The sequence below is a fragment of the Bacillus sp. PK6-026 genome, assembly GCF_054161455.1.
The window spans coordinates 100,001-561,373 of sequence record NZ_CP096418.1 but is presented as its reverse complement, the minus strand read 5'-3'; the positions used below and the strand labels follow the sequence as shown (position 1 = coordinate 561,373).

At 46.3% G+C, this 461,373-nt stretch carries 437 protein-coding genes, 7 tRNA genes, 4 rRNA genes, 9 pseudogenes, 2 riboswitches and 3 other annotated features (2 of these 462 only partly in view); of the genes and pseudogenes, 137 read left to right on the top strand and 320 right to left on the bottom strand.

The window, feature by feature from the left end:
• Positions 1 to 534, bottom strand: the 5' portion of a protein-coding gene (locus tag M1D59_RS02800) for a LolA family protein (RefSeq protein WP_164468292.1). 426 nt of this gene lie to the left of the window's left edge; only the first 534 of its 960 coding nucleotides appear in the window; its start codon is at positions 532 to 534; the stop codon falls past the left edge of the window.
• A 343-nt stretch (positions 535 to 877) separates the two neighbouring features.
• On the opposite strand from M1D59_RS02800, the gene M1D59_RS02795 reads away from it, so the two are divergent.
• On the top strand, positions 878 to 1,477 hold the full coding sequence (locus M1D59_RS02795; RefSeq protein ID WP_023857867.1) for a rhomboid family intramembrane serine protease: 600 nt from the start codon (positions 878 to 880) through the stop codon (positions 1,475 to 1,477).
• On the opposite strand, the gene M1D59_RS02790 is transcribed toward M1D59_RS02795, so the two are convergent.
• From M1D59_RS02790 to M1D59_RS02765, 6 genes are all read right to left on the bottom strand, one after another.
• Entirely contained in the window at positions 1,474 to 2,958 is a 1,485-nt protein-coding gene (locus M1D59_RS02790) for a PH domain-containing protein (protein ID WP_368679512.1), read from the bottom strand. The two genes, M1D59_RS02795 and M1D59_RS02790, sit on opposite strands and share 4 nt — an antisense overlap.
• A complete protein-coding gene (locus M1D59_RS02785; RefSeq protein WP_026580585.1) occupies positions 2,948 to 3,427 on the bottom strand; it encodes a PH domain-containing protein in 480 nt (159 codons plus the stop codon). The genes M1D59_RS02790 and M1D59_RS02785 overlap by 11 nt, the downstream gene beginning before the upstream one ends.
• Before the next feature lie 112 nt (positions 3,428 to 3,539).
• Entirely contained in the window at positions 3,540 to 5,003 is a 1,464-nt protein-coding gene (gene cshA, locus M1D59_RS02780) for a degradosome RNA helicase CshA (RefSeq protein WP_023857870.1), read from the bottom strand.
• Between the two features lie 346 nt (positions 5,004 to 5,349).
• On the bottom strand, positions 5,350 to 6,060 hold the full coding sequence (locus M1D59_RS02775; protein WP_023857871.1) for an alpha/beta hydrolase: 711 nt from the start codon (positions 6,058 to 6,060) through the stop codon (positions 5,350 to 5,352).
• A gap of 65 nt (positions 6,061 to 6,125) precedes the next feature.
• Complete coding sequence (locus M1D59_RS02770; RefSeq protein WP_035337161.1) at positions 6,126 to 7,496, bottom strand: UDP-N-acetylmuramoyl-tripeptide--D-alanyl-D-alanine ligase; 1,371 nt, start codon at positions 7,494 to 7,496, stop codon at positions 6,126 to 6,128.
• A 116-nt stretch (positions 7,497 to 7,612) separates the two neighbouring features.
• Positions 7,613 to 8,698, bottom strand: a complete 1,086-nt coding sequence (locus M1D59_RS02765) for a D-alanine--D-alanine ligase (RefSeq protein ID WP_043054078.1) — start codon at positions 8,696 to 8,698, stop codon at positions 7,613 to 7,615.
• A 160-nt stretch (positions 8,699 to 8,858) separates the two neighbouring features.
• Between M1D59_RS02765 and M1D59_RS02760 the strand changes: the two genes are divergently transcribed.
• The 3 genes from M1D59_RS02760 (at position 8,859) to fbpB (ending at position 9,910) form a co-directional block, all read left to right on the top strand.
• Positions 8,859 to 9,179, top strand: a complete 321-nt coding sequence (locus tag M1D59_RS02760) for a thioredoxin family protein (RefSeq protein WP_003179104.1) — start codon at positions 8,859 to 8,861, stop codon at positions 9,177 to 9,179.
• A 414-nt stretch (positions 9,180 to 9,593) separates the two neighbouring features.
• On the top strand, positions 9,594 to 9,752 hold the full coding sequence (gene fbpA, locus M1D59_RS02755; RefSeq protein WP_023857875.1) for a Fur-regulated basic protein FbpA: 159 nt from the start codon (positions 9,594 to 9,596) through the stop codon (positions 9,750 to 9,752).
• Between the two features lie 2 nt (positions 9,753 to 9,754).
• Complete coding sequence (gene fbpB / locus M1D59_RS02750; RefSeq protein ID WP_023857876.1) at positions 9,755 to 9,910, top strand: Fur-regulated basic protein FbpB; 156 nt, start codon at positions 9,755 to 9,757, stop codon at positions 9,908 to 9,910.
• Between the two features lie 36 nt (positions 9,911 to 9,946).
• On the opposite strand, the gene M1D59_RS02745 is transcribed toward fbpB, so the two are convergent.
• The 9 genes and pseudogenes from M1D59_RS02745 to M1D59_RS02705 form a co-directional block, all read right to left on the bottom strand.
• Positions 9,947 to 11,095 carry an acyl-CoA dehydrogenase family protein gene (locus tag M1D59_RS02745; RefSeq protein ID WP_458117762.1) on the bottom strand — a complete coding sequence of 383 codons (1,149 nt, stop codon included), beginning with the start codon at positions 11,093 to 11,095 and terminating at the stop codon, positions 9,947 to 9,949.
• A gap of 124 nt (positions 11,096 to 11,219) precedes the next feature.
• Positions 11,220 to 11,558 (bottom strand): hypothetical protein, encoded by a 339-nt coding sequence (locus M1D59_RS02740; protein ID WP_023857878.1) that lies wholly within the window; start codon positions 11,556 to 11,558, stop codon positions 11,220 to 11,222.
• Positions 11,559 to 11,679: 121 nt separating this feature from the next.
• Entirely contained in the window at positions 11,680 to 12,447 is a 768-nt protein-coding gene (locus M1D59_RS02735) for an ABC transporter permease (protein WP_023857879.1), read from the bottom strand.
• Complete coding sequence (locus M1D59_RS02730; protein ID WP_026580582.1) at positions 12,440 to 13,366, bottom strand: ABC transporter ATP-binding protein; 927 nt, start codon at positions 13,364 to 13,366, stop codon at positions 12,440 to 12,442. Before M1D59_RS02730 ends, M1D59_RS02735 begins: the two co-directional genes overlap by 8 nt.
• Before the next feature lie 69 nt (positions 13,367 to 13,435).
• Positions 13,436 to 14,680, bottom strand: a complete 1,245-nt coding sequence (locus tag M1D59_RS02725; protein WP_326455526.1) for a dicarboxylate/amino acid:cation symporter — start codon at positions 14,678 to 14,680, stop codon at positions 13,436 to 13,438.
• Between the two features lie 74 nt (positions 14,681 to 14,754).
• Positions 14,755 to 14,896: riboswitch (cyclic di-AMP (ydaO/yuaA leader) on the bottom strand.
• A 71-nt stretch (positions 14,897 to 14,967) separates the two neighbouring features.
• On the bottom strand, positions 14,968 to 16,008 hold the full coding sequence (locus M1D59_RS02720; RefSeq protein ID WP_023857882.1) for an AI-2E family transporter: 1,041 nt from the start codon (positions 16,006 to 16,008) through the stop codon (positions 14,968 to 14,970).
• 389 nt (positions 16,009 to 16,397) lie between these two features.
• On the bottom strand, positions 16,398 to 16,838 hold the full coding sequence (gsiB, locus tag M1D59_RS02715; protein WP_458117761.1) for a glucose starvation-inducible protein GsiB: 441 nt from the start codon (positions 16,836 to 16,838) through the stop codon (positions 16,398 to 16,400).
• A gap of 101 nt (positions 16,839 to 16,939) precedes the next feature.
• Positions 16,940 to 17,278, bottom strand: a pseudogene (locus tag M1D59_RS02710) (YdbC family protein); the annotation flags it as partial.
• Between the two features lie 21 nt (positions 17,279 to 17,299).
• Positions 17,300 to 17,629 (bottom strand): annotated as a pseudogene (locus M1D59_RS02705) (cupin domain-containing protein); the annotation flags it as partial.
• A gap of 128 nt (positions 17,630 to 17,757) precedes the next feature.
• Here M1D59_RS02705 and M1D59_RS02700 point away from each other — a divergent pair.
• Positions 17,758 to 19,047: a Na+/H+ antiporter NhaC family protein gene (locus M1D59_RS02700; RefSeq protein WP_023857885.1), complete on the top strand. Its 1,290-nt coding sequence runs from the start codon at positions 17,758 to 17,760 to the stop codon at positions 19,045 to 19,047.
• Positions 19,048 to 19,090: 43 nt separating this feature from the next.
• Here M1D59_RS02700 and M1D59_RS02695 read toward each other — a convergent pair whose 3' ends face one another.
• Positions 19,091 to 19,912 carry an EcsC family protein gene (locus M1D59_RS02695; RefSeq protein WP_023857886.1) on the bottom strand — a complete coding sequence of 274 codons (822 nt, stop codon included), beginning with the start codon at positions 19,910 to 19,912 and terminating at the stop codon, positions 19,091 to 19,093.
• Between the two features lie 118 nt (positions 19,913 to 20,030).
• Between M1D59_RS02695 and M1D59_RS02690 the strand changes: the two genes are divergently transcribed.
• Positions 20,031 to 20,477 (top strand): DUF2188 domain-containing protein, encoded by a 447-nt coding sequence (locus M1D59_RS02690; RefSeq protein ID WP_020450238.1) that lies wholly within the window; start codon positions 20,031 to 20,033, stop codon positions 20,475 to 20,477.
• Here the strand turns inward: M1D59_RS02690 and M1D59_RS02685 are convergent.
• Positions 20,474 to 21,688: a macrolide family glycosyltransferase gene (locus M1D59_RS02685; RefSeq protein ID WP_035337170.1), complete on the bottom strand. Its 1,215-nt coding sequence runs from the start codon at positions 21,686 to 21,688 to the stop codon at positions 20,474 to 20,476. The two genes, M1D59_RS02690 and M1D59_RS02685, sit on opposite strands and share 4 nt — an antisense overlap.
• 306 nt (positions 21,689 to 21,994) lie before the next feature.
• Here M1D59_RS02685 and aspA point away from each other — a divergent pair, with 306 nt between their 5' ends.
• The 5 genes from aspA to M1D59_RS02660 all read left to right on the top strand — a co-directional run bounded on the left by aspA (position 21,995) and on the right by M1D59_RS02660 (position 26,162).
• On the top strand, positions 21,995 to 23,416 hold the full coding sequence (gene aspA, locus M1D59_RS02680; RefSeq protein ID WP_216921840.1) for an aspartate ammonia-lyase: 1,422 nt from the start codon (positions 21,995 to 21,997) through the stop codon (positions 23,414 to 23,416).
• A 94-nt stretch (positions 23,417 to 23,510) separates the two neighbouring features.
• Positions 23,511 to 23,771 (top strand): GlsB/YeaQ/YmgE family stress response membrane protein, encoded by a 261-nt coding sequence (locus M1D59_RS02675; RefSeq protein WP_020450235.1) that lies wholly within the window; start codon positions 23,511 to 23,513, stop codon positions 23,769 to 23,771.
• A gap of 182 nt (positions 23,772 to 23,953) precedes the next feature.
• A complete protein-coding gene (locus tag M1D59_RS02670) occupies positions 23,954 to 25,234 on the top strand; it encodes an Nramp family divalent metal transporter (protein WP_020450234.1) in 1,281 nt (426 codons plus the stop codon).
• A gap of 53 nt (positions 25,235 to 25,287) precedes the next feature.
• Positions 25,288 to 25,839, top strand: coding sequence for a GNAT family N-acetyltransferase (locus M1D59_RS02665; RefSeq protein WP_020450233.1), 552 nt, complete (start codon positions 25,288 to 25,290; stop codon positions 25,837 to 25,839).
• Between the two features lie 71 nt (positions 25,840 to 25,910).
• On the top strand, positions 25,911 to 26,162 hold the full coding sequence (locus M1D59_RS02660) for a hypothetical protein (protein ID WP_020450232.1): 252 nt from the start codon (positions 25,911 to 25,913) through the stop codon (positions 26,160 to 26,162).
• A 119-nt stretch (positions 26,163 to 26,281) separates the two neighbouring features.
• On the opposite strand, the pseudogene M1D59_RS02655 reads toward M1D59_RS02660, so the two are convergent.
• Positions 26,282 to 26,887, bottom strand: a pseudogene (locus tag M1D59_RS02655) (lytic polysaccharide monooxygenase auxiliary activity family 9 protein); the annotation flags it as partial.
• A 138-nt stretch (positions 26,888 to 27,025) separates the two neighbouring features.
• Positions 27,026 to 28,747, bottom strand: a complete 1,722-nt coding sequence (locus tag M1D59_RS02650) for a pyruvate oxidase (protein WP_458117760.1) — start codon at positions 28,745 to 28,747, stop codon at positions 27,026 to 27,028.
• Between the two features lie 996 nt (positions 28,748 to 29,743).
• On the opposite strand from M1D59_RS02650, the gene M1D59_RS02645 reads away from it, so the two are divergent.
• The 3 genes from M1D59_RS02645 to M1D59_RS02635 are packed head-to-tail and all read left to right on the top strand — an operon-like array spanning position 29,744 to position 33,112.
• The gene (locus M1D59_RS02645; RefSeq protein WP_025810086.1) at positions 29,744 to 30,133 is read left to right on the top strand and encodes a chorismate mutase family protein; all 390 of its coding nucleotides are present in this window, start codon (positions 29,744 to 29,746) and stop codon (positions 30,131 to 30,133) included.
• A complete protein-coding gene (gene pabB, locus M1D59_RS02640; protein ID WP_458117759.1) occupies positions 30,102 to 32,198 on the top strand; it encodes an aminodeoxychorismate synthase component I in 2,097 nt (698 codons plus the stop codon). Before M1D59_RS02645 ends, pabB begins: the two co-directional genes overlap by 32 nt.
• On the top strand, positions 32,195 to 33,112 hold the full coding sequence (locus M1D59_RS02635; RefSeq protein WP_025810087.1) for a prephenate dehydrogenase dimerization domain-containing protein: 918 nt from the start codon (positions 32,195 to 32,197) through the stop codon (positions 33,110 to 33,112). Before pabB ends, M1D59_RS02635 begins: the two co-directional genes overlap by 4 nt.
• A gap of 158 nt (positions 33,113 to 33,270) precedes the next feature.
• Here M1D59_RS02635 and M1D59_RS02630 read toward each other — a convergent pair whose 3' ends face one another.
• Both M1D59_RS02630 and M1D59_RS02625 read right to left on the bottom strand, forming a co-directional pair.
• Positions 33,271 to 35,454 (bottom strand): DNA topoisomerase III, encoded by a 2,184-nt coding sequence (locus tag M1D59_RS02630; protein WP_458118036.1) that lies wholly within the window; start codon positions 35,452 to 35,454, stop codon positions 33,271 to 33,273.
• Positions 35,455 to 35,524: 70 nt separating this feature from the next.
• On the bottom strand, positions 35,525 to 35,953 hold the full coding sequence (locus M1D59_RS02625) for an Lrp/AsnC family transcriptional regulator (RefSeq protein WP_023857895.1): 429 nt from the start codon (positions 35,951 to 35,953) through the stop codon (positions 35,525 to 35,527).
• Between the two features lie 117 nt (positions 35,954 to 36,070).
• On the opposite strand from M1D59_RS02625, the gene M1D59_RS02620 reads away from it, so the two are divergent.
• Both M1D59_RS02620 and M1D59_RS02615 read left to right on the top strand, forming a co-directional pair.
• Positions 36,071 to 36,481, top strand: coding sequence for a carboxymuconolactone decarboxylase family protein (locus M1D59_RS02620; protein WP_020450223.1), 411 nt, complete (start codon positions 36,071 to 36,073; stop codon positions 36,479 to 36,481).
• An 84-nt stretch (positions 36,482 to 36,565) separates the two neighbouring features.
• Positions 36,566 to 36,859: a DUF3817 domain-containing protein gene (locus tag M1D59_RS02615; protein WP_020450222.1), complete on the top strand. Its 294-nt coding sequence runs from the start codon at positions 36,566 to 36,568 to the stop codon at positions 36,857 to 36,859.
• A 33-nt stretch (positions 36,860 to 36,892) separates the two neighbouring features.
• Here M1D59_RS02615 and M1D59_RS02610 read toward each other — a convergent pair whose 3' ends face one another.
• From M1D59_RS02610 to M1D59_RS02600, 3 genes are all read right to left on the bottom strand, one after another.
• Positions 36,893 to 37,834 (bottom strand): LCP family protein, encoded by a 942-nt coding sequence (locus M1D59_RS02610; RefSeq protein ID WP_023857897.1) that lies wholly within the window; start codon positions 37,832 to 37,834, stop codon positions 36,893 to 36,895.
• Between the two features lie 164 nt (positions 37,835 to 37,998).
• Positions 37,999 to 38,808, bottom strand: coding sequence for a lipid II flippase Amj family protein (locus M1D59_RS02605; RefSeq protein WP_023857898.1), 810 nt, complete (start codon positions 38,806 to 38,808; stop codon positions 37,999 to 38,001).
• A gap of 451 nt (positions 38,809 to 39,259) precedes the next feature.
• Positions 39,260 to 39,682 (bottom strand): pyridoxamine 5'-phosphate oxidase family protein, encoded by a 423-nt coding sequence (locus M1D59_RS02600; RefSeq protein ID WP_023857899.1) that lies wholly within the window; start codon positions 39,680 to 39,682, stop codon positions 39,260 to 39,262.
• Positions 39,683 to 39,766: 84 nt separating this feature from the next.
• Here M1D59_RS02600 and M1D59_RS02595 point away from each other — a divergent pair, with 84 nt between their 5' ends.
• On the top strand, positions 39,767 to 40,150 hold the full coding sequence (locus M1D59_RS02595; protein ID WP_023857900.1) for a DUF2283 domain-containing protein: 384 nt from the start codon (positions 39,767 to 39,769) through the stop codon (positions 40,148 to 40,150).
• Between the two features lie 16 nt (positions 40,151 to 40,166).
• Here M1D59_RS02595 and M1D59_RS02590 read toward each other — a convergent pair whose 3' ends face one another.
• The 22 genes from M1D59_RS02590 to M1D59_RS02485 form a co-directional block, all read right to left on the bottom strand.
• Positions 40,167 to 40,670 carry a D-lyxose/D-mannose family sugar isomerase gene (locus M1D59_RS02590; RefSeq protein ID WP_020450216.1) on the bottom strand — a complete coding sequence of 168 codons (504 nt, stop codon included), beginning with the start codon at positions 40,668 to 40,670 and terminating at the stop codon, positions 40,167 to 40,169.
• 15 nt (positions 40,671 to 40,685) lie between these two features.
• The gene (locus tag M1D59_RS02585; protein ID WP_023857901.1) at positions 40,686 to 41,555 is read right to left on the bottom strand and encodes an SDR family oxidoreductase; all 870 of its coding nucleotides are present in this window, start codon (positions 41,553 to 41,555) and stop codon (positions 40,686 to 40,688) included.
• Positions 41,556 to 41,665: 110 nt separating this feature from the next.
• Positions 41,666 to 43,744: a BglG family transcription antiterminator gene (locus M1D59_RS02580; RefSeq protein WP_023857902.1), complete on the bottom strand. Its 2,079-nt coding sequence runs from the start codon at positions 43,742 to 43,744 to the stop codon at positions 41,666 to 41,668.
• Between the two features lie 259 nt (positions 43,745 to 44,003).
• The gene (locus tag M1D59_RS02575; RefSeq protein ID WP_309539726.1) at positions 44,004 to 45,143 is read right to left on the bottom strand and encodes a mannitol-1-phosphate 5-dehydrogenase; all 1,140 of its coding nucleotides are present in this window, start codon (positions 45,141 to 45,143) and stop codon (positions 44,004 to 44,006) included.
• A complete protein-coding gene (locus tag M1D59_RS02570) occupies positions 45,140 to 45,580 on the bottom strand; it encodes a PTS sugar transporter subunit IIA (protein WP_020450212.1) in 441 nt (146 codons plus the stop codon). The genes M1D59_RS02575 and M1D59_RS02570 overlap by 4 nt, the downstream gene beginning before the upstream one ends.
• 66 nt (positions 45,581 to 45,646) lie before the next feature.
• Complete coding sequence (locus M1D59_RS02565; protein WP_145930079.1) at positions 45,647 to 47,071, bottom strand: PTS mannitol transporter subunit IICB; 1,425 nt, start codon at positions 47,069 to 47,071, stop codon at positions 45,647 to 45,649.
• A 479-nt stretch (positions 47,072 to 47,550) separates the two neighbouring features.
• On the bottom strand, positions 47,551 to 48,189 hold the full coding sequence (locus M1D59_RS02560) for a GDSL-type esterase/lipase family protein (RefSeq protein ID WP_020450209.1): 639 nt from the start codon (positions 48,187 to 48,189) through the stop codon (positions 47,551 to 47,553).
• 88 nt (positions 48,190 to 48,277) lie between these two features.
• On the bottom strand, positions 48,278 to 49,027 hold the full coding sequence (locus M1D59_RS02555; RefSeq protein ID WP_023857908.1) for an IclR family transcriptional regulator: 750 nt from the start codon (positions 49,025 to 49,027) through the stop codon (positions 48,278 to 48,280).
• Positions 49,028 to 49,058: 31 nt separating this feature from the next.
• Positions 49,059 to 50,072 (bottom strand): 5-oxoprolinase subunit C family protein, encoded by a 1,014-nt coding sequence (locus M1D59_RS02550; protein ID WP_025810102.1) that lies wholly within the window; start codon positions 50,070 to 50,072, stop codon positions 49,059 to 49,061.
• On the bottom strand, positions 50,069 to 50,803 hold the full coding sequence (gene pxpB / locus M1D59_RS02545) for a 5-oxoprolinase subunit PxpB (RefSeq protein ID WP_020450206.1): 735 nt from the start codon (positions 50,801 to 50,803) through the stop codon (positions 50,069 to 50,071). The genes M1D59_RS02550 and pxpB overlap by 4 nt, the downstream gene beginning before the upstream one ends.
• A 76-nt stretch (positions 50,804 to 50,879) precedes the next feature.
• Entirely contained in the window at positions 50,880 to 51,680 is an 801-nt protein-coding gene (locus M1D59_RS02540; RefSeq protein WP_257419528.1) for a putative hydro-lyase, read from the bottom strand.
• Positions 51,677 to 52,888 (bottom strand): NRAMP family divalent metal transporter, encoded by a 1,212-nt coding sequence (locus tag M1D59_RS02535; RefSeq protein WP_095292525.1) that lies wholly within the window; start codon positions 52,886 to 52,888, stop codon positions 51,677 to 51,679. Before M1D59_RS02535 ends, M1D59_RS02540 begins: the two co-directional genes overlap by 4 nt.
• Before the next feature lie 24 nt (positions 52,889 to 52,912).
• Complete coding sequence (gene pxpA / locus M1D59_RS02530) at positions 52,913 to 53,674, bottom strand: 5-oxoprolinase subunit PxpA (protein ID WP_023857912.1); 762 nt, start codon at positions 53,672 to 53,674, stop codon at positions 52,913 to 52,915.
• 289 nt (positions 53,675 to 53,963) lie between these two features.
• Complete coding sequence (locus M1D59_RS02525) at positions 53,964 to 54,719, bottom strand: Cof-type HAD-IIB family hydrolase (RefSeq protein WP_020450202.1); 756 nt, start codon at positions 54,717 to 54,719, stop codon at positions 53,964 to 53,966.
• 73 nt (positions 54,720 to 54,792) lie between these two features.
• Positions 54,793 to 55,746, bottom strand: a complete 954-nt coding sequence (locus M1D59_RS02520) for a transketolase family protein (RefSeq protein WP_458117758.1) — start codon at positions 55,744 to 55,746, stop codon at positions 54,793 to 54,795.
• Complete coding sequence (locus tag M1D59_RS02515) at positions 55,743 to 56,585, bottom strand: transketolase (protein ID WP_105980720.1); 843 nt, start codon at positions 56,583 to 56,585, stop codon at positions 55,743 to 55,745. The genes M1D59_RS02520 and M1D59_RS02515 overlap by 4 nt, the downstream gene beginning before the upstream one ends.
• A 14-nt stretch (positions 56,586 to 56,599) precedes the next feature.
• A complete protein-coding gene (locus tag M1D59_RS02510) occupies positions 56,600 to 57,973 on the bottom strand; it encodes a PTS ascorbate transporter subunit IIC (RefSeq protein ID WP_039073217.1) in 1,374 nt (457 codons plus the stop codon).
• Positions 57,974 to 57,996: 23 nt separating this feature from the next.
• On the bottom strand, positions 57,997 to 58,278 hold the full coding sequence (locus M1D59_RS02505) for a PTS sugar transporter subunit IIB (protein ID WP_003179002.1): 282 nt from the start codon (positions 58,276 to 58,278) through the stop codon (positions 57,997 to 57,999).
• 16 nt (positions 58,279 to 58,294) lie between these two features.
• A complete protein-coding gene (locus tag M1D59_RS02500; protein ID WP_035339231.1) occupies positions 58,295 to 60,346 on the bottom strand; it encodes a BglG family transcription antiterminator in 2,052 nt (683 codons plus the stop codon).
• A 170-nt stretch (positions 60,347 to 60,516) separates the two neighbouring features.
• Complete coding sequence (gene tsaA, locus M1D59_RS02495; protein ID WP_023857917.1) at positions 60,517 to 60,981, bottom strand: tRNA (N6-threonylcarbamoyladenosine(37)-N6)-methyltransferase TrmO; 465 nt, start codon at positions 60,979 to 60,981, stop codon at positions 60,517 to 60,519.
• Between the two features lie 15 nt (positions 60,982 to 60,996).
• Positions 60,997 to 61,392: a 3-hydroxyacyl-ACP dehydratase FabZ family protein gene (locus tag M1D59_RS02490; RefSeq protein ID WP_458117757.1), complete on the bottom strand. Its 396-nt coding sequence runs from the start codon at positions 61,390 to 61,392 to the stop codon at positions 60,997 to 60,999.
• Between the two features lie 144 nt (positions 61,393 to 61,536).
• Positions 61,537 to 63,177, bottom strand: a complete 1,641-nt coding sequence (locus M1D59_RS02485) for an SLC13 family permease (RefSeq protein WP_023857919.1) — start codon at positions 63,175 to 63,177, stop codon at positions 61,537 to 61,539.
• 227 nt (positions 63,178 to 63,404) lie between these two features.
• Here M1D59_RS02485 and M1D59_RS02480 point away from each other — a divergent pair, with 227 nt between their 5' ends.
• Positions 63,405 to 64,085, top strand: a complete 681-nt coding sequence (locus M1D59_RS02480) for a GntR family transcriptional regulator (RefSeq protein ID WP_023857920.1) — start codon at positions 63,405 to 63,407, stop codon at positions 64,083 to 64,085.
• A 25-nt stretch (positions 64,086 to 64,110) separates the two neighbouring features.
• Here M1D59_RS02480 and cobA read toward each other — a convergent pair whose 3' ends face one another.
• The 5 genes and pseudogenes from cobA to nirB (M1D59_RS02455) all read right to left on the bottom strand — a co-directional run bounded on the left by cobA (position 64,111) and on the right by nirB (M1D59_RS02455) (position 73,033).
• Complete coding sequence (gene cobA / locus M1D59_RS02475; RefSeq protein ID WP_075213084.1) at positions 64,111 to 65,571, bottom strand: uroporphyrinogen-III C-methyltransferase; 1,461 nt, start codon at positions 65,569 to 65,571, stop codon at positions 64,111 to 64,113.
• A 111-nt stretch (positions 65,572 to 65,682) separates the two neighbouring features.
• The gene (gene nirD / locus M1D59_RS02470; RefSeq protein ID WP_020450192.1) at positions 65,683 to 66,003 is read right to left on the bottom strand and encodes a nitrite reductase small subunit NirD; all 321 of its coding nucleotides are present in this window, start codon (positions 66,001 to 66,003) and stop codon (positions 65,683 to 65,685) included.
• 30 nt (positions 66,004 to 66,033) lie between these two features.
• On the bottom strand, positions 66,034 to 68,454 hold the full coding sequence (gene nirB / locus M1D59_RS02465; RefSeq protein ID WP_458117756.1) for a nitrite reductase large subunit NirB: 2,421 nt from the start codon (positions 68,452 to 68,454) through the stop codon (positions 66,034 to 66,036).
• Between the two features lie 113 nt (positions 68,455 to 68,567).
• Positions 68,568 to 70,728 (bottom strand): annotated as a pseudogene (nasC, locus tag M1D59_RS02460) (assimilatory nitrate reductase catalytic subunit NasC).
• 1 nt (position 70,729) lies between these two features.
• Positions 70,730 to 73,033 (bottom strand): nitrite reductase large subunit NirB, encoded by a 2,304-nt coding sequence (nirB, locus tag M1D59_RS02455; RefSeq protein WP_458117755.1) that lies wholly within the window; start codon positions 73,031 to 73,033, stop codon positions 70,730 to 70,732.
• Between the two features lie 260 nt (positions 73,034 to 73,293).
• On the opposite strand from nirB (M1D59_RS02455), the gene M1D59_RS02450 reads away from it, so the two are divergent.
• The 3 genes from M1D59_RS02450 to M1D59_RS02440 are packed head-to-tail and all read left to right on the top strand — an operon-like array spanning position 73,294 to position 76,179.
• Positions 73,294 to 73,866: a DeoR family transcriptional regulator gene (locus M1D59_RS02450; protein ID WP_023857925.1), complete on the top strand. Its 573-nt coding sequence runs from the start codon at positions 73,294 to 73,296 to the stop codon at positions 73,864 to 73,866.
• A gap of 19 nt (positions 73,867 to 73,885) precedes the next feature.
• The gene (locus M1D59_RS02445; RefSeq protein ID WP_035400577.1) at positions 73,886 to 75,532 is read left to right on the top strand and encodes a copper resistance protein CopC; all 1,647 of its coding nucleotides are present in this window, start codon (positions 73,886 to 73,888) and stop codon (positions 75,530 to 75,532) included.
• Positions 75,533 to 75,534: 2 nt separating this feature from the next.
• Positions 75,535 to 76,179: a YcnI family copper-binding membrane protein gene (locus M1D59_RS02440; protein WP_396278985.1), complete on the top strand. Its 645-nt coding sequence runs from the start codon at positions 75,535 to 75,537 to the stop codon at positions 76,177 to 76,179.
• Between the two features lie 47 nt (positions 76,180 to 76,226).
• Here the strand turns inward: M1D59_RS02440 and M1D59_RS02435 are convergent, their stop codons facing one another.
• Positions 76,227 to 76,718 carry a hypothetical protein gene (locus M1D59_RS02435; protein WP_026580557.1) on the bottom strand — a complete coding sequence of 164 codons (492 nt, stop codon included), beginning with the start codon at positions 76,716 to 76,718 and terminating at the stop codon, positions 76,227 to 76,229.
• Positions 76,719 to 76,880: 162 nt separating this feature from the next.
• Here M1D59_RS02435 and M1D59_RS02430 point away from each other — a divergent pair, with 162 nt between their 5' ends.
• Entirely contained in the window at positions 76,881 to 77,765 is an 885-nt protein-coding gene (locus M1D59_RS02430) for a DMT family transporter (protein WP_026580556.1), read from the top strand.
• A 43-nt stretch (positions 77,766 to 77,808) separates the two neighbouring features.
• Here the strand turns inward: M1D59_RS02430 and gabD are convergent, their stop codons facing one another.
• From gabD to gabT, 3 genes are read right to left on the bottom strand one after another with little or no spacing between them, the layout of a single operon-like run.
• A complete protein-coding gene (gene gabD / locus M1D59_RS02425; protein WP_130569388.1) occupies positions 77,809 to 79,203 on the bottom strand; it encodes a succinate-semialdehyde dehydrogenase in 1,395 nt (464 codons plus the stop codon).
• The gene (locus M1D59_RS02420; RefSeq protein ID WP_130569389.1) at positions 79,178 to 80,569 is read right to left on the bottom strand and encodes an APC family permease; all 1,392 of its coding nucleotides are present in this window, start codon (positions 80,567 to 80,569) and stop codon (positions 79,178 to 79,180) included. Before M1D59_RS02420 ends, gabD begins: the two co-directional genes overlap by 26 nt.
• Positions 80,570 to 80,602: 33 nt before the next feature.
• On the bottom strand, positions 80,603 to 81,916 hold the full coding sequence (gabT, locus tag M1D59_RS02415; protein ID WP_039073209.1) for a 4-aminobutyrate--2-oxoglutarate transaminase: 1,314 nt from the start codon (positions 81,914 to 81,916) through the stop codon (positions 80,603 to 80,605).
• Between the two features lie 103 nt (positions 81,917 to 82,019).
• On the opposite strand from gabT, the gene gabR reads away from it, so the two are divergent.
• Positions 82,020 to 83,450 carry a MocR-like transcriptional regulator GabR gene (gene gabR, locus M1D59_RS02410; protein WP_026580552.1) on the top strand — a complete coding sequence of 477 codons (1,431 nt, stop codon included), beginning with the start codon at positions 82,020 to 82,022 and terminating at the stop codon, positions 83,448 to 83,450.
• Positions 83,451 to 83,514: 64 nt separating this feature from the next.
• Here gabR and M1D59_RS02405 read toward each other — a convergent pair whose 3' ends face one another.
• The gene (locus tag M1D59_RS02405) at positions 83,515 to 83,811 is read right to left on the bottom strand and encodes an ArsR/SmtB family transcription factor (protein ID WP_020450179.1); all 297 of its coding nucleotides are present in this window, start codon (positions 83,809 to 83,811) and stop codon (positions 83,515 to 83,517) included.
• 177 nt (positions 83,812 to 83,988) lie between these two features.
• Here M1D59_RS02405 and M1D59_RS02400 point away from each other — a divergent pair, with 177 nt between their 5' ends.
• The 5 genes from M1D59_RS02400 (at position 83,989) to M1D59_RS02380 (ending at position 88,400) form a co-directional block, all read left to right on the top strand.
• Entirely contained in the window at positions 83,989 to 84,276 is a 288-nt protein-coding gene (locus M1D59_RS02400; RefSeq protein WP_020450178.1) for a putative quinol monooxygenase, read from the top strand.
• Between the two features lie 18 nt (positions 84,277 to 84,294).
• Entirely contained in the window at positions 84,295 to 85,032 is a 738-nt protein-coding gene (locus tag M1D59_RS02395) for an NADPH-dependent oxidoreductase (protein WP_059231859.1), read from the top strand.
• A gap of 110 nt (positions 85,033 to 85,142) precedes the next feature.
• On the top strand, positions 85,143 to 85,985 hold the full coding sequence (locus M1D59_RS02390) for an isocitrate lyase/PEP mutase family protein (RefSeq protein ID WP_026580549.1): 843 nt from the start codon (positions 85,143 to 85,145) through the stop codon (positions 85,983 to 85,985).
• Positions 85,986 to 86,079: 94 nt separating this feature from the next.
• The gene (locus M1D59_RS02385) at positions 86,080 to 86,967 is read left to right on the top strand and encodes a TetR/AcrR family transcriptional regulator (protein ID WP_020450175.1); all 888 of its coding nucleotides are present in this window, start codon (positions 86,080 to 86,082) and stop codon (positions 86,965 to 86,967) included.
• Positions 86,968 to 86,978: 11 nt separating this feature from the next.
• Entirely contained in the window at positions 86,979 to 88,400 is a 1,422-nt protein-coding gene (locus tag M1D59_RS02380; protein WP_101561618.1) for an MDR family MFS transporter, read from the top strand.
• Positions 88,401 to 88,581: 181 nt separating this feature from the next.
• Here M1D59_RS02380 and M1D59_RS02375 read toward each other — a convergent pair whose 3' ends face one another.
• Genes M1D59_RS02375 through M1D59_RS02360 form a run of 4 tightly spaced genes read right to left on the bottom strand, consistent with a single transcriptional unit; the run spans position 88,582 to position 92,189 of the window.
• On the bottom strand, positions 88,582 to 89,529 hold the full coding sequence (locus M1D59_RS02375) for a siderophore ABC transporter substrate-binding protein (RefSeq protein ID WP_035337207.1): 948 nt from the start codon (positions 89,527 to 89,529) through the stop codon (positions 88,582 to 88,584).
• 14 nt (positions 89,530 to 89,543) lie between these two features.
• On the bottom strand, positions 89,544 to 90,302 hold the full coding sequence (locus tag M1D59_RS02370) for an iron ABC transporter ATP-binding protein (protein WP_020450172.1): 759 nt from the start codon (positions 90,300 to 90,302) through the stop codon (positions 89,544 to 89,546).
• On the bottom strand, positions 90,302 to 91,246 hold the full coding sequence (locus M1D59_RS02365; protein ID WP_059231855.1) for an iron chelate uptake ABC transporter family permease subunit: 945 nt from the start codon (positions 91,244 to 91,246) through the stop codon (positions 90,302 to 90,304). Before M1D59_RS02365 ends, M1D59_RS02370 begins: the two co-directional genes overlap by 1 nt.
• Positions 91,236 to 92,189 (bottom strand): ABC transporter permease, encoded by a 954-nt coding sequence (locus tag M1D59_RS02360; RefSeq protein WP_026580546.1) that lies wholly within the window; start codon positions 92,187 to 92,189, stop codon positions 91,236 to 91,238. Before M1D59_RS02360 ends, M1D59_RS02365 begins: the two co-directional genes overlap by 11 nt.
• A 277-nt stretch (positions 92,190 to 92,466) precedes the next feature.
• Here M1D59_RS02360 and M1D59_RS02355 point away from each other — a divergent pair, with 277 nt between their 5' ends.
• From M1D59_RS02355 to M1D59_RS02345, 3 genes and pseudogenes are all read left to right on the top strand, one after another.
• Positions 92,467 to 93,828 carry an aspartate kinase gene (locus M1D59_RS02355; protein ID WP_026580545.1) on the top strand — a complete coding sequence of 454 codons (1,362 nt, stop codon included), beginning with the start codon at positions 92,467 to 92,469 and terminating at the stop codon, positions 93,826 to 93,828.
• 135 nt (positions 93,829 to 93,963) lie between these two features.
• Positions 93,964 to 94,728 (top strand): annotated as a pseudogene (locus M1D59_RS02350) (MCP four helix bundle domain-containing protein); the annotation flags it as partial.
• Positions 94,729 to 95,682, top strand: coding sequence for a methyl-accepting chemotaxis protein (locus M1D59_RS02345; protein WP_373367326.1), 954 nt, complete (start codon positions 94,729 to 94,731; stop codon positions 95,680 to 95,682). It abuts the pseudogene before it with no gap.
• Between the two features lie 31 nt (positions 95,683 to 95,713).
• Here the strand turns inward: M1D59_RS02345 and M1D59_RS02340 are convergent, their stop codons facing one another.
• Together M1D59_RS02340 and M1D59_RS02335 are read right to left on the bottom strand one after the other, a co-directional pair.
• A complete protein-coding gene (locus tag M1D59_RS02340) occupies positions 95,714 to 97,141 on the bottom strand; it encodes a sensor histidine kinase (RefSeq protein ID WP_039073204.1) in 1,428 nt (475 codons plus the stop codon).
• Positions 97,131 to 97,817 carry a response regulator transcription factor gene (locus tag M1D59_RS02335; RefSeq protein ID WP_026580542.1) on the bottom strand — a complete coding sequence of 229 codons (687 nt, stop codon included), beginning with the start codon at positions 97,815 to 97,817 and terminating at the stop codon, positions 97,131 to 97,133. The genes M1D59_RS02340 and M1D59_RS02335 overlap by 11 nt, the downstream gene beginning before the upstream one ends.
• Before the next feature lie 217 nt (positions 97,818 to 98,034).
• On the opposite strand from M1D59_RS02335, the gene M1D59_RS02330 reads away from it, so the two are divergent.
• Together M1D59_RS02330 and M1D59_RS02325 are read left to right on the top strand one after the other, a co-directional pair.
• Positions 98,035 to 99,474, top strand: coding sequence for an ABC transporter permease (locus tag M1D59_RS02330; protein ID WP_283931562.1), 1,440 nt, complete (start codon positions 98,035 to 98,037; stop codon positions 99,472 to 99,474).
• 15 nt (positions 99,475 to 99,489) lie between these two features.
• Positions 99,490 to 100,173 (top strand): ABC transporter ATP-binding protein, encoded by a 684-nt coding sequence (locus M1D59_RS02325; protein WP_026580540.1) that lies wholly within the window; start codon positions 99,490 to 99,492, stop codon positions 100,171 to 100,173.
• Positions 100,174 to 100,202: 29 nt separating this feature from the next.
• Here the strand turns inward: M1D59_RS02325 and M1D59_RS02320 are convergent, their stop codons facing one another.
• The 4 genes from M1D59_RS02320 to M1D59_RS02305 are packed head-to-tail and all read right to left on the bottom strand — an operon-like array spanning position 100,203 to position 104,971.
• Positions 100,203 to 100,934, bottom strand: coding sequence for a MerR family transcriptional regulator (locus M1D59_RS02320; protein WP_026580539.1), 732 nt, complete (start codon positions 100,932 to 100,934; stop codon positions 100,203 to 100,205).
• A gap of 55 nt (positions 100,935 to 100,989) precedes the next feature.
• Positions 100,990 to 102,096, bottom strand: coding sequence for a GerAB/ArcD/ProY family transporter (locus M1D59_RS02315; RefSeq protein WP_268460754.1), 1,107 nt, complete (start codon positions 102,094 to 102,096; stop codon positions 100,990 to 100,992).
• A 24-nt stretch (positions 102,097 to 102,120) separates the two neighbouring features.
• Positions 102,121 to 103,344, bottom strand: a complete 1,224-nt coding sequence (locus M1D59_RS02310) for a Ger(x)C family spore germination protein (protein WP_026580537.1) — start codon at positions 103,342 to 103,344, stop codon at positions 102,121 to 102,123.
• Complete coding sequence (locus tag M1D59_RS02305) at positions 103,328 to 104,971, bottom strand: spore germination protein (RefSeq protein ID WP_026580536.1); 1,644 nt, start codon at positions 104,969 to 104,971, stop codon at positions 103,328 to 103,330. The genes M1D59_RS02310 and M1D59_RS02305 overlap by 17 nt, the downstream gene beginning before the upstream one ends.
• Before the next feature lie 124 nt (positions 104,972 to 105,095).
• On the opposite strand from M1D59_RS02305, the gene M1D59_RS02300 reads away from it, so the two are divergent.
• A complete protein-coding gene (locus M1D59_RS02300; RefSeq protein WP_026580535.1) occupies positions 105,096 to 105,314 on the top strand; it encodes a hypothetical protein in 219 nt (72 codons plus the stop codon).
• A 23-nt stretch (positions 105,315 to 105,337) separates the two neighbouring features.
• On the opposite strand, the gene M1D59_RS02295 is transcribed toward M1D59_RS02300, so the two are convergent.
• A complete protein-coding gene (locus tag M1D59_RS02295) occupies positions 105,338 to 107,074 on the bottom strand; it encodes a right-handed parallel beta-helix repeat-containing protein (protein WP_458118035.1) in 1,737 nt (578 codons plus the stop codon).
• Positions 107,075 to 107,364: 290 nt separating this feature from the next.
• Here M1D59_RS02295 and M1D59_RS02290 point away from each other — a divergent pair, with 290 nt between their 5' ends.
• From M1D59_RS02290 to M1D59_RS02275, 4 genes are all read left to right on the top strand, one after another.
• Positions 107,365 to 108,855: a peptide MFS transporter gene (locus M1D59_RS02290; protein WP_020450157.1), complete on the top strand. Its 1,491-nt coding sequence runs from the start codon at positions 107,365 to 107,367 to the stop codon at positions 108,853 to 108,855.
• Positions 108,856 to 108,947: 92 nt separating this feature from the next.
• Positions 108,948 to 109,406: a GyrI-like domain-containing protein gene (locus M1D59_RS02285; RefSeq protein ID WP_026580533.1), complete on the top strand. Its 459-nt coding sequence runs from the start codon at positions 108,948 to 108,950 to the stop codon at positions 109,404 to 109,406.
• A 177-nt stretch (positions 109,407 to 109,583) separates the two neighbouring features.
• A complete protein-coding gene (locus M1D59_RS02280; protein WP_020450155.1) occupies positions 109,584 to 110,729 on the top strand; it encodes a phytase in 1,146 nt (381 codons plus the stop codon).
• A gap of 76 nt (positions 110,730 to 110,805) precedes the next feature.
• A complete protein-coding gene (locus tag M1D59_RS02275; protein ID WP_165389270.1) occupies positions 110,806 to 110,964 on the top strand; it encodes a hypothetical protein in 159 nt (52 codons plus the stop codon).
• 6 nt (positions 110,965 to 110,970) lie between these two features.
• Here M1D59_RS02275 and M1D59_RS02270 read toward each other — a convergent pair whose 3' ends face one another.
• Positions 110,971 to 113,043, bottom strand: a complete 2,073-nt coding sequence (locus M1D59_RS02270) for a beta-galactosidase (RefSeq protein WP_020450153.1) — start codon at positions 113,041 to 113,043, stop codon at positions 110,971 to 110,973.
• A gap of 272 nt (positions 113,044 to 113,315) precedes the next feature.
• On the opposite strand from M1D59_RS02270, the gene M1D59_RS02265 reads away from it, so the two are divergent.
• Together M1D59_RS02265 and M1D59_RS02260 are read left to right on the top strand one after the other, a co-directional pair.
• Positions 113,316 to 114,233 (top strand): bifunctional helix-turn-helix transcriptional regulator/GNAT family N-acetyltransferase, encoded by a 918-nt coding sequence (locus M1D59_RS02265; protein WP_020450152.1) that lies wholly within the window; start codon positions 113,316 to 113,318, stop codon positions 114,231 to 114,233.
• 15 nt (positions 114,234 to 114,248) lie between these two features.
• Positions 114,249 to 115,517, top strand: coding sequence for an MFS transporter (locus M1D59_RS02260; RefSeq protein WP_026580532.1), 1,269 nt, complete (start codon positions 114,249 to 114,251; stop codon positions 115,515 to 115,517).
• Positions 115,518 to 115,564: 47 nt separating this feature from the next.
• Here the strand turns inward: M1D59_RS02260 and mmsB are convergent, their stop codons facing one another.
• From mmsB to M1D59_RS02230, 6 genes are all read right to left on the bottom strand, one after another.
• Positions 115,565 to 116,776 (bottom strand): multiple monosaccharide ABC transporter permease, encoded by a 1,212-nt coding sequence (mmsB, locus tag M1D59_RS02255; protein ID WP_020450150.1) that lies wholly within the window; start codon positions 116,774 to 116,776, stop codon positions 115,565 to 115,567.
• Positions 116,751 to 118,319, bottom strand: a complete 1,569-nt coding sequence (mmsA, locus tag M1D59_RS02250) for a multiple monosaccharide ABC transporter ATP-binding protein (protein WP_026580531.1) — start codon at positions 118,317 to 118,319, stop codon at positions 116,751 to 116,753. The genes mmsB and mmsA overlap by 26 nt, the downstream gene beginning before the upstream one ends.
• A 4-nt stretch (positions 118,320 to 118,323) precedes the next feature.
• The gene (gene chvE / locus M1D59_RS02245) at positions 118,324 to 119,403 is read right to left on the bottom strand and encodes a multiple monosaccharide ABC transporter substrate-binding protein (protein WP_458117754.1); all 1,080 of its coding nucleotides are present in this window, start codon (positions 119,401 to 119,403) and stop codon (positions 118,324 to 118,326) included.
• Positions 119,404 to 119,529: 126 nt separating this feature from the next.
• Positions 119,530 to 120,732, bottom strand: coding sequence for a response regulator transcription factor (locus tag M1D59_RS02240; protein ID WP_448156667.1), 1,203 nt, complete (start codon positions 120,730 to 120,732; stop codon positions 119,530 to 119,532).
• Complete coding sequence (locus M1D59_RS02235; protein WP_458118034.1) at positions 120,725 to 122,488, bottom strand: cache domain-containing sensor histidine kinase; 1,764 nt, start codon at positions 122,486 to 122,488, stop codon at positions 120,725 to 120,727. Before M1D59_RS02235 ends, M1D59_RS02240 begins: the two co-directional genes overlap by 8 nt.
• Entirely contained in the window at positions 122,481 to 123,470 is a 990-nt protein-coding gene (locus M1D59_RS02230; RefSeq protein ID WP_039073192.1) for a substrate-binding domain-containing protein, read from the bottom strand. The genes M1D59_RS02235 and M1D59_RS02230 overlap by 8 nt, the downstream gene beginning before the upstream one ends.
• A gap of 508 nt (positions 123,471 to 123,978) precedes the next feature.
• On the opposite strand from M1D59_RS02230, the gene M1D59_RS02225 reads away from it, so the two are divergent.
• The 9 genes from M1D59_RS02225 to M1D59_RS02185 all read left to right on the top strand — a co-directional run bounded on the left by M1D59_RS02225 (position 123,979) and on the right by M1D59_RS02185 (position 129,006).
• A complete protein-coding gene (locus tag M1D59_RS02225) occupies positions 123,979 to 124,362 on the top strand; it encodes a YwqH-like family protein (protein WP_003178893.1) in 384 nt (127 codons plus the stop codon).
• Between the two features lie 13 nt (positions 124,363 to 124,375).
• Positions 124,376 to 124,654 carry a YwqI/YxiC family protein gene (locus tag M1D59_RS02220; RefSeq protein WP_458117753.1) on the top strand — a complete coding sequence of 93 codons (279 nt, stop codon included), beginning with the start codon at positions 124,376 to 124,378 and terminating at the stop codon, positions 124,652 to 124,654.
• A 17-nt stretch (positions 124,655 to 124,671) separates the two neighbouring features.
• Positions 124,672 to 126,060, top strand: coding sequence for a ribonuclease YeeF family protein (locus tag M1D59_RS02215; RefSeq protein ID WP_229105607.1), 1,389 nt, complete (start codon positions 124,672 to 124,674; stop codon positions 126,058 to 126,060).
• A 10-nt stretch (positions 126,061 to 126,070) separates the two neighbouring features.
• Positions 126,071 to 126,337, top strand: coding sequence for a hypothetical protein (locus M1D59_RS02210; protein WP_026580529.1), 267 nt, complete (start codon positions 126,071 to 126,073; stop codon positions 126,335 to 126,337).
• A gap of 5 nt (positions 126,338 to 126,342) precedes the next feature.
• On the top strand, positions 126,343 to 126,648 hold the full coding sequence (locus tag M1D59_RS02205) for a DUF4176 domain-containing protein (protein WP_035400541.1): 306 nt from the start codon (positions 126,343 to 126,345) through the stop codon (positions 126,646 to 126,648).
• Positions 126,649 to 126,986: 338 nt separating this feature from the next.
• The gene (locus M1D59_RS02200; protein WP_195537008.1) at positions 126,987 to 127,667 is read left to right on the top strand and encodes a hypothetical protein; all 681 of its coding nucleotides are present in this window, start codon (positions 126,987 to 126,989) and stop codon (positions 127,665 to 127,667) included.
• Between the two features lie 20 nt (positions 127,668 to 127,687).
• Positions 127,688 to 128,134: a hypothetical protein gene (locus tag M1D59_RS02195; RefSeq protein WP_035337243.1), complete on the top strand. Its 447-nt coding sequence runs from the start codon at positions 127,688 to 127,690 to the stop codon at positions 128,132 to 128,134.
• Between the two features lie 58 nt (positions 128,135 to 128,192).
• Complete coding sequence (locus M1D59_RS02190) at positions 128,193 to 128,534, top strand: hypothetical protein (RefSeq protein ID WP_023855653.1); 342 nt, start codon at positions 128,193 to 128,195, stop codon at positions 128,532 to 128,534.
• A 25-nt stretch (positions 128,535 to 128,559) separates the two neighbouring features.
• Positions 128,560 to 129,006, top strand: a complete 447-nt coding sequence (locus tag M1D59_RS02185) for a hypothetical protein (protein ID WP_231005748.1) — start codon at positions 128,560 to 128,562, stop codon at positions 129,004 to 129,006.
• Between the two features lie 34 nt (positions 129,007 to 129,040).
• Here the strand turns inward: M1D59_RS02185 and M1D59_RS02180 are convergent, their stop codons facing one another.
• From M1D59_RS02180 to M1D59_RS02165, 4 genes are read right to left on the bottom strand one after another with little or no spacing between them, the layout of a single operon-like run.
• On the bottom strand, positions 129,041 to 129,496 hold the full coding sequence (locus tag M1D59_RS02180; protein ID WP_268489793.1) for a PNPOx family protein: 456 nt from the start codon (positions 129,494 to 129,496) through the stop codon (positions 129,041 to 129,043).
• A 15-nt stretch (positions 129,497 to 129,511) separates the two neighbouring features.
• Entirely contained in the window at positions 129,512 to 129,739 is a 228-nt protein-coding gene (locus tag M1D59_RS02175) for a non-oxidative hydroxyarylic acid decarboxylases subunit D (RefSeq protein WP_020450130.1), read from the bottom strand.
• 19 nt (positions 129,740 to 129,758) lie between these two features.
• The gene (locus M1D59_RS02170) at positions 129,759 to 131,180 is read right to left on the bottom strand and encodes a non-oxidative hydroxyarylic acid decarboxylases subunit C (protein ID WP_458117752.1); all 1,422 of its coding nucleotides are present in this window, start codon (positions 131,178 to 131,180) and stop codon (positions 129,759 to 129,761) included.
• Positions 131,181 to 131,193: 13 nt separating this feature from the next.
• The gene (locus M1D59_RS02165; RefSeq protein WP_020450128.1) at positions 131,194 to 131,763 is read right to left on the bottom strand and encodes a non-oxidative hydroxyarylic acid decarboxylases subunit B; all 570 of its coding nucleotides are present in this window, start codon (positions 131,761 to 131,763) and stop codon (positions 131,194 to 131,196) included.
• Positions 131,764 to 131,884: 121 nt separating this feature from the next.
• Here M1D59_RS02165 and M1D59_RS02160 point away from each other — a divergent pair, with 121 nt between their 5' ends.
• On the top strand, positions 131,885 to 132,757 hold the full coding sequence (locus M1D59_RS02160; RefSeq protein WP_026580522.1) for a LysR family transcriptional regulator: 873 nt from the start codon (positions 131,885 to 131,887) through the stop codon (positions 132,755 to 132,757).
• 48 nt (positions 132,758 to 132,805) lie between these two features.
• Here the strand turns inward: M1D59_RS02160 and rocF (M1D59_RS02155) are convergent, their stop codons facing one another.
• From rocF (M1D59_RS02155) to M1D59_RS02145, 3 genes are all read right to left on the bottom strand, one after another.
• Positions 132,806 to 133,699: an arginase gene (gene rocF / locus M1D59_RS02155; RefSeq protein WP_020450126.1), complete on the bottom strand. Its 894-nt coding sequence runs from the start codon at positions 133,697 to 133,699 to the stop codon at positions 132,806 to 132,808.
• Positions 133,692 to 135,095, bottom strand: a complete 1,404-nt coding sequence (locus tag M1D59_RS02150) for an amino acid permease (RefSeq protein ID WP_223254835.1) — start codon at positions 135,093 to 135,095, stop codon at positions 133,692 to 133,694. The genes rocF (M1D59_RS02155) and M1D59_RS02150 overlap by 8 nt, the downstream gene beginning before the upstream one ends.
• Before the next feature lie 213 nt (positions 135,096 to 135,308).
• A complete protein-coding gene (locus M1D59_RS02145) occupies positions 135,309 to 136,511 on the bottom strand; it encodes an ornithine--oxo-acid transaminase (protein ID WP_445604606.1) in 1,203 nt (400 codons plus the stop codon).
• 242 nt (positions 136,512 to 136,753) lie between these two features.
• On the opposite strand from M1D59_RS02145, the gene M1D59_RS02140 reads away from it, so the two are divergent.
• The 4 genes from M1D59_RS02140 (at position 136,754) to M1D59_RS02125 (ending at position 140,538) form a co-directional block, all read left to right on the top strand.
• Positions 136,754 to 138,166 carry a sigma-54 interaction domain-containing protein gene (locus tag M1D59_RS02140; protein ID WP_023855659.1) on the top strand — a complete coding sequence of 471 codons (1,413 nt, stop codon included), beginning with the start codon at positions 136,754 to 136,756 and terminating at the stop codon, positions 138,164 to 138,166.
• Between the two features lie 115 nt (positions 138,167 to 138,281).
• Positions 138,282 to 139,088, top strand: a complete 807-nt coding sequence (gene tcyA, locus M1D59_RS02135; RefSeq protein ID WP_020450122.1) for a cystine ABC transporter substrate-binding lipoprotein TcyA — start codon at positions 138,282 to 138,284, stop codon at positions 139,086 to 139,088.
• Positions 139,075 to 139,779 carry an amino acid ABC transporter permease gene (locus tag M1D59_RS02130; protein ID WP_458117751.1) on the top strand — a complete coding sequence of 235 codons (705 nt, stop codon included), beginning with the start codon at positions 139,075 to 139,077 and terminating at the stop codon, positions 139,777 to 139,779. The genes tcyA and M1D59_RS02130 overlap by 14 nt, the downstream gene beginning before the upstream one ends.
• 15 nt (positions 139,780 to 139,794) lie before the next feature.
• A complete protein-coding gene (locus tag M1D59_RS02125) occupies positions 139,795 to 140,538 on the top strand; it encodes an amino acid ABC transporter ATP-binding protein (protein ID WP_003178866.1) in 744 nt (247 codons plus the stop codon).
• A 64-nt stretch (positions 140,539 to 140,602) separates the two neighbouring features.
• Here the strand turns inward: M1D59_RS02125 and M1D59_RS02120 are convergent, their stop codons facing one another.
• The 4 genes from M1D59_RS02120 to M1D59_RS02105 all read right to left on the bottom strand — a co-directional run bounded on the left by M1D59_RS02120 (position 140,603) and on the right by M1D59_RS02105 (position 145,551).
• Complete coding sequence (locus M1D59_RS02120) at positions 140,603 to 141,067, bottom strand: hypothetical protein (RefSeq protein ID WP_035337254.1); 465 nt, start codon at positions 141,065 to 141,067, stop codon at positions 140,603 to 140,605.
• Between the two features lie 45 nt (positions 141,068 to 141,112).
• The gene (locus M1D59_RS02115; protein WP_035337257.1) at positions 141,113 to 141,766 is read right to left on the bottom strand and encodes a TetR/AcrR family transcriptional regulator; all 654 of its coding nucleotides are present in this window, start codon (positions 141,764 to 141,766) and stop codon (positions 141,113 to 141,115) included.
• Positions 141,767 to 142,150: 384 nt separating this feature from the next.
• The gene (locus tag M1D59_RS02110) at positions 142,151 to 143,875 is read right to left on the bottom strand and encodes a methyl-accepting chemotaxis protein (protein WP_020450119.1); all 1,725 of its coding nucleotides are present in this window, start codon (positions 143,873 to 143,875) and stop codon (positions 142,151 to 142,153) included.
• Between the two features lie 14 nt (positions 143,876 to 143,889).
• On the bottom strand, positions 143,890 to 145,551 hold the full coding sequence (locus tag M1D59_RS02105) for a pyridoxal phosphate-dependent decarboxylase family protein (RefSeq protein WP_458117750.1): 1,662 nt from the start codon (positions 145,549 to 145,551) through the stop codon (positions 143,890 to 143,892).
• Positions 145,552 to 145,788: 237 nt separating this feature from the next.
• On the opposite strand from M1D59_RS02105, the gene M1D59_RS02100 reads away from it, so the two are divergent.
• A complete protein-coding gene (locus tag M1D59_RS02100) occupies positions 145,789 to 146,037 on the top strand; it encodes a hypothetical protein (protein ID WP_020450117.1) in 249 nt (82 codons plus the stop codon).
• A gap of 8 nt (positions 146,038 to 146,045) precedes the next feature.
• Here M1D59_RS02100 and M1D59_RS02095 read toward each other — a convergent pair whose 3' ends face one another.
• Positions 146,046 to 146,234, bottom strand: a complete 189-nt coding sequence (locus tag M1D59_RS02095; RefSeq protein ID WP_020450116.1) for a hypothetical protein — start codon at positions 146,232 to 146,234, stop codon at positions 146,046 to 146,048.
• 365 nt (positions 146,235 to 146,599) lie between these two features.
• Here M1D59_RS02095 and M1D59_RS02090 point away from each other — a divergent pair, with 365 nt between their 5' ends.
• Positions 146,600 to 147,262: a YczE/YyaS/YitT family protein gene (locus M1D59_RS02090; RefSeq protein WP_020450114.1), complete on the top strand. Its 663-nt coding sequence runs from the start codon at positions 146,600 to 146,602 to the stop codon at positions 147,260 to 147,262.
• A gap of 27 nt (positions 147,263 to 147,289) precedes the next feature.
• Here M1D59_RS02090 and M1D59_RS02085 read toward each other — a convergent pair whose 3' ends face one another.
• Both M1D59_RS02085 and M1D59_RS02080 read right to left on the bottom strand, forming a co-directional pair.
• A complete protein-coding gene (locus M1D59_RS02085; RefSeq protein WP_059231297.1) occupies positions 147,290 to 148,156 on the bottom strand; it encodes an AraC family transcriptional regulator in 867 nt (288 codons plus the stop codon).
• 40 nt (positions 148,157 to 148,196) lie between these two features.
• Positions 148,197 to 149,012 carry an alpha/beta hydrolase gene (locus tag M1D59_RS02080; protein ID WP_020450112.1) on the bottom strand — a complete coding sequence of 272 codons (816 nt, stop codon included), beginning with the start codon at positions 149,010 to 149,012 and terminating at the stop codon, positions 148,197 to 148,199.
• A gap of 70 nt (positions 149,013 to 149,082) precedes the next feature.
• Between M1D59_RS02080 and M1D59_RS02075 the strand changes: the two genes are divergently transcribed.
• Positions 149,083 to 149,763 carry a 4'-phosphopantetheinyl transferase family protein gene (locus M1D59_RS02075; RefSeq protein ID WP_020450111.1) on the top strand — a complete coding sequence of 227 codons (681 nt, stop codon included), beginning with the start codon at positions 149,083 to 149,085 and terminating at the stop codon, positions 149,761 to 149,763.
• A gap of 11 nt (positions 149,764 to 149,774) precedes the next feature.
• On the opposite strand, the gene M1D59_RS02070 is transcribed toward M1D59_RS02075, so the two are convergent.
• Positions 149,775 to 151,124: an aminotransferase-like domain-containing protein gene (locus tag M1D59_RS02070; protein ID WP_020450110.1), complete on the bottom strand. Its 1,350-nt coding sequence runs from the start codon at positions 151,122 to 151,124 to the stop codon at positions 149,775 to 149,777.
• 135 nt (positions 151,125 to 151,259) lie between these two features.
• Here M1D59_RS02070 and M1D59_RS02065 point away from each other — a divergent pair, with 135 nt between their 5' ends.
• The gene (locus tag M1D59_RS02065; RefSeq protein ID WP_020450109.1) at positions 151,260 to 152,171 is read left to right on the top strand and encodes a DMT family transporter; all 912 of its coding nucleotides are present in this window, start codon (positions 151,260 to 151,262) and stop codon (positions 152,169 to 152,171) included.
• 46 nt (positions 152,172 to 152,217) lie between these two features.
• On the opposite strand, the gene licTE is transcribed toward M1D59_RS02065, so the two are convergent.
• From licTE to M1D59_RS02015, 10 genes are all read right to left on the bottom strand, one after another.
• Positions 152,218 to 152,958, bottom strand: a complete 741-nt coding sequence (gene licTE, locus M1D59_RS02060; protein WP_145624619.1) for a lichenysin biosynthesis thioesterase LicTE — start codon at positions 152,956 to 152,958, stop codon at positions 152,218 to 152,220.
• A gap of 3 nt (positions 152,959 to 152,961) precedes the next feature.
• Positions 152,962 to 156,810, bottom strand: a complete 3,849-nt coding sequence (licC, locus tag M1D59_RS02055; protein WP_458117749.1) for a lichenysin non-ribosomal peptide synthetase LicC — start codon at positions 156,808 to 156,810, stop codon at positions 152,962 to 152,964.
• Between the two features lie 57 nt (positions 156,811 to 156,867).
• Positions 156,868 to 167,637: a lichenysin non-ribosomal peptide synthetase LicB gene (gene licB, locus M1D59_RS02050; RefSeq protein ID WP_458117748.1), complete on the bottom strand. Its 10,770-nt coding sequence runs from the start codon at positions 167,635 to 167,637 to the stop codon at positions 156,868 to 156,870.
• Between the two features lie 19 nt (positions 167,638 to 167,656).
• Positions 167,657 to 178,408 carry a lichenysin non-ribosomal peptide synthetase LicA gene (licA, locus tag M1D59_RS02045; RefSeq protein ID WP_458117747.1) on the bottom strand — a complete coding sequence of 3,584 codons (10,752 nt, stop codon included), beginning with the start codon at positions 178,406 to 178,408 and terminating at the stop codon, positions 167,657 to 167,659.
• Between the two features lie 184 nt (positions 178,409 to 178,592).
• Positions 178,593 to 178,679, bottom strand: a riboswitch (cyclic di-GMP riboswitch).
• Positions 178,680 to 179,146: 467 nt separating this feature from the next.
• On the bottom strand, positions 179,147 to 179,959 hold the full coding sequence (locus tag M1D59_RS02040) for an ABC transporter permease (RefSeq protein ID WP_101561643.1): 813 nt from the start codon (positions 179,957 to 179,959) through the stop codon (positions 179,147 to 179,149).
• Positions 179,952 to 180,818 carry an ABC transporter permease gene (locus M1D59_RS02035; protein ID WP_020450103.1) on the bottom strand — a complete coding sequence of 289 codons (867 nt, stop codon included), beginning with the start codon at positions 180,816 to 180,818 and terminating at the stop codon, positions 179,952 to 179,954. The genes M1D59_RS02040 and M1D59_RS02035 overlap by 8 nt, the downstream gene beginning before the upstream one ends.
• On the bottom strand, positions 180,805 to 181,923 hold the full coding sequence (locus tag M1D59_RS02030; protein ID WP_458117746.1) for an ABC transporter ATP-binding protein: 1,119 nt from the start codon (positions 181,921 to 181,923) through the stop codon (positions 180,805 to 180,807). The genes M1D59_RS02035 and M1D59_RS02030 overlap by 14 nt, the downstream gene beginning before the upstream one ends.
• A 9-nt stretch (positions 181,924 to 181,932) precedes the next feature.
• Positions 181,933 to 183,015 carry an ABC transporter substrate-binding protein gene (locus tag M1D59_RS02025; protein ID WP_271725745.1) on the bottom strand — a complete coding sequence of 361 codons (1,083 nt, stop codon included), beginning with the start codon at positions 183,013 to 183,015 and terminating at the stop codon, positions 181,933 to 181,935.
• A gap of 2 nt (positions 183,016 to 183,017) precedes the next feature.
• Positions 183,018 to 185,012, bottom strand: a complete 1,995-nt coding sequence (locus M1D59_RS02020; protein WP_458117745.1) for a hydantoinase B/oxoprolinase family protein — start codon at positions 185,010 to 185,012, stop codon at positions 183,018 to 183,020.
• A gap of 2 nt (positions 185,013 to 185,014) precedes the next feature.
• Positions 185,015 to 187,069, bottom strand: a complete 2,055-nt coding sequence (locus tag M1D59_RS02015) for a hydantoinase/oxoprolinase family protein (protein ID WP_224146479.1) — start codon at positions 187,067 to 187,069, stop codon at positions 185,015 to 185,017.
• 403 nt (positions 187,070 to 187,472) lie between these two features.
• Between M1D59_RS02015 and M1D59_RS02010 the strand changes: the two genes are divergently transcribed.
• Positions 187,473 to 188,213 (top strand): ribonuclease YeeF family protein, encoded by a 741-nt coding sequence (locus M1D59_RS02010; RefSeq protein ID WP_075212964.1) that lies wholly within the window; start codon positions 187,473 to 187,475, stop codon positions 188,211 to 188,213.
• A gap of 405 nt (positions 188,214 to 188,618) precedes the next feature.
• Here M1D59_RS02010 and M1D59_RS02005 read toward each other — a convergent pair whose 3' ends face one another.
• Both M1D59_RS02005 and M1D59_RS02000 read right to left on the bottom strand, forming a co-directional pair.
• Positions 188,619 to 189,422, bottom strand: a complete 804-nt coding sequence (locus tag M1D59_RS02005) for a serine/threonine protein kinase (RefSeq protein WP_458117744.1) — start codon at positions 189,420 to 189,422, stop codon at positions 188,619 to 188,621.
• Between the two features lie 5 nt (positions 189,423 to 189,427).
• Positions 189,428 to 189,598 (bottom strand): hypothetical protein, encoded by a 171-nt coding sequence (locus M1D59_RS02000; RefSeq protein ID WP_023855671.1) that lies wholly within the window; start codon positions 189,596 to 189,598, stop codon positions 189,428 to 189,430.
• A 302-nt stretch (positions 189,599 to 189,900) separates the two neighbouring features.
• Between M1D59_RS02000 and M1D59_RS01995 the strand changes: the two genes are divergently transcribed.
• Both M1D59_RS01995 and M1D59_RS01990 read left to right on the top strand, forming a co-directional pair.
• A complete protein-coding gene (locus tag M1D59_RS01995) occupies positions 189,901 to 190,347 on the top strand; it encodes a NucA/NucB deoxyribonuclease domain-containing protein (RefSeq protein WP_020450096.1) in 447 nt (148 codons plus the stop codon).
• Between the two features lie 17 nt (positions 190,348 to 190,364).
• Positions 190,365 to 190,763, top strand: coding sequence for a competence protein ComJ (locus M1D59_RS01990; RefSeq protein WP_023855672.1), 399 nt, complete (start codon positions 190,365 to 190,367; stop codon positions 190,761 to 190,763).
• A 39-nt stretch (positions 190,764 to 190,802) separates the two neighbouring features.
• On the opposite strand, the gene M1D59_RS01985 is transcribed toward M1D59_RS01990, so the two are convergent.
• The 3 genes from M1D59_RS01985 to M1D59_RS01975 all read right to left on the bottom strand — a co-directional run bounded on the left by M1D59_RS01985 (position 190,803) and on the right by M1D59_RS01975 (position 193,681).
• The gene (locus tag M1D59_RS01985) at positions 190,803 to 192,239 is read right to left on the bottom strand and encodes a glycoside hydrolase family 1 protein (protein ID WP_268460963.1); all 1,437 of its coding nucleotides are present in this window, start codon (positions 192,237 to 192,239) and stop codon (positions 190,803 to 190,805) included.
• Positions 192,240 to 192,308: 69 nt separating this feature from the next.
• Complete coding sequence (locus M1D59_RS01980; protein ID WP_458117743.1) at positions 192,309 to 193,034, bottom strand: AAA family ATPase; 726 nt, start codon at positions 193,032 to 193,034, stop codon at positions 192,309 to 192,311.
• A 95-nt stretch (positions 193,035 to 193,129) separates the two neighbouring features.
• Entirely contained in the window at positions 193,130 to 193,681 is a 552-nt protein-coding gene (locus M1D59_RS01975; RefSeq protein WP_039073173.1) for an NAD(P)H-dependent oxidoreductase, read from the bottom strand.
• Between the two features lie 183 nt (positions 193,682 to 193,864).
• Between M1D59_RS01975 and M1D59_RS01970 the strand changes: the two genes are divergently transcribed.
• Positions 193,865 to 194,740 carry a transporter substrate-binding domain-containing protein gene (locus M1D59_RS01970; RefSeq protein WP_458117742.1) on the top strand — a complete coding sequence of 292 codons (876 nt, stop codon included), beginning with the start codon at positions 193,865 to 193,867 and terminating at the stop codon, positions 194,738 to 194,740.
• Positions 194,741 to 194,751: 11 nt separating this feature from the next.
• Positions 194,752 to 195,435, top strand: a complete 684-nt coding sequence (locus M1D59_RS01965) for an amino acid ABC transporter permease (protein WP_105979339.1) — start codon at positions 194,752 to 194,754, stop codon at positions 195,433 to 195,435.
• 158 nt (positions 195,436 to 195,593) lie between these two features.
• Here the strand turns inward: M1D59_RS01965 and M1D59_RS01960 are convergent, their stop codons facing one another.
• Positions 195,594 to 195,755 (bottom strand): hypothetical protein, encoded by a 162-nt coding sequence (locus tag M1D59_RS01960; RefSeq protein ID WP_456283013.1) that lies wholly within the window; start codon positions 195,753 to 195,755, stop codon positions 195,594 to 195,596.
• Positions 195,756 to 195,968: 213 nt separating this feature from the next.
• On the opposite strand from M1D59_RS01960, the gene M1D59_RS01955 reads away from it, so the two are divergent.
• Entirely contained in the window at positions 195,969 to 196,295 is a 327-nt protein-coding gene (locus M1D59_RS01955) for a hypothetical protein (protein WP_254122265.1), read from the top strand.
• Between the two features lie 84 nt (positions 196,296 to 196,379).
• Here M1D59_RS01955 and M1D59_RS01950 read toward each other — a convergent pair whose 3' ends face one another.
• From M1D59_RS01950 to M1D59_RS01940, 3 genes are all read right to left on the bottom strand, one after another.
• Positions 196,380 to 196,721, bottom strand: coding sequence for a DUF3147 family protein (locus tag M1D59_RS01950; protein ID WP_020450088.1), 342 nt, complete (start codon positions 196,719 to 196,721; stop codon positions 196,380 to 196,382).
• Complete coding sequence (locus tag M1D59_RS01945; protein ID WP_268509514.1) at positions 196,712 to 197,140, bottom strand: MarR family winged helix-turn-helix transcriptional regulator; 429 nt, start codon at positions 197,138 to 197,140, stop codon at positions 196,712 to 196,714. Before M1D59_RS01945 ends, M1D59_RS01950 begins: the two co-directional genes overlap by 10 nt.
• 86 nt (positions 197,141 to 197,226) lie before the next feature.
• On the bottom strand, positions 197,227 to 198,183 hold the full coding sequence (locus M1D59_RS01940; RefSeq protein ID WP_458117741.1) for an acetylxylan esterase: 957 nt from the start codon (positions 198,181 to 198,183) through the stop codon (positions 197,227 to 197,229).
• A 179-nt stretch (positions 198,184 to 198,362) separates the two neighbouring features.
• Here M1D59_RS01940 and M1D59_RS01935 point away from each other — a divergent pair, with 179 nt between their 5' ends.
• Both M1D59_RS01935 and M1D59_RS01930 read left to right on the top strand, forming a co-directional pair.
• Complete coding sequence (locus tag M1D59_RS01935; protein ID WP_050820827.1) at positions 198,363 to 199,274, top strand: permease; 912 nt, start codon at positions 198,363 to 198,365, stop codon at positions 199,272 to 199,274.
• A gap of 4 nt (positions 199,275 to 199,278) precedes the next feature.
• Positions 199,279 to 200,124, top strand: a complete 846-nt coding sequence (locus M1D59_RS01930) for a TIGR03943 family putative permease subunit (RefSeq protein ID WP_026580503.1) — start codon at positions 199,279 to 199,281, stop codon at positions 200,122 to 200,124.
• Positions 200,125 to 200,161: 37 nt separating this feature from the next.
• On the opposite strand, the gene M1D59_RS01925 is transcribed toward M1D59_RS01930, so the two are convergent.
• The 7 genes from M1D59_RS01925 to nadE all read right to left on the bottom strand — a co-directional run bounded on the left by M1D59_RS01925 (position 200,162) and on the right by nadE (position 208,500).
• Positions 200,162 to 201,406, bottom strand: a complete 1,245-nt coding sequence (locus M1D59_RS01925; protein WP_023855679.1) for a PucR family transcriptional regulator — start codon at positions 201,404 to 201,406, stop codon at positions 200,162 to 200,164.
• 161 nt (positions 201,407 to 201,567) lie between these two features.
• Positions 201,568 to 203,016, bottom strand: a complete 1,449-nt coding sequence (gene putP / locus M1D59_RS01920) for a sodium/proline symporter PutP (RefSeq protein WP_145608025.1) — start codon at positions 203,014 to 203,016, stop codon at positions 201,568 to 201,570.
• A 129-nt stretch (positions 203,017 to 203,145) separates the two neighbouring features.
• Positions 203,146 to 204,696, bottom strand: a complete 1,551-nt coding sequence (gene pruA / locus M1D59_RS01915; protein ID WP_023855681.1) for an L-glutamate gamma-semialdehyde dehydrogenase — start codon at positions 204,694 to 204,696, stop codon at positions 203,146 to 203,148.
• Positions 204,697 to 204,719: 23 nt separating this feature from the next.
• Positions 204,720 to 205,631 carry a proline dehydrogenase family protein gene (locus M1D59_RS01910; RefSeq protein ID WP_173401204.1) on the bottom strand — a complete coding sequence of 304 codons (912 nt, stop codon included), beginning with the start codon at positions 205,629 to 205,631 and terminating at the stop codon, positions 204,720 to 204,722.
• 369 nt (positions 205,632 to 206,000) lie between these two features.
• Positions 206,001 to 206,771, bottom strand: coding sequence for a nucleotidyltransferase domain-containing protein (locus tag M1D59_RS01905; protein ID WP_458117740.1), 771 nt, complete (start codon positions 206,769 to 206,771; stop codon positions 206,001 to 206,003).
• Positions 206,772 to 207,032: 261 nt separating this feature from the next.
• Complete coding sequence (locus M1D59_RS01900) at positions 207,033 to 207,560, bottom strand: shikimate kinase (protein WP_026580499.1); 528 nt, start codon at positions 207,558 to 207,560, stop codon at positions 207,033 to 207,035.
• Between the two features lie 121 nt (positions 207,561 to 207,681).
• The gene (gene nadE / locus M1D59_RS01895) at positions 207,682 to 208,500 is read right to left on the bottom strand and encodes an ammonia-dependent NAD(+) synthetase (protein WP_020450077.1); all 819 of its coding nucleotides are present in this window, start codon (positions 208,498 to 208,500) and stop codon (positions 207,682 to 207,684) included.
• Between the two features lie 176 nt (positions 208,501 to 208,676).
• On the opposite strand from nadE, the gene M1D59_RS01890 reads away from it, so the two are divergent.
• On the top strand, positions 208,677 to 210,011 hold the full coding sequence (locus tag M1D59_RS01890) for an amino acid permease (protein ID WP_020450076.1): 1,335 nt from the start codon (positions 208,677 to 208,679) through the stop codon (positions 210,009 to 210,011).
• Here the strand turns inward: M1D59_RS01890 and M1D59_RS01885 are convergent, their stop codons facing one another.
• From M1D59_RS01885 to M1D59_RS01875, 3 genes are all read right to left on the bottom strand, one after another.
• Positions 210,012 to 210,650: a LysE family translocator gene (locus M1D59_RS01885; protein WP_025810792.1), complete on the bottom strand. Its 639-nt coding sequence runs from the start codon at positions 210,648 to 210,650 to the stop codon at positions 210,012 to 210,014.
• A gap of 109 nt (positions 210,651 to 210,759) precedes the next feature.
• Positions 210,760 to 212,382, bottom strand: coding sequence for an L-lactate permease (locus tag M1D59_RS01880; protein WP_025810793.1), 1,623 nt, complete (start codon positions 212,380 to 212,382; stop codon positions 210,760 to 210,762).
• 49 nt (positions 212,383 to 212,431) lie between these two features.
• Positions 212,432 to 213,391 (bottom strand): L-lactate dehydrogenase, encoded by a 960-nt coding sequence (locus M1D59_RS01875; RefSeq protein WP_095292831.1) that lies wholly within the window; start codon positions 213,389 to 213,391, stop codon positions 212,432 to 212,434.
• A gap of 450 nt (positions 213,392 to 213,841) precedes the next feature.
• Here M1D59_RS01875 and M1D59_RS01870 point away from each other — a divergent pair, with 450 nt between their 5' ends.
• On the top strand, positions 213,842 to 215,047 hold the full coding sequence (locus M1D59_RS01870; RefSeq protein WP_079289461.1) for a nitrate/nitrite transporter: 1,206 nt from the start codon (positions 213,842 to 213,844) through the stop codon (positions 215,045 to 215,047).
• Positions 215,048 to 215,135: 88 nt separating this feature from the next.
• Here M1D59_RS01870 and M1D59_RS01865 read toward each other — a convergent pair whose 3' ends face one another.
• From M1D59_RS01865 to M1D59_RS01820, 10 genes are all read right to left on the bottom strand, one after another.
• Positions 215,136 to 215,306 (bottom strand): hypothetical protein, encoded by a 171-nt coding sequence (locus tag M1D59_RS01865; protein ID WP_020450071.1) that lies wholly within the window; start codon positions 215,304 to 215,306, stop codon positions 215,136 to 215,138.
• A 64-nt stretch (positions 215,307 to 215,370) separates the two neighbouring features.
• Positions 215,371 to 216,072: a cytochrome c biogenesis CcdA family protein gene (locus M1D59_RS01860; protein WP_026580495.1), complete on the bottom strand. Its 702-nt coding sequence runs from the start codon at positions 216,070 to 216,072 to the stop codon at positions 215,371 to 215,373.
• Between the two features lie 151 nt (positions 216,073 to 216,223).
• Positions 216,224 to 217,318 carry a toxic anion resistance protein gene (locus M1D59_RS01855; protein ID WP_020450069.1) on the bottom strand — a complete coding sequence of 365 codons (1,095 nt, stop codon included), beginning with the start codon at positions 217,316 to 217,318 and terminating at the stop codon, positions 216,224 to 216,226.
• Between the two features lie 16 nt (positions 217,319 to 217,334).
• Entirely contained in the window at positions 217,335 to 218,939 is a 1,605-nt protein-coding gene (locus M1D59_RS01850; protein WP_212110308.1) for a YceG family protein, read from the bottom strand.
• Between the two features lie 5 nt (positions 218,940 to 218,944).
• A complete protein-coding gene (locus M1D59_RS01845) occupies positions 218,945 to 219,166 on the bottom strand; it encodes a helix-turn-helix domain-containing protein (protein ID WP_003178729.1) in 222 nt (73 codons plus the stop codon).
• A 150-nt stretch (positions 219,167 to 219,316) separates the two neighbouring features.
• Entirely contained in the window at positions 219,317 to 220,498 is a 1,182-nt protein-coding gene (locus M1D59_RS01840) for an HpcH/HpaI aldolase/citrate lyase family protein (RefSeq protein WP_195536994.1), read from the bottom strand.
• Positions 220,499 to 220,590: 92 nt separating this feature from the next.
• Positions 220,591 to 221,364, bottom strand: coding sequence for a TerC family protein (locus tag M1D59_RS01835; RefSeq protein WP_020450066.1), 774 nt, complete (start codon positions 221,362 to 221,364; stop codon positions 220,591 to 220,593).
• A gap of 65 nt (positions 221,365 to 221,429) precedes the next feature.
• Positions 221,430 to 222,008 carry a TerD family protein gene (locus tag M1D59_RS01830; RefSeq protein ID WP_020450065.1) on the bottom strand — a complete coding sequence of 193 codons (579 nt, stop codon included), beginning with the start codon at positions 222,006 to 222,008 and terminating at the stop codon, positions 221,430 to 221,432.
• Between the two features lie 79 nt (positions 222,009 to 222,087).
• Positions 222,088 to 222,669: a TerD family protein gene (locus tag M1D59_RS01825; protein WP_020450064.1), complete on the bottom strand. Its 582-nt coding sequence runs from the start codon at positions 222,667 to 222,669 to the stop codon at positions 222,088 to 222,090.
• A gap of 27 nt (positions 222,670 to 222,696) precedes the next feature.
• Positions 222,697 to 223,299, bottom strand: coding sequence for a TerD family protein (locus M1D59_RS01820; protein WP_245117802.1), 603 nt, complete (start codon positions 223,297 to 223,299; stop codon positions 222,697 to 222,699).
• Between the two features lie 315 nt (positions 223,300 to 223,614).
• On the opposite strand from M1D59_RS01820, the gene M1D59_RS01815 reads away from it, so the two are divergent.
• Entirely contained in the window at positions 223,615 to 224,178 is a 564-nt protein-coding gene (locus M1D59_RS01815) for a PadR family transcriptional regulator (protein WP_025810795.1), read from the top strand.
• Positions 224,171 to 224,659, top strand: a complete 489-nt coding sequence (locus tag M1D59_RS01810; RefSeq protein ID WP_023857802.1) for a DUF4188 domain-containing protein — start codon at positions 224,171 to 224,173, stop codon at positions 224,657 to 224,659. The genes M1D59_RS01815 and M1D59_RS01810 overlap by 8 nt, the downstream gene beginning before the upstream one ends.
• A gap of 44 nt (positions 224,660 to 224,703) precedes the next feature.
• Here M1D59_RS01810 and M1D59_RS01805 read toward each other — a convergent pair whose 3' ends face one another.
• Positions 224,704 to 226,599, bottom strand: coding sequence for a DUF2207 domain-containing protein (locus M1D59_RS01805; RefSeq protein ID WP_458117739.1), 1,896 nt, complete (start codon positions 226,597 to 226,599; stop codon positions 224,704 to 224,706).
• Positions 226,600 to 226,712: 113 nt separating this feature from the next.
• On the bottom strand, positions 226,713 to 227,300 hold the full coding sequence (locus M1D59_RS01800; RefSeq protein WP_023857800.1) for a TetR/AcrR family transcriptional regulator: 588 nt from the start codon (positions 227,298 to 227,300) through the stop codon (positions 226,713 to 226,715).
• A 148-nt stretch (positions 227,301 to 227,448) separates the two neighbouring features.
• On the opposite strand from M1D59_RS01800, the gene M1D59_RS01795 reads away from it, so the two are divergent.
• The gene (locus tag M1D59_RS01795) at positions 227,449 to 228,336 is read left to right on the top strand and encodes an ABC transporter ATP-binding protein (protein WP_212110303.1); all 888 of its coding nucleotides are present in this window, start codon (positions 227,449 to 227,451) and stop codon (positions 228,334 to 228,336) included.
• Positions 228,333 to 229,145 carry an ABC transporter permease subunit gene (locus M1D59_RS01790; RefSeq protein WP_195258625.1) on the top strand — a complete coding sequence of 271 codons (813 nt, stop codon included), beginning with the start codon at positions 228,333 to 228,335 and terminating at the stop codon, positions 229,143 to 229,145. Before M1D59_RS01795 ends, M1D59_RS01790 begins: the two co-directional genes overlap by 4 nt.
• A 51-nt stretch (positions 229,146 to 229,196) precedes the next feature.
• Here the strand turns inward: M1D59_RS01790 and M1D59_RS01785 are convergent, their stop codons facing one another.
• A complete protein-coding gene (locus M1D59_RS01785; RefSeq protein WP_128823225.1) occupies positions 229,197 to 230,543 on the bottom strand; it encodes a C40 family peptidase in 1,347 nt (448 codons plus the stop codon).
• Positions 230,544 to 230,840: 297 nt separating this feature from the next.
• Here M1D59_RS01785 and M1D59_RS01780 point away from each other — a divergent pair, with 297 nt between their 5' ends.
• On the top strand, positions 230,841 to 231,833 hold the full coding sequence (locus tag M1D59_RS01780; RefSeq protein WP_231562562.1) for an LLM class flavin-dependent oxidoreductase: 993 nt from the start codon (positions 230,841 to 230,843) through the stop codon (positions 231,831 to 231,833).
• Between the two features lie 46 nt (positions 231,834 to 231,879).
• Here M1D59_RS01780 and M1D59_RS01775 read toward each other — a convergent pair whose 3' ends face one another.
• Positions 231,880 to 232,308 carry a cell wall hydrolase gene (locus M1D59_RS01775; RefSeq protein WP_023857795.1) on the bottom strand — a complete coding sequence of 143 codons (429 nt, stop codon included), beginning with the start codon at positions 232,306 to 232,308 and terminating at the stop codon, positions 231,880 to 231,882.
• A 154-nt stretch (positions 232,309 to 232,462) separates the two neighbouring features.
• Here M1D59_RS01775 and M1D59_RS01770 point away from each other — a divergent pair, with 154 nt between their 5' ends.
• Positions 232,463 to 233,314 (top strand): sulfurtransferase, encoded by an 852-nt coding sequence (locus tag M1D59_RS01770; protein WP_035339249.1) that lies wholly within the window; start codon positions 232,463 to 232,465, stop codon positions 233,312 to 233,314.
• Between the two features lie 53 nt (positions 233,315 to 233,367).
• Here M1D59_RS01770 and M1D59_RS01765 read toward each other — a convergent pair whose 3' ends face one another.
• The 3 genes from M1D59_RS01765 to M1D59_RS01755 form a co-directional block, all read right to left on the bottom strand.
• Positions 233,368 to 234,765, bottom strand: coding sequence for a YcdB/YcdC domain-containing protein (locus M1D59_RS01765; RefSeq protein ID WP_035337312.1), 1,398 nt, complete (start codon positions 234,763 to 234,765; stop codon positions 233,368 to 233,370).
• An 86-nt stretch (positions 234,766 to 234,851) separates the two neighbouring features.
• The gene (locus tag M1D59_RS01760) at positions 234,852 to 235,682 is read right to left on the bottom strand and encodes a DUF1835 domain-containing protein (protein ID WP_025810799.1); all 831 of its coding nucleotides are present in this window, start codon (positions 235,680 to 235,682) and stop codon (positions 234,852 to 234,854) included.
• Positions 235,683 to 235,839: 157 nt separating this feature from the next.
• On the bottom strand, positions 235,840 to 236,613 hold the full coding sequence (locus M1D59_RS01755) for a glucose 1-dehydrogenase (protein WP_020450052.1): 774 nt from the start codon (positions 236,611 to 236,613) through the stop codon (positions 235,840 to 235,842).
• 171 nt (positions 236,614 to 236,784) lie between these two features.
• Here M1D59_RS01755 and M1D59_RS01750 point away from each other — a divergent pair, with 171 nt between their 5' ends.
• The gene (locus tag M1D59_RS01750; RefSeq protein ID WP_195258638.1) at positions 236,785 to 237,735 is read left to right on the top strand and encodes a trypsin-like serine peptidase; all 951 of its coding nucleotides are present in this window, start codon (positions 236,785 to 236,787) and stop codon (positions 237,733 to 237,735) included.
• Between the two features lie 58 nt (positions 237,736 to 237,793).
• Here the strand turns inward: M1D59_RS01750 and M1D59_RS01745 are convergent, their stop codons facing one another.
• From M1D59_RS01745 to M1D59_RS01730, 4 genes are all read right to left on the bottom strand, one after another.
• On the bottom strand, positions 237,794 to 239,875 hold the full coding sequence (locus tag M1D59_RS01745; protein WP_035337317.1) for a glycosyl hydrolase family 18 protein: 2,082 nt from the start codon (positions 239,873 to 239,875) through the stop codon (positions 237,794 to 237,796).
• Between the two features lie 90 nt (positions 239,876 to 239,965).
• On the bottom strand, positions 239,966 to 241,762 hold the full coding sequence (locus tag M1D59_RS01740) for a glycosyl hydrolase family 18 protein (RefSeq protein WP_458117738.1): 1,797 nt from the start codon (positions 241,760 to 241,762) through the stop codon (positions 239,966 to 239,968).
• 399 nt (positions 241,763 to 242,161) lie between these two features.
• Complete coding sequence (chbG, locus tag M1D59_RS01735; protein WP_026580485.1) at positions 242,162 to 242,896, bottom strand: chitin disaccharide deacetylase; 735 nt, start codon at positions 242,894 to 242,896, stop codon at positions 242,162 to 242,164.
• Entirely contained in the window at positions 242,893 to 243,627 is a 735-nt protein-coding gene (locus M1D59_RS01730) for a GntR family transcriptional regulator (RefSeq protein ID WP_020450047.1), read from the bottom strand. Before M1D59_RS01730 ends, chbG (M1D59_RS01735) begins: the two co-directional genes overlap by 4 nt.
• A 162-nt stretch (positions 243,628 to 243,789) precedes the next feature.
• Between M1D59_RS01730 and M1D59_RS01725 the strand changes: the two genes are divergently transcribed.
• From M1D59_RS01725 to M1D59_RS01700, 6 genes are all read left to right on the top strand, one after another.
• On the top strand, positions 243,790 to 245,124 hold the full coding sequence (locus tag M1D59_RS01725) for a 6-phospho-beta-glucosidase (protein WP_026580483.1): 1,335 nt from the start codon (positions 243,790 to 243,792) through the stop codon (positions 245,122 to 245,124).
• A complete protein-coding gene (gene celB, locus M1D59_RS01720; protein ID WP_020450045.1) occupies positions 245,111 to 246,397 on the top strand; it encodes a PTS cellobiose transporter subunit IIC in 1,287 nt (428 codons plus the stop codon). Before M1D59_RS01725 ends, celB begins: the two co-directional genes overlap by 14 nt.
• Before the next feature lie 16 nt (positions 246,398 to 246,413).
• Positions 246,414 to 246,746: a PTS lactose/cellobiose transporter subunit IIA gene (locus tag M1D59_RS01715; protein ID WP_020450044.1), complete on the top strand. Its 333-nt coding sequence runs from the start codon at positions 246,414 to 246,416 to the stop codon at positions 246,744 to 246,746.
• The gene (locus tag M1D59_RS01710) at positions 246,743 to 247,045 is read left to right on the top strand and encodes a PTS sugar transporter subunit IIB (RefSeq protein WP_309539690.1); all 303 of its coding nucleotides are present in this window, start codon (positions 246,743 to 246,745) and stop codon (positions 247,043 to 247,045) included. The genes M1D59_RS01715 and M1D59_RS01710 overlap by 4 nt, the downstream gene beginning before the upstream one ends.
• Before the next feature lie 120 nt (positions 247,046 to 247,165).
• Positions 247,166 to 248,578 carry a glycolate oxidase subunit GlcD gene (gene glcD, locus M1D59_RS01705; RefSeq protein ID WP_023857785.1) on the top strand — a complete coding sequence of 471 codons (1,413 nt, stop codon included), beginning with the start codon at positions 247,166 to 247,168 and terminating at the stop codon, positions 248,576 to 248,578.
• Positions 248,575 to 249,897, top strand: a complete 1,323-nt coding sequence (locus M1D59_RS01700; RefSeq protein ID WP_023857784.1) for a (Fe-S)-binding protein — start codon at positions 248,575 to 248,577, stop codon at positions 249,895 to 249,897. The genes glcD and M1D59_RS01700 overlap by 4 nt, the downstream gene beginning before the upstream one ends.
• Before the next feature lie 59 nt (positions 249,898 to 249,956).
• Here the strand turns inward: M1D59_RS01700 and M1D59_RS01695 are convergent, their stop codons facing one another.
• On the bottom strand, positions 249,957 to 251,672 hold the full coding sequence (locus tag M1D59_RS01695; RefSeq protein WP_216921568.1) for a serine hydrolase: 1,716 nt from the start codon (positions 251,670 to 251,672) through the stop codon (positions 249,957 to 249,959).
• 170 nt (positions 251,673 to 251,842) lie between these two features.
• On the opposite strand from M1D59_RS01695, the gene M1D59_RS01690 reads away from it, so the two are divergent.
• Positions 251,843 to 252,112: a GlsB/YeaQ/YmgE family stress response membrane protein gene (locus tag M1D59_RS01690; protein ID WP_017474015.1), complete on the top strand. Its 270-nt coding sequence runs from the start codon at positions 251,843 to 251,845 to the stop codon at positions 252,110 to 252,112.
• Between the two features lie 111 nt (positions 252,113 to 252,223).
• On the top strand, positions 252,224 to 254,059 hold the full coding sequence (pepF, locus tag M1D59_RS01685; RefSeq protein ID WP_145654080.1) for an oligoendopeptidase F: 1,836 nt from the start codon (positions 252,224 to 252,226) through the stop codon (positions 254,057 to 254,059).
• 22 nt (positions 254,060 to 254,081) lie between these two features.
• Here the strand turns inward: pepF and M1D59_RS01680 are convergent, their stop codons facing one another.
• On the bottom strand, positions 254,082 to 255,581 hold the full coding sequence (locus tag M1D59_RS01680; RefSeq protein WP_458117737.1) for an amidase: 1,500 nt from the start codon (positions 255,579 to 255,581) through the stop codon (positions 254,082 to 254,084).
• Between the two features lie 100 nt (positions 255,582 to 255,681).
• Between M1D59_RS01680 and M1D59_RS01675 the strand changes: the two genes are divergently transcribed.
• Complete coding sequence (locus M1D59_RS01675; protein ID WP_020450037.1) at positions 255,682 to 256,134, top strand: GNAT family N-acetyltransferase; 453 nt, start codon at positions 255,682 to 255,684, stop codon at positions 256,132 to 256,134.
• Positions 256,135 to 256,165: 31 nt separating this feature from the next.
• On the opposite strand, the gene M1D59_RS01670 is transcribed toward M1D59_RS01675, so the two are convergent.
• Entirely contained in the window at positions 256,166 to 257,296 is a 1,131-nt protein-coding gene (locus M1D59_RS01670; protein WP_458117736.1) for a type II asparaginase, read from the bottom strand.
• A gap of 173 nt (positions 257,297 to 257,469) precedes the next feature.
• Complete coding sequence (locus tag M1D59_RS01665; protein WP_039073158.1) at positions 257,470 to 258,639, bottom strand: M20 family metallopeptidase; 1,170 nt, start codon at positions 258,637 to 258,639, stop codon at positions 257,470 to 257,472.
• A 125-nt stretch (positions 258,640 to 258,764) separates the two neighbouring features.
• Here M1D59_RS01665 and M1D59_RS01660 point away from each other — a divergent pair, with 125 nt between their 5' ends.
• Both M1D59_RS01660 and M1D59_RS01655 read left to right on the top strand, forming a co-directional pair.
• Positions 258,765 to 260,165, top strand: a complete 1,401-nt coding sequence (locus tag M1D59_RS01660; protein ID WP_035337325.1) for a YfcC family protein — start codon at positions 258,765 to 258,767, stop codon at positions 260,163 to 260,165.
• Between the two features lie 618 nt (positions 260,166 to 260,783).
• Positions 260,784 to 261,860, top strand: a complete 1,077-nt coding sequence (locus M1D59_RS01655; RefSeq protein WP_020450033.1) for a DUF4352 domain-containing protein — start codon at positions 260,784 to 260,786, stop codon at positions 261,858 to 261,860.
• 10 nt (positions 261,861 to 261,870) lie between these two features.
• Here the strand turns inward: M1D59_RS01655 and M1D59_RS01650 are convergent, their stop codons facing one another.
• The 3 genes from M1D59_RS01650 to M1D59_RS01640 all read right to left on the bottom strand — a co-directional run bounded on the left by M1D59_RS01650 (position 261,871) and on the right by M1D59_RS01640 (position 265,183).
• Complete coding sequence (locus M1D59_RS01650; protein WP_458117735.1) at positions 261,871 to 263,955, bottom strand: class I SAM-dependent methyltransferase; 2,085 nt, start codon at positions 263,953 to 263,955, stop codon at positions 261,871 to 261,873.
• Between the two features lie 87 nt (positions 263,956 to 264,042).
• A complete protein-coding gene (locus tag M1D59_RS01645) occupies positions 264,043 to 264,783 on the bottom strand; it encodes an SDR family NAD(P)-dependent oxidoreductase (protein WP_224146492.1) in 741 nt (246 codons plus the stop codon).
• Positions 264,767 to 265,183 carry a tautomerase family protein gene (locus M1D59_RS01640; protein ID WP_224146493.1) on the bottom strand — a complete coding sequence of 139 codons (417 nt, stop codon included), beginning with the start codon at positions 265,181 to 265,183 and terminating at the stop codon, positions 264,767 to 264,769. The genes M1D59_RS01645 and M1D59_RS01640 overlap by 17 nt, the downstream gene beginning before the upstream one ends.
• A 109-nt stretch (positions 265,184 to 265,292) precedes the next feature.
• Here M1D59_RS01640 and M1D59_RS01635 point away from each other — a divergent pair, with 109 nt between their 5' ends.
• Positions 265,293 to 266,192 carry a LysR family transcriptional regulator gene (locus tag M1D59_RS01635; RefSeq protein ID WP_020450029.1) on the top strand — a complete coding sequence of 300 codons (900 nt, stop codon included), beginning with the start codon at positions 265,293 to 265,295 and terminating at the stop codon, positions 266,190 to 266,192.
• A gap of 56 nt (positions 266,193 to 266,248) precedes the next feature.
• Here the strand turns inward: M1D59_RS01635 and M1D59_RS01630 are convergent, their stop codons facing one another.
• The 6 genes from M1D59_RS01630 to M1D59_RS01605 all read right to left on the bottom strand — a co-directional run bounded on the left by M1D59_RS01630 (position 266,249) and on the right by M1D59_RS01605 (position 271,724).
• Complete coding sequence (locus tag M1D59_RS01630) at positions 266,249 to 267,619, bottom strand: sensor histidine kinase (RefSeq protein WP_095292808.1); 1,371 nt, start codon at positions 267,617 to 267,619, stop codon at positions 266,249 to 266,251.
• Positions 267,610 to 268,272, bottom strand: coding sequence for a response regulator transcription factor (locus tag M1D59_RS01625; protein ID WP_025810814.1), 663 nt, complete (start codon positions 268,270 to 268,272; stop codon positions 267,610 to 267,612). Before M1D59_RS01625 ends, M1D59_RS01630 begins: the two co-directional genes overlap by 10 nt.
• Positions 268,273 to 268,292: 20 nt before the next feature.
• Entirely contained in the window at positions 268,293 to 269,063 is a 771-nt protein-coding gene (locus M1D59_RS01620) for a lantibiotic immunity ABC transporter MutG family permease subunit (protein ID WP_020450026.1), read from the bottom strand.
• A gap of 1 nt (position 269,064) precedes the next feature.
• Positions 269,065 to 269,823, bottom strand: coding sequence for a lantibiotic immunity ABC transporter MutE/EpiE family permease subunit (locus M1D59_RS01615; RefSeq protein ID WP_039073152.1), 759 nt, complete (start codon positions 269,821 to 269,823; stop codon positions 269,065 to 269,067).
• Positions 269,820 to 270,536: a lantibiotic protection ABC transporter ATP-binding protein gene (locus tag M1D59_RS01610; protein ID WP_020450024.1), complete on the bottom strand. Its 717-nt coding sequence runs from the start codon at positions 270,534 to 270,536 to the stop codon at positions 269,820 to 269,822. Before M1D59_RS01610 ends, M1D59_RS01615 begins: the two co-directional genes overlap by 4 nt.
• Before the next feature lie 120 nt (positions 270,537 to 270,656).
• Positions 270,657 to 271,724, bottom strand: coding sequence for a YecA family protein (locus tag M1D59_RS01605; RefSeq protein ID WP_023857777.1), 1,068 nt, complete (start codon positions 271,722 to 271,724; stop codon positions 270,657 to 270,659).
• A gap of 431 nt (positions 271,725 to 272,155) precedes the next feature.
• Here M1D59_RS01605 and M1D59_RS01600 point away from each other — a divergent pair, with 431 nt between their 5' ends.
• Positions 272,156 to 272,311 (top strand): RDD family protein, encoded by a 156-nt coding sequence (locus M1D59_RS01600; protein WP_224146494.1) that lies wholly within the window; start codon positions 272,156 to 272,158, stop codon positions 272,309 to 272,311.
• A 13-nt stretch (positions 272,312 to 272,324) separates the two neighbouring features.
• Positions 272,325 to 272,729: a DUF3888 domain-containing protein gene (locus tag M1D59_RS01595; RefSeq protein ID WP_224146495.1), complete on the top strand. Its 405-nt coding sequence runs from the start codon at positions 272,325 to 272,327 to the stop codon at positions 272,727 to 272,729.
• A 23-nt stretch (positions 272,730 to 272,752) separates the two neighbouring features.
• Here M1D59_RS01595 and M1D59_RS01590 read toward each other — a convergent pair whose 3' ends face one another.
• From M1D59_RS01590 to M1D59_RS01545, 10 genes are all read right to left on the bottom strand, one after another.
• On the bottom strand, positions 272,753 to 273,697 hold the full coding sequence (locus M1D59_RS01590; protein WP_145929796.1) for a DMT family transporter: 945 nt from the start codon (positions 273,695 to 273,697) through the stop codon (positions 272,753 to 272,755).
• Between the two features lie 19 nt (positions 273,698 to 273,716).
• Positions 273,717 to 273,878: an anti-TRAP regulator RtpA gene (locus tag M1D59_RS01585; RefSeq protein WP_020450020.1), complete on the bottom strand. Its 162-nt coding sequence runs from the start codon at positions 273,876 to 273,878 to the stop codon at positions 273,717 to 273,719.
• A 100-nt stretch (positions 273,879 to 273,978) separates the two neighbouring features.
• Positions 273,979 to 274,237 (bottom strand) — a binding site (T-box leader).
• A 58-nt stretch (positions 274,238 to 274,295) separates the two neighbouring features.
• Entirely contained in the window at positions 274,296 to 274,811 is a 516-nt protein-coding gene (locus tag M1D59_RS01580) for a DUF2812 domain-containing protein (protein ID WP_020450019.1), read from the bottom strand.
• Positions 274,804 to 275,151 carry a PadR family transcriptional regulator gene (locus M1D59_RS01575; protein WP_020450018.1) on the bottom strand — a complete coding sequence of 116 codons (348 nt, stop codon included), beginning with the start codon at positions 275,149 to 275,151 and terminating at the stop codon, positions 274,804 to 274,806. Before M1D59_RS01575 ends, M1D59_RS01580 begins: the two co-directional genes overlap by 8 nt.
• 15 nt (positions 275,152 to 275,166) lie before the next feature.
• The gene (locus M1D59_RS01570; protein WP_023857771.1) at positions 275,167 to 275,346 is read right to left on the bottom strand and encodes a hypothetical protein; all 180 of its coding nucleotides are present in this window, start codon (positions 275,344 to 275,346) and stop codon (positions 275,167 to 275,169) included.
• A gap of 211 nt (positions 275,347 to 275,557) precedes the next feature.
• Positions 275,558 to 276,310 carry a MerR family transcriptional regulator gene (locus tag M1D59_RS01565; protein WP_020450017.1) on the bottom strand — a complete coding sequence of 251 codons (753 nt, stop codon included), beginning with the start codon at positions 276,308 to 276,310 and terminating at the stop codon, positions 275,558 to 275,560.
• Positions 276,311 to 276,428: 118 nt separating this feature from the next.
• The gene (locus M1D59_RS01560) at positions 276,429 to 277,256 is read right to left on the bottom strand and encodes a DUF4885 family protein (protein ID WP_145929795.1); all 828 of its coding nucleotides are present in this window, start codon (positions 277,254 to 277,256) and stop codon (positions 276,429 to 276,431) included.
• A 63-nt stretch (positions 277,257 to 277,319) separates the two neighbouring features.
• The gene (locus M1D59_RS01555; protein ID WP_458117734.1) at positions 277,320 to 278,177 is read right to left on the bottom strand and encodes a PPC domain-containing protein; all 858 of its coding nucleotides are present in this window, start codon (positions 278,175 to 278,177) and stop codon (positions 277,320 to 277,322) included.
• Between the two features lie 81 nt (positions 278,178 to 278,258).
• Positions 278,259 to 279,473 carry a serpin family protein gene (locus tag M1D59_RS01550; protein ID WP_101561658.1) on the bottom strand — a complete coding sequence of 405 codons (1,215 nt, stop codon included), beginning with the start codon at positions 279,471 to 279,473 and terminating at the stop codon, positions 278,259 to 278,261.
• 107 nt (positions 279,474 to 279,580) lie between these two features.
• Positions 279,581 to 281,092: a class I adenylate-forming enzyme family protein gene (locus M1D59_RS01545; RefSeq protein ID WP_023857767.1), complete on the bottom strand. Its 1,512-nt coding sequence runs from the start codon at positions 281,090 to 281,092 to the stop codon at positions 279,581 to 279,583.
• A 277-nt stretch (positions 281,093 to 281,369) separates the two neighbouring features.
• On the opposite strand from M1D59_RS01545, the gene M1D59_RS01540 reads away from it, so the two are divergent.
• Entirely contained in the window at positions 281,370 to 281,789 is a 420-nt protein-coding gene (locus M1D59_RS01540; RefSeq protein ID WP_023857766.1) for a MarR family winged helix-turn-helix transcriptional regulator, read from the top strand.
• Positions 281,790 to 281,823: 34 nt separating this feature from the next.
• Here the strand turns inward: M1D59_RS01540 and M1D59_RS01535 are convergent, their stop codons facing one another.
• The 21 genes from M1D59_RS01535 to blaP all read right to left on the bottom strand — a co-directional run bounded on the left by M1D59_RS01535 (position 281,824) and on the right by blaP (position 305,177).
• Positions 281,824 to 282,735, bottom strand: coding sequence for a macrolide 2'-phosphotransferase (locus M1D59_RS01535; RefSeq protein WP_128823249.1), 912 nt, complete (start codon positions 282,733 to 282,735; stop codon positions 281,824 to 281,826).
• Positions 282,736 to 283,152: 417 nt separating this feature from the next.
• Entirely contained in the window at positions 283,153 to 284,325 is a 1,173-nt protein-coding gene (locus tag M1D59_RS01530; RefSeq protein WP_020450010.1) for a DUF4885 domain-containing protein, read from the bottom strand.
• 150 nt (positions 284,326 to 284,475) lie between these two features.
• Positions 284,476 to 285,549, bottom strand: coding sequence for a DUF3900 domain-containing protein (locus M1D59_RS01525; RefSeq protein WP_318602611.1), 1,074 nt, complete (start codon positions 285,547 to 285,549; stop codon positions 284,476 to 284,478).
• 96 nt (positions 285,550 to 285,645) lie between these two features.
• On the bottom strand, positions 285,646 to 286,344 hold the full coding sequence (locus tag M1D59_RS01520; protein WP_268488821.1) for an ABC transporter permease: 699 nt from the start codon (positions 286,342 to 286,344) through the stop codon (positions 285,646 to 285,648).
• Positions 286,345 to 286,359: 15 nt separating this feature from the next.
• A complete protein-coding gene (locus M1D59_RS01515) occupies positions 286,360 to 287,043 on the bottom strand; it encodes an ABC transporter permease (RefSeq protein ID WP_458117733.1) in 684 nt (227 codons plus the stop codon).
• A gap of 14 nt (positions 287,044 to 287,057) precedes the next feature.
• Positions 287,058 to 287,981, bottom strand: a complete 924-nt coding sequence (locus tag M1D59_RS01510) for an ABC transporter ATP-binding protein (RefSeq protein WP_095292799.1) — start codon at positions 287,979 to 287,981, stop codon at positions 287,058 to 287,060.
• Positions 287,982 to 288,075: 94 nt separating this feature from the next.
• Entirely contained in the window at positions 288,076 to 289,011 is a 936-nt protein-coding gene (locus M1D59_RS01505; protein ID WP_458117732.1) for an ATP-binding protein, read from the bottom strand.
• A 1-nt stretch (position 289,012) separates the two neighbouring features.
• Positions 289,013 to 289,690, bottom strand: coding sequence for a response regulator transcription factor (locus tag M1D59_RS01500; protein ID WP_126430477.1), 678 nt, complete (start codon positions 289,688 to 289,690; stop codon positions 289,013 to 289,015).
• Positions 289,691 to 289,942: 252 nt separating this feature from the next.
• Entirely contained in the window at positions 289,943 to 290,296 is a 354-nt protein-coding gene (locus M1D59_RS01495; protein ID WP_020450003.1) for a hypothetical protein, read from the bottom strand.
• A gap of 15 nt (positions 290,297 to 290,311) precedes the next feature.
• The gene (locus M1D59_RS01490) at positions 290,312 to 292,231 is read right to left on the bottom strand and encodes a DUF6792 domain-containing protein (protein ID WP_458117731.1); all 1,920 of its coding nucleotides are present in this window, start codon (positions 292,229 to 292,231) and stop codon (positions 290,312 to 290,314) included.
• Entirely contained in the window at positions 292,228 to 292,950 is a 723-nt protein-coding gene (locus M1D59_RS01485; protein ID WP_458117730.1) for a lipoprotein YvcA, read from the bottom strand. Before M1D59_RS01485 ends, M1D59_RS01490 begins: the two co-directional genes overlap by 4 nt.
• A gap of 311 nt (positions 292,951 to 293,261) precedes the next feature.
• Positions 293,262 to 294,788, bottom strand: coding sequence for a galactarate dehydratase (garD, locus tag M1D59_RS01480; RefSeq protein WP_033155080.1), 1,527 nt, complete (start codon positions 294,786 to 294,788; stop codon positions 293,262 to 293,264).
• Between the two features lie 88 nt (positions 294,789 to 294,876).
• Positions 294,877 to 295,578: a FadR/GntR family transcriptional regulator gene (locus M1D59_RS01475; RefSeq protein ID WP_154495802.1), complete on the bottom strand. Its 702-nt coding sequence runs from the start codon at positions 295,576 to 295,578 to the stop codon at positions 294,877 to 294,879.
• A 106-nt stretch (positions 295,579 to 295,684) separates the two neighbouring features.
• The gene (gudD, locus tag M1D59_RS01470) at positions 295,685 to 297,052 is read right to left on the bottom strand and encodes a glucarate dehydratase (protein WP_130569404.1); all 1,368 of its coding nucleotides are present in this window, start codon (positions 297,050 to 297,052) and stop codon (positions 295,685 to 295,687) included.
• A 37-nt stretch (positions 297,053 to 297,089) separates the two neighbouring features.
• On the bottom strand, positions 297,090 to 298,466 hold the full coding sequence (locus M1D59_RS01465; RefSeq protein WP_035337354.1) for an MFS transporter: 1,377 nt from the start codon (positions 298,464 to 298,466) through the stop codon (positions 297,090 to 297,092).
• A gap of 40 nt (positions 298,467 to 298,506) precedes the next feature.
• Positions 298,507 to 299,973, bottom strand: a complete 1,467-nt coding sequence (gene gucD, locus M1D59_RS01460; protein WP_023857758.1) for an alpha-ketoglutaric semialdehyde dehydrogenase GucD — start codon at positions 299,971 to 299,973, stop codon at positions 298,507 to 298,509.
• A gap of 20 nt (positions 299,974 to 299,993) precedes the next feature.
• Positions 299,994 to 300,920 (bottom strand): 5-dehydro-4-deoxyglucarate dehydratase, encoded by a 927-nt coding sequence (gene kdgD, locus M1D59_RS01455; RefSeq protein ID WP_020449996.1) that lies wholly within the window; start codon positions 300,918 to 300,920, stop codon positions 299,994 to 299,996.
• A gap of 195 nt (positions 300,921 to 301,115) precedes the next feature.
• Positions 301,116 to 301,850: a twin-arginine translocase subunit TatC gene (tatC, locus tag M1D59_RS01450; RefSeq protein WP_025810834.1), complete on the bottom strand. Its 735-nt coding sequence runs from the start codon at positions 301,848 to 301,850 to the stop codon at positions 301,116 to 301,118.
• Between the two features lie 75 nt (positions 301,851 to 301,925).
• Complete coding sequence (locus M1D59_RS01445; protein ID WP_020449994.1) at positions 301,926 to 302,138, bottom strand: twin-arginine translocase TatA/TatE family subunit; 213 nt, start codon at positions 302,136 to 302,138, stop codon at positions 301,926 to 301,928.
• 22 nt (positions 302,139 to 302,160) lie between these two features.
• Positions 302,161 to 303,912 carry an alkaline phosphatase D family protein gene (locus M1D59_RS01440; protein WP_023857756.1) on the bottom strand — a complete coding sequence of 584 codons (1,752 nt, stop codon included), beginning with the start codon at positions 303,910 to 303,912 and terminating at the stop codon, positions 302,161 to 302,163.
• A gap of 341 nt (positions 303,913 to 304,253) precedes the next feature.
• Positions 304,254 to 305,177, bottom strand: coding sequence for a class A beta-lactamase BlaP (gene blaP, locus M1D59_RS01435; protein ID WP_023857755.1), 924 nt, complete (start codon positions 305,175 to 305,177; stop codon positions 304,254 to 304,256).
• A 364-nt stretch (positions 305,178 to 305,541) separates the two neighbouring features.
• Between blaP and M1D59_RS01430 the strand changes: the two genes are divergently transcribed.
• From M1D59_RS01430 to M1D59_RS01420, 3 genes are all read left to right on the top strand, one after another.
• The gene (locus M1D59_RS01430) at positions 305,542 to 305,928 is read left to right on the top strand and encodes a BlaI/MecI/CopY family transcriptional regulator (protein WP_020449991.1); all 387 of its coding nucleotides are present in this window, start codon (positions 305,542 to 305,544) and stop codon (positions 305,926 to 305,928) included.
• A gap of 1 nt (position 305,929) precedes the next feature.
• Positions 305,930 to 307,735 (top strand): BlaR1 family beta-lactam sensor/signal transducer, encoded by a 1,806-nt coding sequence (locus M1D59_RS01425; RefSeq protein WP_075212974.1) that lies wholly within the window; start codon positions 305,930 to 305,932, stop codon positions 307,733 to 307,735.
• A gap of 93 nt (positions 307,736 to 307,828) precedes the next feature.
• On the top strand, positions 307,829 to 308,365 hold the full coding sequence (locus tag M1D59_RS01420) for a GNAT family N-acetyltransferase (RefSeq protein ID WP_020449989.1): 537 nt from the start codon (positions 307,829 to 307,831) through the stop codon (positions 308,363 to 308,365).
• 42 nt (positions 308,366 to 308,407) lie between these two features.
• On the opposite strand, the pseudogene M1D59_RS01415 reads toward M1D59_RS01420, so the two are convergent.
• Together M1D59_RS01415 and M1D59_RS01410 are read right to left on the bottom strand one after the other, a co-directional pair.
• A pseudogene (locus tag M1D59_RS01415) lies at positions 308,408 to 309,344 on the bottom strand (response regulator).
• Between the two features lie 6 nt (positions 309,345 to 309,350).
• Positions 309,351 to 310,679 (bottom strand): sensor histidine kinase, encoded by a 1,329-nt coding sequence (locus tag M1D59_RS01410; RefSeq protein ID WP_031305214.1) that lies wholly within the window; start codon positions 310,677 to 310,679, stop codon positions 309,351 to 309,353.
• A 388-nt stretch (positions 310,680 to 311,067) separates the two neighbouring features.
• Between M1D59_RS01410 and M1D59_RS01405 the strand changes: the two genes are divergently transcribed.
• The 3 genes from M1D59_RS01405 to M1D59_RS01395 all read left to right on the top strand — a co-directional run bounded on the left by M1D59_RS01405 (position 311,068) and on the right by M1D59_RS01395 (position 314,036).
• Complete coding sequence (locus tag M1D59_RS01405; RefSeq protein WP_025810838.1) at positions 311,068 to 312,051, top strand: glutaminase; 984 nt, start codon at positions 311,068 to 311,070, stop codon at positions 312,049 to 312,051.
• A gap of 23 nt (positions 312,052 to 312,074) precedes the next feature.
• On the top strand, positions 312,075 to 313,505 hold the full coding sequence (locus tag M1D59_RS01400; RefSeq protein ID WP_020449985.1) for an alanine/glycine:cation symporter family protein: 1,431 nt from the start codon (positions 312,075 to 312,077) through the stop codon (positions 313,503 to 313,505).
• Between the two features lie 132 nt (positions 313,506 to 313,637).
• Entirely contained in the window at positions 313,638 to 314,036 is a 399-nt protein-coding gene (locus M1D59_RS01395) for a ribosomal maturation YjgA family protein (RefSeq protein WP_035337363.1), read from the top strand.
• A 220-nt stretch (positions 314,037 to 314,256) separates the two neighbouring features.
• Here the strand turns inward: M1D59_RS01395 and M1D59_RS01390 are convergent, their stop codons facing one another.
• Positions 314,257 to 314,391 carry a hypothetical protein gene (locus tag M1D59_RS01390; RefSeq protein ID WP_263432308.1) on the bottom strand — a complete coding sequence of 45 codons (135 nt, stop codon included), beginning with the start codon at positions 314,389 to 314,391 and terminating at the stop codon, positions 314,257 to 314,259.
• Between the two features lie 86 nt (positions 314,392 to 314,477).
• Positions 314,478 to 314,696 (bottom strand): hypothetical protein, encoded by a 219-nt coding sequence (locus M1D59_RS01385; protein ID WP_458117729.1) that lies wholly within the window; start codon positions 314,694 to 314,696, stop codon positions 314,478 to 314,480.
• A gap of 259 nt (positions 314,697 to 314,955) precedes the next feature.
• On the opposite strand from M1D59_RS01385, the gene M1D59_RS01380 reads away from it, so the two are divergent.
• Together M1D59_RS01380 and M1D59_RS01375 are read left to right on the top strand one after the other, a co-directional pair.
• Positions 314,956 to 315,666: a gamma carbonic anhydrase family protein gene (locus M1D59_RS01380; RefSeq protein ID WP_095292777.1), complete on the top strand. Its 711-nt coding sequence runs from the start codon at positions 314,956 to 314,958 to the stop codon at positions 315,664 to 315,666.
• The gene (locus M1D59_RS01375; protein WP_026580456.1) at positions 315,654 to 316,376 is read left to right on the top strand and encodes a DUF421 domain-containing protein; all 723 of its coding nucleotides are present in this window, start codon (positions 315,654 to 315,656) and stop codon (positions 316,374 to 316,376) included. The genes M1D59_RS01380 and M1D59_RS01375 overlap by 13 nt, the downstream gene beginning before the upstream one ends.
• 18 nt (positions 316,377 to 316,394) lie before the next feature.
• Here the strand turns inward: M1D59_RS01375 and M1D59_RS01370 are convergent, their stop codons facing one another.
• The 3 genes from M1D59_RS01370 to chbG (M1D59_RS01360) all read right to left on the bottom strand — a co-directional run bounded on the left by M1D59_RS01370 (position 316,395) and on the right by chbG (M1D59_RS01360) (position 319,420).
• Positions 316,395 to 317,171 carry a MerR family transcriptional regulator gene (locus M1D59_RS01370; protein ID WP_458117728.1) on the bottom strand — a complete coding sequence of 259 codons (777 nt, stop codon included), beginning with the start codon at positions 317,169 to 317,171 and terminating at the stop codon, positions 316,395 to 316,397.
• Between the two features lie 121 nt (positions 317,172 to 317,292).
• A complete protein-coding gene (locus M1D59_RS01365; protein WP_458117727.1) occupies positions 317,293 to 318,666 on the bottom strand; it encodes a PTS transporter subunit EIIC in 1,374 nt (457 codons plus the stop codon).
• Between the two features lie 13 nt (positions 318,667 to 318,679).
• Positions 318,680 to 319,420 (bottom strand): chitin disaccharide deacetylase, encoded by a 741-nt coding sequence (gene chbG, locus M1D59_RS01360; RefSeq protein ID WP_458117726.1) that lies wholly within the window; start codon positions 319,418 to 319,420, stop codon positions 318,680 to 318,682.
• Positions 319,421 to 319,631: 211 nt separating this feature from the next.
• On the opposite strand from chbG (M1D59_RS01360), the gene mmuM reads away from it, so the two are divergent.
• From mmuM to M1D59_RS01345, 3 genes are read left to right on the top strand one after another with little or no spacing between them, the layout of a single operon-like run.
• Complete coding sequence (gene mmuM / locus M1D59_RS01355; RefSeq protein ID WP_023857745.1) at positions 319,632 to 320,579, top strand: homocysteine S-methyltransferase; 948 nt, start codon at positions 319,632 to 319,634, stop codon at positions 320,577 to 320,579.
• Complete coding sequence (gene mmuP / locus M1D59_RS01350; RefSeq protein WP_020449975.1) at positions 320,579 to 322,033, top strand: S-methylmethionine permease; 1,455 nt, start codon at positions 320,579 to 320,581, stop codon at positions 322,031 to 322,033. Before mmuM ends, mmuP begins: the two co-directional genes overlap by 1 nt.
• Before the next feature lie 26 nt (positions 322,034 to 322,059).
• Complete coding sequence (locus tag M1D59_RS01345; RefSeq protein WP_003178548.1) at positions 322,060 to 322,440, top strand: DUF2512 family protein; 381 nt, start codon at positions 322,060 to 322,062, stop codon at positions 322,438 to 322,440.
• Positions 322,441 to 322,474: 34 nt separating this feature from the next.
• On the opposite strand, the gene M1D59_RS01340 is transcribed toward M1D59_RS01345, so the two are convergent.
• Positions 322,475 to 323,362 (bottom strand): Vgb family protein, encoded by an 888-nt coding sequence (locus tag M1D59_RS01340; protein ID WP_458117725.1) that lies wholly within the window; start codon positions 323,360 to 323,362, stop codon positions 322,475 to 322,477.
• Between the two features lie 342 nt (positions 323,363 to 323,704).
• Here M1D59_RS01340 and M1D59_RS01335 point away from each other — a divergent pair, with 342 nt between their 5' ends.
• Entirely contained in the window at positions 323,705 to 324,469 is a 765-nt protein-coding gene (locus M1D59_RS01335) for a sulfotransferase family 2 domain-containing protein (RefSeq protein WP_458117724.1), read from the top strand.
• 154 nt (positions 324,470 to 324,623) lie between these two features.
• Positions 324,624 to 325,391, top strand: coding sequence for a SurA N-terminal domain-containing protein (locus M1D59_RS01330; protein WP_020449972.1), 768 nt, complete (start codon positions 324,624 to 324,626; stop codon positions 325,389 to 325,391).
• Between the two features lie 50 nt (positions 325,392 to 325,441).
• Here the strand turns inward: M1D59_RS01330 and M1D59_RS01325 are convergent, their stop codons facing one another.
• From M1D59_RS01325 to M1D59_RS01315, 3 genes are read right to left on the bottom strand one after another with little or no spacing between them, the layout of a single operon-like run.
• Positions 325,442 to 326,497: an iron-containing alcohol dehydrogenase family protein gene (locus M1D59_RS01325; RefSeq protein ID WP_020449971.1), complete on the bottom strand. Its 1,056-nt coding sequence runs from the start codon at positions 326,495 to 326,497 to the stop codon at positions 325,442 to 325,444.
• A 17-nt stretch (positions 326,498 to 326,514) separates the two neighbouring features.
• A complete protein-coding gene (locus M1D59_RS01320) occupies positions 326,515 to 327,630 on the bottom strand; it encodes a saccharopine dehydrogenase family protein (RefSeq protein ID WP_458117723.1) in 1,116 nt (371 codons plus the stop codon).
• Positions 327,627 to 328,319, bottom strand: a complete 693-nt coding sequence (locus tag M1D59_RS01315; RefSeq protein ID WP_051303797.1) for a class I SAM-dependent methyltransferase — start codon at positions 328,317 to 328,319, stop codon at positions 327,627 to 327,629. The genes M1D59_RS01320 and M1D59_RS01315 overlap by 4 nt, the downstream gene beginning before the upstream one ends.
• Before the next feature lie 111 nt (positions 328,320 to 328,430).
• On the opposite strand from M1D59_RS01315, the gene M1D59_RS01310 reads away from it, so the two are divergent.
• The gene (locus M1D59_RS01310) at positions 328,431 to 329,477 is read left to right on the top strand and encodes a helix-turn-helix transcriptional regulator (protein WP_224066835.1); all 1,047 of its coding nucleotides are present in this window, start codon (positions 328,431 to 328,433) and stop codon (positions 329,475 to 329,477) included.
• Positions 329,478 to 329,599: 122 nt separating this feature from the next.
• On the opposite strand, the gene M1D59_RS01305 is transcribed toward M1D59_RS01310, so the two are convergent.
• On the bottom strand, positions 329,600 to 330,067 hold the full coding sequence (locus tag M1D59_RS01305) for a helix-turn-helix domain-containing protein (protein ID WP_025810853.1): 468 nt from the start codon (positions 330,065 to 330,067) through the stop codon (positions 329,600 to 329,602).
• Positions 330,068 to 330,319: 252 nt separating this feature from the next.
• Here M1D59_RS01305 and M1D59_RS01300 point away from each other — a divergent pair, with 252 nt between their 5' ends.
• From M1D59_RS01300 to M1D59_RS01275, 6 genes are all read left to right on the top strand, one after another.
• Entirely contained in the window at positions 330,320 to 331,156 is an 837-nt protein-coding gene (locus tag M1D59_RS01300) for an AraC family ligand binding domain-containing protein (RefSeq protein ID WP_212110273.1), read from the top strand.
• The gene (locus tag M1D59_RS01295) at positions 331,153 to 332,061 is read left to right on the top strand and encodes a DMT family transporter (RefSeq protein ID WP_328031606.1); all 909 of its coding nucleotides are present in this window, start codon (positions 331,153 to 331,155) and stop codon (positions 332,059 to 332,061) included. The genes M1D59_RS01300 and M1D59_RS01295 overlap by 4 nt, the downstream gene beginning before the upstream one ends.
• Positions 332,058 to 332,477, top strand: a complete 420-nt coding sequence (locus M1D59_RS01290) for a DUF2000 domain-containing protein (RefSeq protein ID WP_025810856.1) — start codon at positions 332,058 to 332,060, stop codon at positions 332,475 to 332,477. The genes M1D59_RS01295 and M1D59_RS01290 overlap by 4 nt, the downstream gene beginning before the upstream one ends.
• A gap of 296 nt (positions 332,478 to 332,773) precedes the next feature.
• Positions 332,774 to 333,238, top strand: coding sequence for a hypothetical protein (locus tag M1D59_RS01285; RefSeq protein WP_145929780.1), 465 nt, complete (start codon positions 332,774 to 332,776; stop codon positions 333,236 to 333,238).
• A gap of 37 nt (positions 333,239 to 333,275) precedes the next feature.
• Entirely contained in the window at positions 333,276 to 333,722 is a 447-nt protein-coding gene (locus M1D59_RS01280) for a hypothetical protein (protein ID WP_448156589.1), read from the top strand.
• Positions 333,723 to 333,790: 68 nt separating this feature from the next.
• Entirely contained in the window at positions 333,791 to 334,246 is a 456-nt protein-coding gene (locus tag M1D59_RS01275; protein ID WP_458117722.1) for a hypothetical protein, read from the top strand.
• 32 nt (positions 334,247 to 334,278) lie between these two features.
• On the opposite strand, the gene M1D59_RS01270 is transcribed toward M1D59_RS01275, so the two are convergent.
• Together M1D59_RS01270 and M1D59_RS01265 are read right to left on the bottom strand one after the other, a co-directional pair.
• Positions 334,279 to 334,539 carry a YiaA/YiaB family inner membrane protein gene (locus M1D59_RS01270; protein ID WP_020449960.1) on the bottom strand — a complete coding sequence of 87 codons (261 nt, stop codon included), beginning with the start codon at positions 334,537 to 334,539 and terminating at the stop codon, positions 334,279 to 334,281.
• A 149-nt stretch (positions 334,540 to 334,688) separates the two neighbouring features.
• The gene (locus M1D59_RS01265; protein ID WP_023857728.1) at positions 334,689 to 336,323 is read right to left on the bottom strand and encodes a Na/Pi cotransporter family protein; all 1,635 of its coding nucleotides are present in this window, start codon (positions 336,321 to 336,323) and stop codon (positions 334,689 to 334,691) included.
• Positions 336,324 to 336,563: 240 nt separating this feature from the next.
• On the opposite strand from M1D59_RS01265, the gene M1D59_RS01260 reads away from it, so the two are divergent.
• Both M1D59_RS01260 and M1D59_RS01255 read left to right on the top strand, forming a co-directional pair.
• Complete coding sequence (locus M1D59_RS01260; protein WP_224146509.1) at positions 336,564 to 337,070, top strand: DUF1648 domain-containing protein; 507 nt, start codon at positions 336,564 to 336,566, stop codon at positions 337,068 to 337,070.
• A 79-nt stretch (positions 337,071 to 337,149) separates the two neighbouring features.
• Positions 337,150 to 337,497 (top strand): hypothetical protein, encoded by a 348-nt coding sequence (locus M1D59_RS01255; RefSeq protein WP_224146510.1) that lies wholly within the window; start codon positions 337,150 to 337,152, stop codon positions 337,495 to 337,497.
• Positions 337,498 to 337,551: 54 nt separating this feature from the next.
• Here M1D59_RS01255 and M1D59_RS01250 read toward each other — a convergent pair whose 3' ends face one another.
• The gene (locus tag M1D59_RS01250) at positions 337,552 to 338,424 is read right to left on the bottom strand and encodes an SDR family oxidoreductase (protein WP_039073131.1); all 873 of its coding nucleotides are present in this window, start codon (positions 338,422 to 338,424) and stop codon (positions 337,552 to 337,554) included.
• A gap of 266 nt (positions 338,425 to 338,690) precedes the next feature.
• On the opposite strand from M1D59_RS01250, the gene M1D59_RS01245 reads away from it, so the two are divergent.
• Together M1D59_RS01245 and M1D59_RS01240 are read left to right on the top strand one after the other, a co-directional pair.
• The gene (locus tag M1D59_RS01245; protein ID WP_035337405.1) at positions 338,691 to 339,428 is read left to right on the top strand and encodes a sulfite exporter TauE/SafE family protein; all 738 of its coding nucleotides are present in this window, start codon (positions 338,691 to 338,693) and stop codon (positions 339,426 to 339,428) included.
• Between the two features lie 74 nt (positions 339,429 to 339,502).
• Positions 339,503 to 340,168 carry a GntR family transcriptional regulator gene (locus M1D59_RS01240; RefSeq protein ID WP_039073258.1) on the top strand — a complete coding sequence of 222 codons (666 nt, stop codon included), beginning with the start codon at positions 339,503 to 339,505 and terminating at the stop codon, positions 340,166 to 340,168.
• Positions 340,169 to 340,207: 39 nt separating this feature from the next.
• Here the strand turns inward: M1D59_RS01240 and M1D59_RS01235 are convergent, their stop codons facing one another.
• Positions 340,208 to 340,825, bottom strand: coding sequence for a nitroreductase family protein (locus M1D59_RS01235; RefSeq protein ID WP_020449953.1), 618 nt, complete (start codon positions 340,823 to 340,825; stop codon positions 340,208 to 340,210).
• Between the two features lie 289 nt (positions 340,826 to 341,114).
• Here M1D59_RS01235 and M1D59_RS01230 point away from each other — a divergent pair, with 289 nt between their 5' ends.
• Both M1D59_RS01230 and M1D59_RS01225 read left to right on the top strand, forming a co-directional pair.
• Positions 341,115 to 342,554 (top strand): pyridoxal phosphate-dependent decarboxylase family protein, encoded by a 1,440-nt coding sequence (locus tag M1D59_RS01230; protein WP_458117721.1) that lies wholly within the window; start codon positions 341,115 to 341,117, stop codon positions 342,552 to 342,554.
• Between the two features lie 33 nt (positions 342,555 to 342,587).
• The gene (locus M1D59_RS01225) at positions 342,588 to 343,346 is read left to right on the top strand and encodes a class I SAM-dependent methyltransferase (RefSeq protein WP_458117720.1); all 759 of its coding nucleotides are present in this window, start codon (positions 342,588 to 342,590) and stop codon (positions 343,344 to 343,346) included.
• Between the two features lie 46 nt (positions 343,347 to 343,392).
• Here the strand turns inward: M1D59_RS01225 and M1D59_RS01220 are convergent, their stop codons facing one another.
• The 8 genes and pseudogenes from M1D59_RS01220 to M1D59_RS01185 form a co-directional block, all read right to left on the bottom strand.
• The gene (locus M1D59_RS01220) at positions 343,393 to 343,548 is read right to left on the bottom strand and encodes a hypothetical protein (protein ID WP_026580436.1); all 156 of its coding nucleotides are present in this window, start codon (positions 343,546 to 343,548) and stop codon (positions 343,393 to 343,395) included.
• Between the two features lie 72 nt (positions 343,549 to 343,620).
• Positions 343,621 to 344,151, bottom strand: coding sequence for a hypothetical protein (locus tag M1D59_RS01215; RefSeq protein WP_043054026.1), 531 nt, complete (start codon positions 344,149 to 344,151; stop codon positions 343,621 to 343,623).
• Between the two features lie 681 nt (positions 344,152 to 344,832).
• Positions 344,833 to 345,186, bottom strand: a complete 354-nt coding sequence (locus tag M1D59_RS01210; protein WP_458117719.1) for a hypothetical protein — start codon at positions 345,184 to 345,186, stop codon at positions 344,833 to 344,835.
• Between the two features lie 52 nt (positions 345,187 to 345,238).
• Entirely contained in the window at positions 345,239 to 345,523 is a 285-nt protein-coding gene (locus tag M1D59_RS01205) for an AbrB/MazE/SpoVT family DNA-binding domain-containing protein (RefSeq protein ID WP_280640106.1), read from the bottom strand.
• Between the two features lie 59 nt (positions 345,524 to 345,582).
• Positions 345,583 to 345,828: a hypothetical protein gene (locus M1D59_RS01200; RefSeq protein ID WP_035337421.1), complete on the bottom strand. Its 246-nt coding sequence runs from the start codon at positions 345,826 to 345,828 to the stop codon at positions 345,583 to 345,585.
• A gap of 198 nt (positions 345,829 to 346,026) precedes the next feature.
• A complete protein-coding gene (locus M1D59_RS01195) occupies positions 346,027 to 346,587 on the bottom strand; it encodes a class D sortase (protein ID WP_128823272.1) in 561 nt (186 codons plus the stop codon).
• Between the two features lie 29 nt (positions 346,588 to 346,616).
• A pseudogene (locus M1D59_RS01190) lies at positions 346,617 to 350,141 on the bottom strand (isopeptide-forming domain-containing fimbrial protein); the annotation flags it as partial.
• Between the two features lie 1,807 nt (positions 350,142 to 351,948).
• Positions 351,949 to 352,164 (bottom strand): annotated as a pseudogene (locus tag M1D59_RS01185) (ATP-binding protein); the annotation flags it as partial.
• Positions 352,165 to 352,166: 2 nt separating this feature from the next.
• Here M1D59_RS01185 and M1D59_RS01180 point away from each other — a divergent pair.
• The 3 genes and pseudogenes from M1D59_RS01180 to M1D59_RS01170 form a co-directional block, all read left to right on the top strand.
• A pseudogene (locus M1D59_RS01180) lies at positions 352,167 to 352,396 on the top strand (hypothetical protein); the annotation flags it as partial.
• A 37-nt stretch (positions 352,397 to 352,433) separates the two neighbouring features.
• Positions 352,434 to 354,491 carry a thioredoxin domain-containing protein gene (locus M1D59_RS01175; protein ID WP_458117718.1) on the top strand — a complete coding sequence of 686 codons (2,058 nt, stop codon included), beginning with the start codon at positions 352,434 to 352,436 and terminating at the stop codon, positions 354,489 to 354,491.
• Positions 354,492 to 354,549: 58 nt separating this feature from the next.
• Entirely contained in the window at positions 354,550 to 354,816 is a 267-nt protein-coding gene (locus M1D59_RS01170; protein ID WP_020449946.1) for a hypothetical protein, read from the top strand.
• Between the two features lie 118 nt (positions 354,817 to 354,934).
• Here the strand turns inward: M1D59_RS01170 and M1D59_RS01165 are convergent, their stop codons facing one another.
• The 4 genes from M1D59_RS01165 to M1D59_RS01150 all read right to left on the bottom strand — a co-directional run bounded on the left by M1D59_RS01165 (position 354,935) and on the right by M1D59_RS01150 (position 357,890).
• Positions 354,935 to 355,126 carry a YbxH family protein gene (locus M1D59_RS01165; protein ID WP_003178500.1) on the bottom strand — a complete coding sequence of 64 codons (192 nt, stop codon included), beginning with the start codon at positions 355,124 to 355,126 and terminating at the stop codon, positions 354,935 to 354,937.
• A gap of 16 nt (positions 355,127 to 355,142) precedes the next feature.
• Entirely contained in the window at positions 355,143 to 355,391 is a 249-nt protein-coding gene (locus tag M1D59_RS01160) for a sigma-G-dependent sporulation-specific acid-soluble spore protein CsgA (RefSeq protein ID WP_003178498.1), read from the bottom strand.
• Positions 355,392 to 355,462: 71 nt separating this feature from the next.
• Positions 355,463 to 356,689, bottom strand: a complete 1,227-nt coding sequence (locus M1D59_RS01155) for an MDR family MFS transporter (protein ID WP_105980643.1) — start codon at positions 356,687 to 356,689, stop codon at positions 355,463 to 355,465.
• Complete coding sequence (locus M1D59_RS01150) at positions 356,673 to 357,890, bottom strand: ATP-grasp domain-containing protein (RefSeq protein ID WP_197407023.1); 1,218 nt, start codon at positions 357,888 to 357,890, stop codon at positions 356,673 to 356,675. Before M1D59_RS01150 ends, M1D59_RS01155 begins: the two co-directional genes overlap by 17 nt.
• Positions 357,891 to 358,012: 122 nt before the next feature.
• Between M1D59_RS01150 and M1D59_RS01145 the strand changes: the two genes are divergently transcribed.
• Complete coding sequence (locus M1D59_RS01145; protein ID WP_145929771.1) at positions 358,013 to 358,906, top strand: LysR family transcriptional regulator; 894 nt, start codon at positions 358,013 to 358,015, stop codon at positions 358,904 to 358,906.
• Between the two features lie 84 nt (positions 358,907 to 358,990).
• Here M1D59_RS01145 and M1D59_RS01140 read toward each other — a convergent pair whose 3' ends face one another.
• From M1D59_RS01140 to M1D59_RS01105, 8 genes are all read right to left on the bottom strand, one after another.
• Complete coding sequence (locus M1D59_RS01140; RefSeq protein ID WP_458117717.1) at positions 358,991 to 359,719, bottom strand: alpha/beta fold hydrolase; 729 nt, start codon at positions 359,717 to 359,719, stop codon at positions 358,991 to 358,993.
• 148 nt (positions 359,720 to 359,867) lie between these two features.
• On the bottom strand, positions 359,868 to 360,575 hold the full coding sequence (locus M1D59_RS01135; protein ID WP_020449940.1) for a YjjG family noncanonical pyrimidine nucleotidase: 708 nt from the start codon (positions 360,573 to 360,575) through the stop codon (positions 359,868 to 359,870).
• 22 nt (positions 360,576 to 360,597) lie between these two features.
• Positions 360,598 to 361,545 carry an aminoglycoside phosphotransferase family protein gene (locus M1D59_RS01130; protein ID WP_245117840.1) on the bottom strand — a complete coding sequence of 316 codons (948 nt, stop codon included), beginning with the start codon at positions 361,543 to 361,545 and terminating at the stop codon, positions 360,598 to 360,600.
• A 63-nt stretch (positions 361,546 to 361,608) separates the two neighbouring features.
• On the bottom strand, positions 361,609 to 362,478 hold the full coding sequence (locus M1D59_RS01125) for an aminoglycoside 6-adenylyltransferase (RefSeq protein ID WP_039073120.1): 870 nt from the start codon (positions 362,476 to 362,478) through the stop codon (positions 361,609 to 361,611).
• Positions 362,479 to 362,712: 234 nt separating this feature from the next.
• Positions 362,713 to 362,850 (bottom strand): hypothetical protein, encoded by a 138-nt coding sequence (locus M1D59_RS01120; protein ID WP_179289535.1) that lies wholly within the window; start codon positions 362,848 to 362,850, stop codon positions 362,713 to 362,715.
• 196 nt (positions 362,851 to 363,046) lie between these two features.
• A complete protein-coding gene (locus tag M1D59_RS01115; RefSeq protein ID WP_458117716.1) occupies positions 363,047 to 364,186 on the bottom strand; it encodes an erythromycin esterase family protein in 1,140 nt (379 codons plus the stop codon).
• A 246-nt stretch (positions 364,187 to 364,432) separates the two neighbouring features.
• Positions 364,433 to 364,852 (bottom strand): hypothetical protein, encoded by a 420-nt coding sequence (locus tag M1D59_RS01110; protein WP_411202817.1) that lies wholly within the window; start codon positions 364,850 to 364,852, stop codon positions 364,433 to 364,435.
• 73 nt (positions 364,853 to 364,925) lie between these two features.
• Positions 364,926 to 365,570: a DsbA family oxidoreductase gene (locus M1D59_RS01105; protein WP_039073117.1), complete on the bottom strand. Its 645-nt coding sequence runs from the start codon at positions 365,568 to 365,570 to the stop codon at positions 364,926 to 364,928.
• 195 nt (positions 365,571 to 365,765) lie between these two features.
• Between M1D59_RS01105 and M1D59_RS01100 the strand changes: the two genes are divergently transcribed.
• Both M1D59_RS01100 and M1D59_RS01095 read left to right on the top strand, forming a co-directional pair.
• Positions 365,766 to 367,502 carry an ABC transporter ATP-binding protein gene (locus M1D59_RS01100; RefSeq protein WP_144497537.1) on the top strand — a complete coding sequence of 579 codons (1,737 nt, stop codon included), beginning with the start codon at positions 365,766 to 365,768 and terminating at the stop codon, positions 367,500 to 367,502.
• A gap of 25 nt (positions 367,503 to 367,527) precedes the next feature.
• Positions 367,528 to 368,052, top strand: coding sequence for a DinB family protein (locus tag M1D59_RS01095; protein WP_025810870.1), 525 nt, complete (start codon positions 367,528 to 367,530; stop codon positions 368,050 to 368,052).
• Between the two features lie 138 nt (positions 368,053 to 368,190).
• Here M1D59_RS01095 and M1D59_RS01090 read toward each other — a convergent pair whose 3' ends face one another.
• From M1D59_RS01090 to M1D59_RS01070, 5 genes are all read right to left on the bottom strand, one after another.
• A complete protein-coding gene (locus tag M1D59_RS01090; RefSeq protein WP_095292711.1) occupies positions 368,191 to 369,372 on the bottom strand; it encodes an MFS transporter in 1,182 nt (393 codons plus the stop codon).
• Positions 369,373 to 369,514: 142 nt separating this feature from the next.
• Positions 369,515 to 369,817 (bottom strand): ArsR/SmtB family transcription factor, encoded by a 303-nt coding sequence (locus M1D59_RS01085; RefSeq protein ID WP_101561695.1) that lies wholly within the window; start codon positions 369,815 to 369,817, stop codon positions 369,515 to 369,517.
• A gap of 411 nt (positions 369,818 to 370,228) precedes the next feature.
• Entirely contained in the window at positions 370,229 to 370,723 is a 495-nt protein-coding gene (locus tag M1D59_RS01080; RefSeq protein ID WP_224146520.1) for a small multi-drug export protein, read from the bottom strand.
• Positions 370,724 to 370,813: 90 nt separating this feature from the next.
• On the bottom strand, positions 370,814 to 371,548 hold the full coding sequence (locus tag M1D59_RS01075) for a MerR family transcriptional regulator (protein WP_023857692.1): 735 nt from the start codon (positions 371,546 to 371,548) through the stop codon (positions 370,814 to 370,816).
• Entirely contained in the window at positions 371,538 to 371,894 is a 357-nt protein-coding gene (locus M1D59_RS01070) for a DUF4870 domain-containing protein (RefSeq protein ID WP_025810874.1), read from the bottom strand. Before M1D59_RS01070 ends, M1D59_RS01075 begins: the two co-directional genes overlap by 11 nt.
• Positions 371,895 to 372,053: 159 nt before the next feature.
• Between M1D59_RS01070 and M1D59_RS01065 the strand changes: the two genes are divergently transcribed.
• From M1D59_RS01065 to M1D59_RS01055, 3 genes are read left to right on the top strand one after another with little or no spacing between them, the layout of a single operon-like run.
• The gene (locus M1D59_RS01065; protein WP_023857690.1) at positions 372,054 to 372,431 is read left to right on the top strand and encodes a GntR family transcriptional regulator; all 378 of its coding nucleotides are present in this window, start codon (positions 372,054 to 372,056) and stop codon (positions 372,429 to 372,431) included.
• Positions 372,431 to 373,312, top strand: coding sequence for an ABC transporter ATP-binding protein (locus tag M1D59_RS01060; protein WP_023857689.1), 882 nt, complete (start codon positions 372,431 to 372,433; stop codon positions 373,310 to 373,312). Before M1D59_RS01065 ends, M1D59_RS01060 begins: the two co-directional genes overlap by 1 nt.
• On the top strand, positions 373,293 to 373,901 hold the full coding sequence (locus tag M1D59_RS01055) for an ABC-2 transporter permease (protein WP_458117715.1): 609 nt from the start codon (positions 373,293 to 373,295) through the stop codon (positions 373,899 to 373,901). Before M1D59_RS01060 ends, M1D59_RS01055 begins: the two co-directional genes overlap by 20 nt.
• Before the next feature lie 129 nt (positions 373,902 to 374,030).
• On the opposite strand, the gene M1D59_RS01050 is transcribed toward M1D59_RS01055, so the two are convergent.
• The 13 genes from M1D59_RS01050 to M1D59_RS00990 all read right to left on the bottom strand — a co-directional run bounded on the left by M1D59_RS01050 (position 374,031) and on the right by M1D59_RS00990 (position 383,485).
• Positions 374,031 to 374,351: a hypothetical protein gene (locus M1D59_RS01050; protein ID WP_216921758.1), complete on the bottom strand. Its 321-nt coding sequence runs from the start codon at positions 374,349 to 374,351 to the stop codon at positions 374,031 to 374,033.
• Between the two features lie 149 nt (positions 374,352 to 374,500).
• A complete protein-coding gene (gene glmS, locus M1D59_RS01045; protein ID WP_023857686.1) occupies positions 374,501 to 376,303 on the bottom strand; it encodes a glutamine--fructose-6-phosphate transaminase (isomerizing) in 1,803 nt (600 codons plus the stop codon).
• Between the two features lie 441 nt (positions 376,304 to 376,744).
• Positions 376,745 to 378,091, bottom strand: a complete 1,347-nt coding sequence (gene glmM / locus M1D59_RS01040; protein ID WP_023857685.1) for a phosphoglucosamine mutase — start codon at positions 378,089 to 378,091, stop codon at positions 376,745 to 376,747.
• 20 nt (positions 378,092 to 378,111) lie between these two features.
• Positions 378,112 to 379,428 (bottom strand): CdaR family protein, encoded by a 1,317-nt coding sequence (locus tag M1D59_RS01035; protein WP_023857684.1) that lies wholly within the window; start codon positions 379,426 to 379,428, stop codon positions 378,112 to 378,114.
• The gene (gene cdaA, locus M1D59_RS01030) at positions 379,421 to 380,242 is read right to left on the bottom strand and encodes a diadenylate cyclase CdaA (RefSeq protein WP_003178443.1); all 822 of its coding nucleotides are present in this window, start codon (positions 380,240 to 380,242) and stop codon (positions 379,421 to 379,423) included. Before cdaA ends, M1D59_RS01035 begins: the two co-directional genes overlap by 8 nt.
• A 165-nt stretch (positions 380,243 to 380,407) precedes the next feature.
• Positions 380,408 to 381,028: an anti-sigma-W factor RsiW gene (rsiW, locus tag M1D59_RS01025; RefSeq protein ID WP_035337451.1), complete on the bottom strand. Its 621-nt coding sequence runs from the start codon at positions 381,026 to 381,028 to the stop codon at positions 380,408 to 380,410.
• 13 nt (positions 381,029 to 381,041) lie between these two features.
• On the bottom strand, positions 381,042 to 381,605 hold the full coding sequence (gene sigW, locus M1D59_RS01020; RefSeq protein ID WP_003178438.1) for an RNA polymerase sigma factor SigW: 564 nt from the start codon (positions 381,603 to 381,605) through the stop codon (positions 381,042 to 381,044).
• 224 nt (positions 381,606 to 381,829) lie between these two features.
• A complete protein-coding gene (rocF, locus tag M1D59_RS01015) occupies positions 381,830 to 382,744 on the bottom strand; it encodes an arginase (protein ID WP_458117714.1) in 915 nt (304 codons plus the stop codon).
• A 125-nt stretch (positions 382,745 to 382,869) separates the two neighbouring features.
• Positions 382,870 to 382,941, bottom strand: a tRNA-Gln gene (locus M1D59_RS01010).
• A gap of 4 nt (positions 382,942 to 382,945) precedes the next feature.
• Positions 382,946 to 383,030, bottom strand: a tRNA-Tyr gene (locus tag M1D59_RS01005).
• Between the two features lie 8 nt (positions 383,031 to 383,038).
• A tRNA-Thr gene (locus M1D59_RS01000) sits at positions 383,039 to 383,111 on the bottom strand.
• Between the two features lie 59 nt (positions 383,112 to 383,170).
• A tRNA-Val gene (locus M1D59_RS00995) sits at positions 383,171 to 383,246 on the bottom strand.
• Between the two features lie 164 nt (positions 383,247 to 383,410).
• Positions 383,411 to 383,485: transfer RNA gene (locus M1D59_RS00990), tRNA-Glu, on the bottom strand.
• 184 nt (positions 383,486 to 383,669) lie between these two features.
• Here M1D59_RS00990 and M1D59_RS00985 point away from each other — a divergent pair.
• The 8 genes from M1D59_RS00985 (at position 383,670) to M1D59_RS00950 (ending at position 393,053) form a co-directional block, all read left to right on the top strand.
• Positions 383,670 to 384,122, top strand: a complete 453-nt coding sequence (locus tag M1D59_RS00985; protein ID WP_025810879.1) for a 2-thiouracil desulfurase family protein — start codon at positions 383,670 to 383,672, stop codon at positions 384,120 to 384,122.
• Positions 384,123 to 384,296: 174 nt separating this feature from the next.
• Complete coding sequence (gene murQ / locus M1D59_RS00980) at positions 384,297 to 385,214, top strand: N-acetylmuramic acid 6-phosphate etherase (protein WP_245117834.1); 918 nt, start codon at positions 384,297 to 384,299, stop codon at positions 385,212 to 385,214.
• Between the two features lie 18 nt (positions 385,215 to 385,232).
• Positions 385,233 to 386,090 carry a MurR/RpiR family transcriptional regulator gene (locus M1D59_RS00975; protein ID WP_020449916.1) on the top strand — a complete coding sequence of 286 codons (858 nt, stop codon included), beginning with the start codon at positions 385,233 to 385,235 and terminating at the stop codon, positions 386,088 to 386,090.
• A gap of 16 nt (positions 386,091 to 386,106) precedes the next feature.
• Positions 386,107 to 387,474, top strand: coding sequence for a PTS transporter subunit EIIC (locus M1D59_RS00970; protein ID WP_020449915.1), 1,368 nt, complete (start codon positions 386,107 to 386,109; stop codon positions 387,472 to 387,474).
• Positions 387,475 to 387,540: 66 nt separating this feature from the next.
• Positions 387,541 to 388,890, top strand: a complete 1,350-nt coding sequence (gene pbp4b, locus M1D59_RS00965) for a penicillin binding protein PBP4B (protein ID WP_039073107.1) — start codon at positions 387,541 to 387,543, stop codon at positions 388,888 to 388,890.
• 14 nt (positions 388,891 to 388,904) lie between these two features.
• Positions 388,905 to 390,836: a glycoside hydrolase family 3 N-terminal domain-containing protein gene (locus M1D59_RS00960; protein ID WP_458117713.1), complete on the top strand. Its 1,932-nt coding sequence runs from the start codon at positions 388,905 to 388,907 to the stop codon at positions 390,834 to 390,836.
• Positions 390,836 to 392,065: an exo-beta-N-acetylmuramidase NamZ family protein gene (locus tag M1D59_RS00955; protein WP_020449912.1), complete on the top strand. Its 1,230-nt coding sequence runs from the start codon at positions 390,836 to 390,838 to the stop codon at positions 392,063 to 392,065. The genes M1D59_RS00960 and M1D59_RS00955 overlap by 1 nt, the downstream gene beginning before the upstream one ends.
• A 118-nt stretch (positions 392,066 to 392,183) precedes the next feature.
• Positions 392,184 to 393,053 carry a PhzF family phenazine biosynthesis protein gene (locus tag M1D59_RS00950; RefSeq protein WP_458117712.1) on the top strand — a complete coding sequence of 290 codons (870 nt, stop codon included), beginning with the start codon at positions 392,184 to 392,186 and terminating at the stop codon, positions 393,051 to 393,053.
• 29 nt (positions 393,054 to 393,082) lie between these two features.
• Here M1D59_RS00950 and M1D59_RS00945 read toward each other — a convergent pair whose 3' ends face one another.
• The 3 genes from M1D59_RS00945 to M1D59_RS00935 all read right to left on the bottom strand — a co-directional run bounded on the left by M1D59_RS00945 (position 393,083) and on the right by M1D59_RS00935 (position 394,845).
• On the bottom strand, positions 393,083 to 393,496 hold the full coding sequence (locus tag M1D59_RS00945; RefSeq protein WP_026580420.1) for a DUF5391 family protein: 414 nt from the start codon (positions 393,494 to 393,496) through the stop codon (positions 393,083 to 393,085).
• Positions 393,497 to 393,530: 34 nt separating this feature from the next.
• Positions 393,531 to 394,472, bottom strand: a complete 942-nt coding sequence (locus M1D59_RS00940) for a bile acid:sodium symporter family protein (RefSeq protein WP_095292699.1) — start codon at positions 394,470 to 394,472, stop codon at positions 393,531 to 393,533.
• A 151-nt stretch (positions 394,473 to 394,623) separates the two neighbouring features.
• Positions 394,624 to 394,845, bottom strand: a complete 222-nt coding sequence (locus M1D59_RS00935) for a hypothetical protein (RefSeq protein WP_020449908.1) — start codon at positions 394,843 to 394,845, stop codon at positions 394,624 to 394,626.
• Positions 394,846 to 395,020: 175 nt separating this feature from the next.
• Here M1D59_RS00935 and M1D59_RS00930 point away from each other — a divergent pair, with 175 nt between their 5' ends.
• Positions 395,021 to 396,190, top strand: coding sequence for a serine hydrolase domain-containing protein (locus M1D59_RS00930; RefSeq protein ID WP_023857673.1), 1,170 nt, complete (start codon positions 395,021 to 395,023; stop codon positions 396,188 to 396,190).
• A 432-nt stretch (positions 396,191 to 396,622) separates the two neighbouring features.
• On the opposite strand, the gene M1D59_RS00925 is transcribed toward M1D59_RS00930, so the two are convergent.
• The 5 genes from M1D59_RS00925 to M1D59_RS00905 all read right to left on the bottom strand — a co-directional run bounded on the left by M1D59_RS00925 (position 396,623) and on the right by M1D59_RS00905 (position 401,640).
• Positions 396,623 to 396,695, bottom strand: a tRNA-Thr gene (locus M1D59_RS00925).
• 2 nt (positions 396,696 to 396,697) lie between these two features.
• Positions 396,698 to 396,772: transfer RNA gene (locus M1D59_RS00920), tRNA-Asn, on the bottom strand.
• A 43-nt stretch (positions 396,773 to 396,815) separates the two neighbouring features.
• Positions 396,816 to 396,931: ribosomal RNA gene (rrf, locus tag M1D59_RS00915) — 5S ribosomal RNA — on the bottom strand.
• A gap of 58 nt (positions 396,932 to 396,989) precedes the next feature.
• Positions 396,990 to 399,919, bottom strand: a 23S ribosomal RNA gene (locus M1D59_RS00910).
• 171 nt (positions 399,920 to 400,090) lie between these two features.
• Positions 400,091 to 401,640: ribosomal RNA gene (locus M1D59_RS00905) — 16S ribosomal RNA — on the bottom strand.
• Together the 16S, 23S and 5S rRNA genes with 2 tRNA genes alongside form the textbook arrangement of a ribosomal RNA operon.
• A gap of 337 nt (positions 401,641 to 401,977) precedes the next feature.
• Here M1D59_RS00905 and pdaB point away from each other — a divergent pair.
• Positions 401,978 to 402,742, top strand: a complete 765-nt coding sequence (gene pdaB / locus M1D59_RS00900) for a polysaccharide deacetylase family sporulation protein PdaB (protein WP_025810445.1) — start codon at positions 401,978 to 401,980, stop codon at positions 402,740 to 402,742.
• Between the two features lie 8 nt (positions 402,743 to 402,750).
• Here pdaB and M1D59_RS00895 read toward each other — a convergent pair whose 3' ends face one another.
• Positions 402,751 to 403,350: a KinB-signaling pathway activation protein gene (locus M1D59_RS00895; RefSeq protein ID WP_020449905.1), complete on the bottom strand. Its 600-nt coding sequence runs from the start codon at positions 403,348 to 403,350 to the stop codon at positions 402,751 to 402,753.
• A gap of 113 nt (positions 403,351 to 403,463) precedes the next feature.
• Between M1D59_RS00895 and gerD the strand changes: the two genes are divergently transcribed.
• On the top strand, positions 403,464 to 404,045 hold the full coding sequence (gene gerD / locus M1D59_RS00890; RefSeq protein ID WP_023855899.1) for a spore germination lipoprotein GerD: 582 nt from the start codon (positions 403,464 to 403,466) through the stop codon (positions 404,043 to 404,045).
• Between the two features lie 53 nt (positions 404,046 to 404,098).
• Here gerD and M1D59_RS00885 read toward each other — a convergent pair whose 3' ends face one another.
• The 4 genes from M1D59_RS00885 to M1D59_RS00870 form a co-directional block, all read right to left on the bottom strand.
• Positions 404,099 to 405,160 (bottom strand): Mrp/NBP35 family ATP-binding protein, encoded by a 1,062-nt coding sequence (locus tag M1D59_RS00885; RefSeq protein WP_020449903.1) that lies wholly within the window; start codon positions 405,158 to 405,160, stop codon positions 404,099 to 404,101.
• An 85-nt stretch (positions 405,161 to 405,245) separates the two neighbouring features.
• Positions 405,246 to 405,959 (bottom strand): N-acetylmuramoyl-L-alanine amidase CwlD, encoded by a 714-nt coding sequence (gene cwlD / locus M1D59_RS00880; protein ID WP_023855900.1) that lies wholly within the window; start codon positions 405,957 to 405,959, stop codon positions 405,246 to 405,248.
• 84 nt (positions 405,960 to 406,043) lie between these two features.
• A complete protein-coding gene (locus tag M1D59_RS00875) occupies positions 406,044 to 406,487 on the bottom strand; it encodes a YbaK family protein (protein ID WP_023855901.1) in 444 nt (147 codons plus the stop codon).
• Positions 406,488 to 406,599: 112 nt separating this feature from the next.
• Positions 406,600 to 408,123, bottom strand: a complete 1,524-nt coding sequence (locus tag M1D59_RS00870; RefSeq protein ID WP_458118033.1) for an SMI1/KNR4 family protein — start codon at positions 408,121 to 408,123, stop codon at positions 406,600 to 406,602.
• A 129-nt stretch (positions 408,124 to 408,252) separates the two neighbouring features.
• On the opposite strand from M1D59_RS00870, the gene M1D59_RS00865 reads away from it, so the two are divergent.
• Positions 408,253 to 408,711, top strand: coding sequence for a DinB family protein (locus M1D59_RS00865; protein WP_023855903.1), 459 nt, complete (start codon positions 408,253 to 408,255; stop codon positions 408,709 to 408,711).
• Between the two features lie 48 nt (positions 408,712 to 408,759).
• Here M1D59_RS00865 and rpsI read toward each other — a convergent pair whose 3' ends face one another.
• The 69 genes from rpsI to rrf (M1D59_RS00520) form a co-directional block, all read right to left on the bottom strand.
• Positions 408,760 to 409,152 carry a 30S ribosomal protein S9 gene (rpsI, locus tag M1D59_RS00860; RefSeq protein ID WP_023855904.1) on the bottom strand — a complete coding sequence of 131 codons (393 nt, stop codon included), beginning with the start codon at positions 409,150 to 409,152 and terminating at the stop codon, positions 408,760 to 408,762.
• 20 nt (positions 409,153 to 409,172) lie between these two features.
• A complete protein-coding gene (gene rplM, locus M1D59_RS00855) occupies positions 409,173 to 409,610 on the bottom strand; it encodes a 50S ribosomal protein L13 (RefSeq protein ID WP_003178393.1) in 438 nt (145 codons plus the stop codon).
• A gap of 161 nt (positions 409,611 to 409,771) precedes the next feature.
• Positions 409,772 to 410,515, bottom strand: coding sequence for a tRNA pseudouridine(38-40) synthase TruA (truA, locus tag M1D59_RS00850; RefSeq protein WP_025810423.1), 744 nt, complete (start codon positions 410,513 to 410,515; stop codon positions 409,772 to 409,774).
• Positions 410,516 to 410,525: 10 nt separating this feature from the next.
• A complete protein-coding gene (locus tag M1D59_RS00845; protein WP_023855906.1) occupies positions 410,526 to 411,323 on the bottom strand; it encodes an energy-coupling factor transporter transmembrane component T family protein in 798 nt (265 codons plus the stop codon).
• Entirely contained in the window at positions 411,320 to 412,189 is an 870-nt protein-coding gene (locus tag M1D59_RS00840; RefSeq protein WP_020449878.1) for an energy-coupling factor ABC transporter ATP-binding protein, read from the bottom strand. Before M1D59_RS00840 ends, M1D59_RS00845 begins: the two co-directional genes overlap by 4 nt.
• The gene (locus M1D59_RS00835; protein ID WP_026578982.1) at positions 412,165 to 413,010 is read right to left on the bottom strand and encodes an energy-coupling factor ABC transporter ATP-binding protein; all 846 of its coding nucleotides are present in this window, start codon (positions 413,008 to 413,010) and stop codon (positions 412,165 to 412,167) included. The genes M1D59_RS00840 and M1D59_RS00835 overlap by 25 nt, the downstream gene beginning before the upstream one ends.
• Positions 413,011 to 413,151: 141 nt before the next feature.
• Positions 413,152 to 413,514 carry a 50S ribosomal protein L17 gene (gene rplQ, locus M1D59_RS00830; RefSeq protein ID WP_020449876.1) on the bottom strand — a complete coding sequence of 121 codons (363 nt, stop codon included), beginning with the start codon at positions 413,512 to 413,514 and terminating at the stop codon, positions 413,152 to 413,154.
• A gap of 77 nt (positions 413,515 to 413,591) precedes the next feature.
• Positions 413,592 to 414,536 (bottom strand): DNA-directed RNA polymerase subunit alpha, encoded by a 945-nt coding sequence (locus tag M1D59_RS00825; protein WP_020449875.1) that lies wholly within the window; start codon positions 414,534 to 414,536, stop codon positions 413,592 to 413,594.
• A gap of 174 nt (positions 414,537 to 414,710) precedes the next feature.
• Positions 414,711 to 415,106: a 30S ribosomal protein S11 gene (rpsK, locus tag M1D59_RS00820; RefSeq protein WP_020449874.1), complete on the bottom strand. Its 396-nt coding sequence runs from the start codon at positions 415,104 to 415,106 to the stop codon at positions 414,711 to 414,713.
• A 20-nt stretch (positions 415,107 to 415,126) separates the two neighbouring features.
• A complete protein-coding gene (rpsM, locus tag M1D59_RS00815; RefSeq protein ID WP_003178378.1) occupies positions 415,127 to 415,492 on the bottom strand; it encodes a 30S ribosomal protein S13 in 366 nt (121 codons plus the stop codon).
• Between the two features lie 22 nt (positions 415,493 to 415,514).
• Positions 415,515 to 415,628 (bottom strand): 50S ribosomal protein L36, encoded by a 114-nt coding sequence (gene rpmJ, locus M1D59_RS00810; RefSeq protein WP_003156543.1) that lies wholly within the window; start codon positions 415,626 to 415,628, stop codon positions 415,515 to 415,517.
• 33 nt (positions 415,629 to 415,661) lie between these two features.
• The gene (gene infA, locus M1D59_RS00805) at positions 415,662 to 415,880 is read right to left on the bottom strand and encodes a translation initiation factor IF-1 (RefSeq protein WP_003178377.1); all 219 of its coding nucleotides are present in this window, start codon (positions 415,878 to 415,880) and stop codon (positions 415,662 to 415,664) included.
• Complete coding sequence (locus M1D59_RS00800) at positions 415,858 to 416,187, bottom strand: KOW domain-containing RNA-binding protein (protein WP_020449873.1); 330 nt, start codon at positions 416,185 to 416,187, stop codon at positions 415,858 to 415,860. The genes infA and M1D59_RS00800 overlap by 23 nt, the downstream gene beginning before the upstream one ends.
• 10 nt (positions 416,188 to 416,197) lie before the next feature.
• A complete protein-coding gene (gene map / locus M1D59_RS00795) occupies positions 416,198 to 416,944 on the bottom strand; it encodes a type I methionyl aminopeptidase (RefSeq protein ID WP_023855909.1) in 747 nt (248 codons plus the stop codon).
• Positions 416,941 to 417,594, bottom strand: a complete 654-nt coding sequence (locus tag M1D59_RS00790) for an adenylate kinase (RefSeq protein ID WP_020449871.1) — start codon at positions 417,592 to 417,594, stop codon at positions 416,941 to 416,943. Before M1D59_RS00790 ends, map begins: the two co-directional genes overlap by 4 nt.
• Before the next feature lie 53 nt (positions 417,595 to 417,647).
• Complete coding sequence (gene secY, locus M1D59_RS00785; RefSeq protein ID WP_020449870.1) at positions 417,648 to 418,943, bottom strand: preprotein translocase subunit SecY; 1,296 nt, start codon at positions 418,941 to 418,943, stop codon at positions 417,648 to 417,650.
• Position 418,944: 1 nt separating this feature from the next.
• Positions 418,945 to 419,385: a 50S ribosomal protein L15 gene (gene rplO / locus M1D59_RS00780; protein WP_020449869.1), complete on the bottom strand. Its 441-nt coding sequence runs from the start codon at positions 419,383 to 419,385 to the stop codon at positions 418,945 to 418,947.
• 30 nt (positions 419,386 to 419,415) lie between these two features.
• Positions 419,416 to 419,595, bottom strand: a complete 180-nt coding sequence (rpmD, locus tag M1D59_RS00775; RefSeq protein ID WP_020449868.1) for a 50S ribosomal protein L30 — start codon at positions 419,593 to 419,595, stop codon at positions 419,416 to 419,418.
• Between the two features lie 13 nt (positions 419,596 to 419,608).
• On the bottom strand, positions 419,609 to 420,109 hold the full coding sequence (gene rpsE, locus M1D59_RS00770) for a 30S ribosomal protein S5 (RefSeq protein ID WP_023855910.1): 501 nt from the start codon (positions 420,107 to 420,109) through the stop codon (positions 419,609 to 419,611).
• A 24-nt stretch (positions 420,110 to 420,133) separates the two neighbouring features.
• A complete protein-coding gene (rplR, locus tag M1D59_RS00765) occupies positions 420,134 to 420,496 on the bottom strand; it encodes a 50S ribosomal protein L18 (RefSeq protein WP_020449866.1) in 363 nt (120 codons plus the stop codon).
• A 31-nt stretch (positions 420,497 to 420,527) separates the two neighbouring features.
• On the bottom strand, positions 420,528 to 421,064 hold the full coding sequence (gene rplF / locus M1D59_RS00760) for a 50S ribosomal protein L6 (protein WP_003178356.1): 537 nt from the start codon (positions 421,062 to 421,064) through the stop codon (positions 420,528 to 420,530).
• A 29-nt stretch (positions 421,065 to 421,093) separates the two neighbouring features.
• On the bottom strand, positions 421,094 to 421,492 hold the full coding sequence (gene rpsH, locus M1D59_RS00755) for a 30S ribosomal protein S8 (RefSeq protein WP_003178355.1): 399 nt from the start codon (positions 421,490 to 421,492) through the stop codon (positions 421,094 to 421,096).
• A gap of 31 nt (positions 421,493 to 421,523) precedes the next feature.
• Positions 421,524 to 421,709, bottom strand: a complete 186-nt coding sequence (gene rpsN, locus M1D59_RS00750) for a 30S ribosomal protein S14 (RefSeq protein WP_003178353.1) — start codon at positions 421,707 to 421,709, stop codon at positions 421,524 to 421,526.
• Positions 421,710 to 421,731: 22 nt separating this feature from the next.
• Positions 421,732 to 422,271 (bottom strand): 50S ribosomal protein L5, encoded by a 540-nt coding sequence (gene rplE / locus M1D59_RS00745; RefSeq protein ID WP_020449865.1) that lies wholly within the window; start codon positions 422,269 to 422,271, stop codon positions 421,732 to 421,734.
• A 25-nt stretch (positions 422,272 to 422,296) separates the two neighbouring features.
• A complete protein-coding gene (gene rplX / locus M1D59_RS00740) occupies positions 422,297 to 422,608 on the bottom strand; it encodes a 50S ribosomal protein L24 (protein WP_003178350.1) in 312 nt (103 codons plus the stop codon).
• 35 nt (positions 422,609 to 422,643) lie between these two features.
• On the bottom strand, positions 422,644 to 423,012 hold the full coding sequence (gene rplN / locus M1D59_RS00735) for a 50S ribosomal protein L14 (RefSeq protein ID WP_020449864.1): 369 nt from the start codon (positions 423,010 to 423,012) through the stop codon (positions 422,644 to 422,646).
• A gap of 40 nt (positions 423,013 to 423,052) precedes the next feature.
• On the bottom strand, positions 423,053 to 423,316 hold the full coding sequence (rpsQ, locus tag M1D59_RS00730) for a 30S ribosomal protein S17 (protein WP_003178345.1): 264 nt from the start codon (positions 423,314 to 423,316) through the stop codon (positions 423,053 to 423,055).
• Positions 423,317 to 423,340: 24 nt separating this feature from the next.
• Positions 423,341 to 423,541, bottom strand: coding sequence for a 50S ribosomal protein L29 (rpmC, locus tag M1D59_RS00725; protein WP_003178343.1), 201 nt, complete (start codon positions 423,539 to 423,541; stop codon positions 423,341 to 423,343).
• Positions 423,531 to 423,965 (bottom strand): 50S ribosomal protein L16, encoded by a 435-nt coding sequence (rplP, locus tag M1D59_RS00720; protein ID WP_020449863.1) that lies wholly within the window; start codon positions 423,963 to 423,965, stop codon positions 423,531 to 423,533. The genes rpmC and rplP overlap by 11 nt, the downstream gene beginning before the upstream one ends.
• Position 423,966: 1 nt before the next feature.
• On the bottom strand, positions 423,967 to 424,623 hold the full coding sequence (gene rpsC / locus M1D59_RS00715) for a 30S ribosomal protein S3 (RefSeq protein WP_023855912.1): 657 nt from the start codon (positions 424,621 to 424,623) through the stop codon (positions 423,967 to 423,969).
• A 3-nt stretch (positions 424,624 to 424,626) separates the two neighbouring features.
• Positions 424,627 to 424,971, bottom strand: a complete 345-nt coding sequence (rplV, locus tag M1D59_RS00710; RefSeq protein ID WP_020449862.1) for a 50S ribosomal protein L22 — start codon at positions 424,969 to 424,971, stop codon at positions 424,627 to 424,629.
• Between the two features lie 17 nt (positions 424,972 to 424,988).
• On the bottom strand, positions 424,989 to 425,267 hold the full coding sequence (gene rpsS, locus M1D59_RS00705) for a 30S ribosomal protein S19 (RefSeq protein WP_003178334.1): 279 nt from the start codon (positions 425,265 to 425,267) through the stop codon (positions 424,989 to 424,991).
• Positions 425,268 to 425,324: 57 nt separating this feature from the next.
• Positions 425,325 to 426,158, bottom strand: a complete 834-nt coding sequence (gene rplB, locus M1D59_RS00700) for a 50S ribosomal protein L2 (RefSeq protein ID WP_020449861.1) — start codon at positions 426,156 to 426,158, stop codon at positions 425,325 to 425,327.
• 31 nt (positions 426,159 to 426,189) lie between these two features.
• The gene (gene rplW, locus M1D59_RS00695; RefSeq protein ID WP_020449860.1) at positions 426,190 to 426,477 is read right to left on the bottom strand and encodes a 50S ribosomal protein L23; all 288 of its coding nucleotides are present in this window, start codon (positions 426,475 to 426,477) and stop codon (positions 426,190 to 426,192) included.
• Positions 426,477 to 427,100 (bottom strand): 50S ribosomal protein L4, encoded by a 624-nt coding sequence (gene rplD / locus M1D59_RS00690; RefSeq protein WP_020449859.1) that lies wholly within the window; start codon positions 427,098 to 427,100, stop codon positions 426,477 to 426,479. Before rplD ends, rplW begins: the two co-directional genes overlap by 1 nt.
• 27 nt (positions 427,101 to 427,127) lie before the next feature.
• Positions 427,128 to 427,757, bottom strand: coding sequence for a 50S ribosomal protein L3 (gene rplC, locus M1D59_RS00685; RefSeq protein ID WP_020449858.1), 630 nt, complete (start codon positions 427,755 to 427,757; stop codon positions 427,128 to 427,130).
• 38 nt (positions 427,758 to 427,795) lie between these two features.
• The gene (gene rpsJ, locus M1D59_RS00680) at positions 427,796 to 428,104 is read right to left on the bottom strand and encodes a 30S ribosomal protein S10 (protein ID WP_003156464.1); all 309 of its coding nucleotides are present in this window, start codon (positions 428,102 to 428,104) and stop codon (positions 427,796 to 427,798) included.
• Positions 428,105 to 428,394: 290 nt separating this feature from the next.
• Positions 428,395 to 429,585, bottom strand: coding sequence for an elongation factor Tu (gene tuf, locus M1D59_RS00675; RefSeq protein ID WP_023855913.1), 1,191 nt, complete (start codon positions 429,583 to 429,585; stop codon positions 428,395 to 428,397).
• Between the two features lie 119 nt (positions 429,586 to 429,704).
• Positions 429,705 to 431,783: an elongation factor G gene (fusA, locus tag M1D59_RS00670; RefSeq protein ID WP_023855914.1), complete on the bottom strand. Its 2,079-nt coding sequence runs from the start codon at positions 431,781 to 431,783 to the stop codon at positions 429,705 to 429,707.
• Positions 431,784 to 431,832: 49 nt separating this feature from the next.
• Complete coding sequence (rpsG, locus tag M1D59_RS00665; RefSeq protein WP_003178317.1) at positions 431,833 to 432,303, bottom strand: 30S ribosomal protein S7; 471 nt, start codon at positions 432,301 to 432,303, stop codon at positions 431,833 to 431,835.
• Between the two features lie 165 nt (positions 432,304 to 432,468).
• Positions 432,469 to 432,885 (bottom strand): 30S ribosomal protein S12, encoded by a 417-nt coding sequence (rpsL, locus tag M1D59_RS00660; RefSeq protein ID WP_020449855.1) that lies wholly within the window; start codon positions 432,883 to 432,885, stop codon positions 432,469 to 432,471.
• Positions 432,886 to 432,989: 104 nt separating this feature from the next.
• Entirely contained in the window at positions 432,990 to 433,238 is a 249-nt protein-coding gene (locus M1D59_RS00655; RefSeq protein ID WP_023855916.1) for a 50S ribosomal protein L7ae-like protein, read from the bottom strand.
• A 120-nt stretch (positions 433,239 to 433,358) separates the two neighbouring features.
• Positions 433,359 to 436,958 (bottom strand): DNA-directed RNA polymerase subunit beta', encoded by a 3,600-nt coding sequence (rpoC, locus tag M1D59_RS00650; protein ID WP_020449853.1) that lies wholly within the window; start codon positions 436,956 to 436,958, stop codon positions 433,359 to 433,361.
• A gap of 59 nt (positions 436,959 to 437,017) precedes the next feature.
• Positions 437,018 to 440,599 carry a DNA-directed RNA polymerase subunit beta gene (gene rpoB / locus M1D59_RS00645; protein ID WP_020449852.1) on the bottom strand — a complete coding sequence of 1,194 codons (3,582 nt, stop codon included), beginning with the start codon at positions 440,597 to 440,599 and terminating at the stop codon, positions 437,018 to 437,020.
• Positions 440,600 to 440,849: 250 nt separating this feature from the next.
• Positions 440,850 to 441,455: a class I SAM-dependent methyltransferase gene (locus M1D59_RS00640; protein ID WP_145624005.1), complete on the bottom strand. Its 606-nt coding sequence runs from the start codon at positions 441,453 to 441,455 to the stop codon at positions 440,850 to 440,852.
• Between the two features lie 139 nt (positions 441,456 to 441,594).
• Positions 441,595 to 441,966: a 50S ribosomal protein L7/L12 gene (rplL, locus tag M1D59_RS00635; RefSeq protein WP_003178305.1), complete on the bottom strand. Its 372-nt coding sequence runs from the start codon at positions 441,964 to 441,966 to the stop codon at positions 441,595 to 441,597.
• A 44-nt stretch (positions 441,967 to 442,010) separates the two neighbouring features.
• Positions 442,011 to 442,511: a 50S ribosomal protein L10 gene (rplJ, locus tag M1D59_RS00630; protein WP_003178304.1), complete on the bottom strand. Its 501-nt coding sequence runs from the start codon at positions 442,509 to 442,511 to the stop codon at positions 442,011 to 442,013.
• 69 nt (positions 442,512 to 442,580) lie between these two features.
• Positions 442,581 to 442,722: a sequence feature (ribosomal protein L10 leader region), on the bottom strand.
• 50 nt (positions 442,723 to 442,772) lie between these two features.
• The gene (gene rplA, locus M1D59_RS00625; protein ID WP_020449850.1) at positions 442,773 to 443,471 is read right to left on the bottom strand and encodes a 50S ribosomal protein L1; all 699 of its coding nucleotides are present in this window, start codon (positions 443,469 to 443,471) and stop codon (positions 442,773 to 442,775) included.
• A gap of 101 nt (positions 443,472 to 443,572) precedes the next feature.
• On the bottom strand, positions 443,573 to 443,998 hold the full coding sequence (rplK, locus tag M1D59_RS00620) for a 50S ribosomal protein L11 (protein ID WP_003178300.1): 426 nt from the start codon (positions 443,996 to 443,998) through the stop codon (positions 443,573 to 443,575).
• A gap of 169 nt (positions 443,999 to 444,167) precedes the next feature.
• Positions 444,168 to 444,701, bottom strand: coding sequence for a transcription termination/antitermination protein NusG (gene nusG, locus M1D59_RS00615; RefSeq protein WP_003178298.1), 534 nt, complete (start codon positions 444,699 to 444,701; stop codon positions 444,168 to 444,170).
• A 176-nt stretch (positions 444,702 to 444,877) separates the two neighbouring features.
• Positions 444,878 to 445,057 (bottom strand): preprotein translocase subunit SecE, encoded by a 180-nt coding sequence (gene secE, locus M1D59_RS00610; RefSeq protein WP_003178291.1) that lies wholly within the window; start codon positions 445,055 to 445,057, stop codon positions 444,878 to 444,880.
• A gap of 35 nt (positions 445,058 to 445,092) precedes the next feature.
• On the bottom strand, positions 445,093 to 445,242 hold the full coding sequence (rpmG, locus tag M1D59_RS00605) for a 50S ribosomal protein L33 (RefSeq protein WP_020449849.1): 150 nt from the start codon (positions 445,240 to 445,242) through the stop codon (positions 445,093 to 445,095).
• A gap of 83 nt (positions 445,243 to 445,325) precedes the next feature.
• Positions 445,326 to 445,997 (bottom strand): RNA polymerase sporulation sigma factor SigH, encoded by a 672-nt coding sequence (gene sigH / locus M1D59_RS00600; RefSeq protein ID WP_003178288.1) that lies wholly within the window; start codon positions 445,995 to 445,997, stop codon positions 445,326 to 445,328.
• Between the two features lie 63 nt (positions 445,998 to 446,060).
• Complete coding sequence (rae1, locus tag M1D59_RS00595; RefSeq protein WP_020449848.1) at positions 446,061 to 446,573, bottom strand: ribosome-dependent mRNA decay endonuclease Rae1/YacP; 513 nt, start codon at positions 446,571 to 446,573, stop codon at positions 446,061 to 446,063.
• Positions 446,574 to 446,578: 5 nt separating this feature from the next.
• The gene (rlmB, locus tag M1D59_RS00590) at positions 446,579 to 447,328 is read right to left on the bottom strand and encodes a 23S rRNA (guanosine(2251)-2'-O)-methyltransferase RlmB (protein ID WP_023855918.1); all 750 of its coding nucleotides are present in this window, start codon (positions 447,326 to 447,328) and stop codon (positions 446,579 to 446,581) included.
• On the bottom strand, positions 447,325 to 447,741 hold the full coding sequence (locus tag M1D59_RS00585) for a Mini-ribonuclease 3 (protein ID WP_026578984.1): 417 nt from the start codon (positions 447,739 to 447,741) through the stop codon (positions 447,325 to 447,327). Before M1D59_RS00585 ends, rlmB begins: the two co-directional genes overlap by 4 nt.
• Before the next feature lie 2 nt (positions 447,742 to 447,743).
• The gene (cysS, locus tag M1D59_RS00580; protein ID WP_035337469.1) at positions 447,744 to 449,147 is read right to left on the bottom strand and encodes a cysteine--tRNA ligase; all 1,404 of its coding nucleotides are present in this window, start codon (positions 449,145 to 449,147) and stop codon (positions 447,744 to 447,746) included.
• Positions 449,144 to 449,794, bottom strand: coding sequence for a serine O-acetyltransferase (cysE, locus tag M1D59_RS00575; protein ID WP_020449844.1), 651 nt, complete (start codon positions 449,792 to 449,794; stop codon positions 449,144 to 449,146). Before cysE ends, cysS begins: the two co-directional genes overlap by 4 nt.
• Positions 449,795 to 449,868: 74 nt before the next feature.
• Positions 449,869 to 450,099: a binding site (T-box leader), on the bottom strand.
• Complete coding sequence (gene gltX, locus M1D59_RS00570) at positions 450,100 to 451,557, bottom strand: glutamate--tRNA ligase (RefSeq protein WP_023855922.1); 1,458 nt, start codon at positions 451,555 to 451,557, stop codon at positions 450,100 to 450,102. It lies immediately after the preceding feature.
• 81 nt (positions 451,558 to 451,638) lie between these two features.
• Positions 451,639 to 452,115, bottom strand: coding sequence for a 2-C-methyl-D-erythritol 2,4-cyclodiphosphate synthase (gene ispF, locus M1D59_RS00565; protein ID WP_020449842.1), 477 nt, complete (start codon positions 452,113 to 452,115; stop codon positions 451,639 to 451,641).
• Positions 452,108 to 452,803: a 2-C-methyl-D-erythritol 4-phosphate cytidylyltransferase gene (ispD, locus tag M1D59_RS00560; protein WP_020449841.1), complete on the bottom strand. Its 696-nt coding sequence runs from the start codon at positions 452,801 to 452,803 to the stop codon at positions 452,108 to 452,110. The genes ispF and ispD overlap by 8 nt, the downstream gene beginning before the upstream one ends.
• Positions 452,804 to 452,819: 16 nt before the next feature.
• Positions 452,820 to 453,908 (bottom strand): PIN/TRAM domain-containing protein, encoded by a 1,089-nt coding sequence (locus M1D59_RS00555; RefSeq protein WP_009330350.1) that lies wholly within the window; start codon positions 453,906 to 453,908, stop codon positions 452,820 to 452,822.
• Positions 453,909 to 454,039: 131 nt separating this feature from the next.
• Positions 454,040 to 455,116, bottom strand: a complete 1,077-nt coding sequence (gene disA / locus M1D59_RS00550; protein WP_458117711.1) for a DNA integrity scanning diadenylate cyclase DisA — start codon at positions 455,114 to 455,116, stop codon at positions 454,040 to 454,042.
• Positions 455,117 to 455,119: 3 nt separating this feature from the next.
• On the bottom strand, positions 455,120 to 456,499 hold the full coding sequence (radA, locus tag M1D59_RS00545; RefSeq protein ID WP_020449839.1) for a DNA repair protein RadA: 1,380 nt from the start codon (positions 456,497 to 456,499) through the stop codon (positions 455,120 to 455,122).
• Between the two features lie 79 nt (positions 456,500 to 456,578).
• Entirely contained in the window at positions 456,579 to 459,011 is a 2,433-nt protein-coding gene (clpC, locus tag M1D59_RS00540; RefSeq protein ID WP_020449838.1) for an ATP-dependent protease ATP-binding subunit ClpC, read from the bottom strand.
• Positions 459,008 to 460,099 carry a protein arginine kinase gene (locus M1D59_RS00535; RefSeq protein ID WP_023855926.1) on the bottom strand — a complete coding sequence of 364 codons (1,092 nt, stop codon included), beginning with the start codon at positions 460,097 to 460,099 and terminating at the stop codon, positions 459,008 to 459,010. Before M1D59_RS00535 ends, clpC begins: the two co-directional genes overlap by 4 nt.
• On the bottom strand, positions 460,099 to 460,653 hold the full coding sequence (locus tag M1D59_RS00530) for a UvrB/UvrC motif-containing protein (protein ID WP_003178271.1): 555 nt from the start codon (positions 460,651 to 460,653) through the stop codon (positions 460,099 to 460,101). Before M1D59_RS00530 ends, M1D59_RS00535 begins: the two co-directional genes overlap by 1 nt.
• Before the next feature lie 14 nt (positions 460,654 to 460,667).
• Positions 460,668 to 461,132, bottom strand: coding sequence for a CtsR family transcriptional regulator (locus tag M1D59_RS00525; RefSeq protein ID WP_020449835.1), 465 nt, complete (start codon positions 461,130 to 461,132; stop codon positions 460,668 to 460,670).
• 175 nt (positions 461,133 to 461,307) lie between these two features.
• Positions 461,308 to 461,373 (bottom strand): 5S ribosomal RNA (gene rrf, locus M1D59_RS00520) (it continues 50 nt past the right edge of the window).

Below are 461,373 nucleotides of genomic sequence, written 5' to 3'. Positions count from 1 at the left end.
GAATTCAAAGCTTGTAAACTCAACCTTTACCATCGGTTTGCGGTCCGTGTCCATCACCTTAACCGATGAAGGAGCCATGTTTTTTTTATGGAAAACGATTTCCTGGGTCGGCAGCATCTGATTATGCTGATAATTCGTTTTCGTTTCAAAAATGTATTTTGAATCCTTTGCGGAAAAAGAAGCTTCCCCATCATTTTTGACATCTTTTACGAGCGATTCGAATAAGTATACTTGGCTGCTGTTATTAGGCCAGTCGCTGTGGAAGCGGAAGCTTTTATTCAGCGACGGAGTCAAAACAAACACGCCGTTTTCATTGCGCAAGATCACCTGGCTCTGGTCTTTTTTCGGGTTTTCCAAATAGACCCGGTAAAGAGAAGGTTTTTTATGCCAGATTTCCACATTGTACTCCTGCGGTTCATTTCCCGTTTCAATCGTCATTTTCGCTTTTGCCTTATAGGACGTGTATTCTTTTGCCTTCTTGTCGAGCCCCGTCACAACATCTTCTTGCGATTTTTGGCCGCAGGCAGAAAGCATAAGGATTACAAGCAGCCCCGTTAAAAGCAAAACAAAGCTTTTTCTCACCTTTTTTCAACCCCTTTTTAATCATTGATGTAAAAAGGAAGAAACCGCTTGTTCGACTTTAACGGTACGCCATAAGAACAGGGCCGGCTGTATCGGCGTGCGTACCATAAAAGCCTGCAACGACTCGTCTCCCTTATTGCACTACCCAATATATGAGCGTGTCTCAGACAATATGCAGACTAGCATGACAACCTTTCAAAATCATTTTTCTCCTCCGTACTAATCGCCGCTGCCTGTTCATAAACGTGTTACTATATATGTACGAGATCATTGTAAAGGGGCTTAAATCATAAGCATGTTTATCAGAACAGAAAATTTTCAGACGTTTATCAGGCTCTATCCGGTCACATCAGCCATACTGGCCCTGCAGCTTGCCATCTGGATTCTTTTTTTACTTCCGTTGACGGCCGTACAGATGTGGTCTGATTTATTGATTGGATTTAACTGGGGGATAGCGAATGGAGAATGGTGGAGGTTTGTGACACCGATCTTTATTCACGCCGGGTTCGGCCACCTGCTCTTTAATTCGATGTCGATCTTTTTATTTGCCCCCGGGCTGGAACGAATGCTCGGGAAACTCAAGTTTCTCATCGTTTATATTGGGACAGGAGTGATCGGCAATATCGGCACGTATTTCATCGAACCGCTGGAGTATATGCATGTCGGTGCTTCAGGAGCGATATTCGGATTGTTCGGTGTGTACCTGTACATCGTGCTGTTTAGAAAAGAGCTGATGGGAAGCGCCAATTCCCAAATCATCGTCACCATCCTCGCCATTTCGGTTTTGATGACGTTTGTCAACCAAAATATCAATATCATGGCGCACATCTTCGGACTGCTGGGCGGACTCGCTCTGGCTCCTCCGTTGTTAAATAAAAGAGTGAACGGCTTTTAACCGTTCACTCTTTTTTCATAAGAATACCATGCAAAAATATCGTCCGAATCTTTCTCCTCGACATCAGCCACCGAAAACTTCTCCATTAAAGCAGATGATTTTGTTGATGTATGGATCGAAACAAGCTGTCTTCTGCGCTGGAAATACGAGCGGCTGACTTCGAACACTTGCATGCGCCTGCGCTGAATGACAGCGGTTGTTCTGCCGATGAAGCGCGATGACATGATGATTTTGCTGCCGCTGATCTTCCAGCCGGCATCGCGGTATGATAAGTAGCCGATGATCCAGTAAAAAGGAATCAATACAGCGGACAAATAGCCCCACGGCGGAAACAGAATAGAAAGCGGAACGACGGCGAGAACCGGCCAGGATGCGCGCAGGATATAACGGCGCAGTGCGCGTTTCGGCAAGCGGTTCAAATCGTCTTCCGGCGCATAATCCGGAATGAGTTCTCCGAGGCGCTGTTTGATCATTTTTTTGCTGATAATCGGAAATAGGACGGCAGATTTATCTTCTTCCAAAACGTTTCCGCCTGCGCTGACGATCGTGACGGCTGCAAGTCCAAAAGGCTGCCTGATCAGACTCTCCTTAATTTTAATCGCTTGAATCCGCTGCAGCGGAATCGTGATTTGATGCTTTTCAATCAGCCCTCTGGAAATGACGATTTCTTTCTCTTTACGCACGACTGTAAAATTCGCGTATTTCAAAAGCATCCCGACAATGCTGAGAAGCCATGCGATGAAAAGGGCAACAAAAGCGGCTAAGGCGATGACAGTCGCTCCAGCGCTATTCAAAAAAGCAAAACGGTCATACAGCCAGTCCAAATCAAAGAAGTCGTCGACTTGAGTGAAAAAAGCGAATACCCCTGAAATAATGACGCCGATCCCGCTTGATGTTGACGCTGCAGTTAAAAGCTCCTGCCCGGTCATTTTGTACATCATTTGCGGTTCTTCCGCTGTTTCCTCCGCCTCTGCAGCAGTCTCTTCCTGGGGATCCGTGACAGCGGCTTCAGTGCTTTCCGCCGCTTTTTTCCTTTCGAAAAGCGCTTGCTGAATACGTTCGGCTTCTGCCTGGGTAATGGCGACCAAGGAAACTTCCGCTTCCGTTCCTCCGCTTGCCGTTTCGACTTGAAGCTTCACCAGCTTGAATATTTGCTGAATGAGGCCAGCGCTCGTGTTGATCGTTTGAATCCGTTCGATCGGAATATACCTTTTTTTCTTATTAATCAGGCCTTCCTCTATTCGCAATTCATCCTCTTCGATACGGTATGTAAATTTGCTCCACTTGATGATGCTCGTCACGACCAAAGCAATGAAAAACAGCACGGCCGCGGCGATCGCCAGCATTTTGACTGTGTGCGACTGATTTAAAAAAAGCACTACGCCAAATGGAATGATAAAGTTTTTAACGGTCTCAACAAGGCCTTTAATAAAGTTGAGAATGACGGCGGCGGGGTGCATGCGTCTCGGTTCAGACATCATCTTCAGTCACCCTTGCCAGCCTGGAAATGGAGTCCCTGAGCTGATCCGCCTCTTCAACATCCAGAGCGGGAATGGAATGGGTCGTCGCGGCTGTTGAAATTTGCACGGAGGCGAGATTATATTTTCTGAGGATGGGGCCCTGCGATGTATCAACATGCTGGACTCTGACCATCGGAACGATCACGCGGGTCACCACAAAGATGCCGTGCTGAATATCGATTTCGTTCTCATGGACTTGGTAGCGCCATATTCTGTGGCGGATATTCGGAATAATAATAATGATGACAAATGAAATCACCAGCCAAACGGCCGCTGACAAAATGCCGGTCCATACCGGCCATTTAAATATCAACCCTGCGGCAACAAGGCCTGCTGCAGCCAGCATTAAAACGAATGATGTGATACAAGCTGTGATTCTCCAGACTTTTACGCCATCGCGGCTAATTTGATTTTTCGGCTCGCTTCTCAAAACTCGATTCCCCCAATCTAGTTCTATTTACGGTCTTAGGCTGAAAATGTTTCGGATAAAGGCTTTCGTTTTTAAAAAAAGGCGAATCCGTAAAAAAGGATCCGCCTTTTGATTATGAATTATATGATTTTTTTTGGCGTCTGTCATTTGAGGAACGCTTTTTATCATAAGATGAACGATTGTTCTTTCCTCTGTAGCCGCCGCCGTCTCTGCGTTTTGATGAACGGGGGTGGTGACTTTTATTTCGCTTCGTTCTGAGCGGAGCCTCTTCCGTCAAACGGACAGGCGTGTTGTCCGGCTCTTTGGTCATCATTTTAATGGCAGCCGCAACAACTGTCACAGAATCATGGTCTTCCAATAATTCCGCTGCAGCCGTCATATAGAAGTTCAGGTTATTTTCCTCGATGATCGTCCGGAGGCGGTCAACCGTCACCTGCTGCTGTCCTTCAATCGCCTCGTCTAGAGTCGGTGCTTTCATGCGGTCCATTTTGCGTTTTGTCGTCTGCTCGATGGCGCGGAGCATGTCTTTTTCGCGCGGTGTAATGAAGGTCATCGCCATTCCTGTTTTGCCTGCGCGTCCCGTTCTTCCGATGCGGTGAACATAGCTTTCAGGATCTTGCGGCACATCGAAGTTGTAGACATGCGTTACCCCTGAAATATCAAGGCCACGCGCCGCAACGTCTGTCGCAACGAGCACTTCAATTGCGCCTTGCTTAAATTTCCGGAGTGCCACCATCCGCTTCGCCTGAGTCAAATCGCCGTGGATTCCTTCAGCTGTATAACCGCGCAGATTAAGCGCTTCTGTCAGTTCATCGACGCGGCGCTTTGTCCGGCCGAATACAATCGCCAGTTCAGGAGACTGGATGTCAAGAAGACGTGTCAGCGTATCAAACTTTTTGCGTTCATGTACTTCAAGGTAGAACTGCTGAATGTTTGATACTGTCATTTCCTTCGCTTTCACTTTCACGTGCTCCGGGTTGGTCATGAAACGTTCTGCAATCCGTTTAATTGGAGCAGGCATTGTTGCAGAAAACAGCAATGTTTGATGCTCAGCGGGCACATTGGAAAGGATGGATTCGATATCTTCGATGAATCCCATGTTCAGCATTTCATCCGCTTCATCAAGCACAACGGTGTTCACTGTTTGAAGACGCATTGTGCGGCGGTTGATATGGTCAAGCAAACGGCCAGGTGTTCCGACGATAATATGAGGATTTTTCTTAAGCGCGCGAATCTGGCGTCCGATATCCTGTCCACCGTAAATCGGCAGCACGCGAGCGCGTTTATCCTGTCCAATTTTATATAGCTCTTCAGAAACTTGAATGGCTAATTCACGAGTAGGTGCGATAACAATGGCTTGAATGTTAGGAGACTCGGGGTTGATTTTCTCAACAAGGGGGATGCCAAATGCAGCCGTTTTTCCTGTTCCCGTTTGCGCTTGTCCGATCACATCTTTATTTGCAAGGCCGAGCGGAATCGTTTGTGCCTGAATCGGTGTTGCCTCTTCAAATCCCATACGCTTGATCGCTTTTGTGAGATCAGAACTTAATTGAAAATCTTGAAACGTTATTGTCAATGTATTCAAACTCCTTCTGCTTACTGTTTCAGTAATCGTGTTTTATCAATAAAAACTGCCCTTTGTGCAAAGGACAGGTCCATACTTATGCAAAGCCCGAATTACTTTACATGTTATATTACCATTCCGTTATACGTTTTTCAACAAGATGAAAATGAGCAGTGTGCTCTCTCGCCGGTTCGGCAGCCATCTATAGACCTCTGGGACAACCGTCCCGGAAACGTCAAGCCCGCCTGTTGACGTCTTTTACACATTGTAACACAGGCTTGTGCGGCTTTCGACAGCATACACTCATTTTTCCCTGCCCGCATCCCCGATTATTTTTTGCAGATTGCCGTTCAATTATTTATTTTTTTATGGATTCAATCGGCGTTTTTTTGAGAAACGCCTCAACGGTTTGAAAGAGGACAGCGGAGTTTTCTTCAAGGCAGACATGGTGCTTGGATTCCGGCAAGAGGCACAGCTCTTTCTCTTCGGAAGGTATGGTTTCATAAAGATAATACGCGCTTGACAGCGGCACGATTGAATCGCATTCCCCCTGAACAATGAGCACAGGGATGCGGAGGTTTTTCAAAGCAGGCTTTGTCATCTTAACGAGCTTGCGAAACTGAAATGCTGAAGACACCGGGGTGCTTGTCAGCTTTTGTTTGTACCTTTTGTAAAGCAGATTATCCTCAAGCTTGCCTTGCAAAGAATCTTTGATCACATTCTTCAAATCCTGGATCAGCTGTCCCGGGCTGATGTACTGGGCAGCCGCGCTCAACAGGACAAGGCGGCTGACCGGATATTTTCCGGCTAAATAGGCGGCAATCATCCCGCCCATTGAAAATCCGATTAAAAATACCGTATCACACGTTTTCAACAAACGGACAAGCTCCACTTCCGCGCAAGCGATCCATTCCTGAAAACAGACGCCTTTTAAAACCGGCATCTCCCCGTGCCCGGGCAGCGTGATCATTTCGACTCGCCAATCGGCCGTTTGTTTTAAATGAGAAGCCAGCGGTTCCAATTCATACGGTGCTCCGGTAAATCCGTGAATGCATAAACATCCTATCATGACCATTCACCCGTTTTCTTTTACTGATGATCACATAAAAAACGACTTTATGATTCAATGTTCCCTTACAAATCTTTTATAACATCCTCAAGACGCATGCCTCTGGACGCTTTGACAAGGATCAGATCCCCTGTATTCGCTTTTTCTTTCAATGTCTTTTTCAAACCGTCTTTGTTTTCCGGGTTGAAATGAAGGACGCGGTGTTCGGGAAAATGTTTAAGCGCCCCTTTTGCAATATATGCACCGAGATCCCCGTACGTAAATAAAAAGTCGATTGAGTCCGGATTGACTGCCTGCCCGATGTCTTCATGAAACGCTTTCTCTCCTTCGCCGAGCTCCAGCATATCGCCGAGAACGAGCATTTTCTTGCCGTATCCCTTCATCTGGTCGACAAGCTCGATCGCCGCTTTCATGGATGTCGGACTTGCATTATAGGCGTCATTAATGATCGCAACGCCGGCCCGTGTCTTTACAAGCTCAAGCCGCATACCGGTCACTTTCAGTTTCGTCAGCCCTTCTGCAATATGAGTCCTGCTGACATTCAGAAGGTCTCCGGCCGCAATCGCAGCTAAAGCGTTTTTCACATTATGCTTTCCGAGCACCGGGATGAAGAACCGGTTTTCGATCCCTCTGACGCGGAATGCCGTGCCCTCTTCCGTCTGCGTCATATCCTCAAGCTGATAGTCGAAAGCCGGATCCTCTCCAAACGTCTTTGTCTCGTAAAGCGGCTGGTTCAGCCTTTCGGCGAGCAGCGGTTCATCTCCGATATAAATGAGTGTGCCCTCTTTTGAAAGCCCATTGACAATTTCGAGCTTTGCCTCTGCAATTCCTTCTCTTGATCCGAGTTCAAGGAGGTGCGATTCGCCGATGTTTGTGATGACGGCGATATCAGGACGCGCCAGACGTGTCAGAAAATCAATTTCCCCTTTGGCGCTCATCCCCATCTCCAAAATGGCGATTTCCGTATCTTCCGGCATCGCCAGAATCGTCAGGGGCAGGCCGATGTGGTTATTATAGTTTCCTTCTGTCTTATGCACTTTATACTCGGTGCCCAACACAGCATGAATCATGTCTTTTGTCGTCGTTTTCCCATTTGAACCGGTCACGCCGACGATTTTCACGTCCAGCTGATGCCTGTATGCCTTCGCAAGCTTCTGCAGCGCTTCCAGCGTATCGTCAACTAAAATGACCGGCTTCCCTTCCGGAGGATTCGGTTCGCTCCGGTTCCACAGCACGGCTGCGACGCCTTCCTGAAAAGCCTGCTCTGCAAAAACGTGACCATTGAACCGCTCGCCTGCAAGCGGAATAAACAGTTGGTCTTTCGCCAGTTTTCTCGAATCGGTTGAGACGCCTTTGACGAGACGCCCTTCAAAAGCTTCATTCGTCAAAACGCCTTCCGACATTTCAGCAATTTCTTTTACCGTTCTCGTTATCATGTATGTCCCTCTCTTTCTCCAGCAAGGAAAAGAGACACTACCACAAATAAGGATAGTGTCTGCAGCTGTATATAAGGGCGAACCGCTTTCCCCCGGATTCGGTCCGCTCCGTCCCGTTAAAATGTATGTTTGATCTGCTGTTTTTCTTCGTGCCGATCGATTGCCAAAGCGACAAGTTTTTCAATCAGTTCAGCATACTCAACCCCTGATTGCTTCCAGAGAAGCGGGAACATGCTGAACGGTGTGAATCCCGGCATCGTATTGACTTCATTGATCAGGACCCTGCCTTCGTTTGTAAGGAAAAAGTCCGCTCTCACAAGGCCTGAGCCGTCAATCGCCTGAAACGCTTTGACCGCCATGCTGCGCATTGTTTCGTATTCGTCCTCTGTCAGGGAAGCCGGAATAATCAAATCAGTGTCGCCGTCTTCATATTTTGCTTTATAGTCATAAAAATCTTTCTTCGGAGCGATTTCCCCCGCGACTGAGCAGACAGGTTCATCATTCCCCAGAACGCCGAGTTCTATTTCGCGTCCGATGACGCCCTCTTCAACGACAATTTTCCGGTCATATTGAAATGCAAGCCCAAAGGCTTGGTCAAGCTCTTCACGGTTTCTGCATTTGCTGATCCCGACGCTTGATCCAAGGTTAGCCGGTTTTACGAAGCACGGATAACCAAGCTCAGCTTCCACTTGATCATAGCTTTCTTCTTTGGAGTGACTCCATGTTTTTTTCACAAATGAAACGTATTTCGCCTGGTCAAGCCCTGCCTGTGCAAACAGATGCTTCATGACCACTTTATCCATGCCCGCAGAGGAAGCTAAGACTCCGTTGCCCACATATGGCACATTCAATAGTTCAAGCATGCCTTGAATGGTGCCGTCTTCCCCATTCGGTCCGTGCAAAAGCGGGAAAACAACATCAATCGAGTCTTCTTTTACATCAGCTTCGCCCGGAAACATATCGCGGTTCAGCAATGCCGGAGAAAATGTCTGGCCCGTCTGTTCAAACTGAAGCATTTTCACATTTGAAACCGGTTCTGTCAGTTGCGGCCCTCTCACCCACTCGCCTTTTTCTGTTATATAAATCGGGTGTATATCAAATTTTTCAGTATCTAATGCTTTCGTGACGGCCAGCGCGGTTTGCAGAGAAACGTTATGCTCCGCTGATTTTCCGCCGTATACCAATCCTAATCTTGTCTTCAATTCGTACTCCCCCCACTGGATTCATCTTTACTATCTTATCACTTTCCCGGGAAAATGATCTAATTATTTTAATACGGTCTAAAAACAGCATATAAAAAGCATTTGTATGTAAATCCTTTTCATTTTATATTAAAATGGCATTGAAAAGGAGAGGTTGCAATTGAAAAAAATCACAACAGAAGCACAATTTAATGAACTGATCCAATCCGATAAAGAAATCATCGTCAAATTTTATGCTGACTGGTGCCCGGACTGCACACGCATGAACATGTTCATCGGAGACATTCTTGAGGCTTATCAGGAAAATGACTGGTATGAGCTGAATAAAGACGATCTTCCTGAACTTGCCGATAAGTATCAGGTCATGGGCATTCCAAGCCTGTTGATTTTCAAAAACGGCGAAAAAACGGGTCACCTTCACAGCGCAAATGCCAAAACACCTGAAGAAGTGAACGAGTTCCTGGCTGAACATATTAGCTAATTCGTTTAAAGTTCTGATTTTTTGTCTGAACCGCAGGACATGGGAGCGCCCATGTCCTTTTTATACAAGACGGGACAGCAGCAATATTTGTTTCATAAAAGTGAGCTTTCATTAATAATTCGACACGAGTATTTCCCGGGAAACGAAAATGTCGAAGTTTCGCAAAAAGTTCTTGATTCGTTTTTTATATTCAGGTAGAATGTTTTTTGTTCCTATTTTGCAATTATTTTTTCTAGTTGTGAAGCCCTTGTCGGCTTCTTTTTTTATATACGTTTTTTGGATAATAATTCATATTTTTCAATTTTTTTCAATATTATTTTAAGGATGTCTCTTTACATTTGGTGATACTATTTAGTATAATACCCTTAATTGATAATGATTATCAATATCACTAAAGGTTGACGAGGTGATCACATGGCCCCTCAATTAAAGAAAGCGGTGGAAATGAGAAAGAAACAACTCATTCAGCGGCTTATCCAGCTTGGCATATATAAAAAAGAAGAGCGCCACCTTTACGAATTGTCTTTAAGCGAACTTGAAAGCGAATACCAATCCAACAAGAAAGGCGGATAATCATGTCAAAACGGAAGATTAAAACCTTTCATCAGCTTGTCGAAGAATATAAGAAAGAAATCGCCAAGAACCCGAAAGAAATGGAAGTCATTTATGACAAGATCGACCGCAGACACGAGAACCGCCTTTTGGCAATGTCTAAAGCAAAACAAACTTAAAAAAGAAGCCGCTCATTTTGAACGGCTTCTTTTTTACTATTCACTGAATGCAATGCCAGCAAGCTTGCCGATTGTCGCATCATCCATCGGCGGATTGTGGAGGCCCGCCCGGACATCGCGATAGAATCTTTGGAGCGGGTTCGTTCTCGCCAGGCTCTTCGCTCCGACGACTCTCATCGCCCTGTCTACGACAGCAATAGCCGTATTCGTTACTGTATGTTTAACCGCTCCAAGCTCACCTGTTAAAAAGGCGCGGCGCTCCGGGTCATCATAAAGCTCTGCGACATGATACATAAAGTGACGGGCTTTCATGAGTTCCAAATCGATTTCGCCGATATGACGCTGAACAGCAGGCACTTCTTTAATCGGACCTTTCAAGCTGTTCGGCTGATAGTCTTTTGCAAATTGGACGGCATAATCTCTCGCTGCTTGCGCGATACCTAGATAAACAGCCGGTATATGAAGCAGCCAGCCGTTGACTTTATCCGTTCTTTTACCTGCCAACAGCTCGACAAGCATGGATTCGTCGAGACGGACATCGGTCAGCACCAGATCGTGGCTTCCCGTACCCCTCATCGCCGCCATATCCCACGTTTCTTCTATTGCCAAGCCTTCCGCATCTTTATGGATCAAGAAAACGCCGATCGTTTGCTTCTCTTCAATCCAAGCGGTGACAAGAAAGTAGTCGAGAACCGGAGACATCGTTGTAAATGTTTTACGTCCGTTTACAATCCATCCGCCGTTCTTTTTGACCGCATGGGTTCCGGGGCGTCCTCCTCTTGTCGGGCTTCCCGTCTGCGCTTCACTTGCAGCTCTGTTGATCAGCGCACCCTTTAATGCTTCATGTGAAATCGATGAAAACACATGCCGGTCCCAGCTGTTTCCTTCCGCCAGTTCTCCCATCACGCTCAAGTGCCAGCCGATGCTGAGAGCTGTCGGTCCGTCTCCTTTGGCAAGCCGTTCCTGAAACAAAAGCATATCGTAGAGTGGAATGCCTTCTCCCCCGTATTCTTTTCCGACCGTCAGCGCTGTGTAGCCTGAATCCCGCAGCTTTTGAATATGTTCTGCGGGAAATTGGGCATGTTCGTCATAATACGCTGCTGTTTTCTCAAATTCATCCGCCAGTTTCCCGATTTTACCGAGCCATTCCTGCTGCCTTTCCGTTTTCACAAATATTGAACACACACCGGCATCCTCCTGACCAAATTCCGATAGATTTAATAAGTATTATAGTTCGTTCACGGCTTGTTGTGCAAATGATACCCTTGGCAAAACAAAAAAGCGCACCTTCAGCGAGGTGCGCTTTTGACTAAACGGCTTGACCGCCGCGACGGTCAACCTTCATACCGAGATAAATCAGCATGTAGGTTAAGTAGCCCATCGTGATCGTGAGACCGCCGAAGAAGAAATCGGAAAAAAGCGGTTCTTCATATGCGGCGATTCCGGCCAGCACGACCCAGCTTCCATAAAGATACGCCATAAAGAAGCGGACGCCGTTTTTCAATTTATATAACAGAAACAAACCTGCGAGCGAAAAGAGCCCGAGCGCAAGTCTAAAATAGACAAGATGATCGAAATTAAAGGCAAAAGAAACAAATGAAAATGACAACAGCAATACAATCGGCAATGCCGTAATAAATTTTTTCATGGATGTCTCATCCCCCATTCCCTTATCCTAAAATTATAATTTAGGATAGGAAATTCACACGGTAATTACGACATATTTCACAAAAATGTCATTCCTTTTGTCACACTTTAGACAAAATATTTTATACTTTCATATCGCGTTTACAAAAGGCCCACCACGCCGTTCCGAGAAAAAACACGAGATGGAGAAAGACGATGACGAGTGAAAACAAAGGCGTCATCCCGCTAAAAAGCGGCTTGGCCTCTCCGGCGTATTGCGTTAAATCAGTATTAGCGAACAACAAAAATTTACCGAGCGGTTTTTCCAAATACGACATAATCGTCACAAGCATTTTGGCGCCGTACAACACGACGATCGACACCATGATGCTGAGCGCGCTGCTTTTAAACAATGCAGAGCATAAAAACGCAAAGGAAACCATCATCCATACTTCAAACCACTGCGTACCGATCATTGTCACCGTATTGATAAAGAGCGGCTCCGCTTTTTCGTCGAGCTTCACGCCGAAAAAGAGCAGACCGAATAATAAAGAAAATCCGTAGTAAATGATAAAGAGCCAAATGCTTGCGAGCACGCTCGTCACGTATTTTGAAACAAGAATTTTTTCTCTTCTGACAGGGCGGATCAGCAAAAATTTGATCGTCTTTTTATCATATTCAAAAGATATAATTGAAGCCGCCACCACAATCGAAAGCCCCTGCAAAAGGATATTCAGGTTTGGGGTGAATGAAAAATAGCCGATAAAATGATCCTCTGTCCCGGCGCTCATCAGGATTCTTTTCGTTATGAGCGCGAGGAGAAATTGAAAGACTGCGATCAGCGCCAGCGATACAAATGTTACTTTTCGCTTCAGCAATTTAACATGCTCGTTTTGAATCAGTTTAAACATCAGTATTCCTCTCTTCCGTTCCATTCGTCCGCGCCATATATTCATCCTCAAGAGACTGCTTAAACGGAGCGATCGAATAGACGTCAATCTCATTGGCGACAAGCTGTTGATTTAAAGCAGGAATTTGCGCTTTCGCCACCTTTACGGCGAGGAGACCTTTTTCGGCGTGGGCTTCGTATCCCTGGTCTTTCAGCCACTGAAGCGCTTTGTCATAGGGCTGTACCTCCAGCATCGCCTTTTCCTGCTTTTCATCCGCATCATTGAGGACGACGGTTGATTTGATTTTCCCTTGTTGAAGGATGACGACCCGATCGCACAAATCTTCCACTTCCTTCAGCAAGTGGGTCGCAAACAGGATCGCCGTTCCTTCTTCTTCGGCAAGCTCACGCAAGTGTTCGCGGAAATCTTTCATTCCCGCCGGGTCCAATCCGTTTGTCGGCTCGTCCAAAATCAGCAGCTTCGGCCGGTGAAGAATCGCCTGGGCAATACCGAGGCGCTGTTTCATTCCAAGCGAGTATGTTTTGACCTTGTCTTCTGCGGCATCTTCTAGCCCGACCCTGCTGATCACTTCCGCCAGTCTATCCCGACCGATTCCAGCGTGCATATTTGCATAGTGTTTCAGATTTTCATAGCCTGTCAGATACGGATAAAATTCAGGATTTTCAACGATGGCTCCGACCGACCGGATCGCTTTTTCAAATTGGCGGTCAATCGGAAAGCCGTTTATGACAATTGATCCGCTCTTCATTTTAATTAACCCGGTAATCAATTTGATGAGGGTCGTTTTTCCTGATCCGTTCGGTCCAAGCAGGCCGATGATCTCCCCTTCATCCGCCGTTAAGCGGATATCCTTCAATATTGTTTTGCCGTCTATGATTTTATCAACATTTTCTATATGTAAAACAGGCTGCTTTGTCATAGCCCCCTCCTCTTTCCCAAAAAAATAAACAGTGCCGAAAAGGCACTGTTTGATTATATCATTTTTGAGTTACACGGACACTTCACTATGAGGGGCTTCGATTTTGCCGTGTTTCTTTTCCGTTTCGGTGACGATGACTGCGCATGCTGCATCACCTGTTGTATTGACAGCCGTACGAATCATGTCCAGAAGTCGGTCAATTCCCAATATTAGCGCAATTCCTTCAACTGGAAGGCCAACTGTTTGAAGAACCATGGCGAGCATAATCAGTCCGACACCCGGAACACCCGCTGTTCCAATGCTGGCAAGCACTGCGGTGAGAACAACCATCAACAGCTGTGTCAGTGACAGGTCATTGCCGTACACCTGAGCGATAAAGACCGTCGCTACCCCTTGCATAATCGCCGTGCCATCCATGTTGATCGTAGCTCCAAGCGGCTGAACAAAGCTTGAGATCGGCTCTGGCACTTTCAGCTTTCTTTGAGCGACATCCATCGAAACCGGAAGCGTCGCGTTGCTGCTTGACGTACTGAAGGCAACAAGCATAACCTCTGAAAAATCTTTAAAGAATGTGAGCGGGTTCCGCTTTGCCAAAAACGCAATCGCTGAGCCGTATGTGACGATGGTGTGGATGAACAGCGCCAGAATGACGACGATCATATAAAGCCCCATTGCTTTAATGGCGTCCCAGCCTTGACTTCCGATTGCCCCGGCAATCAAGCCGAACGTACCGTACGGTGCGAACTTCATGACGAGATTGACGAGATACATCATTAGATCGTTACCTTGTTCAACCACTTTGAGAAGAGCGTCCGCTTTTTTGCCGAGCATCGTAATTCCGAGACCGACCAAAATGGAGAAAGCAATGATTTGCAGCATATTTCCTTCAGCCATTGCCTGAACCGGGTTTGTCGGAATGATATTCAAAAGCGTTTCGGCAATGCTTGGCGCCTTCTCAGCTGAATATTCCGCTGCGCTTGTATCATACGTTCCGATGGTTCCTGGTTTGATGACCAACGCTAAAATAAGTCCGATAATAATGGCAATTGCCGTTGTAACTAAAAAGAAAGAAATCGTTTTGGCACCGATTCTGCCCAGTTTCTTTGGATCTCCAAGTCCTGCTACCCCTAAAGTGAGAGAAAAGAAAACAATCGGTACAACGAGCATTTTAATTAAGTTGAGGAAGATCGTGCCGAGCGGCCCGAATAAAAATGTATTAAGCTTGCTAAATAAATCCGGCGAAGTGACGTTCAGTATAATACCGACGGCTGCACCGAGTAATAGAGCGATAATAATTTTTGTTGCTAACTTCATATAACATATCTCCCCTTTCCAAAAAAAGCCCATGAGAGATCTCCCATGGGCTTTTACCATTAAAATTGGTTCCACATGACTCTCTTCACGTTGATGAGGTTAGCTGACGGGTTCGGACGAAGAGATGTCCGTCTTTCAGTTCGCACGGGAACAGAAAAATTCACCCCAAATGATCGGGTCCCCCACTCCTACTAAAGGATTAAACGTGTGGCGCTATTTCGTTATATAACAGTTATACCTGAAAATTCGAAATATGTAAACCAAATTTTCTGATTTACAAATATATGCTATTTTCGGGTGCCCGCTGTTCGGCTTTTCTCTTGACTTGTGACATCAAGGATATCAAGCAGGAAAACAAATATCGGAATACCGATAATTAAACCCCAAATCCCTATGAAATGTTCAGAAAAAATCAGCACGATAAACGTGAAGAAAATCGGCAGCTCCGTCTTGGCGGACATCAGTTTCGGATTGAGGAAATAGGCCTCTATCGCATGGACGATCATGATGACCAATACCAGTGATACGATATAAGCGATTCCGCCGATACTGTAGGCGATAATGCTTAACGGAATAAGGGAGAGCACAACGCCTGCGACCGGAACCAGCCCGAGGAAAAACACCATGACAGCAAGGCCGAATAGCTGAGGAAAACCCATAATCGCGAGGGCAATGGTCGTCAATGCGCAATTGATGGAGGCGATAATAAACTGAGCCTCAAGCACCTTTCCGAACGTTCTCGTGAATTTTTTACCAAAGTAAGCAATTTCCTCGTAGAAAATGGCTATTTTGCTCGTCTTAAATTTATCCATTAAGCTCAAGACCTTGTCTTTTTCGATCAATAAGAACATGCTGAGAACCAATGACATAACCACCTGCAGGCCAAACGCGCTAATATCTGTGATATATGTATAGATAAAGTTAAGACCTTTTTCCAAATAGGATGTCAAATTGATATCGCCGAACATACCGGTGATCATATCGAGAAAAGGAATGCTGTCAGGGTGAGAAGCAATATACTTTCCTTGTTTGATCAGCTGCTGAATCTGGGTGACGATCACGGGGTAATAGACCACACCGCCGATCGAAAGCGCGATGGCAAGAGCCGCATACAAACAGGAAATAATCAGTCTCTGGCTGACTTTAATAAAGCGGTTTAAAAAACCGCGGATCACATTTTCCAGACGGTTCATCAAAAACGTAAAGATAAATGTGAGCAATATGAGATTCATCATGCTGCGGAACAGATATAAAACTCCCGCCAATACAACAAAAACTGAAAAACGCCTGACCCCAGGATGCTGAAAAAATTTAATCAACGCTGCCATTCGGTACACTCCCACCAGTACTTTAGTCCTTAACTTTTAGCATTCAAACTTTTATAATTACAATTTGATGCATCATCTGTAAATTATATAACAAAACAGACCGGAAATCTCTTCAGAAGATCAATAATTAATAATATTTTAATATGAGCGCTCGTGCAGCAGCGGCAGGCATCTTCCATAAAAAAGGAGGGGCTGATGTTCAGCCCCTCCAGATTATTGACAAAATCCTTTCAGCGTGACCCTCAACCCTTGCAGTCTAGGAAGGCCGAGCATTGGGGCGGAGCGAATGTTGCAATTCGTGAGCACCGATGCGCAGGCCTGACAACGAATGCGAGGGTTTGTCGACACGCTGAGAGGGACTGTTTGTCAGCCCCTCTCTTCACCGTACATTAACCGCTTCTTCTTTGGCGTCCGCCTTTTTCACCGTTTTCTTGATAGAACTCCTTGTCATGGTTTCGGCTTGTGGCTTCTCCGCCTTTTTGACCGATCTCCTGGTAGAATTCTTTGTCATGGTTTTTGCTTGTGGCTTCTCCGCCCTTTTCACCGATTTCCTGGTAGAATTCTTTGTCATGATTACGGCTTGTGGCTTCTCCGCCTTTTTCACCGATTTCCTGGTAGAATTCTTTGTCATGATTACGGCTTGTGGCTTCCCCGCCTTTTTCGCCGATATCCTTGTAGAATTCTTTGTCATGATTTTTGCTTGTTGCTTCTCCGCCTTTTTGACCGATCTCTTGGTAGAATTCTTTATCATGGTTTTGGCTTGTTTTTTCTCCGCCTTTTCTGCCTGCTTCTTCCCTGCTCATTTTGTTGTTGTCATTATTGTTTGCCATTTTCGATTCCTCCTTTTGAAGTGTTATGGTTTTTACATTCCACATTTCAAAAAGCGTAAACACAAATAGCACATTCACGAAAGAGTCCGGGAATCATGCAATCATCCGCTGCCTTTTACCGTCCATTCCGGTACCGGAGCCGGCGTATTGTTCTGCAGCGTCTTAGATATCTCGGCAGGCTCTTCAAACAGGGTAATGTTGATGGATTCGAACGTACCTTTCTGATTCGTTCTTTCATATATTGCATCATGATGATCGGCCATAAAGTTCAAATAATCGCGCTTTGATTTCCAAAGCACGAGGACAAGGGCTTCCGGCCCGTTTTCTGTTTCCATCCATCCACCCCACTGTCTGATGAATCCGCTGACGTTTTGCAGCGGAGCCCATTTGGCCTGCGCCTCGCTGAATGCATGAAGCTGTTGTCCGGCTGGTTTGCACCGTATCAGCTTCAGCACATTCCCTTCCGCGAACGGGACGGTTTCCGCATTAGTTTTTTCTATACAAAGGTTAACCGACCTTACATCAGCGCGCGTCCGGTGAATGACGCCTTTCGGAATCAGCAGGGAATCGTTCGCTTTCAGGACTTCTGTGGGACGGTCCTGAAAGTCGATCAACAGCTCTCCTTCCAAAACAATAAACAGCTCATCTGAGCCGGGATGGAAATGCCATACGTATTCGCCCTCCAAAACAGCAATTCGCATACAATGGTCGTTCACTTCCGAAACGGAAAAATTGGCGTGCTTTTCTGTGACTTTCTTTGTCAATTCAAGAAGACTCGTTTTGCGATCCATCAGCTTCACTCCTCTTTCATTTGATTTTCTCCCGAACTTATTTTACCATTTGACTTTTGAGCGTTCGCCTTTTAAAGTGTTGGATATTGGTGAAAAAACGGTTTGAACCTATAGAAGAGGTGTACATCATGCAAAATCAAAACGGAAAAGCTTCAGGGCTTTTGCCGCTGTTTTTATTTGTTTGTTTATTCGTTGGATCAGGCTTGATCACAGGCGATTTTTACAGCCTGCCAATCGTGGCCGCGGCGCTTGCGGCATCGGTTGTCTCACTGGCGATGAACCGTAAGGAGAAGCTCAGCCAAAAGACGGAGTGGTTTGCGAAAGGCGCCGGACACCCCGATATTATGATCATGGTGATGATCTTTATTTTGGCCGGCGCGTTTTCATCAGCCGCAAAGGCGATGGGGGCCGTTGAATCAACCGTTAATCTTGCGCTTTCGTTTGTACCGGGGCAGTTTATGGTTGCCGGTTTATTTATCATCGCTGCGTTTATCTCTGTGTCGATGGGCACGTCAACCGGAACGATTGCTGCGCTCGCTCCGATCGCAGCAGGGATCAGCGCCGAAATCGGCGTTCCGGCGGCCTATTCGGTTGCTGCGGTTGTGGGGGGCGCGATGTTCGGTGATAACTTATCATTTATTTCCGATACGACCATTGCCGCTGTCCGCACACAAAAGACGAAAATGTCGGACAAGTTTAAAACGAATTTCCTGATCGTCCTGCCTGCCGCGGTTGCCACGGTCATCCTGCTGATGGTGTTTTCAGCCGGAGGGCATCCTGCCGCACAAGCCGGGACTTACAGCTGGGTGAAGGTGCTGCCGTATCTCGGTGTTCTGATATTCGCTCTTCTCGGATTTAATGTTATGGCCGTTATTTTCGGCGGCATCGTGTTAGCCGGAGTAATCGGTATTTCCGACGGCAGCCTGACGCTTCATACGTATTTAACCGCGATCACCGAAGGCATCGGCGGGATGTCCGAACTGATCATTTTATCGCTTCTGATTGGCGGAATGGCGGAAATGATGAAGCGAAACGGCGGGATCGCATTTCTCCTTCAATTTGTATCGCGGAGAATCCGTTCAAAAAAAGGAGCGGAAGCGGGCATTGCCGGCCTTGTCAGCGCGGCAAACCTGGCGACGGCCAACAATACGATTGCCATTATTACAGCGGGACCGCTGGCAAAAGATTTATCCGACCGGTACGGAATCGACAATAGGAAATCGGCGAGCATCCTCGATATCTTTTCCTGTGTGGTACAAGGATTGATTCCTTACGGCGCGCAAATGCTTTCAGCTGCACAAATCGCGAAAATATCGCCTGTCAGCATTCTTCCTTATTCTTTTTATCCGATTTTGATCGGCGTCTGCGGCATATGCGCGATTATCTTCAGACTGCCTCGCTTTACGGAAAAAGCGTAACTCTATGAAAAAGGCTGCCGTTATCGAAACGGCAGCCTTTTTATCACTCTGTTTCTGCGGCGTCCAGCTCCGCAAGCCTTTCCATGATCCTCCGTTTTTTATACATCATCATTCCTGTTTCGGCAACGCCGTTCACCATTGAACGGTTTGAGATTGCGCCAAAGAGGATGCCTGCGACGGGCACCATTTGAAACAGCTTTTTCCATCCGAAAGAATCGCGGTATGTATAAACAACCTCCCGCCAGCCTTGAATTTGCGAAATCATATTTTCCCGTGAGCCTGACTGTAGATGGTATCGGCTGAGTTCCTGAATGATCGCCCTTTTCCCGACAATATCAGCGGCGCTGAGCTGCAGGCATTTAATAATGAACATCCGCTCCGTTTTTTCTTTAGGATCGTAGCCGTAAGACACCGCGATGTCCTGTAATGTCTTCAATGAAAGGCCGAGGATGGCGGGAATATCGACGGCAAGCGTGAATAAGCCGCCGACACCTGTTGTCGCTCCTTGGACAGCCGCGGTATTCGCTCTGTTTTTCCCGAGGTTTTCACACATTTGATCCATCACTTCCAAAGGAGCCCTTTGAATATCTTCGACCGTTTCGATCGTTTCATCCGGCAGCTTTTTTTGAAACTGGCGGATCAGATGTTTTTCGGACGTCAAATATTGGCCGCCGTTTTGAATAAAGCCGCCGATTTCGTCGAGCAAGAGACCGATTTTATCTTGAATGAATGCCGGTGTAAGCTTGTCCAGAACCTTGAACGGCAGCCGCCCGATCCTTTCCCAAAACCACGCTTTCTGCTGCTCTTTTTCCCATTTTTCAATTTTTTTCAGTTCGTTTTCCAAATCTGTTTTATCGTTGCGCACAGAAGGTTCGCCCTCTCAATCGTGTTTTTTTATAGTATACAATGATTCACTTTATGAATCCGTGTTTTTTGATCGGCAGCCGGAGGGTAAACCTTTATGTAAAAGGAGGAATGATCAGATGCCATGGTCAATGGAAGACTATCCCGCTTCATTGAAACATTTGGACAAACCGGTAAAAAAGAAAGCCATTGAAATTGCGAATGCAATGGTAGACGAAGGATACGACGAAAGCCGGGCGATTCCGATCGCGACGAGTCAGGCGAAGGAATGGGCGGATAACAGGAGCAAAAGCGAACTCAAATCCTATGCGGAGGAAGCTGATGAAACGGTACGCGGTGACAGCGGTTCGAGCAGCAGGCCGGAGCTTGCGGAAAAGTGCGAGCATGTCATTAAACACGAAAAAGGCTGGGCAGTCAAAGCCGAAGACGCCAAGCGGGCCAGCGAAGTAAAGGATACAAAAGCAGAAGCCGTCGAACGGGCGAAAGAAATCGCCGAAAACAAAGGCACTGCCGTCATCGTCCATAAAAAAGACGGCAGTGTGGAGCGGAAGATCAGGATGAATTAACGGGGCGCTCCGTTTTTGGAGCGTCTTACTTTTTTCCCCGCCAACTCCAATACAGCATCAGCTGCTTTTTGATAGCCGCCGGCATCGCGGAGCGAGCGGCCGATTTTGGCGGCGCCGTCTTTATAGGAGCGGTTTTCAAGCATATCTTCAATCGTTTTTTGTAAAACAGCCGGAGAAAGTTCATTTTTATCAAGCTTGATCCCGGCCCCTGTCCGTTCCACCTGAGCTGCGACGAAAAACTGGTCAGCACCCATCGGAATGACGATGAGCGGCGTATCAAAATACAGGCCTTCATTTGTACTGTTCATGCCGCCGTGGGTGACAAATACATCGGCTTTTTTCAAAACCTCCAATTGCGGGATATACGGCCTCACGATAAAATGATCCGGTATGGTGCCGAGATCCGCGGGATCCGTTGATTTCCCAACAGCCATAACCACCTTGCCGTCAAAGTCTTTCAACGCTTCGATACACATATGATACAGCTCTTTTTGCTGATTAAAGATCGTGCCCATCGAGATCACGATGACGGTTTCCCCCTCCAGCTCAGCGAACGGGAAGCTGCCTGGATCCTGTCTGCTCGTAATCGACGGCCCGACAAACAAATAGTCATTTCCAAATCGCTCGGCATGAGGCTGAAACTCCCTGGAGGTAAAGACAATCGTAATGTCCCCCGGACAGGAGAATACGTCAAACGGCTTGTCGAGACTGACGGGGTACCGCTCACTTAATTCGCCAAGGGATTGCTTCAATTTTTCAAAATACGGCGAGCTTTCAAGGTCGCCTTGCAGGGTAAACGTTTTTGCGAACGTCTCGTCCATTGCAAATGTCGTACATAACGAAACGCTCGGCAGCCCAAGCATTTCAGCAATGATTTTCCCCGCCAAAAAGTGATGGTCATATATCACATAATCATAAGACTCGTCCCTGACTTCCTGGCAGATGAGCTGAACGATCTCATCGACTTTACCTGACATATTGTATACCAACTCGGCAAAGTCCATCTTTTCTCTTTCTTTCCCGGGTGATAAAGCCTCTCTGAAATCCGGGTATAAACGGACTTCCGCCCCTGTTTTTTTAATTTTTTCAGCGTATTCCTCAACTGCATAATAGACGATGCTTTCTCCTCGTCTTTGCAGCTCCTTTGTGACGCCAAGAGAGGGATTGATGTGCCCCTCCCCCGGGAAATTGATCATCAGTACATGTCCCATCACAGCTCTTCCTTTCTCATACGAAAATTTATATAAGGAAATTTACTACAAAAAGACAAATGAAGTAAAGAAATTTAATTAAGTTAATAATACATAAACATAACTATATAACCATTTGTCTGTTTCTGCATATCTTTCCTTTAAATTTTTTTGCCATTCAAATGAGCGTATATTATTAGAGAAAACAGGCTCTTTATTACTTGACAGCCCCAATCAGAAGACGATTTTCCTTTTTTTAAAAGCAAATTAAAACACGGCCGATCGAGGCACAATACATCATAAGAAACAACCTACGGAGGTTTTGCCATGGATACGAAAGCAACCAGGATCGAAAAGGATTTTCTAGGCGAAAAAGAAGTTCCGGCTGACGCCTATTACGGCGTACAAACCATGAGGGCCGTGGAGAACTTTCCGATTACAGGCTACCGGATTGATGAAGAGCTGATTAAAGCTTTGGCAATGGTCAAAAAAGCGGCGGCTCTCGCCAATATGGATATTAAACGTTTATATAAAGAGCTCGGCGAAGTCATTGTAAAAGCGGCCGGCGAAATAGCGGAAGGGCTCTGGCACGATCATTTTATTGTCGACCCCATTCAAGGCGGCGCCGGCACTTCAATGAATATGAATACAAATGAAGTTATCGCAAACAGAGGTTTGGAGCTTTTAGGAAAAGAAAAAGGTGATTACTTCCATTTAAGCCCGAACACACATGTCAATATGGCCCAATCAACGAATGATGTGTTTCCGACAGCCATTCATCTGGCCACATTGAATCACTTAAGACAGCTTATATCGACGATGGAACATATGCTGGATGCCTTCCGCCAAAAAGCGGAGGAGTTCGATTCCGTTATCAAAATGGGCCGCACTCATCTTCAGGATGCCGTTCCGATCAGGCTCGGTCAGGAATTCGAAGCCTATTCCCGGGTCATCGAACGCGATATTCAGCGGATCAGGCAGTCGCAGCATCATCTCTATGAAGTCAATATGGGGGCCACCGCTGTCGGCACAGGTTTAAACGCTGATCCGAGATATATTCAAAGCGTTGTCGAACACCTTTCAGATATCAGCGGCTATCAGCTGAAAGGCGCAGACCATCTTGTCGATGCCACACAAAATACGGATGCCTACACAGAAGTATCGGCTGCTTTGAAAGTCGGCATGATGAACATGTCCAAAATCGCCAACGATTTGCGTTTAATGGCGTCAGGCCCGAGGGCAGGGCTTGCCGAGATCCGGCTGCCGCCCCGCCAGCCCGGCTCCTCCATCATGCCCGGCAAGGTGAATCCGGTGATGCCTGAACTGATGAACCAGATCGCATTTCAGGTGATCGGCAACGATCATACCATCTGCCTTGCATCAGAGGCGGGGCAGCTTGAGTTAAACGTGATGGAGCCCGTACTCGTCTTTAATTTGCTGCAGTCGATTAAAATCATGAACAACGGATTTCGCGTATTTACCGATTACTGCATCACCGGGATTGAAGCGAATGAGATCAGGCTGAAAGAATTCGTCGAAAAAAGCGTAGGAACGATTACGGCCGTCAATCCGCACCTCGGCTATGAAGCTGCCGCACGAATTGCAAAAGAAGCGATCGCCACAGGACAATCCGTGCGCGAGCTGTGTTTACTTCATGATGTTTTGACAGAGGAAGAATTGGATCTCATTCTGGATCCGTATGAAATGACGCATCCGGGCATCGCAGGCGCTTCGCTTCTCGAGGAATAGCCAGCCGTCTTTCTCAATATGCTTTCAAGCGTTTATAGACGCCCGAGACGGGCTATACATTTAATATAAATCAATTGAAAGAGGTGGAAAGACAATGTTAGGATTTCTCGTTTCTTTAATCGTAGCGATTGTCATCGGTTTAATAGGAGGCGCAATCGGAGGCCACGGTGCACCAGGAGGTATTATCGGCTCCATGGTTGTCGGCTTTATCGGAGCCTGGATCGGCCACGGGCTGCTTGGAACGTGGGGGCCTGATATTGCGGGATTCGCCATCTTTCCGGCGATAATCGGAGCCGCAATTCTCGTCTTCATTTTAAACCTAATCTTCCGCGGGAGAATGGGTTCTCAGGCATAATATCCGGCCAGCATCGCCCAAAAGCGGTGCTGGTTTTTTGTTTGGGCGAAACCGTTCGCGCATATACTATAACATCTTATGGTTGACAATTGATCATCGCGGGCATATGATGATGATATAATTTTTGCACTAAGGAAACTTTTATGTACAAGGAAAAACAACTGAGAATCTAGGTGAATCAAATGGTCAGTCACGATTTGTCCAAACACTCGCAAATATCAAAAGAAGCTCAAGATGCACTAGACGGAAAAAGCAAAGGCTTCAAAAGGCTGCTCCCTTTTTTGGGTCCGGCGTTTATCGCGGCTATAGCTTATATTGATCCCGGCAATTTCGCCACAAATATCGCGGCTGGTTCGAAATACGGCTACTTGCTTTTATGGGTGATTCTTTTTTCAAATATTATGGCTTTGCTGATTCAGTCGCTGTCTGCCAAGCTCGGAATTGCAACGGGTAAAAATCTGCCCGAAGTCGCCAGGGAAGAATTCCCTAAACCGGTCTCCATCGGCTTGTGGATTCAGGGAGAGCTTGTCGTGATCGCGACCGACTTGGCTGAATTTATCGGAGCTGCTCTCGGTCTCTACTTGCTGTTCGGCATACCGATGCTTGAAGCATCGATTATTGCAGCCGCCGGATCTTTCGCGATTTTGGAACTGCAAAGGCGCGGCGTCAGGCCGCTAGAAGCGGCGATAACAGGAATGCTGTTCATCGTCGTGATCGCTTTTGCCTTTCAAACCTTTTTTGCAAAACCTGATATCGGTTCGGTTTTGGAGGGCATGTTTGTTCCCCGCTTCGATGGTGCAGACAGCATCCTGCTGGCGGCGGGAATCTTGGGAGCGACCGTGATGCCGCACGCCATCTATCTCCATTCCGCTCTCACCCAGCGGAGAGTGATCGGAAAAACGGAAGCGGAAAAGAAGAAGATATTCCGGTTTGAGTTCATCGACATTTTAATCGCCATGCTGATTGCCGGAGCAATCAATGCGAGCATGCTGATCGTCGCCGCTGCACTGTTTTATAAGAACGGCATTTTTGTCGAAGACCTTGATGTGGCCTTCAGCCACTTCAGCAGCATGGTCAGTCCGCTTTCCGCCGTACTGTTCGGCGTCGGCCTGTTAATCGCCGGTTTATCAAGTTCGTCTGTCGGAACGCTTTCAGGAGATATTATCATGCAGGGCTTCATTAATTTCAGGATTCCGCTTTATTTAAGACGGTTCATTACGATGTTGCCGCCTATCGCTATTATTGCTTCAGGGGTAAATCCGACAACCGCTCTTGTCTTGAGCCAGGTCGTCCTGTCATTCGGGATCGCCTTTGCCCTTATCCCGCTTATCTTATTTACGAGCAATAAACGCATTATGGGGAGCCTGAAAAATGCGAAGTGGATAACAGCCGTCTCCTGGCTGATCGCCGCCTTAATCGTCGCCCTTAATATTTTCTTGATTTACGATACATTTTCTGGTTAAAGCCGACCTTGGTCGGCTTTTTTATATTATACTGAAGAAAAGGGGGATTCTGGATGTTTAAATTAATGGTGCGTGATGATCTTTATTTAAAAATGCTCGAACCAAAAGATGCCAAAGCAGTTTATATGCAGATCCAGCAGTCTAAAGATGTGTTGCGGAAATGGCTGTTTTGGGTGGACGGCACAAAGCAGCTGGAGGATACCGAAGCTTTTATCGAAGAATGCATGAAACAGGCCGCTGCGAACAACGGGTTTCAAGCGGGAATATGGCATCAAGGCCATTTTGCCGGAATCATCGGACTCCATTATATCAATTGGATCAACCGTACGACTTCGATCGGCTATTGGCTGGGGGAGCCTTTTCAAGGAAAAGGGCTGATGACTGATGCCTGCCGGGCGCTGATCGACACGCTTTTCAGCGAATACGATTTAAACAGAATTGAAATTAGAGCCGCTGTTCAAAACGTAAAAAGCCAGGCTATTCCGGAAAGGCTCGGCTTCACGAAAGAAGGCTGCCTCAGGCAATGCGAGTGGCTCCACGACCACTTCGCCGACCATTTCGTATACGGGCTCCTGAAGGAGGAATACCTCGCCCGCAGCAAATGAGTCCGGGATTTGTCACACGCATTTTACACTGCAATCTGGTATGATAGATAAAAAAATATGGAGTTTTGATTATGAAAGTATTTATACTGTTTTACCTATGGATTGTCCCGCTCGTCATCGGGCTGATATTTTTCCGGGTGACCCAGCGGACAAGCTTTAAAAAAAGGTTTTATCCAGGCTATATCATGATCGGTCTTGCTGCGGCTGTATTTGCCGTCTGTTACCTGATCGGACAGCCTTACCTCGGGAATTTCTTCGGCGGCACAATGCTGTTCGGCACCCTGCTGCCGTTCATGGCTGCCGCCATGAAGAAAAAGAAATAACGAATACCAAAAACCCCGGCTTTCCCAAAACATGCCGGGGTTTTTGATTACTTATTTTCTCTGTTTGCACCAAAACCCGCTGATTCACAAATCGGTTTTCAGACTACTGGGCTTTATTTGTTCACTAGATCAACGTCGATCACCTGATAGAAAGCGTTTTCAGTATCAGCCACATCCCAAACGGCCAATATCACATGATACCCGGAGCGGTCTTCTGGAATGTAAATTTGGTGAGATAAATGGCGGGATGCAGGGGAACCATCATGCGGAACGGTTCCAATCCGTTCGAAATCTGCACGCTTTAGCGGTTTGTCAGGATCCCAGCCTTTTTTGGTGATATAGTAGTGCCATTGGCTGGTGTTGTGGGGGGCGGTATATGTCCAGGTAAAGGTGTGTTCTCCGCCGGTCATGATATGTTTAAACCAGCGATTTTCCGACTGCTGATCAAGAATCCCGCCGAACAGTCCGCCCGCGGATGCTATTTGTCCGTCTGCCGGGCCGTCATGCGGAAACCCTTTTTTCGCTTCCAGGCTTTGCGGCTCATACATCACGCTTCCGCAGTTCAGATTGAGAAGTCCGTAAGCCTCACTGCACAGAGCCGCTCTGCTCCCTGGTTTTTCGACAAAACCATGAGCGAAGGCGTGCTGAGGAATGATTGACATCAACAGCAATCCGGCTGATAGTATGAAAGCTGTACTGAAGGTACTTTTCTTAAAATAATCCACGTTTCAATCCCCTCTCTTTTTATTGTGTTGAGACGGGTTTTGATGCAAAAAGAAAAAACGCGGATATCCCAATACTATCCATCAAATTTTAACATCTGAACATGATAAAGCCAAGGGACGATCTCCCTTGGCATCATACTAAAAAATCCTTTTTAAACTTTTTTTCAGCGGCGGCAAGTCGAGCTCTTTTTTCTCAACCAGTTTTTTGATCATATATTTGCTGTAGTTGACAGCTTGTGTATAAGATATTTTTCCCGGAAGCGGTGGTTCATCTGCTATGGCCACATCGATAATCGACGGCTTTTGTGATTGAAAGGCATTTTTCAAAGCCGGAATGAGCTCTTCGTGCTTTGTCACGCTGAAGCCCTTCCCGCCGCAGGCCTCGGCAAACTTGGCATAATCGACATTTTCGAGCGCTGTTGCATAATTAACATGCCCTTTTTCCTGCTGTTCATATTGAATCATTCCCAAGTTCTGATTATTTAAAATCACGACAACAATGGGCAGGTCATATTTGACAGCAGTCGGAAAATCGTGCATGGACATGCTGAAGCCGCCGTCTCCGCACACGGCTACAGCTTGGCGCTCCGGATTGGAAAGCTTTGCGGAAATCGCGCCTGGAAGACCGCATCCCATCGTGCCAAGCCAGCTTGAAATCAGAAAATCCTGATTGGTCATATTAAAATGGCGCGCCGTCCAAACCGTCACATTTCCGACGTCAACGGACAGGACCGCATCATCGGCGACTGCGTCCTCAAGCCTTGCAATCACCTGCTGAGGCTTGAGCGGTTCTGTCGCCACCTGTTCGTCTTTTTCAATTTCATAGCGCCACTTCCTCATATGTTGTATACAGCTTTCCAAAAATGCGCGGTTCGATTTCCGTTCAATGGTTTTCGTCAGTTCCATAAGCCCTTTTTTCGCATCGCAGACAAGGCCGGCGGTGACAGGATACCGTTTGCCGATTTTCGCCGGGTTGTTATCAAGCTGAATAGCCGGCGCATCTTCCGGAAGATAATCGCGGTACGGAAAAGAAGTCCCCAGCATGATCAACAGATCGCTTTCCTCCATCGCTTCATATGCGGGTTTTGTACCGATGTGTCCGAGATTCCCGAGCATGTGCGGGTGCCGATCGGGTACGACTCCTTTCCCGGGGAGCGTAACGATGATCGGTGCGGCCGCTTTATCGGCAAACTCGAGCAGCTCATCTCTTGCCGATTTCATTCCCTTTCCGGCTAAAATCACCGGCTTTTTCGCATGATTAATCAATTGTGCACACTGCATCATCTGGCTTTGCTTCGGTTGAAGATCGCCTTCAATATAAAGCGCAGACGTATAAACCGGCTTCCGCTTAATCTTTTCCGCAAACAGATCATCGGATACGCTCAGTACGGCGACCCCTTTTTGGCTGTAGGCGGTACGGATCGCCTGATTTAAAAGGTCAGGCAGGGCTTCGGCCGAATGAACCTGCTGATTAAAGACAGCCACATCCTCAAACATTCGTTCAAGACCGATCTCCTGAAAGTAATCTCTTCCGATTTCATTTGAAGACACCTGCCCTGTAATCGCCAGCACAGGCGCCCCGTCAGCTTTCGCGTCATACAATCCGTTCAGCAGATGAACGGCACCCGGGCCCGCTATCGAAAGGCAGACGCCGATTTTGCCTGTCAGCTTCGCATCAGCTGCAGCAGCGAGAGCAGCGGTTTCTTCATGGCGCACTTGAATGAAGCGGAGGCTGTTTTCTTCATGCCGCAATTCATCGATAAATTCGTTGACGCTGTCCCCCGGCATGCCGTAAACATGATCAATATTCCATTCCTTCAGCAGTTCTGCAGCTACTTTTCCTGCGGTTTTGTTTGCCATATCACGTCCTCCTTTGTTTCTTCCATACCACTTTTTCGCTGCCGGGAAACGTGATCCGGCATGCTGACGAAAGTGAAGGAAACCACGACAGCGGCTGTTTCATGCTTTGTGTTCCCAGCCGTACTCATCTCGCATAAAGATCTCTCCGCCACACTGCTGAACTTGAAGCCATGCCCGGTAAATCCGGCGGCACCTATCCTAAGCACCACTCCATGTATACATGATCAAATCTACTAAAAGGCTGCCACTCATTTTGATATGCCCCAGCGAAGTTAGACAATAAAATGTCATGAAGCGGTTAGACTGGCATGAGTCCGGAATTGTATGGCACTCATGCCTTTTCATTTGGTCTTCATCCTTTAGAGCAATTGCGGCGCAGTTCATTCACACAAGTGTTGAAACTTTTTTTAATATTTAAATTGTTATAATTTAGGTTCGGAGTTATAATTTAACAGAAATAAACCGAATTTGCATAGCATCGATGAAAGTTAAGATTGTTAAATCCTTCGTCAAACACAGGGGTGGTCGTGGCGGCAACTATTATAATCTGCTTTTATAAAATTTTTAGCATTTGATACTGGATTGTTTATCCAATCATCCTGATCTGTTGGGTCAGCAGTGCTCGTACGTATGTGAATCCACCTGTCATGCGGCATTGTATCAAGGTTACTCCATTTTAGAAGGACAAGCTGGTCTATTCTATTAATGCAGATACCACGACAATTTCAATCCGCTTGTTAAGTCTCCTCGGCACGTTAGGTATTCATAATGCTGCAGATTATCAGTTTCAAGTGCTGTGGAAGCCATCTGTCTTCGAGATTCGGTTGTTGCGATCTGAAGGTAATTTCACAGAAACTATAGTCGAAACACTCAAATCTTCTTATCTTATTAACCGTATACTTCATAGTCTAAGTTTCGGGTGAAAAGGAGAGACGCGGATCGTCAAGGTAAAGTCCCTCTCTTTTATCAAAAGAATTTAGAATTGGAGGCATTTACATGTTATCAGAAATAGAAAAGGGGCTTGAGGGCCTGCGTGTAAAACTTGATCGTATTGATGAACAACTGTTGGATACATTGAAAGAACGTTTAGAATGCTGCATTAAGATTGGATTATACAAACGCGAGTATAATATTCCGATGATGCAGCCGCACCGAATTAACTTTGTCCAGGAACGGGCAGCTCGATACGCTGACGAGAATGGTTTAAGTCAAGAGTTTTTGCGTAACCTTTATGAGCTCATTATTTCTGAAACGTGCAGGGTTGAGGATATCGTAATTGACCATTCAGAAAATCGGAGACAGGACATTTCTTCAAGCCTGGCCGGCCAAAAAAGAAAAAGGGAGGAATTGTTTAATGGGGGCAGGGATACAAACACTTCTAATTGACAACTATGATTCATTTACTTACAACCTGTATCAATTGATCGGCGAAGTAAATGGCCGACCGCCAATAGTTGTCTGTAATGATGTGGACTGGTCACAAGTGCCGATTGATGAGATTGACAACATCGTGATCTCCCCAGGCCCCGGTCGACCGGAACGGGTTGAGGACTTTGGTATTAATGCAACTATTATTCAAGAAGCTAAGCTGCCAGTCCTCGGAGTCTGTCTTGGACATCAAGGCATAGCTCATTTGTTTGGCGGGAAGGTGAACCACGCTTCTGAGCCTATGCATGGACGAACATCAGTCATTCACCATTCAGGGGTTGATATCTTTGACGGGCTTCCTCCTGAGTTCTCTGTCGTACGCTATCACTCCCTTGTCGTTACTGATCTGGGTGATGATGTGGAAGCGATTGCGTGGACAAAAGATGAGTTGATTATGGGGCTTCGACACCGCAATCTGCCGATTTGGGGTGTGCAATTCCACCCCGAGTCAATCTGCAGTCATTATGGGCACGAGTTGCTTGCCAACTTTAGAGACCTGACTCCGAAGCGCACTGAACGATCCAGACCGTCTCCCAAATTAAAGGAGCCTTCCCATTCTAAAAGCGATTTCTACCGGATCCATTTTCGAAAATTATCGGGATTTCCTGACGCTCAGTTAAGTTACCAGACACTATTTGCTGATGCACCTCATGGATTCTGGCTTGACAGCAGCAGTGTCATCGAAGGCTTGTCACGATTTTCCTATCTTGGCGATGGTGCGGGAGAGAATGCTGAATATTTGACCTATAGAGTAGCAGAGGGTGTTGTAAAAGTACAACGTTCGGGTCAAGAGACGGAGTTCATTCAACAGTCATTTTATGATTATCTTGATGAGCAAATCTGCCGTCGGGCAACATCTACTCCGGAAGGCCTTCCCTTTGACTTCAATCTCGGCTATGTGGGCTACATTGGCTATGAGCTAAAAGCTGAAACTTGCGGGAGCAGCCGGTATCAATCTGAGATTCCTGATGCAGCCCTGCTTTTCGTTGACCGCATGCTTGTTTTTGATCATCTTGAACAGGAAGCCTATCTGTTGTGTCTTTCGACTGGGGATGAGGATAAGCAAGCACTCAACTGGCTAAATACGGCAGAGCGAATCTTGAATGACATTCCTGCTGCAGCAAACGATTCGGACAAGGATTCAGTCCTTACATCCGTGCCAGACCACAATATCCCAATCGAGTTTCGGCATAACCGGCCTTCTTATCTTCAACTGATCAACAATTGCTTAGAAGAAATCCGTAATGGTGAATCCTATGAGATATGTTTGACTAATTCCGCAACTGTTTATACCCCTATAGATCCTTGGATTACGTATACGCATCTGAGAAGAATCAGTCCGGTTCCCTATGGGGCATTTTTAAACTTTGCGGATGCAGCAGTACTAAGTGCCTCTCCGGAACGGTTCCTCTCAATCGGTGCTGATCGTATCGTTGAGTCCAAACCGATCAAGGGTACCCGGATGAGAGGCAGGACTTCTGCTGAAGATCACCAATTACGAAATGAGTTGCTAAGTGATGAAAAAGATCTCGCAGAGAACTTAATGATCGTTGACTTAGTCAGAAATGACCTTAACACTGTTTGTGAAATAGGATCTGTTCATGTACCTAAGCTTTTCGATGTAGAAACATATGCACCAGTTCACCAGTTGATCTCGACGATTCGCGGCACTATACGTCCGGACAAATCAACGGTTGATTGCGTCCGCGCTGCTTTTCCAGGCGGTTCGATGACCGGTGCTCCGAAAATTCGGACGATGGAAATCATAGACCGACTCGAGAAGGGCCCCCGCGGTGTCTACTCGGGCAGCCTCGGCTGGTTTGGACTGAGTGGAGCTGCGGATCTTAGTATTGTTATCCGCACAGTTGTTGTGACCGATGACAAGGCGACTTTTGGTGTCGGAGGAGCGATCGTAGCATTGTCAGATCCAGAAGAGGAATTCAAAGAAACTCAGGTTAAAGCGCGAGCTATGGTCTCAGCTATCGCAGCAGCGGAAGTCTCTGCAGTGGGAGGTTCAAGATGAGTCAGGAAATAAGGCAGTGTGTGATTGCGGGAGGAGCCGGCGGCGTTGGCGGGATGTTTGCAGACCTTCTTGAAGAATCGGGTGTTGAAGTATGTATTATCGATATGAATCCTCCTTCTGTTCGTCGACAATTCATGAAATGTGACATTACGGTTCCGACTCCACAGGCCAAAGATAAGATCCAAAAGGCCGACATGGTGATGCTCGCTTTACCAGAGACCGCGGCTCTTCAAGCAGTAAAAGTTGTCGGGACGTTAATGAAGCCTGATTCTCTCTTGGCGCACACTCTTTCTGTACAATCACCCATATTTAACAAAATACACGCTTTGGGTTTGCCTTTCGAAAGCATAGGTCTTAACCCTATGTTTGCTCCCAGCCTTAGTATCGTGGGTAGACCGGTAGCTGTCATCGTTCAAAACGATGGGCCTAAAGGAAGTCATTTGATTCAGATGATTTTAGATTGGAAAGGTCGTCCGGTGCTATTAGAAGCTGAGGAGCATGATCAATTGGCCGCGGCTTTGCAGGCACTCACTCATGCAGCGATACTCACCTTTGGATTGGCGCTCGCAGAATTAGATGTTGACATTGCAAAACTTGGTTCTCTTGCACCCCCTCCGCATGCAACTATGCTTGCGCTACTGGCACGGATTAGTTCTGGAACACCGGATGTGTATTGGGACGTCCAATCCGTGAACCACCAAGCAATGACGGCTCGTGCTGCACTGGCTGAAGCAGTTGCATCGTTGAATGAATCGGTGAGGGATCAGTCCGTATTCACCGAACTGATGCGTAAATCCCGAGAGGTATTTGGATCTGAAATAGCCCATTACCAAGATCTCTGTACTAGTATCTTTGAAGGGCCAATCGCACCAAAGGAGGGAAAGCACAGCCAAACCAATCCCCCGGTTAATTGAATTTTATAAACAACTGATTCCTTTGAACAGCTTTCCGGGATAAATAGAAGTATGAAAATATCGTGTAGATTCGCGACTTTTCCACTGACAAGTTCGCTAGTTTTGTGATATTTGGTCACATTAAAACAGCCTGCCGTTTCCGGCAGGCTGTTTGATGATTATTGATCAAGCTTCAGCTTCTTCAGCTGTTCGGCGAGCGCGTTGTTGATTGGCTCATCTTTGTTTTGCTTTTTCATGTAGGAGTGTACATCGCGTTTTGATGCTTTTGAATTTTTGTCTTTTGCCCTGCGCTTTTCGAAAACGGAGAGTTTTTCTCTGTGGCCGCAGACGCAGGCGAATGTCTGGCCTTCTCCGTGTCCTCGCAGTTCCATGCGCTTATGGCAGTTCGGGCAGCGGGCGTTCGTCTGTTTGGCGACTGTTTTGCGGTGGCCGCACTCCCTGTCCTGGCAGACGAGCATTGTGCCGCGTTTGCCGTTTACTTTCAGCATCAGTTTTCCGCAGTCAGGGCAATGGGTCCCTGTGATATTGTCATGCTTAAACGTTTGATTGCTGCTTTTGATTTCTCTGATCGTCTGCTTTGCGTACTCCTTCATTTCTTTGATAAAGGCGGAGGATTTCAGTTTTCCTTTCGCAATGCCTGACAGCTTCTGCTCCCATTCAGCGGTGAGGGCAGGAGATTTTAAATCTGACGGAACAAGCTCAAGGAGCTGTTTTCCTTTTGAGGTGATATAGATATCTTTTCCTTTTTTCTCGATCAGGAATGTGTTGAACAGCTTTTCGATAATGTCGGCGCGTGTTGCCACCGTCCCGAGTCCGCCCGTCTCTCCGAGAGTTTTCACAAGGTTTTTTTCTTCTCCCTGCATAAATGCGGCCGGATTTTCCATCGCAGACAGTAATGTTCCTTCATTAAACCGCGCCGGCGGTTTTGTTTCACCCTTCGTCTCTGTCAAAGACCGGACGGACAGCGTGTCGCCTTTTGCGAGTTTAGGAAGGGGTTGATCCTTTTCTTCCTCGTCATCATCTTCGTCTGCGAAATCGTACACCGCTTTCCAGCCTTGCGACTGAACGGTTTTCCCTTTTGCCGTAAAGGTTTCTCCACCGATTTCGGCAAACACTTTAGTTTCTTCATATTCAAACGGCGGCATTAAAACGGCGAGAAAGCGCTTCGCGATCAAATCGTAAAGCTTTCTTTCCTTTTCGCTTAACGCACCGAGCGCAAGCGGCTCTTCCGTCGGAATAATCGCGTGGTGATCGGATACTTTCGCATCGTTAACAAAGCTTTTATTGGCTTTAACGCCATGCTTTAAGATCCGGGTCACATGCTGAGCATAAGGCTTCACCTGCATGCCTTCCAAACGGTCTTTCAGCGTAGGGACGATGTCATTAGAAAGAAATCTTGAGTCCGTCCGCGGATAGGTGACGAGCTTATGCTGCTCATAGAGCTTCTGCAAAACGGACAGCGTTTCTTTTGCGGAAAATCCGTAGCGTTTATGGGCGTCCCTCTGCAGCTCGGTCAGATCATAAAGTCCGGGGGCAAAGCTTTTTTTCGCCGTTTTTTTCAAGTCGACGATAGCGGCCGGTTTGCCTTGCAGCGCTCCTGCAAGCTGTGACGTCACAGACGCGTTGAAAGTGCGGGTCTGCTTCGTCTTCTTGTCCTGCCACGTCAGCGTCATACCGTCAACCGCTGCACGCAAGCCGAAATAAGGGACGGGTTTAAAGTTCTTGATATCTTCCTCTCTTTTCGCGATCATCGCCAATGTCGGCGTCTGTACGCGTCCGCAGGAAAGCTGGGCGTTGAATTTCGTTGTCAGCGCCCTCGTCGCGTTGATGCCGACGATCCAATCGGATTCAGCTCGAGCCACGGCTGAATGGTAAAGGTTTTCAAAGTCTTTGCCGTTCTTTAAGTTTTTAAATCCGTCTTTAATCGCTTTGTCTGTGACCGATGAAATCCACAGGCGCTTCAATGGCTTCGTAATCTTTGCTTTTTCGATGATCCAGCGGGCGACAAGCTCGCCTTCCCGGCCGGCATCGGTTGCTATGACGATGTCTTTGACGTCTTTTCTGATCAGCTGCGATTTAACCGCCTGAAACTGCTTTCCGGTCTTTTTAATGACGACGAGCTTTAAAGGCTCGGGGATGATTGGCAGATCTTCAAGCCGCCAAGACTGGAATTCCTTTCCGTATCCTTCAGGGTCCGCCAATGTGACCAGATGGCCGAGCGCCCATGTCACGATATAGCGGTCGCCTTCAAGATATCCGTTTCCTTTTTTATGACACTTCAGCACGCGGGCCAAGTCACGGCCGACTGAAGGTTTTTCTGCTAAAACGACTGTTTTAGACAAGTCCATCACATCACTTTCTTGTTCATGCATCCTTTTATTATAACAGATGATACAGATGCAGCTCTAATGTTCATGATTCCTTTATTTCAATTTCAGAAAAAATGACGTGTGTCACGGTTTGGGCATATGGTGATGTTTCATTGATAAACGCTTCGATCTGCGCCAGGCTCTCTGCATTGATTTTCAGCATATAGCAGGCGGCTCCCGCGATCCGGTAGCAGAATTCAATATTCGGGAGGCGTTCGATATATGCTTTAAACCTTTCGTATTCCCCGTTTTTCACCGTTGCTTCAATGATGCAGGATACGGGAAGGCCGACCTTTTGGTAATCGATGTCAAGCGTATATTTTTTAATGACGCCGAACGATTCGAGCCGCCTGACCCTTTCGGTCACAGACGGCGCGGAAAGGCTGATCTTCCTGCCCAGCTCCCGCATCGATAAACGGCTGTCTTTCTTTAATTCGGCTATGATTTTAAAATCGAGGTCATCAATTTTCATATGTAACTTTATTCCCTTCATTCTATTTCATCATTTTAATATTATCATGAAAATTCTTTCGTTCGAAATTCATTTTTCACTTCTGCTTATATATGATTATGAAGAGGTGATCATCATATGACAAGAATCAATTTTTCAGACAGAGGAGAGACGCCGTTTCAGCGGCTGCTCGGACACTCCGAAAGCCTGATGTCAAACTGGACGGCTTTAGCTGAGGAGCTGTCAGGAGACGGCTTTTTATCAAAGGAACTGAAGGAGCAGGTGCGCCGCGTGCTGGCTCAGGGAAACGGATGCGAATATTGCAAGGCAAAGGGGAAACCCGAGATCCCGAATCAGCAGAAAACGAGCTTTGCAATGGGGTTTGCAGAGGTCTTTTTGGCGCAGAGGGAGCGCGTTTCAGACAGGCAGTTTGATGTTTTAAAAGAAGTGTTTTCAGAAGAAGAAATAACGGAATTGACCGCATTTATTTGTTTTACGACTGCTCAGCAATATTTCGGCGCTTTAATGAAGCTTCCGGCAGACGCATAAATCCAACGGAGAAAAAACCTGTCATATTTGTCCCCTTTTGGTTTATAGTATAAAGGTAGACTATCACTCCACAGGAGGTATACTATGCTGCAAACGCCGATTGGCCGCCTTCGGTTGATGGGTTTTATTGAAGGCATGTCGCTTTTAATCCTGCTATTTATCGCCATGCCGCTTAAATATTGGGCGGATTATCCGATGGCCGTTACGATTGTCGGATCGCTTCACGGCGGATTGTTTATTTTGTATTTGTTTGTTCTGTTGTATGCGACTTTTGTGCTGAGGTGGTCTGTGAAATGGCCGGCTGCCGGTCTTGTGGCCGCATTTGTTCCGTTCGGCAATTTCCTTTATGACCGGGGACTAAAAAAATATGATCAGTAAAAACCGCCGGGAAACCCGGCGGTTTTTTTTTGATCACTCATTTAAAAAGCGTTTCAGCTCTTCCTTGTTTTGTTCAAGGTCTAAATCGAGGACCGCCCCGTATGTTGGATCGTCTTTGTTCGTGAATGATCCGTCAACCGGGAGCCTGAAGCTTTTGGTTTCTTTTACGCTTCCGAGCAAAAAGTCTTTGCCGAGGGAGAAGATGACGCCGTTCGGAATGTTTGTTTCAATATACGGATCGACGAGCCCCCACAGCTTCGGAAGCTGGGCGATATTTCCGATGCTCATCGCTTCTTTTTGAAGCTCTGAAAAGATTTCCTGCTGTCTTCTGACCCGTCCAAAATCGCTTTCTCTGTCATGCCTGAACCGGACATAGCCCAGCAGCCTATCACCGTGAAGAATTTGTTTTCCCGGCTGCAGTGTCATGCCGATTCCGTACGACATTTTTTTCGGAACGTCGACTTCGATGCCGTCAGGCGCCACCGCATCAACGATTTTGGCAAAACCTTTAAAATCGATGATGGCATAATAGTTAATGTCCAAATCAAAGGATTCTTTTAATGTTTTTCTGACGAGTTCCGGGCCTCCGTATGCATAAGCCGCATTGACTTTTTGCTTGTCATATCCCGGTATGTCGACATAGCTGTCCCTCATAATCGAAATCAATTTAGGCTGTTTCTGCTTTTTATTATAATGGATCACCATCATCGAGTCAGACCTTGAATGGTCTTCCCCTCTTGAATCGATCCCTAGAACGAGGATGTTCACTTCATCAAGATCAGAGCCTTCCCCGTTAAATTCAAACTGACCGTCTTCTTTAAAATCCCCGTCAGATTCGGATAAGCCTTTTTTGTATTCAAAGTAGGTATAACCCGCTGCTGCTATGATAACCAGCAACATTAAGGTAAACAGGCGCTTTATGATTTTTCGCCTTTTTCTTTTCGGTTTTCTTACTCTTACTCTAACCCTCTCCACTTTTATCACCGCCACACATAAGACTATCACAGGATCAAACAGCGGGCAATTAATAAAAGAAAGATCAAGCCGTCTAATCGTGTCGAAAAAGATAATCTTTTGTTTTCATTTGTTTCATTTTGAAAGAAAAATGATCGAATTTTGATCTTTTCGTCAAAAATCGACTACATCCACTTCGTCATCCATGCGATATAGTAAGAAGCCGGGATAAACAGAACTTGGGCAAAAATCGTCCCGGCCACCCTCGATGTTGCCATCGTGATCGAAGCCCATTTCAAATAGGTGTAGCTCCGCCTCCCTTTTGCTACGTCATCTGCAAGTACCGAAACCTTCGGATCGACAAACAGCGCCAGCAGCATCGTCGCCACCCCGTTGACAAGGCCGGAAGCCATCACCGCGGTCGTATGCCTTTCGGGCACGAGGACGCCCGCATAAAGAGCGGCAAGAACGCCGATTGTATAAATCGCCGTGATGGCCATGTTCAAGACAAACAGCCGCTTCGGTATGTAGCAGAACCGAAAGTCTTTCACATATTCCAGACTCGGTCTTCTCGCATAATGCTTGGCATGCTTGAAGATATTTTTTGAGAACGCCTTGCGAAACACTTGCAAAACGGAGCCGTTTTCCCCTGCCAAATGAACAATCGCTCTCGAAAATACGGCGACAAACGTCGGCAGAAGCAGCATTCCGAAAATTGTGCCAACGGTTGAACCAAAGATTAAAAACCGAAATTGGCTGCCGACGAGGGAAAGTGCGTCCGCACCCGCAACATCGACAAGCTTCCCCGTCACAGGCTGCTGAACCATGTTTGACATTCTTGAGACGATGACCATCACATTAAATAATGACAGCGCCGATGCGATAAATCCGACTCTCGCGCCTGACAGACGAGCGGCGTATGCGAGCGTTTCGATGGAATGGATCAGCAACAGAAAACAAAAAATCAATAGTACCTTAGATGTTAAAAAGTCCATTTCTCTTCCTCCAGTCTATAGGTAAGACTGTTTTCAAAACGCAAACGTTTCGGCAAATCAAAAACCGCCCCGGCAAAAGCCGAAGCGGTCTCAATTATCATATTTATTCGAGCAAATAATTTATCCGCTGCCAAAGGCGGTCATTTGAATTTCGTAAAAGATCAGCATCTATCGTTCCGAGTTGAAAGTAAACACCATGGAATTTCTGATACAAGACAACGAAAGCCCTACCTCTCATTCGTCCTTGCGGCTCCGAAGCCGCGCCAGTGTGAATTGTGAAACAAAAAGTCTTTTTTCCCTCTATCCTGTTAGGGGCGGGTCAGAGGAAGAAATCAGTATCTTCTAAGAAAGAAAAAAGAAGTCTACTTTCCATTTATTTGCTCTTTTGCGTGTTCCTGTTTTTTATTATACTACAGTTCGTCCTTGATGACAAACTGTTAAGCACAGCGCGCTACAGATCCAGCGTGACCGGGGTGCTTTCACCTTCATTCATCAGTCTGATTTCCGAAGGCTCAATCTCAAGCACGGTCAAGTTCGGATCGTCTTTTCCGTCAAACCAGCGCTCAAGCTTTTCATCCCAGATTTTGTCCTTTAAATCTTTTGAATGGTTGAGCTTTGCCGTACCTGTGATTTCAAGGTATGCATCGCCTAATCCTTCGCCGTTATAACCCAACAGCACGTGGACGTTCGGATTGTTATCAATTTCTTCTGCCTTGTGCGTCTCATCGCTTGTCGGTGTATAAAGCGTCAGCCCGTCGTGGAAAAAGGTCATGTAGCGGGAATGAGGTTTGCCGCTTTCGACCGTTGCAAGCGAACCGATTTTATGATGATCGAGAATGTCGAGCACTTTGTTCTTCAATTGCTGCTGATCCATTTTAAGTTCCCTCCTTTGTATCGTCTCCACTGTTACTTTTCCACAATGTCTTGTATATTAAACAATTGAACGGAGGTTTTTGACGTGAATATTTTCATATCGTTTGATTCTGAGGCTGATATGGGCTACATTGCTTTGACGGAAAACCGTGCCGGGTCTGCCGCAGCAACCGATGATATCGGCAATACGGCTTTGGCTGCAGACTTTGACCGCCATCAGCGGATGATCGGTGTCGAATTTCCGGGGAAGGCGGCTCCGGAAATAGCGCGGCTTGGAACGCTGACCGGCAGAAAACACAAACTTGAACCGGCTTTCCTAAACGGCGCCCGCGTTCATCGGTTTCGACCGACGTCACAGGAAGCGGTCAAAACACTTTGTGTGAACGGTGTTCAATTTTATTTTGCCGATCATGACGGACAACGCTTCATCGGCTTTGATGTGTTTGATCGGACGGAAAAAAGCGAATGAGATTGGCTCCCATTCGCTAAATTCTCGGGTCTGTAAACACATCGTGATCATCGGTGCTTGTTGAAGAAAACTCCGTAACCACAGCACCTTCACTCCCCGCTTTGAACCAATGTTTCGTATCCGGCGGAATCGTGTACTGTTCGCCGGGTGTGAGCTGAATTTCGTGCCAAACGGTGAAATGCTCGATATCCTCGTGCGGCGGCAGAACGGCCGGGACTTCCGTTTTTTCTCCTTCTACATACAAATACACTTTTCCGTATCTGCACCTGAATGTCTCTTCTTTCCCTTCCTGCCCGTCTACGGGAGGATGCCGGTGTTCGGGGCATGTTTGTTCAGGGAATAATACAAGCTCTTTGGCACAGTAGCGGTCTGTGTTGACATAGACGAACAGCTGAAGTCCCAGCTTATTCAGCTTATTTAAACCGTAGTCCATGATTTGGATGTTTTCTTTATCATCGTCGCTCAGCGCGATGCCCGCTTTCTCGTAGTATTCGATTACGTCTTCCTTTGTCACCTTCACACGAGCTTCCCCCTTTTATGTCGTGATAAAGTCTCCGCCGTTGACGTGGAGGGTCTGCCCTGTCATATACGAAGAATCGTCAGATGCTAAAAGCACATAGCAGCCCACATGATCCACCGGCTGACCTGGACGGCCCATCGGTGTATTTGTACCGAACTTCGCCACTTCCTCACCTGAAAATGTGGACGGGATCAGCGGCGTCCAAATCGGTCCCGGTGCAACGGCATTGACACGGATGCCGTCTTTGACGAGCGCCTGTGACATCGACCGTGTAAATGCATTGATCGCACCTTTTGTTGCCGTGTAGTCAATCAGCTGCGGATTGCCCCGGTAAGGGTTGATCGATGTTGTATTGATGATCGCGCTGCCCGGCTCCAAATAATCGATCGCTTTTTTTGTAAAGTAGAAATAAGAGAAGAAATTTGTTTTAAATGTTTTCTCAAGCTGTTCACTGGAAATCTCTTTAATGCTGTCTTTTGGATGCTGTTCGGCCGCATTATTGACAAGAATATCAAGACGGCCCAGCTCCTTTACAGTCTGTTCAACCGCGTCATTGCAAAATGCTTCGTCTCTGACGTCTCCGGGAAGCAGCATGCATTTGACGCCTTCTTTTTCAACCCGCGCTTTCGTCTCCTGAGCGTCCTCATGTTCATTTAAGTAGACGATCGAGATGTCCGCGCCTTCTTTAGCATAGGCAACGGCAACTGCCCTGCCGATTCCGCTGTCGCCCCCTGTAATCAGTGCGACCTTTCCTTTCAATTTATCCGTCCCTTTGTAATTTTCATCTTCATAGATCGGACGCGGGTTCATGACGCTTTCGATGCCGGGCTGACGGTCTTGCGTCTGTGCCGGCTGTCCGTTTGTCTGCTGATTGCGCAAATCCATTTGTGATTCCTCCCTTTAGCTGATATTACTAGACTTTTAACCGGAGAAATTTTTGTTTAAACATGACCGTGTGCGCGAAAAATGAAGAAAGCCCCGGGTGACCGGGGCTTTTACCACTCTTTATCCTGTATAAACCGGTGAAACAACACGTTCAGCCTTCCGTACAGCTGCTCGCGGTCTCCGGTCTGGTACGCTTTTATACTTTCGTCACTTTCAATCATCGAAGAGCTGATCAAGCTCAAAATCTCGGAACCTTCCGGAGACAGATCGGCCGGCGCCAGCATGATAAGCATCCGCGTCATCTTCATGACGCTTCCGTCCATCCCTTTGATCTCGAACGGTTTGGATAGATCATAAGCTTTAAAGAGGGGAATCGCGGCCGCTTCGCTTTTTAAATGGAACAGTGCGAAGGTGGTTCCGGGAATGCCGAGGCCCCCCTGTGCTTCTCTTGTCATCAGCCCGCCGGCCATCTGCCCTGCATCCGTAACCAGACCTTGATCTTCAAGGGTGCTGCAAAGGCGTTTGACCGTATGTTCCAGGCTTGATTCAGCTTCCAGCGTTTCAACTGTAAAATGGCTCAGTAAATGTTGAATGCCGGCTGCGTAATGGCCGATTTTCCGCGCAATCTGAAGCATATCAGGAAACGGCTCCGGTTTTTTGGGAGCCATCCGCTTTTTCCGAAGGATGAGCGGGATTTTCCGGGTGAGCTGGTGTTTGATCTGTTTCACATCTTCTGTGTCAAGGAGCGGACTGACGGTGACGCAGTCAATGTTTTCATATGGGATCGGCACGGTTGAAACGATGATGTCATAGGCACCGGTATTTTTCGATTTCAGCTCCATCAGCGAGGATATCTCAAAGGAAGCGATTTCAGGAAGCTCTTTTTTCAGCCGCGAGGCCAGCATCTTTGATGAACCGATTCCGCTCGAACAAATCACGAGCGCGCTGATGTCTACTTTTTGTTTGCTCATCTCAAGCGCCGATCCAAAGTGAAGGACGATAAAAGCAATTTCTTCATCTGGAAACCGGATTTCCGGAAAAAATGTTTCGACGCCTTCCTCTATGGCCATATATAAGAGAAAATAATCTTTTTTGACCTGTTCTGTTAACGGATTATGCACCGACATCTTTTCTTTGATCCGGATGATCGCCGGTTCAAGGTGGGCAATTAATCCTTCATAAAGCGAATGGTTGCCTGTTAAATTCGTGCCCGTTTTTTGCGAGATGAAATCGATCAGCTTTTTCGTCCTGAGGGCGGTATCCAGCTCGATATCTTCCGCTCTGTAGTCGATTTTGAAGCTTTTGTTGGCACTTCTTAAATGCATCGTTATATAACCCGCCTCAGCTTCGGGGATCTTCACGTGAAACGCATTTTCAAGCTCCTTTGCAAGCGCAAGCGCCAGTTCAAACTCTTTCGTACGCTTCAGGTCCGTCAATTCTTCTTCATTCATATTAATCATTTCACCGAGCTGTATCCGCTCGATCGCAAACGTCAAGTGGACGACGAGAGCGATGTATGCACTGTCGGAAAGGGAAAGCCCATACTTTTCTTTCATCTGAAACAGCACTTTTTCCGCTTTCAGCAATTTCCCCCTGCTGACGACACCGAATATTTTCTCCGGCGCTTCGTTCTTGCCTTTAATATTCATTTCGATTGTTTCCAGAAACTGCTGAACATCGAGCTTGTCGGCCATCAAGTTTCCGACGATTTTTCGCTTGGCATCCTCCGGCCCCCTCAGCTCTATGCCGTAGCCTCTTTTTCTGATCAGCGACAGGCCGAACGGAGCGATCCACTTCTCCAGCTCGTCAAGATCGTTGCTGATCGTTGCCGTCGTCACCTGCAAGTCATTGGCGATTGTATAAAGCTTGATCGGTTCTCCCGCTTCAAGCATCGCGCATAAAATCAAAAGCTTTCGTTCATCGGCACTGTATTCGACATGGCTGTCCCGGGACAGATCTTCAAGAAGCCGCTGTTTGTCTCTGTAGACACCGACCAGTTTCAAGCCTTTTCCCGGCTGCTTATCAAGTTGAAGACTGTACTTGTCCAGAACGGATTTAACCGCTTTGAGCTCGCGGTGGACCGTTCTTGTGCTGACTTCAATATAGTCGGCAATTTCATTGACTTTGACATAGCGGTTTTGATGCAAAAGGTATTTCATCAATTTTTGTTCCCTTGCTGTCATATACATAAAACGCCGCCTCCGGTGTTGTCGTTTTTGCGGGAGTGAAAGGGGGTCCGGCGGTTGAAACGGTATCCCTATCATAAAACGCTGTTAAGAAATCTTCAATTCGAACTAATTAATTTTTTATTAAAATCTTCAAGAAGTGAAGAAACATCAGCCCACAGCTGATGTTTCCAGGTTAGGTTGCATCTGCGCCGCCCTGTTCATACATTCTGTTTCGGCAGCCCCCGCCCGGCTGCCGAACTTTTCCCGATTCTATCTGAAACTATGCTTTCAAATGGCTGATCACCAGTTTGAATAAAGAATGATCCTCTTTTAGTCCGCATACATCTCGAAGCACGCCTTCATAGCCTTTTTCAGCGATCATGCTTTGAAGCTCAACGGCTTCCGGATCATCGGCACAATCAAACTGCAGCGCCAAGGCAATACCTTCTGCAAGGCGGACAGGTTCAAAGCCGAGGTCGCAAAGCTTTCTGGCCGGGCCGACAAGACGGTCATCCCTGCCAAGCTTGCGAAGCGGCGACCTGGCCACACGGGTGACATCGTCTGATAGGCATTCATTTTCAAAGCGCCCGATAATTTTTGTCATATATGCCCGGTGCTCTTCCTGTGTAAAATCGTATGTCTGAACAAGGTACCGGCCTGTTTCTTCAAGCGCGCCTGCTACCGTTTGACGGACCTCCGGGTGGTGAATGGCGGCTTTTATCGTCTTCAAACCTTTCTTATAGCCGGCATACGCCGCCATGGCATGTCCGGTATTGACCGTAAACAGCTTTCTTTCGATGAATGGCGCGAGATCCGGTACATATGTCACACCTTCAATATCCGGCACTTTTCCCGCGAATTCCGTTTGATCGACGGCCCATTCGAAAAAAGGCTCCACCGTTACTTTCAACAGATCATCATGATGCTGGATCGGCACAATTCTATCGACTGCCGAGTTCGGAAAACCGACTGAATCGCTGATTGCGGCGCGCTCTGTTTCAGTTAAGCGGGCAAAAATCTCCTCGCGAAGATGAGCGCTGCCTCCGATCATATTCTCGCAAGCTATGATGTTTAAAGGCTGTGTATTTAGTTTTATCCGGCGCTTCAAACCTTCTGCAATCGGCTCTGCGATCAGCTTAAGAACCGCAGGGCCCACCGCAGTGGTGACAAGGTCGGCTTTCGCTATGAAATCATACAATTCGTCAAGCTGAATCGCACTGTTGATCGCCCGAACCGGGCCAATCGTTTCCTGCTTCCTTCCGGCATCGGCCAATTCGACGATATAGCGGCCCTTGTCGTTCAGTTCCTTGATCACGGCATCGTTTACATCGGCGAACACGACATCATACCCCGATTTGCAGAGCAAGGCTCCGATAAATCCCCGGCCGATGTTCCCCGCACCGAAATGCAGTGCAATCATATTTGGTCACCTTCTTCAAAAACCGCCATTAACTCGTCTTCATTTTTCGCATTGATGATCCGTTCGACGTTGTCCGCTTCTGAGCAGACGATCGCAATCTTTGACAAAATCTCCAAATGCTCATCATTTTTCCCGGCAATGCCAAAGATCACTTTAGCAATATTGCCATCGCCGTATTCGACACCTTCCGGAAGCTGGATCACGGATATTCCGGAGTGAAGAACATCCCGCTTGCTGTCTTCCGTACCATGCGGAATAGCGATTGCGTTCCCCATGTAAGTGGAAGTGAGGCCTTCCCTCTCCAACATTTTCTCGATATAATCCGCGGTCACATAGCCGGCGTCAACCAGCGCCTTTCCGGCCAGCCTGATCGCTTCTTCCTGCGTTGCGGCAGATTGATTGAGATGAATGTTTTCTTTTGCAAGTACTGGTTTCATTGGGAAATCACTCTCTTTCATACATGTTGGGTGAGCCTGCTTGACAGGCTCACGGATTCTCAAACTTTACTTTTTAAGCTGATTGATCAGTTCATCGTATTTTGGACTGTTAAGGAAATTTTCCACTGATATGTGTCTAGCGTTTGGAAGCTTCGCTTTTGCGCGTTCCGTTAAGTCTTTATGTGTGATGACGATGTCGGCATCTCCAGGCAGATTATTGATCGATGTATTGGATACGTCGATATCGAGTTCTGCTTTTTTGACTTTGTTTTTCAAAATCGATGCCCCCATCGCACTGGAGCCCATTCCGGCATCACACGCGAAAATGATCTTGCCGACATTTTCGTAAGTTGCCTCTGATTCTTCCGCTTCATCAGCCGAAGTCAATGCAGAAACGGCTTGGCTCTTCTTACCTTTCATTTGCTGCATTTTTTCCGCTGCGGCTGTTAAGTCTTCTTCGCCGGCTTTAGACGTTTTCAAAATCAAAGAAGCTACAATGAATGAAACGGCTGCCGCAACGAGAACACCAAGGATCACACCGATGTGGTTGCCTTTCGGCGTCATCGCCAGCACCGCAATAATGCTTCCCGGTGAAGGAACAGCCGCCAGCCCCGCATTAAAGATGGAGAATGTCAGCACACCGCTCGCTCCGCCCGCTATTGCAGCCAGGATTAACAGCGGTTTCATCAGAATGTAAGGGAAATAAATTTCGTGAATCCCGCCAAGGAAGTGAATCACTGCAGCGCCCGGGGCGGTCTGCTTTGATGTGCCTTTTCCAAAAATCATGTAAGCTAAAAGAATCCCGAGACCCGGACCTGGGTTCGCCTCCAAAAGGAATAAAATCGATTTTCCTGTCTGGGCGGCCTGTTCAATACCAATCGGGCTCAAAATACCGTGATTAATCGCATTGTTAAGGAAAAGAACTTTCGCAGGCTCTACAAAAATACTTGCCAATGGAAGCAGATTCGCATTGACGATCACTTCCACGCCGGCCGCCAATGTTTTGTTCAAGCCGAGCACCACCGGACCGATCGCAAGAAAGCCGAGCACTGCCAAAATGAAACCGAGAATTCCGGCTGTAAAGTTGTTGATCAGCATTTCAAATCCGGAACGGACCTTATCTTTGAAAAGCCTGTCCGTCAGTTTCATCAGGAAGCCGCCCAGCGGCCCCATGATCATCGCGCCGAGGAACATCGGAATGTCCGCACCGACAATGACACCCATCGCTGCAGTCGCACCGACGACGCCTCCGCGGTGGTCGTACACCATCTTACCGCCCGTGTATCCGATCAAGAGCGGCAGCAGAAATTTGATCATCGGATCAACCAATGAAGCAAGCGCCTCATTCGGCATCCATCCCGTCGGAATAAACAGGGCGGTAATGATCCCCCATGCGATAAATGCACCGATATTCGGCATGATCATTCCGCTCAAATAGCTTCCGAAACGTTGAATCTTTACTTTGAAATCTGGATTTTGTCTTTCTTCCATTTCATAACCCTCCTTTGTTGTCCTTTAAAGCCTGTGATAAAAAAATGATGTCGAATAATGTCGGCTCCTTGTCTTTATATTAAAACGCTTACAGATGACTGCTCAATTGAAAGAAAACGGCACTTTGGCAGGAGCCGTGTGACAAAATTTAATAGTTTCATTTTTTAGTCTGGTTTCGGCTGCCGCGGCCGACTCGAGGAAAATAAAGGCTCGCTGAAGAATTGCATAAAAAAAGACCATTCCTGATTGGAATGGTCTTTCCAGATTGTTGACAAAATCCTAAAACGGTTTTCAGTTTTAGGATTTTGTCACCCTTTCAGCGTGATTGAAAACCCTTGCAGTCTAGGAAGGCCGAGCATCGGAGCGCAGCGAATGTTGGAATTCGTGAGCACCGACGCGCAGGCCTGACAACGAATGCGAGGGTTTCTCGACACGCTGAAAAGACCATTCCTGATTGGAATGGTCTTTCTTCATCATATTCAGCTTTTCAGCGGCCCGTAGCCCGCCGCTCGCAAATTTTCCGCCATCGCTTCATACCCTCTGCTGTTTGGATGTACGCGGTCAATTGACAAATATTCTTGTTCGTGTCCTTTAAAGACAGCATAAGTATCGATCACCTTGATTTGCGGAGCGGACTCGAGCTGTTTTAAATGCCTGTTAAAGCCGGAAATCCATTTGTCCGCTAATTCGATCGACGGAAAAGGGTTGTATAAATTGAGAAGACGGACGAGGTAACGCGTATCTTTGTCTCCCTTTATGTCTCCGATTTTCTCAAGCATGCCTGAGTAGTTTTTCTGACAGTGTGAGGAAGCTTCCAAAAAGACGTGTTCATCCTTTTCTTTTTCATATATCTCCAGCGATTGCAGAAGGTCATTGCCGCAGCCCGTTATCGTGATGACGTCCGCTTTTTTGACCTGTTCCATGATGAACGGCTCGTTCAGCATCGCCAGAATGTCCGACGTTTCAAGACCCGATTTCGCAAATACAAGCAAAGAAACGCATTCGTTCAAATCCTCTTCCATTTTCCTTTTATAGCGCTGGACAAACCCCGGCTCAAACAAACCTGCACCGACCCCGACGGTTAGAGAATCGCCGAGAGCCGTATATTGAAGCGTCATATCCTTTCCCCCTCCGGTATGCCGTTTTTTCGCGGCAGCTACCATATATGTACTCGGGAGAGGCTCGAAAGGATACTTTTCTTTTTTCCTAAAAACCTAACTTTCTCGAAATGTCAAGCGCCGCCTTTTTCACTCTTTCGGTCAAATAAGGAAGACGGTCTTTCTGAAAGCGGGCTTCAAACCCGGCGATGCTGATCCCCGCCGCGACTTCGCGCTTATGATTGAAAATCGGCGCGGCGATCGCAGAGGTGTAGTCTTCGAGCTCCGAATGACTGACCGTGCAGCCGCTCCGGTACGACTCATTCAAAATGCGGATCAGCTCGTTCTTATCCCGGATCGTACCGGAAGCGATCGGCACCAGCTCTGTTTTCTTGATATAGGCATCCCGCTCTTCTTCAGGCAAAAATGTCAGAATGCTTCTTGCGCAGGCTCCGGCATATAAAGGGGACCGCCTCCCGATCGCTGTATAGAGGCGAACGGTCTGCGTGCCCTCAATTTTTTCTATATACATCGCTTCATTTCCCTGCCTCACGATCAAATGGACGGCTTCATCCACGTCATCGCGGAGTTCTTCCATGATAGGCAGAGCGATTTTTCGGATATCAAGCCTTTCTGAAACAAGGTGGCCGTATTGCAAAAACAGCAGTCCTAAAGCATACATCCCGTTCTCGTCACGGTCGAGAAAACCCATTTCTTCGAGAGAACAAACCATGCGGTAGACAGATGTTTTCGGCATGCCTGTCAGCTCAATCATGTCGCCCAGTGAGAGCCTTTCTCTCGTCAGGAACAGATTGAGCAGGGTCATAGCTTTGACAACTGTTTTGTTTTTATGTTCCATGCCTTCCCCCTCCTGATACACATCACACCTATCATAACATGTATTCAAGCTTCAATCGGGCGGAAAGTTCGCTGATTTTCGTCTCCCGTTCGATGTAAATGCGCTCTGCTTCCTGAAGGCTGACAAGCTGAAACTGTACCTGCTCGCCCGGCATCATCTGCGTCACCTGTGAAAAATCGGCGGATACGATATGGGCGATTCTCGGATATCCGCCCGCTGTCTGTCTGTCTGCGAGAAGAACGATCGGATTGCCGTCAGGCGGCACCTGAATCGTTCCGAACGATACCGCTTCAGAGATCATTTCCAGCGGCTGAGTGAGTTCGAGCGCTTCTCCTTGAAGACGGTACCCCATCCGGTCGGATTTGGCCGTCACCCGGAATGTATCCGCGAAAAAGCGTTCTTGCGATGATGAGGTGAAGCAAGCGAACTGATCGCCTTTGATGACACGAATGACCGGATTCTTTTTTAACGGGAGAAAATATTTGCGGTCGACAGCCCACTTCGGAGCCCCAAAGCCTAAGCCATCGCCATGGTCTGCAAGCTTTCTGTACATCGCTTCCGACAACGGCGTCGGGCTGCCTAGCGATAACACGTCTCCCTTTTGAAGCGCCCTTCCTTGAAAGCCGCCGAGCCCTGCTCTGACATATGTGCTTTTGCTTTCCATCACAGGCGGCACATCAATCCCTCCGGCCACCGCCATGTATGCACGGCTTCCGCGCTTGCACATGCCGAATGTCAACACACTGCCTTCTTTGATGAAAACCGGACGCCAAAGCGGGACTTCTTCGTCATTTACCATCAGTGAAAAGTCAGCGCCCGTCACCGCTATAAGAGCCGGTTTTTGAAAGCGGAGAGACGGCCCCGGTCCCATCAGCGTCACTTCAAGTGCAGCTTCGTTCTGGCTGTTCCCCGCGAGGAGATTGGCAATCCGCAAAGAATCGGCATCCATGGCCCCGCTGACAAGCACGCCGTATTTTTGAAAACCTGCGCGGCCCAAGTCTTGAACCGTCGTCATCAGACCCGGCTTTAACACTTCTATGCTCAAGATTTTCCCTCCTTCAGCGCGTGATACTCCTCTTCTGTCACGCTGACAAATTTCACGATATCCCCTGCTCTCAGAAGGCTCGGAGGCTGTTCATAAGGCTTGAATAATTCAAGCGGCGTATTGCCGATCAGCTGCCAGCCGCCCGGCGTTGAAAGGGGATAGACGCCTGTTTGCATGCCGGCGATTCCCACGGAGCCGGCGGGAATCGAAGTCCGCGGAGAGGACCGCCGCGGCGCGGCTATCTTTTCAGACATTCCGCCTAAGTAAGGGAAGCCCGGCGCAAAGCCAATCATATAAACGAGGTACTCACCCGAGGTGTGAATATCGATGACTTCCTGTGCAGTCAGTCCGTTGATGTCGGCCACTTCCTCCAAATCAGGGCCGAAACGGCCGCCGTAACAAACCGGAATTTCCACCGTACGCTGATTTGTTTCTTCTTCCATTGTGAGCTCTTGGAGATGATGTTCGATGAGGGCTTTTACCTTTTCATACGGAGAATCAACAGCCTTGCCGCTCTCCATCTTGCGGTATACTTCAAACGGCTGATAGAAAACGGTCACACTCGTGAAAGCCGGCACACACTCAATAAAACCGGGAAACGGATCGTTTTCAATCCGCTTTGTCAGTGCACTGACGACACGATGCGTCTGTTCGCTTATCCCCTCTCCGAGCTGAATGATAACCGCGGAGTCGCCGAGCGGAGACATTGTCACATTCGATAGATTTTTCATTCTGTTTCACCTTGCCTTTCATCCCCTTAAATCAAAAATCAATACAGATAAACCACTCTGTATTGATTTTGAGATCCTATAACACGCCAAATTGTTCGTCCCGAACATCGGTAACCAGCATATGGCCGGGCGAATGCGTGATCATCAGCTCCGGCTTTACGTGCATGGCGACGGCCTGAGGGGTGACGCCGCATGCCCAAAATACCGGAACTTCTCCTTTTTTTATCGTGACCGCATCGCCGAAATCGGGTTTTGCGATGTCTGTTATACCGATGGCTTCAGGACTGCCGATATGGACAGGTCCTCCGTGAACAGCGGGAAACCTTGATGTAACCTGAACGGCACGCACCGCCTGCTCTTCCGGAACCGGCCTCATACTGACAACCATCGGCCCTTGAAAACGGCCTGCCGGGACACAAGGAATATTCGTTTGATACATCGGAACATTTCGCTTTTCTTCAATGTGTCTGACAGGGATTCCGTTATTGATTAACGCTTGTTCAAACGTAAAGCTGCAGCCGATTAAAAAACCGACCATGTCGTTTTCCCATAAAGAATGGATATCGGTCACTTCATCCGCCAATTCGCCGCGCCTGTATACGCGGTATTTCGGAAAATCGGTGCGGATATCGGCATCCGGCGCCGTGATGGACGGAACCGGAGATCCGGGATCTGTGACATCGAGAATCGGACACGGCTTTTGATTGCGCTGGCAAAACAGCAAAAACTCAAAAGCGAGCTCTTTTTTCAAAATCACCAGGTTTGCCTGGGTAAAACCCCCGGCCATCCCGGCTGTCGGACCCGTTATTTCGCCTTTTCGAATCAGGGCCCTGACTTCGTCAGGGCGCATTTCATTTACATGACGCAACGATATCATCCCCATAACTTAGGAATTTCATTGATTAACGTATAGCCTCCCATGATGGCCATGACAATAACGACCAGAATACCCGGAATTGTAAGCCAGATCGGATGCCTGTAGTCGCCGACAATATTCTTCTTATGCGCGCCGATCAGAAGGGATCCGAGTGCGATAGGCAAAATTAAGCCGTTTAATGCGCCGGCAAGAACGAGAAGGTTGACCGGCTTTCCAATTGTTACAAAACAAAGCGTTGATACAATAATAAAGACAATTATAATGCCGCGCGAATTCTTTTCGATTTTCGGAGAAAACGTTTTAAAGAATGATACCGACGTATAAGCAGCGCCGATTACAGATGTAACGGCAGCTCCCCACATGACGAGACCGAAGATTTTGTAGCCGATATTTCCCGCAGCAAGCTGGAAGACAGAAGCCGGCGGGTTATCCGGATTAATGTGCAGGCCTTTTGAGACGACTCCAAGTACGGCAAGGAAAAGCGCAATTCTCATGACAGATGTGATCAAAATGCCGGAAACAGAGCTTTTCGTTACTTCAGGAATCGCAGCCCTCCCTTTAACACCCGCATCAAGCAAACGGTGTCCGCCGGCAAATGTAATGTATCCGCCGACCGTGCCGCCGACAAGCGTCACAATCGCAAGAATGTCGATATTATCAGGCATGATCGTTTTTGTTACTGCTTCTCCAACCGGAGGACCGGTCGTAATCGCAACGTACACCACTAATAAAATCATGACAAAGCCCGCGATCAGCGTAAACCGGTCCATCGCTTTTCCCGCTTCTTTAATGACAAAGATCAAAACCGCGATCGCGGCGCTGATGATCGCACCCGTCTGCGGTGTAATGCCGAATAAAACCTGGAGGCCGAGACCGGCGCCTCCGATATTGCCGATGTTGAAAGCAAGCCCGCCCAGAACGACGAGAAATGCGATGACATAGCCGAGTCCCGGAAAGACGAGGTTGGCGATTTCCTGCCCTCTTTTTTCAGAAACCGCAATGATTCTCCATACATTGGTTTGAACGAAGATATCTAAAATGATGGAAACGAGGATGACAAAGCCGAAGCTTGCAGCCAAGCTCTGTGTAAAGACTGTGGTTTGCGTTAAAAATCCCGGCCCGATTGAGGATGTGGCCATTAAAAAAGCGGCGCCCAAAAGCAACGTCCAGTTGCTTGATGACGCTTTTGTTTTTTTATTTTGTTTCAAATGGTATTCCTCCTTTTGTCAACATCATGTAGAAAAAGCTTGTATTTTAATATCTGCTGCTCTGAGTTCACGGCGGATTTTTTTCGCAAACTGAAGCGCGTGTGCACCATCTCCGTGAATGCACACCGTATCTGCTTTAAGGCTGACATCCGTTCCTTGCAGGCTGCGGACTTTGCCTTCTTTGACCATGCGGATCACCTGACCGACGGCTTCATCATCATCATGAATCAGCGCATCATTCTGGCGGCGGGAAGTCAGCGTTCCGTCTTCCTGATATGTACGGTCGGCGAACACTTCGTGAGCCGTTTTCAAACCGGCTCTTTCACCGGCAAGCACAAGTTCGCTTCCCGCCAAACCGAATAAAATCAGTTCCGGGTCTGTTTGATAAACTGCACGCGCGATCGCATCCGACAGTTCCCGGCTTTGCGCCGCCATATTATACAGTGCGCCATGGGGTTTCACATGCTGCATGGTCACACCTTCGGCCTTTAAAAATCCTGAAAGCGCACCGATTTGATACACGACAAGATCGTATGCTTCTTCAGGCGTAATCGCCATATTGCGGCGCCCGAATCCCGCTAAATCGGGAAGTCCCGGATGCGCGCCGATTTTCACGCCTTTTTCCGCCGCCATTTTGACGGTTTTGCGCATGACGCCAGGGTCTCCGGCATGAAATCCGCAAGCGATGTTGGCTGATGTAACAAATTCGAGAATCTCCTCATCGAGCCCGATTTTATAAGCGCCGAAGCTTTCTCCAAGATCGCAGTTTAAATCAACTTGATTCATCAAATCCCCCCCTATATATTGATGCACATTCGGTCGAATTTTAGTATACCCCTCATTTTGTTCCGATTTTCGGAACCTTAATTCCGAATAATCAAACTTGAATAGATTATATCAAGGATTTGCCCGCTTGGCATCATATTGTTAGAAAACCTCACATAAAATAAATCATTTTTCCTAAAAAGTTTTAGCTGAAAAACCTGATTTCACAAGGTTTTTTCAACTTGCTTCAGTCCATGAATATTTTTTATTTTGCACAAAAAAAAGAGCCGTAAATCGGCTCTTTTTTCGGCTAGGACAATACCCAATGCCTGATCGCTTTTGCGACTCCGTGTTCGATATTGGAATCCGTGATCCAGTCTGCGGTTTCTTTGACGATTTCCTGGGCGTTCCCCATGGCAACGCCTAAACCCGCTTCTTTGATCATGGCGATATCATTTAAACTGTCTCCGACCGCCATCACGTGTTCCATCGTAAAGCCGAGGCGCTCGCATACTTTTGCCAAAGCGGCCGCTTTATTGATCCCGATGGCGTTGACTTCAATATTGGTCGGGCTTGAATTGCTGACTTCCAATTCTTTGTTCTTTTTCAGCTCTTCCAGGACCCGGTTTCTGACGTCGTCATCCGGAATATCAAAGCCGAATTTCAGCCATTCATACGCCTGAATATCCTCAGGAAACTCGCCTCTCCACACTTTATCGACGCTGGCGGCCCAGAAATCGGTGTTGTGCAGATTGCGCAAATCCCACATCATTTGGACATGATCGGGATGAAGCAGCTGACGCTCGACCAGGTTGAAAGACGAATCCCAAATTTCACTGCCGTTTGCCGTGATCAAAAAAGAAGACAGTTCGAGCGACTCCGCCAACTCCCGGCACGTCATCAGCGTGCGGCCGGTACTGAGCACGACATAAATCCCTTTTTCCTCTGCTTCTTTAATCGCATTTCTGTTTTCATCAGAAATGGTCTGTTCATCATTTAATAGTGTTCCATCCATATCCAGAGCTACTAGCTTCACATCGATTCGATCTCTTTGACTGACTGACACGATATTTAAGATACCTCACTTTTTTTAGGCTTTTATCTATTCTAATATAAAAATCGGCCAGGACAAAGAAATCTTAAACGAGCTGTTCCGCCGCCCGTGCGATATGCTCTGCGGTCAAACGGTAATATTTTTTCAAATAATCGATCGTCCCGACCTGTCCGAAGGCTTCATGAACCCCGATTCTCTTGAGCGGAGCGGGATGATGTTCACTCAGCACTTCCGCGACTGCGCTTCCCAATCCGCCTATGACATTATGGTTTTCTGCCGTGACAATCGCATTCGTTTTTTGTGCGTAGCGAATCACGGTTTCTTGATCGATCGGCTTGATGCAATACATATCGATGACCGCTGCATCGATCCCTTTTTCTTTTAGCAGTTCTGCCGCCCGCAAAGCTTCTGCGACCATGATGCCGCTGGCAAACAGCGCCGCATCGCTGCCGTCTTTGAGAACTTTTGCTTTTCCGTCCGCAAATGTTTCATGTTCATCATAAAGTCTGACCGCCTTTTTTCTGATCGTCCTGATATAGTGAATGCCGTACTCCACCGCAGCCTTTTTGATCAAAAATTGGAGCATTGCTGCATCGCTCGCTTCATAAACAAAGGCATTCGGGATTAGCCGGGCGAGTCCCAAATCTTCAAAGGCCATGTGTGTTCCGCCGTTATGTTCAGCCGTAATTCCCGAATCTGAACCGAGAATCTTGATGTTTGTTTTGGCATAGGCACCTGAAACAAACAGCTGATCAAAGCAGCGTCTTGTCGCAAACTGGGCGAACGTGTGAACAAACGGGATTCTTCCGGTTAACGAAAGCCCGGCCGCAATCCCTATCATATTGGCTTCCATAACCCCGCAATTGATCACTCGCTCGGGAATGCGCCGTTTAATTTTGTCCATGGAAATCGAGCTCATCAAATCCGCTTCCAACGCCACGATGTCCGCGTTTTCCTGAGCCAGTTCATAAACGGCCGAGCTGTATACCTGCCTCATTTCGACTGCATCCAGCTTGACATTTGCTGCCGCCTCATTCATGCCCTCACTTCCTTTTCTTCAAGCGTCATCATGATCTTTTCGATTATGCGATTTTGTTCATCATTCGCTCTAATGTGGTGGCTGTTCTCCATATTTTCAAAATAAGGGATGCCCTTTCCCTTCACCGTATCAAGGATGACGGCAACCGGCCTTTCCCGCTGGGCTTCTCCTCTTTTGGTCGCTTGATAAATCGCATCCGGTTCATGTCCGTTTACCCTTTCGGAATAAAAACCGAAGGCTGAAAATTTGCTGACAAAATCCAGCGGATCAATAATATCTTTAGTCGGACCGTCCAGCTGTTGTTTATTATCATCCACAAACACATAAAAATTGTGGAGCTTATGGTGTGCCGCGAATTGGATCGCTTCCCAACATTGACCTTCATTCAGCTCCCCGTCGCCGACAATAACAAAGGTCCGGTTAGAGCGTCCTGAAAGCTTGTGCGACAGTGCGACTCCTGCCGCAGCCGAGATCCCCTGGCCAAGCGACCCGGTCGTCATATCGACTCCCGGTGTTAAATTCCGGTCAGGATGCGACGGAAGAGCCGTGCCGTTTTGGTTTAGCGTATAGAGCACATCTTCTTCAAAATAGCCGGTAAGATGAAGCGCTGCATACAAGGCGGGGCCGCCGTGCCCTTTTGAAAGGATAAAAAAGTCCCGATCTTCCCACGACGGATTGGCGGGATCTATTTTCATCACCTTTCCATATAAAACGGCTAACACATCGGCGATTGACAAGCTGCCTCCATAATGCCCAAAACCGAGGTGATGAAGCTGTTTCAGTGTCAGCAGCCTGATTTGGTCACGAAAACGTTCCATATTGATTTCCTTCACTGACATCATTGCCCACTCCTTTATGCTTCAGCTTTATGATCGGACTTCCCCGCCTTTCCGCGTTTAAAGCCCAGTAAGACCGCACCGGCCACTACCGCTGCAATTCCAATTACAACTCCTCCTGCCCCCAGCAGTTTCAACGCATGCCCAAGCACGATTCCTGTCGCGGCAAAGTCGGTATCGGAAAATGTCGTATTGGCAAAGCCTAAATCACCCATGACCGGCAGCAGAAACACAGGGAAAAACGTAATGATCAGACCGTTGACAAAAGACCCCAAGACCGCTCCCCGTATCCCCCCTGCAGCGTTTCCGAAGACGCCGGCCGAGGCCCCTGTGAAAAAGTGGGGAACCACTCCGGGAAGAACGATGACGGCTCCGGCTGCTCCGAGAATCAACATGCCGGTGATGCCGCCAATGAAGCTGCAAAAAAAGCCGATTAGTACGGCGTTTGGTGCGTACGGAAAAATGATCGGACAATCCAGCGCCGGCTTGGAATCCGGCACAAGTTTGTCAGATATGCCTTTAAAAGCCGGAACGATCTCTGCGAGCACGAGTCTGACTCCCGAAAGAATAATAAACACCCCTGCCGCAAATGTGACCGCTTGAATAACGGAGAAGACAAGGTAATGTGTACCGTCGCTCAACTCGCGCTCCACATAGCCCGCCCCTGCAAATAAGGCAATCAAAACGTACAAGATGGTCATGGTGAGCGCAATGCTGACAGAACTGTCCCTTAAAAATCCGAGGCCCTTCGGAAACCGGATTTTTTCAGTCGAGCGCGAGCCCTTGCCTGCTGCTTTGCCGATTAACCCGGACACAGCGTAACCGATTGAAGAAAAGTGGCCGAACGCGACCTTATCATTGCCGGTTATCTTTTTCATAAAAGGCTGAACCATCGCCGGAAACACACTCATTGTCAAGCCGAGCGAAACCGCTCCGACGCCGATCAAAAATGGACCCTTCAAACCCGCCACCGCCAGTATGACGGCGATTAAACAAGCCATATACAATGTGTGATGGCCCGTCAAAAAAATGTATTTTAATCTGGTAAAACGGGCGATTAAGATGTTGGACAGCATCCCGAAAAACATAATCAGCGCTGTCGCCGTCCCGTATTCGTTGAGCGCCATCGCGACAATCGCTTCATTGTTCGGAACGACGCCGTTCACATGAAAGGCGGCTTGAAACATCTTTCCGAACGGCTCAAGCGAACCAACAAGAATACCCGCCCCGGCTGAAATCACGATAAAACCTAAAAACGATTTCGTCGTCCCTTTCACGATTTCATTGGCCGGCTTTTTTTGAAGCAGAAGACCGATAAAAGAAATGGCTGCAATTAATACAGCCGGCTGGCTTAACACATCCATCATCAGCTTTAGCGCTCTTTCACCCATTTGCAGTTCCTCCTTTTCTGTGATTAAAGCACTCCTTTTTCCTGCAATGTTTTAACCAGTTTTGTTTTCAGTTCATCCATGTCTATAATGCTTTCAAGCACGACGATATCCCGCAGGTGGGCTGCTCCTTCCGCGATATCTTTGGCAACGACAAACAAATCCGCTTGATCAGGAGACGCTGAGCTCAAATCCGAATGATCCACCTCGATCTCCATTAACCCCATTTCCTGCAAAATATCTTTAATATTCATTTCCAGCATAAAACTGCTTCCAAGTCCTGATCCACAAACTGCCAATATCTTCATGTTATCCCTCCTGTTTTTAATTGGATGAATAGGCTTCGATTAAACGTTTGATATGATCCAACGACTCGGTTTCCTTTAAGGAGTCCTGATTTTCTTTATTGCTGAGAAGCCGGGTCAGTTGGGAAAGCGCCTTCAGATGTGTCGTATGGTCAACCGCCGCAATGCAAAACAAAAGCCTTACCGGATACTGTTCATCATCCAAAAAATAGACCGGCTCCTTCAGTTTCAGGAGACTCATTCCCACCTTTCGGACGCCTTTTTCAGGTCTTGCATGAGGAACGGCAATCTCGGGGCCGATGATCATATAAGGTCCCATCTTTTTGACATTGTCGATCATGGCATCTGTGTATTCTTTCAAGATCACCTCCTTATCAAGCAAAGGTTTTGCCGCTGTTTGAATCGCTTCTTCCCAGCTTTTGATTTGGTCAGCCATTTGAATGGTTTCATCTGTCAGCAGATCTTTCAGCACTGGTCGTTTCCCCCTTGTTTCCGTCACTTTTTGAATAAATATAATATTTTTCAATGCTTCTCTTAGGCCTTTTTCGTCTATGATTTTGGCGTGCTTCTTGAGGATGTGAAGAAATTCGTCTGTCAAAAGCTCCTTTTGCTTCACGCCGAACAGTTCCTGATACACTTCATTGACAAGCCTGCTTTTTTCAGCGGGCGTCATCAGCGGCCCGACCATGTAGTATCGCTTTTTGGTTTTAAGCTCAACGGTGGAAAACACGGCATCATAACGGTCAAAGACGTCAGGTGTGAATGCCTGCAAAGACATCGCCTTCTCAACGACAATCTCTGAAAATAGCGATTCAAGCTGGCGCCTGACCATCAAGGATGAGCTGACACCGCTCGGACAAATGACGACAGCTGTCTTTTTCGATGATCCGGACTGTACCGGCTGCTCAAGCAATGCACCAAAGTGAATCGTGATAAAGCCGATTTCTTCTTCTGGAACCGGTTTGTTCAGCAGCGCTTCAAGGTGCCGCATCAGCTTTTGAACGATGGTAAACAGTTCTTTGTGCTCTTTCTTAATCTTGCTGAGCAGGGGATTGTGAATCGGAATGCGGTATTTCATTCTGAAATATGCCGGCTTCAAGTGCCGATAAAGAGATTCCGCCACCTCGCGCCTCCTCGGAAATGTGATGCATGCTCTTGATTCAAATTCAAACACAAGCTTTTCACACAGCTGATAAAGCGGATCATGCGCCGGCTGTTGTCCAAATGAAAGCCCGAGCAGCTGGATCAAAATGTAGCAAAGTTCGGTTTCATAGACGGGAATCCGAAGTTCATTCACAAGCCTTACGGCTGCGTTTTTCAGCGGACTTTGCTTTAAAAGCTCCCCCTCCTCCTGGTGAAAACGAACAATTTTTCCTTCGGCCACTCTGATCGAATACATCATCAGAAAGTAAACAAATTCATTGAGCCTTTCTTCAACGAGTTGAATCCTGTATTCTTTCGAGACAAGTTCAACCGCTCTTTTCGTTTCTTGTTGTGTGTGATCGCACGAGCCGGAAACTTTTAAAATATAATGAAGGATTTCTTTGCCGTAAGGCTTTTGCAGAAAATAAGAAAGGTGGTGCATGACAGGAACTCTTTTATCAAACTCGCTTCCTATTAAATGATAGCCGCGCTGTCTTGTATATCTGATCGCCACCAAAAACGGAGCCAGCGTCTCATTCGCTTTTTTCACATCATTCATGACCGTATTTTTGCTGACCTGCAATAACTGTGTGAGATGAGCGGATGAAATCGGCTCCCTGCGGACAAACAGGAACATGTACAAGGCTTTGATCCGCTCTTCCTGTGTAAAAATAAACGAGCGGCCGATGTCTGAACAGGCTTCGGAGAACCGCAATTCAAGCAATTTTTCCGGAACGGCCAGCCGGTTTTTTCTTTTATATTCGATTTCAGGCAGCTGCTTGCCGGTCAGCCAATGATTGATTTTGTCCAGGTCATAGCAGATTTGCCGTTTTGATAATTGAAAATGATCAATCAGCTGATGCATGGTCGCTTCTCTGACACGCAGCAAATATTGAAGCAATTGAGCCGGACGTTTCTCGTTGATCATTTTTGCGCCCCCCTTATTGCCATCATATAATAAAGCGTTTTCATTTTGTTTGCCGATTGGGTACAATTCATGGGACTTCCGATCTTCAAGATTGGTCTGATATCCTTCTTTTTTATCGTACAAGCATGAAAAAACCTCTCAAAAGGTGTTGAGAGGTTTTTTTCTATCAATCAGCTGTCATGCCAATATACTTTCATCAAATCTTCCGACCACTTCGGCTGTATGATTTGTCCTTTCGGAAGAAACTCTTTCATTACCGGTTTGATATCGATTACAGGTGTCCCGTCAATCGCATCCAACCCTTTCACTACAAGCTTGCTCCCGGATTTTTCAAGGAGTGTCACAACGGTTGCACCGAGCCTGTTGGGCCTGTTTTTTCCCCGTTGGGCGAAAATGCCTGTCTCAGGATAGTTTTGATTGTTTCTCGGGCGCCTCGCCTGATATTGTATTTGATCCTCTTTTACTTGATGAAAGTAAAAGATAATGTCCAAATGAGAAAATGCTTCGATCCCTTTTAAAGCGTCCGGATGAATATCTTCAGCCAAATTAATTTCAGAAATCACATCGCCCCAATGATCATCCTGCGGCACAGTCCGCAAGTTTTTCACAAACGCGACAGGCTTTAATTCTATCAATTTTATCCCCCGCTTTCACTTCGCTTCCATAAAAATCCCGATCTCCGCTTTCGCTGCCGGTTTTCCGTTTACTGAGGCGGTTCCGTTGCCGAATAAAAACCCTCTTTTAAAGCGGGAAACTTCAAAATAAAGATCAAGTTTGTCTCCCACAAAGACCTTGCCGGTGTATTCAGCTTTTTTCACCGAAGACAGAAAGCCGATCTCATCCGGGTCTTTGAGCGTAGTAAATGCAGCGGTTTGAGCCAGCGCTTCAATGATAATGGAAAATGGCATTTCCTTTTGGTTTTCCGTAATAAACCAGTCGTTTTCCGTTATGAATTTATATCCTTTCACCCATTTTCCCGGCTCGCTCTCAACAACACGGTCAATGAATAGAAACGGGTATCGATGCGGCAGTAGAGAATTGTTCACGCTGATCATCCTTTTTTACATGATTATACCGCAGTTTCATTTTTTTCTCTTTTATTTAACGCGATGACACAGAATGAAGCTGCTGAACGCTCAAACATTCCACCATGACAAAAAGCCGGGGTCTAAGCCCCCGGCTTTGCTTCATCAATTCGATTTCAGATTGTCCGGGAAGACGGTTAGATCCACTCCCCATAAATTCGGCAGAATGTAGAACACAGCTCCGACGATTAAAATCAGTGTGAAAATATTAATAACAAAGCCGGTTCGAACCATCTCGCTGATCTTCAATTTTCCCGATGCGAAAATAATTGCATTCGGCGGCGTGCCGACCGGCAACATGAAGGCGCAGTTTGCCGCCATTGCAGCAGGCACCATTAATGCGTACGGGTGAACATTCAGCGCTAAAGCGAGCGAGGCCAGTACAGGCAGAATCATAGTCGCCGTAGCCGTATTCGACGTAATCTCCGTCAAAAAGAGAACCAATGCCGCTGAGATAACAACAATGACCACAAAGTTAAATCCATCCAATACCGTAAGCCTTCCGCCGATCCACTCGGCGAGACCCGTTTCTTTAAAACCGGTCGCGAGCGCCAAGCCTCCTCCGAATAAAAGGAGAATCCCCCACGGCAAGTCCTTCGAAACCGACCAGTCCAATACCCTGCCCCCTTTATTGAGCGAAGGGATCAAGAAGAGCAATGAAGCTGCGAATATCGCAATCATTGTATCGTCAATACCGGGTATTTTATCATCCCATAAAAATGTCCTTGTCACCCACATAAACGCGGCAAACCCGAAGACAAGCAGAACCATTGTTTCTTCAAAGCTCATCTTTCCGAGCTTTCTTTTTTCTTCGAGAATCAATTCTTTTCCGCCCGGAAGCTCCTTCATCTTGATCGGATGCGCCACTTTCGTCAAGTACAGCCATACCGCTACAAGCAAAATGACAACGACCGGAACGGCAAAAGCCATCCAACCACCGAAAGACACTTCAACTCCGTACAGCTTCTTAATATTGGCCGCCAAAATAATGTTCGGCGGTGTGCCGATTAGCGTACCGAGTCCGCCGATCGTCCCCGCATACCCGATGCTGAAGATCAGCGCTTTTGAAAATTTCGCTTCTTCTCCGGCTAAATCTTTTCTTTCAGATTTCATGACGGCTGATACCTGATGAATGATAGCGGTTCCAATCGGAAGCATCATCATCACCGCGGCCGTATTTGAGACCCACATGGACAAAAACCCTGTGGCCGCCATAAACCCGAGGACGATCCTTGACGTGCTCGTTCCCACTACAGAAATGATATTAAGCGCGATCCGTTTATGAAGATTCCAGCGCTCCATCGCAAGTGCAATCAAAAAGCCTCCTAAAAATAAAAAAACGATTGGATCGCCGTAGCTTGACGTGACAGCTGCCCCTTCCAGCGCCCCGGTCAGCGGAAGCAGCACGATCGGCAGCAATGATGCAGCCGGAATCGGAACAGCTTCCGTAATCCACCATACCGCAACCCACAACGTGGTCGCCAATACCATTCTTCCTTCATGGCTCAGACCCTCGGGAAAAAAGAACAAAAGGACGGCGAAAAACAATGCAGGACCTAGCAGCAGTCCGATTTTCTGAGGCGTTTTATAGCTCGGCGGCTTTTCTTCCTTCATGGTTTGCTCCGACTTGATCTTTAAATCAGCATCTTTTCCCGCCCTGACAGGCATGGCGAACAAAAGCAGCCTCTTTGCTTCCCGGTGTGATCTCCAAAGCATATCCCATGCTGACACAACGCTTGATTTCATCAAAAATCCCCCTTCCCCTCTATCGATAAAGCGCTTACAATAGTAAATAAAAAGTAAGCTGCCGACTGTCGACAGTTATAACTTAATTATAACGGACAGCTAATGGCAGTCAACACTTTTTTGTCACAAAATACTCAATATTATGGTAATTTTAGGTTGATGGTATTTCTCTCTTTTTGCTAGACTATTAGTGATTTCCGCAGTGAAAAATAAACGAGGTGAACAGCGTGAAGTTTTCCATACAACGTGCAGTCTCTTATCATGATCAAGTCCATCATTATTTAAAAGATATGATTATTAAAGGAGGATATCGACCCGGCGAACGGATCTACGAATCCAAAATCGCCAAGGAGCTGCAAGTGAGCCGCAGCCCCGTCAGGGAGGCGATTCGGACACTTGAACAAGAAGGATTATTATCGATAGATGATAAATCAAAAATTACAGTTTATGAACCGACAATCAAAGACCTTGAAGAAATATACCAATGCCGCCAGGCGCTCGAATCCCTGGCCGTTTCATTGGCAACCCGCCTTGCTTCAAATGCAACACTGGAGCTCATTTCCGAAACGCTCTCTGAAGCGCGTAAGCACCAGGAAACCCAAAGTCCGGAGTCGGCCAATGCACTTCTTCGCCTAAATACGCAATTTCATGATGTCATCATCGAAACGAGCGAAAACGAACGCCTGCAAAAACAGCTGCTTGATTTGCGGTCGCTGACCTTTTTCTATCGGAGCAAAAACCTTGAAAAACCGGCGCGCACCCTTGACATCATCAATCAGCACGAGGAGATTCTGCGTCACATGCAGGACAGAAATGACGCCAAGGCTGCCGAATCAATGAGGAAGCATATAGAGGCAGACCTTTGCTATTTAAAAGAGGTGTTGTTCGGAAGCAGTTCCGCACGCTAAAAAAGCAGGGTTACCCCTGCTTTTTTCAGTTCTGGCAGACAAATTCGGCTGTGCGGTTGATCCCTTTGATGATATCAGGAAGGCGGTCGCGTTCATTCACAATATGAACGCGCTGAAACCCTGCGGCTGCAGCCTTCTTCCCCGCTTCTTCCGTGAGGCAGACCGCCTGCAGACGGGCAGCCGTTTTTTCCGGATGGAGGCCGATTGTCTCAGCCTCGTTTACGAACAGCTCGACGCATGTTCGATTCGCAAAGATCACGATATCAACAGGAAACTCCTCGATCTCCCGTTTAATGATCGATGTAAAGCGGCTGTCGATCATCCTGTCATGTGTAATCAATACCTCACAACCGGAGTGCGGTTGATTTTGCACGGCTTCCCGGCTGCCGATCAGCAAACAGCTGTCCGAAACCGGCATTTCCGCCTGCAGAAAAGCGGAAAATCCCCGTTCTTCAAGAGCTGCTTTTACATGCAGATCTGAAGCGTAGAGCCGGCCGCGCATTTCCCTGACATCGATCTTCAAAGCGGCAAGCCGGCTGAAAAATCTGCGCAGTGACGCACTTGAGGTGAACAGCAGGCTGTCAAAAGAAGCAATTCGCTCTAAAACTGTATCGTCAGGCACCGTTTCGAGTGATTTCCATTTCGGCCATTCAACAACTTCAGCGCCTTGTTCACGAAGCGTCTCCACCGGGACTCGTTCTTCTTCACAGCTTTTGACCGCCATCATGTTCAGCCCGATCAAAGGCTTTTCTTCAAACCAGCTGTTCTGCCTGAATGATACGATGTCGCCGATGACGATGATCGCGGGATTTTTAATTTGATGCTCGGTTATTTTTTCCCTGATATTCTGCAATGTCCCTTTAACGCTCCGCTGCCGGCCCCATGTGCCCCATTGGATGACCATCGCGGGAACAAGGGGAGACTTGCCGTGTTTCATCAGCTGCTCGCATATATAACCAAGGTTTTTGATCCCCATGTAAAAGACGAGGGTTTGGACGCCTTTGGCCAGCCCTTCCCAATTCATTTCCGGTTTGCCCGATTTATCATGGGCGGTGACAACGGCAAAGGATGAAGCGAAATCGCGGTGGGTCACAGGCAGTCCGGCATAAAGAGGCGCGGCGATTCCCGATGTAATGCCGGGCACCATTTCGTACGGGATGCCGTGTTCGCTGACGGCTGCCGCTTCTTCTCCGACTCTGCCGAACACGCTCGGGTCTCCTCCTTTCAGCCGGACCACTTTGAGGCCTTTCAGCCCCTTTTCAATGAGCAGTGCATTGATTTCACTTTGTTTCATATAATGGCGGTCCGGGAGCTTGCCGCAGTAGACAAATTCACATGATGCTTTTGCATGCTCAAGCAGCCGGGAATTGACGAGCCTGTCATACAATATGACATCCGCCGCCTCGATCAGCTTTCTTCCTTTTAATGTGATCAATCCTGAATCGCCCGGTCCGGCCCCGACAAAATATACTTTCCCATTCCCCATCAACTGTCATCCTTCCATCTGCCGATTCTGTGAACGCGTTTGTTTTTTTAATAAAGAGGGAGCACATTCAGCGACCCTTGAGGCTTTTGACAATACATGTCTTTGAGCCGTTTAATAAACGATATACAAATCTTCGCCTTCAACGACCGTTTCGTATGTCTGAACACACCCTGTATCAGGCTCTTGGACTTTGCCGTCTTCAAGGCTGATCTTCCAGTCGTGCATCGGACAGAAGACGAATTTGCCGCTTACCATTCCTTCGGCAAGAACGCCCCCTTTGTGGGGGCAGCGGTTTTCAATCGCGCGGACATTGCCGTTTGAAAGCTTGAATACCGCGATTTCCTTGTCCTCGATAAGCACTGTCTTCCCAAGCTGATTCGGCAAATCCCCGATCTTCGAAACAAACACCTTTGTTAAGTTCTTGTTCACCATGTGAATTCCTCCTCAAGTTGATTTCTCATTTTAAGAAGTGACAACATTTTCGAATAGCTGTTTTGTTGTCTTTTCGTCTTCCAAAAAGTCTTTCCACGGGTCTTTATGGACAGACAGCGCTTGATTGATGCGGTCATTCAGCTCTTTGCGTTTTTCTTTATCATTCAATACGGATTGGACGTGGGACAAGCCGACACGTTCGATCCAAGCAGATGTCCGTTCTAAATAGTTGGCTGTTTCACGATAGTATTGGAGATACGCGCCTGTGATTTCGATGACTTCTTCAGCCGTTTTGACTTTCATTAACAGATCGCCTGCGCGCAAATGCGTGCCTCCGTTTCCGCCGACGTAAATTTCCCAGCCACCGTCGATGCCGACGACGCCGATATCTTTAATGCCGGATTCAGCGCAGTTTCTCGGACAAGCGGAAACCGCCATTTTAATTTTGTGAGGCGTGTAGAGCCCTTCAAATTTTTTCTCAAGGTCAATTCCGAGGGCCATTGAGTCTTGCGTGCCGAAGCGGCAGAACTGTTCGCCGACACACGTTTTTACGGTTCTGAGCGTTTTTCCGTAAGCAAATCCTGAAGGCATGTCAAGATCAGCCCATACTTTCGGAAGATCTTCTTTTTTGACGCCGATCAGGTCGATCCGCTGGCCGCCGGTCATTTTCACTAGCGGAATTTCATATTTGTCGACGACATCAGCGATGCGCCGCAAATCATTCGAATTGGTAACCCCGCCGTACATCCGCGGTACAACTGAATATGTGCCGTCTTTTTGAATATTGGCGTGCATCCGTTCATTGACGAAGCGGGATTCTCTTTCATCTTCATATTCCTTCGGATTGATCATGCCGAGGTAGTAGTTAAGCGCAGGGCGGCATTTGGAACAGCCTTCCGCCGTTTTCCAGCCGAGCACGTTCATGACTTCTTTCGTATGGGTCAGCCCTTTTTCTCTGATTTTGGCCACGATTTCGTCTCTTGACAGGTCCGTACATCCGCAAATCGCTTCTTTTTGTGCTGAAGCATCAAACTCTGAGCCGAGCGTATGCTGAAGAATCTCAGCGACAAGCGGCTTACATCCTCCGCAAGAACGTGATGCGCCTGTGCAGGCTTTAATTTCATCCGTCGATGTGCAGCCCTGCTCTTTGATCGCCTGAATGATCATTCCTTTCGAAACGCCGTTACAGCCGCATACGATCTCATCGTCGCTCATCGCAGCGGTCAAGCTCATGCCTTCTTCCTGATTCAAAGGCTGCAAGATTGAAATTTTAGAAGTATCTGAAATATCTGCTCCTTTTTGAATCATGGAAAACAGCCTGTTACCTTCGCTGCTGTCTCCGAACAGTACGGCACCGATCACCTGATTGCCGCGCAGAACGATTTTCTTGTAGATTCCGTCCTGTTCGTCAAACACTTTAAGCGCTTTTTTGTCTTCTCCGTCATCCTCATTAAAATCACCGGCAGAAAAGACCTCAACACCGGAAACCTTCAGCTGGGTTGATAAAACAGACCCTTCATACGGAGCTGTTTCAACGCCGCAGATTTTTTTGGCAAGCACTTTCGCCTGTTCATAAAGAGGCGCGACAAGTCCGTAGGCAATGCCTCTATGTTCCGCACATTCTCCGACAGCATAAATGTTGGGAACTTCGGTTTCCATGTAATCATTGACGACGATTCCTCTGTTTACCGGAAGGCCGCAGTCTTTGCCGAGCTGAACGTTCGGCTTGATTCCGACCGCCATGACGACCAAATCGGCTTCAAGCATTGAGCCGTCTTTGAATTTTAAGCCTTCGACACGTGTTTCTCCGTAAATTTCTTCTGTCTGCTTTTCCAGCAAAAATTTCATGCCCTGCTTCTCCAGCTCTTTTTGCAAAAGCCGTCCTGCGGTTGCATCAAGCTGACGCTCCATCAAATATGGCGCGAGGTGGATAACGGTAACGTCCATGCCAAGGTTAAGAAGTCCGCGCGCTGCTTCCAGTCCCAGCAATCCGCCGCCGATAACGGCTGCTTTTTTGTACGTTTTGGAAGCTTCGAGCATGATATCCGTATCCTTGATATCACGGAATGCTGTTACACCTTCTTTATCCGCTCCGGGCAATGGCAGAATAAAAGGGAGAGAACCTGTCGCCAAAATCAGTTCATCATACGGCTGGACTCTTCCCGCATCCGTGATGACGGTTTTGGACTCCGGATCAACTTTAACGACTTCTTCCCCCGTATACAGCTGAATCCCGTTTTCTTCATACCAATCCCAATCATTCAGTGTAATGTCCTTAACATCCGTATCTCCTTGAAGCACTTTGGAAAGAAGAATCCGGTTATAGTTTGGGTGCGGTTCGTTTCCAAAAATCGTGATCTGAAACTCTTCGCTTGAAATTTTAAGAATTTCTTCAACGGCCCTGACCCCGGCCATACCGTTCCCTACCAGGACTAGCTGCTTTTTTTTCACTATGATCCTCCCCTTTTTCAAAACAATTCACTATACGCCCTAAACAAGTATTCTGTTTACATCTTTAAAACTATCACAAATTATAGTTAATTTTGTAAACTTTTTATGACTTTTTATGACAATTTATTCACATAATTGTCAACTGACGGACGAATTTTTACGGAGCAAACCTTAAATCCCGGCATTCTGCAAGACGGATCGAGCGTTTCCGCTATCAAATCGTTCACATTTTGCGAATCTGCCCAATGCATCGGCACAAAAATGGTATCCGGCCTGATGGCTTCCGATAATTTGCTCCTGACAATGATGCTGCCTCTTTTTGACTCCACCCTGACCAGCACCCTGTCGCTAATGTTGTATTTTTCCGCCGTTTTCGGATGAATTTCCATAAATGATTCAAAGTGTCTGGCCTTGAGTGCAGCGCTCCTTCTCGTCTGTACTCCGGTTAAATAATGAGACATCACCCTTCCGGTCGTCAGATAAAGGGGATACTCTTCAGTCGGTTCATCTTTTTTGATCATTGGTTCGTTCGGGACGACGCACATTTTCGCTTTTTTGTCCGGGTGGGCAAAGGATGATTCAAACAGGCGCTGTGTCCCGGGGTGTCCCTGTTCGGGACAAGGCCATAAAATGCCGCCTTCCTTTCTCAGACGTTCATAAGTGATGCCCGAATAGTCGGCAATTCCGCCGCGGCTCGCTTTTCTTAATTCATTAAAAACATCCTCTGCCGATCGATATGAGAAATAACGGCCTTTTCCAAGCGCAGCAGCAATATCGCAAATCATTTGCCAGTCATGCCTCGCTTCACCGGGGCACGGTTTTGAGGCTTCCCTTAATGTCACTCTGCCTTCCAGATTGGTCATCGTTCCTTCGTCCTCGAGATAGGATGATGCGGGGAGAATGACGTCCGCGAGTCTAGCCGTTTCAGAAAGAAACAAATCAACGGCGGCAAAAAACTTTAATTTTCCCAAAGCGGATTTGACAAAGCCTGCGTTCGGACTGGATACAACAGGGTTTGAACACATTAAAAACATCCCGGTAATTTCGCCTTCATGAACTTTCTCCATCATTTCATAGGCGGATACACCTTTTCCTGGAAGGTCTTCAGCTTTTATGCCCCAAACATCCGCAATATAAGCGCGGTCAGCTTCGTTTTCAATCGACCGGTACCCTGGCAGCTGATCTGCTTTCTGGCCGTGCTCCCGCGCCCCCTGCCCATTTCCTTGTCCGGTGACGGCGCCGTAGCCGCAAGCAAATTTGCCGATTTTCCCAGTTGATATTAGAATATTCAGTAAATTTCTGACGGCAGCCGTTCCGTCCGTTTGCTGTTCAATCCCTCTTGCCGTGAACAGCATTCCCGTCTCCTCACGGGCAAATTTTACTGCAGCTTTTTTAATCTGCTCGATTTGTATCCCGGTTTTGGCCGAAATGTCTTCAAGTGATAAAGACGCCACATGGCGCTTGACCTCTTCAAAACCTTCAGCTCTCTCTCTGAGAAAAGCTCCGTCTGTCAGCTGTCCTTCAATGATGACTTTCAGCATACCGTTTGCGAGCGCGGCGTCTGTCCCCGGCTTGATTTTCAAATGCAGATCGGCGATCTTGGCCGTTGCCGTTTCGCGGGGATCGATGACAATGATGTAGGCCCCGTTTTGCTTCGCTTCTTCAAAATACGGCATGATCGTCGGCTGGCACTCTGCGATATTCGTACCTGCGAGGATGATGACCCTTGCATGGGGGATCTCGGAAAGGGCATTTGTCAGCCCCCGGTCCATTCCAAAGGTTTGATTTGCAGCTGTAGCGGCCGCCGACATGCAAAGCCTGCCGTTGTAGTCAATATGCTTCGTCTTCAAGGCGACGCGGGCGAACTTCCCCAGCAAATACGCTTCTTCGTTTGTAATGGACGCGCTGCCGTATACACCCAAAGCATCGCGGCCATCTTCATGCTGGATCGCTGTTACTTGCTGTTTGATGTACTGAAGCGCTTCATCCCATGTCACACGGACGAAGTCGCCGTTTTTTTTTGATCAGCGGATGGGTGATCCTCTCCGAATGAAAGGCATGCTGGTGGGCGTTCATCCCTTTCATGCACAGCCGTCCTTTTGTCGTCGGATTGTCTTTTCCGACCGCCGTGTATTTTTTTCTTGTCACAATTGTCTGTTCAATGAGGTGCATTTTGCACTGCATGCTGCAAAATGGACATTGGGTGTCATACGTTTTTTCGGATTGCACTTCTTTTTGCTTCGTGCGAAAGTACTTTAGCAATCGTTCTGTCAATTCACATCAGCCCTTTTATCGTTTCTTGCTGAGCCAGCCGCTTCTCTTTTTCAAGCCGTTCGATCAGCTGGCCGCGAAGTCCGTTGTCAAATAAAACTTCCCGGATATGAATGATGCCGGCGCGTTCAATCCAATGCCCGACCTTCTCGAGATAATTTGCTGTTTCCCGGTAATATTGAAGAAGGCCTTTCATGAATTCCCCCGCTTCCTCCGCCGAGTCGGCTACTGAAAGCAGCTCTCCCGGAGAAGCATGCTGGCCTCCTTGGCCGCCCGCATAAATCTCCCAGCCCCCGTTTACTTTGAGAAGTCCGATGTCATGAACTGAAGCGTACACGCAATCATCCAAACAGCCCGACACCCCGATCGAGACCTTGGCCGGAATGAGGAGGGATTCTGCTGCTTTTTCCAAGTCTGCCGCCAATGTTTGTATCTGTGGTTCGCCTCGTGAACCGCATGTGCACGTTTTAACCGCGGCAATCCCATGCTGAGGCGGCGGGCAATGCGGCATGCCGAGTTCTTCTTTCACGCGCTCTATATACTCCGGCTTGATACCAGCAAGCTTTAATCTCTGATGGTGTGTCATGTACACCTCTTGTATTTGATACTTTTCAATCACTTCTGCAATGCGCTTCAGCTCTTCGGCATTCGTTCGGCCTCCGTACATTTGCGGAATCATTATATCCGACTCCTTGTCGCGCTCCTCATAGATGATGTCCGGACGGATCATTTTTAAATAGTAGTGAATCGCGGGCAAGCAAATCCGGCAGCCGCTGCTGTTTTTCCAGCCGAGCGCCGAGATGACTTCGTGAACGGAAGAAAGATTTCTTATCTGTATTTCGTTCACGACTTCATCTTCCGTGAATGAAGTGCAGGCGCACATCGGCTGTTCCGCCGCAGATACATAATCATCCTGTTCAGCGGTATGGAGCAGCAGTTCTTCGACTAACGGCCTGCAGCCGCCGCATGATCCGGAAGCATTTGTACAGCCTTTGACCTCCTCGGCCGTCTTTAAACCGTGCGTCTGTATGGCTTCCATGATCGCGCCTTTTGAAACCGCGTTGCATTGACAAATCGTTTCACTAAGCGCCATAGAAACGACTGCACTGTCTTCTTCAGATTGAAACAGCTCTTTTTTGACAACGGTAATATCCCTTTGTTTGATGATGCTTTCCAACAGCCTTCGGCTGCCGCTGGTGTCTCCGTATAAAATGACGCCGGCCATTTTATCCTCTTGAAAAACCGCTTTTTTATAGACTCCTGCCGCTTCGTCAAAAAGTTTAATAGCCGTCGTCGAGTCGTCCTCTGTGATTTTCCCTGCCGAAAAGACATCGATGCCGGACATTTTTAAAGCTGCGGACTGGACGGAGCCCTGATAACCAACACATTCGAGGCCGCAAATATGTTTGGCCAGCACTTTCCCCTGTTCATACAATGGCTTGACTAAGCCATAGACCGTTCCGTTATGCTCCGCGCATTCACCGACGGCGTAGACATTTGGCACATTTGTCTCCATATAGTCGCTGACAATGATCGCCCTGTTGGTTGAAATACCGCTTGCCTTGGCCAGTTCGATATTCGGTCTGACACCGGCAGCCATGACGATGCGATCGGCGCTGATCTTCGTCCCGTCTTTAAACCGCACACCCTTGGCGCGGGATCTTCCTAAAATCGCCTCTGTATCTTTCTCCAAAAGAAAATGGATCCCTTGACGCTCCAGCTCTTTCTGGAGCATGGCAGATGCCGGCGGATCGAGCTGATTCTGCATGATGCAGGAAGAGTGGTGAATCACATCAACCTTCATTCCGAGGTTTGCCAATCCTCGCGCCGCCTCAAGTCCCAAAATCCCCCCGCCGATAACGGCCGCTTTTTCAAACCGCTTTGATGCCTTTATCAATGCCCGGCAATCGTCTATTGTTCTAAAACCATATACCCCTTCTTTGTCTGCACCATGAACCGGGAGGATAAACGGGGAAGAGCCCGTCGCAATGATCAGTTTGTCATAAGCGATTTCACGGTTTTGATCTGTTGCCACCGTCTGTTTAACCGTATGGATTGCGACAGCCGTTTCCCCTGTATAAAGGGTAATCCCGTTTTCTTCATACCAGCTCAGGCTTTTTGTCATCACATCGTTCCAATCCTTTTCCCCCTGCAGGACCGAAGACAGCAGAATCCGATTATAGCTGAGGTGTGGTTCGCTGCCGATGATGACGATCTCAAACCGGTTCCCGCCGTGTTGTAAAATTTCTTCGGCCGTGCGAACTCCGGCCATGCCGTTTCCTATTAAAACCAGCCTTTGTTTCCCCATTTTCTCCCCTCCCTCTGCAGCTTTGCTCTGGATTATTATTTCACATTGCATCGCTAAAGCGTTCAAACCTGTTACATTTCCTGACAAAAAATTTTAGAAACAGGACGGTTTGACCAGTACTCATTGATGACGATTTAACGGCTTTGGCCGCCGATGTTAAAGTTCAACATTTTATCACATTTTTTATCACGTTCTGCTTGTTTCTTTTCCTGCAATCTACTAGGCTTATAAGTAAAGAACATAAGGAATGGAGGAGGAGAATGCTACCGATTAAAAGAAGACAGCAGATATTGGCGTGGGTCAAAGAAGAAGAATCTCTGCGCATTTCAGAAATTTCGAAAAGGCTGAACGTCTCTGAAATGACCGTTTACCGCGACATTAAACCGCTTGTTGAAAACGGACAGGTCATCAAGACGGCAGGCGGAATCACGCTAAACAAGCCGAAGCAGCAGCTTGGGCAGCTTTGCGTCGTGTGCGGAAAAGGGGCAGGCTCGAGGCTTTCCGTGCAAATTGTAAAAAACGACAGTCAAATTGAACAATTTTGCTGTGCCCATTGCGCAATGCTCCGCTATGAGAAAGTGAAAGATGACGTCTCACAGATAATCTGCAGGGATTTTTTGCTAGATACGACGATCAGCGCCAAAGCCGCCGTCTTTTTGCTGGATACGAATCTTCATTTGAACTGCTGCGAGCCGCAGGCGATCCCTTTCGCTTCTGAAGCGGATGCACGGAAATTCAAAAAAGGCTTTGGCGGGCAGCTGTTATCGTTTGACGATGCCGCGATTCTCGTCCAGAAAACGATGAAGAACAGCTGCTGCAGCCTGAAGACGTGAAATTTTGTTAAAAGATTGGATGAATGTGATGAAAAGAGCAACACTCTGGACAGTTCTCGCTGTTCTTTGTATCATTCTGCTGCCAAAAGCCGCTTTTGCTCACGCATATATCGTAAAATCAACTCCCGCTGAAAATCAGGAGCTGAAAAAAGCGCCTGCAGAAATCAAGATCGAATTCAATGAAGCGATTCAGAACGGGTTTCATTCGATAACGGTCAGAAATTCGTCGGGTGAGCGCGTTGATTCCGGCAAAACGGAAATCGATCCGCAAAACGCCAAAATCATGACCGTCATGCTGAAACCGAAATTGAAGGATGATATCTACTCGGCCGAATGGAGAGCTGTATCAGCAGACGGGCATCCCGTATCAGGCACGATCCCTTTCAGCATCGGAAACATTCAAGGCGGGCTGCCGAAAGATCAGCAAAAACAAGCATCAGGCCTGCCGGCAGCCGATACCGTCATGGAACGCGTCCTTTTGTATACCGGTTTCTCCCTGTTCATGGGGGCCGCTCTCTTTCAGCTCGTATGGTACCGCCCTGAAAACGGCTGGCCGGGTGGCAAACGGCGCCGTCTGAAGCGGATCAAGAATGCGGCGCTCTTATTGACAGGGGCCGCCATCATCATTCAGCTGCCCCTGCAAACCAAAGTAAACGCGGGCGTTTCCTGGATCGGGGCTTTCCAGCCTTCGCTTTTGCAAGAAACGCTTCTGAATACGACGGGCGGAATGCTGTGGCTGATCAACATCGCCATCATCGCCTTGCTTGTTTTTTGTTCGAACAGAAAAGGTCTGAAGAGCGCGATCTTGAGCCTGTTCCTTTTTGCCGGGCTTTTGTTCGTCAAATCGCTCGACGGCCATGCCGCTTCGACGAGCGCCGGCTATATGACAATCGTGATGAACTTCATCCATCTGAATACCGCTTCCATTTGGACGGGCGGACTCGCGATGTTTGTGCTGTTTTTCGGAAAAGACTGGCTGAAGCCTGACAAAAGTTTAATATGGGAAACCATTCGGCGCTTCTCGCCATGGGCGCTCGCTTCTGCAGGGCTTCTTATATTCTCGGGCCTTTTCAACAGCTTCTTCATTGTTCACACACTGGATAACCTGCTAGGGACGGCTTACGGAAAAGCGCTCCTTGTAAAAGCGGCCCTCGTTCTTCTCATGATCGGACTCGGGGCATTACACTATTTCCGTTTTAGAAAAGCACCGAAACAGCAGGGCGCCCGTTCGCTGAAGGCTGAATGGGCGGTCGGACTTCTCATTCTGGTGACCACGGCGGTTTTCACCAATATTCCAAGTCCGCCCGCACCGCTGCCGCAGCCTTTCAGTGAGACGAAGCAATTGACGGAAGGAAACACGCTGTCGCTCCGAATCAGCCCGAACATGCCGGGCTCAAATGCGTTTGAAGTCACAGTCAGAAACAGAAAAGGAGACGTCGTCAAAGATATTCAAAAAATCGAATTAACCGTTGAGAAAACCGGGCTTTTCGGGGATGACAAAGAGAGCACGTTCAGCCTCAGCAAAAATAAAGACGGCGTTTTTCAAACGAAAAATTTAAATTTAAGCGAAGACGGCATCTGGAAAATCCGCGTTCACGGGTTAACGGCGTCATTTGAGGAGATCAGAACGGTTTTCAATGCAAAAATTAATAAAAAGGAGTTTTGATTATGTTTAAAAAAACATTATGGCTGGGTGCAATCCTAGCATCATTTTTGCTTTTCTCCGTGCCTGTCAGCGCACATGTCACGGTAAAACCGGGAGAATCAGCAGCAGGCTCATGGGAAACATACACCGTCAAAGTACCGGTTGAAAAAGACAACGCCACAACCAAGGTCGTTCTCAGCATGCCGGACGGTGTTGAATTTCAGCAGTATGAACCGGTGCCAGGCTGGAAAACAAGCACTGAAACCGGTAAAAACGAGAAAGTGACAAGGGTGACGTGGGAAGCCGAAAACGGCGGCATTCAGCCTGGTGAATTCCAACAGTTTACTTTCACCGCCAAAAACCCTGACAAAGAACAAAAGGCCGCCTGGAACGCTTACCAATATTATAAAGACGGCACGATTGTCGAGTGGACCGGCGATGAAAACGCCGATACCCCGCATGCGATCACAAGCATTGTCGATGCTGCAAAGCTCGGGCACGAAACGGTTGACGCACACGGCGCTTCAACGAAACAAAACACAGCCGCAGAAAACGAAGACGGTCAAGCCGGACAAGGGATTCAAACCGCTTCCCTCATCCTGTCGATCCTCGCCGTGCTTCTTGGGGGTGCTGCGCTGCTCTTGACAGTGCGCAAAAAGAAAGCGTAAAAATGAAAAGCTGTCGGGAATATCCCGACAGCCTTTTTGTGCCCATTTCAGTTCGAATCCCGCACGATCTGATAATACATGCCCGTTTTTTGATCGACCACCGCCTCTAAATGAAGCCCGTCATCAGTCTCAAATGTTCCATTCAGGCGAGCGGCATCCCCTGTATATAACGTGTACTTGCTTCCCTTAGGCGTTGTGAACGGTGAAGAAGCTTCCGCACTCTCCGTTTTCGGGTGATCCGATTTTACAATTGCGTAATTTAAGTCGCGGTACCATTGATATTTGCCGTTTTCCCGTTTGATGTGAGCGAGGCAAATTCCCTCTCCCTCCGAATCGCCGAATCGAAAAACGACGACTTGTTCGCCGTTTAAATCGATTTTGTCTATAATATCGTCTTTTGTGATGTTCTCGTAACGAATACCGTCCTCAATCGCTTCCTGTTCGCTGTTCACCCATTTGGTTTGTTCATCATTTTCTTGGGCGCTCGCACAACCCGCAACCAAGATCGCCAAAAATAATAAAACTGTTCGTTTTTTCATCCGCTTCCTCCGACTTTAATTGTTTTAGGGCATTATATGAATTCGGCCAGCGTTGAATATATCCTCTTTGCAGGAAAATTTCCAATACGGTGATTCAAAAATTGACAAACTTATCTTACAATAGAAAAAGTTCTGAATGATTGAGTAGGGAGAGATCGGAGTATGAAAGTATCGATTCTGTTTGTCTTGCTTGCGGCCATTTTATGGGGAACGACGGGAACAACCCAGGCGTTCGCGCCTGAAGAAGCGGCGCCTCTTGTGTTCGGCGCTGTCAGAATGGCGGTCGGCGGCATCACCCTGCTCTTGTTCGCGGCTTTGCGCGGTCAATTAAAACGCAGCGGCTGGCCCGTTAAAACGCTGATTATCGCAGCATTGAGCATGGCATTTTATCAGCCTTTCTTTTTTTCAGCTGTCAGTCTCTCAGGGATCGCCGTCGGAACGGTCGTCGCCATCGGCAGCGCTCCGATTATCGCCGGCTGCCTCGAATGGCTCGTGTTCAAAAAAGTACCCCAAGCGAAATGGTGGATCGCAACGGCTGCAGCGATAGCAGGCGTATCCTTGTTATTCATCCCTTCCGCCTCATCGGGAGGGAGCTTTCTCGGCATATTGCTCGCACTCGGCGCCGGTCTTTCCTTTGCCGTCTATACGCTGACAAGCAAAAAGCTCCTGCAACAGCAGAAGCCGGAGGCTGTCACAGGCACCGTGTTCTTTTTAAGCGCTGTATTGCTTGCCCCGTTGTTGTTTCTGTACGATTTGAGCTGGATCTTATCGGTTCAGGGATCGGCTGTCAGCCTCTATATCGGCGTCATTGCAACCGGTGCCGCGTACCTGTTATTTACGACAGGATTGGCAAAAGTACCCGCCTCAACAGCGGTGACCCTGTCGCTGGCTGAACCGCTCACGGCGTCGCTTTTAGGAACCGTGCTTGTCAAGGAATCGCTGCCTCTTGTTTCCTGGGCCGGAATCGCATTGCTTCTGCTGGGCATTTTTTATATTTCCTATCAGCCCAAAAAGAATAAAATGAACGCTGAACAAGTGAAAGCGTAAAAAACCGCCCGTGGATATGCGGGCGGGTTTTCATGTTGTCTTGTTATTCATCCAAACCGATAGACAAATATTTTGTTTCCAAATACGGCTCGATGCCTTCCTGTCCGCCTTCGCGTCCGATGCCGCTTTCCTTCATGCCGCCGAAAGGCGCCTGAACGGTTGACGGTCCGCCATCATTCCAGCCGAGAATGCCGTAATCAAGATTTTCGGATAAATAGATGCCGCGGCGGTAGTTTTCCGTAAAGAAGTATGCCGCTAAACCGTAAGGCGTATCATTGGCGAGCTTGACTGCTTCGTCCAGCGTTTTAAAAGTCGTAATCGGCGCAACGGGACCGAATGTTTCCTCATGCATGATCGTCATTGAAGGATCAACATCCGTCAGCACTGTCGGGTGGACAAAGTAGCATGATTTCTCATCATCGCTTTCGTATTCGGCGCCGATGAGAACTTTCGCCCCTTTATCCACCGCGTCATTGATTTGATCAACTATTTTTTGGAAGCCGTTTTTATTGATGACCGGGCCGATTGATACACCTTCTTCAAGTCCGTTTCCGACTTTCAGCTTGGCGACTTCCGCGCGGAGTTTTTCTGCAAATTCATCCTTAACCGATTCATGAACGATCAGACGGTTTGCACAGACGCACGTTTGTCCGGCATTCCTGTATTTCGACAGCATCGTCTGTTTAACGGCGAGGTCGATGTTGGCATCTTCATCAACGATCAGCGGAGCATGGCCGCCGAGCTCCATTGACACATGCTTCACCGTCTCGGCGCTGTTTTTCATTAAATGTTTGCCGACAGGCGTTGACCCGGTAAACGTAATCTTGCGGATCAGCGGATGGCTTGTAAAAATAGAACCGATCTCTTTTCCGTCGCCGATCACACACTGAAGGACGTCTTTCGGAATGCCCGCTTCGTGGCCGAGGCGAACGAGCTCAAGCGCCGTTAAAGGCGTGTCAGGCGCAGGCTTGATGATAAAGGTACAGCCTGCCGCCAAAGCCGGTGCCGCTTTTCGCGTGATCATCGCCGCCGGAAAGTTCCACGGGGTAATCGCCGCAACAGGACCGACTCCCTGGCGCGTGACGATGATGCGCTTGTTCGTCACAGATGCGGGAACCGTTCTTCCGTAGATGCGTTTTGCTTCCTCCGCATACCATTCGATATAGCCTGCGCTATATATGACTTCTCCCTGTGCTTCAGCGTACGGCTTGCCGTTTTCAAGCGTAATTAATTTTGCCAGCTCGTCCTTCTGCTCCACAATCAAATCGAACCATTTTTTCAGTAAGCCCGCTCGTTCTGAAGCCGATGTTTTCGACCATTTTTGAAATGCTTCATGCGAGCGTACGACTGCCTCTTCGACTTCCTTTGCAGATTGCTGGGGAACCGATTTGATTTTTTCTCCAGTCGCAGGATTATATACTTCTAGCATGCTGGTCATGTTGAATCTCCTCCCCTTTACGTTTTGAACTGCTGTTGTATAAAAGAAAACCGATCAATGTCCATCCTGCCAAGATCAGCCACTCATACGGCCATGTGAGCGCGGCCGGCATGCCTGGCAAATAAAAGGCAAGAAAGATAACACTTAAGAGGATAGCAGATATACCCGTCGTTTTCCACTTATTGATTTTATACGGCCTGTTTAAATCCGGCTCTGTCTTTCTCAGTTTCATGAATGCAATCGACACGATCAAATATCCGACTATAATACCTGTTCCCCCTGCATTGACGATCCAAACAAGGGCAGGGCGCCCGAGCAGCGGTGCAAAAAATGCCAGCGCTCCCAGAAACAAAATCGCGTTCGTCGGCGTTTTATACTTCGGATGGATGAAACCGAACCATTTCGGCACCATGCCTTTTTCAGACATGGCAAACAGAATGCGGCTCGCGCCGATGATAAATGCGTTCCAGCTTGTAATGATGCCGGCGACTCCGCCGAGGACAAGCACCGTGCCGAACAGCTGGTTCCCGAGCAGATTGACCATTGCATCCGCGGTCGCCAAAGAAGTCGTTGCAAGCTCGCTTTCTGACAGCCCCATCGTCACGCCGAAAACAATCAGCAAATAAAACACGACCGCACTGACAATCGAAATAATCAAAATTTTGCCGATGATTTTTTTCGGGGCATTAATTTCAGCCGCAACCTGTGGGATGACGTCAAATCCGACAAACAGAAACGGTATCATGACGAGGACGGACATCATCCCGGAGAACCCGTCTTTAAAAAGGGGCTGTACATGTTCGACATCACCGTTTACCAAGGCGCCGCCCAAAAGGAGAAAGCCCGTGGCGATAATCGCGATCGTAAAAACCGACTGAAAAATCGCGGCCGGCTTGACGCCGAAGTAATTGAGCGCGGTCAGGACGACCGCACCCCCTGAACCGATCAACACCCAAGTGACATACACGTCCCAGCCGCTAAGCGACCAGAGAAACCCCTGATGTTCGACAGGCAGGACGTAATCGATGACAGTCGGCAATGCGACCGCCTCAAATGTGATCACCGAAACATAGCCGAAAAGCACACCCCAAGCGGCGACAAAAGCCGTTTTCCGACCAAACGCCCTGTAGACGAAAATCAAGCCGCCCCCCGTTTCAGGGATGGCAGAAGACAGCTCCGCGTATGTTAACCCGATTAAGATGACCAGTATGCCGCCGATGATAAATGCGATGGTGCTGCCCAAAAAACCGGCTGTCGAAATCCAGTCGCCGGAAAGGACGACCCAGCCCCAGCCGAGCATAGCCCCGATTGCTAAAAATAGCACATCCGTCTGCGACATCGTTTTTTTCATTTGCTGTTTACCCATCTATATCCGCCCCTTCCTTTAGAAGATGTCAAACTAGAGCTGTTTCAGCGCTTCTTCGATGATGCCGAACCCTTCCTCAAGCAATTCATCAGTAATAACAAGCGGAGACAGAAAACGGATAATGTTGCCATTGATACCTGCCGTCAACAAGAGCAGGCCGTGTTCATTGGCGTACTTGGCAATCTTGGCCGCAGCGGCTTTGTCCGGCTCCCGTGTCTTTTCGTCCCGGACAATTTCAAGCGCCGCCATCGCGCCAAGTCTGCGAACTTCACCAATCTGCGGATATTTCACCTTCCATTCATGCGCTCGCTCTTCAATGGCTTTGCCGATTTCTTCAGAGCGTTTGTTGAGCTGTTCCGATTCGATAATATCGAGCACTGCCAAAGCGGCTACGCATCCAAGCGGACTTCCGGCGTATGTGCCCCCGAGTTCCCCCGGATCCGCCGCATCAAGCATTTCCGCCCGGCCGATGACACCGCTGAGCGGAACACCGGCAGCCAGCGATTTTGACACCGTCACAAGATCAGGAACGACATCAAAATGCTCAATCGCAAAATATTTGCCTGTTCTGGAAAAGCCTGTTTGGATCTCATCGGCGACAAAAACGATGCCGTGTTTTTGACAGAAGGCTGCGACATGCTGCACAAACCGTTTGGAAGGAATAATAAATCCTCCTTCTCCCTGCACCGGCTCCATGACAACGCAAGCGACCGTCTCCGGAGCAACAGACGAGACGAAGAAATCGTCAAATGCCTGAATAACCATGTCATCGTAGCTTTCATCAGTCATCCCTTCAGGTTTTCTATAGTAGTAAGGAAACGGCGCCTGATATACTTCAGGTGCAAAAGGGCCGAATCCGAATTTGTATGGTTTTACCTTGCTCGTCATGCTCATCGTCATGTTTGTGCGCCCGTGGAATCCGCGGGTAAAAGAAACGACTGCTTGACGCTTCGTATATTTTCTGGATATTTTCACGGCGTTTTCTACGGCTTCCGCCCCCGAGTTCAGGAAAATCGCTTTTTTCTCGTGTGAGCCCGGTGCAAGCCGGCAAAGTTTTTCCGCCAATTCGATATAGGCTTGATACATCATGACGTTAAAACCCGGATGAATGAGCTGTTCGGCCTGTTGCTTGACAGCTTCTACAACTTTCGGATGTGAATGCCCGACATTTAATGTACCGATCGCCCCGGCAAAATCGATAAAACGGCGCCCGTCAATATCGTATAAAACGGCCCCTTCCCCTTTAGCGGCCAGATGACGGTTTCCGTTGGAGACACCCCTTGCCACAAATTGATCCCGTTTGGCCTGCCAATCTTCCGTTGTGAATGCTTTTGTGTTCAGACTCATAAAAAATCTCTCCCCCACTCTTATTTCTTATAATTCTGAATATTTTTTGGTATGATGAAAAGTACCAATCATTAATTTTCAATGGTACCAGGGGGGAGGCGCTATGATTACGATACCGATTGACCGCTCCAAGGATGCGGATTATATTTATCACCAAATCTATCAACGGATTAAAGAAGAAATTTTCAGCCGCAATCTTTTGCCGGGAAAAAAACTCCCTTCCAAGCGCGAGCTCGCCGAAGCATTGAACGTCAGCATTAATTCGGTCAACGCTGCCTACCAGCAGCTTCTGGCAGAAGGTTATCTTTATTCACGTGAAAGAAAAGGCTTTTTTGTAGAGCAGATCGAAACGTTCCATGCCAGCCGCCATCCCGGCCCTTTTCAATTGGAAAAAGAACTGGTTGAAAAGCCGGCAAGCAAAGACGGCTGGATATCGTTTTCCCATATGAGCGTCGATACGGCGCATTTTCCATTTAAAACATGGCTTCGCTGTGAACAGAAAGCGGTTTCTTCTCATGTAAACGAACTTGGAGAAATGACGCATCCGCAAGGTGTCTACGAAGTGCGCCAAACGATCGCACGGTTTATCGCTTTAACGAGAGGCGTCAAGTGTCACCCCGAACAAATCGTGATCAGCGCAGGCACGCAGTCCTTAATTCATACGCTTCAGGATCTTCTCCCCGCCTCAGCCGTCTATGCGATGGAGGAGCCGGGATACAGCCGCATTTATCGACTGCTGAAAAATGAAGGGAAAGAAGTGGCCACGATTCAGCTCGATCATAAAGGAATGCGGATCAGCGAGATTCACCGTCTGAATCCGGATGTTTTATTTGTCACGCCTTCACACCAGTTTCCAACAGGAATCATTATGCCGGTATCGAGAAGGATTCAGCTTTTAAATTGGGTTTCCGACGGGGAAAACCGCTATATTGTGGAAGACGATTATGACAGCGAATTCAAATATGGGAGCGATACGATCCCCGCCCTGCAAAGCCTTGACCGCTCTGAGAAAGTCATCTATATCGGCACGTTTTCAAAATCGCTTCTTCCGGGTCTGAGAATCAGCTATATGGTACTGCCGCAAAAGCTGCTGAAGCGATACAGAAAAAGGCACCATTTCTCGATTCAATCGAGCAGCGTTTTAACACAGCTCGCCTTGCAGGAATTGATCGAATCAGGGGAATACCAAAAGCACATCAAGAAAATGAACCAGATTTACGAAGAAAAGCGGACAAGGCTGATCGGAAGCCTTGTCAAAACCTTTAACGGCCGGGTGAAAATTAAAGGCGAAAGCGCAGGCCTTCACTTTGTGGCCGATTTTGAAACAGATAGAAGTGAAGAAGAGGTTTTATCAAGAGCAAAGGATAGACGGGTCGAGGTTTACGGCATGAACCGGTTTACGTTAAAGAAAGAGCAGACAAAACATGAAGGAACAGTATCGCTCGTGCTTGGATTTGCTAAAATCGCTGCCGATCAGATCGACAAAGGGACTGCCAAGCTTTATGAAGCGGTATGCGGTGATGAGAAGTTTTAAAAAATACCGGCAGGTTCGCTCCTGCCGGTATCAACTTGGCTTTAGAAAGCCAACGTCTGCCCGTTTACCACCGTTCCTTCTCTACCTGGAGAACCGCCTCAATCAGTCCCGGAAACTGCTCCTCCAATTCCCGTTTGCAGAGGGAGTAATAATGATGCTTCCCTTCAATGCGGACTTTGAGTAGCCCCGCTTCTCTCAGCACCTTGAAATGGTGGGACAGCGTAGACTTTGCGATATTGAGATTTGTGCATGTACCGCACGTTTTCTCGGCTGTGTCAGCCAGGGCTTTGACAATCTCAAGCCTGTATGGATCACTCAAGGCATGGAGAACAGATATTAACTTCATTTCATTTGTTTTCATGGGTTAAATGTATCATAATCCTAACTTCAAGACAATTCGTCAAGAAGGCAAATAGGTTGCCGCCAAAGCAAAGACATGTTACGATGCAATTGTTCGATGATTTTCGAACAATCAATTCAATGTGTATACAACGTACACGCAAAGGAATTCTAAATGACATGACGGAGGTTTGAACCGATGATCGTATTGCAAGCCTATATGAAAGTAAAACCAGAAAAACGCAACGCCTTTCTCGAAAGCGTACAACCGCTGCTTAAACATTCAAGAGCTGAAGCCGGCAATGCCCAATACCAGCTGTTTGAAGATACCGAACATGCCAATACATTTGTCATGCTTGAGCAATGGAAAGATCAAAACGCAATTGACGCCCATAATCAGACAGAGCATTTTCAAGCTTTCGTTCAAGCCGCGGGCGACCTTTTATCAGAACCGCTGAATGTGGTTAAAACGCACACACCGGATTAAAGAAAGGATGACGTTTAAATGAATGAAGTATTGAAATCATTGACAGACCATAGATCGATTCGCAGCTATACAGATGAGCCCGTGAACCCTGAACAGCTGGACAAGATCATTCAAGCCGTTCAAGCCGCACCGACTTCAATCAACGGCCAGCAGGTCACCGTGATTACGGTTCAAGATGAAGAACGGAAAAAGAAAATCGCCGAATTGGCCGGCGGACAGGTCTGGATCGAGCAGGCCCCCGTTTTCCTTTTGTTCTGCGCGGACTTCAACCGTGCGAAAATCGCCCTTGAGAAAAACGGCGAAACGCTTGCGATCACAGACGGAATGGAATCCGTGCTTGTCGGAGCTGTCGACGCAGGCATCGCTCTCGGTACGGCCACAGCGGCCGCTGAATCGATGGGGCTTGGCACTGTGCCGATCGGCGCTGTCCGCGGCCGTGCAGAAGAACTGATCGAGCTGCTCAATATTCCCGAATACGTCTTCCCTGTCGCAGGGCTTGTCGTCGGCCATCCGGCGGACCGCTCCGCGAAAAAGCCGCGACTTCCTGAACAAGCGGTAAGGCACAGCGAAACCTATCAACCTGACTTAAAACCGCTGATAGACGCGTACGATGAAGAAATATCCGAATACATGACAAAACGGACAAACGGACAGGAAACAAGAAACTGGTCTCAGGGCATATCCGCTTATTACAATAAAGTGTATTACCCTCACATCCGTGAGATGCTTGAGAAACAAGGATTTAAACTCGAATAGATACTTTAGGCTATCGGTGATCGATAGCCTTTTTTCATGCGTTCCATTCCACATTTCGATGAGCATCGAAGGTCTTTACCTTTACACTATGTAAAAAAGGAGTGGAAGACATGAAACCATTTGCAAAATATAAAGCATTTCTAGACCTCCATCATCAGTCAGGCCCGTTCGTTCTGCCGAATGCCTGGGATGCGGCCAGCGCCAAAGCGTTTCAAAACTGCGGTTTTAAAGCAGTCGGCACAACCAGCGCCGGAATTGCCATGTCCCTCGGCTATCCCGACGGCGAACATCTCCCTTTTGAAACATTGCTTTCCGTCCTGAAAACCATCACGGATGCCGTCGATATTCCCGTCAGCGCAGATCTTGAAGCGGGTTACGGCCAATCACCGGAAGCAGTTGCTGAAAACGCAAAAAAAGCCGCAGCGGCCGGCGTTGTCGGTATGAATATTGAAGACGGAACGAAAGACCCCTGCCGGCCGCTTTGTGATGCAACATTAATGGAAGAAAAAATTGCGGCTGTCAAAAAACTGAACCTTCCTGTTTTGATCAATGCCCGCACGGATGTATACTGGCTCAATGCAGACGCTCCCGGTTCCCGGCTTCAAACAGCCGTCCGGCGGGCAAATCGGTACAGACAAGCAGGCGCGGACTGCATCTTTATCCCCGGAGCCAATGATACAGGCACCATTGCCGGGCTGAGAAAAGATATACCCGGACCACTCAACGTACTGGCCGGCTCACACACTCCCTCTTTACAAATTCTTTCCGAACTGGGGATCGAAAGAATCAGCTGCGGATCCGCCCCGTTCAGAGCCGCCCTGTCGCTGGTGAAAAAGATCGGTGAAGACATCATCACCCGCGGCTCCTTCAGTCATATGACGGACGGAGTCCTTTCATACGGCGAAGCTGCCGATTGGATCAGCCTTCATCGTAACCCAAAACAAAATCGTTGACCTAAACAGTTCGGTCTGTTAATATTTCATTTATGAAAACTCATGGGTTTTTTCGTAACCCATGAGTTTTATCATTGCGAAAGAAGGAGCCGGAATGAACGAAAAAAGAGCAGCAGTCTTAAGGGCCGCCAAAAAGCTGTTTGCCCAAAAAGGCTATCATAACGTTGCAATGCAAGCGATCGCTGAAGAATGCAAAATGTCAAAAGCATCTATTTATAAACTGTTTCAATCTAAAGAAGATCTTCTGCTGGCATTGATCAAGTTCAGAAAGCATGAAATGCTGAACAAAAGCGCCATCATCAATACGGAAACCTCGCTGACGCCAAAAGAAAGACTCGCTAAAAAAATCGCTTTGGAGATTACGGAATTCAGGGAAAACCGCCAATTTATCAATTTCCTCTCCAATGAGGGATCGTCTCCGGATACCGCGGTATTTAAAAAGCATCTGAAAGAAACAAAATCGCTGATCATCAGCTGGCATAAAGACTCTATCATTCAAGCGTACGGCGAAGAGGTGGAACCGTTTATATGGGATATCGTCATCATTTTCCACGGTTTGATGAGAGAATTCCTGTTTTTAGTCGGCACTGGAAAAGCGCAGCCCGACGTTAAAACGATTCCGCCATTCATTATGTCGGTTCTGGATCTCTTCATAGAGAAAAAGCTGAACGAAGATCAGAAAAGTTCATTAAATGAAGACATTATTGCCTCCTATACGAATTTCTCATCATGCTGGGCACCGCCCAAAAAAGAGGAATTGCTTGAAGACCTTTTGCAAAAACTGAAAAACAAGATTTCCTCGCTGCCACAAGACGACGTTTCCGTGACAGAATTGCTGTCTGCCGCAGATTTGCTGAGCGAGGAGCTTTTCGCCAATGAGCCCCGCACGTATTTAATTAAGGCTCTCCTTGATTACCTTGGAAAAATCGAGGCGCTACAATGCGATGTTTCACAAATACAAACAATTAGTATCAAAGAATAAGAGGGATTGATATGAACACAGGAACTGAACAACAGACATACAACAGAAATATCATCGTAGGTTTGCTCATTGCAGGGGCGTTTATCGCGATCTTGAACCAAACGCTTCTGGTTACGGCACTGCCGCATATTATGGCAGACTTAAACATAGACGCTACAAAAGCTCAATGGCTGACAACGGCGTTCATGCTGACAAACGGGATTCTCATTCCGATTACCGCCTTTTTAATCGAAAAATTTTCGAGCCGCGCGCTCGTCATCGCCGCGATGAGCATCTTTGTGGCGGGAACGGTCGTCGGCGCAGTTGCGCCTAACTTCCCGGTTCTCCTTGCGGCGCGAATCATCCAGGCCGCGGGTGCGGGAATTATGATGCCGCTCATGCAGACGATCTTTTTAACGATTTTCCCGGTTGAAAAACGCGGGGCTGCAATGGGTATGGTCGGTTTGGTCATCGCATTTGCACCGGCCATCGGACCGACATTGTCAGGCTGGATCGTCGACAGCTTTACATGGAGATACTTATTTTATATTATTCTGCCAATTGCCCTGATTGATCTTGTGCTTGTCATCTTACTGATGAAAAACGTTACGAAATTGAGAGAAACATCAGTGGACATCTTATCTATTATCCTGTCCAGCCTGGGTTTCGGCGGTTTATTGTACGGTTTCAGCAACGCCGGATCAGAAGGCTGGGGAAGCAATACCGTTTTAATTTCCTTTGCAGTCGGTGCGGTCGCTCTGTTCTTCTTTATCTCTAGACAATTAAGAATCAAAAGGCCGATACTCGAGTTTCGCGTTTTCCAATCGTGGACTTTTACGATAACAACGCTCCTCGGTATGATCGTTTTTGCATTAATGATCGGTACTGAAACCATTTTGCCGCTGTATACGCAAAACGTCAGAGACGTGACAGCTTTCGATTCCGGGCTGATGCTTCTGCCGGGCGCGATAGCAATGGGCATCATGTCGCCGATCATCGGCCGGATTTTTGACAAGATCGGCGGAAAAGGTCTTGCGATTATCGGTTTTGCCGTCTTGCTGCTGACGTCGATCCCGTTTGCGGATCTGCAAATGGATACTTCGCTGACATTTATTATCGTCATTTATACGCTGCGGATGATGGGCACTTCCATGATTATGATGCCTCTCACAACCGCTGGCATCAATGCACTTCCGATGCATCTCATCCCGCACGGAACAGCGATGAACAATACGATGCGCCAGATCGGCGGTTCAATCGGCACGGCCGTTTTGATTTCCGTCATGAGCAATTCAGCCAAAAACGCTGCCGCATCTAACCCGTTAAATGCGCTCATTCACGGCATGAATTCCGCCTTTATCGTGGCCGCTGTCTTGGCGCTGATCGGATTTATCCTTTCGTTCACATTGAAAAAGAAGCCGCAGGCCGACAAACAAGGCCAGCCGGCGCGCTGATCCTGACACGCCAGTTCAATCAAACTGGCGTGTTTTTATATGGTTTGATATATTTGATCCCTTGCAGCGTAAGAAGCATGAAGACCTGCTCTGCGTCTCCTTTCATATGAAATGAATATCATTCGAATTCTTCTCCTGAACAGACAAAAAGGCTGCCGGATACACCGGCAGCCTCGCTCTTTTATTTTAATCCATTTTCAACTTCTGTCACCATTTCAGATACGGACTCAAGACCTCCGCCTGACAGGTACCAGTAACCTGGATCAAGATATGTGATATGGCTCTTTTTATAAGCTTTTGTTGATTTTACAATTTCATTTTCAATGACTTCTTTTGCTGTTCCTTTTTCGCCGATGGCAGCGCTTCGGTCGATGACAAACAGGTAATCAGGGTTCTTTTCAGAAATATACTCGGAAGAGACGCTTTGACCGTGAAGGGAAGCCTCGATGTTTTTGTCGACAGGTTCAACGCCGAGCACATCATGGATCAAACCGAATCTTGAGCCGCTTCCATACGCGCTGATTTGTTTATCGCTTGTTAAGACGACCAATCCTTTGCCGCCTTTTTCTTTCGCAAGCTTGTTGGCTTTCTCTACTTTATCATCGATTTTCGCAAGAGCTTCTTTGACAGCATCTTCTTTACCGAAGATTTTTCCAATATTTTCGGTATTTTCTTTAAAACTGTTCATGTAGTTCTTCTGGTCAAGCTCGATGTCGATCGTCGGTGCGATCCTTTTAAACTCGTCATACTGCTCAGACTGTCTGCCTTCGATGATGATCAAATCGGGGTCAAGCTCTGCAATTTTTTCAAAATCAGGCTCTTTTAGTCCGCCGACGCTTTCGTATTTACTGTCTTTGTATTTTTTCAAGTAAGACGGGAGGGTTTGTTTCGGAAGGCCGACAACGCGATCGCTCAAGCCAAGCTCGTCAAGCGTGTCAAGCATTCCGAAGTTGAAGACAACGACTTTTTTCGGGTTTTTCGGTACATCTGTTGTACCGCTGTTATGTTTAATTGTGACGGTTTCTTTTTTAGAGGAAGATTTTGCATCTGTATCAGCAGCTTTGTTTCCGCAGGCGGCTACGACAAGAACGGTTATCAATGCCATAATCAATAAAGATAGTTTTTTCAATTCAAGTCACCTCATCATTTAAAATATACACAGATTTTTTGATCTCCGATTTGTTGAATCGGAATGTCCATATCATAGATGTCTTTCAGCACCGGCGTTTGGATAATGTCTTCCGCCGGCCCCTCTTTTACAATCCGCCCGTTTTTCAGGGCTGCGATTCTGTCTGAATAAACCGAGGCAAAATTAATGTCATGAATGACAATGACGATCGTTTTACCGCGATTTTCGACAAGGTCTTTCAAGAGCTTCATTATCTCTACTGAATGTTTCATATCGAGGTTATTTAATGGTTCATCAAGCAATATATAGTCGGTATCCTGAGCGATGACCATTGCGATAAAAGCACGCTGGCACTGGCCGCCGCTCAACTGATCGAGGTGTTTATGCTCAATCTCTCTCAGCTTCATATAATCAATCGCTTCGTCGACATATGCCCAGTCCTCTTTCGAGAGCCTTCCCTGTGAATAAGGAAATCTGCCGAAACTGACGAGCTCCCTGACAGTCAGCCTGATGTTGATCTGGTTGGACTGCTTTAAAATGCTGATTTTTTTGGCTAAATCATTGCTTTTGTATGCGCTGATTTCCTTGCCGTCAATCAGCACTTTTCCGGCGTCCATGCCGATCAGCCTGCTGATGATGGACAAAAGCGTGCTTTTCCCCGCTCCGTTCGGTCCGATGAAGGACGTGATCATTCCTTTTTTTATCGTTAAAGTCGTGGGATGAACAACGGTCTGCTCTCCGAATTGTTTCATGATATCTCGTACTTCTATCATCATTTACGCTCCTTCAGCAACAGGTAAATAAAATAAATCCCGCCGATAAAATCAATGATCACAACAAGCGTCACCGTTAAACCAAACAGCTTTTCAACAATGAACTGGCCCCCGACAAGCGCAATGATGCTGAACAAAACCGCTCCGGGAATCAGGACGCTGTGCTTATACGTTTTAAATACTTCCCGCGCCACATTGACGACGAGCAGCCCCAAAAATGTGATCGGCCCTACAAGTGCAGTAGACACGGAGACGAGAACGGCGACGACGATCAGCATTTTCTTCACCGTCCGGTCGTAATCGATTCCGAGGTTGACGGCTTGATCCCTGCCGAGCGAAATGACATCAAAGTACGGATTATACCGCCAAGCGTAAACGAGAATCGCCAGAATGATGAGCGAAGCAAGCATTAAAATGTCCGTGTTCAAATTGTTGAAGCTGGCAAACATCTTGTTTTGAACAACTTGAAACTCGTTCGGATCGATCAGCATTTGCATAAAGGATGACAGGCTTCTGAACAATGTGCCGCATACGATTCCAACTAACAGCAGCAAGAAGATGTGCCTTCCCCCGCGGCGAAACATCAGGAAAAACAACACAAATGAAAAACAGACCATCAAACCGGTTGACAATAAAAAATTGCCGTTTTTACCAAGATCGGCAAGTTTGGCTGCACCGAAAAAGTAAATAATCCCGGTTTGCAGCAGAACATAGAGAGAATCGAGTCCGAGGATGCTCGGCGTCAAAATTCTGTTGTTTGTGATCGTTTGGAAAATCATCGACGAATACGCAATGGCTGTACCGACAACGATGATCGCAAAAACTTTGGCAAACCTCCGCGGAAGCGCATATTCCCATACAGACGGCAATCCGTAGAACAGAAACAAGCTGATGCAGGCTGCCGCTATCACGATGAGTATAAGCATTTTCTGTTTATGACGCATAGGCTTTTCTCCTTAAAAGCAAGTAAAGAAAAACGCCGCTCCCGATGATGCCGACCATCAAACCAACCGAAATTTCGTACGGGTAAATGACGAGACGTCCCGCTATATCGCAAAACAAGACGAAAACGGCTCCGAGAACCGCCGTATGAGGCAGGCTGTTTTTCAAATGATCTCCCCTGTAGATGGACACGATGTTCGGGATGATCAATCCCAAAAAGGGAAGCGTGCCGACCGTCAGGATGACGACGGACGAAATAATAGATACGATGATCAATCCGATATTGACCACCCGCTTATAATTCAATCCAAGATTGATGGAAAAAGACTCCCCCATCCCGGCCAACGTAAATTTATTGGCGAACAGATAGGCAATGATAACGAGCGGTATACTCAGAAATAAGAGCTCATACCTCCCCTTCATGACCAGCGAAAAATTCCCTTCAAACCATGCATTGACGTTTTGAATGATATTGTACTGATAAGCCATGAAAGTGGAGATGGCGCTGACAACACTTCCGAGCATCATACCGACGAGAGGGATGAAGATCGCATCTTTGAACTTGATTCTGTCCAAAATTTTGACGAACAAAAAACTGCCAAACAGTGCAAAAACAAAGGCAAACAGTATTTTAACCACAATTCCTGCAGACGAAAAAAGCACGATCGCAATGATCACACCGAGCCTCGCCCAATCCATCGTTCCAGCGGTGGTCGGTGAAACAAATTTATTGCGCGTTAGCTGCTGCATGATCAGCCCGCAAATGCTCAAGCTCATTCCCGCAAGCACGATGCTAATCAAGCGCGGAATTCTACTTATGTAAAGCGTTTGAATTTCGTCCTCGTTAAAGCGGAAAAGATCAAGAGGCGAAAGCTCCTTAACGCCGATGAATATCGAGCTGATTGAAAGAATGATGAGCATTAGCAATAAGTATCGTAATTTCATGCTGCAGTAGCCTCCTTGCACAACAAAGCAAACCCCTCCGCCGACGTTAATGATTATCATTATCAATAAGGGTCTTCATATATCTTACCATTTTTTCTGACATAGTCAATAAGATTAATAGATACAAAGGTTGAAACCATGCGATTTCCCCATCTTTAGTCCTCCTCAAAAATACATTTGTTCATTCCTGAAAGAAAAACCTTGATTCTTCTTGTAAAAAGCGCAATAATTAAGATTAAATTTATTTCGAAAATTTAAACTTTGGGAGATGTAACAAATGAAAGTCGTTAAATTTGGGGGCAGCTCGCTCGCTTCAGGGGCTCAGCTAGAGAAAGTATTTCAAATTGTCACTTCTGATCCGGAAAGGAAGGCCGTCGTTGTATCAGCACCCGGAAAACGGCACCCCGAGGATACGAAAGTAACGGACCTTTTAATCGAATGCGCCGAACAGTACTTATCATCAAAAAAAGCGCCCGATCTGGTTGAGGCGATTGTCGGACGGTATGCCGATATCGCGCTTGAGCTCGGACTTGACGATGTCGTGATCGACCGGATCCGGGCCGACCTGCTTCAGCTGCTCGAAGGTGATAAAACAAATCCGGAACGGTTTATCGATGCGGTCAAAGCAAGCGGCGAAGATAACAATGCCAAATTGGTAGCGGCTTACTTCAGGCACCAGGGAGTTGAAGCGCACTATGTCAGTCCAAAAGACGCCGGGCTGTTTGTGACGAGCGAGCCAGGCAACGCACAAGTCCTGCCCGAGTCGTATGACAATCTGTTTCAGCTGAGACAGCAAAAGGGCATCATCATCTTTCCCGGCTTCTTCGGTTTCAGCCGGGAAGGCGAAGTCATGACGTTTTCGCGGAGCGGCTCTGACATTACGGGTTCCATTTTAGCGAATGGATTGAAAGCCGAGTTGTATGAAAACTTCACTGACGTTGACGCCGTTTATTCTGTCAACCCGGCGATCGTATCCAACCCGAAAGAAATCCGCGAGCTGACATACCGGGAAATGAGGGAGCTGTCGTATGCAGGCTTTTCCGTCTTTCATGATGAAGCATTGATCCCTGCTTTCCGGGCGCGCATACCGGTTCAGATCAAAAATACAAACAATCCGGACGCGGAGGGGACAAGAGTTGTCACCACACGCGACAATACGAACGGACCTGTCGTCGGGATCGCCAGCGACAGCGGATTTTGCAGCATTTACATCAGCAAATATTTAATGAACCGCGAAATCGGCTTCGGACGCCGCGTTCTGCAAATCCTTGAAGATGACGGGCTGACGTATGAACACATTCCATCCGGTATTGATGATATTACGATCATTTTAAGGCAGGATCAAATGGATCAAGCAGCAGAAAAACGGATAATCAAACGGATCAAGGAAGAACTGGATGCCGATGAAGTGACGATTGAACACAATATTGCCCTGATTATGGTCGTCGGCGAAGCCATGCGCCATAACGTCGGAACGACGGCAAGAGCGTCAAAAGCATTGTCCGATGCGCGTGTCAACATCGAAATGATCAACCAGGGCTCCTCGGAAGTCAGCATGATGTTCGGCGTTAAGGAAGCTCAGGAAAAACAAGCGGTTCGCGCGTTATACCAGGAATTTTTCGCAAAAGTTCTCGTTTAAAAAAACCCCTTTTTTTATGGGGTTTTTTTGCTGTCAGAAAATATACCCTTCCCTAAAATTGCCTGCCTTAAATTCATTCACAAAACCGTTTTGAAAGCCGATATGTAAAGTAAATAAACTGATGGGAGAACACTTATGAATCTGTTGAAAAATATAAAAATCAGAAGCAAACTATTTGTCATCATTATCATTTCAGCGCTGGCTTTGTCGATTGTCGGCATCCAGGGGATAGGCGGGCTGAACAAGCTTTCCAAAGGTTCAGAGATCATCTATCAAGATCAATTGGTTCCCAACCAGTTGTTTGCAAATTTAAAAGCGAACAACCTTGATATTGATACGTACAAATTCGAGCTGATGGTGACGAAAGACAACGATCGAAATGAAACATTGCAAAAACACATTAAGGAAAAAAACGAAGAAAACAGCACCTTAATGGAAAAAATCGATCAGCTGAAATTAATGGACAACGTCTCTAAAAAATACGAAAATTTCAAAACCGAATACAAGAAATTGCAAGATATCAGCAGCGAGATGCTCAGCTTGGCGGTGAAGAACGAAAATGATAAAGCATATGACGTCTATCTAAAAAAGATGGAGCCTCAAAGAGAAACGGTCAACCAGCTCATTGAAGACATTCAAACCTTAAATGCTGATAACGCCAAAACAATCTATCAGCAGGATTCTAAAGAAGCCGGTTCAATCATCACGCTTCTCATCATTGTCATTGCTGCAGCGCTTGTTTTATCCATCTCGATCGGCCTCTTAATGACAAGGCTGATCACAAAGCCGATCAAAGACATTCAGGCGCTGTTCGCAGAAACCGAGCAAGGCGATTTTACTGTCAAAGGAACATATCAATCGAAAGATGAATTGGGATTGCTGACATCATCATTTAACAAAATGGTAGGAGGCGTCCGTTCGATCATTGAAACGGTCGGCGAAACGTCGCACCAAGTTGCTTCTTCATCACAAGAGCTGAGCGCCAGTGCGGATGAAAGCACAAAGGCGAGCGAATACATCTCAACAACGATCCAGGAGCTTGCAGTAGGCTCCGATCAGCAGGTGGAAAGCGTTGAAAACAGCAGAACCGTTATTATGGGAATGACCGAGTTTGCCGGAAGAATTTCTTCAAATGCCGAAAAAGCGGCCGCCACCGCTGACCAGACGGCGAAGATGTCGCTTGAAGGCACGAAAGCCATTGATAAAGTGAGCACTCAAATGAAGTCTATTAATGAAACGGTCGTCTCTCTCTCAGAAGCATTTAAACATTTAACAGAGCGTTCCAATGAGATCGGAAATATTACCGAAGTGATTACGAGCATCGCCGAACAAACAAACCTGCTTGCTTTAAACGCGGCCATTGAAGCAGCCCGGGCGGGAGAACAAGGAAAAGGCTTTGCCGTCGTCGCGGATGAAGTCAGGAAATTAGCCGAGCAATCGGCCCGCTCAGCAGAACAGATTACAAGATTGATTACGATCATTCAAAACGATACGAAGCAGACAATGAACTCGGTCATTTCGGCAACCGGCGAAGTCAAAGAAGGACTTGTCGTCGTTCATGAAGCGGGAGGCGCTTTCCAAAAAATCGAAAACTCGATTACGGAGGTCGTCACACAGATCAATGACGTGACAAACTTGGTGAAAAACCTGACAGCCGGCGCAAGCGAAATCGAAACCGCCATTTCCGGCGTCAAAGAAGTAGCCGAAACAGCAGCGGGAGGCACGCAAACGGTTAGTGCGGCAACTCAGGAGCAGCTTGCTTCAATGGAAGAAATCGCCGCCGCATCACAGATCCTCGCGCAAAACGCCGAAGAGCTGCAGCACCTGATCCAGAAATTCAAAATTAAAGATTAACAAAACCCGCCAGACGCTGTCTGGCGGGTTTCTATTCATCATCATCTCTCGCTGTCAGCGGCAGACGGATGATAAATTTTGTTCCTTTGTTTTTCTCACTTTCAATCTCTACCGTACCGTTGTGCAGGGCGACGAGCTGTCTGACGATCGACAGCCCCAGCCCGTATTCTCCGTAAGGGGTGTTCGTCCGTGATAAATCTGCTTTATAAAAACGATCCCAAATGTTTTCAATATCCTTTTCATCAATGCCGATTCCGGTATCCTCTATTTCGATCACCGTCTCCTTATAGTCTTCCCGGCCTCTCAGCCAAACGGTTCCGTTCGTTGTGAATTGAATACTGTTTTTCGTAATATTGACGAGTATCTGGATGAGCCGGTCGTAATCGGCATTGACCATCACATGATCCTCCACATCGAGGATCAGCTGATTCTGTTTCTCCTCAGCCTGAAGCGCCAGCTGCTCTTTAATGATTTCAAACACTTCGATCAGCGGATAATGCAGTTTTTGCAGTGTAATCTGATTGGAACGGATTTTTTCATAATCAAGGTTTTCGTTGACGAGGCGAATCAGCCTTTTTGTCTCCTCCGTAATCAGCTTCATACATTTATCCTGCTGATCTTCGGGTATCGTCTGGCTGTTCATCCCTTCCACTAAACCGCTGATCGTCGTCAGCGGCGTCTTCAGCTCATGTGAGACGTCAGTGATAAACTGCCTTCTTCGCTTTTCAAGCCGGTCGATTTCTTCACTTGAGCTTTTTAACTTGCGAGCCATAATGTTAAAATCGTCGCCCAAATCACCGATCTCATCCTTATTGCGGTTTTCGATATGGATGTCATAATCTCCGGCGGCGACTTTTTTCGTTGCATCGCGGAGCTTCTGAATGCGGGCGACATGGAATTTGGACGTCAGCCAGCTTAGAAGAATAGCGACTAAGATAACACCCGCCGCCGTAAAGAGCATAAAGCGGTTCATGTCGCTGATCATTTCCTCGGTCCCGCTGATCGGAGCGGTCAGCAGAATGCCTCCCTGAAATTCATTGTTGACGATGTTGGGCAGCGCCACAACCGATACTTCCTCATTAAAACGGTTAAAATCGGTTTTGACGACCACGGCCTTTCCATCTTTAAGCTCTTTCCATTCTTCATCACTGAGCAGCAGCTTTCGCGGCCGCAAATCGGCCGGCGTCATCAAGACCTCTTTCTTTTCATTAAAAAGAAAGAAGCTGATCTTCCTGCTTCGCAAAATTTCCTCAAACGGCTTCATAATGGCCGGCGCGCCTTTTGGCCGCATCTCCATTTCGCCCATGATTCGATAGCCGTATGAAGACAGCTCATCGACTTTGCTTTCGTATGCAAAGTCTTTGACAAAGTGGGAAAACAGCGCCCCGGTAATGAGAAAAGCCATGATTAATATAGTGATGTGACTGGCCAGCAGCTGATAGAGATACTTAATCTTCATCGAACTTGTACCCTACTCCCCATACGGTATAAAGAAACGGCCGCGAGTCGCTGCCAAGCTTTTTTCTCAGCCTTTTAATATGAACATCAACCGTCCGCTCGTCTCCGTAGAATTGATATCCCCAAACCTGCTCAAGCAGCTGCTCCCTTGAGAAAACCTGTTTTGGACTTTGCACCAGGTAATACAATAAATCGAACTCCTTAGGCGTCAAATTTTGAATTTGAACGCCGTCCAAAAACACTTCTCTCGTTTTTTTATTGATTTTAAAATGTTCCGTTTCAAGCGAGTCGCTGTCAGCGGAATCCTGCCGGCCGGCGCTTTGATACCTCCGGCTCACCGCTTTGATTCTCGCCACAAGCGCCAAAGGGCTGAACGGCTTTGTCACATAATCATCAGCTCCGAGCTCAAAACCGAGCACCTGGTCTGATTCCGTATCTTTTGCCGTCAGCATAATAATCGGAACCGTGCTCTCTTCCCTGACCTTTTTGCAGATCGTGACCCCGTCCATGGACGGCAGCATGATATCGATGATCAACAAATCCCAATCATCCGATTTAAAACGGTTATATCCTTCAAGTCCGTCATGGACGAACTCTGTTTCAAATCCTTCTTTTGCAAAAAACATTTCTGTCATTGTACATACGCTTAAATTATCCTCAATCATTAATATTTTCATCGTCAATATGCCTCCGCTAGACAAACGTTAGATTCATTTTACACAGGGCTCAGCCATTTCTCAATTCCATTATGAACATTTAAAGGACTGGCAACAGTTTGGTCATAATTTATTCATAAGTAGCGGCTAAGATGAAATCAAGCATAAGGCAAAAGTCCTGCTGCCGTTTGACTTCGCAGCCATAATAAATGAAATAGATACGGAGGAATCACGCGTTATGAATTTTTTCAAACGAGCCTTTTGGAGCATGAAAGCGAAAAAAGGAAAAACACTTTTACAATTGTTTGTTTTCACGATGATTTGCGTGCTCGTGCTGACAGGAATTACGATCCAGTCGGCGGCCGTGAAATCGAGCGAACTGGCAAGGGAGCAGCTTGGAGGCAGCGTCACGCTCAAAGTTGACAGGGAAAAAATGATGAAAGAACAGCAGGAATCAGGAGAACGGAAAAGGTTTGAATCGACCCCCGTTTCTGTTAAATCAGCCGAGAAGCTTGCGGGCCTTGACCATGTCAAAAGCTATAACTACATCTCCTCTACGTCTGCTTTAGCGGACAATTTCGATCCGATCGAAAGCGGTGACGAGGATTCTTCGGCCTCAAACAGCGAGCAGCCGGCCGGACCGGGCGGCAATGAACAGGGCGGCCGGCAAATGATGCAGGCTGACGTATCAATCGAAGGTGTGACAAGCACAGCCCTTGTCGACGAATTTTCCAACGGGACGTCCAAGATCACGGAAGGCCGTGCTTTAACAAAGGATGATGTGAATAAAAAAGTCGCCGTGATTGAAGAAACGCTTGCCGAAGAAAACGCTCTGAAAGTCGGCGATACGATCAAAGTCAAAGCGAGCAGCGATGAAGCTACAACGATCAATTTGAAAATCGTCGGAATCTATCAAACGACTTCATCCGGAGACAATCAAGCGCAAAACTTTGCCTTTTTAAACCCTTATAACAAAATCTACACACCATATACGGCGGCATCGGCCTTAAAAGGCGACGATTATAAAAACGCGATTGATGAAGCGGTCTACAATATGGACGACGCCTCCAACATCGACACTTTCATTGCGGCTGCCAAGAAAACAGGCATTGATTTGGATACATTCACATTGGATGCCAATGATCAGTTGTACCAGCAGATGGTCGGCCCGATTGAAAATGTCGCGTCCTTCTCGAAAAATGTCGTCTATCTCGTCACGATCGCCGGAGCGGTGATCCTCGGACTGATCGTCATGATGTCAATCAGGGAGAGAAAATACGAAATGGGCGTTCTGATGGCGATCGGTGAAAAACGCTGGAAACTCATCGGACAGTTTTTGACCGAAATCTTAATGATCGCAGTGCTTGCCATCGGCATCTCAGCATTAACCGGCAGCTTGATTGCCGGACAAATCGGGAACCAGCTCTTGAGCCAGCAAATCGAACAAACGTCAGCTGGCCAGTCTGCAGGCGGAATGATGGGCCTTGGCGGCGGAGGCTTCTTCGGACAAAGGACCGCCCAAGTCTCAGCCATTGATCAGCTTGACATTCAAGTATCCTTCGGGAACTTGATGGCACTCGGCGGCATCGGCCTTTTAATCGCGCTGTTCGCGACGCTCCTTCCGTCAATATCTGTTTTAAGGCTCCATCCGAAAACGATTTTAACAAAACAAGAATAGAAAGAAGTGAAGATCATGGGCACTATTTTAGAATTTCAGAATGTCGGCTATTGGTATAAAAATCAGGATCAGCCTCTTTTCGAAGAGATCAGCATTCAATTCAGCCAAGGGCTTTTGTATACGATTGTCGGGACTTCCGGCTCCGGCAAAACCACCTTTTTATCGCTGGCAGGCGGACTTGATGTACCAAAAGAGGGAGACATCCTGTATAAAGGAGAAAACATTTCAAAAATCGGGCTGACCAGCTTCCGCAATCAATATGTATCGATCGTCTTTCAGTCCTATAACCTGCTCCCGTATATGACGGCTCTCCAAAATATCACGTCAGCCATGGAAATTACCGGATCTCAGGTCAAAAACAAAGAACAATACGCTTTGGAGATGCTCGAAAAAGTCGGCATCGGCGAAAAGCAGGCCAGACAGAAAGTATTGACATTAAGCGGCGGGCAGCAGCAGCGTGTCTCCATCATCAGAGCGTTCTGCTGTGACACGGACTTAATCGTCGCCGATGAACCGACCGGCAACTTGGATGAAAATACATCAAAGGACATCGTCCGGCTCTTCCAAAACCTTGCCCACCAAGAAAACAAATGCGTCATCATGGTCACCCATGACGAACAGATCGCAAAGGTATCCGACGTCAACATCCGGCTTTCAAGAGGCGGCTTTACCGTCAAAAACCGCAGATCAGCAGGATAAGGGGAACGGCATGAGCCGTTCCCCTTCTTTTATGATGAAGCAAAAGCTTCTGCAGCCGCCGCCAAATAATACGATAGGCCGGTTTGCTGATTTTCAAGCATCCCGCGATGAAAATCATCTTCGATAAAAAAGCGTGTCTGCGTCTGAAAATCGCCGGGCGTGATCCCCAAAAACTTAAGGTGCCGTTTAATGGCAGTCTTTACTTGTTCATGGTCGTGTTTGACTCCATCTCTGAGCGCTTCGGCCATTCCATTCATAAAACGGGCTGCCTCTTCAGCTTTTTCATTCATTTCTTCCGCGATGACCGGTTCTCCTCTCAGCAAATCGACATCATACGCCTCCTTCAAATAGCGGTTCTGTTCAGCGAGTGCGTCCTCCCATTCCCTGCTGCTTGAAAACCCTTTAAACATGCTTGATTGATCCATTGCTTCTCCTTTCCCGGCCTGCTGAATCGAGAGATCGATCGTAGAAATAAGCTGTTTTATCCTGTCCAAACGGGCAGTAAAAAGACGTTTCTGCTCAGATAAAATCGTCAGTCGATCAGCTTCGCCGTCCAGTATTTGCTTAATTTCCTTGAGCGGAAATTCGAGCTCCCGATAAAACAAGATATGCTGCAGCCGTTCCAGCTCTTTTACCCCGTAAAGGCGGTAGCCGGCATCCGTCACCTCCGCGGGGCATAAAAGTCCGATTTTATGGTAGTGGTACAGCGTTTTGACCGTGATATTCGCCAAGCGAGCCACTTCTTTTACCGTATAGAGCATCAAACCTCACCTCGTCTGTCATGTTAAAGGGTGCCCTAAGGGCGGGGTCAATCCATTACACGGTCTTTTTTTTATTTTTTTTCATTTTCGCATAAGCGACCAGGCAAATAAAAGCAGGAAGGATCACCTGCATCGGCAAATGGACATATAAAGGAACAAACTCGATTCCTTCTTTTACATGCTCCGAAATATTGCTGGCAATGGAGACGGATAAAATCAAAATAATAATGCCGATGACATGAACAATTTTGGAGGGGTTTTTAAGCTTGAATAAGACGGTCACGCCTTCGGTTACGGCATACATGAAAATGCTCATCTTAAAAAAACCGCCAATTACCAACACGAGCATGAAAAATACATCAAGCCTGTCCAGAAATTCAGCGACTTGAATCGTCTGGATCGTACTCAGCAATGGGAAGCGCGACCTCATATTGAGGTCGACGCCAAGCACGCTGATGTTCAATGCCACATTAAAAGCCAGGATGATGCCGCTGATGGCGATTCCCAACAGCCCCGCTTTTTTTGCCTGTTTCTTTTCTTTTAAATACGGCAGGATCAATGTAAAGACGATAATTTCTCCAAACGGAAAATACAGCGTTTGCGTGAACACGGCATGGAACATCGGACCGGGTCCGTTTCCAAAAATAGGCAAAAGCTCTTTCGGTTTAATCAAGCCTGACGAAACAATTAAGATGAGGCCTATGACAGCGAGCCAAAACATGATGCCAAACAGCAGCTCGCCTGAACGGGCCAGGACTTCGATTCCTTTCCTCACGGTAAAAATACAAACTGCAATCAACAAACCATTCGCGAAGATAATCGGCGTGTTCGGATAAGCCGACGTCAGCAGCATTTCGCCAAAATCGCGCAAAACCCTTGCCGCAATATAACTATAATAAACAATGTAGATAAAAGACAGGCCCCAGCCAACCGGTTTTCCAAAAATACTCATCAGCGTTTCATAGGGAGAGGCGTCGGGATTCACCTGGTAGAAAAAGTGGTGCATCATAAACAAAGCCAGCCCTCCGACTGTTCCGAACAAGATCGCCATCCAGGCGTCCTGTTCGGCAGATTGTCCTGGAAAAATCAGCAGAGAGCTGCTGAGTTCAAACAGAACAATCAGCACGAACAACTGTGCAGCACTGATTTTTGCTTTCTCCATTTAAAGCCCTCCTCTCTCTTTCATTCAAGAACGCCCTTCGTGATGATTCAAAATGTTCGGGTTGTTCCTTAAACCTGTTCTCCGTACATATGCGTTAACCGTAATGTCGACATCTGTATCAGGAAAATACCGATTGCTCCATTCGCCCTCCATCTTTTCCCACACTTTTGGGTGGTTGCGATACACAACGTCACCGAATTGCAGAACATCCGTCTTGTTTCGCTTAACAACGTCAATGGTATTCTGCAATTCATTTTTCAGCTCCTTTGCCACCTTCCTTTCGATGTCGCTCAGCACTTTTGGATCATCCAGGTGAATCGGCACAGTGGTTTCGCCGATGTCCCCTTCCATGTCTACTTCAACCGAAATCGCCGGTTTGCCGTTTTTAAGATGTGATCTGATTTTTGTTTTTTGGCGGATGACATCAAATGTGACGGCGTCTTTTTCGTGATTCAATGTAGTTGTCAAATACGTTCTGCTGATTTTATTGCGCAGCCATAAAACGCCCCGCGCGGTTTTGCCTTCAAGCCAGTTGACGAGCTTGCCCTCTTTAATGACTGCCAGCCCGTCCGCTTCGACTATTGCCTCAGGAGATGTAGACTGCACGTTTTCCATCTTTTCACCCTTCTCCTTGTTTCCGGATACTTTAAAAGAAGTAATAATCGGGTGCTTTGCCTTCGATGTCAAGCACTTGATGACATCCTGCACGCTCGTCTTCATATGTTCTCCCAAATGCTCTTCAGTAAATTGCAGTGTTTTGTTTACTTTATTTGACGGGATCTTATCGATCGGCGTCAGCGTCCGGATGAATGTTTTCGCTTTTTGGCCGCGGGAAATAATAATCGTCGCCGTTGAACGAAAATCGGTGTCCCGGTCAAGAACATCAAGAATTTTAATCAAGCCTTCTTCCTTGGCGAGTTTTTCATCAACAACCACGAGGTTCGTGTGGGAGTAATAAATTTCCCTCGACATTTTCGCCGACGCGTGCCTGCTCATTTCCGTCAGATTATTGCCCGTCACAGAATAGCTTGAAACCGGCGGCCTGTCTCCTCCCTGTCCGCCTTGAAGGCCTCCTGTCACATTGATCGGATTGACGATCTGATAGCTTAATTCGTAATCTGTATTTTTACCTTTATCAATACCAATGGCAGTGATCAGCAGCAAATCTGTCAGTTCTCTTTTATCCCAGCATCCTTGAAGAAGAACAATGGCGGCCAGCAGGAGCACAATCTTAAGGCTTCGTTTCATTTGGATCACCATCTTCTTGTTTTGTCTTCATATCGCCTGATTCCGGCGGATTAGGTTTCTGGTATTCTCCTTGACGCACCTTATTGTCATTGCCGATCAGTTCAGGCCGCTTCTCATGTGTCCACCAAGGCAAACGAACGATGGAGTCGCCCCAGTTTTTCAGAATAAACGGCGCAAAAGGAGTCATATATGGAACACCGAACGAACGGAGGCTGCATAAATGGACAAACATAATGATCAGTCCAAGAATAATGCCGTAAAAACCCGTCGTCGCCGCGGCTAATATGAAGAAAAACCGAACCAGCCGGGCGGATATCGCCATGGCGAAGGAAGGTGTGGCAAAACTTGAAATCGCTGTGATCGCTACGACGATGACCATCGCCGGCGACACAATCCCCGCCTGAACAGCCGCCTGTCCAATGACGATGGCTCCCACAATCGAAACGGCAGAACCTATCGCTTTCGGAAGCCGGATGCCCGCCTCTCGCAAAATTTCAAACGAAATTTCCATGATCAGCGCTTCCACCACAGCCGGGAACGGCACGATTTCACGCTGCGCGGCAATTACGATCAAAAGCTCTGTCGGGATCATTTCCTGGTGAAACGTCGTCGCACCGACGTAGACGGCAGGTGCAATAAGCGAAATAAAAAAGATCAACACGCGTAAAAAGCGGATGAACGTCGCAATGTCAAAGCGTGAATAGTAATCCTCAACAGATTGAAAAAATTGAATAAAAACGGCAGGGACAAGCAGGACAAACGGTGTACCGTCAACAAAGATGGCGATTCTTCCTTCAAGCAGATTCCCTGCGACCATGTCCGGCCTTTCGGTATGATATATCGTTGGAAAGGTCGTAAACACAGCGTCTTCAATAAACTGTTCAATATACCCCGATTCAAGGATGCTGTCGATCTCAATGCCAGCCATCCTTTTTTTGACTTCTTTCACCGTTTTCGGGTCGCACACCCCGTTGATATACATGATCGCCACATCGGTTTTTGTGACGCTTCCCATCGTCATTTTTTCAACCCAAAGATTCGGGTTTTTAATGATTCGGCGCACCAAAGAAATATTCGTGTCGAGAGATTCGATAAATCCCTCACGTGAACCGCGGAATGCTTGCTGATTTTCAGGCTCCTTGATCGAACGCTTTTCCCCGCCTTTCGTGGTCGTAATAACCGCTGTTTCCGTTCCCTCGGCCAAAATGATCGTATCCCCTGCCATCAACGATTCAAGCATCTTGTCCAATCGCTTTTCTTTTTCGACACCGCCCAGCGCAACGGCATCACCTGCAATCGTCTCAAGAACATCCCGTCCGTACTCCTTTTTCGCTAATTCTTCAGAGCTCATGATCGATTCCAGCAAAAAGTCATGGATGGCTTTCTCATCTGTAATGCCGCCGACATAAACGACGGCCAATTCGATTTTCTCGTCAGCGCCCGTTTTTAATTTGCGGATGACGACATCTGCGCTGTTTCCGGTTATTTCTTTAATCACGCTCAGGTTTTCGGCAAGCAAGGGACGCACAAACCCGGATACTTTTATGGTTTCCGGGTTTTTATCTCCGCTCATAAGAGATTCTTGTTTGTTATCCTTTTGATGACGACCTTTAAAAAAGAATGGCATGGCTGTCAGAATCCCCTTTTCGTTTTTCATATTTTTCCTTGCAAAAGCACATTTATACTATTCCCGGGGGAATAGTGCTTTATGAAAAGAGAAAAAATAACGGGGAACGGAGAGTGGTGAAAAGTTGAAACTGATCGGAATCGGGCTTTTATTATTTGTTTCCTTAGAGACTTTTGCTGTCATGCTTGATGTATTTCAAGGCATGACCTTGCAAAGAGCCGTAATAAACTCCCTGACGTTTGCCATCTTAGAGGTAGGCGAGTGGATCATGATCCTTTTATTTTTGTTTATCATTTTTCTCGAAGCCTCGGCGAACTTCCGCAAGAAGAAAAAAAGGACATAAAAAGCTCCCTATCAAAAGGGAGCTTAAACTTCAATATTTCCATGAACCGTATCTGTCTCGTGGGAATGGATCATACCTTTTACAACCGCATTGCCGATGATCAGCGTTTGCCTGGACGTATTGGTTTGAATTGCCGTCACTCTTGCAGCGGTATTGCTGCGGAGCGTGTTGTCGAGGATCGCCGAGTTCGACGATTGGTCGAGATAAATGAGGATAGCCGGCAAGGACGGCCTGCCGAGCGTGATCGTATTGCCAATAATCTCGTGGGTTCCGCGGGTGAGATACAGCGTGACAATCAGCGGTGAATCTTCGATGTCGTTTCCGATAATTTTTGTATGCTCATTTGTCGAGCAGTATATTGGAAAGTTTCTGAAGCGGGTGAAGGTGTTTTTCCGAATGACTGCAGAAGCCGTATTTGTGACGGATACGGCATATGACTCCGGCACCGTTTGAAAGCCGGCCGGCGAAATAAAGTTTCCTTCTATCACAGCATTACCTTGCGATATCCAGATGCCTCTGGAGAATTGCTTGATGACGTTATCCTTTATTTGGACGTCATTGCCTGTGCTCCTGACCGCAAGTACGACATTTGCGATCTGATTGCCGGAAAACGTTACATTGTCTGATTGCGTGATGCTGAGAGCGGTGCCGGATCTTTGCTCAGGCACGTCGTTTTCGATATTATTCCCTTCAATGAAGATTTGCGACGCTTGATAAGCAAGAATTCCGGCATTTACAAAATCACGGATTTGATTTCCCGTGGCAAAAACGCTTTTTCCGCGGATATCGATGCCTGTCGTAAAACCCGAAATCAAATTCCCCTTTATAACGGCATCGCTTCTTGCTTCCAAAGCCCCTACACCGAGGCCGTTAATTCCGATGCTCTGTCCGGTGGATTCGGGGTTTTTCTTGATGATATTGTTTGCAATCGTCGTACTCGTCCCGTATCCGTATGAAATGGTACCGTCTGCGATATTGCCTTCGATGATGACAGAAGTGCCGTTGAAATTGGAAATGGCATTGTTGACATTGCCCTTTAACACGTTGTTTCGGATGATGACATTAACGGGTTCTTCATAGACGATGTTTCCTTCACTGTAGCCTTCTATATCAATCCCAAAACGGGGAGCCGTGCCGTTGCCTGTCCCCGCATCTGCAATTTCGCATCCTTCAACAAGAACATTGTCGCACCCTGTGATCGACAAATTATTTCTTCTGGAGCGCCTGATTTCACAATTGGTTACCTTAATACGCTTTGACGGCTTATAGCCGTCTCCTCCGTTGCTGATAATGATTCCGTCTCCTGTAAAATCGGCTATTCTCACATGTTCAATAACGACATTTGACGCCCCTTCGATACAAATTCCGAATCCCCATTCATGGGTCGGTCTCGGCGCCGTTGTATATGTGTGTTCATCCCTTTCCCCAATGATGCTGCCTCCGGATATTTTCACATTGGATGTTCCGCCTATATAAAAAGCAGCGTATCCCCATGAGCTGTTCGGTTTTACCTTGATGACGGTCTCCGCGTCCATCAAAATTTCAATATTGCCCGGAACATTGATGCCGGCTCCGCGAAACGGAGCACGCGGGTCGCTGTTTTTCGTCCCGTCAATCAGGTACGTGCCGTTCGGTATCCATACCGTGTTGTATCCCATCGACTTTGTCCACGCCAAACATTCGTTGATCGCATTTGTGGAGTCTGTTTTGCCGTCGCCGACAGCACCGAACTTTGTCGCGTCAACCACTGTCATTCTCATTTCCTCAGGTTGCTGCTGCACGCTGTTTTCAGCCTCCTTTTGTAAAACGGTTTCCGATATATATATGCCAATCTAGTAAAATCCGCTTGTACATAAGATAGGTAAAATTTTATTAAAAAATCTTTTCATCTAATTTTTTTTCCAAAAGTTTTTACTATCCGCTTGTAAAGCGCTTCACAACTTGTTGCATTAGCGATCAAAAATTCAAATCGATTGAAGGTGTATTGACACGAACATTATATAAGAATATGATTTTTATAATAGACATAGAAAGAGAAGGAGTATTGCGAATGTCAAACCATCAAAAAGAAACTTTTCAAAACATTCCGCAAAAGGGGTTTTTTGGACATCCCCGCGGACTCTTCACTTTATTCTTCACTGAATTTTGGGAGCGTTTTTCATACTACGGTATGAGAGCCATCCTTATCTACTATTTGTATACAGAGGTGACAAAAGGCGGCCTTGGGTTTGATCAAACCACAGCGAACTCGATTATGGCCGTATACGGTTCCCTCGTCTATATGTCCGGCATTATCGGAGGCTGGATAGCGGACAGGCTCCTCGGAACTGCAAACACCGTGTTTTACGGCGGCGTGCTCATTATGTTCGGACACATTCTTTTGTCATTCCCGGGAAGCGTCCCCGCGTTTTTCATCAGCATGTTCTTGATCATCATTGGGACAGGCCTTTTAAAACCAAACGTATCAAGCGTTGTCGGCGAGTTATACAGCCCTGAAGACACCCGCCGCGATTCAGGTTTCAGCATCTTTTATATGGGGATCAACCTTGGCGGATTTCTCGCGCCGATTATCGTCGGCACAGTCGGCCAGACATACAACTACCATCTCGGCTTCAGCCTTGCTGCCATCGGCATGCTGTTCGGGCTGCTGACCTATTTGGCGACACGGAAGAAAAACCTCGGACCTGCCGGAAGAACGGTACCGAATCCGCTGACACCCGCTGAAAGAAAAATGGTGTTCGGACGGATTGGAATTGGTGTTTTGGTGATCGCTGCCATCTTTGGCTATTCCGTCTTTATGGGCTGGATGACAATCGAGCTGTTTACGATGATTGTCAGCTGTCTCGGTATTTTGATCCCGCTGATTTATTTCATCGTTATGTTTAAAAGCTCCAAAACGACGAGTGATGAACGTTCCCGTCTCACAGCTTACATTCCGCTGTTTGTCGCATCGATGATGTTTTGGGCGATTCAGGAACAAGGCGCCAATATTTTAGCCACCTATGCAGATAAACGCACTCATTTAGAATTTTTAGGTGTCCAATTGCACTCATCTTGGTTCCAGTCGCTGAATCCGTTGTTCATCGTTGTGCTTGCACCGGTTTTCGCATGGATTTGGATGAGGCTCGGCAACCGTCAGCCGTCAACGCCGACGAAATTTTCACTCGGCTTGATTTTAGCCGGACTTTCATTTGTCGTCATGATTTTCCCTGCTTATATCAACGGCACTGAATCACTTGCCAATCCAATGTGGCTTGTGCTCAGCTTCCTGATCGTCGTTCTAGGGGAATTGTGCTTGTCTCCAGTCGGGCTATCCGCAACGTCAAAGCTGGCTCCTGCGGCATTCTCAGCGCAGACGATGAGCCTGTGGTTCCTGTCAAACGCTTCTGCACAGGCTATCAATGCACAGATCGTCAGATTTTACAGCGCTGATACAGAGATCGCCTACTTCGGAGTCATCGGCGGTGTATCCATCCTGCTCGGAATCATTTTGATGTTGCTGTCACCGAAAATTCAGAAATTTATGAAGGGTGTCAATTAAAAAGCAACAGGCGATACTCCTTTTCTGAAGGATTTGCTTCTTGTCCAGCGAATAACTGAATAACCAATCGGTGCAGGATGGGAGGATAAAATTTGGAGATCAAAAAGACAGCAAAGCCCGGATTTGCCGGTGTTGGCTTTTCACAAACCGTTTCATTCGAAGAAGCCCGGGCGAAAAAGCTCCACGGCGTCATTCAGCAGCTGAAAGACCGGCGCGGAGAAATAGTCGGTGTTCAAGAAGACAGCGGCATGTGGGCCATATCGGATCATCACGGCGAAGGGGAATTCACTTTTTATATATTAATGGAGACGGAGAACCTCCCTGAAACCCTTCCGGAAGGAATGATCAGCTATCAGGCGCCCGCTCTAACATATGCTCAGACAAGGCATCCGCAGCATGAGCGGCCTGAAGTGACTTATCAAAAAGTATATCAATGGATCAAAGATCAAGGTCTTCGTTTAAATTGTGACGCTTTTACACAATTGGAATTTTACCCGATGGATGGGGATTTAAACGAACTTGCGTTTGAGATATACATTCCGATTCATTGAGAGATAGCGATGTTAAAGGCAGCCCCCGGAAAAAATTCCGGGGGTTTTCTTTGGGTTTCGTACTCTAGAGTATCGGCGGTCTTTTTTAGCCATCACTTTTAACAAAAGTTTACATACCCTCAAATGATAATTTTCATTGGTTTGCTAGGATAAATGTTATGAAAAGGAGGTTAATATATGAACTTTTACAAAACGCTCGCTTTATCAACACTCGCAGCATCCTTATGGTCTCCCTCATGGAGCAGTCTCCCCCATAACGAAGCTGCGGCTCACAAAGAATTCACGGTGACTGCCGATGCAGAGACAGAGCCGGTGGATACCCCTGACGACGCGGCAGATGACCCGGCGATTTGGGTTCATCCGAAGCAGCCTGAAAAAAGCAGGCTCATCACCACAAACAAAAAGTCGGGCTTAATCGTCTATGATTTGAAGGGAAAACAGCTTGCGGCCTATCCGTTTGGCAAATTAAACAATGTCGACCTGCGCTACAATTTTCCGCTCGATGGCAAAAAAATTGATATTGCCGGGGCCTCAAACCGGTCAGACGGCAAAAACACGGTTGAAATTTACGCCTTTGACGGCGAAAAAAGCAAGCTGAAGAATATCGTCAATCCTCAAAAACCTATTCAAACCGATATCCAGGAGGTATATGGCTTCAGCCTGTATCACAGCCAGAAAACCGGCAAGTTCTACGCCATGGTGACCGGAAAGAACGGAGAATTCGAGCAATATGAACTGTTTGACAACGGAAAAGGACAAGTCGAGGGCAAAAAGGTCCGCTCATTCAAAATGAGCTCTCAAACAGAAGGGCTTGCGGCAGATGATGAATACGGCAAAATGTACATCGCCGAAGAAGACGTTGCGATTTGGTCTTTCAGCGCCGAGCCGGACGGCGGAGATAAAGGAAAAATCGTCGATCGTGCCGACGGACCGCATCTAACTTCTGATATTGAAGGGCTGACGATTTACTACGGAGAAGACGGAGAAGGGTATTTGATCGCGTCCAGTCAGGGCGATAACCGCTATGCCATCTATGACCGGCGCGGGAAAAACGACTACGTCACTGCTTTTTCAATTGAGGACGGCAAAGAAATCGACGGGACAAGCGATACCGATGGAATCGACGTCATCGGCTTCGGCCTCGGCAAAACATATCCATACGGCATCTTTGTCGCCCAAGACGGCGAAAATACGGAAAATGGACAACCGGCCAATCAGAACTTCAAAATTGTCTCCTGGGAAAAAATCGCCGACGCGCTGGACGACAAACCTGATATCGATGATCAGGTCGATCCCCGAAAACTGAAAAACCGAGCCAAATAAGGACGGATCCGCGGGTATTTCCCGCGGATTTTTCACATCCCTTCATGTTAAGATAACAATTAATGGAGGGATGGTATTGCGTCTAAATCTTTATGCTGTAGTGTTTATCATGTTGGCGGTTTTATCAAATGTGGTGCTTCTCTGCGTTTTCGATCAAGGTGTGTTGGCGTATACTTCAGCTGTCATCTTCCTGCTCGCTGCTGCATTTTGCACGAAGCGTCGGCCTGAAGAATGAGGATTCCTAGGCTTTGCGGCTTCTCCGCAAAATGCTCGTTCCGTATGGAACCAGTTTGAGAGCGCCTTTTTTCCGGGTTCCTTTTAAGACGTCCGTATATGTTTCTTCCGGAAGCGAGACCGTGCGGTTTTCCGCTGTAAAATTCATCACGAAAATATAATCGTGGCGGCCGTCTGTGCGGAGCTGGGCGGTGACACCTTTCGGAAGCTCTGTATCGAGCACTTTGGCAATCCCGCACTCTTCAATGAGCCTCGATATAAACGCCTCTTGGAACGCCGCCTCATTCCTTGAAGCGATATAGTAGGCCTTCCCGTCTCCGAACAAATTGACCGTCAGCGCGGGCCGGCCCGCGTAAAAATCTTCCCCGTACAGAGCGAGCGCTTCGGCTCCTTCTAAATGAATCAGGTCGCAAAGCTCGCTGGTTTCATAGCTCCCGCTTAACCCGAGCCGGTTATCTGCATCCATCACAATCGTATTTTTCTGTCCGTCATGAAGCGCATCGATCTCCTCAGACCAAATGCCGAGCGTTTTTCTTAAGCCTCCAGGAAACCCTCCCAAGAACACAAGATCATTCTCATTGACAATGCCCGACCAATAAGTGGCGACAAATGTACCCCCGTTTTGAACGAACTGTTCAATCCTTTCGGCGGTGCCTTCTTTCAGCATGTAGAGCATCGGGGCGACCAAAAGCTTATAGCGGGAGAAATCGGCCTCCATATGAATCACATCAACCGGTACACCTTCACGCCAAAACGGTTCATAAAACGATTTGGCTGTCCGTTCATAATGCATGCCGATATTGCGCGGACCTTGGGCGTCTTCCAAGGCCCAGCGATTCTCCCAGTCAAATATAATCGCGGCCTCGGGTTCGACTGTCGTTCCTGCGACATCCTCAAGTTTTTCGAGCTTTTCCCCAAGTTTTTTTACTTCCTGGAAAACGCGCGTATGCTCTGATCCCGCATGATCAACGACTGCCCCGTGAAACTTTTCGCTTGAGCCGCGGCTTTTCCGCCATTGAAAATACTGAACAGTGTCCGATCCGTGAGCGACTGCCTGTAATGATGACAATTCGTGCATACCGGGTCGCTTCAGCTTGCTGACGTCCTGCCAGTTCGTCATGCTCGGCGTACTTTCCATCAGCATGAACGGCCGACCTCCTTTAAGAGACCGATTGATATCATGAACAAAAGCAATATCGGCTCCAAGCCGGCTGTCTTCCTGCCGGCTGTTGTGCCATGCCGGATAAGAATCCCACGAGATGACATCAAGCAAGTCGGCGAACTTCCAATAATTCAATCCGGCGTATGTTCCCATAAAATTCGTCGTCACGGGCAGGTCGGGGTTAAAAGAACGGACATGGGCAATTTCATGCCGGCAAAAATCAACCGTCTGATCCGTGACAAAACGCTTCCAGTCCAAATTCAAACCGTGAACAGCATCCTCGCCGTGCGGAGCCGGCGACTCGATCTCGTCCCAATCTGTATAGGTGTGGCTCCAAAACGATGTCCACCATGCATGGTTAAGGCGGTCCAGCGTTTTATATTTCGCGAGCAGCCACTCTCTGAACTTATCTTGGCAAAGTTCACAATGACACTCTCCGCCGTATTCATTGGAGATATGCCAGCCGATGACAGCCGGGTGATGCGCATAGCGCTCCGCAAGCCTTCCGTTTATAATCGCCGTTTTCCTGCGGTAGACAGGCGACGTATAGCAATGATTGTGCCGCTTTCCGTGAAGGTTTCTGATCCGGTTGCGCTCCGTTCTCAGCACCTCGGGATACTTTTTGGACATCCAAGCCGGTCTGGCACCGCTCGGTGTAGCCAAGAACGCATAAATTCCGTTTTCCTTGAAAGTATCAAGAACCTGATCGAGCCAATCAAATGTAAACCTTCCTTCTTCAGGCTCGAGCGAAACCCAGGAGAAAATGCCGACAGACATCACATTGCAGCGGGACAGCTTCATCAGGCGGATATCTTCTTTTAAAACGTCCGGATATTTAAGCCATTGATCAGGGTTGTAATCGGCTCCATGCAATAGTCGGGGAACTTTCCGGCTGATCGGGGGATACGGTTTGACCATCGTAAAGTTTCATCCTCTCTTCCTCGTTTTCATATGACGCGGAGACAGACATTAAACGCTTACAAAAACAGGTTGTTAGATTATATACTCTGTTTTCTTCCCTCTTTCCTGCCTGGTGGATGAATTTTCCTGTGCGATTGAATTTATCTTTCTTTATTTGTAAAATATAATCTATCATTAACATTTTTAACTTTATTTCCATACACTTGACTAAATCAACTATTTTATTATAATTGATTAAAGCAACGATTTATAGAAAGAGAGGTTTTGAGATGACAGAAATCAATCATTCTATCACATTAAAATTCAGAAAGTTCAATCGATTCTACACAAATGTGCTCGGTTTTCTGAATGAACATATTTATGACAGCCCTTTTTCATTGACGGAAACCCGGATATTATTCGAAATTCACAATACGGCCGATTGTACAGCCAAGCTGATTCAAGATACGCTCGGCCTGGACCGGGGCTATGTCAGCCGGATCCTGAAGCGGTTCGAAAAGGAAAATATGGTCTATAAAAAGAGAAGCGAGGAGGACAGCCGCAACCACTATATCTATTTAACAAGCTTCGGCGAATCCATTTATAAGAAGCTGGAGGCAAAAGCCAATCAGCAAATCGAATACATGCTGAAGCATATCGACGGCCCCCATCAGGAAAAGCTGACGGAGGCGATGAATACAATTGAATCCATATTGTCGGAACACCTGCCGCCCGAAAAATCGGACGTTTCCATAAGAGATTACTATATATCGGACGATATCAAACTAATGATCGAAAAACAACGTGCGTTTTATGCGGAGACACACGGCTGGGACGATTCATTTTTGGATTACCTTCACGAAACATTTGATGCCGATATCGAAAACATTTGGATCGCAGAGAGCGCCGGAAGGTTTGCGGGATGCGTCGGGCTCGTCAAACATCCCGGCAAAACCGTACAGCTCAGATGGTTTCTGGTCGATGCCGCTTTTCGGCATCAGGGAGTCGGCACGCGCCTTTTGAAGCATCTCATCGATTATTGTAAAGACAATCAATTTGAGCGGATTTTTCTATGGACGGTAAGTACGATGGCTGAAGCGCGGCCTTTGTATGAAAAATTCGGATTCAGACTGACGGAAGTGAAAGACGAGACTTTATTATGGGGACAGCGGCTCCGGGAAGAACGCTGGGATGCCGAGTTAGGCTGACGAAATGGAGGATCTATGAAACGGAAAATACACTACGCCTGGATTATCGTTTTTGTGACGTTTTTGACGCTTTTGGCCGTTCAAGGAGTGCGCCTTTCTTTCGGGGCCTTTATTCAGCCTTGGGAAGAGGAATTTTCAATGGACAGGGGCACGATTTCGCTTATTTCCATGCTGAGCTTCATTGTCTACGGTGTATCCCAGCCGGTAATCGGCAGGCTTGTCGACCGGTTCGGACCGCGGATCATTTTATCTCTCAGCACGCTTCTGGTCGGCTTGAGCATCTTTTTTACATATCTCGTGACTTCTCCGTGGCAACTGTTTATTTTGTACGGCATCATCGTTTCTCTCGGCGTCGGCGGTGCGTCGAATGTCGCATCGACCGTGATCGTGACCAACTGGTTCAATGAGAAGCGGGGGCTTGCATTCGGCATTATGGAAGCGGGATTCGGCGCGGGGCAGATGCTGCTTGTCCCTGGATCGCTCATGTTGATCCACTGGTTTAACTGGCAAGTGACCGTCATCGTTCTCGGATTGTTTTTAGCTGTTATCGTATTTCCGATCGTCATCTTGTTATTGCGGAATCATCCTTCGGAAAAAAATGTACAGCCGATCGGCGGCACTCAGGGCGGCGAGATAAAAGAAGAGCCGGACGCCCAGCCTAAAAAGATTCCATACAAAGCCGTTTTTCTCAAAAGAACGTTTTGGTTCCTCGTCTTGCCGTTTTTCATTTGCGGATTTACAACGACGGGGTTAATGGATACCCATCTTATCCCTTTTTCGCATGACCACGGGTTTTCGACCGAAGTAACAAGCGCCGCTGTCAGCCTGCTGGCCGGGTTTAACATCATCGGTATTTTGATTTCCGGCGTCGTCGCTGACCGCTGGAGCAGCCGAAAAATTTTGTGCTTTTTATATGCCGTAAGGGCGCTGTCGCTTGTCATTTTGTTGTCGAGCCACAACTCGGTCCTCCTGCTTTGCTTCGCGGTTTTGTTCGGTTTGGTCGACTTTGCGACCGTCGCCCCGACGCAAATGCTCGCAACCCAGTATTTCAGGCAGTACTCCGTCGGGTTCATTCTCGGCTGGCTGTTCCTCAGCCACCAGCTCGGTTCGGCGCTCGGCGCTTATTTGCCCGGCGTCTGGTACAGCCAAACAGGCAACTATAACCTGTCTTTCTACCTTTCAATCGTTATTTTGGCGGCAGCAAGCATTTTGAATATCCTGCTGCCGGAACCTAAAAAAATAAACCCCACACTGAATCAGGAAGGACGTTCAGTCCAGCAATAATGAAAAAACCTGTTTTTGATGTTCAAAAACAGGTTTTTCTTTATCAATTAAGAAGTTTTATTCTTATTGTAAATATCAAATGCAACGGCAATCAGAAGGACGAGGCCTTTAATTGCTTGCTGCCAGTCAATGCCCAGACCGAGCAGCGACATACCGTTGTTCATGACCCCCATGACAAGGCCGCCGATGATGGCCCCGCCGATCGTGCCGATTCCGCCGTAAGCTGAAGCACCGCCGATGAAGCAGGCCGCAATGGCGTCAAGTTCAAACAGGTTTCCTGCTTTCGGAGTGGCCGCGTTTAAACGGGCGGCAAAAATCAATCCGGAAAGAGCAGCTAAGACGCCCATATTGACGAAAACCATAAAGGTAAGCCGTTTTGTTTTGATTCCTGAAAGCTCGGCTGCTTTTTCATTGCCGCCGATTGCGTAGATTCTCCGCCCGATGACGGTTTTTTTCATAACGAATGTATACCCGGCGATTAAGATGAACAATGTGATCAAAATGAGAGGTATGCCTTCGTACGTCGCGAGAATGTAGGTAAAAAGGTTGATAATGGCGATGATAAAAAACACCTTAACTGCAAACAGACCTTTTCCCTGCAAGTCAAATTGGAATTTCTTCTGCATGTTTCTCTGCTGAAGCTGATACACGAGATAAAGAATCGACACTCCCGCTCCAGCGACAATCGTCGTCATATGGAGCGCGCCTCCGTTCAGCCAGTCCGGGATAAAGCCGGACGCCATTTTTTGAAAGGACACGGGAAATGGAGCGATCGATTTCCCCTCAAGCACGATCATCGTGAGTCCTCTGAACAATAGCATTCCCGCCAGCGTCACGATGAAGGCCGGAATCTTGACATAAGCGATCCAAAATCCCTGCCAGGCGCCGATTGCCGCTCCCAGAAGCAACGACAGAACGACCGCCGCAAACAGCGGCATATCGTTTTCGATGATCATCATCGCGGAGACGGCGCCGACAAAAGCGGCGACTGAACCGACTGATAAATCAATGTGTCCCGTAATGATGACGAGCATCATCCCGATGGCTAAAATGAGAATGTAGCTGTTTTGCAAAATCAAGTTCGTAATGTTCAGCGGCCTCAGCAAAATTCCGTCTGTCAGTATTTGAAACAGCAGCATAATAAACACGAGCGCAATGACCATGCTGTATTTCCGGATGTTCTGCTTATACATGTCGCGAAACAGCTGAAAGTAACCGGGCTGAGCGCGGTCTTTATCCGTTTGCACCGGTGTCTGCATACGCCTCTCCCCCTCTCTTCATGCGGATGGTCATATATTTCATCAGCTTCTCCTGATCAGCTTCTTCTTTGGAAAATTCAGCGGTGATTTCCCCTTCACACATCGTATAGATTCTGTCGCACATTCCCAGCAGCTCGGGAAGCTCCGAAGAAATCATAATAACCGCTTTACCTGCTTCGGCAAGCTGATTGATGACGCCATAGATTTCGTATTTGGCGCCGACATCGATGCCGCGCGTCGGTTCATCCAAAATTAAAATGTCAGGCTCCGCAAAAATCCACTTGCTCAGCATGACCTTCTGCTGGTTGCCTCCGCTTAAATTTCCGGTCCGCTGGCCGATGTCGGGCGTCTTGATGTTCAATTTCCTGCGAAAATCCTCCGCTTCATGTTTTTCGCGGCGCTCGTCCATCACCAATCGGCTCGACACCTTCTCCAGTTTGGACAGCGTAATGTTTTCTTTAATGCTGTCATCCAGAATCAGACCGTTTCCTTTCCGGTCCTCCGTCACATAGACGATGCCGTTTTTAATGGCTTCTTCAGGGTGGCGGATGTAAAGCTCCCGCCCGTCTTTTTCGATTGTGCCGGAGATGTTTTTTCCGTATGATCTTCCAAAGATGCTCATCGCCAGCTCCGTCCTTCCGGAGCCCATCAAGCCGGCAATTCCTGCGATCTCGCCTCTTTTGACGGAAAGGGCCGCCGTGTTTACCACTTTGCGGTCCTGTTGAAGAGGATGATGAACTGTCCAATCCTTCACTTCAAAGATGACGTCCCCGATCTTGGCGCTTCTGGCAGGATAGCGGTTTTGCAGCTCCCTGCCGACCATGCCTCTGATGATCCGGTTTTCGGTCAATTGCCCGCTTTGCACATCAAGCGTTTCGATCGTCTGTCCGTCTCGGAGCACGGTAATCGAATCTGCGACGTTCGTAACCTCATTTAATTTATGGGAAATCATAATTGAAGAGATCCCCTGTTTTTTCAGTTCGAGTAAGAGCCGCAGCAGATTCTCGCTGTCCGCTTCATTTAAAGCCGCAGTCGGTTCATCCAAAATCAAGAGCTGCACCTTTTTTGCCAGCGCTTTGGCGATTTCAACAAGCTGCTGCTTTCCGACGCCGATTTGGGAAACAAGCATATCCGGAGATTCATGAAGCCCGACTTTTTTCATTAACTCGAGCGTTTCCAGCTTCGTTTTTCGCCAATTGATGACGCCGCGGCTCGCCTGTTCATTGCCCAAAAAAAGATTTTCCGCAATGGAAAGCTGGGGGACGAGCGCCAGCTCCTGGTGGATGATGACGATCCCCGCTTCCTCGCTTTGCTTAATATTTTTGAATTGGCATACTTTCCCTTTATACAAAATGTCGCCCGTATACGTACCGTACGGATATACACCGCTCAGCACCTTCATCAAAGTCGACTTGCCCGCCCCGTTTTCACCGCAGAGGGCATGGATTTCGCCCGCTTTAACGCGGAGGTGGACATTGTCGAGCGCTTTGACGCCGGGAAACTCCTTCGTGATGCCTCTCATCTCCAAAATGCAATCGGACATCGGATCACTTCCCTAATTCCGATTCTTTATAGTAACCGCCGTCAACGAGCACTTTTTTATAGTTCTCTTTATCGACGACGACCGGCTCAAGCAAATAGGACGGAACGACCTTCTCTCCGTTGTCATACGTCTTTGTGTCATTGACTTCCGCTTTTTCGCCTTTTAAGACGGATGTCGCCATCTCAACGGCTTTTTTCGCCAGCTCTCTCGTATCTTTGAAAATGGTTGAGGTCTGCTCCCCTTTAATGATCGAGTTCACGGAAGCAAGCTCCGCATCCTGTCCCGTCATAACCGGCAGCGGCTTCTTGTCCGATCCGTAGCCCGCACCTTTTAAAGAGGAAATGATTCCGATGCTGATCCCGTCATACGGTGAAAGCACCGCATCAAGCTTCGCTTTTGTATAATGCGCGCTCAGCAAATTGTCCATCCGGGATTGTGCGGTTGCGCCGTCCCACCTGAGCGTCGCACCTTGCTCAAATGAAGTCTGGCCGCTCAATACCTTTAATTTGCCCGAATCGATATAAGGCTTCAAAACAGACATGGCGCCGTCAAAAAAGAAATGCGCGTTGTTGTCGTCGGGCGATCCTGCGAACAATTCGATGTTGAACGGCCCTTTTTTGTCTTTTAAGCCAAGCTTTTCTTCAATATATTTCCCTTGGAGTTCTCCGACTTTATGATTGTCAAATGTCGCATAATAGTCGACATGTTTGCTGTTCATAAGCAGCCGGTCATAGGAAATGACTTTAATATCCTGCTTATTTGCTTTTTCAAGGACGTCGGTCAGCGCTTCCCCGTCAATCGAAGCAATGACGAGGACATTGACGCCTTTTGTAATCATATTCTCGATTTGTGAGACTTGGTTTTCAACGACATCTTCCGCATACTGCAGATCCGTTTTATACCCGAGTTTTTCAAACTCTTTCACCATATATTTCCCGTCATACACCCAGCGTTCCGATGACTTTGTCGGCATTGAGATTCCGACGTAGCCTTTGTCTCCACCTCCGCTCGCCTGATTCCCCGAACAGGCGGAAACAATAAGACAGAAAAGCATTGCAGTGATCAACAGCCAGCATTTTTTCATGCTTGGTATCCCCCTTTTGATTTCTCCCATCATGAATCATGCCAACTGTACCATGTCTTTCGAAGGTCCGTCTTTTGAATTAATTAACTATTTTTATAAAAATCAGACTTTTTTAAAGCGCTTACATTACAATTTTCTCCCTGTTCGTTCAATTCCCGACATGCGTCGGTACTGATTGGGGGATACTCCCATCGTTTTTTTAAATACAGTGCTGAAATAGTGCTGTGTATCATACCCCGTTTGTTCGGCAATATCGTGAATCGAAAGAGGGGTTGTCTCTAACAGGTGAACCGCTTGGTCTATGCGCATCTCGGTCAAAAGCTGAACAAATGTCATGCCGAGCTCCTTCTTCATGATCCTGCTCAAATAGACGGGCGAGACTTGAAGCGCATCCGCCGTCTGTTTTAAAGAAAACTCCCTTTCAGTGAAATGCTTTTGCATATATTCTTTGGCCCTCGTGACAACCGGCGAGATATTAAATGCTTTCGAGACTTGCTGTCTGCAATGCTGATAGCATTGCGCAGCTGAGCGGCCGTTTTCAGCAAGCTTCGCGAAGCAGACGGCGGCGCTTGCCTGCATTTCAGCTTCGATCATCTCTGCAAGCGCCTGCTGTTCAGCTTCTGTAACAGAACGCCACAGGCAGGCGGCGATCAGGCGGTCTCCGTCGAAAAAAACAGCCTTATCCCGTTCAGCGACAAAGAAGCGTTCTACTTTTTCTTTCAGACTGTCGGCTTCAAACGGCTTGTTCCATACATGCCCGGCCGCGATGACACCGAGCGTCTCAGGATAGCGAGCCGGCAGACGGAGGCATTCGAGCTGCCGGTAAACGTCTTCTTCCACTGCCCGGCCTTCGATCCAGCTTCTGAAAACATGCTCTTTCAGAAGGCCGAGGTTTTGTTGAATATGCTGCTCGGCAAGCTTTTGCTCGCTGAGCTTCTTTTTTTCAGCTGCCAGCGACAAGCTGATCTTTTCGAGCACTTGTTCCAGATGAGCGGGATCGACCGGCTTTAACAAATAATCATCGACATTCAGCCGGATTGCTTCTTGCGCGTATGCAAACTGATCGTAGCCCGTCACGATGACAAAGCGGCACTGCGGCAGGGCGCCGCGGAGCTTTTTCATCAGCGTGATTCCGTTGACGATCGGCATATTCAAGTCGACAATCAATAAGTCGATGCCGTGTTTGAGAGCGAGCTCAAATGCCTCCTCGCCATTCTCCGCTTCAGCCGACACCGACATTTGATAGCGCTCCCAAGAGACGGCATCCCGTATTCCTTCCCGAATCCACGGTTCATCATCGGCAATCAGTACGCGCCAACATTCACTCAAGGCTTGTTCCCCCTTTTGTTAAGATTGGGAGCCGTATTGTGACGGCGGTTCCGGCTCCTTTTCGGCTTTGAACCGTTAAACCGTACGGCTCGCCAAATGTAAGGGCGATCCGTTCATGGACGTTGATCATGCCGTAGCCCGCTGTATCGTCCCTGTGTTTGAATTGATCGGTTATTTGCTTTATCGTCTCTTCATCCATTCCGGCTCCGTCATCCTCGATTTTGATAATCAGCGAGCCGTCTTCCTCCATGCCTTTGATCGTAATATGACCCGGCCCCTTTTTTTCTTTAATTCCGTGATAAATCGCATTTTCGACAATCGGCTGAAGCACGAGCTTTAATATCAGGCGGTCGTCACAAAGTCCGGTCATTTCGATTGAGTAGTTTAATTTATCGCGGTATCGCGCTTTTTGGATTTTCAAATAGTTTTCAACATGTGCAAATTCATCAGACAGCGGAATGATATCTTTCCCTTTGCTCAAGGAGATGCGGAACAGCTTGGATAAAGCCTGCACGAGACCGCTGACCTCTACCGCTCCTTTCTTCCTCGCCATCCAATTGATTGTATCCAGCGTGTTGTAGAGAAAATGAGGGTTGATCTGCGCCTGCAGCGCCCTTAATTCGGCTTCTCTTTTTTGGCGCTCTTGTCTTTCTGTGACCGACATCAGCTCCCTGATTCTCATCATCAGGCGATTGAAGCTTTTTCCCAAAAGCCCGATTTCATCTTCCCTTTCCTCCTGATAAAATGTTGAAAAATTCCCGCTTTCCGCCGTTTTCATGACAGCATTCAGCTTCAAAATCGGCCGCGACATGGAATGGGACAAATAATAGGAAGCAGACATTCCGAGAAACGCCGCCGTCAGTAAAAACAAAAGCACATACAAGTGGATTTCCTTCACTTCGAATACGGGTTCACCCGCTTTAAAAACGCCGACCGTTGTCCAGTTCGTAAAGGAAGACGTCTCATAAATGAATTGATATTCCTCTCCCTTGATCCGCTTCGAAAAATATCCGGACCGATCTTGACTGAACCACTTTTTCGGCAGAAACAGCTTTGAGGTCTCCGGTGCATAAATATTGCCGCCATTTTCATCCATGATCATCAAATAACCCGTTTTCCCCAAGCGGATATTTTTTGTCGCTTCTGCGAGGACGCGCAGCTTCAAATCGATGAGCAAAACACCTTTCACACGCTGTGTCTCAGGATTGATAACAGCTCTGACGGCAGAAACGACCTCGTCTTCTCTGTAGTGCACATGGCTTCTGATATTCCGGTTGACAGGCTTTCCGATCATCTTGAAAATCCCTTCATTAGCTACAGCCGCCAGATACCACGGTTCTTTTGTCAAATCTGTCGGCGTCCGTTCATACATCTCATTGCTGATCATCTCACCCTTATCATTGACGACGAGAATGCCCGCGGCTTCGGAATATAAAGAAGTCAGGCCCTGCAAAAACGTCCTTCGCTTATAATCCGCCTCTCCATCCTCCTTTTCATGATTAAAAAATGCTTCCATTTCTTCATTCATTGATATTAAATATGTCAGGTTTTGCATGTGGCTGACATATACTTCAGCCGTCTTGTTCACTTCGCCGATCAGCTGCAGTGTTTGGTCGATCACCTGTTTTTCAATAATATTTTCAACGGCCCATCCCGATAAAATGCCGAGGCCGATCGTCGGCAGCATGCTGATTAGTAAGAGAAGGCTGATCAGCTTATGACGGATCGGCGCATTGTTGATCAAACGTTTAATCATTCGCATAATAGGCTGCCACATTTTCTTTCGTTATGATCGTAATGCCTGTATCGATCGCTGCCGGAAGCGGGCGTTCATGCTTCAAATGGTGATTTGAGAAAAACAGCATGTGCAGCGACCAATAGCCCATTTGCCATGTGTCCTGACCCATTGTCGCGGAAATCGACCCGCTTTTGATGCCGTCCAGCGTTTTCTTGTCTTTATCAAAGCCGATAATACATACTTCCCTTTCAAGTCCCGCCGCCTTCACAGCCCGGGCCACACCGTTCGCTCCATTGGCTTCTGTCGTGAAAATCCCTTTAATGGATGGATTTTTTTCCAGAATCTTCGCTGCTTCTTTTTTCGACGTCAGCTCATCCCCTTTTCCGTCCAAAACCGCGGCGACCTTCATGTTCGGGTATTTTTGCTTGATCGTTTGTTCAAAGCCCTTCGTCCTTTCCTGGTGATTGTACTGCCGCGGCTGGGTAATGATTGCGGTTTCTCCCTTTCCATCTAAAAACTCGGCCATTCGCCTTGCGGCCTCAGCACCCGCTTTCATATTATTTGTGCCGACATATGTAGAGGCTTTGCTGAGCGGGGCGTCTGAATCGAATAAAACGAGCGGAATACCCTGCTCATGCGCCTTGTCAATGACAGGGTTTAAAGCTTTGGGATCTATTGCCGAAAGTGCGATCCCCGCCGGCTTTTTTGCAATGACCTGCTCGAGGACGGTCGTCTGCTCATGGACATCATAATGGGCCGCCCCCCGATACTCGACAGAGACGTTGAAAAGCTGCGCGGCATCCTCAAAGCCTTTCAGGCCGCTCTTCCAATATTCGATTCCCGATTGAAACGTGACCATCACATATTTTTCGGACAGACTTCCGGCCGCCGGCCTTTTGCTTGCTTCTGTAGATCCGGTTTTATCGCCCCGGGAGTAGTCGTAGACATACAGAAAAAACAAACAGAGCATCACGGCATAAACAACTAACAACTTCTTCATCTTCATCCCCCTGTTGGTCAGAGGACAAGACAGCGTTTACAATCTATCATGAAGTATATATTTGGCCGCATATTTTTCTTAGAATCCAGCTGAGGCATCCTGACAGAAATTTCGCCCGTCCCCTTTTTCATCACAAACAGACAATTTCCCCCCTTGTTTATATGAAATATCTAATCTATTTGACATTTTGCCCGAAAAACCTTGTTTAGTGTTCGACAAGATCGCCTCTTTCTTAAAATTACCTTAAAGTTTGTGAAACAAAAAATAAATATCACAAAAAACACAGCCCTAAGAACCATGCCTTTTGTCCTTGAAAGAAAATGGAGAAATGTGCAAAATCGCAGTCATAATAAGGAATCCCCTGCTCCACCGCTTGATTCGATCCTTTAATCACGGTACATTTTTCCTATTCAACTCATTTATACCATGTTGTAACATTAATAAGGTCCTTTAATGAACGGACCCCAACAGGTCATTTGAATCAAATTTTCCGGGAGGTGGCAGTAACATGATCTGGGAAAAAACAGTTTTATACGGGCTGCAAGGTACACTTCTCATCAAAAAACAACAGCTCGAACAACTGAAAAATTGCCAAACTGAATTAGAAGCAGATAAAAAGGAATTTGACGATTCAAAAGACAGCATCAAAAAGCCCGAACTGTCGCCGACAACATGGCAGGGCAGCCTTGCTGATTCTTTTAAAAATGTCAGAAGCGATATGAAAACGGCCTACAATGATATTTGCGGAAAACAGTTAAATGAAGTGTTTAAACAATTAAAAGAGAAAATCTCTTCCTTAAATGATGACATTGATTCACTAGGTAAGGATATCAGCTCATTAAAAACGAAAATTGAAAAGCTGGAAAAAGAAGAAAGAGAAGCCCGCCGATAAAGGAGTGATTACGATGGGTCAAGAAATCAAAGTCAAAACAGGCGAAGTCAAACAGGCGCTCTCGAAGCTGAAGCATTCAGCCCAAGCTGTAAAACCGAACGTGCCGACAGATATCAGCGGCAAAAACAACCTTGACGTCGTCAAAAAAATTGAAAGCATGAACAAAGATTTGAAAAGTCTGACAAAATCATACGCTTCGGCTCTTGCCAAACAAATTGCGCAAACCGAACAGGCTGTCAACGCCATAAAAGACGCCGACAAAAAGCTGTCGTCATCGATCAAAGCCAAGTAGAAGGAAGGGACTACGCATTGAAAACTCTAGATGTTCAGGCTTTTCAAACCGGCCTAGACAAAACGCTGACCGAATTAAAAAACCAGACTGACGAGATTTCAAAAGTCAAACAAAGCGTCAAAGGTCTCACCTCCCTTGACGACGCCTTAAAAGGCGCGGGCGGTGAAGCGATCCGCTCGTTCTATGAAGAGTGCCACACCACTTTTCTTCTTTTTTATGAATCTTTTATTTCCGACTATAAAGGACTTTTAGAAAAGACGAAAAGCGCACTTCATTCCCTTGAACCGAACCAAAACGGCTTTATCTCGCAAAGCTTTCTTGAAAACGAACTCCATGACGGCGTCAGTCAAGCCGAATCGCTGACAGGCAGATTGACGTCAAAAGCCAATATGACTATTCTAACGGTCAAAAACATCGTCGACCTGCCCGACCTCGACGATTCAGCCGTCAACGAAAACGCCAAAAAAGCCCAAAGACAAATCAGCGAGACGCTTGAAAAGCTTCATACTTTTGACCGCGAACAGACAAATGCGCTAAAAGCAGCGAGGGATGACCTCGACACAATGAAGCAATACATCCAGCAGCTGGAGAGGATGTATACGGGGCCGAAGATTGAGATTCAAAATTACTCTTCCAGTGTTTTAAAAAAAGAACCTGCAATTCAAAACCTGTTTAATGAATTGCAGAAAAGGAATACTAGTTCAACTGAAATTGATAATATTAAGAATGGTAAAAAGTCGAACACTGTAAAAGAGTTTTATGGTATAGGTAATACATCAAGTAACGAGAAAGTTGACGGAGAATTTAAAACAGAAGTAACAGGGGGATTTGGGTATTCTGGTGCTGGAAATGCCAGTTTTAAGTATTCAAGAAAAGATTATGAAGTTGATATGAATTTTGATGCAAGTATTTTAGATACAAATAAAGGTTTTAAAGATAAAGGAGAAGATGAAAAAGAAACTTATTTTCAGTTGGGAGACGTCGAAGGCGAAATCAGTGTTCCATATCATCCAGATAAATTTGTAGACAATTATGCTACAAACAATTTCATGGGTGCTAAAGGAGAAGTTAATGGAATAAAGGCAAACTTCGATCACGAAAATTCACCTGTGCGTGTTGGTATTGATATCGGTCATGCCGAGGCAGGTGCAGGTATAGAAGACTATGGAGTCGGCATAGGAGCTTCGGCAAGCATTGCAGACGCAGAAGTCGTTGTCAGCCCATTTAACTGGAACGGCTATAAACCTCTTGAAGAATGGTTTGGCTGGGATTATAATCCGTATATCGGTGTTGAATTTACTTTTGGAGGAGCAGGTGTTGAAGCTAAACTCGGGACAGAAACTGAACTTAAAGTCGCCGCCGGTGTGGGCATCGGTTTAAAATTAGGAGCCGAAAAAGACGAATAGGAGGCTTTTTATGAATCATGGAAAGGATTTTCTAAATAAAAAAATAAATGAAGCTATGATAATCTTCACTATTTTATTCCCTGTAGTAGGTATCTTTTTTGTCATCATGGCGATATGGGGCCTAGCAGAACAAGCGCCTTCAGAGATTCCATTTGCAATATCAGTTATTAGCATATTCTTTTTCATTTTTCCAATCATCTTACATATTTACAGAAAAAAAATTTGGCTTAAAAAACATCCTGAATTACAACGAAAAAATGGAAAATCGGAGGAATAAGCATCATGTTTAACGAAAAAAAAGACGAAGAACATATATCTGAAGATTGGCTTCCTATCGGTACAGTAGTGAAAATCAAGAGCGTCCGCAAACCTGTCATGGTTTATGGAAGAAATCAAATTCAATCATCCAGCCAAAAAAAATTCGATTATGTTTCAGTCCCATATCCTGAAGGCAATATTACCGAAGACTACAACCTATTCTTTAATCACCATATGATAGAAGAAATCCTTTACATGGGCTATGTAACAAATGAAGAACTCAACTACAAAAAAACTTTAGGTCCTAAAATGCACGATAAGGAGATTTAACATTTGGAAATTTGGAAGAATTACAGAAAAAAGATAGTCATATTCATCTACTGCTTTTTTACATTTGGAATAGGGTTTAGCGCTGTAGTCATTCCTGATATACCATGGAGCGAACGACTAGGTTTATTTACCATTCAATTTGTTATGTTGAGTATAGTTATCTTTATAGGTTATAAGATATGCAACAGAATTTTCTTAGGGAGTTTCAAATAGGTAAAAAAATATACAAACATTGTACAATTATTAATCAATCACACTAATAAGTAAATGTTTTCCGAAAGCATCTCTCCTGGGATGCTTTCTCTTATGTTCATTTTCAACACCGGAGGAAAGACAGCTTGCTTAAATTGAAAGATACTATACTATACAAAGATTTACCTACCAATATTCAGTCTCATTTGACAGCTCCCATCAGCCGGGAAACGAAATGGGGAATGGCGTGTTTTATCGTGTTGATGCTGGATATTTTAAGCATATTACCTGTGCTGGTGAACAAAGTAGATTTTTTCACATTCGCCGCTGTTCCTGTTGCTATCCTGATCAATATATGGATGATCATCATGAATACCAAAAGCATGACCGGATATCATCATCACCTTCAATATGTTCGCTTTATGGGCGTATCATTCAGCGGTACGTCATATTGCCAGTTGATCACAGCGCAAAAAATGATGGTTTCTGCTATCGGTTTTCATGTACCGCTGATCAGTCTGTCATTATTCATTTATGCCGCCGTTATTTTCCTCATCATTCGGTATTATTTGGTTGTTTTCCCTGATTCTAAAAAAGGCAAAAGGGAGACAGCAGCTCCGACAAGGATGCTCCTGGCAGCTGTTCCGGCAGGCGGTTTTGTAATAAGTCATGCCGTTTTGCGAGTTTCCGAGTCTGCCGTTTATTTGTTGATGAGTACCGTCTATCTGCTTATGGCTTGTTTATTTTCTATGATGGGGGTCAAATTCATCCACAAATACTTCTTCATCAAAGCGAATCAAGATATCATCAGACAGCATAGGATTTAAGGCACAAGGAGAGGTCATGTTTGAAAGGCAGAAATAAAATCATTCTCTCAGTTTATTCCCTACTTGCAGCAATCATTATTTTGACCGGCCTTGTCAAACCTTCAATGAACTGGAAGGAAAAGCTTGCCGTCATCGGCTTTATGTTCGTTTCAATTTCTTTATTCGCCTTCATCACTTATGTGTTCATAAATAAGCCGAAGAAAGATCAAAGCGCGCCCCGATGCAACATCGTCGCGAAAATCTTTTGGAAGAAATACAGAAAACCGTTCATGCTCTCTTTCTACTTCGTCGGCATCCTGATTGTGGGAACATCCGTGTTTTTCATGCCCGAACTCTCACTCGCTTGGAAATCCGGCGTGTTTGCAATTTTGTTTGCCGTGATATCTGGCGGCTTTTTTACTGTTTATCAAGCGGCGAATCAAATGCTGAACCGGTCTTATTTGGAAAGAATGCCTGACGAAGAATGAGAAGCTTTTTTTAGCAGAAAAAAAAACGCTGGAGTCCGCCATTCATAAAGGAGTAATGATGTCACCAGAAACTTTTGTTGAATATACCGAATATTTCATCGCCGGTATGTTGGCCGCTCATTTCGCTTACAGTTTGGGTTTTTTAATCATTGCGAGTCACATGATCATTGAATATGAAAAAATGGTCTTTTTAAAACCTGAAAAATGGTCCCATAAAATCACAAATACATTCGTTTTTCTTCTTGTCGGAACCGGTTACTTTGTTTACAAACGGCTATTAAAATACAACTGGTTCCTGAGAAAACTGTATTTCGCCCTCTATCTTCTGGGCAGAGGCATTTTAAGCATCATCATCTTTTATATTTTTTCTTTTCTGATCCATCTCATTTTCAGCGTTTAAATCATTTACGATTGGAGAGATCCGAATGTCTAAATTTCTACAAAAACCAAGAAACAAAGCTATCTTATCCGTCTACCTGTTTTTCGTTTGCGGCTCCGTTCTCAGCTCTGTTCTGAATCCGGTGATGAGTCTGGGAGAAAAGCTGTTTATCCTCTGTTTTAATATTTTCTCGGCAACTTTATTCGCATTTCTCATTTATGTGCTGCTAAATAAACTGATGAAAGATGAAGACCGCAAACATCCGGCAGCCCCCGAAAAAAACGGGATTAATCAAGTAATTTGGAAAAAATACAAAAAGCCGCTGATCCTGTTTGTTTATTTTGGCGGCGTGTTTTCCGTCTGCGCTGTTATTCTTCCTATGTCGATATATACCGTTGCTGAAAAGCTCGTGATCCTTTCGATCGCGATTATTTTTATTACAATTGGCTGTATCTTGGCTTATAAAGTGACGAATAAGATGCTGCAGAAATAATTGAAAGGACCATGGTTCGCCATGGTCCTTTTCTTCAGTTCCTCAGCTCCTCCAGCGTCTCTTCCCACCGCCGCAAAACCGCCGCTTCATCCTTCAGCTCAATCTGAACGCCGGAGATGATATCGGCGTATTTTGCGATATCTTCCCGGGCCGCTTCGACGGTGCCGGCGAAGCGCGCTCTCGGGTGTTTGGCGTCTTTTAATTCGGGCAGTTTCTTTAAAGACAGCCGCACATAATGTGCTTTGCCTTTCCAGCAAGTGACGAAGAGCGCCCGGCCTGTTCTCGCGATGTTCGCGGATGTCGTTGTGCCTTGCCAGAGAGCCAGGCGGATGTCGGTTTTGTTCAAGGCGAGGATTTCGCCGGCGCTGATCATCGCTGTGTGCGGCCAGCCTTCTTCTGTGACGGTCTGGAGCATCATCGCTTCGCGCCGCTTTCCGGCGAGTTTCTCTCCGTTTAACAGCTGAAATAATTCGTTTGATAGCTGAGCCATGCCGGATGCCTCCCTTTAGATTTTCCGATCTGGAACCGCTGGCACTTGTACGGCTGTTTCGACTTCAGAAGGGTCGATTTTAAAGGCCGGATTGTATTTTTCAGGATTTGTGATCGTCTCCGGCTCCGATGATCTCCAAGTGAAAAAGCAGTGCTGACATTGATAAACTTCCCAGGCTCCTTCAACGGGTGACTTGCTGACGGTTTCCGCTTTTTTTAATTCGCAGCGCGGACATGTATGCATGATGAAACACTCTCCTCTTTTATTGATTTAGCAGATTCATTAGTTTCGCTTCCCACTCTTTCGTTCCTATAGGGGAATCGAGCGGTTGTGAATAGTGTCCTCTTGTTTCCGGGGCCACAGGTGTTGTCGCGTCCAAGATCATTTTGTGGGTGATTCCCGCCGGTTCAGAACCCGGGTCAAGCGCCAGAACGGATAAATCCGGGATAATGACTGCATCGTGTTTTGGATGCATTTTCGTTGAAATGGCCCACATCACTTGCGGGAGATTAAACGGATCGACGTCTTCGTCAACGAGGATCACCATTTTGCAGTAGCCGAGGCCGTGCGGCGTCGTCAGCGCGCGCATACCGACAGCTTTGGCGAATCCGCCGTAGCGGCTTTTCGTTGAGACAATGGCGATCAAGCCGTGTGTATACATCGCGTTTACCGCGACAATTTCATTCGAATAGGCCTCTTTTAGCTGCTGGTAAAGCGGCACACATGTATTAATGCCGACCATGTAGTCAACCTCAGTCCAAGGCATGCCTAAATAGAGGTGTTCAAAAATCGGGTTGTTGCGGTGGCAGACGCGCTTGATTTTGATGATCGGCATGCTTCTTCCGCCTGAATAGTGGCCGGTAAACTCGCCGAACGGGCCTTCATACTCGCGTTCGCCCGCCAGGATCTCACCTTCGAGAACCACTTCCGCGCCCCATGGGATATCTAAGTTAGACAGTTTTGATTTGACGATTTTATAAGGTTCACCTTGCAAGGCCCCTGCCATTTCGTATTCTGATTGATCGTATAAGAGCGGTGTGGATGCCGCCGTTGCAATGACCGGTTCGCAGCCGAGCGCAATCGTGACAGGCAGGTTTTCGCCGCGCTCTTCAGCCTGACGCAGGTGGATTGCAATATCATGCTGCGGGACGGGCTGAATGCCGAGACGGTCTTTTCCTTTTACCTGCAGTCTGTACATGCCGACGTTTTGTTTGCCGAAGTGTTCCGGATCCTCGACATCTCTGGAAATGACGCATGCCTTGTCTAAATAAAAGCCGCCGTCGCCCTGATTGATGCGGAAGAGCGGCAGAATGTCAAACAGGTTGATGTCTTCTGTGATGTCGTTTTCGTGAAACGGCGCTGTCTCCTCTCTTTGCACTTTTACAGGAAATTGATCATAGCGGCGTGCGAATTCAAAGAACTGTTCTTTGACCGGCGTGTCTTTCGGAAGGCCGAGCATTAACGCGTGGTTCGGCCAGGAGCCGATGACATTCAGGGCGATTTGGGCATTGTTATAGCCGTAAATGTTGTTGAATAAAAGAGCGGGTGATTTGTCTCCGAGGTTATTGGCGGCGCGTGCAGCGGCACCCAAATCGGGTTCCGGCTTCACCTCTTCCTGAACTTCAAGAAGCTGTCCTTCTTTTTTCAGCGTGTTTAAAAAATCTCTAAAATCTTGATAAGCCATTCTGTTATCCTCCTTATTTCTTCTGTTTCATTCCTTCCCAGCGCTTCGCTTCAGACAGATGGATTCCAAATTGGTCCAGCGTCCGGAATACGATATGGTCGACCATTTCGGTCAGATTTTGGGGATGATTATAAAAAGCCGGCATCGGCGGCAGGATCACCGCGCCCATTTTTGTCAGCTCAAGCATGTTTTCAAGATGAATCTGGTTCAGCGGCGTCTCCCTTGTTAACAGCACAAGCTTTTTCCGTTCCTTCAGCATGACGTCCGCCGAACGGGTCAACAGGTTATCCGCCATACCGGTGCGAATGCCCGCCAACGTCTTCATGCTGCACGGTGCGACAATCATTCCGTCCGTTTGAAAGGAACCGCTTGAAATGCGGGCCGCCTGGTCTTTGTGGGAATACGTAAAAGATGCGAGCTTTTCTACGTCTTTCATCGTATATCCCGTTTCGTGCAGAATCGTTGCCGCTGCCCACGGAGAGATGACTAGGTGTGTCTCTGCGTCGGTTTTCTTCAGCCACTCCAGCATCCGCACGCCAAATATCGCGCCGGTCGCGCCCGTAATTCCGACGATGATGTTCATATGCGCCCCCCTTTCCCTCTTGGTGCTTCAGTTAAAATGATACGCCTCTATTTACCATATTGAAAATATCTGTTAAATCTACATATAATACTTTAAAGGTATAAAAAGGAGTGCCGAGAAAATGGATATTCGCCAGTTAAAGTACTTTGTTACGATCGCACAGGAAGGAAAGATTACAACGGCGGCGAAACGGCTTCATATCGCCCAACCGCCCCTCTCCAGACAGTTGAAGCAGATGGAAGAGGAGCTCGGAGTCGTTTTATTTGACCGGAACAAAAAGAAAAACCTGACGCTGACCTATGAAGGAGAAGTGTTTTTGAAAAGAGCAAAAGAAATCCTGCACAAGCTTGAGGATTCCATCTTGGAGGTTCGGGAGCTGCGTGAAGAAGTCAACGGAACCCTTGCCGTCGGTTCAACGATTTACTGTGCGGCTCTATTGCTCTCAAAAGTCTCGAAGATCAGGGAAATGTACCCGAATTTAATGTTTAACATTTGGGAAGGTGAGCCTTCACGGCTGAGCGGGCTCTTGGAAAACCGGCAGATCGATGCGGCGGTCACGACAACGCCTTTCCACAGCAAAAATATCGAAGCAAAGAGCCTGCCGGAGGTCCCATGCAAGCTCGTTCTTCCGGGGAATCAGTCGTATGGCTTAAAAGGGGAAGCCGGAATGAAAGAAATTGCCGGTCTGCCGCTGATTCTGCTCAGACCGTCGCACGGAAAAGGGATTTATGATGAGGTCGTCCATCACTTTCACTCATTGGACCTTGAGCCGAGGGTCGTCTGTGAGTGCCATGATTCTACAACGCTCCTCAGCCTTGTCACCTCGGGATTCGGAGCAACGATTCTGCCGCTGTCCATGCTGCCGGCGCATTTTGCGCGTCATGTTCAGACATTGGAGATTCAAGACAATCCGTTTATTCTGCAGCCATCTGTCGTTTGGCGGGCCGGCAGTTTTCTGCCGAAGCCCGTAAGAGAGTTTTTGGCTTTATTTTGATAATAAAAAAGAAAAGGCATCATGCCGATGCCTTCTCCTTTTCATTGGTTATAGCAGCTTCTTCCCTAACAGCGATTCGATCAGTTCGACGGCCGCCTCACCGGTTTTATTTTTATGATCAAGTATCGGGTTGACTTCAACAAACTCGGCAGAAGTAATGATATCTGCGTCATAAAGCATTTCCATCGCCAAATGGCTTTCCCTGTAGCTGATGCCTCCGACGACAGGGGTGCCGACTCCCGGAGCGTCGCTCGGATCAAGACCGTCCAGATCGAGGCTCAGATGAATCCCGTCGCAATTTGCTGACAGATACTCGATCGTTTCCTCTATCACCTTCGTCATGCCAAGCCTGTCGATTTCGTGCATGGTGTAGACTTTCATGCCGGTTTCACGGATATATTTGCGCTCTCCTTCATCAAGCGAGCGCGCACCAATGATGACGACATGCTCCGGCTTGACTTTCGGCGTATAGCCGTGAAGGTTGACCAGCTTTTCGTGGCCGACACCGAGACTTACCGCCAGCGGCATACCGTGGATGTTGCCTGACGGCGATGTCTCCAGCGTATTTAAGTCGCCGTGTGCGTCATACCAAATCACGCCGAGTTGTTGATAATGCTTGGCTACCCCCGCCAATGTCCCGATGGCTATGCTGTGGTCTCCGCCCAACACGAGCGGGAAGCGGCGCTGCTCGATGACATTGTCGACGATATCAGCCAGCTTGCGGTTTCCTTCGAGTACGGAAACTAAATTTTTCAGCCCTTCGTCTCCTTTTGGCTGATCGCGATTGATCGGCACATCGCCCAGATCATCGATATCATAGCCAAGCTCGGTCAGACGTTCCACGATATGAGCGTAGCGAATCGCGCTCGGTCCCATATCCACACCGCGCCGCGCCTGTCCCAAGTCCATCGGCATTCCAATCAGAGAAACTTGCTTATTCATCAATAACCACCTCATCGTTTGTTTTGTTTTGATAGATCAATGCTTCTTGTCGCTCAAGACCCTGGCGTTTTTTCACAAATACGTGATAAACAAAGTAGCAGGCCGACATGAACAAAATCCCGCAGTACAATGCCATCCTCTGCTCTGAATCAAAGGCAAGGCTCACAAGAACGGCGCTGTTTAAAATAAATCCCGTCAGCGGCAAATAAGGGTAAAGAGGCGTTTTAAATTTCAAGTCTTCAACCTTACCGCCTTCTTTAACATATCTTCTGCGAAATAGCAGCTGTGATACCGTAATCGTGATCCAGCCGACTTGTGCGCTTAAACCGGCTAGAGACAGAAGCCAGATGTAGAGCGTTTCCGCGGCAACTACGCTTGAGACGAGGGACAAACCCGCAAAACCGAGCGTGATCCACAGCGCATTCATCGGGATCCCTCTTTTATTGACCCGGCTTAAAGCCTGAGCGGCCATTCCTTCTTTCGCAAGGGAGTAAAGCATCCTCGTCGATGCGTACAAACCCGAATTCGCCACCGATAATAAAGCAATTAAAATAACAAAGTTCATCAGATCGGCGGCATACGGAATGCCAATTTGTTCAAATACGACAACGAACGGGCTTTCAACAACCCCCGCTTTTTCCCATGGAATCAACCCCGCCAGGACAAATACGGACAGGCCGAAAAACACAAGTGTCCGCCAGACCGTCTGTTTGATGGAGCGGGGCACCGTTTTTTCCGGATTTTCGCTTTCCCCCGCCGCGATCCCGATCAGCTCTGTCCCTTGAAAGGCAAAGTTGACGGTGATCATCGTGATAAAGATCGCGCCGAATCCGTTTGGAAAAATTCCGTCTCCAATCAGATTGGAAAAGAACGGTGCAGCCTGTCCGTCTTTCATATCGATAAATCCGAACATCGCGCCTCCGCCGAGGATAATAAACAGAAGGATGACGATAATTTTAATGCCGGACAGCCAAAATTCCGATTCCCCGAAGGCTTTCGCCGATAGCGCGTTAAGCGAAAAAAGCAGCAGACCGAAAATCAAACACCATATCCAGACGCCGACATCGGGAAACCACCTTTTCATCAGCTGCCCCGCCGACAGAAATTCCAAAGCAACCGTAACCGACCAGCCGAGCCAGTAGATCCAGCCGACGGCAAATCCTGTGGCAGGCCCGATAAATTTTGTCGCGTACGTCTGAAAAGAGCCTGAAACCGGCATTGCCACTGCGAGCTCCCCGAGGCAAAGCATCGTAAAATACATGATCATTCCGCCCGCTAAATAAGAAAGAATCGCGCCGATCGGCCCGGCTTCATTGATCGTATATCCTGTTCCAAGAAAAAAGCCGGTTCCGATGACGCCGCCAAGCGAGATCATAAACAAATGGCGTGATTTCATCGTTCTTTTCAGTGTATATTGTTCACGGTTTTCATGGTTCAAACCGCCTTCACCCCTTCCGTTTCCATTCTCCCTAATGTCATCTCCCCCTATGACATATAGACTATTTTTTAAATCTTCTGAACATTTTCCTGATATTTCAATTTTTGACAAACTTCGCACATGCGGCGAAAAAACGGGCTGAACAATCCCCTTATTGTTCAGCCGTCCGCTTTACTTCGACAAAACACGGGTAATCTTTTCAATCGCCCAATCCAAATCCTCATTTGAAATAACAAGAGGAGGCGCAAAGCGAATCACCGTTTCATGCGTTTCTTTGCAGAGCAGGCCTTCTTCTTTCAAACGCTCGCAATACGGACGCGCCGCCTCGGTCAGCTCAACCCCAATGAACAGCCCTCTGCCGCGCACTTCTTTGATTTTTGGATTATCGATTTGCGAGAGCTTCTCTTTAAAATATTCCCCGAGCTCCAGCGACCGTTCAGCGAGCCGCTCATCTTCCAACACTTCAAGGGCGGCGATCGATACGGCGCATGCAAGCGGGTTCCCTCCAAAAGTCGACCCGTGTGAGCCGGGATTAAACACGCCAAGCACATCTCTGTTTGAAGCAATACACGATATTGGGAACACGCCGCCTCCGAGCGCTTTTCCTAAAATGTACATGTCCGGTGTGACATCCTCCCAATCAGAGGCGAACATTTTGCCTGTTCGTGCAAGCCCTGACTGTATTTCGTCAGCGATAAACAAGACATTGCGTTCTTTACAGACTTCTGCAGCCTGTTTCAAAAAGCCTTCCGGCGGAATGACAATACCCGCTTCACCCTGAATCGGCTCAATTAAGAAAGCGGCCGTATTCGGTGTGATCGCCTGTTTCAGCGCCTCCAGATCCCCGTATGGAATCAGCTTGATGCCAGGAAGCATCGGCCCGAAACCGCGTTTATACTCTTCTTCTGATGAAAGCGACACAGCCAGCATCGTCCGGCCGTGAAAATTGCCTACACATGCGATAATTTCAGCCTTATTGTCCGGAACGCCTTTTACATCATAAGCCCAGCGCCGGGCTGCTTTAATCGCGGACTCAACCGCTTCCGCTCCGGTGTTCATCGGCAGAACCATATCTTTCCCCGTTAATGAAGCGACCTTTTCATAGAAAGGACCAAGCTGGTCATTGTGAAAAGCTCTCGACGTCAAGGTGATTTTGTCGGCCTGATCTTTTAACGCCTGGATGATTTTCGGATGCCTGTGCCCTTGATTCACTGCGGAATAAGCGCTCAGCATATCCATGTATCGGTTGCCTTCCGGATCTTTCACCCACGCGCCTTCCGCTTCAGAAATCACGATCGGCAGAGGATGATAGTTATTCGCGCCAAAATGTGCGGTTTGCTTCATAATTTTCTCGGACTTTGATAGAACCGTCATTCTGATTCCTCCTTCTTATTTTTGGACATACATGCCAGATGTCGTATTTTGTTTCACACTATTTTATATGCAAGGATCGTGCCAATCTTAAAACCGCAAATTTTCAGAACATTGCATGTATAATTCGCAAAAAATTTTGCGGTTTTTATTCAAAGGTGCAAAAATAAATGCATATTTTTTTGCACCCTTATCAAATCTTCACTTACAATGGAGAGACAGTTACGAACAAAGGGGGATGTCACTTGCTGAAGAATTATGATTTACTCAAGCTTATTTTTCAAAGAATTATAGATGAAATCGATATCGGCTTGCATGTCGTCGACGAAAACGGCACATCTGTTGTCTATAACAAAAAAATGAGCCAGATTGAAGGGATGGATGTCAACGATGTGCTCGGCAAAAACGTGCTGGACGTGTTTACCTTTGCCAGCCAATATGACAGCACTCTCCTGCAGGCGCTGCATCACGGGAAAACGAACAAAAACGTCAAGCAGACCTACTTCAATAACAAGGGCCAGGAAATTACGACCGTCAATCATACGTTTCCCATTATGGAAAACGGGAATACGAAAGGAGCGGTTGAGATTGCCAAAGATGTCACAAAGCTTGAACGGCTGATCAGAGAAAATATGAACAAAACAGAAAACACAAAGTATACGTTTGACAGTCTGATCGGCGTCAGCCCGGCGTTCAAGGAAGTCATTGAACATGCAAAGCGGGCGACCCGGACCTCTTCCTCCATTCTCATCGTCGGCGACACCGGAACCGGAAAAGAACTGTTCGCCCAAAGTATACATAACGGAAGCCAGCGGTCGACTGGCCCATTCATCTCACAAAACTGCGCAGCCCTCCCGGAAAGCCTCGTCGAAGGCCTTTTATTCGGTACGGCCAAAGGCGCATTCACGGGTGCCGTCGATCGCCCGGGTCTTTTCGAACAAGCAGACGGCGGCACACTTCTCCTTGACGAGATCAATTCTTTGGACTTCAGCTTGCAGGCAAAGCTTTTGCGCGCGATTCAAGAAAAAACGATCAGGCGGATCGGCGCTTCGAAGGATACTCCGATCGATGTCAGGATCATCGCGACGATGAACGAAGATCCAGTCGACGCGGTCAGCGGGCAAAGACTGCGAAAAGATTTGTATTACAGGCTGAGTGTCGTCACCTTGTTCATTCCTCCATTAAAAGATCGAAAGGAAGATATCATGCCGCTCACCCAGCATTTTATCGACAAATACAACGCATTGTTCCAAATGGAGGTCAAAGGTTTTGAAGAAGAGGTGCAGCGGTTTCTGCTTTCATACGATTGGCCGGGAAACGTCAGAGAACTTGAACATTTAATTGAAGGCGCCATGAATTTGATGTCTTACGAAGACAAACTCGAGCTGACGCACCTTCCATTGCAATACAGGACAAAACCAGCGGCAAAAAAGCAGCTGCCGCAGCAGGGCTATGATCTGTTCGCCCCGCTTCCTTCCGTCTCGGCAGCTCCTTTGAAGGAACAAATCGAGAATGCCGAAAAGTATTATATTCAAAAAACCGTTAAAAAATGCAATTACAATGTGTCCCAAGCTGCGCGGGTTCTGGGGATCAGCAGGCAGAGCCTGCAATACAGGCTTAAAAAATGGAAGATCCGTTTTGATCAGGAATCAGAATGATTATCACTAAAAACGAATTTCTTGACTCATACTAAAAAAGGTTTATGCTTTACTTTTGTAAGACCGTTAAGTACAATCATATCAACTAAATCCAATCAGAAAAGTGGGGAATAAAATGAAGAAAGCAATATTCGCTGTATTACTGACGCTGTTGATCACCGTGATGGCCGCATGCGGCGCGTCAGGGGACAATTCCAAGGATAAAAACGCAGCAGGCGACAGCCTCTGGTCTTCAATTAAAGATAAAGGCGTTTTGACCGTCGGTACTGAAGGAACGTACGAACCATTTACATTCCACGATAAAAAAACAGATCAATTAACAGGTTATGATGTCGAAGTGATGCAGGAAGTCGCCAAGCGCCTCAACCTGAAAGCTGAATTTAAAGAAACGCAGTGGGACAGCATGTTTGCCGGCCTCAACTCCAAGCGTTTTGACGTCGTTGCCAACCAAGTCGGGAAAAAAGACCGTGAAAATCAGTATGATTTTTCCGATTCATATACAACTTCCCAAGCCGTCGTTGTCACAAAAGCGGACAACAACGATATAAAAGCTGAAGGGGACGTCAAAGGGAAAAAAGCTGCACAATCTTTGACAAGCAACTATAATGACCTTGCGAAAAACGCCGGCGCTGAAATCGAAGGCGTGGAAGGAATGGCTCAAGCGTTTCAGTTGATTCAGCAGGGCCGTGTCGACCTCACCTTTAACGATAAACTGGCGGTGCTGAACTATTTGAAGACATCAGGAAACAAAAACCTGAAAGTCGCTTTTGAAACAGGCGAGCCGCAAACTACGCATTTTGCTTTCCGCAAAGGAAGCGGCGAGCTGGTTGACAAGGTCAACTCCGCGCTGAAAGACATGAAAGAGGATGGCACACTCGCGAAAATAGCGAAGAAATGGTTTGGCGAAGATGTTTCTAAATAATATACAAGCGGCGGCCATCGGCGCGGCGATCCCCTGGGATCTTGTGCGTGAATCATTTTGGCCGATCTTTTTAAGGGGAATCTATTACTCGATTCCCCTTGCCATTCTCTCTTTTATATTCGGTATGATCATCGCATTGATCACGGCGCTGGCGAGAATGTCCAAATCCCGCATTTTAAGAGCGGTTTTCGGCATTTATGTCTCAGCGATCCGCGGAACGCCGCTGCTCGTTCAGCTATTCATTGTTTTTTACTTGTTTCCAGCATTTCAAATCACGATTGACCCGTTTCCGAGCGCGATCATTGCCTTTTCATTAAATGTCGGCGCATATGCTTCGGAAATCATCAGGGCTTCCATCCTTTCCGTTCCGAAAGGGCAGTGGGAAGCGGCTTATTCGATTGGAATGACTCAAAAAACGGCCCTTACCAGGGTCATCCTGCCGCAGGCTGTACGCGTGTCGATTCCGCCATTATCCAATACATTCATCAGCTTGGTTAAAGACACATCGCTTGCGTCACAAATTCTTGTTGCTGAATTATTCCGGAAAGCCCAGGAAATCGGGGCCAGCAATCTAGACCAAATTTTAATCATTTATATGGAAGCCGCATTCATCTATTGGATCATCTGCTTTGTTCTCGCGCTTGTTCAGCAGCAGATTGAACGGCGATTGGACCGGTATGTGGCCAGGTAAGGAGGGAAATAGACAATGCTTGCGATCAAAGGGCTGAATAAATCCTTCGGCGAAAACGAGATCTTAAAAAAAATCGACCTGAACATCGAAAAAGGAAAAGTGATCGCCATCTTAGGGCCTTCCGGTTCCGGCAAGACGACGCTGCTTCGCTGCCTGAACGCTTTGGAAATTCCGAACCGCGGCATTCTTTCTTTTGACGATTTTACCATCGATTTTTCCAAGAAAAATAAACCGGCTGACCTCCTTCGACTGCGGAGAAAGTCGGGAATGGTGTTTCAGGCCTATCACCTGTTCCCGCACCGCACCGTGCTTGAAAATGTGATGGAAGGGCCGGTAAAAGTGCAAAAGCGCAATAAAGAAGAAGTCAAAAAGGAAGCCGTTCAGCTTCTGCAAAAGGTCGGCCTAGAAGACAAAATGGACCTTTATCCATTCCAGCTTTCCGGGGGACAGCAGCAGCGCGTCGGGATCGCCCGCGCTCTGGCCATCAAGCCAGAACTGATGCTTTTTGACGAACCCACATCGGCGCTTGATCCCGAGCTGGTCGGTGAAGTGCTGAAAGTCATGAAAGACCTTGCAAATGAGGGCTGGACGATGGTTGTCGTCACCCACGAAATCAAATTCGCGCAGGATGTCGCAGACGAAGTCGTCTTTATCGACGGCGGCGTCATCGTCGAACAGGGTCCGCCTGAACAAATTTTCTCAGCCCCTAAGGAAGAACGAACAAAACAGTTTTTAAACCGGATTTTGAATCCTGTATAAACATGACCCCCTGATCTGACAAGATCAGGGGTTTGTCATTTTTTACGTTCAATCAAATCTCGAATTATTTTGCTAGAATGACGAAGTCCTGTGGATTAGACCGGATGAAAGAACTAATTCTTTTCAGACTGCCGGAAACGATCCCTTGGAACCGCTCGTATAACTCATTCATTGTATCAGCATTGTGCCCATTAATTTCAATAACCTGCTTTGTATCTTCGAGTAGCTTCAACAGGTTTTCATCACCGAAATAGCGCAAAGCCCCGGTCACACCTGTCCAATATCCCGGTGCCTGCAATAAATAGGACACCCAGGAGTAAAACTCTTGGGCGGAGTCCTTTGCATGGTCATAGAAAACCCTAAACATGCACAGGGCCTGCTGACTCCTGTTCAAACTAGTAATCGCTTCTGATTTTGCCGCGGCATCCTTTCCACGAATACTTAGTAGGGTAGACTCAACACATACCCATCCGAGCCTCTCATCGCTTAATGTATCAAACTCCGCTTGTGTTATCGTTACTAATGTCATTATCCACATCCTTTCTTTTGACTTACACAAATGTTAATAAAAAATTCACTCTGCTCTTACGATAGATAAAGCAGTTTCTGTAACTTCCATTATAACAGTCATCAACTGATGATTTTCTGTTTGCTCTGCTGTTCCTTTTTGTTGTTGCTCCTGCTGCAGTTGCCCTAAGTAGTTCATACCTTGTGATATGGCTCCCCAGAATTGCATAGCCATAAGATTTACACTTCCTTGCCGTATCGAACCTTGTTGCATGCCTTGTTCAATGACCGAAGCGATGGGTTCAATAAATGCTTTTACCCATTCAAAAGGAGAAAGCTGTTCTTCGGTATACAGCAAATGAATGTCTAGACTGATTCTCATGTAAAAACGTGAAAGGGCTGGTTCCTTCAAAACCTGCATGCATACTAATCGTGCATACTCGCTTAATAATTCCAAAGGAGGCCTATCCTGCTGAAAGTGAGACACCGTCTTCTGCTTGGTCTGGGCCATTATATCCTCATACAATTCACGGAACAAGGTTTGCTTGTTCTTAAAATAGTGATACACCAACCCACGCGCCAGGCGAGCCTGTGCTGCAATATCGCCAATTTCGGTAGCTGAGTACCCTTTTTCAGCATACACCAAGATGGCTGCTCGTAAAATTTCCTGTTTCCGCTGTCTTCGAATTTCTTCATTCTGTTCCTTTGTACGTGGTGACAAGAAAAAAACCTCTTTTCATTGACATTCATGTCAATCAACATTATAAAAGAATATCGAGAAACTGTCAACAAAAGGAAATACCATTACGGTCTCTTGGGCGTTTAGTAGCTTCGGTAGTAAAAGGAATCAACTCGACCGTCACTGCTTCCGATTGATAAGTAAAACTCGCCCAACCGCGACGAAATTAAACTCTTTATTGTCAAGTCTCTGCTAGTAGAAAACCTCTACATCTTCCCTAGGAATCCGTTAAGAAGTTGAACGGTTCGAATAACGCTTGAATCAAAGATTTATTTATTCATTTTTTGCCGCCTCATTTATTCAAACTGAAAAAGGTTTGTCGACACAACAAAACAGCCTGATCTCTCTGGATCAGGCTGTTCTTTTTTATTCTGCGGCCAGTTTAAACTTGGATGCCGCTTGATTCAATTCTTCCGACAAAGCGGAGAGCTGCTGAATGGCCGATGCGATTTCCTGCATGCCGGCGCTTTGCTGCTCCGCTGCTGCCGCGACTTCCTCAGAACCTGCCGCCTGCTCTTCGGTAACGGCGGAAATCTGTTCCATCGCAGCCGAAATGTTTTGATACGATTTTTCGACTTTTAACAAAGACTGAAGCAACTGATCGGTCCGTTCGGCAAATTGAGAGATCCCTTTAAAAATTCCTGAAAAGTTCTCGTAAGTGCCGTTGATTAATATTTGCCCTTTGTCAACCGCTGCGTTTCCTTCCTGAATGCGTTCCATGACAAGCCGGCTGCTCTCCTGTGTGCCCGCCACAAGCTGGGAAACGGATAAAGCGGCATCTGCCGAGCGTTCAGAAAGCTTTCTGACTTCTCCCGCTACAACAGCAAAGCCCTGGCCTTCTTCACCGACCCGGGCGGCTTCAATTGAAGCATTGAGCGCCAGCAAATTCGTCTGTTCGGCAATAGAGGAAATCATTCCGATGACTTTTTCAATTTCTTCGGTATGGTTTTGCATCTCTGCTGCTGCTTGTTTGGACTCTTCCATCACGTTTTTAATCGTCTGGGTCTGCCGCAATGTTTCTTCGACAAGCTCCTGTCCGGTCTTGGAATCCTTGCTGACGCCTTCGGCAACGTTCTTCATCTCGTTCACTTCTTCTGTGACGTGTGTAAGCTGATGATCGATTTCGGCAGCCGATGTGTGGCAATCCGAAACGGACGAGACCACTTCGTTGATCCCCTCGCTCATGCTGTTCATCGATTCAGCCACCTGGGCCGCGCTTTCGCTCGATTCAGCCGATACATTTTTCAGCTGGAGACTCGTCTTGGATACCTCTTCAGAGGAAGCTGAAATTTGTCCAATCAATTGTTGTAAATTTTCGCTCATCCGCTTGAACGATTCGGCAAGCTTTCCGGCTTCATCACGGCTCTTGACAGAAATGTCGGCCGACAGATCGCCGTCGGCAATTTTTTCTGATGCCTTCATCAGCTGCCTGATCGGCTTCGCGATAAAAGAACCGAGAAAATAGGCCATGGCCATTCCGAGCAGCAAGACAAATGCTGCGATCGCAATTGTATACCACTTCGCTTTTGCAGCCGTCGCCGGAATCACGGAAGCATCAAGATCGATCCCCAAAATTCCCACCTTTTCGCCGGAGCTGTTCTCAAGCGGCTGAAAAATCGACTGGTGAATGCCGTATTCATCCTCATACACGTCGCTTACCGTCTCTTTGTTTGTCGTTAAGGCTTCTTTCATTTCAGGAGAAAAACTGTAATCCGTGCCGAAATCATCGGACGTATCCGACAGCACGAGAATCCGCTCCTTCCCGCCCTCATTGGAAAGGATATAGATATTTTCAAGATTGTTTTTCTTTTTCAGGCTGTCCACAGCCATTTTTGTCTGCTTGTAAAGCGGATTGTCCGCAGAATCGATTTCAAGCGGATTCCCGTCCAGACGTTTGATTTGGTTTTCAGCAAGATGAATATCGGTATAAAGACGGTTTTGGAACTGCTGTCTCAGCTGCTCTGACAAGTCTTTGCTGATATAAGTAAACACAGCTGAAAATGATGCGATCGTGATTAAAAGCACTAAGGCGACGCCAATCATAATTTTGACTGAAATGTGTTCTGTTAGCTTTTTCTTCAACGTTTTCATCGTCTATATCCCCTTTAATTTGTCATGAGAGATCCATGCTCCCGGCAGACTTCCTCAATATTTTCTTTTAAATAATCGATAATTCCCGGGACATGTTCAGGCATGGTATACGGAGAAATGACGAAAAATTTGCTGACGCAAAGCGGTATCTCAGTCCCTTCACAGGATTTCACAAGCAAGTGCTTTTTCGTATCGCCAAAAAACATCTTGTCCCTTTTTGTTCCGAGCTTTTCAAATAGTTTTTCAGTGAGTGCATTGTTTCTTTCCAGCTCTTGAATGGTGCATGCTCCCGAAATTTCGTCTTCAAATCTAGGGGCACCTTCAGAATAAATGCGAAACAGCGTAGACATGCCGAAGTTGTCCGGGTTCACAATATCGGCCTCCGGAATCTGCTGAGAAAGCTGTTCCCTAAAATGCAGGTTGACTTCAAGAAACTGTCCGAGCAGCTTTTGATAGCCTTCATAGCCAAATGCCATCAACGCGCTGTACATACTGATCGAACTGGCCATGCGCGAACATTCCAGCGTGTAGCCCGTATGGTAGTCCCCATAGCCGCGGTGGCCGACATACGGCGTCTCATCAGGATCCAGATCGATCCGTTTTAAGTCATTGCGATCTTTCACAAGAAACAGGCTCGTCACATAAGGCGTCTGTCCGAGCTTCTGAAAATCAAAACAAAGCGAATCGGCTGCGTGCAGATGCCTCATTTTTTCCTGAATCGGCTTGATCATGCTAAGAACACCGGGACTGAAGGATAAAGCGTTCTCATTCAGATCGTACTCATTAAAAAAGGCAAAAAATCCTCCCAGGGCGGAATCGGCGTGGATATGCGGAACCGGCAGCCCGAAGCTTTTCGCCGTTTCTTCAGCCGCACGGCGGACAGCGCTCACATCATCGATGCCGATCGCATCTGTCGTTCCTGTTGTAGCTACGATATAAACGGGAATCCCCCCGGCTTCGCAGACTTGTCTAAGCTTCGCCCGCAAATCTTCCGTATCCATGGAATGGTCGAGATTTGTTTTGACTTTAATTAAATGATCGCTCCCGAGTCCTGCGGCTTCCATTGACTTATACAAGCTGTAATGAGCCGCTTCAGAACAAAACGCGTAGAAATTGCCGGGAACCCCTTCTTTCAGCGATGACGGCGCCATTTTGGCAATCGCGATTCTGAGGCCGCTGTATACCGCACCTTGTCCTCCCCACGTCGTGTAGCCTCCGCTTGTTTCGGCATCATACCCCGCAAGCTTTGACATCATCGCCGTAACTTTCACTTCCGCCTCCGCTCCGGCTGGACCGTACACATCCCACAGGTTGTTCCCATTGACCATGAACGCCGTAAGCATGCCTAATATCCCCGGGATGCTCGCCATCGGCAGAATGTTTGTGAAAAAGTATTTGGTATGATACGGATGGCCGTGCAACAGCTTCAACAGCTCTTCGTTGACCTCTTTCATCGGCGCACCTTCGTGCGGAATCCGGCTCTCTGCGACCAGCTTTTCATAAAAGAAGCCCTCACGGTTCTTCTCGCCGCCAAGGTTGACCTGATCTGGATTTTTCAGCTCGTCCACTCCCTCGATCAGCTGTTCAATCAATGATAGGAATTCATGTCTTTTCGCTTCATTTCCGTCCTCGCTCGGAAACCATTTCTGTACATCCGGTGTATTGCGTTGCTGCATGATTTTCTCTCCTGCCTTGTCTTTAATATTTCGGAAAAAGTTTTCACTTGCCATATCGGTATAATATTCCTATATTTTTAGGCCTTCGCTCAAAAAGTTCATGAAATTGTTTAATCTTTTACATTTTCTTTTAAATAAAAAAACTTCTTAACGATATATTAAGAAGTTTTCGAAACATTTGAGCGCTATTTCCGTACAATAGAATGATAAATTCATATTGGAAAGGATTTCTTTAAAATGAAACAAGAAAATGAGAAAAAAACATTCAGTATGAGAATGCTGCTCAATATGGTCGGCCTATTCGTCTTTACCGGCATGATAGTCAGCGCATATACCCAGGCTTTTTACTTGGATGAACATCTCGAGATCTGCCGCTTTGTATACATGACGGCAAGAGAGTGGAAAGAATTTTTTTTGTTTGTGTCCGGGACGGCCATCATCTATTTCGTTTTGGCAAATGTTCTTTCATTCAAGAAAAAACGCTGAAGAAAAACTTAGTGCTTTCGTCTTCTCCATTCCTTCGTTTCCTCTTTAAAGGCAAGATACAGACAGACGATCAAGGCAATGATCAAAGCAATCCAAACGGGCATCGCCAGAAAAGGTGCATAGTTCAATATAAGCAACAGTGCGAGACAGGCTAAAACGGAAAGACAGATCAGCCTTACTAAAAAAATCAACGCCATTCCCCTCCTTTTTTCATAACATCTGCTGTTTTTTCCCTGCAAACTGCTGAACCGCAATGACAGCAAAGAGCCAGCCTACAAGAACGGCCCAAGCGCTCGGTTCGCCCATTGGCTCTGTCGAATAGAACTGGCAGATGATGCTTCCTCGAAAGAAACAAAAGGGTCCAGGACCCTTATCAGACTCTGAATTTCTCCCCTCCACAATGGAAAATGTATCTCTACAGCTATCATACATCATTTTCATCAATTGGAATATAATCATAATTATGTAAATTGAAGAGCCGCATTCCGAAATCCGCATTTATCCGTTCTGAAGAATGTGATACAATGACAATCGATTGTTTTTTTGAAAAGAGGGGAATCCATTGAAGCGGGAACTTGTTTTGCGCTGGCTTTTTTATTTTGTCGGATTGATTGTTTTGTCTTTTGGGGTTTCTCTTACGATTGAAGGGAAAGTGCTCGGCATCGGTCCTTGGGATGCATTTCACTACGGGTTGTATATGCTTTTGGGCCTTACAGTCGGCCAATGGGCGATTATTGTCGGGGCGGTTATCGTAGGTTTAACGTCCTTATTTACAAAAGCATGGCCGAAAATCGGCGCCGTGCTTAATATGCTGTTAATCGGTATTTTTATAGATTTCTTTACTTATATTCTTCCAGACCCGGAAACGTATATTTCAAGCACTGTCGTATTCGTGATCGGCGTCATTTTTATCGGTTACGGAGTCGGCATTTATGTGTCGGCAGATCTTGGTGCGGGTCCGCGCGACTCCCTGATGCTTTTGATTTCCGAGAAAACGGGCTGGAACGTTCAGTGGGTCCGCAACGGAATGGAGCTGACGATTTTACTGATCGGCTGGCTGCTCGGCGGGCCGATCGGCATCGGCACTGTTTTAACCGCCATTTTAACAGGCCTGATTTTGCGGTTTTCTTTGCCTCAGTCCAAACAGCTTTTAAAAACAGCTATGACAGGAAGGCGCATCAGAGCTGCCAAGCCTGTACATATGTCGCTGAAAAAAAACGGATGAGCGTTTCATCCGTTTTTCTCGTTCAGATTATTTCTGTTTTACCACCGGTATCCAAATTTCGGTGATATGGTCTTGCGCCATAATATCCCCGTCCTCAGGATAGGCTTCAAATTGCGGCGCGTTCGCCAGTTCATAGCCCGTCGCCGGAAACCATTCTGAGAAGATTCTTTCCCATGTGGCTTGAACAGCCGGATTGACGGGACCGATGGCCTCAAATACGGCCCAAGTTGCGGCGGGAATCGATTTTCCGACACAGCCGGCAGGCGTATCGGCGGTTGTTTTTTCGACCCCGATGACATAATTGAACGTATCGGCTTGATCGTTAAAATCCATGCAGACGCCAAGGAAGCCGAGCGGGCCGATATCCGGCTTTAAAGAATCGGTAAAGCCGTTGTGATTTAATTCGTTCCAAAAAGCCGGAATGTCCTTTTTGTTTTGATCATCCTTCACCGTAACCTCCAACGCTTTGCCGATCACCTGAAACGGTTCTTTTTCAACAATCTTGTAATTCATATCCTCCACTCCCTTTATTTGAATATGAAAGGATAGACGCGGAAATGCCCTGAGCGTCCTGCCTTTTTCACGGGCCTGTGAAGGGCTGATACCGTGAAGGCGGCTGAATGCCTTTGAAAATGATTCCGGTGTGTTGTAGCCGTATTTAAAAGCAGCATCAACCACTTTTATATGTGAAGCAGCCAGCTCCTGCGCGGCGACTGTCAGCCTTCTTTTCCGAATGTAATCGGCAAGGGTAACACCCGTCAGCATGTAGAACATCCGCTGATAATGAAATTTCGAACAGTATGCGATTTGGGCGATTTCTTCGTGTTTCAGCGGCTGATCCAAATGCTTTTCAATATAATCGATGCTTTCAGCCAAACGATTCAGAATGTCCATTGTTTCCGCTCCTCTCATTTACAACGATACTTCATGCCAATCAGAAATTCCGGTCATTCCGTGCGTTGTTGTGACAGGAGCCGAACAGCCATTTGACGGCTTCCGGAAAACGCTTCGCAAACCTCTCAAGCCGATGTGAGCCTCCTTCATCAATGACAAACTTCAGTTCTTTTTCGAAGGCGGCGCTTTCGGTTAACAGGCTGAAGGCTTCCTTCGTCCTCGGTATCATCTCCTTCTGCAGATTATCCCTGTCTGCTCCTTCCATGCTTCCAACATCCATATAAATGCGCAGATGCTCATTTTCAAAGCGGTTATTCTTCATAAACTCGGTCATTCCTTCAAACCAGAAAGACCCTGACAAAGATCCGATTTTCCCAAATGTCTTAGATGCTAAATACGCCGTGTAAACCGAGATCAATCCGCCGAACGACTTTCCGATGATTCCTGTATGTTCACGGCTTGGATTTGTTCGGTAGCGCCTGTCGATATAGGGCTTAAGCCGATTGGCCAAAAAAGCGGCATATTCGTTGCCCTTCCCGCCGTACGCCCGTTTATTCGGCAGCAAATGCGGTTTGGGAAAAGGCGTGTATTCGCTTTCCCTGTCTTTCGGAGCCACTCCGACCAGCAGCAATTCCGGCACTTCCTGATTCGAAAACAGCTTTTCGATTGAGGGCAAACTGCCGCTGTGTGCCGGATCGAACAAATCGCCCAGATCGTGTACGTATAGGACGGGATAGCGGTTATTACTGCTTCCGTATGAAGGAGGAAGATAGATCAAAAGCTCCCTCCCGAAGTATGTATCTTTTATCAATGTTCCGTCTATCATGTTCATCACTCCATTCTGCACAGGTATCATGCCTATCTTTCCTGCTGCCTGTTTGCTAAAATGAAAGCAGAAAAAATATCATGTGAAGAGGTTGCATTTGATGAAGATTTACGCCGTTTATATGGATCAGCTGCCGGAAGCCGGCCAATTTAACCGAATGATGGCCATGGTGTCTGAAGAAAAGCGCAAAAAAGTGGGCAGATACAGATATCCCGAAGATGCCAGCAGGACGCTGATCGGGGAAGTGCTGGCGAGGCACATCATCAGTGAAACGTTTCATTTACCGAACGATCAGATCCGTTTTACGGAAGGAAGGTACGGCAAACCGGCTGCTGAAGGTCTGAACGACTTTCATTTCAACATTTCCCACTCCGGAAACTGGATCGTGTGCGGAGCTGGCACCAAGCCGATCGGAGTGGATGTCGAAAAAATCAAGCCGATCAATTTCGACATTGCCGAGCGGTTTTTTTCTCCTTCAGAGCACCATGATCTCATGGAAAAGGACGACTCAGAGCGCCTGTCGTATTTCTATCATTTGTGGACGATGAAAGAAAGCTTTATCAAACAGGCGGGAAAAGGCCTGTCTCTGCCGCTTGATTCCTTCTCCGTCAAACTGAACGAACAAGGACGCGCTTCGGTGGAAACTCCCCCAGGCTATCCGCCTTGCTATATCCAAGCCTATGAAATTGACCCAGGCTATAAAATGGCGGTGTGTTCCGCCGCACCTGAATTTCCAGACCGCATTGTGATGAAAAGCTGCGCTGAACTGTCAACGCTTTAAAAAGTTCCGCTCTAAAAATAAGCGGTTTCCACCGCTTGCCGCAAGCGGTCGATGCCGCGGCGGATGTCGTCTTCCTTTACATTGGACGTATTGATTTTTAATAGATTTCTTTTTGGAAAGGCCGACATATAATGAGCGTTTACCGGTTCGAGCAGGACGTTCCGTTTTTGTAAGCTTTTGATCAGACGGGACGCCGGGATCGTCCGGTCCAATTCGATGTGGGTGTGGATGGCCGGATGGCCGTGTGGATGGAATTCAAGCACATCCCCCAGTGACGCGGCACATTCTTTTAGCAGATCATGCAGAAGGCATGATCTTTTTTGATAGGAAGAACGGATCTTTTGCTTATGCTTTTCAAACATCCCGCTCTTCAAATAGATCTCCAAAGCGGCCTGAGACAGCATGGAACTGTCAATGTCGAGCAGCTGTTTGTACCGGTTGAACACATCTGTCAGAGAATCGGGCAGCACAGCGGCTCCGACCCGCAGACCCGGAAAAATAATCTTGGAGAAACTTTTCAAATAAATGACGTGTGAAGAAACGTCATAATAATGTAACGGGTCCGCCTTTTTATGATTCTCCAAATCTCCTAAAAAATCATCCTCGGCGATATAGACGTCATACTTTTCCGCCAGCTTGACGATGGCCATTTTTTCCCGTTCCGTATAGGAAGTCCCGAGCGGATTGTGGAATCTCGGCATCGTATAAAAGAATTTGATGTCTTCGGTTTGGAAAATTTGCTCCAGCTCGTCCATATCGATGCCCTCAGCGGTTCTCTCGATGCCGATTGCGGGTATGCCGTGAACTTCAAGGTATTGAATCAGTAAATGATAGCTCGGCTGTTCGATCAGAATTTTCCGCTTCCGGTTGGGAAAAGGCATTGAAGCGAGCAGAGCGAGGGCCTGCTGCACGCCTGATGTAATAAAAATGTGTTCCTCTTTCGCAAACACCTGGCCGTTGGCAAGCTCTTTTTGTATGGCCTCGATTAATGACGGAAGACCTTTCGGCGTCCCATAGATAAACAGATCGTTTTTGTATGTGTCAATGGCTTTATTGATGCAATGCTGAAAATCGATGTATGGAAAGACATCAGGATCAGGAGCAGATGCTGAGAAATCGATCACAGCCTTTCCGGGATTTGGTCGCTGATTCGTTTTTTTCACGACGTAATAGCCGCTTTTCGGCACTGAGTAGATGAGGTGCTGTCTCTCCAGCTCGCTAAACGCCCTGATGACCGTGCTTTTGCTTACTTTGAAGCGTACGGACAGCTCGCGGATGGACGGCAGCCTGTCCCCTTCCTGAAAGGATTTGTCTTCGATCATATCCTCCAATTCGTTCATCAGCGCTACATATTTGTGCATGTTCGTCTCCTTCGCCAATCTGTAACGGTACAGATTCCGTTTTTTTGTATTGTATCAGATTTCGCTTCCGTATAAGATGACAGAAGCCGGTAAAATATCTGTATTGCATGCATACTTTAACGGAGATGATCGACTTTGAACAAATCTGCTTATGCGGCAGCTTTGCTCTATGCTTTTATCATTGGGTTTTCTTTTTTCTTTGTCAAATTGGCTCTCACTGCAGCGAATCCGGTCGATATTCTGGCCCATCGCTTTACGGTCGCTTTTTTGGCCGCGCTTTTTCCCCTTCTGCTTGGATGGGTAAAGATTGGCATCAGCATGAAAGATGCGCTGAAGGTACTGCCTTTAGCTTTATTTTATCCTGTCATGTTTTTTGCTTTTCAAGTGTTTGGGCTCGTCTACACGTCTTCGTCTGAAGCCGGCATCATTCAAGCGGCGATCCCGATCTTTACGATGATATTCGCCGCTTATTTTTTAAATGAACGGTTTACGAAGCGGCAATTCTTTTTCACCGTCTTGTCAGCGGCGGGGGTGGCCTGCATCTTTATGATGAAAAGCGCAGGCACCGGAAGCTCCGATTTGAGAGGGGCGGCGCTGATTTTGCTTTCGGCGCTTTCATCGGCGGGCTACAGTGTGCTCGCGAGAAAGATGACACGCACCTTCAATTCGCTTGAATTAACATATGTGACCACTGGTGCGGGATTTCTCTTTTTCAACGGCATCGCCGGGATCAGTCACATGGCAGACGGCACGCTGAGCGGATTTTTTGCTCCCTTCACTGATCCGGTGTTTATTCTTTCGGTTTTGTATTTGGGCGTGTTGTCATCGTTTGCGACATCATTTTTATCTAATTATGCTCTCTCAAAAATAGAAGCTGCGAAAATCAGCATGTTTAATCATCTGGCGACACTGGTGACGATTTTGGCTGGGATCATATGGCTGGGAGAATCACTTGAATGGTTTCACTTCGCAGGAACGGGGATGATTATTGCCGGACTGATCGGAGCGACGATGGTCAGGCCGGAAAGTCGGCTGAAAAAAGGCTAAAAAACGGAAAATCGGCTGTTTCAACACACCGATTTTCCGTTTTTCTTTATATTGCCGGGCCGGCCTCCTTGCGGCTGGCCGCGGCAATCGTTTTGATCTTCGCGGCTACTTGTTCCGTTTTTGCTAAAAGATACATATGGCCGCCTTTGAAATAGTGGAAATCGATCGTACGCGCCCACTTTTTCCAGCCATGCGCATCCTTCATGCATTTCTCATCGCGATCTCCGTTCAGGATATGAACAGGCGACATGAGCGGCGTATGATCCGTATGGCAGAACGTCTCAAGCGCTCTGTAGTCCGCTCTGAATGACGGCAGGAAAAAGTTCATGACTTCCCTGTTATCTTTCAGTTGTTGGGGTATTCCGCCAAGCTGGATGAGATGGTCGAGAAATGCGTCATCATTTTTGTGAGACACTTTTTGCCGCTGAATATGAGGCGGCTGAATCGCTGAAATCACCGCAGCTGCCGGAAAGATGCCTTCTTGTTCAAGCTTTTGCGTCAACCTGTAAACAACCATCCCGCCCATGCTGTGGCCAAACAGTACGAATGGAGCGGAGAGCCTCGGCTTGAGCACCGCTATATACAGATCGACGAGTTCTTCCAAATTGTCGACAAACGCCATTCGATTTGTTCCGTGTCCAGGCGGTTCGATGGCCAGTACTTCAAAATCTGCTTTTAAATGTTCATAAAGCGGTCCGAATGATGCCGAATATCCCCCGGCAAACGGGAAACAGATCAACTGCGTGCCGCCTGCCGGCGCTCCAAACTGCTTAATGATCTCGTTCATTTATCATGCACCCCCGATTACAGCGGCACGTTCGCCCAAAATCTGTCTGATCAGATCTGCATTGGTTTTGACAAAGACGTCCGCGAGCATTTCATCATGTCTTCCAGCACCTTGATATTCATCATAAGAAGACTCCGTTCCTTCTTTCCACGTCGAAAGCCATTCCGGGAGCGGTTTCGCGTGCTCTGATTTGATCAAGTGAATCTCGCAGCTGACCGTTCCTTGATGGACAAGGTTAACAAAGTAAGAATAATAGGCTGCCATCTTTTTGGCGATGCCATCGGCAACCGTCTTGATTTTCATATATTCATTGTCCTTGTTGGCTTCCATCAGAGCAGCTGTATCAGCTTCAATTGACCGCCCTTCTAAATCGCTGACACCGTTCTTCATATATGAATCGATCATCAGCAGCTTTTCGACTTTCCGCCCGTTCTTTTCGAGTGTTTGCGCCACTTCAAAGGCGAGTCCGCAGCCGGCCGAATAGCCGATCAATGTCAGCGGCCCTTCTGGCTGAAGGCCGGAGATGGCTTCTGCGTAGCGCACGGCGCGGTCATCGCTTTCTATAAAGTCAAACGCATGAATCTTATATTCCGGCATTTGTTCGGCCAGTTTGCCGTACACGATGCCATAGCCGAGGACAGGCGGGAATGCGAACAAATGGCGGGTGCTTTCCTGATTGAAGACGGTTTTTTTCACGTCATCCGCATGTCCGCCCTGGTCGATATAAGCCGCGAGGCCCTCGATTGTGGGCATTTCAAACAACACATTCACCGGAACATCGATGGCGAGGTCTTTCAGCATCCGGGAGGTGACAGCCATAGCTTTCAATGAATGTCCCCCGATTTCAAAAAAGTTCTCGTCTATTCCAATCTGCTGTCTGCCGAGAACCTCAGACCAAATGATCGCAAGCTTTTCTTCCGTCATATTGCGAGGTGCACGGTGCTCTGTTGGATTCGGCCGGCCATCTGCTTCAGGAAGAAGGCGGCGGTTGACTTTTCCGTTTGCGGTGAGCGGCAGCTCTTCAAGCATGATATATGCATCCGGCACCATGTAAGCCGGGAGATTCCGAGCCAGTTGGCGGCGAACCTCCTCGTTCGAAACCACAGCTCCCCGCACCGGGACGACATAGGCGGTGAGCGCCGCATCCCCATTCCCGCTTTTCTTGGCGATTACAACGGCTTCCTTTACGCCTTGACAGCGCATCAGCTCCTCTTCGATTTCACCGAGCTCAATTCGGTGGCCGCGGATTTTCACTTGATCATCGATCCGGCCGATGAAGTCGATATTGCCGTCCGGCAGCCAGCGGGCCAGATCCCCTGTCCTGTACATCGTTTCACCGCTGTTGAACGGATGCGGCGCGAATTTTTCCGCAGTCAGTTCCGGCCTGTTTAAATAGCCGCGCGATACCCCTGTACCGCTCAGACACAATTCACCTACCGCTCCAATCGGTTGAAGCCGGTTATTTTCCGTCAGAATGTATGCATTGGTTTCGTTTATCGGCTTGCCGATCGGAATGGAAACCGCGCTGTCCTCAATGCGGTTGACCGGATAGAACGTCGCGAAGACGGTCGTTTCCGTCGGCCCGTATACATGAATGATCCTGTCCGGTCCCATGGCGGCAAATGCTTTCTTGACATGGCTGACAGATGAGCGCTCTCCGCCGAACAGAACTTTGCGAATCCCTTTCATCCACTCTGTTCCCGCATCGACCAGGAGGTTGAACAGCGCCGTTGTCACAAACATGACCGTGATGTTTTCCTTCTGAATCGTTTCTGTCAGCTTGCCGATATGGAGAATCGTCGCCTGATCGGCCACTACCAGCTTTGCTCCGTTTAAAAGCGCGCCGTACACATCAAATGTGAAGCCGTCAAACGCATAGTTTGAAAGGGACAGCAAGGTGTCTTTCTCGGAAAGGCTGATGTAGTTTGTCTCTTTTACAACTCTTGTAATATTGGCATGGGTCGTCAGATTGCCTTTCGGTTTTCCCGTTGTGCCTGACGTATACATGATATAAGCAAGGTCGTCCGGTTCGGCGGCAATTTCAAGGTTTCGCCCGCTTTCTGCAGACACCGCCGGATCGTCGATCAAGATCGTATTCTGATGAAAAGAAAACGACGCCGCATGTCCGGCAAGCTCTTCTTGTGTCAGCATGCAAACAGCCCCGCTGTCCTCCAGCATATACTGAATCCGCGCTTCAGGATATTCCGGGTCAATCGGCAGATAGGCGCCCCCTGCTTTTAAGACGGCGAGTATCGCGATGACCATTTCCGGCGAACGACGGAACAAAAGAGCGACAGGTTCGCCGCGGCCGACGTTCTTTTTGCGCAAAAGATGCGCGACCTTGTTCGCCTGTTCGTTCAATTCCCGATATGTCAGCGTCCGCCCGGCCGCTGATACCGCGGGCTGTTCCGGGAGCGCTTCAGCACATTGCTCAAACCGTTGCGGGATCATCAGCCCGGTTTGCTTCCGTTGGACTTGACCGTTAAATTCATGGAGAAGGCGCTCTTTTTCCTTTTTGGATACGACACAAATGTCGTCAAGCGGCTGCTCCGGATTTCTGATGATCTCGCGAATAGCTGTCAATAGCTGTTCTTTTAGCTGCAAGATGAAAGATGGTTCGAAGACATTCCTGTTGTATGCGAGTTTCAGCAACATTTCTTCCCCCGGTGAGGCGAGCAAATTCAGATCATAATTCGATTTTTCAAAAACGGTGATATCATCCATTGTGAAGCCGAGATTTTTTTCTTCGTGCTGTTTGTTGGCTTCTTGCAGCGGATAATTTTCAAAAACGATAATGTGGTCGATCAAGTTCGGCGCTGCTATATGACTTTGGATATCATAGAGCGGCATATATTGATGCGGCTCAGCTTCGAGCGCCTGCTTCTGCAAATTAGCGACAAGTTCCGTAAAGGTCGTGTGCGCGCCAAAGGTTACCCGTTTCGGGACGACATTGATAAACAAACCGACCATGTGCTCGACACCTTGAATGTCAGCGGGGCGGCCTGACACAACTGTACCGAAGATCAGATCGCGGGATCGCTGATAGCGGCTGAGCAGCACCGACCACACCGCCTGAAGAGCCGTGCTCAACGTGGTATGATGCTCTTTTGCAAGCTGTGTGAACACTTCTGTATCTTCTTTTGGAAGTGTAAACAGCAGTTCTTCCGGCTGATTGCCGGCTTGCTCCGGTTTTTTCCGCTGTTCGCTGAATGTCGTCTGCCCTTCGAATCCGGCTAAATGATGTTCCCAGTAAGCCAGCGATCTTTGTTTGTCCTGACTTTCGAGCCATTTAATATAGTCTTTGTAAGGTTTGACGGGCCCGAGGCTGTATAGCCTGTTTTCGCGGAGCGCGTTGTACACTTCAAACAGTTCCTGTACGACGATCCCGAAGCACCATCCGTCCAGAAGAATATGATGATAGCTCCACACCCATTCGTAACGGTCCTGTCCCTTTTTAAAAACCGCGGTTCTCATCGGAATGTCTTTTGAGAGGTTAAACCCTTTTTCTTTATCTTTTCGTTTATAATCTTCGATTCTCTTATTTTGTTCTGCTTCAGAAAGTCCTGATAGATCAATTTCTTCTGCCTGAAACGACCTTTCCTTTAAAACGACTTGAACCGGACGTTTCATTTTTTCATGAACGAAAACGGTTCGGAATATATCGTACCTGCCGATGATGACATTCATGCTTTTTTCCAATATATCTTTTTGAAAAGAGCCTTTCACCTGCATGCTGATTTGTTCAATATAAAAGCCTTGTCCCGGATGCAGCAGCGTATGAAACAGCATCCCTTCCTGCATCGGCGACAAATAGTATATGTCCTGGACATGTTCTTTTTTGAACTGGCTCAAAATCGTATCCCCCTTTCATAGGCTCGCCCGCTTAACAAGCGGGCAAGTCCTCGGTGTTTATTTCAAGTTTTCTTCAAGAACGTCAAACAGGTCGCCCATTTCTTCCATCTCAAGATCGCCGGCAGAAAAATCACTCGGTGTAAATTCGCGCTCCTCTTTAGCTGTACAATGGTCGATCAATGCCGTTAGGGAAGCTTTGAATCTGTCCATCAGCCCTTGTACGGTCTGTCTGTCATATTCCTCTGTATTGAATGAACATGACAAGATGAATTTTTCCTTGCTGATGATGCCGCTGAAGCTCAGCGCATAGAGCGCTTCAGACCTTTCAGAAACCTGTCTGCCCATATCATAAGAAGAAGGTCCGAAGAAATCGGTCTGCACCTCCCTGTCGATCTGCCCCAGGTAGTTAAAGCTGATGTCAGGCTTGATCGAGAAATCGGCACCGGCTTTTTTCCGGTCTGTTAAGTAGCGAAGGATGCCGTAGCCGATTCCTTTGTCAGGAATGCGCCGAAGGGTTTCTTTGACGTTTTTAATGGTCTCAGGCAATCCTGCCGCTGCTTCGCTTTTTAAAACAACCGGATATTGCGCGGTAAACCATCCCGCCGTTCTCGAAATATTCATCCCCGGAATGATTTCCTCTCTGCCGTGCCCTTCCATATTGATGCAAATATTGGAGCCGTTCGTCCATTCTCTGATTGTCAGGCTGAGGGCGGAAAGCAGGATGTCGTTGATATCCGTTCCATACGGCTCATGCACTTTCGTCAGCAGCAGACGCGTCTCCGCTTCGCTTAATTCAAACGTAACTGCAGAATTGTTTTCCGCTTTTCTTTCTGCGGCAGCCCGATCTTTCGGCAGCTCGCAAATGCGCTCTTGTTCAAGTCTGCGCCAATAATCGACCGTTTTAAGAAAGCGTTCGCTTTGTGCATATGCCTCAAGCTCTTTTGCCCAGTCTTTAAACGAATTGGTTTTGTCGGGGAAGACAATGTCATGTTGCTGTGCGGCTTGCGAATAGCCTGATGCAAAGTCTTCCAGCAGAATTCGCCATGACACGCCGTCGATCACCAAATGGTGAATGACGATCAGCAAATGGTCGCCTTCCGCAGTCTGATACTGTTCTGCCTTTACAAGCGGCCCGTTTTCGAGATCAAGGCTTGCCTGAAGACGGTTTGCCTGGGCGGCGATTTCCGTTTCAATGTCAGTGACATATCGAAGGTCAACCACTCGAAAGGCGAACGAACGGTCGCCCGGCCCGCGGTTATACTGAATGAGGCGGCCGTTTTTCTTTTGATACACCATGCGCAAGGCATCATGATGCTCTGTCAATGCCGCCAATGTCTGTTCAACGAGCTCCGGGTCAAACCCTGAAGGCGCGTGAAGCATAACCGACTGATTCCAGTGATGCTCGTTCGTAAATTTGCGTTCAAAGAACCAGCGCTGAATCGGCGTCAATGTGACTTCCCCTTCGACAGGTCCTTGATTGATCGGTTTAGCATCGGCCCATTCAATATACGAACTGATCTCTCCGATCGTCGGGTGCTGAAACAAGTCCTTCATCTCCAGCTTCCACCCGTGCTGCTGAAGCCGGCTTGCCATTTGAATTCCTTTGATCGAGTCCCCGCCGAGCGCGAAGAAATTGTCTGTGATCCCGATTCGGTCTATACCGAGAACCTCCTGCCAAATGTCCGCCAACAGCTGTTCCGTTTCTGTAAGCGGCGCTTTGTATTCGGCTGTCTGCGCTTCGACGTCAGGCTGAGGCAGCGCCCTTCGGTCGACTTTTCCGTTCGCCGTAACCGGAAGCTCTTTAAGCTGCACCCAGAATGACGGTACCATATAGTCCGGGAGCGTCTGCGCCAGCTTCCGGGCGAGGCTTTCTGTATCAAGCTGTTCATTCGCAACGACATAGCCGCACAGCGCTTTGTTGCGGCAGGCGTCTTCGATGTCGGTGACGACGGCTTCCTGCACTTCAGAGAGCCGCGCGAGCTGGACTTCGATTTCAGAAAGTTCGATCCGGAAGCCGCGGATTTTCACCTGCTGGTCAATTCGGCCGATGTACTCAAGCCGTCCATCTTCCAGCCATTTGACCGCGTCCCCCGTCCGGTACATGCGCTCGCCCGGCACAAACGGGTCTTCCGTAAAACGCTTCGCTGTTTCCTCTGGCTTGTTCAGATAGCCGCGCGCAAGCCCGCGGCCGGCGATGCACAGCTCACCCGCGACACCGACGGGCTGGACTTCGTTGTTTTGTCCTAGCACATACGCCCGCGTATTGGCGATCGGCTTTCCGATTGAAAGCATTCCTTCATCAGGATCAATCGCCGTGCTCGTCGCGACGACCGTGTTTTCCGTCGGTCCATAGTTGTTGACGAGCGTGTAGGAGCGTTTTGCGATCCGTTTCAGCTTGTCTCCGCCCGTAAGCAGCACGCGCAGCGACTGGTTGTCCAGCTCCATGAACTGTTCGCACAACTGTGTCGGCAGGAACGTGATCGTTATTTTGTTCTCTTCAAAGTATTGATTTAAGCGCGTAATATCCATTCGGATCGCTTCATCAATGATGTGAAGCTCCGCTCCGGCGATCCAGTACGGGAACATCTCCCAGACGGAAGCGTCAAAGCCGAAGCCGGCATATTTCGCGCTTTTGTCCTGTTCGGTGACCTTAAAGGCGTCATTATGCCAATAACACAAGTTTACGAGCGACCGGTGTTCGACCATGACGCCTTTCGGCTGGCCGGTCGTGCCCGATGTGTAGATCAAGTATGCCAGGTTGTCAGACTGAGCTTGCGCGTTTGGATTCATGTCATCCTCTGGATAAAGCTCGCCGTCCAGAATGGAGCCTTTTCCATTTAAATCGATCACGTCTCCGGTAAATGTGTCCGGCACCGTTAATCCGCTTTGCGTCAAAAGCAGCTCTGCGCCACTGTCTTTTAGCACGTATCCGATCCGCTCGGCCGGATAGCTAGGATCGATCGGCACATAGGCCGCTCCCGCTTTCAAAATTCCGAGCACGCCAGCGGCCATTTCAAGCGAAGGCTTGACCATGATCCCGATCCGCTGTTCAGGGCGGGCCCCTTTTTCGATCAGCAGCCGAGCCAGGCGGTTCGCCCGCGCGTTCAGCTCTTTGTATGTCCACTCCACGCCGTTGTACACCGCTGCCCCGCGGTCAGGCGTGCGGAGGACTTGCGCTTCGAACAGCTCATGGACCGTTTTGTCCTCCGGCACATCAAGCTTCGTCTCATTCCAATTTTGAACGATCCGCCGTTTTTCCGCTTCATCCAGAAGCGAAAGCTCTGAAAGGCGGGCATCCGGGTTTTCGGCAACCGCTTCGAGCAGGTTAAGCAAATATCCGCTCCAGCGTTCAATCGTTTGTTTCTGAAACAAATCTGTTGCATATTCGAACTGAAGGCCGATTTCATGATCTTTTTCATAAGCCCCAAGTGTCAGGTCGAACTTGGCAGCAGCATGTGAAATCTCATACGGCTTGATTGTCAGACCGTCTAAATCGAGCGTCTCTTTATCAGGATCTTCCGTTGTCAGCATGACATTGAACAGCGGATTCCGGCTCATATCGCGCGGCAAATCAAGCTTGGCGATCAGCTCTTCAAACGGATAGTCCTGATGGTCGAGGGCTGCGAGGCTGTTGTTTTTGACCTCTTCCAAAAACTCGCTGAATGATGCTTGATCAGGTACATGGTTTTTCAGCGCCAACGAATTGACGAACATTCCCGGCATGTCTTTCAGATCAGCATTCGTTCTGCCCGCTGCCGCTGTACCGACGACAATATCGTTTTGGCCGGATAGACGGCTTAAAAACAGGTTAAAAACGGCGAGCATCACAATATTCAGCGTCGTGTTCGTTTCCGCCGTCAAACGGCGCATTTTAAGGGCGGCGTCTTTTGATGCTTTAAAGCGAACCCGGTCACCGGCAAAGCTTTGGACAGGAGGACGCGGAAAGTCGAGCGGAAGGCTGAGTTCCGGAACGCTTTCCTTAAACTGACGGAGCCAGAAATCTTCCTGTTTCCGAATGTTTTCTTGCTGGTCAGGTTCTTGCTGCCACACCGCATAATCCTTGTAGTGCAGCTTCGGCTCAGGGAGCGAAGCGTCTTTATAAAGCTGAGCGATTTCTTTGACGAAAAGGCTTCTGGAAACGCCGTCCGCAATAATATGATGTGTATCAATCAAAAGCAGATGGCGCGTAGAGCTGATGGAAAGCAACTCGGCTCTGATCAGCGGAGCGGTGCTGAGATCAAACGGTCTGATAAAGCGGTTGATTTCCGCTTCTGCGTCCTCTTCACGAATATGAATAACCTTTAAGTCAATGTCCGCTTTTTCATGCACAATTTGAACGGTACGGCCATCGATTTCAATAAATGCGGTTCGCAATGATTCATGGCGGTTCACCAAGTCGGCGAACGCCCGTCTTAAACGATCCGTATCAAGCACGCCTTCCATCATGAGAACAGACGGCATGTTGTAGCCCGTTCCGTTCTTTTCATAATGGTGGAGGGCATACATCCGTTGCTGAGCGGATGAAACCGGATACCAGTCGCGTTTTTCGGCAGGCTGAATCGCGCTTTGTTGTGACTGTCCTTCGGATGCTTCAATACTGCGGGCGAGCAAGCCGGCGGTCGGACAATCGAACAACGTTTTTAGCGGTACTTTTTTTCCGAGCCTGGATTGGATTTCCGCTATCAGCATCATTCCTTTTAATGAATGTCCGCCAAGATCGAAGAAATTGTCGTCAAGTCCGACCTTCTGAACGCCAAGCACCTCTTCCCAAATGCCGCAGAGGGCTTTTTCAATTTCGGTTGACGGCGCTCTATACGAATCGCTTCGTCCGTTTAGACCTTGCGGCTCCGGGAGCGCACGGCGGTCCACTTTTCCGTTTGCCGAAAGCGGCATTTTATCCACCGTTACGAAGTATGACGGGATCATGTACGACGGCAGCCGCTCGGAAAGACGCTCTCTCAGTTCGGAAACCGGCAGCTGTCGTTTCGCTTGAATATAAGCGCACAATTCGTCTAACCCCGAGTCAGTCGTAAAGGAAAGAACGATAGCCCGCTCTATATCATCAAGCCCGTTAAAGGCTTCTTCGATTTCTTTCAATTCGATTCTGTAGCCGCGGATTTTCACCTGATCATCCGTCCGCCCCAAAAATTCAATCTCTCCATTCGGAAGACGGCGGACGAGATCCCCTGTCCGGTACATGAATGTGCCCGGCGTGTAAGGATTTTCGACAAACTTCGCAGCCGTGAGTTCCCGGTTGTTCACATATCCTCTTGCAAGCCCGCTTCCCGTTATATACAGCTCGCCTGCTGCTCCGGCGGGAACAAGCCGGTGGGAGGCGTCCAATACCAGTGCTCCGGCGCCCGAAATCGGCCGTCCAATCGTCGGACGCTCGGCGAATTGTCCGATCATGTCCGGCTCGACCGGTTTAGCGATTGCTCCGATCGTCGTTTCCGTCGGACCGTAATGATTGATGAATCTGGTGTCCGGATAGCGGGAATGGAACCGCTCCACATCTTTCGGATTGATTTTTTCTCCCCCTAGTACAATCAGTCTCAATGACTGAAGCCCCTTTGCCAAAGCGAAGCTTTGCGGCTGAACGACCGTATGGAAAAGCGACGGCGTCAGCTTCATATATGTGATCCCTTGTTCACCGATATAATGAGTAAATGCCTCCGGTTCTGTATACGTTTCTTTCGGGACGATATGCAGCTCTCCTCCGGCAAGCAGCACCGGGAAAAAGCTCGTGTATCCGAGATCGAACGCATAGGAAGACAAAAGCATCGTTTTATCCGAAGCTGACAGGTGCGCCTCACTGATAAACCAGGAAACATAGTTTGCCAGATTCCGGTGTTCGAGCTGAACACCTTTCGGCTGGCCAGTCGTTCCGGATGTGTAGATGATGTACGCCAAACTCGCTCCGTCCGTAGTTGGATGCGGCCGTTTATTACTTGCCATCAGCGTGTCTTTTCTGACATCTATCAGTCTCCCGGTATACCAATCCGCGAGATCCGCTTGATGGGAAGGTTCTGTTAAGAGCCAGCGGACTCCGCTGTCTTCCAGCATATATTGCACCCTGCTCGTCGGCATTTCCGGATCAATCGGCAAAAAAGCGCCTCCTGATTTCATTACACCGAGAATCGCTGCTGCGACCTCTGCAGAACGATTCAGCATAATGCCGACAACATCGTCTTTTCCGACGCCTTCACTGCGCAGCACATTTGCGATCTGATTTGCTTTTTCGTCGAGCACGCGGTATGTGAGGATCGTTTCCCCGCAGACAACGGCCGGCTGATCAGGCATTTCGTCCGCCTTTTCTTCAAACTGTACATGAAACGGCCGCTCCTCAAGGCGCTCCGCCTGGCTGCGCCTCGCTTCTTCGAGCAGAAGTGCGCGCTCTTTGACTGAAAGCAGTTCGATGTCCCTGAGCTTAATGCCGGGGTTTTCGCAGATTTTTTTAATCACATTTAAGAAGTGACCGCTCCAGCGCCTAATCGTTTCTTCTTTAAATAAGGATACGGCATAGTCAAAACTCAAACCGATTTCGCCATCATGCTCCACAGCCTCAAGCGACAGATCGAACTTCGCCGTGCGGTGACGCACCGAGTAAGACGAAATCTGCAAATCTCCGAGTTTCAGCGTCGGGACCTCCATGTTCTGCATGTTGAAAAAGACGCTGAACAGCGGATTTCGGCTTGTATCCCGCGGCAATGGCAGTTTTTCAATCAGTTCTTCAAGCGGATAATCCTGCTTGGCAAAGCCTTGAAGACTTGTCTCTTTGACTTCCTGCAAAAACTGCTTAAACGTTTTTTCTCCTTCGGGACGATTGCGGAGCGCCAGCGTATTGACAAACATGCCCGGAATGTTGTGCAAATCCGGATGGGTTCTGCCTGCCACGGGCGATCCGACGATCAAATCATCCTGTGACGCATACTTGGAAAGCAGGATATTAAATGCAGCCAACAGGAACATATAAAGTGTCGCATCAGCTTCAGAAAGCAGCTTTTGAATGTCTGCCGTCAGTTTTTGATCGATTCCGAAGACGACACGGTCACCTTCAAAGCTGCGTTTTGACGGCCGTGGAAAATCGTACGGCAGATCGAGAACAGGCAGCTCGCCTTTAAAAACGTCAAGCCAATACTGTTCTTGTTCTTTCAATTTCTCCTGATGCTCCGGTCCGTTTTGCCACACAGCGAAATCTTTATAGTGGAGCTTAGGGGCAGGCGCCTCTTCTCCGTGGTAGAAGCCGGCCAGGTCGCGAATCAGTATGCCGGTGGAGCTTCCGTCCGTAATAATATGGTGCATATCGATCATCAGCAGATGGCGTTTTTCTTCAAGCTTCACGAGCTCCGCCCTGACGAGCGGCGCCTTATTCAGCTCAAACGGCCGGATAAATTCTCTGATCGCCGCTTCGGCTTCCGCTTCTTCCGCCACTGATTCCGTCAGGTGAAAAACCGCGTCTTGATGGATGATTTGAACGATTTCTCCATCGATTAATTCGAACGATGTCCGCAATGTTTCATGGCGGCCGATCAAGGCCCGAAACGCGGCTTCCAAACGCTCCTTATCTAATTCGCCTTCCAAAAGCAGAACCGCCGGCACATTGTAGCTCGTGCTTGCTTCTTCGAGCTGATTGAGGATGTACATGCGCCGTTGGGCGGACGAAACCGGGTAATTCGGACGGAACGGAGCCGGCGTAATCGAAGCGGTTTTCTCTTTTGTTTCTCCTTGAAGAAATTCGGCCAGCTCTCTGATCGTCGGTTTTTCAAACAATACTTTGATCGGCACCTCTTTTTGGAGCTGCTCTTGTATTTTGGCAGTCAGCATCATCGCCTTCAGCGAGTGTCCGCCGATGGAAAAGAAGTTGTCATCGATTCCCGGCTGCTTGATGCCGAGAATCTCTTCCCAGATTGCCGCCAGAATTTCCTCCGTTTCATTTTTTGGCGCTTCGAATCTAGCAGTCTCTTCAGCGATAGGAGCCGGAAGCTGACGTTTGTCAACCTTTCCGTTGGCTGTCAGCGGCATGCTGTCGAGTTCGATCAAATGGGCCGGAATCATATACTCCGGAAGCGACCGGGACAGCTCTGTCCGCAGCTGCGCGGCCGGCCTCGTGCCAACGGCAGTGTAATAGGCGCAAATCTCGTTTTCTCCGGCGTTGTTTTCCCGAATGACAGCGGCCGCTTCTGAAATCCCCTCAAGGCGGGCTAAAGCCGCTTCAACCTCGCCTAATTCGATCCGGAAGCCGCGAACCTTCACTTGATGATCAATTCGGCCGAGGAATTCGATATTCCCGTCGGGAAGCCATTTTGCCAAGTCGCCCGTACGGTACATCCGCTTCCCTTCGGCAAAAGGATCGCCGACAAACTTTTCATCTGTCAACTCAGGCTGATTCAAGTAGCCGCGCGCCACCCCGTCTCCGCCGACACACAGTTCACCGGGCACGCCGATCGGCTGAAGCGAGCCGTGTTCATCAACGATATAGGCGGTTGAATTTCCGATCGGCTTTCCAATCGGGATCGTTCTCTCATATGCTTGATCGATCAAAAAACAGGTCGAAAATGTCGTATTTTCGGTGGGCCCGTATCCGTTCCAAAGCGACAGTTCCGGTGATTCGCGTTTGACTCTGTTGACGATTCCCGGAACAAGGGCATCTCCGCCGATAATCAGATCGTTCAAGGTTGCAAACATTCCCGGATCCTGCTGAGCAAGCTGATTGAAAAGAGGCGAAGTCAGCCACATTGTTGTGATTCCGGTTTCCTTCAGAAACATGTTGAACCTTTTTCCATCAAGGAGCGTCTCTTTCGGGACGGGATAAAGGGTTCCTCCGTTTAGCAGTGCGCCGAATACTTCAAATGTACTGGCATCAAAGCTGACAGCCCCTGTCTGCGCCATCTTCACGCCGCTCTTCAGCGGGATGTAGCCCGCATTTTTGACAAGGCGGACAATATTGCGGTGTTCGACCATAACGCCCTTCGGCCTGCCCGTCGATCCGGATGTATAAATGTAATAGGCAAGATCTTCGGGCTTGTTGACATGTTCAAGGTTGGCGGCATCTTCTTTTTCTGCATCCATCGCATTTACGGCGAGCACCTCATACCCTTCCAGCGAAATCTGCGTACTGTCTTTTGTAAGGACGATCTTTGACCCGCTGTCTTCGAGCAAAAAGCGAATCCGCTCTTCAGGATATCCGGGATCGATCGGCACGTACACGCCGCCTGCTTTCAGCACCGCCAGCATGCTGACGGCTGCTTCAAGCGACCGCTCCATCATAATGGCGGCGGCATTTCCGTGCATCAAGCCTTTAGCTTTCAGTCTTCTCGCGAGCTGATTGGCTTTCTCATTCAGCCTGCGGTAAGTCAGGCTTCTTCCGTCAGCGGCAACAGCCGTTTTGTCAGGAGACGCTTTAACCTGTTCTTCAAACAGCTCCGGGATCGTCTTTTCTCTTGGATAATCGGATTTTGTTTGATTAAAAGCGAGCAGCGTTTGTTGCTCCTGTTTTGATAACATGGCGGCGCTGGCTGCTTTTGACTCGGGATTTGCAATCGCCTCTTCTGCAAGTCTCGTTAAATGCCCGGCTGCCTGCTCAATGAAAGCCGCATCAAAAGCCGCACCGTTGTATTTCAATTTGATCGTCCACTCAGCTCCCGGATAAACGATCAAATTAAAGTCGTAATTCGTTTGTTCAAAAGCTCCGGCAGCCTTGATGGAAAAGCCGAGCCTCTCATGAATCGTTCCGTTTTCAAGCTCCTTATCAAGCGGATAGTTCTCAAACGCGACAAGGTGGCTGATCAAGCGGCCGTCCAATGCCGATTGCTTTTGAATCTCATAGAGCGGTAGATAGTCGTACCGCTCCGCGTCAATCGCATGCTGCTGTGCTTGTTTGAATAGCTCGGCAAACGATACGTTTTGATCGACCTTTAAACGGACAGGGATCGTGTTGATGAACAGCCCTGCCATATGCTCGATTCCGTCAATTTCCGACGGGCGCCCGGACACAACCGTGCCGAACACCACATCATCGGTTCTGTTATATTTGGCAAGAACCGCTCCCCAAATCGCCTGAAAAAGGTTGGGAGCTGTGACATGATAGCGGTTTGCCGCCTGTTGAAGGGCATCCACCATATTCTTGTCCCAAACAAACGTAAACTCCTCGTTCCGGTACGATTCTGAATCCGGCCGCGGTTTGCCGCCGGGAATGACGCTCGGACTTTCTAAACCCGAAAGGCGGTGTTCCCAGTAGGATGCCGCTTCACCCTTATCCTGCCGGCCGAGCCATTTAATATAGTCCGCATACGGTTTTCCCTGATCAAGCGGAACCGTCCGGTTTGCTCGAAACGCTTCATAGTTTTGAAAAAGGCGTTTCATTAATGTCCCCATGCTCCAGCCGTCCATCACGATATGATGGTTGCTCCAGACGAGAAGGTACTTATTCCGGTCAAGCCGAAAGACCGCCGTTTTAAACAGCATGTCTTTCGCCAAATTAAACCCGGCAGCCTGTACCTCTTGTTTATACCGGTCAATGCGGTTTGTTTGCCTTTCCTCATCCAAGTCCGCAAGATCCTCAAATTCCACTATTGCCTGCCGTTCAGCCAGGACAACCTGGCGCGGTTTTTGCAATTGCTGGTGAACAAAAACCGTTCTGAGAATATCGTATGAACGCACGAGCTGATTCACGCTTTTTTCAAAGATCCCCAAATCAAATTCCCCGTCTATGAATAGCTCCAACTGTGTGAAGTAAGAGGAAGATTCCGGATCAAGCATTGCGTGGTACAGCATCCCTTCCTGCATCGGTGTCAAAGGATACACCTTTTGAATCTTTTGTTTCCCCATAAGGCACCTCGTTTTTTTGTTAGAAAATCTCCATCAATTTATCTAATTCTTCAAGCGTGAGTTCGTCATCTCCAAGATCGCTCGGGGTCAGTTCGCCCCCATCCCGCTCTAAGCAATGATCGATCAATTGCAGCAAATAAGTTTTAAAGCTTGCGGCGACAGCGGCGACGGTGCTTTCTTTATATTCGAGTGAATGATAAGCGATTGACATTGTCAAAATGCCGTCTTCGATATAGCCGACGATGTCCAGCGCATTCGGTTTTTCCGTTTCCGGGCTGAGCGGATCGCCGGATGGCAAAGTTGATCTCGTGAACAGACCCGAATCCGCCATCTCTGTAAACTGGCCCAAATAGTTGAAGCTGATATCATGCTTGATCGGCTTCGCCTTTTTGCCTTCTTCGGTCAAATAACGATAAATGCCATAGCCGATTCCTTTATTCGGAATGTGGCGCAATTCTTCTTTGATCTGTTTGATTTGATAGCCGATATCCCCTGAATGGCGCATTTGAATCAGCGCCGGGAACTGGCTTGTAAACCAGCCGACCGTCCGGGAAATATTCAAGCCGTCTATGATGTCCTCCCGGCCGTGTCCCTCTAAGCAGATGATAAAGTCTTCCTGCCCCGTCCACTCTTTCAGCGCCAAGCCCAACGCCGTAAGCAAAATGTCGTTCATTTCCGTGTTATATGCTTCATGAACTTTTGTCATCAACTGTTCCGTTTCTTCTTTTGAGAGGGAAAACTCAGCCGTTTTCGTATGGCGCATCCGCTTGTCCTCTGCTTCATCGTCTTTCGGGAGCGCTGCCGTCTCCGCCTGTTCGATTTCCTGCCAATAGCCGATTTCTTTTGCGAAAGCTTTTGACCCTGCATATTCTTCCAGGCGAGCCGCATATTCAGCAAAAGAGTGCGTCTTGTCTTGAAGAATAATCGGCTCCCCTTTTTCAGCCTGGGCGTACCCGGCGGCGAAATCCTCAAGGAGGATTCTCCATGAGATTCCGTCCACAACGAGATGATGAATAACTATGAGAAGATGATCGCCTTGATCCGTTTTAAAGATCGCCGCTTTCAAAAGCGGGCCTTCGGTTAAATCGATACTGCTTTGAATCCGGTTTGATGCCTTCAACACGGCAGCTTCAAGTTCAGCGCCCGATTCATTGAAGCGGATGACTTCAGGGCGAACCGCTGTTTCTTCCAGCCCTCTGTTGTACTGAACAATCCCGTCTCCATTTCGTTGATAAACCATGCGAAGTGCGTCATGATGTTCGATCAGCTTGCTTAAAGCCTTGCCTGCCGTTTCCGGGTCGAATCCCGTTAAAGCGTGAAGCATGACCGACTGATTCCAGTGATGCTCGTTCGTAAATTTGCGTTCGAAGAACCAACGCTGAATCGGCGTCAATGTGACTTCCCCTTCGACAGGGTTCTGATCGATCGGCTGATCGTCAGCCGCTTGAACATAAGCACTCAGCTCTCCGATCGTCGGGTGCTGAAACAAGTCCTTCATCTCCAGCTTCCACCCGTGCTGCTGAAGCCGGCTTGCCATTTGAATTCCTTTGATCGAGTCCCCGCCGAGCGCGAAGAAATTGTCTGTGATCCCGATTCGGTCTATACCGAGAACCTCCTGCCAAATGTCCGCCAACAGCTGTTCCGTTTCTGTAAGCGGCGCTTTGTATTCGGCTGTCTGCGCTTCGACGTCAGGCTGAGGCAGCGCCCTTCGGTCGACTTTTCCGTTCGCCGTAACCGGAAGCTCTTTAAGCTGCACCCAGAATGACGGTACCATATAGTCCGGGAGCGTCTGCGCCAGCTTCCGGGCGAGGCTTTCTGTATCAAGCTGTTCATTCGCAACGACATAGCCGCACAGCGCTTTGTTGCCGCAGGCGTCTTCGATGTCGGTGACGACGGCCTCCTGCACTTCAGAGAGCAGCGCGAGCTGGACTTCGATTTCAGAAAGTTCGATCCGGAAGCCGCGGATTTTCACCTGCTGGTCGATTCGGCCGATGTACTCAAGCCGTCCGTCTTCCAGCCATTTGACCGCGTCCCCCGTCCGGTACATGCGCTCGCCCGGCACAAACGGGTCTTCCGTAAAACGCTTCGCCGTTTCCTCTGGCTTGTTCAGATAGCCGCGCGCAAGCCCGCGGCCGGCGATGCACAGCTCACCCGCGACACCGACAGGCTGGACTTCGTTGTTTTGTCCAAGCACATACGCCCGCGTATTGGCGATCGGCTTTCCGATTGAAAGCATTCCTTCATCAGGATCAATCGCCGTGCTCGTCGCGACGACCGTGTTTTCCGTCGGTCCATAGTTGTTGACGAGCGTGTAGGAGCGTTTTGCGATCCGTTTCAGCTTGTCTCCGCCCGTAAGCAGCACGCGCAGCGACTGGTTGTCCAGCTCCATGAACTGTTCGCACAACTGTGTCGGCAGGAACGTGATCGTTATTTTGTTCTCTTCAAAGTATTGATTTAAGCGCGTAATATCCATCCGGGTCGCTTCATCAATGATGTGAAGCTCCGCTCCGGCGATCCAATACGGGAACATCTCCCAAACGGAAGCGTCAAAGCCGAAGCCGGCATATTTCGCGCTTTTGTCCTGTTCGGTGACCTTAAAGGCGTCATTATGCCAATAACACAAATTCACAAGCGACCGGTGTTCGACCATGACGCCTTTCGGCTGGCCGGTCGTGCCCGATGTGTAGATCAAGTAGGCCAGGTTGTCTGACTGTGTACCTGCCTGTGGGTTCACCTCATCGTCTTTTGTGATTTCTTCGCTCAGCATCGAATCGAGAAGAAGTGTTTCACCGCTGAATTCTTCAGGTGCGGCTAAGTTTGTTTGCGTCAGAAGCAGCTCTGCGCTGCTGTCTTTCAGCACGTATCCGATCCGTTCAGCCGGATAGCTAGGATCGATCGGCACATAGGCCGCTCCCGCTTTCAAAATCGCGAGCACGCCAGCGGCCATTTCAAGCGAAGGCTTGACCATGATCCCGATCCGCTGTTCAGGACGGGCCCCTTTTTCGATCAGCAGCCGGGCCAGACGGTTCGCCCGTGCGTTCAGCTCTTTATACGTCCACTTCACGCCGTTGTACACCGCTGCCCCACGGTCAGGCGTGCGGAGAACTTGCGCTTCGAACAGCTCATGGACCGTTTTGTCCTCCGGCACAGCCAGTCTCGTCTCATTCCAATTTTGGACGATTCGCCGTTTTTCTGCTTCATCCAGAAGCGAAAGCTCTGAAAGGCGGGCATCCGGATTTTCGGCAACCGCTTCGAGCAGATTGACCCAGTACCCGCGCCAGCGCTCGATCGATTCATGCTTAAAGAGAGCTGTATTGTATTCCATTTCAAAAACGAGAAGTCCGTCCTCTTCCGCCGCTGTCAGCGTCAGGTCAAACTTCGCGGTCTGATGGGCAAAATCATACGGCTTGAGTGTGATCCCTTCCATTGACAAGTCCTTCAAATCGGCATTTCGCATTGAAAAGACGGCATCAAACAATGGGTTTCGGCTCATGTCGCGCTGGATGTTCAGCTTCTCGATGAGTTCTTCAAACGGGTAATCTTGATGCTCAAACGCGCCGAGCGTCGTTTCTTTCACTTCCTCAAGGAATGCAGAAAACGGCTTGTCTCCTTCAGGACGCGTTCTTATTGCAAGCGTATTGACAAACATGCCGATGATCCGGCTCAAATCAGTATGCGGCCGCCCGGCAGCCGGAGAGCCGATAATGACCTCGCTCTGTCCGCTCAGTTTGGATAAAAGCGCGCTGTATGAGGCAGCGAGCACCATGTATAAAGTGCTGTCCGTTTCCTTGGCCAGTTTTCTCAGCTGCTGGACAAGCTCCGGTTTCAGCGCAAAGCTGAGACGGCTTCCTTCAAACGTTTGAATAGAAGGACGCGGATAGTCTGCCGGAAGCGTCAAAACAGGCAGCTCGCCGGCCAGCTCCTTGAGCCAGTATTCCTCCTGCACTTTGTGCCGTTCTGTCAGCAGATGCTGCTGCCATACAGAAAAGTCTTTATACTGAATCCTCAGCGGTTCAAGCGCCTCTCCCGCATAAAGCTTTGTCATTTCATCGATCAGGACGCTGACAGAAGCGCCGTCTGAAATGATATGATGCATATCCACAAGCAAAAGATGTTTTTCTCCCGTGAAACGTATGATGCTCATTCTAAATAACGGGGCTTTTGTTAAATCAAACGGCCTGATGAATTCTTTAATCAGCTTTTCCGCTTCTTGTTCATCTGCATCGATGACATCAATGGTCAATTCCGCAGCTTCCCAAATCCGCTGAACAGGTTCGCCGTCCTTGATTTCAAATGTCGTGCGGAATGCTTCATGGCGCTTGATCAGCATTTGCGCGGCAGACTCGAGGCGCTTCAAATCAAGCTTCCCTTCAAGCTGGAGAACGGCCGGCATGTGATAGCTTTTCTCAGCGCCTTCAATCTGCTGTAGGACGTACAGCCGTTTTTGCGCCGAAGATACCGGGTACGTTTCCTGATCCGGCGCCGCTTCAATATAAACGGCTGATTTTTTCTCAGTTTTTTCCGCAGCCTGCGCCAGGGTTTCGATTGTCGGCGCCTGGAACAAATCTTTCAGCTGCAGATCAACATTCATCTCTTGCTGGATACGGGCAATGAGCGTCATTCCGATTAAAGAGTGTCCGCCAAGTTCAAAGAAATTGTCATGCACACCGATTTTCGGTACATTGAGCACCTCCTGCCAAAGATCGGCAAGCTGTGCTTCTGTTCGGCTCCTTGGCGCCGTATATTCCTTTTGCGCGGCCTGCGTGACATCCGGCTCAGGCAGCGCCCTTCTGTCGACCTTTCCATTGCCTGTGAGCGGAAGCTCCTGAAGCTGCATAAACACGGACGGGATCATGTAGCCCGGCAGACCTTCTGCCGCATATCGGCGAAGCTCTTCACTAGAAAGCTCCTGATCGGCCGTAAAGTAAGCACAGATCATTTGATCTCTCTTCCCGGTGTCAACAGCAAGAACAGCGGCTTCCTGTACCATTTCATGTGTGAGGAGATTGTGCTCGATTTCGCCCAGCTCGATCCTCTGTCCGCGAATTTTGACCTGATGATCAATCCGTCCGATAAATTCGAGACATCCGTCGTCGGCAAGCCATCTCGCCATATCGCCCGTCCGGTAAATCTTCTCACCGGTTTTGAACGGATGTTCCGTAAACTTTTCAGCCGTCAGTTCCGGGCGGTTAAAATAGCCGCGGACAAGGCCGTCTCCGCCGACGCACAATTCTCCCGCAACCCCTGCCGGCTGTACATTGCCGAATGAATCAAGAATCAGAACCTCCGTATTGCTGACAGGCTTTCCGATCGGTATAGCCTGCGCATCGTCCGGCACTTCGTTGACTGGATAATAGGTTGTAAAGACAGTGCTCTCAGACGGGCCGTACATATGAAGCAGCCGTCCTTTGCCAACTGTGTTCAGAGCTCTTCTGACATGATCGACAGATGCACGTTCGCCGCCGAACAGAACCCTGCGGAGTCCCTTCAAACTGTCCGGCCGCATGTCTGTCAGCAGATTGAATAATGCGGTCGTGATCATTAAGACGGTAACCTTTTCTTTTTCAAGTACATGTGCGAGCCGGCTCATATCAAGAATCGTGTCTTTTGGAGCTATCACCAGCTTGGCGCCGTTCAGCAATGAACCGAACACATCAAACATAAAGGCATCAAACACGTAATTTGAAATTGAAAGAACGATATCGGATGTCATCACATCCAAGTAATTTGTGTTTTTTACCGTACGCAATATATTCCGGTGAGAAACCATATTGCCCTTAGGCGTCCCAGTCGTTCCGGATGTATACGTTAGATTGGCCATTGCTTCCGGTGAAATCGGAAGGCGCAAATCAGACGCATCTCCCAGATAAAGGTGTTCATCCTCAAGAAATAGAATGTCGCTGCCAAATTCAGCCGCCTCAGCGAACGGCTTCATCGCCTTTTGTGCTAAAAGAACCGCCGCTCCGCTGTCCTCGAAGAAATGTTGCACACGTTTTTCAGGATGATCCGGATCGATCGGCACATAAGCAGCGCCAGCTTTCAGCACAGCGAGAATGCCGATGACCATTTCAGCCGACCTGGCGGTGAGAATGGCTGCCGTCGTGCCGGGCTGCACACCTCTTTCGCGGAGGCGCCTCGCCAATTGGTTCGCTTTCCGATTGAGCTCACCGTATGACCATACTTTGTCTTCAAATTGCAGGGCGGGATGTCCGCCTCTTTCTGCCGCCTGTTTCTCAAATAGCTGAACGATCGTTTTCTCCCGCGGATAATCGCTTGCCGCGGGGTTGAACGCGACGAGCTGACGATTCGTTTCCTCTTCTGTCAAAAGGCTGTACTCGCCGATTCTGCGCAGCGGATCAGCCGTCATGCCCTCCAGAAGGTGCAAATATGCTTTCAGCATCCTTTCTGCCGTATCTTTTTTAAACAGCTTCGTACTGTAATCCAAATCGAGAATCAATTCTCCCTGCTCTTCTTTCGCCTGCAGCGTCAGGTCGAACTTTGCAATATTGAAGTTCGTTTCATAAATCGAGAGGTGCAAATCGCCGAGCATCGGAATGTCTTCCCATGCATTTTGCAAAATAAACATCGTGTCAAAGACGGGATGACGGCTTAAATCGCGCGATGCACCAACCTTTTCCGCAAGCCGCTCAAACGGATAATCCTGATGCTCAAAAGCGTCGATTACCGTTTTCTTTACATCATGTAGGAAGTCTCTGAACGTTCTGCCCGACTCCACTTTTGAACGGATCGCCAGCGTATTGACAAACATGCCGATGATTCCTTCCAGATCGGAATGTCTGCGGCCGGCCGCCGGCGTTCCGACGATCACATCTTCCTGCCCGGAGTACTTTGCTAGCAGCATGTTGTATGCGGCCAGCATGACCATATACAATGTCGCGCCGTTTTGCTCTGCCAGCACGGCTAATTTTTCTTTCATGTCTTTTGGCAGGACTGCGGATACCCTGTCTCCTTCAAAGCTTTGAACAGACGGCCTCGGCTCATCCGTTATCAGCTGCAGTACGGGAAGCTCTCGGGCGAACACGCTTTGCCAATAAGCCTCTTCTTTTTGAAAACCTTTTTGTGCCTGCGTCCTTTGCCAGAAAGCATAATCTTTGTAATGCAAATTCGGCTCCGGCAGTTCTTCCCCTTTATACAGTGCGGCCAGCTCATTCAATATGATCGAAATCGACACGCCGTCAGACACAAGATGATGCATATCGAACAACAGCACATGTCTGCCGTCTGCGAGACGGACGAGACCGGCTCTCATCAGCGGAGCTTTGGCGAGATCAAAGCGGCGGACAAAAGATTTTGCCATTTGTTCGATCGGCTTCCCATCTGCTTCAACCTTCTCAATCTTGAACTGAACCCTTTGATGAATATTCTGTCTCGGCTCGCCATCGACAACTGTAAACGAAGTCCGCAGCGCCTCATGCCTGTCAATCAGTTTTTGAAAAGCAGCTTCAATGCGCTGAACATCGAGGGTGCCCTCAAGCATCGCCGCGGCCGGCATATTGTAGCCGACTCCGGCATCCTCCAGCTGGCTGACGATATAAATTCGCTGCTGCGCCAATGAGAGAGGATAATCGTCACTTTCCGGCGCCGGTTCAATTACCGTGTATCCGTCTTTCTCCGCTTCAGAAACAAAGCCGCTTAACGCCGCCACTGTCGGTTTTTCGAACAGGACTTGCAACGGAACCTCGACACCGAAAGCTTTATAAATTTTTGCCAGCATGGCCATCGCTTTGAGAGAATGGCCGCCCAGTTCAAAAAACTGGTCGTGGATTCCGACTTGTTCAGTTCCGAGCACTTCCTGCCATATACCCACCATTTTTTCTTCATATTCATTTCTCGGTGCCGCATACTCTGCAGTCCCGCTGACAGAGACTTCATGGCGAAGCAGCGCTTTCCGGTCGACTTTGCCGCTTCCCGTCAGCGGTATTTCATCAAGCTCGACAAAGTGGGAAGGTATCATATAGTCAGGCAGATGCTTGGATAAATGCTCCCTCAGCCCCTGAAGGTGAATTTCCCCGCTTTGTTTTGGCACGACATAAGCGCAAACCTCAAGGCTGCCGCCGGTTTCGGGCCGCGCGAGGACAACTGCTTTTCCGACAGCAGGGGCTCCTTGCAGCACCGACTCTATCTCACCAAGCTCGATCCGGTAGCCGCGGATTTTCACTTGATCGTCTTTTCGGCCGATGAAATCAACCGTACCGTCAGGAAGCCAACGTACTGCATCCCCTGTTCGATACATGAAACCTCCGGGGACAAACGGGTCTTCCAAGAACTTGTCTGCGGTCATGTCAGGTAAGTTCAAATAGCCTCGGCCGACTCCGTCTCCTGCAATATACAATTCCCCTTCGACACCATCAGGAAGGAGTGCACCGTTTTCATCCAAAATATAAAAACGGTTGTTTCCAATCGGTCTGCCGATCGGGACATAGGCCGTATCGCCTTGAAGATCTGCGTGGTTTGTCATCGTAAAAGAAGAAGCATCCACACAAGTTTCAGTCGGGCCGTAAACATTCGTTACATCAGGCACGGATTCAGCTGTTTCTGCAAATAATTGAAGCAGCCTTTCCGTTGCGACCCTTGATAATGCCTCTCCTCCAACAAGCATATGCCTCAGTTTGACACCTGAAAGATCATCGGCAGCAGACAAAAGCTGCAAATGAGCCGGCGTACCGTCTGTCACATCGATTTGATGGCGGCGGTAATAATCCGATAAAGCGCGTCCGTCGGAAACCGTCTTTTTCGGTACGATGTACAACGTTTGGCCAAGCAATAGAGACGTAAAAATCTGCTGAACGGAAGCGTCAAAATGAAACGGAGCCAGAAGTGCCAGCTTCAAATCATCCTGATCATATGCACCAACGGCCTGCTGAAGCCCTCTTACAAGGTGGTGGACCTGCCTGTGTTCAATCATGACGCCTTTTGGACGGCCCGTTGTCCCGGAAGTATAAATGATATATGCAAGGTGCCCGGCGCCTGCCTCTGAAGACGGATGACCGTTTTCCAGCGATTCAGAAAGCGCTTCGCTGAACCGCACAGTTTCGGCCGTTTCAAAAGTCAGCCCGCTGTCTGTGATAACCGCTTTGACCTTTGAATCCTCCAGCATAAAGCGAATTCTTTCTTCCGGAAATCCGGGATCGATCGGTACATAAGCTCCGCCGGCTTTCAAAACGCCCAGCATCGCCGTAATAACCCGCTCTGACCGCTCCATCACTATCGCAGCCGGAGCGTCAGGCCCGATGCCTCTTCTTCGAAGCGCCCTTGCCAGACGATTCGATTGTTCATTCAGCTCACGGTACGAAAGTTTTTGTCCTTCATATACAACGGCGGTTTTTTCGGGATGATCGGCTGCTTTTTGTTCGAATAAACCGTGCAGGGTCATGTTCTTGTCATATGCGATGGTTTGGCTTGATGCACGCTTTAACAGCCGCTCTTTTTCAAATGCGGGAACAATCTCCAGTTCAGCGATTGTTTTTTGCGGAAACAACAAGGCATCTTCAAGCAGCGTCATCAGCCGTTCATATAAAACGGCCATTTCTTCACAGGTGAAAAGCTCCTCCCTGTAATCAAAATCAATCGCAAGCGTCCCGGTATCCCATCTCTCTTTCACGTGAATGGAAATATCGTTTACTTCACTGCCGCTGAAAATCGGCTCAGTAAGAAATGACAACGTTTCTTTCCTCTGCCATTGCATAACTTGATATTCCAGTGAGACGGCGAACAATTTGCTGACATGCGGCTGTCTTTCCCGCAAATCATTAATCAGCAGATTGTACGGATACTTTTGATGCCGAATGATCTTCAGCTGATCTTTCATTCTTTCCTGCACAAATGCACTAAAGTCCTGGTGTACATCAATGGAGGCTTTCATTGGAATCGTCGATACGAACATCCCGAGCATCTGTTTTTCTTTTGCATTTGTCCGGTTACCCATAAATGTTCCGAGAACGACGTCTTTTTGTCCGGTTATCCGGTGCATATAAATGTGCAAAATGGATAAGAACAGGGAGAGCACACTTATGTTGTGTTCCTTACAATACGTTTGAATTTTTTTATACAGGACAGGGGAAATCTCTTTTGAAAAGCGGGCTGCATTCAATTGGATCTGATACGTATCGCTCGCCTTTAACGATACGGGCTCCGGAATCACTTCATATTGTGCGTTCCAATATGCTTTATCCTTCTGGAACCGCTTCGAATTTTCATACTCCAACTCACTCTGAATATGTTCCGTAAATGATGACTGAACAGGTTCGAGGCCGGTTTCCCCTTTAGCAAGCTTCAAATAAATGTCTGTAATGCGGTTGCCCAAGATCGTCATCGAAATACCATCGGAAATCATATGATGAACTTTTGCAAAAAACCAGCTTTCTTCCTCACTGATGCGAACGACGGCAAATTTAAACAGCGGACTTTCATACAAAGGCAGGGGTCGGCGCGCCTCAGCTTGTCCCCATTTAAGAACGCCGTCCGCTCCTCCGATTTCTGAAGCGTCGAAATATTCAATCCGGAAAGGTTCGTCTTCCGCTATATATTGCTTCGGCTCATCCCCTCCTTCAAACAACAGTCTGAATCGCATGGTTTCATTTGTACGGACAAACTGGCGAATGGCTTCAGTCAATAACCCGGAATCGATTCCGGAGGCAGATTTTAATTTTCCAAAACCGCTCAAATTTGAAACACTTGTGCCGGGATAGAACTTTTCAGTGTACCAAATTCTCCTTTGAGCATGTGTCAGCGGGTAACATGTGTTTCCCATTTTTTATTCCTCCTTTATCTTTTGCTATGTATGACGATGCGAACAGCCAAGCCGCAATGCAATGTTGCGGTATTGCGATGAGCGAAAAACGCTGTCACAGATTTGTCATTTCCAATAAAACATTATTTTGGAAATAAAAAAGAAAAGAGTCCACCCGAATAAAAACGGGCGAACTCCCTGTTTATTCGGCAACCTGTCAACCGTAGCACCGTCAGTACCTTAGGCCATGGCTTTGCGTCCCTGCGTTTCCGCAGGTTTGCCTTTATCTGCTTTTATTGATATAAATTCATTTTCTGCTCACAGTTCACTTTAAATGAAAATTTTGTTTTTTTCACCGAAAAATAGGTGAAAAGTTTCATGCGGGATGCCGAATGTTATCCATGAATGTTAATGCGTGATACCGAAATCGACAAAAAAATATGCGGGAAAACGAAAAAAACCGCTTAATTCCGCAAAAAATTCCAAATCCTAGATAAAGAATATATTAAAATATTAAAAAAACAGCCTTAACTTCATGAATAAATCATGAAAATCCGTTAAGGCTTAGGCGTTTTCTTTTACAATGTTCATTCAAATAAAACGTTTCTTTTACCCAGCCGTTTAAACTAATACGAGAAAAGACAAACAGCTTGCGAAAACATTGAAGCAGAACGGAAAATCACTGAACTGTCTCCTCCTAAACGGTATCTTGAAATACTTTCGGTGTTCCATACAAAAAAGCAGGCTGAGTTTCGCCTGCTACACGGTTTTTGAAAGCCCGATCGTCCGCTCGATGATGATCAGCGCGATCACTGAAACTGTGATAAAAATAACCGAAATCGCATTAACACTCGGATCAAACGTCTGGTCAATATAGCTGAACGTGCGCACCGGTACAGGCGTGACAGCAGGTGAAGAAACAAACAGACTGATTGATACTTCCCCGAATGACGTCACAGCGGCAAAAACGGCTCCCGCAATGATTCCCGGTTTAATGAGCGGCAAGGTAACATGAAAAAAGGTATACCATGGACCTGCGCCAAGATTCATGGATGCCAGTTCAAGCTTCGGATCCACGTTCGCCATGCTGACGCCGACCGTCCGTAAGACATACGGAAGGCTGATCAGCATATGCCCGGCGGCCAGGCCGGCAAATGTGCCGTTTACCCCAAGCATTGTCAATAAATAGAGAAATGACACGCCTAATGCGATTTGAGGAATCATCAACGGCGATAAAATAAAAGCTTGAATCCCCTGTTTTCCAGGAAAGTTCAGCCGCGCCAATGCATAAGCTGCAACTGTTCCGAGGATCACCGCAAGAGGCGTTACAACGAGGAGCAGCATACCGCTGACCCAAATCGATTCCATCCAGCCGCTGCTGCTGAAAACTCCGGCAAACCAGCGCAGCGAGACGCCGGATGGCGGGAACTTCGGATATTCGTCCGGGCTGAAAGCCGACAGTATAATCACAAATACAGGCAGCGCCAAAAAAAGGTATACCAATAAACCCGCCGCCCAAACGCACACATCAATCCACTTTCCCCCAGACAAACGGCGCAATCGTCTACCCATTTATTCTCGCCTCCCAACGCTTTTGGAAAAAGCCAAGGATTCCAATAACCACGCTGACAACGGCTAATAAAGTAATCGACATAGCTGCTGCAAGAGGAAGATGAAAGACTTGCATGACCTGCTGATAGATTGATAACGGCAGCAGCGGCTGCATCCTTCCGCCGACGAGAAGAGGCGTAATATAGCTTCCGGCCGAAAGCGAAAACACGATCATTGCTCCTGTCAGCAATCCTGGAACCGTCATTGGCAAGGTCACGAAAAAAAATGTCCGAAGCCTCCCCGCTCCAAGGCTCATCGAAGCAAATTTAAGATCCGGTTTCATTTCGTTTAAAGAACCGGCAAGCGGCAGCACAGCAAACGGCAGCATAACCTGGACATATGCGATGATGACGGCGTTCATATTCCATAAAAGCGGCAGGGGCTTTTCAATCAGCTTCAAGCTGATAAGCGCCTCATTGACGATCCCGTTTTGCGAAAGCAGCACAATCCAGGAAAACGTCCGAATGACAACACTGGTCAGTAAAGGAGAAACAAGCAATATATAAAACAAAGCCCGCAGCCTGCCGGTCGGCGCCTTAACGAGTAAATATGCCGCCGGATACGCCATCACAAGGCATAATACAGTGGTCTTCAACGCCGTCCAAAGCGTTATACCGATTGTTTTCAAATAAATGTCCGAAGAGAACACTTCGACATATTGAGAAAAACTGTACGTATCGAGCGTATTCATCATAGCGTCCACGTCTCTGAAACTTAATAACAGCAGCAGAACAAGCGGCAACACGAGAAAAACGCCGAGAAATAAAAGGACGGGAACAAGCAAAACCCAATAAAACCGTTTTTGTTCAAGAGCACCCATCTGCATCCTCCTTTACATCGAGCGGAACAAAATCGTCCGGATCCAAAGAAAGATACACTTGATCCCCCGCCTTCGGCAATCTTGGAAATTGAGGATCGGGCGCCTGAATGATCCATTCTCCTTTGAAAACAGCGGCTTTCAGCCTGAGAGCATGCCCGGCATAACTGACTTCCGTTATCGTTGCAGGCATTTCAATCAGCCTGTTCTTCTGCTTCTTGAAAGAGACTGAGATTCTCTCGGGCCGCACCATGAACAATACAGAGGATTTTTTTAAGAGATTCCGGCTGATTTCAAAAGTCAGCGGAACACCTTCATATATTTCAAAATCGACCGCTTCATAGCCATAAACGCCTGATGAAGGCTGTATCTTCGACGCACGCGCTTTCAGCAAATTGACCTGTCCGATAAATTCGGCGACAAATTGATTAGCAGGCGTGCGGTACACGTCCAACGGAGTGCCGAGCTGCTGAAGCCTGCCGCAGCCGAGGATTCCAATTCTGTCTGATAAGCTTAAAGCCTCCTCCTGATCGTGCGTCACTAAAATCGTTGTAATACCGACGCGCTTTTGGATGCTGCACAGCTCCGTCTGCATTTCTTTTCGAAGTTTCGCATCCAAGTTGCTCAGCGGCTCGTCTAGCAATAGCACAGACGGCTGAATCGCCAATGCCCGGGCAATCGCCACCCGCTGCTGCTGGCCCCCGCTCAGCTGACGGGGCATGCGATTAGCAAACGCTTCAAGCCTGACAAGGGCGAGGCTTTCCATCACCCGTTCTTCAATCTTGCGGCGGGGCCATTTTCGAACTTTCAATCCGTATGCAACATTGTCAAATACGCTGAGATGCGGGAATAAAGCATAATCCTGAAAAACCATTCCAATATGTCGGTCGTATGGCGGCAAATCAGTTACATCTCTTCCTCCTAAATATACAAACCCTGACGTCGGTTCAAGGAACCCGGCAATGATATGAAGGAGCGTTGACTTTCCGCAGCCGCTCGGACCGAGGAGAGAGAAAAATTCCCCTTCTTTGACTTCAAGCTGTACGTCTTCCAATGCGATGGTGTTTCCGAAATGCCGGCTGACATGCTGAATCTGAATTGCGCTCATGTTTGTCACCTATTTTCCGCCAAGTACTTGATTCCAGCGATTTGTCCAATCGCCTAGATCTTTTGCCGCGACTTCATAGTCAACCCATTTTAAATTCCTGTAATAGTCCTCCCCTACTTTAATCTTTCCTTTTAATTTATCGCTGTATTTCACTTTTTTATTGGCCATGCCGTAAAATGTTCTATCGGCAAAATCTCCTTGCACTTTTGGACTGAGCAGGTGATTTAACAGCTTGTATGCGTTATCCTGATTAGGGCTTCCTTTCATCAAAGCCCAGCTTGCAACTGCTGCGACGGCACCTTCCTCGGGATATGCAAATCCCAGGTCAAGACCGGCGTCCTGCAAAGAAAAAGCGCGTCCGTCCCAAAACGGGACAACCCATGCATCCCCGCGTTCCAAAAGTGTTTGTATCGAGCCCGGATTATCGGGATAGGCTGTTATGTTGTTCTTTAAATCCGCCAAACTGTTGAACGCTTTATCCACGTCTTTCCCATTTGACTCCAGGCCGCCCTGGGCATTGATTAATCCTACAAAAAACTGAAGTCCCGCCGAATAAGCCGGCGATGATATGGCCACATGACCTTTATAACTGCTGTTCCAAAGATCCGTCCAGCGTTTAGGCTCCTGCGGTACAAGGTCCTTTCGGTAGACAATTCCGAGCTGCCCCATACTGAAACCGGCCGCATACTGCTTTCCATCATCAGTGAAGCGTTTCTGAACGGAATGATACAGATCGCGGATATTCGGAACCTTTTCCTGATCGATTGGCGCCAGTAACCCCGCCGACTGTGCCCTGTGAATCGTATCCGGCTGCAGGATTAAGAGATCATACGGAGCATTTCTGCCATTTGCAGCTTTGAGCTTTGTAAACCACTCAGAGTCTGTCCCTGCGACGACTTTGACCTTCAGCCCTGTTTCTTTTTCAAAAGATTCAAGGCTAGGCTTAATATGTTTTTCCCAATCGCCTCCATAGACGCCGATAACGACTGTATCTGATTGTTTGCTTTCCTGACTACCTTTTCCGCCGCAGCCCGAAAGAAGGAGCACCGCTACAAGAGACAGAATAAATAAAGCAGAAATTTTACTTTTCATTGTCATCTCACCATTCCCGTGTTATTTTTGCCAGCCAGTTTTTCCACAGCGGCCGCAACATCGCCTTTGCTGATCGAACCGTTATGTTCTTTTGAAAAATAACGGTGGACTAGATGTTTAACATGTGATCTTTGATGAGCCGGAAACTGTCGCAGAATCCGGGCCAATGTGCTGCTGGCTTCCTCTGTCCAGCACCGTTCGTATTCTTCTCTAGCAAGCCCGAAATCCCAATGTTTCCGAGGTTCGCCTGCTTTCTTTTTTCTGATTTCAGCTGTTTCTTCCAGATCAATAATGAATGAGCCTGCATCGTTTTCTTTTACAGCCGCGCCGTATTGATGGTATGCCGCTTCCGGGCTCAGCAAGCCCGATTCAACTTCCCTCAAAATCGATTCAGCTTCCCGGCTGTATGGATCTCCCCAGCCTCCGCCGCCAGGCGAATGAATGCTGATAACATCCCCTTTGTTGAGCTTTAAAACGTCGATCTTCGAAATCGTTTTCTCCTGAGGCTGCTCCGGATAAAGACGCACCCGTCCGAGCGCTCCTGCCGTTCCCCCGGCGAGCCCCCACGGATGAAATCGCATTCTCTCCATCCCTCTTGCGGTCACAATTGATTCTGGCGCCGTCGCTTCAAACTCCAGCCCGATTGCATGGCCGCCCCTGTGAAAACCGGCTCCGGCGGTATCTTTAATCAGCTCATAGCGGCGGACATGGATGTCAATGTGCTGTTCAAGGCTTTCAATCGGCGTATTTTTTAAAAATCCGGATGCATGGTCAATACCGTCTGCTCCGTCCATGTCATGCTGGCCGCCTCCTCCGCCTCCCATCGGTTCGACCACAGACATCTTCCGGCCGCCCTTTGATTCGTCGGGAACCGACAGTACGACAATCGCTGACTGACCGGCGCCTGCTGCAGGCACAGCTTTCGGAAGCGCCTTGGCCAAAGCGCCCAGTACGGCATTATAAAGTCTCATCGTAATCGAATGACGAATTCCGACGGCCGCTGGATATTCCGGATGAACCAGTGTACCTTTCGGAGCGATGACTTTGATCGGCCTTGTCAGTCCCCCGTTAACCGGAATATACGGGTCTTCACTTATGATAAAGTTGATCAGGCCCTGAAATAGAAATGAATGTTTGCTTCCATTAGTGACAAGGTTAAATGCGGTTTTCACCTGGGGATCACAGTCTGAAAAGTCCAATGTGATTTCCCCTCCCGAGACGTTTGCCGTAACAGCCAAGCGGATCGGAACGTCAGAAATCATATCGTCATCAAGATAATCTGAAAAACTGTATGTGCCTTCCGGAATCCCGCTGATAACCCGGCCGGCTCTCATCGCTGCTTGTTCGAGCAAATCATACATTCCTTGTTGGACCGCTTCTTTTCCAAACTTGCCGACCATCTCTGTCAATCGGTTCTCCGCCGTATTGACCGCGGCCACCATCGCATGAATATCCCCTTCATTTAAGTCGGGAACCCTGCTGTTTGCCCGCAGCACATTCAATATATCGCGATTTTCTCTTCCCGCTTTGTAAATTCTCACCGGCGGTATCCTCAGGCCTTCCTGATGGATGTCTGTCGCTGTCGGCGAAATGCTTGCCGGAACAAGGCCGCCGACATCGCTGCAATGGACAAAACACCACGCGTAACTGATGACCTCGCCCTCCATGAAAATCGGCTTCACTACATGTATATCAGGCAAGTGGGTCGCCAATCCGTCCGTTGTATAGGGATCATTTGTGAGGATAATGTCTCCCGGTTCAAATGGGCCGCTTTCTTCGATGATACGTTTTAATGAAAGGCCTAAAAAAATCGTGACGCCGACCGTTTTCGGATAAACGAAAAACTCCCCTTCCGGCGTCGCAAGCGCAGTAGCGAAATCAGCTGACTCTTTTACAAATGTGGTAAAGGACGTCCGTTCAATAACGTGTCCCATTCCCGCGGCTATCGCGTTAAAGTAGCTTCTCATCATTTCCAGCCGGGCAGGATCTGTGCGCATGGTCAGCTCTCCTTCCGTTCAATGATCAAATTTCCGGCATGATCAGTTTTTCCGCTCCAATTTGGCAAAATCAGCGTCGTTGTATCATCTTGCTCAACAATGGCCGGCCCATTTATTCTCTGACCGCACCTTAAATCTGAACGTTGGTATACAGCGGTTTGATATGTACCGCCTTTTATGATGATCTTTCTTTGGCTGACCGGTTCAGCCTCGGGCAGCTCACTTCGGCCTCCTTTTCCGCCTGGCGGCTTCGGTGTCTTGCCTATGATGCGGACGCGTATATTCATCAACTCAATGCTTGCTTTCTCATCGCTGTGTCCATATTGCTTTTCATGTAAGAGGTGAAAGGAGTCCGCGATTTCACTCGTGCTTTTGCCTTCCAGGCATTCCGGTGAAACAAGGAGCTCAATTTCGTATGCCTGACCTTTATAACGGGCATCAAGCAAGTAAAGAAGAGAGATTTCCGGCAGCATCTCCGCCTGCTGTTTCCGCAGCCATGTTTCCGCTTGCTCTTGCAGCCTTACAAACTCCGCTTTTAACTCGGCCGTTTTTATTTGTTCAAGCAGCACCTGTCTTGAACATACAGCATCATAAATAAAATCCGCCGTCAGTGCGCCCAAAGCGGACAAGGTTCCCGGATGCGGCGGGATCAGCACATTTTTGGCCTGAATTTCCTCAGCCAAAAAATTAGCAGTGACCGGTCCTGCGCCCCCAAAGGCCATGAGGCTGAATTCACGCGGGTCAAACCCGTTTTGCTCCATAACATTGCTTAGTTCCGTGTACATATTGGCAAGCGCAACCTGAATCATCTGATCCGCGGCCTGCTCCACATCTGTGCCTAAATATTCGGCAACCGGGAGGAGCGCTTTTTCGGATCTTTCCCGGTACAGTTTCATATTTCCTGATGCAAACCGGTTTGGATTTAAATAATGACATATAAGAAACGCATCTGTAAGTGCGGCCTTTGTTCCTTTTCCGTAACAAGCCGGCCCCGGATCAGATCCAACTGACTCCGGTCCTACTTTCAAGAGACCTCCGCTGTCAATCCATGCCACCGACCCTCCGCCAGCACCGATCGAATACATCGCTACAGACGGAATCGTAATCGGAAATCCAGAGATTTGATTTGACTGTGTAAAAGTCGGCTCCCCTTCTTCAACAATCGAAATATCCGCGCTAGTTCCTCCGACATCAAATGTGATGATATTCGCCTCTCCGGCGGTTTCCGCCGTTCTGATGGCACCGATGACCCCTGCTGCCGGTCCGGAAAAAAGCGTTTTGACAGGTGCCTCGGCAGCCGATTCAATGTCCATCAGTCCTCCGTTAGACTGGGTGATAAACGGCTGCGCTGAAATTCCTTCCAGGGCGAGCCTCTCTTTCAGCGTTCGAAAGTAGTGATGGACATTCGGTTTGATGTATAGGTTTGCGACGGCCATAACCGTCCGTTCGTATTCCCTCATTTGCGGCCAAAGCTCCGCAGACGTTGCAACCTCAAGCTCAGGTGCTATTTGTCTGATCCGTTCTGCAGCCTGGCGTTCATGAAGCGGATTCCGATAGCTGTGCAAAAAAGAAACAACGATTCCTTTTAATCCTTTTCTTAAAACTTGTCCAACCGCCTCATCGATCTCTTCCTTATGGAGCGGCAGATTTTCAGAGCCGTCATAAAGCATTCTTTCTTGAATGGGAAACACGTTTTTCCGGGGAATAAGGGGCTCCGGCATTCTCGATCTAAAATCGTACGGTATCGGAAGCCGGAGGCGTTGAAGCGAAAGAATATCACGAAAACCTTCGGTTACGAATAAAGCAATATCAGCCCCTTTGCGTTGTAATAATGTGTTCAAACCGATTGTCATGCCGTGTACGAAGTGATGAATTTCTGAAGGGTGAACACCCTGGGTCTTCAAGAGAGCCAAACCGTTGATGATCCCTTGGGCCGGATCTTCGGGAACGGTCGGCGTTTTAACTGCGGTCATGCTCCCGTCCGCCTGGTTTAACAATGTAAGATCGGTAAAAGTTCCTCCAATATCAATTCCAAGCCGATAACCTTCTTCATTCACTCCCGATCCCCCCTTTTAAAAATATCCTTTTTTAAAAATATTTTACTATTATACTAATCAAGCATGAGAAAGTAGTCAATTATGTTTAATTACAATATTCCGAGTCTTTTTTATTTAATATTTAATTTTAAGATACCATATCATCACATTTTCAATTGTGTTGTTCACAGTATTTCACATTTTTAGTTGTCTGCTTTTCTTCAGTCCGACGACACAACTCCGCCATAAAAGGGACTAATTAACTATTAAATCAAAAGTCTTCTATCACGACAAAAAGCCTAAAGAGCTTACAAATTTGATCACAAAGATTCATTTTCATGGATATTCAGGATTTATTGCCCAATCCCCTGTGACAAAGTGGTACACTCTGTACTATATAAGTCGCAGGAAGGGCAGATTTCCAATGAAAGTCTACGAAGCGGAAACCCTATTATCAGCTATGAAGCAAAGATCTGATGAATATAAAAACTTGAGAGAACAGCTCGTCAGCTTAAAACAATCGTTAAACAGCGTCGCAGAACTTGATGAGTTCCAAGGAAAAGGCGCTGATGCCATTAAAGCGTTTTACAGAGACCAATCAGGGATCGTAGACGGCTGGCTGGATTTAGCTGATATGCAGATTCAGTTTCTGAATGGTGTATCTGCTGCGGCCGAAAATGCCGGACTTTCAGAGGACACATTCGTTGATGTTCAATTTCTTGAACAGGAGCTTGCAAATGTCCACATTCACTCTCAAAACATGGTCTCCGCACAGCAACAAGAACTGTCTAATATTTTAGGACAGATTGATGATTTAATATCGCTACAGCCGTTCTCTTCCGATGAAATCAAACAGCAGCTCGATGCTGCAAATCAAAACAGAAAAGACACGATTAAAGCTGTCGAGGATCTTGACGGGCTGCTCAAAAGAGAATACTCGGCCTCTGAGCAAATTCAGCAAATGATCCAGTCCGACTACTCCGCCTTGATCGACGCAACAGGAAAAGGGAAAAATGCATCTCCGCTAAACTACAATTCACATATCTATCAAAACAGCGAAGTCTACAAACTGAAACAGCGTATGCATCAAGAGGCCAGAAGCTACATCGCAAATAAACAAAAACAGTATGAAACAAAAAAAGCCGAAAAAGCAGAGGAACTTTAGGCTTTCAAATTGTTTAAAACCCCGTTTTCACAACGGGGTTTTTTGTTCATCTTGTCAAAACGTCTCCGTCTTAACCGATATGTATATACTGGTGAAACAAAAGGAGGAATGCAGTAAAAGAGAAAACGATTTAAATTGAAAATGGGGACAAAAATTAATCTTCTCGCGTTGACAAAATCCCAAAACGACTTTTAGTTTTGGGATTTTGTCATCCTTTCAGCGTGACCCGCATCCCTTACAGTCTAGGAAGGCCGAGCATCGGAGAAGACTTTCACAGGATATAATGACGCGGTATTCAGGCAGGACGCCTCAGAACGTCAGCCTCCCGATCCTCCTTCTATTCGTCAGTCCGACTTAGCAGGCCTGACAACGACTGCGAGGGTTTGTCGACACGCTGGGCTGTCGTTAAAACGGATGCTTCATCTTTTTCGCCGTACAGGAAGTCAAGTCGCCGATAATATCTTCTGCACGCTCATACGGCTGATCAATTTGCAACATCTTCCTCAGAACGGATGTAAACCCGGACGATAGGCAGAGTTCTTCTTCCCAGCTTTTTTCTTCCTCGCCGGACGGAGTAAACTCGGAGTACAGGAGAAACAATGCGAAATGTCCCAGCGCATAAAAGTCACTTTTGACGGAAACAGCACGCATCAGCCTTTTTTCCGGGTGCCGGTCATCAACACGTTCTCTTTCAGTCAGATGGCATGCCAGTCCGAAATCTATAATGCGGATCGTTCCTCCGCTCACAATCAAATTGGGAATTCTCAAATCGCGGTGAATAATCCCTCTCCTGTGAAGAAATGAAACGCTGTGAAGCACTTCCTTCAATATGCTGATCGTTTGCTGTTCATCAAAGACATGTCCATCATAAAAGAGCAAATCTTCAAAGGTTTTTCCTTCGATATATTCCATTACGATAAACCGCTCGCCGGCCGCTTGAAGCACCTCATATATACGGGGCGCGGCAGGCAGATCCAATTCCCGCAAAATTTCAGCCTCGCGGTTGAAAGACCTCCGGCCGGCTGATGTCCATGCTTTTGTCTTTCTCTGCTGCTTGATGACGCGGAAACCGGCTCTCCCAAGTTCTTCGGCAAGATATGTGATACCGTAGCTGCCCATCCCGAGCACACGGTTGATTCGATATCTCCCCTCCAAGACGGTTCCTTTTTTGAGCGGGCGGTCAAACAGCCATCTCATCAATGTTTTCACGCGATTTAGCTGCTGCCGAAAAATTTCTTATGCTTTCTTTTGTAATGGTGATGACCGTACCCTTTTCTTTTATAATCGCTGCTGCTGTATTTTTTGTATGATTTCCGTCCGTAGTCACTGCTGCTGTATCGTCGGTTTTTACCGTTTTGAAGTGCCTTCAATAGCTTACGAAGCAACTCAGTCAGCTCCTTTTCTGTCTTGTATTTCATATCATTCGCGCAGGAAAGCTTGATAAAGGGGGCTCGAAAGTTTTTCTTCCATATGAGAAATTTAAATTTTGAACCTCTAAAACCTTCTAAACGAACCGGCAAAATTTTAAAAAAAGGCGATATGATAGACTAAAATTCAGCTTTTCAGGAGGAAAAACCTATTAATCTCCCCTTTATTTCTCAAATCATTTTTACGATAATAAAGTTGTATTTACTTCCGGCCCGCTGCGGCTGAGTGATTCAACTTATAAGAAAGCAGGACAACACGAATGGACAAAATTAAATCTTTGCTGATCACCTTGCTCGCCGTCGCCGTCGTGATCATCGGCATTATATCCGGCGATTTTTTCACTTCAGAACACCAGCCTTCAGGCCGGCAAAACGGCTCAGACTATGATGAAGTGCTGATTTTCCCGTCGGACCGCTATCCTGAAACAGGCGCGCACATTCGAAAGGCCATCAAGAAAGGGCATTCTAAAATCTGTACGATCGACAGGGACGGAGCCGACGAACGCCGAAAGGAATCGTTAAAAGATGTTCCTTCCAAATCGGGCTATGACCGCGACGAGTGGCCGATGGCCATGTGCGAAGAAGGCGGAACAGGTGCTTCCGTCGAGTATATCAGTCCTTCTGATAACCGTGGAGCAGGATCTTGGGTGGGCAATCAGGTAAGCGATTATCCGGACGGCACGAAAATACTTTTCAAGATTAAATAACACTGGAGGTACGTTCTTTGATCAAAAAGTGGGAAGCAGAAGAAATGACGATGTCATACCATCAGTTTACCGTTTATCAAAAAGGCGGAAAGCCGCCCGTTATGGATTGGACAGACGAGGATATTAAAAGAGGCTACACAGCGGGAGAACACGCGGTCTCGTTTGAAGCTCTCGATAATACGGCATCATTAGTAGAAGTTCGTTTGAATGTCCAGGAACAGGTTCCCTCCTTTAACAGGCGCGTCACCGTTTCTTTCGACGTGCTTCATGGCGGGGTCGAAATTGCAAGCGTCCTATCCAAGAAATTGTCATGCGACATCCCGCAAGGCGTCTATCAGCTGACATGCTATACGATTATGCCTGATCAAAGCAGCACTGCGAAGATCACCTATATTCTCGATTTTAAACAGGCCTGATCAAAGAATAAAGGCGCCGGTGTCACCGGCGCCCTTCTCCTAAAGCTCTTCCCCGTTTGTCTGAATGACATTTTGGTACCAGTAAAAGCTGTCTTTTTTAATCCTCTTCAAGTCCTTTACATTCTCTTCATCACGATTAATATAAACGAAACCGTATCTCTTCTGGTAGCCGTTCAGCCAGCTCAATAAATCTGTAAAAGACCAGCTGCAGTAGCCGATTAAATCGACTCCGTCGTTTAAAGCCTGTCTGCACTGTTCAAGATGCGCACGCAAGTAGGCAATTCTGTAATCATCATGAATTGTGCCGTCATTTTCAACCTTATCGAATTCCCCAAGCCCGTTTTCCGTTATGAAAAGCGGAAGCCCGTAGCGGCTGGAAATCCTGCGAAGCCCGATTCTTAGACCGATCGGGTCAATGGCCCAATCCCAATTCGATGTCTCAAGATGAGGATTCCTCTTTGTTTTGTATAAACCGGGCATACCTGTTTCCTGGTTGCTGCCCTTTTGGCCGGTCGTATTCATCTTTCCCTCCGCTACTCCGTCTAGAGGATTCATTTCATATGTGATGGTTTGATAATAATTCACACCGACGAAATCAGGTTTTCCTTTTGCTAAAAGCTCCATATCCCCCTCCTCAATTGTCGGCGCCCAGCCTTTTTCCTTCAGATATTTCAAAGGAATGCCCGGATATGTTCCCCGGCAATACACATCAAGCCACCAATAATTTGTAAATTCCTCAGCATTTTCGAAAGCGAGGATATCATCCGGACGGCTGGAGAGCGGATATGCAGGCGAATAAGCAAAACTCGGTCCGATTTTTCCATCGGGAACATACCGGCGAAAAGAATCGATTGCCTTTGCATTCGCCAGAAATGCAATATGGTTAGCCTCATAGAAGCGTTTCCTGTCCTTCACACCCGGAGGATGCATCGCTGTGATAAAGGCATGATTAAAATTGTAATTTTGCTCGTTAAGGGACACCCAATATTTGACCCTGTCCCCATACCGCTTATAGAGCGTAACGCAATACGTATTGAAATCCTCTATAATCCTTCTGGATTCAAAGCCGCCGTATTCATCCATTAAAGCCTGGGGAAGATCCCAATGATAAAGCGTCAAAACGGGTTCAATATCATGAGCAAGGAGCTCATTAATCAAGTCATCGTAAAATCTCAAGCCCGCTTCATTGACTTCTCCCCTGCCTTGGGGAAAAATCCTCGGCCAGCTGACTGAAAAACGGTATGCTTTTAACCCCATCTCGGCCATTAAAGCAACATCTTCTTTAAAACGGTGGTAATGGTCGACCGCAATGTCTCCATTGCTTCCTTTAAACGTTTTGCCGGGAATCTTTGTGAACACATCCCAAACCGAGAGGCCTTTGCCGTCTTCCTTCCAGGCCCCTTCGATCTGATAGGCTGCTGAAGCTGCTCCCCATAGGAAATGGTTTGGAAATGGGCGTAATTGCTGATGAATCATATGGCTCAACTCCTGTTTCGTATTTTGATCCGGATGCACTTTATCATATCCTATGAAACGCGTTTCAGATCAAACATCATCTAAAAACAGCTCCGCCAGAAGCTTTTCCCGGTGCTGAAGAAAATACTTGGTTAAGGTGTAATGATCCGTATCCTCATAGTTCACTTCAGTGATTCGTTCACCATCAAAACTGAAGATGTCGGCTTCCGGATACCCTAATAAAATGGGGGAGTGAGAGGCGATAATAAACTGAGCTTGGTTTGATTTCGTCAAATCATGAAGAATTTTCAAAAATGCCAGCTGTCTTGCCGGGGATAAAGCAGCTTCAGGCTCATCGAGAAGATAGATTCCCTTCTCTTTAAAACGATGTTTGAAAAGCGATAAAAAAGATTCACCGTGTGATTGCTCGTGAAGAGATCTGCCTCCGTAGCCTCGAAAACCGGTGATGTCTACTTCATCAATATGAGTGGCAAAATGATAAAAAGATTCGGCGCGCAGAAAAAAGCCGTTTGTTACTTTAGGAAGCCATGACAATCTAATATAGTCTCCCAAATCCGAACCGGAACCGTACACTTCATATGTATTATTTCTTCCCCCGCCAGCCGTGTTAAATTCGCATTTATCTGCGATTGCTTCAAGCAGCGTCGATTTGCCTGATCCGTTTTCCCCCACAAAAAATGTTACGTTTTTTTGAAACGTCAGCTCTTTTAAATGTTGAATAGCAGGAATTGAAAATGGATATTTTGCATAAGAAGGAACTTTTTCCCGAAGTAAAGTCAGCTTTTTTAAAAACATGCGAGCACCCCCTGCTTTGCTTTTACTCAACTGTATCACGTTTTCTTAGAGGATAACGAAAAAAGAGGTTTGCGCCTGAGCACAAACCTCTTGACTTAAATCGAAAATACTTCTTTTAAATGGGCGTCCAAATCAGCTAAATATTGATCTACTTGCGGATTGCTGATGACATCATGGACAGAGAATGTTTTTAAAGGCTTCATGCCGACGAATTCCTGCATTTTGTGCAAATGAAAGAGCGCTTCATCAAGACTTTTACCTTCGAAGAATGTCCCCTCTTTGGAGAATACATCCTTGGGCGCGTTCCATGTGGTTGAAAACATATACTTTTTGTCTGTAAACAGCCCGCCTCTGCCGTAGTCTTCAGACCCTTGATAAAAAAGCCCGTACTCATAAATTTCATCAATATATTTTTTAAATAAAGCAGGAACACTGAACCAGTAAACAGGCGTCTGATAAATAACAGCATCAGCCCACTTGAATTTCTCGTGCTCCTCCGGGATTTGATAGCCGTCTGCCACCACTGTTTTTTTTACTTCATATTTTTCACCCAGCTTGTCCGCCATCGCTGTAAAAATAGTGTGATTAAGCTGTCCTCTTGCATGGGGATAGGCTTCATGTCCGTTGATGATTAAAATATTTTTCATCTTTTCTTATCCTCCTTGTGTTTCAATTTACCAATATCTTTATGATTCCATCTTTCACCTTAAAAAGTAAAGCAGGTTGCACAATCAATTATTTTATTTTTTCCCAATACTAATTATCTTATTGCCTAATCCCTACTTCAGTGCTATGGTTTACTTGACTAAAGGAATAGGAGGATTTTTTAAGTGAATAAATTGCATACGTATAAGCGCATTTCATTGTTGATAACGGTGTTAGCGCTCGCTCTTATAACAGCTGCATGCAGCACTACTCAAAATACGGCTGAAAATCAAAAAACAGCCTGGGATGAGATAAAGGAAAAAGGGAAGATCGTTGTGGCGACTTCGGGAACCCTTTATCCTACTTCATATCATGACACTGATTCCGGCAAAGACAAGCTGACCGGCTACGAAGTGGAAGTCATCTGTGAAGCGGCTAAACGGCTCGACCTGGATGTCGAATTTAAAGAAATGGGCTTTGACGGCATGCTGACGGCGGTGGGGAGCGGACAAGTGGACGCTGCTGCCAACGATATTACAATGACCGACGACCGCAAAGAAAAGTTTTTGTTCTCTACGCCTTATAAATATTCATTCGGAACGGCTATCGTCCGCAAAAAAGATCTATCAGGCATCCACACGCTTGAGGACTTAAAGGGAAAGAAAGCCGCTGGCGCAGCTACGACAGTTTACATGGATATCGCGCGCCAATACGGAGCTGAGGAAGTCATTTACGACAACGCAACAAATGACCAATTTTTAAAGGATGTAGCGAATGGAAGAACCGATGTCATCTTAAACGACTACTACCTTCAAAAACTCGCGCTCGCCGCAATGCCTGATCTGGATCTGACTATTCATCCCGATCTTAAATACTATCCGCATCAGCAAGGCATGATCATGAAAAAAGGAAACGCAGAACTAAAAAAACAATTCGACAAAACGATTGACGAAATGCTGAAGGACGGCACAATTAAAAAGATTTCGAAAAAGTTTTTCGGCGGTGCCGACGTTTCGAAAAAGCAGGATATCGACTTTGTCGATGTCGATATGAATAAATAGAGGGATGTCAATTGGGCTCTATTCAATGGGAGTATATTTTTAATGCAGAATTGGCTGCGAAATCGTTTCCTTATGTGATGCAAGGCATATGGAATACGCTTTTTATTTCATTTGCGAGCATGTTTGCCGGTTTAATTCTCGGTTTTTTCATCGCGCTTGGGCGCATGTCGGAGATCTCTTTGCTTCGTTGGCCGGCAAGAATCTATATTTCGTTTATGAGAGGCGTTCCGATCCTTGTCATTCTATTTATTCTTTATTTTGGTTTTCCTTATATCGGAATCCAATTTACGGCTTTGACTGCTGCCTTAATCGGCTTCAGCATGAACAGCGCCGCATACATTGCCGAGATTATCCGCTCGGCCCTGTCGTCCGTTGACAGAGGGCAGTGGGACGCTGCAAAATCGATCGGCTTTTCCTACTGGCAGACGATGCGCCACGTGATTGTCCCTCAATCGGTTAGAATTGCACTCCCGCCTCTTGCAAACGTAATGCTTGATCTCGTTAAAGCGTCTTCCCTCGCCGCCATGATCACCGTGCCTGAATTGTTTCAACAGGCAAAAATCGTCGGCGGACGGGAGTTCGACTATATGACGATGTATATTTTAGTTGCCTTGATTTACTGGGCCGTTTGCTCGGCGATCGCTTTGCTCCAGGATTTCCTGGAGAAGCGGACAGAGGTTTATATCAAAAAATAGCAAGAAGCTGCCGGGTGCTCCGGCGGCTTTCCATACTGTGAAACGGAGGCGGTATTATCCATATCCTCAGATCGACTTATTTTCACGCAGATCACCTTTATACGATCGACAGAAACAAATTAAGCTATCAAACCGATCCATCAGGCCATTTCCAAGCATCATACGTCTGCTGCAACCATACGAATGCCGAAGACCGCATCCATATATCCGTTTTCTTTGAAGGAAATGACCGGCTCTCGCAAACCTTTCCATCCATCGTTCCCGCTCATTCGTCCAAGGAAATCAAAATCAGGTTCCAGCATGTTCCTGCGGGCAGACACATCGTTTATATCATCACCCAGTCCTTCATGTTCGACCCAAAGGCTGAGCACGATTGCAAATGGAATCGGGATGCCGACGATGTAGCACCCTACTATTTTGAATTGATTTCACATGCCCCGCATTCTGACCGGCTCTCGACTCATCCTGCTTGCATTGAACCTGTTAACTGTCAAATGAACAGCGGCAGCCCATCTCAAACAAGATTGATTTACTTGTCTGACAAAGCAGGAAACCCGGTTGAAAAAAACGGCCGAGAAGATCTGTATATCTCTTTGGTCAACCAGGAAGCGCATCGTTTAAAGGGCTATTTATATTGCTTTGAAAACGGGGAATATCAAAAGTTCATGGTCAGTCAATCTAAAGCTCAAGCATTCTCCTATGAACTCGCTCCTGAAACCGTCCAGACTTATCCGATAAACTTAAAAATACTCGGGAACCATTATTTCCGATTTCTGTCGACATCCATCCCGCCCGAGGGGCCATACAGAGACGTTCCTTTTCCGGCGAGGATGATTTATTACTCCAAGCTTTATACGTGACAGTCTCATACAGGGGGTATGCCGCTCCCTGATCGTTTCAGCCGCTTGTGCGGCAGCACAAGCGGCATCTTATTCCATTCCCCTTCACCCGAATATCGCATGGATGAGAGCCTTTTGCAGCATTAAACACCCGCCCCATCCGCATACTCCAAACACAACAGAAATGACAACCGGAAATGATGCTTTTAAACTCAAAACCACGATCAAAAGGAGAACCGCCGTGGCGGGAAACCCCCATAGCACGCCTTTCGCGAATTGGCTTAAATGCTTTAAAGATTCCCCTTGTACACTAAGCCAAAATAAACTCAGCAGACTGACAAGAGGCAATGCCGCAATCATTCCACCCATTTCAGGCGATTTTCGTGCAATTTCGGTTATAATGGCGATCAATATTGCAGAAACCCCGATTTTCACTATTAAAAACATGATTTTGCCTCCCGGCTCAACAAGGAAAATGCTGTTTTAATGATTTCGACTTCTTCCTCATTTAATTGCTCCAGCACCTTTTGCAGTTTTTTCGGATGAAGTCTCGTATGCCGTTTCACTGCTTCTTCACCTTCAGGCGTTAACGTGACGTAGACTTTGCGTTCATCGCTGCTGTCCCGGTTTTTCTGTACAAGTCCTTTTTGTATCAGTCTTTTCACATGTTCTGATGCCGTATTATGAGAGACATCCAATAATTTTGCTAAATGGCCAATGGTCACCAAGCGGTTTTTTTCGATATGCTGAAGCATTCGAACCGCGTGGTGAGACAAATGATCATCATGCTTTGTGTGCAGATGGTAGTAAATATCCGTCCAGTCCTGATTCATCATTTCTATGATTTTCTCTGTATTCATTTTCATCACCCTCTCTAATTATATCTTATAATACGATATATTCTTAAATCAAGACATAAAAAAACCCGGCTTCACCGGGTGTTCGCTTTTATTCATTTCAGGTGCTTTCTCAAAAACGCCAGCTTTTCGGTTTGGAACGGCGGGATGTATTCGTGTCCAAAATAGCGGTACACTTTTATTTCTTTATCCGTTTTCAAGTGATTGTAAGCCGCAAAGACGGTGGATGGCGGTGTGATGGTGTCAACCAGTCCGATCGACATGTGAACGGGCGCTTTGACCGCTTGGGCAAGGTTCATGATATCAAAATAAGACAGGGTCCGCATAGCCGCCTGTTCAATATCCGGGCTGGTGTTTCTTCTGAAAAAGGAGTTGATTTCGAGATAAGGCTGGTCGATCGCTATATCGATCGCTCGTTGAAAATTGCTTAAATAAGGGTATTCGGACACGGCTGCTTTTGGAATATCGGACAGCGCCGAAACCGCGACAGCCAGCCCGCCTCCTTGGCTTGCCCCGATCACTCCGATCCGCTTTTCATCGACTTCAGCAAAACCGCTGACCACTTCGACTGCTCGTACGGCATCTAAATAGACCCCTCTGTAGTAATATGTTTTCGGATCGAGGATTCCTTTTGTCATCCAGCCGGGTACATGTCCGTGTTGAGAGGTCTCTGTATCTTCACTGCTGCTCTGCCCGCGAACCAGCATACCGAATGCCGCATAGCCGTGAAGAGCCCAATTGACAATATCATGAATGTCTCCGTCATAGCTGGCGTTATAGCCGTGATATTTGACGATCGCAGGATGCGGCCCTTGGCGGTCGGGTACTGCATACCAGCCTTTGATTCGCGCTCCCCCGGTGCTTCTGTATGTAAGCCAGTAGACTTTTACCCCGTCAGCCGGATATTCATGCGGTTCAAGCTCAGGCTCCGCTTTTATATTTGACAATTCCTCCAATGAACCCTTCCAGAACTCTTCAAAATCAGCCGGTGCCGTCCGTTCCGGTTTATACTGATAAAGCTGTTCTAGCGGCATATCATAAGGCTGCTGCATCTTGTCTTTCCCCTCTTCTTTTCATTTTTTGAATATTCTTATCATAACATTCCCCTTCAAGGCTGTGTATGGATTTTATATGTATTGATTCTGTCACTTCTGCTCCTCCCATTATCTGACCCCGCCGCACAAAACCGCTTTTTCAATTTATGTTATAATGCTAGATTGAAACTAAAAATATGCATTTGCGCGGAGGTTTTTTTGTGGCTTCACAATCCTTTCTGCAGCTGAACTCAATATTTATCAGTATATTAATAGAAGCGATTCCGTTCGTTTTGATCGGGGTTTTTATATCAGGTTTGATTCAAATGTTTGTGACGGAGGAGATGATGGCGAAAATCATCCCGCAAAACCGATTTCTCGCCGTTTTGTCAGGGACATTTGCCGGGGTATTGTTTCCGGCTTGCGAGTGCGGCATCGTTCCGATTGCCCGCAGGCTGCTTTTAAAGGGCGTACCGCTTCACGCAGCGGTCGCCTTCATGCTGACGGCCCCGATCATCAATCCGATTGTGTTATTCTCGACATTCATCGCTTTCGGGAACAAATGGGATGTTGTGTTCTATCGCGGCGGGTTGGCGATTGCGGTGTCTCTCATTGCCGGGCTGATCATCTCTTATCAATTTAAAGGGAATCAGCTGATCGAGAACGGGACACGCGGCCATCACCACCATGCCCATGTGAACCAGTCTTTCCTGCAAAAGCTCGGCGGGACGCTCCGCCATGCAGTTGACGAGTTTTTCTCAGTCGGAAAATATTTGATCATCGGCGCATTTGTCGCAGCGGCAATGCAGACGTATATTAAAACATCTACCCTTTTGGCGATCGGGCAGAATGATGTATCTTCCTCCCTTGTTATGATGGGGCTGTCATTTGTGCTGTCCCTTTGTTCAGAGGTCGACGCTTTTATTGCTTCTTCTTTCAGCAGCACGTTTTCACTCGGCTCACTTATCGCCTTTCTTGTATTCGGAGCGATGGTGGACATCAAAAATCTGCTGATGATGCTCGGCATCTTTAAAAAACGCTTTGTGTTTGTCTTAATCGCCTACATCGCCGTTATTGTCTTAGCCGGATCACTGTTGGTAAAGGGGTGAGAACATGTTTCGCACATTCATTTTAATGTTGTTTACGTTTTTCTTTTTTCATCTTCATGCATCCGGCAATCTGACAAAATATATTAATATGAAATATGCTTACCTTTCATACATCGCTATTTTTCTTCTGGCCATTTTGACAGCGGTGCAATTCTACATTTATATGAAAGGGTCGGACGAAAAAGGATGTGACCGCGACTTCGGATGCGGCCATGATCACGATCATGAAAAAGATAAGCCTTTTCTGAAAAGGATGTTCATTTATTTCGTGTTCATCTTCCCTTTATGCACCGGACTTTTTCTGCCGGCAGCGACGCTTGATTCCAATATCGTCAAGTCGAAGGGCTTCTCGTTCAAAGCGATCGAACAGCCGGAGCATTATGCCCAAACCCAGTACCTGCGCCCTGATACAAGCATCTACTACGGCGAGGAAGGGTACGATGAATTGATGAATAAAGCGCTGAAAAATTATAAAGGAAAACAGCATATTTCATTAAAAGACGATGATTTTTTGAAGGGCATGGAAACGATCTATCAATATCCGGGAGAATTCCTTGACCGAACGATCGAATTCGACGGTTTTGCCTTTAAAGGGGAAGCGATCAATGATAAACAGCTGTTTGTTCTCCGCTTCGGAATCATTCATTGCATCGCCGACTCGGGAGTCTACGGTATGCTGGTCGAATTCCCTGAACATACGAATATTAAAGACGATCAGTGGCTCCATGTAAAAGGAACGCTGTCTTCCGAATACTATCAGCCTTTCAAATCTACGATTCCTGTGATGAAGGTGAAGGATTGGTCTCCTATAAAAGAGCCAAAAGATCCTTACGTTTATCGGACATATTAAAAGCCGGCACTTCATGCACCGGCTTTTCTTTTTCTGTTTACGATTTGTAGCCTGCTTTCTTCATCAGCATTAAATCGATAAACAATTGACATCTAGTATTAAAATCATTGAGATCGATCGATGTCATTTCTAATATTTGTTTGATACGGTAGTTGAGCGTGTTTTGGTGGATAAACAGCTGTTCTGCGGATGGCTTGACCTTGCAGTTGTTGACGAGATAAATTTCAAGCGTTCTCAAAAATTCGGTGTGGCTTTCTTTATCTTTTTCTTTCAGCAGCTGAAGGTCCGGGTTTACATATTGCAGATGATCGTTTTTTGCGGCGATTTGGTCAAGATACCTGAAAAGCCCGAGCTTTTGGTATTCATAGGGAATGTGTTCCTGGCTTCCCGTGATTTCAGCTGCTTTCGTCACTTGGAGCGCCTCTCTGTAGCTTCTGCCAAGGGACAGCGGGCTGCTGTACTCATTGCCGACCCCGATTAAAATAAGAGGCAGCATTTGCGAGCGCAAATGGGTCAACAGACGGTTGATCAGTTCTGAGGCCGCAGCCAGCGCGGAACGCTTGCGCGACACACTGCCGACAATGATGGCGATATTCGAATGATCCTCCAATACGTGACTGATATTATCTTTCAGGTTTAAATAAGACCGGATCGTTTCCTTCAGATCCTCGAGCAGTTCATCCTCCCCGTCAACGACTTGAAGCACCATGACGGTAAACACGGCCGGCAGGACAACGCTCGCCTTATCGGCGGCGGCTTTCAGCTCTTTTTCCGTTTGAAACTGATCGTTAATTGCCTTTTTGTAAAGCTCTTCCGCCTGTTCTTCTTTTTCTTGTTTGAGGCGTTTTTTCTTATAAATGATCTTCCCGACATGAAAGGATGCTTTGTATAAGAAATCAAGCTCTTCATCAGACAGGTCGTCTTCAATCTCCTGCACCCAGATATAGCCCATAATTTCGTCTTTATACTTGGCGCTGACGACAACCCGCTGGTTTAACCCGATTTCTTCAATCTGTTTTACCCTAAAAGGAGTCGGAATCGTTTTCAATTGATCAATAATGCCTTCTTCGACGAACTTTTCAAAGATCGGCAGCGGACATTTTTTGGAGAAAATCGTTTGCTGGTTTGCTGCATCAAAATGGTTAATATAATAGGAGTTATAAGCTAATAAGAAAAAATCTGCGCTTTCCAGTATGACCGGCTTTTTCAGCTCGCCGCTGATAAAGTCAATGATCTCATTAATGTTTGAAAGAGAAACAACTTGTTCTAATAGCTCTTCCATATCCTTTCTCCTACTCGTTTTTAACTTAATCATACTTCTCCTTTACACTCTTGTATAGACTTATATGCGACTTTTAAAAAAATGGGATCAATCCCCTGTTAGAAGGGGGGAGAAGGCCTATAAAAAGAGAGACGGAGAATGGTTTCCCATCTCCATCATCGTTACAGTGTTTGTTTGTATTGCTCGAATTCATCAAGCACCTGCTGCTCCGGTTTTGATGTCAATAGACTGACGACAAACACAAACAGCAAGCTGGCGGCAAAGCCCGGAATCATTTCATAAAGAACATCGGAAAGTCCGGCTTCCGCCCAAATGATGACGGTAACTGCTCCGGCAACCATTCCGGCAAGCGCCCCCCATTTTGTCATCCTCTTCCAAAACAAACTTAAGATGATCACTGGGCCGAACGACGCGCCGAAACCCGCCCAAGCATAGCTGACAAGACCGAGAATCGTATTGTTTTTTGTCCAGGCGAGACAGAGTCCGACAATGGAAACCGCCAAAACCGAAAGCCGTCCGAAAAAGACGAGTTCTTTGTCAGATGCAGAGCGTTTAAATAGCGTTTTGTATAAATCTTCAGTTAGAGAACTTGATGTAACTAGCAGCTGGGAGGAAATTGTACTCATAACCGCTGCTAAAATCGCCGAGATTAAAAAGCCTGTGATCAGAGGGTGAAACAGAATGTTCCCCAATTGAATGAAGATCGTTTCCGGATCATCCAAGTGAAGCCCGTTCTTCGAGTAATACGCAATACCGAGCAATCCGGTCAGCAGTGCGCCCGCACTTGAAAAGATCATCCAACCCATGCCGATCCGGCGCGCTTTCTTCGTTTCCTTGACAGAGGATATCGCCATAAAGCGCACGATAATGTGAGGCTGTCCAAAGTAGCCGAGGCCCCATGCAAACAAGGAGATGATGCCGAGGACACTCGTTCCTTTAAAAATATTGAGGAGGTTAGGATCGATCGACTGGATTTCGCTGAAGGCTTCTATCGGTCCCCCCGTCTGAATGAACGTAACAACCGGAACAAGAACTAACGCGACAACCATAATGATACCCTGGACAAAGTCCGTCCAGCTGACGGCCAAAAACCCGCCGAAAAGCGTGTAGGCCACGACGACACCCGAAATGATCCACAGCCCTGTATGATATTCCAAATGAAACATGCTGTTAAATAAAACGCCGCCGGAAACCATTCCTGATGATACATAAAACGTAAAAAAGGTAATAATAACGACTCCGGAAAATATCCGCAGGATCTTTGATTTGTCATGAAAGCGGTTTTCTAAAAATGCAGGGATGGTAATCGAATTGCCTGCTACCTCGGTGTATGACCTTAAGCGCGGCGCCACAAAAATCCAGTTTGCCCATGCGCCGAGCACTAGGCCGATGACAATCCATGAACCGCTCAGGCCTGTTGCAAACATGGCGCCCGGCAGCCCCATCAAAAGCCAGCCGCTCATGTCTGATGCGCCGGCGCTGAGCGCCGTGACAGCAGGCCCGAGCGTCCGTCCGCCAAGCATATAGTCTGAGAGATTTGCTGTCCGTTTGTAAGCGTAATACCCAATATAAAGCATCCCTACCATGTAAATTACGATGGAAATGATCAATTGTGCGTTCTGAATAAGAATCTCCCCCCAAGATGCCGTTTATCTAAATTTTTAGACTAATTTCTCTTTTTTTGAAGGCAGCCTATGAAAGGCTGCCTTCGTCCCCTGTTTAATCCCTTTTCTTACACCTTAAAACGTTTCGCTGATCGTTTTCGCCTGCATATGAAGCGCAAGATAATCAGGTCCGCCCGCTTTAGAATCGGTTCCCGACATTTTGAAACCGCCAAACGGATGGTAGCCGACGATCGCCCCTGTACAGTTGCGGTTGAAATACAGATTTCCGACATGGAATTCTTGTTTTGCTCTGTTGATATGGTCGCGGTTTTTAGTAATGACCGCGCCTGTCAGGCCGTATTCGGTGTTGTTGGCAACTTCCAGCGCCTCATCAAAGCTGCTGACTTTTGAGAAAGCAACAACAGGTCCGAAAATTTCTTCCTGCATTAACCGGGCTTTCGGATCCAGATCGGCAAAGATCGTCGGATCGATGAAGTAGCCTTTTGAATCATCGCCTTTTCCTCCGCTGACTAAGCGGCCTTCTTCTTTTCCGATTTCGATATAGTCCATGATTTTATTATACGATGCCTGGTCGATGACAGGTCCCATATAAACGTCCGCGCTGTCAGGCTCTCCGACTTTCTTGGACTCCGTAATTTCGATTACGCGCTTCAATACTTCGTCATATACCTTTTCATGCACGACAGCCCGTGAACCTGCTGAACATTTTTGGCCTGCAAAGCCGAAGGCAGATGTGAAAATTGATTGTGCAGCCAATTCAATGTCACAATCCTCATCAACGACGACCGTATCTTTTCCGCCCATTTCAGCAATCACTTGTTTTAAGTGTGTCTGACCAGGCTGAACCTTCGCTGCGCGCTCAAAAATGCGCGTTCCGACTTCCCTTGAACCTGTAAACGTAATGATGCTTGTTTTCGGATGATCCACCAGGTAATCCCCGACTTCAGCTCCGCTTCCAGGGACGAAGTTAACTACTCCTTTTGGAAGTCCGCTTTCTTCAAGCACTTCAACGAACTTGGCAGCAATGACAGGCGCTGCGCTTGCGGGCTTCAGAACAACCGTGTTTCCTGTCACGATCGGCGCAACCGTCGTTCCGGCCATGATCGCGAAGAGGAAGTTCCAAGGCGGAATAACAACCGTTACACCAGTCGGTGTGTACACATATTGATTTCGTTCGCCTTCACGGCTGTTAACCGGCTTTCCTTTCGCAAGCTCAATCATTTGCCGCGCATAGTATTCCATAAAATCGATCGCTTCTGCCGTATCCGCATCCGCTTCATTCCAAGGTTTACCTGCTTCTTTGACTAGAAGCGCAGAAAACTCATGCTTTTTGCGGCGCACATTGGCAGCCGCGCGGAATAAAACAGCCGCTCTTTCTTCAGGATCTGTGTATCTCCAAGTTTCAAACGCTTTCGCAGCCGCCTGAATGGCCTTTTCCGCATGATCCTGAGTAGCCTTGGATACCGTGCCTACAACTTCTTCTTTGTTTGCAGGATTGATCGATACGATCTTGTCTTCCGTTTCATACCTTTCTCCATCGATAACAAGAGGATAGGACTGACCCAGCCATTCGTTATTTACCGTTTCCAGAGCTTTTTCGAATGCCTTCCGGTTTTCTTCGATCCCGAAATTTGTAAATGGTTCGTGTTTGTAAGGTGTTGTCATGCTAATCTCCCCTTTTTATCGTTTTATTTCTTCGTCATGCCTTTAAACGCAAAAGCGATGTTGGCAGGCCGTTCGGCAAGCCGTCTCATAAAGTATCCGTACCAGTCGTCTCCGTAAGGAAGATACACACGCATATTGTAGCCTTCCTTCACCAGTTCCAGCTGAGTTTTGCTGCGCATCCCGTACAGCATTTGAAATTCGAAGCGGTCTTTGCCAATTTGATGCTCTTTCGCAATTTCTTTAGTGTAATCAATCATCTTGTCGTCATGAGTTGCGATGGCTGTGTAATGGCCGCTCAGCAGCTGCTTTTTAATGAGCTTTTTGTAATTCTCATCCACATCTTTTTTGTCAGGAAACGCCACTTGTGGCGATTCTTTATAAGCTCCCTTCACAAGACGGAAAAACGGATTATACGGATTAAGCTCCTCCAAATCCTGTTCGGTCCGGTACAAGTAAGCCTGCAGGACCGTGCTGACATACTCGTATTTCTGCCTGAACTCCTTAAAGAGGTCAAGCGTCTTTTGGCAGCGTACTTCATCTTCCATATCGATTGTGACCATCACTTTGTGCTGTTCGGCACATTCCAGAATGCTGGTCATATTATCCCTGACAAGGTCAAGGTCAATATCGAGCCCCAGTGACGTCATCTTTAATGAAACATGTGAATTAAGCTGTTCCTGAGCAATCAGCTGAATGGCCCGAATGCATTCCTGCGTGCGTTCCCTTGCGACTTCCCTGCTGTCTACAAATTCGCCCAAATGATCAACTGTGACAGTCAATCCTTGTTCGTTCAGCCCCTTAATAATCGGAATTGAAGCTTCAAAATCTTTTCCTCCGATAATTTTTCCGGTCGCGACGGAACTCCCCCAATTTCTCGCCAGGCGATTCAGGATGCTGCTTTTAGATAAGAATAGGAAAAAGTCTCTTGTTATCACTTCCATTATCACACCCCGCCATCTCATGAAATATTTCTTTATATTCTTAATTTTATAAGAGCAAAGGGTCGATTCACAATATTTCGAAAAAACAAAAAAGCTGACGATTTTTGTGGTTTTTCCACAATGTTTTACATCTGCTGGGATTTTTTCAGAAACTTTCTTCCTAAAACTTGGATGGTATACGACAATAGAATCAGGAAGAAACTTCGGTAAAGAACAGGATGCGTTTTCGGCGAACCCGTTTTTGCGAATGCCCTTTCTGCCGTTCCGCGCCGCTTTATTTGAAAACGCTTTCTGTTATACTCAACCATTTCCCTATGAATGCAAAGAAAAAACCCTTTAAGAATACTTAAAGGGAATACTATGTTATGCCCACACCTCGTCTAGCGTTTCTCTAAACAGCCGGTCAAGCTCCTGCGTCAGATCTTCATGATCTGTTTTATATGCTTTGGCAACCGTCTGAAGCCGCTCCAATTCACGATCAATAAATGCGTGGAGGATAGGGTTTTGAGGTTCAAGATTGAACTCCTCCCCTTTCTTTTTCCTCTCAAGCAGCTGTTGGATTTCCGTTTTCAGCGGTCCATCTTCCGTAAGTTCGTTAAGCAAAACCTGAAATTCAATCGGAGGAACCGTCCGGCGGCTTTCAATCCACTGACAAGCCAGAATTGGGCGGAGCACATAAAAATACTTTTTGATTTTCACTTCTTCCCGCTGCAGATAGTGGCGAAAATTCCCTGATGCCATATTGAGATAATGGTACATGCAGGAGACTGGAGAAAAGGCGCGGCTTTTCAGCTGCCTCATGTTTTCCGCCAGCGAATTGGCTTCATAATAAACCGTTCCCGAGGAAAGCCATTCGAGAAGCGGAGGGTTTGATTTCCTAAACAATCTTAACGCTTTTGTCAGCTCCCAACCGCTGATATCGAGAGAATCGTCAATCGGCAGTTCAATCACATCGCGCTTTGCATCAATTGACAGATACCAGTCTTTTTGATGGACATAAATAAATCTGACATCGTAATCACTGTCCTGTGAGGGAAAGCCCCAGGCTCTGCTGCCCGATTCAACCGCATAGAGGATTTTAACACCGTATGTCGCTTCAATGTTTTTCAGTTCTTCTTGAATTCGCTGTTTCATAATAAGTGCACCGCCAGTTTATCGTTTCTATTATTTAAATTATAGTGTCTGCTCAGGCATTAAGCGACTTTTTTGCGGTCGCAGAGCCAGAAAAGATCTTATCCAGAGAAGTGGCTGCCGTGTATCTTCGGCCTGCCCGTTTTTATGGCGGCGGGACGCCAAACGGTCAAACAAGACCGAAAGAGCCTATGATCAGACAAATCATTGGCTCAATATATTGACACAGCGATAGAAACAGCTTAATTAAACGTTTGTTTAAGATCAGCTAAGCCCCAGCATCTCCACAATGTAGTCGGCCGTTTCCTCGGCAGACCGGTGATCTGTTTCGACTTTCAAGTTGTGGAATGCATACATGCTCTTTCTCTCATTAAACAGCTGTTTCATTTCTTCGATTGAGCGGTTATGAAGAACCGGCCTGTTCTCAATCAAGAGATCTATCCGCTGCTTCCAACTCTCCCATGTTAAATCAAGAAAGATGACAAAGCAGTGTTCGAGACACTTCTTTCTGATGTCCTCCTGTTGGAAAGCGCCTCCCCCTAAAGATACGATGCTGCCCATTGTATGTTCGCACATCTGAAAAATATATTCTTTTTCAGTCTGTCTGAAAAACGCTTCCCCTTTTTGTTTAAACATCTCCGGAATAGTCATTTGAAAGTCATTTTCAATCTGCTGGTCGATATCGATAAAGTCGCGGTCTAATTTCTTTGACAGAAGCTGACCAATGGTTGTTTTCCCGACGCCCATAAACCCGATCAGCACGATATTCTTATCTCTCATTGCGGCATTCATTTCCAGCTTCTACTCCTCCTTGCATAAAGGAATCAAATATCTTAATTATATGACAAATCCAGCTTGAATGATATAGGGTGCCTGTTAATAAAAAAAGAGGCTGAAGTCAGCCTCTTTTTTGCTATTTCCACCAGTCGTCAAACATTGAAGCAGGGACTTGGCGTTTGTGCTCGGATGCCTTATAGCGTTTTTCGATCGCCTCGGCCACCTCGCTGGAGACGGCTTTTCCTTCAAGGTAGTCGTCGATGTTATCATACGTCAGGCCGAGCTCTGTTTCATCGGATTGCTGAGGTTTTTCATCAAGCAAATCGGCGGTCGGAGACTTCGTATAAAGCCGCTCCGGCGCTCCCAGTTCTTCCAGCAGGCTTCTGCCCTGGCGCTTTGTCAATCCTGTTAGCGGCAAAAGGTCTGCCCCTCCGTCTCCGTATTTTGTGAAGAATCCGGTAACAGCTTCTGCAGCATGGTCTGTTCCGATCACCAGCAGCTGATTTTGACCCCCGATCGCATATTGGGCAATCATCCGGACTCTTGCTTTTACATTGCCTTTGTGAAAATCGGCAAGCGCCTCTCCAGTGACTGACTGATATTGATCAGCAAATGAGCCTACAGTTGAAGCAATGTCAAAAGCAAAAGACTTGTCAGGCTGGATAAATTTGAGTGCCAGCTGGGCGTCATCTTCATCCTGCTGAACGCCGTAAGGCAAGCGGACCGCAATAAATTCCGCCTGAACGCCTTCTTCTCTCAATTCTTCAACAGCCAGCTGGGCAAGCCTGCCCGCCAATGTGGAGTCCTGTCCTCCGCTGATGCCTAAAACAAAACCTTTGGCACCCGTTTTTTTCAAATAGCTTTTTAAAAAACCGACCCTTTTTTCAATTTCCTGTTTCGGTTCGATAGAAGGCTTTACATTCAGTTCCTGCATGATTTTTTCTTGTAAAGTCATCCGTCATTCCTCCTTTTGACTGAATGAACCGTAATGATTATGTCTTTAACTATAGCATATGTTTTATTTCAAAGTGAATATTGAGGTGCGCAGAGAGCCTTTCCTCCCTCTTTTCTTCGTGAATAAAAAAGGCGCCCCCTGGCAAAATAACAAGAAGATTTAGAGGGGTTGAAACGATGAAACGACAAGCGAAAAAAGGAGATTTAAAATGGTGGCAGCTCTCCATGATCGGAGTCGGCTGCACAATTGGAACGGGGTTTTTTCTCGGTTCAAGCATCGCGATTAAGAAAAGCGGCTTTTCCGTATTAGCCGCCTTTCTTCTTGCTGCCCTTGGCACTTTTCTCGTCTTTCAGCAGCTGGCGAAATTAACGGCGGATCATCCTGTTGAAGGGTCTTTTTGTTCTTATGCCAGGGAGGCCTTCGGCAATTGGGCGGGGTTTAGCAATGGCTGGGTCTACTGGTCATCGGAAATGCTGATTATCGGGAGTCAGTTGACGGCGATCTCCCTGTTTACACGCCATTGGTTTAACCAGGTTCCGCTGTGGGTGTTCGCCTCCATTTATGCGGTTCTCGGGCTGATCGTCATTTTCACAGGGCGCAGCAGTTTTGAAAAAACGGAAAACATACTGGCCGTGTTGAAAACGGCGGCCATTTTAATGTTTATCATCATCGCTGTCTTGGCATTGTGCGGGCTGTTGCCAGGAAAAACGCCTGACGCGCAGTTCCCTGACCGGGTTCACGAGTTGTTCCCTTTCGGCTTTATGGGATTATGGACGGGGTTGATTTACACATTTTACGCCTATGGAGGAATAGAAGTCATGGGTCTGATGGCGATTCACTTAAAAGACCCGAAAGATTCATCAAAATCAGGGAGCCTGATGCTCATAACCCTTGCTGTGATTTACGTCGCATCGATCGGGCTGGCCATGCTCCTAGTCCCCCACGGGGCATTTACCGAACAGAACAGCCCGTTTATTACGTCATTAAAAGACTTTCATCTCGATTTGATCATGGATATTTTCAATGGCATTTTCATTATCGCCGGTTTTTCAACGCTGACTGCTTCCCTGTTCGCTGTCACCACACTGATGGGAACAATGGCGAAAAATGGAGATGCACCGGCCTGCTTTGCGAAAAAAGAAAAGGCGAAAGTATCGTGGCCGGCACTCGGCCTGACGGTGCTCGTTCTCGCTGCTTCCATCGTTCTGTCACTGCTTTTGCCGAAGCAGCTTTATGAACATATGACAACGGCCGCCAGCTTAATGCTGCTCTATAACTGGATGTTTATCCTGCTTTCCAGCAAAAAGCTCACAAAGCCAAAAATGAAAGGGAATGTCCAGATTATCACAGCGCTTGTCCTGATTTTATTTGCCGTTTCAGGTACGTTATTTGAAAAAAACAGCAGACCCGGCTTTTTTGTGAGCCTTCTGTTTCTTGCCGTTATTGCTGTTGTGACAATGCTGATGAAAAAAAGGTGGGCCCATCAGGAACAGAAAAACGGGCAGGCATAATCAGCCTCCCGCCTTCAGCAGTTCGAGCATCCCCTGATAGCCGAAGTAACATCCGAAAACAATTAGACTGATGCCCGCGAGCCAAGTCGTTGCCTGGATCATTCGCGGGCTTAAAAATGTTCTGAATGTCCCCGCAAGAAAAGACATGGCCAAGTCCCACAAAAAAAGTCCGATTAAAATGCCTGAACTGCATATTAGCAGCTGGTATGATTCGTACGTCTCTACCGTTTTCGCCAAAATGCTTCCGTAAATGCCGAGCCAGAACATGATGCTCAGCGGGTTTGAAAGGGAGATCACCAGCCCCGAAAAGAAGGATTTGCGGTATGAACCTTTCTCTCCCGCACCTCTCATCAGTGATACTTCCTTCGCCTTGACCAGGCTCTCGATCCCCGTATAGGTCAAAACAAAAAAACCAAACAGCCATAAAAATGTTTTTAAAAATGGCGCTGTCAAAAATTGAGCGACTCCAAAATAGATCAAAGCCATATATAAGACATCCGCCGTCACAGCGCCAAGACCAAACAGCCAGGCATGAAAGAAGCCACCTTTCATCCCCCTGTCGATCTGCGCCGCATTCACAGGGCCGACAGGTGCAGCCAAAGACAAGCCCAAAAACACATAACTCAGGAAGATGTTTATCATATCTCGTCCTCCTTCCGCGGATAACTTGTACAATGTATTCAAAAAGAGGACATGATAGAACAAACAGATTAAAAAGCCTTTTCCCATTGCGGGAAAAGGCTCTTCTTTATATGCCAAGCTTTGAAAGTGCAAATGTCCAAATGCAAATGATGAAAAGCAGGATCAAGCTATATTTAACGGTTTGGCTGAAAAGCTTTGATTCCTGCCCTGTCTCTTGGACCGCGGCTGTTGCAATCGCAATCGACTGCGGTGAGATCAGCTTGGCCATCACGCCTCCCGCGGTATTGGCGGCAAGCAGCAACGCTGAGCTTGTCCCGATTTGCGCTCCGGTGACAGCTTGCAGGTGGCCGAATAATGCATTGTTGCTGACGACTGAACCTGTGATAAACACGCCGATCCAGCCCAATACGGGACTGACGAACGGAAAAATATCCCCTGCTTTGGCAAGCGCCAGTCCGATGGTTGAACTCAATCCGGCATAATTGGCCAGGTTTGCAAAACCCATCACAAAGCAAATGGTCAGAACAGGAAGCCACAGTTCCTTGACCGTCTCTTTCAGGCTGGAAAGTCCTCCGCGGAAACTGATGTTTCGGCTCAGCACAATCGTGAAGATCACGGCGATCAGTATCGCCGTACCCGTCGCTGAAATGAAGTCAAGCTTCATCACGGCATCAAGCGGTGCCGGTTCCGGAGCTATTGGCGGCGTTTTCAGCACTTCCCGGTGAAGAAAAGGCATGTTGAATAAAATCGTCGATTGTTTCAGCCATCCGCCTTCCTGAAAAAGTCCTTTAAAACCGGGCAGGCTCCACACCGCAATGACAGCGGTCAAGATATAAAACGGAGACCAGGCTTTCATAATGTCTGCTGCATGATATTTTTCAGCGGGTTCATGTTCATTCCCGGTTTCTCTGTATATGTGACGCGGCTGCCACTTTTTCAAAAACAGCGCCAGCGCTCCCATACTGATTAAAGCGGCCAAAATGTCCGCAAGTTCCGGCCCCAATCCAATCATCGTTAAAGTCTGCACCGCCGTATAGCTTCCGCTTAATACAAGGAGAGCCGGCAGCGTTTCCCTTATTCCTTTAAACCCGTCCAGTATGAAAACGAGCAGGAACGGGACAAAGAAAGTGATGAACGGCAGCATCAAAGCGAGCGTTCTGGAAAGCTCAACCGGTGTCAAGCCTCCCATCTGTGCTCCTGTAATTACCGGAATTCCGATCGCTCCAAAGGCCCCGGATGCAGCATTCGCAATTAAACATAGAGATGCCGCTTTTAAAGGTTTAAAACCAAGCTCGACAAGAAGAACGGCGCTGATCGCAATCGGCACGCCGAAGCCTGCCGCGCCTTCCAAAAAGGCGTTAAAACTGAACCCGATCAGCAATAACTGAAGCCGCTGGTCAGACGAAATCCCGGCAATGCTCGCTCTGATCACTTTAAACTTTCCGGTTTTGACAGAAATTTTGTAAAGCCATACAGCCATCAGGACAATATATCCGATCGGCCAAAGACCGTTTGCAATTCCAAGTAAAACGGCTGAGACAGCTTTCGCAGCCGGCATGTGAAAAAAGAAAACCGCTACAATAAAGCTGACCGCCAGCGTCAAAAATGACGCGATGATTCCTTTCATCTTCAGCACGGTCAATGCAAGGAGAAAGAAAAGAATCGGCAGAATGGCGGCAAAAGCGCTGATAAACAGATTCCCAAACGGATCGTATATCTGCTGCCACATTTTCATCATCTCGCAATCTTCATGGTGTTAGTATCTTCATGATGTTCAGTTATGCCTGCAGTTCAAAATGCGGTTTTAAAATTGCTTTTAACACACCTGCGCTATGCTTGAATTGCTGTTTTTCCTTTTCATTCAGGTCGAGCTCAACAATTTCCCTCGCTCCGCATCGGCCGACAACCGCCGGAACTCCGATATAAACATCATTTTCCCCAAATTCGCCTTCAAGATGTGCGCTCACGGTTAAAATCGCTTCTTCATTGCGGTAAATCGCTTTCGTGATACGCGCGAGGCTCATGGCAACTCCGTAGTATGTCGCACCTTTTTTCTCGATAATGTGGTAAGCGGCGTTTTTGACATTGTCAAACAGTTGATCAAGATCTTCTGCTTTGTATTTCTCATTTCTTTTCAGCAAGTCGCTGACGGGAACTCCGCCGATATTCGCGTGGCTCCAGACAGGCAGCTCCGTATCTCCATGTTCACCAATGATGTAGCCGTGCGCATTGTGGGCAGCGACACCGAAATACTCGCTGAGCAAGTAACGGAAACGGGCTGTATCAAGTGTTGTACCGCTTCCGATCACGCGTTCTTTCGGAAGTCCGCTGAATTTCCAAGTCGCGTAAGTCAAGATGTCGACCGGGTTTGTAGCGACAAGGAAGATGCCGTCAAAACCGCTGGCCATGACTTCTCCGATAATTCCTTTGAAAATTCTCAGGTTTTTTTCGACAAGATCCAGACGGGTTTCACCCGGCTTTTGGTTTGCTCCGGCGCATACGCAGACAATGTCGGCGTCTTTGCAGTCCTCATATGTGCCGTACCATGTTTTCACAGGATGTGGGGCAAATGCTTTACCGTGGTTTAAATCCATGACATCGCCCATTGCTTTGTCTTTATTTAAATCAATGATCACAAGTTCGTCTGTGATACCTTGGTTAATTAACGTAAATGCATAACTGCTTCCAACAAAACCCGCACCGATCAAAACTGTACGGTTTACTTTTTGGTTTCTCATGACTCATCATTCCTTTGCCGTTTGTTTTAAAATCTAAGCTGTTTGTGAAATTCTTCACATTCATATTGTGCAATACTTCACATACTTTTTCAAGTGATATACATTTTTATTTATGTCTATTTTGTGTCTCTACATACTTCTTCCTTAAATTTGTACATTTTTTGGTAAAAATATGCCTTACAGCTAAAGAAAAATTGGTAAACGTGCTGCAAAAGACTGCTTTATCTGCAAGTGCATCAGGCCCATTCCAATCTAAGTTTCCCCTTTTCAACAGTCATAACACCTCAAATCTTCAGCAACATTCAATCATCGCCGGGTATAATGCCGTCCAAATTAACATTTTAAATATTCAATCTTTTAGTTTGTTAGTAAAGCTGACAAAAATACTGCCAACCCTATTCTATTTTGTCATGATAAATTCTAGAATCTATCGGATGGGGAGTGTTGCAATTGAAATTGGCGGATTTGAGGAAGAGCGGACACGCGCCTTCCTTGTTGTCATCTTTTTTATATTTCGATGTCAGCTTTATGATTTGGGTGTTGCTGGGGGCGCTTGGTGTTTATATGACGGCTGATTTTGATTTATCTCCATCACAGGTCGGATTGATTGTCGCCATACCTACTTTGGCCGGATCGTTTTTCCGGATTGTGCTCGGCATTTTAACCGACCGTTTCGGACCGAAAAAAACGGCTATTGGCGGAATGCTGGTGACGATGATTCCGCTGATATGGGGGTGGCAGTTCGGTTCATCGGTCGCCGAGCTGTATATCATCGGAATTTTACTCGGTGTGGCAGGCGCAAGCTTTTCCGCATCCCTGCCAATGGCGAGCCGCTGGTATCCGCCGCACTTGCAAGGCCTTGCCATGGGGATCGCCGGAGCGGGAAACAGCGGAACACTGCTCGCTACACTATTCGGCCCTCGCCTGGCGGAGCAAGTGGGCTGGAACGGCGTCATGGGATTGGCGCTGATTCCTCTGATACTCGTGTTATTCAGCTATTTCCTTATGGCAAAAGAACCTCCGAATCAGCCGGCGCCTAAACCGCTCAAAGACTATTTTGCTGTTTTCAAAGAAAGGGACACTTGGTATTTTTGCCTTCTCTACAGCGTAACATTCGGAGGTTTTGTCGGCTTGTCCAACTTTTTAAGCTACTTTTTTGCATCCCAGTATGCCGTTCCGGCGGTAAGGGCCGGCGAATTTGTCACGCTCGTCGTTGCATCGGGAAGCTGCCTCCGCCCTGTCGGCGGGTTGATTGCCGATAAAATCGGCGGCGTGCGTCTGCTGCAATTCCTCTTTATCGGGGTGGCTCTGTGCATGTTCTCAGTCAGTATGCTCCCATCTCTTGGCGTTGTCACAGCCGCATTATTTATCGGCATGGGCTGCCTCGGGATGGGGAACGGCGCGATATTCCAGCTTGTACCGCAGCGATTTCAGCAAGAGATCGGGATGGTGACGGGAGTCGTGGGCGCTGCGGGGGGAATCGGCGGATTCTTCCTCCCGAATATTCTCGGAACGCTGAAGCAAATCACGGGTACGTATTCAAGCGGATTCCTCACCTTTACCGTTATCGCATTTTTGGCACTCGGACTGCTTTTGCTTGCTCAGGCCGGATGGAAAAAACAGTGGAAAACCGAGGAGAAATCAATTCGAATATAAAGGGAGCCGCTCGATTCTTTTCGGGCGGTTTTCTATTCCTGCCAGGACCGTGACGATTGGATGCTCGTGTGAATAGAAGCAGCGTATATCACCCTGATCCTCCCGATTGTTGAAATGAAGATTCAAGCACTTTTTTCGCGAATTCCAGCATCCCGCTATCGAGCGGGTAAAGCCCGTTTGGCTCTTCAGATTTGCGAACCTTCCAAAATCGATTGGCTAAATCCTCATGTCCCTTAAATGAGTGATCAAACAAGCACATGATATCCTCCGCGATTTTGCTGTTTTTCACAATCTTACTCGCATAATGCGGCGCGGGAAGCTTTTCAAAAGAGATTCGTCAAATTCGAATACCAGATATTCATCCATATCATGTTGTCCGTATAAAGCAGGATGCCGATGACGATCATCAGCGCGCCGCCGATTTTCATGAGCATATTCGAATATTTCATAAGCGGCCTGATGTTTCCGATAAAAAACGCCATGAGCAAAAAAGGAATGGCAAAACCTAGAGAATATGCGGTGATCATCATGAATGCGCTCCCAAAATCAGGGTTCTGAAAATTTGCATATGCGATCGTTCCGAATATAGGCCCGATGCACGGCGTCCAGCCCGCCGCAAAAACCATTCCGACAAGCATTGAATTCAACAAGCCTATTTTCCCTCTTCTAAACGAAAGGCGCCGCTCCTTCATCATGAAAGCCGGCCGGAAAACGCCGAGGAGGAACAGGCCCATGACGACGACAAATATTCCACCCAGCATGCGGATCAAGTTATGGTATTGCAAAAACAGCAGGCCAAACGAGCTGGCGGAGAAACCCAATATGTAAAAAATTACAGAAAAGCCGACCAAAAAAGCAGCCGCGTGAATCATCACCGATTGTTTGATGCGCTTTGCATCTCGGTCTTTCAAATCGCTGACCGAAATCCCGGTGATGTAGGAAATAAATGATGGATACAAAGGCAGGCAGCACGGAGAAATAAACGACAGGAAACCGCCGCCGAATGCCAGCCATAAAGCGGCCATATACTTCCATCCCCTTCATGTTTATATATTTTTTACCATGCGATTCTCTTTCTCTAGCATAACATAAAAAACCGCCTATCATGGCGGTGATTTTTTGTATATTTGAAGCCGTCGCCAGATCATCCGGCGGACGGCTTCTTCACTATCCTTTTTAACCGTTTAAAGCGGCTTTTTTCATATTGTCCTGAAGTTCCAATATGCGTTTTGCCCCTTCTTCGCGCAGGCGTTTGTTCTCATCTTCAATCTGCTTCGTCTCCTGCATGCCTTTGACAATCGTATTCCAAGACTGTTCGATCGTTTCAATATCGATGCTCGGCCTTCCGGACATTCTCGCGATTTCAACGGACTGGCTCGAAATATTTTCCGCGTTTCGCTTCAGCATTTCGTTGGTGCGGCGGTCGAGTTCGCTCATTGAATCGGCGACAAGCTTTTGGCGCTTGGCGGTCACCGCCTGGATGATGCCGTTTTTGAAAATCGGAATCGTAATGATGAATGCCGAGTTGATTTTTCCGATCAGCTTTGTGTTTCCGCGCTGGAGCAGACGGATTTGCGGCGCGGTTTGAATCGCAACCATCCGCGCCATATCGAGGTCATACACCCGTTCTTCCAGCGCTTGAATACCATTTCGAAGCGTATCAAGCTCCATCTGTGCCATTTGGTTACCGCTGGCCGCTTTCGCTTCATATTCAGGGATGAGCTGCTGCAATTCTTCTATTTTCATCTGGCCGGCTACGACGTATTTCTCCAGCTCCACATAGTAATTGAGGTTGCTTTCATACATTTCATCAAGCGTCACGGTCGATTTTGTCATTTCATCTTTATATTTCGAAATTTCGACGTTGATTTTTTCGATTTCACCGCCGAGCGTTTGATATTTTTTAAATATTTTCTCGATCATGCTGTTGCCGCGCTTAAATAACTTGGAAAGCAGGCCTTTCTGTTCTTCAAAGTCATTCTTGTCAAAGCGGTCCATGATTTTACCGAGCTGCGTCAACATCGCACCTGAATCTGTCACACTGTTTGTTCTCATCATAGAGAGAATACGGTCTGAGAACTTGGATATTTCAAGAGCGGGCTCTTTTCCGAATTCTAAAAGCTCCACTTGGTTTTTTACGTCAATTTGCCGTGTCAGAGCTTGCACATCGGGCTCCCGGCGGAGTTTGGCACGGATGTCTTCCGCTTTTTCAATCGTGATCTCTTCCTCTTTGCTGATATTGACGATGCTTGTTTCATTTGGATTTGCCATCAGAGTGGCTCCCTCCTTAAAAGATTTTATTGATGAACTTCCGGACGATTGACGGCTCTTTAAATTCCTGGTTGAAGGACATGTCATCAAGCCAATGAGTATCGAAATGCTGTCCATCGATATAGCGGTCAATACACTTATAGCCCGGCGGATTATAGATGATGATATCGATGCCGATTTCATTTAACAAAAGCAAGGCGGCCGCGTCTGAACGGGTGAGTGTTCCCGTCTGTTCAGTGTGGTACAAGATCAGCTTCGGCACTGTCTGTGAATAGTCAAATGTCTGAATCATATTCAAAAGCGCTGCCGGAAGCTGTACCGCCTGGGTAAACAAATACAGCTGCACATCGGCTGATTTTTCATTGTTCAAGGCCAGCATCTTCGGGCTTTTGCACAGCCTGGAAACCGCTTGGGCAATGCCGCGCTGCACTCCCTCAGGCAAATGCTTGTAGCGCCATATATTGCTCTCCATTAATCGGCCCGGATCGATCGCCCCCGTTTGATCAAGCGCATGGCTGTAATGGAATTGATAATTGGACGTCTCTTCCTTTGTAAACGGGAAGCGCCGGATCGTATGCGACTCCTTATACTCCGTCAGCGTCTGCAGACGGTCCCAATACTCTTTTTCATTGCTGGAGACGCCCATGACCATCGCGAATAAGTTCGGAATGTTGACCGTTGATTGAGACGCTTGAAAATCGGGTCTGATAAAGGCGCGTTCCTTCGCAATTAAAAACAGTTCATCATACGTGGTCTTCAAAGTCACGGAGACCGGGGTATGCTCCCTGAACTGCCAAGGTTTGTACATGAGCGAATCCTCATTGTGCAGAACAGTATCCAGCTCCTTCGCGGAACGGTACGCCACCGTTGATTTTCGCTGAGGCTTTTCAGTCGGGAACGGCTCTAATGCAGACGTGCCCGGGTATGTGAAAACAAAAGAAAGCTTTTGCTCAGGATCAAGCTGGCGAAATTCGTCTTTTCCCTCCGGATGAAACAGCAGCACATCACATCCGACAAGCATCAAATAGTATAAAAAATACCGTTGGCTCTTTGTGGTGTCCCCATACCAAACCACTTTCGGCATCGCATTTTCGCAGTCGGCTTCTTTCAGCCACTTCTCCAAATGATTGCCCATCCATTTGACAAGGTCGAGGAGGACCCGGCGAAACTCCGGATCGTTCAATCCTTTTTCATGAAAGGACTGAAACATCTGCAGCACTTCGATAAGCGCCTTCCTTAAATGGCGGTGCATCGCGGCGTCAGGGTGCTTAGGAATGAGCTGCTCCCCGTCGAGAAAAGCGGCAAACCGATTGACGGAAAGCCCTTTTTCTCTCTGATTGACCATATGGATGCGCTGTATGGCCTGAAACCTTTCCGGAGAAATGGTCTTATCAAGCGTCTCGCTTAACACATGCACATCACCGGACTCATACAGCTCATGGAGATATATGTAGTAATCCGTTTCATCGTGCGGCGTTCCGAGAATCCGTCCCGCCAGACGGCTTATCATCAGATGTCCGTTTTTTTCATACGGGGTTCTCTCCGGCAGCGGCTTCTTGATGATCTGCTTCCATTCATCATCATTGACCAGGGCGTTTTGAATATTAATCTCTTGATTCATAGCGCTCAGCCGTCTCCCCTTTCTTCTGAGTCAGTGTCACTTTTCCGTCCAAATACGGCACACATGCCCGCTCTTGTTACGGCATAGGTTGTCCCGAACTTTCGGATTGTTCCTGCAGGAAAATCATGCGCTCTCTTTCGGAGCGTAGACGAATCAATCCCCCACTCTTCACAAGCCTGCTGGGAACTGAGAATCTCGCTGCTCGTGAGATCGACTATTTTCATCATGGCTGTTCATCCTAAACATTCATTTGTTTTCTCCTGAGAATATTCACAATATATGATTGCCGTCTACGGCTCTTATTTTTGAGACCGGAGAGATGGTGCGGCATTTATACAGCAAAGGCGCTTTGCCCATTTCTCAACACCCGGCCCGGCCTAACTTCCGAACGATCCAAGATTTGAAAGCGGTTTGGACGCTCTAAGTATGTCTGTATAGCTGCGGTTTTCATGATATACACCGTAGATTTCAGCCTTTAATAATATTTTTTTGGCCCAGCTGAGGTACGGCTTGATTTCGATCATTTTATTTGAAAAAGAGCTTTTCACAACGCCTCGGGTGCCGTCGGCACTTTCGACGATGCTCAGGGCATCCAGATAATCTTCCATTGATATAACGTGCAGGCTTTGGACCGCTTTTATTTGTGACGGATGAATCACGCTCTTGCCGTGAATGCCGTTGGCCAGATCAAGAAGCGTTTCATTGATCAATCCGTCTATATACCGATTGACCACAAGCGAAGATTCCCCCGCATCAGCCCAATTCGGCCCAAAAGTCTGAACTGTTCGCGAAGCATCTTCAAAGTACTCCCAGACAGGCCCCGAAATCACAAATTGCAAGCCGAAATAATTGACGATATCTTTGATGAAATCAGAGATGACCAAAACGTCATAAATCGGCGTTTCCGGTTTTCTTCTTATCCCATACAGACCGCACAAATCAGTCGCGCCAATCCTAATATTCAGAACGATATCTTGATAAAAGCCCAGCGTTGATTTTAATTCTTGAAGCGCCTTTGCCCTCGTTTCCATTGCCAGCAGGTCGGGTGTCTCAAAGATCGGCATTCCGTACAGCACAATGCCGGATTCTTGCGACAATTTCGTTAAAGTATCAAGATAGTGCTCCGCATTCAGCATCGAAAACTTCGGAAATACGAATCCGGTAAACAAGTGAAGCGCGCGGCCGAGCTTGTTGCCCAATTCGAGCATTTGCTCAGGTTCCCGCACCCGGATAAACATCAGCGGCAGCACATCGCCGCTGATGTTCTGCAGTTTTTGCGCCTGGTAAATCATGTCGGCCTGACTGACAAGATTGTTTTCAGCCTGGAGAACCTCACAATCGCCGATCGAATCTTCAAGGCAAAAAACGACCGAGCACAGCTCAGGATACTTGTTATTGATCATGACATCTGCTATATCTTTTCGGTTCCCCGGAACATAAAGCGCAGCTCCAAGCGCATGCTCCAGAATGTGCTTCGGAGAGTCTTTAGTAACCGAACCCGGCAGTTTGAAAAAGACATCTTCTTTTTGAGAGGCGGATAAAAAATCAAAGTATTGCATATGGGTCACCTTCTTTGAATAAGAATCATACACCCCTTTGATGTAAAAAAGGGCGGAGCAGATATACTCCCCCCTTTATGTTTTGCAGTTTGTTATTCTTCCTTTGACGCCGCCGTTTGCTCTTTCACAGCTTTTTGCTTGTTCATATAGTGAATGATGAATGTCACGGCAAAAGCGATAATCAGAATGATAAAGAAGACGCTGTGCGGCATTTCAATATGCCATACACTCGCAGCCATTTTCAGTGCGATGATCCCGATTAAAACAAAGGCCGTTGCTTCAAGTTCAGGCACTTTGTCAATCAGCGTCAGGAAGAATTTCGCAACGGTTCTCATCATTAAGATGCCGAGCATGCCGCCGATCAGAAGCACCCATACCTTTTCAGATACGGCAAATGCCGCCAGGATGCTGTCCACCGAAAATGCGAGGTCCATGAGTTCTACCGAAATGACAGTCGCCCAGAAGACCCCGAAAACGCGTACCATCCAGCTGTCTTTTTTGATGGCGTTTGATTCATCATCGCCCTCACCGATGAAGAAGTGCTTGATGACGAGCCATGCCAGATATGCGGCTCCGAGCAGTTTGATCCACCAGAATTTAATCAGGATCATACCAAGTCCAATGAATAGAAACCTAAAGAAGTAGGCTCCGATTAAACCGTACGTCAACGCTTTTTTGCGCTGTTTTTCCGGTAGGTGCTTTACCATGACGGCGAGAACGAGAGCGTTATCCGCCGATAAAAGCCCTTCCAGCACGACCAGCGAGCCGATCAGCCCCCAGGAAACGGGGTCCGTTAATACTTCCACCCACATTTCCCAATCGAAAAATGAGGCGTAAACTGACATAATATGATGAAATAAATCCACTTTGGTTACCTCCTAATGATGAAAAAGCAAGACTGAACCACGCAAACGTGATTCAGCCGGCAAAACTAGACTTGCAGGCCGTAGTTGCGGCAAAGCGATGCCAATCCGCCGGAAAATCCGCTGCCGATCGCATTGAATTTCCAATCGGCTCCATGACGGTACAATTCGCAAACAACCACCGCTGTCTCAATCGAAAAATCCTCTCCCAAGTCAAAGCGAAGCAGCTCCTCATTTGTTGATTCATCAACGAGCCGGACAAACGCATTTGAGACTTGTCCAAAGTTTTGGCTGCGGCTTTCCGCCTCGTGAATCGTCACCGTGATGCCGATCTTTTCAACATGGTCGGGTATTTTTGAGAAATCGACGATGATTTGCTCGTCATCGCCTTCACCTTCTCCTGTCCGGTTGTCACCCGTATGAATCACGGCGCCGCTCGGATGCTCGAGGTTGTTGTAAAAGACGAAGTCGCGTTCATTGATGCAACGATCGTTCTGATCGACAAGAAAAGCCGACGCATCCAAATCAAAATCGGCGCCGCCAGTATATTTGTTTGTATCCCAGCCTAAACCGATCAGCGCTTTCGTCAAACCGGGGTTCGTTTTCGTTAAATCGATCCTTTGCCCTTTAGATAATTGAATCGCCATCGATAGGACCTCCTTTAAGAAATGTCAGGGACCGGACAAACGGACGCCAGGGCGGCGACTGCTGTCCGGATCGTCAAAATCAGCCGACCTGCAGGCCGAAATCGGTGGCGATCCTCGCCAGTCCGCCTTGATAGCCTGAGCCGATCGCTGAGAATTTCCATTCTTCTCCGTGACGGTACAGCTCTCCCGTGATCAGCGCTGTTTCAATCGAGAAATCTTCACCCAGATCATAGCGGATTAACTCTTCATTCGAGTCTTCATTGATCACGCGAACATAAGCATTTGACACCTGTCCAAAGTTTTGGCGGCGCGCTTCCGCTTCATGAATCGTAATCACAAAAGAAATCTTTTGAATGTCGGCAGGCACTGCATTCAAATTGATTTTTACCTGCTCATCGTCTCCTTCGCCTTCACCTGTTCGATTATCGCCTGTATGTATGACAGCTCCGCCTGCGCCTTCGGTCTGATTATAGAAAATAAAGTCCTTTTCAGAAGCGCATTTGCCTTCTGCATTGAGCAGAAACACGCTCGCATCCAGGTCAAAATCAGCGCCGCCGTCATATTGATTGACGTCCCAGCCAAGGCCCACGACGACTTTCGACAATCCGGGATTTGTTTTTGTTAAATCGATCTTTTGTCCTTTCGCTAATGAAATTGCCATGTTATCTCCCCATTTCTTTTATGAATGTCAGGCGTAGCGTTTGACGATTTCCGTAATGCTCGTATCGTTTGTGCCTTCTCCGACAGCGGTGAATTTCCACTCGGCGCCGTCACGGTAAATCTCGCCCGCGATCAGGCTTGTCCGTCCAGAATAATCGTCCCGCAGATTGTATTTGACCATCTCCACGCGATCGTTCATATTGACGATGCGTATGAAGGCATTTTCAATCATTCCGAAATGCTGGCTTCGGTTCACGCAATCGTATATATTCACGACAAAGACAAGCTTATGAATATGCGAAGGAACTTTTTGCAAATCTACGATGATTTGTTCATCATCTCCGCTGCCTTCCCCTGTCAGATTATCTCCGGTATGTTCGATGCTGCCGCATCTGCTCTTCAAGTTTCCGAAATAAATGACGTTCTTGTTCTCTGTGACTCTTCCGTTTTCCAGCATCAGCACGGATGCGTCACAGTCAATATTCGGGGCTCCTCCTCCAAACAGCTTTCCAAAAAAACCGCCGCTTCCGGATGCTACCGGGTCCCAGCCGAGACCGACCAAAATCTTCGAAAGCCCCGCTTTCCCTTTTGTTAAATCAATCCGCTGACCTTTCTCTAAAGAAATAGCCAAACTGTTCACTCCTCCGTTGAATCATGACTTTCAAGATCACAGTGCTGGATGAGAATAAGAGTTTGATAGATCCAATTATCACGCCAGCGTGATTCATATCTTCACAACTACAAGACCAATGAATCATTATTTAACCTGCTTAACTATATATACGGAAAGATTCAGGGGAAAGTTTCGCGGTTTTTCAATATTTTTTTATCATCTTTTCATCCTGGCCAAAAGAGAGACGACAATAGTAGCGATTGCACGAAGTCATCGTGTTTGGTATAGTATATCTAAAAGATATATATCAAAAAGATACAGAAGGCGGTATGTATGACAAAAAGAAATCACACGACTTACGCTCTCCTTGGATTGATTACGGCCGGCTACCAGACGGGTTACGAAATGAAACGAATGATCGACCAAAGTTTGAATCATTTTTGGAAAATCAGCTACGGCCAAATTTATCCCGCGCTGCGCCAATTAACAGAAGCAGGCTGGGTCGCTGCATCTCCGACGCTCTCGGACAAAAAGCCGGACAGAAAAGAGTACCTGATTACCGATGAAGGTCAAAAAGCGCTGCATAGCTGGCTTGAAGAACCGATCAATGGCATCGCCTCAGAAAAAAACGAATTTTTGCTGAAGCTGTTTTTCAGCAAGGAAGAAGAGCGGGAGAAAACCGCTTTGAAAGTCAAGGAGTACCAACGAAAGCTTGAAGAACGGCTTGAGGCATATCAAGCAATCGAGCAGTCAATTCTTTCATGCAGCTCCCATTCAAAGGACAGAGAGTACTGGCTTTTCACTTTGGATTATGGAAAACGCACCACCTCGGCCGGAATTGAATGGTGTGAAGCCACAATCAACCGGCTGAATGGAAAGGAAGGGACCAATGGGTAAAACGATCATCAACAAGCCTTTTACTGCCGCCCCTGAAGATGAAGTCGTTGTATTTGTGATCGGGATGAGAATAAACAAGTGGCATGCTGTTCATAAATGGTGGCCGGTTTTTACCGCCATGGCCCCTATGATAAAAGAGCTTCATCAAAACAAAGACCTCGGCTTTCTGGCAACGGAATCATCCATCAATTTCAGGACGATTTTTCTCATTCAATATTGGCGTTCTTTCGAAGATTTGACAGCATATGCAAAGGCTGATAAACATATGGCGGCTTGGCGCCGTTTTTATCAGAAAACTGCCGCATCAGGAGCCGTTGGCATCTATCATGAAACGTATACAGTTCCAAAAGGGCGCTATGAGGCTTTTTACCATAACATGCCGTTGTTCGGCTTGGCAAAAGCGTACGGACATCAACCTGTCACCAGCAGAATCAAAACCGCTGAGCAGCGAATGCGGGGATCAGATATAGCGGGGAAATAAGCAGAAAGGAGCCTTATCGGTTACCCGATAGGCCCCTTTTCTGCTTAAAAAGCTCCTGCCCCGTCGCCTCCGCCCGCTCCGGGACCGCCCGCATCATATGCCCCGGCGTGCTCCTGCGAAGACGGCAGCTGCCAGCTGTAAAACGGATAATGCAAACAGCCTGCTGCGGCCATACCCAGGACAGGGGAAGCGTAATCAAGCCTGTTTGCTGATTGATTAAACCATCCTGCAGATTCATCCTCAACTTCAAGCACAATTGCATAGATCATCGTCTTTTCGTTTTGAGACAGGCTTCTCCCTGAAAACAAATCTTCTTTTCTCAGATGGTTTCTCCAAGAAAGAATCGATCTTCGGCAGATGGAAGCGTACCTGCTCTCTCTTACGGCCGGAATGAAGGCAATCAATAAGATAGACAGCCCGACGCATATGCCGTAATACAAAATGGTATGGATGCTGTCGATAAACACAGATGCTAAAAACAAGCCGGCCAAAAACAAAATCGTATACAGCTTTGATTTTGCAAGAACAATGCCCGCCGACAGTGCAAAGCCAAATATGACGCAAGCCGCCATGAATCCGGCCTGATGCACCACGTCTGCATACAGGATAAAGAGCAGGAGTCCGGTATGGACCGAAAGCAGTGAAAGCGACAGCATTCTCAGCCAGCGGTTTTCTTGAAACAGCTCCTTGAATTCAGGCGCTTGTCTGACACTTTCCGTCCATTTTTGAACCACGTTTTGAAGAATGATCCTCTTTCGTTCATATTTGCCCAGCTGTTCCTTATGCTTGCATTCTTCCTCAGTCGGCCCGCTGAGGGAATCCAGCCTGAACATATAGGTATCGCTGCCCGTTTGCTCAAAAAGTTTTTCAATTAAGAGCTGATCAGGCTTTGGCAAATCCGCCTTGCTCCCGGAAAATTCGAATTGGTATGTGTCATCAGGCGCCTCAGGATCGTCAAGAAACCTTTCTTCCGCCTGTACCTTCCGCATAGTGACCAATCCCCGTTGATAAAGCGAAAGCATGCCGGCCAGGAGATCACGGTCTGTGAAACGGCCTTTTTTGTAAAGAAAAGCGACAAGTACAGGATCTAAGGACTCGAGTTCTGCAAACGAAAGCATGGCACGGCGTCTCTTCTTCAAAAACGAAAGCATGACAGCCATGATGACCATGAACCCGACAATCCCCGAAAATATCCAAATCATCCTGTCTGCGCCGGCAATCCGTTCATCCCGATCGGCGTAGCGTTTCGCCTCGTCTTTCTCCTCCTTCAGCAGCTCATCCTTTGTCTGATAAGAAGGGTGCCGGACCGCCTCTTTCAAGGCGCTCTGCGGAAAATATATCCTCAGTTCCGAGCCCGTGCCTGCGCGATAGAGTCCTGTCTCGTAGATGACTGATGAATCGTTCACCTTCGTAATCTTTCCGTTTCCTTTTTCACGCAAAAACGCATGAATATCACGTGCCTTTACCGAATCAGGCAGATGCACTTCAATCTTTACCCGGCCGAAATCCGTATTTGCCTTTTGGTAAAATGAATGAATCAAAATCGACGTGTCTTCAAACTTTTGGGCGGCATCTTCGATCACATAGCGAAACATCACTTTTTTTGTTTCATCCTTTGATGCCGAATAAGCATAATAAGTCCCGTCTTCTTTCTTTGTCTTCAACGGGATGGCTTGATCGCCTTTTTTTTGATGATTGGGAAGCAGATAGGCTTTAAAATTCTTCAAGCGGCTCGCGGTTTCTTCGCTGAACGATCTTGTCGCCCCTTCGAAAGAGCCTTTAAAATCGTATGTGTAAACTTCCTCTACGCTTAAATTACCGTTTTCTTTTACTGTCGCGCGTATATCAGCCCGCTCGATCGAAAAGGATTTGCCTGCTTCAGAAAAGCCTGTGACGAGAAAAAAGGCAATGAACATAAAAAAGAAAAAGGAGTGCTTCATCGTTTAGTAAATCCTTTCGTTTTTTGTATCTGCCTTATATACGGAAAAGCAAGGAAATTGTTTCAGCGGTTCACAGAAATGACAGAGATGACAATTTTATTATAAAAGCACATCTACGGTCTGCCGCACAAGCCATAAAAGAAAATATGCATCATTTCCTCTGTAAACTGTCTGTTTTTTTCAAAGGCTTCACCCAGAGTTTTTGAATGTTCAATGATCATATTCATAAAGATGAGAAAGCTTTCCGCGGTGATCTTGGGAGAGATTTCGCCTGACCGATGACCTTTTTCAATCATTTGGAGCATAAGGGGAATGATTTTTTCATCGTATTGCCGCTTTACATAATCCATTATTTCACTGTCTTCGATCATCACCTCTTTGACGACCGTTAGAGCAAATTTTTGATTATTGGCTTCCCTTTTCTGCAAAATCATCAATTCGATCTTTTCTTTAACGGAAATATCTTTGTTCATATATTCTTCAAAATCGCTGATGGACTGATCGATATAGTCTTTGAAAACCTCTTTCAGGAGCGCTTCTTTGCTTCCAAAGTAATTATAGATCGTCACCTGCGAAACATTTGCCGCTTTTGCGATATCGGTTATCCGGATGCGCTTTGGCTCCCATGTTTTGAGCATATCCAAAGCCGTCTTTTTGATTTTCTCTTTAATCAGCAAAGCCCTTTTTTCAAATCCGTTCATATAACCATCCTTACATATCTTTCTTAATGAAATTATAACATAAAAATATTTCACTAATTCCGTTGACAAAAAAGTTCATAAGAACGTAAAATTAGTTTTGTAATTATTAATCACTATTATTTCATAATTTTCATTTTGGAGGTGTCACATGCTGACAGTTGAACGTCTTACGAAAAAGTTTTCCAATGGCAAAGGTATATTTGATGTTTCATTTCATGTTCAAAAAGGTGAAGTGTTTGGATTTTTAGGTCCAAACGGAGCTGGAAAATCAACAACCATTCGACATATCATGGGGTTTATGAAGCCTGATCAAGGCGATATCAAAGTAAACGGAATGAACGTCCGGAATCATCAAGGCGACATTCAGCGGCATATCGGCTATCTTCCCGGAGAGATTGCATTTATCGAAGGAATGACGGGAAAACAATTTCTCGATTTCATGGCAAACATGCACGGTTTAAAAGATACAGCTAAGCGCAATGAACTCATCGAACGGCTCCAATTCGATGTTCATACGCCGATCAGAAAAATGTCGAAAGGAATGAAGCAAAAAGTCGGGATTGTCGCTGCCTTTATGCACAGCCCTGAAGTCATCATTCTTGATGAACCGACATCAGGCCTCGATCCGCTGATGCAAAAAGTGTTTATTGAAATCGTGCTCGAAGAAAAAGCGAGAGGAACGACGTTTTTAATGTCTTCCCACAGCTTTCCTGAAATCGAACGAACCTGTGACAGAGCCGCCATTATAAAAGACGGCATCATCATTGCCGTCAAAGATATCCATGAACTGCAGTCGATGCAGCGAAAGGTATTCGAAGTTACATTTGAAAAAAAGGGCGACATTCCCGCCTTCATGAATTCGGGTCTGCAAATCGAATCCCGGACGGACAATCGTGTCAAAGTGGCCGTTTTAGGGAACCATGATCAATTTATTAAAGAAACCGCCAAATATCACATTCGGCACATTGATTCTTCTTCACAAAGCCTGGAAGAGATTTTCATGAACTACTATGACAGAAAGGGGACAGTGAAATGAACTTCTCCCTGTACAAACAAATGATGAGAACAAACATGAAAGGAATCATAAGCTACGGGGTAGGCTCCGCTTTCTATATTCTTTTGATACTGGGCATTTATCCAAGCATCGCGGGCAATGCGGAGGATATTGAGAAAATGATCAAATCGATGCCGGAAGGCTTTCTCAATGCTTTTGGGTTTGAAAACGGACTGGGGAATCTTGAAGATTTTATGTCTGGAGAGTATTACGGTTTAATCTTTATCGTGATTTTGTCGATCTTCTCTGTCATGCTGTCGACTAAGCTTTTGGCAAAGCTCGTGGATCAAGGGTCAATGGCCTATATTCTGTCTGCGCCGACAACGCGCGGCAAAGTGGCTTTCACCCAAGCAGCCGTTTTAACGACAGGTCTTTTGATCATTATGGCCGTGACGACAGCGGCCGGGCTGGCTGGCTACCATTTGATGCTGGGCGGTGATTACGATTTTAATGTGTCAAGGTTTCTCGTTCTGAACTTGCTCGGCTTTCTGCTCTTCTTTGCCGTCGGCGGCATCTCGTTCCTCTTTTCGGCCATTTCAAATGACGAAAAAAGAGCCCTCGGACTTTCCGGAGGCATCACGTTTTTATTCTTCAGCTTCGACTTGCTCGGCAAACTAAGCGAAAAGACGGAATGGATGAGGAGCCTGTCGGTTTTCTCTTTATTCAGACCTGGCGATATTGTAAACGGGAGCGCCGATATCGCTCAAGTGTCTCTTGTTCTTGCCGCGGTCGGTTTTGCCGCCTTCGCACTCAGCATTCTCATCTTTAAAAAGCGCGACTTGCCGCTGTAATATAAAAACGCCGCTCCCGATCAGGAACGGCGTTTGTTTCTGTATGATATTTTATTCAACGACCCGTCTGACAACTCCGCTGAAATGCGCTTTCCAGTACGGGTTGCTCATAGAATCGACGGATACCCCGCGTGAGCTGTTATCGTTCAAGAATGTTCCATTGCCAAGATAAATACCCACGTGGCCATTCGTTTTGTATGTGTCAAAGAAGACCAAGTCTCCACGCTTCATTTCAGACGCGCTCACAGCTCGTCCTTTGCCGACAAGCGTACTTGTTGTCGCACCGAATCCAAGCTCTACACCTGCTGATGCATAAGCCCAGCGCACAAATGATGAGCAGTCGAAACGACGGTTGTCGATATCAGCTTGAGAACGTCCGCCTCCCCATACGTACGGAGATCTGCCGACGATGCTTGAACCTGTGCTGATGGCAGCTTCAATTGCGTTTCCATTGCTGCTGACAACAGAACCGGAAGAGTAGTTTCTTGACGGGCTGCTGCTTTTCTTGCTGCTTGAAGAACCGCTGTTGGACGATCCGTTGGATTTGCTGACTGAACCTGAGTTTGATCCTGAGTCTGACTTTTCAGCCGTAGCAGATTCTTCTTTCGCTTTTGCTGCTGCAGCCACTGCAGCTCTTTCTTCTTTAAGTTTTTGTTCAAGAGCGGCTTCTTCTTTTGTCAGTGAGCCCGCTTCTTTTTTCAGATCGCTCAGCTCTGATTCTGCTGCCGCCTGTTTCGTTTGCAGCTGCTTAGAAAGGTTCGCCTGTTCTTTCAGCTGTTTATCAAGATCCGATTTAAGCGTTTTTAAATCGGCTAAAGTTTTTTGGATTTCATCCAGTTTTGTATTTAAGTCAGACATTGCTTTTTCAAGCTTGTTTTTATCTTTTTCCTGCTCGTCAAGCAGGTCTTTATCCGCGTCAACAATTGTTGAAACAGCCGTTGCACGAGTGATAAAATCTCCGAAGCTTTGTGCGCCCAGAAGGACATTCAGATAGTTTTGGGATCCGCCGTTTTCCTGCAGGCTGCGCACGCGATTTTTAATCACTTTTGAACGCTCTTCAATCCGCTTTTCAGTTTCTTTGATTTCTTTTTTCAGAGCTTCCACTTCTTTTTTGGTTTTTTTGTTTTCTTTTTCTTTGTCTTCGATTTTGTTGCTTGTTTCAAGTGCTTTTTTATCAAGCTCTTGGATTTTGGCTTCAAGCTTTTTCTGCTCGTCTTGCAGCTTGGCGATTTCTTTCCGCTTGCCCTCGATGCCTGAATTCACTTCAGAACGCTTTTGCTGAATTTCTTGTTTTTGCTGAGAGGTTTCTGCCGATGCCGTGTTGTTCATAAAGGGGGTAAATAGACTAGCTGTTCCGAGAATCGACGCTAAACCAAAAGTATAAACCTTTTTTTTCACTTTCTACTCCTCTTTCCTTTATGTATTCTTGTTTTTTCATTATGTAAATTCGCTTGAACATTATTAAAAAATGAATCTTATGACCTATGATTAATATATCCGTTACCGATGTACAGACGTTATTATACCATCTATTTTCGACAATAGGCGTCAATTTATATTACATTTATATTTCGTTTTTGTTTCAGCAGTGTCATGTTTTGACTCATCTTGTTTTAACTCTCGTATTCTCTTCGATTTGACCCTTCCTGCTGTTTTTCATATGCTTGTCTTACTGAAAAGGAAGGCCGGTGACAAATGATGCAGCTCAGTGTTCTTGACCAGGTTCCAATATCAAAAGGCTCAGATGCGTATTCAGCCTTGAAGCATTCTGCAGAGCTGGCGGAGCTCGCGGATCAATGGGGGTACAAAAGGTATTGGTTTGCCGAGCATCACAGCACACGCGGACTTGCCAGTACCGCTCCCGAAATCATGATCGCACACATTGCGGCAAAAACTGCAAACATTCGCGTCGGTTCGGGCGGTGTTCTGCTTCCTCAATACAGTCCCTTTAAAGTGGCTGAAAGCTTTCGGCAGCTTGAAGCCCTTTATCCCGGGAGGATTGACCTGGGGATCGGCCGCTCTCCGGGAGGCACAGCCAAAACGAGGCTGGCGCTGACAGACGGGGTTCATAAAAGCCTGGACGAATTCCCGAGACAGCTTCAAGACTTGTTGGGCTTTTTGACTGATTCCGTCCCTTCCGGACACGATTATTTCGGAATCAAAGCGGCCCCTTTGACGGATTCGCCGCCGGAGGTGTGGCTTTTAGGGCTTGGAGAAAACAGCGCGAAATTGGCTGGTGACATGGGAGCGGGATACGTATTCGGACATTTCATCAATTCCGCAAGAGGGAGGAACGCCTTTCAATTATATCGGGAAAGCTTTCGGCCTTCTCCTTTCTTTAAGCGCCCCCAATCTTTGGCCGCCGTTTTCGTCGTTTGTGCGGAATCCGATGAAAAAGCTGAGGAGCTTTGCTTGAGCCAGGATTTATGGCTTCTAAGAGTTGAAAAAGGATTGGACAGTCTTGTCCCAAGCATTGAGGAGGCAAAATCTTCCGCTTACACCGCTGCCGATAAAAAAAAGCTTGCCCACAACCGCAGCCGTATGGTGATCGGGTCTCCTCGAACGGTCAAAAGAAAACTGCTCGAGCTCTCTGACCGGTATCAAACAGATGAGTTTATGGTTTTGACGAACGTTTACCGGTTTGAAGATAAGAAGCAGTCTTACGAAAGACTTGCAGAGTTATTTTGATCAAAAAACATCCCTTTTCAAAATCCGTTGAAAAGGGATGTTTTTATTAAAACGTATTATAGACATTCTCACACTCTTCCGCTGTCGGCTCATAAAAACAATGCGCTTTAAAGCGGCCGACATGCGGCTGATTATACCACTGTGCGGGACACGCCCCTGCCGGTCTGAAATACCACAAACTGAACTTTGCCGGCCAGAGCCGCTCTCCGTTGATCGCCCTGCGCGCCAAGCGCCTTTCGCTTTCCCGTGCCCTTTGATAGAAATAACCGTGCGTCACGGCTTCAAACGCATGCGGCTGATGGATCATCTGCGGAATGGTGCGAAGTCCCACAAAGTCGGAACAGTTTGCCCTGATGCGGTTGATTCCGACATTTCCGACCATCAGCATTCCTTGCACGCCTTCGCCTTCAGCCTCCGCTCTCAAAAGTCTGGCCAAAAGATTGATATCTTTAGAAGAAGCCTTAACTACTGCCATATTAGTCACCCCCATGATGTCGTCACCTTTATCATATTCTGTTTCATTTAGGTGATGACGATTTCGGGATTTATCTTTGACATTCCCCTTGAAAGAAAGCTATTCTTCTATTATCAGAACCCGAGAAAAAACAAAGGGGAGCGGAGGGATCGGATTGTCAGTATTGAAAAGCCCTGAATGGGTATACAAACGATTAAGGGAAAATCCGGACCAAACGGTTATTGTCGATGTGAGGTTTCATTTGACAAAACCGGACGAAGGCCGGAAAACGTATACGAAAAGCCATGTGCCGAGAGCCGTTTACATTGATTTAAAAGAGGATCTGTCGCGTAATGCGGAAGTGCACGGCGGCAGACATCCGCTTCAAGACCCTGACCGTCTGGCCGCAAAGCTTGGGAAAATCGGCATTGACCGGGAAACAGATGTCATTGTTTATGATGACAGCGGCGGCATGTTTGCAGCGCGCTTTTGGTGGCAGCTTCACTACCTCGGGCATGACAGCGTCTATATTATGGATGGGGGGCTGTCCAACTGGATCAAATCGGGCTATGCGATGACCGCCGAGGTTCCCCGTCCTATCCAGCGCGAGTTTAAGCCGGCGCTCAGAGAAAACGAACTCCTTGATGCCGGAGACGTGCTGAAGCGAATCGGCAGAAAAGGCTCCATCCTGATTGATGCGCGTGATCCTTCCCGATACACAGGGGAAAACGAGCCACTCGATCACCGGGCCGGCCATATTCCCGGAGCCAAAAACTTTTTTTGGAAAGGCAATCTGACCGAAAGCGGATTATGGAAAAGCAAAGAACAACTCAGACAGCACTATGCTGTTTTAGACCCGGACAGTGAAATTGTCGTCTATTGCGGATCGGGCGTATCAGCCTGCCCAAATGTGCTCGGCCTGAAAGAAGCCGGATTTGAAAATGTGAAGCTGTATGCCGGCAGCTGGAGCGATTGGATCAGCTACCCCGACCATCCGATCTCCACTGGGACAGAGGACGACACCTGATCTTACAAGAGACGGCGGCCGGGGGCCTTTGTGCCTTAGCCAGCCGCCGTTTATTACATGTTTTTGCTCATAAACGCCTTTCCGTCATGGGCATCGATAAAGTACGGGTAGACCGGCCGGTAAATAAGCCTGTAGAAGTCATCCTTTTCCCGACTGTAATCCCTTTCCCATTGCAGCTTCACATCAAATGCCGCTGCAAAAACCGCTTTCGCTTCTTCCTCTGAAATAGATGGCGAAGGACTCAGATCGGCCAGCGCTTCCGGCTCGATTTCCGGACCGTTATAACCGACGACCCTGCCGGTTGTCCGACTGATACTGATATTGGCAGAGCCAAGCCTTAACGGCACCTCTTTGTATTGAAGATCAAATTGAAAAAAAGCGTTTTGCCTGTCCCCGTCATTTTCCGCCGGATGCATTCGAAAAAGCTGATCTGCGCCGGGATAAAGCTTGTACAAAAATTGCAGCGCCCGTTTCAAGCAGTCTTCCACGCTCAAGGAAAGGTGTCCTTCTGATTTGATGAAAGAAGCTACCCCTTTGAGCTTCCCTGACTTTTTATCTTTCATGATTTTCAACGTATTTTTGTTCCATGTTTCGAAATAGCCGGCTATACTCCGGTCTCTCGGCTCAGGTTCGTTTCCCAGGCGCCATACCGTTCCAATTGACTCTCCCATATCGGTTTCACGGATTTTCCGCATCGAAGGAGTATAGCCGATCATGTCATCGATATCAGCATGACGGTCAGCCTCAGGCAGCAAAGGGAGCGGCAATGTTTCCTCCTCTTCCTCTTCATCCGCCGCAGGCTTCATATGGCATTTTCCCGTGATATCGGCAGGATAGCTGAAAAACGGCAAGTCTGCTTCGTAAATGAGATGCGGGCGATCATCTCCCCCTTCATAAAGCTCACTGCGGACTTTTTCGACCGCCAATTCGAATTGAATATGTTTAAGATAATCGGCTGTCACCGATTCCTTATCAGCGATCTGCTTTGGAATGGAGAAAGAGCTTGTTCCACCGTTATAGCGAAACTCCATCACCTCTCCGTTCTTGGCGACCTTGACGTAAAAGCCTGTTTGCGGCAGCGGAAGATCAAGGACAGTCTGAACATACGTAAAACGGACGAATTGTTCTGTTTCCTTCTTTTCATGGTAAACAAATTCATGAGACGCACTCGGGTAATGCTGTTCTGTAAACTGAAGGGCGATTTTCAGCAGCCTTTCCTCTGGAAGAGATTCCTCGACCGCCGGTTCATACTCTTTTGTCAAACTGATTAAGCGGCCGTGATGATCTAACTCTACCGATATGTCCTGATCCGGCTCTTCAATATCCTGCCAGACGAAAAAAACCGGCCTCTCTTTTTCGTCCTTTTCTCCGTAATCTTCGATCATGAGCTGATAATGTGAGGGAACCTTACTGATGGACTGCGCTTTTTGTTTTAACTGTTCACGAACCAAATCCTGTCTACCTCTCTTTCATTTTCGTCTCCTTATGTATACGAAATATACCATTAATCGTTTCATGAAAATTGAGATAATTGGATTTAAATGGTGAACTTAAATGGCGATTTTAACCTTATGCTAAAATATCTCATTCCTTTTGGTACGCCTTCCATCTCAAAAATGCCTTTGCGGATCAGCTCTAAAATGCGGTACTCGATGAATTCATCTCCGATGTTCTCCTTCAGATGGCCAATGACTTCGCCGATCAGGCGGGGACAGTTGATAAAGGTATTGGTTGAACGGTTTTTTTGAAGCTGTGCGAGCTTGCCGATGATGAACGAATCATAAAAGTCTTCTTTCACGCTTTTAATTCTGCCGTCTTCCCATACTCGCAACACGCTTGTCTGCTGAGACAGCGCTGTCCATTCCTCCGCAAGGCCCCGTCTTTCAGCGGCTGTCAAAGCCGACTGATCCCCTTGTTCATAAATGAATCTCAGTTTTTCATCATTCAATTCACCAGAACTTCGGGTATAGGGAAAGTACTTCGACGTATTCAGATGGAAAACAGCCAGGTTCATTTGCCGAAGGATATGATGTACAAATCTCAGGCCCGTTTGTTCGTGTGCATGATCGCCCGTCCACATAAAGACGGAGGCTTGCTCCTGAATACGGCTTAATGCAGAAACCGCATCTTCAAAACGGCTGTATATCTCTCCAAGCTCGTGAAATCGGTCATTGAGATATGTTTTCAACCATTCATAACGATTGACCCTGCCTTCTTTAATTTCCAGGTTTTGAAGCGGCCCGATGGAAAATAATTCAGGAATGACGATCAGACTCTTTTCCTGGGTTCCTCCCGACTGTTTGAGCATCATGTTGATACTGCCGCCGGCAGATTCGCCGAAGGCAATGTGAACGACATTGTTTTGCATTATAATCTCCTTGTTAGTTAAGTTGTAATAGCATTAAAGCTATTAAACTCATCTTTTTAACTATTATATACAAAAACAGGATATAAAAGGTGACGCAATAAAAAACCCCCATTCCGCCATTCGAAAAAGGCAGAACGGGAGCTGAAAAATGCACTTGCTATTCCAGCTGTGACGGGTAAAGCGTCATACCGCCGTCAACGAACAAAGTCGCGCCCGTTACATAGGCGGCTTCTTTCGACACAAGCCATGCCGCTGCGGAAGCCACTTGTTCAGGCTCGCCAAATTCGTTCATCGGTATCTTTTTCAGCTGTGCCGACTTGTGGCTTCCCTCCAAGTCTTCATTGCTTTCGGTTGCGATCGTTCCCGGCGCGATCGAATTGACGCGGATTCCTTTGTCCGCATAATCAAGGGCAAGCGTTTCTGTCAAAAGCTTCATTCCGCCTTTTGAAGCGGAGTAATGAACATTTTTCGGCCTCGGAATTTGCTGATGAACGCTTGATATATTGAGTATGCTCCCTTTCATGTGGCGGTCCGCCATATATCTTAAGGCTTCCCGTGCGCCGAGAAACGTACCGGTTAAATTAACGTCGATCACTTTCTGCCATTCACCAAGTTCAAGTTCGTGCGGGAGGGCTTCTGCGCCGTTAAATCCTGAATTATTGACCATGACATCAAGTGAGCCGAAATGTTCAACTGCTGATTTAATCAGCTTTTTTATATCCTCTTCAGAAGACACGTCAGCTTCTACCGCAAGGGCGTTTCCGCCCGCTGCTTGAATATTGTCGACGGCTTCCCGTGCGCCTCCGGGATCGCTGTGATAATTGACAACCACATTCATCTTTTCTTTTCCAAACCGTTCTGCAACCGCCTTGCCTATACCTTTTGAAGAACCGGTCACAATTGCTGTTTTTCCTTTTAAATCACTGTACAACTTAAACCCCCCTCAATTTCTTTTCTTCATGTACATTACCCGGTATCAATATGATCAAACAAAATGTTAATACATGCCTCTAGTATGATCTTTTTTAAACATATGGAAAATTCAGAATTATTTTGTTAATATCTAACTTGAACTTACAACAAAATAAGGAAGTGATACGATTTGGTTAGTAAAAAGAGTGTTAAACGAGGTTTGATCACAGGTCTCATTGGTATTTCTATTTATTCTTTAGGTATCCACCCGGCCCAAGCCGCACCATCGCCTCATTCTCCTGTTTCAAGCGATCCTTCATACAAAGCGGAAACATCGGTTACCTATGATCCAAACATGAAAAACGATCAATACGGCTCGTATTCAAAGGCATTTACAGGCACCGGCAAAGTGAATGAAACAAAGGAAAAAACGGCAAAAGAGTCCTCCGCCAAAGCTCCTTACAGCATTAAATCGGTGATTGGTTCTGATGATCGGACAAGGGTGACCAACACAAGCGCATATCCGTACAGAGCGATCGTTCATATTTCAAGCAGCATCGGTTCGTGCACCGGATGGATGATCGGTCCGAAAACCGTCGCAACAGCCGGACATTGCATCTATGACACATCAAGCGGTTCATTTGCCGGGACAGCTACTGTTTCGCCGGGACGGAACGGGACAAGCTACCCTTACGGCTCTGTTAAATCGACGCGCTACTTTATTCCGTCAGGATGGAGAAGCGGTAACACCAATTACGATTACGGTGCAATCGAACTAAGCGAACCAATCGGCAATACTGTCGGATACTTCGGATACTCGTACACCACTTCATCACTTGTCGGGACAACTGTTACTATCAGCGGTTATCCAGGCGATAAAACAACAGGCACACAATGGCAGCATTCAGGACCGATTGCCATCTCCGAAACGTATAAATTGCAGTATGCAATGGACACGTACGGAGGCCAGAGCGGTTCACCGGTATTCGAACAAAGCAGTTCAAGAACGAACTGCAGCGGTCCATGCTCGCTTGCCGTCCACACAAATGGAGTATACGGCGGCTCTTCGTACAACAGAGGCACCCGGATTACAAAAGAAGTGTTTGACAATTTGAGCAACTGGAAAAACAGCGCCCAATAACACACGAAGACAGCCCGCTTCCTTTTGGAACGGGCTGTTATATCTAACGGCTGCACACTTACTTCACATTAAGCCTGTACTTTTTTCCATCTATTGATATCGTGAAATTTGAAGGGCCGCTGATCGGCAAATAATAAACAAGCTGAAACTCCGCCGCCTCACCAGGTTTAATCGTTTTCCAGCTTGATAGAGTCACTCCGATGCGGTGGAAATCTCCCGTCAGTCCGCCAATGTTCGGTCCCGTATGCCCTTTAGCAATCACTTCAACTTGATCGCCGCTCCAGCTTCCAAACCGAGGGGAAGTGGATGTCGGCACATCAAATTCGATAACAGAACCTCCCGTAATCGTGACATCGCTGTTATTGATCAGCTTCATTACCGGGTGGATCGGGTAATTTTGATCTCCTAATGGAAAGTTCGTCAGCTCTATGTCTACATCCAATGATTCATCAGGAAAAGGCGATGTGCTGAGCCGGTTATCGTATGGTGTTGTATCCGAGAATTTGTGATACAGCGTGCTCGTTAAAGTATTGCCAATATCGTATTCTCCTTTATTGCCGTTTCGTTCGGGATACCAGTCATAATCACCGCTCAAATCCCAAAACATGACACCCCCGATTCCTTTATCAACGACATAATCCGCCTTCGTTTTGATCGATTCCTCATCCTCTGTCGATAGAAACACTTTCTTTTCTGGATTCCAAAGCCAAGGCGCTGCCAGCCCCGCGTCATAATGCCTTTGATAAGCGCCTGTCAAATCAGCCTTGCTCAATCCATACCTTTCCAGATAAGAACCGGCAATGCCCTTTTCAAGGTTTTTGGCGTGCCACATCGGGTTTGCCCCTGCTCCAATTTCATTCCCCTGCTCATCTTTATCGTGCCAAATATTATCGATTCCGGTTGCTCCGTCACCGCATTGCCTGAGTCCCTGAGGACAATCTGCGCTTTTGGATGTTCCCCACAGCCCGTTTACTCCGCCGTTCACATTCTTCCAGCCTCTCGTATAATAAGGAACACCGATATTGATTCGCCCCGATTCCATAGCTCCTCTAAAATAATGGTAAGCCCAGTCCGTATTTAAATATCCGATCCCTTCGTATTCCGGCGTAGTATATATGTTGGAATGCTTGAGTTCGGCATCTTCGCCGTTATCGAATAAAGAAGCGTTCGGTCCGACAAACTCATTCCAGGCTCCATGAAGATCATAGGACATGATATTGACATAATCGACATATCGAAGCGGCTTAAACGTTTCCATCCCTCTCAGTAAATATGCCGATGATGGCGCTGCAATGGTCAGCATGTAGTACTTTCCATCTTCAGCGGACGCTTGATCAAGCTTTTCTCTTAATATTTTCATCAATGCCTCAAAGCTTTTATTTAACCCGTTGCGCCGCGGATTGGCGATGTTCCAATCTGCAGGATTCCCTGCATCCTGCATTGATGTAGGGTACTCATAGTCAATATCGATTCCATCGATCTCGTATTTTCTGAGAAACGCAACGACCGACTCCGCAAAGGTGTGAATACCCTTGTGGTTTACAGATCCGTCTCCATTCGTTGTCATCGAATAAAAGCCGCCGCTTGGAATCCGCTTCCCGTCCCTGTCAACATAACCGCCGGTTTCGGCCCAACCGCCGACAGCCGCCAAAACTTTTACATTCGGGTATTTCTCTTTATATTGATGGATAAGGTTAAAATGCCCCTTATACGGCAAGGTTTGATCCATTTTTACATCGGAATGCTCCGGCCAGGTCATCCCGATGGACGGGTTGTTCTCATCTGTCTCATCTCCGACTGAAATCCGATGATCTTCCCCGATGTGGGCAAACGCATAATTAATGTGGCTCAAGTACTTCCAGGGGATATCATTTACTAAATAACGATCTTGATTGCCTTTTCCAGTACGCCAGCTTGTAAAGTACCCGATGATTCTCCGGTCTAACTGATTGGCAAGCTTTTCACGGCCGTCCCGGTCGTATACATCGCAGTACGGCACATGTTCAACGCCTGAGTCCCAAAGCCCTTCCGGACGGCAGTCCGGTTGTTCATTTGAAGTCTCTGCAGAAATGTGCCGGTTCGGGATAAAAAGCGCAAGGAGCAGCACACAGGATAAAATAGATGAAGCGGCTATCTTCATGTTTATTCAGACTCCTTTGTCCATAAAGAGAGACGTGAGAAGCTTTTTCCCAAATCTCTCTTTATCGTTTTCTATCCATTTGACTTTCTGTTATTCGCAGCCTCCGACCAGCCGCCATACGCCCCATTCACCGGATTGATCCGGCCGGTCGCCTTTCGTCCACCATTTCGCTTCATACACTTTTCCGTTAAATGCAACCCGCTCTCCGCCCGTGTATGCGTTCGTCTCTTTCCATTCGTCATATGAACATGCCTGGTCAGAATTCGTCGTGACCTTTACTGTTGGTCCGGTATGGAGCTCTCCATCGGCATCCTTTGCTGAAACTGTAAATGAGTAGGCCGTACCCGGCTTCAAGTTGCCGATTTCCGCTGATGTTTCTTTTACAGATATCGACCGGCTTTCAAATGACACGACATATTCCGTAATGTTTGTTCCGCTGCTCGGCGCATCCCACGCCAGGCTGACACTTGTAGCAGTTTTTCCGGTTACACGCACATTCACAGGTGCCGATGAAGGCGGCTCCGGATTGCCTCCGTCCGGTGCAAAATCTAAATCGGCTGCCAATTTATTGAGAAGCGTCCGATTGGAATCGCCGCTGAAATCCCAGAACATCGCTCCGCTTAATCCGTTTGCTTTAATAAAATCCGTTTTGTGGCCGAATGATTGTTCATCATCATAAGTGATGAAATTGCCATTTTCCGCGTTATACAAAAACGGCACTTTCGCTTGATCGTTCCAATACCTTTTATAGCCGTTTTGATTTACATAGTTCTTTTCAAGATCTGAAAAGTCGAATACTCCATTTTCCCACGTCCCTTCTTTCGCCGGTCCGCACTTCTGATATTCTCCGTGGCCGCCGGATTCACAACCGCTCCAGCCCCTTCCGTAGAACGGTGTTCCAAGCACTAATTTGTCCCCTTTGACACCGGCTTCCTTATAGCGTTTCACAGTGTTTTCAATGTTGTAGGTCTCAGCATTTGGAACGCCTGCTTCTTTTGCTTTTGGATCATAGAACAGCGGCGCATTATGGGCGCTTATGCTTTGCCATCCGCCATTAAAGTCATAGGTCATGATGTTAATCCAATCCACGGTTTGAGCAATTTTATCAAGCTCAGTGTTGCTCACATACTCCGGACTCGCGCCGGATGCGATCGTCAGCAAGTATTCCTTGCCGTCCTTTGCTTCTGCAGCATCAAGTTTTTTACGCACCTCTTGCAGGAGCAGCGTGTAATTTCTTTTATCTTCCGGCCGTGTGCTATTCCCCGGCAATCCTCCGCTGACCGGGTATTCCCAGTCAAGATCGACCCCGTCAAACCCGTATTTCCTTAAAAATTCAACGGCCGAAGCGGCGAAATTCCCCCTTGCCCCAGGATCTGCCGCGACATCTGAAAAGCGGTTAGACCAAGTCCATCCGCCGATCGATATGAACGTTTTCAAATGAGGGTGGCTCTTTTTCAGCTTCAGCAATTGTTTAAAGTTGCCGCGGATCGGTTCATCCCAGACATCCCCGGGATTTGACTTTTGTGCGTCAATCCAGGGATCGCCCATTACGATTGTTCCATTTGGCGCGTCGATCACTCCTTTTTCATCCTGACATGACCATGTTTGGGGATTGGGGCCTGTCGGATCGGGGTTCCCGTGCCTTCCTTCCCAGCAAATATCAGCAAAAGCATAATTAATGTGGCTGACTTTTGAAACGTCCATATCCCAAACTTGAAAATTCCTTCCGTAAGCACCCCATGATGGATAGTAGCCGATGATTTTATAGTTTTTTCCGGAATCGGCCTTTGCAACTTCCCCATTTACAAATGACAAGCTCAGCAACATGACAAAAATGAAAGAAAAAACGAAAAACTTTTTGCTTTTGTTGACCAACACGATGTTCATCTCCTTTTCATCCAATTTTTTTGACAAACCATGAAACTAGAAATCTCCTATTCCTCACCGCCTTTTTTGTTTGTTTTATATTTTCCTTGTCATCTAATAGCTGCAGCTGCACAGAAGCCAACAAGGGAAAACGCTTACATAAATGAGATTGACATCATGATTTCATTAAAATTTCGGGTGTGTTCGTTTGGTAAAGCTGGTTGTGCTGAGGGTGAAACACGTATAGATGTCTATACATTTGCGTATAAAAGAAGACTTTTTAATGGCGAAGGGTTGCTGAATTTGTTATGACAAATCTATATTGATCAGAATTTTCTGAACTGTCAACTTGAAGACATTGACTACACAACCGCCGCTTTCTACTCCATTTAAGGAATAGAAGCGGCGCCTCTAGCCTCTTCATAGACTAGCGTAAGACGTAAGACGAATATCCGGACATTGTTGCAAAGCCGATTTAAGAGAAGGTTCCGTCAGCAGTGAAAGTTCATATACCCGAGGATAATGGAAAGACGATTTTTCAAGCAGACATTTATCGACGTAAGCCGGATGGCACATCACTTCAATCACTGCTGCGTCTTGATAATCACGAAGGATGCTCGAAAGATCCTTCAATCGATCGACTTTCAGCTCAAAAGCATCGTTCGACCTTACACCCTTCCACAGTGAAGGATGATCATGATTGACCTTTCTGCATGGCAGGTCATACTCTTTCGCAAGCTTTACAAACACCTCAGGGAGATTTCCGTATGTATGAATATGATGATGGCTGTCGATATGTGTCGGATTTAAACCGAAAGACAAAGCTTTCTCTATTTGCGCTTTCCACTCTCGGTATACTTCATCAAGGTCAATGTCGAAGAAACCCTGGTAGTACAAAAGCTTGCGAAAATTCCCTTCTTCATCCGTTATCGTATGCAGTCCGCCGAGAATCGGGCGCCCGGCCGTCAATGTCAAGTGGACGCCGACTCCGAGTTCACGATTTTGCCGTGCGAGTTCGACGGCATGCTCCGCTTCTTGCATATTGACCATGAGCGTAGTCGATGTGAGCACCCCGTGCTGGAAAGCTTCAATGATTCCAAGGTTGACTCCCCTTGAAAATCCAAAATCATCCGCATTTATGATTAGAGATTTCACCTTTCATTCCCCCTTTGTTCATAATCACGTTCAATGAAGAACTCAACACGGTCACCGCGAAAATAGGCCATAGAATACTCGACGACTTCTTCCGACGCCAAAAATGTTTGCGTCGATATCTGGAAGCAAGGTGTGCCTTGTGTAATATTTAAATGTTGTGCAATCTCCTCATCAGAAATCACAATTTTGATTTGTTCCTCTGTTCTTTTTATGTTGTTTCCTTGCCTGCTGATGCACTGGTAAAGTGAAATATTCGCCATTTCTTCCGTTACTTCGGGGACGAGATCCGTTCTGATATAGGCTGTTTCAAACTGGATTTCTTCATCGTCCGCATAGCGGATTCTTTTGATTTGATAGACCATTTGTTCAGCGTCGATTCCGAGGAGGGTTTGGATTTTTTCAGACGGCTTTATTTTTTGCAAATCAACAACTTTGATTTTCGGTTTAAAGCCTTGAGCCTTCAATTGCTCTGCATAACGGAGGCTGCTGGAGCTCAAGATCTGCTTTACTTTTCCTTTGGCGACAAATGTCCCTTTTCCCTGCTTTCGGTAAATGGCCCCTTCCATAAGCAAATGATTCAGCGCGGTCCGCAGCGTCGTCCGGCTGACATCATACAGTTTGCAAAACTCGGACTCCGTCGGCAGCAGGCTGCCAGGCGGATAATAACCGCTTTCAATCTTATCTACAATATCTTGTTTAATTTGACTGTGGAGCTGTGGTTGTTTCGCCATACATGTTCTCCTTTGGGGTGTGTTCGTAATTATAGAATAACACAAAAGGTTCCTAAAAAAAACAATTTGTCATAACAAATATGTATGGACAAATTTGTTATGACATGTTAAGTTTCAATTGTGTGAAGCGCTTTCATATAAAGAGAATGAAGGAGGGGGATTATGGCGCTGAAAGTAGTTGTTATAGGCGGAGGGTCCAGCTACACACCGGAAATTATTGAAGGCATCATCAAACGGCAACATCAATTTCCGGTGAATGAGATTGCACTTGTTGATATCGAGGAGGGCAAAGAAAAACTTCGCATCGTCTCAGAACTCGCGAAGCGAATGATCAGGCATGCGGGGGTTCCCATCGAACTGAGCCATACAATAGATCGGGCAGAAGCGTTGCAAGGTGCCGATTTCGTCACGGTTCAAATCAGAGTCGGCGGACTGAAGGCGAGAGCTTTAGACGAAAAAATTCCGCTCAGCCACGGCCTAATCGGGCAGGAAACAAACGGAGCCGGCGGTATGTTTAAAGCTTTCCGCACAATTCCTGTCATGCTGGATATCGCTCGCGATATCCAAAAGATTTGTCCCGAAGCATGGCTGATCAACTTTACCAATCCGGCCGGCATCGTGACGGAAGCTTTGCTGAAGCACGGACCTCATCAAAAGGTCGTCGGGGTATGCAATATTCCTTACAACATGAAAAATAGCATTGCAGAAATATTCGGCGTGGATGTGAACCGCGTCATGATTGAATTCGCAGGCCTCAACCATTTTGTTTTCGGAAAAAGGGTATGGATCGACGGCATCGACCGGACGGAAGAGACGATTGAGCATCTGTTGAATGATCACCTCGGCTACTCGCCCTCCAATATTGCGGCGTTGCCGTGGAATCGCCAATTTCTGCGGTCTTTACGTATGCTTCCGAGCCCGTACCATCAGTACTATTATCAACATGAAGATGCGCTCGCAAAAGATATCGAAGCGTACAATAACAACGGAACACGAGCGGAAACCGTCATGGAAGTGGAGCGGCAGCTGTTTGAGAAATACAAAGACGCCGAGATCCATGAGAAGCCTAAAGAACTGGAAGGCCGCGGCGGGGCTTACTATAGTGAATCAGCCTGCTCATTAATGAACTCGCTTTATCATCATTCAATGGATATTCAGACCGTGAACACACTGAATAAAGGAAGCATACCAGACCTTCCCGATGATGCGGTGATCGAAGTCAACAGTGTCATTACAAAAAGCGGACCGATTCCTCTGACCGTCGGAAAACTGCCTGCTGCCATTTGCGGGCCGATCTGCCTGATGAAAAAATTTGAACAATTAGTGATTGAAGCTGCGGTCACCGGCGACTACAATACGGCATATTCAGCCATGATCACCAATCCGTTGGTCTCCTCTGATCACAAAGCTCAAAAGGTACTGGATGAAATGCTCGAGGCGCATAAACGTTACCTCCCGCAATTTTTTGAGGAGGTCTGTGAACATGAAACAAAATAAAATGATGGCATTCATCGAAGCAAACATCATGCCGATCGCCGGAAAGATCGGTTCCCAAAGACACCTGATTGCAATACGCGACGGATTCATCGCCATTATGCCTCTTATTATCATCGGTTCCCTCGCCATCCTGGTTAATAATTTTCCAATACCGGCGTTTCAAAACTTTATGACCGGCCTGTTCGGAGAGGGATGGACTGCTGTCGGCGGGGCGATATGGAATGGCTCTTTTGCTCTGTTGAGCCTTTTAGCCGTTGCGGCTGTCAGCTTTAAGCTGGCCGAGTCCTATCACACAGATGGCCTGTCTGCCGCATTAATCGGGATTGGCGCATTCGCCGTGCTTACGCCGACCACTGAAGACTTTGGCTTTTCAATGACTTGGCTGGGAGCACAAGGCCTGTTCGTCGGCTTAATCGTGGCTTTGCTGTCGACGGAAGTCTTCCGGCTGTTTTCACAAAATGAGAAATGGAAAATAAAAATGCCTGAAGGAGTGCCTGACGGCGTCACAAAATCCTTGAATGCTCTATTGCCGGCTGCCGTCATCTTATCCACTGCCGGGCTATGTAATGCTCTGATTGTTCATTATTCGGGACAAAGCATCCATGAGCTTGTTTTCAGCACGATTCAAGAGCCGCTTCAAGGTCTTTCCAACACGGTTGGGTCAGCCTTGATTTTCACTTTCTTGAATCATTTGCTCTGGTTCTTTGGATTGCATGGAACAAATATCCTCGGGCCGATCATGGAATCCGTCTACCTCCCGCTCATTCAGGAAAATCAACACTTATTCTCGCAAGGAATGAGCGCTTTTGAAGTGCCTTATATTGTGACAAAGCCTTTCTTCGATTCTTACGTATTTATGGGGGGATCGGGAACGACATTGGCTCTGCTTGCCGGCATTTTAATTGCCGTGAAATCGAAGCACTACAAAACGATCGGGAAGGTGTCTCTCGCACCCGGCCTTTTTAACATCAATGAGCCCGTTCTGTTCGGACTTCCTATTGTATTAAACCCGATCATGTTCATTCCGTTTATCTTGATTCCATTAATTTTAACGATTACGTCATATGTCGCTTTGGCTTCCGGTCTCGTCCCGAAAACTGTCGCGATCCTTCCGTGGACAACGCCGCCGATTGTCAGCGGGTATCTCGTCACCGGAGGATCAGTCCGGGGAGTCTTATTGCAAATCTTCAACCTGGTGCTGGCCACCCTGCTCTACCTCCCGTTTATAAAAGCAGCAGAACGTTCCGCCTTGCACCAGACAGAAAACGAATAAGTAAGGAGTGAATGTTATGGCAGATACACTACAATTGGAACAGGTCTCATTTGAAATCATTCTTCACGCCGGAAATGCGCGTTCTTCTGCAATGGAAGCATTGCAGCTTGTGAAACAACACGAATGGGAAACCGGATATCAAAAAATACAAGAAGCAGAATCGGAGCTGAGCCAAGCTCATCAGGCGCAAACCCGCCTTCTGCAAAAAGAAGCACAAGGCGAAGGCCTTTCACCCAATCTATTATTAATCCATGCGCAGGACCATTTAATGACAGCCATGACTGTAAAAGATTTGGCGAAAGAATTGATTCATTTATATCAAGAGCTTCAGAAAGGAAGGGAAAAATGAAGATCGCACTTGTATGTTCAGCCGGAATGTCTACGAGTATACTGGTCAAAAAAATGAGGGAAGAAGCGAAAAACCGTTCATTGAAGGCCGAAATTAATGCATATGCGGAGGCAGATTTGCCAAGTCATCTGGATGAAATTGATGTGATACTGATTGGTCCGCAGGTCCGGTATTTAAAAGGGCAAATGACAGAGCGTACCGAGCCTTATCATACGCCCGTGGCCGTCATTGATCAAATGGCTTATGGAATGATGGACGGAGCAAAAGTGCTGAATCAGGCAATCAGCCTTGCAACCTGATGCCTCCTGCAAAGAACCGCGTTTTCTTTGAAAACGGGTTCTTTTTTTTTGAAGTTTAAAAGAATGATTTTTTGAAAGCGTTTGTTTTTGTATAATAATTGGTAAAGGATGTGATCATACATGATTTCCTCACAAGTGAAATCCCAGTTGATTGAAATTGTCGGCTCTGTCAATTATGACGATTCGAACGCCGGACGGCTCGTCTATTCTTATGATGCGACACCCCAGTTTCAATCGATGCCTGACGCGGTCATAGCCCCGCGCAGCACAGAAGAAGTATCGCAAATCGTGAAAATCTGCAACACGCACCGCATTCCGATTGTGCCGAGAGGTTCAGGTACAAACCTTTGCGCCGGCACATGCCCGACTGAAGGAGGAATTGTCCTCCTGTTTAAGCATATGAATCGAATTTTAGAAATCGATGAAGAAAACTTAACGATAACCGTTCAGCCCGGCGTGATCACGCTTGATTTAATTCACGCCGCTGAAGAAAAGGGATTATTTTATCCGCCCGATCCGAGCTCGATGAAGATCTCGACAATCGGCGGCAACATCAATGAAAACTCGGGCGGCCTCCGCGGGCTGAAATACGGAGTGACACGCGATTATGTCATGGCGCTTGAAGTCGTTCTCGCAAACGGGGATATCATCCGCACTGGCGGCAAACTCGCCAAAGACGTTGCCGGCTATGATTTGACGCGTCTTTTCGTCGGTTCTGAAGGAACGCTCGGCATCATTACTGAAGCAACATTGAAACTCATCCCGGCACCCGAAACAAAAAAAACCGTCCTCGCCCTCTATCAAGATATCGACTCTGCAGCCCAAACGGTTTCAAATATCATCGCACACAAAATCATTCCGACGACGCTCGAATTTCTCGATCAGCCCACGATTCAGGTGATCGAAGACTTCGCGAAAATCGGCCTTCCCGTCCATGCCAAAGCGGTTCTCCTGATCGAACAGGACGGCACCGAGGAAGCAGTCCGCCGTGACATTGCCCTGATTGAAGAGATTTGCACAAAAGGAAATGCTGTGTCCGTTCAAACCGCGCAAACAGAAGCTGAAGCGGAAAATCTTCGGGAGGCCCGCCGCACCGCACTTTCCGCTTTAGCCCGTTTAAAGCCGACGACCATTCTGGAGGATGCCACGGTACCGCGCTCTGAAATTGCCGAAATGGTAAAAGCAATTAATACGATCGCCGAAAAGCACAAAATATCGATTTGTACATTCGGGCACGCAGGCGACGGCAACCTTCATCCGACCTGTACGACAGATGTCAGAAACAGTGAAGAAATGAAACGGGTCGAACAGGCTTTTGAAGACATCTTTAAAAAAGCGGTTGAGCTGGGAGGAACAATCACCGGAGAACATGGGGTCGGCGAAATGAAAGCTCCTTATCTGGAACTGAAGCTGGGGAAAGCGGGAATCGCCGCCATGAAGGCGGTAAAACAGGCGCTGGATCCTAACAGCATCATGAATCCCGGGAAGATATTTGCGAAAGACTCCCGCAAGCGGGTGGTGGTGACAAAATGACGACAGCTAACGAAAGAAAGGTCATTGAACAGCAGTTTAAACAAAGAATGGACGAGGAAGAGCTGCTGAATTGCATGCGCTGCGGCTTTTGTCTGCCGTCATGCCCCACCTATATCGAATCCGGTTTTCAGGAAAGCCATTCACCGCGCGGACGCATCGCGCTCATGAAAGCGGTCGTCGATGGGGCGATTGAGCCTGATGAGGATGTCGAACGGTCACTGGAGCTTTGCCTCGGCTGCCGGGCGTGTGAACCTGTATGTCCTTCAGGCGTAAACTACGGGCGCTTGCTTGAAGAAGCGAGGGATATTATTCAGCAGAACAAAAAACACACCCTTCCGGTTAAAGTGCTTCGCCGCGCGGTATTCAAAGGGCTTTTCCCCCACCAAAACAGAATCAGGGCGCTGACTGGAATACTCGGCGTGTATCAGCGTTCCGGCATGCAAAATGTGATTCGCAAATCGGGCTTACTTCGTCTTTTGCCGGACCATCTCGCGAAAATGGAGGCTGTTTTGCCGAAAGTTCCCGATATGAAACAGCTGAAAAAACGGCCGCACCTGCTCCCTGCGATCGGAGAGAGAAAAAAACGGGCCGCCTTTTTCTCGGGCTGCCTCATGGATACGTTGTTTTTAGATACGAATATGGCAACCATCGAGCTGCTGCGGCTGGCCGGCTGCGAGATCATCATTCCCGAACAGCAGACCTGCTGCGGCGCCCTCCACGGACACAGCGGCGAAAAGTCTGAGGCCATCCTGCTCGCAAAACGAAATATTCAGGCATTCGAGGATTCAAACGCGGACTTTATCGTGACAAATGCAGGGGGATGCGGAGCATTTTTAAAGGAATATGATCATCTCCTGAAAGATGACTCTGAATGGCGGAAACGGGCAGCGGTTTTTACAGGGAAACTGAAAGACTTTTCTTCCGTCCTGTTGGAGCTGAACTTTGATCAGCGATCCCTTGAACTGCCGCAGCAAATCGTCACCTACCAAGATTCGTGCCATTTGCGAAATGTCATGAACACCTCCGCTGAGCCGAGATACCTTATTCGCAGCATCAACGGCATTGAATTCAAGGAAATGAAAAATGCCGAAAGCTGCTGTGGATCAGCCGGTATTTATAACATTGTCGAATCCGAAATGTCGATGAAAATTCTCGATACAAAAATGGAAGCAGCAGCAGCGACCCGGGCCGCTACGATCGTTACAGCTAATCCCGGATGTCTGCTGCAAATGAAGCTCGGCATTGAACGAGCTGGGCTTACAAACCAAGTGAGAGCTGTTCATCTGGCGGATTTATTGCTGGAAGCCGTCCAGGAGTGACTAGGCGGCTCACATTTGGTATATTTCTCGGGAAATAAATCGAAATATGTCTTCTGCTGCTATTTCCGGACAGCAGGAAATTCTCCATTCGGCTGGATGAAGCGCAAACCTGTTACCTGTCCGGAATCGCCGGCTTCGAACCGGACGCTGAAACCCGGCAGGTTTTTGATTTGAAATGTCAACTCACGGTAAGGCTCAAGTTCGTAATCAGGCTGACCGGGCAATGAAACCCAGAGCGTCCGGTTGTTTCTGAAAGACACAACGACATCTGTTCCGTCTTCCAATGCATATTCGCCCGTTAAAGAAGCAAGAAATTCAGGATCGTACAACCGCTGATCCGGCTTCCTGACAAATTCGATTTCTCCAGCGCCTTCCGCCATTTCAAACGGTACGGAAAGGCGGCTGATATGTCCGTGTATATCAGCGCTGAAAGATGAGAGCATCGCCATCTCCGTGAGCGGCATTTTCATCTCGAATATATTGTAATGATAATGCTTCAAAGGCATCACAAACGAATTGAAGAGCGCCTGTAACATACCGTCTTTACACTCTATTTTGATTTCACCGTAGCCGGGGTGCTCGTATACACCTGTGTAGTCCTTCAGGTCATGAGAAGGCTTCGTTCCTTCAATTTTGGTAAGATCCGCGGTTCGATCCACGCCTAAAGCCGCTTTCATTATTTTTTCCGCTTCGCCTTTCAGCCGGCCGTTCCAATCAATCTCTTCCAATCCAAGCAAGCGGTCAAAAATATTGTACGCCAGAACATTTGGGAGAAAGCTGCCGTTCATATTTGTCAAAATGGCAATCCCGATTTTTTCATAAGGCATGAAAGCAACAAGCGATGAAAAACCGTCAATATTTCCGCCATGATGAATCATATGACGGCCACGGTACGGTTCAACAAACCAGCCGAGCCCATAGCTGCAGACAGGGAGTTCCTTCGCTTTAAGAATGGAGTCGCAGGAAATGCAAGGCGTATGCAGCTCATGAAGGCTTCCCTCTGATAGAACACCGCTGAATTTGTCGCTGCCAAGCTGAAGCAGCACCCAATTTGCCATATCCAAGGCATTGGAATTGATCGATCCAGCCGGCCCGATCACATCGATATTGCGAAAAGGAATTTTTTCAACTGTTCCGTTTTTCTCTTGATATGGAAAGGCAAAATCGGAAAGCTTTTGCATAACTTCGACCGAGAAGCTGCTGGATGTCATATGCAAGGGTTTGAAAATCCGCTCATGAACAAACTCCTCCCATGTCGTTCCCGCTATTCTTCCTGCAAGATAACCGGCCGTCATGTACATCAGGTTCTGATACTGCCATTTTGATCGAAAATCCAGATTCGGCTCAAGGTAGCGGAGCCGTCTGAAAAGCTCTTCCCTTGAAAAGGAGGAATTGTACCACATCATTTCGTGTCTTGGGAGGCCCGAACGATGGCACGCCAGATCACGGGGAGTCATCCGTTCGGTTGCCACCGGATCATACATCTTAAACTCCGGGAGGTATTCCCTTACCGGCTTGTCCCATTCCATTTTCCCTTCATCAGCCAAAACCGCCATCGCCGCCGTTGTAAATGCCTTGGAAGCGGAACCGATCGCAAATACCGTTTCCGGGTTCACTTTTAATTTCCGTTCTTTATCCCTGAATCCAAACCCTTCCGCCATGATGATCTCGTCTTCCTTAATGACTGCAACAGCGGCTCCGGGAACGTTCCACTCCTTCATTTTTTCCAGGGCAAATGCCCGAAAGCCTTTTAATTCCTTTATAGGCTGTCTCATTTTACTCTCCTCTCTTGATCTAAGCGTCTTATGCCTGTTCCAGGTGTCCGTATTCCATACGTTTGTTCGCCCGAATGGTTTCATTTAGAGAAAATTTGTATATTTATTCACGAATTCCAAAAGATAGGTATAAGGCTGAAAATGTCTAAAAAACAAGGAGGTTTTGTTCAATGTTTGGATTTATTTGGTCATTGATCATCGGCGGAATTTTAGGCTGGCTGGCCGGCCTCATTATCAGACGTGATGTACCCGGAGGAATCATTGGAAATATTATCGCGGGATTTATCGGTTCATGGCTCGGCTCCATGATTTTGGGACGCTGGGGTCCGATGATCGGCGGATTTAATATCATTCCGGCTCTGATCGGTGCGATCATTTTGATTTTCATCGTCAGTCTTGTCATGAGAAGTATGGGCGGACGAAACCGCAATGCTCAATAATGGATGATTTACGACGGTTTCATTAGAAACCGTCGTTTTTTATTTCATTCTGCTGCCGTCTTTTATATAATTAATTAGAAACACGAAATATTTTCAAGGGGAGGCTGTACATTGGAAAAAGTGGCAGAAAAAAGACCGAAGCGCTCTGAGGTGCCGCAGGAACTGACTTGGAATCTTACTGATTTATTTTCTTCTTATGAAGCTTGGGAAGACGCACTTGTGAAAATTGAGGAAGATCTCGTATCCATCGGCTCATTTAAAGGAAGGCTTCACGAAGGAGCTGACGTGTTGCTCGATTGTTTAATGCTGCAGGAGAAACTGCTAGAGCGCCTAGTCCGGGCCGCCGCCTATACTCACCTCAGAAAGTCCGAAGATTTGACAAACCCCGTCAACCAAGCCGACGCTTCAAGGATGGCCGCACTTCAAGCAAAACTAAACGCCGGGCTTTCATTTATCCAATCGGAAATTCTCGAATTCCCCGAAAATCAAGTGGAGACGTACATAAAAAATGAGAAAGGACTGGAGCCTTTCAGCAAAATGCTGTCCGAGATAATGGAGCGCAAGCCGTATAAGCTTGCTCCCGAAACAGAGGAAGCGTTAGCCGTTTTAGGCGAAGTGCATGATGCACCGTACAAAATTTTCGGGATGGCGAAGCTTGCAGATATGCAATTTTCACCGATTCAGGACCGGAACGGCAATGAGTTGGCCAATTCGTTCGCGTTATATGAAGGAAAATACATGTTCTCTCCTGATACGCATATTCGCAGAACCGCCTTTGCCTCCTTTACAAATACCCTGCAAACATACAAAAATACCATCGCCGCCGTCTATGAAACAGAAGTCAAAAAACAGGTCGGCATGTCAAGGCTTCGCGGATATCAATCCGCCACCGATATGCTTCTTCAGCCGCAAAGCGTCACGCTCGAAATGTACCACAACCAGCTTGATGTGATTAAAAACGAACTTGCACCTCATATGCGCAAGTATGCCGCCTTGAAAAAACGCGTATTAGACCTCGACGACATGCGCTTCTGCGATTTGCAGGCTCCGCTTGATCACGACTTCAGTCCAAAGACGACTTACGAACAGGCCGGCCGGATGATCTTGGACGCTTTACAAGTGATGGGACCCGAGTACGCGGAAGTCATGGAAACCGCATTGACTGAGCGGTGGGTTGATCTCGCTGACAACATCGGCAAATCCACGGGTGCGTTTTGTTCAAGTCCGTACGGAGTGCATCCCTTCATTTTGATGACATGGACGGATACGATGCGGGACGCCTTTACCCTTGCCCATGAACTCGGTCATGCCGGTCATTTCTACTTGGCAAACCGCAAGCAGCGCATCATGAATGTCAGACCGTCTCTATATTTCATCGAAGCGCCTTCTACAATGAACGAAATGCTTCTCGCCCAGCATTTGTTTTCCAAGACAAATGACCCGAAAATGAAGCGCTGGGTCATCAACCAATTGATGGGCACGTATTACCACAATTTCGTCACCCATCTGCTTGAAGGGGAATATCAGCGGAGAGTCTACGAACTCGCCGAACAAGGGTGCGCACTTACCGCTTCCGTACTGTCTGAACAAACCACCGCCGTGCTGTCCGAATTCTGGGGCAGCGGAGTGAAGCTTGATGAAGGGGCAGGTTTAACATGGATGCGTCAGCCGCACTACTACATGGGGTTATACCCTTACACCTATTCAGCCGGGCTGACAGCATCGACGATCGTCTCGCAGCAAATTAAAGAAGAAGGCCGCCCTGCCGTCGAGAGATGGCTGAACGTTTTAAAAACAGGCGGTACAATGAAACCGCTGGACCTGTTGAAACACGCGGGTGTTGACATGTCGACGGATCAACCGATACGCCAGGCAGTTGCGTATGTCGGAACATTGGTTGACGAGCTCGAAAAACTGTATGATCCAAAAGAAGACCGGCCTGATTAACAGCCGGTCTTCTTTTATTCTGTTACAGACTGCCGAACATCGGATTGCCTTTCATTCCGATCCATAAGTCTGATTGCTCTAATAAATGTGCGGTGCGAAGCAGCCAATGTTCCTTTCCTTTCGGTGCCGTCACTTGAACGCCGAGCGGTAAACCTTCATTTGTGAGGTGGACCGGGACGCTCATCGCAGGCTGTCCGGTTAAGTTGGCAAGCTGTGTGAATGGTGTATATGTCAAGCTTTTCAAAAACATTTGATAAATCAACGACTGCTGCTCATTTTTTTCCAGCTCACTCACTTTCAGGAGCGCTTCGGCTTCTTTTTCGGTATGAGTAAGCTCGCCGACCTTTGGAGCGGGGTATGCCGTTGCAGGGGTCACATACAGATCATAGGTCTCATGAAACGCCGCCATTTGTGCAGCTGCTTGATCCCAGGAAGCAAGGCTTGCCGTAAATTCGGCTGCCGACACTTTTTTGCCTGCTTCATTAAGCACCCATGTGACAATTTCAACATCCTGAACAGTGATCGCTCTTCCAAGCGTTTTTTCCATTCCTAGAATCATCGCGGAAATTTCACCGCTGTTCATTAAGTAGTAGTTCTCCATTAACCGGAGTCCATCAACGCCGTTCGCCTGCTCTTCGACGCGGTGTCCCTGCGCTTCCAGCCATTTAACGGTGCGGTGGACGGCTTGTTTGGCTTCATCACTGACAGGCGTTCCGACGGGTGATTCTACAGAAAATGCGATATTCAACGGGCGCTCCAGCCCTTTTTTCATATCCTCTTCATAATGGCCCGGAAATAAAGGCGTTTGAAAAGCGGCTTCAGGCTGAACGGTTTGCAGGATATCAAGGAGCGCAGCGCTGTCCCTGACCGTACGGGACAGCGCAAAATCGATCGATGCTCCCTGCCATTGCCGCCCGACGCCCGGTCCTACAGGCGTTCTGCCCCGGGTCGGCTTCAAACCGAATATCCCGGTAAATGAAGCGGGGATCCTAATGGAGCCTCCCCCGTCACTAGCTCCTGCAAGGGGAACGATTCCGGCCGCCACCGCTGCAGCGGAACCGCCGCTTGAACCGCCGGGTGAATAATCGGTGTTCCAGGGATTTCGCGACGGCCCGTATAATTCAGGCTCAGAAATATTTTTCAATCCGTATTCGGGCGTATTCGTTTGGCCGAGAAATAAAAAGCCGGCGCCGCGCAATTTAGCAACGAAATTCGAATCGCGCTTTGGTTGATAAGATGAAAGCAGCTTGGCGCCGGCTGTAAGAGGCTCCCCTTTCAACGCTTGGGAAATGTCCTTTAAAAGGATCGGCACCCCGGCAAACGGCTGCTGTCTGATATCGAGCTGTCTGCATTCATGTTTGACTTGTTCTTTTCTCGTCCGAACGACCGCATTCAGTTCTGGATTGACTTCTTCAAGGCGGGAAAAAGCAGCATCGATTAATTCGTTCACCGTTACTTCCCCATGTTTGATAAGCTTAGATAAAGCAACTGCGTCATGCTTCATATAGTCAGATATATTCATATCAGTACCTCACTTTACTGTTCGCTTGTGTTTACTATTGTGCATGAGCCTTTTGAGGATTTCAATGTTTTCAGTTTAGATCAAAAAGGAGATGAGTGAAATGAATATTCGAAGGTTACACCCAGAACATGAGCCGCCGCTTGATTTACTGTTGACGGCAGACCCTTCCGAAAAACTGGTTATCGATTATCTCAAACGGGGACAATGCTATACAGCAGAAATCGACCGCCGGATTGTAGGTGTCTATGTGCTGCTGCCGACGAGACCAGAAACAGCAGAGCTCGTCAATATCGCCGTCAAAGAAGATCTGCAGGGAAAAGGAATCGGCAGACAATTGGTTATGCATGCGATTGAAACGGCAAAATCACAAGGATTTAAGACAATTGAAATCGGAACCGGGAATTCAAGCATCGGCCAGCTTGCGCTCTATCAAAAATGCGGATTTAGAATCACCGGCATCGACCGCGACTTTTTCTTGAGGCATTATGAGAAACCGATATACGAAAACGGCATGCGCTGCATCGATATGGTTCGCTTAGCGCTCGATCTTTAAAAAATCCGCCGGGCTCCCCGGCGGATTCTCGTCAATATTCATCAAAATAGGACTGGATCTTTTTCGGATCATCTGTTTTGGTCAGCGCCAGCATCAGCAAAATCCGGGCTTTCTGCGGGTTCAAAGAGTTGGAAGCCAATATGTTTTCCTTTTCAAGATCAGGATTGGGCGTGACAACCCCGCTGCCGGTGCGTGTAGAACGCACGACTGCCGCCCCTTTTTTCACCGCTGCGACTGCCCCTTTTTTCGCCTCGTCAGAGACTGAACCGTTTCCGCTTCCCGCATAGATAATGCCTTTCGCTCCCGCCTTGATTGCAGCGTCAAACAGATAGCGCCCGTCGTTTTGATACCCGTATATGATGTCGACTTGAGGAAGCTGATTGATCTTGGAAATATTAAAATCGGTATCTTTCGTATGCTTTTTTGTGATGTCATTATGAAAATAGATGCCGTCGGCAATATTGCCGAGGTAACCCATTTCTTCCGACTTGAAAGTGTCAGGAGCTGTCGTATGGGTTTTCGTCACATATCTTGCCGCAGCAATCCGGTCATTCAGCACCACCATGGTTCCTTTCCCGTAAGCTTCCTTGCTCGCAGCGACCTTTACAGCATTGTACAAGTTGGCAGGCCCGTCGGCTCCAATCGCTGTGGAAGGCCGCATAGATCCGACCACAACGACGGGTTTATCGCTTTTGAGGACGAGATTTAAAAAATAAGCCGTTTCTTCCAAGGTGTCCGTTCCGTGAGTGACGACAATTCCATCGACATCATCTGAAGCTAAAAGCTTCGCAGTGCGCTTGCTCAATTTCAGGAGCGTTTTATTGGTCATATTCTGACTTCCGATGTTTGCCACTTGTTCTCCGCTGATATTCGCGATATCCTTCATTTCCGGAACGGCTTCGATGAGCGAATCAATCCCGACTGCACCCGCTTTATAATTGGTCGTCGACGTTTTGGACTGATTCGCTCCGGCAATCGTCCCCCCTGTGGCTAAAATTCTTATGTTGGGCAGGCCCTCATTTCCTTGAGCAGTCTTAGCTGACGCAGTTTCCGTCTTCGCCCGGGCCTTTGTTTCATTTCGAGATTCGTTTGAACCGGAGCACCCGGCATTGATCAAAAGCAATAAGCCTAACACAATAAATAACATTCGTTTTTTCGTCATGTTTTGATCTCTCCCTGCTGCGAAGTCCGCTAATTATATATGTATTTTCTCTTTCCTCCTCTCTTTCATACCAGTTTAAAATGCATTTATACGCTGTCTATTTATATGTTAGATTTTCTTCTGCGTTTTTTTGCATTAAAAAAAGGGAAACCTCGTTTCCCTCTTCAGACCTTCTATTGTTTTAAAAAGCTGAATTCTTCCTTTATTTTTCTCAACAGCTCTTCATTGGTGAGCACATCATAGGCCGTGAATGCCATAGATTTTGCGCCGAGCATTAAGCCTTCGAACCCTTGGCTGCTCATGGCTGCCTCCCGAAACTCGGGTGTGTGGCACGCGTACGGTTCATCGCAAATTTGTACATAAGGATGAATGGAAGGTGCGATCTGGCTGACATTCCCCATATCAACTGAACCTCCTCCGTCCGCTTTTTCATGAATCGAATCGGGATCGACGCCCAACTCGATCATGTTTTGTGTAAAGGCGTCTGACAGCGTTTCATTTGTTTTCAAATCATCGTAAGACAGCTCATAAAAAGAGCTCTTAAGTCGGGCTCCAGTCGCAAGTGCGGCTGCTTTTGCACAATTTTTTACTTTATCGAGCAGTTCATTGACATAAGCACGTTCTGTTCCTCTGACATAAAACTGGGCAACCGCATAATCCGGCACAACATTTGCCGCTTTCCCTCCCTCCGGAATAATCCCGTGAATCCGGGCATCAGGGAGAATATGCTGTCTGAGCGCATTAATGCCGTTGAATGTCTGAATGACGGCATCGAGCGCATTGATTCCTTCGTGAGGCGCTCCCGCCGCATGCGAGGCCTTTCCAAAGAATTCGAATTGAATCGCATCCATCGCCAGCGATGTTCCGCTTTTTTCATGCCTGCAATACGGATGAACCATCATAGCGGCGTCCAAGTGATCAAAAACCCCTTGTTCGGCCATGGTTACTTTTCCGCCTTTCGTTTCTTCCGCAGGCGTTCCGTAAACATACACTTTCCCTCCGCATGATGCGATGACTTTGCTGACGCCGATCGCGGCGCCGACCGCCATCGTGCCGATCAAATTGTGCCCGCAGGCATGGCCAAGGTCAGGTAATGCATCATATTCAGCCATAAACCCGATGGCAGGGCCGGGACGGCCGCTGTCAAATTCGGCCGTAAACGCCGTCGCAAGGCCGCATGTTCCTAACTCCACCTGAAAACCGTGTTTTTTCAGCTCCTCGGACAGAATCTTTGAAGCTTTGAATTCTTCATGTCCCAGTTCAGGGTGATTGCCTATATACTGGCTGATATGCAGCAGCTCTTCACGAATATGTTCGATCTCTTTCTCAATTTGTTTTTTCATAACGGTTCTCCCTTCTCCATTACCGGAAGTTCTTTTCCAGGGTTGACAAAGTAAAGCTCATATCCTCAAAATGATTAAATATATAATTATATGAATATTAATACATTATATAGGAGACGAACGGAATGAGCAATGGCACCCCCCAGAAAATAAAACTGCACTTCCCTCATACTTATGCTTTGATTTTTTTCATTATCATTTTAGCTGCACTGGCTTCATACTTCATTCCATCAGGAGAATTTGAACGGGTTGAAGAAGACGGCCGAACGGTTATCGTACAAGGGAGCTACACACAGACTGACGCCGGTCCGGTCGGTTTTTTCGAGATGTTTAAAGCCATACCGGAAGGCATGATTCAATCGGCGGATATTATTTTTTACATCTTTTTAATAGGCGGAGCTTTCGGCATCATCCATCAGACCGGGATGATTCGTGCAGGTGTTCATGTGCTCGTGCAGCGCTTGAAGAAACGCGGTTTCCTCCTGATTCCCGTCACCATGTTCGTCTTTTCCATCGGAGGCGCAACGATCGGTTTATCTGAAGAGACGATTATTTTTATTCCGATCGGCATCGCTGTTGCAAGAGCGCTTGGCTATGATTCAATGACCGGGCTGGCGATGATTTCCCTTGGCGCGGCTGCAGGGTTCACCGGCGGCATGTTGAACCCGTTCACAGTCGGAATCGCACAGACAATTGCGGAAGTCCCAGTGTTTAGCGCCCTCGGTTATAGATTGGCCGTTTATGCCGCCATGCTCGGTTTCTCCATTTTTTATGTCATGCGGTACGCTGAAAAAGTCAAAGCGCACCCAAATACCGGTTTGATGTATGGAAGCGAAACAGAGATGAATGAAGAGACAGCCGCAGGACACGCTGATCTTTCCTTCACCGGAAGACACGGCCTCGTCCTGCTGATTACAGCATTGGGCTTCGGCATCAATATGTTCGGTGTATTTCAATGGGGGTGGTTTTTAAGCGAGTTGTCGGCCGGCTTTCTCATCATCGGCTTTGCCGCCGGCCTTGCGGGAGGACTCGGCATCAACAACACCTTCCATTCATTTGTTGACGGTATGAAACAGGTTGTATACGGAGCGCTGATTGTCGGCTTCGCCCGTGCCATTGTCATCGTATTGGAAAACGGACAGATTATCGATACGATCATCAACAGCCTTGCTTCAGCCATCAGCTCACTTCCGAACGAAATCAGCGCCATTGGCATGTTCGCCGTGCAAATCGTGATCAACACATTTATTCCATCCGGAAGCGGACAGGCAGCCACAACGATGCCGCTTATGGCGCCGCTGGCCGATTTATTGGGATTCGAACGCCAGATTGCCGTATTCGCGTATCAATACGGAGACGGAATCACCAACTCCATCATCCCGACCTCCGGTGTACTGATGGCTTCGCTGTCAATCGCAGGCGTCACTTACGAACGCTGGGTCAAGTTTGTCTGGAAGCTGGTCGCAGGCTGGATTTTCATCGGCGCCGCCGCAATTGTTATCGCCATGATCATCGGTATTAAGTAAACATCCGGTCCACAATATGCAGCCGGAGCCCCCGGCTGCATTCCTCATACATGTCTCCGTCTCCCTGACCATAGAGAAGCCTAAACCATCAAAACCGGCGTTTCTGAGACGATTGATCTACTAAATTTTAAGCTCAGGTTAAGAAAACCCGAAAACAGGACTTTTTATCCACCATAGTCCAATTTCAAAATTCATCAACAAAGTGGCGGATTCTAAACAAAACACTTATATTTTTCACCTGTTCTGCCTTGTCATGGCTAAGGTGGAAAATGGATCAATCTCAATTAAATGCACCGTTTTGTAAGTCATTAGTTTTAGTCTATTCATACTACCCAAAGTTTGAAAACATGCCTAATCTTGCAAAACATTGACCAAAATTAGTATTTAACACCTATTTATTATTGATTCTTCAAACCTTAAAATGAGTGATGTTGTTTCTGTTTTTTTAAAGAAACTAAGGAAAAAGGAAGAATTATAATCAAATTTTCACTGTTAGATAAATGAAATGACCGGGACTTGAGTAAGATTTGTCCCGATGAAGGGCCTTTTTACCCTAACCACCCCATTCTTTTCATTTACATAACATTGAAAAAATAATAATAAAAAAGGAGACAGACCATGCGAAGTAAAAAGTTTTTTCTAATGATGCTTTTGATGATTGTAGCAGTCGTGTCAACAGCCTGCGGAGGCAGCAAAAGTGCGAGCGGAGAGAAAGAAGATACGAAAAAAGCAGATAATGCAGAAGTTAAAATACTAAGCTCCGAATATACGCTTCCGGATGATTCATCAACAAACCTGCACGAAAATGAACTTATACTAAAGATCAATGTTTCCGTTAAAAATACAGGAAAAGAACCATTGATGGTTGATAAAAGCCAATTCAGCCTTTACGAAGGCGACTCAAAAATGTCGGACGTCAGCGTATATGATGAAAGAAACAAGAGACTTCGTTCTTCCACGCTGAATTCTGACAAGGAAGTCGACGGAAATATCTATTACATCGTTGAAAAGGGCAAAAAGTTTCAGCTTGAATACACACCTGACATGTACGGTGAAAACAAAGCCGATCCTGTCAAATTCGAGATCGACGGCGGCAGCGACGATTTGCTGAAAACAGCCAAAAAACTTGAAGATCCGGCAAAAGCTTTGCTGGCTTACACAGATGTAACGATTTTCGGCAAAGATAATGATAACTTTGATAAACTGGTCGACGAAAATAAACGTGAAGTCGTTACCGATTACCTTGAAGGCGCTCAAAAATCAATCGTTCGCTCTTTAGGATATTATGATGAAGAAGATGTCGATAAAAAGAAATTGAATAAACTGATCAGCGCCATCCAAAACGCTTATCAAGAAAAATCTCAAGTCAAAGCAGTTACAAAATCAATTTCAGGCGATGAAGCAACTGTTGAGGCAACCGTTACACCAATCGATAATACGGATGTCCAAAAGAAAGTGAAGAAAAGACTGGAAGACTATGTGAAAGACAGCGGCAAAAACTTCATGTCCAGAGATGAATTGATCAATCCTGCGATTGACATCATGAGTGAAGAAATCAAAAAAGCACAGGCGACTTCAAGTGAGAAAACAGTTGAAGTTAAGCTTGAAAAATCAAAAAATGACAAATGGAAAATGGATGCTGATAATTACAAGACCGAACAATACTTCTCAAGCTTCCTTAAAAGCAACAACTAAAAAAAGCACCCTAGTGGTGCTTTTTTTCAATTACAATAAAACAAGTGCTGTCCGGCAGCGGCACGCGTCGGCCGAGCCGGTCTGTCAGCTCGATTTTAGGGTTAAGGTGTTCTTCATACCCTTCCTGTACATAGTGTTCGAACACAAGAATGTTCGCGCGTTCCCCCAACTCTTTCTCAATACAGCGCCGGAATTCAGACGGCGTAAAATAGCCGAACTGCTCCTTCACTTCATGCGAATAGGCTTCTTCTCCCCAAGTATATGTATAGAGGAATTCCATCGCGTCATTCACAAACAGTACGGCCGCATCCTTTTCAGCCTCAAGAATTTGCACCTTTCTCCCTTTAAAATCATGGATATACCGTTTCAAGAAATCCATTCCATCCGGGTCTTTAAAGCGAATCCGCCGCGTTTCCTCTTTGTTTTCGGTCATGATTCCGTCCCTGATGATGATTCTGCCTCCCCGCTTCAGAATATCAAAGGAACTTTTTAACGCTTGGACAATGACGAGGTGATTAAATCGTTTTCCTTCATACGGAATGTATGAGAACAATTCGTGCAATATCGATGAAAATACAATCGTGTCGACGCTTTTCTGTTCGAAGTACTCAGGAAGATCCAACGCATCAGCCTGTTTCACATGCCACGGCTTATGTTCGCGCACTTTTCTTTTTTGGAGCTCCTCAATGACATTGACGGAAAGGTCGATGCCGATGACCTCTGCTTCAGGATGCTGGTCCGTCAGCAAATCAAGCATCACGCCGCCTCCGGCTCCGATGTCGAGCATTCTTTCTCCAACAGCATAATCGGCAATCTTCTTTTTATAATCTTCCGCACCGTTCATGTCAGACAGATAAGCCGCTTCATTTTGCAGCCGGTCAAACGAATCCTTGCGAAACTCAAAAAAATCATAAAGCAGCACGATCGCCCGTTCATATAAAGGCGATTTCTCCGCTTCCTGGCAAAATTCAATCAGCTTCAGTCCGGCCTGCGAAAACGAAAACGTGACGCCGACAATCTCGGAAGCCTGATCAAACGGCTGAACAGCAAGCGAAACGTGTTCATTTACATGCACCCCGCCGAAAAGCAAATCGCTGATCGACATCTCTTTTAAGCACGCTTCGATAATCCGTTTTTTATAAACATTCGTATGACGCACACCCTGGTAATCACGGTACATGTCCTTCATCAGCGGCTCAAAGCTGATATGCTTGACTGATAAAGGATTGACAGAACGAAGCACTAGCAAAAAGATTTTGACAAACTCTTCAAAACTGAACGATGACAAGGCGGATTCCACATACCATAAATCGATCCGCTGAAAGAAGCGTCTCAGCGCATCTTCCGCCGCATGTTCCCTCAAAAACCGCTCGTACCGGCTGCTGTCTTCGCCGGAATCGAGCGCCTGTCCCCGCAGTTTTCTGATCCTTTCCGCAAACGGCCAATCTTTGTTTCTTTCTCCTGTGCAGATTTGGCCGATTATCCGGTTCACGTCTTGTTCAATCGATTCCCAAAGCGCCGGCGAAACCCCTTCAATGATACATTTGTTCAGAACGTACAGAACCCGCCTGATGTCGATGTGCTGAAGTTCCGATGCTTCAATCCAATCGATAAGAGGAGTGAATTGGCGATACCTTGATTCCCCGCGGATATACTGCCCGACGAGTCCATGCGTCAAAATCAAAATATAGATGAGTTCCTCAATATCCTGCCGCTCCGGCATATACGCCTGTCTTCGATCAGCATAAATCTGCGCCGACCCGATATTATGGATCGCAAGCTGAAAGCCTTTCTCACGCCATTCCTTTCTTTTATGAGGCTGGCCGCACTTAGCCGTTTCACTCCATATAAGAACCTCTTCAATGATTTCTTTTTCCCGCTCAGGAATGTTCGCTTTCTCCAAGATGGAGAGCGTCTGTTCCACATAAAGAAACACGGGATTCTGAGGCATGTTCTCCAGCGAAGATATCCGCTCCAGATTGACATTTTGTTCTTCAGTTAAAACAAGATACTTGAGCCATTCGGCATCACGCAAAACATGATAATCCCCGCTTTTCACTTTTTCAATGGCTTCTAACGATTGTAAACGCCTCATACGTTCTTCCCTCTTTTTTCTATTTCGATATGACTAATCATAAGGTAAATGGTTTCATATAGAAATAGGACAATAGACTTATAACCGCTATAATGTTTGGCCGCAGTCCGCCGTTAAGATTTGACCAGTAACCGTTTCTTGTTCGAGCAGCGCGCAAATGAGCAAGGCGATATCTTCCGGCTTTGCGATCCGTTCAAGCGGGAGCTTTTGGCTGAGCCGCTTCATTTTCTCTTCATTCCCCTCCCACCATCTCGTCGATACAGCGCCAGGTGCCACACAGCTGACCCTGATATCCGGAGCGAGCGCATGCGCCAATGATTTCGTCAGTCCGTGGACCGCCGCTTTTGATACGGCATAGGGGAGCGAAGAACCTGAGCCCGTCAGTCCGGCGATGCTGCCGACATTTACGATGGCGCCTTGCTTATTTTGCTTCATTAAAGATGCCGCCGCTCTCGCGCAATAAAACATCCCTTTGACATTTACCGCATACAGTTCATCCCAGACTTCTTCAGAAGCTCCATCCAAGTCATCAAGCTCGATATGCCTGGTGATGCTTGCATTGTTGACGAGCAGATCGACGGTGCCGAACTCACGGGCCGCCCGATTAAACATGCCTTGAACTTCATTGACCTTAGAAACATCGGCTTTAATCGCGAGCGCGCGGCCGCCTTGATTTTCAATCATCCCAACCGTCTCTTCAGCCTCCGCTTCGGAACGCGAATAGTTGACAATAACCGCTGCGCCGCGGTTTGCCAAAGCGAGCGATGCCGCTCTGCCGATCCCAGTGCCGCCTCCTGTGACAAGGGCTGTTTTATTTTTCATTTCCATTTTTCATCACTCCCTTTTCAACTGATGCAAGCTGTGCTGTTCCATTCCCAAACGACCAGTTCTCTTTCACGTTTTCGGCCGCAATGATCATGACGTCCTCTTGGCGGATGCCGGCGTTTTTTTGTAAACATTCTGCAATGCGTTGATACAGCCCCAGCTTTTTTTCGACCGGTCTCTCTTTCATTGTGATGTGAATATAGATCAAATCCTTCGTCCGTTCGATATTCATATAGCCGGGATCGAAAAAGAATTCTTCCTCATCGTGCTGGGTGATGACCTGAAAATAATCATCTTCCGGAACATCGATCGTCTCCGTCATCGCCTTGTGAACCGTTCTGCTGATCCGGCGAAGCTCTTCTTTTGATCTCCCTTTTAAAAGATCCATCCTGACAAATGGCATATATTTATTCCTCCTTTGTATTGTTTAATAGTGTATAACGGTTATATCATTTTGTATAATTGAATCATTTGAAGGATTCATTCAATTTTATTGAACTTGAGGTGATGGGATGGATTTCAAAACGTTAAAGACGTTTCATAAAATCGTGGCTTGCGGAAGCTTTAACCGCGCGGCTGAAGAACTGAATTATGCGCAGTCCACAGTCACAATGCAAATCAAAAAACTCGAAGAAGACCTCGGCATCCGATTGCTCGAGCGGGGGAAAACATTCCGACTGACTGAAGCCGGCAGGCTTTTTTTTGAAGAAAGCAGCCATATTGTCAAGAATATGGATCACCTTCAACATCATATGGCCGACTTATTGCTTGGCGAAGCGGGAAATATCCGTCTAGGAGCGGTCGAACCAATCGCGAGCTGTGATTTGCCGCGGATGTTGGGGAGATTTTTAGCGGATTATCCGAAGATCCGGGTTTCCGTAGATATCGCCAACTCATCGACATTGGGGGAAAGGCTGGTTCAAGGCAGCCTGGACCTTGCCGTCTGTTCGACTCCGGCAATGGGAACTGATCTTTATTTTGAACCGCTATATGCTGAAGAGCTCGTAGTGCTGCTTCCTGAAGGACACCCCGCCGGAAACAATGAACACATCCATCTGAAAGATCTTAGGGAGCACCGTCTACTGATCACAGCCAACAATTGCACCTACCGGAAGAAAGTCGAAATCGCGTTTCAAGAGCTGCCGGGAAGCCAAATGAACACGATGGAGATTGGAAGCATGACCGCTTTGAAAAATTATGTTGCCGCTGGACTCGGCGTTGCCCTGATTCCGAAAAGCATCGTCTCCCCTCCTCCTCCCGGAACGATTGTCCGGTTTATCGGCGATGACCCGATCAGCGTAACCTTCGGCATCCTTTGCAAAACCGCGTCTTTCCCGCTGAAACAAGCGGACGCAAAGCTTTACCAATATTTGAAACAGGAACTGGGAGAACCGAAAAAACCTTCCGGCTGATGTCGGAAGGTTTGGGATGATGACATAATGGGACATTGAATGATGATGATCTGGTCTCAGAGGGGGATGGTTACTTGCACCTGTCCGCCCCCCGCTTCACCGTTTTTAATCGATAAATCGCCTTGATGAAGCTTGACAACACGAAGCGCAAAGGTAAGTCCCATACCGTAATGCCCATTCGATGTCCGGCTTTTATCTTCCATATAGAAAAGCTCGGCAGCTTTCTGCAGGCCTTCTTGAGAAAATCCTTTTCCGCTGTCAGTGATTGTGAAAATCAATTGATCATCCGTACACACAGCTTCAAAATCGATTCTCCCGCCTTCTGGTGTGTGATCTGCAGCGTTCGTCATGATGTTCATCAACGCTCGATGAAGCAGCTGTTTGTCCAACAGTGCTTTTTTATCTTCAAGGTTCTGTTCCTTCAGCACAATGTCAACCGATTTGTTCCCTATGTATGCTTCAGTGTCATTGAGAACACTTTCGACTAACGGTTTCACAGCACTTTCTCTATAATCGATATTTAATGCTTCCTCCGTTTTTGACAAATGGATTAATTGGTCAATGTACTGATCGATTTTTTGCCCCGCATCAAGTATGTATCTGATATATTCCGACTGCTCTTGATTTTGCGGTGATAAGCTCAGCAATTCCGCATTACCTTTAATAATGGTCATTGGAATTTTAATGTCATGAGCCAATGCGCCGATCTGTTCTTTTTTCGTTTTCTCTAAGTGCCACTGCGCGCGGAGGGAGGCTTGAAGGGCATTCCTCATGTCTATCAGGGAACTGATCACATGATCAAATTCCTTAATATTCGAAAACTCCGGAGTGAAATTTAAATTTTGTTTTTTAATTTGCTCAGCGATGGTGTTTAATGTTTGAAAATGATCTTTTAACCTGTTTGCAAATCGGGTTGTTACCGCAAAAACGACCGTAATTAGAAGCAGAATGATGATGCATAAGCTTGTCAGCTCATAGTTCGGGAGAAACCGTCTCAGCAGGGGAGACCGAAACTCAGCGCGCAAAGGATACTCCAACACACAATACTCGTCTTTGCGTTCGATGATCATATAGCCTTTTTGACTTAAGGTGACATACGGCCTGCTCTCAATTTTTTTCCGTACAATGGAAAGATTCGTTTCTTTCATATTTCCCGCTGTCTTTTGTTTCGACTTTTTATCCAATATGGCATACAGCATCGTATCAGGTATCATGTCTTCCGTTATCCGTTCAGCCGATTGAAGCTTGGGCTTAAGCTTTTCAGCTTCGATTTCATGGTAGTTGGCAGGATAAAACAGCCCTGCATTCATTCCGATCATATTGATCAAAACATATACAGCCGTGATCGCGATCAGGCTGAAACTCAAAGTGAGCATATATTTGATCAGTTCTCTGCGCAGCGTCTTTTTTTTACGGATTATTCCCATCTGTACCCTACGCCCCATACCGTTTTGATCGGATCTCTTTCGTGTTCTTTGCATTTTTTCCGAATCGTGCGGATAAATTCGGTTATCGTGGAGTATAATGCATTGCCTTCCAGCCCGTATACATGATCATAAATTTCTTCTCTTGTAAAGGTTCGTCCTTTATGCTGAGCCAACAGCTCACATATTTTGAATTCATTTTTTGTTAAATTCAGCTTTTGATCATGAATAAATACTTCTTTGCTGTCAAAGTGAAATAAAAAACCGGAAATCACCCGCTTAGTCTCGTGTTTCTCTCTTCTTTCCCTTCTCAAGTGTGCATTTACTCTCGCACTGAGCTCAAGAACCCCAAAGGGTTTTGAAATATAGTCGTCTCCCCCAGTCAGGAGGCCCTTAACGATGGCCTCTTCCTCCGTCTTAGCGGTGAGAAACAGGATCGGACAATCTACGAGCGGCCGGATTTTCTCGCATAATTCAAATCCGTCCATCCCCGGCATCATCACATCAAGCAAAATTAAATCATACCCTGAAAACACGTCGAGAGATTCGGCGTTAACTTGACTCAATGTATGAACTTGATGCTGATCGCGGCGCAAAATATTTTGTATGAGTACAAGAATATCTTTCTCATCATCTACTGCCAAAATGTTCGCCACTTGCTGACCACCCTTTTTCATTATTCATAAGCTTTTCTTCCTTCCCAGCGGATAAACCAAACGATGCTTAGAGCGAATACAGCTATTATAGCAAACACCATGATGAAAGCCCCCTGCTTGATTTCCCCGTCTAGAACAGAACGCAGAGACGAATCAATTTGAACAAATCGGTCAATCCCCTTATACCCTGTCAGCCTGATTCCCCATGCCCAAGGATTATATTTCCAAATGACATCGCCCAATCCCGTATTCATCAGGGCTGTCATCAAAAGACCTGCTCCGCCTATTAAAATCGAAGCCCCCATTCCAAATATGCAGCTGATCAGAAAATAAATGAAATAAAGTGTGACACTTCCGGCTGCCAGCCATGCCCCAGCCTCTAAAAAAAGGGCGATTGTCAGGTTCGGTACATGAAATAGAACTTTGAGCCCCAATACATAGAGTCCAATAGCCAAGAATACCGCACACAAGTTCATGAACAGAAGCAGTGTGACTTTGCTTAAATAAGCCGTTAATTTGGGCGCCGTGCCGCCCAACAGCACTTGAAAACGGCCTGCCCGCTCCTCTAATGAAGCCGTCATTCCGCACACTATTCCAATCAGAAGCGGCAGGGCAATCGCAATTGCCTCAAAATACGTGCGGTATAATTGATATGGATCATGATCTCTGTTATAGAAATAAAGCAGAAAAACACTCGCACAGATAACCGGAACGGTCAAGTGAAGCCAAATAAAAGATGTGCGCTTTGTTTTTTGAAAATCAGCCGCAAGGCATCTGAAAAATAGCAACAAATCAAACCGCCTCCCGTTTTATCGATTTGCGATCAACGGCAGGGGAAAAAGACCGCCTGGTCAGACGCGCCAAAATAGCAAATAAAACAATAGATAGAACAACAGCCGGAGGAACGACTGCCCAGCTTGTTAAAGGATCGCCATTTTCAAGAGGCACACCGTTTGGATGGATGCCAATTGTCGGACACATGACCCTGATCGGCCAGCTCCACGGATTCAGCCACCAAAAAGGACTTGATGCCGACATGATGCCCAACACGATACTGCCCAGCATATTGAACAAAACGGCAGATATAAACCCAAATTTTCGCGCTATCCATAAACAGATGGGGATCTCCCACAGTGTCGTAAGCCAAAGCAGCAGATTCGCGGCAATGACTGTCAAATGAATGCTCGAAAATTGAGGAATGACAAACTGCATCACAACCATGAACCCTAAAAAAACAGCTTGAGACGCTAAAGAATAGAGCGCAATGACGCTTATTTTTGCAGACCAGATCATATGTAAATGTACGGGAGAAGAAAAAATGCCGTTATAATTCGACGCTTTCATTTCTTTCTGGTGTGATAATGCACAAAGCAAGGCGATCATGACCGGCATCAAGATGACAGACCACCAATTATACGTACCTGCTACAAAGAATCCTGGATTCATTAAAAAGGCGAAGCAAATATTAATCAAAGGCACAATGAAGATCATCTTTCTCGAAAATGTTCTTTTAAACTTCAGGTTTTCCGCTTTCGCATAATATCCGATCATTGTTCTCCGCCTTCTTTCCCCCGCGTTGATTTGACAACATCCATAAAAAGCCGCTCGAGATCGTCCCCCTTATTGATTTTCCCCTGATATCCGAGGTATCCTCCGCTGATAATCCCAATATGGTCTGCGATCTGCTCGACTTCCGACAAAATGTGGCTTGATAAGATGACCGTCATCCCTTGCTTTGGAAATGACCTGATCAGTTCCCTTAACTCTTGTATACCGATCGGGTCGAGACCGTTCGTAGGCTCATCAAGTATGAGTAATTTAGGGCGATTTAAAAGAGCGATGGCGATTCCCAGCCTCTGTCTCATCCCCATAGAAAACTGCCCCGCTTTTTTCTTTCCGGCATGATGCATATCAACAGTTTTAAGCACCTCTGTTATTCTCGCATCAGGAAGACCCAATAATGTGGCATGCACCTTGGCATTCTCGTAGGCTGTTAAATTATCATACAGAGGCGGGGATTCTATTAAAGAACCGATGTCTTTTAATACAGACCTTTTCCATTTCCGCCCCTCAACCAAAATGTCCCCGGCAGTCGGGTTTAAGATTCCGGTTAAAAGTTTTAAAGTCGTTGATTTTCCTGCTCCATTCGGTCCAAGCAATCCGTAAATACTGTTCTTTTTAACTGACAATGAGACGTCTGAGACCGCTTGCGACCTTCCAAACTTTTTTTGAAGATGCCTTGTTTCCAATAGAATTGTACTCATCTTAATCTCTCCTTGTTTGATCTGATCGGTACCGATATCTTAAAATACCTTTCTCAAGATTTAATCAGAATCAAACACAAAAAACCTTCCGGTTCCCCGAAAGGTTTAGCGGCCTTTGCCTTAAGAAGGCATAAGCTCAAGATGATGATCCAGTTCGTCCTGCAGGACGGCTTCAATATCTTTAAAACGATTCGATACAGTCGAAGCGCTGACACCGTATTTTTTTGCAAGCTTCGCCTGGGATAACGATTTTTCCGATTTGGAGATCGTATTGATAAAATACTCCAAAGCAGCTGCAAAGGCTTCTGTTTTCTTGATGACCGGCGCTTTTTTAACACAATACGATTTCCAAAGGCCGACCGCCCAGGAGACAAATGATTCAGAATGTCCTTCGTCAAGCATACCTTTCTCAAAGACAAGCGCTGTTTCTTTCTCCATCTCATTGGCCCATTCGATGTCTTCCGACCCTTGTTCAGACGGTGCACTCTCTTCCTGACGGCAAAGCTGCATTAACACATGATGAAAATCATCTCTCATCAGCTGTTCTTTTGTTCCGCCTTCTTCTGTGAAACGGCTTAAAGCATCGTTTAACCTGTCTTTGAGAGCATCCGCCATTTTTGCAGGATAGATGGTGAATTGTAAGAAGAACTCGGTATGGCTTCCGATCTTGATCGGAAAGCCGAGCACGTACTCGCCTACAAAAGGCCCTTCCCGCTTCACATTCATCCTTATAGTGAGCTCTTCATTTGTTACAGCATCCTCAAAGCGAATGCCGCCATCTGTTATATGTTTCACACGCAGCAGCGCAGGGGAGAGGTCTTTCCACGATTGAACGGCTTCCTTAGTCTGCGATCTGAGAATCGAAGAACCCTTTTTCTGTAAAAAGTCTTCGAAAATCGTCAATCCTCCGTCTGCCAACGGCCGGGAAAATACTCCCCACACGCCCAGATTAAAAACACATATCTTTTGTGCAGACTGATCCAAGTCTGACAGAAAAGAATACTGATTAAGAAATTGATCGATTGTGTCTTTATGTTCCGTAAAAGCGAATTCCATGACGTCTTTCTGGATTTGTTTCAATTCCTGCACCGCGACAGCCGGAAACGCTCCCTCTGCTTTGCCGCAGCATTTTTTATATTTCAGCCCGCTGCCGCAGGGGCAAGGCATATTTCTCTTTACTTTTCCCACGTTTAAACCTCCGTATCTTATACTACAACTTATTTATTTTATCAAAACTTTCAGGAGGGGGAAATCCGATAATGAAAATCAGTATGATTTAGCTGAAAAGTAAAATTTTATAAAAGAGGACAAATAGAAAAAAAGACTATAAAATAGTTAGTTCTGTGTTTTTATCATCCATTTATGACAGAGGGTGTTATACATTTTGCAATACGCTGGTTTTTGGGTTAGAGCGGGTGCATTGTTGATCGATTGCGTATTGGCGGTCGGATTACACTTTTCATCCGCATTGATTTGGAGACGGATCTCCTGAGGTCGGTGCAACAGCACTGCTGGTATTCGTTTTTGTATCCGCTTTTGATGCCGCTGACAAAGCTCCGGGGCACATTGGAAGAGCACTTTTTAGAATTCGCATTGTTTCTGATGATACAGGCTGACGGATGAAGCTATGGCAGGCTTTCGTGCGCTACATCGTCTCATGGGTGCATATTGCTTTCGGTCTGCTGTATTTAACCGTCGTTTTTTCAGAAACGAAACAAGCTGTCCACGATTTTGCGGCTAGAACTTATGTTATGAAAACAGGCGACACTGAGTAAGCTATCTTTATTATTGAAGCGTAGAAAGGAGGCAAGCTCCCTGAAGAAACTGCTGATCACAATTTGTTTTTGCAGCGCTTTTTTATGGATAAACTCAGAAAAAACCACAGCCTACACGACAAATGAAAGGGATGTCAAAGATTTAATTCTTACATTATTGGATCCTTACGCACAAAAAGTCATGAAAAAAGATTACGGATTATATGATGCAAAAATCGTATCTGTAGAGAGAGTGAATTATGGAAGGACGACCGCCGAAAAACAATTCAACAACGGATCATATGAATTTATTGCAAAGGTTCAATACAGGACGTATACAGGCCCCCACAATCCTCCCGAAACCGTCGAGGAAGTGACGTTTTTCATTGCACCAAGCGGCGTTCAAACGGTCGGACATACTGTCAAAAAACAGAAATGAAAAAGGGATATGAACCCCTTTTTCTATTTCCGGTATTCCAGCAGACTGATGGTCAGGAGCACAAGGAAGCACCCCAGCCACTGAATGGATGTTAAACGTTCGTTTAAAAACAAAACACCTCCGAAGATGGTAAGAACGGGGCCGATCATAGAAATGACGGCTCCCCGCTCCGCTCCTATCCGCTTCATGCCTTCCAGCATGAATAAAAAAGGAATGACCGTCGTCACCGCCGCAATGATCATAAAAAAACCATACATTGCGGGAGGATAAGAAAGCAGGATTCCCGGCTGTTTTCCTGTTGCGCGAAACAGCGCATAACCGGCCATCGCAAGACTTGCCGCCGACATTCCATAGGCATTCATCCGAATCCCGCCGATTTGACGGACAAGACCTCCCGCCACAACAAGATAAACCGCATAGGCGACAGCGGACAATAAGATCAAAAAAGCTCCTGACAGGTTCGCTTCAAATGCTTGCACATCCCATCCGCCGACAGCCAAGAACAGCCCGGCATTCACAAGCAAGATGGCAGCAAACGTTTGACCCGAGATCATTTTTTTATTTACAAAGGCAGCGATGATCAATACGAACATGGGATAGCTCATCACAATCATCCGTTCAACGATTGCCGAAACATCATGAAGGCCGATAAAATCAAGCAATGGCGACAGAAAAAAACAAAGCAATCCGGCCGCATAAGCTTTAAAAATCTCCGCTTTTTCTGGTTTAGCCGGAAGCTTTGAACGATACACAACAAAAATCAGCCAAAACAGCGGCGCCGCAAATAATTGCCGGTACAACAGCACCGCTTCCGGCTGTGCACCTTGTTCATAAGCCCATTTGACAAAAATGGATTTTGAAGCAAAACACATCGTCCCAAAGACCATAAAAACGACCCCGGCCGCTTTTCGAACGCCGCTTTGAATATGGCCGCTCTGCTCAGCTGTACTCTTCTCTGCTCGACTCAACTCGTATCACCCGTCCTTTTTATTCGTGGATATGTTTTTTTATAAAATGGAGCAATGTGCTTCCCTGGGCCGTCAAAATCACACCTTTTCCCAAACATTTTGGACAAGGCTCCGGCTCTTCTCTTCCGCTTCCATTGCAATTTGGACATGTCGTTTCCAAATCGTCCGTTGCAATCACCATTTACCATCACACCTCCGTTTCCGTTTAATATGATGCGGCCACTCCGGCCAGCCTTCCTCCATGGCCACCACCTCCTTAAAAATACAAAAAACCCCCGTCACAAAAGGACGAGGGTCTCGCGGTACCACCTTTATTAATCGCATCAACGATTCGCTTGGAACATACGGAAAGGGAACAGTCAGCCCTTTCGATACGCTTCTCTTGATAACGGAGAGAACTATCCCGGCTCCGCCTACTGTCCGTTTCAGCGAAGCGATTCAGAAGCCCATTCGGCGTCAGAAGGGCATCGGTTCACACCAGCCACCGACTCTCTTAAACCCATGCTCTGACACGTACTTGCTCTTCCTCAATATCGTTTAACCGTACATGATTTGTAAAAAATATATTACTCTGAAAATTAGCATGTGTCAATCAGCATTAAATTCTTGTTTTTTTACGAACCTTTAATATACACACGGTCAACAGACACAAAACAAGGAGATTGAATGCTGCTATCCAATAAAAATATCCAGGGATGCCTATGACGAGAAGCGGTAGTCCCAAGCTGAGAAATACACTGGCAAATGCAGCATACAGCACTTTTAGTAAGCCATTATATTTTTCTGCTTCAGATTCGCGGTCTGTATAAATCGCATTTGTTTGAACTTGACTGGGATCAGCCGCAAAGTAATGCCAATTTAAAAACTGTGTCACATGCTTCCAGCCTGCATCCTCGTATATATGAATATATTCTTCCTGATCCAGGTTTGATGTTGTCTTATAGTCGAGCCGATATACTGTATTGCTTGGTTTTGTCTTTTCAAATATATAGATAAATAAAAAGAAGGACTTTAACATCCACCCCTGTTTTGCCATTTCATTCAGCCAGTTCTCCTCCTTCCGGTCTTGCCAAGCAAGAAAAAAACGGAATTTACGCTTTCTTTTTTTACTCATGACTTGTATCTCCCTCTTTTTGAAAAATAGATTGACTGATCGCCACCAATTTGGATAGGCGTTTAAATTCGAGTTCAATCACCTGCCATCCTTCATTCGTTAAAATATACTGCTTTCGCCGATTATCGCCGGATTCGCCTTCCTTTCTAATCAGCCCCTGCTTTTCGAGTTTGCTTAGTGCACCATAAAGAGTGCCAGGCCCTAGTTTGACCTCACCCTCACTCATGCTCTCAACCCTTTGCATAATGCCGTAGCCATGTAATGGTTGAGTTAATGACAATAATATGTAATACGTAGCCTGCGTAAGCGGTAAATAGCTTTCCGCCGTTTTTTTCTTCACTTTTCGCACCTCATTTTAAGTATGGCGTTTTTCATTTATATATCTCATGAGCAGTACAACACCTATTAGATTGAAAATGATGCTGCCGCCAAGAGCTAGTCCCCACCATACACCGTTTATTCCTGATAAAATCGCTAAATTTAATAAAAAAATTCCGCTCAAAACAAATAACATCCCGGTAAAGTGTGTATTCAAATCATTCGCCTCCTTATTTTACATCGCCTTACGATATATCGACTGACGATATAATAACATATTAGAAGATTCGACACAAATCAAACACAGCATTTACCCTGCAAATCAAATAAGTGAGCACAGGCTATTGCCCAAAAGGAATAGCTCACATTAAAATTAAAAAAACCGCCTAAAAGGTCATTTCACGACCTTATCAGGCGGTTTCCAGCGATTATTCCTTATTCCTGTCAGCAAACACCGTCATGGCGTCGCACATGAACTTCGCCAAGCCGGCGCCGTATTGATCAATGTTTTTCGTAAAGCGCTCGTCAGCGACATACATTTGTCCCAGACCTTTGAAAGCTTCGAGCGAATAGCTGTGGCCGGTGTTATTGTTCAGAAAGTCGTACCATTCCTTTATAGCCGCCTGTGCTTCCTCTGAGTCTGAGGCGCCTTTTCTGAGGGCGGCGATTTTTCTGTAAATGGCATCATATTGCTGTTCCATCTTTTTCCGTTCACCTTCGGGCATGGATTCGATATAGGCCTTCGATCTGTCGACGGCTTCATCGCCCCAGCGTTCCCGCGCTTCTTCCTCATACGGGTTTTGACTGAAATCAAATCCCGCGAATTTTTCCTCGTTTGTCATGTTGATTTCTCCTTTCGCGAATTGGATCGTTTTATCGATTGTCGCAATCATTTGGTCAAGCCGGCTTCTTTTCTCCAGCAGCGCTTTGCGATGGAGCTGAAGCGCCTCATTCCTGTCAAATGAAGGGTTCTCAAGAATGCTTTTAATCTTTTTTAAAGGGAAGTCAAGCTCTCTGAAAAACAGGATTTGCTGCAGCTTTTCCAGATCGTCATCTGAATACAGCCGATACCCGGCTTCGGTCGTCTCCGACGGAGCTAATAATCCGATTTCATCATAATGATGCAGTGTGCGCACACTGATGCCGACTAAGTCGGCCACTTCCTTTACTTTCATTTTCATTTATCTGACCTCCCTTCAATATCGACTATAAAGTATCCCGCAACGTGAGGGTCAATGCGAAATTTGAAATTTTTTTTATACAAACAAAAAACCCGGCAAAATTGCTTCGCCAGGTCTTTTAAGAATTGTTCAGCAAGACTTCTTTAAGAAACGGATCATCCAGCCACTCGTTCAGCTGGCCCGCGGAGAATCCTTTTGATACATTGAGATCGATGAGCGTTCCGCCGGCATATCCGAAAGAAGCCGATCTGTCCGCAATGGTGTCCGGCCCTTTCACCAGAACATTCTTCAGCTTCTTCAGCATGTTTTGAAAGCTCTTCTCCAAGTCGCTTTTCGGGTCTTTGGCAGAGTCAATCACTCTGATGAGCCTCTCATTTCCGCCTTCAAGCTCTCCTTTTTCATCCAAACTGACATCAGCCAAAGACAGACCGGCAATCGTTTTCAAAAACTCATTCACATGCCATTTTTCATAAGCTTCTTTATCCAGCGGCGTTCCATTTTGTTCACCGATCAATTCCGCATGGCTCAACAGACGGGCGCCAAACCGTTTATCACTGTTATTTAAAACGGCTTCGATCCGGGTTCTTTTTTGTTCATCTTCGATGCCTTCAACTATAATCCGGTTATTTCCGTCTACATGCAATGTCAGATGTTCACTCTCGGAAAGAGAAATTCCGCTCTCGCGCAGCGTCTCATCGATCTGGCTGTTCAAACGCTGCCTGTCCACATAAAGATTATAGATCTCAAATTGAACGCCGTTCATTTGTGATCGTAATGACGGTGCATTTTTTTGAGCCGCTTCAGCCTGTTTGCTGATGGAGAGGGTGTCTGTTTGGCTGCCGACCATTCTCTTGGAACCTGTAGTCTTAGCCGGCATCTCCGCGGCGGCAGGCTTCATCAGCTGCTCGGAATAAAGCGAAAGTTTTACCCTGTCTCTAATATTCATGGGAGCTCCTTTCATGCCAATTACATTCGATTACTTTTTATATCGGACGGAATTTGGATCTGTTTACCAGCCGTATGTTGAATCATATTGATAATTGATCTTCAGCTGCGGCGATCTCCATGTTGAACTGCTCCAAGCGAGCGAATAGTATCTCACATTCCATGTCGTTTTGACCGGAAGCGCAAGTTCAGGCTTTAGATCCGGAAACAGTGTGCCGCCGGAAACCGATGTGTGCCAAACGCCTTCTTCCTTGTTCAGAACTTCCCTGTAGGTGTGTCCGAGGCTCGGAGAAATGGTTCCCTCGGCGGAAACGCTTTTCACAGTCGCTCCTTCGGGAATGGCCGAGACATTGGCAAGATTGACGGCGGCAACCGGAGAAACGACTCCCTGTCCCGGGCTTGAGATGGATGATGGAGACAAATTCGCCGTATAAGCACCGCTCTTCATTCTGTCGATAAATTCAAGTCTGTAAAATCCCCAACCGTCATATGAACCGTCTTTAGACGTGACGACCGCAATGTACCGGCCTGTCTCCGGAACATCCAAGCGGATGATTTCATTTTGGTTTCCCGTTCTTTCAGAAGATCCTACTGCAGGATAGCCGTAAGAATCTTTAAATAAGTAAAGATCATAGTCTGTATTTGCTGGGATGTTCTTTAGGTGAATGGCAAGCTGTTCTCCATTTGTCGCGTAAAATTTGTAATAATCTTTATCGCTTTCGCTGTGAATCGTCGCCGAAATCGTCTTGTATTTCCACAATCCTAAATCGTAAGCCTCAGCGAAAGAATTGTTGGGTTCATACTCATCTTCGTAAACATTTGCCGAAGCCGAAAATGCTGGAATCGCCATCAAAAACACACTGAACACGAAAAGAAACAAACTTTTTTCATTTGTCATTGCCTCCCGTTTATTCATCACCATAAAGGAACTCCCTTCCTTATATCGGTAATTGAATTGGAAGTTTAATGAATATTTTATAAAATAATAGATTTTTTTCCAAGTTTACTCATCCGACGGCTCTGCCACACTGCCCACAAAAAGGTTCATTCCGGATGTTTCATCAACAATCGCGAAATAAAACGGGTGGTCTGCAGTCATCGTCACTTCAGGGACGGGAGCTGATTCGATGATCTCAACCGCCGTTGCCGCGGATGCTTCGGTACCCGCTTCATCTACTTTGATAAATGTTTTATGTCTGACTTTATCAATTTGAGCGGCGCCTTCTCCGGCAAACATATTTGAAAAATCCGCGCTGCTAAACACGGTTTTCATTCCAAGCCGTTTAAGCGGTTCATTTAACATGTAGTCTGTTTGAAATGAGAAGCGCGGCAGCTTGAGCTCCACCTGTTTCATCGTCCAGCCCTTATGCAAGGCGCGCCATTGATCATACGTCATGCCAGCTAGAAGCTGTTCAAGATTTGCCGCTTTTTTCGGCAGAAAAACAGCCAATGACAGACCTTCGTCTTGAAAAGGAAGCTTGACGGCTTGAAAATGTTTGTTTTCCAGATAAGGAAAGCGGTTTGTCTGCGTCATCATGGGGTGTTTTTTTGCGGAGCCGTCCGCAGAATAAAATGGCTGTTCCGCTGTCATGTGAGGATCAAATGGATGCTTCCAGCTTTCTCTAAAATAGACGGCATTAATGATGTAGGCAATCGTATTCGACGAGACCTTGTCAACGATCTGATCAATGCGGTCTTTCGTTTTCTTTTTGACCCAGCCGTTGATTTCTTCTGCTGCCCGATTTGGATCATCATGAAGCTGATAGGCGTCGCCAAGGCCTTTGATCGCGTCTTGAAAGCTTTCTTTCAGCTCCCTTTTGGACCATATCGAATTGGCCGATGAAAATTCGCCGTGAGGCAGCGTTTCTAGCGAACGATTCACAGATTGTGACATCCTGTTGATCGATGTCATATCCGTCTGGTTGAGGTATAAAGTGCCGAGCAGTTCCTTTCTGCTGTCTCCCGCGGCACCGTTTGCCGTCATCACAAGTGCCTGGTGAATACTGTAAGGCGAGAGGAAGATGTTTTTCCGGCTTCCTTCCTCTTTTATCATGTCTTGAAACAATGCGAGCGCAAACCGCTGTTCAGCTTCAGATAACGAGGCGTCCGTTTTTTGCGCGGATCTGACGGGCGGGGGATCGGCCTCCTTGTGCACTCCGCATCCGGCCAACAATAAAAGACCGGTCCATATCACCATCGCACTCCATTTCGATTTCAATTGTCAACACCTCCTACTGTTGTAGTGGGTTTAGCATTGGAAAACGTTACAAAAAACGGCAGCAAAAAAAGCTTATCCAATGCTGGATAAGCTTTCTGTTACTGCGCTCACTGTCCTTTAACAGCCAGTTCGCGCAAATCTTTTTTGACGATTTTGCCGAGCCTGTTTTTCGGAAGGCTGTCGGTAAAAACGATTTCAGGAATTTTATAGTCGGACAGGCGCTCTTTGCAATACGCGATAATGTCCTCCTTCTTAAGGCCGGAGCTTTCGTTTTTCACCACATACGCCCTCGGAACTTCCCCGTACATTTCATCCGGGACGCCGATGACGGCCGATTCGACGACTCCGGGCACTTGATCGATGATCTCCTCCACCTGGTCAGGATAAATGTTGTCGCCTCCGTAGACAATGACGTCTTTATACCGGCCGGTAATATATAAAAATCCGTCTTCATCAAGTTTGCCGGAGTCCCCCATATAAAACCAGCCGTCTTTCAGCACCTTTTGCGTGGCGGAAGGATTTTGGTAATACCCTTCAAAAACATACGGGCTTTTGACGACGACTTCTCCGACTTCGCCCCTTGGCAGCTCTTCATGTGTATCAGGGTCTTCGATTTTTATGCTGACTTGCGGAATCGGCTTGCCGGCTGAATTGACTTTATCCCAGCCCATGTCAGGCCGCCATACGCTGACCGTCCATGCTTCTGTGCTGCCATACCCCTGCACCATCAGGATTCCCATGTCATTGTACTCCTTAATCAGCCGCGCCGGCACCTTGGTGCCGCCGGAGACAAGCATTTTCACAGACGACAGGTCGAATGGATGTCTTTTCATTTCCTCCAGCATGTAAGTGTAGACGGAAGGAAACGCCATCATCATATGAATGCGTTTCTTCTCGATCTCCTGCAGGATTTCAAACGGTTCGGGGTCCCATAAGAAATGAAGCCCAATTCCTTCAAAAGCCGCCTGAAAAACATGGTTGAGCGAGCTCATATGATAAAGCGGATGGCTCGCTAAAAAGCGCATGCCTTTCAGCTGTTTCGATTTCACGTTCACCTCTGTCAAGTATGCGGCCAGACTGCCGTGGTTGACCATACAGCCTTTCGGATTTCCGGTCGTGCCCGAGGTGAACAGCATTAAAGCCAAATCATGCTCGGTCACCTGGTCGGCCTCCACCTCCAGCGGCCTGTTTTTAAATAGGCTCTCAAACTGTTCAGTCGTGTTCATTCCCGCACCCGCTTCAATCATCAGGCAGAACTGAAGCTGTTCGCGGAGCGGCGTTAGTATATCGGCAAATTCCAAGTCATAAAACATCACCTTCGGCCGGCAGTTGTTCAAGATTCCTTTTAATTCATACGATGTCAGCTGCCAGCTTAACGGCACGACTGTCGCCCCGATTTTAAGAGACGCCAGCAAAATGACGGGAAAATGATGATTATTTTTACATAAAACCGCGATGTGGTCTCCTTTTTGAACACCCTCCTCCAGCAGATAATGAGCCAGCTGGTTCACCCGTTGATGATACGCTTTGAACGTAAACGTTCGATCTCCTCCGGACAATGCTTCCAACCCATCTGACGTTTCCATATGATGATTGATTAATTGCTGAAGTGTACTCAAAATTTTCATCTCCAAATTTTCATTGTTTCTCACAAAACCTGGTGAGATTATGTGACGCACAAATTCATTCTAAAACAAAATATATCCATTGTAAAACTATTTCATAATAGAATTATTATCTTTATGAATTGATAACAAAAGAAATTAAATGACTCATGTTAAAATTCATAAAATCGTTTTTTGCGGAGCATTCGCTTATGATAAAATAGACCTATGTTTGTTTGACCAGCATAAAATTGCTGATCTACTACACGATGTCGGAAATGAGGAAACCTTCATGAATCACCATCGGATTGAAGCGAATCTATTGGATCATGCTTTCACGAAATATTTGCGGTCTTCAAAGAAATTGGACGAAGAAACGATTCCGAAAAGTATCACGAGCGGCAAAGGGTTTATTTTGCGTATCATTTACAGACACGGAACATGTACAATAAAGGAGATTTTACAGGAGGTCGCCCTGTCTCCATCAGCAACGACAACAGCTCTGAACCATTTGGAGAAAGAGGGCTTGGTGATCAGATCGAGAAATAACGATGACCGGCGCACCGTCTGGATCGAACTGTCGCAAGAAGGAACGAGGATCGCCGCACAAATGGTGGAAAACCGCCAGGCCTTGATCGACAAGCTCTTCGGCAAATTGTCAGAGAAAGAAAAAAAGGTTTTTTTTGCTATAATTGAAAAAATTATGATGTGAAACGGGCCGTCGATCGAAATCGACAGCCCTTTTTTTATTGTCTGACCCCAAGCGCGTCCAGCGCCATCTTCAAGTGCTCTTCTTGTTTTGTCTGCAGGGCGAACATGCCGATTTCGATGCCGTAGGCGGCCTGCAATTCTGTAATATGCTCTTTCATCCGCGGCCAGACCCGGCCCCCTTCTTTTTCATAATAAGAGATGAGCCGGGCGGTTTCGGCTTCTCCTAAAATCGTCTCGTATAAAAGAAAGTCTTTTGCCGGGTCGGCGATTTTCGCTTCCGTCCAATCCAACAGCCCAGTTATGCTCTGATGCTGGTCAATTAAAATATGCGGGGGATGCAAGTCGCCGTGGATAAACGCAGTATGTTCAGGCCAATACGAGTCGTCGGACAGCCACTTTTGCCATCTTTCCCAGAGCTCGCCGCTAACCCCGAGCTCTCTTTTGATCTGTTCCATCTGCTCTGCTTTTGACCGCCTGACGCCATCCGGATTCATCACATGCATGCCCGCTTCTTCTGCGGCTTTATGATCAATGCTGTGCAATAGCGCGAGCGTTTTCGCCAATGACTTGACAAAGGTTTCAGCCGGAGGCTCATGATCCATGTTCCATACGTAATTCTTCACCTCCATGTCAATGACCGCGGCAGGAACCCCCGGAAGCTCCGGATATGCAATCAGTTCGGGAGTATGAATGCGCCAATCCGGCACAGCGGCGGGAAGATGGTTTTGCAGCAGCTTCAGCACTTTCCCTTCATACACTGCTCTTTCAATCACATCGTCGCGCCGCGGTTTTCTCAAGACCCATCTCTTGCCTGCTTCATCTTCGGCAAAGACGACTTGAAAATCCATGCCGGACTCGTTGATTTCCGCATGCTTTCGTTTCAGCCGAAGGCCGTGTTTTTCCGCAAGTTTTAATATTTGTTCAATTTGTTCATTTACAATTGTCATATACGATTTTCCCCTTTACTGAAGGTTTTTAATAAAAAAAAGCACAGGTCGTCTGCCTGCGCTGGAAAGTAAACGGAAAAAGATATGACAAATAAACTGAAGGCAAGCTTCAGATAAGCTATTTTTAAAGGCAAAAAAAGAGGCGCTGGAATCCACGCCTCTCCCTCTGTTATTGCATAAAGGGTCCCCTAAAAACAGGCAGACTGATCCCGATTACCCTGCACACAGGCAGAGACTTTGTTCACGATTTAGTTAGCGAGGACAAAGTTCAATCGGAATCTGATGTATGCCATTTGGGAAATCCCTCCGTTCTTTAAAGTTATCCTTATTTTAACAGGTGGCAGGGTGACCCGCAACGCAAAATTCAATTATTAAGAAAATCAAACTGATAGAGGAAACCCATATGTTCCTGCCTAACTAATAATTAACACCCGTTCGGCGCTTTAATTCTCTTAGCCAAGCCGTATCCCCGGTTCCATAGCTTTTCTTTTGCCCTGTATCCCGCAAAGATCCGTTGCTGTAGTCAATAGATAAGATAAAATCCGGAACAGAATCATATCCGGCTTCTGCAAGTCTGTTCAGCTCTGCTCCATAATGAGCGATTGCGAAATGAGCCGTTTTCTTTTGGACAGGGTCCTTCTCCAGCTCTTCTTTATACACATCTAACAAATCACGGCCGTCAGGTGTTACATATCGGCCATCAACCACTTCCAAGTCCTTCAGGTGATAGCCTGTCACCTCATATATCTCGCGAACCGTGTGATACTTTTGCTGCGCTTCTTTGGAATATTGGGCTGAATCGCTGCTCAAGCTTTTCATGATATGCAGAAATAACTGTTTGCTGTTTTCTCCTGATTGCAATATATGTTCAAGTTGATGGATGAGCTGCTCATCATCTGTTCCGCTCACTTTTACTTGATAATCAATCGGTGAAATTGTAAAGGTGAGCGCCGTATCCGCAGGAATGGCAATATGATATTGATCCAGCAGCGCTTGAAGCTGTTTGTTGACTTGGCTGCGCTGATATATTTTCTCATTCTCCGCCTCTACTTCCCCATTAAAATTCACATTTCGAAACGCGGCATCCTGCATATTATAGTTTTGCGCTTTTCCTTTGAACAGCCACTCAGTTTCATTGTCATATGCAGCTTGTCTTTCTGCTGCCGACAGGTCATTTCTGAAATAAGGGGAATTGGAATTTTTGTATTTATCCTTAATATAGCCTAAAGGATCAGGTTTCGTTTTGTTCATTGCATTGATTTTGCTGTATTTTTCATCTAAGATTTTTTTCCTGATATCACTTTCTGACTCATAGGGGTTTTGGGCATTGATCTTCGTTTCTTCCACAGTTTGATCATTTGCTGCTTCGTATGCCCGCCTAAAAGCTTCGGCATGATTCACAATACTGTCCTTTGAGTAGTTCAGCTTACTCAAATTTTCCTTCGATGGTCTTCCTGCTTGACTGCTGGCCTTCTTCGCAAAGGCAGTGATATCGGAAGAGACATTTTTTACAGTTGTATCAGCCGCATTCCTTTTCAACATATTCTGAATCATCAGCTGTGTACGGATGTATTGACTATTGAGACGCATTGGGTACCTCTCCTCAATTCTTTCTATAATCCCTATATCGGCTTGATTATGTTTATATTAACCTTATTAAACAGTAATTTACATAGCACCCTCATCAATTTGGATGAAAAATCAAAAGGCATCCGAAAAAACGGATGCCTTTCCTTATTTCTAATCTTCCCTGTCACTTTTATTCCGTATCCGCTCAATCACCTCATGCAGTCCCTCAGGTTTATAAAATTCCACCGGAGAACTGCCCTTTTCAAAGGAAATCGTCTCGGCTTCTATCAGCGCGACATAGTGCCCGTTTACCTTGGCAAGGTGGATCGAATCTCCGAATTCAGCCAGCAGTCCTTTAATCTCGGTTGCTCCCAGCTTCATTTTCAGCTCTGCCTCAGGCATATGCTCAACGATCTGGGCGGAGGCTTCGATGACTTGATGGGTGTCGAGGCGTTCCTGAATCTCCCGCTTTTCGCTCGCTTCCCAGATTTCGAGATCATGTTCAAACTGCTGGAGTTCTTCGCTTTTGTCTTCAAATGCTTCGTACACATGCTCCTGCACCATGTTCATCACTTGGGACTTCATGATTTCCGGCATCGACTCGCCGTACTCGACGAATTTTAAGAAGTCTTCAAAGTAGCGGGCGTGCGAGGCCTGGTGGATTTTCACTTCGCTTTCCTCTGTCATGCCCTCTTCAGGCATGTGCGGATACTGGATCGATTTCATGTTTTTCGTCGTGATCGCCATTTCGACCTTGCGGATCAGCGATGATTCATCGGCGATCGAAGCGACCTTCGGTTCAAAGTCGCACTTCATGACAAAGACAAATGTATCATCGAAGTATTTGCGCGGTACGGCTGTCGCCACCAAAAAAACGCCTCCCCTGACGGCGCTCGTGTCGAGGTATGTGCGGACGAACTGTTCGCTCAGCTCATTGAATTCTTCCTTTGTCTCCGCCAGTTTTGTTTTGTGAAACAGATTGTAGTTCGGATTAGAATCAAGCTCATGCCCCGGCTCTGTGATGAAGCGGCCGATTTTCGTCGGCACCTGCTCTGATTTCGGATGGCGTTCGGCTTTCCGCTTCACGATTTTTTTCAATTCCCCGTCTAAGAAATCCTTCAGTTCGCTGGTTTCAAATTCCTCTGTATCCAGCGTCTGAAAATGTTTATATTGCTTGTTGGCCTGCTCATCCTTGCCGTCGACCTGAATGACGTAAAAAGAAATATAGCGAATTTCAAATTCCATGACATGTTCACCCGTTTTCCTTGTTGTTTCAGTTCTTCAAGTATAGGTAAATGCCTGGAATCCGTCAATTTGCACCTTCACTATATAATTGATCCATTATAATACATCTTCCCGGTCAATTTTTCGGATCGACCAAAACGCAATAACAATCCCGAGTACAGCCAATGAAACAGGAATATAAATAATAGATGCAATTGAGAATCCAGGACTTTGCTGACCGATCAGCGCAATCAAAATGCAGGATGTCACAATAGTGGCAGGAACGGATTGTTTGCGCATCCCAAAGTATAGTGGAATAAAACTCAACCCTGTCGAAGAAGCAGCGTAAATGAGCATACTGCCAATCTCATTTCCAATGGCTTGCAGCGTCAGTTTTCCCGGGCTGAATTGATAGACATCATTGAGCTGCGAGAAAATAAACGCAAGAATCAGTTCGGACACGATCATTGTCAAGAAGGTCAATCCGCCGGTGAGCAGCAGTTTTGCGGCGATCAGTTTTTTTCGGCTGACCGGATATGTAAACATGACCGTGATGGTTCTGTTTTTATACTCTCCGATGATCAGTTTGGCAATCAGCACGCCTGCAAAGACAATAAACACAGACCTTACAAAAGTTCCGAGAAGCAGCAGCGTGGATCCCGCGTCAGCCATCGCCATTTGGTCTTGAGTAAGATTTTTTTCCTCCGATCCGATCAGGCATAAAAAACCGAGTATACATAGATTTGCAATCACTGCACCTTTGTAATACCACCCTAGTTTCGTTTTTTTAAACTCCAATTTAATTAAATTCAGCATTGAACTTCAACTCCGTTAAAATACATCTATTTTTTCGATCCGCCTTACTGCCAAAAAGGAAAAAATCAGACCGACAGCGGCCAGAGATAAAGGAATATAAACAATTGAAGAAATGGAAAAGTCCGGGCTTGTGGAACTGATCAACATGCTGATCACGACAGACGAAATGATCGTTGCCGCAGCGGAGTGCTTCCGCATTCCGAAAAAGATGGGCACTAAACTCGTTCCTGCGGCGCCAAAAGCAAAAACGATCATTTTCAGAGCCTGCTGAGAAACCATATAAGCTGTTAATTCGCCGGGGATGACCCCATAGATTGAATTCAGCAGAAAAAAAGCAGCGGCAACGCATGCATTTGATATCAATATCGTAATGAAAGTCAGCCCGGCTGCGATCAGCAGTTTAGCAGCCAGCAGTTTTTTTCGGTTGATCGGGTACGTAAACATCACAAGTATTGTCTTGTTTTTAAACTCTGAAATGATTAATTTTGAAATCAGCACGGCTCCGAAAATGATAAAAACCGCTCTGACGAAAGTGCCGATCACAAGAAATGTTTCATCAATCGTTTGGAACGTATCCTTGCCTTCTGTGAAGGTCACCATCCACAGAAAACCGAGGATGATGAAATTGGCAAAGGCGGCTCCGCGTACATACCAGCCAAGCTTCATCTTTTTCATTTCGATTTTCAATAAATTCAGCAAGTGTCTCCGCCTCCTTATGCGCTGGCCGCATTGCCGTTGATTAAGCTGAGGAAGTAGTCCTCAAGCGAAGTATGCTTTTTATTCATGGACTCAATTTCTATATCATTCAAAATCAGAGCTTTAGAAATGGCTGTTTGAGAAGCTTCGGCATCATAAATTCGGATCGTTTTATCATTTAGTATTTTAAAATTAGCAATCTGAAGCTCATGTTCAAGCACAAAGCAAGCCCGCAATTGATTCGGCGTCACGAGTTCAATGTACTCTGTGTTCCGGCCTCTTACGCTTTCCATCGATACTTCTTCAACAAGCCTGCCGTCCCGAATCACTCCGATTGTATCTGCAATCTGCTCTACTTCGTTCAGGATATGGCTTGAGATGAGCAATGTCATTCCATATTCTTTGCTCAATACTTGAAATAAGTTTCTGATTTCTTTAATCCCGATGGGATCAAGGCCATTAATCGGTTCATCTAAGATGAGCAAGTCGGGTTTGGTAAGAATGGCACGCGCGATTCCAAGACGCTGCTTCATACCAAGCGAGAATGTTTTGACAGGTTTGCTGTCGATATTTTTTAAATTCACCATGTCCAGCACTTCCTGAATCTTCGCTTTATTGTGATATCCCATATACTCACAGTGCAGATTTAAATTTTCATTGGCTGTCAGATTTTCATAAAAAATCGGGTATTCGATCATGCTGCCTATTTTGCCGAGAATCTCGTATGATTGATTTGTCAGCTTATGCCCGAGAATATTGATTTCCCCGCTTGTCGGTTTTACGAGGCTCGTCAGCATCTTCATGACGGTCGTTTTCCCGGCTCCGTTCGGGCCGAGAAAACCGTATATTTCTCCCTTTCGTATATGCATGCTTACATTTGACACAACTTCTTGACCTTTGAATGTCTTGGTAAGCCCGCTTGTTTGTACGATGTAAGTCAACTCTGTTTCCCCTTTCCTGTCTTTGCTATGTGTCTATTGTAGCGATGGACGCTGTCTTTTTTATTTCTTGTTTCTTAAGAAATTCTTACGTTTGCTAATAGGTCATTCGTTTTAGCGTGATGGAAAACGCTGTCCGTTCATACGGCTTGCTTTGGAGAGAGATGCCCCCTCCCATTTTCTCAATGAGCCTTTTTGTAATTGTTAAGCCGAGCCCGCTTCCCTGGAACGCTTTATTTCTCGATTCCTCAAGGGTGTACAGCCTTTCGAACACCCGCTGCTGATCATACTCGCCAATCCCTTTCCCACGGTCCCAAACCGTAATAACAATCTGCGTGTCATCATATGTAAGGGACAATCCGATCAGCTTTCCATCTGCACCATATTGAATCGCATTTGATAAAAGGTTTTGCAGAACCCGGTCAAGCGCTTCTTCATTTCCATGTGCATAAACCGGGGTATCCGGGATGTCGATGACAGCTTTAAAACCTTTTGCCTGAACGGCATCATAGTGTTGGAGAATGTTTTTTCTGCATATTTCGTTAATATGTATTTTCGTGAGCAGTATTTGCTTATCTTCTGATTCGAGTTTGGCCAAGTCGAAGAAAGAATTCATCAGCTGAATGATTTCTCCTGTTTTTTGATAAAGTTTTTCCAGCAGCCTTTCACGCTCTTCTTCCTCCATATCCGAGTCATTTTGAATCGCCTCGATATATCCGAGCACAACAGTCAGCGGGGTTTTCAGATCATGGGACATATTGGTCAGCATTCGTTTCATTGACTGCTCCGTTTTTGCAAAGCGGGCTGTTATGCGTTGACGCTCCTCAACAAACAGGTTCATTTGCACGAGCAGATCCCGCAGTACTTTATCATCCGTTCCTAATAAAATTTGATCAGCCGCCTGCTCATTTAGCATCATACTGAGCTTTTCCGTGATGTACTTCAAGTTTTGGTCCCGCTGTTTTTTCATTTTATATTGAACGATATTGAGAGAAGCCAAAATCATCAGCATGCCAATCCATAACATTATCATGCTAAAACTCTCCTAATTTATAACCGATGCCCCAAAGTGTTTTAATATATTGCGGAGAGGAAGGATCATCCTCTATCTTTTCCCTCAAGCGCCTCATATGGACGTTAATAATATTTTGATCGCCAAAATAATCCTCATTCCAAACCGAACGATAGATTTGTTCTTTTGTGAATACTTTTTTAGGGTTTGTCACAAACAAGGTCAGCATCTTCCATTCCGTTGATGTCAGCTGAAGCGGTTCACCATTTTTTTGTACGGATACATTTTCTATATCAATCGTAAGCTCGTGAATACGTAGTTTTTGATTTGCCGGCTCACTGGCGGAATACTGCGTTGCGCGCCGAATGGCGGCTTTTATTCTTGCGGTCAGTTCGATCATCGAAAACGGCTTGGCAATATAATCATCCGCACCAAAACCCAGCCCCAGCGCTTTATCGACATCCCCGTCTTTTGCAGAAATCATTAAAACCGGGACCTTGCTCTGTTCACGGATCAATTTCAGAAAATCCATCCCGTTCAGTTTAGGAAGCATGATGTCGAGCAGAATCACATCATAATTGCCCTGCTGAAACAAGCGAACGCCCTCTTCTCCGTCAAAAGCAAGCACGACCTCAAACCCTTCTTTTGTTAAATAATGATCGACCATTTCACTGATCGAATGATCATCTTCAATAAGCAATATGCGCTGCATCTTGTTCACCCATCCTTTTCAACATAAAAACACACGTGCAATTACACTCATTGTAATTGAAAAACGTGTGTTTTTTACAAAAATTATTTATATTTCTAGTTGAATCCTCTTGTAGCTTCCGGATCTATTGACGGATACCAATCTACTTTCCCACTAACACGGATCAAGTCACAGGCGCGGGGTTGTACAAACACAAGTCATTGGAACAAAAAAATGACCTCTGATGTCAGGGGTCATCTTTTATTGATCAAGGGGCTTATTCTTTTTATAGTAAAGTGTTACGTTTTGCTTCCGCAAAGTTTCAATCATGTCATGATAACTGTTTGCAAACTGCTCGTTGTCTGATTTCATCCGGGTGATGACGGTTTTGCGGTTTTCACTTTTGTGATCTAATTCTTCTTTAATTTTCGTGATCATCATACCTTTTTGCCCTTCGATTTCGCTTTTTAGCACTTTATCAAATTCTTTCAGTTCTTTTAAAACGCTTTTCAGCGGCGCGTTCAGCCGGGCCGCTTTATCCTTTGCTGAAATACTGCTTAAAAACATATATGTCGCTGAAACTGTTTCAGTTTCCTCCAATAACGGTTTTACCATCTTAATCCCCCTCCCCTATGCCTTAAAATCAAACAGCGCCGAAATTTGCTCATCTTCATCGAACAATTTTTCAATGCTGGCGCGAATGCTTTTTACAAATTTCTTTTTGCTGGAGGTTTGTTTTTTTAATTCGCTGACGACGCCGTCGCACTGAGGAAGCGGGGCCGTGTGGTACGAGTCGTGGACGACGATTTTATTCAGCTTTCCGTTTGATCCGGCGAAGCCTGAGGCGAGCTTGAACTGAATGTCGAATTGGTAGCGGGAAGGATTGGCTTCCATGTCATGAATGGCTTTTGTCAACTCAGATTTTTTAATTGCGAAATGATCGTGGATTTCATGGTGGAAAACACGTTGGTAGCGTTCAATTTCAGCCTCAATCTTTGAAATGGCAGCCATCCCCGCCTGGTAAATCCTGATGGCAGATGACAGATTGACCTTTATCTCTTTTCCGTCCTTGCCTTTCTTAGAAAAATAGATGTCTCCTCCTTTGTAGCTGATGCCTTTCTTTTTTGATAGGGCGTTTAGAAGCGGGGTGATGCTGTGGCCTTCGCCAATAAGATTGAGAAGGTCTTTTGTGTCTTGATCCAGTTTGCCTAAGGCTTCTTCCAATGCTTTATAAGTTGAATAAAATTCGATTAAATTTTTCATTAGTGATTGAGAGAGTTGTCTATTATTTAGAGTAAATATGACAGTCTTCCAGTCGACAAGAAATTTGATCTTTTCATATAAAACGTCAAGCCTTCCTGTCAGTCGCTCTACTTCGGCAATGTCTTTTTGAATGGTCTTTTTTTTCGCTTCATCAATATAACCGTTTGCTTCAAGCTGATTGAGAACAGGGCCGCTGTAGGCCTTGACTTTCGCAAAAAATGCTTTAAACTCTGGCAGCTTTTTATCAAGTGCACCCACCATATTCAAGAGGCGGGCCGGATGTTTCAAGCAATATGCTATTTGCTGAGCTGTACCCTCTTCATTCATTATTCCGTTTAAAAAATCCATATCTACGCCGATTGCTTCCACAGCAAAACCCTGAATGCCGCCCTTTCGATAATCAGCAGCATATTTTTGAAAGTACCCTTTCAGTTTGCTCACATCTTCATCAGGAATATGATCAATGACACTTCGGAATCCTTTTATATCCGGGTGTGTGTTCGTCATCTTCACATCGCCGAACGTAATAAAATCAGCCTTCCCGCTGACACCGTAGAGCGGATCGTCACTGGAAATGCGCTGGGTGATGTTGGCTGTGACGCCTTTGTCGTTGTAGTATTTGATGATGGCTTTTTTTAGATCATTTTTAGGAATTTCACTGATTTTTATTGTGCTGAATTTTCTTTTAAGATAATTAGTAAGTTTATAGTCTGCTTTTAAAATATGGTCAACACTGATTTGCGCTCCATTCACTCCATAAACTTCATCAAATTCACCATCAATCAACTGAACTAGCACTTGGTTATTATTTGCAAGAGAATGTCCCATTGCATAAGTGTTTAGACTTTTTACATCTTGCGTTTTTTTCTTTGTTTCGATGGTAAATTCCTTAGTTGCTTTGTATTGACTATCATCCATTCCCAGAAAAAGACCTGAAAAGTTATATACCCAGTCCTCATTATCAGCACTTCCCTGAGAAATTATTTGAAGCTGATTGGTGTCATGAGTTTTATCTTGAATATATACAGCAGTACCATCATAGCCTGAGCTTTTAACAGAAGAATCTTTATTCTGTAAGATCTCCTTTGAGGTATAAATTTTTATATCTTTGGGAAGTTCTTTATTTGTTTCTTCTTTATAGATTCTGCGTACATCAGCGACAAAGTCCTCTTTAGCTTTTTTCACTTCATTTGCATTTTCAGATGCAAATCTTTCTTTATAGCTGTATTCTAAATTTATTAAACGCAGTTTCACATTCTCATTTTCAAATAAATTTTTATTCCTCATTTTTCTTCCCCTTCTGTACTGAAGGTTATTGAATTAACAAGTTTCTTTGCGGTTTTTCTCGCTTTTTCTTCTGAGAGGGAACATGGTTGATCTTCTTTATGGCATGCAAATGTAAAGTTATATTCAACACCTAAATAGTCCTCTTCTATAGACTTTACATAACCAAAATAACTATATGAAAAATTGTATTTTCGATCTATATCATCAAATACCTCTTTCATATGAGCAAAATATATATCTTTTCCGGACTGATCGATTTTTTGGTATTTTCCTTTGTATCCATTCTGTCCGCTAATAATTTCAAGCATCGTTTTGGGTTTATTAACATACGATTGCTGAGAATAATACTTAACTTGAGCATTAAGAACAATATTTGTTTTTTTGTCATAGCTATTAAAGGCGAGGCTCTCTATGTTCTTTCCATTATTTGAGGATAGCTCTGCTTCATACTCCCCATCCTCCGGAAACAACATCGTAAACCCTTTCAGTTTAGACTCAAGCAAATAATAGCCCGGCTCGACTTCCTTTGTTGATGCCATGTATTCTCTTGTTTTCTCATTTTGGAACGCCGGAACCTGCGGGAGGTCTTTCGGGTCCATATCTTTCGGCTTGACCGCTTCTTCTTGATTGCCGTTCTTGCCGTTTTGGCTGTCGTTCATACTGCATCCTCCTGTAAAGATTAGTATTATAGAAAAACACAATATCATCATCTTTTTCATTTTATTAAACCTCCAAGGGCTTTTAAGTTAAGCTGCAAGCACTTCATTTTAATGCGAATGACATGCTTGAAAATGATACTTTTTTATGTTACAACATGGAATAAATTAGATAAATAGGAAATAAGAATCACCACCCTGCAAATCGTATGCCGGCCCTCTGAAAAAACAGGCAGTATGGTTGATGCGCCAAGGCTCCGAAAGGTACTGCGGTTTAGTTTACCAAAGAGGAAATATGAAAAAAGAACCACTTTATACTTCTTGTTAAAAACGAGTTCACAATTAAAAAAGCACCTTATCAAGGTGCTTTTCGATCAAGTCACAGGCGCGGGGTTGAACAAACACAAGTCATTGGAGAGCCCCCAATGTTCCGCCCATGTTTTCCTTCCGCTTGCGACGTTAAGGATCGTCCTGAAAATTTCCCAGCCGACTTCTTCTATTGAAGCTTCACCTGTTGCGATCCGTCCGGCGTTAACGTCGATTAAATCGCGCCAATCTTCTGATAATGACTGCCGGGTTGCCACTTTCATAACCGGAGCCATTTCAAGGCCGTACGGCGTTCCTCTTCCGGTTGTAAATACTTGCAAATGCATGCCCGAAGCCAGTTGCAGGGTGCCGCATACAAAATCGCTTGCAGGTGTCGCTGCAAAAGTGAGTCCCTTCTGTACAGCCCTTTCACCTGGCGCGAGTACGGCATTGATCGGGCTGCTTCCCGATTTCGCGATCGAGCCGAGCGATTTCTCAACCACGTTTGCCAGCCCGCCCCTTTTGTTCCCTGGCGACGGATTGGCGCTTCGGTCTGATTCGCCTCTTTCCAGATAGCGGTCATACCAAGCCATTTCCCGAATCAGGGCGCGACCGACTTCTTCATTGACAGCGCGCGGTGTTAAGAGATGAACGGCATCGCGGACTTCGGTGACTTCCGAAAATAAAACCGTGGCCCCTGCCCGGACGAGTAAGTCGGCCGCATATCCCGCCGCGGGGTTTGCGGTCACTCCTGAGAAAGCGTCGCTGCCACCGCACTGAAGGCCAATCACCAGGTCTGAAGCGGGACATGTTGTCCGCTTCCGTTCATTCAGCCTTTTTAAGCGCTCTTCGGCCATTTCCATAATCGATTGTATCATTTGCTCAAACCCTCGCCGTTCCTGCAATGAAAGAATGTTTTCAGCGTCTCCTTCCGGCTCTATCCTCGTCGGAAGGAGCTTCTCGCAGCCGAGTCCGATCACCATCGCTTCCCCGCCGAAATTAGGGTGTCTGGCGATATTTTGAATCGTTCGGATCGGGATTTTGGCTTCCGGTGCATTAATCGCCACACCGCAGCCGTACTGATGATTTAATGCAGCGACACCGTCAACGTTCGGATATTTTGGAAGCAGTTCCTCTTTAATTCGTTTAACTGCGTAATCGAGAACGCCTGCGACGCATTGCACGCTTGTCATAATGCCAAGCACGTTTCTCGTGCCGACGCTCCCGTCTTCATTCCGGTATCCTTCAAATGTGTACCCTTCAAGAGGGGGAGCGGGTTTTGGAACTTTGTTGGCGATGGGCAGTTCATCGAGCGGCGGAGCTTCCGGAAGCATGATATGCGACTCGGAAATCCCCCCACCTTTTTCGATTGGTTTGACGGCATAGCCGATAACCTCACCGTAGCGAATAACGGCTCCGCCCTGTGTAATGTTCGTTAAAGCCACTTTATGACCTTGAGGTATCCGCTCCTGCAGTTTAAGCCCGCAAGGAAACACCGTCCCTTTCGGCAGTCCGCCGGCATTGACGATGATTGCGGTATTGTCTTTTTCGTTCACCTTAATGTACAGCGGGGTTTCAGTTTGATTGACAAGCATAAGTATTGATCAACTCCCCTTTTCGATCAGCGCCTTTCCACAGCCCTTCTCCCGCTGCGGCACATGTTAGAAAGCGCTGTCAAACAACTTAATGATTGTTTTTTTCATCACGAAGACCATTCAGTATTTTGTCACGTACAAATTTTAAGTGCTCATACATATGGTGATAGGCTTGATATGGGTCCCTTTGTTGAAGGGCTTTCAAAATATTCGTATGATATTCGACAGTCCGGTCCCTTTCCCTGTATGGAATCTGGCTGTCGATTTTGGCGTGTGTGATCAAGAGTGATTGAATCATGCCCTCAAGCACCGGGTTGTTCGCGCTCAAAGCGATAATCCGGTGAAATTCTTTATCTGCTTCTCCATAATGATTATCCGTGCTGTTTGCAATGATATCGATCGTTTCCTGCAGCCTTTCGAGCTGACTGTCATTGATCTTTTCTGCGGCGATCGTGACAAGCCCGAGTTCCAGCGCCATCCTCGCTTCAATAATGGCCGGCAAATTATCAACCGCCAAAGCCAGCATGACAGAAAACGGCTGGATGCCAATTTTATCATTAAAATACGTGCCGTCCCGGGTTTTTCTTTTAATAATTCCGAGCGTTTCGAGTGATATTAAAGCTTCGCGGAGAACGGGTCTGCTCACATTCAGTTTTTCCATGAGCTCGATCTCCGTCGGCAGTTTGTCCCCCGGTTTCAATTGGCCGCTTGATAATAAATGGACGATTCGTTCTACAACCTGTTTCGCCAATGTCTTGCGATTGACTGATTCGACCTGCAATGTTTCCATATCTTCTTCCACGACTGTGGGCCCCCTTTCAGTTGTTCATATTGTAAGACAAAATATCGCGTATGACAATGTCGGCTAGGGGCCTCTCAAACCGCTGTTTCCGCAATTAACGAACAAGACAAGGACGTTTAGGGTCGAAACGCCAATTTTCAATCAAAAACTGCATGGCAACGGCATCATTCCGCTCGCCTGCTTTCATTTTCTCATACCGTTCATTTGCTTTTTCCACCTGTTCCATGTCGATTTCAATGCCGAGCCCCGGCTGATCAGGAACTTGGACATATCCGTCAGCAATTGAAAAAGGCTGTTTTGTCAGACGCTGTCCATCCTGCCAAATCCAATGCGTATCAATCGCCGTGATGTCGCCGGGAGCTGCTGCGGCAACGTGGGTGAACATGGCCAATGAGACGTCAAAATGGTTATTGGAGTGAGAACCCCACGTCAGCCCCCATTCATGGCACATTTGGGCAACGCGGACAGATCCCTGCATCGTCCAGAAATGCGGATCTGCCAGCGGTATATCAACAGCGTGCAGTTGTATCGCGTGCCCCATTTGCCGCCAGTCTGTCGCAATCATATTCGTCGCTGTCGGAATGCTTGTCGCACGGCGGAATTCGGCCATGATTTCCCGACCCGAGTATCCGGCTTCCGCTCCGCAAGGGTCTTCCGCGTAGGCGAGCACATCCCGTTTTCCCTTACAAAGCGCAATCGCTTCTTCCAATGACCACGCGCCATTCGGGTCAAGGGTGATTCTCGCCTCGGGAAACCGTTTTGCCAAAGCGGATGCCGCCTCGATTTCTTCTTCTCCCGAAAGGACGCCGCCTTTTAATTTAAAATCATGAAAACCGTATCGTTCTTGAGCTGCTTCAGCAAGACGGACGATCGCCCCGGGTGTCAAGGCTTCTTCGCGGCGGAGGCGGAACCAATCGTCACTTGCCTCTTGCTCACTAATATAGGGAAGCGTTGTGCGCTTTCGGTCGCCGATGTAAAACAAATAGCCGAGCATCTTCACTTTTTCCCGCTGCTGGCCTTCCCCCAAGAGCGACGCTACAGGGACACCGAGAAATTTCCCGAGCAAATCGAGCAAAGCCGCTTCCAATGCGGTCACTGCGTGTATTGTCGTCCGCTGGTCAAAGGTCTGCATCCCGCGTCCTCCGGCATCCCGGTCTTTAAAACGACGCCTGACAGACTGCAAAATCGATTGAACAGCGCCGAGCGGCTGACCGATGACAAGCGGCTTCGCCTGCTCCAGCGTCTGGCGGATCCGTTCGCCGCCCGGAACTTCGCCGACACCGAGAGCGCCTGATGAATCTTTTAAAATCACGATATTCCGTGTGAAAAAGGGGCCGTGAGCTCCGCTTAAATTCAAAAGCATACTGTCGCGCCCTGCCACGGGTATGACCTGCATATCAGCAATTGACGGTGTTTGCGATGCTTTCTCCTCTTTTACATGCTGATGAATGTTTGTATTCATATCGATTTAGCCTCCCTCTTATTAAAGCGCTTACATTTCATATGGATAAAGTGGTGTCCGCAGGGTCTTCCTCTTTCTGCAGTTCGATGCGCTTGATCGGCCCGACGAGAAACAGATAACTTAATACCGCGGCAATCGCGTTGGCACCGACAAACACAAGCGCTCCGTTAAATGAGCCTGTCGCATTCACGATATATCCGATGATAATCGGTGTCGTGATGGACGCAATATTTCCAAAGGTGTTGAAGATGCCGCCGCTCAAGCCGGCACACTCCTTTGGCGAGGTATCTGACACAACCGCCCAGCCCAGCGCGCCAAATCCTTTTCCGAAAAAGGCAAGCGACATGATGGAAACGACCAGCCAAGATGAATCTGCATAGTTGCATACGATCATCGAGCAGGACATCAGCATGCCGAGGATGATCGGCGTTTTTCTGGCAACCGTTATTGAGCAGCCCTTTTTCAAAAGGAAGTCTGACACGAACCCGCCCAGCAATCCTCCTAAAAATCCGCAGATTGCAGGAAGCGATGCGACAAAACCCGCTTCAAGGATCGACATGCCGCGTGCCTGAACGAGATAGACCGGAAACCAGGTCAGAAAGAAATAGGTCAACGTTGTGATGCAGTATTGGGCGATATACACCCCGAGCAGCATCCTGCTTCTTAAAAGCTGCTTAATGTAAGGCCATTGGGACTCCTTTTCCTTCTTTTCCGCGTTCTTTCCCTCATCCATCGAGACAAGCGCGCCGCCTTCTTCGATGTACGCCAGTTCGGCGGCATTGATTCTCGGGTGTTTTTTGGGTTCGTAAATCGTTTTCAGCCAAATAAACGACATCGCAATCCCCAGAGCACCCATAATGACAAAAACCGTATGCCAGCTGAATGAGTGGGCGAGCCACCCCATCAGCGGTGAAAAAATGACAAGTGCAAAGTACTGCGCCGAGTTGAAGATCGCCGATGCTGTTCCGCGTTCAGAGCTTGGAAACCAGGAAGCCACCACCCGGCCGTTGCCCGGGAAGGACGGCGCTTCTGACAGACCGACGAGAAACCGGAGCGCAAATAAAAGGATAACGGCCGTTCCCGCGGCGAAAAAGCCAAGCGTTCCCTGCAAAAGGGTAAACAATGACCAAAAGAAGATGCTGGCGGCGATGATGATTTTCGAACCAAAGCGGTCGAGCAGCCAGCCTCCGGGAATTTGGCCGACAACATACGCCCAGCCAAATGCGGAAAAGACATACCCCATCGCCACCGAACTCAGCCCAAGCTCATGCTGCACAGAATCGCCGACGATCGAGAGTGTCGCACGGTCGGCATAATTAATGGATGTGACGAGAAACAGCATAGACACGACAAACCAGCGGACAGAACTTCTTTTCCCCGCGGTATGGGGGGAGGCTGCACGATTTTTTTTCATAGCATCTTCTCCTTTATTCATTTGTACCGAAACGATTGATTTACGGTTTGACAAATACGGTTTTCACAGCTGTAAAAAATTCTTTTGCTGCCTCCCCCTGTTCCCGTGAATGTGAACTCGATTGTTTAACGCCGCCGAATGGCGCCTGCAGTTCGACACCGGCGCTTTCGGCGTTGACGCGAATGAGCCCCGCTTCAATTTCATCTATGAATGACAGCATCCGGCCGATGTTTTGCGTAAAAATGGAGGCGCTCAGGCCAAATTTGACGTCATTGGCCGTCTCCAAAGCTTCCTCAAGTGTATCCGCCTTGATTAATGCGATGACCGGGCCGAAAATTTCTTCTTGGGCAATCGTCATGCCGGAAGTGACATTGTCAAAAATGGCTGGCCTGATATAATAGCCGTTTTCGTATTTTCCATCTGCCAGCCTATCGCCGCCGAAAATGAGGTCCGCTCCTTCTTGCTTTCCTTTTTCAATATAGGACAGGCAGTTGTCAAGCTGCTGTTTGTTCGCAATCGGTCCCATCCAGACATCTTCTTTTAAGCTGTCGCCGATTGTAATTTCTTTTGTTTGTTGAAGCAGCTTTTCTTTAAACCGGTTATAAACACCGTTTAAGACGATGACGCGGCTTGTCGCCGTACACTTTTGACCCGTCGACCGAAACGCTCCGCTGATGACCGCTTCAACCGCACTATCAAGGTCGGCGTCATCTGCTATGATCACCGGGTTTTTGCCGCCCATCTCAAGCTGATACTTCGCCCCTCTTTCAAACGCCGTCCGGCCGATAATTTTTCCGGTTTGGTTCGACCCTGTAAATGTAATTCCGTTCACATCCGGGTGTTCGGCAAGCCTTTGGCCGGCCGATGATCCTGGCCCTGTCACCGCATTGACCACGCCTGACGGAATCCCTGCTTCTTCAAAGCACGAGATAATTTTAAGGCAGGTGACTGCGGTTTCTGTAGCCGGCTTGATGACGACCGTGTTTCCATAGATGAGGGCAGGCGCCATTTTCCAAATTGGGATGGCAATGGGAAAATTCCAAGGCGAGATGACGCCGACGACACCGAGCGGCACCCTGTCGGTGTACATGAAAGCGGATGTGTCGGTGGAGGGAATCACATCGCCCGTTTTCCGCATTCCCTCTCCGGCATAGTATCTGAGAATCGCGATTCCCCGCGCTGTTTCTCCTTTTGCTTCAGGCAGTGTTTTCCCCATTTCACGCGTCGCACACTCGGCAATTTCATTGAGGCGCTGTTCCATGATATCAGCGGCCTTGTAAAGAAATTGACCGCGCTCCGCTCCCGACAGCTTTCTCCAAGCCTTTTTGGCCTGCTTGGCCGCTTCAACCGCCCGGTCTACATCCGCAATCGAAGATTTTTGCACAAGCCCGACGATATCCCGTGTATCTGCCGGGTTCAAGCTCTGTTCCATCCCGCCCGATTCAGCCTTCACCCAGCGGCCGTTGATAAAGTTAAAATACGTTTTATTTTCAGCTGCAACAGACATCTTCAAATTCCTCCTTTTGTTTATAGGGCAGCGGTCGTTTTCGGATAACGCCCCATCGCGTTTTTCAGAATGTTTTCGAGCTGCCGGCAATGTTCTTTTTCCACCGGAACGATCGGCGGTCTCGCCGTGTTTTTCACATGAAGGCCCATGATTTCCATACCGGCTTTGATCAAAGACACGGCATAGCCCTTCCGAAGTTTGCGGATCTCGTTAATCGGCATGATGACATGCTCATAAATCTCTTTGACAAGCTGGTCGTTGCCGTTTAATAATGCCTCATAAAACATCCTTGAAATATGAGGAATATAATTGGATATCGCCGAAGAATACGACGTGAAGCCAATCGGAGCATAGGCCGGCATCGTGACTTCAGCCATCGGCATTCCGTTGAGCCAGCCCAGCCTGTCTCCTATCGTATACGACAAACTGATATTCAACGCCATATCCCCTATGCCGTCTTTGAGCCCGACAAGCTGCTCGAGATCGGTCAGCCGCTGAATCTGTTCAAGTGTCAAAACCGCATTGTCTCGCTGATAAATGATGGCGTTTAAATCCGTGCTTTCAATGATTGTTTTCGTATACTGATAGAGGCCTTCCTGCTCTCCGTGTATCAAGTATGGCGGGAGAATCAGATAGCCGTCAGCCCCTTTTTCCTCGGAAATCCGCGCCCATTCCAAAGCGGTGCTCAAGTTGCCGCCCACTCCTGTGTAAACAGGCACCTTCCCGCCCGCCGCCGAGACGGCAATTTCGACCATTTGCTCATATTCCTTTGCGCTGAGAGACTGAAATTCTCCTGAGCCGCAAGCGATAAAAACCGCCTCAAGCCCTTCATCCAATAAAAAGCGGATGTTTTCGTAAAGTGCTTCTTCCTCCAGTTTTCCTTCCTTGTTGAAGGGTGCCACCGGGAAACCTAATATGCCTTCCGGCGCCTTCCGTAATTGACTCATCTCCGTCATCCCCCTGTCGTTCATTTCCTGAGAAAGCGTTATCATTCAGTTGAAATGCGATGTTTCTGTTTTAGAAAACCCCTCCATTCATCTTTTTGTTTAATTGTAAGACAAATAAACAAATTGTCAATATCATTATTTTCTGATTTTTTTATATCAAGCAAAAAAAAAAGAGACTGAAGACACGGTCCGTCTTCAGCCTTGGGCCTCAGCCCCTGGTTGCACAGCGGTTTTTTTCCGGTAAATCAATGCCGATAAAGAGATGCTTAATTCGTATAATACAAGCAGCGGGGCGATCACCAACACATCCGAGATAAAATCGGGCGGCGTGATCACAACTGATACGACGATCAGCGAAAAATAAGAAATTTTTCTCATTTTACTGAGCTTGGCCGGATTTAAAATCCCGAGGCTCGTTAAAAACATCACGATGAGGGGCATTTCAAACAAAAACCCGAATGGCAGTGTCAGGTTCATCATAAAGCGAAAATAATGCTCCGCCGTAAACATCGTTTGAAAATGGCCGGCGGATAATCCGATTAAAAACTGAAGAACGAGCGGAAAGAGCACAACATAACCGAATACAATCCCTAAAATAAAAAAAGTGAACAGCCCCGGAATATAAAATAATGCCGCCCTCCGTTCGCGGTCGGTCAGCGCAGGCGCCACAAACCGCCATGTCTGAAAAGCGGCCACCGGTATGGTGGCTGCGATCGCCAGCACCCCCGCAATCATCATATAAACCCAAAGAATATCCCCCGGCCCCAGTACAGCAAGCTTTTCATCAAGGTCTCTGATCAGCCAGTCATAGATGTCCTGAACAAACAAAAAGCCGGTGATGAGAAACAGAATAAACGTCAGAAGCGTTTTAATGATTCGCTGGCGCAGCTCTTCAAGATGGGCAATCAAATGTGTTTCCCTTTTTTTCACCTTCGACTTCCTCCCCTTCACATGCTAAACAGAAAAAAAGAACAGACGGGTTCACCCGCCCGCTCTATTGATCATCTATTTTGCCGATGGATCGCTTTGCTTTTTCACATTAGTCTCTTGTCCGATCTCATTGTCATCGGCAGATACTAAAGACTTTGTCGCACTTTTGAATTCGGTCAGCGTTTTTCCAAAAGCCCGGCCGATTTCCGGAAGCTTTGAAGGCCCGAAAATGATCAGCGCAATTACCAGAACCAGGATGAGACCCGGAATACCGATATTTGAAAGCATTTTGCTGTCATCCTTTCATTGATTACTGGGTTACTTTTTTCTCCTTTTGCTTCACTTGCTTCTGATGGGCTCTTGTATGTGCGAGGAAACGGTCTTCTTCGACTTCGTTTGACTTCTTCACGCCTCCAGGCACAATGTTAGAAGCGGTCCGTTTCAGCCCTGTGTAGTCTTTATGATAAACATAGGAAGCTCTTGTCGAAATCGCGGCACCCGGTTCTGTCACATATGGGACCACGCGGTAATCTGTCCGCCATTCTTCCGGTGTGACCGTACAGCGCACATAGCCGCGGTAATCATTGAAAAACTTTATATGAGGATTGTTCGATAAAATCTTATCCGTATCCGCTCTTTTATCAGCGCCGTTTCCTCCAGATGTAATCGACGTCCCGACGAATTCCACACCGAAGATGTCCGATTTTGGATTGTCAAAGTCAACGAGCAGGTTATTTGCCCAGCTGGCATGCACATCACCGGTGAGGACGACGATGTTGTTCAGTTTTTGAGATTTGATGAAGTCGATCACCCGCTTGCGCTGAGCGGGGTATCCGTCCCACGAATCCATGCTGTAAATCGGCGCCGCGCTTGTCCCAAAGTTCCATTGCGCAAAGAAAATCTGCTGTGCAATGATGTTCCAGTGCGCCCCGGAACGACTCAGGTTGTCAAACAGCCAAGCCTCCTGTTCGGCTCCAAGCAGTGTCCGCTTCGGATCATTCGATTCATCAGAAGGAGGCTTATTGCCATCTCCATTGGCTTGGTCATCGCGATACTGACGGGTATCAAGCACGCTAATGTCCGCCAGATTTCCATAGGAAAAATTCCGGTACAATTGCATATCAGGACCGTTCGGCAGGGATTTGCGGCGGAGCGGCATATGCTCGTAATAAGCTTGGTATGCGGCGGCGCGCCGTTTAATAAACGCTTCTACTGACTGGCCTTTTTCAGGGATGACATTCGCATAGTTGTTCTCCACTTCATGGTCGTCCCATGTGACAACCCACGGGAAAGCGGCATGCGCGGCTTTCAAGTTTGCATCTGAACGGTATTGGGCATGGCGGTTTCGGTAATCAAGCAGCGACATGATTTCAGGACCGCTGTGTGTCCTGACATTGCCTGTTTTTGAAACATATTCATTCGGACCGTACTCATAAATATAGTCGCCGAGATGAAACACAAGATCGAGCTTTTCCTTCGCCATATGCTGATAGGCGGTATAATAGCCGTGTTCGTACTGCTGGCATGAAGCAAAAGCGAATGTGAATGTAGCAACATCTGCCCCTGCCGCCGGAAGCGTTTTTGTCTTGCCGACGGGGCTCAGCTGGCTGCCGCATTTAAAGCGGTAATAGTACACATGATTCGGTTTCAGTCCGGATACCTCAGCATGTACCGAATGTGCAAGGTGCGGTGTCGCTTTTTCGGTTCCCCGTTTGACGATACGGCGGAAGCGTTCGTCTTCCGCGATCTCCCATTTCACGGATACAGCTTCATTCGGCATCCCGCCCCCGTTTAGCGGATCGGGCGCCAGCCTTGTCCACAACACGACGCTGTCAGAAAGCGGATCTCCCGATGCTACGCCAAGTGTAAACGGATATTCGGAGAATGTCGGTGCTGCATTGACTTCCATTGCCCCCATCGATTGCGCAATTGCAAGTCCGAGCGAAAGCCCGGCTATTTTGCCGGCCCCTTGAATAAAACGGCGGCGGTCAAACGTATTGTCCTTGAGGCTTTCCTCGCTCAGCTTTTTCATCCATTCCTCCAGCGGTCCTTCATGTGTCATTCGTATTACCCCTCTCTATACAAATGATTGATCGGTTCTATTATAGGCAGAGTTTATTAACGAACTGTAAAGTATTGTAAACAGGAGGAGAGACGCGGTTGATGGTCCATCAAGTCGCACCGCCAATAGATGTGTCGAATTTTGTCACAATCCAACCCATTCGCCTATGATTTCGACAAAAACCCGGTCCTTTCCCGCAGACCGATTTTCCCGTTTTTCTTCACATGATCTTTAAAGATAGAAAACAAAAAAAGCCCACACCATTGCCGGACAATGATATGAGCTTGATCACCAAGTGACTTTATGTAAGATGATGTTTTGACGGATTCATCGCAATGTTTTTATTTGCCGTTCATGTTTAAGGCTTTCATTACCACCTTTGTTGCCTCTGCAATAAGTTTATCATCATACTTGGCGTCCTTTTTATCCCTGCTGGATAATACTGCAAGAACGACAGGATCTCCTTTTGGCGGCCAAATGATGGCAATGTCATTCCGGGTTCCATATGATGCCGCTCCAGTTTTATCAGCCACTTCCCAACCGTCCGGCACACCGGCACGGATTAAGGCGTCTCCAGTGGTATTTCGTTTCATCCAATCGATTAAAAGCTCGCGTTTTTCACTTGGAAGTTTATCTTCAAGAGCAAAGGCTCGAAGGCTTGTGACAAGTGCTCTTGCTGTACTGGTATCCTGAGTTTCACCCGGATTCACTTCATTTAACTCTGGTTCGAATCGTTCGGGATTTGTAACCTCATCACCAATCTTCCTCAGTTCCTTTTTCAAACTTTCAGGTCCGCCAATTTGTTTAAGAATGAGATTCTGTGCCGCATTGTCACTATATCGAAGCGAAGCATCCGCAAGCTCTTTGAGCGTCATTCCCGTATCAACGTGCTTTTCCGTAATCGGGTTGTAGTTTACAAGATCATCACGTGTATATGTTATTCTCTGGTTCAGATCTTCTATTGATTTCTGTTGCAAAAGCACGCCTACAGTTAAAGCCTTAATCGTCGAAGCAAAAGCAAAACGCTCATCCGGCCGATACGCTACCGTCCGGTTTGTACCTGTATCCAATGCAAAGATCCCGAGTTTTGCATCAAATTGTTCCTCAAGTTTTGCAAAATCATCTTTCATCTCCGTCTTTTCATTCTTCTCGGCAGGTTGCGAGGCATTCGTTTGATTGTTAGCGCATCCTGCAAGCGCGACGCAAGAGAAAAGCAACACTGCTGCAGCCTTTTTCAGTTTTAAAGTACTGAACCATAATTTCATCAAAATCGTCTCCCTCCGTTTGAATATTTGATTGATCGTAACCAGCTGAAGCACTCTTTCCACTATCCCTACAGTGTTATGGCTTGAACGATCACGAAACAATAATTGGTACGTACGATCTTTCAGCCGACTCAAACATCAAATCTTACAAATGTAGTCTTTGAAAGTATTACATATGTAAGATTTAAATGCAACCGTTTTTTCGGAAGGAAATGATGACCTCGTTTCCACCGGGGACAAATGAACGGAGGGAAGTGATGGAATTAAAAATGCAGAAACTGCATGTTCACTCCAGTTAAATTGACTTCTTAAAATGGCAAACCTATAATGAGAGTATTACATTTGTAAGTATAGGATGATTAAAATGAAAAAAATACCTCAAATCTCTGATGCGGAATTAGAAGTGATGAAAGTCATCTGGAAGCATTCTTCGATCAATACCAATGAGGTAATTAAAGAGTTATCCAAAACCAGTACATGGAGCCCTAAAACCATCCAAACCATGCTGCTGCGCCTCATTAAAAAAGGCGCATTAAACCACCATAAAGAAGGACGGGTTTTCGTTTACACACCAAATATAGACGAAAGTGATTATATAGAGGTTAAGAGTCACAGTTTTTTAAACCGGTTTTACAATGGAACTCTTAATTCGATGGTATTAAACTTTTTGGAGAATGATCAGCTGTCAGGTGAAGAAATTAATGAATTGTATCAAATATTAGAAGAACATAAGAACAGAAAGAAGGAATGAAATGAGCAGTTCTTTCTTTATTCCCTTTTTGGTTAGTCAAATTCTATTGTCTCTGTTTTTTTCTATCATCATACTCATTAAAAAACTGCTCAGGACTCAAATCACTGTAGGCACCCACTATTATATTAGCGTGATTTCTCTTTTGGCATTGATCGCTCCTTTTATCCCCTTTCATTTTCTAAAAAGCCATCATTTTGACTGGATTCTGAATTTAGGAGGAGCTCAATCGGCATTATCCCAATCCCACTCCACAGACAAGACGACAGAAGCAATCGGCCAACATGTAAACTGGGTGCAGGACTTTTCGATGTCGATTGAACAATCGTCTTCCAAAATGATAGATTCAGCCTTTTTCGCAGTTTGGATATTGGGCGTTGCCGTTATGCTTTTGGCTACTCTTTATAGCAATCTAAAAATCGGCAAAATAAAAAAGAACCTGCAAATTGTTAACAACAAAGAGCTATTATCCCTTTTTCACACATGTAAAGAGGAAATACGCTTTCATCAAAAAGTCATTTTGGGCCGTTCTCCATTGATAAAATCCCCCATTACATTTGGGGTCATTCGTCCATATATTATCTTGCCAAAAGATATTTCAATGTTTTCAGCCGACGAAATGAAATGTGTTTTGCTTCATGAACTGTACCATTGCAAACGAAAAGATATGCTTATCAACTATTTTCTTTGCCTGTTGAAAATCGTCTATTGGTTTAATCCTCTCGTATGGTATTTATCAAAGGAAGCGAAAACGGAGATGGAGATTTCTTGCGACTTTGCCGTATTAAAAACGCTTGATAAAAAGTTGCACCTCAAATATGGCGAGGTGATTTTAAAATTCACTTCAATTAAGCAAAGAACATCGTCTTTGTTAGCCGCTTCTGAATTCAGCAGCTCATACAAACATATCAAAAGACGGATTGTTACAGTTGTCAACTTTCAGACGGCATCACCTTTGCTAAAGGCGAAAAGCGCCTTAGTGTTCACTCTTGTTCTTGGGGCCATATTAGCCGGTACTCCTTCTGTGTCTATATTGGCCATGCAAAAAGAAACACGCTTTTTACCCGGCACCAATGTAGAATACGAAGATTACAGCACTTTTTTTGATAAATTTTCAGCCTCAGGGGGCTTTGTCCTGTTTAATTCTAATAGGAAAAAGTATACAATATACAATAGGAAAGAAAGCACCTCCAGATTCGCACCTGCTTCCACCTACAAGGTGTTTAGCGCATTGCTCGCACTGGAATCCGGGATCATCACGAAGAACGACTCTCACATGACTTGGGATGGGACTCAATATCCGTATAAAGAATGGAATCAAGACCAGGATTTATTCTCTGCGATGAGCAGCTCCACAACATGGTATTTCCAAAAATTGGACCGGCAAATTGGGGAGGATCATTTACGTCATTATCTCAAATCTATACATTATGGAAATGAGGATTTTTCAGTCCCGGCCGATTATTGGCTGGATGGCTCTCTTCAAATTTCTCCACTTGAACAGGTCAATATATTAAAAAAGTTTTATGATAACGAATTTGATTTTAAACAGTCTAATATTGAAACTGTGAAAGATTCGATACGTTTAGAGGAATCAAATGGCAGGGTTTTATCCGGTAAAACCGGAACCTCGGTAATCAACGGGGAACTCCATGCCGGTTGGTTTATCGGGTATGTAGAAACTGCCGATAATACTTTTTTCTTTGCTGTTCATATTCAAGGTGAAAAACGGGCTGCCGGAAGCTCCGCTGCCGAAATTGCACTTTCCATTTTAGATAAAAAAGGGATTTATCCCTCCGTTTCCCGATAACAGTTTACTTTTTATTCTATGAACATGAATGATGCGCAAATCGATGAATGGTCCTTTCACATTCCTAATAATACGGAACTTGGAGGCAAGAACATGGAAACCCTTTATACAGAAAGATTGACTTTGAGAAAAATGGAATTGGAAGATGCAGATGTCCTCTGTCAATACTGGTCAGATCCGGAAGTCACAAAATATATGAATATCACGCCTTTTACAGACGTCTCACAGGCGCGGGACATGATCCAAATGATCAATGATTTAAGCCTTGAAGGGCAGGCAAACCGCTTTTCAATCATTGTGAAAGAAACGGATGAAGTCATCGGGACGTGCGGTTTTAATATGATCGACCAGGAAAACGGCAGAGCTGAAATCGGCTATGACTTAGGGAGAAATCATTGGGGAAAAGGCTTTGCTTCCGAAGCTGTTCAAAAGCTGATCGACTACGGCTTTACAAGCTTGAACCTCAACCGGATCGAAGCGAAGGTAGAGCCCGAAAACACGCCTTCAATCAAACTCCTCAACTCGTTATCCTTTCAAAAGGAAGGACTGCTAAGAGATTACGAGAAAGCGAAAGGAAGACTGATTGACGTATACATGTTTTCGCTGCTGAAAAGAGAATACGCTGGGTAACCGGCATGCAGAAGAGCTTCCTCTAAGGTGAGGAAGCTCTTTTTAACCCCTTTTTCCGGCGCTTTCGCTCAACCGCTTGGCTTCCAAAAAGAAAACCTGAATAAATTTCTTCGTGTTGACGCGGGCGGACGGCAAGGCGGCGGCAGAGTCTTTCTGCAGCTCTTTCATTTTTTTGCTGATGACAGTAAAGTCAAAAAAACGGGACGCATAGCTTTCAAACCGCGGATTTGAAAAATCTGTTAAACCGAGTGATGCGAAATGGTTTAGCGAATGGCTGACCGCCCGCCGTATCCGCTGCTCGGACGCTTTAATCTCCCTGTTGATCTCCACGGGTGAAGCAGCCGGCCCGAGCTTTTGCTCGGCAATCTGATGAAAAATCTGTTTGAGCGGCGGAAAGTCCTTTTCATATAATGAAGTCTGTTCATCATCAAACAAATACTGAAGGATGGCGAGTAAATCCTGGGACCCGCTCTCCCCGACGATTCCGAGTTCAGAAAGAAGAAATTCGCCCGTTTCCTGAATGCTTTTTTCCCTAAAGCCGTTTTTTTCGTCCGCTGCCGAGACTCACGAGCCGGTTCAGCGAAGATTGTATGTCATGGATCGACCTTTCCAGCTCGATGCGCTCCTTGACTTTTTGAATGACGTTCAAGATTTCAATGCGGTTAATCGGTTTATGTATATAATATTCAATCCCCAAAGAATAGGCTTCACCGATCATTTCCTTCGATTCCACCTGGGAAATCATGATGATTTTCCCTGAGAAAGCGCCATACAAATGACGAACCGTCTCAATTCCGTCGCGGAGCGGCATTAAAAGATCGACAAACAAAATATCAATTTGCTGCAAATTCAGGACGTGGCCTTCCAAATCGCAGCCGTCTTCCGCTTCTCCGGCCACTTCTCCCAAATCTTCGTCTTCAATGATTTGTTTTAAAATCGATCGCACAGCACGGTCATCATCTGCAATAAAAAAACGCACAGGCCTTCACCCTTTCTGAATCAATTGTTGGACCGGAAGTCTGATCGTAAACACAACACCGCTTGCATCACTCTGAAATCGAATGCTCCCCCCGAGCTCCTCGACAGTTTCCTTCACATAAGACAAACCGATTCCGGTTGAAGGGGTTCCGAATTCATCATATTTTGACGTGTATCCCGGCTCAAACACCACATCCCCGACTTTCTCTGGAATGCCCGGTCCGTCATCTTCCACGCGGCATTCCAGCATGTCATCGGCGCGCCTATAGAGGCTGAGGCGGATAGAGCCCTGTCTTTGAATCGCTTCCACCGCATTTGCCATAATATTATTAATCACGGATAATACAGTATACACGTGGTATTTTGGATGTTCTCCGCCTATCGAATAATGAAAGTCAATGTCTTTTTCGAGCGATTCGGCATACTTTCGATTAATGCCGGTCACAAGCCGGACCAGATCTTCTGCCGCCATGTAGTCTCTGAAGCTTTCTTTCGAAATTAGTTTTGAAAGCCCGGCGAAAATGCGCTGGTTGTCTTTTTTGACCTCGTGGATTTCACCGGCGAGGCGCAGCACCTTCTGGCTGATCTGCCGGACAGAGGAATTGTTATCGCTCTGTCTATTTAAGAGCCTGTACAGCTGATAGGATTCGTTCGTAATCTCTTCAGTATTCTTCAACGTCTTTTTCAAATGAACGGTTTCTTCATATAAATTTGAAACGATCATCAACATGTGCTCATTTTGTTCGCGGATCTGCTTTTCCCGCGATTGCGTTTCATACAGCTTCATGACATTAAAAAAGCTCAGCACAATAAAGCTGTGGGAAAAAGCAATCGCCATCATGTCGCGGATCTTTCCCGGGGTGACGGTAGACTCGAACATCATATATTGAACAACCAGTTCGGCTCCATCGGCAATCAGTTCAATTCCGAAGCCCAGAAACCCGATGTAGAGCGGGCGAAATTGAAATCGCTTCACTTTTGCCAAGTAGAATAGAAACGCATATGTGAAATAAAAGAAAAAAGTCGGATAATGGTGATAAAAGGATGACAACCAATCGATCTGCCCCGGGCCGAATGCATCAAGCAGCACCCGAAACCCGACGACGGCCGCTCCCGTTAAAAAGCCGGACAGCACAGCCGGGACATTCCGCAGCAGCAACAAAAGAAAGAAAAAAGTTGGAACGCCGAAGCTGACCCGGAAGGTCTCGTTCAACGGATAAAACTTCAGCTCTCCTGCGAGCGGCACCGTTAACATCATCACTGTTAAGATATAGCCGTCTTTCTTTACAAGCCGGGCCGCCTTTTTCATCACGCTTCCCCAATTTCCACCCATCATGCTGATCCTCCATTACAAACGTGTTGCTTTATTTTGACTTTAACCGCACGTTTTCCGCAACTCCCATTTTACCCACAGTCGATTTGATTTTTAAATCAATTGGCTTATTTTTTAAATATTTTTGTCGCTTTTTGTAGGTTTATGTAGGTTCTATTATAAATTGAATGTATATTTTCTCTATTTGAAAACGCTTATATTTTCCCGCAACTCACTCCCTTGCGCAACCCAAACCCCTTTTCCCAGGAAAGAACAGGCTTTAAAACAACTTGTGCGGCAGAGGCTTATACCCCTTTGCCTTCTGCCGCCATGCCCTAATCACCGCTTTTTAGAGCCTCGTATTTTTTCAGCAAACCTGCAAGCTTTAACAGGTCAGATTGGAGGAAATTCGATGAATGAAGTATTGGAAGAACGCTATGACGCCCGCTTCTGGCAATCCCGCCTTGAAGATTTGGTTGAACATTACCGTCCTTTTTCCGCAAGCGGACGCAACGCCGAATACATTCCCGCTTTAGGAAAAATCGACTCTAACCAGCTCGGCATCTGTGTGATCGGTTCTGATCAAACGGTGATCAAAGCAGGAACTTGGGACGTATCATTCACACTCCAGAGCATCTCAAAGGTGGTCAGCTTTATCGCAGCGTGTTTGACGAAAGGGATTTCTTACGTATTAGACCGTGTTGATGTAGAACCGACGGGAGACGCGTTCAATTCAATCATCCGCCTTGAAATGCACAAGCCGGGAAAGCCGTTTAACCCGATGATCAACGCCGGAGCGCTGACCGTTGCGTCGATCCTACCCGGTGAATCGGCACTGGAAAAAATGGAGTCGCTTCATGAAGTCATTGAAAAAATGATTGGAAAACGGCTTGAAATCAATGAGGAAGTATTTCGGTCAGAGTGGCAAACCGCCCATCGGAACAGAGCATTGGCCCATTATTTAAAGGAAACCGGCTTCCTCGAAGCAGACGTCGAAGAAACGCTTGAAGTCTATTTGAAGCAATGCTCCATGGAAGGAAGCACTGAAGACATCGCCTTGATCGGCATGGTTCTCGCAAATGACGGATATCACCCTCTCCGCCAAGAGCAGGTGATCCCGAAGGATGTCGCCAGGCTGACAAAAGCTTTAATGCTGACGTGCGGCATGTACAATGCTTCAGGAAAATTCGCGGCCTTTGTCGGCATTCCGGCAAAGAGCGGCGTCTCCGGCGGAATCATGTGCGCGGTGCCTGCCAGCATGAAAAGAGAACAGCCTTTTCGGCATGGATGCGGCATCGGCATCTACGGTCCGGCGATTGACGATTACGGCAACAGCATGACGGGCGGAATGCTGTTAAAACATATAGCCCGTGAATGGGATCTCAGTATTTTTTAAAATCACAAAAAAGAGGTGAAAGCATGCAGCAATTCCTTCAAGAAGTCATTGTTGTCACAAATGATTTTCTTTGGTCAAAACTATTAATTATTATGCTTCTGGCTTCGGGACTGTTTTTTACTTTTAAATCGAAGTTCTTTCAAGTTCGCTTGCTGAAAGACATGTTCCGGGTTTTAAAGGAAGGAGCACCCGACAAAAACGGAATCTCTCCTTTTCAGGCTTTTTGCATTAGCATGGCCGCGAGAGTAGGCACAGGAAATATTACGGGGATTGCGATCGCCATTGCCTTGGGCGGACCCGGCGCTATCTTTTGGATGTGGATCATCGCCATCATCGGTTCGGCGTCAAGCTTTGTCGAAAGCACGCTGGCGCAAATTTATAAAATAAAGGATAAAGACGGCTTCCGCGGCGGCCCTGCTTACTATATGGAAAAGGGTTTGAAAAAACGCTGGATGGGTGCGCTGTTTGCCGTCTTGATTACATTATCCTTCGGAATCGTGTTTAACGCGGTCCAGTCCAATACGATAACGGTCGCTTTTGAAAACTCATTCGGCACAGACCGTCTTACACTGGGGATTATCATTACGATTGCCTTCGGCATCATTACCTTCGGCGGTATCAAACGGATCGCCAAGCTGTCCGAATATATTGTCGTATTTCTCGCCGTCTTATATATCGGCGTCGCCGTTTTTGTCATGCTGATGAACATTACGAAACTGCCGGACGTCATCTCTTTGATTGTCGGTCATGCGTTTGGCCTTGAACAAGCGGCAGGCGGAGCCATCGGCGCAGCGCTGATGAACGGAATCAAACGCGGCCTCTTCTCGAATGAAGCCGGGATGGGCAGCGCGCCGAATGCAGCAGCCGCAGCGACAACGAGCCATCCTGTCAAACAGGGTCTTGTCCAGGCTTTAGGGGTTTTCACGAGCACTTTGGTGATTTGTTCAAGCACAGCTTTTATCATTTTGTTTTCCGATGCGTATCAAGAACCGGGGCTGAGCGGAATCGAGTTGACGCAAGCATCGCTCAGCACGCACATCGGAGCATGGGCCTCAGGCTTTCTTGCCATTATGGTGTTCCTGTTTTCTTTCAGCACCTTAATCGGAAACTACTACTATGGAGAAACGAATATCGAATTCCTGCACACGAACAAAGCATGGCTCTTCATTTACAGAATCTGTGTGCTTGCGATGGTTATCTTCGGATCGGTATCAAAAGTCCAGCTTGTGTGGGACCTCGCCGACTTGTTCATGGGCTTGATGGTCATCGTCAACTTAATCGCGATTTTCCTGCTGTCAAAAGTGGCATTTGCCGCCTTGAAAGACTATGTGAAACAGCGAAAAGCTGGAAAAGATCCGGTCTTTTATAAAGATGTTCTTGAAAACCATGAAGGCGTCGAATGCTGGGAACGCTCCGGCACCGAACAAAAAACCGAAAGCAAAAATGCGATATAACACAAGCCGCCGTATCCGGCGGCTTTTTTCGTTCATTTTAAACCGTCCAAAATAATAAAACGTTTTTCCTCTTGTATCCGTCATGTCTCCAAAGATTTACTTCACCTGCTTTGGCAGAAAAGGGGTCCAGCCATGAATATGAAAAGAAGCCGTATCCGCCGGCTTGCGATGATATTCGCAGCGATGGCGGCGGGGCTTGCTTCAAGAAAGGCGGCCGATATGCTGCCGGACATCGTGAATGCCTATTTAGGGGATGCGCTGTGGGCGCTGATGATTTTCTTCGGCGCAGGCTTTCTGTTCAAAAACGCGAAGACAGCTTCAGTAGCGCTGATTGCGCTCGCATTTTGTTTTTTAATCGAATGCAGCCAGCTGTATCACGCTCCATGGATTGATGATATCAGAGCCGTTCCGCTCGGCGGACTCATTCTCGGTTATGGATTTTTGTGGAGCGATTTATTGGCTTATGTGCTCGGCGTTTCCGCAGGTGCCGTGGGCGAAGTGCTGTTCCGCAAACGAAAAAGACAGCCGTAACGCTGTCTTTTGGGGAATATTTACGCACTTTGATTTTGAGTCTTTTTACAGTTTAAAACAAACATAGCAAGTCCGATAATAAGAAGGATGGGTCCAATGAGTAAAGCACGGTACAGGCGATTATTTCCTGTATTCGGCAGCGGGTTGCCTCCTGTTTTTTTTGACATGTCCAATGTCTCTATCCTTTTTGGCAGGAGGAGCTGCGGTATTTGTCTCTTCCTTATGATTTTCTACCGCATGCTTTACGATTTGCCCATCTTTTTTGAGTTTCAAATTCGAACGTCTCTTCATTTAAAATAGATCCCTTCGGGGCAATCGTTTCCGTGTGTGTAAAGCCGAGCGATCCCGTTTTCATCGTTTTTTCTCCTTGCAATTTCTGCGCATTTTTCGTTATGACTGTGGCAATAATAAAAAGCCGGCAGAAGAAGAGAAGCGCTAATATTATTCGTTAAGCTGTATGATAACGGTTACTAATGCAGCCAACATCAAAAGAATGATAATGGCGAAATAAGTCCATAGGATGGCAGCGAAGGGATTGAGCGGCCTTTTTGTACTCTCATTCCAGTTTGCGTTTTTACGGTTATTGGATTTGATCAGTGCCAACTGAAATATATTTAAAAACACAGATATAACTAATGCAACTGCCAAAGATAGATTCAAAGTTTCAACCTCCCTTAAAATAGAGCTCTGTCGAGGAGTTAGCCAAGGCATGCTGACCGTAAATTTCCTCCTCTAAATGAATCATTTCCTTTGTTTTTTTAGAGATGAAAATGGTAATCGTCTTGAACGCTTCCTAAAACCTATTCCATTGCTTTATTAGCCGTTATCTCCCCATATCCTCTTTTTTAGTTTCAGACCGCCGCCCATAAATATTATCCCGTTTTTTAGACAGACTACCTGAATAAAGGAGGCAGGTCATATGAAATTAAGCAACAAACTCATCCTCGGGTTAACGGTTTCGTCACTCGCCGGGAAGTTTCTTGAAAAGCTGCTGATCCAAGACAATGTCAGCCCCAATATTACCGCGTCATTTAATCAAGAAGCAGATATTCCGGATATTGATGCGTCCTCATACATCCATCATTTCGCCTCGGTCATCGGCAGTGTGGTCATCGGGCGCAACGTTTTCATCGGGCCTTTCTCTTCGATCAGAGGAGACACGGGATTAAAAATCTACATCGGCCATGATTGCAATATCCAAGACGGAGTTGTCTTGCACGGTATGAAAAACTATGAATACAACAACCCTGTTACTGAACAATCCGTTTTTAAAGATCGTGAATCGTATTCCATTTACATAGGCGAGAAAGTATCACTCGCCCCGCAATGTCAAATTCACGGCCCCGTAAGAATTGACAACAATGTTTTTGTCGGGATGCAAAGCCTTGTTTTTGATGCCTATATCCAAGAGAATACGGTGATTGAACCGGGAGCAACAGTAATCGGTGTTACAATTCCCCCAAAACGGTTTGTTTCGGCGGGTCGTGTGATTTCAAACCAGGAGGATGCCAACCGGCTTCCTGAAATAAGCGATTCTTATCCATATCATGACCTCAACTCGAAAATGACGGCCGTCAATCTTGAATTGGCAAAAGGCTATAAAAAGGAAGCGAGAAAATGGAAACTATGAAAGAAATTTTGGTTGTCTACGGGCGAATCATCACCATCCTTCCGCTTTTATTGGCTGTTACATTGCTAATGGGAAAACGCTCAATCGGCGAAATGCCTGTATTTGATTTTTTAATCATTATTACATTGGGGGCTGTCGTCGGAGCTGACATAGCCGATCCGAGGATTGAACATTTGCATACCGCCGCTGCGGTGGCTGCGATTGCCCTATTGCAAAGACTCGCTTCAAAAATCATGATCAAAAACAGAACACTCGGACGTCTGATTACATTTGAACCGACCATCGTCATCAAAAATGGAACGTTTATTGTCGGCAATTTAAAACGAATCAGATATTCGGTGGATAATGTTCTGCAAATGCTTCGTGAAAAAGATGTTTTCAATGTCAGCGACGTAGAAATGGCGTTTATAGAGGCGAATGGAAATTTAACGGTATACAAAAAGCCAAATAAAATGGAAGTCACGGCTGAAGATATGGGGATTCAAAAAAGCAGCGGCGAATTTTCATATCCGGTCATCATTGAAGGGAAAGTGTACACATCTGTCCTTCACCAATTGAATGTAACGGAAAGCTGGCTCAAAAACCAGCTGAAAAAAAAAGGGCTTGAACGAATGGATGAAATCTTTTTCGCTTCGGTTAATCAAAACCATCAACTGCATGTTTCACTTGATAATGAAACGGCGAAAATTGAGCCGGAGCTTTTGCATTAAAAGCTCCGGCGGATTTTTTCATCGGCCGTTTTCGGGACAGAAATCGTTGTGAATCATGTAATATTCGAACACCTGCTGCAGCCACTCATCCTCTTCTTTTGTAAAAGGTGAAGAAAACTTCTCTGCCAGCTGCTGCGATTCGATTGTCTCCATCTGTCCTAAAGCCGACAGCACGCCCTCTCCGACAAATTCCAAACTCGTCTTCATATATCGGTCCGCCATTTCCTGCACTTCGGGGTCATCAACCGGTTTTCCCATGAGCCGCTTGGCTTCCTTAGATAAACGAACATACTCTTGATCCAATTTGGCCATCTCATCTTCTGATTTGCCGAATACATCATCGGCAAAACGTTTGGACACCTGCTGTTCAAGCCATATGCGCTGCTCCTTCTCAGTCTGGATGCTGTTCAGCAGGCTCATGAAAAGAGAACTGTCGATTTCCTCTTCCTCCTCAAGAAGACCGATTGTCCTGTTTATCGCTTTCAGCCCTGTTTCAATATGTTCCTTTTTCTCCTCCAGCACCTTTTTCTGCTCCTGCAGCGCCTGAATCAGGCCGGCATCAAAGCATGCATCCTTCATGAAAGCGCGAATTTGTTCAAGACTGTACCCGAGAAACTTAAAACATGTGATTTTCTGCAACTCTCTCGCATCTCTGTCTGTGTAGAAACGGCGGCCTGTTCCCGGCTGTTTTTCAGGCTTCAACAGGCCGATTTCATCGTAATAATGGAGCGTCCGAATGGATGTCCCTGTCATTTCTGAAAAAACACCGATTGAATAATATCCGTCATTTTCCATAAAAATCCCCTCCAACTGACGATTTATTCCTATCATAACGCCTCACGCTGCTGGAGGTGCAAGCTTATTTTTCGCTGACTCGTGATTTTTCCAAAAGGTACGGGACAATCAACTCCAGTTTTTAATCCGGCGGAGTCTCCCCGATTAAGTTCTGCAAATCTTTTTTCACATTCCCAGCATCCGTTCCGATCACAATCTGGATATGATGCTGGTCAATTTTGACCACACCGTGCGCTCCTAATTGCTTTAATTGCGCTTCATCCGCCAAGGACGTGTCTTTTAATTTCATTCGCAAACGGGTTATACAGTTTTCGCAAGTCACGACATTCTCACGGCCGCCGATATGCTTAAGAATGCCTGCAGCCATAGACTGATGCAGCCGGTTTCCTTCAGGTGTTTCCTGTTCCCTTCCGATCACCGGAATGTTTCGCTTTATAATCACAAAGTAAAACGTAACATAATAGAGAGCAAAAAAGGCAAGGCCGACGGGTATGATCCATAATCCGCCGTCTGATAAATTAAGGTTCAGCAAATAATCGATTGCGCCTGCTCCCCATGAGAAGCCGTGACGAATCCCAAGCATACAGAGCACCGCTCCGGCAAGTCCCGTATAGACCGAGTGAAGAAAGTACAATAAAGGCGAAGTAAATAAAAACGTGAATTCAACTGGTTCCGTAATCCCGGTGATCAGTGATGTGGCTGCTCCTGAAGACATGAGCGCTTTCGTTTCCTTTTTTCTCGTTCTGGCTGCATGCGCGATTGCCAAAGCGATCGCCGGAATGCCAAACATCATCGTGATAAAAAAGCCGCCGAGAAAGTAGCCGGCTGTCGGGTCTCCATTCAAAAACCGCGTAATTTCCCCTGTCACCGCTTCGTCGGATGCCGTCTCATAGCGCCCAAGCCCAAAATAAATATACGTATTCATGACATGGTGAAGGCCGAACGGCAGCAAAAACCGATTCAGAAATCCGAATACAAACACCCCGAAAGCGCCAAGACCTACAAGCGACTGGCTAAAAGTGTCGATCGCCGCTTCTGCATAAGGCCAGACGATTGAAAAAAAGCCTGCCACCGGAATCGTCACCAATACGATCATCGTAATCGGAAACTTCTCTCCGCCAAAAAATGAAAACATGCTTGGCAGTTTCGTATGTTGAAACCGGTTATAAATGAAAGCCGCCATCAGGCCGGCGAGCACCCCGCCGAAGACGCTCATATCAAGATCAGGATTCAAGATGCCGAGCCCCTCTTTTAATACGGTTATCGCCAAATATCCTGTCAGCGCAGGAATTCCTTTATCTTTTGAACGGGCAAAGCCCATGGCGATGCCGATTGCGATCAGGACATCCATATTGTTCAATATCACGCCTGACGCTTGAAAAAGCGGTATATTCAGCATATCTTCCGCAGAAAGACGCAGCAGCAGGCCGGCGATCGGAAGAACGGTAATCGGAATCAGCAAAGACTTTCCCAGCAGCTGAAAAATATGTTTCATTCCGGCATTCTCCTTATGTCAAATTCCTAAATGATACGAGCTGGACATCAGTAAGCTTATTCAAACGGATGACAACGTCCGGATCGGTTAAAAATTCAAGTTCATCGACTCTCGGATAAGTATAAGAAGAGTTCGTCAAAAGCTCCTTATCGAGGTATGCCGGGTGGGTCATGACCTCCACAGTATCATGCTCTTCAAACAGTTCAGAGACGGCTTCTTCATCCTTTAAAGCCGCTTCGAGGACAGGTGAAAAAAAGTCTGTTGTTTTCACTCCTTTCTCCGTGATCACAGCACTCTCCATATTGCGCCTGACAGGCAAACGGTACTCTTTGGCGAGCGTCAAAAATGCGTCTGAGATGCCCGGGGAAGCGTTGATATGATGGTGGCTGTCCAAATGATCGGGTTCCAAGCCCATGTTGATGCATGTTTCAATCTGCGCTTTCCACTCGCGGTATACTTCATCAGTATTAATTGTAAAAGCACCTTGATAAAATGCGAGATTGCGAAAATTCCCCTTTGCATCGACGATCGTCCGGTGATCAGACAAAAGCGGTCTTCCGCAGGTCAGCACCAAATGTACGCCGATCCCGAGCCCGGGCGATTCGCGAGCCAGCCGCGCCGCATGACCTGCGCCCGGCATATTTGTCATGAACGTCGCTGATGTTAAAATCCCCAGCTTATAGGCATCAATAATTCCATAGTTCACGCCTCTTGAATATCCAAAATCATCAGCATTGATAATCAGTTTTTTCATCCATCCAATACCCCTTATCAGTCTTTTTTTAAAAAAATATGCGGAGACGTACCGTTTTACCCTAAATAGAAAACGACAAAAGCTACTAGTAAAAACTGATTTTTGGTAGATTGACAAAAGCTACTGAAGTCTTTTAAACTATTTTTCATATATTTTTAAAAACTCTAAAAAAGGAGGCCGGGGTCTCAAACGACAGATCCTCAACAATGAGATGACCAATCCGATCCAATCGATTTTAGAACAATTTCCTATCATCACACTTGACGGCGCGATGGCCACCGAGCTTGAACGGTACGGCTGTGATTTGAACGACAGCCTGTGGTCTGCAAAAATGCTCATCGAAAACCCCGAGCTTATCAAACAAGTGCATCTGGATTATTTCCGTGCGGGGGCCGATTGCGCGATGACAGCCAGCTATCAGTCGACGGTTGAAGGTTTCACAAAACGCGGCCTCAGTGAACAAGAAGCGCTCCACCTTATCCGGGAGTCTGTACGTCTTGCTGTAGAAGCACGCGATGAATTTTGGGCGGTTCCGGAAAACCGCAAAGGCCGGCCCAAACCGTTTGTAGCCGCTTCAGTAGGCCCTTACGGCGCTTTTTTAGCGGATGGTTCCGAATATCGGGGGGATTATGACGTCACAGAAGACGAATTGGCCGATTTTCACAGGCAGCGAATGGCCGCTTTAATCGATGCAGGCGCCGATATGTTAGCCTGTGAAACAATACCGTGCCTTTCAGAAGCAAAAGCAATCGTTCATTTATTGAAAGAATTCCCTGACACACATGCGTGGATCAGTTTCAGCGCTAAAGACGGACGTCATATCAGCGACGGCACGAAAGCCGGCGAATGCGCGAAATGGCTCGATCAGCATGACCAGGTTGCGGCAGTTGGCGTAAACTGTACGCGGCTGGAGCATGTCTCTTCGCTCATTGGCGGCATCAAAAAGCATACAGCTAAACCGATTATCGTCTATCCGAATTCCGGTGAACAGTATGATCCGGAGACAAAAACATGGCATGGTGCGGCATGCAAAGCTTCCTTCGGAGAAAGCGCCCGCAGCTGGTACAACCAAGGAGCACAGCTGATCGGCGGCTGCTGCAGAACAACACCTGAAGACATAAAAGCCGTCGCCGACTGGGCGAGAAAGCTGGAGATATGATGGAACAGTCAAACAACAATCGTCAGAACTTTCAAAGAAAAATGCAAACGAGACACCTGATCATGCTCTCCTTGGGAGGCGTTATCGGCACGGGTCTTTTCTTAAGTTCCGGCTATACGATCTCACAGGCGGGTCCTGCCGGAACGATTTTAGCCTACTTAGTCGGGGCTCTGATCGTCTACCTTGTCATGCTCTGCCTCGGCGAATTATCGGTCGCCATGCCTGTGACCGGATCGTTTCATATGTATGCCTCTAAATTCATCGGGCCGGGCACCGGATTCACCGTCGCCTGGCTTTACTGGCTGACCTGGGCTGTCGCGCTGGGTTCGGAATTTACCGCTGCCGGGTTATTAATGCAGCGCTGGTTCCCCGATACTTCGGTGTGGATGTGGAGCGCGGTTTTCGCTGCACTGATTTTCGTGTTCAATGCTGTCTCAGTGAGATTTTTTGCCGAGTCCGAATTTTGGTTTTCGAGCATTAAAGTGCTTGCCATTATATTGTTTATTATTTTAGGCGGAGCGGCGATATTCGGCATCATCCCGCTACAAAATACAGATTCCGCACCGCTTCTTTCAAACTTTGCAGGAGAAGGCGGGCTCTTTCCGAACGGTTTCCTTCCAATTTTTATGGCGATGCTCTCCGTGAATTTTGCGTTTTCGGGTACGGAGCTGATCGGGATTGCCGCCGGAGAAAGCGCCGAACCGGAAAAGAACATTCCAAAAGCGATCAAGACAACACTCTGGAGACTGGTGCTTTTCTTCATCGGAACGATTTTCGTGCTCTCATGCCTCATTCCGGTCAAAGAAGCCGGTGTGATCAAAAGCCCGTTCGTCGTCGTTTTTGACCGTATCGGTGTTCCATACGCGGCCGACATTATGAATTTTGTGATTCTGACGGCTCTGCTTTCCGCGGCCAACTCAGGCTTATATGCTTGCTCCCGGATGCTCTGGTCACTGTCAAAAGAAAAAACGTTACACCCCGTTTTTCAAAAGCTGACTTCACGGGGAATTCCGTTGAACGCGCTGATTTTCAGTATGATCGGCGGCATTCTGTCGCTGCTCTCCAGTGTTTTTGCACCTGATTCCGTCTATATCGTTCTTGTATCAATTTCAGGCTTTGCCGTTGTTGCCGTCTGGATGAGCATTGCAGCCTCGCAGTTCATGTTCCGCAGACGCTTTTTGGCTGAAGGAAACACCGCAGACGGCTTAAAATACCGGACACCGTTTTATCCGGCAGTACCGATTGCCGCTTTTCTATTATGTCTGGCATCCTGCATCGGCATTGCCTTTGATCCGAACCAAAGAATCGCCCTTTTTTGCGGTGTTCCATTTATGGCGTTATGCTATATCATCTACTATGCAAGAAACAGAAAGAATGGCGGAAAAATGTCTGAGCCCGTTAAAAAAGCAAGTTTGCATGTTTCGTTTTCTGAATACGAGGAAAAGAAAAACTAAAATCTCGTATAAAGGAGCGAATTGTTATGGAACATGTGAAAGCCCTTGCCATTAAAGGCATCATGACAATTGTGATACTGTACCTTGTTCTCGGGCTCGGGTTTAGTTTCAGTTTTGAAAACACCCTCTTCATCACAATTGTTCTTGGCGCGGTATCCTATTTGCTGGGTGATTTGTTTATTTTGCCGAAGACCAATAACATCACAGCCACTTTAGCCGATTTAGGCGTCGCTTTTCTTGTCGTTTGGCTGATGGCTCTTGCGATGGGAACGGCTGCAAACACCGCTGCATTGGCCGCGTTTTTTGCAGCAGTCGCTATGGCAATCGGTGAATACATTTTCCATTTTTACTTGATGAATAAAGGCCTTGGCTCTCCCAACCGCAGAATGGAAACGAGAACGGAATAATATATAAAAAAACGTCCAGCAAACTGGACGTTTTTTAATCAAGAATAGAGATTTTCCCAATACGGCCGCACTCTTCTGCAAACCAGATCGATTGGGCTGGTCCGGCCGCTATCCCGTGCGGTTCAGACTCGGCCGTCGGAATTGGATATTCCGTAATATCCCCGTTGACTGTAATGCGGCCGATTTGACCCGCACCCCATTCCGTAAACCACAGGGCACCATCGCAGCCGGCGGTAATCGCGTGCGGGCGGGCATTGGCTGTCGGAAGCGGGTATTCGCTGATCTTCCCTGAGACCGCAATTCTCCCAATTTGATTTCCGTTTATTTCTGTAAACCACAAAGCTCCGTCCGGGCCTGCAGTGATTCCGACCGGTCCGGATTGTTCTCCAGGAAGCGGATACTCGCTGATGTCTCCATCTGCCGTTATTCGCCCGATGGAGCCGCTTTGATTTTGTGTAAACCAGAGTGCATCGTCTGCTCCCCTTGTAATAAATGACGGGAAGGCTCCCGGTTTGGGCAGTTTATATTCAGTGATTTCGCCTGAAGATGACAGCCTGCCGATTTGATGTCCGGCCATATCGGTATACCACATGGCATCGTCACAGCCTACGGCGATCCCAAACGGGGCAGTATCTGGAGGAAGGGCATACTCGGTTATTTCCCCTTGAGGCGTCATTTTTCCGATTTTCCCCGCTTTATACTCCGTAAACCATAGCTCACCGCTAATCCCGGGAGTAATAATCGAGGCGCCTGCGCTCTTCGTCGGAATCGTATATTCGGTAATATCTCCAGACTCTGTGAGCATACCGATCCGGTTTCCCTTTTGTTCAGTAAACCAAATGCGCCCGTTTGCACATACGGCGATCCCGTACGGACCCGACTCGGGGTCGGGAACGTGATATTCAGTCATGCGAATCTGCATGAGCGACCCTCCCTTTATTCCATTTTCCTTGAGCATCTGACCTTTCAGAACGCTCCCAGGCATTTCTCATTTTCATGTTACCTCAGGCGGAGCATGCAGTGAAACAGAAAGTTCCATTAAATATAAACTGTACAGGCATGCTCTAGTATCATAAGATTGTTTTAAAGCATAAACTTATTTTTCTATATATGGTTCAATAAGGAACCGTCTGCCAGATCTTATCATTTTGAAATATATTCATATTATCGCCCTATCAATTCATTGGTGACGGCATACTTTGTGTATAAAGGCAACCGCTGTCTCAGGCGGACCAAAACAAAGAAAGAAGTGGATGTGTTCTGCATGTTTGAAGATGAGAGACTGAATCGCTTGATTTACCTTTATACCCCTCTTTTTGCGAAAGATTTTCCGATCATTCTGTTCTGGATTCCAAAAAGCGGCTGCACGACTCTGAATCGCTGGTTCTTTTTCCAAAACGGACTGCTTGAAGATGTTGGCCGAAGATGCGCGGGGGAGGTTCATCACTACAGAAATACGATCTATACGCAGCAGCCGGATTATGTGAAGGATCTTCTGGCAGAATTAAGAGAGGGAAAAAAGGACACTTACAAGCTTGTGCGCAACCCTTTCCGGAGAGCAGTCAGTTCCTTTCTGGCGGCAATTTGCTCCCCGAATTTTATCTGTCTGTTCAACAGTAACATGAATACAGGGCTGTCTTTCACCCAATTCTTGCATCATTTAAAAGATTTGGGGCCGGAAATCAGCGCCATTGACCGGCACCTTGGTCCTCAGTATCTCGAAGGAGAAGAAGAGTTTGTCACCAATTATATTTACCTCGAGCAATTCAGCGCGCAAATCAGAGAGATTGAAAACAAATACAAATTATTGAAATCTCCGATATCACAGCTGTCGAAATCACCGCACCATCTTTCCGATACTATGCTCAAAAAAGGAAAATTCGCGGACACCGTTTTCACCATGTCATCCTTCGACTGGGTGTTACCGACTTTTGAGAGCTTTTACAATGACGAAACAAAAGAGCTGGTGCAGGAGATATTTGCGAAGGACTTCGAAGTCTACGGCTTTGATTCGAAACATATCAAGTAAACCGGAACTCGGCCATCACATTACGATCTCCTTTCAATTCGATTACATTTTGGAAAATTGATTCCAAATGGTTTCTTTTTTAGAGCCGATCGTTTAGAATGCCCACTAAAGGTCATTTTAAGATTCACTTCTGTTTGAAGAAAGGAGATATATTATGAAAAAAGGCATATCATCTCTCATGATCGGATTATTGGCTGTCGTATTGGGCGCCTGCACTTCAAATCATGATGATCAGCAATCCAAGGCAAACAATCAAGAAAAAACAGCCCAAAGCGGGCAGCAGGATCAAGAAAAGCAAATGAAAGCCATGCAGAAAAAGCTTGATCAGCAAAAAGTCGATGATACAAAAACAGTGGCTGTCGTTAACGATGAAAAGATCACAGGCAAGGACTATAACAGCGTATTATCAACCGCACAAATGCAGTATCAGCAAACAGGACAGGATCCGACTTCAAAAGATGCGGCACAGCAAATCAAAAAGCAGGCCATCGACAGCCTGGTCGGACAGGCTTTAATTACCCAAGAAGCGGACAAAAAAGGCTACAAAGCATCTGAGAAAGAAATTGAAAAACAGCTGGACGAAAGCAAAAAGCAGTATAAAAATGAACAAGATTTTGAGGAAGCTGTCAAGAAAGCCGGCTTAAACATGAACACGCTGAAAAGTGACATTGCCGACAATATCAAAACAGAAAAATATATTGACAAAGAACTGCCGGCAGATCAGGTCACAGACAAAGAAATCAAAGATTACTATGATCAATTTGCCGCACAGCAAAAAGACAGCGGACAGAAAAACACACCTGCGTTTGACGATGTCAAGAAACAAATCCAAGACATGCTCAAACAGCAAAAAAGACAGGAAAAACTCGGACAGCAGGTTGAAAAACTGAAAAAAAGCGCCGATGTGAAAGTGGAAATTTAACAAAGTCAGCCATCCGTTACAGGATGGCTGACTCGTTTTATTTATCAGGTTTATTCAAGCGACTCTATCGCCGCCATCACATCAGCTTCATGAAAAGATCCCATCAGACATAAAGATTCATCCGGACGCACGGCATGAGCGGCAACGGTCCGTTTTGCCTCTTCAACGTTTTCTAAAATGCCTAAATCGCTAAGTCTTTTCGGAAAACCGAGCCCTTCATAAAAGGGAATCAGTTCGGCAATTTCATCTGTCCGTCCTTCTAAAGCAAGCTGCACGAGTATCCCGTAGGCTACCTTTTGGCCATGCAGCACACGATGGGTTTCGGGGATGAACGTTAAGCCGTTGTGGATTGCATGGGCTCCGGCCATTCTGCCATAGCGTCCCGCATATCCGCCTACTGTGCCAGCCAGCGCGATAACCGCTTCGAGGACATGTGCGAAAGATGAGGAGGTTTCGCCTTTTTCAAGACTTTCTATGGCTTTCAGACTTTCTGTCAACAAAATATCCCGAATATAGACAGACTGTCTCAGCCCTGTCTGAACCATGATGGAAAGCGAATCGGCCGTATTTCTGATGATCGCTTCGGCCTCATACCATTTCGCAAGCGTATCACCGATTCCGCTTTTCACATAAGCGACCGGCGAAGAAAGGAGAAGCAGCGGATCGACCAGCGTCAAATAGCTTGAGCGCTTATGGTATTGGACGCCCGAAAAGTTGCCGTCATCATCATAGATCACGCTTAACGGCGTGCTTGCCGCGCATGTTCCCGGGATCGTCGGAATCATCATGACTTCAATGTTCAACAAATCGGCGGCTGCCTTCGCCGTATCTAAGACGGTTCCCCCGCCTATCCCGATGATGACATCTGCCGATTCTGCTGCTTCTGCTGCTTTTTTAATCTTATTTAGGGAACTGCAGCCCGTATGCTGAACGACTTTCCAATCGTTTGGAGGCGTTGTATAACTCGTAAAAGCTTTAAACGATTTGACTCCAGTAATGATGACGGGCCGTTCGAATGCATTCGCAAATGACGGCAGTTCTTTCGCGATCCCCTCTCTGCAAACGTACTGGTTCGGACCGCTTCTGACAATATCTTCAGGCTGCATATTTCCCACTCCTTCTATTATTTTCTAATATTTATCATCTCACTTTCTAACAAGATGTCAAACGATATCACAAACCGGTCACCGGTTTCTTTCTGAATTAAGCAAGACTCTCTTCCTTCCCATTCAAGCTCAAACAGCTGTTCCAAATGAAATATTCCGTGTGGAAAGCTTCCGGTATACAAAGCTGACGCGGCTGCAGCGGCTGTCTGTGCGGTAATGAATGATTCATTTTCGCCGAACAGCGCGATGCCTGTCCCGGTGCTCCGGCCGTTTTTCAATCCTTCAGCATCCACCTTTACCGCGTATTGCGCTGATCCGATGTTGAGCACCCCCAGCATACGGACCGCCAGATTTCGAATTCCCTTATTGTTTAAGAGCTTGACTGCGCCGATTTTTTGCATGGCCGGAATCAGTGCGGTGGCAGGCCTTGAATCAAAGCAAAGCCGGGTAGAAGCAGAAGGGACGGCTAATGTGCCTGGCAATGTCACCTGATCGGAAAAAGGAAACCGGTACGCTGTCCGGCCCCCCAATCGCCCGCCGAAGTTTGTCCGCCGGCCGTCTGTAAAACTGCTGACTTCCATCAAGCGTCCATTTTCTTTCACATCATACACCGTATTCAGATGGTCAACTGTCCACTCGATCGCCGCTTTTCCGTGGCTGTCACCTAAACCGAGCATGATCGCAATATCAATCCGGCTCGTTTCATCGAGAGCCTGGGCGGCTTTCTGCGCAAGTAAATTGGTAAGCCCCGGAGCCAGGCCGACGCTTAATAATCCCGTGCCGCGGCATGCTTCGTCATTCAGCTGTTCAAGCTGAGCCAAAAATGAACCGTTCGCCGTAATGTCGATATAATCCGTGCCGCTCGCCAGACAAGCCTCTGCCAACTCAGTGTTTTCCTGATCGATGCACACGATCACCAGCTTCGTCGTCTTGAGCCAATCCCAGTCAGCCGGTGCATCTCTGTTGAAACGCATCGGCTTCACTTGGCCGCCCGTTTCCTGACTAAAACGCTCGGCGTGATCCAGGTTTCTTCCGGCAGCATACACACGGCCCGGATATTTTTCCCCGAGACTCCGGCAGATTTGGGCGCCGACATGACCGTACCCGCCGATCACGACAATATGTTTCTTCATTGTTTGCCGCCTCCTTTCACAGCAAACCAGCCGTCGATTACATAAGCGCTGAAAAATCTCGTTGCGTTTGTAAAGCCTGCTTTGCCGAGCAGATCCTCCACCTCTGAAGCCGGCACCGGATGAGAGCGGCTGCCGATTGAAGCGGAAAAGCTCTCCCATTCCTGTTCAGAAATCCCGCCTGCCAGCATATGCTCCTTCCAGGCACACATCTGCCACTTGAATGCCTCTGACGTCATGTCGCCTTGAATGGCTGCAATGAAAAACGGAGCGCCATCCGCTAATCTTGAGGCGATCTGCTGCAAAAATTCAAGCTTATGGCGGACAAAGTGAAGCACAAGCATGCATGTCGCAGCATCATATTGAAATCCGCACTCAAGCTGATGTACTTCTCCTTCAATCAGATCGGCTTGAGGCTGAATTCCGGCGAGCTCCAGCCTTTTTCTCGCCAAACCGAGCATGCTGGCAGACGGATCGACTCCTGTAAATGACCAATTCGGGTGTCTTTTTGCAAGCGTCACGAGCTCCTGCCCACCTCCGGCCCCGACGACCATCACATTAGCCGCATCTTCAGAAAGCCGGACCGTCAACAAGCGATCCATCATATCGTAGAGCATTTCATAGCATGGGATTTTTAAAGGGATTTTCTTTTCGTATTGATAGACATCAGGATGATTCCAGTCCATGTTCATGACAAGCCGTTCTCCTTTTAGTAAAATTAATTAAGAATTGTTCTCAATTATAAAGGAGTTTCAACAAACCACCATCCCTTAAACCTGGGATTTTTAAAGAGGAGGACCGACATGAACCGGCCGTTAAAAGACATACTGAACGAACTGCAGCGCACAACCCGTTCTTCGCCCCAATATATCGAAGCCATGCTGTCTGCATTAAAACAGGCGATTCCGTTTGATGCATCATGCTGCACGGCTGTAGACCCCAAGACCTTACTGTCCATCGGAGCCGTCACAGACGATCAAATTGAAGCGATCCATCCGCAATTATTCGAGCTTGAGTACACGCAGGAGGATGTGAATCGATTCGAAGCCTTAATTCAGACACGACAGACAGCGGCTATATTAAGTGAATCGGTCAAAGGAGACTTCCGGCAAAGCAAACGCTACAGCAACATTCTTGGGCCTGCAGGCTATGAAGATGAATTGCGCGCCGTTCTGCTCAGCAAGGGGGAGTGCCGGGGATACCTTACCCTGTTGAGGAAAAGAGGACAGCCGCTATTTACAGAAAAGGATAAGAGCTTGCTCGCTTCACTCGCACCGCTTATCGGCCGGCACCTTCAGCAATTCAGACACCACCTGTCAAAAAAAGACGTGTTTCACATGAAACATGTCGGAGGCATTCTGATTTTGTCGGAAGACCTGCAGCCCTTGTCATGCAACCGAGCGGCCCTCCATTGGCTAAATATCTTGCGCGGCTGGGAAAGGATCGGCAGCGATGCCGTGCCGAGACCTGTCCGGGCCGTCTGCACGCGGGCAGCGGCTGAAACTGCCGATCCGGCAAAAACGGTCATCTCGATTCCGGGTCATTCCTGCCTATCCATTAAAGCGAGTCGTTTAGACGGCTTTGGTCCATCAGGCCAGATCGCCGTTTCATTCGAGCCTGCTTCACCGGCAGAAACCATACCGCTGATAGCAGAAGCCTACAACCTGTCCGACCGGGAAAAAGACATCGTGTACCGGGTCATCCGCGGACTTTCAACAAAAGCCATCGGAGACGAATTGCATATATCGGCTTACACCGTTCAAGACCACTTGAAATCGATTTTTTTGAAGACGGGCGCAGGAAACCGGAGGGAGCTGATGTGGAAGCTGCTTGATGATGTGCTGGAGTGAAAATAAAGCGGGTGGAAAACTGTTCTCAACTCCAATTCCACAGACGAAACACGAAGTGTTTTTCACTATGTCTTATCTTGGAGGAATGAAGACCAGCAAATTCAGAGGACTTAACTTTTTCTTCATTCCACCCCATCCTGTTCATTGAACAGCTCGTCCAAACGCGCCACAGCATCCTGTTTTTCAAAGGTGCTGAACCATAGGTCGTCATACGAATCCAAAATGCGGTAATGGTGAGAAATCAAGTTTTGCTGAAGGCGAAACTCGCCTTTTTTCTCAATGTCCCGCCACCACACTTTTCCGCCGAGCGTCTTCCCTTTTGGTCTGTCGATGCTTCGGTGAGCGACAGTCTCCACCACCTCAAGGGGCTCATCCCCGAGCACGGCCTGCAGCACCTCACTGTTCCGAAAAAGCGCGCATACCGCGACAACATGCGCCCACCCCGCTGCCGACCTGCCCTTTTCAATTTGCACGAGCGTTTTCTTCGACATCCCGAGCACGTTCGCCATTTTCTCCTGCGTATAGCCGCTTTCCGCACGGATTAATCTTAACTTGGATGAAATGAGTTCGGTTATGTATTCTTTATCCATGGAGGAACCTCCGATGTTCTTTTTAGTGTAATATTACACTAAAAGTTACAATGGTTCAATTTTTATGACCCTGTAATTGCTGTCAGTTTAACACTCTCCTTATGATCTTCACCATTGTGATTCCATTCCACGACAGCTTTAAATTGCTCATTCTTTTCACAAAAAATACGATTTTTTCATTAAGCAACATCATACAAGAAATTTCTCAAAAACATGATAAACTTAAACATCATCACACCAAGGAGGCCCGACATGCGAAATGAAACCCGCACGCTTTTCCTCGACCCTGATCTAAATGTTGAAGCCTACCGCTTTAAAGGCATTATGCAGAAGTTTCCGAATCACTTTCACGAGTACTTTGTGATTGGTTTTATTGAGAAGGGGCAGCGCTATTTGCTTTGCAAAGGAGAAGAATACATCATTAATCAGGGCGATCTCGTGCTTTTCAATCCTTATGACACGCACAGTTGCGAGCAGATTGACGGAAAGGCGCTCGATTATCGCTGCATAAATGTGATGCCTGACGTTATGAGAAAATTTGTGAAGGAGATCACCGGAACCGACAGCCTCCCATATTTCACGGAAAATGTCTTGTTCCGTCATGAGCTGAACGCCAGCTTGAAGGAGCTTCACATTCAAATATTGCAGAAAGAAAAAGCCTTGAAAAAAGAGGAGCTTTTTCTCAACCTCCTCGAGGAGTTGATTCGGACGTATTCTGATGTTGCGTTTCTCGAAAATGCGCCTGAACCGTCCGACGAAGTCAAAGCGGTGTGCGGTTATTTGGAATCCCATTACCAGGAAAACATTACGCTTGAACATTTAAGCAAGCTGGCAGGCTGGAGCAAGTATCACCTCCTGCGGTCGTTTACGAAGCAGAAAGGAATTTCCCCCTACAGCTACTTGGAAACCGTCCGTATCAATCATGCGAAAAAGCTGTTGGAAGAAGGCGTAAAACCAATCGATGCCGCTTTCCAAACAGGCTTCAGCGATCAGAGCCATATGACGAAATTTTTCAAGCGGCAGGTCGGGCTGACGCCGAAACAATATATGAAAATCTTTGAATATGACAGGCAGGAGATCAAAAGATGAAGACAAGATGCGAAACCGCCGGACACCTCGCAGCTGTTATCACGATCATCATCTGGGGTACCACTTTTGTCTCGACAAAGGTGCTGCTCGAGGATTTTGCGCCCGTAGATATATTGTTTTACCGGTTTCTCATCGGATTGATCGTGCTGATTATGGTGCATCCGCATGTGCTGACATTCCGGAGCTGGAGGCAGGAAGCGCTGTTTGCGGGAGCAGGCTTATGCGGGGTGACGCTTTATTTTCTGTTGGAAAACATCGCGCTTACCCTTACCTACGCCTCAAACGCCGGCATGATCGTCGCAGTTATTCCGATGATCACCGCGGTATTGGCGCATTTTTTCCTTTCGGGCGAAAAGCTGGAGCCCCGTTTCTTCATTGGATTCGCCGCCGCTTTTACAGGACTTGCGCTCATTTTCTTTAACGGACAAATGATGCTCAAGCTGAATCCGCTCGGCGACATTCTTGCTGCTGCCTCTGCATTCGTCTGGGCGGCATATGCGATTTTGATGAAAAAAATCAGCACATTCGGTTATCATACAATCCAATGCACACAGCGGATCTTTCTGTACGGCTTGCTATTCATGGTTCCCGCTCTGTTCCTGTTTGATTTCCGCTTCGACGCCAGCCCTTTCGCCTCCCCCGCCAATTGGCTGAATATCCTGTTCTTAGGTGCGGGCGCATCTGCGCTTTGCTTTGTGACATGGAACTGGTCGGTCGGTGTGCTTGGGGCGGTAAAAACGAGCGCTTATATCTATATGGTACCCGTCATCACCATTGCCGCATCCGTCGTCATTCTGCAAGAAAAACTGACATGGGTTGCTTTTTGCGGAGGAGCGCTCACATTGGCCGGTCTTTATATTTCTGAATCAAAAACAAAACCTCAGCTGAAGGAGGAACAAATTTGATAGAAGAGACAAAATGCGCATTGATCATCGATGAAAGCCTGCCGCTCGGGCTAATTGCCAATACAGCTGCAATCCTGGGGGCTGCACTCGGCAAAAACAAACCCGGCCTGCTCGGAGAAAATGTAACGGACGGCTCGGGAATCGACCATTTGGGTATCGTCAAACTTCCAATCCCCATTTTAAAAGGCAACGCCGAGCTGCTTCATCAATTAAGACAAAAGCTGTTGACCGACGAATTCAACGATATTCTGACGGTCGATTTCACCGATGTCGCGCAAGGCATTCATACATATGAAGAATTTATTGAAACATTTCAAAGAACCGCAGCTTCCGATTACCGCTATTTTGGAATCGGCGTTTGCGGCGATAAGAAAAAAGTCGCGCGGCTGACAGGAAGCTTGGGGCTGTTGAGATAAACAAAATACGGAAATTGATTTCGCTTCATTTAATGAAGGAGTCAATTTCCGTATTTTTTTGTCAATAGTAAAAAGAGGAACAATTGGGGTTGCAGTTGGAGGAATTATCATAACAACAGCTGGTGTAATTAGCTGGAACTCAGCATCTGAAATCGCTATTGGCACGGCGGTGTCTGCTGTGATATTTAGATAACTAATATCTCATTAATTTCCTTATTTAATGAAAGCTAAATAAATACATATTATAATGTATTTATTCAGTTTTTCAAAATTAAAGTATCGTGGAGGTATTAACATTGAACACAGACAAACAAGTATTCATTGAAACGCAAAAAACAGCCAAAACCCTTAAAACTTACCGCGATAAGAGTGACGAAGAGTTATTAGCCTTTCTCGCTAAACAAGATTCATTAACCTTAAATCAACTGAAAGTCTATTACTCAGATCCTTCATTTGCGCTTCATTATTTCATCAGTGCAGCATTTTTCAGTATAATATTGGCTACCTTCATAACTGCAATTCTTTCTGGTCAAGCAGCTTCGATATTCCCTTTCTTTTCCGGCATCTCCATTTTAATATTAGCTGTTATATTTGTGGGGTGTTTCTTCTGGGTGCTTAAACAGCTTGTCATCCTGAAAAAAAAGCCGATTCAATTCATTACCCACTTTTCCAAGAAAGCCGAGTTTGCACGTATCATAAAAATGATTGATTATGTTTTACAACAAAAATACCAAAAGGTATTGAATACACCGTACCAATAAACTCTCATGTTTTTTATGAAATAGGAGTGACAATCCAATGAGAAACGAAAAACAATTATTTGAAAAAGCCGAACATACAGCCAAACTCCTTGAATCTCACAAAAGTGACGAAGAGCTGCTTACATACCTTGCAAATCAAGATTCTGTTGCATTAAATCAGCTAAAAATCTATTTTTCAAACCCTAGCTTTACCTTAACATATTTTATTAAAGGCATTTTTTTTAGTAGTATGACTGCTGTAATTATGGCGGCCTTTTTATCTGGTCAAGTCTCCACCTTCACCCATGACCTTTCAAGGTTTTTTTCATTCTGCTTCATGTTCTATCTGATGTTCTCTTTGCTTTGGATCGTCAAAATGCTAATCACCTCGCGAAAAGGACCAATGCAAACAATCCTGCATTTCCAAAAAAGAGCGGAATATTCCAGAATCACGGGTATAATTGATTTTATTTTAGAAGAACGTTTAAAAAAAGAACTCAATTAGAAAGCAGAGGAACATTCACCTCTGCTTTGATTCTCTAACAATCAAACAAAAAAAGAAGGACAAATGACATGCAAACAGACAAACAATTATTCGAAAAAACAAAACAAATAGCAGAAGCTATATTATTATCGAAAACTGAAAACGATGAAGAGCTGATGGCATACCTCGAAAAACAAGATTTATCCACGCTAAACCGGCTGAAAGTTTATTTTTCGGGTCCTACGCTAAAAATTAGCCACGTGATCAAAGCTTCGCTTTACAGCTCCTTCACTGCCAGCATTATAACTGCTATATTTTCTGGTCAAGTCGTTTCCATTTCATATGACATCGAGCATAATTCTTTTCCTTTGATATTAACAATATTACTTTTAGCCAGCTCGATCTGGGTGTTCGGCACGATCACTAAATCACAGAGAAACAAAGACCAAAACATCTTACACTTTAGAAAAAAATCGAACCATACAAAAATTATTGGAATGATTGACTTCGTTTTGGAAAACAAATATAAAAATATTTCAAATTGAAAAAAGCATCCCTAAAGATGCTTTTTTTATGCTTACTCACCACTAGACAAATTCTGTCTTCTCTCCTGCTCCGCGATGATTTCATTATCCTCAGCGTTGTCTCTCGTCACTTTCTGCGTCAAAATCGCGCCGACCGCCACTAAAATCATCACAGCTATGTAATAGCCTTTTTCATTGAGCTGCAGGTTGTCCGCATTGTAAAGGCCGATACCGAACAAAAAGACCCCCGCAAAAAATGTGAAATATGACATAACCGTAAAGGCCGTTGTGTTTCTTCTTCTGTGTTTCTGCATCTTAATACCTCCTAAAGAATAAAACTATTATACTTTATTTAGGTCAACAGAAGAAGAATGTTCTTCCTTCCCACACATAATTTAGTATATATGTCACACAGTGATAAAAAAGGCCTACAAAATAAAAAACCGGGAATGACTCCCGGTTTTTAATGCTTTTCTTCGCCTAAAACAGCTTCTGCAATATTGACGGCATGGTCGCCGATCCTTTCCAGATTGCTGGTGATATCGACGAAGATCACGCCTGCTTGTCCGCTGCATAATCCGTCGTTTAAGCGAAGAATGTGCTTTTTGCGAAGCTTGCGTTCCATTTTATCGATTTGATTTTCTTTTTCGACTACACGTCTTGCGGCATCTTCGTTATTTTCTCCAAGAGCTGTGATGGACTCCTTAACAGTGGAAATAGTCAGATCAAGCATTTCTGTTAAGTCCGCCATTGCCGCTTCGGAAATTTTCACCCTGTTGGATTGCTGGTACTCGCCAAGCTCAACCAAGTTTTCAAAGTGATCGCCGATTCTTTCAATGTCTCTGACTGTGTCCATTAACATATGATGTTCTTCAGATTCTTGTTCAGAAAGAGTGGTCGCTGACAGTTCGATCAAATAATCAGTAATCTTTCTGTCCAAATTGTTGATCGCATCTTCTATTTGAAAAGCGCTTTGCGCATGTTTTGCCTGTTTTGTATTAAAAAACTCTTTTGTTTCCTCAAGTCCCTTTACCGCAAATTCACCCATGCGCAATACTTCTTCTTTTACCTGACCCAGCGCAATTGAAGGAGACTGCTGAATGAACAGCGGATCCAGATGTGTTGCTTTATAGTCCACAACCGAATCTTTGCCCGGAATCAGCTTCGTAACGATCAAAGCCAATATGCCGACAAACGGAAGCTGAATCAGCGTATTCGACGTATTAAAGATCCCGTGGGCAAACGCAATCACCATCTTAGGGTCCAGCCCTAAAGAGGATTGAAGCGTTAAAATCAAAGCTGTGAACGGCTTCAGCAAGATCAGGAAGATAACTGTCCCAATCAGGTTGAATAATACGTGAACGGCCGCGGCCCGTTTGGCTGCAACGGAGGCGCCAAGAGATGCCAGTACGGCGGTAATCGTCGTACCGATATTGTCTCCAAATAATACAGGCAGAGCGCCGTTGAGATCTATTAATGAATCGGCAAACAGCCCTTGCAGGATCCCGATCGTTGCACTTGAGCTTTGGACGAGAACGGTGAAAAGGGTGCCGACAATCACACCGAGAACTGGATTCGCACTCATGCTGACTGTTAAATCATGAAAAGCTTCAACCGTCCGAAGCGGCTTCATCCCGCTGCTCATTAACTCCAAGCCATAGAAAAGTGCACCAAATCCAAACAGAATTTGTCCGATGTTCTGGAGCTTTTTGTTTTTAAAGAAAAACAGCAAAAATGAACCAATGGCGATGATCGGAAGCGCATATGCCCCAACGTCAAAGCCGATAATAAAGGCTGTGGCCGTCGTTCCGATGTTCGCACCCATAATGACGCCGATCGCCTGGCGGAGGGTCATAAAGCCGGCGCTGACAAGACCGACAGTAATAACGGTGGTGCCGGAACTGCTTTGAATTAAAACCGTGACAATCATACCTGCCAAAACACCCATCAGAGGGTTGCTTGTAAAACGATCTAAAATGTCTCTCAGCTTATCTCCGGCTGATTTTTGGAGTCCTTCTCCCATAAACTTAATACCAAGAAGAAAAATCCCGAGACCTCCAATGAATTCAAAAAGCAATTTCTGCACATCTATTTCCAAAGTCGTTGCCCCCCTAATTCGACATAAATCTACAAACCAAACACTATGATTATGATGGAGATTAAAGCCTATGTAAACGATTCAAATCGAAAATTTACAATAACTTAACATTGCCGGCTGATGATTTACATTCCCTTAACATTGCCTGGACTGATCGCAAATATACCCTATTCCAACAGGCAAAAATCCCGAACTTTTTCATGGGTTAAACCGTATTTAAAACTAAAGGAGAGATCACATATGCCAAACAGAGCTAACGGTACTCACATTAAAATTAAAAAGACAAAAGGGGAACGGGTTTGGAACGTATTTGGCTATTTCTTTTACCTGGGATCAATTATCTTTTTGGCCGCTGTCTGGGGAGCACTCCCCGAAAAAGTGCCTGCACATTACAACGCACTCGGTGAAGTCGATCGCTGGGGATCAAAATGGGAGCTTTTGATATTGCCGGGGATCGGATTACTTATCCTTCTGTTCATGCAATTCTTAGAAAAGCACCCTGAGATTCATAATCATCCAAAGCGTCTGAATGAAACAAACGCTGAACAGTTCTACCTGCTCAGCCGAAAGTTGATCAACCGCTTAAAAAATGCATGCCTCATCATTTTTTCTCTCATATTAATGGAATCTGTGTCAATCGCTTTAGACTTGGGAAGCGGATTTGGCGGATGGTTTCTTCCGGTTGCCTTACTCGGCACCGCCATGCTTGTGGCCGTAAGTTTAATACAGCAACAAAAGATCAAATAACGGTCAGGTGCATATTTGTAAAGATTCAAAATGGTCGTCCCCGACGGATTTTTATTGTTAGTCGAAACGGAGGTATTCAATGTTCGAAGCAATTATTCTATTTATTTTAGGGGTCTCGGTTCTCGCAGCCGGCTTTTTATCTTTAAAAAGAGAGCTGTCAACTGAATCTGTTTCTATATCTTCCACTGATGAAGCTAAATCCGAATTTAAAAAAATGTTAGATGATCACGGCTGGTTTTACCTGACCGGTATCGCCCTTTTCATGCAATTTATATTTCGCGGATTTCACTTTACATTTGAACACTTTTTTTACGCCTTCATCATTAGCTCTGGAATCCAGTCGATTTTTTACTTATTTAAAAAAAGGAATTTGGGCTATAAGGTATGCGCGGTGATTGTGGTGAGTTTTTTAGTTATCTATCTTTAAAAAAAGAGTGATGAACACTGGAATCTTGTTCATCACTCTTTCGAATGCCGTTAATTATTTCGCTTCTGAGATTTTTGCAACAATTTGAGCCAATCCTTCTTTAATTGGAGTGAGCGGACGGCCGAGCACTTTTTCAAAATCATCGCTTTCGACTTCAAGTGTGCCTTCACGAATGCCTTTTTGGATTTCGACAACCATCGGAATCAGAAAATCCGGTACACCCGCATTTTTCATGATATCGCGATAGGCAGCATCGTCAACATGCTGAACGGATACTTCTTTGCCCAATACTTCTGCAAGGGCAGAAGCGATTTCTTCCTGAGTTAATAGTTTGCCTGAAAGTTCGTAGACGGTGTTTTCATGGCCTTCGCCGGACAGAACCGCCGCCGCTGCATCCGCGTAATCCTGCTGCAGCGCCCAGCCCACCTTGCCGTTCTCTGCTGACGTCACCCAAGGGGCTCCCGCCAAAACACCTTGAATACTCGACATTTCATTTTCCAAGTACCAGTTATTGCGCAAGAAGGAGTATGGAATCCCCGTTTTCAAAATCGCTTCTTCAGTTGCTTTGTGAGTCGGCGCAAGGAAGTTTTTGCTTTCGCGGGCATTCGCAATACTCGTATAAGCGATAAACCGAACTCCCGCGCGTTCTGCGGCGGCTACCGCGTTGCCGTGCTGACGGATTCTCGTCTCATTGTCTCCATCGGCAGAGATGATCAGCAGACGGTCAACGCCTTGAAATGCGGATGCCAATGTTTCCGGGCGGTCAAAATCCCCTTGACGCACATCGACTCCTCGCGCCTGCAGCGCTTCCGCTTTTTCCGGATTGCGCACGCTGACCGCCAACTGATCCGCCGGTACAGTTTCCAGCAGTTTTTTCACAACTTTCGATCCTAATTTTCCAGTTGCTCCTGTTACTAACATTTTCATAATCAAATTCCTCCTAATGTTTTAATGTCGAACTGTAACAAAAAACGTTACACTTGATGTAACTATCATAATTACAAATAGACTGATTGTCAACAGGAATGTCTTTCACTTGGCTAAAAAAATAAAAGTAGACGACATACGCCCTCCTGGCTCTCTTGTCAATATGGAAATAATAGAGTAAGATGTTATCATTGATTTTGGTCGACCAGATACCGTCGACCCTCAGATGATGCGAAATCAGTTATTCATAAAGGGGAAGAAGCAACATGTTGATTGTGTTGGTTATGTTTTTATTAGGTCTTGTGCTTGGCTTTGTCGGGGCCGGCGGAGCCGGATTCGTCATCGCACTGTTAACGATGATGTTTCACATTCCGATTCATACAGCATTGGGAACATCTCTGGCCGGTATGGCTTTTACGAGCTTATCAGGAACGTACAGCCACTTTCGCGAAGGAAATATCAAGCTGAAAATCGGCTTAACCGTCGGCTGTTTTGCTGCAATAGGATCCTTTGCAGGAGCTAAGCTGACTTCTCTGATACCTTCAAGTTCATTGCACTATATGACCGCAGGAATGTTATTCTTATCGGCCATTCTGATTTTAATCAGATTATTCTTTTTGCAAGAAAAAGAAGCTGACCAGGGAACGAACCTTGCCTTTTGGATCAAGGCCAGTTTATTGGGAATCGTAGCCGGCATCCTGTCCGGAACGTTCGGAATCGGCTCGGCGCCTTTTATTCAAATCGGGTTGATGATGATGCTGAATCTGTCTATTCGCCATTCCGTAGGAACGACGATGCTCGTCATTATTCCGCTCTCGTTAGGCGGTGGGGCGGGCTATATTTCAGAAGGCTTCGTCGATTATGTTCTGTTGGTCAAAATCTTGATCGGTACGATGTGCGGCGCTTATGTCGGAGCTAAATTCACCAATGTCCTGCCGAAAGTCGTCTTGAAATCGGGTTTATTTTTAACTCCCGCCGTTTCAGGGTTCATTCTCTTATTTTAATTAACTTGGAATGGCTATAGCGGGAGATCACGAAGGAACCTGTGGTAAAATACGAAATGAAAACGAATACGAGGATGAGAAGCGTGATTGAAAAACCAAAACCGTTTTATGAACAATCCTACCATGCGATTAAGCGAATGATATTTGAAGGGAAATTAAAGCCCGGTGAACGAATCGCCGAAGCGAAGTTAGCTAAGGAGCTCGGCGTCAGCAAAAGCCCTTTAAGAGAAGCGATCAGAGTTCTGGAAAAAGAGGGGCTCATCGTCATCGACTCAAGAGTGAAGGTCTATCAGCCGACAATCAAGGACGTTGAAGAAATCTATTTTTGCAGAACGGCGCTTGAATCATTCGCTGCGGGATTGACGGCAAGAATTGCAACGGCAGAGGAACTGAAAACGATTGAAGACGTTTTGCAAAAAACGGAGGAAGCCATCCTTCAATCCAAGGATCAAAACACAATTATCCAATTAAATGATACATTTCACGACTTAATTATCCAATATACACGAAACAGTCTATTGCGGAAGCAGCTCAACGATTTGGAAGGATTAATTTATTATTTCCGCATTTTGAATTTTGAAGGAGAAAAACGGGCTGAAGCCATTTTGGAGCAGCATCGGGAAATTTTCCGCCATATGAAACAAAGAGACGACGAGCAGGCATCAAAAGCGATGATTCGCCACCTTAAGCTTGATCTTGACCACTTAGTCGAAGTACTGTCTCACCGCGGGGAAAAATGATAAAGAGGGCTGCCTGTCTTAAGGCGCCCTCTCCTTTTTTTAATAGAAAGAAACAAATTCATTAACCGGCTTGCGATATCCTCTCAAGCGTCGGCTGCTTTCTTTTTCTTTGCCGATCGTAATCATGAGGACGATTTCATGTGTATCCGGGATCTCTAGCAACTCGCGGACCTGATCGCTGTCAAATCCGATCATTGGGCATGTGTCCCACCCCCGGTTTTTGGCGGCAAGCATAAACATCATCGCAGAAAGAGAAGCATTGCGAATCGCTTCTTCCTTCATGAATGGCTCCCCGCGCGTCTCGTAAAATTGGGTATTGTTTTCAACCATTTCCTGCAGCTCAAAGTCCTTAATAATTCCTAAATCCCTCATGCCTTCGTTGATTTTTTCCGTTTGCCGGTAGGCGTAGCGGTCTCCCGTCACTAAAATCACGGCAGAGGCTGAATGTACTTTATATTGGCCGCTCGCAGCTTCCCTGATTTTTTCTTTTAAATCCTTCTCCAATACCACTTTATACTCTGCGTGCTGCAAATTGAACGCTGAAGGCGCTAGCTTGATATCCTCAAAGATAGGCTCCAAATCTTTCACCGTAATTTGAACATCTTCCAGAAAATTATTTGCAGAGTGACGCGTTTCGATAAGCTCGTTAAATTCCATTTTCAAAAAACTCCATTCATCTATCCTTTTGCATCAATATCCTTACTTTTATGATCGGCGATAAGCTACCTATTGTTTAGCGACGCTCACATGAACCAAAGAGAACGCGGCGTGGTGTCGGGCTTCTGTCGATAGACATGCTCAAATGTCTTGTGACCGGCGTCATAGCAGCTTCTGTCACCACATTAATTTTTCCTTCGAACCTTCTATACTCAGCAATCAACCATGCTACGCCAAAATCAAAATGCTATAATTGAGAAAAAATGTGAAAGAAAGCAGCGTGTGAACTATGAAACTATCCTTTTTGCCCAGTAACACTTTTATCGATCCGAACGGACAGAATATTAAGGAAATATCGATTCTTGTTGATCAAATCGTCAAATTTGTCATTAAGCACGCAAGCAACGCCGGAAATCACCGCACTTTGCCTTCTCCGGAATCATCACATTACGGCGATATACCCGAGACCGGAATCGAATTAGAAGAGCTCTTAAAAAAGTTGCAGGCGATTGTAAAAAACTCCATGAATCCTCTAGGCCCGAATTATATGGGGCATATGGATTCCATACCGACTCTAATGTCTTGTCTGGGCGAATTCGTCAGCACTTCAATCAATAACAATATGCTGAGCCTTGAAATGTCGCCTGTCTTTTCGAAGATGGAAGTACAGCTTTTGGGCACCATTGCCCGTATGTTTGGATATGACGACAACTCAGGAGGTGTGATGACAAGCGGCGGAAGCCTCGCGAATCTTCAAGCGCTCGCAGCAGCACGAAACGATCAATTGAAGGTAAAGGAATCGGGGTTATTCGGTCTTTCCGGACAGCCGGTCGTCTTTGCTTCAGACGTCAGCCATACTTCCCTGCATAAAGCAGCGATGCTGTTGGGACTGGGTACCTCCAGCGTAATCCCGGTGAAAAGCAGCAGCGATTCGAAAATGGATCTTGACGATTTAAGAAAGAAAATCAAGCAGGCAAAAAATGAAGGCAAGATTCCTTTTGCAATTGCAGCCACGGCCGGAACGACAGTCACAGGAAGCATCGACCCCATTCGATCGATCGCTGACATCGCAAAGGAAAACGGATTATGGCTGCATGTCGACGCGGCATACGGAGGAGCACTCATTTTTTCAGAAACTTACCGCGATAAGCTGAACGGAATCGAAATGGCAGATTCCATCACATTCAATCCGCAAAAATGGATGTACATTGCGAAGACTTGTGCAATGGTTTTATTCAAAAATCACGGCGTTTTGGAAACCGGTTTTCGCATTTCCGCCCCTTATATGAATGAAACAGCCTTTGCTAACTTGGGCGAAATCAGTGTTCAGGGCACGCGGCATGCGGATATCCTAAAGTTATATTTATCGCTTCAGCACATTGGATTAAAAGGCTACAGGGAGCTGTTGCATGAAAGCCTCGCATTAAAAGACGAGTTTACCAAGCGGGTGAAACAGCGCCATTATCTCGAACTGTCCAGCGAGCCGGATACAAACGTTGTCTGCTTTAGAGGCATCCCGCATCACCTTGATGAAGCTCAATGGGATAACTGGAATCTCGAATTGCAGCAGTTTTTGTTGAATGAAGAAAACGTCTTCTTTTCATTGCCTGCATATAGGGGAAACCGCTGGCTCCGTGCCGTTTTGTTAAATCCTTTTATCTCTAATACCCTTATTCAAAGGGTCTTTGAAAAAATTGATCAGTTTTATGATCAGGGGATATCGTGTTAAATGAATAAACAGACTTTGAAAAGGAGGAGAAATATGACAAAGAAAATTGGCACAGAAGAAGCCATTCAAAGATGGAATCGATTTGCCGATGCGTATGCCGCCAATCATACCGAACTTGGAGACATCCACAAAGAAGTGTTTTTAAATCCTGCTATTTTTTCTCTCATTGAAACGGTAAAGAATCAACGTGTGCTCGATGCCGGGTGCGGTGAAGGGTATTTCAGCAGGCTGCTGGCCAAGGCCGGAGCCAATGTAACGGCTGTCGATTACTCGCCGAGAATGATCGACATTGCCAAGGAAAGAACGCCGGATGATTTGCCGATTGAGTATCAGCACGGGAACTGTGAAGACCTGAATATGTTAGAAGACAAAAGCTTTGATTTAATTATATCGAATATGGTCATGCAAGACCTTGCGGATTATGAAAAAGCGTTTCAGGGAATGCATCGGCTGCTGACAGACCGCGGATTTTTTATTTTTTCAATTTTGCATCCCTGCTTCATTACGCCGGAAAGCGGCTGGGAAAAAACAAAAGACGGAAAAAAACTGCATTGGAATGTAGACCGGTATTTTTATGAAGGTACATACGAACAAAAGCTTGGCGATCGGGAGAATATGCTGTTCTTCCATAGAACCTTGACGAGCTATATTAACACTTTGAGGAAAACGGGCTTCATGCTCGAAAGCATAGTAGAACCAAAGCCATCAGAAGAAATACTGAAAAAATATCCGTCATTTGCAGAAGATTTCAGATGTCCTGATTTTATCGTTTTTAAATTAAAAAAACGTTAAAAGCAAGAATTTGAAACAAGAACGATTATAAGGAAAAAGTATTTATTTATTTTTCTTTTGCAAACTTCAAAAACAAGAAAAATATAACGATTACGATGCAATAATTCAATGGATTTTTAAAAATATTCATATTTAATGATATTTGCAACAAAATCCACAATATAAAAATTACGATTATAGAAGGTAATATTAACTTATTCATATGGAATCACCTTTATATATATCAGATTAAATTACGAGGGATTTCTCTTTCCCTCGTTATTTTTTTAAACAGTTAATCAAAGCAAGATGCTGCAGCACCAGTCAATCCTCCACCGACGCCACCAACAATAGTTCCTACAAGGCCTGCACTAACCGTTCCAACAATCGGTATCGTTACAGTACCAACAGCTGCTCCTGCTAATCCCCCTGTACCTGCGCCTGTAACAGCTCCTCCAGATGTTCCAAGTACACATTTTGCAACTGATTGTGTTCTGAACATATTGCTGCTATTTCTTTTTATCACCTTTACTAATAGTCCATTATCGTTTTTTTCATATTCTAAATCTACCGGATTATCATTTTTGTCGACAGTACGACTTGGCAATGTCTCTTTTTTGCCAGTGATACTATCAATCACGGTTACATCACCATTTGAATTCATAACAACTTCAGAATGATAAAATGTTAATTCAAGTTCACTGTCATTCATTTTTTTAATTGTTCCTAAACTTTTAGATTCTTCAGCATTAGCCTCAGAAACTGAATTCATAGATAAAATAAATAATAGAGTGAAAGCTGCTAAAAATGTTACCAATTTTTTCATAAAGAAGCTCCTTCCCAATGTCCAAAGCATAAATTAACATAAAAATTAAATAGCTTCCATGGGATTTCAAAAGAAAACTACAAAAATGAACCCTTTTTATTACTATTTGGTGTTAAATTCCTCTAATGAAGTCTTTATTTCTATTTTTATAGAGGAGCCTATTCTCCCTTTGTTATACCAAAATTCCCCTCTATTAAAAATCAAAAATTCGCCATCTCGTCATATTCCATACATTTAAGGCAAGAACGGGATTCCGTTGACCAAGTCTGGAGCTTCTGTAACAGCTGTCGATGCGTTACCGGGAATAGAAAGGCACGCCAAATGATTTGCCGATTGAGTATCAGGATGGGCGCTGTGAAGACTTGAATATTAAAATAAGCATGACGAGCGATATCAACACTTTGATGAAACCAGGCTTCATGCTGTAAGGCTTAATAGAACCAAAGCCAGCAGAAGAGATGCTGAAAAAAATTCGTCATTTGCAGAAGATTTCAGATGTCCTGATTTTATCGTTTTTAAATTGCAAAAGAGCTGAAGCGGAGCTGTTGCCAGTTTCGGCAACGGCCCTCAAACATTTTTTGATGAGAAGGAATTCTATTTAAGGATGGCCTGCCACGGTTTCATTAAATGTCTTTTCTAAGTGGATGCATTTTCTACAAAACAAAGAATCGCCCTTAGAAATTAAGGGCGAGCTTCTATAATTAATGATTTTCCGGTATTTCCAAACTCCAATTTATCTTGTGCTTTATGCTTTCTAAGAATATGTTCGACAGCATCTGTGGCCGCCTGTAAAGCTTCTATTTTGGAGCCGTACATTTTGTCCGAACTCACAGACACCTGCGGACAATCATTTTGAAAAATCGAACGAAAGGTCAGGCCCAAATCTCTCATTTCTTTCAATTTGAAAAGAAAAGGATGCATTTTCTCCTGGAACATCCATGATTTGAATTTCAGCAGCAGGGACTGAAAATCCGTTTTTTCCAGTTTGCAAACGACACTCCCTACATGGTCATGCTTTAACGGATAATCTGACATTTCCCGCACCGCCTTTTCCGCCATTGATTTGCAAGCTTGATAATGGGTTACTTTAGATTTCTTTTTGTAATCGGAGAGACAATAAATCTTGCAGTAGAATTCTCGCTCCTTCAGGGCTTAACACAATCCCGCCTGATAAAATTTTATTATTATCCGACACCGTGCCGGTAACAAAACACGCTTTGCCTTCTAAATATTTGCGCAATATGACTTTTTCATCTTCAACAAATATCTCTATTGAATCTTGTTCGTTAATTTTCAATACTTTTCTTATCCTTTTAGGTAAGACAATTCTCCCCAGGTCATCCATTTTCCTAATAAATGCTCCTTTTTCCAAAAAACATCCTCCCTATCTTTTTTGAATTTTCCTGTATAAAACTCAGGCAGAATGATTTTTCAGATAAATTCCGAAGGCATTAACACCTTAGCTGCATATAAATCAATTTTTCCGCAGCCGGCACATACGACAGCGACGGAAGGAATCGCTTCAGGCCTAACATTCAAAACAGAAGAATAATCTTGCAGATCCAGCCTTACATATGGGTCTATTATGATCGCTTCATCATGATTGCAATTTGTGCAGGGTTTTATAAGACCTTTCTTTATCATTGCTTTTTTTATTCTGCTTTTTAATTGTTCCATATCTTTCACCTCTAACCTGAAAGGCTGATTAATACCAGCAGCGAAAACGAGCATAACTACATCAAATCATAATTCTTCATCTACAGCCAACAGGTTGTACATGTTTCGCTGTAACCCATCAAAAACCTCATCGAAAGAACGGTATGTAAATCGAATTTTTCGATTTAAATAAGTCGCAGAGATTCCTGCGACTTATGATCAAACTCTTTTTCCATAAATGATGTACCGTTTCGGGGCATTGCCGATATACGAAAAGGGATAGCAAGTCGTAAGAATGAGCTCCTCTTTGTCATGCTGCAGCGTAATAATAGATGTATCATTTTTATCTACGATTTTTGTCTTTTCAATTTTATATGAAAAGCTTCCATAAGGCAGCAAAATCTTCAATCGATCCCCTCTTTTTAGTTCACCCGTTCGCCGAAAGACTGTATCCCGATGGCCCGACAAAACAATTTGACCATTATCATTTGGATAGTAGCTGCCTTTATAGTGCCCGACTCCTTTTTCCAAGTCATCGGCATCCGTTCCCTCCACAATCGGAAGCTCTGCGTGGATTTTTGGAATCTCCAGAATACCGGCTGCTTCGCCGAACTTGGGTTTGAACCGGTCTCGATCTGCTTTTTGAGGATGCTCGATTGCGAGTTTAGCTGCTTCTAATGTTTGCTCCGTCTTTTTGCTGGTATCCATCACCTTCCAGACACCATAGCCAATAAGGACGAGTCCGGCTGCAATGATGAGGATAGGAAGATTCTTTTTCACGACAGAGATTAGACACTTCTCTTTCTTCTCAAGTACCAAATGGCCGATCCAACCAACAGCAATCCTAAGCCGACAAGAATCAGATTAAATGTATTTGTAGCAGTATCCGGAAGCTCATGTACTCCGCCTGTCTTCTTAGCTTTATCTTTCGGTTCAGATGGACTTGGCTTTTCTGGTTTTTCAGGCTCTCCTTGGTTATTAGGCTCGGGATCCTTCGGTTCAACCGTAATGTCTGTTCCCGGTTTATCCGGTGTATCGATATTTCCCCCGTCCACAGATGCAACGTTTTTAATCGTTTTGCCCGCATAGCCGGACTCGATTTTCGCTTGGAATGTCACCGTTCTCCATTCGGTATCGCTTACATCTCCAAAGTTCGCTGTAACCTTGCCGTCTGCAAATGTACCTTTACCACCATGGCTCACTTTTAGGCTGCCTTTTACATATGACAAGCCGGCTGGAAGCTTGTCTGAGATGACCAGGTTTTCAACTTTGCTGTCTGTTACCGTATTGCGGGTTTTAATCGTGTAGACCACCGTGTCGCCCGCTTCATACTTTTCCTTATCAGAATCTAGGTTTTTCGCTGTTTTCTCAGATTCTAAAATTGGATCACGCGGATACACTTTCACTTCATGGCTCGGCTTGTCAGGTTTGTCAACATTGCCGCCGCCGATCGTCGCTGTATTGACAATGTCTTTGCCTGTTTGACCCGCTTTGACTTTCACTTCGAAGGTCACGGTATGCCATTTCGTGTCGGCGACATCGCCAAATTGGCCCGCAACCGTTCCGTCTTCATAATGGCCTTGATCATCGTCTTGGTCGTCGCTTACTGCAGTGCCGTCTACTTTCAATGTACCTGGGATATATTCAAGGCCTTCTGGTAGCGCATCCGTAATCGTAAGGTTTTTCACCAGGCTGTCTTCAATTGTGTTTCGCGTCTCGATCGTGTAAAGAAGCGTGTCTCCGACTTCAGGGTGATCCGCATCGGTGTTCCCTTCAGCTTTTTCTTGAAGGTTTGCCGTTTTCTTTGATTCAAGCTTAGGATCTTTTGGATCGACTTTGATGTCCGTTCCCGGTTTATCAGGATCATCGATGTTTCCGCCGTCAACGGTTGCCACGTTTTTAATCGTTTTACCAATATAGCCGGACTCGATTTTCGCCTGGAACGTCACAGTTCGCCACTCCGTGTCGGTGACATTGCCGAAGTTTGCTGTGATCTTGCCGTCTTCAAATGTCGCTTCGCCGCCGTTGCTCGCTTTTATGCTGCCTTCGACATATGTCAGGCCGGCTGGGAGTTCGTCCGAAATCGTCAAGTTTTCTACCAGGCTCTCTGTTACCGTATTGCGGGTTTTAATTGTGTAGACAACCGTGTCGCCCGCTTCATACTTGTCTTTATTTGAATCCAGGTTTTTCGCTGTTTTCTCAGATTTTAAAATTGGATCACGCGGATACACTTTCACTTCATGGCTCGGCTTGTCAGGTTTGTCAACATTGCCGCCGCTGATCGTCGCTGTATTGACAATGTCTTTGCCCGCTTGGCCGGACCTAACTTTCACTTCAAATGTTACGGTATGCAACTTCGTGTCCGTGACATCGCCAAATTCCCCTGAAACTTTTCCGTCTCCATAATGCCCTTGATCATCGTCTTGAGCGTCTGTCACCGCAGTGCCGTCCACTTTCAATGTACCTGGAACATATTCAAGGCCTTCCGGAATGGCGTCGGAAATGGTGAGGTTTTTGACAAGGCTGTCTTCAACCTTGTTTTGGGTCTGGATCGTGTAAAGAAGCGTGTCCCCGACTTCAGGGTGATCCGCATCGGTGTTCCCTTCAGCTTTTTCTTGAAGGCTAGCCGTTTTCTTTGAGTCAAGCTTTGGCTTTTTCGGATCAACTTTGATGTCTGTTCCCGGCTTGTCAGGATCATCGATGTTTCCGCCGTCAACGGTTGCCACGTTTTTAATCGTTTTGCCTATATAGCCGGACTCGATTTTCGCTTGGAACGTCACAGTTCGCCACTCTGTGTCGGTGACGTCACCGAAATTCGCCGTGATCTTTCCATTTTCAATTTTCGCTTCGCCGCCGTTGCTCGCTTTTATGCTGCCTTCGACATATGTCAGGCCGGCTGGGAGTTCGTCGGAAATGACGAGATTTTCTATCGTACTTTCAGTTATCTTATTGCGTGTCTTAATCGTGTAGACGACCGTGTCGCCCACTTCAAATATATCCTTGTCCGAATCGAGGTTCTTTGCCGTTTTCTCAGATTCTAAAACTGGATCACGCGGATAGACTTTCACTTCATGATTCGGCTTATTAGGCTTGTCAACATTATCGCCGCCGGCGGTTGCCGTGTTGACAATATCTTTCCCTGCTTGGCCAGGCTGCACCTTCACTTCAAATGTCACATAATGCCATTCCATATCGATGATATCGCCGAATTGGCCGTTTACTGTGCCATCTGTATAATCGCCCTGATCATCGCCCTGTGCGTCAGTTACCGCTTTACCGTCCACTTTCAATGTCCCCGGAACATATTCAAGTCCTTCCGGAATCGCGTCTGAGATCGTAAGATTTTTTATGAGACTGTCTTCAGAAATATTTCGGGTCTGAATCGTATACAGAAGCGTGTCCCCGACTTCAGGATGGTCTGCGTCTGTATTTCCTTCAGCTTTTTCCTGAATGGACGCGGTTTTCTTCGATTCGAGCTCCGGATTACGCGGATACACTTTCACTTCGTTGTTCGGCTTATCCGGATCATTGATATTGTCTCCGTTTACGTTTGCCGTGTTGACAATATCCTTACCGGATTGGCCGGACTTTACCTTCGCCTGGAATGTCACGGTGTGCCATTCGGTGTCCGTTACATTGCCAAACTGGCCTGTCGCTTTGCCTTCGGCGTAATGGCCTTGATCACCGTCTTGGGCATCGCTTACCGCTTTACCGTCCACTTTTAAAGTATCCGGGACATATTCCAAACCTTCCGGAATCGCGTCTGAAATGGTGAGATTTTTTACAATACTGTCTTCAGAGGTATTTCGGGTCTGAATCGTGTACAGAAGCGTATCTCCCACTTCCGGATGGTCGGCATCTGTGTTGCCGTCCCCTTTTTGTTGTATGGATGAGGTTTTCTTTGATTCAAGCTTGGGTTCATTAAAGATGATCGGCGTCGTTACTTCATTTGATTCCGTTTGTTCATCTTTTTTCGTTAATAAATTGTCGTAGTTAATTTGCGCCTTGTTATTGACTTTTGTAACGTCGTAGTCCGTTAGCGTTTTCACTTTAAATTGAACAGTGACTCCATTAGGCAAGTCGGTCGTATTTGGCATATTACCTAGCTTGACGTTTACCTTGCTGCCGTCAAAATGGCCTTCGTCACTGTCTGATGCATCAGTTAGATTTTTTGTCGTCGAACCTTTGATCAATTTTAACGATCCAGGGACATATTCCGTTCCCTCCGGGATAAGATCGGTGAAGTTTGCATTTGCAGCGATGTCTCCGCCTTCGTTTTTGACTTGAACCGAGTACGTCAGCTCATCGCCGGCGTGCACCTCTCCCTGCGGAGAAACCGTTTTATTGGCAGTTATACACGGTTCTGTGCCCAGGAAGATATCATCCAAAAAGTTCCCGGCTCCTAAGCTTCCGCCGGCGGAACTCACTGCCTCAAAGCCGAATCGTGTTGTCGTCTGTCCAGCTGGAACGGTATAAGAGCCAGTATGAGTCCCCCATGCTGTTCTCCCATCAGACAGTTGTTTTTGGACCACGGTATCGTACGGGTTATTAGTCGCTGCCCCAATGCGAACCTGCATGGTGTCAACGCCTTGCCTTCCCATATGGGACAAGCGCCAGTAGATGGTTTGACCAGGCGTTGTCTTCACATCTTGATACAGCATGCCGTTTTCAAAAGCGTTCAATTCAGCCCACCTGTTTCCATCAGGAGGTGCAGGCCAATTTTTCACCGTTGAAGGGAGATTCTCTGCGTAATTCCATATTTCAATCACTTTATAACCAACGGCTTCGTCAGTTGTCTTCCAGCCTGGAACTTCAGATTCGTAAAAAAAATAACCTGAATTATTATATGCAGTTCCTCTGGCAGCACCTTGCTCAAAGCTGCCGTTAATCAGCGCTACCGGAGCTGGGCAAGGATTTTCTGCCGCTTGGGTTGCTTCCGTACTTTCCTCCGCATGCACCTGATTAGGCAAAACAGCAGCCGACAGATTGCTTGCGATTAATAGCAAGATTGCAAAAAACATTAGACATTTTCTGAGCTTCAGTTTGTAAGCTTTAGGCAGAAAATTTTTTTGCATCAATTCCTCACTCCAATAGTCATTTTTTCACAGACAATATTTGCTGTAACGGTTGCTGAAATATCATATTTCAACCTAATATTTTCAAATATGTTCTCAATATGACCCTCCTTTCAATAAAAACTTACCAAAATAGTTTTATATTTCACAATATAACAAAATATTGATATTTAAATTCAAATAATCGACAAATTTGTATATTTTTTATCTGTCGATTATTAATAAATGGAAATTATCAAGATGATTTAAGATCATTTTTATGACAGTTTATGAAACTATATTATTTTGAGAGTCTTGAATCCGAGCTAAATCTTATGACTAATCCGAGGCATGAACATTTGAGCTGACAAAGAGCTGTATCTTTCCTCCGCGATACTCGTTCCCAATTAAAAATCTTCCTTCTCTGTAAACCAATAGTACCAAGAAGAATGAAAACACTGAATGTGACGATACACTCAAATTTCGCAAACCGAATCAAAGCCAAGGAGCATCCAATATATAGTTTTTTTACCAATCCTATCTTTGTCTCTTCTTAGCTTTTTTTCATTCTTCAAGTCGGGTTCGCAATTCAGATGCTTTACATCTCATCAAAGATATTTGCTAATAATCGGGTTCATAAATTTCCAATTTTCCGGTTCATCATTTGTCTTTTTATGAAAATATTTGGTTCGTTTTATGAAAAAATGATAAGGGTCGTTTTTTAAATTTTTTTTGAAAACTGTGCATAATCTTGTCCAAGGAGGGAATGAAAAGAGGGGCCATGAAAAGGTTTTGAGTATTTTGCGGTTATTTTTACAATCAAAGATGCGAGGAAGTGCTGTTGTGCTTCCAAAACGTCTAATCGCGAAAAAAAGCCGATGCTCGTCAGCATCGGCTATTCGACTAGTATCTCTATGGCAAAATCAACAAAGCTGCAAAGTCGTTCGGTAACTTCACTTTGCTTCTGCTTTAAATTGGCTCAAATTTTAATGGGGATACAATAGAAATCAAAACAAACCCCTCATAAGCTATGAGAATGAAAAAACACCTTTCACAATGCCTAGGGAACTTTTAATCCCATAAGCCATTACATCCGGATTGGATGTTCAACAATAAAGCTTATCCAGCCTTCTTTATACTCCGCATGGATATGACCTTGATCAAGTTCAACAATTCTTTTTGAGATAGCAAGCCCAAGTCCGGTTCCTTGATTATCTGTTCTGGCCTTATCTCCCATGAAAAGCCGTTCAAACAATTTGTTTATATTGTTAACAGGGAATTGATCAACTTTGTCTGATACTTTTCCAGGGGATTAAGGAGATTAGGGCAAGTAAAACATCTTTATTTTTCAACCTTGTTCCCGGTGTAACGATGATTATTTCATTTGCTGATGGAACACAGATAAAGGTATTTCAAGTTATTGGTCTTTGTTAGTTATATTAGGTGTTTTAAATGCTTCGGGGATAATACGTATAATTTTAAAGAACAGTCAGCTGTATAAAGAAACAGGGATTATTTTTGAAAAAATGTGTTAAGTTAAATATAAACTAATTATAGGAAGAAGGTGATCCCATGCCAAACAAAAGTAAACCCAATAGATTAATCGCTGAGAAGTCACCATACTTACTCCAACACGCCCACAACCCCGTTGACTGGTACCCCTGGGGCGAAGAAGCCTTCGAAAAAGCGAAACGCGAAAACAAGCCGGTACTTGTCAGCATCGGTTATTCGACTTGTCATTGGTGCCATGTCATGGCTCATGAAAGCTTCGAAGATGAAGAAGTTGCGAAGCTCCTGAATGAAAAATTCGTCTCTATTAAAGTGGACCGCGAAGAGCGGCCTGATGTGGATTCAATTTATATGACGATCTGCCAGATGATGACGGGGCAGGGCGGCTGGCCGCTGAACGTGTTTTTAACGCCTGATCAGAAGCCGTTTTATGCGGGTACATATTTTCCGAAGACGAGCAGGTTTAACCGGCCGGGGTTTGTTGAAGTGGTGAAGCAGCTTTCCGATACTTTTGCGAACAACCGGGAACATGTTGAGGATATTGCCGAAAAAGCCGCCAACAACCTGAGAATCAAAGCGAAAAGCGATGCCGGCGATTCGCTCGGCGAAGACATGTTGAGACGGACGTATCAACAGCTGATCAACAGCTTCGATGCGGCGTACGGCGGTTTCGGAAGCGCACCGAAATTTCCGATCCCCCATATGCTGGCATTTCTGCTTCGCTATCATCCATACAGCGGCGAGGAGAACGCGCTGTACAGCGTGACGAAAACGTTGGACAGCATGGCGAACGGCGGCATTTACGATCATGTCGGCTACGGGTTCGCCCGCTATTCGACAGACGACGAATGGCTCGTTCCCCACTTTGAAAAAATGCTTTACGATAATGCTTTATTGCTGATCGCATATACTGAAGCCTATCAAATCACGAAAAACGAACGGTATAAACAGATTTCCGAGCAGATCATCACATTTGTCCGCCGCGAAATGACCGATGACAAAGGCGCTTTTTATTCAGCGCTTGATGCCGACACAGAAGGCGTGGAAGGCAAATATTATGTGTGGTCAAAAGACGAAGTCCTCGAAACGCTCGGGGATGAACTAGGCGAATTGTATTGCGCTGTTTACAACATCACGCAAGAAGGGAATTTTGAAGGCCACAATATCCCAAACTTGATCTACACCAGGCTGGAAAACATCAAGGATGAATTCGCGCTGACAGATGAAGAGCTTCAGAACAATCTTGAAGAAGCGAGAATAAAACTTTTTGAAAAACGGCAGGAAAGAACGTATCCCCATGTCGACGACAAAGTGCTGACATCTTGGAACGCTCTGATGATCGCGGCTCTTGCCAAAGCGGCGAAAGTCTACAATGCGCCCGAATACTTGGAGATGGCGCGAGCTGCAGTCGCGTTCATCGAGAATAAATTGATTCAAGACGGACGCGTCATGGTCCGCTACCGTGACGGCGAGGTGAAACATAAAGGGTTTATCGATGACTACGCCTTCCTGCTGTGGGCCTACATCGAATTGTATGAAGCATCACTTGATTTAACCGATTTGCGAAAAGCCAAAAAGCTCGCAGAGGACATGACGGGGCTGTTCTGGGATGAAGAGCACGGGGGTTTTTATTTTACGGGAAACGATGCCGAGGCTTTGATCGTGCGGGATAAAGAAGTATACGACGGCGCCCTCCCGTCCGGAAACGGCGTCCTGGCCGTGCAGCTGTCCCGGCTTGGTCGGTTGACCGGCGATTTAACGCTCCATGATCAAGCGGCAAAAATGTTTTCTGCATTCAATGGAGATGTCTCCGCTTATCCGAGCGGCCATACAAACTTTCTCCAAGGCCTGTTGAGCCATGTCATGCCGCAAAAAGAAATCGTTGTGCTCGGAAAGCGCCATGACCCGGACAGACAGAAGATCGTAAGCACTTTGCAGCAGGCTTTCCAGCCGAATTACGCCGTCCTCGCCGCAGAATCGCCTGACGATTTCAAAGGGATTGCCGATTTTGCGGCCGAATACAAAGCAGTCGATAACAAAACGACTGTCTATATTTGTGAAAACTTCGCCTGCAGACAGCCGACGACGAATATAGACGAAGCGCTCGATCAGTTGGTTTAAACGGATGCCATCATGGGAATAACATCTGCAAACACCTAATCAGAAAGGGGTTATGACCATGAAGCAAAAGAATCTGATCTCAGGTCTCGCCGTTGCCGCCGGAGTCACCGCATATATGCTCAAAGACGAAACAAGAAGACAAAAACTGAAATCGTACTTGCAAAGCGTCAAAGAAAAGATCCCTTACTTTTCGGAAAAACACAACGTAGATTCATTCCCGGTTGAAAAAGCAGGCCATCCGTCTCCGCATGATATCGAAGATAACAAAATGGTATCGGAAGGATCCATGTACCCTGTTCAATACTACGATGAAAAGAAAAAATAGCGATGCATGAGCTGTCATATTTATGGCAGCTTTTCTGCTGCAATTGTAAAAACTGCAAGCGGATGATAGATATCAAAATCCAAAAATAAAAGCCGCCCGTCGGCAGCCTCTTCAAACCTTATATTTTATTTTCATAGCAATAATGATTGACAAGCTCTTCAATTAAATCATGTTCTGGAAACTCTCCGTGAAACTCAAAGGGAATCTCCTCGACAAACCGGCCGCGCCGGTATACATGGATGGCGCCGTTTTGTCTGGTCACGCTGTATTCCGGTTCAAACGTGTATCCGTTCCGCTCTATTGCACCCATTGTTCATGCCCGCCTTTCAAAACAACAGTTCATACACTTCGTTTAATTCTCTTGTTCGTTTATGGTCCTGTTCATTCAGCGCATATTTCATCTCATGTTCAAGCACTTGATTCAGAAATTCCATTTCCCGCTCCTCCAAGTGCTCGACAAACTCTTCTTCATTGGCATATCGCCCGGAAACGATTTTTCTGTAAATGTTTTGTCCTATGCCGTGTTCAAGGTGATTCGACAGTGACTCACGGAGGTAGCCCAATGTTGTGTCCATGATTCAATCTCCTTTTTTACCTTATAGGTTGGGTGAATTCTTGATGATTCATGCATGAGCGGCCTAAATTTTCAATAAGAAAAAGGCGATACACCATGATGCTGTGCAGATAAAAACTTTCTCCTTCCCAGATGGTAGGCACCTAGAGCGAAGAAGACTGAACACGCAGCAATGAGAAAGACGGCTTTTCCCCCGTACAAGGCAAGCATCATTCCCCCCAGCCAAGGCCCTAAAAATTCACCGATGTTGTATAAGTTTTGCATGCCGTAATACGCGCCCTTCATATGATCCGGAGCAAGCTCGTCCAAAAGGACATTCATTGAAGGAAAACATAAAATTTCGCCGATTGTCAGAACAAACATCGAAAGCATAAAAACAATCCAGCCATTTGCGACAGAAAAACCGACATTCCCCAACATGCAAAAAACGGTTCCAATTGATATTGTTGTTAAGGATTTATACTTCTCAAATAAACGGGTGAGCGGCACTTGTAAAAGGATGACCGTCACTGCGTTTAACGTAATTAAAGTCGAAAATATTTTAACTCCGTTTGCAAAGTCGTTATTTAAATACTGCAGCAAGGTACTTTCCATTTGCGAATAGCTGAATAAAAAAAGGATGCCGCCGGCTATGTAAAATCGAAGAGCCTTGTCTTGCTTTAACGTTTTTAAAACGGAACCTGCCTGAATTTTTTCAGAAGCGGTTTTTGTCTCTTTCACCGTGATCAGCCGAATCATCATCAAGCTTAAAAGTGCAGCATAGCCAAAATAGACAAGCCCTGTGATGATAAACGGCGTTCCGGTTTTGGCAAGACCGAAATAAGTGCCCAATAAAGGTCCGACAGCGGCTCCAATATTAATGGCCAAATACCGCAAAGAGAAAATGCGGAATCTCATCTCCCGTTCCGATAACTCAGCCATCAAAGCCTTTGACACAGGTTCAAAACACGAATGGCAAAGCCCGCTTAAAATATTTAGCAATAAAAACCACATGAAATCATGGACAAGTCCAAAAAGAATGAATACAAAGCTCCAAATGAAAATGGATGAAAGCATCACTTTTTTTCTGCCGATTTTATCTGAAAGCGCTCCCCCGACTACCCCTCCTACAGTGCTTGAAAAATAGCCGAAACCGATCACAAGCCCGATGGTTCCAAAATCGGATCCCGTTTTCATATGAAGATAGAGTGCCAAAAACGGGGTTGTCATCGACTTAGCCGCCTTTGTGACAAGCGTGCCTATCAGCAAAAATCGGATCAACGGGTGAAGGCGGCTGAATACTTTAAATTGCGCAAACATCCGAAGTCTTTTCCCATTCGGTATGATCATAAAACCACGTTGCAAGCCAGCTGATGCGGCCGCTTAATTCGGCTTCTGTGTGCCCGGTAATCAAACAGCCTGCAATTGCGTCTACACTGGAAGACGAGCCGTGGAACCTGTCTCCGGCTTGAGCGAAAATATTTTGTTGCGCTAGCCAGTCTGTAGCTGGTGCCGGCTTGATTTCTTTCAGCACGCCGTCTTTTGGTGGAATCAACAGCCAGCCGCTTAGGCGGCGCGGATTGTTGTTCACCGCCGGAATATGAAAGTCCAGGCCGCATTGCGCTTTAACACACGCTTCATTGATATCAAAGCCGAAAGTCTGCGCAGTAGCTTCACGGACCATAGCGCCGCCGGTTCTGCTGGCCACTTCACAAAACACCAGTTCATCATCCGGTGTATGAAACACTTCAGCATGGAATGTTGTAATATCCGGAACAGGAAGGGCAGCAAGCGCTTTTTGAACAAAATCAATCAACCGACGGGTGAGCGGATTTTCCCGTTCAAGCTGGAGGCTGCCTAAAAACTGTTGTTCCTGAAAAGCCAGACATCCGTTGATATAACGCGACGGCCAGCTGAGGACAGTCTCTCCATCAAGGATCAGACCGTCTATATGATACATATCCCCTTCGATAAACGACTCAACCTCCAGATGATCAGGAAGACCTTTCGAAAGAAAATTCCACACGTCCTGCCGATGCCTTAAAACGGTTGTATCAACAGACCCCGATCCGCAAATAGGCTTAACGACCACAGGAAAACCGAAAGTTTGAACAAACGTATATAAGTCGGCCGCCGAGTCGATTTTCTTAAAGTCCGGAACCTTTACACCGGATTTTCTGACCTGCTCTTTCATTAATATTTTGTTGCGGAACAACAGAGCGCTTTCGTAAGACTGCCCTTTTATACCCAAAAGCGACCTCAGCTTCCCCGCCCTCAACATATCAAATTCTGATGATGCAATAATCGTTTTAAAGTGATACGTTTCATTCAGCTCCAAAGCACGCATCTCGATGCATCCATTAACCGGATAATCGTCAAACGCTTCGATCACATCATAATTTCTGCATTCATCCGCACGATCGGTTGAAGTCAGCATGGCCACCGGTTCGTTCAATTCCTCCAGCCATACATCATACGGAGACTTGCAATAAGCTGTTTTATTTAGGATAAGCGTACTCATAGCCGTTTCTCCTTTCTTGTAAAACATGTTGTTCAACTTTATAATAGTAAAAGTATTTAGATAACTCTAATATATCTTTATTTGATATTGATAACTTTTATTTATAAATAGAGGTGTGAAATATGAATCTTCATGCACTGCGATTGTTCTATTCGGTCGCGGAAACAGGCAGCGTCACCCAAGCTGCCAAACAGCTAAACATCAGCCAGCCTGCCGTCACCTCCCAAATTAAGAAATTAGAACGCGAGATCGACTGTACCTTATTCGTTCCTAAAGGCAGGGGGATTCTGCTGACACAGTCCGGCGCAGAGCTTGCAAAACAGGCAAAGCGGCTGTTTTCACTTGAAAAAGAAATTGAATTGTACGTGGAACAGTTAAGGGAAGGGTCAATTGGAAAACTGCGTATTGCCGCCACCTTCCTCCCCGCCAATTATTTGCTGCCAAGATGGCTCAGCCGCTATAAACAGCAATTTCCCAAGACAGAAGTTGAAATCACGACAACGAACTTTCAAAAAGCTTGTGAACAGCTGATCAACTATGAAGCGGACATTGGCCTGATCGGCGGGACAACGGAATTCGATACTTTCATAAAAGGGACGCTGCTTTTAGAAGATGACATGCTGTTTGTCGTCAATAAAAATCATAGGCTTGCATCACAGTACACGACATTGGAAGAAGTGGTGAAAGAACCGTTTATCTTTCGTGAAGAAGGAAGTCTTTCCCGGGAGAAATTAATTTCTTTATGCACATTGCATCATGTCGACAAACCCAGAATAGGTATACAAATAAACGGATTGAATGAAACGATCAGAACGGTTATGGAAGGTTATGGAGTCGCTTTCACATCCTCTCTTGAAGTAAACGAATATATTGACCGGGGAGATATAGCGCGGGTTCATGTCGAACAAGTCGATTTAAAAAATCCTATTTCATTATGCATTAGAAGAGATGATCACCTTGCTCCTTCCGCCAGCAACTTTATTCAAATGATTCAAACGGCTTCGTATAGGCCTTAGCCGGCAAATGAAGAAACGGGTTAAAGCGCTTTAAAGGAGAGGATCATAAACAAAAAAAGCTCTCGCAAAAAGCGAGAGCTTTCTTTATGATTTGATCCAGTCAAGCATCACGTTCACGATCTCCTCCTGCTGTTTAACAGCTGGGATCTTCGCGGGACGATCCCCCCTTTGTTCGCCGTACATACCAAATTGGGCGTGGTTTCCCCCTTTGATTTCCTCAAACACTGTTGTATCAGGCAGGTTCTTTCTGGAGGCTGCTGTTTTTTCTTGAGTTGAAAGGCCATCGCGTTCACCTGATATAGAAAGAACACGGTACGGCGCACTTTTTATCGATTGCGAATCAGAAGGATAGGAGGCGAGAAAATAAAGCCCGTCAATCTTATCTGGATGCTTTTTGGCGTACATGGCTGCTGCCGCACCTCCTAAAGAATGTCCCCCGAGATACCAATGATCAATATTACTGTTATCTTTTATCATTCTTTCTGCTTGACTCGGATTGAATATGGCCAAAGAAAAAGGCATGCGCGGGATAAAGACACTGTAACCATTTTGTTTCAGCTTTTCGCCGATGTAAGCATAAGCAAGCGGTTCAACTTTTGCCCCAGGATATAAAATGATCCCGGTATTTGCCCCATCCGCTTGAAAAGTGTAAACACCGTTTTTACTTTCGACTTGATCAAGGTTGATCATCTTTTTGAGTTTGTTTGATGGTTCATATGTGAAACGGCTCCACACAAAAAACGCGCTGAATAACAGAACAAAAACTGCGACTAACGAAAAAACCGCAGTTTTCAAAACCTTTCTTCGTTGCATGTTTCACCAGTCTTCCTCTGCTTGGTTTTAATTTAGCTCCCGGAAAATCCACCGCAACTCGGCCGTCGGAAGTTCAGCTTCCGCATCCTCCCTGTTGCAGTTTGCATACAAAGGTAATGGAAAACCGATTTACTCGTATCGGCAGCAATCAGGCCGAAGGTACTTTTCCATGATTTAAAATGTGCTGGAGTTCATTAAGCCTTTGAATTTGATAAGTCGGCTCAATGTCCGTATGATTCGCTGACATGTCTGGATTCATCCAGCATGTATCCAATCCGGCCAGCCGCCCCCCTTTTATGTCCGCTGTCAATGAATCCCCGATGATCAGCCCTTGATCGGCAGAAAAATGAGGAATTCGTTCAAAAACGTAATCAAAGTATTCTTTCATCGGTTTTTGAAAACCGGTGTCCTCTGAAACAAAAATCCCTTTAAACATCGGGTATAATCCCGAAGCTTGCAGACGCTTATACTGCGTTTTTGAAATACCGTTCGTCACGATATATAAATCATATTGATCCTGCAGGCTTTCAATTAATTCAAAAGCGCCGTCTATCAATTGATGCCCTTCTTCAAGGAAGCTGCGATACTTCTCCTCAAGCAAAACGCCGTCAGCCTCTAGACCATATTCTTTGAATAAAAGGGAAAAACGCGTATTTACCACTTGGCCGCGGTCTATCTCCCCTTTTTCAAACGCCCTCCATAAACCTTGATTGATACGTCTATAATTCGCTTCTATTTCAGCTGTTAAAGGAATTTGCTGTTCCTGAAAAAGCTTCCGCAGTGCTGACTTTTCCGCTGCACCGAAGTCTAATAGTGTGTCATCCACATCAAAAAATAAAGTACGATAATTTTTCACAGATGTTCCTCCATTTAGCTTTTTAACAGTCGATCTTGCTGTCCTCTATGGCCTCAAGCTCGTTTTTCAGCAAGCTCATCGTCTCTGCCTTTTCATTTTCTGTCTGAATGTCAAACGCCAGCTGCTCTGTAAACTCCCATATGTCCTCCAGTCTTCGCCTGATCTGATAAAACCGCAATGCGTTCTGATCAATTTCAAACCCTTTATGAGTCTCGCGATAAACCCGCAAAAACTCTTGTACATACGGTTGATTGGCAAAAAACATCAGATCCGCTTCAACAGGGGCCAATTTCAAGCCCTCCCAATCGATCAAAATCAATTCCCCGCCCGTTTTCATCATATTACATCCATGAATATCTGTATGGCACAAAGCCAATCTTCTGTCGCTGCATTTCAAATCATCCGCCAGGGACAAGGCTGCCTCCATCATCTCGCGGATTGATCCGATGTAGGGTTGAATGAGTGGCGCCAGCTCACAAGGAAGGTGATCAAGCCATTGTTTCATCTCGCCTAAAAACGAAATATCATAGTTTTCTTTTATTCTTTCTGTCTTCACCGGGATCGTCTCGTCATATCGGTGCAGCTCCGCTATGATGCTGGCGAGCTTCTTCGCGCAGCCTTTGCCGAGCGGCCGGCCACCAATGGTTTCCCCGGCGATGTATTCATAAAGCACATAAACCGCATCATCATCTTCGCACTTGTATTCTCCATTTGTTGTTAAAAGCGGCACAGGCAGCTTCCCGCTGAGAGCGGTGCGGTCACTCAGCCACCTGAGAACAGGCATATAATCATCAATCAGAGCCGTCCATTTCGCTGTCGATGCCCTATTTTTATCATACACTTTTAGAAAGAAAGCGGCTTTTCCATCGGTTACTTGATAAGCGAGTGCTGTCCATCCCCCTTGCTCGGGAGAAATGTTCACACTGTCGATTCCATAATGCTCCTTCAATATTTTTTTAAGACTGAACATGGCGTTCACCTCCGCAAAAAACACACTCCCGGCTCACCTGCCGGGAGTGCGGCCATCATCTGATTAGTCAATTACCTTTGCATCAGGCTTCAGCTGCTGAACGCGTCTCACGTACTGTTTGACTTTCTCGGCTTCTGCGAAAAGATATTGTTCAGCCAGATGTTCAGCGACTGCTGCCGCTGTCTCTTCAAACAGATCCCACATCTTAAACAAACTGTTCCATACACGCTCATAATCAGCTGGCGGATACGTCTCCAAAAGCCTTTCCCACGTATTTCGATCAACATAGCGATCAAGAAACTTTGCATTCTTGCCTATGCTCAGCGAAAAGCCCGTTTCAAAACCGACCTTCCATTCGAGCATTTTCAGCAGCATGGCCCTGACGAGGTTTAAATGATCGAGTGCATAAAGAATTTCCTGCCGCCACAACCCTTTGGCCACATATGTCGACGTCCACCAAAATTCATTGCAGCAGTCGGCGAAGCATTGCGGGGACGGTTTTTGCACCCAATATTCCCGATCCGTCGGCGGCGGGATAACGGGCAGGTCCTGATCCTTATCGAGCAGGATCACGGTTAATCCGTCTTCCCGGCAGTATTCCAGCTTTTCTTCAAGAGGCACAAGAATCAAATCAATGCGGCTGCCGTCAGTAAATAACATCAAATAAGAAAAGCGGTTGCCAAGCTCATTCGGAAACAGCTCCATCGCTTCCGGCGTCTGCATGATGATCCGCTCCCCAAAAACGTCAACCCAGCCCGGCTCATCAAGAAAAGACTGCATATCTGTTACAACATAGACCATATCATAATCGCGAAAAGGGTCTTTCGGAACATTCGGATTCGTCCGCGAACCGTTCATGCCGACCGCTCTAACGCGGTCGTCCTCCCGTGCGACCTTCAGCACCAAATCGATGATTTCCTGTTCTGTACGCATGTATATCAACCTCCTCTTTTTAATGGTTATAGAAAAACTTGATGAGGAGGTCCGCGATTACGCGGTTATATGAAATGCTCAGGAAACGTCGTCATCAATATACCCTCCCTCTTTTAACGAATGACTTTCAGATCGTCTTCAAGGCGATCCAGCTGTGAAAAAAGCCTTCGGCCATCCCTTTATCATGATTTGTTGAAGATCTTCCTCTCAAGAAACTGTGAACGCGTTACCAGTTTACCTTTGGAGTTCTTCATATTTCTCCTCAACCACCATCTCCGGCATCTCGGGAACAGGATTCCCTTCCTCATCTGCCGAACATATCTTTTCATGGATGTCCTGATAAACGACTTTACCAAAAGTTAATACGTCCATGAAATTACCCTGGGTCTGACTTGTGCACTCCATGCAATAATCCCATTTACCATTGAAAACCAAAAAAACAGCTTTCAGAGTTCCTCCCTTTGGCCGCCACCAGCAATTTAATATAACGAAAAAGTTCTTTTCCCAACAAAAAATTCCTATAAGCAGAGATCTTCACCTTAGAGGTTATGCTTAACCCGTCAACATCCTATTCAACATTAACAACTGCTGGGGTTACTTTTTTAAAGAATAAAACTCCGTCATACTGTTGAACCGGCTTGAAAGAAATACGCAAGCCTCCTCCCTCAAAAGCCTTCCACTTTTTTCCCCCCCACTTTGAAGCACATGGTATAAAAAAATTGGGATGGGGTGAATTGCTGAGCAGCCACTCCATGTGCTTTTTGTTAACTTTTTTGATAGGATGATCGCCTCCTTGGTTGTCACCCATTCTTCCTTCTCCCGCGTAAAGACCAATAACAAAACTGTCCTCTTTCATAAATTCCGGAAGGTTTTCTACAAATGATCGATATGGTGAAAACCGATTGACGCTGCTTTGTTTTTTGATGTGAAGGTTGTGAGCCCAAATGATAAATTTCTCATCAGGATAAACATGCTGAGATAAAAATTCAAGATTCTTCGCCATTAATTCATCACGATATTCAAACAATTTTGAAAAACCTTTTGTAAAATTCGCCTTAAAATAATTGAGTCTGTTTTTCATCGTCTGTAACACGACATCACGAAGCATAGCAGAGGGGAAAGTCTGTTTTTCAAGCTCCCTTATCAGTCCTTGGCCTATTCTTTCAATTTCTTCTACTGTTTTCCTAAAACGCCGCTTTAACATATAATCTTTATCGAGCATCTCATTTGTACGCGTATCAAATGTTACAAACGTTTTCCTGAGATCCCCTGTCAAATGCGAACGCATGTAGGAGGAAAAGTGCTTATCCATGCTCTGCTGAACATCAACGCCTGTTAAATGCAAAGGCTGCCGCTGTTGAGTTTCCTTCATATACTCAAACAAATCAAGCATAAATTCGTTTTGCCAAACTTTCCCGATGGAACCGGACATATTTTCTTTGGCACTAAGTTCTTCTGAAAGATAATTTCCTATGCTGCAATCTCCCAATTTACTTTCGAAAGCAAGAATACGAAATCCTAATTCCTGATGCAGATATTTGATCAAGCTTACCTTCGCCTCAATATATTCTTTGACGCAATGGCTGCTTTCACCAAGAAATACAAATCTTTTATTTCGCAATATCTCTTTTAAGGAGCCGAATTTGTAACCATCAATCCCCCCAATATTAATCGACTCATCTCTTATTTCATCAAATAAATCATTCACTGTTTTAGCCTCCTCCCACAATCGCTTGGTCATTGTTTGAATTGTACAATTTGGTGTAAAACCCTTGGTTGCGAATCAATTGTAAATGGTTGCCCATCTCTTGAATCTCTCCGTCTTTTAGCACTAATATGAGATCTGCATCCTTAATCGTACTTAGCCTGTGAGCTATGACAATGGCGTGCACTGATTGAACATCTAAATGAACCGGCCGAAAAAAGGTGTGAAAACCCTGCGCCAGCAAATGTTTTATTTACGAATCTTGACCAGCTGCCGCTCCTCAAAATAAAACATGCCGGCAATTTCATCGATGTATTTCTTTTTATCCAGTTTGACATGCTTGCCCAGCTGAAGAGCCTTTATATCAATGAAAAAGTCTAAGCGGTCGTCTTTTTCTCTGTCCTCCTCACCGTCCCAGCAAGAGTAAACTTCAATATCTTCGCCATCGGCAATATTTGAATTGATATAGCTGAATAGCGCTCGTATACCATTTCCGGGTCTATGCAAACAGCCGGTTGCCTCATACACAAACGGCTTGCTGAATTTTGTTTTGATCATTTCGTACCCTTGATCAAGCTCATCGATGCTAATCAAACCTTCTTCTGTTTGATCCAGGAAACTCCCCAGCGGAAGCTCCTGATCGGCTGCAATAAAATGATGGAGTGTCAACTGTCTTCCCTCTTCTTTCCGGTATAAAAAAGAACCCTATTAAAGGGTTCTTCAAATCGCTCATTTTTCCTGCTCAGCAGTTATTTCCGTCAAGGTCGCACTGCAAGCCGGCTGCAGGCTTTTGTTTGCTTTCTTTTTCAATCACCTGTTCAAACACTTCCCTCGCAGCGGCCCCGGCGATCCGTTCATTGCCAATGATAAAAGTCGGAACGGCCGTAATGCCTGCTTCTTCGTAAGCGTGTTGAAGCGCCTTCCGCTGCACGTCCTGATATGTTCTGGAGCTTAAAGCTTCTTTAAAAGCCTGCTCATCCAGTCCGGCTTCTTTAGCCAGCGCTGTTAATACGTCGATGTCTCCAATATTTTGATCTTCCTGGAAAAAGGCTTGATAAACCCGGTCATTGTACGCTTTCGCTTTACCGTGTTCTTTTGCAAAGTGATAGCCTTCATGAGCCAAATCTGTATAAGGATGCGGTGAGACGTTTGGCAGCTTCATGTTGACGTCCCAAGCCTCGATTCGCGGCTTAATGGCGCCGTCCCACATTGCCAATTTGGACGGGTCGTTTAACGGATCAAGCTGCTCAGATGGACGCGGCCTCAGTTCGAATGGCAGCCACTCGACTTCCACATCTTTGCCTTCGATCGCTTTTTCGAATTGGTCTTTTCCGAGGAAACAGAATGGACAGACATAATCGGAATATACTTTAATATTTATCGTCATGTTTTTTCTTCCTTTCTTATATGCAATCAACCATATGTAACAATAATAGTTACAATTATCTCTCCTGTCAATCTTTTTAGCATGAAGCTAAAATCGGCAATGATCGGGAACTTTCTGCTGTGTATATCGTAATATGATGAGTTACAGCTTGCGCCATCCACTTCTTTGACATTATATCGATAAGGAGTTTATCAAATGAAAACAGAAAACAACAATAGCATGAAACCGTTTTTCACCATGATTCTCACATCCGGCGTCCCCAGGCTGGCTTTAACCGTCGGTTTGGCCGCAAGCCTCGTCACTACATTGGTCGGCCTGTCCATTCCACTGTTGACAAGGGAAATGGTTGACGGCTTTTCCGTCCATTCGATCAATCTGGCCTTAGCGGGAATCCTTGCGCTCGTTTTTATTGTTCAAGCGGTCTGCGACGGGTTTTCGACCTATTTTCTTTCCTATGCCGGGCAAAAAGTGGTCGCTTCCCTGCGCGAGCGTATGTGGTTCAAGCTGCTGCGCCTGCCTGTCCGCTACTTTGACGAAAAGACGAGCGGTGAAACCGTCAGCCGTGTTGTCAATGACACCGGCATTGTTGAAAGCTTGATTTCCGACCATTTTCCGCAGTTTGTTTCCGGCATCATCACCATTGTCGGATCGGTGATCATTTTGCTGATCATGGATTGGAAAATGACACTGCTCATGCTGATCTCCGTTCCGATCACGACCTTCATCATGATCCCGCTCGGCATGAAAATGCAGCGCATCTCCAAAACGCTGCAGGATGAAACAGCTTCCTTCACCGGACATGTCCAGCAGACATTAAGCGAAATCAGATTAATGAAAGCATCAAACGCCGAGCATACAGAAAAAATGAAAGGGCTATCAGGCATTTCGAAGCTCTTTCAATACGGACTCAAGGAAGCCCGTATATTCGCGCTCGTCTCCCCGTTTATGCACCTTGTCATTATGATTGTGATCGTCGCCATCATCGGCTACGGCGGCATCCGCGTCTCTGAGGGGACGATGTCGGCAGGTTCACTGATCGCCTTTTTGCTTTATCTGTTTCAAATCATCTTCCCGATCACATCGTTCACAATGTTTTTCACTCAGCTGCAAAAAGCAAAAGGGGCAACAGAGCGGATCATCGAGATTTTGCATACTGAAGAGGAAGAGGGCCAGGAAGGACTTGAGATGGACATCTCCAATCTGCCGATACGCGTCGAGAATGTATCTTTCTCTTATGGCGATGACGAGCCTGTCTTGCGGGAGGTATCTTTTGACGTCGATCCCGGGCAGATGATTGCATTTGTCGGTCCGAGCGGCGGCGGAAAAACGACGATGTTCGGCCTCTTGGAACGATTTTACGAACCGGACTCAGGGGTCATTAATATCGGGGAAACACCGATCAACAAGCTGTCGATGAAATCGTGGCGCAGCCAGATCGGCTACGTATCTCAAGACAGCCCGATGATGTCCGGCACCATCCGTGAGAACTTATGCTATGGCTTGGACTACGCCGACAGCATTGACGATCCAGAACTGTGGAAAGTCGCGGAAATGGCTTATGCCGACACATTTATTAAACAATTTCCAGAGCAGCTTGATACGGAAGTCGGCGAACGCGGCGTCAAGCTGTCCGGCGGACAAAGACAGCGGATCGCCATCGCTCGCGCCTTTCTGCGTGACCCAAAAATTTTAATGATGGACGAAGCGACAGCCAGCCTCGACAGCCAATCAGAAGCCATCGTCCAGCAGGCGCTTGCCCGCCTCATGGAAGGCCGCACCACCTTCGTCATCGCCCACCGGCTATCGACAATCGTGAACGCGGACCAAATTATATTTATCGAAAAAGGCGAGATCACAGGGCGGGGGCGGCACCACGAGCTGATTGCTTCGCATGCGCTGTATCGTGAGTTTGCGGAGCGGCAGTTGACGTGAACTTTTATGAATGGAGGTCATTCACATGAACTTTCAACTCGAGGAAGCAATCGAAATCCTGGAGCGCACACCACAAACGCTGAGTCAGCTGCTGACCGGATTATCAAGTCCCTGGATCAGCTGCAATGAAGGCGAAGACACGTGGAACGCCTTTGATGTCGTCGGCCATCTGATTGAAGGAGAAAAAAACAATTGGTTGCCGCGCATCAAATTGATCGTGACAGAAGGAGCAACGGAACCTTTTCCGCCGTTCGACCGCTTCAGCCAGTTGAATCAAAACGACGGAAAAACGATGGAACAGTTGCTTAACGAGTTTGCAGATATCAGACGGGCGAATCTGAAAACATTACAGCAGATCATTGATCCTGAAACCGACTTCGAACAAACGGGGATGCACCCTGAGTTTGGAATCGTCAAACTGAGAGAACAGATCTCGACATGGGTTGCCCACGACCTTACTCACATCTCGCAAATTGCAAGAGTGCTGGCGAAACGGTATCAGGATGATGTCGGCCCTTGGAGGGCTTATTTGCGGATTTTAGCGGACTAAATAAAAAACACCCGCTCGTTTTACAACGGGCGGGTGTTAGATTTTTCGGCTCAACACTACCTGCCAGACTTCGAAAAAAAACAAGTAAGATATGAGGAATGAACCCATTGAATCTTCAACACCAATCAAGGCAACGTATTATGAGCTGATTTCTCTTACAGGTCCTGCTTTCCGTTTGTAATGCGAACTGAAAGTCACCAAAACAGCGACAATCGCAATCGTAACCTCCAATGCCCCAAACCATGTAATAGAAGCCAGCGATATTTTTTCCACAAAAACTCCTCCGATGCCTGCACCTGCGGCCATGGCGAATTGCATCATCGATTGATTAATGCCGAGCAATACACCTGACACTTCCGGTTTGAGCGTCGCTAAGTGATATTGCTGTGTCGGGCCGGTAGACCATGCGGCAAACGACCATAAGATGAGAATCAACAGTACTCCGACATAGGAATGGGTGACAAGCGACAGTAAAATCAATGCGATGATATGCAGCGTCATCCCGCCAACGAGTGTAAAGGGAACGCCCCATTTATCGGTGCTATATCCGCCAAACTTCGATCCAACCAAGCTGGCGATTCCAAATATAAGCAAAAAGCCGCTAAGCAAATTGCCACTTATCCCTGAAACGGTCAGAAGGTAAGGAGACAGATAAGTATATGCTACGGAATATCCTCCGAGCCAGAAAAAAGTGATTGATAACCCCATTGCTACTTTCCGGTTCTTTAAAAGAGAAAGCTGTTGAAGCAAAGGGACGGGCTTATCGCCTTCAGTATGCGGCAAGATTAAGAATATAACAATCATTGCGATGAATCCCAGTAAAGCAATTCCTCCAAATACAGACTTCCAGCCTAATGCTTCTGCCGTCATTCTTCCGAGTGGAACACCTATGATCAAAGAAGCGGTAAACCCCATGACCACTGTAGCAATTGCACTGCCTTGCTTACCCGCCGGTGCGATTTTGGCGGCAATCGTTAATGCCGTGACCACAACCATGCCTGCCCCCAAGGCCATAATGACCCGCGCTGCAACAAACCAGCCATAGCCAGGCAGGGTAAAGGCCAGAATATTTCCTATCACAAACAAACCGAGAGCATACATCATTAACTTGCGCCTATCCATACTTGCCGTCAACGCCATGAGAACCGGTGTGAAAACTGCATACACAAGTGAAAAGATCGTAATCAGCTGGCCCGCGGCAGCTAAAGTTATTCCGAGTGTTTGGGCGATCTGATCCAAAATCCCGGAAATAATGTACTCTGAGGTCCCTACCAAAAAACTGATGATCGCTAAAATATAAATTTTCCAAGCACTAAACATCATCGTTCGCTCCTTCTTCGTTTTATACATTTACATATCACGAAATAACGATATGTAAATCAAAAAAATAAACACATCGGAATATGTCGATATGTATGGTGTAAAAATAAACATCATCTAGAGATGTTTATTTTTTGAATGCTCATATCTCTGTTTTAAGAAATTCAGCAAGCTTTCTGATGGCCTCTTCGTCTCTTTTGTAGTACGTATACTTTCCGATTCGTTCCGCCTTAATCAAGCCGGCTCTTAAAAGAATGGCAAGATATTGAGAAGCCGTTGATTGCGTCATTTTCAATTTGTCTGTGATTTGGCTGACACATACCCCGATTGTGTTCATATCAATCCCTTCATGGGGTTCAAAATGACGATCAGGCTCCTTCAGCCATTGCAAAATTTGCAGCCTTGATTCATTTGATAAAGCTTTGAAAACTTCAATAGGTTCCATACCAATCATTATATCTTCATATCGCAAATTGTCAATATGTTATATGCCCGTTTATTTTTTCTTCGGGTAATTGAAATATTGTGAAAGAGGATTAAAAAAACTTCCACCATTGCTTTTTGGAAAAGACAGCAACATATATTTCTTTATAAACTCACTCATAACATGTGATGATACAACGGTAATTTTTACTTCTTGAACGACACATTCCCTACCTTTTTACCGTTGGCGTTTGATATGAATACCAACACGCATACGTTGGTAGATCGAAAAATAATTGTTAGTTGCCATACTTATATAAGTTTGCAATAGCACCACACTTTGGACGGAGTGAAGGATAAGATAATATTTCTAACAAAAAGCGATACCCTCTTCCAAATCGAGAATTATAAAATTTGGTGTATTGAGTATATTCTAGTTCTTTATATTACTGTAGATATCAACTCCGAAAATTAACAGAACTCCAGTTCCCGCAGCCCACATAACTATACTGACAGTTTGCCAAACGATGATCCTTTTTTTATTTGCTTTCGCTATTATACATACCAATGCTCCAATGTGATTTGTTCCTATTATAGGACCCAAAAGTGAGATCCCGGGAACTCCGTACTTATTGAAGTATGACTTTGCTTTTTGAAAACGTCTGTTAATGTAATGATCAGTGTTATTCTTTTCTTTTTTGGAAAACCAAGATCTCATAAAAGAAGAAAATACTATTACAGCCATAACAGACAGCCAGTTAGCGGTAGCCCCCACTAAAACTACGAGAATAAATGGTAGGCCTAAAAGTATTCCGATTGGTACAGCTACGAAAGCCTCAAGGAAAGGCACAAATCCAATTATAAATACTGCTATAAATTGATAAATAATATTGACTTCTTCTACCCTTTGGAAAATTTCTTGAACCAAAACTAAAACCTCCGTAAATAAGCTTTATACACAGAAAGTGGGAGCGCCAATTTTTTTCTTTAGCCATTGGGTGTACTCTTTTTCAATTAATCATTCTTGTAACTTTGACATATAAGCAAAAGCATTTTTAAGAAAGGCTCTTTCTTCTTCCGTGAAGGGATTGAGTATATTGGGTTCATTATATTGAACCGTTGATTCTATTTCTGCTGTATCAATCTTTAATAACGTTCGGTTAGAAATATCTACCAACTGTTTGATAAATTTTAATGCTTCATCGGATTCAGGATTTGTTTCGTTTGCTATAAGTTCCTTCAAATCCATAAACAATGAAAAGTACTCTTTATCTAAATTAGCTCTTTCACTGCTTCTGAAATTGTGAATAGAACCTTTAGCTTGACTATATTCATTAAAATTTTCCTCTTCAAAAAGAATAGAGTGAATAATAAAGCTGAATAATTTTATATCTACCTTTTCATACCCTGAGATAATAGTTTTCATATGATCCAACTGATCAATCGTTTGACGAATTCTTTCTTGTTCTGCAATAAGTTCTCTTTTTTTGAATGAAATTGAATAGCTAAGTTGCTGTTCTTCTATAAATTGCGATTTTAATAAATCTGCGATGTCTTTAAGTGAAAAGCCTATGAATTTAAGAGATTGTATTTGTTGTAAACGTGAGAGTTCATCAAGGCTATAAAGTCGGTGTCCTCCTTCTTTGTAGTCGGTTGGTATTAGCAAACCAATTTTATCGTAATACCTAAGTGTTCTTATAGAAACTCCTGTTCGTTTAGCCAATTGTCCGATTGTCAACATATTATTTGACATGCGAATACCTCTTTTCTATATTTTCATCTTTACTTTTAATGTAAGGAATGGCTGGATAATAATATGGTTTTTGAAAAGCTATTCGAATAATAGCATACATGATTATTAATGTTTCTATAGCCAATATAACGTACTTAACCCATGAAGGCAGAAAACTACCAATTACAAACAATGGGAAAATCGTCAAATGAAAGTTAAGTGCTTTGCGACTTGATTCACCGTAATATAAGTCTTTCTTTCTTGAAATTAAAAACATAATAAGGGGAGGTATAACACCAAGAATAAGTGAAATTCCAAGCATTAATTGTACTGAAAAGATTGCTTTTTTTGATGGCTCTTCATCCATTTTAGTCACCTTTCCTATCTATTCTTCAATATAAGTGTAAAAGGTGACGTGAGTAGAGTATCAAGAAAATTTCAGCACAAAAAATCGTTGCCATTCAGGTAATCTTTGTGTATATTGTACATATTGTATATATTGTGTATAAATAAAAGAGGTTTTGAAATGAAAATTATAATTTCGAATCGTTCAAAGCAACCCATTTATGAACAAATTTACACCCAAATTAAGGATCATATTCTTGCCGATGAATTGAAGCCTGGACAGCCGCTGCCTTCTATGCGCCAATTGGCAAAAGATCTAAATGTCAGCCTTATTACGTCAAAGCGCGCCTATGAAGAACTTGAGAAAAATGCCTTCATTTATTCCGTAGTCGGGAAAGGCTCTTTTGTATCAGATCAGAATAACGAAATGATGAAAGAAGGAAAAATGAAAGCAATTGAAGAGCAGTTGACAGCAGCGATAAAAAACAGCAAAGACATTGGCGTTCCCCTTACAGAATTAAAAGATTTGCTTACCATTTTATATCAGGAGGAAGAATGATGGACAATGTAATTGAACTCCGGCATGTTCATAAATCGTTCGATGGTTTTCAACTAAAGGACTTTTCAATGAATGTAAAAAAAGGTTTTGTCACCGGATTTATCGGCGGAAATGGCGTGGGGAAATCGACAACGATTAAACTGATCATGAACTTATTGCAGCCTGATAGCGGAACGATTACGGTATTTGGCTTGAATTACAAGGAGCATGAGAAAGAAATCAAACAACGAATTGGCTTTGTATTTGATTCGAACATATTTTATGAACATTTAACATTGACTGAAATGAAAGATATTGTGAAAAGATCCTATGTCAATTGGGATGAACAAGTATTCAATGATTATGTGAACACATTTAACTTGCCGCTCACTAAAAAAATCAAGACGTTCTCAAAAGGGATGATGATGAAAGCATCATTAGCCGTCGCTTTGTCCCATCATGCGGAACTAATTATTATGGATGAACCGACGGCCGGACTGGACCCGATTTTCCGCCGTGAGCTGTTGGAAATCTTGCATCAGCTCATGCAAGATGGGGATAAGACGATCTTTTTTTCAACTCATATAACAACTGATTTAGATAAGATTGCAGATTATATCACGTTCATTCATAAAGGAGAGCATATCTTTACAAAGGACTTTTACGAGATTGAAGAACAATATGCAATTGTAAAAGGCGGCATGGAGTTGTTGGACCGGGAAACCGAACAGGAGTTTATAGCGGTTCGAAAATCAACTCATGGATTTGAAGCATTGACTGCGAATAAATCACGAACAGAAAACATTTTTGGGGATATGGTGTTAATTGAAAAACCGACTCTGGAAGATATTATGTTTTATACGAAGAAAGGAGCTAAAGAGCATGTTCAACTTAATACGTAAGGACATTGTCTTGCAGAAAAAAACATTGGCAGTTTTATTTTTGGGGTTATGTGTTTATTTAACATTAGATGCTTCCCCCATCTGGGTTGGAATTGCATTTAGTATTGCTATTTTTATGAATACCATTTCAATAGATGAAAAGTCCTCTATACATATGCTTCTCAATTCTTTGCCTTATACACGGAAGGAGATTGTCAGTTCAAAATATATTGTCGTCGTTCTCTTTACATCTATGGTGGCTGCAGCCATATTGATCGTAAACTTTATCATTCACCAGGAACTTACGATCTGGAAAGACATTTTGCTAATGGTCGCTATTGTGATGACAGCTGCTTCATTCATGCTGCCATTCTGTTATAAATTCAAAAGTAACTATTTGTTGACTGCTTCTATTGTTGCATTTGGCTTGTATATGCTAACGGTTAATTTTGTTGTCCAAAATTTGAACGATCAAATTAGAGAGTTGATTCACATGCTGCTATCCTTACAAAATGCTCTGCTGTATCTGATCGTTGCCATATCAATTATTACGCTATACGGGTGTTCATGGCTTCTGTCGATTCGGATTTATAGAAATAAGGTGTTTTAGGCTTTTTCTTTCATCGACACCGCTTCATATTCACCTGGGGATAAAAAACTGCACCGTCACACTTTTCGTCAGGTTGTTACGGTGCAGCGTATGATGGCGATGATGCAGACCAAAGCTGCTTGCAACCGCCTATTCCTGCTCAATAAACGAATACTTTTCTGGATCGGCCAATACATAAAAAAGTCCGAAGAACATCTTCCATCCACGAACCGGACTTCCGCATCTAAACTTTAAAGCTTCTCCTTCATCTAACGTAAACCTCAAAGCTTGGCTTACACACCAATCAATTTTCACTTGGATCTCATGTTCGCCAGGCTCCAAATCAATTCGCAGCCTCCCGCCATCTTTGATTTTCCCAGCCTCGACACCATCAATCAGCACTGAGAATTTTCTCATTTTATTCATCAACTGCGATGTTCTGTTGACTTCAATGTACGTCTCGTTGTTCATGGTTACACATCCTTTCAATTATAATCTAGCGCACTTTCAGACTACCAGAGTTCGATTTTTGATAAGACTTATTTCTCTTTCAAACACAAAAATACCCCTCCAGATCATCCAATCCAAGAGGGGTACAAACTATTATTTCAAACGTCGCCTTACTCCACCGTCACACTCTTCGCCAAGTTCCGTGGCTTATCAACGTCACAGCCGCGGTGCAGCGCTGCGTAGTATGCGATTAGCTGCAGCGGGATGACGGAGACGAGCGGTGCGAGCTCCGGATGCACTTCAGGCAGGACGAAGCGGTCGTCTGCTTCTTCCAGGCCTTTCAAGGAGATCACGCAAGGGTTGGCGCCGCGGGCTGTCACTTCTTTGACATTTCCACGGATGCTTAAATTGACGTGCTCCTGTGTCGCAAGGGCAATGACTGGTGTGCCGTCTTCGATCAATGCGATTGTACCGTGCTTCAATTCACCGCCGGCGAAGCCTTCAGCTTGAATGTAAGAAATCTCTTTCAGCTTCAGGGATCCTTCGAGGCAGACGAAATAGTCGAGGCCGCGGCCGATGAAGAAAGCATTGCGTGTTACTGTCAAATATTCGCGCGCGATCATTTCCATTTCGTCTTTCTGGTCGCAAAGGGCTTCCATCGCGTTTCCGATGATGCCGAGCTCTTTAACAAGATCAAAGCCGAGTGCTTTGCCACGGGTTTCCGCAGTCACAGCTGCCAAAATAGCGAGAACTGCGATTTGCGCCGTATATGCTTTTGTTGACGCTACCGCGATTTCCGGGCCGGCATTCAGTAAAAGCGTGTAGTCCGCTTCACGGGAAAGCGTGGATCCCGGTACGTTGGTCAATGTCAGCGCTTTGTGTCCGAGCTTTTTCACCTGTACGAGAACCGCGCGGCTGTCAGCCGTTTCTCCGCTTTGAGAAATAAAGATAAACAGCGGCTTCTCAGAAAGCAATGGCATATTGTAAGAGAATTCGCTTGCGACATGGACTTCAGCCGGAACTTTCGCCCATGTTTCGATAAATTGTTTGCCGACAAGACCGGCATGATAGCTCGTTCCGCAGGCGATGATATAGACGCGATCCGCTTCTGCAACAGCATTTGCAATGTCTCCAGGAATGGAAAGCTTGCCGTTTTCATCTTGGTACGTCTGAATGATTTTCCGCATGACAAGCGGCTGTTCATCGATTTCTTTTAACATGTAGTGAGGGTATGTGCCTTTTTCGATATCGCTCGCATCAAGCTCTGCAATATATGAGGCACGTGACATCAATTCTCCGTCAAGGTTTTTGATCACAACTTTTTTGTCTGTGACAATCACCATTTCTTTATCCATAAGCTCCACGTATTCGTTTGTCACTTGAAGCATCGCCATCGCGTCAGACGCGATCACATTGAAATTGTCTCCAAGGCCGACAAGAAGCGGGCTTTTATTTTTCGCAACATAGATTGTTTCTTTGTTTTCATGATCGAATAATGCAATCGCATAAGAGCCTTTGAGCAGCATAAGCGTTTGGCGGAACGCTTCTTCCGTGTCAAGACCGTTATTGACGAATTGCTCGATCACTTGAACGACAACCTCTGTATCCGTATCACTTTTAAGGGTTACATCTTGTAAATATTCGCGCGTCAGCTGAACATAGTTTTCGATGACGCCGTTATGAACAAGTGTAAATCGGCCTGATGCGCTTTGATGCGGGTGAGCGTTTAGACGGCTCGGTTCCCCGTGAGTCGCCCAGCGTGTGTGTCCGATTCCCGCTTGCGATATCACATTTGCATCAACGACTTCGCGAAGATCGGCAATCCGTCCTTTTTCTTTAAACACGTGTACGCCGTCTTCGTTCGCTACAGCGATTCCAGCTGAATCGTAGCCGCGATACTCCAGCTTTTCTAAACCTTTAAGTAAAATTTCCTTTGCATCAAGCTGGCCAATATAACCTACAATACCACACATAATTTTCTTCCTCCTAAGGTCGCAGGCAGGAGACGAAGAAAGTCTGCTTATCAGGCGGGGACATTCTTCGTCCCCTCCTACATGTTTTTTATGGAAGATCATGCGATTTCCCTTTGTTCAAAGAGTCGCCTCTTTGGTTTGAGGAAATCCTTGCGGCTGTGATCTTGTGGTCAGCCGGGAGGCATCCGCCGAAAATTCGATAAACCTCCATCCTCGTCAACTAAGCTGTTTCATCCGCACGCTTAGTCCGGGCGCTATAACTATAAAAAATGGTTCTGCCCTGCCTTTCCTTTTAAATTAAACAAGACAAGCTGATTTTACTATACACTAAAGGAACCGTCAAACATTTTTCAAAATGGTTCACATTTTTTCCAAGATTGAACGGTTCCCTTTATCTTATGTCAAATCAGCATGTCTCGTTCGTCAGTCTTCTGCGGAAAATCACTCCGCTCCCATTTCAGCTTTCACGACATCTGCAATGCGGCCTACGTATTTCTCGCAAAGCTCCTTCGTTTTCGCCTCAGCCATAACACGGACAAGCGGCTCGGTGCCGGACGGGCGCACAAGGATGCGGCCGTCACCGTTCATTTCCTTCTCAACCTCTTCGATGACCGCTTTTACCTTTTCGTTCTCCGCTACTTTATGTTTATCGGTTACTTTCACGTTCAAGAGGAGCTGTGGAAACTTCTGCATCTCTGCCGCAAGCTCTGACAAAGACTTACCTGTCATTTTGATCGTGTTCATCAGCATGATCGCAGAAAGCAGTCCGTCGCCTGTCGTATTGTAATCAAGGAAAATCAGATGTCCCGACTGTTCTCCGCCGAAAGTAAACCCGTCCTTTTTCATCGCTTCCACTACATAGCGGTCGCCGACAGCTGTCTGAACGCTTTTAATGCCTTCCGCTTCAAGCGCTTTGTAAAAGCCGAGGTTGCTCATCACCGTAGAGACAACTGTATTGTCCGCCAGGCGCCCCTCGCTCTTCAAGTACTTCGAACATATGTACATGATTTGATCGCCGTCTACGATATTCCCCTTTTCGTCAACAGCGATCAAGCGGTCGCCATCCCCGTCAAACGCCATGCCGACGTCAGCTCCCTTTTCTTTCACAAATTCGGCCAGGGCTTCAGGGTGGGTCGAGCCGACTCCGTCATTGATGTTTAATCCGTTCGGAGAAGTTCCCATCGTTGATACATCTGCGTCAAGATCGGCAAACAGGTGGGTCGCCAGCGAAGATGTCGCCCCGTGCGCACAGTCAAGCGCGACATGAATGCCTGTGAAGTCTTCATCAGCAGACTGCTTAAGAAACTGCAAATATTTCTGTCCGCCTTCAAAGTAGTCGTTCACCATACCCAGATCAGCGCCTACAGGCCTTGGCAGGTGATCTTCAGGCTGATCCATCAGACGCTCGATTTCAAGCTCCTGCTCATCGGAAAGCTTAAATCCGTCACCGCCGAAAAACTTAATTCCATTGTCCTCGACAGGGTTGTGGGAAGCTGAAATCATTACACCCGCTTCCGCGTCCATAGCCTTCGTCAAATATGCGACGCCGGGCGTCGAAATCACACCGAGACGCATGACTTCTGCTCCTATCGAAAGAAGGCCCGCAACAAGGGCACCTTCCAGCATATGCCCGGAAATGCGCGTATCACGGCCGATCAGCACCTTGGGGCGCTCCTTATCTTTTGTTAGGACATATCCGCCAAAGCGTCCGACTTTAAAGGCCAGCTCGGGTGTAAGTTCACTGTTTGCCACGCCTCTTACACCGTCTGTACCAAAATACTTGCCCATTAATATCGCTCCTTTTTGATTCATGAAGGTTGTGAATCCTTTTCAGAATGATTCTCTTCTTCTTCATTCTGACCATTATTTTTTTCGTTGTGGGTTGTTTGAGATGAGATTTTCACTCGAATGCTCTGCCGCGAAAGCGACCATGTCATGTTCTGCGGTCCGTTTACTTCCAGCTTCACGTTATGCTCGCCGTCATCGAGATCCGCCACATTGACATAGAGCTCGACGTCGGAAGGCTGGAGTTTTTCGATCGCGGCTGTCGAGCCCTTTGCCGTGATATCCAGCTTGCCTGACTTCGGATCGAGAAATTCAAGATCCCGGCTGTCATTCAGCCCCGCGGTTTTAATTGAAACGTTCTTCAGTTTTTTCTCTTCTTCCTTGTCAACTTTCACCTTGATTTTCACTTTTTCGGGTGACACTTTTTTAGCGCCGTCCGGCACTTTAATGTTGGCTTCCAACTCAGTGTCATCTTTCATTTTACTTAAATCAACCTCATCAGCCTCGACAAATTCTAACGAATCAAGAACATTTTGCGGCCCGTAGACGGTTACCTCTCCCGGACTGATATCAAGGCTGGAAATGCTGATACCGTCCGGAAGGCTCCCTTTCCGGTCAACTTTGACGGGAATCTTTTTGCTAGGGCTTGTCACGGGAACGGTGATTTTAACGACGGATGGACTGACTTCAACCGGAAGAACATTTCCGTCCCTGTCGTATACTGTTAGCTTGGCTTCTTTTTCAACCGTCTGGTCGACGCCCTCTAAATTGATCGTCGCCTTGATGTTTTGGATTCTGTCGATCACGGCTTTTGAGCCGGTGACGCTGACGTTTTTCGGGTTGATAATCGGCAGCTCCGGCGTGTAGCCATCTTTCATTTTGTTTTTATTATAAAAATCAACCTCGACCGGGAATTCCTTCGTCGTTTTTTCTTCGATGGTCACGGTTGTCACCGATGGATTGATGGTCAGAGTGAGGCCTTCGGCAACATTTCTGGCCTTCAGCTCGACTTTGTGCCTGCCTGTTTTCAGATGCTGCATATCGGCATAAATCTCAAAATCCTTCACTTGTCTGACCTTCTTGACGGTTCCTGTCGGGCCTTTAATCGTGACATTCACCGTCTGCGGCACGCCTGTTACGACGTAGTTTTCATCATCATAAAACGATTTGACCGGTATATCGGTGAGCGTCGCTTCGTCTGTCGTCGATGTCGGGAAAAACGATTCACCTGGTTTCTTCGGAGTCGGCGCTTGAGCGCTGTGGACCGCAAAGTAAAGAAGAAACGCGAATAATAATGCGACTACTTTGACAGCCCAGGGATTGTTTAAGAACTTATCCATTTTTCTTCGCCCTCCAATACCAGCGATTTGAGGAAGTTTCTCGCGAATTTTTCTTGAATTCCGCTTCAAGCATGTTTTTCAATGCCTCTTCCGATAAATCACGGTGAAGGTCTCCGTTTTTGGCGACGCTGATGCCGCCCGTTTCTTCGGATACGACAACCGTCAGACTGTCGGTCACTTCACTGATTCCCACTGCTGCTCTGTGCCTCGTCCCAAGCTCTTTTGAAATAAAAGGGCTTTCAGAAAGCGGAAGGTAGCAGGCGGCTGCAGCAACCTCATCATTTTTCATAATTACGGCGCCGTCATGAAGCGGTGTATTCGGAATAAAGATGTTGATCAATAGCTCAGAGCTGACCTTTGCATTTAAAGGGATCCCCGTTTCTATGTAATCGCCCATTCCCGTCTCCCGTTCAATCGTCAGAAGCGCGCCAATCCGGCGTTTCGCCATATATTTAATCGCTTTTGTAATCGCATCAATCGTTTTCTGCTGCTGCTCTTCCTCAGGTGTTCCGCTCCTCGAAAAAAAGCGCCCCCGCCCCAGCTGTTCCAGCGCTCTCCTCAATTCAGGCTGGAAGATGATAATGATCGCTAGGAACCCCCATGTGATCGCCTGGTCAACCAGCCACTGCAGGGTGCTTAATCCTAAATATTGACTGGCCAGCCTGACGAGAACAATGACCACGATTCCCTTTAAAAGCTGAACCGCCTTTGTCCCGCGGATGACCATCATTAATTTATATATTACGTACCAAACAAGGAGAATATCAACGGCATCGCCGAGGTACTGCAAGAAAGGGATATCCTCAAAAGCCATTTCCTCGTCCTCCAAGAATTCAGTCATTAGTAAGGTTAATATGTTTCAAAATGGTATGATCTATTATTTTTACATATACAGAGGCTATTATAGCACAAATTGATTTTCCAAGTGAAATGGCGGCCCTTCATAAAAAAAGAGCAAAGCTCATTCGCCCGCTTTGCTCTACTCTTTAGACTCCTTCATGTCAAAAACCGATTTTCCGGTCGATTTAATCTTATACCACATCCAGTCGAACACTTCGTTGATCTCATGGATCTGACCGGTGACTTGTCCTGCTGAAGCCGTATATTTTTCGCCATTAACAATCGTGACATCGCCGTCGACTTTGCCCTCTATAATCAGCTTTCCGTTTTTCACGGTCACATCGCCTTTGACAACTTCGCCTTCAGGTACGATGACCGTGTTGTTTTTCACTACGAGATTGGGCTGGCTTGATACGCTGAAATCCTGATCGTTTTTCCAGCTGGAGAAAAAGCTGCCGCCCATCAAAATGATAAACAAAGCTGCCGCCACTAAAAACGGATGGGCTTTAAGCCACCTGTTGATCGATGCCGTTCGCTTTTCCTTCGGCAGATTCGCCAGCACATCGGCTGTAAAGTTCGCCGGAGCTGTAAGATGCGACGTGCTCTGGACAAGAGCGATGGATTTTTCCATTTCATGAAGGTGCTTTTTGCAGTCTTCGCATGATTGGAGGTGCTCTTTTAATTGCGATTCATCTTCCGGTAGTATGTCTCCGTCAAGGTATTTATGCATAAGCTGAACAATATGCTCCGGACAGCTCATTTCATCACCCCACTTAAAGATCCCTTAATTGTTTTCTGAGAGCCTCTCTGCCCCTGTGTATCCTCGTTTTCACCGTACCTACGGGAATATTAAGGATTTCACTGATCTCAATGAGTGAGAGCTCATCAATGTACTTTAATACGATGACCGTCCTGTATTTATCGGGAAGCCTTAAGATTTTTTCCTGGATGGTGCTGTGCAGCTCCAAAGAAACCACTTCATCCTCTGGAAGCGCAACATCCGCCGCAACCTGGGAATACATCGTCAGTCCTTCAGTCCCCGCCACCTCTGCATCCAAGTAATAGTCCGGCTTTTTTTTACGGATACGATCGATGGTCAAATTGGTTGCGATTCGATAAAGCCATGTGGAAAATTTCCGGTTGATATCAAAACTGTCGATATTCACGTATGCTCTGATAAACGCTTCCTGCGCAATATCTTCCGCCTCATGCGCATTGCCGAGCATACGGTAGCAAAGCTGATAAATTTTGTCTTTGTAAATATCCACGATGTCTGCAAATGCATTACGATCGCCTTTTTTCACCTGTTTGATTCTTTTTTTAATCATTGTTTCCATATTTATCTAACCTCTGCCTTCACCGGTCTTTATGTATACGAATTGATTTTTATAAGGTTTCATTAAATTCATAAAAATAGTTTATCAAATTTTTGGCAGGGTGTAGATGCTTTGACAGGGATCATGCGCTTAATATTAGCTTAAAATTATTATACAACCTAAATATTATGAAGTTGAGACTTTTTTATAAAAAAAAGCAGCCTAAGGCCGCTCTTCAACCGCACCTAAAGCAGCTTTTCGCCAAACAGCGACCCCATTAAGGCGACTGCCGCTTCAGCCGTCCTGTTTTTCTCATCCAATATCGGGTTGACTTCGACAAACTCAGCGGACGTAATCAGCTTCGATTCTTCCAGCATTTCCATCGCCAGGTGGCTTTCCCTGTAGCTGATGCCTCCCGCTACCGGGGTTCCGACACCAGGCGCATCGTTCGGATCAAGCGCGTCTAAATCGAGTGACAGATGGACACCGTCCGTTCTGCCGTGCAAATAGTCTATCGTTTCTTCCATCACCCTCGTCATACCGAGGCGGTCGATTTCATGCATTGTATACACTTTGATCCCTTTGTCGCGAATCAATTCTTTTTCCCCGTCATCAAGTGACCTCGCACCGATGATGACGATGTTCTCCGCTTTAATTTTCGTTTCTTTTCCATAGATGCCTGTCAGCCCTTCATGGCCGATCCCCAGGCTGATGGCGAGCGGCATACCGTGAATATTGCCTGAAGGAGACGTTTCTTTCGTATTTAAATCAGCATGGGCATCATACCAGATCACACCCAGGTTTTGATAATGCTTCACAAGGCCGGCCAGCGTTCCGATCGCTATGCTGTGGTCACCGCCCAGCACGAGCGGAAAAGCACCTGAAGCCACGATCTTATCAACGGTCTCAGCAAGTTTTGCACTCGCTTTTGTAATCGCTTTCAAGTTTCTCAGCTCTTCAGATGCCGGCTCCCCGCCTTCTTTCTCATCCTCTCTTTGCCCGATTGTCATATCGCCGAGGTCTTCAATATCCTGACAAAGGCTTTCCAACCGTTCATTAACACCGGCACAGCGAATCGCGCTCGGTCCCATATCGACTCCCCGCCTCAGCTGACCGAGATCCATCGGTACGCCAATCATTGAAATCTGCTGTTTTAACATATGATATCCCCCTTTCAGACCTTCATTGTACCTTCCAATTCGGAATTGACTCAACAAGACATTTTTTTGAATAGTTATACAAAAAAGACAAAATAAAAAGGACATCCTAACAGGATGTCCAAAAACTGGGCTAGCTGGATTCGAACCAGCGCATGACGGAGTCAAAGTCCGTTGCCTTACCGCTTGGCTATAGCCCAATAATGGTGGAGGGGGACGGATTCGAACCGCCGAACCCTGAGGGAGCGGATTTACAGTCCGCCGCGTTTAGCCACTTCGCTACCCCTCCAAAAACAGTGCCGGCCAGAGGACTTGAACCCCCAACCTACTGATTACAAGTCAGTTGCTCTACCAATTGAGCTAGACCGGCATGATACGGTATCTTATGCAGTTACCGGCGCGGTTGTGACAAAAACCGATCCGAAAAAATGGTGGAGGATGACGGGATCGAACCGCCGACCCTCTGCTTGTAAGGCAGATGCTCTCCCAGCTGAGCTAATCCTCCGCAGTACAGGACGTACAAGTGCATGCGTTGCAACAGGACGTTGCGATCTTAGCATGCCTTCCTTGCCTTTAAAGTACAAGTGCGCGTTGCAACAGGACGTTGCGACCTTAGCATGCCTTCCTTTTAAAAATTCCGGCATTCGCAGCGTGCTGTCCAAAAAAGAATGGTGACCCGTACGGGATTCGAACCCGTGTTACCGCCGTGAAAGGGCGGTGTCTTAACCACTTGACCAACGGGCCATCATCGTGTTTCAAGCAGCTCTCGTAAAGCTGACAAAAGTTATTATATACAGGTTCCTCCCCATTTGTAAAGGGGTAAATTAAAATTTTTATTTTCAAATTTTTTATTCATAAACATTGAGAAAAACGCAGAAATTTTGTTTAAAATAGGGCTATCTGATGTGCAAGAGAGGGGACGCGAAAAATGATACTGGTAAGTTCATGTCTGGCCGGGGTGGAATGCCGCTATAACGGATCGCACAGCTATGTGGGGAAAATCAATAAGCTTGTTGAAGAAAAAAAAGCGGTGATTGCTTGTCCCGAGCTGCTCGGCGGATTTCAAACGCCAAGGGAACCGGCCGAAATTATAGGCGGGTCGGGAGAAGACGTTTTAGACGGCAGGGCGGTGATCAACACACAATCGGGAAAAGACGTAACAGACCTGTATATAAAAGGAGCTTATCTAACATTGGAGATGGCAAGGCAAATCAAGGCTGATACGATCGTGTTGAAGGAAAACAGCCCGTCTTGCGGCAGCGGCCATATATACGATGGAAGTTTCTCAAGCCAAAAAATAGCCGGCAACGGCGTTACAGCAGCGCTTCTGAAAAAAGAAGGCTTCCGTGTGATTTCCGAACACCAAATAGACGAGCTGTAATACCTGAACATAAGCGCAGTTCATCTGCGCTTTATTTTATGTCGGCAATCCGTTGTTTAGAACTTCATTGAAATAAAATTTTAATATTTACCTTTTTTTATTGAAATAATATTCCACCCTTAATATACTGAAAATTAAGAAATATATGCACTTCATCATCAGGAGGAGTTGTCGATGGAAAACAGCCATTTAGGTTCATTAACGACCGAACGCCGGAATGAAAGATCCAGGCGCATTCACCAGTCAAAGACGATTGATATTTTGAAAATCATCAATGATGAAGACAAAACTGTGGCCGAAGCTGTACAAGAAGTCTTACCAGAAGTTAAGACCGCCGTTGACTTCGCCGTCGGGTCGTTAAAGAAAGGGGGACGGATCATCTACATCGGTGCCGGTACAAGCGGGAGACTCGGCGTACTCGATGCAGCTGAATGCCCGCCGACGTTCAGCATATCTCCCGAGTCGGTCATTGGCATCATTGCAGGAGGAGAAAAAGCTCTGTACAAAGCCGTCGAAGGCGCTGAAGATCACGAGGCATTCGGCAGACGGGATTTATCAGCCGTTAACCTCTCAAACAATGATACCGTAATCGGAATCGCCGCCAGTGGTCGGACTCCATACGTTCTCGGCGCTTTGAAGTATGCCAGGGAAAGTGGCGCCAAGACCGTCTCACTGACATGCAACAAAAACTCGGCGATCAGCCAGGTGTCAGATCACAGCATAGAAGTGGTCGTCGGCCCTGAAGTTATTGCCGGATCGACGAGAATGAAAGCAGCAACCGCTCATAAAATGATTTTAAACATGATTTCAACGGCGGCCATGATCAAAATGGGAAAAGTCTATGAAAACCTCATGGTAGACGTAAAAGTAAGCAATGACAAATTAAAGGAGCGGGCGATTCGCATCATCCAAACGGTCACAGGTGTTCCAAAAGAAGCGGCGGCACTAGCGTTAGAAAAATCCCATAACCAGGTCAAAACCGCCATCATCATGCTGAAAACAAACGAAGATGCGGCCGCTTCCGAAAACCTGCTTGAGAAATCAGAAGGCGATATCGAAAAAGCTCTATCCATTTATGAAGACCAAGTTTAAAGAAGAAAGGAAGAAACAATGGCTGCAGGAGGATTGGAAATCATTCAGAATATGCTTCACAGATTGCCGCAATCTGAACGAAAGCTTGCCGAATACATTTTGAAAAACCCACACGAGGTCGTAAACGGCACCATTCAAGAGGTGAGCTCTTCGGCTAAGACAAGCGGGGCGGCGGCAATACGGCTCTGCAAATCTCTGGGGCTGAAAGGCTTTCAAGATTTAAAAATGAGGGTCGCCGGCGATTTAATGAAACCGTCTGATCAGGGATACCGGGATATCGAACCGCAAGAGCCGCTCCATTCAATCGTTCAAAAAACAACCAGCAATTCGATTCAGGCGATTCGCGATACCTTTGAAAACATTGACCACGAAGATCTTCAAAAAGCGATTCAAATACTGATCAACGCAGAAACGGTTCATTTTTGCGGGATCGGGGCTTCAGGAATCGTCGCACAAGATGCCCAGCAGAAATTTTTGCGCATCAATAAAAAAGCCACCGCTTTTAGTGATATGCATCTTGTCGCGACATTAATCGCCAATGCCGGCGAGAATGACGTTCTGTTTGCCATATCCCATTCAGGAGAAACGCATGAAATCGCCAATGCAGTCAGACTCGCCAAAAAACATGGCATTAAAACCATTGGACTGACGCGGTTTGGACAGTCTGCTGTCTCTTCATTAAGCGATATCGCCCTGTATACGTCATGCTCAAACGAAGCGCCGTTTCGCAGCGCCGCCACCTCCTCTCGTTTAACTCAGCTTTACATGATTGACATTCTGTTTTTAGGCATAGCCGCGGAGCGCTACGAGGACATCATTCAGTATATTGATCAAACAAAAGCGGCCATCCGCATGATGGGAATGAGCGAATTGTAAAAAAGGGGGATATAAAATGAGCGATGAGAAAAAATATGCCGGCCTGGCAAAACTGATTTTACAACACATCGGCGGCCCGTCTAACGTCGCGGATTATACCCATTGTATGACGCGCCTGCGCATCACGCCTGTCAACAGTCAAAAAACCGACATCGGCTCAATCAAAGCGCTTGAAGGCGTGATTGGCGTCGTTGAGGAGGAAACGCTTCAGATTATCCTCGGCACCGGCGTCGTACAGCACGTATCAGACGAATTCGGGAAGTTGCTTCAATCCGCGGAAGACGTTGACTTAAAACAATCCGCAGCCAAACATAAAGCTGAGATTTCCAAGAAAAACGCGACGCCTTTTAAATTGTTTCTTCGGCGGATCGCAAGCATTTTTATACCGCTGATCCCCGCTTTGGTCGCCTCAGGCTTGATTACCGGAATCACCAAAGCCGTTATCCAAGCAGGCTGGCTCGCTGAAACATCACAAACCGCCATTATTTTAACGGTAATAGGTTCAGGTTTATTTACGTATTTGGGCATCCTGGTCGGGGTCAATACGGCGAAAGAATTCGGCGGCTCCCCCGCACTCGGCGGATTAGCCGGTATTTTAATCATTAACCCGGCCGTTGGTGATATTTCGCTTTTCGGTGAAGCGCTTTTGCCGGGACGCGGAGGTTTAATCGGTATTTTATTCGCAGCTGCATTTATCGCTTTTCTCGAAAAACGGGTCAGGCGCCTTGTACCTCATTCACTCGACATCATCATCACACCTACAGTCTCCCTTCTCATCACAGGAATCGTCACTTACGTTGTCTTCATGCCTGTCGGCGGCTTGATATCTGACGCCATTACGTCAGGACTTCTCGCCATCTTAGATCTCGGCGGCATTATCGCCGGCTTTGTACTGGGGGCCACCTTCCTTCCGCTCGTCGTAACCGGACTGCACCAGGGATTGACACCCGTTCATATGGAATTAATCAATTCAATCGGCGATGACCCGTTGCTGCCGATTCTGGCTATGGGGGGCGCAGGTCAAGTAGGCGCCGCTTTTGCGATCTATTTCAAAACAAAAAAAGCAAAGCTCAAAAGAGCCATTGCCGGCGGACTGCCGTCAGGCCTGCTCGGAATCGGTGAACCGCTCATATTCGGTGTGACTCTTCCACTCGGACGTCCGTTTTTAACCGCGTGCCTCGGCGCCGGAGTAGGTGGAGCCTTTCAAGCGTATTTCAAAATCGCGACCGAATCGATAGGCGTATCAGGTCTTCCTTTGTCATTTTTAGTCCATACCCACCAAGTTCTTTTGTATATTCTCGGTTTGTTTATTTCCTATGCTGCCGGCTTTGCCTTAACATATCTCTTTGGTTTTAAAGACGATATGGCAGTTGAATTTGATTAAACGTTTGTTTAAAATTCCCACTATACATTTTTTGACAGAAAGGAGTGAAGCAAGCTGAAAAAGTTTATGATCAGCGCTGCAGCATCGTCCCTATTGTTGCTGACATGCTTTTTCCCGCTTCCGTCATCAGCACAGACTGCAATTGCGAACGAGACAACAGGTCAGCTGACATATCCCGTATTAACGAAGGCGAAAACACCTGAAGAAGCCGGTTTTTCTTCGGAAAAGCTTAAAGTCGTGGACCGTCTGATCGAACAGGATGTCAAAGCGGGCTTTCCCGGGGCTGCCTTGATTTTGATAAAAGACGGAAAAATCGTCAAAAAAGAAGCATACGGCTACAAGCAGAAATACAACGGCCTCTCGACGCTCAAACATCCAAAAAAAATGAAAGCAAACACGATGTTTGACCTCGCCTCCAATACAAAAATGTATGCCGTCAATTTTGCCTTGCAGCATTTAGTGAGCACCGGAAAGCTTGACTTGAACAAAAACATTTCACATTATCTTTCTGATTTCAATGATCACCCGGAAGACGATGTAAAGGGAAAAAACCGGCTCCGCGTCATAGATTTGCTCCACCATCACGCAGGCTTCCCTGCAAGCTGGAACTATTACGACCCGAAAGCAGCCGGACACCTCTACTCTCAGTCACGGAGCAAAACGCTTGAATATCTTGTCAAAACCCCCTTGTCATATGAACCCGGCACAAAACAAATTTACAGTGACATCGACTATATGCTCCTCGGGCTGATCATAGAAAAAGTCACAAACGAGCGTTTAGATACCTTTGTTGAAAACCAATTTTACCGGCCTCTCGGGTTGCGGCATACTTTGTTTAATCCGCTCCAAAAGGGCTTTAAACCGCCGCATTTTGCAGCTACGGAACGAAAGGGAAACACCAGAGATGGCACCATCTTGTTTCCAAATATCAGAACTTACACGCTTCAAGGGGAAGTCCACGATGAAAAAGCGTTCTATTCAATGGAAGGCGTCTCTGGGCATGCCGGCCTTTTTTCCACCGTTGACGACGCAGCAGTGCTCCTTCAAGTCATGCTGAACGGCGGCGGTTACGGGAAACAACATCTATTCAGCCGTTCGGTCATTTCACAATTTACTGAGCCGTCAAAAACAAATCCCACATATGGACTAGGATGGCGGCTTAACGGCAATACCGATATGGAGTGGATGTTCGGCAAGCACGCCAGCAACAAGGCATACGGCCATACCGGCTGGACGGGAACCGTCACTATCATCGATCCCGTGTATCAAATCGGCATTGTGTTGTTAACCAATAAAAAGCACTCTCCTGTCATCAACCCTAAAGAAAACCCGAATCAATTTGAAGGTGACGCATTTGCAACCGGAAAGTACGGCAGCGTCATTACAGCTATTTACGAGGCGTTACATCACCAATAGGAGGCGACCCTTATATGAAAAGATTTCTTCAATGCGCGTTGATTGCATTGCTGTTATCGTCTCTCGCTTTGCAGCCCGCCGCTCGCGAAGCAGAAGCGAAACAGCAGCCGGAACAACACCTCAAACAAATGGTCAGCAGCATGTCGCTTGAAGAGAAAATCGGACAAATGCTGATGCCTGACTTTAGAAACTGGAAGAAAAAAGGGGAATCGAACGCCAAAGGATTAACAAAAATGAATGACGAAGTCGCGGGAATCATTCAAAAATACCGGCTCGGCGGTGTCATTCTTTTTGCTGAAAATGTCACAGGCACAGAGCAGACTGTACGGTTAACGGACGGCTTGCAAAAAGCGAGTCCTGACATTCCGCTCTTTATCACGATCGATCAGGAAGGCGGGATTGTCACCAGACTTGAATCAGGCACAAACCTGCCCGGCAATATGGCAGTCGGTGCATCGCGAAGCAGCAAAAATGCCTTCAAATCAGGAAAAATCATCGGAAAAGAATTAGCATCGCTGGGCATCAACGTGAACTTCAGTCCTGTACTTGATGTCAACAACAATCCCGGCAACCCGGTCATCGGCGTTCGTTCTTTCAGTTCCAAGCCTGAGCTGACTTCAAAGCTCGGCATCCAGATGATGAAGGGCCTGCAGGACGAGCAAATGATCGCTACAGCAAAGCACTTTCCCGGACACGGCGATACAGCGGTTGACAGTCATTACGGATTGCCGCTTGTTCCGCATGATGAAAAAAGGCTGAGAAGCATTGAACTTGCGCCATTTCAAAAAGCGATCGATGCAGGGATTAACATGATCATGACAGCGCATGTCCAGTTCCCCGCCTTTGACAATACAACCTATAAAAGCAAAAAAGACGGCGAGGACATCATGGTGCCTGCAACACTTTCCAAAAAAGTCATGACAGACCTTCTCCGCAAAGACCTCGGCTTTAAGGGCGTTGTCGTAACAGACGCTTTAAATATGAAAGCCATTTCTGATAATTTCGGACAGGAGGAAGCCGTCGTCATGGCTGTCAAAGCAGGAGTCGACATCGCCCTCATGCCCGCACAAGTCACATCGCTTGAGACCGAAAAAAATCTAGCGCGTGTATTCGAAGCTCTTCTGACAGCCGTTAAAAAAGGTGAGATCCCTATCGAACAAATCGATCAGTCGGTGGAGCGAATCCTTCAATTAAAAATAAACCGCGGTATCATCGATCACACCGGCTCCGAACCGCTTCAGAAAAAAATCAAATACGCCTTGAAAACGGTCGGCAGCAACAAACACATGAAATCCGAAAGGAAAATGGCAAGAGAAAGCGTCACCATTCTTAAAAATGAAAAAAGCACCTTGCCATTCAAACCGAAAAAAGGGGATACCGTCCTCATTCTCGCCCCATACGAAGAGCAAACAGCAGCAATCGCCAAAACCATCAGCAAAATAAAGAAAAACATCAAGGTCGTCGAATATCGATTTGCAGAAAAAACGTTTGATGAAGAGATTCAAAAGAAAATTGACGAGGCCGATTATGTCATCACAGGATCATATGTAGTCAAAAACGATCCTGTTGTGAACGACGGTGTCATTGATGACAGCATTCAAGACTCAAGCAAGTGGGCAACTGCTTTTCCGCGCGCCGCCATGAAATACGCTCAGGCAAACGGGAAAAAATTTGTCTTAATGAGCTTACGAAACCCTTATGACACGGCAAATTTTGAAGAAGCCGCTGCCGTGATCGCAGTATATGGCTTTAAAGGCTATGCAAACGGGGGCTTCAGGCAGCCGAATATTCCGGCCGGAGTGGAAGTTATCTTCGGAAAGGCAAAGCCTAAAGGAACATTGCCCGTAGACATTCCTTCGGTCACACGCCCCGGAGAAACCCTTTACCCGTTCGGCTACGGGTTGAATATTAAAAACGGCAAGCCGCTTCACAAAGGAGGGTCATAATGAGAAAAAAAGCGATCTGGCTGCTTGCGGGAATGTTTGTCTTCAGTACATTAACCGCAGCAGCGGCCTTTCCGGACAAAGAAAAGAAAGCAAAGGTCTCACCGGGTATTGAAGTGATCATGAACAAGAAAAGCATATTAAAAGGAAAAAGGGTCGGTCTCATCACAAATCCAACCGGTGTCAATTCAGCATTAACAAGCAGCATCGATTTGCTTCACCAAGCCCCCGGTATTGAGCTGACCGCTCTCTATGGTCCAGAGCACGGTGTAAGGGGAGACGCTCAAGCCGGCGATAAGGTTGACTCTTATATTGATGAAAAAACCGGTCTCCCCGTCTACAGCCTTTACGGAGATACGAGAAAACCGACACCGGAGATGTTGAAAAACGTTGACGTCCTGCTATTTGACATCCAAGATGTCGGAACGCGGTTTTACACTTACATTTACACAATGGCTTATGCGATGGAGGCGGCAAAAGAAAACGGCATTCCATTCATTGTTCTTGACCGGCCAAACCCGCAAAGCGGCTTAAAAGTTGAAGGACCTGTCCTTGATCCAGATTATTCTTCATTTGTCGGAATGTATCCCATCCCTTTAAAGCACGGAATGACCGCAGGAGAACTGGCAAAGCTGTTTAATGACGAATTTAACATCGGCGCCGATTTAACCATCATCAAAATGAAAGGGTGGAAGCGACAGATGTTCTTTGAAGACACTGGTCTTCCTTTCGTCCTGCCTTCCCCGAACATGCCGACGCCGGATACGGGCATCGTCTACCCGGGCACAGGTTTAATTGAAGGAACCAATATGTCAGAAGGAAGGGGCACGACAAAGCCTTTTGAATTAATTGGTGCGCCCTACATGAAAAGTACGGAACTCGCCGAAAAATTAAACGGTCTGAAGCTTCCTGGCGTCCGATTCAGAGCCGCCTCGTTCACTCCGACATTTTCAAAGCATCAAAATAAACTGTGCCACGGGGTGGAGCTTTACGTGACAAACAGGTCCGCTTTTAAGCCTGTAAATACCGGTATCGCGATCATCAAAACCGTCCATGACCTCTACCCGGACGACTTTGAGTTCCTCCCTTCAGGCAATTTCAACCGTCTGATCGGGAATGGATGGGTCAAAGCTATGATTGAACAAGGCGCTTCAATTGATGAAATCGTCAAAAAATACGAAGCAGATCAAAAACGGTTTATGAATATCAGAAAGAAGTATTTGCTTTATTAGGAAGAGCGGGATCCGCTCTTCTTTATTTTTTTAGACTGTTCAATGATTCTCATCTCATGTAAGATATGTAAAACTGCCTTTAGGGCAGGAAGGTCATTTTAAAGGGGAGAGACATCGGATGGAATTTTACCTTGTGGACGTGTTTGCAGAAACAAAATATACAGGAAACCAGCTCGCCGTTTTTAAAGCAGAAAAGAACCAATCAAGTGATAAAATGCAAAAAATAGCTAGGGAAATTAATTTTTCCGAAACAACATTTATATTAGGGAAACAGGAAAACAGCGGGTATGATGTCCGAATCTTCACCCCGGAAAAAGAAATTCCGTTTGCAGGACATCCGACGCTGGGCACAGCGTTTATCATAAAGAATGAAATCGAAACTGAACCATCTTCAAGCGTCATTTTAAATGTTCGAGCAGGCGCAATACCGGTATCGTTTGACAAAGGTGAAGATCAGATCATTTGGATGAAGCAAAATCCGCCTGTATTTAATCGAACTTTTGATAAAGAAATGATGGCAGAAGTACTCGGTATCGACACATGTGATATGGATTTGGATTTCCCGATACAAGAGGTTTCCACAGGTCTGCCAGCAGTTATCGTCCCGTTAAATTCGCTAAGTGCAGTTAAAAAATGCAAAATCAACAAGGATCGGTTTGAAGCTTTTATGAAAGAAACAGAAGCCAGTCTGCTCGTTTTTTCTACGGAAACCTATCATGAACAAAATCATATCAATACACGAGTTTTTTGCGACTGTCTCAGCGTTCCCGAAGATCCGGCAACAGGAAGCGCGATCGGGGATCTCGCAGGATATTTACTGCATCACGGTTATTTTAATCAAAATGACCTCAGCATAAGGGCTGAACAAGGGTATGAAATAAACCGGCCTTCCCTGCTTTATATTGAAGCGCATACAACGGAAAACAGCATAGAAATTCACATCGGGGGAAACGTCCACCTGATCGCAAAAGGAACTTGGCGAACTTGAACACAACGCGGGAAAGCGGTTTTTAAATATTAGAAAGAAGCAGCCGCTGACGGCCTGCGAAAAGCGGCGACTAACCAAATCACATTCACGATCGCTGACAGAATGCAAAGGCATACGACGCCCAATAAAGCAGAAGCATATCCGCCAAAAGCGCCAATCAACATAACCACTGGAATCATGGTCAGCGTGATGATTAATCCAATTCCGCAAAGAACAGCCATTACAAACTTCATCGCATCAAACCCGGCCATATAAACAGCAAGGGGAAGGATATAAAAGAGTAAAACGGTTCCGATTGCCGCCCACATCCCCAAAGTGCCAAACTCATTAGCATGGGGGCCTGAATGAGCGAGCGGAGAAAGTGAAGCTGTGACTAATAAAGAACAAAACAAAAATGCGGAAATTAAAGTCCACATCATCACACTTACCCTATTGGTTTTCATTTTTTTTCACTCCTGTAAGGTTTGAGTCTGCCAACTATGAGGGCAGACTCGTTTTTTTGTCTAAATGATACGTTTTTTTCAGCTCGCTTCTTGCAAGCAAATGCCCATATAGCGCAGCCAGGATCTGCTGAAACAGCATGCCGATGACAACGGGCACCGCCACTTGCGGCGGAAAAAATCCGGTGGCCAACACAGCGCCGGCGCTAATATTCCGCATTCCTCCGGTAAAAATTAAAGCCACGATTTCCTCCTGGGGCCGTTTCATCAGCCGACCGATCAGCCAAGCTGTCATGTATCCAGTAAATGCCACCAAAAAAACCGTAACGGCTATCGTTAAAAACTTTAAATCGACGTTTTTCAGGTAAGGAGCGACAACTGAGCTGTTAATCGCCACCACGGCGGCTAACCCGATTTTCGAAAATGGAGCGCAATTTGCGCTTAAACGCGCTGTCCGCTCCGGTATTGAAAATTGATTGACGAGCATTCCTAACAAAGAAGGAATCACAATCATTCCGACTAAACCTTTCATCATACCGATTACATCCATTTCAACATGCGCCCCGGCCAGGATGGAAAGACTGAACGGAACGATGAAAGGCGAAAGAATCGTGTCCACTAAAATAATCGATAGGGTTAAGCCGATGTTTCCTTTATACATGGCAGCCCAAATCATACTCGTAATACCCGTCGGAATGACAACACCAAGGGTAAGCCCTGTAATCGTTAATGAATCTCCGCTAAACACAAGATGCCCCGTGCCCCATGCCAGAACAGGCATAAATATGTGCAAAACAAATAAAGCGAGTAGCATCGGCAAGGGATGAACCATCGCTGTTTTCAGCGACTGAAAATTTGCCCCAAGGCTGCCGGCAAATGTCATAAACGCAAAAATCCACGGCACAAGACCCGCCAGCCCATTTAAGTAATCCGCAAGCAACACCCCGCTGACAACACTTAAAGGCGTCAGTAAAGGCATAATCTTACCAAGTGTTTTATTGATCGTCTGAAGCATAGATGTAAAACGCCCGCTCTCTTTAAATCGAATTTACATTCATTATAACAAAAGATGGAATATCAAAACAGGAAGGGAATACAGAAAAGAAGACAGCAAGATGAAAGAGCAGCTTTTAGGCATAATGAGCTATGCTTCTTTTTTTATAGGGGAACACGGTTAAAATGGCCTCTATCTTAAACATTCTGAACTGCTGTTTTTGGAAGCAAAATGCTTTCACATAACCGTTTTTAATTTCTTTCACGAGAATCGCCCGTTTAGAAAAACTACTTTCTTTCATGTAAATGATTTCTACCGGAAAACCGTCTTCCATTGAACGATACAACAGCTTATTCATCGTCTCACCTCACATCTTTATTTTATAAGAACATTTGTTCTTATTCAAGTGTAAATAAAATGTAAATTTTGGCATTATCCCAAACCATGTATGAAAATATTAGCATTTTGAAGAAACTTTTTAAGGGGTTATTGCGTCAGTAAATACGTCACATATAAAAGAAGGAGTACCCGCCATGGCAAGAACATACAGAACGCGAATAAAGAAAAGAAAAAAGAAGAAAACAAAAAGAAGGCTCATCATTCTTTCCTTTCTTCTTGTTTGTGGGGTAATTTATCTTGCACTTCCAAGCGGTATGCGAGATCACCAAGAAAATCAACTACAGGCAACTGAAAAAAAAGAACAGCCTGAAGCAAAGAAGAAGACAAATCAAAATGAAACAAAAAAGAACCCTATCATCACAAAAAATGATAATGCTCAATTGGATCAATATTTAAAAAGCATTGGATTCAGCGGCACAGCATTAATTGTAGAAGACGGAAACGTTGTGACAAGCAAAGGGTATTTATATGCAAACCGCGAGGAAATGGTCCCCAATACACCGGACACCGTCTTTTATGTTGGGTCATCACAAAAAGCAATTATTGCAACGGCAATTTTACAGCTTGAGGAAAAGGGATTGCTATCAGTAAATGACCCCGTTTCTAAGTATCTTCCTGACTTTCCAAACGGCTCAAAGATCACCCTTTATCATTTCTTGACACACACATCAGGGATTAGGGGGCACAAAGAAGGCCACGGATATATTTCGCCGGAAGATTTAATGAAAGATATCGAAAAACGAGGCGTAAAATACCCAACTGGGAAATGGGATTATAGAGACTCCAATTACTCGGTTCTGGCATACATTGTCTCCATGGTAAGCGGTGAACCAGTCGATCAATACATCAAAAAGCACGTTTTTAAACCTGCCGGTATGAAACACGCAGGCTTTTATAAAACATTTGCTAAAGAGTCAAATCCGTCGACAGGGTATAAATTAAACCCGCAAAAAGAGCTTTATACGCCTGACATGCCGAATTTATCACAGCTTTATGGGGCTGGTGATATTTATATGACCGCTTATGATATGTATTTATTTGATAAAGCACTTTACGAAAGAAAAATCATTTCCAATGAAAGTTTTATGAAAATGTTTACGCCAAACAAAGCAACATACGGTATGGGCTTTTATGTGTCGCCGGGAAGCTATTCTAGTCACGGTGTCATGCCCGGCTATAACATATTAAACAGCTTCAGTCTGACAGGGAGCAGATACGTCATTCTATTTTCTAACATCCAAAACAACATCAAATCTTTTGGCAGTGTAAACAATCGGATCTTCTCTATTTTAAATGGATTTTAAACATATTTAAACAAGCTCTCTGTCATCCGAGTCAGAGAGCTTGTTTAATAGCAGAAAAAGTTTTTACGGTTAAAAGGGATTTTAATTATAAATATGGAAGATGGATAATAAATAATTTTCAATATAAAGGAAGGTTGTCATGTCTTTATTAACGCTTAGCAAAATCGTGACCGTTATTGGCGTTGTAGCATTATTTATATGGACTTTTAAAGACTCAAAACAGCATGAACCTGATACGTTAAAGTACGGGAGTTATATGTTGTTCCTTCTTGTCTTAGAAGTCGCAATTAACGTTTTATATGAGAGGGTATAGCAGTAAGCAGGCGTTAAGCCTGCTTTTATACATTCTATAAGTTGAAAGCAAAATATCATAAAACAAAAAAAGCTTTCTCCACCATAGGAGAAACCTTGTCATATCAACGTATTCACTTAAGCTTCCAAGCGGGCTCGAACCGCTGACCTCTTCCTTACCATGGAAGTGCTCTACCTGCTGAGCTATGGAAGCATTGGCTCCGCAGGCAGGATTCGAACCTGCGACCGATCGGTTAACAGCCGATAGCTCTACCACTGAGCTACTGCGGAATAAGATAAGCTTCAATTCATGCAGGGTAAAGATATATAAACAGCTTGGCGGCGTCCTACTCTCACAGGGGGAAGCCCCCAACTACCATCGGCGCTGAAGAGCTTAACTTCCGTGTTCGGCATGGGAACGGGTGTGACCTCTTCGCTATCGCCACCAAACTATGTATGAGAGGTGTTCTCTCAAAACTAGATAACGGTCAGACAATTCACAAACATTTAGGTTAAGTCCTCGATCGATTAGTATCTGTCAGCTCCATGTGTCGCCACACTTCCACCTCAGACCTATCAACCTGATCATCTTTCAGGGATCTTACTTCCTTGCGGAATGGGAAATCTCATCTTGAGGGGGGCTTCATGCTTAGATGCTTTCAGCACTTATCCCGTCCGCACATAGCTACCCAGCGATGCCCTTGGCAGAACAACTGGTACACCAGCGGTGCGTCCATCCCGGTCCTCTCGTACTAAGGACAGCTCCTCTCAAATTTCCTGCGCCCGCGACGGATAGGGACCGAACTGTCTCACGACGTTCTGAACCCAGCTCGCGTACCGCTTTAATGGGCGAACAGCCCAACCCTTGGGACCGACTACAGCCCCAGGATGCGATGAGCCGACATCGAGGTGCCAAACCTCCCCGTCGATGTGGACTCTTGGGGGAGATAAGCCTGTTATCCCCGGGGTAGCTTTTATCCGTTGAGCGATGGCCCTTCCATGCGGAACCACCGGATCACTAAGCCCGACTTTCGTCCCTGCTCGACTTGTAGGTCTCGCAGTCAAGCTCCCTTGTGCCTTTACACTCTGCGAATGATTTCCAACCATTCTGAGGGAACCTTTGGGCGCCTCCGTTACCTTTTAGGAGGCGACCGCCCCAGTCAAACTGCCCACCTGACACTGTCTCCCCGCCCGATAAGGGCGGCGGGTTAGAAGGTCAATACAGCCAGGGTAGTATCCCACCGATGCCTCCACCGAAGCTGGCGCTCCGGTTTCCAAGGCTCCTACCTATCCTGTACAAGCTGTACCAACATTCAATATCAGGCTGCAGTAAAGCTCCACGGGGTCTTTCCGTCCTGTCGCGGGTAACCTGCATCTTCACAGGTACTATAATTTCACCGAGTCTCTCGTTGAGACAGTGCCCAGATCGTTGCGCCTTTCGTGCGGGTCGGAACTTACCCGACAAGGAATTTCGCTACCTTAGGACCGTTATAGTTACGGCCGCCGTTTACTGGGGCTTCAATTCGCACCTTCGCTTACGCTAAGCGCTCCTCTTAACCTTCCAGCACCGGGCAGGCGTCAGCCCCTATACTTCGCCTTACGGCTTCGCAGAGACCTGTGTTTTTGCTAAACAGTCGCCTGGGCCTATTCACTGCGGCTCTCTCGGGCTTGCACCCTAACAGAGCACCCCTTCTCCCGAAGTTACGGGGTCATTTTGCCGAGTTCCTTAACGAGAGTTCTCTCGATCACCTTAGGATTCTCTCCTCGCCTACCTGTGTCGGTTTGCGGTACGGGCACCTCTCACCTCGCTAGAGGCTTTTCTTGGCAGTGTGGAATCAGGAACTTCGCTACTATATTTCGCTCGCCATCACAGCTCAGCCTTACGGGAAACGGATTTGCCTATTTCCCAGCCTAACTGCTTGGACGCGGATATCCAATACCGCGCTTACCCTATCCTCCTGCGTCCCCCCATTGCTCAAATGGTGAGGAGGTGGTACAGGAATATCAACCTGTTGTCCATCGCCTACGCCTTTCGGCCTCGGCTTAGGTCCCGACTAACCCTGAGCGGACGAGCCTTCCTCAGGAAACCTTAGGCATTCGGTGGAGGGGATTCTCACCCCTCTTTCGCTACTCATACCGGCATTCTCACTTCTAAGCGCTCCACGAGTCCTTCCGGTCTCGCTTCACAGCCCTTAGAACGCTCTCCTACCACTGTTCGTAAGAACAGTCCGCAGCTTCGGTGATACGTTTAGCCCCGGTACATTTTCGGCGCAGAGTCACTCGACCAGTGAGCTATTACGCACTCTTTAAATGGTGGCTGCTTCTAAGCCAACATCCTGGTTGTCTAAGCAACTCCACATCCTTTTCCACTTAACGTATACTTTGGGACCTTAGCTGGCGGTCTGGGCTGTTTCCCTTTCGACTACGGATCTTATCACTCGCAGTCTGACTCCCAAGGATAAGTCTTTGGCATTCGGAGTTTGACTGAATTCGGTAACCCGGTAGGGGCCCCTAGTCCAATCAGTGCTCTACCTCCAAGACTCTTACCTTGAGGCTAGCCCTAAAGCTATTTCGGAGAGAACCAGCTATCTCCAGGTTCGATTGGCATTTCACCCCTACCCACACCTCATCCCCGCACTTTTCAACGTGCGTGGGTTCGGGCCTCCATTCAGTGTTACCTGAACTTCACCCTGGACATGGGTAGATCACCTGGTTTCGGGTCTACGACCACGTACTCATGCGCCCTATTCAGACTCGCTTTCGCTGCGGCTCCGTCTTTTCAAACTTAACCTTGCACGGGATCGTAACTCGCCGGTTCATTCTACAAAAGGCACGCCATCACCCATTAACGGGCTCTGACTACTTGTAGGCACACGGTTTCAGGATCTCTTTCACTCCCCTTCCGGGGTGCTTTTCACCTTTCCCTCACGGTACTGGTTCACTATCGGTCACTAGGGAGTATTTAGCCTTGGGAGATGGTCCTCCCGGATTCCGACGGAATTTCACGTGTTCCGCCGTACTCAGGATCCACTCAGGAGAGAACGAAGTTTTGACTACAGGGCTGTTACCTCCTATGGCGGGCCTTTCCAGGCCTCTTCATCTACCTCGTTCTTTTGTAACTCCGTACAGAGTGTCCTACAACCCCAAGAGGCAAGCCTCTTGGTTTGGGCTGTTCCCGTTTCGCTCGCCGCTACTCAGGGAATCGCATTTGCTTTCTCTTCCTCCGGGTACTTAGATGTTTCAGTTCCCCGGGTCTGCCTTCTCATATCCTATGAATTCAGATATGGATACTGCTCCATTACGAGCAGTGGGTTTCCCCATTCGGAAATCTCCGGATCAAAGCTTGCTTACAGCTCCCCGAAGCATATCGGTGTTCGTCCCGTCCTTCATCGGCTCCTAGTGCCAAGGCATCCACCGTGCGCCCTTTCTAACTTAACCGTTAAAAAGAATCACTACGTGATATCTTGCATTACTAATTGAATGTGATGTCTACTGTTATCTAGTTTTCAAAGAACACGTTTTGAAGGAATGATCCTTCAAAACTAAACAAGATCTAAACGCACCTGTCTATAAGACCGCAAGGTCTTATATTCCGTATAATATCCTTAGAAAGGAGGTGATCCAGCCGCACCTTCCGATACGGCTACCTTGTTACGACTTCACCCCAATCATCTGTCCCACCTTCGGCGGCTGGCTCCAAAAGGTTACCTCACCGACTTCGGGTGTTACAAACTCTCGTGGTGTGACGGGCGGTGTGTACAAGGCCCGGGAACGTATTCACCGCGGCATGCTGATCCGCGATTACTAGCGATTCCAGCTTCACGCAGTCGAGTTGCAGACTGCGATCCGAACTGAGAACAGATTTGTGGGATTGGCTTAGCCTCGCGGCTTCGCTGCCCTTTGTTCTGCCCATTGTAGCACGTGTGTAGCCCAGGTCATAAGGGGCATGATGATTTGACGTCATCCCCACCTTCCTCCGGTTTGTCACCGGCAGTCACCTTAGAGTGCCCAACTGAATGCTGGCAACTAAGATCAAGGGTTGCGCTCGTTGCGGGACTTAACCCAACATCTCACGACACGAGCTGACGACAACCATGCACCACCTGTCACTCTGCCCCCGAAGGGGAAGCCCTATCTCTAGGGTTGTCAGAGGATGTCAAGACCTGGTAAGGTTCTTCGCGTTGCTTCGAATTAAACCACATGCTCCACCGCTTGTGCGGGCCCCCGTCAATTCCTTTGAGTTTCAGTCTTGCGACCGTACTCCCCAGGCGGAGTGCTTAATGCGTTTGCTGCAGCACTAAAGGGCGGAAACCCTCTAACACTTAGCACTCATCGTTTACGGCGTGGACTACCAGGGTATCTAATCCTGTTCGCTCCCCACGCTTTCGCGCCTCAGCGTCAGTTACAGACCAGAGAGTCGCCTTCGCCACTGGTGTTCCTCCACATCTCTACGCATTTCACCGCTACACGTGGAATTCCACTCTCCTCTTCTGCACTCAAGTTCCCCAGTTTCCAATGACCCTCCCCGGTTGAGCCGGGGGCTTTCACATCAGACTTAAGAAACCGCCTGCGCGCGCTTTACGCCCAATAATTCCGGACAACGCTTGCCACCTACGTATTACCGCGGCTGCTGGCACGTAGTTAGCCGTGGCTTTCTGGTTAGGTACCGTCAAGGTACCGCCCTATTCGAACGGTACTTGTTCTTCCCTAACAACAGAGTTTTACGATCCGAAAACCTTCATCACTCACGCGGCGTTGCTCCGTCAGACTTTCGTCCATTGCGGAAGATTCCCTACTGCTGCCTCCCGTAGGAGTCTGGGCCGTGTCTCAGTCCCAGTGTGGCCGATCACCCTCTCAGGTCGGCTACGCATCGTTGCCTTGGTGAGCCGTTACCTCACCAACTAGCTAATGCGCCGCGGGTCCATCTGTAAGTGGTAGCTAAAAGCCACCTTTTATAATTGAACCATGCGGTTCAATCAAGCATCCGGTATTAGCCCCGGTTTCCCGGAGTTATCCCAGTCTTACAGGCAGGTTACCCACGTGTTACTCACCCGTCCGCCGCTGACATCAGGGAGCAAGCTCCCATCTGTCCGCTCGACTTGCATGTATTAGGCACGCCGCCAGCGTTCGTCCTGAGCCAGGATCAAACTCTCCATGAAGTTTGATAATGACTACGCACATTCGCATGTGCGATTTATTTAATGAATTAACAGGTACGTTTGTCTTGTTTAGTTTTCAAAGATCATTTCCGCTTCGTTCAGCGGCTTTAATAATATAACATCAAGCTCACATATTTGTCAATAACTTTTCTCAAAATTATTTTTTGGAGCTTTTTCATGTCAGCTGTTTATCAGCGACGAATAATAATATAACATGTTAATTCAAATCTGGTCAACCCTCTTTTTAATTTTTTTCTTAAGGTGAATTATTGTTATGTTCTATTTTAAACGAGCATAGGATGAATACAAAGCAGCATGGACAAGGAGGAGTTTCTCTGTGAACCATTTTTATGTGTGGCATATGAAACGGATTAAGCAGTTAATCATTATTATGATAGCCGCTTTTGCGACAGCAAGCTTTTTTTATGTACAAAACCTGCTCCCTCTTCCTGTGTTTTCTACAGAAAGCGGAGCAAAAGCGGTATATAGAGGAGACACAGATACAAATGAAGTCGCTCTTACCTTTAATATTAGCTGGGGAGATCAAAAGGCCATGCCTATTTTAGATACATTAAAAGCAAACGGTATTAAAGACGCGACCTTTTTTCTTTCAGCTTCATGGGCGGAGCGCCATCCGGATGTCGTGGAAAGAATCCGTAAAGACGGTCATCAGATCGGGAGCATGGGCTATGCTTATAAAAACTATTCGCAAATGAAGAAAAGCGAAATCAAAAAAGACTTAACAAAAGCACAAAACTCTTTTCAAAAGCTCGGTCTTGAGGACCTCACGCTTTTAAGGCCGCCAACCGGCCAGTTTAATAAAGACGTACTCGATGTCGCTAAACAGTACGGCTATACCGTCGTTCACTACAGTATTAACTCGGATGACTGGACGAACCCGGGGGTTCAAAAGATCGTACAAAACGTAAATGAAACGGTGAGCGCTGGTGATATCGTGCTCTTTCACGCTTCAGATTCGGCCAAACAAACAAAAGAAGCCCTGCCTGAGATCGTGCACCACCTCAGAAGCAAGGGACTCAAAAATGTAACCGTTAGCGATTTAATTGCAAATACGGATGCAAAATCATCAGAAGTAAAATAGCAACCGGTCTAAGCGCGGGCCTGAAACTTTGGCAGCATTAAAAGTTGAAAAGCATTGCAGGCTAATAAAGGAAGCAGCATTAAATAGAGCCAGTCCTCTTCATTGACCCTTAACGCCGGGAACCACTCCATCACAGTAAAAACAAACATTAGAAATAATGCGGAAACGAACGTTTTTTTAGAGGACTGTTTTTGCTTTGCATAAGCGGCCGCAATGCTTACCGCCAAAATAAAGAGCGGCAGCCAAATATACGGAATGATGGAGCCTCCCTCTTTTTCAAAAAACAGAAAACGCAAGTAAACCAAATCAAACGCGACAAATACAATCAAAAACAGCTGAATCGAATTCCACAAAGAATGAGATCTGAAGATTTCCAGTGCAAAACGGTGAATCGTTAAGAAAATCACAAACCCCATTTGAGCAATCACGCTAAAGATCATGCCAACCCCGATAAACCAAAATAGAACAGAAAGAATCTCCAATACCTCGAAGGAAAGAAACAGCTCCTTATATCTTCCCCACTCAATGGCAAAACCGACAATACTTGTAGTCAAAGCTCCGACACCCAACACGGAAAAGAAAAATCGGACGAGATTACGGCTTTTCATTGTAGACTTCCCAACCCCTAAGTAAACGCTGTAGCAGCGATATTTTGTTATGTATAAATTTATAAAAGACATTCATATTAAAGGTAAGACGAGTTTTCGAAAGGAGCTTAAGCATGTTCAAGACCACAATGCTATCGATAAGCTGTTTTCTGTTTCTATCTGTAACAGCTTGTGCTCCCACGGACCAAGCAGCTGAGATGGACTATGATCAAACCAAAAAGATGGTTGTCGATATATTAAAGACAGATGACGGAAAAAAAGCGATTCAAGAAATATTAAATGATGACAAATTAAATGAAACACTTGTGATGGATGAAAAAACCGTCAAAGAAACCGTTGAAAAAACAATGACCTCCAAAAAAGGAGCCGAATTTTGGAAAAAAGTCTTCGAAGATCCAAAATTCGCAGAAGGCTTTGCCAAAACACTTCAAAATGAACATGAAAAAGTGCTGAAAAAACTGATGAAAGATCCTGAGTACCAAAAAATGCTGATCCAGGTCATGCAGGATCCTGAAATGGCCAAAAAATACGGCGAACTTGTCAGAAGCCAGGAATTCCGAACCCACCTGCAGGAAGTAATATCCGACACTCTGTCAAGCCCGCTCTACAGAAAGCAGTTTGAAGAGGAACTGAAAAAAGCTGCTTCTGAAAGCATGAAAGAAGAAATGAAAGGCGGCGAAGAAAAACAAAGCTAAGCCGCTTTTCATTCACTAAAAGCTTCTTCCGCGGAGGAAGCTTTTTCTGATCTTTAAGCTTTTACGCCAATGCTTTCGTCGATTTTTTTGGCGATATCCAAATAAATGGCACCGGTCGGATGACTTTCATCATAAACGGACGGCGCGAATTCGCTGTCATCCCAATCGGGCTGCTTCAGCGGAATTTTGCCCAGAATCGGAACACCGAGTTCTTCTGCGAGCTTCTCGCCTCCGCCTTTGCCGAATACGTATTCCTTTTCGCCTGTTTTGACGCTTTCGTAATAAGCCATATTTTCAACGATTCCCAAGATTTCATGATCGGTCTTCAAAGCCATCGCGCCCGCTCTTGCAGCGACAAACGCGGCAGTAGGGTGCGGCGTCGACACGATCACCTCTTTGCAGCTTGGAAGCATTGAGTGAACATCAAGCGCTACATCGCCTGTTCCCGGCGGCAGGTCTAAGATAATATAATCGACATCTCCCCATTCAACCTCATGGAAAAAGTTATTCAGCATTTTTCCAAGCATAGGGCCTCTCCAAATGACAGGGGCATTGTCTTCAACAAAAAATCCCATCGAAATTACTTTGACTCCGAATCTTTCAACCGGCACGACCTTTTCTCCTTCAATCGTCGGCCGTACAGTGATTCCCATCATATCCGGAACGCTGAATCCGTAAATATCGGCGTCGATTAATCCGACTTTCTTTCCGATTCGAGCCAAAGACACAGCCAAATTGACGGACACCGTCGACTTGCCGACGCCGCCTTTACCGCTTGCCACCGCTAAAAACACAGGCTGTTTTTCACTATTCAGCAGAGATTGATCTTGCCCTTGGGCAGACTCTTGATTATTCATCACGACTTCTTCAGGCAGCTCCTCAAAACGCAGGCCGACCGTCTCTGCACCGGCTTCTTTTAACCGTATGACGATTTCCTGCTGAAGCTGCATTTGTTCGGCAGATCCCGTTTTTGCGAGCGCCACCTTTACGCTGACGTGCCGTTTTTCGGGTTTTATTTTAATTTCCTTGACGGCATCCAGCTCTCTGAGCGGCTTGTGAAGAAATGGCTCGTCCAAATCGCCGACTATTTTTTTTACATCGTCTTCTCGCAACATTGATCTCACCCTTTGTTGTATTCGTTTACAAAATAAGTATAGCATATCTTTCCTTATAGTGTCTTTGACACAAAAAGAAACCCTCTTATTCAGGAGGGTCTCTGTCTTCTGTAAAGTAGCGCAATACACCTTTATATACGGATGCCGCGATTTTGTCCTGATATTTGGGCTTGGCCAGCTGTTTTGCTTCTTTCGGATTTGACAAAAACCCGATCTCGACGAGGGCCCCCGGCTTTTTCACATTTTGCATCAAATAAATGCCGTGTATCCGCTTTGCCTTCCGCGTCGTGTTTTCAAGATTATGTCTTAATTCATCCTGAATAAACTTGGCGGCCCGTTCGTTTTCTTCATATTGCCCGTAAAAGAAGCTTTGCGCACCGCTCCATCGGGCGGAAGGAATCGCATTCAAATGGATGCTGAGGTAAAGGTCGGCTTCAGAATCGTTGATCATGTCGACCCTTTTTCGCAAGTCTTCCGCTTTCCTTCTGCTGAGTCCCTTCGTTTCTTCAGGAGCGAGATCATGATCGTCCTCCCTCGTCAGCAACACCAAGGCGCCCTGTTCCTGGAGATAGTCCCTGATTCTAAGGGATACTTCAAGCGCCACGTCTTTTTCAAGGAGTTCACCGCTTGATGCCCCTCCATCTGCGCCCCCGTGTCCAGGATCAATATAAATGATCTTGCCGCTCAACGGAAGATTCCATGACCGCCAAGAATCATCATTGTGGAATTGATATTGAAATAAACATAATAAAACGACAAAGCCGAGTAAAAACCCGAGCCATTTTATTTTTTTCTTCATCCCTTTCCCTCCCGCTCGTCCTTACTACAACATATGGGACAAGGAAAGGAAATATGATTCAGCTTGGCCGCACTTTTACATAAATTATCTGAGCCGAAGCTTAAAGCGTCTTTCACGCTGGCTGAAGCCTTCCTTCCACCAGCTTTGGATGAAGTATTCGCACGCATAATAGAGTGGTTCATGAGCCGTTTGAATATTAAAAGCCTCAGACCAGCTCACCGCATATTCATAAAGCTCATGCAGAAGCTGTTTTTCTTCTTTTTCTGAGCGGACCATCGCTCGTTGAACGGGTTCTCCGTGATAGCCGAACTTTCCGTACTCGGCTCCCAGCAAATAGGCCTCAATGGCAAAATCGATGCAGCCGTCATACAAAATATCCGTGTGCTTAGAAAAAAAGTGAAAAAGAGGAGCAAAGCATTCCTCCGCAGAATTCAGCATTTTTTCCAAAGACAGTTCGCGCAGAAGCTTTTTTTCCAAATTGATCTGCTTCTTTTGTTTTTCATTATTAAAAGATACGACCGTCCCCATAGAACCGCCTCCTTTTTACCTTGTATTGTGCAGTCAGAAGCCGGAAATCATGCTTTTCTGAGGAAGGGAAACGGAGGAAGAAGCCGAAAATATTAGGAGCCGCGAGATGAAGCTATTCACTCACATAGCTGCTCCATATCTCCTCTTCTTCTTCAGACATATCGCCAATTACTTTAGAGAAATCCACTTTTTTCTTGCATATGTCCTTCAATACATAAAATTGGTCAAAAGAACCGGTAAACTCCTCTAAAGAAGGAGATTGGGCCACCACTTTAAGGTTTACGATTTCAGAACCATCCAATTCCAGTCTTTTCAGATGTTCCAGGCTGGCAAGAACGGATCCGTCTTTAACGGACGAATTTATAAGTTTTAGTGTTTGAAGCGTATGAATCGTGCCTAAGAAATCAACGTTTTCTAACGTAATATTTTCAACCGTTAAAGACCTTAATGTTTTCAAACCTGCTATCGCTTTTATCTCTTCTTCGGATACATGTTCATCTCCGCGTATATGTAATCGTTTCAACGTGCTGATTTGAGAAATATCGTTTATTTGCTTTTCATTACAAACATCTACCTTTAAAAACTCAAGGTTTTTACAGTGACTGAGCGGCGCGTATTCTGCAGCTTGAATATCTGTCATATCCAATCCTCTCAAAGATGATAAATCCGCAAGCGGAGACAAATCGATCACGCATGTTTTCTCCACATTTAAATACTGCAGATGTTTCAATTGAGCGATTGGCTTTAAATCTGCTACCGGGTTATTTCCAAGATAAAGCTTTTTCAAAAAGATCATGCTTTGCAAAGGCGTTAAATCATGAATACGATTTGCACTTATATTTAATTCCCTCATATCCGTACAGATTGATAGCGGTTTAATGTGTGTCAGCTCCCTGCCCGCTAAACGCAGCTTTATCTTGTTACAAAATGCCTTTGGACTTTCAGCCATCGTTTCCACAATCGCAGTCCAGCGATCGTCCAGCTGACGAAGCCATCGGTCCGTATGTTCAAGATTGGCTTCCTGCGGTCTTGCATGCAACACCGGAAGTTCCATAGAACGGATGGCATCCAGGAAATGAAGCTCTTCCTCTTTGCCGTAGCTCCAGCTGACAGCATCATCATATTCATCAATTGTATAATGACCATTTTTGAGCGTATTTGTTATATGGATCAGTAAATCTGTCACATGATGAGCAATCACATACTTTATTTCTTCGTCTCGCCCGAAATTGATCACTTGTCCGGCTTGCCCCTCCTGATCAGGATCAAGGTCTACACCAATATGATTTCCTCCGTAATCCCTGCTAATCGGAATCCATCGGCGGTTCACATATTTTTCTTTAATCCAACACGGCGGAACCGAATATGCATCGATCTCTCCCAATTCTCCATCTCCTTCAAGCCCCTTCCATATTCGCCACTCCGTGAGCATTTCTTGCAAGGAAAGAAAAGGAAGTCCGAAAAATAATCCGGGGCCCGATTCTTTTTCACCATTATGGGTAAGATAAAGCGCCCTGAGCTCTTCAGGAAACGTAGCTTCCATTTCATTTTCAGCTTTTTGAATGTCTTCCTCTGTTGCAGGAGGATTCAAAAACGGACGGAAATGTTGTTTTAATTCAGTATGCAACTGTTTCATCATTGTTTGAATCATCTTTTCTCTCCTTCATGCTTTGTAAGACTAATTACATCATGAATGTGTATCCTTGGCAATCCGGGAAGGGAAACAGAGCGAAAAGCCGAACATATTAGGAGAGGTGAGCATGAGATGAAAGGTTTGTTTCAGTATAATTGGCAAGTTCGTGATGAATGGTTTGACTGGTGCCTGAAGCAGCAGCCGGAGGAAATCGAAAAGAAGCGTTCAGGCGGTATGGAAAGCATTTTGAAAAACTTGTTTCATATTGTCGATGTTGAGGTGAGCTGGATGTATGCCATTTTAGACAAGCCGGACTTCACTCCCGAGTTTTCCGACTATCCGTCGATTCAGCACATTATCAAGTTTTCTGAAGCGTATCGTCCCGAGGTTGAGAGTGTGGTTTTTCATTTTTCCAGCACAGCCGAACAAAAGCCTGTCAAAACGTCTTGGTCAGAAGATACCTATACACAAGGCGACATTTTAAGGCATTTGATCGCCCATGAAATACATCACATCGGACAAATATCCGTCTGGGCGCGGGAGATGAACCGTGTTCCGGTATCCGCTTCATATGTAGGACGGCAGCAATAAAAAAGACCCCCAAGACAAAAGTCTTGAGAGCCTTTGAAACGCCATAAATTAACGTTTTGAGAACTGAGGTGCACGGCGTGCGCCTTTAAGTCCGTATTTTTTACGTTCTTTCATACGTGCGTCACGAGTCAGTAGACCGGCACGTTTTAGAGTTGAACGGTATTCCGGATCTGCTTCAAGCAAAGCGCGGGCGATACCGTGACGGATTGCTCCGGATTGACCGGATAAGCCGCCTCCATGGACGTTTACTAAAACGTCATAAGTACCAGCTGTTTCAGTCAAATTTAATGGTTGTTTGATATCTTCGATTAGAGCTGCAGATGGGATGTGCTCGCTGATTTCACGATTATTCACGATGATACGGCCTTCTCCTGGAACTAAACGCACACGCGCTACAGAGCTTTTACGACGGCCAGTACCGTAATATTGAACCTGTGCCAAATTGGTAACCTCCTTTTTAATTAACCGCGAAGTTCGTAAACTTCAGGTTTTTGTGCTTGGTGTGGATGCTCAGAACCACGGTATACGTTCAATTTTTTGAACATTTGACGACCTAGAGAACCTTTTGGAAGCATGCCTTTGATCGCAAGTTCAAGCATTTTCTCAGGGTAGTTTGTACGCATTTCAAGAGCAGTTCTTGATTTTAAACCGCCTGGATGTTGAGTGTGACGGTAGTAGATTTTGTCCGTTAACTTTTTACCAGTTAACTCGATTTTTTCAGCGTTGATGATGATCACATGATCTCCAGTGTCAACGTGTGGTGTGTAAGTTGGTTTATGTTTTCCGCGAAGGATAGATGCAACTTCTGTAGAAAGACGTCCTAGCGTCTTGCCAGCAGCATCAACAACTAACCACTTGCGTTCAATATTACTTGCGTTAGCCATAGGTGTTGTACGCATTAAATTTCCCTCCTAAATAAATCTGCCATTTTCAATAAACTTCAATTACGTTCTATTTCAAAACACAATAAGTTTCCGGGGCTTATCGTGGGGTTGAAATACATACCATATGATATCTTATAACTTTCTGTACTCTCTGTCAAGAAAATGTTACACCTGGTTTAGTTGTCATAGATAACACGCCATAAATACAAGCCGTGCGCCGGTGCAGTGCGCCCTGCGGCATCGCGGCTTCTGGCAAGAATCATCTTTTCAATGTCTCCAGGGGAAAATTTTCCGGTTCCTACATCAAGAAGCGTGCCGGCAATGATTCTAACCATGTTATACAAAAATCCGCTGCCCACAATCCTCATCTGCAGTCCGTCCCCTGTGTCAGACCATTCGAGTTCATAGACCGTTCTAACTTTGTCCTTCACTTCGGTTTTGGTTGCACAAAAGCTTGTGAAATCATGGGTTCCAACCAGAAAGCGGGAGGCTTCTTGGACTTTTTCCATATCAAGGTCATACGGAACATGGTATGCATAGTGGCGTTTAAAAACGTCCGGATGTCTGCCCCTGTAAATCATATACCGGTATTCTTTTCTTTTTGCAGAAAACCTCGCATGAAATTGATCATCCACAGCTTCCGCATTGTGGACCGATATATCATCAGGCAGCAGGGCATTCAAAGCATACGGCCATTTCGCCTCAGGGATGGATAGCGGACTGTCAAAATGAATCGTCTGTCCGACCGCGTGAACGCCGCTGTCGGTGCGCCCGGATGAAACGACAGGAATACGCTCCTTCGCTTTATGGAGCGTTTGCAGCGCTTTTTCAAGCTCATCCTGCACCGTTCTTTGACCAGGCTGCACTTGGTAGCCGTAAAAAAGGTGTCCGTCATATGAAATCGTACACTTCATTCTCATCGTCTATCACCTAAGTCCGCAATAAAATTAGCAATACGCCAAGACCAGCTAAAATGAGGAGCACGGAAGTATCCTTCCATTTCCACGTCAGCTGCCTGTATTTTGTACGGCCTTCCCCTCCCCTGTATCCTCGCGCCTCCATCGCAGTTGCAAGCTCTTCGGCTCTTTTAAAGGCACTGACAAACAGCGGAACAAGAAGAGGAACGATCGCTTTGACACGTTCTTTGACCGGGCCGTTCGTAAAATCAACGCCTCTTGCCATTTGCGCTTTCATGATCTTATCCGTCTCTTCGAGCAGAGTCGGTATAAATCTGAGGGAGATGGACATCATGAGAGCGAGTTCATGAACGGGAAGCTTTAATTTTTTAAACGGACCGAGCAAATGCTCCAAACCATCGGTCACTTCGATTGGAGTCGTCGTCAATGTTAAAATCGTTGTGATCATGATGAGGTAAACAAAGCGCAGCGAAATAAAAATCCCTTGAACAAGCCCCTGCTCATAAATTTTAAACAAGCCGAGATCGGCGAGAAGCGGCCCTTCCCTTGTCATAAAAATATGAAGCAGAAACGTAAACAGCACAATCCAGAACACGGGCTTCATCCCTTTTAAAAGGAATCGCACCGGAACGCCCGACAAAGCTGCGGCTGCGACCGTAAACAGGCCGAGCAGTGCATATGTTTCCGTATTATTCGCGAAAAAAACGATAAAGACAAAAAGGAAAATGGTTAACAGCTTTGTACGCGGATCAAGCCGGTGAATGATCGATGTCCCGGGTACATATTTGCCGATAATGATATTGTCCATCATAGGGCATTTTCCTCCTGAAAAAGAGCTTTAATTTCGGAGGCTGCTTCTTCAATCGTCAAGATCGGCGCTTTGAACGTAATGCCCAGCGTTTCTTCAAGACGTTTTTGGAATTTAATCGTTTCCGGCAAATCAAGCCCAAAGGCAGCGATATCGTCTTTCCTTGAAAAAAGCTCCCGCGGCGTCCCTTTTGCTTTGACCGTGCCTTTATGCATCACAATCAGTTCATCTGCATACGCCGCCGCATCTTCCATACTGTGGGTGACGAGAATCGTCGTCAGATTCCTCTGCTTATGGAGGCTGTAGAACATGTCCATGATCTCTTTGCGGCCTCTTGGGTCAAGCCCTGCCGTCGGTTCATCGAGGACGAGAACCTCCGGCTCCATCGCCAGCACTCCCGCAATGGCCACGCGGCGCATTTGCCCGCCGCTTAGTTCAAACGGGGACCTGTCGGACAGCTCCTCATCCAAACCTACAAGCTTCAGCATTTCCCTCGCCTTTTCTTCCGCCTTCTCCCGGCTCATGCCGAAATTGATCGGGCCGAATGAAATGTCCTTTAAAATTGTTTCTTCAAACAGCTGATGTTCAGGAAACTGAAAGACAATCCCGACCTTTTTCCGCAAAGCTTTTAAGTGTTTATTCTTTTTGCCTGCTTCGAGAACGTCCCCGCCGAGGCGTATCTGTCCTTTTGTCGGTTTTAAAAGCCCGTTCAGGTGCTGAAGCAACGTCGATTTTCCCGATCCTGTATGGCCGATCACAGCGACATAGCTTCCTTCTTTAATCACGGCGTTGACATCATAGATCGCAAGGCGTTCAAAAGGCGTTTTCATCTGGTATCGGTGCTCTACATCTTTGATTTCAATGTCCATAGCTCATTCACCAATCCTTCTTGTGTCAGATGATCGCCTTTCAAAGCCAGACCGCTTTCCTTCAGCATTTGGCTGAGCTGAAAAGAAAAAGGCAAATCAAGCCCGATTTTTATCAGGTCTTGATTCAGACGAAAGACTTCCTGCGGCGTGCCTTCGGCAAATTTTCTTCCGCCGTTCATGACGATGATCCGGTCGGCCTTAGCAGCTTCGTTTAAGTCATGTGTAATCGAAATGACCGTAACCATTCCCTGGTCTTTCAGCCTTCTGACCGTATCCAGCACTTCTTCCCGTCCCATCGGGTCGAGCATGGAAGTCGCCTCGTCGAGAATCATGATGTCAGGACGGGCGGCAAGCACTCCCGCAATCGCAACACGCTGCTTTTGCCCTCCAGAGAGATGGTGCGGCTCTTGATCGAGAAATTCTTGCATGTTCACCTGTTGAACGGCCCAATCCACCCTTTCCACCATGTCTTCTCTTGGAACTCCGTTGTTTTCTAAACCAAAAGCCACATCATCGCGGACGGTTGTCCCGACAAATTGGTTATCCGGATTTTGAAACACCATGCCGATTTTTTTTCGGACATCCCAGACCGTCTCTTCCGTCAGCTGAATACCGCCGACATCAATCGATCCTTCGTCAGGCAGGATCAGTCCGTTTAAAGCACGGGCGAGCGTCGACTTCCCTGAGCCGTTGTGACCTACGATCGCAAGCCATTCTCCTTTCGACACATGGAAAGATACATGATCAAGCGCAGGCCTGTCCGCATCTTTCTGGTAGCGAAACGTGATATCCTCTGCAGCTATTAATCGATCTTGATTCATTTGCCCGTCCGGCCTCCTCTCCTCTAAAGCTCTGCTTTTCTGACTATTCTTTTATCATAGAAAATTCCCCGGTATCTAAAAAAAGGGCATAGATCCAGTTAAAAACTGTCCCGCCCTTCTTTAGACACACAAAATATGTGATTAAACCAATTCGATGATAGCCATTGGTGCTCCGTCACCACGGCGAGGACCAAGCTTCATAATACGTGTGTATCCGCCTTGGCGCTCTTCATAACGAGGTGCTACATCAGAGAAAAGTTTTTGGAGTGCATCTTGGTCTTTCTCTGCATCTGCAACCTCATTGCGGATGTATGCAGCTGCTTGGCGGCGTGCGTGTAAATCTCCGCGCTTGCCAAGTGTAATCATTTTTTCTACAACAGAGCGAAGTTCTTTCGCGCGAGCTTCTGTTGTTTCGATTCTCTCGTTGATGATCAAGTCTGTTGTAAGATCACGCAGCATTGCTTTACGCTGTGCACTAGTGCGTCCTAGTTTTCTGTATGACATGTGGTGTCCCCTCCTTTATTGAAATACTCGATCTGAAATAAAAAACACACGAAAATCCTAGTTCACATGGAAACTAGTCAATCGTCTTTGCGAAGGCCAAGTCCAAGTTCTTCAAGTTTCGCTTTTACTTCTTCAAGCGACTTGCGACCCAGGTTGCGAACTTTCATCATATCTTCTTCAGTTTTGTTCGCAAGTTCTTGAACTGTATTGATTCCCGCACGCTTCAAGCAGTTGTAAGAACGGACTGAAAGATCGAGCTCTTCAATAGTCATTTCAAGAACTTTTTCTTTTTGGTCCTCTTCTTTTTCAACCATGATTTCAGCATGCTGAGCTTCGTCGGTCAAACCGACAAAAATATTAAGGTGTTCAGTCAAAATCTTTGAACCAAGCGCAATTGCTTCTTTTGGTCCAGTGCTTCCATCTGTCCATACGTCAAGCGTAAGTTTGTCATAGTTTGTAATCTGACCCACACGAGTATTCTCAACTTGATATGTTACACGAGAAACAGGTGTAAAGATGGAATCAATCGGGATGACCCCAATTGGCTGATCGTCTCTCTTATTCGAGTCAGCTGGTGTATACCCGCGACCTCTTTGAGCGGTTAAGCGAACTCGAAAACTCGCATTTTGGCCAAGAGTCGCAATGTGAAGATCAGGATTCAAAATCTCAACATCACTGTCGTGGGTAATATCAGCAGCTGTTACAACTCCTTCACCCTGTACATCAATCTCAAGCGTCTTCTCTTCTTCAGAGTAGATTTTCAGTGCAAGTTTTTTAATGTTTAAGATAATCGTTGTAACATCTTCAACGACGCCTTCGATCGTCGAGAATTCATGCAGTACACCATCTATTTGGATCGATGTTACAGCGGCACCAGGGAGTGAGGATAAAAGGATACGACGTAAGGAGTTACCCAAAGTTGTACCATATCCACGCTCAAGTGGCTCTACGACAAATTTACCATACTTGGCATCGTCGCTGATTTCAACCGTTTCGATTTTTGGTTTTTCAATCTCGATCATTTCATAAAACCCTCCTTCAAAACGTCGAAACCCCGGAAAGAATTTCTCTGATTCTATCCGAAATTCCCCATTGTTTAGTCCCGTATGTGCTCAGGCAACGAGTGTGCATTCGTTTTATAAATTAACTGTATCATAACCCATTATTGACAGGGACACAAAATCTATACAAACAAATTACACGCGGCGACGTTTTGGCGGACGGCATCCGTTATGAGGAACAGGCGTTACGTCTCTGATTGCTGTAACTTCCAGTCCAGCAGCTTGAAGTGCACGAATTGCAGCTTCACGGCCAGAACCAGGTCCTTTTACAGTAACTTCAAGAGTTTTAAGTCCATGTTCGATAGAACCTTTAGCAGCTGTTTCAGCGGCCATTTGCGCAGCAAACGGAGTGGATTTTTTAGAACCTTTAAATCCAAGAGATCCGGCGCTTGACCAAGAAAGAGCATTACCATGAACATCTGTGATAGTAACAATCGTGTTGTTGAAAGTTGAACGGATATGAGCAATTCCAGATTCAATATTCTTTTTCACGCGGCGTTTACGCGTGTTTGTTTTACGAGCAGCAGCCATTGTTTAATTACCTCCCTTGCTTATTTTTTCTTGTTAGCTACAGTACGACGCGGACCTTTACGAGTACGCGCGTTATTTTTAGTATTTTGACCGCGAACAGGCAATCCGCGACGATGACGAATTCCGCGGTAGCTTCCGATTTCGATCAGACGTTTGATGTTAAGAGACACTTCACGGCGAAGGTCACCTTCAACTTTCAATTTGTCAATCACGTCACGGATTTTACCAAGTTCTTCTTCAGTCAAATCACGAACGCGAGTATCTTCAGAAACTCCAGCTTCTTTTAAGATTTGCTGAGCCGTTGTACGACCGATTCCAAAGATGTATGTTAATGAAATAACAACACGTTTATCACGTGGGATATCTACACCAGCAATACGAGCCATCTCTCTCGCACCTCCTTAAAAATTATCCTTGTTTTTGTTTATGCTTTGGATTTTCACAGATCACCATTACTTTTCCTTTTCTGCGAATGACCTTACATTTTTCACAGATCGGTTTAACTGATGGTCTCACTTTCATGTGTTTCCAACCTCCTTCAATTTCCGGAGTGCTTTATTTGTAACGGTACGTAATTCTACCACGAGTTAAGTCATATGGAGATAATTCTACCGTAACTTTGTCTCCAGGTAAAATGCGAATGAAGTGCATGCGGATTTTACCAGATACGTGAGCCAAAACCGTATGACCATTCTCAAGTTCAACTTTGAACATTGCGTTTGGCAGCGTTTCGACTACAGTACCTTCCACTTCAATTACATCGTCTTTCGCCATTCAAGTGTTCTCCCTTCTTCAAATCAGTAACTTGCTCTCTGACAAATTTCAAAAGAGAAAATCTCAATTTTCCGTTTGTCACACGCCCTGTTTCGTTTATACTGTTCTGAACTTCCGGAGATACGCAATCATAAAAGGTTAAATGATTGATATTCTTTTTCTTAGGAGAATGAAATTTACGCTTTTCTCCGTCTGCTACCAGCACATGATGATGATCGACTATATCAATAACAACTGCGTATTGGTTCATTTCGCGGCCTTTTGCTATGCGTACGAACTGTCCAATTTCAGGTGTTTTCCGATACATCTCATTTCACCTAGGCTTTTGTCAGTATCTCAAAACCGGCTTCCGTTATGGCAATCGTGTGTTCAAAGTGAGCACACTTCTTCCCGTCCACAGTTACAACCGTCCAGTTGTCAGCCAATGTTTTGACATAGCGTGTGCCTGCATTGACCATCGGCTCAATGGCCAGGACCATGCCAGGCTTTAAACGCGGGCCTTTGTTCGGCGGACCGTAGTGAGGAATTTGCGGATCCTCATGAAGATCCTGCCCTACCCCGTGTCCTACATATTCCCTGACGACTGAAAATTGTTCGCTTTCGACATACGTTTGAATTGCGTGGGAAATATTCGACAAACGTTCTCCCGGTTTTGCTTCCTTCAAGCCTCTATATAAAGACTCCTCTGTCACATCCAGCAGCTTTTGATCATCATCGCTAATCGTACCCACTGGATAAGTCCATGCAGAGTCACCATGATAACCGTTCAGCTTCGCACCGATATCGATGCTGATGATGTCTCCGTCGCGAAGGACCCGTTTTCCCGGAATACCGTGCACGAGTTCTTCGTTGACCGAAACGCAAATGCTCCCGCGAAAACCATTATACCCTTTAAAAGACGGGATTGCACCTTGCTTTGTAATAAAACGTTCGGCAATTTGATCCAGTTCTTTTGTCGAGATGCCGGGTTTAATGTGCTTTTTCAGCTCCTGATGAGTTAAAGCGACAATTCTTCCGGCTTCCCGCATGATTTCGATTTCTCGGGGAGTTTTACAAATAATCATTTGTCCAGGCCTCCGAGAAGCTCCTTTATATCAGCGTAAACTTCATTGATGTGCTTCTGCCCGTCAATGTTTACGAGATATCCTTTATCCGCATAGAAATCGAGTAAAGGCTGGGTTTGCTTCATGTTGACCTCTAACCGTGTAGATACAGTAGCTTCATTATCGTCTTCACGCTGATAAAGCTCTCCTCCACACTTGTCGCATACATTTTCTTTCGCAGGCGGATTAAAGACTAAATGATAAGTTGCACCGCAGTTTCTGCAGATTCTGCGTCCTGTCAGACGTTCCATCAATGCATCTTTATCGACTTGAATGTTGATGACATGGTCAATCGACTTGCCAAGTCCTTTAAGAATTTCCTCAAGTGCTTCAGCTTGAGCGACTGTTCTCGGAAATCCGTCCAGAAGAAAACCTCCGTCACAATCATTCTTGCCAAGTCTCTCCCTGACAATACCAATTGTCACTTCATCCGGAACAAGCTCACCTTTATCAATGTATGATTTGGCTTCGAGTCCCAGATCCGTTTCTTCTTTCATCGCAGCGCGGAACATGTCTCCTGTTGAGATATGAGGTATCCCAAAATCTTCAACAATCCGTTCAGCCTGTGTCCCTTTACCGGCTCCAGGCAGTCCCATTAAGACTAAGTTCATTTCGGATTCCCCGTCCTCTCTATTTTAGAGGGAATGGGCGCGCCCCATTTCCTCTAGTGCTTCATAAATCCACGATAGTTTCGTTTTACCAGCTGGCTTTCAAGCTGCTTCATTGTTTCAAGTGCAACCCCGATGACAATCAGCAAACTTGTTCCACCAATTTGTGCAGATGAAGGCAGCCCAGCAATATTAACGAACAAGACAGGAAGAATGGCAATCACGGCCAAGAATATGGAGCCTACAAATGTAAGTCGATACAAAATGCTCGTAATTCTATCTTGAGTCATTTTTCCTGGACGAACTCCCGGAATATAGCCACCTTGTTTTTTAAGATTATCGGCCATTTGCTCAGGGTTTACCTGCACAAATGCATAGAAATAGGTAAAGGCGATGATCAACGCCGCATAAACTCCCATTCCGACCGGATGCGTGTAATCAAACGTTTTTTGAATCCAATTCGTGACGTCATTGGTACCAAAAAATGTTGCCACGGTCCGCGGAGTGGTGATAAATGCTACTGCAAAGATAACCGGAATAACTCCCGCCGGGTTAACCTTCAGCGGCAAGTGTGTAGACTGGCCGCCAGGAACCGGTGAACGGCCTGAACCTTTCGCATATTGAATTGAGATTTTTCTAACTGCCTGTTGGATGAAAATAACGCCAACGACAATCGCCAAAATCGCAACCAATATAACGACAACCTTTATGATTTGCAAGAATAACTGATCTCCAGCATCTACAAACTGCTGAGCGTAGATCTGATTAATCGTCTGCGGAATGCCGGCAACGATACCGGCGAAGATGATAATGGATATTCCGTTACCAACTCCATGAGACGTAATTTGTTCTCCCAGCCACATTAAAAAAGCAGTTCCAGCAGTTAGTACAACCGCAATAAGCAAATAAGTACCGACTCCAGGGTTTGTAATCAACGCGCCGCCGGCCATGTTGTTAAACCCGTAAGACATACCTAAAGCCTGGATAAATCCAAGAACGATTGTGAAGTACCTTGTGAACTGTGCTAGTTTTCGGCGACCAACTTCTCCTTGCTTAGACCATTCGGTAAACTTCGGCACAACATCCATCTGCAGGAGCTGAATGATGATTGAAGCTGTGATGTAAGGCATGATTCCCATTGCAAGAATGGAGAAGTTGAACAATGCACCGCCGCCAAATGTGTTTAGAATCCCAAATACGCTCATTTGATCCTGTGCCTTTAAAACTTCTGTGTTTACATGCGGCACAGGAATGAACGAACCGAGACGAAAGACGATAAGCATTAAAAGAGTGAAGATAATCTTATTCCGAATATCCTTCACACGCATAAAATTGGAGATTGTCTTAAACAAGTTAGATCACCTCAGCTGTACCGCCAGCAGCCTCAATTGCTTGTTTAGCAGAAGCGGAGAATTTATTGGCTTTAACAGTTAATTTCTTTTCTAATTGACCGTCGCCAAGAATTTTCACTCCAGATTTCAACTTGCTGATTACACCTGTTTCTAAAAGAAGTTCAGGAGTAACTTCCGTCCCTTCTGCAAAGCTGTTGAGTTTGTCTAGGTTGACTACAGCGAAATCCTTGCGGTTGATGTTTGTGAAACCGCGTTTAGGAAGACGTTGGAACAAAGGCATTTGTCCACCCTCGAATCCAGGACGTACACCGCCGCCAGAACGAGCGTTTTGACCTTTATGACCTTTACCTGCTGTTTTACCGTTACCAGAACCAATACCACGACCTACGCGGTTGCGCGTTTTACGTGAACCTTCTGCGGGCTTTAATTCATGAAGTTTCATTTGGACACCTCCTTAGCCTATCGTTTATTTTTAAAGTTCTTTAACAGAAACTAAATGAGATACTTTGTTAACCATACCGCGGATTGCAGCGTTGTCTTCATGAACGACAGTTTGGTTTGTTTTCTTTAAACCGAGCGTTCTTACAGTAATACGCTGATCTTCCGGGCGTCCGATTACACTGCGTTTGAGGGTAATTTCTAATTTAGCCATTAATGTTCCCTCCTTATCCTAACAGTTCTTCTACAGATTTTCCACGAAGCTTCGCAACGTCCTCAGCGCGTTTCAGCTCGCTTAAACCTTGGACTGTTGCACGGATCATGTTGATCGGTGTGTTAGAACCTAAAGACTTAGAAAGGATATCAGCTACACCAGCAAGCTCAAGTACCGCACGTACTGGGCCTCCAGCGATAACTCCCGTACCTTCAGAAGCAGGTTTTAACAAGATGTTTCCTGCACCGAAACGTCCGATGATTTCGTGTGGAATTGTAGTTCCAACCATTGGTACTTCGATCAAATTCTTTTTCGCATCTTCAACAGCTTTGCGGATCGCTTCTGGTACTTCTTGTGCTTTACCAGTACCGAATCCTACGTGTCCGTTTTTGTCACCGACAACGACTAGAGCTGCGAAGCGGAAACGACGACCACCTTTAACAACTTTCGCTACGCGGTTAACGGTAACTAAGCGTTCTTCTAACTCTAATTTGCTTGGGTCAATACGACGCATATTCATATGTCCCTCCTTCTTTTATTAAAATTCTAATCCAGCTTCGCGTGCAGCATCAGCCAATGCTTTTACACGTCCATGATAAAGGTAACCGCCACGGTCGAACACGACATTTGTGATACCTTTTTCAGAAGCGCGTTTTGCAACAAGCTCGCCAACTTTTGCAGCCGCAGACGTATCGCTGCCATTTTCAGCGTTAAAGTCTTTATCAAGAGTTGATGCACTCACAAGTGTAACACCGTTCACGTCATCGATCACTTGTGCGTAAATATGTTTGTTTGAACGGAAAACATTTAGACGAGGTCTCTCAGGGGTTCCTGAAAGCTTCGCGCGAACACGACCGTGTCTTTTAAGACGTGCAGCATTCTTGCTTGTTTTCGTAATCATCTGGGTCACTCCTTTCTCACATTAAGCGGTTTTACTTAGCAGATTTACCTTCTTTACGACGAACCATTTCTCCTTCATAGCGGATCCCTTTGCCTTTGTAAGGTTCTGGAGAACGTACAGCGCGAATGTTTGCAGCAGTAGCTCCAACACGCTCTTTATCTGTACCTTTTACAACCACTTTTGTTTGAGATGGAACTTCGATTTCAATTCCGTTTTCAGGAACGATTTCTACAGGGTGAGAGTATCCAACGTTCAAAACAAGTTTGTTTCCGGATTTAGAAGCACGGTAACCGACACCGACTAATTCCAAACCTCTTTCAAAACCTTTAGATACACCTTCAACCATGTTTCCGATGATGCTGCGAGTTGTGCCATGCAGCGCACGGTGTTCTTTATTATCTGAAGGACGCTCTACAGTAAGTACATTGTCCTCAATTTTAATCTTCATATCAGGATGAAACGTACGAGTTAATTCTCCTTTTGGTCCTTTCACGGTTACAGTGTTGTCGTTCAGAGTAACTGTAACGCCTGAAGGAATCTCAAGTAGCTTCTTACCTACACGAGACATACCAAACACCTCCATTCATGTTAAACTTCTTACCAAACGTATGCTAATACTTCTCCGCCAGCCTGTTTAGCGCGGGCTTCTTTATCTGTTAACACACCTTGTGATGTAGAAAGAATTGCGATTCCAAGTCCGTTCAGTACGCGAGGCACTTCGTTTGACTTAGCGTAAACGCGCAGACCTGGTTTGCTGATTCTCTTAAGGCCAGTGATGACACGCTCGTTGTTTTGTCCGTATTTCAAGAAAACACGGATGATACCTTGCTTGTTATCTTCAATGAATTCTACGTCACGGATGAAACCTTCTCTTTTCAAGATTTCAGCGATTTCTCTTTTCAACTTCGAAGCAGGAATTTCGAGCTTCTCATGACGTACCATGTTTGCATTACGAATTCGAGTCAGCATATCTGCAATCGGATCTGTCATAACCATTATTTAATAACCTCCTTCCCATAAACGGGGATTACCAGCTGGCTTTTTTAACGCCAGGAATTTGTCCTTTATATGCAAGTTCACGGAAACAAATACGGCAAAGTTTAAATTTACGAATAACAGAGTGCGGACGGCCGCAGCGTTCGCAGCGAGTGTACTCTTGTACTTTAAACTTCGGTGTGCGTTTTTGTTTCGCAATCATTGACTTTTTAGCCACGATTTCGCCTCCCTTTCATTGATTATTTCTGGAATGGCATACCTAATTGAGTTAACAGTTCACGAGCTTCTTCATCAGTGTTGGCAGTCGTTACGATAACGATGTCCATACCGCGAACTTTAGTTACCTTATCATAGTCAATTTCAGGGAAGATCAGCTGTTCTTTGATTCCTAGTGTGTAGTTTCCGCGACCGTCAAAAGATTTTTTTGAAATTCCGCGGAAGTCACGAACACGTGGTAAAGAAACAGAAATTAGTTTATCAAGGAAATCGTACATGCGCTCTCCGCGAAGAGTTACTTTCGCACCGATTGGCATTCCTTCACGAAGACGGAATCCAGCAATAGATTTCTTCGCACGAGTAACGACAGGTTTCTGACCAGCGATAAACGTTAGTTCTTCAACAGCGCTATCGATAGCTTTAGCGTTTTGAACAGCGTCACCAACACCCATGTTGATTACGATTTTTTCAATTTTAGGCACTTGCATCACAGATTTGTATTCGAACTTTTTCATTAATGCAGGTGTAATGTCTTTATTGTACTTTTCTTTAAGGCGGTTCATGAGATAGACCTCCCTTCCTTTATTACTAGTTATCTAGAACTTGCCCAGATTTTTTTGCAATACGAACTTTTTTGCCATTTTCCACTTTGTATCCTACGCGAGTCACTTCACCTGTTTTAGGATCGAGCGGCATTACGTTTGACACATGAATTGGCGCCTCTTGATTTAAAATTCCGCCTTGAGGGTTAGCTTGAGTCGGCTTTGAGTGCTTCTTCACCATGTTGACACCCTCAACGATTACGCGGTCTTTTTTAGGGAAAGCTGCAAGGATCACACCTTGTTTCCCTTTGTCTTTACCAGAGATAACCATTACTTTATCGCCTTTTTTAACATGCATCCTGATCGCACCTCCTTAGTCCGGCATTGATATCATTAAAGTACTTCTGGAGCTAGAGAAACAATTTTCATGAAGTTGTTATCACGAAGTTCACGTGCTACAGGTCCGAAGATACGAGTTCCGCGCGGGCTTTTGTCGTCACGGATGATAACACATGCATTCTCATCGAATTTGATGTAAGATCCGTCATTTCTGCGCGCGCCGCTCTTAGAACGTACGATTACAGCTCTTACGACCTCACCTTTTTTGACAACGCCTCCTGGTGTTGCTTGTTTAACCGTGCAAACAATGACATCACCAATGTTAGCTGTTTTGCGTCCAGAACCACCAAGCACCTTGATTGTTAATACTTCACGGGCACCAGAGTTATCAGCTACTTTTAAACGAGTCTCTTGTTGAATCATTATTTGTTACCTCCCTTCGGAAAAAGGTTTCCGAACTTTATTAGATAATAACAGCTTCTTCGACAACTTCAACTAGACGAAAACGTTTAGTCGCAGATAATGGACGAGTTTCCATGATCTTTACGATGTCTCCGATTTTAGCTTGGTTATTTTCATCATGTGCTTTGAATTTTTTAGAGTACTTTACGCGTTTACCGTAGAGTGAATGTTTTTTGTAAGTTTCTACAACAACAGTAATGGTTTTATCCATTTTGTCAGAAACAACACGTCCTTGGTAGACTTTGCGCTGATTGCGTTCGCTCATGTTTTAGAGAACCTCCCTCCGGAATTATTTGTTGGCAGCAATTTCTCTTTCCCGAATCACAGTTTTCATGCGCGCGATTGACTTGCGCACTTCACGAATGCGAGCAGTGTTTTCAAGTTGTCCTGTCGCTAATTGAAAGCGAAGATTGAAAAGTTCTTCTTTAAGAGACTTTACTTTTTGTTCAATTTCAGCAGTGGTAAGGTCACGAATTTCATTAGCTTTCATTTGATTCACCACCAATTTCTTCACGTTTTACGAACTTCGTTTTAATTGGCAATTTGTGAGATGCAAGACGAAGAGCTTCACGAGCGACTTCCTCAGACACACCAGAAATTTCAAATAAAACTTTGCCCGGTTTTACAACAGCTACCCATCCTTCAGGAGCACCTTTACCGGAACCCATCCGAACCTCTAGAGGCTTAGCTGTATAAGGCTTAGAAGGGAAAATTTTGATCCAAACTTTACCGCCACGTTTCATGTAACGAGTCATTGCGATACGCGCAGCTTCGATTTGACGGTTTGTAATCCAAGAAGCTTCTTGAGCCTGGATGCCGTATTCACCGAAATGCACTTCAGAGCCGCCTTTTGCACGGCCGCGCATTTTTCCGCGATGCTCTCTGCGATATTTAACGCGTTTTGGCATTAACATATTATTTTCCTCCTTCCTCAGTTTTCTTCTTAGTAGGAAGAACCTCTCCACGATAGATCCAGACTTTTACACCAAGCTTGCCGTAAGTTGTGTCAGCTTCAGATGTAGCATAGTCGATGTCTGCACGAAGTGTGTGCAATGGAACAGTTCCTTCACTGTAGTATTCAGAACGAGCGATGTCAGCGCCGCCAAGACGACCGGAAACCATTGTTTTAACTCCTTGTGCACCAGCGCGCATTGTGCGTTGGATTTGTTGCTTTTGCGCACGACGGAAAGAGATACGGTTTTCCAATTGACGAGCAATGTTATCAGCAACTAGCTGAGCATCAAGATCAGCTCTTTTGATTTCAAGAATGTTAATGTGTACACGCTTGCCAGTAAGGCTGTTAAGGGCTTTGCGAAGCGCTTCGACTTCAGAACCGCCTTTACCGATAACCATACCAGGCTTAGCTGTGTGGATCGTAATATTTACACGGTTTGCCGCACGCTCGATTTCCACTTTAGAAACAGAAGCGTCAGACAGGCGTTGATTAATAAATTCACGGATTTTCAGATCTTCGTGAAGGAAGTCAGCGTAATCTTTGCCAGCGTACCACTTAGATTCCCAATCACGTATAACACCAATACGAAGACCGACTGGATTTACCTTTTGACCCACGAGTTATCCCTCCTTCTTTTCTGATACAACGATAGTAATGTGGCTCGTACGTTTGTTGATTTGGCTTGCACGTCCCATAGCGCGCGGACGGAATCTTTTCAACGTAGGGCCTTCGTTCACGTAAGCTTGAGTAACAACCAGGTTGTTTGCATCCATTTCGTAGTTGTGCTCAGCGTTAGCGATAGCAGATTTTAAAACTTTTTCAATAATCGGGGAAGCAGCTTTTGGCGTAAGGTTTAAGATCGATACTGCTTCACCTACTTGCTTGCCTCGAATCAGGTCCATTACTAGACGTGCCTTACGAGGAGCAATACGGACTGTTCTTGCGACAGCTTTAGCTTGTTGCATTTAAAAGCCTCCTCTCATTAGCGTCTTGTTTTTTTGTCATCACTAGCATGACCTTTGTAAGTGCGTGTCGGTGCGAATTCACCCAACTTGTGACCTACCATATCTTCAGAGATGTAAACAGGCACATGTTTGCGTCCATCATAGACTGCGATTGTGTGACCGATAAATTGCGGGAAAATAGTAGAACGGCGAGACCAAGTTTTCACAACTTGTTTCTTATCCGCTTCATTTAATTTCTCGATTTTTGTCATTAGATGATCATCGACAAATGGTCCTTTTTTTAAGCTGCGAGCCATTTTGGAACCTCCCTTCGTGATTGCACTACGGTCCGATATGAACCGTAGACAACCCCGTTATTTATTTTTACGACGACGTACGATGAATTTATCTGATTTGTTCTTTTTCTTACGAGTTTTGAATCCAAGAGTTGGTTTACCCCATGGAGACATAGGTGATTTACGTCCGATCGGAGCGCGTCCTTCACCACCACCGTGCGGGTGATCGTTAGGGTTCATAACAGAACCGCGAACTGTAGGACGGATGCCTTTCCAGCGTGAACGTCCTGCTTTACCGATATTGATCAGTTCGTGTTGTTCGTTACCTACTTGACCGATAGAAGCACGGCAAGCAGAAAGAATCATGCGAACTTCACCGGAGTTCAGACGTACAAGAACGTATTTTCCTTCTTTACCAAGAACTTGAGCAGATGTACCAGCTGAACGTACAAGCTGTCCGCCTTTTCCAGGTTTCAATTCAATGTTGTGCACGACTGTACCAACAGGGATGTTGATCAGTGGAAGTGCGTTACCTACTTTAATGTCAGCTTCTGGTCCTGACATGATTTCAGTTCCTACTTGAAGGCCCTTAGGAGCCAGGATGTAGCGTTTTTCTCCGTCTACATAGTTAATTAGAGCAATGTTAGCTGAACGGTTTGGATCGTACTCAACTGTAGCAACGCGTCCAGGTATACCATCTTTATCGCGTTTGAAGTCGATAATACGGTATTGGCGTTTATGTCCGCCGCCTTGATGACGTACAGTTAATTTACCTTGGTTGTTGCGTCCGCCTTTTTTGTGAAGCGGGGCAAGCAAGGATTTTTCCGGCTGATCTGTCGTGATTTCCGCGAAATCAGAGGTAGTCATGCCGCGACGTCCGTTAGAGGTCGGTTTGTACTTTTTAATCGCCATTTTGAATTTCCCTCCTTCTTTTTACAAGTGATTAAGCTTCAAAAATTTCGATTTCTTTGCTGTCTTCAGTAAGCTTAACAATCGCTTTTCTGCGTTTGTTTGTCATACCAGAGTAGCGGCCGACACGTTTGAATTTCCCTTTGTAGTTCATGATGTTGACTTTTTCAACTTTCACTCCAAAGATTTGCTCAACAGCGTCTTTCACTTCTGTTTTGTTAGCTCTTACGTCTACTTCAAACGTATATTTTTTCTCAGTCATTAAATCAGCAGAACGTTCAGTAATGACGGGGCGCTTTAGAACATCACGAGGATCTTTCATTATGCAAGCACCTCCTCTACTTTTTCAACCGCTGCTTTCGTGATCACAAGCTTCTCATGACCGACAACATCGAGGACGTTGATTCCGTTAGCTTCAACAACAGTAACTCCTGGAAGGTTACGAGCAGATAGTTCAACTGTCTCGTTTGCATCCGCAGTTACGATTAAAGCTTTCTTCTCGATAGACAGACCTTTAAGGATAGCTGCCATTTCTTTTGTTTTAACCGCATCAAGATTAAGATCTTCAAGAACGATCAAGTTGTTGTCATTCACTTTAGAAGACAATGCTGATTTGATAGCCAAGCGGCGAACTTTTTTCGGTAATTTATATGCATAGCTGCGTGGTGTAGGACCGAATACGATACCACCTCCGCGCCATTGCGGTGAACGGATAGATCCCTGACGAGCACGGCCGGTACCTTTTTGACGCCAAGGTTTGCGACCTCCGCCACGTACTTCCGAACGATTTTTTACTTTATGAGTTCCTTGACGTAAGGAAGCTCTTTGCATAAGAATAGCGTCGAATACTACGCTCTCATTTGGCTCGATTCCAAATACAGAGTCGTTTAATTCGATATCACCAGCAGTAGAACCGTTTTGGTTATATAAAGCTACTTTTGGCATGATCAATTTCCTCCTTTCCTAAGAGAATTATTTAGATTTAACAGCGCTTTTAACAGCGACTAATGATTTTTTCGCACCAGGAACGTTACCTTTAACTAAAAGAAGGTTGCGCTCTGCATCCACTTTTACGATTTCAAGGTTTTGAACAGTGATTTGCTCTCCGCCCATACGTCCAGGCAACAGCTTTCCTTTGAATACACGGTTAGGGTCTACCGGTCCCATTGAACCAGGACGGCGATGGTAGCGTGAACCGTGAGACATAGGTCCGCGAGATTGTCCGTGGCGTTTGATAGCGCCTTGGAAACCTTTACCTTTCGATGTTCCTGTTACATCTACGACTTCTCCGTTAGAGAAAATATCAACTTTGACTTCCTGACCAACTTCATACGCATCCATATCCACTCCGCGTAATTCTTTAACGAAGCGCTTAGGAGCAGTTTCCGCTTTTGCAACGTGTCCTTTTTCTGGTTTATTGGCAAGCTTCTCACGCTTGTCGTCAAAACCGATCTGAATCGCTTCATAGCCGTCGTTTTCAGAAGTTTTCTTCTGAAGTACAACGTTAGGAGCAGCTTCGATAACAGTTACCGGAATAAGATCACCGTTTTCTGCGAAAACTTGCGTCATACCAATTTTTCTTCCTAAGATTCCTTTGGTCATTCGTCACACCTCCTATAAAAATCATTCTATATTTTAGATTAAAGTTTAATTTCGATATCGACACCAGATGGTAAATCTAATCGCATTAGAGCATCGACAGTTTGTGGTGTTGGGTTCACAATGTCGATCAAACGTTTATGTGTACGCATTTCGAATTGCTCACGAGAATCTTTGTATTTGTGCACCGCACGAAGGATTGTGTAAACTGATTTCTCAGTTGGCAACGGAATCGGACCAGAAACGCTGGCTCCGGAACGTTTAGCCGTTTCAACAATCTTCTCAGCAGATTGATCAAGGATTCTATGATCATACGCTTTTAAACGAATACGAATTTTTTGTTTTGCCATTATTTTCCCTCCTTTTCGCCTACTTACATTAGACAATTCTCCGTGAGAAAAACCTGAATCACCTTGCCATGGCAAAGCGGCCGGGTGTGTCAGCAACCTCTCACTTCATCGCAGTCAAAGACCAACATGCACTATTATACAAAATTTATAGGCATGATGCAAGGTAATATTGAATATTACCGGCTTTTGCACACTTTTTTTATTATACAGATTCCAGCAAGGATAATCAAGGACTTCAGGACAAATAAAAAACGAGACCCGGTCGGATCTCGTTTTTTATTTTATAAGTATTATTCAGTGATAGAAGATACTACGCCAGAACCAACTGTACGTCCGCCTTCACGGATAGAGAAGCGAGTTCCGTCTTCGATCGCGATTGTTGAAATCAATTCAACAGTCATTTCGATGTTGTCTCCAGGCATAACCATTTCTACGCCTTCTGGAAGCTGAATGATACCCGTTACGTCAGTTGTACGGAAGTAGAACTGAGGACGGTAGTTAGAGAAGAATGGAGTGTGACGTCCACCCTCTTCTTTAGAAAGAACGTAAACTTCAGCTTTGAACTTTTTATGTGGAGTGATTGTACCTGGTTTAGCAAGTACTTGACCACGTTGGATATCTTCACGAGATACACCGCGAAGAAGTGCACCGATGTTGTCTCCAGCTTCTGCATAGTCAAGAAGCTTACGGAACATTTCAACACCTGTAACAGTTGTTTTGCTGTTTTCTTCTTGAAGACCGATGATTTCAACTTCGTCACCGACTTTAACTTGTCCGCGCTCTACGCGTCCAGTAGCAACTGTTCCACGACCTGTGATTGAGAATACGTCCTCAACAGGCATCATGAATGGCTTTTCAGTATCGCGCTCTGGAGTTGGGATGTATTCGTCAACTGCATCCATCAGTTCGAAGATTTTAGCTTCGTATTCAGCATCACCTTCAAGAGCTTTAAGTGCAGAACCTTTGATAACTGGTACATCGTCACCAGGGAACTCATACTCAGAAAGAAGATCGCGAACTTCCATTTCAACTAGCTCAAGAAGCTCTTCGTCGTCTACCATGTCGCATTTGTTCAAGAATACTACGATGTAAGGCACACCTACGTTACGAGAAAGAAGGATGTGCTCACGAGTTTGTGGCATTGGACCGTCAGCAGCAGATACAACAAGGATCGCTCCGTCCATTTGCGCAGCACCAGTGATCATGTTTTTAACATAGTCAGCGTGTCCTGGGCAGTCAACGTGTGCATAGTGACGAGTTTCTGTTTCGTACTCAACGTGTGCAGTAGAGATTGTGATACCGCGCTCACGCTCTTCTGGAGCACCGTCGATTTGGTCGTATGCCATAGCAGTACCTTTACCAGATTTCTTATGAAGCACAGTTGTGATAGCAGCTGTTAATGTAGTTTTACCATGGTCAACGTGTCCAATTGTACCAATGTTGGCATGTGATTTGGAACGGTCGAATTTTTCTTTAGCCATTCTGAAAATCCTCCTTAAAAAGGTTAGTTTTTGTTATATAGAGTGATAGAAAGTGAAAGCGATGTTTCACTTTCTCATCTTACAATAGTATTTATACTTTAATGAAGAGGCAAAATCAATTATTCACCTTGATTTTTTTTGATGATCTCATCAGCAATGCTCTTAGGCACTTCTTCGTAATGGTCAAAGACCATTGTGAACGTACCGCGTCCTTGTGTGTTTGAACGGAGAGCCGTAGCGTAACCGAACATTTCAGAAAGTGGAACCATCGCGCGAACGACTTGAGCGTTTCCGCGTCCTTCCATACCTTCTACACGACCGCGGCGTGATGTAATATCACCCATGATGTCTCCCATGTATTCTTCTGGGATAACGACTTCAACTTTGGAGATCGGCTCAAGAATAACCGGGTTACACTTGCTTGCCGCGTTTTTAAGCGCCATTGAAGCAGCAATTTTAAACGCCATTTCGTTTGAGTCGACGTCATGGTAAGAACCGTCAAACAATTTCGCTTTGATGTCGATAACAGGGTAACCTGCGACTACACCGTTTTGAAGTGAATCTTCAAGTCCTGCTTGAACAGCCGGAATGTATTCACGAGGAACGACACCACCGACGATTGCGTTTTCGAACTCAAAGCCTTTTCCTTCTTCGTTTGGAGAGAATTCGATCCAAACGTGTCCGAACTGTCCGCGTCCACCAGACTGACGTACGAATTTACCTTCAACTTGCGCGCTCGCACGGAATGTTTCACGATACGCAACTTGAGGAGCACCAACGTTGGCTTCAACTTTAAATTCGCGTTTCATACGGTCAACGATGATATCAAGGTGAAGCTCACCCATACCGCCGATAATCGTTTGACCTGTTTCAGGGTCAGTATGCGCACGGAATGTTGGATCCTCTTCAGCCAATTTAGCCAGTGCAGTAGACATTTTGTCTTGGTCAGCCTTAGATTTAGGCTCGATTGCAACGTGGATAACAGGCTCAGGGAATTCCATAGATTCAAGAATAACAAGGTTTTTCTCGTCGCAAAGCGTGTCCCCTGTAGTCGTGTCTTTCAAACCTACAGCAGCAGCGATATCCCCTGCGTACACAGTAGAGATTTCTTCACGGCTGTTGGCGTGCATTTGCAGGATACGTCCGACGCGCTCACGTTTGCCTTTTGTTGAGTTTCTTACGTATGAACCGGAATCAAGTGTTCCTGAGTACACACGGAAGAACGTCAATTTACCAACGTAAGGGTCAGTCATAACTTTAAATGCAAGCGCTGAGAAAGGTGCGTCGTCAGAAGACTCACGAGTAACCTCTTCCTCAGAATCAGGCAGAGTACCTTTGATTGCCGGTACGTCAGTTGGAGCTGGCAGGTAGTCAAGAACTGCGTCAAGCACTAATTGAACACCTTTGTTTTTGAAAGCTGATCCACAAAGAACCGGATAGAACTCCACGTTACAAGTTCCTTTGCGGATTGCCGCTTTCAGCTCGTCAACTGTGATTTCTTCGCCTTCCAAGTACTTCATCATAAGCTCTTCATCAAGCTCAGCAACAGCTTCAATCAAGCTGGCGCGAAGCTCTTCAGCTTTGTCTTTGTACTCGGCAGGGATTTCACGCGCATCAGAGCGTGTTCCAAGATCATCTTCATAGTAGTACGCAACGTTTTCTACAAGGTCGATGATCCCTTCGAAATTGTCTTCGGCGCCAATCGGTAATTGGATCGCGTGAGCATTCGCCTCAAGACGGTCTTTAAGAGTTCCTACAGAGTAAAGGAAGTCCGCACCCGTTTTGTCCATCTTGTTGACAAATACGATACGAGGTACTCCGTAAGTTGTTGCCTGACGCCAAACTGTTTCAGTTTGCGGCTCAACGCCTGATTGTGCGTCAAGAACGGCAACGGCACCATCAAGTACGCGCAGGGAACGTTCAACCTCAACTGTGAAGTCTACGTGTCCTGGTGTGTCGATGATGTTTACGCGGTAACCTTTCCACTGTGCAGTTGTTGCAGCGGATGTGATTGTGATACCGCGTTCTTGTTCCTGCTCCATCCAGTCCATTTGGGAAGCCCCTTCATGAGTTTCACCAATTTTATGGATACGGCCTGTGTAGAACAAGATACGTTCAGTTGTTGTCGTTTTACCGGCATCGATGTGAGCCATGATTCCGATATTACGAGTTTTTTCTAAGGAGAACTCTCTTGCCATTGGGTCTTTTCTCCTTCCTTCTTAGGGAATAATATTTTGTCGTGTGAGATTACCAGCGATAGTGAGCGAACGCTTTGTTTGCTTCAGCCATCTTATGAGTATCTTCACGTTTCTTAACAGCTGCACCAGTGTTGTTAGCTGCATCAAGGATTTCGTTAGCTAAACGCTCTTCCATCGTTTTTTCTCCGCGAAGACGAGCGTAGTTTACTAACCAGCGAAGTCCAAGAGTCGTACGGCGTTCAGGACGAACCTCTACAGGTACTTGGTAGTTTGCACCACCTACGCGGCGTGCTTTAACTTCAAGCACTGGCATGATGTTCTTCAATGCTTGTTCGAAAACCTCCATTGCATCGTTGCCGGTACGTTCTTTAATAATATCGAATGACTTGTATAGGATTGTTTGAGCTTTACCTTTTTTACCGTCGATCATCATTTTGTTGATCAAACGAGTAACCAGTTTAGAGTTGTAAAGCGGATCAGGTAAAACATCTCTTTTTGCTACAGGACCTTTACGTGGCATCTGATTATCCTCCCTTCTCTTGTTACGGGTTTACAGTAAGCAGAGGGATTTCACGGTTCAGCTGCCGGGATCAAACCAGCGCTAGGCGCGAAAAGCCTGATGCCCTTAACAGCATTGCCAGAACTCCTTGCTTTTAAAAACCCTTTTATTTGTATTTAAACGGAATTATTTTTTCTTAGGACGTTTTGTACCGTATTTAGAACGGCCTTGTGCACGGTTTTCAACTCCGGCAGTATCAAGCGCGCCACGCACGATGTGGTAGCGTACCCCCGGTAAGTCTTTTACACGTCCACCGCGGATCAATACGACACTGTGCTCTTGCAGGTTGTGTCCGATACCAGGAATGTAGGCCGTAACCTCGATTCCGTTAGTTAAACGAACACGGGCATATTTACGAAGCGCCGAGTTCGGCTTCTTCGGTGTCATTGTACCGACACGAGTACATACTCCGCGTTTTTGTGGTGAAGATACGTTAGTGTGCTCTTTCTTGAAGCTGTTGTATCCTTTGTTAAGTGCTGGAGACTTAGAATTTTCAACTTTGCTTACGCGTCCTTTGCGGACTAGCTGATTAATTGTAGGCATTTTGTAATTCCTCCCTTCATCATGTTTTATAACCCACATACCCAGGTGGTTCATTTAAAAGCAAAAAACAATGCCTTTGCATAAAAGCAAAAACAACGAGTACGTTATTGAATAATGGCAACAGCTGCAGCTCCGACTTCAATTCCGCAGGCTTTGCCGAGCTTTTTCATGGACTCTGCCATTGAGACGGGAATCCCTTGTTCATTTGCCAGGTTAATAACATCTGACGTCAGAAAAGGATCAGCGTCTTTTGCTACGACGACTTCCTTAACAGAATTGCGCTTCAGCGCTTTGACTGTCTGCTTCGTACCGATAATAATAGATTGAGCCTGTGATACTTTATCATAAGACATCATATATCCTCCAAAGTAACAGGTTTAAATTGAGCACCTTGGTTATATTATCATCCTGAAAGAAGGATGTCAACACATGATGACAATTTTTAGTGACATCCTTCTTTAGGATTTTTTTATTTATTCAGCCGGAACCATTTCATCAGATGATTGGACTTGCAATACCGGCTTCACTTTACGGTAGTTCAGCATACCCGTTCCAGCAGGAACAAGCTTACCGATGATAACATTCTCTTTCAGGCCGAGAAGCTCATCGCGTTTTCCTTTGATTGCTGCATCTGTCAGGACACGTGTTGTTTCCTGGAATGACGCGGCAGATAGAAAGGAATCCGTTTCAAGCGATGCTTTGGTGATACCGAGAAGCACCGGACGGCCTGTTGCAGGGCGTTTGCCTCCGAGCAGAACTTTTTTGTTCGCTTCGGTAAACTGGTGAATATCGAGCAGCGTGCCTGGCAGCACTTCCGTGTCGCCGGCATCGATGACACGCACTTTGCGAAGCATCTGGCGAACCATAACCTCGACGTGCTTATCCCCGATTTCAACCCCTTGCATACGATAAACCTTCTGCACTTCATGAAGGAGGTATTCTTGCACCGTCGTGATGTCAGTAACTTTCAGAAGCTCTTTCGGATCAACCGAACCTTCTGTCAGCACCTGGCCACGGGAAATTTTCTCTCCTTCAGTGACTTTCAGGCGCGCGTTGTAAGGCGCCGTATATGAACGGCTTTCGACTTCGCCCTGAACGACGATTTCCTGCTGTTTGTCACGCACTTCATTGATTTCAGCTACGACACCGTCAATTTCAGAGATCGTCGCTTGACCTTTAGGGTTTCGCGCTTCAAACAATTCCTGGATACGCGGCAAACCTTGTGTAATATCGTCTCCGGCAACCCCGCCCGTATGGAAGGTACGCATTGTTAACTGTGTACCCGGCTCACCAATGGACTGGGCAGCGATGATTCCGACTGCTTCCCCGACTTCGACGTCGGTTCCTGTTGCCAGGTTGCGGCCGTAGCATCGTTTACATACACCATGTGACGTATTACATGTAAATGCGGAGCGGATCCACACTTCTTCAATGCCTGCTTCGACAATTTCGAGCGCTTTATCTTCGTCGATCAGCTCGTTTTCATCCACAAGCACTTCACCTGTTTCCGGATGTTTAACAGGTTTTCTCGCGAATCGGCCGACAAGACGCTCTTCAAGACGCTCGATCACTTCTGTGCCTTCCGTGATGGCTTTGGCAAGAATACCTCGGTCTGTGCCGCAGTCAGTCTCACGAATGATGACGTCTTGGGCTACGTCTACGAGACGGCGTGTCAGGTAACCTGAGTCGGCTGTCTTCAGAGCCGTATCCGCAAGACCTTTACGCGCACCGTGAGTAGAGATAAAGTACTCGAGTACCGTTAAACCTTCGCGGAAGCTTGACTTGATCGGAAGTTCGATGATCCGTCCAGCCGGGTTGGCCATCAGACCGCGCATACCCGCAAGCTGCGTAAAGTTTGATGCGTTACCCCGGGCTCCGGAATCACTCATCATGTAGATCGGGTTGATTTCATCCAGGGATTTCATCAGCTTGCCTTGGATCGTATCTTTAGCTGCACTCCAGATGGAAATGACCCGTTCATAACGCTCTTCTTCAGTAATCAGACCACGTCTGAACTGCTTCATGACGTTATCAACTTTTCCTTGCGCTTCTTCAAGGATTTCCTGTTTGTCGTCCAATACGACGATATCGGAAACACCGACCGTAATTCCGGCTTTTGTCGAATATTTAAATCCAAGGTTTTTCATGCGGTCAAGCATTTTTGATGTTTCTGTAATATGGAATCTTTTGAAGATCTCCGCAATGATTTTACCCAAAATGCCTTTTTTGAACGGCTGGTTGATTTCCTGGTTCTTAATGGCTTCTTTAACATCTGCACCGTAATCCAAGAAGAAACGGTCAGGTGTTTTTTCTTCAATGTTGCTCTTCGTCGGTTCGTTCATGTATGGGAACGACGGCGGAAGAATCTCGTTGAAGATCAGTTTTCCGACAGTTGTAACGAGCAGCTTGGAACGCTGTTCTTCGGTAAATGTTTCATTTTTCAGGGAGTTAACCGCAACGGCTACTCTCGTATGCAAATGAACATATCCGTTTTGATACGCAAGAAGCGCTTCATCCGTATCTTTGAAAACCATACCTTCGCCGACTGCGCCTGGGCGTTCTAGCGTCAGATAGTAGTTTCCAAGCACCATATCCTGAGACGGCGTAACAACCGGTTTTCCGTCTTTAGGGTTCAGGATGTTTTGTGCGGCAAGCATCAAGATGCGCGCCTCAGCTTGCGCTTCTGCTGATAAAGGAACGTGAACCGCCATTTGGTCACCGTCAAAGTCAGCGTTGTATGCCGTACATACAAGCGGATGAAGACGGATGGCACGGCCTTCGACAAGCGTTGGTTCAAACGCTTGAATACCTAATCTGTGAAGCGTAGGTGCACGGTTGAGAAGCACAGGGTGTTCTTTGATAACTGATTCAAGGACATCCCAGACTTCCGGCTGAACGCGCTCAATTTTACGCTTCGCACTCTTAATGTTGTGGGCAAGACCTTTTTCAACAAGCTCTTTCATGACGAATGGCTTGAACAGTTCCAGCGCCATTTCTTTCGGAAGACCGCATTGATACATTTTCAGGTTCGGACCTACGACGATAACCGAACGGCCTGAGTAGTCAACACGTTTACCGAGAAGGTTTTGACGGAAACGGCCTTGTTTACCTTTCAGCATGTGAGAAAGGGATTTTAACGGTCTGTTTCCCGGACCTGTAACAGGACGGCCTCTGCGTCCGTTATCGATCAGCGCGTCCACGGCTTCTTGAAGCATGCGCTTTTCGTTTTGAACGATAATGCTTGGCGCTCCAAGATCCAAAAGACGTTTTAAACGATTGTTACGGTTGATGACACGGCGGTACAAATCGTTCAGATCGGAAGTTGCAAAACGTCCACCGTCAAGCTGTACCATCGGTCTCAGCTCAGGCGGAATGACCGGAAGAACGTCGAGGATCATCCAGGACGGCTTATTTCCGGAGTTGCGGAATGCTTCCAATACTTCCAAGCGTTTGATCGCACGTGTGCGGCGCTGTCCTTGTGACGTTTTAAGCTCTTCTTTCAGCATATCCACTTCTTTATCGAGGTCGATATCTTGAAGGAGCTTATGAATCGCTTCAGCACCCATTGATGCCTGGAATTTATTTCCGTATTTATCAAGGTACGCCCGGTACTCTTTTTCAGAAAGAAGCTGTTTTTTCTCAAGCGGTGTATTGGCCGGATCTGTTACGACATAAGAAGCAAAGTAAATGACTTCTTCCAATGCGCGCGGAGACATATCCAGCACAAGACCCATACGGCTCGGGATTCCTTTAAAATACCAGATGTGAGAAACAGGGGCTGCCAGCTCGATATGCCCCATTCTCTCACGACGGACTTTAGCCCGGGTTACTTCAACTCCACAACGGTCGCAGACTACGCCTTTATAACGAACCCGCTTGTACTTTCCGCAGTGGCATTCCCAGTCCTTTTGAGGACCGAAAATGCGCTCGCAGAATAGACCATCTTTTTCAGGTTTCAAAGTACGATAGTTGATTGTTTCAGGCTTTTTCACTTCTCCGTAAGACCATGAACGGATTTTGTCAGGTGAAGCGAGACCGATGTTCATATACTCAAAATTGTTCACATCCAGCAAGGGGCCTACCTCCCTTTTTATCTTCGGGTTATACCCTGTCACTTGCGTATAAAATTCGTTTATTCTTTTGTGACGACATCGCGCTCTGCGTCAGCAGAAACGAATTCTTCAGACTCTTCATCATTCGGCAGAGAAAGCCCTTCGTTTTGTTTCGCGTCTTCGTCGTCTTCCAAGTCTCTCATTTCGATTTCTTCTTCGTCGCTTGATAGGATTTTGACGTCCATACCTAAGCTTTGAAGCTCTTTGATCAATACTTTGAACGATTCCGGAACACCAGGTTCTGGAACATTGTCGCCTTTTACGATGGCTTCGTATGTTTTCACACGGCCTACGACATCATCCGATTTAACAGTCAGGATTTCTTGAAGTGTATATGCTGCACCGTAAGCTTCAAGCGCCCAAACTTCCATCTCTCCAAAACGCTGTCCACCGAACTGCGCTTTACCTCCGAGAGGCTGCTGGGTAACGAGTGAGTAAGGACCTGTAGAACGCGCGTGCAATTTGTCGTCAACCATGTGAGCCAATTTGATCATGTACATGATGCCGACAGACACCCGGTTGTCAAACGGCTCCCCAGTTCGGCCGTCGTAAAGGACTGTCTTTGCGTCCCTTGACATGCCGGCTTCTTCAAGCGTTTCCCACACATCTTCTTCGCGGGCACCGTCAAATACCGGCGACGCGACATGCAGACCGAGACGGCGTGCAGCCATACCAAGGTGCAGCTCCAACACCTGCCCGATGTTCATACGCGATGGTACGCCCAGCGGGTTTAACATGATGTCAATCGGTGTTCCGTCAGGCAGATACGGCATATCTTCCTCCGGAAGGATTTTCGAAATAACACCTTTGTTCCCGTGGCGTCCGGCCATTTTGTCCCCTTCAGAAATTTTACGCTTCTGAACGATGTAAACGCGGACGAGCTGGTTAACGCCCGGAGGCAGTTCGTCTCCGTCTTCGCGGTTGAACACTTTTACATCAAGGATGATACCGCCGCCTCCGTGAGGCACACGCAGCGACGTATCGCGGACTTCACGCGCTTTTTCGCCGAAGATGGCGTGAAGCAGGCGCTCTTCTGCAGTAAGCTCTGTAACACCTTTAGGCGTTACTTTACCAACAAGAAGATCTCCGTCTTTTACTTCAGCACCGACACGGATAATTCCGCGTTCATCGAGATTGCGAAGAGCGTCTTCACCGACGTTTGGAATATCACGTGTAATTTCTTCAGGTCCGAGTTTTGTATCCCGGGCCTCTGATTCGTATTCCTCAATATGAATAGACGTGTATACGTCGTCTTTTACAAGGCGTTCGCTCATGATGATGGCATCCTCGTAGTTGTAGCCATCCCATGTCATAAAGCCGACCATGACGTTGCGTCCAAGGGCAAGCTCACCTTTTTCCATAGACGGACCGTCAGCTAAAATTTCACCTTTTACAACCTCATCACCGACGCTTACGATCGGACGCTGGTTGTAGCAAGTTCCCTGGTTGGAACGAACAAACTTCAGCAGGCTGTATTTATCAAGGTTTCCTTTGACTTTCTGGCCGTCGACTTCTTCATAGCGGCGCACCCAGATGTTTTTCGCTTCCACCCGTTCAACGATTCCAGGATGGCGGCAAATAACAGCGGCACCGGAGTCTTTTGCAGATACATACTCCATTCCGGTTCCGACGATCGGAGATTCAGGCTGCATAAGAGGTACAGCCTGCCGTTGCATGTTCGCTCCCATTAGGGCGCGGTTTGAGTCATCGTTTTCCAAGAATGGAATACATGCAGTCGCGGCAGAGACAACCTGTTTAGGCGAAACGTCCATATAGTCGACGCGGTCTTTCGGAACAACGGTGTTCTCCCCTCTGAAACGGGCAACGATGCTGTCATCCACAAAAGATCCGTCATCATTCAGACGTGCGTTAGCCTGGGCAACGACATAGTTGTCTTCTTCATCAGCTGTCAAGTAATCGATTCTCGGCGTTACTTTTCCAGTCTCAGGGTCAACGCGGCGATACGGCGTTTCGATGAAGCCGAAACGGTTCACTTTCGCGAATGAAGAAAGGGAGTTGATCAAACCGATGTTTGGACCCTCAGGAGTTTCAATCGGACACATCCGGCCGTAGTGGGAATAGTGAACGTCACGGACTTCCATTCCGGCGCGCTCACGGGTCAAACCGCCCGGTCCGAGCGCTGACAGACGGCGCTTATGCGTCAGCTCAGCAAGCGGATTCGTCTGATCCATAAACTGAGAAAGCTGCGAGCTTCCGAAAAACTCTTTGATTGATGCGATGACAGGGCGAATATTGATCAGCTGCTGTGGCGTGATCGTGTTTGTATCTTGAATAGACATTCTTTCACGAACAACACGCTCCATTCTGCTTAAACCGATACGAAATTGGTTTTGCAGAAGCTCTCCCACTGAACGGAGACGGCGGTTTCCTAAATGGTCGATATCGTCGGTATCGCCCACTCCGTGAAGCAGGTTAAAGAAATAGCTGATGGAAGAGATAATATCAGAAGGTGTAATATTTTTAACGCCTTCTTCAATATAAGCATTTCCAATCACATTGATTGTCTGCTCCCCTTCTTGATCTGTCGGGGCATAGATTTTAATAGACTGAAGCGTCACTTCATCTTCGACAACTCCGCCGTTCGGATACAGCTTTTTAAAACCGATTCCGTTTTCAAGGTACGGAAGGACTTTGTCAAGCGTTCTTCTGTCTAAAATCGCGCCTTTTTCGGCAAGAATTTCGCCTGTTTCAGGATCGATCAGCGTTTCAGCAAGCCGCTGATTAAACAGTCTGTTTTTGATGTGAAGCTTTTTATTAATTTTATAACGTCCTACACTTGCAAGGTCATATCTTTTCGGATCAAAGAACCTTGAATCAAGCAGGCTTTTTGCATTTTCTACTGTAGGCGGCTCTCCTGGACGAAGACGCTCGTAGATTTCAAGAAGCGCTTTATCGGTGTTTTCCGTATTATCTTTATCAAGCGTATTGCGCAAATACTCGTTTTCACCGATGAGATCAATGATCTCTTGGTCAGATCCGAAGCCAAGAGCACGCAAAAGAACCGTAACCGGCAACTTACGTGTGCGATCGATGCGTACATAAACAACATCTTTCGCATCAGTCTCGTATTCTAACCATGCGCCACGGTTTGGAATGACAGTCGCGGTAAAACCTTTCTTACCGTTTTTGTCTACTTTACCACTAAAATATACACTTGGAGAACGAACGAGCTGAGATACAATGACCCGTTCCGCACCGTTGATAATAAAGGTTCCAGTGTCTGTCATAATAGGGAAATCACCCATGAAGACATCCTGATCCTTTACTTCACCGGTCTCTTTGTTGATTAAGCGGACTTTAACACGCAGCGGAGCTGAGTAGGTCACGTCGCGCTCTTTTGATTCTTCTACCGGATACTTAGGCTCGCCCAAGCTGTAGTCGATAAATTCCAGAGAGAGGTTACCAGTGAAATCCTCAATTGGCGATATGTCTTGAAACATCTCTCTAAGACCCTCATCAAGAAACCACTGATAAGAAGAGGTTTGAATTTCAATGAGATTTGGTAATTCTAACACTTCGCTAATGCGTGCATAGCTTCTGCGCTGGCGGTGTCGTCCATACTGAACTAGTTGACCTGTCAACTGATTCACCCCTCAAATCATGCGTAATATATGTGTAACAAGCATTTCTTCCGCAAATATGTAAGAAATACTTTTACAAGACAAAAGAAAAAAGGGTTTCTAATTTAGAAAACCACATCCAAAAACAAAATACCGATTTTATTAGTGTTCCCAAAAATGTATATTTTATACAAACCTAGGCGTTTCTTAAAAACAGCAGCAAAATATATACATTGGCATTTTATAATATTAACATAGCTGAAAATCCGAGTCAAACTTTTTTTGCTTTGATGATATAGTACCCTTTCTTTTTGTGAACGACTTCAACGTCCGCAAAAAGTTCTTTTAATTTTTCAATGGCAGAAGGCCCGCCTTGTTTTTTCTGAATGACGACCCACAGCTCTCCTGAAGGCCGCAAATGTTCAGCGCTTTTTTCAAAGATGGCGTGCACAGTTTTTTTCCCGGCGCGTATGGGGGGATTAGTAATAATAGAAGCGAATTTTTTTGCAGGTTCGACGTTGGCAAACAGATCACTCTGATAGATCTTTGTGTTGTCGATCTGATTATTTAACGCGTTTTCCTTCGAAAGTTCGACAGCTCTTTCATTAACATCGATCATGTGAACCATTCGATCTTCGAAATCCGCAGCAAGCGAAAGACCAATCGGGCCATAGCCGCAGCCTACATCCAAAAAATCACCTTCTGTATCCGGTTCCCGGAAAGCTTCAATCAGCAGCCTTGAGCCAAAGTCCACTTCTCTTTTTGAAAAAACTCCGCTGTCGCTGATAAAAGTAAACGTCCGGTTTCTCAAGCGAAATACCCACGTTGATCTGCTGCTTTTTGCTGAAGGTTTTTCCGAATAATAATGGTCAGTCATCACAGAACCTCCTCAGTTGGTGAACTCTCCAGATATCTTGAAACAAGATGGCGTATCTTATGCGGAAGGGACTACAATTAATTAGCAAAGAAAAAGCCCGCTTTTAAAAGCGAGCTTTCCCCTAAAGATTAGGTGAAGATTACTTAACTTCTACAGAAGCGCCAACTTCTTCAAGTTTAGCTTTAAGCTCTTCAGCTTCTTCTTTCGCAATACCTTCTTTAAGAGGTTTTGGAGTGTTGTCAACAAGTTCTTTAGCTTCTTTCAAGCCAAGACCAGTGATTTCACGAACAACTTTAATAACTTTGATTTTTTGATCTCCTGCACCAGCAAGAACAAGATCAAATTCAGTTTTTTCTTCAGCAGCACCGCCTGCAGCAGCTCCGCCAGCTACAGCTACAGGAGCAGCAGCAGTTACGCCAAATTCTTCTTCGATTGCTTTTACTAAGTCGTTCAATTCAAGTACAGTTGCTTCTTTAACGGAAGCAATGATTTCTTCGATATTTAAAGCCATTTGTAATTCCTCCATTTTGTTTTATTTTTTAGATACTGATGCTATTAAGCGCCTTGTTCTTCCTTTTGTTCTGCAACAGCTTTAGTTGCAAGAGCAAGGTTGCGAACTGGAGCTTGAAGTACGCTAAGCAACATAGAAAGCAAGCCTTCGCGAGATGGAAGTTCAGCAAGAGCTTTCACTTCTTCAACTGTAGATACTTTGCCTTCGATTACGCCCGCTTTGATTTCAAGAGCTTCGTGCTTTTTAGCAAACTCGTTAAGAACTTTAGCTGGAGCGACAACATCTTCAGTGCTGAATGCAATCGCATTCGGTCCTGTTAAGAAATCGTTCAAACCATCAAGTTCAGCTTGTTCAACCGCACGGCGAGTCATCGTGTTTTTGTACACTTTGAACTCAACGTTAGCTTCGCGAAGCTGTTTACGAAGTTCTGTTACTTCAGCTACGTTAAGGCCGCGATAGTCAACGATGATCGTTGATTTACTTTCTTTCAGTTTAGAAGTAATTTCTTCAACAACAACTTTTTTTGTTTCAATTGCGCTGCTCATGGTTACACCTCCTGTAAGATTCATCTGTGTAACACTTATACCGTTCGGTGATCACGTTCTTTAACGACATGTTCCATATAAAAAGCCTCCATTCGACATGGAGGCTGTATATACAAGCATACGTAACGCTAGAGCTGTGATATATATACACCTCGGTAGGAGATTAAGCCTTATCGGCACCTACTGTCTACGGTATAAATGGACATATTTTATTTTTACAACGTTTTGAATTATATCAGAACGTCTTATCAAAAGTCAATATTATTTTACGTTGAAAGTTGAAGGGTCCACTTTGATTCCAGGTCCCATTGTAGATGTAACAGAAACGTTTTTCACGTATACACCTTTAGCAGCAGCAGGTTTCGCTTTCAAAATTGTGTCGTACATTGTCGCGAAGTTTTCTACAAGCTTGCCTTCTTCGAATGACACTTTTCCGATTGGAACGTGGATGTTTCCTGCTTTATCAACGCGGTATTCAACTTTACCAGCTTTGATTTCGTTGACTGCTTTTTCAACTTCGAAAGTAACCGTTCCTGTTTTAGGGTTTGGCATAAGACCTTTTGGTCCAAGCACGCGTCCGATTTTACCGACTTCACCCATCATATCAGGAGTCGCAACGATTACATCAAAATCAAACCAGCCTTGCTGAATTTTGTTGATGTAATCAGAATCGCCTACGTAGTCTGCACCAGCAGCTTCCGCTTCTTTCGCTTTTTCGCCCTTAGCGAAAACAAGAACGCGCTGAGTTTTGCCTGTTCCGTTTGGAAGTACAACTGCACCGCGGATTTGCTGGTCGTTTTTACGAGGGTCAACACCTAAACGGAATGCCGCTTCAACAGTGGCATCGAATTTAGCTGTGTTTGTTTTTTTCACAAGCTCAATCGCTTCGTTTACGTCGTAAGCTTTTGTACGCTCTACAAGCTTGGCAGCTTCGACGTATTTTTTACCTTTTTTAGCCATTTTAAAATTTCCTCCTTAGTGGTTTTAGCGGAATAACCTCCCACGAATAAGGGTTGCGAACTTGTCTGATCCAAACTCGCAACCCAGCAAAGAGACAAAAATTAGTCTTCGATCACAATACCCATACTGCGGGCAGTTCCTTCAACCATACGCATAGCCGCTTCAACATCTGCCGCATTTAAGTCAGGCATTTTTGTTTCGGCGATTTCACGTACTTTATCGCGTTTAACGGTTGCGACTTTATTACGGTTAGGCTCACCAGAACCTGACTCAATTCCAGCCGCTTTTTTAAGCAATACAGCAGCAGGCGGAGTTTTTGTGATAAATGTAAATGAACGGTCTTCGTAAACCGAAATTTCTACAGGAATGATCAGACCAGCTTGGTCAGATGTACGAGCGTTAAACTCCTTACAGAATCCCATGATGTTAACACCGGCTTGACCCAATGCAGGACCAACTGGCGGAGCTGGATTCGCTTTTCCAGCAGGAATTTGCAATTTTACAACTTTAACTACTTTTTTAGCCACGAGACACACCTCCTTAAGTCCGTGATGTGGTAATAGGGTGAACCCTCCCACTCAAGGTCTCATTCTTTATATGAATGATGAAAATATCAAGCTAGCTGCCTTGACCTTTTTGCCAAGACGCACCTTTGTATATTATCACTTTTATATAGTGATTTCAAGCGCTTTTCCATTACAATTTGTCAACTTGAGTAAATTCGAGCTCAACCGGGGTCTCTCTTCCGAACATATTAACGAATACTTTGACTTTATTTTTGTCGTGGTCGATCTCTTCGATCGTCCCTGTGAAATCAGCAAACGGGCCGTCGATCACCTTGACGGTTTCTTTTAATTCAAAGTCGATTTCTGTTTTTCTTTCTTCAAGCCCCATCCGCTTCAGAATTTTTTCCGCTTCGCCCGGAAGCAGCGCAGTCGGCTTTGAACCTGATCCGGCTGAACCGACAAACCCGGTCACGCCAGGCGTATTTCGAACAACATACCAGGAATCATCCGTCATGACTAGTTCGACAAGTACATACCCAGGGAATACTTTCTTTTTAACGACTTTTTTCTTGCCGTTTTTAATATCGGTTTCTTCCTCTTCAGGTACAACGACGCGGAATATCTTATCCTGCATCCCCATCGATTCCACCCGTTTTTCCAAATTCGCCTTTACTTTATTTTCATAGCCGGAATACGTATGAACCACATACCATTTCTTTTCCATTCTCATTCAGGACCCTTTCAGTCCTTCCCTCCCCACACCTTAAAAGTTTTTGGCCGTACCGGGAAACTGACACTTTCTTTTATACGAGCCTCATATTTTGAAACAATGAAAAAACCCGTTAAACGGGTTTTTTGGCAAGTCATATTTAGATCTATTATAACACGTTATGCTGATCATTATTCAACTATTAAACGAATTAATTGCGTAATACCCGAATCGATGAGTGCAAAAAAGATAGCGAAAAAGATAACGGTGGTGATAACAGTGATCGTATAGCGCGTTAGTTCTTTTCCTTTAGGCCAGGTGACCTTTTTCATTTCTTTTCCGACATTCTTTAAAAATTTGATAATACCCATGGTAAGAAACCTCCACAACCTAAAAACAAAAACGCCTATTTTGTTTCCAGATGTACTGTATGTGAATTGCAGTTATTGCAGTATTTCTTTACTTCGAGCCGTTCAGCCAAAGCTGCGGAGCTTTTCATTGTCGTATAATTACGACTTCCGCAATTTTTGCAGGCTAACGTTACTTTTTTCTTCATGTTTACACCTTTTTCTGGACGATCATTTTCCTAAGTAACATATCACAGTCATAAAATGACTGTCAATATGCCATAAGCATTGGCTACAAGCTGATTTCGCGGAGCTCCAGGTACTTTTCAAGCTTTCTTTTGACACGCTGGAGCGCATTATCGATCGATTTTACATGGCGGTTTAGTTCTTCGGATATTTCCTGATAGGATCTTCCGTCGAGATAGAGCGCAAGAACTTTTCTTTCTAAATCACTAAGCAATTCTCCCATTTTCAGCTCGATATCATCGAATTCTTCCTGATTGATGATCAGCTCTTCAGGATTCATGACCTTGGCTCCGGAAATCACATCGAGAAGCGTCCGGTCTGATTCCTCGTCATAAATGGGCTTGTCCAGCGACACATAAGAATTGAGCGGAATATGTTTCTGGCGAGTAGCTGTTTTGATAGCGGTAATAATTTGGCGGGTAATGCATAATTCTGCAAAAGCTTTGAATGAAGTCAGCTTGTCCTCTCTAAAATCACGGATAGATTTGTAGAGTCCAATCATGCCTTCCTGAACGATATCTTCCCGATCAGCCCCGATTAAGAAGTAGGATCTTGCTTTTGCCCTTACAAAATTACGGTACTTTGTAATCAAGTAATCTAACGCATCACTGTCTCCGACATGAACCATTTCAATGACCTGCTCGTCTTCCAACTGGCAAAAACGTTCTTTGCTGAACTGTTCTTTGCTGAATTTTCCCTGGTTGTTTTGTAAGTTCACTCCGATCCCCCCGACCGCACGTAGATAGAAATATTATACAGTAATGGACAAAAAAGCGTCAACCTAATCCAAGTCGCCACGCCGCCATTTTTCGAAGATCTTCAAGACGTCTTCTGACAATGGAATTTTCCCCGCGGGACGTTCTGAGGTGATTTGTTTCACCCTTTTTTCGATTTGCCTTTCGATCGCTTCGACTTCCCTGAGCAGCTCCCTGGCTGATTTACGCAGGGCCCCTTGGCCGAAAATCGCCCATTGCTCTGTGTAGTCAGATGTGGCAACATGGAGTTGCGTCTGAATATTATTCAAGTCTGACACCAGTTTTTCGATCCGTTCATCAGCCGTTTCATTTTCCCTTGTAAATATCACTTCTACGCGATGATTGACCTTCTTTTTCTCGATTCCTTTAACGAGATGCGCATCAAAGACAACGATTACCCGGAACCCAGTATACGATTGATATTCCGCCATCTTCTGTATCAACAGATCCCTTGCTTCTTCAAAACTGTTTTCTTTTAAATCTTTCAACTGAGGCCATGCCCCAATCATGTTATAACCGTCGACCAACAGGATGTCCATTCCGTCTATTCTCCCAGAGGGCTTCGTTTCCGGTACACTTCATACATCAGGAGGCCGGCTGCGACTGAGGCGTTCAGGGACGTAACTTTTCCCGCCATCGGCAGGCGGATGAGAAAATCACATTTCTCTTTTACAAGCCTTCCCATGCCTTTTCCTTCACTGCCGATGACAAGCGCAAGCGGCATATTTCCATCAAGTGACCTGTAGTCCTGTTTTCCAGACGCATCGGTACCGACTACCCAAATGCCCCGTTGCTTCATTTCTTCCAGGGTTCGCGACAGGTTGGTCACTTTGACGACCGGAATATGTTCGATGGCTCCTGTCGAGGCTTTGGCGACAGTCGTCGTAAGGCCGACCGCGCGCCTCTTCGGGATGATGATGCCATGAGCCCCAACCGCATCTGCGGTGCGCATAATAGAGCCCAGATTGTGCGGATCCTCAATCTCGTCTAAAACGAGGATAAACGGCTGTTCATTTCTGTCTTCGGCCTTTTGAAAAAGATCATCCAGTTCGGCATACTCGTAAGCCGCGACCTGAGCGACGACGCCTTGATGCTGTCCGGAAACCATTTGATCGAGTTTTTTTCTTGGGACATAATGAATCGTGATGCCTTTTTTGGCGGCAAGTTCAACGACTTGCTGAGCCTGTCCCTTCACTGTGTTTTCCGCCATCCACAGCTTATACAATTCCCGGCCTGACTTTAATGTTTCGATGACCGCGTTTTTTCCTATGACGTAATCATGCTGCTCACTCATTTGACTTCCTCCCTGCCATCCCGTTTTTCCAGTGCTGCTTTGATGAGTTCATTAAGCCTATCTTCCCTGTTCTCAAGAAAAAGATACCCGATGACCGCCTCAAAAGCCGTACTGTAACGATATGTTTGAACATCCGTATTTTTCGGTACCGTTCCGGATTTGGCATTCCGTCCTCTTCTCAGCACAGCCTGTTCTTCCTCGGTGAAAAATTCCTGCTCCTCTAGCGCAAACAGCATGCTTGCCTGCGACTTGGCAGAGACATAGCGCCTCGACTGCCTGTGCAGATCATTGGGCCTTGTCCTGCCTTGCTTTAAGAGGTGATGCCTGACGTATACCTCTAATACGGCATCACCCATGTAAGCAAGCGCCAAACCATTCAGCTGTTTGGCGTCTTTAATGGTTTCCAAATTCATGTTTACGATTCTCCTCTTTTCCAGCGTGTACCCTGTGGAGTGTCCTCCAGGATAATGTTCATGCTTTTCAGCTGGTCGCGAATCTGGTCAGATGTTGCGAAGTCACGGTTTCTGCGGGCTTCATTCCGCTTCTCGATCAGTTCTTCAATGTCCTTATCCAAAAGTTCCTGTTCCTTGAGGGAGAAGCCGAGAACTGAGCAGATCTCGTCAAACAGCTGTAGAAATGCCTGAATGACATGTTCTGAAGTATTCTTTTCCTGCAGATAGTAGTTGGCGTGTTTGGCCAGATCAAACAGGACGGAAATTGCATTCGCTGTATTAAAATCATCATCCATTGCCGTTTCAAAGGCTTTTCGCTGCTCTTCAATTTTTCCAAGCCATTCTGAATCGCCCTCTGTTAAATTTGTACTGCTTTTCAGGCGATACTGCAAATTGCTATAAGCTGTTTTTAGACGACCAAAAGCATTTTTTGTGTTTTCAAGAAGTTCGACCGAATAGTTGATCGGATGTCTGTAATGAACAGACAGCATGAAAAACCGCAGCACTTGGGGATCATGCTCTTTAATAATGTCATGCACAAGCACAAAGTTACCGAGCGATTTTGACATTTTCTCATTATCGATATTAATGTAGCCGTTATGAAGCCAATATTTCGCGAAAGGCTTCCCTGTCAATGCTTCCGATTGGGCAATTTCGTTTTCGTGATGCGGGAAGGTCAAATCCTGGCCGCCGGCGTGAATGTCGATCGAATCGCCCAAATATTTTTTCGCCATCGCAGAGCACTCGATATGCCAGCCGGGACGGCCTTTTCCCCAAGGGCTATCCCAGGAGATTTCGTTATCTTTCGCCGCTTTCCATAATGCGAAATCGAGCGCATCTTCTTTTTTCTCGCCCACTTGAATCCGGGCGCCTGATCTCAGCTCATCGACTGATTGATGCGACAGCTTTCCATAACCTTCAAACGATCTTGTTTTATAATAAACATCCCCGTCTGCCTCATAAGCATAGCCCTTATCGATCAGCGTTCGAATAAAATCGATGATTTCATCCATGTTTTCAGTGACGCGCGGATGGCAATCCGCTTTTGTGCAGCCCAGTGAACCGACATCTTCGAAGTACGCCTTAATAAAGCGTTCGGCGATGACCGGCACTTCCTCTCCAAGCTCATTTGCCGCTTTAATTAATTTGTCATCGACATCTGTAAAATTGGAGACGTATTGGACGTCATAGCCTTTATACTCCAAATACTTTCTGACCGTGTCATAGACGATCGCCGGCCTCGCGTTTCCGATGTGAATGTAGTTATATACGGTCGGCCCGCACACATACATTTTGACCTTGCCTTCTTCAAGAGGCACAAACGGCTCTTTTTTTCGTGTGAGAGTATTATACAGTGTTAGTGTCACAGCTCATCTTCCCTTTCTTTTCTCCGGAGCTCTTGTTTCAGCTGCCTGATTTCGTTTTCCAATTCTCTGAAGCGGTCAGCCACCGGATCCGGCAAGTCCTGGTGGTTCAAGTCGCGTCTGATTTTCTTTCCGTTTTGTACGACGACGCGGCCCGGGATGCCGACAACGGTGGAGCATTCAGGCACATCATGCAGGACGACGGAGCCGGCGCCGATTTTCGCCCCTCTTCCGATTGTAATGGACCCAAGCACTTTTGCCCCTGTTGAGATCAGGGCATGGTCCTCGATTGTCGGATGCCTTTTGCCTTTTTCTTTTCCAGTTCCTCCTAGCGTTACGCCCTGAAAAACCGTGACATTGTTTCCGATCTCACAGGTTTCGCCGATCACAACCCCCATGCCGTGATCGATGAAAAACCTCCTGCCGATCTTGGCACCCGGGTGAATTTCGATTCCTGTAAAGAAGCGGGCGATTTGAGAGATCGTTCTGGCGATGAAAAACCTTTTTCTTTTATATAAAGCATGTGCAATTCGATGCGCCCATATAGCATGCAAACCTGAATAAGTTAAGATGACTTCAATGTAGCTTCTCGCAGCTGGATCTTGATCAAATACGACGTCTACATCTTCTTTCAGCATTTTAAAGAACACATGATTCCCCCCGTTCCCCGCTTCCTTTGTCTCTATCTATTGTCAAACCATATAAAAAAACGCCTCTGTCTAATGACAGAGACGCTTTTTGACGCGCGGTTCCACTCTGTTTAGAAAACAGCACAGCTGTTTTCTCAACTCTCATCCATAACGGCGGATACCGCCTTTGAATACTTGTGTAAAAACGTTCTTCAAAGGTCTCAAGAGGTGCATTTCTAAAGCCCGGCGCTTAAGTCTTTTCCAGCCGATGAAGACTCTCTCTTTAAAGGCCCTGGCTTTATACTTATCCCTGTCAACGATTTATCTTATTGAATAATGTTATTCAGCCGTTTTAAAACGGTGTCTTTCCCCAATAATTCAATGGACTGAGGCAGTTCAGGACCATGGGTCTGGCCTGTCGTCGCTACGCGGATCGGCATAAACAGCTTTTTCCCTTTATGTCCTGTTTCTTTTTGAACGGCTTTGATGGATGCCTTGATCTCATCTGCCGTAAACGAGTCAAGCTGCTCAAGCTTTTCGGCAAATACGCGAAGCACTTCCGGAACCTGCTCTTCTTCTAAAACGGTTCTTGCTTCACGATTATACTGGATATCGTCTTTAAAGAACAACTCTGTTAACTCGACGATTTCAGCGCCGTAGCTCAACTGTTCCTGATATAGAGAAATCAGCTTGCGAACCCATTCCTGTTCGCTGCCAGTTAGCTCTTCTGAAACCTTGCCCGCTTTTTGCAAATGCGGAACGGTCAATTCGATCACCTGATCAAGATCAAGTTTTTTCACATACTGGTTGTTGACCCATTTCAGTTTATGCGTATCAAACACCGCTGGTGATTTTGACAAACGGTGTACATCAAATATCTCAATAAACTGTTCTTTTGTAAACAGTTCTTCTTCTCCGACCGGCGACCAGCCGAGAAGAGTGATGAAGTTAAACAATGCTTCCGGCAAATAGCCGAGCTCTTCGTACTGTTCGATAAACTGAATGATGGACTCATCCCGTTTGCTCAGTTTTTTGCGGTTTTCATTGACGATTAATGTCATATGTCCAAATGCCGGGATGTCCCAGCCAAGGGCGTTGTAAATCATGATCTGCTTCGGCGTATTGGAAATGTGGTCTTCGCCGCGCAGGACATGCGTCATTTTCATTAAATAGTCATCGACAGCTACGGCAAAGTTGTAAGTAGGCGTTCCGTCTTTCTTCACGATAACGAAGTCGCCGATGCCGTCTGTTTCAAAAGAAATTTCTCCTTTGACGATGTCATTGAAGCTGATGACTTCTCCTTGAGGGACTTTAAAGCGGATGCTCGGCTGTCTTCCTTCAGCTTCGAGCTTTTCCTGCTCTTCTTTAGTTAAATTGCGGCACTTGCCTGAGTAGCGCGGCATTTCTCCGCGGGCAGCCTGTTCCTCGCGCTCTTTCTCAAGCTCTTCTTCCGTGCAGTAACATTTGTAGGCAAGCCCTTTTTCAAGAAGCTCCTCGTAATATGTTTTGTAAATGTCGTTTCTTTCGGATTGGCGGTATGGTCCGTATTCTCCGCCGACATCCACGCTTTCATCCCAGTCGATGCCCAGCCATTTTAAATAGTTCAGCTGGCTTTGCTCTCCACCTTCAATGTTACGCTTCCGGTCCGTATCTTCAATGCGGATGATGAATTTTCCGCCTTGGCTCCGGGCAAACAAATAATTAAAGAGAGCGGTTCTGGCATTTCCGATATGTAAATGGCCTGTTGGGCTCGGCGCATAACGAACCCGAACTTCGTTTCCCATCTGTCTAACTTCCTTTCGTCTCTAACAGAGTTCAAATTTATTTCCTATTCTATCATCAAATGAACCTGTCTTCAAAATGAATTATACCTTTTGGAGCAGAACGGAAGCCTGAGCGGCGATTCCTTCGGCTCTTCCCGTAAATCCAAGCTTTTCGGTTGTGGTCGCTTTTACGTTAATTTGGGACATTTCCGCCTCAAGCCCTTCGGCAATTCTGGCTCTCATGTCTTCGATATACGGCGCCATTTTAGGCTTTTGGGCGATGATTGTACAATCCAGGTTCCCGAGCGTATAGCCTTTTTCCTTCACAATCATCCAGACGTGACGAAGGAGTTTGAAGGAGTCGGCATCTTTGAACTCAGGGTCGGTATCCGGAAAGTGTTTTCCGATATCGCCCTCGCCGACGGCGCCGAGACACGCATCTGCAATCGTGTGCAAAAGCACATCGGCATCCGAATGTCCGAGCAGGCCTTTTTCGTAAGGAATCGTAATTCCCCCGATAATGAGCGGCCTGCCTTCCACTAGTTGATGGACGTCAAATCCTTGGCCTATTCTAAACATGTTCATTCCTCTTTTCCGCTTCTAATATCGCTTCTGCGACAAGCAAGTCATCCGGGGTCGTCAGTTTGATGTTTTGATAATCCCCTTGAATGATTGCAACCGTACCTCCGGCTTCCTCGACCAGACTGGCGTCGTCCGTACCGAGGAAACCTTTTGTTTCAGCCTCAAGGTGAGCATTCATCAGAATAGAAAGACGAAAAGCTTGTGGGGTTTGAGCGGCCCACAAGCTTGAACGTTCAATCGTTCCGGCTACTTCACCGTCTTGAACGCGTTTGATCGTGTCTTTAACAGGTACGGCAACGATAGCAGCCCCTGTTTCCTTCGCTTTCTCGACAAGCTGTTCGATATATTCCCGTTTAATAAAGGGTCTTGCTCCGTCATGGACGAGGACCGTTTCCTCTTTGCCGGCCGCTTTAATACCCGCAAATACGCTTTGCTGGCGTTCTCTTCCGCCCGGAACCATCTCGATCGGAGTTGTAAAATGATAGGTTTTTAAAAGGGTGCTGAATTCACCGAATTCCTGTTCATTGATGACAAGAATGATCCTTTTGCAGGCATCATGGTTTTCAAACACCTTTAATGTATGAATAATCACAGGAATTCCTTTCGCCTCGATAAACAGTTTGTTTTTCCCGGCATTCATTCGTTTACCTTGTCCGGCGGCAGGAATGACGACTTCGTAATTCATTTTATTTCTCCCTTTTTCAAAGCGCCTTTTCCAGCAGTTTTGGCTTGGCGAATATCATTCTGCCTGCCGCTGTCTGCAGCACGCTGGTCACGAGCACGTCGATATGTTTGCCGATATAATTCCGCCCTTCTTCCACGACAATCATAGTGCCGTCGTCCAGATAAGCCACGCCCTGATTATGTTCTTTCCCGTCTTTGATGACCTGCACCTTCATTTCTTCTCCCGGAAGCACGACAGGTTTGACGGCGTTGGCAAGGTCGTTGATGTTCAATACGGCAACCTTTTGGAGCTCGCATACTTTGTTCAAATTGAAATCGTTGGTAACGACAACGCCTGAGGTCAATTTCGCCAGTTTGACAAGCTTGCTGTCGACCTCTTGAATATCTTCAAAATCGCCTTCATAAATTTCAACTTTGATATCGAGCTCTTTCTGGATCCGATTTAAAATATCCAGTCCTCTCCGTCCTCTGTTTCGTTTGAGGACGTCTGAAGAGTCGGCGATATGCTGCAGCTCCTCAAGCACAAACTGAGGAATCACAATGACGCCTTCAAGAAATCCGGTCTGACAAATATCAGCAATTCTCCCATCTATAATAACACTTGTGTCTAAAATTTTCAGCTTTTTGTCTTCTTCAGGACGCTCTTCCTCAGCAGAACCTTTTTTCTTTCTCGATGTGAAAAGTGTCAGCATTTCATCCTTCTTCTTGAAACCTACACGGAATCCGAGATAGCCGAGAAATGCGGCCAACACAATCGGAATGACCGTGCTGATCAACTGATAAGGGATGTCTTTTAACGGAATGACATTGACGATAAGATAAGCGAGCATAAGTCCGAAGATTAATCCCAAAGAGCCGAACAATAAATCTGAGACAGGTGCTTTGATCAAGGAATCCTCAATTTGTTTCACCCAGTTGATGACATGATCCGCACACCAGATGCCCAGAAGAAAAAAGATGATAGCTCCTAAACAAGCGGACGCATACGGGTTTGTTACTAAAGGTATGTCCTGTACATTTAACAGCACAAACAATTCCGGTATGAGAAAAATACCGATAACGCCTCCCAAAATCGCAAAGAACGCTTGAACTATTCGTTTCAACATACCTTCACCTCCTTTAAAATAATCGTTTTAATTTTTATGAATGCAGCTGTTTCAACCGGAAAAAGGGAAAACAAAAAGTAAGAATAATATACCCATAAATTGCAAATTTTAATCACTTTTAGAAATTTTTCTCACAGCTGCCTGTCAGTATAATGTTTCTCCTGAAGTCTCTTTAACCCTTTCTTTATCTTTTGGGCACGGGCCGCCCCAATTCCTTCCACTTCATCCAATTCTTTTACATCCGCTTCGATAATAAGCTTTAAATGGCCGAATGCTTCGACAACATTTTCTACGATCGGCATCGGGAGACGGGGGATTTTGTGAAGGAGCCTGTAGCCTCTCGGGAAAACGTATTCCTCCATATTCGTAGTTGCAGAATAGCCTAAAAGCTTAAGGAGAATCGAGTCATCCAGCAATTCGAAACTCGACATATCCTGTAGCTGCTTCAGCAGGACAAACGGGTCTTTGATTTTTTCTTTCACATAATCTTTAACGAACAGCGCCGCTTCCTGCTCCATATCAGTGATCAGTTCACTAACCTGGAGCCTGATGAGATGGCCTTCTGTTCCAAGCTCTTTAATATACATATTAATTTCATTTTTGATTCTGAGCACCATTTCATATCGATGCAGAACAGAGATGACATCCCCAAATGTCACAAGCTCTTCAAACTCCAGCGCATTCAAATTGGAAATCGCATGGTCCAAAATGAGTTTGTATTTTTCGAGTGTCTGAATCGCCTGATTGGCTTTTGTTAAGATAAAGCCGATATCTTTGAGTATATATTTCATATTTTCCTGATAGAGCGTAATCACATTCCGCCTTTCAGAAATTGCAATGATCAGACAGCCGGTCTGCTTGGCCACACGCTCGGCCGTTCTGTGCCTCATGCCCGTCTCAGAGGATGGTATCGTCGCCTCAGGCATAAGCTGCGTATTGGCATATAGAATTTTCTGCCCTGAATCACTGAGAATAATCGCCCCGTCCATTTTAGCCAGCTCGTACAGATTAGCCGGAGAGAAAGAAGAATTAATGTGGAACCCTCCGTCAACCACTTCTTTCACTTTATCATTGAAGCCGACCACGATTAATCCGCCTGTTTTGGCCCGAAGGACGTTTTCGATTCCCTCGCGAAGAGGTGTGCCGGGGGCGACAAACTGCAATATTTCTGAAAGATCCTGTTTCGCTCCTTTTTTGTCTTTTTCCATATATTATGATCCTCCTAATGAAGCTCGAAGGGCCTCAGCTACATTTTCAACACCGACGACTTCAATTCCTTTCGGCTTTGTCCATCCTTCCACATTTGCAGAAGGAATAATCATTCTTTTAAAACCAAGCTTCGCCGCTTCCTGCACCCTCTGTTCTATCCTTGATACTCTGCGGACTTCCCCTGTCAAGCCGACTTCGCCGATAAAACAATCCGTCGGATGAGGCGGGGTGTCTCTGAAGCTTGAGGCGATGCTCACCGCAACGGCGAGGTCGATCGCCGGCTCGTCCAGCTTGACGCCGCCGGCGACTTTTAAATAGGCGTCTTGATTTTGCAGCAGCAGCCCCACCCTTTTTTCTAAAACCGCCATCAGCAATGAGACTCGGTTATGATCAATTCCGGTTGCCATCCTGCGCGGATTTCCAAAACTCGTCGGGGAAATCAGCGCCTGAATCTCTACTAAGACCGGCCTCGTGCCTTCCATTGAAGCCACGACACTCGAGCCGGCTGCTCCAGCCGAGCGCTCTTCGAGAAAGATCTCCGACGGATTCAGCACTTCTGTCAGGCCCTCTTCCCTCATTTCAAAGATTCCCATTTCATTCGTTGATCCAAACCGGTTTTTGACGGCTCTTAAAATCCGAAATGTATGATGCCGCTCACCTTCAAAATAAAGGACGGTGTCGACCATATGTTCCAGAAGTCTCGGTCCGGCAATCGAACCTTCTTTTGTGACATGCCCGACGATAAATATCGGAATCCCTTTTGTTTTTGCAATTCTCATCAGCTCAGCGGTGCATTCCCTGACCTGGGACACGCTGCCTGGAGCAGATGTAATATCACTTTGGTAAACGGTTTGAATCGAATCAACCACCACGAATGATGGATTCATCTCTTCTATAGAAGACGTAATATACTCCATATCGGTTTCAGATAAAACGTGAAGAGTGGGACTGTTGATGCCTAGACGGTCTGCTCTCAGCTTTGTCTGCTTGACCGATTCTTCACCTGAGATGTACAGGACATTTTCTTTTGAATCAGCGAGCTGGGCAGATACTTGAAGCAGCAAGGTTGATTTCCCGATGCCGGGATCGCCTCCGATTAAAACGAGTGAACCTTTGACAATACCGTTTCCCAAGACGCGGTTGAATTCGCCCAGTTTCGTTTTAATTCGCGGCTCTTCTGTTGTTTCGATTGAAGTGAGAGGTGAAGGCTTTTGCACCGTTTGAACGGAATGTGAAAAAGCGGTTCTTCTGTTGGCGGCGGGTTTTTTTATCGTTTCTTCCACCATGGTATTCCATGTGCCGCATCCGGGGCACTTCCCCATCCACTTGGCGGATTCGTAACCGCATGAGTGACAAATGAATTTAGTCTTTGTTTTAGCCATTGATTTTTCAAAACGCTCCCTTTATAAGAAAGTGAGGCATACTGATGAACATCGTATGCCTCTTTCTTTTGTCTCTATATTAGTTCGTTTTAGCTTCGGTTTTTACGACAAATTCTCCGCCTTCTACATCCAAAACAATATGCTGGCCTTTTTCAATATGGCCTTTCAGGAGCTCTTCAGACAGCCGGTCCTCCACGTGTTTTTGGATTGCTCTTCTGAGAGGGCGCGCCCCGTATTCGAGATCCACGCCTTCATCGGCAATTTTTTCTTTAGCCGCTTCAGTCAGCTCAATTGACAGATCCTGTTCTTTCAGACGCTTAGTTAATTGTTCTGACATGAGGGATACAATATCTTTCAAATGTTTTTTCTCCAAAGAGTGGAAGACGATAATCTCATCAATCCGGTTGATAAATTCAGGTCTGAAGGCGCGTTTTAATTCGCCCATGACTTTGTCTTTCATATCTTTATAATTCTGGGTTTCATCCTGCACATTAAACCCGACGTATTTATTTCTTCTCAGTTCGCTCGCACCGACGTTTGATGTCATGATCAAAATCGTATTTCTAAAGTCGACCGTGCGCCCTTTTGAATCAGTCAGGCGACCGTCTTCAAGCACTTGCAGCAAAATATTGAAGACATCAGGGTGCGCTTTTTCGATTTCGTCAAGCAAGACGACGGAATACGGTTTTCTTCTCACTTTTTCAGTGAGCTGTCCGCCTTCATCATAGCCGACATATCCCGGAGGGGAACCGACGAGTCTTGATGTTGAATGTTTTTCCATATACTCGGACATATCGATGCGAATCATGGCTTCTTCATCGCCGAAAATGGACTCGGCAAGTGCACGGGCAAGCTCCGTTTTTCCTACGCCTGTAGGGCCGAGGAAAATAAACGAACCGATAGGACGTTTTGGATCTTTTAAGCCGGCACGTGCGCGTCTGACTGCTTTGGCAACCGCAACGACAGCCTCATCTTGGCCGATAACGCGGGAATGAAGAATGCTCTCCATGTTCAGTAATTTGTCTGTTTCAGTCTGCGCAATTTTCGAAACCGGCACTCCGGTCCAGCTTGAAACAACCATTGCAATATCGTCGACGGTCACTTCTGAATTTTCCTGTCCCTGCTTTTCTTTCCAGGTTTTTTTGGTTTCTTCGACCTGTTCGCGCAGGCGCTGCTCCGTATCCCGTAATGACGCTGCTTTTTCGAATTCCTGGCTTTGGACAGCGGCATCTTTTTCTTTCCTTACCTCATCAAGCTTTTGTTCAAGCTCTTTTAAGTTCGGAGGCGTTGTAAATGAACGCAGGCGAACCTTTGAACCGGCTTCATCGATTAAGTCGATCGCCTTGTCAGGCAGAAAACGGTCCGAAATATACCGGTCTGACAGCTTCACAGCCGCTTCGATCGCTTCATCCGTAATCGATACGCGGTGGTGGGCTTCATAGCGGTCTCTGAGACCTCTCAATATTTGAATGCTCTCTTCAGGAGACGGCTGGTCAACCTGAATCGGCTGAAAACGCCGTTCGAGTGCAGCATCTTTTTCAATGTATTTGCGGTATTCATCAAGGGTTGTCGCTCCGATGCATTGCAGCTCTCCGCGCGCCAGCGACGGTTTAAGGATATTGGAGGCATCGATGGCCCCTTCCGCTCCCCCGGCTCCGATGAGAGTATGCAGCTCATCGATAAAGAGGATGATATTTCCCGCTTGACGAATTTCGTCCATCACTTTTTTCAGGCGGTCTTCAAATTCACCGCGGTATTTCGTACCGGCAACAACCGTTCCCATATCAAGCGTCATAACTCGCTTATCGCGGAGAATCTCCGGTACTTCGTTATTGATGATCTGCTGGGCGAGGCCTTCGGCAATCGCTGTCTTACCGACACCGGGCTCCCCAATTAAGACAGGGTTGTTTTTCGTTCTGCGGCTCAGCACTTCAATTACGCGCTGAATTTCTTTGCTTCTGCCGATTACGGGGTCAAGGCTGTCTTCTTTTGCAATCGCCGTGAGATCCCTGGCAAGACTGTCTAAGGTTGGTGTGTTGGCATTGCTGTTGGCGCCTGAAGCAGCGCCACCGCTCTCATTGCTGCCCAACAGCTGCAATACTTGCTGTCTCGCTTTGTTTAAGCTGACGCCTAAATTATTCAGCACCCTTGCCGCAACACCTTCCCCTTCTCGGATTAAGCCGAGGAGGATGTGTTCAGTTCCAACGTAGGAGTGACCAAGCTTTCTTGCTTCATCCATTGCCAGTTCAGTCACTTTTTTGGCTCTCGGTGTGTAATGGATCGATTGTGACATCTCTTGCCCTCGGCCAATGAGGCTTTCAACTTCTTTTTGAATCTTGTCAGGGCTGAGTCCTAATGCCTGCAGCGCCTTTGCAGCAATCCCTTCTCCCTCGCGGACAAGGCCGAGGAGAATATGTTCTGTTCCAATGTTATTATGGCCCAGACGCAGAGCTTCTTCTTGAGCAAGCGCCAATACTTTTTGTGCTCTTTCTGTGAATCTTCCAAACATCATATCGTTTCATCCTCCTGTCTATTGCCGTTGTTTTCTAATTTCAGACGCTCCCTGATAAGAGCAGCCCGCCTGATGTCCCTCTCGTTTGGCCTTAAGACTCCTCCTGAATATTGCTGGAGAAATCCAGGCTGCGTGAGGATCATCAGCTCATTAAGTATATTGCTGGAAAGACCTTTTATTATCCCCAGGTCAATTCCAAGACGAACGTCTGAAAGACATCTTGCTGTTTCTTTCGATTCGATCATCCGGCAATTGGACAGTACGCCGTAAGATCTGTAGACGCGGTCTTCAAGCTCGATTTGCGAAGTCTGATAAAGCGCCTTTCTTGCTGAACGCTCTTGTTCGATCAACTGAGCAACGACGCTGTTCAGATCTTCGACAATGTCGTGTTCCGATTTACCGAGGGTAATTTGGTTGGAAATTTGAAAGATATTCCCTAATGCTTCGCTGCCTTCACCGTAAATTCCTCTAACAACAAGCCCCAATTGATTAATTGCCGGAATAATTCTGTTTATTTGTCTAGTTAACACTAAAGCAGGAAGGTGCATCATGACAGAAGCTCTAAGCCCGGTTCCGACATTTGTAGGACAGCTGGTCAAGTAGCCTCTTTGTTCTGAAAAAGCATAGTCAATCCGTTCTTCAATCCAATCGTCCACCTGATTTGCTGCTTTTAATGCTTCTGAAAGCTGAAATCCCGGGAACAGACATTGAATGCGAATATGATCTTCCTCATTCAGCATAATACTCACTTCTTCATTTTCAGAAAGAAGGCATGCGCCAAAGGAAGCTTCCGTCAAATGCGGACTGATCAGATGTTTTTCTACAAGAACCCTTTTTTCCAAAGGCTGCACCTGATCCATTTTCACAAGCTCAAATTTCCCAATACCTGGCACTTCATAGCCTGTGAATTGTTCTTCAAACAATGTAATAATCGCTGAAGCCTCTTCGTTTGAAAAAAGCGTTGGAAAACGAACTTTATCCAAGTTGCGAGCAAGACGGATCCGGCTGCTAAGCACGATGTCACTTTCAGGGCCTTCCTGCCGCATCCAATTGCTTAAAGCATTCTGAATAAAATGCTGCAGTGACATCAGTCCTCCTCCTCCTTGTTTGCATTCAGGTTTTGTTCAAGCGACCTGATCTGGTCTCTAATGTTGGCTGCTTTTTCAAATTCCTCCTGCTGAATTAATTCTTTCAGCTCTTTTTTCAATGCTTCAATTTGTCTTCTTACATGCAGGTTACCGCCGATCCGCTTTGGTATTTTACCGGCATGGACCGTGTTCCCGCTGTGAACTTTCCTTAAAACCGGAGTGATATAGGAATGGAAGGTTTTATAACATTCCGAACATCCAAATCGGCCTGTTTTTCGAAATTCCGGGAATGTCATATTGCATTTTTTGCATCTCAGAACCTGGTCCGGCTGTTGAAAAAGCTGAGCCTCGCTGCTGTTAGTAAAAGACGAGTCAAAATTCAGCAGTCCGGATAATAAATTATGGATGGAAAATCCGCCACTTTCATTCATAGAATATGACTCACTGTTTTCTTTCGCACATTGTTCACAGATATGCATTTCTTTTTTTTCGCCATTAATGACTTTCGTAAAGTGAAAAGTTGCTGGTCTTTCTTTACACTCTTGACATATCACGCTTCTCACCCGCTTTACTTAAATTTAAGTGACGTAAGCATGGCTTTCATCATTCTTGCTCTTAATTCGTCTCGTTCAGGCAAATCAATATATAATACAGAACGATCCATGACACTCACCATCAATTTTGCTTCACTTTTTGTAATGACACCATTTTCTAAAAGCCTTAAAATGATATCGTCTGAAGCAGCCTGGGAGAGCCTTGTATAGATATGATTCATAATGTTGTCAATCAAATCAATTTTATCGTTCATTTTAATTTTAATAATTCGGATATAACCGCCGCCGCCTCTTTTGCTTTCGACGATGTATCCGCGCTCACTCGTAAAACGCGTATTGATCACGTAATTGATCTGAGAAGGAACACACTGAAATTTATCGGCTATTTCGCTCCGTTTAATCTCTAATATTTCTTTCCCGTTCTGTTCTAATATTTGTTTCAAATACTGTTCGATTATGTCAGAAATATTTTTCCCCACTCAGCCCCCTCCTTCACTTGACTTTGACTATATTTGACTTTAACTTTACTATAAGTGGTTTTCGCTTTTTTTTCAACTAATTGCTCTTCGTCCTTTATTATTTCCACTTTTGGCTATCGTAAAACCTTAGGGAACAAGAAAAAAGACCAGCTTATATAAGCTGGTCTTTTTAATCGCTTGGCGGCGTCCTACTCTCACAGGGGGAATCCCCCAACTACCATCGGCGCTGAAGAGCTTAACT

What these genes read in the sequence shown, in the direction of transcription:
- M1D59_RS02795 (WP_023857867.1), top strand. Translation starts at nt 878, where the DNA reads ATGTTTATCAGAACAGAAAATTTTCAGACGTTTATCAGGCTCTATCCG.
- M1D59_RS02790 (WP_368679512.1), bottom strand. Translation starts at nt 2,958, where the DNA reads ATGATGTCTGAACCGAGACGCATGCACCCCGCCGCCGTCATTCTCAAC.
- M1D59_RS02775 (WP_023857871.1), bottom strand. Translation starts at nt 6,060, where the DNA reads ATGATAGGATGTTTATGCATTCACGGATTTACCGGAGCACCGTATGAA.
- M1D59_RS02770 (WP_035337161.1), bottom strand. Translation starts at nt 7,496, where the DNA reads ATGATAACGAGAACGGTAAAAGAAATTGCTGAAATGTCGGAAGGCGTT.
- fbpA (WP_023857875.1), top strand. Translation starts at nt 9,594, where the DNA reads ATGGCCCCTCAATTAAAGAAAGCGGTGGAAATGAGAAAGAAACAACTC.
- fbpB (WP_023857876.1), top strand. Translation starts at nt 9,755, where the DNA reads ATGTCAAAACGGAAGATTAAAACCTTTCATCAGCTTGTCGAAGAATAT.
- M1D59_RS02740 (WP_023857878.1), bottom strand. Translation starts at nt 11,558, where the DNA reads ATGAAAAAATTTATTACGGCATTGCCGATTGTATTGCTGTTGTCATTT.
- M1D59_RS02735 (WP_023857879.1), bottom strand. Translation starts at nt 12,447, where the DNA reads ATGTTTAAACTGATTCAAAACGAGCATGTTAAATTGCTGAAGCGAAAA.
- M1D59_RS02730 (WP_026580582.1), bottom strand. Translation starts at nt 13,366, where the DNA reads ATGACAAAGCAGCCTGTTTTACATATAGAAAATGTTGATAAAATCATA.
- M1D59_RS02725 (WP_326455526.1), bottom strand. Translation starts at nt 14,680, where the DNA reads ATGAAGTTAGCAACAAAAATTATTATCGCTCTATTACTCGGTGCAGCC.
- M1D59_RS02720 (WP_023857882.1), bottom strand. Translation starts at nt 16,008, where the DNA reads ATGGCAGCGTTGATTAAATTTTTTCAGCATCCTGGGGTCAGGCGTTTT.
- gsiB (WP_458117761.1), bottom strand. Translation starts at nt 16,838, where the DNA reads ATGGCAAACAATAATGACAACAACAAAATGAGCAGGGAAGAAGCAGGC.
- M1D59_RS02700 (WP_023857885.1), top strand. Translation starts at nt 17,758, where the DNA reads ATGCAAAATCAAAACGGAAAAGCTTCAGGGCTTTTGCCGCTGTTTTTA.
- M1D59_RS02690 (WP_020450238.1), top strand. Translation starts at nt 20,031, where the DNA reads ATGCCATGGTCAATGGAAGACTATCCCGCTTCATTGAAACATTTGGAC.
- M1D59_RS02685 (WP_035337170.1), bottom strand. Translation starts at nt 21,688, where the DNA reads ATGGGACATGTACTGATGATCAATTTCCCGGGGGAGGGGCACATCAAT.
- aspA (WP_216921840.1), top strand. Translation starts at nt 21,995, where the DNA reads ATGGATACGAAAGCAACCAGGATCGAAAAGGATTTTCTAGGCGAAAAA.
- M1D59_RS02675 (WP_020450235.1), top strand. Translation starts at nt 23,511, where the DNA reads ATGTTAGGATTTCTCGTTTCTTTAATCGTAGCGATTGTCATCGGTTTA.
- M1D59_RS02670 (WP_020450234.1), top strand. Translation starts at nt 23,954, where the DNA reads ATGGTCAGTCACGATTTGTCCAAACACTCGCAAATATCAAAAGAAGCT.
- M1D59_RS02665 (WP_020450233.1), top strand. Translation starts at nt 25,288, where the DNA reads ATGTTTAAATTAATGGTGCGTGATGATCTTTATTTAAAAATGCTCGAA.
- M1D59_RS02660 (WP_020450232.1), top strand. Translation starts at nt 25,911, where the DNA reads ATGAAAGTATTTATACTGTTTTACCTATGGATTGTCCCGCTCGTCATC.
- M1D59_RS02650 (WP_458117760.1), bottom strand. Translation starts at nt 28,747, where the DNA reads ATGGCAAACAAAACCGCAGGAAAAGTAGCTGCAGAACTGCTGAAGGAA.
- M1D59_RS02645 (WP_025810086.1), top strand. Translation starts at nt 29,744, where the DNA reads ATGTTATCAGAAATAGAAAAGGGGCTTGAGGGCCTGCGTGTAAAACTT.
- pabB (WP_458117759.1), top strand. Translation starts at nt 30,102, where the DNA reads ATGGGGGCAGGGATACAAACACTTCTAATTGACAACTATGATTCATTT.
- M1D59_RS02635 (WP_025810087.1), top strand. Translation starts at nt 32,195, where the DNA reads ATGAGTCAGGAAATAAGGCAGTGTGTGATTGCGGGAGGAGCCGGCGGC.
- M1D59_RS02625 (WP_023857895.1), bottom strand. Translation starts at nt 35,953, where the DNA reads ATGAAAATTGATGACCTCGATTTTAAAATCATAGCCGAATTAAAGAAA.
- M1D59_RS02620 (WP_020450223.1), top strand. Translation starts at nt 36,071, where the DNA reads ATGACAAGAATCAATTTTTCAGACAGAGGAGAGACGCCGTTTCAGCGG.
- M1D59_RS02615 (WP_020450222.1), top strand. Translation starts at nt 36,566, where the DNA reads ATGCTGCAAACGCCGATTGGCCGCCTTCGGTTGATGGGTTTTATTGAA.
- M1D59_RS02605 (WP_023857898.1), bottom strand. Translation starts at nt 38,808, where the DNA reads ATGGACTTTTTAACATCTAAGGTACTATTGATTTTTTGTTTTCTGTTG.
- M1D59_RS02600 (WP_023857899.1), bottom strand. Translation starts at nt 39,682, where the DNA reads ATGGATCAGCAGCAATTGAAGAACAAAGTGCTCGACATTCTCGATCAT.
- M1D59_RS02585 (WP_023857901.1), bottom strand. Translation starts at nt 41,555, where the DNA reads ATGGATTTGCGCAATCAGCAGACAAACGGACAGCCGGCACAGACGCAA.
- M1D59_RS02580 (WP_023857902.1), bottom strand. Translation starts at nt 43,744, where the DNA reads ATGTATATGACAGCAAGGGAACAAAAATTGATGAAATACCTTTTGCAT.
- M1D59_RS02575 (WP_309539726.1), bottom strand. Translation starts at nt 45,143, where the DNA reads ATGATTGCACTGCATTTCGGTGCGGGGAACATCGGCCGGGGATTTATC.
- M1D59_RS02570 (WP_020450212.1), bottom strand. Translation starts at nt 45,580, where the DNA reads ATGAAACCAGTACTTGCAAAAGAAAACATTCATCTCAATCAATCTGCC.
- M1D59_RS02565 (WP_145930079.1), bottom strand. Translation starts at nt 47,071, where the DNA reads ATGGAAGAAAGACAAAATCCAGATTTCAAAGTAAAGATTCAACGTTTC.
- M1D59_RS02560 (WP_020450209.1), bottom strand. Translation starts at nt 48,189, where the DNA reads ATGACGCTTCAATATACGGCTCTCGGCGATTCTCTAACCGTCGGGGTC.
- M1D59_RS02555 (WP_023857908.1), bottom strand. Translation starts at nt 49,027, where the DNA reads ATGGAACATAAAAACAAAACAGTTGTCAAAGCTATGACCCTGCTCAAT.
- pxpB (WP_020450206.1), bottom strand. Translation starts at nt 50,803, where the DNA reads ATGAAAAATCTATCGAATGTGACAATGTCTCCGCTCGGCGACTCCGCG.
- M1D59_RS02540 (WP_257419528.1), bottom strand. Translation starts at nt 51,680, where the DNA reads ATGATATCGTTGCGTCATGTAAATGAAATGCGCCCTGACGAAGTCAGG.
- pxpA (WP_023857912.1), bottom strand. Translation starts at nt 53,674, where the DNA reads ATGAATCAAGTTGATTTAAACTGCGATCTTGGAGAAAGCTTCGGCGCT.
- M1D59_RS02520 (WP_458117758.1), bottom strand. Translation starts at nt 55,746, where the DNA reads ATGAATGAGGCGGCAGCAAATGTCAAGCTGGATGCAGTCGAAATGAGG.
- M1D59_RS02515 (WP_105980720.1), bottom strand. Translation starts at nt 56,585, where the DNA reads ATGTCAGTGAAGGAAATCAATATGGAACGTTTTCGTGACCAAATCAGG.
- M1D59_RS02510 (WP_039073217.1), bottom strand. Translation starts at nt 57,973, where the DNA reads ATGGGTGAAAGAGCGCTAAAGCTGATGATGGATGTGTTAAGCCAGCCG.
- M1D59_RS02505 (WP_003179002.1), bottom strand. Translation starts at nt 58,278, where the DNA reads ATGAAGATATTGGCAGTTTGTGGATCAGGACTTGGAAGCAGTTTTATG.
- M1D59_RS02500 (WP_035339231.1), bottom strand. Translation starts at nt 60,346, where the DNA reads ATGATCAACGAGAAACGTCCGGCTCAATTGCTTCAATATTTGCTGCGT.
- M1D59_RS02485 (WP_023857919.1), bottom strand. Translation starts at nt 63,177, where the DNA reads ATGAAATCAAGCGTTGTGTCAGCATGGGATATGCTTTGGAGATCACAC.
- cobA (WP_075213084.1), bottom strand. Translation starts at nt 65,571, where the DNA reads ATGGGGAATGGGAAAGTATATTTTGTCGGGGCCGGACCGGGCGATTCA.
- nirD (WP_020450192.1), bottom strand. Translation starts at nt 66,003, where the DNA reads ATGGTGAACAAGAACTTAACAAAGGTGTTTGTTTCGAAGATCGGGGAT.
- nirB (WP_458117755.1), bottom strand. Translation starts at nt 73,033, where the DNA reads ATGGGGAAACAAAGGCTGGTTTTAATAGGAAACGGCATGGCCGGAGTT.
- M1D59_RS02450 (WP_023857925.1), top strand. Translation starts at nt 73,294, where the DNA reads ATGCTACCGATTAAAAGAAGACAGCAGATATTGGCGTGGGTCAAAGAA.
- M1D59_RS02445 (WP_035400577.1), top strand. Translation starts at nt 73,886, where the DNA reads ATGAATGTGATGAAAAGAGCAACACTCTGGACAGTTCTCGCTGTTCTT.
- M1D59_RS02440 (WP_396278985.1), top strand. Translation starts at nt 75,535, where the DNA reads ATGTTTAAAAAAACATTATGGCTGGGTGCAATCCTAGCATCATTTTTG.
- M1D59_RS02435 (WP_026580557.1), bottom strand. Translation starts at nt 76,718, where the DNA reads ATGAAAAAACGAACAGTTTTATTATTTTTGGCGATCTTGGTTGCGGGT.
- M1D59_RS02430 (WP_026580556.1), top strand. Translation starts at nt 76,881, where the DNA reads ATGAAAGTATCGATTCTGTTTGTCTTGCTTGCGGCCATTTTATGGGGA.
- gabD (WP_130569388.1), bottom strand. Translation starts at nt 79,203, where the DNA reads ATGACCAGCATGCTAGAAGTATATAATCCTGCGACTGGAGAAAAAATC.
- M1D59_RS02420 (WP_130569389.1), bottom strand. Translation starts at nt 80,569, where the DNA reads ATGGGTAAACAGCAAATGAAAAAAACGATGTCGCAGACGGATGTGCTA.
- gabT (WP_039073209.1), bottom strand. Translation starts at nt 81,916, where the DNA reads ATGAGTCTGAACACAAAAGCATTCACAACGGAAGATTGGCAGGCCAAA.
- gabR (WP_026580552.1), top strand. Translation starts at nt 82,020, where the DNA reads ATGATTACGATACCGATTGACCGCTCCAAGGATGCGGATTATATTTAT.
- M1D59_RS02405 (WP_020450179.1), bottom strand. Translation starts at nt 83,811, where the DNA reads ATGAAAACAAATGAAATGAAGTTAATATCTGTTCTCCATGCCTTGAGT.
- M1D59_RS02400 (WP_020450178.1), top strand. Translation starts at nt 83,989, where the DNA reads ATGATCGTATTGCAAGCCTATATGAAAGTAAAACCAGAAAAACGCAAC.
- M1D59_RS02395 (WP_059231859.1), top strand. Translation starts at nt 84,295, where the DNA reads ATGAATGAAGTATTGAAATCATTGACAGACCATAGATCGATTCGCAGC.
- M1D59_RS02390 (WP_026580549.1), top strand. Translation starts at nt 85,143, where the DNA reads ATGAAACCATTTGCAAAATATAAAGCATTTCTAGACCTCCATCATCAG.
- M1D59_RS02385 (WP_020450175.1), top strand. Translation starts at nt 86,080, where the DNA reads ATGAACGAAAAAAGAGCAGCAGTCTTAAGGGCCGCCAAAAAGCTGTTT.
- M1D59_RS02380 (WP_101561618.1), top strand. Translation starts at nt 86,979, where the DNA reads ATGAACACAGGAACTGAACAACAGACATACAACAGAAATATCATCGTA.
- M1D59_RS02370 (WP_020450172.1), bottom strand. Translation starts at nt 90,302, where the DNA reads ATGATAGAAGTACGAGATATCATGAAACAATTCGGAGAGCAGACCGTT.
- M1D59_RS02365 (WP_059231855.1), bottom strand. Translation starts at nt 91,246, where the DNA reads ATGCGTCATAAACAGAAAATGCTTATACTCATCGTGATAGCGGCAGCC.
- M1D59_RS02360 (WP_026580546.1), bottom strand. Translation starts at nt 92,189, where the DNA reads ATGAAATTACGATACTTATTGCTAATGCTCATCATTCTTTCAATCAGC.
- M1D59_RS02355 (WP_026580545.1), top strand. Translation starts at nt 92,467, where the DNA reads ATGAAAGTCGTTAAATTTGGGGGCAGCTCGCTCGCTTCAGGGGCTCAG.
- M1D59_RS02345 (WP_373367326.1), top strand. Translation starts at nt 94,729, where the DNA reads ATGGTAGGAGGCGTCCGTTCGATCATTGAAACGGTCGGCGAAACGTCG.
- M1D59_RS02340 (WP_039073204.1), bottom strand. Translation starts at nt 97,141, where the DNA reads ATGAAGATTAAGTATCTCTATCAGCTGCTGGCCAGTCACATCACTATA.
- M1D59_RS02335 (WP_026580542.1), bottom strand. Translation starts at nt 97,817, where the DNA reads ATGAAAATATTAATGATTGAGGATAATTTAAGCGTATGTACAATGACA.
- M1D59_RS02330 (WP_283931562.1), top strand. Translation starts at nt 98,035, where the DNA reads ATGAATTTTTTCAAACGAGCCTTTTGGAGCATGAAAGCGAAAAAAGGA.
- M1D59_RS02325 (WP_026580540.1), top strand. Translation starts at nt 99,490, where the DNA reads ATGGGCACTATTTTAGAATTTCAGAATGTCGGCTATTGGTATAAAAAT.
- M1D59_RS02320 (WP_026580539.1), bottom strand. Translation starts at nt 100,934, where the DNA reads ATGCTCTATACGGTAAAAGAAGTGGCTCGCTTGGCGAATATCACGGTC.
- M1D59_RS02315 (WP_268460754.1), bottom strand. Translation starts at nt 102,096, where the DNA reads ATGGAGAAAGCAAAAATCAGTGCTGCACAGTTGTTCGTGCTGATTGTT.
- M1D59_RS02310 (WP_026580537.1), bottom strand. Translation starts at nt 103,344, where the DNA reads ATGAAACGAAGCCTTAAGATTGTGCTCCTGCTGGCCGCCATTGTTCTT.
- M1D59_RS02305 (WP_026580536.1), bottom strand. Translation starts at nt 104,971, where the DNA reads ATGCCATTCTTTTTTAAAGGTCGTCATCAAAAGGATAACAAACAAGAA.
- M1D59_RS02295 (WP_458118035.1), bottom strand. Translation starts at nt 107,074, where the DNA reads ATGAGAATGACAGTGGTTGACGCGACAAAGTTCGGTGCTGTCGGCGAC.
- M1D59_RS02290 (WP_020450157.1), top strand. Translation starts at nt 107,365, where the DNA reads ATGTCAAACCATCAAAAAGAAACTTTTCAAAACATTCCGCAAAAGGGG.
- M1D59_RS02280 (WP_020450155.1), top strand. Translation starts at nt 109,584, where the DNA reads ATGAACTTTTACAAAACGCTCGCTTTATCAACACTCGCAGCATCCTTA.
- M1D59_RS02270 (WP_020450153.1), bottom strand. Translation starts at nt 113,043, where the DNA reads ATGGTCAAACCGTATCCCCCGATCAGCCGGAAAGTTCCCCGACTATTG.
- M1D59_RS02265 (WP_020450152.1), top strand. Translation starts at nt 113,316, where the DNA reads ATGACAGAAATCAATCATTCTATCACATTAAAATTCAGAAAGTTCAAT.
- M1D59_RS02260 (WP_026580532.1), top strand. Translation starts at nt 114,249, where the DNA reads ATGAAACGGAAAATACACTACGCCTGGATTATCGTTTTTGTGACGTTT.
- mmsB (WP_020450150.1), bottom strand. Translation starts at nt 116,776, where the DNA reads ATGCAGACACCGGTGCAAACGGATAAAGACCGCGCTCAGCCCGGTTAC.
- mmsA (WP_026580531.1), bottom strand. Translation starts at nt 118,319, where the DNA reads ATGTCCGATTGCATTTTGGAGATGAGAGGCATCACGAAGGAGTTTCCC.
- chvE (WP_458117754.1), bottom strand. Translation starts at nt 119,403, where the DNA reads ATGAAAAAATGCTGGCTGTTGATCACTGCAATGCTTTTCTGTCTTATT.
- M1D59_RS02235 (WP_458118034.1), bottom strand. Translation starts at nt 122,488, where the DNA reads ATGATTAAACGTTTGATCAACAATGCGCCGATCCGTCATAAGCTGATC.
- M1D59_RS02230 (WP_039073192.1), bottom strand. Translation starts at nt 123,470, where the DNA reads ATGAAGAAGTTGTTAGTTGTTTATGCCGTGATGCTCTGTTTGTTTTTT.
- M1D59_RS02225 (WP_003178893.1), top strand. Translation starts at nt 123,979, where the DNA reads ATGATCTGGGAAAAAACAGTTTTATACGGGCTGCAAGGTACACTTCTC.
- M1D59_RS02220 (WP_458117753.1), top strand. Translation starts at nt 124,376, where the DNA reads ATGGGTCAAGAAATCAAAGTCAAAACAGGCGAAGTCAAACAGGCGCTC.
- M1D59_RS02210 (WP_026580529.1), top strand. Translation starts at nt 126,071, where the DNA reads ATGAATCATGGAAAGGATTTTCTAAATAAAAAAATAAATGAAGCTATG.
- M1D59_RS02205 (WP_035400541.1), top strand. Translation starts at nt 126,343, where the DNA reads ATGTTTAACGAAAAAAAAGACGAAGAACATATATCTGAAGATTGGCTT.
- M1D59_RS02190 (WP_023855653.1), top strand. Translation starts at nt 128,193, where the DNA reads ATGTCACCAGAAACTTTTGTTGAATATACCGAATATTTCATCGCCGGT.
- M1D59_RS02185 (WP_231005748.1), top strand. Translation starts at nt 128,560, where the DNA reads ATGTCTAAATTTCTACAAAAACCAAGAAACAAAGCTATCTTATCCGTC.
- M1D59_RS02180 (WP_268489793.1), bottom strand. Translation starts at nt 129,496, where the DNA reads ATGGCTCAGCTATCAAACGAATTATTTCAGCTGTTAAACGGAGAGAAA.
- M1D59_RS02175 (WP_020450130.1), bottom strand. Translation starts at nt 129,739, where the DNA reads ATGCATACATGTCCGCGCTGCGAATTAAAAAAAGCGGAAACCGTCAGC.
- M1D59_RS02170 (WP_458117752.1), bottom strand. Translation starts at nt 131,180, where the DNA reads ATGGCTTATCAAGATTTTAGAGATTTTTTAAACACGCTGAAAAAAGAA.
- M1D59_RS02165 (WP_020450128.1), bottom strand. Translation starts at nt 131,763, where the DNA reads ATGAACATCATCGTCGGAATTACGGGCGCGACCGGCGCGATATTTGGC.
- M1D59_RS02160 (WP_026580522.1), top strand. Translation starts at nt 131,885, where the DNA reads ATGGATATTCGCCAGTTAAAGTACTTTGTTACGATCGCACAGGAAGGA.
- rocF (WP_020450126.1), bottom strand. Translation starts at nt 133,699, where the DNA reads ATGAATAAGCAAGTTTCTCTGATTGGAATGCCGATGGACTTGGGACAG.
- M1D59_RS02150 (WP_223254835.1), bottom strand. Translation starts at nt 135,095, where the DNA reads ATGAAATCACGCCATTTGTTTATGATCTCGCTTGGCGGCGTCATCGGA.
- M1D59_RS02145 (WP_445604606.1), bottom strand. Translation starts at nt 136,511, where the DNA reads ATGACGGTTCTATCAAAGTCCGAGAAAATTATGAAGCAAACCGCACAT.
- tcyA (WP_020450122.1), top strand. Translation starts at nt 138,282, where the DNA reads ATGAAGAAAGCAATATTCGCTGTATTACTGACGCTGTTGATCACCGTG.
- M1D59_RS02130 (WP_458117751.1), top strand. Translation starts at nt 139,075, where the DNA reads ATGTTTCTAAATAATATACAAGCGGCGGCCATCGGCGCGGCGATCCCC.
- M1D59_RS02125 (WP_003178866.1), top strand. Translation starts at nt 139,795, where the DNA reads ATGCTTGCGATCAAAGGGCTGAATAAATCCTTCGGCGAAAACGAGATC.
- M1D59_RS02120 (WP_035337254.1), bottom strand. Translation starts at nt 141,067, where the DNA reads ATGACATTAGTAACGATAACACAAGCGGAGTTTGATACATTAAGCGAT.
- M1D59_RS02110 (WP_020450119.1), bottom strand. Translation starts at nt 143,875, where the DNA reads ATGAAAACGTTGAAGAAAAAGCTAACAGAACACATTTCAGTCAAAATT.
- M1D59_RS02105 (WP_458117750.1), bottom strand. Translation starts at nt 145,551, where the DNA reads ATGCAGCAACGCAATACACCGGATGTACAGAAATGGTTTCCGAGCGAG.
- M1D59_RS02100 (WP_020450117.1), top strand. Translation starts at nt 145,789, where the DNA reads ATGAAACAAGAAAATGAGAAAAAAACATTCAGTATGAGAATGCTGCTC.
- M1D59_RS02095 (WP_020450116.1), bottom strand. Translation starts at nt 146,234, where the DNA reads ATGGCGTTGATTTTTTTAGTAAGGCTGATCTGTCTTTCCGTTTTAGCC.
- M1D59_RS02085 (WP_059231297.1), bottom strand. Translation starts at nt 148,156, where the DNA reads ATGGACATTCTGAATCGTTTGGCTGAAAGCATCGATTATATTGAAAAG.
- M1D59_RS02080 (WP_020450112.1), bottom strand. Translation starts at nt 149,012, where the DNA reads ATGATACCTGTGCAGAATGGAGTGATGAACATGATAGACGGAACATTG.
- M1D59_RS02075 (WP_020450111.1), top strand. Translation starts at nt 149,083, where the DNA reads ATGAAGATTTACGCCGTTTATATGGATCAGCTGCCGGAAGCCGGCCAA.
- M1D59_RS02070 (WP_020450110.1), bottom strand. Translation starts at nt 151,124, where the DNA reads ATGCACAAATATGTAGCGCTGATGAACGAATTGGAGGATATGATCGAA.
- licTE (WP_145624619.1), bottom strand. Translation starts at nt 152,958, where the DNA reads ATGAACGAGATCATTAAGCAGTTTGGAGCGCCGGCAGGCGGCACGCAG.
- licB (WP_458117748.1), bottom strand. Translation starts at nt 167,637, where the DNA reads ATGGGGAAACAAAAGATTCAAAAGGTGTATCCTTTGACACCGATGCAG.
- licA (WP_458117747.1), bottom strand. Translation starts at nt 178,408, where the DNA reads ATGGGAAACACATGTTACCCGCTGACACATGCTCAAAGGAGAATTTGG.
- M1D59_RS02040 (WP_101561643.1), bottom strand. Translation starts at nt 179,959, where the DNA reads ATGGGTAGACGATTGCGCCGTTTGTCTGGGGGAAAGTGGATTGATGTG.
- M1D59_RS02035 (WP_020450103.1), bottom strand. Translation starts at nt 180,818, where the DNA reads ATGGGTGCTCTTGAACAAAAACGGTTTTATTGGGTTTTGCTTGTTCCC.
- M1D59_RS02030 (WP_458117746.1), bottom strand. Translation starts at nt 181,923, where the DNA reads ATGAGCGCAATTCAGATTCAGCATGTCAGCCGGCATTTCGGAAACACC.
- M1D59_RS02025 (WP_271725745.1), bottom strand. Translation starts at nt 183,015, where the DNA reads ATGAAAAGTAAAATTTCTGCTTTATTTATTCTGTCTCTTGTAGCGGTG.
- M1D59_RS02020 (WP_458117745.1), bottom strand. Translation starts at nt 185,012, where the DNA reads ATGCGCACAGATCCTGCCCGGCTGGAAATGATGAGAAGCTACTTTAAC.
- M1D59_RS02010 (WP_075212964.1), top strand. Translation starts at nt 187,473, where the DNA reads ATGAAAGTCTACGAAGCGGAAACCCTATTATCAGCTATGAAGCAAAGA.
- M1D59_RS01995 (WP_020450096.1), top strand. Translation starts at nt 189,901, where the DNA reads ATGGACAAAATTAAATCTTTGCTGATCACCTTGCTCGCCGTCGCCGTC.
- M1D59_RS01985 (WP_268460963.1), bottom strand. Translation starts at nt 192,239, where the DNA reads ATGATTCATCAGCAATTACGCCCATTTCCAAACCATTTCCTATGGGGA.
- M1D59_RS01980 (WP_458117743.1), bottom strand. Translation starts at nt 193,034, where the DNA reads ATGTTTTTAAAAAAGCTGACTTTACTTCGGGAAAAAGTTCCTTCTTAT.
- M1D59_RS01975 (WP_039073173.1), bottom strand. Translation starts at nt 193,681, where the DNA reads ATGAAAAATATTTTAATCATCAACGGACATGAAGCCTATCCCCATGCA.
- M1D59_RS01950 (WP_020450088.1), bottom strand. Translation starts at nt 196,721, where the DNA reads ATGTTTTTAATAGTGAAAATCGGGGTTTCTGCAATATTGATCGCCATT.
- M1D59_RS01945 (WP_268509514.1), bottom strand. Translation starts at nt 197,140, where the DNA reads ATGAAAATGAATACAGAGAAAATCATAGAAATGATGAATCAGGACTGG.
- M1D59_RS01940 (WP_458117741.1), bottom strand. Translation starts at nt 198,183, where the DNA reads ATGCAGCAGCCTTATGATATGCCGCTAGAACAGCTTTATCAGTATAAA.
- M1D59_RS01935 (WP_050820827.1), top strand. Translation starts at nt 198,363, where the DNA reads ATGCATTTGCGCGGAGGTTTTTTTGTGGCTTCACAATCCTTTCTGCAG.
- M1D59_RS01930 (WP_026580503.1), top strand. Translation starts at nt 199,279, where the DNA reads ATGTTTCGCACATTCATTTTAATGTTGTTTACGTTTTTCTTTTTTCAT.
- M1D59_RS01925 (WP_023855679.1), bottom strand. Translation starts at nt 201,406, where the DNA reads ATGGAAGAGCTATTAGAACAAGTTGTTTCTCTTTCAAACATTAATGAG.
- pruA (WP_023855681.1), bottom strand. Translation starts at nt 204,696, where the DNA reads ATGACAACACCTTACAAACACGAACCATTTACAAATTTCGGGATCGAA.
- M1D59_RS01905 (WP_458117740.1), bottom strand. Translation starts at nt 206,771, where the DNA reads ATGAAACAGCGAATTCAAGAAGAACTGAAAAACATTGAAGCGACATAC.
- M1D59_RS01900 (WP_026580499.1), bottom strand. Translation starts at nt 207,560, where the DNA reads ATGAATGCCGCAATGAGAGATAAGAATATCGTGCTGATCGGGTTTATG.
- nadE (WP_020450077.1), bottom strand. Translation starts at nt 208,500, where the DNA reads ATGACTTTACAAGAAAAAATCATGCAGGAACTGAATGTAAAGCCTTCT.
- M1D59_RS01890 (WP_020450076.1), top strand. Translation starts at nt 208,677, where the DNA reads ATGAAACGACAAGCGAAAAAAGGAGATTTAAAATGGTGGCAGCTCTCC.
- M1D59_RS01880 (WP_025810793.1), bottom strand. Translation starts at nt 212,382, where the DNA reads ATGTGGCAGCAGATATACGATCCGTTTGGGAATCTGTTTATCAGCGCT.
- M1D59_RS01875 (WP_095292831.1), bottom strand. Translation starts at nt 213,391, where the DNA reads ATGAGAAACCAAAAAGTAAACCGTACAGTTTTGATCGGTGCGGGTTTT.
- M1D59_RS01865 (WP_020450071.1), bottom strand. Translation starts at nt 215,306, where the DNA reads ATGTGCTTGTTTGATCACTCATTTAAGGGACATGAGGATTTAGCCAAT.
- M1D59_RS01860 (WP_026580495.1), bottom strand. Translation starts at nt 216,072, where the DNA reads ATGGCCGCTTTATGGCTGGCATTCGGCGGCGGTTTCCTGTCGTTTATT.
- M1D59_RS01855 (WP_020450069.1), bottom strand. Translation starts at nt 217,318, where the DNA reads ATGGCAAATCCAAATGAAACAAGCATCGTCAATATCAGCAAAGAGGAA.
- M1D59_RS01850 (WP_212110308.1), bottom strand. Translation starts at nt 218,939, where the DNA reads ATGAATCAAGAGATTAATATTCAAAACGCCCTGGTCAATGATGATGAA.
- M1D59_RS01845 (WP_003178729.1), bottom strand. Translation starts at nt 219,166, where the DNA reads ATGATGAAAATAGTCGATCTCACGAGCAGCGAGATTCTCAGTTCCCAG.
- M1D59_RS01840 (WP_195536994.1), bottom strand. Translation starts at nt 220,498, where the DNA reads ATGCAATACTTTGATTTTTTATCCGCCTCTCAAAAAGAAGATGTCTTT.
- M1D59_RS01830 (WP_020450065.1), bottom strand. Translation starts at nt 222,008, where the DNA reads ATGGCGATTCAATTATCTAAAGGGCAAAGGATCGATTTAACGAAAACG.
- M1D59_RS01825 (WP_020450064.1), bottom strand. Translation starts at nt 222,669, where the DNA reads ATGGCAATTTCATTAGCGAAAGGACAAAAGATCGATTTAACAAAAACA.
- M1D59_RS01815 (WP_025810795.1), top strand. Translation starts at nt 223,615, where the DNA reads ATGACAAAAAGAAATCACACGACTTACGCTCTCCTTGGATTGATTACG.
- M1D59_RS01810 (WP_023857802.1), top strand. Translation starts at nt 224,171, where the DNA reads ATGGGTAAAACGATCATCAACAAGCCTTTTACTGCCGCCCCTGAAGAT.
- M1D59_RS01805 (WP_458117739.1), bottom strand. Translation starts at nt 226,599, where the DNA reads ATGAAGCACTCCTTTTTCTTTTTTATGTTCATTGCCTTTTTTCTCGTC.
- M1D59_RS01800 (WP_023857800.1), bottom strand. Translation starts at nt 227,300, where the DNA reads ATGAACGGATTTGAAAAAAGGGCTTTGCTGATTAAAGAGAAAATCAAA.
- M1D59_RS01795 (WP_212110303.1), top strand. Translation starts at nt 227,449, where the DNA reads ATGCTGACAGTTGAACGTCTTACGAAAAAGTTTTCCAATGGCAAAGGT.
- M1D59_RS01790 (WP_195258625.1), top strand. Translation starts at nt 228,333, where the DNA reads ATGAACTTCTCCCTGTACAAACAAATGATGAGAACAAACATGAAAGGA.
- M1D59_RS01780 (WP_231562562.1), top strand. Translation starts at nt 230,841, where the DNA reads ATGATGCAGCTCAGTGTTCTTGACCAGGTTCCAATATCAAAAGGCTCA.
- M1D59_RS01775 (WP_023857795.1), bottom strand. Translation starts at nt 232,308, where the DNA reads ATGGCAGTAGTTAAGGCTTCTTCTAAAGATATCAATCTTTTGGCCAGA.
- M1D59_RS01760 (WP_025810799.1), bottom strand. Translation starts at nt 235,682, where the DNA reads ATGCAAAACAATGTCGTTCACATTGCCTTCGGCGAATCTGCCGGCGGC.
- M1D59_RS01745 (WP_035337317.1), bottom strand. Translation starts at nt 239,875, where the DNA reads ATGAAGATAGCCGCTTCATCTATTTTATCCTGTGTGCTGCTCCTTGCG.
- M1D59_RS01740 (WP_458117738.1), bottom strand. Translation starts at nt 241,762, where the DNA reads ATGAACATCGTGTTGGTCAACAAAAGCAAAAAGTTTTTCGTTTTTTCT.
- M1D59_RS01730 (WP_020450047.1), bottom strand. Translation starts at nt 243,627, where the DNA reads ATGGCGAAACAACCACAGCTCCACAGTCAAATTAAACAAGATATTGTA.
- M1D59_RS01725 (WP_026580483.1), top strand. Translation starts at nt 243,790, where the DNA reads ATGGCGCTGAAAGTAGTTGTTATAGGCGGAGGGTCCAGCTACACACCG.
- celB (WP_020450045.1), top strand. Translation starts at nt 245,111, where the DNA reads ATGAAACAAAATAAAATGATGGCATTCATCGAAGCAAACATCATGCCG.
- M1D59_RS01715 (WP_020450044.1), top strand. Translation starts at nt 246,414, where the DNA reads ATGGCAGATACACTACAATTGGAACAGGTCTCATTTGAAATCATTCTT.
- M1D59_RS01710 (WP_309539690.1), top strand. Translation starts at nt 246,743, where the DNA reads ATGAAGATCGCACTTGTATGTTCAGCCGGAATGTCTACGAGTATACTG.
- glcD (WP_023857785.1), top strand. Translation starts at nt 247,166, where the DNA reads ATGATTTCCTCACAAGTGAAATCCCAGTTGATTGAAATTGTCGGCTCT.
- M1D59_RS01700 (WP_023857784.1), top strand. Translation starts at nt 248,575, where the DNA reads ATGACGACAGCTAACGAAAGAAAGGTCATTGAACAGCAGTTTAAACAA.
- M1D59_RS01695 (WP_216921568.1), bottom strand. Translation starts at nt 251,672, where the DNA reads ATGAGACAGCCTATAAAGGAATTAAAAGGCTTTCGGGCATTTGCCCTG.
- M1D59_RS01690 (WP_017474015.1), top strand. Translation starts at nt 251,843, where the DNA reads ATGTTTGGATTTATTTGGTCATTGATCATCGGCGGAATTTTAGGCTGG.
- M1D59_RS01680 (WP_458117737.1), bottom strand. Translation starts at nt 255,581, where the DNA reads ATGAATATATCTGACTATATGAAGCATGACGCAGTTGCTTTATCTAAG.
- M1D59_RS01675 (WP_020450037.1), top strand. Translation starts at nt 255,682, where the DNA reads ATGAATATTCGAAGGTTACACCCAGAACATGAGCCGCCGCTTGATTTA.
- M1D59_RS01670 (WP_458117736.1), bottom strand. Translation starts at nt 257,296, where the DNA reads ATGACGAAAAAACGAATGTTATTTATTGTGTTAGGCTTATTGCTTTTG.
- M1D59_RS01665 (WP_039073158.1), bottom strand. Translation starts at nt 258,639, where the DNA reads ATGAAAAAACAAATTGAGAAAGAGATCGAACATATTCGTGAAGAGCTG.
- M1D59_RS01660 (WP_035337325.1), top strand. Translation starts at nt 258,765, where the DNA reads ATGAGCAATGGCACCCCCCAGAAAATAAAACTGCACTTCCCTCATACT.
- M1D59_RS01655 (WP_020450033.1), top strand. Translation starts at nt 260,784, where the DNA reads ATGCGAAGTAAAAAGTTTTTTCTAATGATGCTTTTGATGATTGTAGCA.
- M1D59_RS01650 (WP_458117735.1), bottom strand. Translation starts at nt 263,955, where the DNA reads ATGAGGCGTTTACAATCGTTAGAAGCCATTGAAAAAGTGAAAAGCGGG.
- M1D59_RS01645 (WP_224146492.1), bottom strand. Translation starts at nt 264,783, where the DNA reads ATGGAAATGAAAAATAAAACAGCCCTTGTCACAGGAGGCGGCACTGGG.
- M1D59_RS01640 (WP_224146493.1), bottom strand. Translation starts at nt 265,183, where the DNA reads ATGCCATTTGTCAGGATGGATCTTTTAAAAGGGAGATCAAAAGAAGAG.
- M1D59_RS01635 (WP_020450029.1), top strand. Translation starts at nt 265,293, where the DNA reads ATGGATTTCAAAACGTTAAAGACGTTTCATAAAATCGTGGCTTGCGGA.
- M1D59_RS01630 (WP_095292808.1), bottom strand. Translation starts at nt 267,619, where the DNA reads ATGGGAATAATCCGTAAAAAAAAGACGCTGCGCAGAGAACTGATCAAA.
- M1D59_RS01615 (WP_039073152.1), bottom strand. Translation starts at nt 269,823, where the DNA reads ATGATCGGATATTATGCGAAAGCGGAAAACCTGAAGTTTAAAAGAACA.
- M1D59_RS01610 (WP_020450024.1), bottom strand. Translation starts at nt 270,536, where the DNA reads ATGAGTACAATTCTATTGGAAACAAGGCATCTTCAAAAAAAGTTTGGA.
- M1D59_RS01600 (WP_224146494.1), top strand. Translation starts at nt 272,156, where the DNA reads ATGAAGCTATGGCAGGCTTTCGTGCGCTACATCGTCTCATGGGTGCAT.
- M1D59_RS01585 (WP_020450020.1), bottom strand. Translation starts at nt 273,878, where the DNA reads ATGGTGATTGCAACGGACGATTTGGAAACGACATGTCCAAATTGCAAT.
- M1D59_RS01580 (WP_020450019.1), bottom strand. Translation starts at nt 274,811, where the DNA reads ATGAGTAAAAAAAGAAAGCGTAAATTCCGTTTTTTTCTTGCTTGGCAA.
- M1D59_RS01565 (WP_020450017.1), bottom strand. Translation starts at nt 276,310, where the DNA reads ATGAAAATGAAAGTAAAGGAAGTGGCCGACTTAGTCGGCATCAGTGTG.
- M1D59_RS01560 (WP_145929795.1), bottom strand. Translation starts at nt 277,256, where the DNA reads ATGAATATTAGAGACAGGGTAAAACTTTCGCTTTATTCCGAGCAGCTG.
- M1D59_RS01555 (WP_458117734.1), bottom strand. Translation starts at nt 278,177, where the DNA reads ATGGTGATGAATAAACGGGAGGCAATGACAAATGAAAAAAGTTTGTTT.
- M1D59_RS01540 (WP_023857766.1), top strand. Translation starts at nt 281,370, where the DNA reads ATGAATCACCATCGGATTGAAGCGAATCTATTGGATCATGCTTTCACG.
- M1D59_RS01535 (WP_128823249.1), bottom strand. Translation starts at nt 282,735, where the DNA reads ATGACAATTGTAAATGAACAAATTGAACAAATATTAAAACTTGCGGAA.
- M1D59_RS01530 (WP_020450010.1), bottom strand. Translation starts at nt 284,325, where the DNA reads ATGCGTCTCAATAGTCAATACATCCGTACACAGCTGATGATTCAGAAT.
- M1D59_RS01525 (WP_318602611.1), bottom strand. Translation starts at nt 285,549, where the DNA reads ATGGAATTTGAAATTCGCTATATTTCTTTTTACGTCATTCAGGTCGAC.
- M1D59_RS01520 (WP_268488821.1), bottom strand. Translation starts at nt 286,344, where the DNA reads ATGCTGAATTTAATTAAATTGGAGTTTAAAAAAACGAAACTAGGGTGG.
- M1D59_RS01505 (WP_458117732.1), bottom strand. Translation starts at nt 289,011, where the DNA reads ATGATAATGTTATGGATTGGCATGCTGATGATTTTGGCTTCTCTCAAT.
- M1D59_RS01495 (WP_020450003.1), bottom strand. Translation starts at nt 290,296, where the DNA reads ATGGTAAAACCGTTATTGGAGGAAACTGAAACAGTTTCAGCGACATAT.
- M1D59_RS01490 (WP_458117731.1), bottom strand. Translation starts at nt 292,231, where the DNA reads ATGAGGAATAAAAATTTATTTGAAAATGAGAATGTGAAACTGCGTTTA.
- M1D59_RS01485 (WP_458117730.1), bottom strand. Translation starts at nt 292,950, where the DNA reads ATGAAAAAGATGATGATATTGTGTTTTTCTATAATACTAATCTTTACA.
- garD (WP_033155080.1), bottom strand. Translation starts at nt 294,788, where the DNA reads ATGCTTGTCAATCAAACTGAAACCCCGCTGTACATTAAGGTGAACGAA.
- M1D59_RS01475 (WP_154495802.1), bottom strand. Translation starts at nt 295,578, where the DNA reads ATGGAAACATTGCAGGTCGAATCAGTCAATCGCAAGACATTGGCGAAA.
- gudD (WP_130569404.1), bottom strand. Translation starts at nt 297,052, where the DNA reads ATGAATACAAACATTCATCAGCATGTAAAAGAGGAGAAAGCATCGCAA.
- M1D59_RS01465 (WP_035337354.1), bottom strand. Translation starts at nt 298,466, where the DNA reads ATGAAAAAAAATCGTGCAGCCTCCCCCCATACCGCGGGGAAAAGAAGT.
- gucD (WP_023857758.1), bottom strand. Translation starts at nt 299,973, where the DNA reads ATGTCTGTTGCAGCTGAAAATAAAACGTATTTTAACTTTATCAACGGC.
- kdgD (WP_020449996.1), bottom strand. Translation starts at nt 300,920, where the DNA reads ATGAGTCAATTACGGAAGGCGCCGGAAGGCATATTAGGTTTCCCGGTG.
- M1D59_RS01445 (WP_020449994.1), bottom strand. Translation starts at nt 302,138, where the DNA reads ATGCTTTCAAATATCGGTATTCCGGGTCTCATCCTGGTTCTGGTAATT.
- M1D59_RS01440 (WP_023857756.1), bottom strand. Translation starts at nt 303,912, where the DNA reads ATGACACATGAAGGACCGCTGGAGGAATGGATGAAAAAGCTGAGCGAG.
- blaP (WP_023857755.1), bottom strand. Translation starts at nt 305,177, where the DNA reads ATGAAATTATGGTTCAGTACTTTAAAACTGAAAAAGGCTGCAGCAGTG.
- M1D59_RS01430 (WP_020449991.1), top strand. Translation starts at nt 305,542, where the DNA reads ATGAAAAAAATACCTCAAATCTCTGATGCGGAATTAGAAGTGATGAAA.
- M1D59_RS01425 (WP_075212974.1), top strand. Translation starts at nt 305,930, where the DNA reads ATGAGCAGTTCTTTCTTTATTCCCTTTTTGGTTAGTCAAATTCTATTG.
- M1D59_RS01420 (WP_020449989.1), top strand. Translation starts at nt 307,829, where the DNA reads ATGGAAACCCTTTATACAGAAAGATTGACTTTGAGAAAAATGGAATTG.
- M1D59_RS01410 (WP_031305214.1), bottom strand. Translation starts at nt 310,679, where the DNA reads ATGATGGGTGGAAATTGGGGAAGCGTGATGAAAAAGGCGGCCCGGCTT.
- M1D59_RS01405 (WP_025810838.1), top strand. Translation starts at nt 311,068, where the DNA reads ATGAATGAAGTATTGGAAGAACGCTATGACGCCCGCTTCTGGCAATCC.
- M1D59_RS01400 (WP_020449985.1), top strand. Translation starts at nt 312,075, where the DNA reads ATGCAGCAATTCCTTCAAGAAGTCATTGTTGTCACAAATGATTTTCTT.
- M1D59_RS01395 (WP_035337363.1), top strand. Translation starts at nt 313,638, where the DNA reads ATGAATATGAAAAGAAGCCGTATCCGCCGGCTTGCGATGATATTCGCA.
- M1D59_RS01390 (WP_263432308.1), bottom strand. Translation starts at nt 314,391, where the DNA reads ATGAAAACGGGATCGCTCGGCTTTACACACACGGAAACGATTGCCCCG.
- M1D59_RS01380 (WP_095292777.1), top strand. Translation starts at nt 314,956, where the DNA reads ATGAAATTAAGCAACAAACTCATCCTCGGGTTAACGGTTTCGTCACTC.
- M1D59_RS01375 (WP_026580456.1), top strand. Translation starts at nt 315,654, where the DNA reads ATGGAAACTATGAAAGAAATTTTGGTTGTCTACGGGCGAATCATCACC.
- M1D59_RS01370 (WP_458117728.1), bottom strand. Translation starts at nt 317,171, where the DNA reads ATGGAAAATGACGGATATTATTCAATCGGTGTTTTTTCAGAAATGACA.
- M1D59_RS01365 (WP_458117727.1), bottom strand. Translation starts at nt 318,666, where the DNA reads ATGAAACATATTTTTCAGCTGCTGGGAAAGTCTTTGCTGATTCCGATT.
- chbG (WP_458117726.1), bottom strand. Translation starts at nt 319,420, where the DNA reads ATGAAAAAACTGATTATCAATGCTGATGATTTTGGATATTCAAGAGGC.
- mmuM (WP_023857745.1), top strand. Translation starts at nt 319,632, where the DNA reads ATGACCAATCCGATCCAATCGATTTTAGAACAATTTCCTATCATCACA.
- mmuP (WP_020449975.1), top strand. Translation starts at nt 320,579, where the DNA reads ATGGAACAGTCAAACAACAATCGTCAGAACTTTCAAAGAAAAATGCAA.
- M1D59_RS01345 (WP_003178548.1), top strand. Translation starts at nt 322,060, where the DNA reads ATGGAACATGTGAAAGCCCTTGCCATTAAAGGCATCATGACAATTGTG.
- M1D59_RS01340 (WP_458117725.1), bottom strand. Translation starts at nt 323,362, where the DNA reads ATGCAGATTCGCATGACTGAATATCACGTTCCCGACCCCGAGTCGGGT.
- M1D59_RS01335 (WP_458117724.1), top strand. Translation starts at nt 323,705, where the DNA reads ATGTTTGAAGATGAGAGACTGAATCGCTTGATTTACCTTTATACCCCT.
- M1D59_RS01330 (WP_020449972.1), top strand. Translation starts at nt 324,624, where the DNA reads ATGAAAAAAGGCATATCATCTCTCATGATCGGATTATTGGCTGTCGTA.
- M1D59_RS01325 (WP_020449971.1), bottom strand. Translation starts at nt 326,497, where the DNA reads ATGCAGCCTGAAGATATTGTCAGAAGCGGTCCGAACCAGTACGTTTGC.
- M1D59_RS01320 (WP_458117723.1), bottom strand. Translation starts at nt 327,630, where the DNA reads ATGAAGAAACATATTGTCGTGATCGGCGGGTACGGTCATGTCGGCGCC.
- M1D59_RS01315 (WP_051303797.1), bottom strand. Translation starts at nt 328,319, where the DNA reads ATGAACATGGACTGGAATCATCCTGATGTCTATCAATACGAAAAGAAA.
- M1D59_RS01310 (WP_224066835.1), top strand. Translation starts at nt 328,431, where the DNA reads ATGAACCGGCCGTTAAAAGACATACTGAACGAACTGCAGCGCACAACC.
- M1D59_RS01305 (WP_025810853.1), bottom strand. Translation starts at nt 330,067, where the DNA reads ATGGATAAAGAATACATAACCGAACTCATTTCATCCAAGTTAAGATTA.
- M1D59_RS01300 (WP_212110273.1), top strand. Translation starts at nt 330,320, where the DNA reads ATGCGAAATGAAACCCGCACGCTTTTCCTCGACCCTGATCTAAATGTT.
- M1D59_RS01295 (WP_328031606.1), top strand. Translation starts at nt 331,153, where the DNA reads ATGAAGACAAGATGCGAAACCGCCGGACACCTCGCAGCTGTTATCACG.
- M1D59_RS01280 (WP_448156589.1), top strand. Translation starts at nt 333,276, where the DNA reads ATGAGAAACGAAAAACAATTATTTGAAAAAGCCGAACATACAGCCAAA.
- M1D59_RS01275 (WP_458117722.1), top strand. Translation starts at nt 333,791, where the DNA reads ATGCAAACAGACAAACAATTATTCGAAAAAACAAAACAAATAGCAGAA.
- M1D59_RS01270 (WP_020449960.1), bottom strand. Translation starts at nt 334,539, where the DNA reads ATGCAGAAACACAGAAGAAGAAACACAACGGCCTTTACGGTTATGTCA.
- M1D59_RS01260 (WP_224146509.1), top strand. Translation starts at nt 336,564, where the DNA reads ATGCCAAACAGAGCTAACGGTACTCACATTAAAATTAAAAAGACAAAA.
- M1D59_RS01255 (WP_224146510.1), top strand. Translation starts at nt 337,150, where the DNA reads ATGTTCGAAGCAATTATTCTATTTATTTTAGGGGTCTCGGTTCTCGCA.
- M1D59_RS01250 (WP_039073131.1), bottom strand. Translation starts at nt 338,424, where the DNA reads ATGAAAATGTTAGTAACAGGAGCAACTGGAAAATTAGGATCGAAAGTT.
- M1D59_RS01245 (WP_035337405.1), top strand. Translation starts at nt 338,691, where the DNA reads ATGTTGATTGTGTTGGTTATGTTTTTATTAGGTCTTGTGCTTGGCTTT.
- M1D59_RS01240 (WP_039073258.1), top strand. Translation starts at nt 339,503, where the DNA reads ATGAGAAGCGTGATTGAAAAACCAAAACCGTTTTATGAACAATCCTAC.
- M1D59_RS01235 (WP_020449953.1), bottom strand. Translation starts at nt 340,825, where the DNA reads ATGGAATTTAACGAGCTTATCGAAACGCGTCACTCTGCAAATAATTTT.
- M1D59_RS01230 (WP_458117721.1), top strand. Translation starts at nt 341,115, where the DNA reads ATGAAACTATCCTTTTTGCCCAGTAACACTTTTATCGATCCGAACGGA.
- M1D59_RS01225 (WP_458117720.1), top strand. Translation starts at nt 342,588, where the DNA reads ATGACAAAGAAAATTGGCACAGAAGAAGCCATTCAAAGATGGAATCGA.
- M1D59_RS01220 (WP_026580436.1), bottom strand. Translation starts at nt 343,548, where the DNA reads ATGAATAAGTTAATATTACCTTCTATAATCGTAATTTTTATATTGTGG.
- M1D59_RS01215 (WP_043054026.1), bottom strand. Translation starts at nt 344,151, where the DNA reads ATGAAAAAATTGGTAACATTTTTAGCAGCTTTCACTCTATTATTTATT.
- M1D59_RS01210 (WP_458117719.1), bottom strand. Translation starts at nt 345,186, where the DNA reads ATGTCAGATTATCCGTTAAAGCATGACCATGTAGGGAGTGTCGTTTGC.
- M1D59_RS01200 (WP_035337421.1), bottom strand. Translation starts at nt 345,828, where the DNA reads ATGGAACAATTAAAAAGCAGAATAAAAAAAGCAATGATAAAGAAAGGT.
- M1D59_RS01175 (WP_458117718.1), top strand. Translation starts at nt 352,434, where the DNA reads ATGCCAAACAAAAGTAAACCCAATAGATTAATCGCTGAGAAGTCACCA.
- M1D59_RS01170 (WP_020449946.1), top strand. Translation starts at nt 354,550, where the DNA reads ATGAAGCAAAAGAATCTGATCTCAGGTCTCGCCGTTGCCGCCGGAGTC.
- M1D59_RS01165 (WP_003178500.1), bottom strand. Translation starts at nt 355,126, where the DNA reads ATGGGTGCAATAGAGCGGAACGGATACACGTTTGAACCGGAATACAGC.
- M1D59_RS01160 (WP_003178498.1), bottom strand. Translation starts at nt 355,391, where the DNA reads ATGGACACAACATTGGGCTACCTCCGTGAGTCACTGTCGAATCACCTT.
- M1D59_RS01155 (WP_105980643.1), bottom strand. Translation starts at nt 356,689, where the DNA reads ATGTTTGCGCAATTTAAAGTATTCAGCCGCCTTCACCCGTTGATCCGA.
- M1D59_RS01150 (WP_197407023.1), bottom strand. Translation starts at nt 357,890, where the DNA reads ATGAGTACGCTTATCCTAAATAAAACAGCTTATTGCAAGTCTCCGTAT.
- M1D59_RS01145 (WP_145929771.1), top strand. Translation starts at nt 358,013, where the DNA reads ATGAATCTTCATGCACTGCGATTGTTCTATTCGGTCGCGGAAACAGGC.
- M1D59_RS01140 (WP_458117717.1), bottom strand. Translation starts at nt 359,719, where the DNA reads ATGCAACGAAGAAAGGTTTTGAAAACTGCGGTTTTTTCGTTAGTCGCA.
- M1D59_RS01130 (WP_245117840.1), bottom strand. Translation starts at nt 361,545, where the DNA reads ATGTTCAGTCTTAAAAAAATATTGAAGGAGCATTATGGAATCGACAGT.
- M1D59_RS01125 (WP_039073120.1), bottom strand. Translation starts at nt 362,478, where the DNA reads ATGCGTACAGAACAGGAAATCATCGATTTGGTGCTGAAGGTCGCACGG.
- M1D59_RS01120 (WP_179289535.1), bottom strand. Translation starts at nt 362,850, where the DNA reads ATGGACGTATTAACTTTTGGTAAAGTCGTTTATCAGGACATCCATGAA.
- M1D59_RS01105 (WP_039073117.1), bottom strand. Translation starts at nt 365,570, where the DNA reads ATGACGATAAATATTAAAGTATATTCCGATTATGTCTGTCCATTCTGT.
- M1D59_RS01100 (WP_144497537.1), top strand. Translation starts at nt 365,766, where the DNA reads ATGAAAACAGAAAACAACAATAGCATGAAACCGTTTTTCACCATGATT.
- M1D59_RS01095 (WP_025810870.1), top strand. Translation starts at nt 367,528, where the DNA reads ATGAACTTTCAACTCGAGGAAGCAATCGAAATCCTGGAGCGCACACCA.
- M1D59_RS01090 (WP_095292711.1), bottom strand. Translation starts at nt 369,372, where the DNA reads ATGTTTAGTGCTTGGAAAATTTATATTTTAGCGATCATCAGTTTTTTG.
- M1D59_RS01085 (WP_101561695.1), bottom strand. Translation starts at nt 369,817, where the DNA reads ATGGAACCTATTGAAGTTTTCAAAGCTTTATCAAATGAATCAAGGCTG.
- M1D59_RS01075 (WP_023857692.1), bottom strand. Translation starts at nt 371,548, where the DNA reads ATGTCAAATAATATGTTGACAATCGGACAATTGGCTAAACGAACAGGA.
- M1D59_RS01070 (WP_025810874.1), bottom strand. Translation starts at nt 371,894, where the DNA reads ATGGATGAAGAGCCATCAAAAAAAGCAATCTTTTCAGTACAATTAATG.
- M1D59_RS01065 (WP_023857690.1), top strand. Translation starts at nt 372,054, where the DNA reads ATGAAAATTATAATTTCGAATCGTTCAAAGCAACCCATTTATGAACAA.
- M1D59_RS01060 (WP_023857689.1), top strand. Translation starts at nt 372,431, where the DNA reads ATGGACAATGTAATTGAACTCCGGCATGTTCATAAATCGTTCGATGGT.
- M1D59_RS01055 (WP_458117715.1), top strand. Translation starts at nt 373,293, where the DNA reads ATGTTCAACTTAATACGTAAGGACATTGTCTTGCAGAAAAAAACATTG.
- M1D59_RS01050 (WP_216921758.1), bottom strand. Translation starts at nt 374,351, where the DNA reads ATGAACAACGAGACGTACATTGAAGTCAACAGAACATCGCAGTTGATG.
- glmS (WP_023857686.1), bottom strand. Translation starts at nt 376,303, where the DNA reads ATGTGTGGTATTGTAGGTTATATTGGCCAGCTTGATGCAAAGGAAATT.
- glmM (WP_023857685.1), bottom strand. Translation starts at nt 378,091, where the DNA reads ATGGGCAAGTATTTTGGTACAGACGGTGTAAGAGGCGTGGCAAACAGT.
- M1D59_RS01035 (WP_023857684.1), bottom strand. Translation starts at nt 379,428, where the DNA reads ATGGATAAGTTCTTAAACAATCCCTGGGCTGTCAAAGTAGTCGCATTA.
- cdaA (WP_003178443.1), bottom strand. Translation starts at nt 380,242, where the DNA reads ATGGCTTTTGAGGATATCCCTTTCTTGCAGTACCTCGGCGATGCCGTT.
- rsiW (WP_035337451.1), bottom strand. Translation starts at nt 381,028, where the DNA reads ATGAGCTGTCCGGAGCATATTGTTCAGCTTATGCATAAATACCTTGAC.
- sigW (WP_003178438.1), bottom strand. Translation starts at nt 381,605, where the DNA reads ATGGAAACAATGATTAAAAAAAGAATCAAACAGGTGAAAAAAGGCGAT.
- rocF (WP_458117714.1), bottom strand. Translation starts at nt 382,744, where the DNA reads ATGTTAAAACAGCAGATTTCAATGATTGGCGTACCGATGGATCTCGGT.
- M1D59_RS00985 (WP_025810879.1), top strand. Translation starts at nt 383,670, where the DNA reads ATGATACTGGTAAGTTCATGTCTGGCCGGGGTGGAATGCCGCTATAAC.
- murQ (WP_245117834.1), top strand. Translation starts at nt 384,297, where the DNA reads ATGGAAAACAGCCATTTAGGTTCATTAACGACCGAACGCCGGAATGAA.
- M1D59_RS00975 (WP_020449916.1), top strand. Translation starts at nt 385,233, where the DNA reads ATGGCTGCAGGAGGATTGGAAATCATTCAGAATATGCTTCACAGATTG.
- M1D59_RS00970 (WP_020449915.1), top strand. Translation starts at nt 386,107, where the DNA reads ATGAGCGATGAGAAAAAATATGCCGGCCTGGCAAAACTGATTTTACAA.
- pbp4b (WP_039073107.1), top strand. Translation starts at nt 387,541, where the DNA reads ATGATCAGCGCTGCAGCATCGTCCCTATTGTTGCTGACATGCTTTTTC.
- M1D59_RS00960 (WP_458117713.1), top strand. Translation starts at nt 388,905, where the DNA reads ATGAAAAGATTTCTTCAATGCGCGTTGATTGCATTGCTGTTATCGTCT.
- M1D59_RS00955 (WP_020449912.1), top strand. Translation starts at nt 390,836, where the DNA reads ATGAGAAAAAAAGCGATCTGGCTGCTTGCGGGAATGTTTGTCTTCAGT.
- M1D59_RS00950 (WP_458117712.1), top strand. Translation starts at nt 392,184, where the DNA reads ATGGAATTTTACCTTGTGGACGTGTTTGCAGAAACAAAATATACAGGA.
- M1D59_RS00945 (WP_026580420.1), bottom strand. Translation starts at nt 393,496, where the DNA reads ATGAAAACCAATAGGGTAAGTGTGATGATGTGGACTTTAATTTCCGCA.
- M1D59_RS00940 (WP_095292699.1), bottom strand. Translation starts at nt 394,472, where the DNA reads ATGCCTTTACTGACGCCTTTAAGTGTTGTCAGCGGGGTGTTGCTTGCG.
- M1D59_RS00935 (WP_020449908.1), bottom strand. Translation starts at nt 394,845, where the DNA reads ATGAATAAGCTGTTGTATCGTTCAATGGAAGACGGTTTTCCGGTAGAA.
- M1D59_RS00930 (WP_023857673.1), top strand. Translation starts at nt 395,021, where the DNA reads ATGGCAAGAACATACAGAACGCGAATAAAGAAAAGAAAAAAGAAGAAA.
- M1D59_RS00895 (WP_020449905.1), bottom strand. Translation starts at nt 403,350, where the DNA reads ATGAAAAGCCGTAATCTCGTCCGATTTTTCTTTTCCGTGTTGGGTGTC.
- gerD (WP_023855899.1), top strand. Translation starts at nt 403,464, where the DNA reads ATGTTCAAGACCACAATGCTATCGATAAGCTGTTTTCTGTTTCTATCT.
- M1D59_RS00885 (WP_020449903.1), bottom strand. Translation starts at nt 405,160, where the DNA reads ATGTTGCGAGAAGACGATGTAAAAAAAATAGTCGGCGATTTGGACGAG.
- cwlD (WP_023855900.1), bottom strand. Translation starts at nt 405,959, where the DNA reads ATGAAGAAAAAAATAAAATGGCTCGGGTTTTTACTCGGCTTTGTCGTT.
- M1D59_RS00875 (WP_023855901.1), bottom strand. Translation starts at nt 406,487, where the DNA reads ATGGGGACGGTCGTATCTTTTAATAATGAAAAACAAAAGAAGCAGATC.
- M1D59_RS00870 (WP_458118033.1), bottom strand. Translation starts at nt 408,123, where the DNA reads ATGAAACAGTTGCATACTGAATTAAAACAACATTTCCGTCCGTTTTTG.
- M1D59_RS00865 (WP_023855903.1), top strand. Translation starts at nt 408,253, where the DNA reads ATGAAAGGTTTGTTTCAGTATAATTGGCAAGTTCGTGATGAATGGTTT.
- rplM (WP_003178393.1), bottom strand. Translation starts at nt 409,610, where the DNA reads ATGCGTACAACACCTATGGCTAACGCAAGTAATATTGAACGCAAGTGG.
- truA (WP_025810423.1), bottom strand. Translation starts at nt 410,515, where the DNA reads ATGAGAATGAAGTGTACGATTTCATATGACGGACACCTTTTTTACGGC.
- M1D59_RS00845 (WP_023855906.1), bottom strand. Translation starts at nt 411,323, where the DNA reads ATGATGGACAATATCATTATCGGCAAATATGTACCCGGGACATCGATC.
- M1D59_RS00840 (WP_020449878.1), bottom strand. Translation starts at nt 412,189, where the DNA reads ATGGACATTGAAATCAAAGATGTAGAGCACCGATACCAGATGAAAACG.
- M1D59_RS00835 (WP_026578982.1), bottom strand. Translation starts at nt 413,010, where the DNA reads ATGAATCAAGATCGATTAATAGCTGCAGAGGATATCACGTTTCGCTAC.
- rplQ (WP_020449876.1), bottom strand. Translation starts at nt 413,514, where the DNA reads ATGTCATACAGAAAACTAGGACGCACTAGTGCACAGCGTAAAGCAATG.
- M1D59_RS00825 (WP_020449875.1), bottom strand. Translation starts at nt 414,536, where the DNA reads ATGATCGAGATTGAAAAACCAAAAATCGAAACGGTTGAAATCAGCGAC.
- rpsK (WP_020449874.1), bottom strand. Translation starts at nt 415,106, where the DNA reads ATGGCTGCTGCTCGTAAAACAAACACGCGTAAACGCCGCGTGAAAAAG.
- rpsM (WP_003178378.1), bottom strand. Translation starts at nt 415,492, where the DNA reads ATGGCTCGTATTGCTGGTGTAGATATCCCACGTGATAAACGTGTTGTT.
- rpmJ (WP_003156543.1), bottom strand. Translation starts at nt 415,628, where the DNA reads ATGAAAGTGAGACCATCAGTTAAACCGATCTGTGAAAAATGTAAGGTC.
- infA (WP_003178377.1), bottom strand. Translation starts at nt 415,880, where the DNA reads ATGGCGAAAGACGATGTAATTGAAGTGGAAGGTACTGTAGTCGAAACG.
- M1D59_RS00800 (WP_020449873.1), bottom strand. Translation starts at nt 416,187, where the DNA reads ATGTATCGGAAAACACCTGAAATTGGACAGTTCGTACGCATAGCAAAA.
- map (WP_023855909.1), bottom strand. Translation starts at nt 416,944, where the DNA reads ATGATTATTTGTAAAACTCCCCGAGAAATCGAAATCATGCGGGAAGCC.
- M1D59_RS00790 (WP_020449871.1), bottom strand. Translation starts at nt 417,594, where the DNA reads ATGAACTTAGTCTTAATGGGACTGCCTGGAGCCGGTAAAGGGACACAG.
- rplO (WP_020449869.1), bottom strand. Translation starts at nt 419,385, where the DNA reads ATGAAACTTCATGAATTAAAGCCCGCAGAAGGTTCACGTAAAACGCGC.
- rpmD (WP_020449868.1), bottom strand. Translation starts at nt 419,595, where the DNA reads ATGGCTAAATTAGAAATTACCCTCAAACGCAGTGTAATCGGACGCCCG.
- rpsE (WP_023855910.1), bottom strand. Translation starts at nt 420,109, where the DNA reads ATGCGTCGTATTGACCCAAGCAAATTAGAGTTAGAAGAACGCTTAGTT.
- rplR (WP_020449866.1), bottom strand. Translation starts at nt 420,496, where the DNA reads ATGATTACGAAAACAAGCAAGAATGCTGCACGTCTTAAAAGACACGGT.
- rplF (WP_003178356.1), bottom strand. Translation starts at nt 421,064, where the DNA reads ATGTCTCGTGTAGGTAAGAAGCTACTTGAGATTCCTTCAGGCGTTACA.
- rpsH (WP_003178355.1), bottom strand. Translation starts at nt 421,492, where the DNA reads ATGGTTATGACAGATCCGATTGCAGATATGCTGACTCGAATTCGTAAT.
- rplE (WP_020449865.1), bottom strand. Translation starts at nt 422,271, where the DNA reads ATGAACCGCCTTAAAGAAAAGTACAATAAAGACATTACACCTGCATTA.
- rplX (WP_003178350.1), bottom strand. Translation starts at nt 422,608, where the DNA reads ATGCATGTTAAAAAAGGCGATAAAGTAATGGTTATCTCTGGTAAAGAC.
- rplN (WP_020449864.1), bottom strand. Translation starts at nt 423,012, where the DNA reads ATGATTCAACAAGAGACTCGTTTAAAAGTAGCTGATAACTCTGGTGCC.
- rpsQ (WP_003178345.1), bottom strand. Translation starts at nt 423,316, where the DNA reads ATGAGCGAACGCAATCAGCGCAAAGTCTACCAAGGACGTGTTGTTTCT.
- rpmC (WP_003178343.1), bottom strand. Translation starts at nt 423,541, where the DNA reads ATGAAAGCTAATGAAATTCGTGACCTTACCACTGCTGAAATTGAACAA.
- rplP (WP_020449863.1), bottom strand. Translation starts at nt 423,965, where the DNA reads ATGTTAATGCCAAAACGCGTTAAATATCGCAGAGAGCATCGCGGAAAA.
- rplV (WP_020449862.1), bottom strand. Translation starts at nt 424,971, where the DNA reads ATGCAACAAGCTAAAGCTGTCGCAAGAACAGTCCGTATTGCTCCTCGT.
- rpsS (WP_003178334.1), bottom strand. Translation starts at nt 425,267, where the DNA reads ATGGCTCGCAGCTTAAAAAAAGGACCATTTGTCGATGATCATCTAATG.
- rplB (WP_020449861.1), bottom strand. Translation starts at nt 426,158, where the DNA reads ATGGCGATTAAAAAGTACAAACCGACCTCTAACGGACGTCGCGGCATG.
- rplW (WP_020449860.1), bottom strand. Translation starts at nt 426,477, where the DNA reads ATGAAAGATCCTCGTGATGTTCTAAAGCGCCCCGTCATTACTGAACGT.
- rplD (WP_020449859.1), bottom strand. Translation starts at nt 427,100, where the DNA reads ATGCCAAAAGTAGCTTTATATAACCAAAACGGTTCTACTGCTGGTGAT.
- rplC (WP_020449858.1), bottom strand. Translation starts at nt 427,757, where the DNA reads ATGACCAAAGGAATCTTAGGAAGAAAAATTGGTATGACGCAAGTTTTC.
- rpsJ (WP_003156464.1), bottom strand. Translation starts at nt 428,104, where the DNA reads ATGGCAAAACAAAAAATTCGTATTCGTTTAAAAGCGTATGATCATAGA.
- tuf (WP_023855913.1), bottom strand. Translation starts at nt 429,585, where the DNA reads ATGGCTAAAGAAAAATTCGACCGTTCCAAATCACATGCCAACATTGGT.
- fusA (WP_023855914.1), bottom strand. Translation starts at nt 431,783, where the DNA reads ATGGCAAGAGAGTTCTCCTTAGAAAAAACTCGTAATATCGGAATCATG.
- rpsG (WP_003178317.1), bottom strand. Translation starts at nt 432,303, where the DNA reads ATGCCACGTAAAGGTCCTGTAGCAAAAAGAGATGTTTTACCTGATCCG.
- rpsL (WP_020449855.1), bottom strand. Translation starts at nt 432,885, where the DNA reads ATGCCTACAATTAATCAGCTAGTCCGCAAAGGACGCGTAAGCAAAGTT.
- M1D59_RS00655 (WP_023855916.1), bottom strand. Translation starts at nt 433,238, where the DNA reads ATGTCTTATGATAAAGTATCACAGGCTCAATCTATTATTATCGGTACG.
- M1D59_RS00640 (WP_145624005.1), bottom strand. Translation starts at nt 441,455, where the DNA reads ATGACTGACCATTATTATTCGGAAAAACCTTCAGCAAAAAGCAGCAGA.
- rplL (WP_003178305.1), bottom strand. Translation starts at nt 441,966, where the DNA reads ATGGCTTTAAATATCGAAGAAATCATTGCTTCCGTTAAAGAAGCAACT.
- rplJ (WP_003178304.1), bottom strand. Translation starts at nt 442,511, where the DNA reads ATGAGCAGCGCAATTGAAACAAAAAAAGTTGTTGTTGAAGAAATTACT.
- rplA (WP_020449850.1), bottom strand. Translation starts at nt 443,471, where the DNA reads ATGGCTAAAAAAGGTAAAAAATACGTCGAAGCTGCCAAGCTTGTAGAG.
- nusG (WP_003178298.1), bottom strand. Translation starts at nt 444,701, where the DNA reads ATGGAAAAGAAATGGTATGTGGTTCATACGTATTCCGGCTATGAAAAT.
- secE (WP_003178291.1), bottom strand. Translation starts at nt 445,057, where the DNA reads ATGGGTATTATCAAATTTTTAAAGAATGTCGGAAAAGAAATGAAAAAG.
- rpmG (WP_020449849.1), bottom strand. Translation starts at nt 445,242, where the DNA reads ATGAAGAAAAAAGTAACGTTAGCCTGCAAAAATTGCGGAAGTCGTAAT.
- rae1 (WP_020449848.1), bottom strand. Translation starts at nt 446,573, where the DNA reads ATGGACATCCTGTTGGTCGACGGTTATAACATGATTGGGGCATGGCCT.
- rlmB (WP_023855918.1), bottom strand. Translation starts at nt 447,328, where the DNA reads ATGAGTGAGCAGCATGATTACGTCATAGGAAAAAACGCGGTCATCGAA.
- M1D59_RS00585 (WP_026578984.1), bottom strand. Translation starts at nt 447,741, where the DNA reads ATGAATTTGGAAACCATTAAAGACGCCAAACAGCTGAATGGTTTGGCG.
- gltX (WP_023855922.1), bottom strand. Translation starts at nt 451,557, where the DNA reads ATGGGAAACGAAGTTCGGGTTCGTTATGCGCCGAGCCCAACAGGCCAT.
- ispF (WP_020449842.1), bottom strand. Translation starts at nt 452,115, where the DNA reads ATGTTTAGAATAGGCCAAGGATTTGACGTCCATCAACTAGTGGAAGGC.
- ispD (WP_020449841.1), bottom strand. Translation starts at nt 452,803, where the DNA reads ATGAATTACGAAGTCGTCATTCCTGCCGCCGGACAAGGTAAACGAATG.
- M1D59_RS00555 (WP_009330350.1), bottom strand. Translation starts at nt 453,908, where the DNA reads ATGTTGAAACGAATAGTTCAAGCGTTCTTTGCGATTTTGGGAGGCGTT.
- disA (WP_458117711.1), bottom strand. Translation starts at nt 455,116, where the DNA reads ATGGAAAAAGACAAAAAAGGAGCGAAACAGGATCTTTCAGAAATATTG.
- radA (WP_020449839.1), bottom strand. Translation starts at nt 456,499, where the DNA reads ATGGCTAAAACAAAGACTAAATTCATTTGTCACTCATGCGGTTACGAA.
- clpC (WP_020449838.1), bottom strand. Translation starts at nt 459,011, where the DNA reads ATGATGTTTGGAAGATTCACAGAAAGAGCACAAAAAGTATTGGCGCTT.
- M1D59_RS00535 (WP_023855926.1), bottom strand. Translation starts at nt 460,099, where the DNA reads ATGTCACTGCAGCATTTTATTCAGAATGCTTTAAGCAATTGGATGCGG.